The organism is Aestuariivirga sp., from assembly GCF_047600585.1.
In the GTDB taxonomy this organism is placed as follows: domain Bacteria; phylum Pseudomonadota; class Alphaproteobacteria; order Rhizobiales; family Aestuariivirgaceae; genus Aestuariivirga.
This window is the reverse complement of sequence record NZ_JASGKP010000001.1, coordinates 740,031-1,194,317: the sequence shown is the minus strand read 5'-3', so window position 1 is coordinate 1,194,317 and position 454,287 is coordinate 740,031. Positions and strand designations below refer to the sequence as shown.

Sequence of the window (454,287 nt, the reverse complement as noted above, 5' to 3'; positions counted from 1 at the left end):
CAAGAAATAGGAGAGCCCGGATGTTCATGACGCTTGCAAACGTCGGCTGGGGCTTATCGGCGCTCCTCGCCGCCTGGATGCTCTACGACTGGCTCAAGACCGACACGAAGTATTCCGAGGAGATGCTGACCTCCTCCCGTGAAGGCGAAATCGAAGCCGTCTCCGAACGGCACCAGATCTAGGAGCACCAGATGACCAACACTCTCACTGACAAATCCGCGGTGCAGAAGGTCTCGCTCCTTCGCATCCTCGGCCCCGCCCACGTCTGGGCGCTCGGCGTCGGCATCGTTCTCGTCGGCGAATACACCGGCTGGAACTTCGCCGCTGACAAGGGCGGCACGCTTGCCGCACTGATCATCTGCTGGGTGATCGGGCTTCTCTACACCTCGGTCGCCATGATCGACTCGGAAGTGACCTCGACGGTCGCCGCCGCCGGCGGTCAATACGCCCAGGCCAAGCACATCGTCGGGCCGCTCATGGCCTTCAACGTGGCGCTCTATCTGGTCTTTGCCTACACCATGCTGGAGGTCTCGAACGCCATCCTGATTGCCGACACGGTCAAGTCCTACGCCGGCGACGGCTTCAGCGACTGGCACTACCGCGGCATCATCGCGGGCGTGATCGTCATCCTCGCCGCGCTCAACTACCGCGGCGTGCTGATGTCCCTCAACGTCAACTTCGTGATCACGGCCATCGCCTTCATTGCCATCATCGTTCTCTTCTTCTCGGTGCAGCCGTGGAGCCAGGGAACCGTGCTGCGCCTTGGCGACATGGTGACGCCGGACAATGCCCTGCCCTATGGCTGGATCGGCGTCATCGCCGGCTTCCACTGGGGCATCTGGTATTACCTCGGCATCGAAGGCACGACGCAGGCGGCCGAAGAAGTGCGCTCGCCGGCGCGCTCGCTGCCCTACGGCACCATGGCCGGCATGATCACGCTCCTCATCGGTGCGTCCATCACCTGGTATGTCTGCGCCTCGCTGATGCCCTGGCAGTATCTCGGCTACACCTACTATCCGCTGCTGGATGCAGGCAAGCTCACGGGCAGCAAGACGCTCGAGTACATGATGTTTATCGCCACCATCCTGGCGGCGCTGGCCTCGGCGAACGGCTGCATCAACGATGCGGCGCGCGCCTGGTTCTCGCTCGGCCGTGACCGGTATCTTCCGACCTGGTTCTCGGCGGTGCATCCGAAGTACCGCACGCCGTATCGTTCGATCGTCTTCCTGGTGCCGATTGCGCTGGCCTTCGCGTTCATCGCCAACCTCGGCCAGGCGATCACCTTCTCGATCCTCTCGGGCGTGCTGCACTACACCTTCATGAGCATCAACATCATGATGTTCCGGAGGAAGTGGCCGCTGGGTACGATCCGCCGCGGCTACACGCATCCGTTCCACCCGCTGCCCGCGATCGTGCTGTTCGTGCTCTGCGTGGTGACGTTCTTCGCGATCTTCCTCGGCTACGGTGCGCAGCTCACCGCCATGGTGGTGTTCTACATCATCATGTCGCTGTGGTTCCACTTCTACCGCTACCGCTACGTGAAGCGCGGCGACCAGTTCACCATGCCGTGGCCGAAGCCGGCCGGTTACTGAGACAACACGAATGGCCCGCTCCGGCGGGCCATTTGCTCTTTGGGTGCCCGTGATGACATTTGTTGCAACTGCCGTTGCAGTGCTTCTGCTCTACCTGCTCTACCGCGACTTCCAGCGCAGGCGGGCAGCGGTGCGCGATGAACCTGCGCGCCTCTTCTCCGCTGTCATGCCGCTTCTCGCGGACGCGAAGCTGCACCCCAGCGAGGCAGCGGGCATGCACAGGCTGGAGGGCACCTATCGCGGCCATACGGTGTCCATCCGCACGGTGGCGGACACGCTCGCCCTCCGCAAGCTGCCGAGCCTCTGGCTGATGGTGACGCTGGTGCGGCCGCAGCCCTTCACCGCCAACTTCGACCTGATGATGCGGCCCGCAGGTCCCACGACCTTTTCCAACTTCGATTTCCTGCCGCACAGCATCGCCACGCCAGCAGGCTTTCCGGAGGACGCGGTGCTGCGCAGCGACGACCCCGCCGCCATGCTGCCGCTCGACATCGCGGCGGCGCATGTGCCCGCGATGTTTGCCGACCTCCGCATGAAAGAGCTGCTGGTGGCGCCCAACGGCCTGCGCCTCGTGCGGCTTCTGGCCGAGGGAGACCGCGCCCGCTACGGCGTCTTCCGCCAGGCGGATTTCGGCGGCACGACAATCGAGCCGCAGCTGCTGCGCGGAATGCTGGACAAGCTTATCGCGCTCCAGGAGGATATCGACCGCACAGGAAAGGCCACATGAGCACGACGCCCGTACATCCCCTCAAGGTCCTCGCCGCGGCACTCATTCCGGGTGCAGGCCATGTGCTGCTCGGACAGGCGCAGCGCGGGCTCACCTTCCTGTTCTTCATGGTGGTACTCGGTTGGGTGAGCTTCCGGCTGATGCCCGAAACAGCGACCTTCATCGGCCGGCACATCGGCGGCGTCTTCATCTATGGCATCTCGATCCTCGATGCCTACCGCACGGCCCGCCTGCGCTGGGCGATGGCGCAACGAGACAATTCAAATTCGGGAGCGGAGACGGGAAAGGATGGGGGGCGATGAAGATTTGTCACTATCACAGCAAGTCAATTGCTTAGCAAAGGTGAGGGGAAAACCGCCCCCTCCCTCACCCGGCCGTCGCTCACAGCCGACAATCGCAAGTTTGTGCAATTCCGAATTTAATATTTTTGCGCTGCAGTTTTGCATTGCCTGAGCTTGAATGCGCAGCATGCTGTCGACCTCGGCAATTCTGATCATCGCTGCGGCAATATTTGCGATCGGCGGATTCGTGCTGCTTTGCTTCATCGTTTATGGCGATGGCAGCGATGGCGATGATGCGGATGATGAGGATTATGTTTCGTCCTCGGTTGAGAGCCGGAAGCCCCCTCGGTAACGCGCGGTGAGCGCCTAAGCCCCTTGCCCCTGATGGCGGGAGGCGAATTGTTCCACTGTGTCAAGAATTTCAATGTCTTGAAAAGGATGGTGGGCGATGAAGGACTCGAACCTTCGACCCGCTGATTAAGAGGCAGGAGCGTCAGGCTAAAAGCGCGTTAAACCGCAGCAAATCGATCTTGGTCATTCTTCCAAACTGCTGTAATTGTTAGCCTCACGTTAGCCGGTTTTTGCCGTTCTGATAATCGAGCGGTGTTAGCCCGTAGTTAGCCCGAGGCGCCCCATGAGCCGCAAATCTCTCTCCGATATCGGCGTTTCAAACCTGAAGCCGAGAGCTAAGCGTTACACCTTCCCTGACCCAGAAATGCGCGGTCATTATGTGCGGGTGACGCCAGCGGGGGTCAAATCTTATGCCGTGGTGACGCGAGATCCGCACGGCAGACAAGTGTGGGCTACGATCGGTTCCAGTGATGCCATGCGGATCGAGGAAGCGCGGGAGCGCGGCCGCAAGGCACTGCAACGGATCCGGGATGGCCTCACACCATTCGAGCCCACCCCTAAGAAACTCTCAACATTCGAGGCTGTGGCGAAATCCTGGATAGAAAGACACGTCCAAGCCCGAAAGCTTCGCTCCCAGAAGGAAATCGAACGGTGCCTCCGGGTTTATGTTCTCCCAGCCTGGAAGGACGTACCCTTCGTGGAGATTCGGCGCGGCGACGTTACCGAGCTGCTCGATCGGATCGAAGATGACAACGGTGCCAGGCAAGCCGATGTTGTTCTGGCAATCTTGCGCGGAATGGCGAACTGGTACGCGAGCCGGCATGATGAATACCTTTCGCCAGTCACAAAGGGCATGCGCCGCCAAGCCGGCGTCAAGCGTGATAGAGTGCTTGGTGACGAAGAGCTTAGGGTCATTTGGCGGCACGCCCTAGATGCTGGCACATTTGGAGCAATCATCCGGTTTGCACTGTTGACCGCGCAGCGGCGAGAAAAAATCGCAAAGCTCCGATGGAGTGACTTGGATGGAAGCACCTGGAATATCGCAAGTGGAGCGCGCGAGAAAGGCGCAGGCGGCAGCTTGAGGCTTCCGAAAGCTGCCAAGGCGGTAATCGATGAGCAACCTCGGCTTAACAGCAATCCCTTTGTGTTTTCCGGCCGTGGTGATGTGGCATTCAATGGATTCTCCAAGTGTAAGGCGAGATTTGATGAAGGGCTGCCCAAAACAAAGAAATGCGAGGATGCCGAGCCCATGCCACGTTGGACACTTCATGATTTGCGCCGCACCGCTCGCTCACTTATGTCGAGAGCTGGCGTAAGACCTGACATTGCAGAGAGAGTTCTCGGCCATGTTATTCCGGGCGTGGAGGGTGTCTATGATCGGCATCGCTATGATGCTGAAAAAGCAGAAGCTCTGGAGAGACTTGCGGCAACAATTGATGAGATTCGGAAACCTGCGATAGGAAAAATCGTACGACTAACGCGGAGTTAGAAATCATGACGATGCGTGTGAGGCCAACTCTTAGGGGACCTCTGGGTTATAAAATACTCATGGATGGCTTGGACTGGTCAAAGAAGAATTGGCCGCCGCTGAATCAGCGCGAGATATCCATGTGGTGCGCAACCTACCTAGAAAGTCCAAAAATTCCTCCCGATTGGCGATTTGTGAAATTGCTCATGTGGCAATTTCTCCAGAATTTCCCCGAACCGGCAAAATCCGACCCACGAGAGGACGCGGAGATGGTCGATCAGTTGATCGACTTGGGCTTAGATTTCAGTAGCGCTCGCTCGCAAGTGGCTGAGCGTCACGGGAAAGACCGTGCTGCTGTTGCAAAGAACCATCAAAGGTTCGGAATTCATAAGCAAAAGCGCGGGCGATTTAACAACCTTGTCCCGGAAAACCCGATTGAAGTGGGTCGTGCTCGCGCAGCATATGAAAGACACAAAGATAGGAACCGAAAGGACAAGTGAATAGCGGGACAGAATTCCGGAATTTGTCTTTTTGCAGACCCGTAAGAATGCTTAAAAGGGGGAGCTACCAAATCAGGAGTGCTGACAATGGTGGCGAAATTCCTTCGGTTCAAGGATCTGAAAGAGCGCGGAATCGTTAACAACTGGCCCGCCCTGATCTACAAAATCAAGAACAACGGCTTCCCGCAGGGGCGCTACATCGGCCCCAACAGCCGCGCTTGGACGGAAGATGAGGTTAAGGCCTGGCTAGAAAAGTTGCCGGTTTCCAAACCAGTTCGAAACAAAAACTCAGTAGCGGCCTGATTGAGCTGGGCAGTCGATCATGACCAGCGACAAGAAACCGGACAAGCCTCACCTGCGCGTGATCTCGGCGATCGACGATGCCGAGGCGCTGGCCGCCAATCCCGCACCCTTTGGTGATCATCAAAGGGGCGATTGGTCCCAAATGAGTGCGGCAGATCAACCCTCGTTCAAGGCTCAGAGCGTTGAGCCTGGGCGAAAAAAGCGCACCAGGTTTGGCAAGGACGGTATCAGCCACGCGGATCTCGATCTGCAGCTCTCGCGCTATCAGTGCACCGATCTCGGCAATGCCAATCGGTTTGTGACGCGCCACGGTGATCGCTTTCTTTATGTGCACCAATGGGGATGGATGGTTTGGGACGGCCGGCGGTGGACAACCACCGACGCGTCTCAGAAGGTGGAGCGCGCTGTACATGACACGATCGATGCAATCAGGCGCGAGGCTCTTGCACTTGAGGCCTCGCCGCTCGATGTGCTGCTACAGAGCAAGAGAGACGGCACTGAGGTGTGGGCGAGTGATCGAGTGATGGGCTGGTATGTCGCCAGCCAGTCGGCTTCGCACGTTAGCTGTATTTCAAATTTGGCAAAGCCATACCTGTTGGCGTCAGCCGATCAATTCGATGCTGATCCTTGCGCCTTTAACGTACTCAATGGGACGTTGAAAATTCAAAAGCGCGAGAATGAGAGCTATGTGAGGCATGAGCCGCACAATCCGAAGGATCTCATTACTAAGCTTGCACAGGCCATCTATGATCCTAAGGCTTCTGCAATTGATTACGACGCATTTCTTGAAAGGGTGCAGCCTGATCCACACATGCGCCGGCACTTACACGCCTGGGGTGGCGTTTCTCTCACAGCACTCTTGGTTGCTCGCCTATCGTTTTGGTATGGCACCGGCCGCAATGGCAAATCGACCCTGATTGATGCCTGGGCGGATGTTTTAGGCGACTATGCGCAAACCATTCCAATCGAGAGCTTCCTCGATCAGGGGCGTGCCAGGCGCGGCGGAGAGGCCTCGCCCGATATCGCATCGCTGGTGGGCGTGCGCGCACTCCGCACCTCTGAACCAGAGCGGGGATCGAAACTTGCCGAGGGATTGATCAAATTGGTTACAGGCGGCGAGCCAATGCGCGCCAGGCAGCTGAATAAGGATTTCTTTGAGTTCAGGCCGTGCTTCAAGCTCACCATGCAGGGAAACTACAAGCCGCGCGTCGATGGCACTGATGAGGGCCTGTGGGCGCGCCTCTTGATCGTGCCATGGCAAGTGATGATCCCGGAGGAAGAGCGAGATCCTGGGTTGCCCAGCAAACTGAGAGCCGAGGCATCCGGCATCTTAAACCGGCTGCTTGATGGGCTTTGTGACTACCTGGACAATGGGCTGTTGCCACCTGAGAGGGTCAAACAGGCGACACAGGAATATCGGCAGCAATCGGATCCTGATCGGCCGATTCCTGACCGAGTGTTGCGATCGCAGTGATCCAAAGGCGCGCGCTGATGCGCAGCCACTTTACGCACTCTACGCGGCATGGGCCCGAGCAGAGGGTGAGCCGGTGTGGACCGTCAAGATCTTCAGCCGAGCATTGCAGGAGCATGGCCTGCAGCGGTTGAAATCCGGCACCATCGTCTATGTCGGAGTAAAGATCCAAAAGGCTGTGGCCGATTTCGAGGGATTGGAAATCAGTGATCAAAGTGAAAAGCGCCGGTAGGTCTGTGCTCTCAGTCCCTCGGTCCCATTTCTTGGGACCGAGAGTTGTTGCTCAAGTCATTGTGTTTGATGGGTTCAAGACATTTCCGGAACGAGAGGACTGTTTCGAGTTACTCGCCGCGTAGCGCGCGCATGCGCGCATGCATGCGTATTTGATCTTTATATTGAGTCATCTCAGTCCCTAAGTCTGAAAATGATAATGAAAGTAAACACATAAGATGGCACGATCGATCTCGATACTATCCCTGCTGCTTCCCAAGCGCGCCGCTGCTTCCCTGCACAGAAAAATCGAGGGCTGGGAAGCCGACACCGTAGATCGGTGGGCTCCTACCGGGGGGGTAGGCTTAAATTTTCGACTGTCTCACCGCTGGACCGGCGGGGTAAGCGCGTACTCATTTCCGCGAAATTCAGAAACTTTTTTTTGCTGGTGCCGCAATCTTGCTGAAGGAAGAGCAGCCATGTCGGCATGGTGGGAAGTGATCTGGAGAAGTCTTGGCATCGGTCTTAGTCGGCATTCCCTATCGCTAGCTGTCACGCACAAAATCCCACCAAATGACATCACGAAGGGTGTTGCAGGCGAGGCCCAATATCTAACGATGACTCAGCTGCGACCTAAGCTTCGTCAGCGCGTGGAGTCCCTTGAGCAGCGGCACTGGCGTTCCCGTGATCTCTGCCAGTTCGACAACGGAGCCTACGAGCGCATCCAGTTCGAGCGGCCGGCCGTTTTCAATGTCCCGCAACATCGACGTCTTGTGCTCGCCCACGGCCTGGGCTCCGGCGAAGCGCTTCTCCAACGAGACCGGCATGGTGACACCAAGTGCCTTTGCCACCTCTTCAACCTCCTGCATCGCCGCTTTGGCGAAGTCTGCCGTTTCCGGATCAGTGCAGATCGCCTGCAGCGTGGCACCCGTCAGGGCACTGATGGGATTGAACACCGCATTTCCCCAGACCTTCACCCAGATCTCCGAGCGGATATCCGTCTTCACCGGGGCCTTGAACCCGGCGGCAATCAGCGCAGCACTCAATGCCCGCACCCTGTCCGATTTCGTTCCATCGGGCTCGCCAAGGCTGAAGCGGTCACCTTCGATATGGCGGATGTGACCCGGTTCCGTGATCTCGGCGGCAGGATAGACAACACATCCCAGCACGCGCTCCGGGCCGATATGAGTCCATTGCAGCCCCTCCGCATCGACACTGCGCAATCTGCGACCGGCATACGGACCTGCTACGCCATGAAAATACCACCACGGCACACCGTTCACCGCCATGATAACGGCGGTCTGCGGACCGAACAGCGTGGGAATGCGACTGGCGATCGCGGGCACGGAATGGGCCTTGAGGGCAACGATGACGAAATCCTGTTCGCCCGCATCCTCCGGCCTCTCAAATGCACGGACCCCGACAGTGAAGGTTCCCGTGGCGTCGGTCAGCGAGAGCCCCTTCGCCTGCATGGCTGCCAGATGGGGACCGCGCGCAATCAGGGTCACATCTTCCCCGGCCTTCGCAAGGCGTGCGCCGAGCAGACCGCCGATGGCGCCGGCGCCATAGATGCAGATTCTCATGCGCTGAGACCAAGCCGGCCGGCGAGGCCGATGCGCTGGATCTTGCCCGTGGGCCCCTTGGGAATTTCGCTGAGAATGAGCAGTTTCCGAGGCACCTTGAAATCCGCAAGCTTGCGCGCGGCAAATTCACGGAGTGACGACTCGTCCGCAGACTGGCCTTCATGAAGAACAACGGCCGCTGCCACCTCCTCGCCCAGCTTGTCGTGCGGCATGGCAAAGGTCACGGCCTGGGCCACTGCCGGATGATCCAGCAGAACTTCATCCACTTCCAGCGGCGAAATCTTCTCGCCGCCCCGGTTGATGATCTCCTTGAGGCGGCCGGTGAGCGTGAGATAGCCCTCCTCATCCAGAACACCCTGATCTCCGGTGAGGAACCAGCCCTTCACGAAGGCCTTCGCGTTGGCCTCGGGATTGTTGGCATAGCCGCGCGTGACGTTGGATCCACGGATGACAACCTCGCCGGTCATCCTCCGCGGCAGCAATTGCCCGTCCGCACCCATGATGGCCACCTCAGGACCCGCGGCAAGCCCGACACTTCCCGGCTTCCGGGAGCGGGGTGGGAGCGGATTGCTCGCCATCTGGTGGGCAGCTTCCGTCATGCCGTATGATTCGATCACCGGGCAGCCGAAAACCGATTCCAGTTCCGCCATGACCTGCCTTGGCAAAGAGGCAGATGAAGAGCGGATGAAGCGCAGGCGCATGCTGTCGACGATGTCGGAATTGCGGCTCGCGCGCGCAAGGATCGTCTGATGCATCGTCGGCACGGCTGTGTACCAGGTGGCGCGCGCCTCCTCGAGCCAGCCGAAGAACTTCAGCGCATTGAAACCCGGCGGGCAAAAGAGGCTGGCGCCTGCCGAGACTGATGACAGGATCGCGCCTACCAGACCATGAATGTGGAACATGGGCATGATCACGAGGCTGCGGTCATGTGGCGTGAGCGCAAGGGTGGCCGCGATGTTGGCCGCCGAGGCCGTGAGATTCGCGTGACTAAGGGGTACGATCTTCGGCCTGGACGTGGTACCTGAGGTGTGCAGCACGAGTGCGATGTCCGCGGCAGAAGGCTTTGGTAACGCGGCATCGGACATCGGAACCGAAAGGGAGAACGTACCCGCCGGCCTCCCCGCTTCCGCACGAAGCTCGATCACGGGAATTCCCCGGCGCGCAGCAACGACACGGACGGGTGACTCTACCCCCTCCGTCATGATGACAGCCTTGGCGTTCAAATCGCCCAGATAGAAATCGAACTCCTCGTCGCGATAGGCCGAGTTGAGTGGTGCCGCGACGGCGGAGGAGGCCACGGCGATGAAAAGAGCCGTCATTTCCGGCCCGTTCGGCATGACAATGGCCACCGTGTCCTGCTGTTGGACTCCGATGCCGCTCAGCGCGCTTGCCACCCGCCCTGTCAGATTCACAAGTTCGCCGCGCGTCATGTCCTGCCGGCCGGGGGCGCCAATGACCGGGCGTTCCGGCCCATGGGCGAGGAGAAGGTTGAGAAGATCAGAGGGCAGGTTGTTGTTCATGGCTAGTATCCCAATGCGCAGCCGTCTTTGCGAGGGTCGGAGGCGCCCGTGAGCGTGCCACGTTCCCAGTCGATCCACACGGCCTGGCCGCCTCCCAAAGGCTCAACCGGCGGCTTGATGCTGTGACCGAAGCTCTTCAGCTTGGCCACGGTCCCTTCGGGGATGCCCGACTCCACAACTGCTGAGCCCGCCTCATAGAAGACACGCGGCAGATCGATCGCCTCCTGAGGGTCCATGCCGTAATCCAGCAGGTTGGTCAGCAGATGGACGTTGCCGAACGGCTGGTAGTCTCCGCCCATCACGCCGAAGGGCATGACGGCCCGGCCATTCCGGGTGGCCATGCCCGGCATGATCGTGTGCATCGGCCGCTTGCGGGGCGCGATGACGTTGGGATGCGCAGGATCAAGCCTGAAGCTTGCACCCCGGTTCTGCAGCACGACACCGGTCTTCGGGCTGGTAATGCCGCTGCCGAAGGAATGATAGGTGGAGTTGATGAAGCTGACAGCGTTGCGATCCTTGTCCACGACGCTGATGTAAACAGTGTCGCTCTTGGACAGGGGCACATCCGGCAAATGAGTCATCGCCTTGTGCGGGTTGATCTCGGCCCTCAGCCTCGCGGCATAATCAGCCGAGAGTAGCTGTGCGACCGGCACGGCAGAGAACCGCTGGTCGGCGAAGTAACGGTCCCTGTCGCGGTAGGCCAAACGGCCCGCCTCGATTTCGAGATGCATGCGTTCCGCGCCCAGAGGATCGAGCTTCGACAGATCGAAACCTGAGAGGATGCCCAGCATCAGGAGCGCGGTCAGTCCCTGGTTGTTGGGCGGAACCTGATGGATGCGATGATCGCGGTAGGTGGTTGACACCGGCTCGACGTACTCGCCTGCAGCGGCGGCAAAGTCGTCCATCGTGTGAAGTCCACCCAACGCCTTCAGGCAGGCCACCATGTCTTCTGCGATGGCGCCCTCATAAAATGCCGAACGCCCCTGCTTCGCAATCAGCCGCAGCGTCTCCGCCAGCTCGGGTTGGCGATGCACGGTGCCCGCCCGGAAGGCCTTTCCGTTGTCCAGAAAGATCCGTGCGGTGGTCGCCTCGTCCTTCAGCCGCTCTGCATCGAGGGCCCAATCAACTGCAACACGGTCGTGAACGACATAGCCGTTCTCGGCATAGTGAATGGCCGGTGCGAGGATCGCGTCCATGCCCTTTTTGCCGTGATCGGCGTTGAGCCTGTACCAAGCATCGATCGCACCGGGGATGGTGACGGAGTGAACGCCATAGAGCGGGATCGATGTGAAGCCGCGTTCGACATACCATTCATGATGCGCTGCAGCCGGCGACCGTCCGGACCCATTGAAGGTGATCACCTTGTCGCCGCCTGCCGGGCAGTAATGCACGAAGCAGTCACCACCGATGCCGGTCGACTGCGGTTCGACAACGGCCTGGACAGCGGCGGCGGTGATGGCCGCGTCCATGGCGTTTCCACCGCTCTTCAGCATTTCGACTGCTGCGAATGTCGCCAGAGGATGCGATGTTGCAGCCATTCCGCTTGTGGCGCGCACCGGGGAACGCCCGGCTAATTCGAGGTTACGCAATTCAGTCTCCCATACGTGTTGAACGCGCAGTGTTCGCCTGCGCTTGTCTGATTTGGCGGCACGTGAAGCCCCGTATGCATCGGTCCATGCCGTCAGCTCCCGAAGTTGATCAGGCCGCGCGCAACTTCCTCGATGTGAAGCCGCATGGCACGTTCGGCCTGCGCGGCATCGCGTTCGGAAATCGCATCGAGAATGGCCTGATGATGTTCGGCGTAAAGTTTCCGGCGCTCGGCGGTCAGCACGTTACGGCGGAGCTGGTTCCAGGTCTTCTGCTTTCTGATTGCGTTAAAGCTGTCGAAGATGGACAGCAGGAGCCGGTTGCCTGTGACCAGACACAGCGCGCGGTGGAACTGACCATCCCACGACTCCCACGTCGTGGCGTCAGTGGCGAACTTGCCCTTCTGCACCAGTGCAGCAATTTCGCTGATCTGTGTCTGGCTGGCGCGCAGTGCCGCCATGCGCGCAATCTGAGGTTCGATGGCGAGGCGCGCCTCGAGCGCATCCGCCGGACTCGTGTTGGCAGTGATGAATGAAAACTGTTTGGGCGGCTTCTCGGGACGGGAGCCTACGAATGTGCCCTGCCCCACGTGGCGCCAGATCCGCCCTTCAGATTCCAGCCGGTCCAGGCCAGCCCGAAGAGCGGTGCGGCTCACCGCAAACTGGCGCGCGAGATCGCGCTCGGGCGGCAACCGGCTCTGCGGAAGCATGCGGCCTTCACCCAGCATTTCGCTGAGCATTTTATGGGCAAGTTCGGACTTCTTCATTCAGACCAATCCCGATGGTTTTTTGTTGGTGCCCTCTCGCATCACATTGACTCACGCGCAGGTTGGCGACATAAATTTGATCAAGATCATACCTGCTGTAAAGCAGTATAATACCAATATCAAATGGTCTTTCTTCAGAGAGGAACACGGAAATGCGCTCAACTGCAAGATTCTCAGCGTCTGTGATGGCGCTCTTTTTTGCTGCCAGTCTCACCCAAGCGGCTGAGATCACGCCGCCCGCCGACATCGCGAAAGCCGGCAAGATCGTCTACTGCGCGGAGTTCGGAAATCCGCCGCTCGGCTTCTACGACAGCAACAATGTGCTGACCGGTTCCGACGTTGAACTCGGCACCGAGATCGGCAACCGGATGGGCGTGAAGACGGAATGGAAGGAAGTGGCTTTCAGCGCCATCATCCCCTCCCTCATGGCCAAGCAGTGCGACGCAATCCTGTCACAGCTGTTCGACAAGCCGGCGCGCCGCGAAGTGGTGGATTTCGTCGACTACATGTATTCCAGCCAGTCGCTGCTGGTGCCAACCGGCAATCCGAAGAACGTCAAGAGCCTTGAGGACCTTTCCGGTCTGAAGGTCTCTGTCGGCAACGGCACGACGATCCAGAGCCTGCTCGATGAGCAGAACGCCAAGTTCAAGGCCGCCGGAAAGCCGGAAGCCAGCGTCGTGGTGTTCCCCAAGGACGCCGATGCACGTCAGGCCCTGCAGATCGGCCAGGTTGACGTCTACGGAACCACGCTCGAAACCGCAGCGTTCTTCTTCCAGACGGCAGGACAGGTGTTCGACATTGCCGGCGAGCCCTTCGCCAAGATCAAGACCGGCATCGCCGTTCGCAAGGGTGAAACCGAAACCCTCAATGCCATTCAAAAGGCATTTGACTCCATGAAGGCCGACGGAAGCTACAAGAAGCTTCTCGCAAAGTGGAAGCTCGATGGCGACGCGATTGAATAGGCGTTCTCTATGAACTTCGACTGGGGGTTCTTCTGGCAGTATCTGCTCTGGCCAAGTTCCGTCTACCTCTACGGCCTGTGGCTGACATTGTCGGTCAGTGTGATCTCCCAGGGGCTTGGTACGGTCCTCGGCCTGTTCATCGCGCTTGCGAAAATCTCGCGCTATCGCCTCTTGAGCGTGCCCGCGAGCATATTCATCTGGATTTTTCGCGGCACGCCATTGCTGGTGCAGATTGTTTTCATCTACACCGGCTTGGCGGCCGCGAACATCTTCCGCTTCGAGGACATCAACCTGGGTTTTGCTACGCTTCCCGGCAACATGCAGGCGGGTGTCCTCGCACTCACGCTCAACGAGGCCGCGTACATGGCGGAGATCATCCGCGCCGGCATCGCCTCGGTGAACATGGGACAGACGGAAGCGTCCAAGTCTCTTGGCATGACCTACGGTCTCTACATGCGGCGCATCATTCTCCCCCAGGCAGCACGCGTCGTTGTTCCCCCGCTCGGCAACGAATTCAACGCCATGCTCAAGAACACGACGCTCTTGAGCGTGATCGGCGTGCCGGAACTCCTGCTGGCCACCCAGATGGTGACGTCCATCACCTTCCGGGTGTTTGAACTGTATCTGGTCGTCGCCTGCTATTATCTTACCCTGACGACACTCTGGGGCTTCGTGCAACAGAGACTGGAAGCCAGGTTCGGTGACCCGAATTCGGCGACATCGGCCTCTGGCGGCACCAAGGGATTTCTGCGCATGTTCGGCTTCGGCAGATCAGGGGAAACCCGATGATGCAAGACAGCAACGCTCCCATCGTCGTTACCGCCCGGGGAGTCGAGAAAACTTTCGGTGATCTGCATGTGCTGAAAGGAATCGATCTTACGGTCCGGAAGGGCGAAGTGGTGGTGATCGTGGGCGCATCCGGCTCGGGAAAGACCACTTTCATCCGCTGCATCAATCATCTTGAAAAGATCGAGAAGGGCCGGATTGAGGTGAACGGGCACCTTATCGGGTACCGCGAATCCAACGGAAAACTGGTGGAGGACAGCGAGCGCAACATCGCCCGGCAGCGGCAGGAGATCGGCATGGTCTTCCAGCTGTTCAATCTGTTCCCGCACCTGACAGCGCTTGAGAACGTGATCGAAGCGCCCATCCACGTGCGGAAGATTCCGCGCGAGGAGGCAATACAGACCGGGCGCGCGTTACTGGCGCGCGTCGGGCTTGCCGCCAAGGCAGACGCCTACCCTTCTCAACTCTCCGGTGGCCAGCAGCAGCGCGTGGCGATTGCCCGTGCCCTTGCCATGCGACCAGCCCTGATGCTGTTCGACGAACCGACAAGCGCTCTCGATCCCGAGATGATCGGCGAAGTGCTCGATGTGATGAAAGAGCTTGCTCGCGAGGGCATGACGATGATCGTCGTCAGTCATGAAATGGGGTTTGCCCGTGAAGTGGCCCACCGGGTGATCATGATGCACGACGGCCGGATCATCGAGGAGGCCCCTCCGAAGGAGTTCTTCACCGCGCCGAAACACGAGCGGACCGCGGCCTTCCTGTCCCGTGTCATCGGAGCCCATCAGTAGCCGGTCCAACCGGCCTCAGGACGACGGCGCCAAGACGCGCGCCACGCAGTCTCCGATCTTGCTCAAGTCATAACCACCCTCAAAGACGAAGACCTTCGGCGCGGCGATGCCCGCAATCGCTTCTCCGATGCGGGAGAAATCTTCGACCTCGAGCTTGAGCTTGCCTGATGGGTCTTCCTTGTAGGCATCCACCCCCAGTGCGACCACGACAAAATCAGGAGCGAAACTTGCGATCCGCGTCTTCGCAGTTTCCAGGGCCGGGGCATAGGCTTGCCACGTTGAACCGGGAGAGAGAGGCAAGTTCATGTTGAAGCCCTCCCCTGCGCCGCCACCGGCTTCATCGCCGTATCCGGAGAAGTAGGGATAGTCGACGGCCGGATCGCAATGGATGGAGACGGTCAGTACACCGGGAGACGCCCAGAAGATATCCTGCGTTCCATTTCCGTGATGGGCATCGACATCCAGCACGGCGACGCGCGCGCCAGATCGGGCCAACCGCGCGGCAGCGAAGGCCGTGTTGTTGATGTAGCTTGAACCGCCGCCCATGTCGCGGCAGGCGTGATGGCCCGGAGGCCGCACCAGCGCAAATGCGTTCTTTCCGCTTTCGTGCAGATATTCAGCTGCTGCACCCGCTGCTCCTGCGGCATCCGCCGAAGCCGCCCACATGTGTTGTGTGACCGGGCTCACACCATCAAACATGTAGTATCCGATCTTGCCCTCAATAGCCCGAGGAATGCGCGGGGGTCGGTTGCGATGCGGCCACACGAAGGGCAATCCATCAATGGCCGGATCGAATGCTCGCGCCCATTCGTGCCATGCAGACTGAAGGAACGAAAGGTATCCGGCATCATGAATGGCGAGCAGGTCTTCAGGACTTGCCGCACCTGTGTTCACGGGCGCAGCGAAGCCTAAGGTCTGAAGTGTTTTGCGCACGCTCTCGATCCGGTCGGCTGTCTCGATGGCGCGCGCAAACTGACCGGGCACGAGTTCCACCTTGGCCTCGTGGTCCCGATGGTTGTCGTTGACGAAGATCTTCATGCTGTCTTTCTCACGTGGTGGACCGAACAGGCACATAGGATTGTGCTGCTGCCGTCAGAAACCGATCGATCAGAATGGCCAATGCACTGATCGCAAGCCCCGCGACCAGGCTGCGACCGGCTTCCACCCGGGCGATGGCGTCGATTGTTTCGAGTTCCAATCCCCGCGTACCGATGAGGGAGGTGATCACAACCATGCCCACGGCCATCATCAGAGTCTGGTTGAGCGCGAGCAGCAATCCCGGCCAGGCCAAGGGCAGTCGGACCTTGATGAAGGTCTGCCAATAACTGGCGCCGAACATGTCGGCCGCCTCCAGCACGCTGCGGTCCACTTCCTTCAGGGCATGGGAGACGTAGCGGATGGTCGTCGCCATCGCGTAGATGGCAATGGCAAAGACACCGGCGACATCCCCGGGGCCCAGAAGCATGACGATCGGGATGAGGTAAACGAACGATGGCAAGGTTTGCAGTGTCGTCACGATGCCGTCGGCCACAGTGAAGACGCGAGATGAAGACGACGCCCAAATGCCGATGGGAACACCAACGAGCAGCGAAAGCAGCGTGCCTGTGAAGACGAGGTGCAGGGTCATCACGGCCGGTTGCCAGTAGCCTATGCTGGCAATGCCCACGACCACGACGGCAGCAAGGGCGGCGAGCCGGGGACGGTCGAGGGCGAAGCTGAAGAGAACGAGGCTCAGCAACGCAGGCGCCCATCCCACATTCTGCAAGAGGTTCAACAACGGGCGCAGCACGCCAAAGGTGATTGCTGATCGGGTCATCTCGAATGCCGCACCCCAGTTTGCATTCAGCCACGCAATGATCTGCGACCAGAATTCGGACGACGACAGCGTCCAGGCCTCTGGGTATTTCCGCAGGTCGGGCAAGGCCCACGCCACGATAACCGACAACACGACCGCCGCGATGGCGATCACCTGGTTTTTGTGATTCTTGGCTTGAAGATGGGTGGGCCGCTTCATCGCGATGGCATGCCCGAACTGATAGAGCACGACGGCGATCAGCGTGATCGCCAGGCCCGCTTCAAGGCCTCGCCCGAAGCGAAGCGATTGCAGGGCCTTGAGCACCTCGCTTCCCAGCCCTCCTGCGCCGATCATGGACGCCAGGATCACCATGGCGAGCGACATCATCACCAGTTGGTTGAGGCCGAGAAGAATGTCAGCCCGCGCCGTGGAGAAGAACATCTTCAAGAGCCGCTGCAGGAAACTCGCGCCCGTCATCTCTGCAAGCTCGATGACCGACACCGGAACCCGCCGGAGAGCATAGGCCGTGGCCTTCACCATGGGTGGCAAGGCAAAGATCAACGTGGCGACGAGGGCCGCGACCGGTCCGAACCCGAAGAGGACGAGAACCGGCACCAGGTAGCTGAAGGGCGGAATGGTCTGCATCACATCAAAGACCGGGTGTGCGATCACCTCCAGTCGCGGGTAACGCCACAGCAGCACGCCGCCTGCAAAACCGGTGAGAGTGCCGATCACGACAATCACCAGCACAGAGGCCAGCGTGAGCATGGCTTCGTTCCACAGTCCGAAAACCGCGAAGTAAAGAAAGGTAAGAAAGGTGAACAGCCCGAAGCGGACTCCCGCAGCAAGCCACACAGCGGCAGCACAGGCCACCGATACCGTGAGCCACGGGATGGGCGCAAGGGTGACAGGCCCACCCAGCCATACGGTCTTGACGTTCAACCCCGTGGCCAGCGCCCCCTGAATGAAGCGCATGGGCGTGCCAAGGATTTCACCAAAGCTGCGGGTCCACATCCGCAACGGCTGATCCCAGATGACGGACCGGCGCAGCAGATTGTCGAGCCAGTCGTTCGCCGCGGCCTGCAGGGGAATCCGGTGCGCCTCCGGCCAGTCGTAGAGACTGAGGGGAAGCATACCGTTGCCGATGTACCCGGCGAAGAGTGTCAGGAATGCCGCCGCAACAAGCACCTGCGGCGTCTTGAGGCCTGCCCACTCCCCGGTCTGGTGACGAAGGCGGGCGGCACCCGCTATTTCAGCCATTTCGACCAGACCTCGGTGTTCCGGTCGACCCATTCCTGCGCAGCCTGTTCAGGCGTTGCACCATCCACGTCCTGGCGGGAAATGCCGGTCGCCACGTCGTCGGTCGAGAGCTGGAAGTTTGTGAGGATCTTGATCGCGTAAGGCGCCTTCTTGGCGAAGTTCACGTTGTAAAGCTTGACGATGTCGCCGACGGACAAGGCGCAATCCCAGACTTCGTTCGGGTTGATGCCCCAGCTTGCATCGGTGGGGCAGCGATCATCGAACTCAGGGAACTCGACGAACTTCCCTTGCCCCGATCCATAGAGCCAGTGCGGCGTCATCCCCCAGCCGATGATGGGCTGGCGCTTTTCGATGGCGCCTTTCATCGTCGCCACCATGGTGCCGACGGTGCCCGGAAGCGTGATGTGTGCGTTCAGCCCAAGCGCCTTGATGCGCTCCGGGTCATAGGCTGCGAAATCGGGCGGCGTTCCGAGATAGTTGATGGCGCCTCCTGTCTCCGGGGTGGACAGTGCCTTCACACAGGCCGGATCGAGCAATGCCTTCCAATCCGGAAGACCGGGACACAGCTCGCCCACGTAGTTGGGATACCACCACGACTCCCGGGTCTTCACGCCCGCCGAGCCGGCATTCACCACCTCACCTGACTTGATGGTCTTGTCGACGAGATCCTTGCTCGTGCCCCAGACGGCGGGCGACATGTCGATGTCGCCGAACTCCAGGGCGGTGAAATGGGCGGTGTAGTCGATCTTGAGATATTCGACGTTGTAGCCAGCCTTGGTGAGGATCTGGCCGAAGGCGTAATCGATGAAATCGGAGTCCGGCACATTGTAGACCGGGATCCTGATGGGCTCCGTGAACTCCGGCGCATTCTGCGCATTCGCCGAACCGGCTCCGGCGACGACGATCGCAAAGGCCGCCGCAAGCAAACTGGATTGATACGTCTTCATCTGGAACTCCTGTTCGTGAACGCGTATCAATTCAGATCACATTCGCGCACAGAGTCAATCACAAATTTATCTCATTTGCTCGGTTTTTCATCACTTGTGCCCGAATTTGCTTGAAATGTGATAGGTTTGTGCTTTTATCCCAAGCAGGCATCCGAGACCGGGTGACAAGAGGAAACAGCATGTCAAACAAGACCCATCCACGCACTGCTCTGGTGACAGGGGCATCTCGCGGCATCGGGAGGGCAACGGCCGAGTTGCTCTTGCGGCAAGGCTATGATCTCCATGCCACCTACAGGACACGCGCTGATGCGGCCGCTGAACTCACGGCCCTTGCAGGACAACTCGGGCGTCGTGTGACCTTGCATCAATATGACGCCGCCTCCATCTCCGGTCCCGACACGCTTCTCCAAAAGCTTGCCGGTGTCAGGTTCGATGCGCTGGTCTTCAATGCAGGTGTGATCGAGTTTGAAACCTTCACGTCCTACGATGAAGCGATCTGGGACCGGACCATGGAGACCAATCTGAGCTCCGCACTCCGGCTCACCGTGCGGCTCCAGAATGCCATAGCAGATGGCGGCGCGATCGTGATGGTGGCCTCGACAGACGGCAACATCGGCTCTTACGCCAGCATGGCCTATGCCGCCTCGAAGGCCGCCCTGATGAACCTCACTCGCAGCCTCGCTTGCAACTTCGGCAACAGGAACATCCGCGTCAATGCCGTCGCACCCGGATGGATCAAGACGGACATGACGTCGGAAGGATCATCGCACTCCGCAACTCTCACGCCGCTCGGACGAGATGGCAAGCCCGAAGAAGTTGCAGAGGTCATCGCGTTCCTTCTCTCCGAGAAGGCGAGCTTCGTGACAGGCGCCAGCATCGTCGTGGATGGCGGCTACACCTCGTCCGACTCCATCATGCTCAATGAGGCCCGGCTTGTCTCCGCGCCGGAAAAGACAGGCTAGAACATCCCATGGTCATCGAATGCCAGCAGCTTTGGAAAATCTATGGTGGGCGCAATGCCGCCTGCGCGCAGGATGGCCGCACCGTCGAGAACGTGATCGAGGAGGCCGAGCGGGCTGGTGGTCATGTCGCATTGGCGGACATCAACCTCCGCATCGAAACCGGTGAAACGCTGGTGATCATGGGCTTGTCCGGTTCCGGCAAATCCACGTTGCTGCGATGCCTGACACGGCTTGTCGAGCCGACAACAGGAAGCGTCAGCTTTGACGGCACGGATCTGATGAAACTGAACCGGTCTGAGCTGCTGGCACTCCGTCGCAGCAAGATGAGCATGGTGTTCCAGAACTTTGCGCTGCTGCCGAACCGCACCGTGTTGGGCAATGTGGAGTTGCCTCTGGAAATCCAGGGTCAGGATGCAAAATCAAGACGGACAAGAGCGCTCGACATGATCGAGCTTGTCGGTCTCAAGTCAAGAGAGGATTTTTTCCCCCACGAACTTTCCGGCGGGCAGCAGCAGCGCGTGGGCATCGCGCGAAGCCTGTGCAGCAATCCCTCACTCTGGTTGCTGGATGAGCCCTTCTCTGCTCTCGATCCTCTGATCCGCCATGAAATGCAGGACGAGTTGCTGCGGCTGCAGTCGTCGTTGTCCAAGACCGTTGTGTTCGTGACGCATGACTTCGATGAAGCCGCACGGATTGGTGACCGCATCGCCATCCTGCGCCAGGGACGGCTGATCCAGTGCGGAACGGCAGAGGACATTGTCTATTCTCCCGCCGATGCTTACGTGAAAGCCTTCACGGCCGCTGTGGACCGGAGCCGCATTATCAAGGCCCAGAGATTCATCGAACCAGGCGCACCCGCCAAAATGGATGGCGTGCTGCCCTTGTCAGCCACCCTCAAGGACGTGTCGCAAGCCTTCGGCACCGGCGCGTCCGTGGTGGGCTTCCACGATGGGGACCGGAACGTAGTCGGCTTCATGCGCCGCGAGAATCTTGGGGAAGCGCTGGTTCAGGCTGCGCTTTGACATTTTGAAGGTATGCCAATCATGCAATCGGGGCCGAAGAGCGATAACATGACGTCTGGAAGCGAATCCGATGCGGCTGAGACTTTCACGCCCGGATTTCCGGACCACGCCTTGGGAGGGCAAATGAAAGCGCAAGGTGCGAGCCGGAGGAAATCCGCCGCAGATGACCAGAAGCAGCAGGGCAGCCGGCCGGCCGCATCGAGAGAGTCCAATGCGGAGCGCATATACAACTCCATTCGCAAGGACCTGATGGAGTGCCGCTGGCCTGCCGGCCATACGCTCAAGATCAGGACACTGGCGGCGGAATTCGGCGTCAGTACCATGCCTGTCCGTCTGGCTTTGAAGCGCCTCGGTGAAGAAGGCGCGCTCACCATCGAGGAGAACCGCTCTGCCCGGGTGCCCATCATCTCACAGCGCCGCTTTTCCGAATTTTACGAGATTTCGGTGAGGCTCGAATCGTTGGCGCTCGAGCGCGCCTTCGAGCGGGTCACAGCGAAGCAGCTCGACACGCTCATCGAGCGCACGCAAACGATGCAGACGGAGATCGAGGCAGGCAAGATTGCCGGTTACGCCCAGCGCTTCAATTCCATACTCATGGAACTCTACCGGGCCGGTGGTTCGAGCGCCCTGATCGAGATGATCGAGTATGTGTGGGTGAACGTGGCACCGCCTTCCAATGCCATATTCGAAACGCCGATCTTCGTGGTGAAGATTCACGCCCATCTCTGCGAGATCCTGGATGCGTTCCGCCGCAAGGATCTGAAGGCCGCAGAAGCAGCGCTCGTCGCAGCGCTCAGCTACGCCGAGCGCGCCATGAATCTCCTCATGGACATGGAGCGCACCACAAGTTCCCTGAAGGCGCGAACCTAGCATCGGTCACGGTGGTCAAGCCGGATCTGAAGGAATGGGAGCAACTGACCGTGCCAGCACAACCCTCGAAAAGCGCCGTGGACTCGTTGCTGAGGAGCATCAAGCCTCCTCAACTCAACTCTGAGGCAATCGCCAACCGTGTGCTGGAAGCCTACGGCCTTTCGGGAGCCTGGCGTCAGCTGGGGGGAGAGCGCGAACAGAACTTCCGGTTGGTGAGCGCGGACGGCCGAACCCTCGTCGTCAAGGTCGCGTCGGTGGACGAACCATTGGACAGCCTGCTCTTTCAAACGGAGGCTCTCGAGCATATCCGGCGGACCGATCCTGATCTCCCCGTCCCACGTCTGGTGCGCACCTTGAACGGGCAGGCTGTCACAGACATCATGGGTGGTGATGGCGCCATCCATGCGTTGCGTATTCTGACCTTTGTTCCCGGCAACACGCTTCTGGACGCCGTGCAGGGCCAGAAGCGGTCTCTGAGCGCCGCGGATCTCCTCGCGTTGGGCGCTACCTGCGGACGCCTGGCGCGCGCGCTCCAAGGCTTCCGGAGTGATGGCGCTCCCAAGGCCATGCCGTGGGACATCAGCAACCGTCTGATCTTCGCCGACCAAGTGAGAGCGCACCTCCCTGCCCCGGTGGCCGCCGTGGCAGGTGATCAACTTCCTCGTCTGGAGTCGGTCATCTCCGACATCCTGCCCACGCTTCGTTCGCAGGTGATCTACAACGACTTTCACGAGTCCAATGTCCTCGCAGGATTCGGTGATGCGCTGACGGTCGAAGGCATCATCGACTTTGGCGACATGATCCATGGACCGGTGGTGCAAGACCTTTCTGTGTGCATTGCCTCACTGATGCATTGGTCGGACGACCCGCTGTTCGCGGCCTCCTGCCTCGTCCGCGGCTACCAGCGCTTCATGCCCCTCACCACAGAAGACCTTTCAGTCCTGAAGGATCTCGTGCTTGCTCGCATGCTCCTGCAGGTCGGCCTCGTCTCCTATCAGACTAAGGCCAACAATCGTCAGGCTCCCGAACTTGAGCAACTGCAATCGCTCTACATTGGCGCCATCATCAATCTGAGCAAGATCACCAGCACTGACTTCGTAAGCCGCATGATGCCAGGTGTGGTGCCGATGCCAGCGACGACAGCCACAAGTCCGGTGGTTGCCTCCCCCTCGCTGTTGCAGCGCCGGCAGGCTGTGCTCGGAAGCGCCTACACCTTCTACAACGAACCTCTCGAACTCATCCGGGGCCGGGGATGCCTGCTCTATGACTCGGCCGGAAATGAATATCTCGACTGCTACAACAACGTTGCGAACGTGGGACATTGCCACCCTTATGTGGTGGACACACTTGCCAGGCAGGCCAGCACGCTCAACACCAACTCCCGGTATCTCCATGAGGAGGTCGTCCGCCTGGGAGAGCGTCTCTCCGCCACGTTGCCGCACCATCTCGATACCTGGTTCTTCGTCTGCACCGGTTCCGAAGCCAATGACCTCGCGGTCCGGCTGGCGCGTGCAGCCACGGGGAAGCAAGGGATTGTGGTCACCGAGAACAGCTACCATGGCAACACCACCAACGTCGCCCCACTTTCACTAATCGACTATGATCTGCAGGATCGGCCCGCCTGGGTGGAAACCGTCCCGCCCCCCAATCTTTACCGTGGCCTCTACCGCGCAGGTACGAACGATGCCGGGGAGAGATATGCCCAGCATGTGAGCGAGGCTGCGCGCCGTCTCGACAACTCCGGACACGGCTTGGCCGGCCTTATGATCGACTCCATCTTCGATGCCAACGGCGCTCTGGTCCCTCCGGCCGACTATCTGCCCCTCGCCTACGCTGCCGCCCGCCGCGAGGGCGCGCTCACGATTGCGGATGAGGTGCAGATGGGGTTCGGCCGTTCAGGAACCCACATGTGGGGCTTCCAGGCCTTCGGCGTTGAGCCTGACATCGTGACCATGGGCAAACCCATGGGCAACGGCCACCCCATCGCGGCGCTGGTCACACGCCGCGACCTTGCCGAACTGGTCCAGAAAACCACTGGCTACTTCAACACCTTTGGCGGGAACACGGTCTCTGCTGCCGTGGCCAACGCCTGTCTCGACGTCCTCCAGGGCGAGAGGCTCCAGGACAGGGCAGCCGCAACTGGCGCGCATCTGCTTGCCGGGCTCCACGACCTGATGAAGCGATACGACATCATCGGCCACATCCACGGCCGCGGACTGTTTCTCGGCGTGGAACTCGTGCTCGACCGAGAAACACGCGAACCGGCAAAGTTCGCAGCTCGTTGGGTACGTGAGCGATTGAAGTCACTCGGGGTCTTGGTTGCCTCTACAGGGCCCCTTGGCAACATCATTAAGATTCGGCCGCCTTTGGCATTCGGAGCCCAACAAGCTGACCAGTTCCTAGATGCACTCCATAAGGTTTTGTTGAACCTTCCATCGCAGGCGGACTTCGCAGTTATCAAAGACACATCTGCATTTTCCGCCTTCCATTCTTGAGAAGGAAGACCTTCACGGATGCGGAAGAGTTCAGTCCCTCGATGGAAATCTCTGGCAAACCGGTTTAGCGAAATCGCTCCCTTGAGTAGTCAGAGAAATCCGACATACTCAGTTCGATAGAAGCATTACCATTCCGCACATAGAACTTCTGAATTGGCTGTCCGTTCTTGTCCTTCGCTGTCACGATTATGGGCTCACTAACCTTCGCAACGTCCACCTGACACACATCCTCATTCTCTACCGTGTGAAATCTGACCTGAACACGATTGGTGGCAAACACTGGCCCGATGTTTTGACTCAGCAAATTCCTAAGGTGAAGTTCGAAGTGGTCCCTATTCGCCTCCTTGAGCGTCAGCATATCGTGTGACAACCCCAAGACCTGCCCATCATCCGCTACGCCGATGATTAATGTACCACCCTGCGCATTGCCTAGCGCAGCAACCGTCTTAACGATAACTTCCTCCATCTTCTGAGACAGCTTGGCTTCACGCAAATCCCAGCGCAACGTGGACTTGAACTCCAATTCATCACTTTCACCTTCTCGGATGAGGTCCTCGATCGTTGCAGGCATAGAAACGCTGCTTGTTGCCGTGATGCCATTAAGAAAGTGATTTATACCTGTGGCAAGTGCAGCCCTACGCACAGCGAGGAACTCCTCATAATGGTCGAGCGTCCACAGCATGGGATCACTTGGAATGCATTGAGTTGCCAACGCACCCGGAAATTTCTTTGACACATCCGTAAGGTAAACGTTGGGATCCGTCGCTGATTTGCTGCGATTTGCAATCTGAGTCAGCAGCGCACGATTGGTGAGTTCTTGAGCCAAAGAATACTTCAGGCGATTCTCCTTGCCATAGCCTCTGGCCTTGAGTTTCGAAAACGGAAAGATGTGATCATACTCAATCTGATATTTCTTTCCCATGTTCTGCCTAAGTGTGATTCCTGTAGTCAGGCAAACTGCACCAAGGCTTTTTGCATACCAAGTCACCATGCTAAACAACGGGTGACTGATCCCGCGCCCCTCAAACTCATTTGGAGAAATTTCCAGAGGCCGTTCCTCGGCGATCACTTGCAGCAGATCGTCAAACGGCTGAGATGACTCCTGAATAATCCGCAAATCCCGATCGAGCTTCTGTGCGACTTGGCTGACATATCGTGCACGAAACTGCGAATAATAGAACCATTTGACCAATTTCTTGATCTCAAGGTCACTGGGGTGTTTGCCCCTCTTGTTGAAGCAGAAAACAATGATCGGTATAAGCGCATATGGAGAACTGATTTCATCTACGTGATCCACATACGCTCTCGATTTGAGCAGGTTGACAACGTAGTCAAGAACCTGCTCGTCCAACCTCTTCCAAGCTTCTCTCAATGGCCCATTGTTCTGCTCATCGTGAAGTTTGCGCATGTCCGACGCCATGTGATGCAGGCATCCTAGTAGGGCGTACACAATAAAATCTAATCGAAAACCAAAGCCTTGCTTCTCAAGTTCAAGCAGCTTGACCTTGAAAAGATCACGAGCCTGGGGCCAAAAGCCAGAAATCTGCGCGAGTGCAAGTTCAGCATCCGTAAGCGCCACACCGCTAGCATTGACCTTATAGAAAATGTCAATTGCTTCGCGAATAGATGCCTTGATTGGGATAGTCTGTTCAGGAAATTCACGATCCTTGATCCGCGAGATAGCAGTTACATTGTCATTCAACGCCTTGAGGCTATCCATTGAAATTGGTGTTGAACTACTAGCAAATGCAGCCTGCAAATCGAACGCGCTGACCGCTCCCTTGAAGACATCGGTGATGTTTTGCCAGAATGGGTTATTGTCCATTCTGGCTTTCGAATAGTAGGAGAGTTCAAGCGTCTGCAAGTTTACATGTAATCCACGCGTGTCTTCTGTAATCTCGGCAGCTGTGTAATATGGAGGTAGCTCCCCTCGGATCAACATATAAAGCGTGGTGATGCGCTGCTGACCGTCGAGCAATAATCGGACAGAGCCCTGCTTCTGATTATACTTATGGGGCCCCTTAAGTTCAGGCGGGTTCGCAGTCTCCCAAGTCAGCATCGTGCCCGTCGGGTATTCTTTAATTAGAGAGTCGATTAGACTCTTAGCGTCATCTCGTTTCCATACATATTCCCGCTGGAATGCCGGAACGAAAAGCTGTTTCTCGTCAATTTTGTCCAGAATGCTAGATATCTTCATGTCTTTCCCAGTTGGCTATTCGCCAAAAAAACCACCAAGTTTCTTTTCGACTACAATCAATCGCGGCTTTCAAAACTGTCTCCTCGGCAAACCGTGCAGCGCATCGCTCAGCACCGAGTGATCCACTAGTTAGAAGCCACAAATCCATTTGAACGTCCGGGCGATTTAAAAAGATGATCGTTGCGGACTTGCGCCAGTTTTAGTGGAAAATTTGATATCAACAGCTCTGTAGTCTCACCGCGCTTGCCAGGATCAGATGATATCACTGTCGATCGGCATACGACGTTTAGATGCCACCCTCTGGAATAGAGCGCCCTGACAGATTCGTGGTTTGCATTGCTCACGACGATGCGTGCTCCGCGCCTACTGGCCGCTTCAAGAGAAGCTCGAAGCTTCTCTTGGTCACTCCACTGAAAGAGCTTGTCGTTATATTTCACAAAGCCGTTAAGGTTATGCTTCACCGTATACGGTGGGTCGGCAAATATGAAATCATTTTTGCCGGCCTTGGCAATTGCTGTCGAATAGTCCTCAACTGCCAAAGTCTTTCCTCTCAATAACCGAGCTACAGCTAGGAAATCATCGGATGGCAAGACCACTGCATTCTTTGTTCCAATTGGTACATTGAATTGTCCATCCAAGTTCACACGATAAATGCCGTTGAAGCACGTTCTGTTCTGGTAAACGAATTGAACTGAACGGCGAAAGTTGCACGCATAGTTTTGAGCCCGTTCGCGATAGTAAAATGCCTTGTCATGTTTAGAGTGGTAGACCGCCAAGGCTTTCGCAAATTTCAGCGGTGCCCTGCGGATCTGTTTATAAACATTGATTAGTTCGGCGTTCGCGTCAGACAAATGGGCGGCCGACGGTTCTGTTAAAAAAAAGGCTGCCCCAGCACCAAGGAAAGGTTCGTAGTATGTGCCTGCTACGCGAGGAAACGCCTCTGGATAATCTTGTACCAGCCACCGCTTTCCTCCAGGCCACTTAAGGAATGGAACGATCATGCGGCTTTCGTCACCCCAAGATGTTTGCTGTTTGCTAGGCGCTCTAAGAACACTTGATGGATCCAGTCCACGAAATCGGCTTCTGCATCTGTAACCACTCGGCCCGCAGCTTGATGGACAGTTTTCTTGCGAATGTCGTTTAGCTTGTCCATCCAATGCAGGTATTTTGCTTGCCCAGCTTTGTCCTCATCGAGCTTGATACTGAAAACGTCTTGAAACAACGGCCAATGTTCAGACTTCTCGACGATCTTTTTGTAGTCAATTAGATTGAGATACTCCTCGAGCGGGCCTTGCTGACCGATGTCATCGTCTTGCTGCTTGCTATAAGCCGCAGTACGCATATCCTTGCTGGTCACTCCTTTAGAAAAGTAGTGCTCATCCCCATACTCCCTTCTGAATATGGAAAAGATTGTCGCGCAGATTGCGGCATTGAGCTCTTGTACTTTCTCGGTAGCTTGCTTCTTTCGCTCGAGATTCTGTTCATTCCGCCATTGATCAAAGTCGACTGGCCCGAACTTTCGGTGTTGTTCACGAATAACGCCCACCAGTTTTAGGTAAAGCTCACGGGGGCCCGTTGAGCCATACGGCACGCCTTCTTTAAACAGCTTAACAATTTGTCCGGCAGTGCCTGATTTCAGTCGGTGAGTCACTGGCGCCATGATATCCTGGACTTGCTCAGCGATTTCCTCTGGCGACAGTTCGTTGCAGTCCAACCCAGAGGTCTTCTCATAGTTTCGAATGGCTTCTGCGATAATCATGAGAATTGCGGCGAAGCCTGTGTTTGTCCAAACAGCTCCGTCGGCACCAGCACGCCATATCTCTGGGTTCGCCTCTTTCAGAATCGAAAATATGTCCTCGAGGCCGTGACGAGCACGATCCAGAGTGGAGTAATCATCTTTTCCGGTAAAGGGCCCACTTTCATAGAGTTTTGTCTTTTTCCCTACTCGACCCAGAAGCTCTGACTTCTTGAGGGCCTCTAACAGCGCTGGCAACGTGAGGCAGGTCTCACGTGTGCTTCGTAAGCCCGTTTGAACTACGCGCAAATGGAAAGGACCGCCCGCCTCGGCATTGAGAACGTTCACTAGACGAGAACACATCGCCGTTATTCTCTCTCGAGGATCATCCGATCCCCATTTGAGTTCACCCTGCAAATCGTCGAGCAATGTCCTCGGGACTGTCTTCTGTTCGTGGTTTATAGTTACGAAAAGATTTGCCTCGTCTTCTTTTGACATTTGCTGAAACGCCAATACGACTATGTTCTGGCTCCTCTGCAATTCATGCAGTCTTGAATAGCCGTAGAGACGATGCTGACCGTCAATCACCCAAGCCGATTTGTATTTTTCCGGCAGGTATAAGGTTCCGTAATGAACGTCTGCTTCTTCCTCTTTGAGACGGATTTCGAATTTGGGCTTGGCAACGAAGTTGACAATAATGTTTGTTGGGAAGTAGCCACCACCCTGCAAGAAATTTTGTATCTGTTTAATCCGCCCCTTTGTGATCAAACGCTGGTAAGTCGGCATACCTTTCGGGTCGTTCAACGTTCGATGATTCACAAAGGCGATCTTTAACAATCGCTCAGGAGTAGTCACGAAGGTGTAGAAGGTGTTCTTTCCTAGTTTTCCTCGCAATGCCGGAACACGACGGTCCTCCAAACCTGGAACTTTTTGATCTTGGAGAAAGTGAGCGAGGAACTGATAACGGCCAGCTGGGCCGAGATGTTTTGCGAGTTCCGCGAAGTATCGAAGTTCACGCTCGGTAATCACGGCGATGTTTTCGCCTGCTGCTCTGTTCTTGTCTTCTTTGGACCAGATGATTTTGTCAGAGATGATTGCCCAAATGATCTTGGGCTTAAATTCGGAACCGTAGTGCTGCTTAATCAACTCCGACATTTTCCCCTTTAGGTTGGCGAATTCTTCAATGTCCTTTTGAAGTGATTTTTTGCGAATCTCTGCTGATGCCTTGCATTCCGCAACAATAACGGTTTCATCATCCTTGGCGAATATGTCTACTTGTTTGGAACCCTCGATCTTGTTGTTCCTGCGAAACCAAATCTTGAATTGGCGACCTTGGTTGAGTTCAGGGAAACCGAAGTCCGCAAGCAAGCACCACATCCGGTTTTCGAGATCTTCATCAAGTGATTTTTCACGCTTGACGCGTGAACGATGCTGCATTTTCCGATCTAGTTGCCACCCCTCCGCTAGCAGCAGATCTGCTTCAGCATGTGTAACAGTTTGCCTCACAAACTGGTCACGCCGCTTTCTCTTTTCTGTCACACGCGTACTAAGCGTGGTCACCAGAGGGTATAATAGCTCTTCCTCGCGCAATAGTTGTGCCCCGCCCAAGAGTCGTTAGTGTTTAACTGCAGTATATCTGGAGGTCCGCTTATCCAAAAGGGGGTTTCGTGACCCGTTCAATAAAGGCGGAGCTTGTGTTGCTAAGTAGTGTTCAGTTAGTTCGCCATCCTTCACTGGGCAAACGAACCCATGGCGTTGCCGCGGTATTCCGGACCAGGTCAAGACCGGTAGGGGCGCCTAGAGAGATGGAAACATTGGGTTGCCGAGATGACGTGAAGGAGACGCACGGAAAAGACGGCCTGAACTCTCAAAAGAACGGTTGATCTCGAACGCAGCGCATTAAGCCAAGAGTACCACCATTCGATGGCATTCTACTGCCCAAAGTGCGCTTAGCACTCTCGTAAGGCCGAGGCATCGACCTGAAGGTTGTTTTGGACAGGCCCATTGAAGCATGTTGGCGCCTCAGGTCCGATGCGCATGACTTGACTCTGAAAAAGACGGCGAGCAGGTTTCACTGAGCGGGGCGCACAACTTTGCGCAGAGCGTTCCTTCGCCGTTCCTCGACTATCCAACCCTAGCGGCGTCTCACTGGAACGCCGAAGTTCGCTGCGACCAGCCTTAACAGATATGTTAGCCGCATGTTAGCCAGCACGCAGTTCCGGTCAGTCACCTTGATTTTAAAGTTGGCTAAGTTATTGAAAGGATGGTGGGCGATGAAGGACTCGAACCTTCGACCCGCTGATTAAGAGTCAGCTGCTCTACCACCTGAGCTAATCGCCCATCCTTCGTGGAAGTGTCCGGGCCTTGTGAGCCGCCAGAACTGGCGGACGCCCGCGAACGGGACGGCTCTTAGGCGAGGCTCGGGCCCTTGTCCACCCCTCATTTCGGGATTTTCAACCGCCCCGTTGGCCAAGGTGAACAGCCCCTTTTCCGCAGTGTTTCACGGCTCGACCACGACGGTTTCCGGCGCAAACAGCGAGCCATCCTGCCCCAGATCGAAATAGACAATGGTGCCGGGGGTGCGGAGATCGGCCTGGAAATAGCGCACGCCATGGGTGGACCAGGCATAGTCGCCGCAGGGCGGATCGGGAATCTGGTCGTCGGGCGTGGCCTCGAAATCCTTCAGCCGCTGGCCCACCGGGCGGATCTCGTACTGCATCACGGTCTTCGGCACCTTGCCGATGGCGGCGGGCTGGAAGACGCATTCATCGCTGTCGGCAATGAGGGCGCGCGAACGAAGCTGCGGCAGCAGGCCCTCGATTCCTTTGGCGTCCTTGGGCAGGCTGAAGGTCTGCAGCACCATGCCCTGGCGCTGGTCATCGATCCACAGCGAGAAGCCCGGCATCTCCTTCTCGTAGCGAAGCTGCCAGTGGCCGGTCTGCAGCTTGCAGTCCTGCGCCCACATGGAGAGCTTCGGCGCATTCTCGGCCTTGCCTTCGAGCCACTGCCACGTGCAGCCGGGATCAATGGTTTCGGACGGCATGGGCGGGCGCTCGGCAGCGCGGGCGGCAGCGGTGGCGGAGACAGAGAGAAGCGCCGCCAGCATCAGGGTGGCGGCGGAAACCGGGCTTCGCATGGTCACATGATATCCGAATGGCGGCGGCGGATTTCCATGGGCGCGCCCTCGTCATCGCCGTCGTCATCATCCGCGCAACCGGACATGCCGGCGCAGGGGCCGGGGCGGCTGGCAATGGGGGTGGTGGCGAAGGCATCGCCCGCCACGTTCATGAGGGCCAGCAGCGATGCTGCCATGGCCCAGATCCGCAACATCTTCGTCATGGCGTCCCTCCGTGATCGATGTCTTGTGCACACTCGCCCCCGAGTTGGGTGGAAGTGGGGCGGCATGGGAGGAATTTCAAGGCGGTGGGCGGAGATGCGTGTTGAAGACACCAAACACCGTCACCCCCGCGAAGGCGGGGGCCCAGCTTCCTTGTATCACCCAAAGCTGGATTCCGGCTCGCGCGCGACATCTCGCTGCGCTCGATCAAGGCGCGCGTCCGGAATGACGGAATATGGAGATGCGGCCGCCGCCCTCAGTGGCTGCGCGAGCGCACCGAGGCGTAGCCGCTGTTGCCGCTCGTCGTCGTGTTGCGTGTCGTGACGCCGTTCTTGGTGGTCTTGATGGTGACGGTCGAGCCGCCGGGGCCGGACTTTACCGTGACGGACGCCGAGCCCGATGCGCTTGCGCTGCTGGTGGTGCCGGCCATGGCGGGTGCTCCTGCTGTTGCGAAAACAAGAATGACCGTTGCCGCGATGCTGAAAGTCGACATTCCTGACGTCCCCTATGTTAATGCGTTTAAAGCCCCGCCGCCAGTCTGGGACGCGGAAAAACCCGCAGCAACGCCACCCCGGCGGTTATCAACAGGCTTCGCACAGCGGTGGATAAAGGGTTTTTGGCCCGCCGAGGGCGAAGAAACGGGCATCCCCCTACTCCTCCACATACCGCCGCTCCGGCGGGTACATCCACACGCCGCGGGGGTCGAAGCGGCCGTAGAGGGGTTCGAGATCACCGCGCTTCCACTTCGCGGTCATGCGTTCGCGCGCGGCTTCCGCCTCGGCCAGCAGCATGTCGGTGGCGATGCGGTAGGCCTCCACCTGGCGGAAGCTGGCGCCCGGCGGCAGCGTGGGCCAGACCTCGCGCGGGGGGCCGCCGTTCCGCGCGCGGCTGCCGGCTTCGTCCACGCTCATGTGGGTGCGGCGGCAATAGAGCCCGTCGATGGCGCGGATGCAGGCCTTGGCGCGGCAGCAGGCCAGCGCCGGGCAGCGGGGCAGCGGCTGGGGGCGGCGCTTCTCGCGGGGCGTGAAGCCTGTCCACGGCGTGATCGAACGATAGGGCTGGCGCGAGGGCGGCCGAAAGGGGCGCATGATTGCTCCGTATACTGATGAATTCGAGATGGTGTGCGGCAGGCAGCGGGCGGCAGGCGCCCTCCCCCGCTTCGCGGACGGCAGGCGCGCGCAAGGGCGGCGGCCGGGCGAAACGGAGGAGTGCGGGGTGCAGCAAGTCACATGCGGCACCGGCCTTGCGGCGGCGAAAGGAGGCGGAGAGGACTGTTCCCGTCCGGCTTCAGGCCTGTTGCAACGAAGGTGGGGAAGAAGGGGGATGAGGCCCGAAGCCTTTCACTGGAACGCAGCGGTTTTGGCCCGCAAAGAGCACACATATCGCCGCACGGCCGGCGGCACGCCAGGGCACGGATGCCAGGCCGCCGGCAGCCCCCTCCGGCCAGACCGCTGGTCTGGCGCGGGCGGAGACTGTTGCCGTGGGTGATGGGCGGAGACCCGCGCTCGGACCGTAGTGTCCGAGGGGTGCGCTTCCGGCTCCCGGGGCGGCTGGCTGCTTGGGCCACCCGCCGCAGGCGCTGCACATGGTGCTGGCAGTGAAGACAAGCTCGCGACACTGATCCTCTCCTTGTCCAGACCATCGCGTGGGCATATAGTCCTAGGCTGGGAGGGAGTCAATAGCTCACGGAAACTTCAACGTCCGATTTTCATGAGTATAGAACTCACCAACGGTGTAGTCGGAAACATTAAGTTCAGGGGCAATCATAGACGTCGCTATGATAAACTGATGTTCGGACTTTGCTTTGAGGGAGTAACGCGCGAGAAGTTTCTGAAAATTCTGGCTTCGCGCCATTTCCATGCCCTTATCTTCAACAGTGTCCAAAAGCATAAATCGAGGATGAACAAATTGAGGATCATTCGCAGCAGCAAGCGCGAACCCCGAGACAAAACTGTTCTTCAGATAAGCCATGGAACTCGCAGAAAAATACCTATCGCCGTTAACGGCAATTCTATTGGCGTCAAATTCAAATGAAACGACTTCCGCATTCTTGAATGTGCTCTGACGCTCCAAATCACTCTTCAAAAAGTCAATCACGATTGTTGAGATTAATTCGCGGGCCCTCGCCATTCTTTCCATGCTTCTAGTGTGCTCAAATTGTATTTGGGCTCTTAGGTTTGAAATCTCATTGTTCAGAACTTCCTTGTCGTGGAAAAACTTAGCTAGCTGAAGCACAATTGCTTCCTTCTGCGACAGATCCTCAAGCTGTCGAATCAAATACCCAGCCCGCCGATTGAGTTCTCTGAGTCTTGCGCGAATCTCCGTTGTAGGAGTGCGCACACTGACAGTGTAATGTCTACCTGCCTGCTCCCACAATGAGCGAGCAGTCGACAATGCGCTCTCCAACCTTTCGAGTTCGGTCTTTCTTTCCTTCTGCAGCGCGAGAGATTCCTCCCTCTGACGACTAAACTCATTGATGAAGTTGACAGAGCGCGCGCGCAGAACTTCGTGTGAATGGGGTGTCTTACAAAGAGAGCAAGCGCCCTCTGTTGGGGAAGCAATAGGTGACAGACAGGCAGGACAAACCTCATACTCAATGGACTTAAGAGACTCGATTACAGAATCTGACTGTCGAAGTTCGTCTAGTTTCTTTTCCAAGGCCAAAATAAAATAGTCAGAATCAGCAATTTCGAGCGTCAACTGATCTATCCTCTCGCGAACGGTAGCTAGCTCATTCTGCCTATCCTGAAGAATTTTGTAGGCCGCTTCCTGATCATTTAGCGTAAGGCGATCCTCGAATTGTGCATCAAAGATGTCTCGCTCCAGCATTGCGATCTGCTCGTTAACGACCTTAAGGTCATTTGAGTAGTTGGACTTCGTAGCATTCAGCCATTCCACCGTAAGTGGTTGCTCTGAACTCACTTCCGCACCTTGCAAAGCTTTTATCTTGCCATCTACGACCTTGTATTCAGCAAGAGCGTCAACCAGACGCAAACGCGCAGCGTAGTACTTTGCGCTAAAGGCACCACACAAAAACTCGCCCACAGTTTGCCGCGTAATCACGTCATCCCACGCTTGAAAGCGGAAGATGCTATCAACTGGACTAAGCTGATCGGAATATAGAAGCCTAAGAACCTGGTTCATCGTGATCTTCGATGAAGATTCATCGGTCTCGTTGATCTTCACTTCCGGTAAGTTTAAGAGTTGAAACAATACTTGAGAGAAACTTTCTTTTGCCCCTCGGGAATAGGGGTAAGATTCCCATCCCTGCGCTTGCAAGAATGCATCTTCCATCTTACCCGGAAAGATTTTCATAGGTGACGTAGATTTATTAGAAATGTCTCTAGCAAGGGAAACGACGTTTCCGTTCAACGTCGCTTCAACAAAAACAGTTTCACACTTTAAGGCTGCCTCTCGCCAATCGAACAGATCACCTCCCAGACCATAGAAAATGAAATCCATTATTGTGGATTTTCCTGAGCTGTTCTCGCCTCTGATTATGTTGAGTCCTGAATGAAATTTCTCGTCGAATACAGTCTTGCCCCGCGCAACCACGACAACGCGACTAACCGCTAGGTTTGGATTAAACCGCGTCATAACGATACTCCTCAAGCCGTGACCTTCTTTTTAGGCCGCTCGGTCCAGTCACTCTTAAACCCGCCATAAGATTCACCGCTGCCATTAAATCGGCATTCAGCTTTAGGAACCGATGCACCTCTGATCTCAGTTTCTCTGGGATCGTAAAATCCGCTCTACTTACCAACGGCACGGGTAAACCTGAGACTTCTACAATTCCTGAGGATGACAGCGTATTAATTGCTGCCATTTGGGTGGGTTCCATTCTTCGGAATAGTTGTCTGGGGGAAGGAAGACGAGAATAGGGGTCTTTGTCATCAAATCTCCGCATCACGCTATTCTTGAGTTTTACAAAACCGGTCATCTCCCTCGCAGCCTCGAAGCTGTCCAAGAACTGCGGAAAGCAAACATAGAAGTCCATGATCCTGACCTGATCTGTCTGCAACGAAAGCTTGCTGTCATATTCAAACAGACAAAGCATCCTGAAGATCGCATGAAACGGATCAAAAGCTGCGGTGTAGGTGATTGCGGTCATCTGTGCCACCTCACAAAGCATTTATCGGCCAACCAGAAAATCATGCCCTGGATCAACGCGTGATTGACAATTAGAGCCTCATCCCCAGCACCAATCTCCGATAGGATTTTATCTGTAATGTGTTCGCCAATTATCTGCTCTAGTTGCGCGCGGTCTATCGTGTCGCAGCAAGGAATTATTCGGCGGTCAAATGCTTCCTGAATCATAGATAGAAAGTATGCAAATAACTCTTGCGCAGCCTCCCAATGCTGAAGGGACAGCAGTTTCTTGGAGAAGAGTTCTTTCTTTCGAACAGCGTCGTCAAATTCAGCCCCTCTCCCAACTCTTTCAAGTTTCTCTTTGAGGCCGACAACTGTCTGAGTAGATCGAGTTTCAACGTATATCTCGAGATCAGAAATGAACCCCGTCCGAGATTCACCACGTTCCCGCTGTCTCACTAATTTCTTGAAGAGAGTCTGTACTTGGGAGCTTACGGCAGCAGCCTCGCCACCGCCAAAGTGGTTATGTATGTTGACCTGATCGCCGCCAATCTGATCGCGAGCCACATGAGACCGGGACTGATCGACTGCGTTCTTTTTGATCAGGCTCATCGCTTGTTTATTTGGTCGCGACCTACTTGATCACCACCAACCTTGGAATTGGACTGATCCACCATATTCGCATTCTTACTGAGCGAGAGTTTTTGAAAGCTGAGCGTAATGCCGGCCCCCAAGAATGCCCCCACGATACCGGATACAAGATCAAAATAATGACCAAGAATTTCCAAACGGGCCTCCAGAATTCTATTTCGATTAAATCAATCTCACTCGCACCAAAAAAATTCGAGGCACAAAGTATACTTGAGTTGATGCCGAAGCACAATTGCACTCGAAGCCTTATGCTTCGATAACTCTGACGTCCGCGGAAGAAAGTACAACTATCCCCAGATCAGCTTCTCACACCATCAGCACCACAACCGGCAGCACCCACAGCGCGAGCGCCACGTAGCTGAGCCAGGCGAATTTCTCGCGGCGGCGGAAGCCCATGATCACGCCGCCCACCGTCAGCACGATGGCGGCAATCATGAACAGCATCATGGCCCCTGCTCCGCCTAGGCCATCGCCGCCCTGCTGGTAGATCGCATCCATCAAAGCCACCACCGGAATGACGCTGCCCGCCGCGACCACGGCGATGAGGAAGGCGATGGGGGATTTCTGCTCCATGGGTGGAGAGTAAGGGGAATGGGTGGGTGTGGGAAGGTGGGGTGTGGGTTGGGGGAGAGTGCCCCTCACCCCCGCTTCGCGGACCCTCTCCCCGGAGGGGCGAGGGCGATAGTCATCGGGCCTTCTCCCGCTGGCGGGAGAAGGTGCCCGAAGGGCGGATGAGGGTGGAGCGTGTGGCAAAGACTCGCCCTCCAAATGCGTAGAGGGTGACGGTCTGAGGGAATGACAGAAGCTGGATTCCGGCTCGCGCGCGACATCTCGCTCCGCTCGATCAAGGCGCGCGTCCGGAATGACGGGTGTTGAGATTGTGAGTGAAGGCACAACCGCGTGGAAGGGCCGAATCCAAAAAGTCATGCAGCGGGGCAAAGCCGCGCTGCATGGCCGATTTCACATTGAGGGTGTTGCCGCGTGGAAGGGCCGAATCCAAAAAGTCATGCAGCGCGGCTTGCCCGCGCTGCATGGCCGATCTTATCCCCGCCGCGCCGCGCGGTTCACGCCGCTCACCACCGCCTTGAGCGAGGCGACGACGATGTTCTTGTCGATGCCCACGCCGAAGAGCGTGCTGCCATCAGCCAGCCGCAGTTCCACATAAGCCACCGCCGTGGCGTTGGCGCCGTGGCCCATGGCGTGCTCGCGGTAGTCCGCCACGTCGAAGGCGATGCCGCTTTCCTTGCGCAGCGCATCGACGAAGCCATCCACCGGGCCGTTGCCCTGCCCCTTGATGGTCTTGGCCTTGCCGTCGACCGTGATGTGGGCGGTGACGGTGGCCGCACCCTTGTTATCGCCTTGGCCCCCCTTCACCTCGTGATCGACGAAGCCATAGCGGCCGTTGCCATCGAGATATTCGTTCTCGAAGGCGCTCCACAGGCGCGAGGCTTCCACCTCCACGCCCTCGCCATCGGCGATGGCCTGCACCACCTTGGAGAATTCGATCTGCAGGCGGCGCGGCAGCTCGATGCCGTGTTCCGTCTCCATGATGTAGGCGATGCCGCCCTTGCCGCTCTGCGAGTTGATGCGCACCACCGCCTCGTAGGTGCGGCCCAGGTCCATGGGATCGATGGGCAGGTACGGCACTTCCCACAACGGCGCGTTCGACGCCTTCATGTGCTTGAAGCCCTTGTTGATGGCATCCTGGTGCGAGCCCGAGAAGGCAGTGAAGACGAGTTCGCCCGCATACGGGTGGCGCGGATGGATGGGGAGCTGGTTGCAATACTCGGCCATGCGGACGAGCTCGTTGATGTTCGAGCAATCGAGGCCGGGGTTCACGCCTTGGGTGAACAGGTTCATGGCCAGCGTCACGATGTCGACATTGCCGGTACGCTCGCCATTGCCGAAGAGCGTGCCCTCGACACGGTCCGCGCCCGCGAGCAGGCCCAATTCGGTGGCGGCCACCGCGCTGCCGCGGTCGTTGTGCGGGTGGAGCGAGATGATGACGCTGTCGCGGTTCTTGATCTTGCGGCAGAACCACTCGATCTGGTCGGCGTGGATGTTGGGCGTGGACATCTCCACCGTGGCGGGGAGATTGAGGATGAGGCGCTTCTGCGGCGTGGGCTCGATCACGTCCATCACGGCCTCGCAGATCTCGACGGCATAATCGAGCTCGGTGCCGGTGAAGCTTTCGGGCGAGTATTCGAAGCGGATCTGGTCCTTCATGCCGCTGTCGTCGGCGAGGCGGCGGATCAGCTTCGCGCCCGAGACGGCGATGTCGATGATGCCCTGGCGGTCCTTCTGGAAGACGACGCGGCGCTGCAGTTCGCTGGTCGAATTGTAGAAGTGCACGATGGCGGACTTGGCGCCGCGGATGCCTTCGAAGGTGCGGCGGATCAGTTCCTCGCGGCACTGGACCAGCACCTGGATGGTCACGTCATCGGGAATGCACTTGTTGTCGATGAGGTGGCGGCAGAAATCGAAGTCGGTCTGCGAGGCGGACGGGAAGCCGATCTCGATTTCCTTGAAGCCCATTTTCACCAGCGCGTTCCACATCCGCATCTTGCGCTCGTGGCCCATGGGCTCGATCAGCGACTGGTTGCCGTCGCGGAGGTCGACGGAGCACCAGATGGGCGGCTTCGTGATGGCCTTGCTGGGCCACTGGCGGTCTGGCAGGGCGACCGGCGGATAGGCGCGGTACTTCTCGGACGGATTGATCATCATGGGGAAAGGTCTTTCTTCTGCTGTAGGTGGTCTGGCTCTGGCTGGCGTGATCCCCGGAGAGCCAGGGCGCGTCTCGCCCGGCCGGCCCTCAGGGGCTGGTAAGCAGAAGCGGAAGCAGAAGGGTGCGGGTGTCGCGCATGGCAAGGCTCATAAGGGAAGCGGGCGGGAATGGCAAGGGTGGGCGCCTGCGGGGGTTTTCCCGCCCTTCTGGTGCCGCGATTGCCGTGTTAGCCTGCGCCCCTGTGCCACAGACCGGGAGACCCTGCCGATGCTCCGTTCCCTGCTCCTTGCCGCCGCCCTTGCCGCCGCGGCCGTTGCCACGCCAGCCCGCGCCGACCCGTGCGACACGGTGATCAGTTCGGCCCAGAGCGCGCTTGCCAATCCGCAGGTGACGGTGCCGGAGAAGCTCTTCCTCGAGGAACTGCTGAAGGCAGCCACCGCCGCCAAGAAGGCGGGTGACCTCGCCGCCTGCCAGAACGCCCTGCAGAGCCCCAGGCCTGCGGGCGAAGGGGGCCGGAAGTGCCATCAAACGCCGGATACGGTGTAAGGGTTCCCACCGGGGCGTGAGGCCGCAGACACGAACTTTTCCGAGGGCTTGGGCATTGCTGTGATGAGACCGGCGACGGTGCCGGCAAAGTCACAGGAGCCCCTGATGAGGACCTTCCTTCTCTCAGCCGTTCTTGCAACGGCCTTCATGATCGCCCCAGCCTTCGCAGGGTATTTCGGGGGCTGATACGGTTTTTAGCCCGTCACCCCCGCGAAGGCGGGGGCCCAGCTTCTTCTTGTGAACCTGTAATCCACCAAAGCTGGATTCCGGCTCGCGCGCGACATCTCGCTCCGCTCGATCAAGGCGCGCGTCCGGAATGACGGTTGGGAAAATCACAACGGCTGGCGAAATCTCCGGGAATTTGGCATAAGCCCCGTCCGACACAGGACCGGATGGACCACAGATCATGATTCGCAATGGCATCGCCGCAGCCCTTCTCACCCTCGCCCTCGCCGCCCCGGCGCTGGCCCAGGACACCACCTGCCAGGACGACATCGGCAAGATCGACAACGCCCTGAAGACCAAGGAAGTCGACGCCGACAAGCGTGCCCAGGCCGAGGACATGCGGAGCCAGGCGGTGCAGCTCTGTGGTGCGGGCAACACCGAGGAAGGCCAGTCAGTCGCCGCCGAGGCCAAGGTGCTGCTGGGCATCGACCAGTAATCAGATCTCGAGCGTTCCGCTCATCATCCGGACAGCCGAGCCGCCGACGCGGACCGCCGTGAGCTTGCCCGCCTTCACATCGGACTCGAGGGTGAGGTCGGACGGACGGCCCATCTCGTAGCCCTGCTCCAGTTGCCAGCGGTGTGACCCGTCGGCGAGTTTCTCCGCCGTGAGAAGCTGCGCCGCAAGAAGTGCGGTGGCCGAGCCCGTGGCCGGATCCTCAGGGATGCCGCCCGTCGGCGCATACATGCGGGCACGGAAGGCCGCATTCGGTCCGTCACCGCCGCGGGTGTAGAGATAGGCGGCATCGACACCGTTCATCGGCTTTATCACCTCTGACCAGTAAGGTTCGAGAACCTTTGATTTTTCCAGCGCCGCGCGGCTCTTCACCGGGACATAGAAGAAGCGCGGCCCGCCCTCCAGCGAGGCGAGGCCGTGACCATCGAAACCGATATCGGCAGGATCGAGATTGAGCGCGCGCGCCGCCTCCGCAACGGTAGGGAGCGGCGCATCGGTATGATAGGGCACCACGGGTGCGGTGAAGACACCGTTGATGCGGTCGGCGATGCGCGAGACGCGCACCGGCGTGAGGCCCGCCTTGAGTTCGAGCGTGATCGTCGTCTCGAAGGAACAGCCCGGCTTGTTTTTCAGTTCGGCAAGAAGTGCCGCCGTGCCGAGCGTGGGGTGTCCAGCGAAGGGCATCTCGCCGCCGGGAAAGAAGATCCGCATCTTCGCCGTGTGCGCGGGATCATCGGGCTTCAACACGAAGGTGGTCTCCGAGAGATTGAACTCCCGGCAGATCACCTGCATCTGCTCGGTTGAAAGCCCATCCGCGCCAAGCACGACGGCAAGGGGATTGCCGCCGAACTTGCGCGTGGTGAACACGTCGAGGGTGTGGAAGTCGAGTTTCATGGCCCGAGGTATCGGGCCAAGGTTGAACGCCCGCAAGACAAACATTGTCCTGCTTGTAGCGGTTCAGGATGCGCTCAGGCGCGGATCAGTGCACGCTGGCCGCAACCAGCTCATGCTCCATGGCAGAGGAAAACGCAGCTTCGCGCGAGCCCGAAATGGAGATCGGCGAACCATCGGCGTTGTAGAGGCAGTAGAGCTTGGCATCCGGGGGAACTTCAATGCGTTCGCCCAGGAGCTTCACCGCATCGGCGCCTTCGATTTCCCTGACATAGCCGATCACGCCGCCGCCAAGGGCCGCGAGAGCCGCATCGTCGAGTTTGGCAAATGTCTTGTCCATCAGTTCAAGTCCTTCACAGTAATACGCCGGACCAACCGTTCTGGTTCGATACGGTGCACCTCAATTGTCAATAAACCGTTTTGAAGCCGGGCCTCGCCGATTTCCATGCCGTCAGCGAGCACGAAGGCCCGGCTGAACTGGCGGGCGGCGATGCCCCGGTGGAGATAGTCCTTTTGTTCTTCCTCCTTCTGCTTGCCGCGGATGACGAGCTGGCGGTCTTCCAGCGTCACCTCGAGGTCGTTGACGGTGAAGCCCGCCACCGCAATGGTGATGCGGAGGCGTTCCTTGCCGCTGCTGCCGTTGGAGCCCTGCTCCACGACGCGTTCGATGTTGTAGGGCGGGTAGCCGTCGCCGGGGATTTTCGCGGCCCGGTCGAGAAGCCGTTCAACCTCCTCGAAACCGAGGAGAAGCGGCGATGAGAAAAGCGAAACGCGTGTCATGGTCCGAGCCCCGTTACAGCAGCTTGTAGTGCCGGGGCGTCCCGTCAGGCCCACCCCGTCTGGGGGTTATATGTGAACGGCAAGCGGGAACTTCAACGGTGACGGATTGGGGGGTACACCCAGCGTCACCCGCCACTTTTTCTTCCGTCACCCCCGCCTCTTTTCCTTCCGTCACCCCCGCGAAGGCGGGGGCCCAGCTTCTTTGTTCGAGCTTGAAATCCACCAAAGCTGGATTCCGGCTCGCGCGCGACATCTCGCTCCGCTCGATCAAGGCGCGCGTCCGGAATGACGGTGGTGAAGAATGTTGTGCGTCCCACCTCCCGGCACCACCCCGGAAGCCCTTGCAGATGACAGGGTTTTGGCGTGAAGTGCCGCCCATGCACAGGGAAGCGCGGGGGCTTTGGCGCCGGCCCTTCCATGCTGCCAAGAGGTTTGATACGTTGACCTATTGGTCAAAAACAGGGAGAAAATTCATGATCAAGAAACTGCTCGGCGCTGCGGCCCTTTCCGCGCTGATGGCCGCCTCGGCCTTCGCCGCCGACGACAAGCCCGCCATTGTCTTCGATATCGGCGGCAAGTTCGACAAGTCGTTCAACGAGTCGATGTTCAACGGCGCCGAGAAGTTCAAGGCCGAAACCGGCGTGGCCTATGGTGAGTTCGAAATCGCCAACGAAGCCCAGCGCGAACAGGCGATCCGCAACTTCGCCGACCAGGGCTACTCGCCCATCATCGCCGCGGGCTTTGCCCAGGCTGCCGCCGTGGAAAAGGTGGCCAAGGAATATCCCGACCTGAAGTTTGCGATCGTCGACATGGTGGTTGACCTGCCGAATGTGCAGTCGATCGTGTTCAAGGAAAACGAAGGCTCCTACCTTGTCGGCATGATGGCCGGCATGGCGTCCAAGTCCGGCAAGGTGGGCTTTGTGGGCGGCATGGACATTCCGCTCATCCGCAAGTTCGGCTGCGGCTATGCCCAGGGCGTGAAGGCCGCCAAGGCCGATGCCACCATCTTCCAGAACATGACGGGTGACACGGGCGCTGCCTGGAACGATCCAGTGAAGGGCGGCGAAATCGCCAAGAGCCAGATGAGCCAGGGCGCTGACGTGATCTATGCCGCAGCCGGCGCCACCGGCCTCGGCGTGCTTCAGGCCGCTGCCGACGGCGGCGCGCTCTCGATCGGCGTCGACGCCAACCAGAACCACCTGCATCCGGGCAAGGTGCTGACCTCGATGCTGAAGCGCGTCGATGTCGCCGTCTACAACGTCATGAAGTCGGGCAAGGACGGCACCTTCAAGGGTGGCATCCAGGCGCTCGGCCTCAAGGAAGACGGCGTTGGCTATGCCATGGACGACAACAACAAGTCGCTGGTGACGCCGGAAATGCAGGCCGCGGTGGAGAAGGCCAAGGCCGACATCATCGCCGGCACCATCCAGGTGCACGACTACATGGCCGACAACAAGTGCCCGGTTGAGTAAGACGACGGTTCCGGCGCAATCCTGCTTCGGTTCAAGGCCCGCAACGGCCCTTGAAGCAGGGTTGCGCCGCTCTTCTTTCCATTGGCGAATTCCACCGCAGCTCTCTCCATCACCGGAGAGGGGGAAGTTGAACTGGTGATGACCGAACGCACGCCTGCCATCGAACTCATCGGCATCGACAAGCGCTTCGGCGCGGTTCATGCCAACAAGGATGTGGACCTGACCATCGCGCAAGGGTCGATCCACGGCATCATCGGCGAAAACGGCGCCGGCAAATCCACGCTGATGTCGATCCTGTTCGGCTTCTACACCGCCGACAAGGGCGAGATCCGCGTCAAGGGCGAGGCGGTGAAGATCCGCTCCTCCTCCGACGCCATCGCCCACGGCATCGGCATGGTGCACCAGCACTTCATGCTGGTCGACACCTTCACGGTGCTGGAGAACGTGGTGCTGGGTGCGGAAGGCGGCGCGCTGATCGGCCCTGCCCTGACGAAGGCGCGCGAGACGCTGAAACACCTTGCCGAAGAATATGAAATGGACGTGGACCCGGACGCCATCGTGGGCGAGCTTCCGGTGGGCCTGCAGCAGCGCGTGGAAATCCTCAAGGCGCTGTTCAAAGGCGCGGAGACGCTGATCCTCGATGAGCCCACGGGCGTGCTGACGCCCGACGAGGCGGACCATCTCTTCCGCATCCTGGGGCAGCTCCGCGACCAGGGAAAGACCGTCATCCTCATCACCCACAAGCTGCGCGAGATCATGGCGATCACCGACAAGGTGACGGTGATGCGCCGCGGCGAGGTGGTGGCGAATTTCGATACCGCGAAAACCAATGTCGGCGAACTGGCCGAGGCCATGGTGGGCCGCCGCGTGCTGCTGCAGGTGGAGAAGCGGCCCTCGAAGCCGGGCGAAGTGGTGCTCGACGTGCGCCACGTGACGTGGAAGGACAGGAAGGGCATCGCCCGCGTCGACGACGTGTCCTTCACGGTGCGGAAGGGCGAGATCGTGGGGATCGCCGGTGTCTCCGGCAACGGCCAATCGGAACTGCTCGACGTGATCTCGGGCATTACGGTGCCGACCTCGGGCGAGGTCTATTTCGAGGGCAAGAACATCGGCATGATGGGCGACCCGCAGCATCTCCGCCGCGAGGGGCTCGCCCATGTGCCGGAAGACCGCCAGCACCGCGGCCTCATCACCTCCTTCGATGCCTCGGAGTCGAGCATCCTCGGCTGGCATTTCGAGGAGAGCCTGGGCAAGGGCTTCCGCCTCGACCGCGACGCGGTCGTCAACCGCTGCACCAAGGAAATGGCCGACTTCGACGTGCGGCCCGGCAATCCGCTGCTCAAGAGCGCCAAGTTCTCGGGCGGCAACCAGCAGAAGATCATCCTCGCCCGCGAGATCGAGCGTGACCCCGATCTGCTGATCGTGGGGCAACCCACCCGCGGCGTCGACATCGGCGCCATCGAATTCATCCACAAGCGGCTGATCGCGCTCCGCGACGAAGGCAAGGCGATCCTGCTTGTCTCGGTGGAGCTGGACGAAATCCGCTCGCTCTCCGACCGCATCATCGTGATGTTCGCGGGCAAGGTGATGGGCGAACGCGACCCTTCAGCCAACGAGCGCGAACTCGGCCTGCTCATGGCAGGCGTCACCGCAAAGGACGCAGCATGATGGCAGCGAGCCCGTTCACGGCACACCCTTCGAGGCCGGGCTCCGCCCGGCACCTCAGGGTGAGGTGTATTGAGTTTACACCTCATGCTGAGGTGCGAGCACCGCGAGCCTTGAAGCATGCGCCCATGGAGGCACACGCATGAGCGCCAAGGGCGAACTTCCCACCTGGGCCGATGTCGCGCTCATCCCGCTGCTCAACCTGTTCGTGGCGCTGTTGATCTCCGGCATCGTGGTGCTGATCATCGGCGAAAGCCCGCTCGAGGCCATGTGGATCATGCTCAAGGGCGCGGTGGGCTCGATCAAGGGCTGGGGCTATCTCCTTTACTACGCCACGAACTTCATCTTCACCGGCCTTGCCGTGGCCATCGCCTTCCATGCCGGGCTCTTCAACATCGGCGGCGAGGGCCAGGCCTATATCGCGGGGCTGGGCGCCACCATGGTGGGCCTCTCGCTGGAATTCCTGCCCTGGCCCATCGTCATTCCGCTTGCAGTGCTGGCCTCGGCCCTGTTCGGGGCTTTCTGGGGCTTCATCCCCGGCTACCTGCAGGCGAAGCGCGGCAGCCACATCGTCATCACCACCATCATGTTCAACTTCATCGCCTCGAGCCTGATGGTCTATCTCATCAACTACTGGTTCCGCCCGGTGGGCAACATGGCGGTGGAAAGCCGCGAGGTGACGGGCGCCTACATCATGAGCTTCCGCGAGATGGCGCGGGTGTTCTTCGACTACCGCCTGCCCTCGACGCCGCTCAACCCCACCTTCTTCTTCGCCCTCTTCATCGCCTGGGCCGTGTGGTACCTGCTGTGGCGCACCAAGCTCGGCTATGAAATCCGCGCCGTGGGCGCCAACACCGACGCCGCCATCTATGCCGGCATTCGCCCGCAGCGCATCATCATGATCACCATGGCGATCTCGGGCGGCATCGCCGGATTGCTGGCGGTGAACGAGGTGCTGGGGGCGCAGCACCGCCTCGTGCTCGAATATGTGCAGGGCGCAGGCTTCGTCGGCATCGCGGTGGCGCTGATGGGGCGCTCGCATCCCGTCGGCATCGTGCTCGCCGCCCTGCTCTTCGGCCTTCTCTACCAGGGCGGCACCGAGCTTTCCTTCGCCAAGCCCGAGATCAACCGCGACATGATCGTGGTGATCCAGGGCCTCGTCATCCTCTTCATGGGGGCGCTGGAACAGACCTTCCGCCCCTGGCTCTCGGCCCTCTTCTTCAAGGCGGAGGACTGAGCCATGCTGGAACTCTTCTTCGGCGCGGAAACCCTCTCCTCCACCATCCGGCTTTCGGTGCCGCTCATCCTCGCCTGCCTTGCAGGCCTGTGGTCGGAGCGTTCGGGCATCGTCGACATCGGGCTTGAAGGCAAGATGCTGATCGCCGCCTTCGCTGCGGCCTCGACCGCCGCCTTCACCGGCAATGCCATCCTCGCGCTGCTCATCGCCATCATCGTCTCGCTCGCCTTCTCGCTGGTGCATGGCTACGCCTCCATCAACCAGCGCGGCAACCAGGTGGTCTCGGGTGTCGCCATCAACATGCTGGCGGCGGGCCTTGCCGTGGTGCTGGGCAACGAGTGGTTCAAGGAAGGCGGACGCACCCCTGCCCTTCCCAACGAAGCGCGCTTCATGCCCATCGACATTCCGGGGATCGCGGAGCTTTACAATGTGCCCGTGGTCGGCGTGCTGGCCCGCATCGTCTCCGGGCATTCGCTGCTCACCTACATCGCGGTTGCGCTGGTGCCGGTCACAGCCTGGGCCCTGTCGCGCACGCGCTTCGGCCTTCGCCTGCGTGCCGTGGGCGAGAACCCGCATGCGGTCGATACCGCGGGCATCTCGGTGGCGCGGCTCCGCTATCAGGCCGTGATCATCGCGGGCGTGCTCTGCGGCATCGCGGGCACCTACATCTCGACCTCGCTCTCCGCCAGCTTCGTGCGCGACATGACGGCGGGACGCGGCTTCATGGCGCTGGCCGCCCTCATCTTCGCCAACTGGCGGGCCTGGCCGGCGCTGTGGGCCTGCCTGCTCTTCGGCTACCTGCAGGCCATGGGAACCCGCCTGCAGGGCGTGAAGTTCGGCACAGTGGAGATTCCCGTGCAGTTCATCAACATGCTGCCATATGTGATGACCGTGGTGCTGCTGGCGGGCTTCATCGGCAAGTCGGTGCCGCCGCGAGCCTCCGGCCTGCCCTATACGAAGGACCGCTAGGATGAAGGACCTGATCGAAGCGGCGAAGGCAGCGCGGGCCCGCGCCCATGCGCCCTATTCGAAATTCTACGTGGGTGCTGCCGTGCGCGACGAACAGGGCCGCGTCTTCGGCGGCTGCAACATCGAGAACGCCGCCTATCCGCAGGGTTGGTGCGCGGAACCTTCGGCCATCTCGCACCTCATCATGGCGGGTGGCAGGCGCGTGACCGAAGTGGCCGTGATGGGCAACGGTGATGCGCTCTGCACGCCCTGTGGCGGCTGCCGCCAGAAGCTCCGCGAGTTTGCGGCAGGCGACGTGAAGATCCACTGCTGCACCGAGACGGGCGTGCTCATCCGCACCTTCACATTGGACGAATTGCTGCCCGCCAGCTTCGGGCCGGAGAACCTGTCATGAGCCTCAAGAGCAAGCTTCAGGGCCGCGCGCCGAAGACCGCCATCATCCTCGGCTCGGCGCTGGGCGACGTGGTGGAGATCGTCAAGGACCCGCTCGTCATTCCTTACGGTGATTTGCCGGGCTTCCCCGTGCCAAAGATCTCGGGCCATGCGGGCAAGCTCTATGTGGGTGACGTGGCGGGCCATGAGGTTGCGGTGCTGGCAGGCCGCGCCCACCCTTACGAGAGCGGCAAGGCGGATGTGATGCGCCCCGCCCTCGACCAGTTGAAGGACGCCGGCATCGAGACGCTGGTGCTCACCAATGCGGCGGGCTCGCTCAAGCCGTCCATGAAGCCGGGCTCGCTGATGATGCTGACGGACCACATCAACTATTCCGGCATGAACCCCTTGATCGGCCAGCATGGGGACGAGAACTTCGTGCCCATGACCAACGCCTATGACCCCGCCTTGCGCAAGGCGCTGCTGGCGGCTGCGAAGAAAGAGAAAATCGCGCTCAAGCAGGGTGTCTATTGCTGGTACTCCGGCCCCTCCTTCGAGACGCCGGCGGAGATCCGCATGTTCCAGATCATCGGCGGCTCGGCGGTGGGCATGTCGACGGTGCCGGAAACCATCATGGCGCGGCGGCTCGGCATGCGGGTCTGCGCCATCTCGACGATCACCAACCTCGCCGCGGGCATCAAGGGGGCATCGCCCTCGCACGAGGAAACCAAGCGCGAAGGACAGAAGGCGGCCGGCCACATGAAGCGGCTGCTGACGCGCTTCTTCAAGGACATGAAGACATGATGCTGCCCCAGGAAGTGATCCGCCGGAAACGGAACGGCGAGGACCTGAGCCGCGAGCTGGTGAAGGAGTTCATCGAGGGCCTGACCAAGGGCACCGTCTCGGAAGGACAGGTGGCGGCCTTCGCCATGGCAGTGTTCTTCAAGGGCATGAGCCGCGAGGAAGCGGTGGGCCTGACGCTGGCCATGCGCGACTCCGGCACCATCCTCGAATGGGACCTGCCCGGCCCCGTGGTGGACAAGCATTCCTCCGGCGGCATCGGCGACAATGTCTCGCTGATGCTGGCGCCCATGCTGGCGGCCTGCGGCTTCTACGTGCCGATGATCTCGGGCCGCGGCCTTGGCCACACCGGCGGCACGCTGGACAAGCTCGATTCCATTCCGGGCTACGTGAGCCAGCCCGGCCTCGACCTTTTCCGCAAGGTGACGCGCGAAGCGGGCTGCGCCGTGATCGGCCAGACGGCGGACCTCGCGCCCGCCGACAAGCGTCTCTATGCCATCCGCGACGTGACCGCGACGGTGGAAAGCGTGCCCCTCATCACAGCATCCATTCTCTCGAAGAAGCTGGCCGCCGGGCTTCAGCATCTCGTGCTCGACGTGAAGTGCGGCTCGGGTGCCTTCATGTCCACCATCGAAAAGGCGCAGGAACTGGCGGAGAGTCTCGTCTCCGTCGCCAATGGTGCGGGCCTTCACACGACAGCCCTCATCACCGACATGGACGAGCCCCTGGCCCATTGCGCCGGCAATGCCATCGAGGTGGCGAATGCCGTCGCTTTCCTCACGGGCGCGCAACAGGACGCGCGGCTGAAGGAGGTCGTGCTGGCGCTGGGCACCGAGCTTCTCGAAAGCGCAAGGCTCGCGGCCCCCGGTGCGGCGGCAAAGAAACTGGAAGAAGGTCTCGCGTCAGGCCGCGCGGCGGAGCACTTCAACCGCATGGTGGCGGCGCTCGGCGGGCCGAAGGATTTCGTCTCGACAGCGGCGAAGCACCTGCCCGCAGCCCCCATCGTGCGCGATGTTTTCTCCGACCATGAAGGCGTGGTGCAATCGATCGACACGCGCTTCCTCGGCATGGCGGTGATCGAGATGGGTGGCGGGCGGCGTGTGGCCACCGACTCCATCAACTATGCCGTGGGCCTCTCCAATCTTCTCGGCAAGACCGACGCGGTGGACGCCAAAACACCCATCGCCCGCATCCATGCCGCCGATGAGGCGGGCTTCAACCAGGCGCGAACCCTGGTGCGTGCCGCCTATCGCATCGGCCAGCGGGGAAAACGCGGTCCCACCATAATCCAGGCGATCCGCGCGGAGTGACAGCCATGGCGCGCGTCTTCCTGTTCATCATGGACGGCTTCGGCATCGGCGGCGCGCCGGATGCGAAGCTGTTCGGTGACGAAGGCGCCAACACCTTCGGCCATGTGGCGGAGCGGGTGAAACTTTCGATTCCGCATCTCGCCTCCTTCGGTCTCGGCAAGGCGGCGGAACTGATCTCGGGGCGCGATCCACTGGGTGGGACCGTCACCGGCCTGTGGGGCGCGGCGCGCGAGGTGAGCAAGGGCAAGGACACCATCACCGGGCACTGGGAAATCGCGGGCGTGCCGCTCGACAAGGACTGGGGCTATTTCCCGCACACGGTGCCGGCCTTCCCGCAAGACCTGATCGACGCGATCGTGCAGGGCGCAAAGATTCCGGGGCTGCTGTGCCTCGCACATGCCTCCGGCACGCAGGTCATCGAGGATTTCGGCGAGGAGCACATCCGCACCGGCAAGCCCATCGCCTACACCAGCGCCGACAGCGTGCTGCAGATCGCGGCGCATGAACAACACTTCGGCCTGCAGCGGCTCTATGACGTGTGCCAGGTGGCGCGTGACCTCACCTATGACCTCAACATCGGCCGCATCATCGCCCGGCCCTTCCTGGGCGAGACGGCGAAGACGTTTGAACGCACCGGACACCGCAAGGATTATTCGGTGCTGCCGCCCCACCCTACCCTGCTGAACAAGCTCACGGAGGCGGGCCGCGACGTGATCACGGTGGGTAAGATCGGCGACATCTACGCCCACTCCGGCACGGGCCGCGAGGTGAAGGTGGCGGGCTTCGAGACGCTGATGGAAACGACGGCGGCGGAGATGCCGAAGCTGCGCGACGGCGGCTTCCTGATGGTGAACTTCGTGAACTTCGATACCGACTACGGCCACCGCCGCGACGTGCCGGGCTATGCCAAGGCGCTGGAACAATTCGACCGCTGGCTGGCGACACCGCTGTCCCTGCTGAAGCCGGGCGATCGGATCGTGATCACCGCCGACCACGGCAACGATCCGTCGTGGACGGGGACGGACCACTGCCGCGAGCAGGTGCCGGTCTTGTGCGTGGGACCGGGGCTTGCGGGCGGCACGATCGGCAGGCGGCAGTGCTTCGCCGACATCGGGCAATCGATCGCGCGCTACCTCGGGATCGCACCCCTCGCCGCGGGTGAGGCGTTCGGGCTGTAGCGTGCGCGGAGGGACGTTTGTAGGTGTCGTCACCCCCGCGAAGGCGGGGGCCCAGCTTCTTCCTTCGAGTGTGTGATCCGCCAAAGCTGGATTCCGGCTCGCGCGCGACATCTCGCTATCGCTCGATCAAGGCGCGCGTCCGGAATGACGACTTGAGTTGCTGATAGCAGAGCCCGTTACGGCAGGGTCACTTCCGTGCGCTGTCCCGCCGTCACCGACACATCCTTCTCCGCAATCACCGCGTTGCCCTCGCCATAGGCCACGACGTGATAGTTCCCGGCGTTGACAGCCTTGTTCAGTTCGGCGGCATATTCACCGCCGATCCGTGTGCGCGACCCATCCAGCGCCTTCTCGCCCTTCTGGATGTCGATCGCCGTGGCCCCCGCCGCCGTCACCGCAAGATAGCCCGCGTTGAGATTGACGTTCACCTCCGCCTGCTGGCCCGCCGCGATCTTGAATGGCACTTCAGCCTTTGCATAATCGAGCGAGACCACGGCGACGTAGTCACCCGCCGCCGCCTTGAAGACCTTGTCGTTGCCGTACTCGGTGGCGACATATTCCTTCTCGCCCGAAACATTTGCCGCCTTGCGCAGCTCGATCGCCGTGCCATCGGGCAAAGCGTCGCCGCCCTCCGAGTAGGTGCCCTTCACCCGCGCCGCCCCTGCCCCCAGCGTCACCACCACATCGACGGTCTGGCCCGCCGCAACGGTGAACGGCTGCTGCGCCTCGGCCTGACCATCACTCAGCTTCACGACGTAGTCACCGGCATTGAGAAGGTTCTTCGGCGCCACGCCATAACTGGTGCCGACATACGTGCCATCCGCCTTGGAGATAGCCCAGGCCGCACCCTCGCTTGCCAGCGGGTTCGCCGCATCCATCATGCCCTTGAACTGCGCAACGCCGGCATTGAGGTTCGCCTCAAGCTTCATCGTGCCACCCGCCGCGAGAGAGGCCGGAATTTCAACCTGCGCCAGATCGGTGCCGATCGTTGCGATCATCTCGCCGGGCTTGTCGAAGGCGGCCTTGAAGGTCGCGCCATATTCGGTGCGGATGTAGTCGCCCTTCTCGCCGTTGTTCGAAACGGTGAAGCTCCACGCCGGCTGGTCCCACGGCTTCGGCAGTTCCACGCCATCCGCCATCACCACATGGCCGGTGACGTTGAATTCGGGCGCCGCAGGCTCGGGCGGTGGTGCGGGTGCCGCTTCAACCGTCTTGTCGAGGGCGCTTTCCAGCTCATCAGCATTTTCGGCAATGATGGAGATGCCGCCCGTCTTCTCGGCGAGGCATTTCAACTGCGCCACGGCCCCCTTGTCATCGAGGCCGAAGCCCACGGTGTGAACGGTGAGTCCCACGCCCGCCTTCTCCAGTTCATCGGCCACGGCGCACGGGTCAGGATCGCAGGTCTCGATGCCGTCCGAGACAAGAATGACGGTGGCCTTCTTCTCGGTGTACTTCAGCGCCTCCGCCGCCTGGCGGATGGCCTCGGTCATCGGCGTCTTGCCCTTGGGCGAGATCGCCTTCACGGCGGCCATGTAGGCGCCGGCATCGAGGGGGCCGGGCTCGATCAGGGTTTCGATGTCGTCACAGGCGCCCTTCTTGCGATGGCCATAGGCCACGAGGCCCAACTCATCCTCGGCCTTCCACTTGCCCACCACCTTGCCCACCACTTCCTTGGCGATGTCGATCTTGGTCTTGCCGCCGATCTTGCCCCACATGGACCCGGAGGCATCGAGCACGAGGATGACGCGCTGCCCTTCAGCGGATGCGGCGGTGGCGAGGAAAAGGGAGAGAAGGAACGTTGCAACAAGGCGCGCAAAGGTCATGGCAGATCCTGTCCTGCGAAGCCCCTTGCACAACGGTGGCGCGATTTGCGGCGGCTGTCAAACCCGGGGGTGTGGGCGATACGCCAGCGCCCTAACGCTGCCGCAGGAGAACCCAGATGGCGAAGGCGCGGCGATGATGAACCGGCACCCGCCTGAACGTCTTCAGTACAAGTTCGGCATTGTCCACATCCACCTGCACCGCCGACTTGTAGAGTTGCGCATGGGGATCGTAGTCCGCGCTGTGGCGCTTGCTCTGCAAGGACACGAACGCGTTTGCGAAGTCCTGGACCTCCTGTGGAAAGCTGCTGATGTTCTTGTTCCTGCACATGTCGAGCGCGAACTTGTGGTCCAGCGCGCGGTAGACATGCCTCCATGCCCGCTTTGTCCTGCAATTGGTTCCTGTCAGGGTATCGGCACAACATCGCGACAGTGCGTGGAACAAGGCATAGTATGCGGAACTCGTTGCGCGCCTGAGATTGGATTGGCGCGGCTTCCTGCCGCTGCCGATCAATTCACGTGCCGTGACGATGAGATCAGGCGGCTTCAAACCGCTCTGCCCCTACGTCTTCCTGCGCGATGAACGAGAACAGAGGAAACGCGGACTCATTTACTTCGCGCAGAAGCCGAGGCCTCACGGAACGTACGACGCCGGCCACCGATTTCGTATCGAGCTCATCGGCTGCGCCTTCAAAGAGAACGTCGACACGCAGGATTTCCTCGCCGTCGAAGTCCCTGTCTTCGGCAACACGGATGTCCAGGATCTTGTTTTTCTGGAAGGTCGAGGTCAGGGTTTCCCTCACGACCTTTGCAATCTTGTCGATGTCCTTCATGCCCGCACCCGCGATCTGCGTTCTTCAACGCCGGGGACGATGGTAAGTCGCATGCCAAACTTTGACAAGCCGCAAACTGCAAGACGCGCCGCATCGGCGCTAGCGAACTTATTGTGATATAAGGGGAATTACTGTCCAGTCCAGGCGGCGTCACGCCAACCAGTGACTCACCGCGTCGTAGATCAGCTTCACGGAGACGAGGAAGAGTGCCGTCTCCACCGCGCGGAAGAAGATGCGTTCGGGGAGGATCTTGGTGAGGCGGAAGCCGGCCCAGGCACCGAACAGCGCCACGGGCAGAAGCCAGGCGCAGGTCTCGAGGCTCTGCAGGTTGATCTGCCCCAGCATCCAGTAGGGCGGCAGCTTCAGCGCATTGACGAAGGTGAAGGTGATCGTCGCCGTGCCGGCATAGACCATCTTCTCCAGCCGCTGCGGCAGCACATACATCTGGAAGGGCGTGCCGCCGGCATGAGCGACGAAGCTGACGAAGCCGCAGATCGTGCCCCAGAAAAGTCCGCGTGGAACATCGGCCGGCTTCGGCTCCACCACGGTGCGGCGGCTCTTGAGGACGAGGTCGATGGTGTACCAGATGCCGATGAGGCCGACCATGAGCTTCACCAGCTCGTCGCTGTTGTAGCGCGCCGTCGCCCAGCCGATGCAGATGCCGATCGTGGAGGCGAAGGTCATGATCTTGATGTTCCAGACATCATAGTTCTTGCGGTAGAGCCAGAGGCCGTACCAGTCGCTGATGCAGTAGAGCGGCAGCAGAAGGCCCGCCGCAACAACGGGCGAGATCACCTGCGAGAGCAGCGGCACGGCAAGAATGCCCACGCCCGGCACGCCGCCCTTGGAGGCGCCCACGAGAAAGGTGGCGAGGATCGCAAGACCCCAGAAGAGAAGATCGGCCGTCGGCATGGGCTCAGTCGGTTTCGGGTCCGAGTGCGATGCTGGCGTAAGGCACCTTGAGGAAGTCCGCGAGGCATTCGACGACGAAGTTGTGGTCGTCGCGCTGCGGCACGCCGGAGACGGTGACGCAACCGATCACCACGGGACCGATGCGGATGGGAAAGCCGCCGCCTGCTGGCGCGAAGTCGATCGGGTTGATGCCGCGCGTCTGGTCGAAGGCCTTGCCGGACTTCCTGTGCTCGAGACCCACGCGGTAGGAAGCGGCCTCGAAGCGGTAGACGGAGTTGACCTTGCGGCGCACCCAGTCGGCGTTCTCGGCGGTGGAGCCCGGGAGCGCGGTGTAGAACAGCGGGCGGATGCCGGTGCGGATGTCGATGACGAAGGGAATCCTGCCCGCCAGCGCCTTCTCGCGCATGGCGCTGCCCAGGGCCCAGGCCTGGGCCTCGTCGAAGGCGGAGAAACGCAGGCGCTCTTCCTGCAATTTGATTTGCGCAATATCGCTGTCGATGGACATGGTTCCGACTCCCGTGGGAAACGGGTTAAACCATGCCTGAGAGAGAGCTGAAAGACCCGAAGGACCGCTTCATGCGCAAGGCATACATGTTCACCGCAACCATCCTCGCGGCGGCCGCCCTCGCCGTCCCTGCCCTGGCGGCGGACTGCATGGGCAAGAACGCCCGCTACACGATCGACGGGGCCGACCCCGGCTTCAGCCTGGTGCTGACGCCCCGGCCGGAGCCGCTCGCCTGGAGCGACCTCGACGTGGTGCTGAACACGCCCAAACAGAAGTACCGCTTCAGCCTCACGGCTTCGAACGGTTACAGCTACAATTATGCCGTGCAGGAGGAACCCGTGGTCTCGGCCGAGCAGACGGACGCGGGAAGTGACGACAACCTGCGCATCTATTTCTTCGATAGCGACATGAACATCCAGGACCTGCCGCAGGCCGGACAGCCTGCGCCCGATGCGATCTTCCTGCCCGACTTCGGCGGCACGCTCTGGTACGACACCGAGCCCCGGCAGTACCTGCCCATAGGAATGTGGCGCCTGCAGGGGTGTGATCCCTGAGGCGCCACGAAAGGCTGTGTCGCTGAGGCGCGGCTTTAGACCGGCGGGCCCTTGCGGCTGAGAAGCTTCTGGCCGATGTCGACCAGCGAGGCCGCCACCTTCTCCATGTCTTCGGCGCGCTCGTCCTCGATCTCGGCACGCCATTGGGCGATGCGCTGTTCGAGGCTGTCGAGGGAGGCGCTCTGCGCCTTCTCGAAGAGAACGCGGGATTCGTTGCGCGTGGTCTGCAACGTGCTGGAGAGCTCGCGGACCGAGCGCTGCAGCTCGTCGTCGGTTTCCTGCAGGCTTTCGCGCAGCGTCGAGGACAGGATCTTGACCTTGACGTCGAACTCGTCGCGGAGCTTGCCCACGGCTTCCTCGAAGGCAAGGCGCGTGGCCGCCTTCTCGGCTTCCGCCTGCTGCACCAGCGTGTCGATGCGGTTGCTCAGCGTATCGTACTTGGCGCGCAGGTCAGCGGTTTCGGCTGACACGTCGTCGAGACCGGCTTCGATCTCGGCGAACTTGCCGCGATTGAACGTATCCTGCTCGTCGAGAATGTCGAGAAGCTCCTCGAAGCGGGCTTCCGACAGGCGCTGATGCGGCCCGACGAGAAGATCACGAAGCTGCGAGAGCACCTGCTCGCCGCCCTTCGAAATGGTGAGTGTGTCGCGCAAGGCTTCCTTGACGCGATTGCCGCGGGAGGCATTTGACTGCTTCTTGGGGCCACGGGGTGGGAATGACAACACGTCCGGCTGGCTCATCTTTTTGTTCCTCGCAAGGGTAGTCCCTCAAAAACAGAGCGAGGCCCCGCACCGGGTCCTACTACTCAACAAACTTAATGCCGCCGCACGTCCCGACTATGAGGCGAACCGGAGTTGGGCGGAAGCAGAAGATTAAGAGAAGGTTAACGCCGCCCGCTCAAGTTTCCCCAATCGGTTAATGAAAGCCAAACGCCAGAATGGGGCAGCAGTGTGGTGCTGCAGCGCAGCATCGCGATTCATTTGGCGCCTCAGGCAGCCATAGATGGTTGTCCGTCAAAGCTTTTCCGGGCTTCGCGTATGGCGTCATGATGGGTCCCTGCCCACTCCGCCAGGGTTGCAAGCTGGCCCTGCAGCGACTGGCCCATGGGGGTGAGTCGGTACTCCACCTGCGGCGGCGTCGCCGGGATCACGCGCCTCGAAATGAAGCCGTCGCGCTGCAGGTGGCGCAGGGTTTCGGTGAGCATGCGTTGGGAAATATCCCCTATTTCCCGGCGTAAAACGCCGAAACGGCGTGGCCCGTCCTTAAGCGACAGAAGGATGAGCGAGCTCCATTTGTCCCCCACCCGGTCGAGCACATCGCGGATCGGACAGGCGGCATTGAGCTCCGCCGACTGGCGGTTGCGGGGCGTGGCGACGGGGCTCGCGGGCATCGGGGGTGGTTCCTTCCGTGTAACCAGGGGTGGCAAAACTGCCGTCTTGCGCGCGTCCTGAATTTCTTTATCTGAGACCTACTCTCAAAAAGAGACTAACTCAAGAAAAAGATGAATCAGGAGATTTCCATGCTTCTTGTCACCGGCGCTTCGGGCCAGTTCGGCCAGGCCACCCTCACCCACCTCCTCACCACGCTGAAGGTGCCCGCCAACCAGATCATCGCCGTGACCCGTTCACCGGCCAAGCTTGCGGACCTCGCAGCCAAGGGCGTCACCGTGCGTGCCGGCGACTTCGACAACGAGGCAGGCCTCGTCACGGCCTTCAAGGGGGCGACCCGCCTGCTCATCATCTCGACCGATGATCTCACCCAGCCGGGCAAGCGCCAGGCACAGCATGAAACCGCCGTGCGCGCCGCCAAGGCCGCAGGCGTGGAGCACGTGGTCTACACCTCGCTGCAGAAGGCCGACACCTCGACCGTCTCCTTCGCGCCGGAGCACGTGGGCACCGAGAACGCCGTGAAGGCGGCGGGCTTCAAGGGCTACACCCTGCTCCGCAACGGCTGGTACTTCGAGAACCAGCTGTACGGCCTGCCGCACGCGCTGAAGAGCGGCACGCACTACTCGGCTGCGGGCAACGGCAAGATTGCGCACATCGCGCGCGATGATCTCGCCCGTGCCGCCGCCGCAGCGCTGGCAAGCGGCAAGGCCGAGAAGGCTGTCTATACGCTTACAGGTGCTGCCGAATACACGATCGACGAGGTCGCGGCGCTGGTGAGCAAGGCGGTGGCGAAGCCGCTCGCCGTGGTGCAGGTGCCGGTCGCAGGAACTCGTTCAGGGCCTGATGGGTGCGGGCTTCCCGGAAGTCCTCGCCAAGGTTTTCGCCTCCTTCGACGACAACATCAGCAAGGGCGGACTCTCGGGCGTGACCGGCGACTACAAGGCGCTGACCGGTGTTGCGCCCCGCAGCTTCGAAGACTGGCTGAAGGCGAACGTGGCTGCCTTCACGGCGTGAGGGTTTCGTTCCGAACCCTGCGCAAACCCAACAACCGTCATTCCGGACGCGCGCCTCGATCGAGCGAAGCGAGATGTCGCGCGCGAGCCGGAATCCAGCTTCTGTCGGTGACACAAGAAGAAGCTGGGCCCCCGCTTTCGCGGGGGTGACGACTGGAGATGGAGAAAAAAATTTCAGATCCCGCCCTTGAACGTCATATCTTAAGATATATCTTATGACATGTCGTAACGAGAAAGGATCTCCTGCAATGACATACACCACTGGCCCCGAAACCGCTTCAGAAAAGCCTTGGGGATATGGCCGCAACCGGCCGGACTACAATGATTATTTCGCCTGGGCAAAGACCCCCGGCTTCAACCCGATGAAGGCCGCCGCGGTGGTCGCGGGCTTCGCCGTCTTCCCGCCGCTGGGTGCGGCCGCGCTCGTCTACTTCCTCTGGAAGAGCCGGCGGAGCGCCTGGGGCGGACCGGCCTACGCCATGGCCGGCGGCCCGCCTGACGGGGGCACGCAGCATCGCGGCTGCGGCTGGCGCGGACGCCATCACCACATGCGCGGCCGCCGCTGGACCGGCAACGCCGCCTTCGACCAGCACCAGGCCGAGGCGATCGAGAAGCTGCGAGCCGAGCGGGAAGCCTTTTGGGCCTTCCGCGCCGAAGAGCGCCGCAAGCGGGACCAGCAGGCCTACGATGCCTTCCGGGCGCAGCAGGCCGCAAGCGAAAGCAAGCCGGGCGAAACAAACTCCGGCGAGACCCAGTGAGGCCGAAGCACTGGCATCACGCTGACGAAGCAGATAGCCTGCGCCGCGCAAGCGGCGCAGGTCTTTGCCGCTGGAAGACGGACGGGATGAAGGACAAGAGCAAGGCAGGCTGCGGGCCGAGATGGGGCTGGTCGCGTCACCGCGAAGGTGGCGGCGGAGCCCCATGGGGTGGCGCACCCTGGTCGCGCTTCTCGCCCTTCATGCAAGGTGGCGGACCGCGGAGCCCGCGCATGTTCGGCCAGGGCGACCTTCGCCTGCTGCTGCTGGCACTCATCGCCGACAAGCCCTCGCACGGCTACGATCTCATCCGCACCATCGAAGCGCGCTTCAACGGCAGCTACGCGCCGAGTGCGGGCACGATCTATCCCACACTCACGCTGCTCGAGGAGCAGGAACTGATCGCCGCGGTGCCCGATGGCGGCGCCAAGAAAACCTATGAGGCAACGCCCAAGGGCCGCGTCCATCTCGAGGAGAATGCCGAAGCGGTGGATGCCCTGATGCGGCGGATCGAGATCATGGCGGAAGGCGGATCGGGCGGACCGCCCTCGCCCGCCATCATGCATGCCTTCCACACGCTGCGCGCAGCCGTGATGAGCCGCGCCGGCCTCGGCAAGGAAGAGCGCGAACGCATCCGCGAGATCATCGAACGCGCCGCCCGGGAGATCATGGGCGGGAAGTGAGGGGGAGCGGTGCGCAACACTCCCCAACCTCCGTCATTCCGGACGCGCGCCTTGATCGAGCGCAGCGAGATGTCGCGCGCGAGCCGGAATCCAGCTTTGGTGGATTGAAGGAAAGCTGGGCCCCCGCCTTCGCGGGGGTGACGGGTTGAGAGCGCCCACCCTTCGAGGCCGCTCTGCGGCACCTCAGGGTGAGGAGGCAAAGCCACCCTCATGCTGAGGTGCATTGCGCAGCAATGCCTCGAAGCATGATGACCAAATGACACAAACAAAAAAGGCCGCTCCGGAGAGCGGCCTTGATGCATTGAATGCGTGGCGAACTAGTTCCGCGTCTTGTCGACCAGCTTGTTCTTGGCGATCCACGGCATCATGGCGCGGAGCTTCTCGCCGACCTGTTCGATCTGGTGGCCGTCGTTGACGCGGCGGATGCCCTTGAAGCGGGCCGCACCCGACTTCCATTCCTGCATCCACTCGGAGGTGAACTTGCCGGTCTGGATGTCCTTGAGCACCTTCTTCATCTCGGCCTTGGTGGCGTCGGTGATGATGCGCGGGCCCGTGACGTATTCGCCCCACTCGGCGGTGTTGGAGATCGAGTAGTTCATGTTGGCGATGCCGCCCTCATAGATGAGGTCGACGATGAGCTTCACCTCGTGCAGGCACTCGAAGTAGGCCATCTCGGGGGCGTAGCCCGCCTCGACCAGCGTCTCGAAGCCGGCGCGGATCAGCTCGACGAGGCCGCCGCAGAGCACGACCTGCTCGCCGAAGAGATCGGTTTCGCATTCTTCCTTGAAGGTGGTCTCGATGATGCCGGAGCGGCCGCCGCCCACGCCGCAGGCGTAGGAGAGCGCCACGTCATGGGCATTGCCCGAGGCGTCGTTGTGGATGGCGATGAGGCAGGGCACGCCGCCGCCCTTCTGGTATTCGCCGCGCACGGTGTGGCCGGGGCCCTTCGGCGCGATCATGATCACGTCGACCGACTTCTTCGGCTCGATCAGGTTGAAGTGCACGTTGAGGCCGTGGGCGAAGGCAATCGCCGCACCGTCACGGATGTTGGGGGCGATGTCCTTGTTGTAGATGTCGGCCTGGAGTTCGTCCGGGGTCGCCATCATCATCACGTCGGCCCACTTGGCAGCGTCGGCGACGGTCATCACCTTGAGGCCGTCGGCTTCCACCTTCTTGGCGGTGGGCGAGCCGGCCTTGAGACCGACCGCCAGTTCCTTGGCGCCCGAGTCCTTCAGGTTCAGCGCATGGGCGCGGCCCTGGGAACCATAGCCGATGATGGCCACCTTCTTGCCCTTGATCAGGTTCACATCCGCATCGCGGTCGTAATAAACGCGCATATTCCCACTACCTTTTTGTTGGATTATTTCGCCCCGCGCCTTAGCGGGGCGACGGCCCCAAATCAAGCGGACAAAACGCAGGGCTGTGGCCCCGCCCCGCCCCCTCCTCCTGGCGGGAACCCGGATGAAGGTCATGTCATTTGTGCCTCCCGGCGGGCCATGCCAGATTACGGGACATGGGTCCCACCGCGGGCCAGCAAACGGAGGTGACGGGATTTGCAGCGCTCCCCCCTGACGGCAGCGGACGGCTGGCTCCTGCCCCCGGCCTTCGCCGTGATCTACGGCATCACCTACTGGACATCCGACGTTTTCCGCCTCGCCGAGACCGGCTCCACCCCCTGGAACCCGGAAGCGGGCCTGGCGCTGGCCGCCCTCTATGTGGCGGGCTGGCGGGCCCTGCCGCTGCTGGCCGCCGTGCATTTCGCCTGCCTCGCCATCTGGGCCCCCTTCTCCACCCCCTTCTGGACCGTGACCATCGCCGCCGGACACATGCTGGCCCTTGCGGTGGTGATCCTGAGCGGGCGGGAGAACTTCGCAGGGCTCGCCGTGCCAGGCAGCAGTGCGGCCGCCCGCTTCGTCTTCGGGGCCACCGCCGCAACCGCGGCCTCCGCCCTCATCCAGATGCTGATCGCCATTCCCGGCACCGACTGGTCGTTCAACAAGATCCTGCGCTTCGGCATGACCGTCTCGGTCGGCAACATGGTGGGGATCGTCACGGTGTTTCCGCTGCTCATCTACTTCCCGGGCTTCAGCAACATCCGCACTTTCCTCGCCCATGCCCGGTGGGGCGGCCTCGTGCTGCTGGTGCTGCTCATCGCCACCTGCTTTGCCGTCTTCGGCATCGAGACGCTGGACCAGTTCAAGTTCTTCTATCTCGTCTTCGTGCCGGTGGTGGCCTTCGCGCTGCGCGACGGCATGACGGGGGCGGTGCTCGCCGCCCTGATTGCGAGCGGCGCCATGATCCTCTTCCTCGGGCTTCGCGACTACAACGCGGGCTCGGTGGCGCAATTGCAGATGCTGATGATCGTGCTTTCGATCACGGGGCTCGTGCTGGGCGCGGCGATCGACGAGCGGCAGCGCTTCTACCTCGACAGCGTGGCCTACCTGACGCGGCTCCGCGACAGCGAGGATGCGCTGATGCGGGCCTCGCGGGTTTCGCTGGCCAGCGAGATGGTGGCGGCGGTGTCGCATGAACTGGCGCAGCCGCTCTCGGCGGCGCGCAGCCACGTGCGGGCCCTGAAGCGCAGGCTTGAGCAGCCGCGCCACGACCGCCGCAAGGACGTGGCCGACATCGATGCGGCGGTGGTGCAGATCGATTCCGCCGCGTCCACGATCCGCAACATGCGCGAGTTCCTGCGCCGGGGCGAAACCGACAAGGCCGTCCTTGACCTCGAGCATCTGGTGCGCACTGCGACCGATCTCGTGGGTCCCGAACTGCGCCGCGCCAGCATCAAGCTCGGGATCGAGGGGCTCGCGGGCCTTCCGCCGGTGCTTGCGAACCGCACGCAGATCGCGCAGGTCATCCTCAACCTCGTGCGCAATGGCCGCGATGCCATCGTGGAAGCAGGAAAGCGTGACGGGATGATCCGCATCAGCGCGGCGCAAGCGCGGCCGGGCTTCGCCGAAATCCGTGTCACCGACACAGGCCCCGGTGTTCCCGCCGAGATCGAGCGCAACCTCTTTGCGCCGTTGCAATCGACGAAGCCGGAAGGACTGGGGCTCGGTCTCTCGCTCTGCAAGTCGATCATCACCGCCCATGGCGGCGAACTCTGGCACGACACCACCTCGCGCGAGGGCACGCGCTTCTGCTTTACGTTGCCCCTCGCCCGTGCCCACGCGAAAGGAGCCGACACCGCATGATCCGCAAGCGGCCGCACATCTTCATCGTCGACGACGAGGAGCGCATCTGCACCTCGCTGACCTCGATCCTGACGACCTACGGCTACGAGGCCAGCGCCTATGACAGTGTGGAGGCCCTGCTCAAGGCGCTCGCCGCCGCACGGCCGGACCTGATCCTGCTCGACGTGCGGATGCCGGGCGTGGACGGGCTCGAGGCACAAAAGCTGCTGGCGGCGCGGGAGGATTCGCCTCCGGTCATCATCATGTCGGGACATGGCGACATCGCCATGGCGGTGGCGGCGGTCAAGGCGGGCGCGCACGACTTCATCGAGAAGCCCATCGATGACGAGAAGCTGGCCGCTTCCATCGCCCAGGCGCTGGCACAGGATGCGGGCAAGTCCGGGCTTGCCGAACGGCTGGCGAAGCTCAGCCCGCGCGAGCGCTCGGTCGCGGCCCTCGTGGTGAAGGGCTATTCGACCATTGCGATTGCGGGCGAACTGGGGATCAGCAACCGCACCGTCGATCACCACCGGGCGAGCATCCTCGCCAAGATGGAGGCGACTTCGCTGCCGCAATTGATCAGCCTGCTGATGGATGCGGGCCTGCACAAAAAGTGATGTTCCGGAGAGTGGTGGAGCCATGCGCCCGGCGGGGGGGCGGGCAGGAAGGCGCATGGCTCCGGGGGCTGCTGTGTTGTGTCGTACTTCCGTCGGGAGAAGTGTGCAGCCTCCCGAACTTAGGCGCCCCCCGTCATCTCTCAATAGGCAACGCCACCCATGGGTAGCGGTGCCTATGGCAGGCTTTGCACGGCGGAGGCAGAGTCGCAGGCGTGAATCGCGAGAGGACCATCGCCAGATGAACCAGGGTGCCGCCCCGTTGCCCGAACAGGCCGAAACGCTGCTCACCGTTGGCGTGAACGGCAACACGATGCTGCCGCTTTACCGGCATGGCGACATTCTCCTGGTCGCCCGGGACGCGCCCGTGAAATTCGGAGACCGCGTCGTCGTGGAAAGCAAGGCCTCGGGGCTCTTGGGCGGCACCCTTGTTCATCATGGCAAGGACAAGACCGTGCTCAACCGCGGCGGCCATCCCAATCGCGAAATCACCCTGCAGTCGGAAGACTTGAGCTTTCTTGGACGCATCGTCTGGGCCAGCCAATAGGGAGGAAACAACAGTGGCGCTGCGTCTCTCTGGGAGGTGAGGCGCAACCCACGACCGAGGGATGGCCACCCCGCAGCGGCCATCCCTCTTTTTTTGTGTGGTCCGATGCAAATGAAACGTCATTCCATCCAAGCGGCACACCAGTGCCGCGCGAGATGGAACCCAGCTTTTGGATGATGAACAAGGAAGCGGGGTTCCATGTCTCGCGACGCAGAGCGTCGCTCGCATGGAATGACGAGGGAAGAGTAACGCGAGAACGTTGTTTACCCGTCATCCCCGCGAAGGCGGAGGTGACGATCCTAAACTGAAACCACACTCCCATCCCGTCATTCCGGACGCGCGCCTTGATCGAGCGACAGCGAGATGTCGCGCGCGAGCCGGAATCCAGCTTCGGTGGATCACAATTGCGGACGAAGAAGCTGGGCCCCCGCCTTCGCGAGGGTGACGGAAATAGTCAGAGCGCCCCGCTCACCCTTTCTTCAGCTTCGACCAGATGCGGTTCAGTTCCGCTTCCACGTCGGCCGAGAGCGGCGGCTGGATCGACAGCTTGCTCATCGTCTCGCGCGGCGGATAAAGCGCCGGATCATCCAGCAGTTTCGCCTCCAGCAAGGGCCCAGCGGCCCACACCGTGTTGGCATAGTTCAGCGCCTTGGTGCCGGCCGCAGCAACTTCCGGCTTCAGGAAGTAGTCGATGAGGGCGTGGGCGGCGTCCTGGTTCTTGGCGTTCTTCGGAATGACGAAGAGCTGGAACCACAATTCGCTGCCTTCCTTCGGCACGGCATAGACGATGGTGCCGGTCTGGCGCGCCTTCGCCTCCTCGCGCGCCGTCAGCACGTCGCCCGAGAAGCCGATGCTGGCGCAATACTTGCCGTTGGCAAGGCCATCGACATATTGCGCCTTGGGCACCACCTGCACGTAATCCTTGATCTGTGTGAGTGCCTGATCGACCGCTTCAAGATCGGTGATGCCGACGTTGCGGAAATCGCCGCCCACGTAGCTCACGATCGAGGGGATCACGTCGATGGGCTCGTCGACCATGGCGATGCCGCAGCTGGCGAGCGTGGACGCGTATTTCGGATCAAGCACCAGCGCCATGCTGTTGAGCGGTGCATCGGGCACGAGGCCCGTCACGCGTTCCTTGTTCACGCCAAGGCCGATCGTGCCCCAGAGATAGGGAATGGAGTGCTCGTTCAGCGGATCGAGCGACTCCGTGTAGATCTGCGAGGCGGTGTCGAGGCGAAGCGTGTTGGGGATCTTCAGGCGGTCGATCTTGGTGACCGCATCGGGCTTCTCCAGCACCTGGCGCATTTCCGCACCCGCCTGCACCATGAGGTCGTACGTTGCGGAGCCCTGCATCAGCAGTTCCTTGGTCTCGGACTGGTTGACATAGGTGTCCTGGATCACCCGCATGTTGGTGGCCTGCTCGAAGCCCTGCAGCGCGGCGGGATCGACGACACCCTCAGCCGAGAGAATGCGCAAGGTGGCTGCCGGCGTCTTCGTGCCAAAGGCGGCAGCACGCAAAATGTTGTGAAGCATGGTGGGGGTGAGAAGGCCCGTGACCTTGATGCCGTTCTCGGCCTGGAAGCCTTCCACGGCGGCAAGCGTGGCGGGGCCGAAGATGCCGTCCACGGGGCCCGGCGCGCCACCCAGTTGCTTCAGCGCATCCTGGGCACGGCGGACATCGTCACGCCCGACCATGATCTGCTGGCCCGGAGCGGAGCCCGTGGACCAGCCCTCCTTGATCCACACAGCGCCGAAGAGCGAGCGCAGCAGTTGTTCGGGATTGGGGCCCGTGCCCTGCCAGCCCACGGCGGCAAGGTGATTGGCAATGGCGCCCACCGTCGCTGCATCGAGCGTGCGGTTGGGATTGCCCTGCGGCAGATAGCCGAGGCGCGTCAGCAGGCGCTGCACGGTGGCCAGTTCCTGCGGCGTGATGTTGGCGATGCTGGCGAGCGAGGTGCCGTTCAGGTCCTCCGCCTGGGACCGGCCGGGGATGATGCCCTGGGCCGAAAGCGGCAGCGTTGCTGCCGCGAGCGATAACGCGAGTGTCGCCACACCGGCAAAAAGTCGGACGCGTGTCATGTTTTGGTCTCCGCTGATAGAAGAAAGGTCAGGTGCAGTTGAAAGTGCCTCGGATTGAGGGTGCTTCAGGGCAGCGTGCGCGCCACCCGGAAGCCGATCGATTTCGAAGCGCGGGTTGCCACTTCGAAGCCACGCGGCGGCGTTGCCGAGAGCGCCGCACGGCTTGACCACGACCCGCCGCGCAACAGGCGCTTGCGGCAGTCACGCTCGCTGTCCTTGACGCGGAAGGTGAAGCCCGGAGTCCAGCAGTCCGACACCCACTCCCAGACGTTGCCGCGCATGTCGTGCAGGCCGAGCGCATTCGGCTTGAACGAACCGGCGGGCGCCGTTGTGGGGAAGCCATCGGCGCAGGAGGCTTCCTGCGGGCTGGTGGCCTGGGCCGAGACGTAGTTGCCGGACTGGCAGATGGTCTGGCTGTCGATGAGCGGAACGCCGCTCGCCGGGATGACGCCGCCGCCCTCCTCCGCGAAGTCCCACTCGGTGCCGGTGGGCAGGCGGTAGGTGGCGCCCGTCACGCTGGAAAGCCAGGCGATGTACTGCTGCACGGCATCGTCGTGCGAGACGTTGATGACGGGCCTCGTATTGCGACCCCATCCGGCGTCGTCAGGCTGCGCGCTGCAACCGCCACCCGCCATGCAGCGGGCCCAGTCGTCGAAGGTCACTTCGAAGCGGCCGATGGCATAGGGCTTGAGCGGTTCGGCGCCGGCCGGAATCTTGGCCCGTCCGATCTGCTCGGGCGGCAGGCCTTGCGGCGGCAGCACCACCACGAGGTCTGGGCAGTTCTCGCAATCGCGGAAGACCTGGCCCTGCACGAGTTGCGCACCACTCGACGGCTTGACGACGGGAGCAGCCGTTTCACTTGCAGGCGCGGCCATGGCGACCTGCTGCTCCTGCGCGGGTGCTGCGGCCTGCGGTGCCGGTGCCGGTGCGGGAGCCGCGGTGTCGGCAATCGCTTCGGGCTGGGCCGGTGTGGTGACGGTCACCACCTTGGTCTGCGTCTGCGCCGATCCTGCTGTCAGCACGCCATCAGGCGTGACCACGGGCGGCGACGGATACTGGAAGCTCTCGGTTGTGATCTTCGGCACGAACTTCGGCTGCGGCGGTGCGGCCGCAGCAACCGGCTGTGGCGGCGGCTGCGTCTGAGGCTGGGGCGGCGCAGCGGCGGCGATGGTTTCGTTGGGCTCCGGTACGGCGGCAGGCGCAAGCACGGGCTCCGGCTGTGTCTGCGGCTCGGGCGAGGCTTCGGCAACAACAGGTGCCGGTGCTGGCGTTTCAGCCGGCGGCGGATCAAGCGTGATGGCAGAGGTATCCGGCTCCACCTCGGGCGTCGCGGTGGAGGCTGCAACGGCAGAGGGTGCAGGCGCAGCCACGGGCTCCGGGGCCGGAGGCGGAACCGCCGCCGGTGTTTCAGCGACGACTGTCGCAGCAGCTGCGGGCTTGGGTGGCGGGGCCACTGCAGCAGCAGGCGCCGTTGCCTGCGGCAACAGCACCGGAGATTCTTCCGTCGTCGTTTTCGCGACAGGTGCTGAAGGCGGCGGTGGCGGTGTCGCATCCGCTGTCTGCACCTGCTTCGCTGCCGGCTGTTGCTTGAAGAACGAGGCGACGTGATCGAAATCCTGAGCGATGAGGAAGGCCGTGCCGCCCGCGATGCCGAGCATCAGGGAGAAGGCAATCATGCCGGTGCGCACACGTTTGCGCTTGGCGCGGCGGGCCTGAAGCCTGGTCAATTTCGGAGGAGGAGAATCCGGGACGACGCCAAAGCGCGATTTGAAGTCGTGAACTTTCGGGTTCTGTCCGGGGTTCTGTTTCTGTGTAGGCGAAGGCGTCATATAGCACACTCACTACGCCGCGTTGCTGCCGCGCCGTGTACAAACGTGATTGTGCCGTCCCGGGGTGAACTCTCGGTCACATTGCGGCACAAGTGTGACGCAACGATCGCCGGGACACCTAAGGTAGAGCGCGAGGCTTAAGGAACGGTGAAAAAATTATTTCGAAACTGTGGCATTCCACAGGAGTCTCGCAGCGAGCGTGCCCAGAAAAACGCCAGTGATGCGATCGATCCATGTCTTGGCGCGAAGATAAAAGGCGCGCACGGGCCCCGCACCGAAGAAGAGAGCGACCACTGAATACCATCACACCTCGTTGAAGGTGAAGATGACAAGCAGCGCAATCAGCAGCCAAAGCGGCGGATTAGCCGGCAGCATGGCGAAGAAGATCGAGCCGAAGAAGACCGCCACTTTCGGGTTGCCGAGCTGAACAAGAATACCCTTGGTGTAAGGGCTTCCACCTTCTTCAAGGTTGCCGAGTTCGAGGGGCACGCGGGCATGAACAAAAATCTGGTAGGCTATCCACAACAAAAACAGGGCACCGGCAATTTTCATCGCCATGAACAGCGCCGGCATGGCGTGGAAGAGCGCGTTGAAGCCGAAGATCGCCGCCCCCGCCCAGACGATCGTGCCGGTGCCGAGGCCGAGCGCCACCTTCACGCCGTCGCGGCGTGAGCGCGCCACCGCCGTGCGCGCGGTGATGAGGAAGGACGGCCCCGGCGAGATCACCGCGAGGAGTTGCACGAAGCCGATCGAGGCCAGGGTGAAGAGGTCGTTGCTGCTGATGGTCATGGTGGCGGCTCTTTGCCACGACGGGGGTGGCGGTGCCAATGTTTCGATGCGCAACGTGGGAGGGCGTAAGCGCGGGTGTGCCCCTCACCCCCGCTTCGCGGACCCTCTCCCCGGAGGGGCGAGGGCGATAATCATCCGAAGCCCGAACAAAGTCGCCTTCTCCCGCTGGCGGGAGAAGGTGCCCGAAGGGCGGATGAGGGTGGAGTGTGCGCTCGATCAAGGCGCGCGTCCGGAATGACGGGAGTCGGGTGTGCGTGATCTTCTTGCGCCCTCCTCCGCCGGTGATAACGTCGCCGAAAACAAGAACCACCGGGAGGACCGATGACACCTGAAGAGCGGATCAAGGAGTTGGGCCTTGTGCTGCCGCCGCCCGCTGCGGCGGTGGCGAACTACGTGCCCTGGGCCGTGACCGGCAACCTCGTCATGACCTCCGGCAACCTGCCCTGGCGCGACGGAAAGCTGGCCTATGTCGGCCGGATCGGCCGCGAACTGTCGGGCGACGAGGGTTATCTCTCCTGCCAGCTCTCCTGCCTCAACGCGATTGCACAGCTGCGCGATGCGCTGGGATCGCTCTCCAAGGTGAAGCGCGTCATCCGCCTCGAGGGCACCATGTGGGTGGACGAAAGCTTCAAGGAGCACCCCAAGTGCCTGAACGGGGCCTCCGACCTCATCAACACCGTCTTCGGCGAGCGTGGCCGCCACACCCGGATGATCTACACCAATCCGGTGATGCCGCTCGACTGCACTTCGCTTGTCGTCCTCTATGCGGAGGCCGAGACATGAGTGGTCAGACCCGCGCGGCGGAACTTGCCCGCGCCCTGGGCGAGGGACACGGCATGGTGGGCCAACGCCTGCTCTCGGAAACGGATGCGGTGCGCGTCTGGCGGATCGAACTGGCGCCCGGCGAGCGCGTCGGCTTCCACACCCACGTGCTCAACTATTTCTGGACGGCAACGAGCGCCGGGCGTTCGCGCTCCACCTATGCCGACGGACGCAGCGTCGACACCGAGTATGCCCTCGGCACCACCCGGCACTACAGCTTCGGCAAGGGCGAGAAGATGGTGCACGACCTCGAGAACATCGGCAGCACGGTGCTGAGCTTCACGACGGTGGAACTGAAGATCGGCAGCGCCAACGCACCGCTTCCCCTGCCGGTGACGGCGGAGGATAGGTGATGACGTTTTTGGAGCCGTCACCCCCGCGAAGGCGGGGGCCCAGCTTCTTCTTTTGCACCTGACATCAGCCGAAGCTGGATTCCGGCTCGCGCCCGACATCTCGCTGCGCTCGATCAAGGCGCGCGTCCGGAATGACGGATGAGAGAGTCGGAATTTAATTTCCGTCACCCCCGCGAAGGCGGGGGCCCAGCTTCTTCTTTTGCACCTGACATCAGCCGAAGCTGGATTCCGGCTCGCGCGCGACATCTCGCTGCGCTCGATCAAGGCGCGCGTCCGGAATGACGGGGAGAGATCAGGCAATCGCCTTGCGGAAGAGGCGCACGGTTTCGCCCATGCCCATCATCAGCGCATCCGCCGTGATGGCGTGGCCGATTGAGACTTCCGCAAGATTGGGAAGTGCTGCCACAAGCCGCGGCAGGTTCTCGCGGGTGAGATCGTGTCCCGCGTTGAGGCCCACGCCCGCCTGCTCCGCCGCCTTGCCGGTTGCGACGACCTTGTCGAACTCGCGCTGCATGAGGGCGGGATCGAAGGCGCCGCCATAGGGGCCCGTATAGATCTCGACGCGGTCGGCGCCCACGGCTTTTGCCTTGGCGGGCGCCGCCGGATCAGGATCGACGAACAGCGAGACACGAAACTTCGACCGGTGCAGCCGCGCGATGATGTCCTTCAGGCGCGCGCCGTCCTTGGCAAAATCCCAGCCATGGTCGGAGGTGGACTGCGAGGGATCATCCGGCACCAGTGTCACCTGGTCCGGCTTCTCCACTTCGACAAGCTGCAGGAAGCGCTCGTCCGGATAGCCCTCGATGTTGAACTCGCGGCCCGGCCAGTCCTTGCGCAACATGGTAACGAGTGCCGTCACGTCGGTGCGACGGATGTGGCGCTCGTCGGGGCGCGGGTGAACCGTGATGCCATGGGCGCCCGCGTCCAGCGCCACGCGCGACAGCTCCTCCAGCGACGGCCACGGCAGGTCGCGGCGGTTGCGCAGATAGGCGATGGCATTGACGTTCACGGACAACTGGCAGGGCAAGGGACTTCTCCTTCTGCCCGACCCATAGATAGAAAGCGGACGGGCAGGAAATGCCGGATGGCGATTTTTTTGCCAGACCACTTGCTGCGCGCCCGCCACCCGCCCACCACCCGCGTGGGGCGCATTTTCCCGTGGAGCGCCACCCGGAATTGCTTCCGGCGCAGCAAGCGGCGGGAGTATTGAGGTCGCGCCGGGGGCGTTGCAGTCGGAGGGAACCATGCAACGTTTGGATCGAAACTACATCTTGTTGGGGCTTGTCTGGGTGATCGCAGGCATGGTCTTCGGCACCTGGCTGGGCGCCAGCAATCACATGAATTACGGGAATTCGCACGCCCACATGAATCTCCTGGGCTTCGTTGCATCGGTGCTCTTCGGCCTGTTGCATCACGCCTACCCCACATTGCGGAATTCGAAACTCGCCGTGGCGCAGTTCGCCGTTTACGAGGTGGGCGTCCTGCTGCTCATCATCGGCAAGATCCTGGTGGATGGCGGACAGGAAACGCTGTTCCTGCAGGTGGGCGCACTCGTCACCATCCTGGGCGCGCTGATGATGCTGATCCTCTTCGCCAAGGATTCGCCGAAGCTGGCCTGAGTCACGCGCACAAGACACTTGCATCATCCGCTCCCCGTCACGAAATTGACGGGGAGTTTTTCTATGCCGCATGCGTCACAGGAGGCCCTCATGAAGTTCCGCAGCATTCTCGTCGCCACCCTTGCAGCCGCCGCACTTGCGGCACCTGCCCTTGCCGAACCGGTGAAGATCACGCTTCTTGGCGTGGGCGACGTCTACAACTTCGAAGGCGGCAAGACGCGGGGCGGCCTCGCCCGCCTCAATGCCGTGGCCCGCGCCGAACGCGCCGCCAATCCCAACACGCTTTATCTGTTCGACGGCGACATGCTCTCGCCCTCCCTGCTCTCCGGCCTCGACAAAGGGAGCAACATGATCGAGCTCACCAACGTAGTGCCCTTTGATCTTGCCGTGCCCGGCAACCATGAATTCGACTTCGGGCCCGAGGTCTTCGCCAAGGCGATGACGCAATCGAAATATCCCTGGGCCGCGATCAACATCACGCAAGGCAACGGCAAGCCCCTGCCCGGCCTCGGTGGCATGATGATGAAGGAGATCGCAGGCGTGAAGCTCGCCCTCATTCCGGTGGCGCAGGATACCTCGCCGCAGGTGGCGTCAACCGGCGACCTGAAGTTCGGGCCCACGGCGGAGAGCGCCATCACCGCAGCGAAACAGGCCCGCAAGGATGGCGCCGACATCGTGGTGGGCGTGGTGCAGGCGCCGCACTCGGACGACCAGAAGATGCTCGCCTCCAAGGCCTTCGACGTGATCCTCTCGGGCGACGATCATGACCTCGTGGTGCAGTACAACGGCATCACGGCCTATGTGGATACTTCGACGGAAGCGAACTATCTCGTACCCGTCGACCTCACCGTGAATGTGCAGGAGAAGGACGGCAAGCGCAGCGTGACGTGGGAACCGAACTTCCGTTTCATCGACACCGCGAGCGTCACGCCTGATCCGGAGACCATGAAGCTCGTCGACCAGTTCAAGGCCGAACTCGACAAGGAACTGAACGTGGTGATCGGCAAGACCGAGGGCCCGCTCGATTCACGCCGCAATGTGGTGCGCACCCAGGAGGCGGCGATCGGCAACCTCATCGCCGATGCCATGCGGGATGCGGTGGGCGCCGACATCGCCATCACCAACGGCGGCGGCATCCGCGCCGACAAGGAATATGTGGCGGGCAGCAACATCACCCGCAAGGATGTGTTGAGCGAATTGCCCTTCGGCAACGTCACGGTGATGACCGAGGTGACGGGCCAGCAGGTGTGGGATGCGCTGGAGAACGGCTTCTCCAAGATCGAGAATGGCGCGGGCCGCTTTCCGCAGGTGGCCGGAATGAAGGTGGTGGCCGATCCGTCGAAGCCGGCGGGCTCGCGCGTGGTTTCTGTCGACGTGGCGGGGAAGCCGCTTGACCTGAAGGCCAGCTACAAGCTCGCCACCAACGACTACATGCTCACGGGCGGCGACGGCTACACGGCGCTCGCCGGCGGCAAGGTGCTGGTCGACGCCCGCGGCGGCAAGCTCATCGCCAATGACGTGATGGTGCTGGTGAAGAAACTCGGCACGGTGACGGCCAAGGTCGAGGGGCGGATCGTGCTGAAGTGAGGTCCAGGCGGCCTTTTCCTCTTCGTCACGGCCCACGCATGTGGGCCGCGAGTCTTTGATCACAGCGTTCTGCCGCCGGAGCTTGCAGCAAAGTCTCATCCTCCACATGCGTGGAGGATGACGGGAGCAAAATGAACCGTCACGGCCCACGCATGTGGGCCGCGAGTCTTTGAACACAGCGTTCTGCCGCCGGAGCGTGCAGCAAAGACTCATCCTCCACATGCGTTTGGGATGACGGGTGGAGTGAATATCGGAGACGCAAATTTGACCATTACGGCAACTTGGCTTGGCATAATGGCATGCGGATCGAGAAGCAGCCTGCCGTCTATATCATGTCGGACCGGAAACATGGGGTACCGTATATCGGCGTCACGAGCGCACTGTGGACACGGGTAAGCGAACACAAAAGCGGAACTTTGGCTGGATTCACGTCGCAACATGGACTGCACCGGCTCGTCTGGTACGAGCATCACCATACCATGCAGTCTGCCATCCACCGGGAAAAGCAATTGAAGAAGTGGAAGAGGCGCTGGAAGCTTGAGATGATCGACCGGTTCAATCCCGAGTGGCGGGACCTGCACGAGGAGATCGACGCGCTGAGGACACTGGTGCCGGTAGGGGTTTGATAAACACCGTCACGGCCCACGCATGTGGGCCGCGAGTTTTTGATCACCGCATTCCAACGTAGGAACATGTCGCAAAGTCTCATCCTCCACATGCGTGGAGGATGACGGGACCAAAATGAACAGCCGTAACTAAAATGAACCGTCACGGCCCACGCATGTGGGCCGCGAGTTTTTGATCACCGCGCTCCAACGCCGGAACATGTGGCAATGTCTCATCCTCCACATGCGTTAGGGATGACGATTGAATGCCTACCCCTTCATCGCCTCGGGGCCGCGGAGGATGGCGGCGACGCCGGTGCGGGAGACTTCCACCAAACCGAGCGGCACCATCAGCGAGATGAACTGGTCCACCTTGTCGGGCTTGCCCGTCAGTTCGAAGACGAACGAGTCGGTGGAGGCATCGACGACGCGAGCGCGGAAGGCATCCGCCAAGCGCAAGGCCTCGACGCGCTTGTCACCCTTCCCCGCCACCTTCACCATGGCGAGTTCACGCGCCAGGTAATTCCCCGATACGGTGAGATCGGCAACCGAATGCACCGGCACCATGCGCTCCAACTGGTTCTTGATCTGGGCGATGACCGACGGCGTGCCGGTGGTCACGATCGTGAAGCGCGAGACATGCTTCTCGTGCTCCGTCTCCGAGACGGTGAGCGAGTCGATGTTGTAGCCGCGGCCCGCAAAGAGGCCGATGATGCGGGCGAGGACGCCCGGCTGGTTCTCGGCGATGACGGCGAGCGTATGGGCCTCCGCCTCCTGCTTCTTCTCTTCGAGGAAGTAGGCGGAGCCCGTGCCGGTAAGGTGTGCTGCGTTCATGATCTCTCTCCTTACACCAGCTGCTTGCCCTTGGAGTCGATCACGTTGCCGACCTCCTCGTCCTTGATCTCGGAGCCGAGGATCATCTCGTTATGGGCCTTGCCCGAGGGGATCATCGGGAAGCAGTTGGCGAGATTGGCCACGCGGCAATCGAACAGCACCGGACCCTTGACGGCGATCATCTCCTTGATCGCGTCATCGAGATCGGCGGGCTTGTCGCAGCGGATGCCGGTTCCGCCATAGGCCTCGGCCAGCTTCACGAAGTCAGGCAGCGAGTCCATGTAGCTTTCCGACAGGCGGTTGCCGTGCAGCAGCTGCTGCCACTGGCGCACCATGCCCATGTACTGGTTGTTGAGGATGAAGACCTTGATCGGCAGGCGGTGCTGGATGGCGGTGCTCATCTCTTGCATGTTCATCAGGACCGAGGCGTCGCCCGCGATGCAGATGCAGAGCGACTTTGGATGCGCCGCCTGCATGCCCACGGCCGCCGGCAGGCCATAGCCCATGGTGCCGAGGCCGCCGGAGGTCATCCAGCGGTTCGGTTCCTCGAACTTGTAGAACTGTGCGGCCCACATCTGGTGCTGGCCCACCTCGGTGGAGATGTAGCAGTCCTTGTCCTTGGTCAGCTCATAGAGGCGTTCGATCGCATACTGCGGCATGATCACGTCGCGGTTCGGCGTGTACTTGAGGCAGTCCACCGCCTTCCACGTCTTGATCTTCGCCTTCCAGTCGGCCAACGCCTTGGCATCGATCTTCAGCGAGCGCGACTTCCACAGGCGGATCATGTCTTCCAGCGCATGGGCCACGTCGCCGATCACCGGAATGTCGACCTTCACCGTCTTGTTGATGGACGACGGATCGATGTCGATGTGGATCTTCTTCGAGCCCGGCGAGAAGGCATCGAGGCGGCCGGTGATGCGGTCGTCAAAGCGGGCGCCAACGTTGATCATCACGTCACAGCCGTGCATGGCCATGTTGGCTTCGTAGGTGCCGTGCATGCCGAGCATGCCCAGCCACTCCGGGCCGGACGCCGGATAGGCGCCGAGGCCCATCAGCGTGGAGGTGATCGGAATGCCGGTCATGGCAACGAATTCACGCAGCAGCTTGGAGGCCGTGGGGCCGGAGTTGATGACGCCGCCGCCCGTATAGAGGATCGGCCGCTTCGCCGTGGCGATCAATTCGATGGCGGCGCGGATGGCGTTCTGGTCCGGCTTCACGCGCGGCACATAGGTCTTGGCCGTGATGCCCTGCGGACCCACGTACTTGCCCTTGGCGAACTGCACGTCCTTCGGAATGTCGACCACCACCGGGCCGGGGCGGCCGGTGCGCGCCACGTAGAAGGCCTCGTGGATGGTGCGGGCGAGGTCGTTCACGTCCTTCACCAGCCAGTTGTGCTTGGTGCAGGGCCGCGTGATGCCCACCGTGTCGCATTCCTGGAAGGCGTCGTTGCCGATGAGATGGGTCGGCACCTGGCCCGTGAGGCAGACCATGGGGATCGAGTCCATCAGGGCGTCGGTGAGGCCGGTCACGCAGTTGGTGGCGCCGGGGCCGGAGGTGGCCAGCACCACGCCCACCTTGCCGGTGGAGCGGGCATAGCCTTCGGCGGCGTGGGTTGCGCCCTGCTCGTGGCGCACCAGCACGTGCTTCACCTTCTGTTGCTGGAAGAATTCGTCGTAGATCGGCAGGACCGCGCCCCCCGGATATCCGAACACCGTCGTCACGCCCTGGTCTGCGAGCGCCTTGAGCACGATCTCCGCGCCCGTCATCAATTCACCGTTTGGGGTTCCAGCCATCTTGTCCTCACTTGTCGTCCAGCGTCTCTAAAGCAATTTTTCCAATAAAAAAGGCCCCCTGTGGGAGCCTGTTTACCGCGCAGCACCGAAACTCCGGCAGGGTTAACCCTGCCCGGCGCCACGCGGTCCTACGACGAGAATGATCTTCTTCATGGGCCGGGCTTGTAGGCGCTGGGGGTTCCGAGGTCAAGGGGTGGGGATGGGATGGACTTTTTGACACCCACCCTCATCCGCCCTTCGGGCACCTTCTCCCGCCAGCGGGAGAAGGCGAATAAGTTTAGCCCTCTCGCCTCCGGGGAGAGGGTCCGCGGAACGCGGGGGTGAGGGGCATGAGTTCACTCCCCCGCCATCGCCTTCGTCAGGCTGCCGGTCACGGGATAGAGCGGGATCAGGCAGGCCTGCAGCGCGTGATAGATGTCCGGCTTGCCGGTGAAGAAGCCGCGCTGCGGCTTGAGATCATCGCCCAGTTCCGGGTGCCAGCCGCCGTGCTTGTGATCGATCAGGTGCATGGCCGAGAAGCCCCAGATGCGGCGGTACCAATCCTCGAAGAACGGATCCTCATTGTGCGCGGCAAGCCAGTGGGCGGCACCGATACCCTCCGTCGCCGGCCACCACAGCTTCTGGCGGAGGCGCGGTGAGTTGTCCCAGTTGATCGTATAGTAGAAGCCACCCTTCTCGTGATCCCAGCCCAGCGTGACGCTGTTGCGGAAAAGCTTCTCGGCGGCCTCCGGCAGCCAGGCGAGGCGCTTGCCGCCTGAGACCCAGAGCTGCAACAGCAGCCGCGCCCATTCCAGCCAGTGGCCCGGCGTGGAACCCGACGGCCGGAAGATGTCCGAGCCGCGATAGTCGTTGTCGACGGCCCACGCCCCATCGAAATGCTCGGCGACGCGATAGCCAAGGGCTGCAGCATGCTTGCCGATGATGAAGGAAGCGATGCTCTCGGCCTTGCGCAGATACTCGCCCTCCCCCGTCGCTTCGAAGGCGGCCATCAGCGCCTCGGTCAGATGCATGTTGGAATTCTGGCCGCGATAGTCCGAGATCTTCGACCAGTCGCGGCCGTACTCCTCCGAGGTGACGCCGGGGTTCGCTTCCCAGAACTTCGTCTCGAGAATTTCCGTCACGTCGGCCAGAACCTTGTCGGCGAGCGGATGGCCGACGCACTTGGCGCTGGACGCCGCCAGCAGCACGAAGGCATGGCCATAGGCCTGCTTGGTGTCGTCGCGCGGACCCGCATCATCCAGCGACCACATGTAACCGCCGTGCTTCGAGTCGCGATGGCCGCGCCAGATGTACTCCATGCCGTGATCGACCATGGCGGCAGCACCGGGCCGTCCGAGCAGATGGCCAAGCGCCATGCAGTGCACCATGCGGGTGGTGGCATGAAGCTGGCGCAGGTCGCCGATGGGGCGGCCGTCATCATAGAGGTCGAAGAAGCCGCCATTCGGGTTGAGGCTGGTGTAGTGGAAGAAATCGAACAGGCTGTCGGCCTGCTTCATCAGCCATTGCCGGTGGGTGGGGGATGTGCGCCAGGGGGTCATGCCGTGATCTCGCTTCTGTTGGTCTCGGTTGTCCAGTGTTTCATCTGTCCGCGCCACCAGGTGGTCTGGCGCTTGATGTAGTGCCGCGTGGCGGTCTTGGCGTCGGTCACGGCCTGAGCGAGTGAAATCTCGCCGCGCAGATGCGCCTGCAATTCCGGAACGCCGATCGCCTTCATCACAGGCTTCATGGGATCGAGCGGCGGCAGGGCCGCCACCTCTTCAAGCGCGCCCGCCGCCATCATGGCGTCGAAGCGCTGCTCGGCGCGCCCGTAAAGCACCTCGCGCGGCACATCCACATAGTGCCGTTCCACGTTGATCTGATTCAGGAAAGCGTTGCGCTCCCCCTCCTCCTGCCAGCGGGCAAGCGAGACACCGGTCGAATCGATCACCTCGAGTGCGCGGATGATGCGCTGCCGGTCAAAGGCGGGAAGGCGGGCCGCCATCACCGTGTCGCGCTTCAGCAGTTCGGCATGGAGATCGCCCTTGAAGCTCCGCCAATGCTCGCGGATCTCCACGGCAATGGGCGGCACTTCCGAGAGCCCCTTCTCCAGCGCCATGAAATAAAGGCCGGTGCCGCCCACCACGATGGGCAACTTTTCCTGCCGCCAGGTGGTCTCGATCGCAAGAATGGCGTCGGCCAGCCAATGGGCGACGGAGAAATCCTCCTCGCCGCCCACATGGCCATAAAGGCGGTGCGGAACGAGCGCCTCCTCCTCCGCCGAGGGCCTCGCCGAGAGAATGCGCAGCTCCCGGTAGACTTGCATCGAATCGGCGTTGATGATGACGCCGTTCCGGGTGCGGGCCAGTTTCATGGCCAGCGCCGACTTGCCGCTGGCGGTGGGGCCTGCAATAAGCAGCGCGGATTTTGAAAGGGTCTGGCGCATCGATGGATTCCGTCCTTGTTCTTATGGCAGCGCCGGGGTCGGGCGCAATCACGACGGAGGTGGTGGACGCCATTCGAGATCACGGCGGCGGCGCGCCGCACTGGCTGTCGCCCGGTGAAGCCCTTGAAGTGGAAGCCTTCGAACGCCTGCCGGAGTTCCTCGTCGAACTGCGCAAGCATCCTGTGGATGCAGCGACCGTCTCCATCCACAACCGCCGCAAGCGGCTGCTGGTGGCGGACATGGACTCGACCATGATCCACCAGGAATGCATCGATGAGCTCGGCATTGCCGCTGGCGTGGGCGAGCGCATTGCCGCCATCACCGCGAAGGCGATGCGCGGCGAACTCGATTTCGAAGGTGCCCTCACCGAGCGTGTGGGCCTGCTCAAGGGCTTGCCCGCCTCCATCATCGAGACACTCATTGCCACCCGCATCACCTTCATGCCGGGCGGCAAGACGCTGCTCGCCACCATGAAGGGGAATGGCGCCTATACCGCCCTCATCTCCGGCGGCTTCACCGCTTTCACATCCCATGTGGCGGCGTCACTCGGCTTCGACGAACACCGGGCCAACACACTCATCATCGAGAACGGCACGCTGGCCGGGACGGTCGCTCGCCCCATCCTCGGCCAGAAGGCCAAGGTCGAAGGCCTGAAGGAGCTGGCCGCGAAGCACGGGCTCGACTCCGCCGATGCCATTGCGGTGGGCGACGGCGCCAATGATCTCGCCATGCTCTCTGAAGCCGGAATCGGTGTCGCCCTTCATGCCAAGCCACACGTCCAGGAGAGCAGTCTCGTGCGTATCAATCACGCCGACCTGACCGCGCTCCTCTATCTCCAAGGCTACAAGCGTTCGCAGTTCGTGCACAGTTCATGAACTCGGCGCAATCTTTGCGCCGGAAGCGTGGCGGCGCAGCGCGAACGCTCCTCAATTGCGGCGCCAATTCGTCAAGGCGTTGCGGCATAATGCAGTGTCACATGAACGGCATTTAACTCACATTGCGAAAAACTCCGGCGTAGCTTTTGCGTACCGGGCAATCACGCCCGGCCAACATTCGGACAATCCGGAGTTACGCACATGAAAACACGTGTTTTCATCGCGGGAGCGTTTGCTCTCGCAGCACTTGCCACGGCGGCCAACGCCCTGACGGTGCAGAACGAAGATGCCTCTGCCTACAAGGTCTCAGTGAAGCTGAAGGCCGGCAAGACCGAGGAAGTGGATGTGAAGTCCAAGGCCTCCGCCGACATCAAGTGCGACAAGGGCTGCACCCTGACCCTTGGCGGCAAGAGCCTCGACGTCGATGCCAAGACCGCGAAGGTGATGATCAAGGACGGCCATCTGGTCGCCGGCTGATCGCCTGACACCCCCGGCTTCCTAACTCTCTTACGTCTCAACCTCCCATCCTTCACTCAAGGAGACCTCCCATGAATCTCGTTCGTATCGCTTCTGCTGCCCTCGCCCTTGCCCTCGTGACGGGCGCTGCCGGCGCCACCTCCGTCACCAACACGGACAAGACCGTGCGCCGCCTGACCTTCGCGCCCATGCACGGCAAGGTGAAGCACTACTCGCTGGCTTCCGGTCACAGCGTCAACATCAACTGCGCCAAGGGCGGCACCCTGTCGCTCGGCAAGACCAGCAGCCAGTGCGATGCCAAGACCATGAAGATCACCATCAAGGACGGCAAGTTCCAGGTGTGATGACAAAACCGGACTGTGCACCGGGGTCTGCAGGTTTCCCCTCTCCATTTTCCCCCTGCAGACACCGGCCGCACGGTCTGGGACGGCGGCGGGGCCGGCTCCTTGCTCCCAGCAGAACCGGATCCGCACGGGCGGCTCCCTTGCATTCCTCGGTGCAAGGGGGCCGCTGGTACGTTCTGACGCCTTGAACGTCCTGCGGAATTGCGCAACTCTCGGTATCGGAAAATCCGGGAGAGATCACATGGCCAAATCCGCAAAGAAGTCCGCGAAGAAGAAAACCGCAAAGGCAACCAAGGCAAAGACGAAGGCGAAGCCCGCCGCAAAGGCCGCAAAGCGCGCCGCGCCAAAGAAGGCTTCAAAGAAGGCGTCCAAGCCTGCCGCGAAGAAGCCCGTGATCGCCAAGGCCCCCGCCGGCACGCGCAAGATCCAGATGGGCGAGGAGCGCATCCCCAAGGCCTGGTACAACATCATGGCCGACCTGCCGGTGCCGCTGCCGCCGCCGCTTCATCCGGGCACGCTGCAGCCCGTGGGGCCGGATGATCTGGCACCCCTCTTCCCCATGGCACTGATCATGCAGGAAGTGGCGCAGGACCGGTACATCGACATTCCGAAGCCGGTGAACGACATCTACCGCATGTGGCGGCCGACACCGCTTTATCGCGCCTATGGCCTCGAGAAGGCGCTGGGGACGACGGCGAAGATCTACTACAAGTATGAGGGCGTTTCGCCCGCGGGCTCGCACAAGCCCAACACCGCCGTGCCGCAGGCCTTCTACAACAAGCAGGAAGGGATCACGAAGCTCGTCACCGAAACGGGTGCGGGCCAGTGGGGCTCGTCGCTGGCCATGGCGGGCGCCATGTTCGGGATCGACGTGAAGGTGTTCCAGGTGGGCGTGTCGTTCCGCCAGAAGCCCTATCGCAAGGCGATCATGGAGCTCTATGGCGCGCAGTGCGTCTCCTCCCCATCCACTGAAACCAATGCCGGCCGCAGCATCCTGGCGAAGGATCCGCATTCCAACGGCTCGCTCGGCATCGCCATCTCGGAAGCCGTCGAAGTGGCCGCCACCAACCCCGACACCAAGTATGCGCTGGGCTCGGTGCTCAACCACGTGCTGATGCACCAGACGGTGATCGGCATCGAGGCGATCGAGCAGATGGCCATGGCGGGCGCCTATCCGGACGTGATCGTGGGCTGCACCGGAGGCGGCTCCAACTTCGCAGGCCTTACCTTCCCCTTCATCGGCGCGCAGCTGCGCGGCGGCAAGAAGGTGAAGGTCATCGCCGCCGAACCCGCTGCCTGCCCGTCACTCACCCGCGGCAAGTATGCCTATGACTTCGGCGACACCTCGCACATGACTCCGCTCGTCAAGATGCACACGCTGGGTTCGGCCTTCATGCCGCCTGGCTTCCACGCCGGCGGCCTGCGCTATCACGGCATGGCGCCGCTCGTGTCGCACCTCAAGGAACTGGGGCTGATCGAGGCGGAAGCCTATGGCCAGGTGGCCTGCTTCGAGGCGGGCGTGCTGTTTGCGAAGGCGGAAGGGATCGTGCCCGCACCCGAAGCAAACCACGCGGTGAAGGGCGCCATCGAGGCGGCGCTGAAGGCGAAGCGCGACGGCACCTCGCCCACCATCCTGTTCGGTCTCTGCGGCCATGGCCACTTCGACATGCAGGCCTACATGGATTACGCGGCAGGAAAGCTCGAGGACAAATCCTACGACGAGCAGGCGCTGCAGGCCTCCCTCGCGGACCTGCCGAAGATCGCTGCGGAGTGAGCCTACTCCCGGCGAAAAAAGAAGCTGGGCCCCCGCCTTCGCGGGGGTGACGGCTCAAATGAAACCCGTCATTCCGGACCCGCGCCTTGATCGAGCGCCAGCGAGATGTCGCGCGCGAGCCGGAATCCAGCTTTGGCTGATGTCAGTGATGGAAGAAGAAGCTGGGCCCCCGCCTTCGCGGGGGTGACGGCTCAAACCAATCTCGTCATTCCATGCGAGCAACGCCTGCGTTGCGAGACATGGAACCCCGCTTCTTCATTCGCACGACAAAGCGGGGTTCCATCTCGCGCGGCACGGGGTGCCGCTTGGATGGAATGACGGCATAGAGAGCCGGGCTTGCGCCCTACTTCACCTTGAGCGCGATGAAGCGGGTTTCGCCCGCCTTGCCCGCCTTGGAGATGAGCAGCAGCACCGACGACTTGCCGGCCTTCTGCGCGCCCGTCATGGCATCGGACACATCCGACGCCGCGGTGACGGGCTTGCCGCCCGCTTCCATGATGACATCGCCTGCCTCGATCTGCTTGTCAGCAGCGGCACCATCAGCCGCCACTTCCGTGACGATGGCGCCCGAGACCTTGTCGTCGATCTTGAACTTGCTGCGAAGGTCGTCGGTCATGGTGCTGACCGTCATGCCGAGGAGCGTGGCCGTGGTGGGTGGCGGCGTGGTGGCGCCGTTGTCATCGCTGCCAGACTTCTGGGCTTCCTGCTTCTCGACATCCTCGAGGCGGCCGATCGCCACCTGCAGTTCCACGTCCTTGCCCTTGCGGATGACCTTGACCTTCACCTTCTTGCCGATCTCGGTTTCGGCGACGGTGCGGGTCAGTTCCTTCATCTCGCGGATGGGCTTGCCGTCGAACTCGACGATCACGTCACCGGCCTCGACGCCGGCGGCCTTGCCGGGCGAACCATCGACCACATCGGCAACAAGCGCGCCGTGTGGCTTGCCGAGCCCCATGCTCTCGGCGATGTCGTCGGTGACGGTCTGCACCTTCACGCCGAACCAGCCGCGCCGCGTCTCGCCATACTTCCACAGCTGATCGACGACGCCGCGGGCGGTGTTGGCGGGCACCGAGAACCCGATACCGACCGAGCCGCCGGTGGGCGAGAAGATGGCGGTGTTGATGCCGACCACCTGCCCCGACATGTTGAAGAGCGGGCCTCCGGAGTTGCCCTTGTTGATGGCCGCATCGGTCTGGATGAAGTCGTCATAGGGACCGGCGTTGATGTCGCGGTTGCGGGCCGAGACGATGCCGAGCGACACCGAGCCACCGAGCCCGAAGGGATTGCCGATCGCCATCACCCATTCGCCGATGCGCAGGTGGTCGCTGTCACCGAAGCTCACGGTGGGCAGAGGCTGGCTCGGCTTCACGGTGAGCACGGCGAGATCGGTCTTGGGATCGCGGCCCTTCAGTTCGGCCTTGAGGGTCGTGCCATCCTGCAGGCGGATCTGGATCGACTGTGCGCCTTCCACCACGTGGTTGTTGGTGACCACGATGCCCGAGGCATCAATGATGAAACCCGAACCCATGGAGTTCACGGTGCGCTCGCCCTGGTCCTCGCCCTGGCGCTTCTTGAAGAAGTCGTCGAAGAAATCCTTGAAGGGCGAGTCATCGGGAAGCTGCGGCATGTCTACAGTTGCGCCGCCCGAGACCTTGCTCTCGACTGAAATCTCGACCACCGCCGGAAGCAGCTTGTCCGCCAGATCGGCGACGTTGGGCAGCGTCGTCAGCTGCTGGGCCTGGGCCACGCCCATGGTGCCCGGAAGCGCCGTGCCGAGGGCCGCCAGCGCCGGAAGGGCTGCTGCCGCCAGAAGCCGAGCTGCAAATACATGCCGTGTCATCATTCTCTCCATGAGCCCCGTCTTCCCCGTCGTTCGTTTTTCGCGCCCCGCCGGACGCCGGATCATCCCTGCAGGAAGACCCGCGCAAACCATACCACAAGAACGCCAGCGCCGATTGCCGCCAGTCCGATCACCCGGATCTGCTCGTCGCCGAGGCTGCGCAGCATGCTGGCCATGTTGCGCAAATGCCCCGGAACAAAGGCATAAAGAAGGCCCTCGATGACCAGCACAAGGCCGATCGCCATCACGATGTTGTCAAGCACGGCACTATCCCCCGGGAGAAAATTCCGGCCGGCGCCTTATTGCTTGGGCGCCGGAACCTGCTCCTGATCCTTCGACTCGCCGCCAAAATAGCGGAAGAATTCCGAGTCGGGATTGAGGACCAGCGTGGTGTCCTTGTTGGCCAGCGCCTTGGAATAGGCCTGCAGCGACCGGTAGAAGGCGAAGAAGTCCGGATCCTGCTGGAAGGCTTCCGCGAAGATGCGGTTGCGCTCGGCGTCACCCTCGCCGCGGATCACTTCCGCACGGCGGCGGGCATCGGCCGTCTTCTCGATGAAGAGACGGTCGGTCTCGGCGTTCATGCGGGTCTTGTAGGCTTCACCGGTGGAGCGGGTCTGGGCGGCAAGGGCATTGCGCTCCGAGCGCATGCGCTCGTGGGTCGACTGCAGCACGGCGCCGTCAAGATCGGTGCGGCGGATGCGGACGTCGACGATGTCGATGCCGAGGTCGGCTGCTTCCTTCTCCACCTTCTCCTTGATCTCCTTCATCATGGTGAGGCGGTCGGAGGACAGCACTTCATCGAAGGAGCGGAGACCGTAGGTCTGGCGGAGCGCCGCATCGAGGAGCGCGCCCACGCGGGTCTCGGCCTGGTCAAGGTCGGCACCCAGGGTTTCACGGAAGCGGCGGGCGTCGCTGATGCGGGCCAGCGTGATCGCATCCACGATGTAGACCTGGCTCGCCTTGTCCTGCACCGGACGGTCGTTGCTTTCCCAGAGGATGATGCGGTCTTCGACCGGCGTCACCGTTTCGAGGAAAGGCAGCTTGAAATAAAGACCAGGGGCATCGACGATGCGGCTGATTTCACCGACGCGCTGCACGATCATCTTCTGGCGTTCATCCACCACGAAGTAGCTCATGTAGGCGATGAAAAGGACGGCGGCGATGATGACGCCGGCAATGTTGCGGATGGTGCTCATGTCCCTGCTCCCTCAATTCGCCTTCGGCTGGATCTGCGGCAGCGGCAGATAGGGCACCACGCCGGTGCCGTTCTTGCCCTGCTCGATCACGACCTTGTTGGACTGCGAGAGAACGTTCTCCATGGTTTCAAGGAAGAGGCGGCGGCGGGTCACGTCCTTCGCCTGCTTGTACTGTTCATAGACGGCGAGGAAGCGGGCGGTTTCACCCTTGGCCTCGGCAATTGCCGCGGCCTTGTCGCCGGTGGCGTTTTCGATCAGACGGCCCACTTCACCTTCAGCCTGCTGGTTCTTCTGGTTGCGGTATTGCTGCGCCTCGTTTTCCAACTGGCGGCGATTCTGTTCGGCGCGCACCACGTCGGCGAAGGCATCGGCCACTTCGGCGGGCGGCTGCGTTTCACCGAGGTTGAGGGCGGTGATGGTGACACCCGCCTGGTATTCGTCAAGCAGGCCCTGGGTGATGGTCGAGACCTGGGCTGCGATTTCGCTCTTCTTGGTGGTGAGCACCGCCTGGGCGCTGTTCTGGGCCACCACCTCACGCATGGCGCTCTGGGCCAGCGCGCGGATCGTCGCTTCCTGGTTGGCGATGTTGAAGAGGAAGTCCTTCGGGTTGGAGATGCGCCACTGCAGCGTGAAGGGCACGCTGATGATGTTCTTGTCACCGGTCAGCATCTGGCTGTCGCGCTGTTCGGTGCCGATGTTGATCTGGCGCACTGTGCCGACGCGCGGCTTCTCGATGTGTTCGATCGGCCAAAGGGCGAATTCGAGGCCCGGGTCCACGGTGCGGGCGTAGCTGCCGAGGCGGAGCACGACGCCGCGCTCATCCGGCTGGATCTGGTAGATGGAATTGTAGATGACGACGGCAATGACGAGGATCACCGGGATCAGCCAGGAGAAGCGTCCGCCGCCCGGGATGGCATTGCGGAACTGGTCCTTGCTGCGCTGGATGATGTCTTCGAGTTCGGGCGGAAGATTGCCGGGGCCGTTGTTCCGGCCTCCCCAATTGTTTCGGTTGCGGGGATTGTCGCGGTTGCCGCCGTTCGGTCCCTGTCCCCAGGGCCCCTGGCCACCGCCACCTTCATCCTTGTTCCACGGCATTCTTCACCCTCTCGATGGAATAGTGGCAAGGCATATAGGCATGGGACCTTGGATTGTCCATGTCGGGCTCCGGCCAACAAAAGTTACAGTTTTGCAATTCTGAACACGCTCAGGACTACGATTCAGACCCCTGCCCGGTTGCCTATGACCGGCGGTCGAGCACCCTCAGCACGAAGTCGGCGCTGTCGCCGGGGGCCGCCTTCACCTCCTCGCGCGACACCTCCCGCCATTCACTGGCGGGGAGTGCAGGAAAATGGGTATCGCCCGCCACATCCATGGCGACCTCGGTGAGGTAGATGCGGTCCGCCATGGGCAGGGTCTGACGATAAATCTCGCCGCCGCCGATGACGCAGATTTCGGCGGGGTTTTCCATGGCGGCAAGGGCAATCGCCGCCTCCACATCGGCCACGACAGATGCGCCCTCTGCAGCAAAGCCCGACTGGCGCGTGACCACGATGTTGGTCCGGCCCGGCAGCGGCTTTCGCGGCAGGCTGTCCCAGGTCTTGCGGCCCATGATGACGGGTTTCCCCAGGGTGATTGCCTTGAAGCGCTCGAGGTCCGAGGAGATGTGCCACGGCAAGCCGCCATCGCGACCGATGACACCGTTCCGCGAGACGGCGAGAACGAGGGAGAGGATGCTCATGCCGCCAGCGCCTTCAGCGCCTCGCCGTGCAAACGGCAGAAGCTGTGGCCGGGCACGATCTCGGCGCCGATCTTTTCATAGAGACTGCGGGCCTTGTCGTTCCAGTCCATGACCAGCCAGGCGATGCCGGCGACGTTGCCCGCCACCGCCACCTTCGCGACTTCCCGCAGGAGCGCCTTGCCGATCCCCTGCTTGCGGAAGGCGGGCAACACCGACAGGTCTTCGAGATACATGGTCTCCCTGCCGCGGAAGGACGAGAAGCTGCGCTGCCAGATGGCGGTGCCGGCGAGTTCGCCGTTCCACGTAGCGACGAGCGCGCCGATCAGCGGCGCAGGCGAAAAGAGCGCCACCTCGAAATCCTCAGGGGTTGCCACGAAGGCATCGAGATGATCATGGCTCTCGGCCAGCGAGCGCGTGGTCTGCCAGAGGGCCTGGCCATCACCGGGGCGGGCACGGCGGATATCGATCACGGCTGCCCCGCAAGGCCGAGGGTGACGAGCGAGAAGACGAAGTTCCACGCGCCGTGGCAGGCCATGGTCACCCACAGGCTACCGAAGCGGAGCAGCAGCGCACCGAGCACGAGGCCCATCATGAAGATGAGGGCGATGGAGAAATAGGGTTCGGTCACATGCATCAGCGACCAGCCAGCACTGGTCAGCACCACCGTGCCCCAGCGCCCGATACGCGTTTGAGCGAGCGCCGAGAACAGCGGTCCACGGAAGAGGAATTCTTCAACGAGCGGCGCACCGAGCGCCACCGAGGGAATGGCGATCCAATAGAGCAGCGGCTCGTTGGCGAGATCATACATCGCCTCCTTCACGAGGCCTGCCGAGCCCGTCTCCGGCGACTCGCCGTTGGCGCCCGGCGTGTACTGCGCCATGTCGATCTGGAAGACCACGACAATGAGGATGATCACGAGATACATGATCACCAGGAAGCCGACGATCAGCGCGATCCAGCCGAGAAGGCCGAGGCGCGGCCAGCGCAGCGCCGTGGCGCTCCAGGCGTCACCGCCTATCAGCGATGCGAGGCCATAGCAGGCAAGCGCACACAGCACCGCCACCGGCAGCATTCCGAGGATGGTGCCCTTGACGATGGCATGCGCGTTGCTGAGGCCGCCTTCCATGAAGGGCGCGATTGCGAAGGCCGACACGCCCTGCAGGAGAATGTTGAGGAGGAGGAGCAGACCGAAAGCGAGCGCCACGAACCAGAAGGGCTGGGCGTTGTGCGCGTCATAGAGCCAGCCATGTCTCGCGCGTTTGAAGTCTTCTCCGAACAGCGCCATCGCTACACCGCCACCGGTGCTGATATGGCCGCATGGGGATCATAACCCTCGATGCGGAAATCCTCGAAGCGGAAGTCCTCGATCGATTGAACGTCACGGGTGATGACAAGACGCGGCAAGGGCTTCGGCGCCCGCGTCAATTGCAGGTCGGCCTGTTCGAGATGATTGAGGTAGATGTGCGCGTCGCCGAGCGTGTGGACGAAGTCGCCGACCTCGAGCTTGCAGACATGCGCGATCATGTGGGTGAGAAGCGCATAGGAGGCGATGTTGAAGGGCACGCCGAGGAAGATGTCGGCCGAGCGCTGGTAGAGCTGGCAGGAGAGCCGGCCTTCCGCCACATAGAACTGAAACAGCAGGTGACAGGGCGGCAGCGCCATCTTGTCCACATCGGCGGGATTCCACGCCGTGACGATGAGGCGGCGCGAGTCCGGGTTCTTCCTGATGCGGGCGATGACATCGGAGAGCTGGTCGATGGTACCGCCGTCGCGCGCTGGCCAGGAGCGCCACTGCGCGCCATAGACGGGACCAAGGTCGCCATTGGCATCGGCCCACTCGTCCCAGATCGTCACCTTGTTCTCGTGCAGGTACTTGATGTTGGTCTCGCCGCGGATGAACCAGAGCAGCTCGTGGATGATCGAGCGCAGGTGAAGCTTTTTGGTGGTGACGAGCGGGAAGCCGGCGCGCAGGTCGTAGCGCGCCTGGTGCCCGAAGACCGAGAGCGTGCCGGTGCCGGTGCGGTCTTCCTTCCTGACGCCGGTGGTGCGGACCAGGCGCATGAGATCAAGGTACTGCTGCATGGCCCCCTCTTAGTCGAGGCGAGCACGAGTCCGCCAATGGAAACAACAGCGGCGGCGCCCCTGTGGACACCGCCGCTCGAGTTGAAGTTGCAGGGAATCGGGAGCCGGGTCAGGTCAGCTTCGAGAGCGTTCCCGTGTGCTCGGCCACGAGGTAATAGACAGTGACCCGGTGCTTGGTCTTGTCTTCCTTCATCTTTTCGCCCACCGCCTTGACTGCGGCTTCGGCTGTCTTTGCGTCAAGGCCCAGCTTCTTGGCACAGAAGCCGGTCACGACGCGCTTCACCTCGGCCGGATCCGTTACCGAAACCCACTGCGAATCCTTGCCCTTGAGGGCAATGCCGCAGAACCGGACGATCGCATCGACGGCCGCCTTGTTCACCTTGGACGTGTATTTCTGAATGTCTGCGCTGTAGTCAGCCATTGTTTTCCCCAGTCTAGTCAGTCGCACCTTGAAGCAGGTGCAACCCGCCTATAGGCCCCCCTCCTCAGCACCAAAAGACAGCAATACTTCCCGCCCCTTCACGCGCGCGCCTTGAACCGCGGCGCAATCCCTCTATATTGAAGGGGTCCACCGCAAGGCGGACTATGGTGATAAACGACTGACGCAATAAACCCATTGGACCCGGGGGCAGTACCCGGCGCCTCCACCACAGCCGGTTTTCGTGAACCGGCGGCCTCGCGAAGGCTTCCGGGAGAACCGGCTGTGATGGGGGCGAAATAGGATCGACAAGGGCGTAAAGGTTGGTTTTTTGCCCGCGATTGTACCGGCGTTATCGGGCTACTTTATAGTTGCCAATGACAACTATGCTCCGGTTGCCGTCGCTGCGTAACGCAGTGCCGAAGACCGATTCAAAGTCCTCAGGCTTAGCCGCTTGAGGCGGGGTTCGCCGGCACCTGGCAACAGAAGCCGGCACTTCCCTTTCCGCTTCAGATCAGACGATAGGCCATCGCCTTGGTGACGGCTTGCAGCGTCGTTTCCGCCTGCAGGCTCTTGCGCGCCTTGTCCATGACGTTGAACACCGTCTTCGGCTGCAGACCCAGATGATCAGCCGCGCGCTTCGCCGAGAGCCCTGTCGCCAGAAGCTTGATCACCGAAACCTCGCGCTTCGACAGCTTGAAGCGGTTGGCAATCATGCGCGGGCGCATGGCGGCATCGAAGGCGCGCGCCACCGCCAGATGCTCTTCCACACCGGCAAGCCAGGCCTGCTTGAACTCCTCGGGCGTGCTGTTGCGCGCACAGAGGCCAAGGCCCGCAAGGGCCCGTCCCTCGAAGAACGGCAAGCGGATGGTGACGCCCACATTCGAGCGCGGGTCACCGGACTCATAGCGCGCCTTCTGGCTTTCGTCGGCGCCCGACCAGTCGAGCGCCTCATGCCAGAAGAACCACGGCTCGCCCGCCTTGAGGCGAAGGATGCACGGATCGTCATCCAGCAGCCCCTTGCCATTCACGTGGCCGAGAACCTCTTCGGGATGATTGTGCCTGACGACCGAGGCCTGGGTGACGTGACCCAAGTCCAGCCAATAGACGCTCGGCAGGAAGCCGTAGAGCGCACTCGTCACGTTGAGCCGGCCTGCGAACACGGCCAGCATGCGATCCCACAAGATGGGCTCGCTCAGATCCGGGGAGAATGTCCCCTCAAAGTCTTGAACCACGTTTAACCCCCAGTCATTCAAACAGGACGCGCAACTGCCAACCTGGCAGTGTTGAGCCCTGGCCTACCCCACGTGAAGAAATTCTACCCAAGCGTGTCAACTGTCACAACGGCAGTGGCGATATCTGTAACGTTTCAGGTCGCAGATCGCCGGACCGTTCACGACAAAGGCAGTTGCCAAACGGTCAAGACCTGCTGTTATGCACGGCACGTGGAACGGCCATGGCCCCGATGCGTTTGGCCCGCTATTCTCGCGGCTCGATTCGAATTCCTTTCCGAAAGACCGGCGGCGTGCGCGACAATTCAGACGACAAGATGCCCGAAGACCTCATGCGGTATGACCACCTCGCGCAAATGGCGCTGCGCGGTGTCGTGCGCGAGGCGCTGCGCCGTGTCGAGCGCGAAGGCCTGCCGGGCGAGCATCATTTCTACATCGCCTTCAACACCCGCTATCCGGGCGTGCAACTCTCCGACCGTATTCTCGAACGCTATCCGCGCGAGATGACGATTGTCCTTCAGCACCAGTACTGGAACCTGAAGGTCTTCGACACGTGGTTCGAAGTGGAGCTGTCGTTCGACAATATCCCGGAGAAATTGGTCATTCCCTTCAACGCCATAAAAGGGTTTCTGGATCCGGCAGTTCAATTCGGCCTGCAGTTCGAAGTGGTGGCCGTGGAAGAACAGCCGGCTGAAACTCCGGCAACGGGAGAGGCCGGCACAGCCACCGCAGGCGGCGAGGAAAAGCCCGCCGACCAACCCGACGAGTCCGCTGACAAGGCAAAGGTTGTTTCGCTTGATTCATTCCGCAAGAAATAGCGCGGCCAAGGCCGTCCTCATCCTCGCTGCCCTGCTCTGTGGCCTTGCCGCCGTGCAGCCCTTCGCGGCAGCCCAGACCGCTGCCGATCAGAAGGCGCTTGCCACCCTCACCAAGCCTGCCGCAGCCGATCCGGCGACGGGCGCTCTGCCGGCTGACGCCTACAAGATTCCGGCGAAGAAGCTCTTCGGCCGGCAGAAGACACCCGCCAACCTGAAGGCGCGCGCCATCGGCACCTATGCCAAGGGCTGCCTCGCCGGCGCGAAAGCCATTCCGGTTGATGGTGATGCCTGGCAGGTGATGCGCCTCTCGCGCAACCGCAACTGGGGCCATCCCGATCTGATTGCACTGCTCGAGCGCCTTGCCCGCGAAGCCAAGGCTGCGGGCGAATGGAACGGCCTTCTCGTCGGTGACATCGCGCAGCCGCGCGGCGGCCCGATGCTGAACGGTCACGCCAGCCACCAGATCGGCCTCGATGCCGATGTGTGGCTGACACCCATGCCCGACCGCACGCTCACCGCGGCGGAACGCGAGAACATGTCCGCGACGGTGATGACGCTGAACCGCAAGGAGATCAATCCGAAGGTCTGGACCACCAATCACGCCAAGCTGATCATGCGCGCGGCGAAATATGATCAGGTGGCGCGCATCTTCGTGCATCCGCCGATCAAGGCCGAACTCTGCAAGTGGGCAACCGGCGACCGCACATGGCTTGCCAAGGTGCGCCCGCTCTATGGTCACAACTATCACTTCCACATCCGCATGAAGTGCCCGGAAGGCATGACCAGCTGCAAGAACCAGTGGACGCCGCGTCCCAAGGACGGCACCGGCTGCGGCGAGGAACTCGCCTACTGGATGAGCGACGTGCCGTGGAAGCCGAAGAAGCCGGACCCCAAGCCGGTCGATCCGAACAAGCCCAAGCCAAAGCCGCCGGTGGGCTTGACTCTCTCGGGCCTACCTGCTGAATGCCGCGCCGTTATTGCCGCCCAGTAGCACGGCTGCGCTCTGGGACATTGCCCGCTGGGGGTGGGTTTTAGATGAGCCACATCGTGTCCACCGGGGGCGAAGCCAGCCAGAACCGCCTCAAGCTTGCCTTCGCCACGCTCGGCGTCGTCTATGGCGACATCGGCACGAGCCCGCTCTACGCCATGCGCGAAGCGCTGCACCCCGTGGTGCGTGCGGGCGGTGACCTCCGCCTTGCCGTGCTCGGCGTCGTCTCGCTTCTGATCTGGGCCCTGCTCATCGTCGTCACGCTCAAATATGTCGTCATGCTGATGCGCGCCGACAACAAGGGTGAAGGCGGCATTCTCTCGCTCGTCGTGCTGGTGGAATCGCTGCTCAAGAAAAAGGGCGGTCTGGTGTTGGCGCTCGGCATCGTGGGCGCGGCCTTCTTCTTTGGCGATGCGATGATCACGCCCGCCATGTCTGTGCTCTCCGCCGTCGAAGGCTTGGCCGTCATCAACAAGGGTTTCGAGCCCGTGGTGGTGCCGCTGACACTCGCCATTCTCACCACCCTCTTCATCTTCCAGTACAAGGGCACGGCCGGCGTCGCCTCGCTCTTTGCCCCCATCACCATGCTGTGGTTCGTGACGCTTGGCGTGATGGGGTTCATCCACATCTTCGACAACTTCGAAATCTTCCAGGCGCTCAATCCCTGGTACGGATTCCGCATCCTCGTCGACCAGCCGGCCCTGGCGCTGCATGTCTTCGGCGGCGTCTTCCTCGCGGTGACGGGCGGTGAGGCGCTCTATGCCGACATGGGCCACTTCGGCCGCACCTCGATTCGCCTGGCCTGGGCGGGCGTGGTGCTGCCGAGCCTGATCATCAACTATCTGGGCCAGGGCGCTTTCGTGCTGGCGCATCCGCATGCGGTGGAAAACCCGCTCTTCCTCATGGCGCCGGGCTGGGGCCTCGTGCCGCTCGTCATTCTCGCGACCGCCGTGACCGTCATCGCCTCGCAGGCGGTGATCACCGGCGCCTTCTCCATTGCCCAGCAGGCGATGTCGCTCGGTCTCCTGCCGCGCATGAGCATCACCCATACCAATGAAGAGGAACAGGGTCAGATTTATGTGGGCCAGATCAACTGGCTGATCCTCATCGGCGTGATCCTGCTGGTGCTTGTCTTCAAGTCGTCGTCGAACCTCGCCTCGGCCTATGGCGTGGCGGTGAACACCTCCATGATCGTGGACTCGATCCTGGGCCTGATCTTCTTCTGGAAGGCGCGCTCGCTGCCGCGCTGGTTCGCCATCCCTGCCCTGCTCATCATCCTTGCCGTCGAACTCACCTTCGGCACGGCCAACGCCCTCAAGATCCTGCACGGCGGCTATATGCCGGTGCTGATCGGCGCCACCATCATCCTGCTCATGGTCACGTGGCTGCGCGGCCGCGCCCTGCTCGCCAAGAAGCTGGAAAAGGAATCGATCGAGCTGGAAGGCCTGCTGCAGTCGCTGGAGCGCCGCTCGCCCACCCGCGTGGCCGGTGCCGCCGTCTTCATGCAGACCGACATCCGCTATGCGCCCTCGGCGCTGATGCACAACCTGAAGCACAACCGCGTGCTGCACGACAAGCTGGTGTTCATTTCGGTCGAAACAACCGACGAACCGCGCCACGATGGCGAGCGCGTGAGCTGCCGCCAGACGGCACTGGGTGCGTGGATCGTGGAAGCGCGCTTCGGCTACATGGAACAGCCGGACGTGCCTGCCGCGCTGCGCGCCTGCGCCGACCAGGGCCTCGAGGTCGACCCGCGGCTGGCGAGCTATTTCATGGGCCGCCGCACCATTCGCCTCAGCCCGCGCTCGGCCATGCCTTTCTGGCAGCAGCGCATCTTCATCATGCTGGCGAACCAGTCGTCGCGGGCCATCGAGTTCTTCCGCATTCCGCCCGACCGAGTGGTCGAACTCGGCGTGCAGATGAGCGTCTGAGGCCCTTCACTCCGGGCTTTCCAGAGGCCAGATCTCGACCACGCCATTTGCAACGGCGCAGGGCGTGCCCGAAACGAGCTTGATCGCTTCCTCGATGTTCGTGGCCTCGATGATGGCGAAGCCCGCCACCGGCAGATGCGCCTGCATGAACGGCCCGGCACTGGTTTCGAGGCTTGCGGCATTCGTATTGCGCACCTGCACGGGGTCTCCGGCCACCCCCATGACGGCACCCCGCCGCTGCAGCACGGCATCCTGCTTGTGGGCGGCATCGCGCAGAACCTGGGGCGTCTTGTCGTAGCCGGCGCGGTCGCCGTAACCGATGGTGACAAATGTGGGCATGGGCTCATTCCCTTGTTGACAAGACTCTGAAATGCCCCGCCATTCCCACCGGTTCCGGCGTTTCCTGTCCCCATCTGGATCATGGAGGCCTCGCCGCTGGCCACTTCCGATTGTCACACGGCTCAGCTAGTGTCCGGCCCATGACAATAATTTCCCCCTTCTCGCTCCCCGGCCGCTTCTGGCGCGGCAACCTCCACACCCATTCGAACCTTTCCGATGGTGCGCTCCACCTCGATGAGGTGGTCGGCCGCTACAAGGCCGTGGGCTACGACTTCATCATGATGTCAGAGCACTTCACGCATCATTTCAATTACCCCATTGCCGACACCCGCCACCTGCGCGGCAACGATTTCACCACCATCCTCGGCGCCGAACTGCATGCGCCCGTGACCTCGGCCGGCGAATGGTGGCACATCGTGGCCGCTGGCCTGCCGCTCGACTTTGCACCGGTGAAGAAGGGCGAGACCGGACCGCAGATCGCCAAGCGCGCCGTGGAAGCGGGCGCCTTCGTCGGCATCGCCCACCCCGCCTGGTCGCAGCTCACCATCGAAGACGGCCGCGACCTTTCGTTTGCCCATGCAGTTGAAATCTACAATCACGGCTGCGCCATCGAGTGCGATCGTGGCGAGGGCTTCTACCTGCTCGACCAGCTTCTCAACGAAGGCCACCGCCACCTCACCGCCTTCGCCACCGACGATGCGCATTTCAAGTCGAACGACCACTTCGGCGGCTGGGTGCATGTGAAGGCCCAGAGCCTCGATCCCGATGAACTTCTCGCCGCGCTGAAAGCCGGCCACTACTATTCGTCGCAGGGCCCGCAGTTCAACGACATCCGCGTGGAAGGGAACGAGGTGCATGTCTCGTGCTCGCCCGTCGATACCATTGCCATCGTGTGCGGCATTTCCCGCACTGCCCAGAAGATCGGACGCTCCATCACTTCCGCCGCCCTCGACCTCACTAAGCTCGAGGACGGCTGGCTGATGGAGAAGACCAGCCCCTGGTTCCGTGTCGTGCTGATCGATCATGCTGGAAAGCGCGCCTGGAGCAATCCCATCTGGCTGGAGAAGCGCGGCTAACCTGCCGTGACCGCACTCCATCTCCTGCTTCTCTTTGGCGGTGGCGTCCTCGCCGGAATGATCAATGTGCTGGCGGGCGGCGCGGGCTTCATGACGTTCCCGCTCCTGATCGCCACCGGCCTCACCGAGATGCAGGCCAACGCCGCCAACTTCGTGGCGCTGATCCCCGCCAACATCGTGGGCACGGCGGTCTACCGCAGGGAACTGAAGGAGGTGCGGCAGAACCTGGTGCTGCGTCTGGTGCTGGCGGCGGTGGGGGGCACCATCGGCTCGCTGCTCTTCGTGAAGCTAGGAGCCGAGAGTTTCCGCGTCGCCATTCCCTGGCTGCTGCTCTTCGCCACGCTGTCCTTTGCCACGGGTCCCCTCATCAAGAATTGGCTGGAACGTCAGAAGGGCTTCGACGTGCACCGCTGGCAGTGGCTGTCGCTCTGCCTCGAATTCCTGGTCTATCTCTATGGCGGCTATTTCGGGCTCGGCATGGGCATCATCCTGCTCGCCATCTATTCGATCTTCAGCCACATGACGATCCACCATGCCCAAGCGCTGCGCAACGCCACCATCGCGCTGATGACGGTGCTCGGCATCGTGATCTTCGCCGCCGATGGCATCGTGCCGTGGCTTCCCTCGCTGGTCATGATGGCGGGCGCCATCGTGGGCGGTTACGGCATGGCCCAGATCGCCCGGCGCATGCCGCAGGGGCTGGTGCGGGGGGCCATTCTCTGCTGGTCCGTCATGCTAACGTTGTATGCCTTCTGGCGGTATCACTGACTCGCGTCCGGGTCCTCCGGCGTGCTATTGCGTTGCAATAAATCCCGATCCCCCGAGGCCTGAGTCATGAGCAAGACCACCCGCACCGAAACCGACACCTTTGGCCCCATCGAGGTGGATGCGACTAAATACTGGGGCGCGCAGGCGCAGCGCTCGCTGCAGAACTTCAGGATCGGCTGGGAGAAGCAGCCGCAGCCGGTGATCCGGGCCCTGGGCATCGTCAAGCGCGCCTCCGCCGAAGCCAACATGGAATTGGGCAAGCTGGACCGCAAGCTCGGCGAGGTGATCATCAAGGCCGCGCAGGAGGTGATCGAGGGCAAGCTTGACGAGCACTTCCCGCTCGTCGTCTGGCAGACGGGCTCGGGCACGCAGTCGAACATGAATGCCAACGAGGTGATCTCCAACCGCGCCATCGAGATGATGGGCGGCGAGAAGGGTTCGAAGAAGCCCATTCATCCCAATGACCATGTGAACATGAGTCAGTCCTCGAACGACACCTTCCCCACGGCGATGCACATCGCCTGCGCCGAGGAAATCCATCACCGCCTGATCCCCGCCCTGCAGAAGCTGCGCAATGCGCTCAACGACAAGGCGCAGGCCTGGAAGGACATCATCAAGATCGGCCGCACCCACACGCAGGATGCGACGCCGGTGACACTGGGCCAGGAATTCTCCGGCTACACCCAGCAGATCGAGATGGGCATCCGCCGCATCGAGATGACCATGCCCGACCTGATGCAGCTTGCACAGGGCGGCACAGCGGTGGGCACGGGCCTAGCGAGCCCCGTAGGCTTTGCCGAGAAGGTGGCGGAGCGCATCGCCGCCATCACGCAGATGAAGTTCACGACGGCGCCCAACAAGTTCGAGGCGCTGGCGGCCCACGACGCCATGGTGATGACCCATGGCGCCATCACCACCGTGGCCATGAGCTGCTTCAAGATCGCCAACGACATCCGCTTCCTCGGTTCGGGCCCGCGCGCCGGCCTTGGCGAACTCTCGCTGCCCGAGAACGAGCCGGGCTCCTCGATCATGCCGGGCAAGGTGAACCCGACCCAGAGCGAGGCCCTGACCCAGGTGGCCGTGCAGATCCACGGCAACAATGCCGCGATCGGCTTTGCGGGGTCGCAGGGGCACTTCGAACTCAACGTCTACAATCCGGTGATGGCCTACAACTTCCTGCAGTCGGTGCGGCTGCTGGCCGATGCGGCGGTGAGCTTCACCGACAATTGCGTGGTGGGGATCGAGCCCCGCCTCGACAACATCGCAAAGGGCCTTGCCAACTCGCTGATGCTGGTGACGCCGCTCAAGGAGAAGTACGGCTATGACCTCGCCGCCAAGGTGGCGAAGACGGCCCACAAGAATGGCACGACGCTCCGCGAGGAAGCGGTGAAGCTCGGCATTCCGGCGGACGACTTCGACGCCATTGTGCGGCCCGAGAAGATGATCGGTCCGGGCTGATGGGCGAGATCGTCAACCTCAACCGCTTCAGGAAGCGGAAGGCGAAGGACGGCGAAGCGCGAGAGGCAGACGCCAACCGCATCAAGTTCGGCCGCACCAAAGCGGAAAAGAAGCTGAGCGAGGCCGAACAGGCGCTGGCCGACAAATCCCTCGACGGTCACAAGCGCGAGGACTGACGTCTCAGAAGAGTCGCGGCACCGCGCCCACGAGGCAGGCCAGCGCCGGGACCGCCAGCGCAGCAAGCGTCAGCGCCATGCCGGCGACCCGCAGGCGGAGATTGCTTTGCGTCAGCGCCACCGCGTGGAGAAGCCGGCCCGCGACGAGGGCAATGCCGCCCGCATGGAGCACCGCCGCCATGGTGCCGAGGCTTTCGGCAAGGCCCAGCAGGATCAAAGCAAAGGGCGTGTATTCGACGAAATTGCCGTGCCGCCGGATGCGCCGCAGCAGATCGGCATCGCCGCCATCGCCCAGCGCCACGCGGGCGCTCCGCCGGCGCGCCACGGTGCGAAGCGTGAGGAAGATGAGGACGGGGGTCAGCAGTGCTGCATAGAAGGCGGTGATCGGCATGGTGTCCCCTCCACGGTGTGAACCGCCCGAGGATCACCGCAAACGGGCGATGCAATCAAGTTGACGCTCCTCCACCCGTCATTCCATGCGAGCGATGCGGAACGCATCGCGAGACATGGAACCCCGCTTTGGCAAGGGAAGCTGGGCCCCCGCCTTCGCTAGTGGTGACGGTTTAAGGGGAGCCACTTTTTTAACCCGTCATTCCGGACGCGCGCCTTGATCGAGCGGAGCGAGATGTCGCGCGCGAGCCGGAATCCAGCTTAGGATACGAACGAGACAGCACGCCCCCATTTGCCCTCGCCTGCCCCGCCCGCTATGCAACGGGCCCATGGCGCAAGACCTGAAACGCTCCCTCACCATTGCCGGGCACCGCACTTCGCTATCGCTGGAGGCGGAGTTCTGGGAGGCCCTGAACGCCGCCGCGCGGGCTGAGAACAAGAGCCTTGCGGTTCTGGTGGGCGAGATCGACGCGACGCGCGGTGAGCGCAATCTTTCATCGGCCATTCGCGTCTGGCTTCTGCGAAGGGCGCAAGCGCCTCAGCAGTAAAGCGGATTGGAGCAAGCAGGCTTCGGTGCTGCCGGCTTCACGGGAACCGGGGCGGGCGCAGGTGCCTGCGGCTGCGGTGCCGGCAGGATGTTCGGCACCGGCTCCTGCAGCAGTTTCTTCATCGCCTCTTCCTCGAGACGCTTCTTTTCCGCCGCAGCCTTGGCTGCCTCGGCCTCCGCCTTTGCCTGCTCTTCTGCCGCCTTGCGAGCGGCTTCCTCGAGCTTCGCCTTGGCGTCCTCGATCAGCTTCTGGCGGGCCAACTCCTCCTGCCGCGCCTTCTCCTCGGCGGCGCGCTTCTTCTCTTCTTCCGCCTGACGCTTGCGCTCGTTCTCGGCAGCAAATTCGGCAAGCTGTGTCTTGAGGCCAAGGGCGAGGCGCTTCTTCAAGAGGTCCATGCGGTTCATGGCATCGGCTGTGGGGACGAGGGCTGCAAAGGCCTGCTCGTCCTCGGCGGCGCGCTGGGCACGGGCGGCGGCATGCACCTTCAACTCACGTTGGCGCATGCGGATTTCGGCGCGCTGCGCCTGATAGGCCTCGAACTTCGCCTGGTCCTGGGCCCGCTGCTCCTCCTCGGCGATGGCCATCTTCTCTTCTTCGGTCTTCAGCCGCTCGAGCTCCTCCAGATCACGGGCGAGGAATTCATGGCCGAGCTTTGAGGCAAGCTGCGAGGAGCTGCTGCGCTGTTCCAGCGCGCCCGGCTCACCGGAATAGGTGATGGTGACAGGCGGCAGATCGGGCTTGTCGGTGAGCGTCACGGCAACCGCCATCTGCATCGCCCGGGCGCTGAGATCAGCCGTGGTGTTGATTTCGCTCAGCGTGCCGATCCCGCTGATCCGGGTGGGCGTGGAGGTGAGCAGACCCTTCGAGACCTCGAATGTTCCGCCCGAAGATTCGATCGAGAGCCCCGGCGTCGCCTCCAGCGTGGCAAGGGCGGCGCGCAGGTCATCCGCCGTCTTCACCGTGGCAAGCTGCCTGGCAAATGCCTCGGGCGCGAGCTTGGCGAAGGAGAGGCCCGTGACCGTATAGGCGCCCTTCCCTTCCAGCGCCGCCAGCACGGCAGCAGGGCTGCGGCCCGTGCCGGCAAGATCACCGCTGATCACGAGGCTGCCCGTTCCGAGCTTGCCGCCGTCACGCGCCACCAGCACCTGCCCCACATCGATCGGCAGCTTGCCCTTGGCCTTGGCATCGAAGCCGCCATCCTTGGCCGCCACTTCCACATCGAATTCGAGTTCGGGCACGGTGGGCGCCACCAGTTCGAACTTGCGTGTGGGGCCGAGCGTGATGCCAACAACGGTTTCCTTCAACGTGTCGCCGAAGGGCATGGTGAGGTTGCGCGGCCTGATCCAGATCTCGCCATCAAAGAGAAGATCATCCGGCCCGCCGAAGGAGGTGGCGAGATCGGTATCGAGGCCGTTCCACGGCATGAAGGTCAGAGCCAGGAGCCGCGCCAGCGTCACGTCGCCGACGTTGAAGTCGGCAGCAAGCTTGCCATCCTTGTCGAAGGCAGCGTCACCCGCAAGCGCCAGCCCGGCGTGATCGCCAAGCACGTCCGTGATGGCAAGGCCGCCGTCCTTCGGCGTCACCTTGAAGGCAAGACGCAGGGGCCCGCCCACCGACCTGTCGAGCGGTGCGCCGAGTGCCGCAAAGAGCGGCCCGGTGTTGTCGGAGAAGATGCTGACCGCGCCCGACATGGCGGCATAGGGCTCGGCGGGTTTCAGGCTGCCGTCGAAGGAGGCGCGCGCGCCGTAGGCCCCGGCCTCGATCTTGCTGGCAAAGCCGCCGCTCCGCGAGCCGGAGAAGGAGAGCGCCACCGTCCCCGGTGAAACGGCGAGCGCCTTGCTCTCAAGCCCGGCAAGCGCCATCAGCCGCGCCGCATCGGGCGCAGCCACGGTCCCTTCCAGCGAAACGCGCGCATCCGAGCCGCGCTCAAGTGCCGTGATGCTGCCGGTGAATTTCAATGTGAAGGGATTTGCCGTGCCGGTGAGGGCATAGGTGAGGATGGGCCCGTTGGGGTCCGGCTTGGCATTGAAGGTGAAAGTGACGTTGCTCTGCCCCAGCGCATTCACCCAGCGGGCATTGTTGGGGGCAAGGCCGAGAAGGCGCAAGAAACCGCGGGGATCATCGGCAACGAGCGTTGCCGTCACATCGCCTGATGGACCATCGGCCCCGCTCAGCACGAGGCCATCCGCCTTGAGGCGGGCGCCACCCACCGAGCCGATGTCGAAGGCCTTGATCTCGAAGCCGCTCTGGCTGGTGCCGAGGTCGAGCGCCACGTCCTGCGCCCGCACGCCGTTAAGCGTGACGGACCCCGCATCAAGCACCAGATGCTGCTCGATCTTGTGGGCGCCGAGAAGGATGGGATCGAGCATGCCGAGCAGATCGAAGGCCTGGCCACGCGTTGGTGCGGCAGTTCCGGCGTTCAGCAGCGTATCAAGATCGAGGGCGTCGGTCTTGAGGCGCACCGCAAGCGACGGCACGTCGCCCTGGCGCAGCACCACCTCGCCACTGCCGGGCAGGCCTTCAAGTTCGTACTGCGCATCCTTGAGCGAGACCTGCGAGGGCGACCAGGTGACGTTGCCCTGCATCTTGAGGCGGCCCCTGCCCCCCTTCCACCAGCTCTCGATGCCGGCCTTGCGGTCCGGCTGGGCCCAGCCGGTGAAGGCGCGGAGGTCGCTGCTTTCGAAGGCAAGCACGCCGGAGAGTTCCGCCGCACCGTCGCGGTTCGTGACCTTGCCCTCGGTGAGGCGCATGGCCGAACGGCCCGGCAGGCCGGCACGGGCGTTCTCGATGGATATCCCGTCAGGCGTGATGCGCGCCGCCAATTGCACATCATTCATGGTCTCGCCGCCTGCGGTGAGCACATTGACGGCGAGGCTGAAGCGGCCGTCCAGAAGTCTTCGGCATGTTGGTGATGAAGGAGTGGGTGAGCGCCAGCACGCCGCCGGTCCGCCACGCCGCCAGCGCTTCGCCGCCCAGCACGGTATCGAGATTGACGCGCGGCGCCTTCAGGTCGATGTCGCCCTTGAAGCCGCCGGAGAGGTCCAGCCCGGCCGTGCCTTCGATGAGCGTGCCCGAATCCTGCGAGTCATTGGGCGCGATCTTGATCTCGGAGAAGTCGGCGCGGTCGGCATCGGCCTTGAGCTTGGCGCGGAGTGCGAGCGGACGCAGCCCGCCTTCCACGCTGCCCTTCTGCCCTTCCGCCGCCTGCGGTGTGACCGCCACATCGCCCTCGAAGGTGGCATCCTGCCAGCCGCCATCGATCGAGAAGATGGGCAGCACCGGATCGCCCGGCGTCATGCGGATGCCGAAACGGAAAGGCTCGTTATCCTTGTAGACGCCGCTCGAGAAGGTGAAGGCCATGGGCGTTTCGCGCCAGTAGCCGGTGCCCTTCAGGCGCCACGGCCCTTCGATGGCATCGGCGGACATGGTGGCGTCCATGGTGGAGAGATTGGTGGTGAAGCCCTGCTTGCGGTCAACGATGGTGAAGCTGCCGTTCGACAACTGGATCTGGTCGAGACGCACGTTGGAGAGAAGTGACGAGCGGCGCAGGTCCTCATCAGGATTGAGCAGCCAGTTCACCGCTCCATCGGCATTGCGGATGAGCGTGACCTTGGGTTCCACCAGTTCCACACTGTCGACATTGAGATTGCCGTTGAGCAGACCGCCCAGCTGGAGCGAGAGCGTCACCACATCGGTGTGGAGCAGCGCCGGGCCGTCGATGCCGTCGGGATTGCCGATGGCCACGTTCTCGGCGGTGAGCTTCGGCCAGGGGAACAGCGCAATCTGCACGTCGCCGCCGATCTGCACCTGGCGGCCGGTCAGGCGGTAGCCATAGGTCTCGAGGCTCTGCTTGTAGCCGTTCCAGTTGACGATATAGGGCGCGGCCAGAAGCGCCGTCACGACGACGAGCAGAAGAATGCCGAAATAGAAGACCGGTGATTTCCAGACGCTCATGCCGCAGGGAGCCCTCTCGGGCGGCAGACTAGCTCACGAATCGTGGTTTTCAAATGGCCGCGTTCTTGCCCGGGTTCATGATGTTGAGAGGGTCGAAGGCGCGCTTGATCGCCTGCATGTAGGCAAGCGCAGGGCCGTGTTCCCGGGCCAGATAGGCGCGCTTGCCGGAGCCGATGCCGTGCTCGCCGGTGCAGGTGCCGCCCATGGCCAGCGCCCGGTTGATGAGGCGGTCATAGGCCTCTTTCACGCGCTTCAACTCGCCCGCATCGTTGGTGTCGCAGAACAGCACCACGTGGAAGTTGCCGTCGCCCACGTGCCCGATCATCGGCCCGTAGATCTTGTTGGCCTCGAGGTCGAGGCGGGTCTGCTCCACGCATTCCGCCAGCCGCGAGATGGGCACGCACACGTCTGTGGCCAAAGTCTCGGACTTGCCGGGCAGCAGGTTCTTGGTGGCCCAGAAGGCATCGTGGCGGGCCTGCCAGAGCTTCAGCCGGTCTTCCTCCTTCGTCGCCCAGTCGAAGCTGCCGCCGCCATGGCTGGCGGCAATTTCGCCGAAGCGTTCGGATTGCTCCCGGGTCCAGTCCGGCGTGCCGTGGAACTCCACGAAGAGCGTGGGCTGCACCGGCAGCGAGAGCTTGGAATAGGCGTTGATCGCCTTGATGTGCTCGGCATCGACGAGTTCGATGCGGGCCACCGGAATGCCCATCTGGATCGTCTCGATGGTGGTGCGGCAGCATGCTTCGACCGAGGGGAAGGCGCAGACGCCGGCGGCAATCGATTCCGGAATGCCGTGCAGCTTCAGCTGCACTTCGGTGATGACGCCGAGAGTGCCCTCAGAGCCGACCATGAGGCGGGTGAGGTCATAGCCGGCCGAGGACTTCCGCGCCCGCGTGCCGGTGCGGATCACCTCGCCATTGGGCATGACCACGGTGAGGCCCAATACGTTGTCCTTCATGGTGCCGTAGCGCACCGCATTGGTGCCGGAGGCGCGGGTTGCCGTCATGCCGCCGAGGCTGGCGTCAGCACCGGGATCAATGGGGAAGAACAGGCCCTGGTCGCGCAGCGCCGCATTGAGCGTCTTGCGGGTGACACCCGCTTCGACACGGCAATCCAGGTCTTCCGAGTTCACTTCCAGGATGTGATTCATCCCGCTCAAATCAATGGAGATTCCGCCATAGGGGGCAGAGAAGTGCCCTTCCAGCGAGGTGCCCGTGCCGAAGGGAATGACCGGCACCTGATGGCTGGCGCAGATCGCCACGATGGCGCTCACCTCGCCGGTGTTCTTGACGAAGGCCACGGCATCGGGTGGTGCGCCCTCGTTCCAGGTCTGGTCCTTGCCGTGCTGCTCGCGCACCGCAGGCGCGGTCGAAAGGCGGTCTCCCAGAAGCTCCCGGACCTTGGCAATGGCGTCGGTTGTGCTGTTCTTGAGGTGTGGTGTAGTCATGGGCCGGAACCTAACACAGCGGGACTGAAACGCGATGACTTTTCCGGCACCATTCACCTCCAGCACCATGGGGATCGAGCCTGAATGGATCGACTACAACGGCCACTTCAACATGGCTTACTACAACGTGCTGTTCGACCGCGCCGCCGACGAGATTTTCGGCATGGCCGGCCTCGGCCCCGACTACGTGAAGGAGACCAACAATTCCTTCTTCACGCTGGAAACCCACACCTCCTACCTGCGTGAACTCGCCCCCACCGACCGGGTGAAGATCGACATCCAGTTCCTCGACCACGACCACAAGCGCGTGCACTACGTGCAGCAGATGCGCCATGCGGCCGAAGGCTGGGTCGCCTGCGTGCTGGAGGTGATGGTGAGCCATGTAAGCCTCACCACCCACAAGACCTCGAACTTTCCCGATGATGTAGCGAAGCGCATCGCGGAGATCGCCACCGCCCACAAGGCACTCCCCGTTCCTGCACAGGTCGGCCACAAGATCGGTATTCCGCGGAAGTCTTGACACCCCGCGCCCATCGCATGCAAACTGCATGCATGGAGAAAAACATCCACGTCCGCGACTTTGACGGCAAGCTTTACGACATCCTCGTGAAGCGGGCGGCGGCGCGCGGCCTGTCGCTCTCGGAATATCTCCGCATCGAGCTGGCCCGCATGGCACGCACGCCGACGCTGGACGACGTACTGGACAAGATATCGAAACAGCCGCGGCCAAAGGTCAGCGCCGAGGATGTGCAACGGGCCTGGACAGAAGCGCGCGCCGAACGCGACGACGCCGACAATCACATCGGTGGTTTCGCGGAAGAGCCCCGTCGCAAACCGTGATCGTTCTCGATACCTCGGCTGTCATGGACGGCTACTTCGTTGAGGGTCTCTGGGATTCGTTCACACAGACCTTGCGCTCCGGAACCATTCTCGTACCGCAGCATTTCGATGCGGAATGCCTGAGTGCCCTCCGGCGGCTGGATATGCGCGCGCGCTTGACGGATGCTGACGCGAAAGCCTTCCTGTCCTTTCTCGGCGCCCTTCCCCTTCTCCGCATTCCCACTTTGAAGTTGGCGGATGCGATCTGGGCGAAACGGCACGGCATGACCGCCTATGACGCGGCCTATGTGGCGTTGGCTGAGTCCACAGACGCAACGCTTGTCACCCATGATGCACGGCTTGCGCGCAGCGCCAGCAGCGTTGTGAAGGTCCGTCCGCTCGGCTGATCCGATCTGCAGTTCCGATACACTCGTCTCCAGACTTGAAGAAGTGCATCATGCTTGCACGGGAAGTGATGGAATGGCCTCAGTCCCGTCACATCCCTGTAAAGTTGACGGCGCATTTGCAGGGCATCAGAGTGTTCACCAGACCGGGCGCTGAAGCCCGGCCGGAAAGGAGGCCCACAATGACCCAGAACGGATTTGCTTACTTCGCTGACGCGCTTGTCTTCGTGCATGGCCCCAGGGCCCTTGCGGAGGCTGCCCGCCATGCGGAACTCTGCGAGCGCGCCGGTGACATGGAGACGGCCGCCCGCTGGCGGCACGCCATGGCCCACGTCAACGATCTCGCCAAAAAGGCAAGCGGGACAAAGCAGAAACATTGCCTCGCAGCCTGAGGCCGGCTGCCCTATATAGGCCGGACAAGGAATCAACTGTCCGGCCCCATGTCCACACCCAAGCCCCCCCTCGACCTCTCCGATTTCGGTGAGGATGATCTCGCTGCTCCGGCCACGCCCACGGGCGTTGTGCCGGGCGGCATTGCCGCGCGCGCCATGCAGGGTGCGGAGCCGCAATATCTGAAGGGCCTGAACCCCGAGCAGCGCGACGCCGTGCTCTCGACCGACGGCCCCCTGCTCGTGCTGGCGGGGGCGGGCACCGGCAAGACCCGCGTGCTGACCACGCGCCTCGCCCACATCCTCAGTACACGGAAGGCTTTCCCGAACCAGATCCTCGCCGTCACCTTTACCAACAAGGCGGCGCGCGAAATGAAGGAACGCATCGGCATGCTGATCGGCGGCATGGTGGAGGGCATGACGTGGCTCGGCACCTTCCATTCGATCGGCGTGAAGATCCTGCGCAACCATTATGAGCTTGCAGGTCTCCGCTCCGGATTCACCATTCTCGACGACGACGACCAGATCCGCCTGCTCAAGCAATTGCTGGAGGCAGAAGGCATCGAGGAAAAGCGCTGGCCCGCCCGCCAGCTTGCAGCCCTGATCGACGGCTGGAAGAACCGCGGTCTCACGCCCGACAAGGTGCCCTCGGGCGAGGCCCATGGCTTTGCCAATGGCCTCGGCGGCAAGCTCTACGCCGATTACCAGCAGCGCCTGAAGGTGGTGAACGCCTGCGACTTCGGCGACCTGCTGCTGGAGGTGCTGCGCCTCTTCCAGGAACATCCCGACGTGCTGAAGACTTATCAGCAGCGTTTCCGCTACATGCTGGTGGACGAGTATCAGGATACGAACGTGGCGCAGTATCTCTGGCTTCGCCTGCTCGCCGCCGGGCATCACAACATCTGTTGCGTGGGTGACGACGACCAGTCGATCTACGGCTGGCGCGGCGCCGAGGTGGACAACATCCTTCGCTTCGAGAAGGACTTTCCCGGCGCCAAGGTCATCCGCCTCGAACAGAACTATCGCTCGACGCCCGACATTCTGGGGGCTGCCTCCGGTCTCATCGCAAAGAACGAGGCCCGCCTCGGCAAGACGCTGCGCACCCAGCGTGACGAGAGCGAACCCATCATCGTGCGCGGCCACTGGGACGGCGACGAGGAAGCCCGGGCCATCGGAGACGACATCGAAAGCCTGCAGCGCAAGGGCGAACGGCTGAACGACATGGCCATCCTTGTGCGCGCCTCCTTCCAGATGCGGAGCTTCGAAGACCGCTTCCTGACGCTCGGCATTCCCTACCGCGTGGTCGGCGGCCCGCGCTTCTACGAACGCGCCGAAATCCGCGATGCCATGGCCTATCTCAAGGTCGTCGCCTCGCCCGACAATGATCTCGCCTTCGAGCGCATCATCAACACCCCGAAGCGCGGCATCGGCGATTCCTCTGTGAAGAAGATGTTCGACCTCGCCCGCCAGCAGGGCCTGTCGCTGTTCCGCGCCGCCGAGCAGATGGCGCTGACCGATGAATTGCCGGCGAAGGCGCGCACCGCGCTTCGCCTGCTGCTCGAAAGCTTCAGCCGCTGGCGCAAGCACATCGACGTGCTGCCGCACACGGAGCTGGCCGAAATCGTGCTCGACGAGAGCGGCTACACCGAGATGTGGCAGAACGACAAAAGCCCGGAAGCCCAGGGCCGCCTCGAAAACCTCAAGGAACTGGTGCGCTCCATGGGCGAGTTCGACAATCTCGCGGGCTTCCTCGAACACGTCTCGCTGGTCATGGACCGCGACACGGGCGATGCCGACGACCGCGTGAACATCATGACGCTGCATTCAGCCAAGGGGCTGGAGTTCGGCACGGTGTTCCTGCCCGGGTGGGAGGAAGGCCTGTTCCCGCACCAGCGCTCGCTCGATGAAAAGGGCCGCGCCGGGTTGGAGGAGGAGCGCCGACTCGCCTATGTCGGCATCACGCGCGCGAAGCGCCGTGCCACCATTTCCTTCGCCCAGAACCGCCGCGTGCATGCGCTGTGGCAATCGGCAATCCCCTCGCGCTTCATCGACGAGCTGCCCGCCAAGCATGTGGAAGTGATGGCGATGACGACGAGCTATGGCGGCTACGGCATCGGCACCTACGGCCAGAGTCGCTTCGACACGGCCAACACCTTCCGCAGCGGCAACACCTACCAGACGCCGGGGTGGCAGCGGGCCCAGAACACCTACGCCAAGGGCCAGGGCCTCAAGTCCTCGCCGCGCTTCATCGAGGGCGAGACGGTGATCTCGGCAGAGGGTGCGGGCTACGAAAAGGGCGACCGTGTCTTCCACCAGAAGTTCGGCTACGGCACGGTGACCTTCGTCGAGGGCAACAAGCTCACGGTGGATTTCGAAAAGGCCGGCGAGAAGCGGGTGATCGACAGCTTCGTCGAGCGGGGGTGACCCCAAAAGTCCCTCATACCCGCGCAGGCGGGCACCCAGCTTTGCTTGATCACAATTGCGAAAGAAGAAGCTGGGCCCCCGCCTTCGCGGGGGTGACGGTGGAGAAGTCCTACCCCTCGCCAAGACGCTCGTTGATCTTCTCCCACTCCGCCGCGATCGTCGGCGCGTGCTGCCATTCCGGGCCAACGCGGCGGTACCAGTAGTCGCGGTTGCCGAGGTCACCCTCGATCCAGTGACAAAGCGCATGCACGAGGTCGTGGGCGAAATCGCCTTCGTGCTGCTGGCAGAGGAGATGCGCCTTTTGCCACTCCGGGCCCAAGCGGTAGCCGCCTTTCTTCAGCCACCACAGGGCAGCCTGCGGAGGCGTGAAATCGGAGGGTGGAACGGCGGCCGGGCTCATGGGGGCAAGGATAGACCGGACCGGCCAATGCGCAAAGCACGCCCGGCGGGAAGCGGGGAAGAAATCCACTGGCACCGTTTATGCCCTGCCCTTAAACCTCTGGGAAAAATACCTTTTTTCTGCTTATGCGACTGACGCCCACATGCCCGCGCCACGCTCCAGACAGGACAACTTTGCATGCGCGGTGCAGCGCAGCAGGCGTAAACCCCTCAACCCTGCTGCGCTGCAGCATAGCGAGGAGAACCATCATGACAGCAACATCACCCCTTCCGGAGGTGCAAGACGACCCCGGCGTTGGGTCCGGCGGTCCGCGCCACGCGCACGGGCCGTCGTCCTTTTGGCTTCTGGCGCTGGGCGCCATCGGCGTCGTCTACGGCGACATCGGCACAAGCCCCCTCTATGCCTTCCGCGAAGCCACCAATGCCGCGCTCGCCGGAGGTCAACTCACCGACACACTCGTCCTCGGCATTCTCTCGCTCATCATCTGGGCGCTGCTTCTCATCGTCACCCTCAAATACGTGTTCGTGCTGCTCAACGCTGACAACAAGGGCGAAGGCGGAACACTGTCGCTCATGGCGCTCGCCATGCGCGGGCGCGGCAAGTTCTTCGCCATCATTCCCTTTCTCGGCATGGTGGGTGCGGCCCTCTTCTTCGGCGATGCCATCATCACGCCGGCCATTTCGATCTTGGGTGCAGTCGAAGGCCTGAACGTGCTCACACCCGCCTTCGAGCCCTATGTGATCTGGATTTCGCTGGCCATCATCGTGACGCTCTTCGCCGTGCAGTCGCACGGCACATCGGCAGTGGCAGGCGTCTTCGGCCCGGTGACTCTGCTCTGGTTCGCCGTGCTGGCAGTGGCCGGCATCTACAACATCATGGACGCACCCGTGGTGCTGATGTCGGTGAACCCGCTCTATGCCATCGCCTTCCTCAATGATCATGGCATGATCGGACTTGTCACGCTGGGCGCCGTGTTCCTTGCCGTCACCGGAGCCGAGGCGCTCTATGCCGACCTCGGGCATTTCGGAAAGAACCCGATCAAATATGCCTGGCTGGTGATCGTGCTGCCGAGCCTGGTGCTCAACTATCTGGGCCAGGGCGCGCTGGTTCTCAGCAATCCGGCGGCGCTGGAAAACCCCTTCTTCTTCATGGTGCCGGAGTGGGGTCTCATTCCCCTTGTGGCGATTGCCACTGCCGCCTCGATCATCGCCAGCCAGGCGGTGATCACGGGCGCCTATTCCATGGCGCGGCAAGCGGTGCAGCTCGGCTTCCTGCCGCGCATGAGCGTGAGCTTCACCTCCTATTCCAGCGCCGGGCAGATCTACATGCCGCAGATCAACTGGCTGCTGCTGATCGGCGTGATCGCGCTGGTGCTCGCCTTCCGCTCATCTTCTGCACTTGCCACGGCCTATGGCATCGCCGTCACCGGCACCATGGTGGTGACGGCGATCCTCGCCATGTTCGTGATCAAGAACCGCTGGAAGTGGCCGATGGCGGGCGTGCTGGCGCTGATGGTGCCGCTGCTGGCCATCGACGTGGTGTTCTTCGGCGCCAATGCCCTGAAGATCGCCCATGGTGGCTGGCTGCCGCTCACGCTCGGCGGCGCCGTGATGCTGCTGATGTGGACATGGCGTAAGGGCACGCGGCAGCTGCTTGCCTCGACGCGGGCCCTGCAGGCGCCGCTCAACACCGTGGTGCGGAGCCTTGCGAAGAGCTCCGTTCAACGGATCGATGGGGCGGCGCTCTATCTCACCCAGACGCCCGATGCCGCGCCTACGTCGCTGATGCACGGCCTCAAGCACTATCAGTCGCTGCACCGGCACAATGCGATCGTGTATATCGTGATGGAAAACGAGCCCACGATTGCAGAGGATCGGCGTCTGCGCCTGCGCACGCTGTCGGATGACTTCACGCTGATCGAGGTGCGTTTCGGCTACATGGAAACGCCGGATGTGCCCCGTGCGCTGGCGAAGGCCGATTGGCCGGGGGCGAGCGTTCCACCGATGAAGACGAGCTATGTGCTCTCGCGCCGCAGCCTTCAGGCGGCCAACATCGGCGACATGCCGGCGTGGCAGGACAAGCTCTTCATCTTCATGGCGCGCAATGCCGATGACGCGAGCCACTACTTCCAGCTTCCGGAGGAGCGGGTGCTGGAACTGGGCAGCCGCGTGTCTGTGTAGGAAACATCGAGGCGCGTTTCTTAACCGCTCTCCATGGCCGGGCTCGACCCGGCCATCCAGTTCATCGGCCAAGTCTGGATGCCCGGCTCAAGGCCGGGCATGGAGAGAATGGAAAGAAAGCTGGATTCCGGCTCGCGCGCGACATCTCGCTTCGCTCGATCAAGGCGCGCGTCCGGAATGACGGTGGTAGTGGAGCGTTACGGTTTTTTCAACCGTCACCCCCGCGAAGGCGGGGGCCCAGCTTCTTTGCTTGCAGCTCTTCCCGCCGTCACGGCCTACGCGTTCAACCTCTCCATGCCAGGCATGGAGGACAGGGGGAGTTCACGCCTCCAGCGGGGCGAATTTCAGCGCCACGCCGTTGATGCAGTAGCGGAGCCCGGTGGGCTGCGGACCATCGTCGAAGACATGGCCCTGATGGCCGCCGCAACGGGCGCAATGCACTTCGGTGCGGGTCATGAAGAGGGAATTGTCTTCCTTCTTGCCGATGGCATTGGGGAGATGATCATAGAAGCTCGGCCAGCCCGTGCCGGAATCGAACTTGGTCTCGGAGGCGAAGAGCGGCAGGTCACAGCCCGCGCAGTTGAAGGTGCCCTTGCGGTGTTCCTTCAGCAGCTCCGAGGTGAAGGGCCGCTCGGTGTCTTCCTCGCGCAGCACGGCGTAGGACTCGGGCGAGAGGATCTTCTTCCACTCCTCCGGCGTCTTGGTGATCTCGAAGGTCTCGCCCTCCGCCATGGAGGGGCGGCGCGACAGGCCAAGCCCGATGAGAGAGGTAGCGCCAGCTAGGGCGAGCAGCAGCCTGCGGTTCATCCGGGGGGAAGTGACAGTGCGCAAGGTCATGGGTTCGGTCTCCGTTTGACCCTCTCTACGCCAGCGCCCGGCAAAAGGGCACTCACACCTGTTCAAGCCCGCGTGACCTGACCGGAGGGGCTTTCGCCCTCCTCCTCCGCGTGGCCGGAGATGCTGGCGCCGGCATCGGTCTCGAGCTTCATGTAGGAGATGACAGCGAAAGCAGAGATGGCCGCAGTCACGAACAGCACGAAGGAGAAATCCGCTGGCGTGAGCATGCTCCGCCCGCTCCACCACAGCCGGAAGTCGAGAAGGAAGGCGGCAACCGCCACGCCCATCGCCAGGAAGAGCTGCTGCACCACGGTGTAGAGCGTGTTGGCCTTGGCGATGTCGTTGCGGTCCACATCGGCATAGGCAAGCGTGTTGAGCGAGGAGAACTGCAGGCTGCGCATGAAGCCGCCCACCAGCAGCACCGCGAACATCATCCAGAACGGTGTCGTCGCCCGGAAGAAGCCCATGGCGGCGAAGGTGGCACAGCAGAGAAGCCCGTTGACGATGAGCAGGCTGCGGTAGCCGAATGTGCGCACGATGCGGGCCACCGTGAACTTCATCGACAGCGCCCCGAAGGCCGAGGCGAAGGTGACCATGCCGCTGGCGAAGGGCGAGAAGCCGAAGCCCAGCTGCAGCATCAGCGGCATGATGAACGGCACCGCCCCCACCGCGATGCGGAACAGGTTGCCGCCCAGCATGGAGTGCCGGTAGGAGGGAATGCGCATGAGGCGGAGGTCGAGGATGGGGACCCTGGAACGCCGGGCATGGGCGGCATAGGCCACCAGGAACGCCACGCCGGCGGCAATCATGATCACCACCTCGGGCCCTGTGAACAGGCCGCGCCCGGCAACAGTGAGGCCAAGCACGGTCAGTGTCAGCCCCGCGCCCGAGAGCAGGAAGCCCTTCACGTCGAGGCTGGGCGGCGTATCAGCCTTGATGTTGGGCATGAGCCAGGAGGCCAGCGCGAAGGCGGCAACCCCGAACGGCAGGTTCATCCAAAAGATCCAGCGCCAGTCGTAAGTCATTGTAATATAACCACCAACCGGCGGACCGATGACCGGGCCGATGAGCGCAGGGATGGTCAACCACGCAAGCGCGTCGAGCAGTTCGGATTTCTTCACCGAGCGCAGCACGATGATGCGCCCCACCGGCACCATGAGGGCGCCGCCAATCCCTTGCACGCCCCGCGCCACCACCAGCCAGTGCAGGCTCGAGGCCAGGCCGCAGGCGGCGGAGGCGAGTGTGAAGATGACGATGGCAAGCCGGAACACCGTCTTGGCACCGAAACGGTCCGCCGCCCAGCCGCTCACCGGCAGGACGACGGTGAGGCCGAGGAGATAGGTGGTAAAGGCCAGCTTCAGCGACGTGGGGCTCACCCCGAGGTCAGCCGCCATGGCGGGCAGCGAGGTGGCGATGATGGTGGAATCCATCTGTTCCATGAACAGCGCCGAGGCGATGACCAGCGGCAGGATTCTGGCATTGGAGGGCATGGCCCCAGCCTCTACCACAGGGCCGCAGCCTGCCTACACCGGCTGTTAAGCAGGCCTGTGTTGCAATGGCCCCATGACGGCCCCCTCCTCCCAGACACACTTGCGCCTCGCCGACCTGATAGGTGCACTGAGCCACGCCCTCGATCTCACCGAAGGCCAGCCCCGCGGCCATTGCATCCGCTGCTGCTGGATCGGCTTCCACGTGGGCAAGATGCTGGGCTATGGCCCGGCGCAGCTCTCGGACCTCTATTACACGCTGCTGCTCAAGGACCTGGGCTGCTCCTCCAACGCAGCGCGCATCTGCCAGCTCTACCTGGCCGATGACCGCAACTTCAAACGCGACTTCAAGTTGATCGACGGCAGCCTGCCGCAGGCGCTGCGCTTCGTGCTCGGCCACACCGGCTTGACCGCGCCCATGGCCGAACGCTTCCGCGCCATCATCAACATCCTCAAGAACGGTGGCGAGATTGCCCGCGAGCTGATGGAAGCGCGCTGCCACCGCGGCGCCGAGATCGCCGCGCGCATGCGCTTCTCACCCACTGTCTGCTCATCGATCCAGGCGCTCGACGAGCACTGGGATGGCAGCGGCAAGCCGGAAGGCCGGAGCGGCAAGGACATCCCGCAGGGCGCACAGATCGCGCTTCTTGCGCAAGTCACCGACGTGTTCTTCAAGTCGATCGGCCGCGATGCTGCCATCAAGGAAGTGGTGGGCCGGGCCGGCAGCTGGTTCGATCCGCTGCTCACCAAGGCCTTCGCCGAACTGGCGGCAGACCCGCGCTTCTGGGACACGCTCGATGCGCCGGACCTGCCGCTCCGCGTGCTGGCGCTGGAACCGCAGGACATCCGCCGCGAGGTGGATGACGATTATCTCGACGACATCGCGCTCGCCTTCGCCAAGGTGATCGACGCCAAGAGCCCCTACACGGCGGGCCATTCCGAACGCGTCGCCGTCTTCGCCGACCTGATCGCCGAGGAAATGGGCGAAACGCCCGAGATGCGCCGCACGCTGCGCCGCGCCGCGCTGCTCCACGACGTGGGCAAGCTCGGCATCTCCAACACCATCCTCGACAAGCCGGGCAAGCTCACCGACGAGGAGTTCGCGGAGATCCGCAAGCACCCCGTGCATTCCGGCAACATCCTCTCGGGCATTCCCTCCTTCCGCGGCATTGCCGAGATCGGCCGCGACCACCACGAGAAGCTGGACGGCAAGGGCTACCCCTACGGCATCAGCGGCAGCGCCATCTCGCATGCCACGCGCATCGTCTCGCTGGCCGACATCTTCGATGCGCTCACGGCAGAGCGGCCCTATCGCGGCCCCATGCCCGTGTCGCAGGCGCTGGGCATCATGGAGAAGGATGTGGGCCGGGCGCTGGATGGCGACGGCTTCGAAGCGCTCGTCCGCTCCATGAACAAGGCGGATGCAGCCGCCGCCTGAGCCGGTTCCCGGGTGGGGCATGGCGGCAACACATTCCCGATATTCCTGACCAGCATTGCCCGCGCGCTCCGCTTTGCGTAAACAGGAGGGCTGTGCAGGCCCATCCGCCCACAGTACCGCCCGGATGCGCCGGTGGCCCGCGCTTCCCAAAGATTTCTGACCGGCATTCACAATGCGCACTTGGCTTTACCGCTGGCTGGAGAACCGCGTGTCCTCCTTCCCGGCCGAACTTCCCGAGAAGCCCCCGGCAACGGTCTGGGGCTTCATCCGGCATTTCTCGCGGCCATTCTATCCGCTGCTGGCGGTGGGCTTCGTGCTGTCGCTTGCCTCCTCGATGATCGAGGTCTGGGCCTATTCCTATGTCGGCAAGCTGGTGGACAAGCTCGGCACCGCGGACCGCACCACGTTCTTCGCCGAGAACAAGTGGGAACTGATCTTCTTCCTGCTGCTGGCGCTGATCATCCTGCCGACGGTCAACGTCTCCGCCGACTCCGTCGAGAACCAGGGTCTGCGCGGCAACTATGCCATGCGCACCCGCTGGCTCACGCACCGCTACATGCTGCGGCAGTCCATGGAGTTCTTCCAGAACGAGTTCGCGGGCCGTGTCGCCACGAAGGTGATGCAGGCCGCACTCGGCGTGCGCGACGTGGTGATGAAGCTCACGCAGGTGATCGCCTGGGTGGCCATGTTCTTCATCAGCGCCTTCACGGCCTTCATCAGCAACGACTGGCGGCTGGCCATCCCGTTGGTGCTGTGGCTGGTGCTCTATGCCCTCACCATGCGCCACTTCGTGCCGAAGCTCGGCAAGCTTTCCGAGCGTCAGGCCGACATGCGCTCGGTGGTGACCGGCCGCGTGGTCGACACCTACACCAACATGCCGACGGTGAAGCTCTTCGCTCACGCCTCGCGTGAAGACGACTATGCCAAGGAAGGCATGGAGTGGATGCTGGACTCGGTCTACGCCTCCATGCGCGTCTCGACCGACATGAACCTGGTGCTGAACGTGCTGAACTCCGCCCTGCTCACCGGCACGGCGGCGATGGCCGTGTACCTCTGGCACATTGATGCGATCACGGTGGGCGCCATCGCCTTCTCGGTCGGCCTCGTCTACCGCATGCTCGGCATGGCGCACTGGATGCTGTGGGAACTCGCCGGCCTGTTCGAGGACTTCGGCGTGGTGAAGGATGGCGTCGACGTGGTGGCGCGCGAACATCTGGTGAAGGACGTGGCCAACGCACGCCCGCTTGCCGTGCATGAGGGCGAAATCGTTTTCGATGCGGTGCATTTCAATTACGGCAAGCCTGTCGAGAACGGCCGCGAGGTGCTGGCTGGCCTGACGTTGAAGATCCGCCCCGGCGAAAAGGTCGGCCTCGTGGGCCGCTCGGGCGCGGGCAAGTCCACTCTCGCCAACCTTCTGCTGCGCTTTTACGACCTGGGCTCTGGCACCATCACCATCGATGGGCAGAACATCGCTGACGTCTCGCAGGAGTTGCTCCGTGCCGCGATCGGCGTGGTGACGCAGGATACCTCGCTGCTGCATCGCTCGGTGCGCGACAACATCCGCTATGGCCGCCCCGATGCGAGCGAGAGCGAGATCGTGGCCGCCGCCGGGAAGGCGCACGCCTCGGAGTTCATCGCCAACCTCGTCGATCCCAACGGGCGGCGCGGCTATGATGCCCATGTGGGCGAGCGTGGCGTAAAGCTCTCGGGCGGCCAGCGGCAGCGCGTGGCGATTGCCCGCGTGCTGCTGAAGAACGCGCCGATCCTGATCCTCGATGAAGCCACCTCCGCGCTCGACAGCGAAGTGGAAGCGGCGATTCAGGAGAATCTCAACGTGCTCATGGAGGGCAAGACGGTGATCGCCGTTGCCCACCGCCTCTCCACTATCGCGGCCATGGACCGGCTCATCGTCATGGACAAGGGCCGCATCGTCGAGGAAGGCACGCACAGCCAGTTGCTGAAGCGCAAGAAGGGCATCTATGCCAGCCTGTGGGCGCGCCAGTCCGGCGGCTTCCTCATTCCGGAAGACATCAAGGCGCCCGAACCGGCGGAGTGACCCCGCTCTCTCACGCCGTCACCCCCGCGAAGGCGGGGGCCCAGCTTTCTTGCACCACCCAAAGCTGGATTCCGGCTCGCGCGCGACATCTCGCTTCGCTCGATCAAGGCGCGCGTCCGGAATGACGAAAATTTATTAATCACGTCACCCCCGCGAAGGCGGGGGCCCAGCTTCCTTGCACCACCTTAAGCTGGATTCCGGCTCGCGCGCGACATCTCGCTTCGCTCGATCAAGGTGCTGTGTCCGAAATGACGGGTGTTGGGGATTGTTGTGCGATCGCACCTCAGCACGAGGGCGTTTTGGACTCCTCATCCTGAGGTGCCGCGAAGCGGCCTCGAAGGATGTGCTTCACGGGTTATTGCACTCGCCCGCATCCATCGCGTAGTCACGGGCGCGAACCTGCCGGAGAACCCCGTGACCGCCGAAGCCCGCACCACGCTCACCTTTGCCTCTGCCGCCCTTGAGGCTGCGCAGGCGCTGGCCGACCGCATCGACGAACATCCGGCGATCGACGCCCTCGCCGTCACGGTGAACGAGACTGATGAGGTACGCGCCCTGTGGAACGTGGTTGCCTATTTCCCTGATGAGGCATCTGCCGCCGCAGCGCGAGACGCACTCGGCCTTGCCGCCGACATCGCCGCCGTGCCTGATGTGGACTGGGTGCGGAAGTCGCTCGAAGGCCTCGCCCCCGTCGCAGCGGGCCGCTTTTACCTGCACGGCTCGCATGACCGCGAGCGTCGCCGGGGCGGTGGCCAATCCCTCGAGATCGACGCCGGGACCGCTTTCGGCACCGGTCATCACGGCACCACGGCGGGCTGCCTGCTCGCCCTTGATCACATCCTGAAGCGGCAGTCTCCACAACGCATCTTCGACCTCGGTTGCGGCACGGGCGTGCTGGCGATTGCGGCGGCGCAGGCCACACGCCGGCCGGTGCTGGCCACCGACATCGACCCGGAAGCGGTGCGTGTGACGCTGGAGAACGCTCGCGTCAATGCGCTCCGTCCCCTCACCCGCGCGCAGACGGCGGCGGGGCTGCATCACCCGGTGATCCGGCGGCAGGCACCCTATGACCTGATCTTCGCCAACATTCTCGCCCGCCCGCTGGCGGCGTTGGCGCAGGGGCTTTCCACCCTGCTCGCCCCCGGCGGCCATCTCATCCTCTCCGGCCTTACCCGGGAGCAGCTGCGCTGGATCAAGGCCTGCTACCTCGCCCGCGGCCTCACCCACAGCCGCACCATTTTCATGGGCAACTGGGTGGCGCTGGTGATGACACGGCCAGAACGGCCCGGCGCAAAAGCAAAGCGCCCGGGTTCTGGACCCGGGCGCCTGCAAATCACATCCCGTGCCCCCGGCTGGGAGCTGGATGCCTAGCTTCTCGTGATTGTTTAGTTGCCCCAGACCTGGCGGCTGATGTCAGCGCGCTTCAGGCCGATGTCGGCGAGAAGGCGGTCATCGAGCTGGCGCAGCTGGCGTTCGGCGCGGGTGCGGGCGAAGTACGCCTTCACCGAGTTCATCAGGCCGGGGGCAGCGCCCAGACCCGAGTTGCGAATGGTTTCGCGGCCCATGGAAATCGTCGTCATTTTCTTTCTCCTGCTCTGGCGGCTGCGGCCATCCGCGCCTGCCTAAATTCTATGTGCGTCGCACAATTTCAAGGCCGATGTAGTCTCCCTCTTGAGCACCTGCAAGAGATGCCCGAGAGGCTTTGATATGCGTATTTTGCATATCGCTGTTCATACTCGGTTAACCTTGTCGTTCTGCCGACGTTGCGAGAATTAGCCTTGAAATATGACGGTTTTTTGAATGTGCATAAACATTCAGGAGCGCCGCTGGGCGATGTCGGCATGTCGCATTTTGCCGCTTTGACGCTGATGGGCCGTCTTCACCCACCGATTCCGCATAACAATTCGGCAAGGATTATGGCTCGATTGTTGCGGCGCACAAAAGATTCGCACCTACAGCGGGGGCGGCGCACCATAAAAAATGCCCGGCAAGCCGGGCATTCGGAAAGTCTTTTCGGGGTGGTTGCGTTACGAAACCACGAGGTTGCCCGCAGAGGTGCGACCCGTGCGCTTGTCGGTGATCAGCTCGAAAGTGATCTTCTGCCCGTCCTTCAAGCCCTTCAGGCCAGCGCGCTCCACCGCAGAGATGTGAACGAACACATCCTTGCCGCCATCGTCTGGCTGAATGAAACCATAGCCCTTCTGGGTGTTGAACCATTTCACTGTACCGGTGGCCATTACGTAAAGTCCTTCAGTTGCGTTGCAGTTGGTTTGGGTGGTTGTCGACGCCTCACAAACCAGTCGAGAATTAGGGGCGTCGTGCAAGCGCATGCTTGAAGGCAGGCGAGAGCGGCCAAACGTCCGGCCAATAGTCGATGTGCGACTTTATGATACACCCTGCAAAAACGCGCAAGAGCCTTTGTCCCTCTCCCCTTGCAGCAACAGCGCAGAAAAGGACAGTATTTCCCGATAAGCCGCCGCAGATTCGATACTTTTGACTTGGGACCAATCGCGATGAGTACTGAACCCGTTCACGACAGCCGCCTGAAAGCTCTCCGCACACTGATGAAAGCGAAGGGACTCGCCGCGGTCATCGTGCCGCGGCAGGACGAGTTCCAGGGCGAGTATGTGGCGCCCTACGCCGAGCGGTTGAAGTGGCTGACAGGCTTCAAGGGCTCCTGGGGCGTGGGCATCGTGCACAGAAACAAGGCAGCGATCTTCGTGGACGGACGCTACACCCTGCAGGTCCGGCAACAGACGGATACCCGCCTGTTCGAGCCCCATCACCTGATGGAGGATCCGCCTTCCGCCTGGATCGCCCGCACCGTGAAGACGAACGAGAAGCTGGGATTCGACCCCTGGGTGACCACGGTGGCCGAGGCCCGCAGGCTGAAGGCCGCAGCGGACGCGGCGGGGGCCAAGCTCGTCGCGCTCCCCCGCAATCCGGTTGACATGGTCTGGAAAGACCAGCCCGCCCGGCCGTCCGAGCCGATCGAGGCCCATGACATGGCCCACGCCGGGCTTTCCGCCGCGGAAAAGCTGAAGGCGATTGCCGCCACCCTTGCCGGCCAGAAGGCCGACGCAGTGCTGCTCTCCGACCCGGCCTCGGTCTGCTGGGCGCTGAACATCCGCGGCAGCGACGTGCCCTACACGCCCTTCCCGCTCGCCTATGCGCTGGTCCACCGCAAGGGCAAGGCGGAGCTTTTCGCCGACGGGAAGCGCCTGACGCCCGCCGCGAAGGAGGCCCTGAAGGCCGTTGCCCAATGCCGCGCACCCGGCGACCTGGCGGAGCGTCTCGCTGCCCTCAAGGGCAAGACGGTGGCGCTCGATCCAAACCTCGCACCCGAAGCCGCGCGCCTCGCCCTCCTCAAGGCCGGCGCCAAGGTGATCGAGGCGGCGGACCCCTGCGTGCTGCCCAAGGCCCGCAAGAACGCCACCGAGCAAGAAGGAGCGCGCGCCGCGCAGAAGCGCGATGGCGTGGCCCTCACCCGCTTCCTCAACTGGGTATCGATGAACGGCGTGAAGGGCGGGTTCACGGAGGAGACGGCGGCGGAGAAGCTGCGCCAGTTCCGCGAGCAATCAAACCTGCTGCGCGGCCTCTCGTTTGAATCGATCTCGGCCTCGGGCCCCAACGCCGCGATCCCGCACTATCACATGTCGCCCGAGACGGCGCGGGCGATCACGCCGGGCGAGATCTATCTCATCGATTCCGGCGGGCAGTATCTTGACGGCACAACCGACGTCACCCGCACGGTGATGATCGGCACACCCACGGACGAAATGCGCGACCGCTTCACCCGCGTGCTGAAGGGCATGATCGGGCTGTCGGTGCTGCGCTTCCCCAAGGGCACCACGGGCGGCCACATCGATGCCATCGCACGGCAGGCGCTGTGGAAGGCGGGGCTCGATTTCGATCACGGCACCGGCCACGGCGTGGGCAGCTATCTCTCGGTGCACGAAGGTCCGGCACGCATTTCGAAGGCGGGGCACACGCCGCTCGAACCCGGCATGATCCTCTCCAATGAACCCGGCTACTACAAGCAGGATGCCTTCGGCATCCGCATCGAGAACCTGCTGCTGGTGACGGAGGCAACACCCGTCGAAGGCGGCGACCGCGCCATGCTCGGCTTCGAGACGCTGACGCTCGCCCCCATCGACCGCGCACTGATCGACACAAAGCTGCTCACCCGCGAGGAATTGCACTGGCTCGACCAGTATCACGCTCGCGTGGTGCGCGAGATTGCGCCTCAGCTTGATGCCCCGACGGCGGCCTGGCTGAAGGAAGCCTGCGCCCCTCTCACGTGAGGATGTAGCGGAAGAAGACGACGCTTGCTGCGCCCGTAAGAATGGTGACGAGGAAGGGCGCGCGCAGCAGCGCCACGGCGAGCGTGACCGCACCGGCAAGGCGCTCGGGCCAGCCTTCCATCAGCACGGCGGGCGCAATCACGGCAGTGAGAATGGCGGGCGGCACGGCATCGAGTGCGGCCTTCAATCGCCCTTCGATCTTCGCATTGCGCAACAGCAGATAGCCCGAGAGGCGCGTGCCATAGGTTGCGCAGCCCATGAGGATGATGGCGAGGAAGAGCTCGGGATCGAGAGCGAAGGCGCTCATGCCGCCTGCTCCTTCTCTGCCATGAGAACGGCAACGCCCATGCCGGCGAGTCCACCGATCAGGATGTACCACGCGCCGGGAATGAAGACCTTGGCCACGCAGGCCGAAGCCGCGCTCACCAGCAGGATGGCGCCGGTGCGGCTGCCCTTCCAGAAGCCCGCCAGCACCGCGATGAAGAGTGCGGCGAAGGCGAAGTCGAGGCCGATCGCAGCACCATCGCCCAGTCCCTTGCCGACGACAGCGCCGATCGCCGTGAAGATGCCCCATGTCACCCACAGCGGCACGGCGGCTCCGACGAAATACGCAGGCGTCAGCCGCTCCGTGAGGGCACGGCGTTCGAGCAAGGCCCAGGCCTCATCGGTGAGCCAGAACATCAGGATCGAGGCCTTGAGCTTCGGGAAGTGAGCAATCTGCCGCGAAATGGAGGCGGACATCAGCACATGCCGCAGGCCCACCGTGGCAATCGTGAAGACGAGGAGCGAGAGCGGCGTTCCCGCCTTGACCAGATCGACGGCGACGAACTGCGCCGCACCGGAATAGACAATGGCGCTGACGAGAACGGATTCCAGCGGCGAGAAGCCCTGCCCCGCCGCAACCGCACCCCACAGCGCGGCGATGGGCGCATAGGCCATCAGCATCGGCCAGACTTCGCGCAGCCCCCGCAGAAAATCCCGCATCATGATGCCGCGTTGCCGACGCGGTTGAACCACTCGTCCTCGTCGATCACCTCGACGCCGTGCTTCTGCGCATCCTTGAGCTTGGAGCCCGCGCCGGGCCCGGCAACGAGGAGATCCGTCTTCTTCGAGACGGAGCCCGACACCTTGGCGCCGAGGCGTTCGGCCATGGCTTTCGCCTCCTCGCGGGTCATGCGTTCGAGCGCGCCGGTGAAGACCACCGTCTTGCCCGAGACGGGCGATGCAGTTGCCACCGCCGCGAGCGGCTGCGGCTCCACCTGTTCAAGCAGCGCATCGACGACCTCGATGTTGTGGGGCTCACCGAAGAACTGCTGGATCGCCTCCGCCACCACATCGCCGATACCGTCGATGGAGGTGAGTTCATCCCACGCCTCGTTGCCGGGTTCGGCCGCCTTGGCCTGGTCGCGCAGGCGCTCCGCCGAGCCATAGGCGCGAGCGAGAACGCGAGCTGTCGTCTCGCCCACATGGCGGATGCCGAGCGCGAAGATGAAGCGGTCGAGCGCGATCCTGCGCCGGGCATTGATGGCGGCAAAGAGGTTTGCAGCACTCGCCTGCCCCCAGCCTTCGCGGTCCTTCAGCGTGCTGCCGATCCTGTCTTCCAGCTTGAAGATGTCCTGCGGCACCTTGAGCAGATCTTCGTCGGCAAACTCTTCGATGATCTTGTCGCCAAGCCCTTCGATGTCGAAGGCGTTGCGGGAGACGAAATGCTTGAGGCGTTCCTTGCGCTGGGCGGCACAGATGAGACCGCCGGTGCAGCGCCGCACGGCATCCGCCTTGCCGCCCTTCTCCTCGCGCTCGGCGTGGCTGCCGCACACCGGGCAGACATGGGGGAATGCGTAGGCATGCGTGTGCGCCGGGCGCTTCTCGAGCACCACCGAGACGATCTGCGGGATCACGTCGCCCGCCCGCTGCACCACCACCGTATCGCCGACGCGGATGTCCTTGCGGGCGATCTCGTCCTCGTTGTGGAGCGTGGCATTGGTGACGACCACGCCGCCCACCGTGACGGGCTTGAGGCGCGCCACCGGCGTGAGCGCCCCGGTGCGGCCCACCTGAATGTCGATCTTCTCGAGCACGGTCGTGGCCTGCTCCGCCGAGAACTTGTGGGCGATGGCCCAGCGCGGGCTGCGCGAGACGAAGCCGAGGCGCTGTTGGAGCGCGATCTCGTTCACCTTGTAGACGACGCCGTCGATGTCGTAGCCGAGATCGGCGCGCTGGCTTTCGATCCTGCGGTAGTGGGCGAGCAGCTCGTCTGCGCCATGGCAGAGCTTCATCAGCGGATTGACCGGCAGGCCCCAGGTCTTGAAGGTCTGCACCACGTCCCACTGGGTGTCGGCGGGAAGCACCGGCGCCTCGCCCCAGGCATAGGCGAAGAAGCGCAAGGGCCGCGCCGCCGTGATCGTGGCATCCTGCTGGCGGAGCGAGCCCGCAGCTGCATTGCGGGGGTTCGCAAAGGTGCGCTCGCCCGCTTCAAGTTGCTTGGCATTGAGTGCGGCGAAGTCCTTGTGGGACATGTAGATTTCACCGCGCACCTCGAAGACGGCGGGAAACTTGCCGTGCAGCTTTTCGGGCACATCCTTGATGGTGCGAACATTGGCGGTGACATTCTCGCCCTCGGCGCCATCGCCGCGCGTGGCCGCTTCCACGAGATGTCCGTTCTCGTAGCGGAGCGAGATCGAGAGACCGTCGATCTTGGGTTCGGCCGTGACGGCGACCTTCGCGTCGTCGGCCAGCTTCAGGAAGCGCCTGATGCGGTCGAGAAAGTCGGTCACGTCCTCATCAGCAAAGGCGTTGGAGAGCGACAGCATCGGCACGCGGTGCTGCACCTTCGCGAACTTGCCGGAGGGGGCGGCACCCACGCTGGTGGACGCCTTCGAGGCACGGGCGAGGTTGGGATGCGCCTCCTCGATCGCAACGAGGCGGCGGCGAAGCGCATCGTACTCCGCGTCCGTAATGGTGGGCGCGTCTTCCTGGTGATAGGCGATGTCGTGGCGGGCCACCTCTTCGGCGAGCTTCGCATGCTCGGCCGCAGCCTCAAGCGGCGACAAGTCCTCCACAGGCACCGGCTTCTTCGCCATGGGTCAGCCCTGACCGGCCAGCAATTGGTCGGCCTGCGCGCGGGCCGCATCGGTGACGGTGGCGCCGGAAAGCATGCGGGCCAGTTCTTCGCGGCGGCTCTGGGCCGAGAGCGGCTGCACACGCGTCACCATGCGCTTGGAGGCCACATCTTCCATCTTGGAGATCAGCATCTGCTGAACGGCGCGCGCCGCCACCTGCGGCGAGTGGGTGACGGCGAGCACCTGAAGCCCCTCCGCCAGACGGGCAAGGCGCTTGCCGATGGCATCCGCCACCGCACCACCCACGCCCGTGTCGATTTCGTCGAAGATCAGCACGGGTGCTGAACCCTTCGCCGCCAGCACCACCTTGAGCGCCAGCATGAAGCGCGCGAGTTCACCGCCGGAGGCAATCTTCATCAGCGGCGAGAGTGGCGTGCCGGGGTTGGTGGCGACAACGAACTCGACCCGGTCGACGCCGTGGCTGCCGGGCTTCGAGGCATCGGACTGCACTTGCGTCTCGAAGCGGGCCTTCTCCAGCTTGAGGGCCGGAAGCTCTTCCGCCACCTGCTTGTCGAGGGCCTTGGCCGCCTTGCGCCGCGCGGCCGAAAGCTTGTCCGCGGCCACCTCGAAGGCTGCCTTCGCCTCGGCATGGGCGCTTTCCAGCTTGCCGAGCTTGGCGCCGCCATCGGTCAGCGCCTGCATCTCCGTTTCAAAGCGCTGCTGCACGCTGGCGAGATCATCGACGGTGCAGCGATACTTGCGGGCCGCTGCCCGAAGGGCGAAGAGACGTTCTTCCGATTGTTCGAGTTCGCGCGGATCATATTCGAAGCTGCGGCGCGCTTCCTGCAGCGCCCTCCCTGCCTCGGTGTATTCGGCCAGCAACCGGTCGAGCGTGGCCACGACAGCATCAAGCTTGCCGTGGGCACCATCCTTGCGGCGCTCGAGACGGCGGAGAGCGGCGTTGATCTTGGCTTCCGCTGCACCATCACCCGCCAGCGCCTGCTCGGCTTCGTCCAGCGCGCCCACGTATTGTTCCGACTGCATCATGAGCTGGCGCGCTTCGGCAAGCTGCTGCTCCTCGTTGGGCTGCGGCGCCAGCTTCTTCAATTCGGCGACGGCATGTTCGAGATAGTCGCGCTCGGCCTCAGCCTTGGCCATGAGGGCACGGTGCTGCTCCAGCGCATCGGCGGCATCGCTTGCCGTCTTCCACAGCTTCGCAACGCTATCGACCTGGGCCTGAAGGCCGCCGAAGGCATCGAGCAGGCGGCGATGAGCCGAGACATCGACGAGCGCGCGATCCGCATGCTGGCCATGGATTTCCACCAGCTCGGCGGCGACACTGCGCAGCAGGTTGAGGCTCACGGGCTGGTCGTTGATGGTGGCGCGGCTCGGCCCGTCGGCATTCTGCACGCGGCGGATGATGATCTCGCCGTCGCACTCGACGTCGTTCTCCTTGAGCAGCTTCCGCGCCGCGTGTCCCTCCGGCAGAGCGAAGGCCGCGGTGACGGTGCCCTTTGCCTGTCCGCTCCGCACCAGGGTGGAGTCACCCCGCGCACCGAGCGCAAGGCCAAGGCTGTCGAGCAGGATCGATTTGCCGGCGCCGGTTTCGCCGGTCAGCACGGTGAGCCCGCCCTCCAGCGTGAGGTCGAGCTTTTCGATCAAGACGATGTCGCGGATGGAAAGAGCGGTCAGCATCGGGCCGTTATAGCCGAGTCTCGGCGGCGGGCGCGAGGGGGAAGGATCAGATCAGCCGGTGAAGCTGCGGAAGGCCTTCGTGATCCAGGAGGATTCGCTTGCGACCGGTTCCTTGCCGTCGGTGGTGACCAGCTGGTAGGCGTCGCGGTACCACTCGCTGTTGGGGTAGTTCTGGCCGAGCACGGCAGCCGCCGTCTGGGCTTCCGAGACGATGCCGAGCGCCATGTAGGCCTCGGTCAGACGATAGAGCGCCTCTGGCGTCTGCGTCGTCTGCTGGTAATCGGTGATCACCTTCTTGTAGCGGTTGATGCCAGCGAGGTAGTCACCCTGCTTCACGTAGTAACGCCCAACTTCCATCTCCTTGGCAGCGAGGCGGTCATAGGCAAGCTTGGCCTTCTGGGTGGCGTCTGCCGCGTAAGGCGTGTCGGGGAAGCGGCGTGCGATCTCTTCCAGCGCTTCAACGGCGCGCTCCGTGCGGCGCTGATCGCGGCGGACGTCCGAGATGCGCTCGTATTCGGAGAGCGCCACGAGATAATAGGCGTAGGGCGTATCCTTGTGGCCGGGGTGCAGCGAGATGAAGCGCTGCGCGGCATTGGTGCAATCGTCGTACCCGCGGCGCTGGTAGGCTGCGAAGGCCTGCATCAGGATCGCCTTGGTGGCCCACTTCGAATAGGGATGCAGGCGCTCGACCTCGGCGAACTTCTTCTGGGCGCGGCTGTAGTTGCCACCCTGCAGTTCCGAGAGGCCGCCGTTGTAGAGGCTGGCCACTTCCTTTTCGTCGGCGCTCGCCATGTCGGGCGCGATGGCGCCACCGCGCGGCACAACATTCGAGGTTTCGGCAGAGGCCGTGTCGTCGCTCCGGTCCAGCAGGCGCTTGAAGCCGCCACCCATTGAACAGCCGGCAAGAAGCGTCAGCGACAGGGCCAGCGCGGTGGCGCGGAACAGGGCTGACGCCGGTACAGTCTTGGAAGGAGTCATGGTGGAGCGTTCGGTCATCTGGTCGGGGTTCTAATGCTAATCACCCCTGCCGTGAAGGGTCCTGTCCGAAGATCAGGCGGGTTCCATTGACAAACGAAACCCGGCGGAAGTGTGACCGCCGGGCTTCTCAAATCCGTGAACGTGTCCCGTGCCTTACGAGCTGGCCTGACGACGCAGGAAGGCAGGAATCGCCAACTGGTCGTCTTCGTAGGCAGGCTCGGCCTGCACCGGAGCCTCGGCCTGAGGCTGCGGACGGGCGGCCTGGCGCGGCTGGGCGGCCATCTTGGGTTCGGCTCGGCGGGCGGCGGCCTGCTGGGCCGGAGCGGCAGCTTCCTCGCGGCGGCCGAGGCCGACCGTGGCGAGGCGTTCGAAGATGCCCATCTTCTTCTTCTGGGCATGTTCGGCGATGTCTTCGATGCGGCTCTGCTGGGCGGCGATCTGCTTCTGGGCGATCACCGGGAATTCCTCGATCGGGGGAATGCGCTGCGTGGTCACGCGCTGCACCGGCTGGTGCTGCACGGGTGCAGTTGCAGCAGGCTGGGCCGGAACGGGCGGCGCGACAGCGATGGGGCGCGGCGCGATCGGCGCCGGCTTCACGACCTTGACGGCTTCAGCGGGCTGGGAAAAGGTCACGCTGGAGCGTGCCTCCTGTTCTTCGCTGTGCTCTTCGCTGCTGCCGTGCATGGCTTCGGGCGAAAGACCGGTCGCGACGACCGAGACGCGCATTGTGCCTTCGAGCGAGTCGTCGAAGGTGGCGCCGAGAATGATGTTGGCTTCCGGATCCACTTCCTCGCGGATGCGGGTGGCGGCTTCATCGACTTCATAGAGTGTGAGGTCGGGACCGCCGGAGATCGAGATGAGAAGGCCGCGGGCGCCGCGCATCGACACGTCGTCGAGCAGCGGGTTGGAGATCGCGGCTTCGGCGGCTTCGATGGCGCGCTTTTCGCCGGAGGCTTCGCCCGTGCCCATCATCGCCTTGCCCATCTCGCTCATGATGGCGCGGACGTCGGCGAAGTCGAGGTTGATGAGGCCTTCCTTGGTCATCAGTTCGGTGATCGAGGCCACGCCCGAGTACAGCACCTGGTCGGCCATCGCGAAGGCGGCGGCGAAGGTGGTCTTCTCGTTGGCGACGCGGAAGAGGTTCTGGTTCGGAATGACGATGAGCGTGTCGACGTAGCGGGCAAGTTCTTCAATGCCGCGCTCGGCCGTCAGCATGCGGCGCGCGCCTTCGAAGTGGAACGGCTTGGTGACCACGCCGACGGTGAGGATGCCCTGCTCCTTGGCGGCGCGTGCGATGATCGGTGCCGCACCCGTGCCTGTGCCACCGCCCATGCCGGCGGTGATGAAGGCCATGTGCGAGCCCGCGAGATGATCGAGGATTTCCGGCAGCGCTTCCTCGGCGGCCGCAGCGCCAATCTGCGGCTGGGACCCTGCGCCAAGCCCCTGCGTCAGGGCCGTGCCCATCTGCACGCGGCGCTGTGCGGCGTTCTGAAGAAGCGCCTGCGCATCGGTGTTTGCGACAACGAATTCAACACCTTCGAGCCGGCTCTCGATCATGTTGTTGACGGCGTTGCCACCGGCGCCACCCACGCCGAACACCGTGATACGCGGCTTGAGTTCGTGCAGGTTGGGTACGGTGAGATTGATGGACATGAGTCGCTTCCGGAACTGATTTGGCTGGTAAGACTTTGTTTCCCAAAGCCTAATAAATGGTTAACGAATGCTAACCATGGCCATCAAATTTCGTTCAAAGTGAGTCGGAACGGGGCCGTTCCTTCGACTTGACGTTGTGGCGGCCATGGCCTTGTGGATCAGAGGGCTTCCTTGAGCCACCGGCCGATGCGGCGGGCATAGCCCATCTGCTGGCGCTCGATGTGTTCCTTGGCTTCGGTGGGCATGGCCAAGTGCCTGTCGGGCTTGAGGGAAAGGGCAAGCAGCCCCGCCCCCACGGCGAAGCCCGACTGCTGCACGGCCTCGGGCGAGCCCTGCCCCAGCACCGGCTGGCCGAAGCGCACCGGACAACCGAAATAATGAGCGACAAGATCGCGCATGCCCTGAAGCTGCGCGCCGCCACCCGTCAGCACCACGCGGCTCACCGCCTCGAGTGGCGTGTGGCGAGCGAGGTCCTCGCGGAGGATCTCGATCGTCTCTTCGATCCGGGGGAAGATCATTCCATTGAGGACATGCTTCGGCACCTGCTGGATGGCATCGACGCCGCGCTCACCCAAGAGCGGCACAGCCAGCATCTCGCGATCCTCGAGTGCAAAGGGCAGCACCGAGCCGAACATGGTCTTCAGGCGTTCGGCGTGTGCGATGGTGGTGGAGAGGCCTTGCGCCACATCGGCGGTGACATGGCGCGCACCGATCGCGGCCGAGCCGGAAGCAGCAAGATTTCCGTTGCGAAAGAGCGCATAACTCGTGGTGCCGCCACCGAAATCGATGACGAGCGTGCCGAGCGAAAGTTCATCGTCGAAGAGCGTGCCGCGGCCTGCAGCATAGGCAGAGAGTGCGAAGCTCGCGACCTTGAGATGGGCCCGTTCGACAGCAAGCGAGAGATTGCGGAGATGGGCCGCACCCAGCGTGACGATGCCCACTTCGATGCCGAGAATTTCACCGTGCATGCCGAGTGGCGGACGGTCTGCGGGAACGCCATCAAGCGAGTAGCCCACGGGATTGAGATGCAGCACCTGGCGCTTGCCGATATCGGCTGTGGCGATGGCCGCAGAGAGTGCGTGCTCGATGTCACGCGGAGAGACGACGCCTGTCTGGGTCTTGACGTTTCCCGAAACGGTGAGGGAGGCGGGCCTGCCGCCCGAGACATTCACATGGACGCTCCGCACCGCCTGCTTGGCCATGCGTTCGGCGGCATCGACGGCGAGGCGGATGGCGCGCTCGGCCTCTTCGACATTGCTGATGGCGCCACCCTTGATGCCACGTGATGCGGTGGTGCCCACGCCGCTCACACGGAGCGCGGTGCGGTAGTCCTGGCCCTGGACAAACCGTTCGGCGGGTTCGGCGATGAGACAGGTGATCTTGGTCGATCCGAGATCAAGGACGGCGACGGGTCCTGCCGCAACAACCGCTTCCCTGCCCTTCGAACGGAACGCCAACGCACTGCCACGAGTCATAAGACTACTCCCAACCACTACCCACTTGCCGGATCACTCCGGACATTCTCAGCGCGGCTGGAGCTCAGAGGTCTTCTCGTCGGCCTTGGGGTCGACGGGTTCTGCCAGGGCGATCACGATCCGGTCCTTCGTCCGCAGGTCGATTTCGCGAATGCCCTTCGAGAGGATATTCTGCTTCTGATCCAGCTCGGCCACCCGTTGCAGCGCGGCGTCCATGTTGGCCTCGGGCAGGTCGATTTTCACGCCATTGTCGAGGTACAGGGTCCACCGGCGCTCACCCACTCGGGCAGCTGCCTGAACCTTCTGCATTAGAGCAGGTATGGCTTCCATCTGGTTAACGTAATCGGCGGCGGCAAGATTTGCACCCTTGCCGCTGACCAGCGGAAGCTGCCGCAGGGACAAGGGGTTAAGCCCACTCATCTCCACGCCGTTGCGGTCGATGACCGAATAGTTGCCGTCCTTCTGCCAGATGGCGAAGGGCTTGCGCTCGTTGAGCGTGATCTCAAGGGAATTGGGGAAGGTGCGGCGCACTTCCGCATCCGCCACCCAGTCGAGGGATTCAAGCAGGATGCGGGCTTCGTCGGCGTTGAAGCCCACGAGGCTGCCGCCGGGGCGCACCCCGATGTGATCGAGCACCACAGCCGGTTCATGATGCATGAGGCCGGTGATGCGGATGTCCTCCGCTGCCATGCCGAAGACGGCGGCGAGACGGCCGTTGAAATTGTTGAAGGGGCTGCCCTCGTAGGTGAAGGCTCCACCATCGGCCGCACCCACGATGATGCTGGCGCCGAGGAACAGCACGCCGAAGCCGCGCGCCGCGGCGCGCACCGGCAGGCTCGTCAGGCGGGCTTCCCACTTGCCCTGGCGCGACCGCTTCAGCGGTCGAGGGACGCGTCGTTGACCATCCATGTCACCAACTCCTCAAAGGAATGACCCGCATGCGCCGCCAGTTCCGGCACCAGCGAGGTGCCGGTCATGCCCGGCTGTGTATTGGTTTCGAGCAGGATCAGCTCCGGCTCCTTGTTCGGTGCATCGTCGAGGCGGAAGTCCGAGCGGGACACGCCGCGGCAACCGAGCGCCTGGTGCGCCATGATCGCGTACATCTGCACCTTGCGGTAAATCTCAATGGGGATTTCGGCAGGCAGGATATGCTGCGAACCACCGGGTGCATACTTCGACTGGTAGTCGTACCAGCCCGAGGCCTTTGAAACGATGTCGATGACGCCCAGCGCCACGTCGCCCATCACGGCGCAGGTGAGTTCGCGGCCTGGCACGAAGCGCTCGACCATGACGTTGTCACCGAAGATCTCGCGCTGTTCGAGGATCATCTTCGGCGGGCCGTTCTTGGTTTCGGTGACGATGTGGACGCCGACGCTGGAGCCCTCCGCCACCGGCTTCACCACATACGGCACCGGCATGGCGTGATCGGCGGCTGCATCCTCGATGGGGACGAGCTTGCTCTCTGCCAGCGGAATGCCGGCAGCGCGGAACAGCACCTTCGACATTTCCTTGTGCATGGCGACCGCGGAGGCGCGCACGCCGGAATGGGTATAGGGAATGCGCAGCGTTTCGAGCAGTGCCGCAGCGCAGCCATCCTCGCCCCACTTGCCGTGGAGGGCGTTGAAGGCCACGTCCGGCTGCATGTCGAGCAGCACGCTGCTGATCGTCTCGCGCTTCACGTCGACCATGATGGCATTGAAGCCGGCGCGCTTCAGCGCCCCGAAGCAGGCTTCACCGGAGGCGAGCGAGACCTTGCGCTCCGCCGACCAGCCGCCCATCAGCACGGCAACCGTGGTCTGCTCGGGAATGCGCTTCTTCTTCTCGGTCATGTGGCGTCTCCGGCGGCAAGGCCGATGCGCTTGATCTCCCAGTCGAGATCGATGCCCGAGGTTTCCTTCACCTTGCGGCGGACGGTTTCGCCCAGTTCCTCGATCTGTGCGGCAGTCGCCCCGCCCTCGTTGATCAGGAAGTTGCAGTGCAGCTCCGAGACCTTGGCGGGACCGACGGCGAAGCCGCGCATGCCGGCCTTGTCGATGAGCTGCCAGGACTTGTTGTTGGGCGGGTTCTTGAAGGTGGAGCCGCCGGTGCGGCTCTTGACCGGCTGGGTCGCCTCGCGGCTCTCGGTGATCTTGTCCATGGCGGCAAGGATATCCGCCGTCACCCCCGGCCTGCCCTGCAGCAGCGCCTGGGTGAACACCAGGTCCTCCGGCGCCCCGCAGTGCCGGTAGGTGTATTTCATGTCGGCGTTGCTGAGCACGCGGATCGTTCCTTCACGGTCAACGGCACGCGCTTCCACGAGCACGTCCTTGGTTTCGCCGCCGTACGCGCCGCCGTTCATCCGGAGCGCGCCGCCAATCGTGCCCGGTATACCTCTCAGAAAGGTTAACCCATCGATACCATTGTCGGCGGCAAAGCGCGCCACCCGCACGTCCGGCACGGCGGTGCCGCAGCGGATGCGGTGCCCCTCTTCCACCGCAACGTCACCGAAGCCGCGGCCGAGGCGGATGACCACGCCCTTCACCCCGCCATCACGGATCAGCATGTTGGAGCCGACGCCGATGGGATAGACCGGAATGTCGCGCGGCGTGTTCTTCAGGAAGTGAGCAAGGTCGGCCTCGTCAGCGGGCGCATAGAGCACCTCGGCCGGGCCGCCGACGCGGAACCAGGTGAGATCAGCAAGCGGCGCATTGGGCTCCAGCCGCCCGCGCACTTCGGGCAGTCGCTTCAGAAGGGCTTCACCATCGATCTTGGTCATCACTGGTCCAGGGCTGCGAGTTCACCGGGAAGGGCATAGGCCCACTGCGTCACCGTGCCGGCGCCGAGGCAGACGACGATGTCGCCGGGCGAAACGAGTCGCTTCACCTGGGGCGCAAGCTGCTTGGGATCGTCGATGTGCATGACCGAACGATGGCCGTGGGCGCGGATACCGTCGGCAAGATGGGTGTGGGTGGCGCCCTCGATGGGCGCTTCGCCTGCCGCATAGACCGGCGCCAGGATCACCGAGTCCGCATCGTTGAAGCAGGAGCAGAACTCGTTGAAGAGGCTCGACAGGCGCGTGTAGCGGTGCGGCTGCATGACGGCGACGACCTTGCCCTTTGTGACGCGGCGGGCGGCGGCCAGCACGGCCGAGATCTCGACGGGGTGATGGCCATAGTCGTCGAACACAGTGACGCCGTTGTGCTCGCCGGTGCGGGTGAAGCGACGCTTCACGCCTTCAAAGCTGGAGAGACCCTTGCGGATCTGGTCCTCGCCGAGGCCAAGTTCGCGCGCCACGGCGAGCGCCGCGGTGGAGTTGAGCGCGTTGTGATCGCCCGGCATGCGGAGTGCCAAGTCGGTGATGTCGGTGGTCTTGCCGGTGACGCGGTCGGTGACGCGCACCGAGAAGCGCGTGGCGCCATCGGAGAAGGCGACATCGCTGAGGCGGTAGTCGGCCTGCGGGCTCCGGCCATAGGTGATGACCCGGCGGTCGCGCACGCGGCCGATCATCTCCTGCACCACCGGGTGATCGATGCACATCACGGCGAAACCATAGAAGGGAATGTTCTCGACGAAAGCGAGGAAGGCTTCCTTCGCCTTGTCAAAAGTGCCGTAGTGATCGAGATGCTCGGGATCGATGTTGGTGACGATCACCACATCGGCCGGCAGCTTCACGAAGGTGCCGTCGGACTCATCCGACTCCACCACCATCCAGTCGCCCTTGCCGAGGCGCGCATTGGTGCCATAGGCATTGATGATGCCGCCGTTGATGACGGTGGGATCGAGGCCGCCGGCATCGAGGAGTGCGGCCACGATCGAGGTCGTCGTCGTCTTGCCGTGGGTGCCGCCCACTGCGACGCAGGACTTGAAACGCATCAGCTCGGCCAGCATCTCGGCGCGGCGCACCACCGGCAGGTAGCGGCGGCGGGCCTCGACGAGTTCCGGATTGTCGGCCTTCACGGCAGACGAGATGACCACCACCTGCGCATCGCCGATGTTCTTCGCCTCGTGGCCGATCGCCACCTCGATGCCGTGCTTGCGCAGGCGCGCGACGTTGTAGTTGTCGGAAATGTCCGAGCCCTGCACCTTGTAGTTCAGGGTCGCCATCACCTCGGCGATGCCGCTCATGCCGATGCCGCCGATGCCGATGAAATGGATGGGGCCTACGTCGCGTGGAAGTTTCATGCGTCTCTCTTCTCGGGTCGGGCCGCCTCAGCGGACCAGAATGCTTTGCAGGGTATCGGCGAGGGCACGGGCCGCATCGGGCCGCCCATGCCGAAGCGCCGCCGCGGCGGCCTCCTTAAGACGTTCGGGCCGGGACAGCAACTCCGCCAGGAAGGCCGCAAATCCGGTGGTTTCGATGCCGCTTTGCGGCTTCAGCCAGCCGGCCCCGGCGCGCTCGAAACTCTCGGCATTGCGGAGCTGGTCATTGTCGAGGGCATGCGGCAGCGGCACCAGGATGGCGGGCCGGCCGACCACGCCCAGTTCGGCGATGGTGGAGGCCCCCGAGCGGGCAATGACGAGATGGCTTCCTGCCATGCGCTTCGGCATGTCCATGAAGAAGGGGCTGAGGTCGGCCTGCACCCCTGCCCTGGCATAGGCCTCCTTCACGCGGGGAAGATCTTCCTCGCGGCACTGCTGGGTGATGACGAGGCGCTTCTGCACCTCGGCGGGAAGGGCCGCCACCACGGGCGGCATCATGTCGGAGAAATAGCGGGCACCCTGGCTGCCGCCGAAGACGAGAAGCTGGATCGGGCCAGCGGGATCAAGCGCCGGATAGGCCGCCGCCGCCACGGCCTTCACGACCGCGCGCACGGGGTTGCCGGTGAGCACCACCTTCCCCGTCGCTTCCGGCGGAATGAGGCGGACATTCTCGAACGAGGTTGCGACCTTGGTGACGCGGGTGGAAAGCAGCTTGTTGGCGCGGCCCAGCACCGAATTCTGTTCATGCACCAGCGAAGGCACGCCGAGATGGGCCGCAGCCATTAGCGGCGGCAGTGAGGGATAGCCGCCGAAGCCTGCAACGGCGACGGCCTCATTGCTGCGGATCAACTGCTTGGAGAGGCGGTAGCCGGAATAGAGTCGCCACAGCCGCCCGGGCAGGCGCAGCGGATCGGACAGCGAGAGTGTCGCCGAGGGCACGATGTGCACCTTCTCGGCAGGAAAGGACTTGCCGTAGTCGCGCACGCGCTCGTCCGTCATCAAATGGATGCGGAAGCCGCGGCCCACCAGTTCCTCGGCGAGCGCCTGGGCCGGAAAGAGATGGCCGCCGGTGCCACCGGCGGCGAGCATCACCAGCCTGCCTTGTCCGTGGGCCGCCACGTTAGGCCGCCTGTTCGGAGAGGCTGAGGCGCGACGGCTGCTGCTGCGAGGAGCCGCGCGCCAGCGCCAGCACGAAGCCCATGGCCATGGCCGTGCCGAGAAGCGACGAACCACCCGACGAGATGAAGGGCAGCGTCATGCCCTTGGCGGGCAGCAGCGCCACGTTCACGCCCATGTTGATGACGGCCTGCAGGCCGAACATGGTGACGAGACCCGAAAGCGCCAGTGCGGCGAAGGGATCGTTCTCCGCCTTCGCCTTCGACAGCACGCGCATGACGATGAAGATGAAGAAGGCCATGAGGGCGAGGCAGGCGATGGCGCCGAACTCCTCGCCCACCACGGCGAAGCTGAAATCGGTATGGGCGTCGGGCAGCACCAGTTTGGCCTGACCGCCACCGGGGCCCGTGCCAAGGAAACCGCCGTTGCGGAAGGCTTCCATGGCCGTGTCCGTCTGGAAGGTGTCGCCGTTCTCGGGGCTGAGGAAGCGGTCGATGCGCGAGGTGACGTGCGGCACGAGCAGATAGGCAAAGACGCCGCCGATGACGCCCACACCGAGAAGGCCGAAGATCACCACCCAGGGAATGCCGAAGACGAGCAGCATGGCGCCGGTCGTCGCAACAACGAGTGCGGTCTGCCCGAAGTCCGGCTGGACCACGAGAAGCCCGATGAAGACGAGCCCCATGACATAGGCGATGATGTGACCCGGCATGTCCGGCCGGCGAGTGCGCTCGGCGAGGAACCAGCTTGCCGCCACCACGTAGCAGGGCTTGGCGAATTCGGAGGGCTGCAGGTTGAGCGGGCCGAGGTTGATCCAGCGGTGCGCGCCCTTGATCTCCGGACCGAACTTGAGGGCGAGCACCATGAGGGCGAGCGAGCCGATGAAGCCCGCGATCCCGGCGCGGCGCACCCAGGCGATGTCGAAGAACGACAGCGTGACGAGGCCGATCACCGCGAAGAACAGGAAATAGAGCTGGTTGCGGAAGAAGTGGAAGCTGTCGAGGCCGATGCGCTCGGCAACCGGCGGGCTTGCCGCCATGCTGACGAGCACGCCCATGGCCATGAGCAGAAGCACGGCGGAGATGAGCGCCCTGTCGATGGTGAACCACCAGCGGGCAAGAGCGCCACGGTCACTGCGCGAGATCAGCATCAGCTTGTCCTCTCCTGTGTCATGCGGATACCCGGCAGGCGGGACACCAGTTCGGCGAAGGCATCGCCACGGACTTCAAAATTCTTGTACTGGTCGAAGGAGGCGCAGGCGGGCGACAGCAGCACCACGGGATCAACCTCTGCCGAAGCGGAGGCATCACGGTGCGCGGCCTGCACGGCGCGCGGAAGCGTCTCGCAAATTTCGTAAGCGACCTTGCCCTCGAGCGTGGCGGCGAATTCGGCGGCGGCAACGCCGATCAGATAGGCCTTGCGGATGCGCGGGAAATACGGCGCCAGCGGCTCGATGCCGCCCGACTTGGCGATGCCGCCCGCGATCCAGAAGATGTTGTTGTAGCTGGCAAGCGCCTTCTCGGCCGCGTCGGCATTGGTTGCCTTCGAGTCATTGACGAAGGCGACTGCCCCTGCCCGGCCAATTTCCTGCATGCGGTGGGCAAGGCCCGGGAAGCTCCGCATGGCGTCGGCAATCACCTTGGCGTCGACGCCCATGGCACGGGCCGCGCCATAGGCCATGCAGGCGTTCTGCCAGTTGTGGCGTCCGCGCAGGGCGGGCATGTCGCGAAGATCGATGGTGGCGCTGACACCGCCATCCCGCATGTCGCGCAGGATGCCGTCATGGGCGCTGATGCCGTTCTCGAGCGCGCGCGTGACCGAGACGCGGCGCACGTCCGGGCCGCCGTGAATGCGGTCGGCGATCTTCTCGCACCAAGCATCATCGACGCCCACAAGCGCCGTCTGGCCGTCGCGCTGCTTCGCGAACATGCGCGCCTTCACATCGGCGTAGTGTTCCATGGTGCCGTGACGGTCGAGATGATCGGGCGTCAAATTGGTGAGAATGCCGACGTCCGGCGAAAGGCCCGGCATCAGGTCGATCTGGAAGGAGGAAAGTTCCAGCACGTAGACGCGCTCGCGCGCCGGCGCCCGAAGGTTGAACACGGCCTGGCCGATGTTACCGCCCACATCGACATCGAGACCCGCTTCCTTCAGCACATGACCGGTAAGCGCGGTCGTGGTCGACTTGCCGTTGGTGCCGGTGATCGCCACCATGCGGGACCCCGTGCCCTGCATGGCGCGGGCGAAGACTTCCGTGTCGCCGATCACCTCGATGCCGGCGGCGCGCGCCTTCACCACCGTCCAGTGCGGCTCGGGATGGGTGAGCGGCACGCCGGGGCTGAGCACCAGGGCCGAGAGCGTCTTGAAATCGACGGTATGCAGGTTGGTGACTTGCAGGCCTTCGGCGCGGGCCTTCTCGACCGCCGGGTCGCTGTCGTCCCAGGCAAAGACCTCAGCACCGCCCAGGCTCAGCGCACGGGCGCAGGAAATGCCGGAGCGCGCCAGCCCGAACATGGCGACGCGCTTTCCCTTGAACTGCGAGACGGCGAACATCGTGGCCTCACCTCAGCTTCAGGGTTGAAAGGCCGATCAGGGCCAGCACAAAGGCGATGATCCAGAAGCGGATCACGATGGTCGGTTCCTTCCAGCCCTTCTGTTCATAGTGATGGTGGAGCGGCGCCATGGCGAAAACGCGCTTCCCCGTCATCTTGAAGGAGATCACCTGCACGATCACCGAGACGGTTTCGAGCACGAAGAGGCCGCCGATGATGGCGAGCACGATCTCGTGCTTCACCGCGACGGCGATGGCGCCCAGCGCACCGCCGAGCGAGAGCGAACCCGTGTCGCCCATGAAGATCATGGCGGGCGGCGCGTTGAACCAGAGGAAGCCGAGCCCTGCCCCCACCAGGGCCCCGCAGATGATGGCGAGTTCACCGGTGCCGCGGACGAAATGGAGCTGCAGGTATTCCGAGAAGACGAAGTTGCCGACGAGATAGCAGATGAGTCCGTAGCTTGCGGCGGCGATCATGACCGGCATGATGGCGAGGCCATCGAGGCCGTCGGTGATGTTCACGGCATTGCCCGCACCCACCACCACCAGCATGCCCACGATGATGAAGAAGGGGCCGAAATAGATGAGCAGGTCCTTGAGGAAGGGAACCGCGAGCGACATGGAAAGCGGCTTCTCGCCGATCCACATGAAGCAGCCGACGGTGATGCCGGCGATGGCGAATTCCGCGAAGAGGCGGAGCCTCGACGAGAAGCCGCGCACCGAGGCGCGCGTCACCTTGAGATAGTCGTCGTAGAAGCCGATGGCGCCGAAGCCGAGGGTGACGAAGAGCACGCCCCAGACATAGAGGTTGGTGAGGTCAGCCCAGAGAATGGTGGCGACGAAGACACCAGAGAGGATCATGAGTCCGCCCATGGTGGGCGTGCCCTGCTTCTCGACGATGTGGCGCTGCGGCCCGTCGGTGCGGATCGGCTGGCCCTTGCCCTGCTTCACCTTGAGCAGCGAGATGATGCGCGGCCCGAAGACGAAGATGAAGAGCAGTGCGGTGAGGATGGCGCCGCCGGTGCGCGTCGTCAGGTAGCGGAAGACGTTGAACGCCTGGACTTCGGTCGAGAAGGTGGAGAAGAGATAATAGAGCATCGTGTCATGTATCCTTGGCGGCCGGCCACTTCGCTTTCATCGCCTCCACGAGGGGTCCCATGCGGCTGCCGAGCGAGCCCTTGACCATCACCACGTCGCCGGGCCTGAGCCCTGCGAGCAATGCGTCTTTCAGTTGCTCTGAACTCTCCGCATGCAGGCCGCGCCGCTCCGCGCGCGTGGCCTGAAAGAGGTGTGCCATGAGGGGGCCGGCGGCGTATAGGACATCGACATGGGCCGAGTCCAATGCTTCGGCGAGGCCCGCATGGAGCGCCGGGCTGCTCTCGCCCAGCTCCAGCATGTCGCCCAGAACGGCGATGCGGCGGCCATTCCGGCCCGGCTTCGACTGGGCGAGAAGGGCGAGTGCGGCGCGCACCGAGGCCGGATTGGCGTTGTAGCTTTCATCGATGAGGAGAAGTTCCCCGCCCGGCATGGACAGCGCCTGCTGCACGCCCCTGCCTTTGGCAGGCTTCGCTTCCGACAGGGCAAGAGCCGCCCGCGCCAGATCAGCACCCATGAGCTTTGCGGCTGCGAGCACAGCAAGGCTGTTGATCGCCATGTGTTCGCCCGGCATGCCGAGCTTGTAGATCACCTGTTCGCCCATGATCGAGGCGGTCACGCAGCAGCAGGTGGGATGAAGCGCAAGCTGCGTGAGCCTGACCTCGGCCTCCGCATGACGGCCGAAGCCATAGACCTTGGCGATGCCGGCCTTGCGGGCCGCGGCGGCCAGCTTGTCGAAGAAGGGCGTGTCGCGATTGATAACGGCAGCCCCGCCCGGCACCACGCCCGAGAAGATTTCGGCCTTGGCATCGGCAATTTCATCCAGCGAGGCGAAGTGGCCGAGATGGCTTGCCGCGATGGTGGTGACGATCGCCACATGCGGACGCACGAAGCCCACGAGCGGCGTGATCTCGCCCGGATGGTTCATGCCCACTTCGAAGACGCCGAAGGCCGCATCGCGCGGGAAGCGGGCAAGCGTGAGCGGCACGCCCCAGTGATTGTTGAACGAGGCCGCCGAGGCATGGGTGAGGCCTGAAACCGAAAGCGCCACGCGCAGCATTTCCTTGGTGCTGGTCTTGCCCACGCTGCCGGTGACGGCGACGACCTGCGCTCTGCTCCGTGCCCTGGCGGCACGGCCAAGGTCCTCGAGGCCGCGCAGCGGATCCTCGGCGACGACGAGACACGGGCCTGCCGCTTCCATCTCGGGCGTCGTGCGCGAAACCATGGCGACGCCTGCGCCGCCCTTCAGCGCGGTTGCCGCAAAATCATGCCCGTCCATCTTCTCGCCCTTGATGGCAACGAAGATGTCGCCGTCGCGGAGCGTGCGCGTGTCGATCGAGACGTCATGCATCGCGCGGGTCACCGGCGAAGTGAGCCGGCCCTTGGTGGCGGCGACAAGTTCGTCTGCGCTCCAGAGCGGATGTTGACCCGCGTCAGCCATGATAGTCCTCGTTCCTCATGGCGGCCCTCACGGCGGCGTGGTCGCTGAAGGGGCGGACCTCCTTGCCGATGATCTGGCCTTCCTCGTGACCCTTTCCGGCCACGAGCACAATGTCCCCTGCTCCCGCCTTCGCCACGGCCTCGCGGATCGCCTTGGCGCGGTCGCCGATTTCGATGGCGCCCTTCGCCGCCGCCATCACCTCGCGGCGGATGGTGGCGGGATCTTCGGTGCGCGGATTGTCGTCGGTGAGAATGGCCGTATCGGCAAACTTCACCGCCACCGCGCCCATGAGCGGGCGCTTGCCCTTGTCGCGGTCACCACCGCAGCCGAAGACCACGATCAGTTTCCTTTCCGCATAGGGGCGGAGCGAGGCGAGCGCATTCTCAAGCGCGTCGGGCGTATGGGCATAGTCGACGAAGACGGAGGCGCCAGCATTGTTCTTGCCGACGAGATCGAGACGGCCCGTGGCGCCCTTCAGAAGGCTGAGCGAGCGCAGCGCGATTTCAGTCTCGCCCCCTGCAGCAATGACGAGGCCTGCTGCCACCAGCGCGTTCGATGCCTGGAAGTCACCCACCAGCGGCAGCGTCACGGCATGAAGGCCGGTCGCGGTTTCAAGCGAGAGATGTTGCTCCAATCCCTCACGGCGCGAGGAGACGAGACGGATATCGTGCCCCTTGTGACCGACCGTGAATGTGGCGAGGCCATGGGCCTCGGCGCGGATACGCACTTCCTCGCCGTGGGGCGAATCCATGTTGATGACGGCTGGCGCCCCCGCCGGAAGCAGCTCGGTGAAGAGCCGCATCTTGGCTTCGAAGTAGTCATCGAAGGTGGCGTGATAGTCGAGATGGTCGCGCGTCAGGTTGGTGAAGGCCGCAGCGGTGAGGCGAAGGCCATCGAGACGGTATTGCGAGAGGCCGTGGCTCGAGGCTTCGATGGCAAGATGGCTCACATGATCCTCGGCGAGTTTCGCCGCGAGCGCCTGAAGCTGCACAGGATCGGGCGTGGTGTGGGCGAGATATTCCGCTCCCGCAGGACCGACCACGCCGATGGTGCCGAGGCTTGCGGCGCGGAAGCCCATGGCCTCCCAGATCTGCCGCACGAAGACAGAGACGGAGGTCTTGCCGTTTGTGCCCGTGACGGCAACGATCGTATCGGGCTGGCGGTCATGGAAGCGCGCCGCCATCAGCGCGAGCAAGCGCCGCGGATTGTCTGTGGGGATGATCGTTCCGGGACCCGCGTAGCTGCCGGGCGATGCGATCACCGCAACGGCGCCCGCGGCAAGGGCCTGCGGAATGAAGGCCGAGCCATCCACCTTGGTCCCCGGCAATGCCGCAAAAACGAAACCGGGCTTCACCGCCCGGCTATCGGAGGTGAGGCCCGCCACAAGCAGGTCGCCCGCCGCGACAGGCACCGCGGCGTCATGGGCAACAAGGCGGGCGAGGCTCTTCGGCATGTCAGTTCTTCTTCAACGCTTCCTGCTTCTCGAGCTTTGCCAGCTTCTCGAGATCGGCATCGGTGAATTGCGGCGAGACGCCGAGGATGGGCGCCACGCGCTCGATGATCTTGCCCGCCGTCGGCACGGCGTTCCAGCCGGCAGTGGCGAAGCCATAGGTCTCGGGCAGCGCCTTCGGCTCATCGAGCATCACGAAGATCGCATAGCGCGGCTTGTCCATGGGGAAGGCGCCGATGAAGGAGGCGAGGTTGCGGCCCTTGGCATAGCGGCCGTTCACCACCTTTTCGGCGGTGCCGGTCTTGCCGCCGACGCGATAGCCGATGACATCGGCCTTGCCGGCGGAGCCCTCTGTGGCATTGAGGCGGAAAAGATAGCGCATCTTTTCTGATGTTGACGGCTTGACGATCTGCTGCGCCACCACTTCCGCTTCCTCCTTCGAGCGCTTGATGAACGTCGGCGGAATCAGTTTCCCGTCATTGAGAAGACCCGCGACGACCGACAAGCCTTGCAGGGGCTGCACGGCAAAACCATGGCCGAATGCGGCGGTTGCGGAAACAAGTTTGCTCCACCGCCGGGGCAGGATTGGGCGAGCGGTTTCAGGCACTTCCGTCTCCAGCCTGTCGAAGAGGCCGACGCGGCGGAGGAATTCCTGGTGACGCTCCAGCCCCACCTGCAGCGCCATGCGGGCGGTGCCGATGTTGGAGGAGTTGGTGAAGATCTCAGGCACCGAAAGGAAGCGGTGCAGGTTGTGGAAGTCGTTGATGCGCGCACTGCCGATGGCCAGCGGGAAGCGCGCATCGAACTTCGAGTCCATGGTGATGGTACCATAGTCGAAGGCCATGGCGAAGGTGACAGCCTTGATCACCGAGCCCAGCTCATAGACGCCGCTCAGCATGCGGTTCTGCTGGTCCTTGGTGAAGACCTTGGGCTCTGCGTTCGGGTTGTAGTCGGGCAGCGACACAAGCGATACGATTTCACCTGTCTCGATGTTGAGCACGATGCCGCCACCGCCCAGCGCCTTGAACTTCTCGATCGCCTTCGAGACCTCGTCGGTCATGGCGTGCTGGACACGAAGGTCGATCGACAGTTCGGCGGGTGCTGCCACCTGCTTCTGCGGATCGGCGAGAGAGGCGGTGTAGATGGCGCCCGCGTTGTCGAGATACTTCTCGATGCCGGCGATGCCCTTGGTGTCCATGTCGACATAGCCGACAGTGTGCGCGGCAAGGCGGCCCTGCGGATAAACGCGCTTCCGCTCGTTGATGTAGGAGACGCCGGGGATGCCGAGATTGTAGACGGCGTCGCGTTCCTCGGGGCTCACCTGGCGCTTGATCCAGGCGAAGGCGCTCTTGGGCTTGAGCAGTTTGCGGCGAAGCTCGGCGGCATCCACGTCGGGCAGTGCGGCAGTGAGGAGTTCGACGGCTTCATCCACATCCGGAATCTTGCGCGGGTCGGCATAGAGCGAAGCGACGGCAATGTCGGTCGCGAGCACATTGCCGTTGCGGTCCACGATGTCCGGGCGCGGGATGCGGTCCTGATGCTTGGCGAGTTCGGCGTTCACGTCCTCCACCGGACGCGTCACATCGATCCGCAGCAACTGCCCGGCGATGGCCATGAAGGCGAAGGCAAAGCAGAGGCCGAGCAGGCGGATGCGGTTCTGCCCGGCAAGGCGGGGCGAACCGGCAGGAACTGAAATGGTCTTGGCCTTGAGCATCATTCCATCTTCTTCAGGATGTCGCCGATGGGGTCCTTGCCTTCCTTCTCCAGCTTCACCGGCACGGTGGCCGGCACCTTGGTGAGAAGGTCTTCAACGCTGACGAACTGCTGCGCCTTCGTGGGCTGAAGGTTGAGGCTCTGTTCGGCAAGCTTCTGGATGCGTTCAGGGCGCGTCAGGCTGCTCCATTCGGCATTGAGCAGCTTGATCGTTTCACGCGTGTCGTCGATCTTGCGCTTGGTCACGGCGATGCTGCGCTCTTCGCTGCGCGTGGTGTGCTCGAGGCCATAGAGCATGTAGCCCGAGACCAGCACCGTCACCACCAGGAACGCATTCACGATCTTCAGCATCAGTGTCTCACCGGCTTGAGTTCAGGAACGCCGATCAGCGCGAGATCGGCCGGAAGGGCTTGGGCAGTGGTGCGCACGCCGGAACGAAGCTTGGCCGAGCGGGCGCGCGGATTGCGGGCAAGTTCATCCTCGCTTCCCTCCACGTGACCCTTGAAAGGCAGCGTGAAGGTGGGCACAGGCCGCGTGTCAATGCCGGGCGCATGGCGAGACGAGATCGGCACATTGCCGCTCCGCTGCGCGAAGAAGCGCTTCACCACACGGTCCTCGAGGGAATGGAAGGTGACGACGACGAGGCGTCCGCCCGGCTTCAGCATGCGCTCGGCGGCAAACAGGGCGTGGCCCAGTTCGTCGAGTTCGCCGTTCACATAAATGCGCAGTGCCTGAAAGGTGCGCGTGGCGGGATGGGTACGATCTTTCGCGCGCTGTGGGCCGGTGGCCGCCTCAACGGCGCGGACGAGATCGAAGGTGGTGCGGAGCGGTGCCTCGTCCCTTGCCTTGACGATGGCGCGTGCGATGTGGCGCGAGCGATGTTCCTCACCCAGCACGAAGATGATGTCGGCCAATGCTTCCGCCGGAAGCGTGTTGACGAGATCGGCAGCGGAGCGCCCCTCCGCCGACATGCGCATGTCGAGGGGCCCGTCGCGCAGGAAGGAGAAGCCGCGCTCGGCCTCGTCGAGCTGCATGGAGGAAACGCCGATGTCGAGCACGATGCCGTCCACCATCTCGGCCACGAGGTCTTCCATCTCGCCGAAGGTGCCGTGCAGAAGCTTGAGCCGGCCACCACTTGCCACAACGGCCGCCTGCCCTGCTGCGATGGCGGTGGGATCGCGGTCGATGGCGACCACCCGGCATTTGGCTTGGGCGAGAATGGCCCTGGTATATCCCCCTGCCCCGAAGGTGCCGTCGACAATCACCTCGTCATCGGCGGGCGCAAGCGCCTGCAGAACCTCCTGCAACAGCACGGGCACATGCCGGGAGGCGCCATCAGGGGGCGCATGGGATGCGGGCTCTTTGGGCGTGGACACGGGACAGAAGCGACAGGGTGAACAAGGCGTTAACGAGGCCCCGACAATGCTCCGGCGATTATTAACAAACCGTTTCGAAGGCGATTCATTCCAGCCCTCCGGAAGAGCCGGAAAATCGGCCGAAAGTGAATCATTTTCAGGGGCTTGTGAGGCAAGCCTGAGACGCGGCTTCAGCTCCGCCGCGACGCCGCGCGGTGGATAAACCGGAGAGAAAATGCCAGCCGGCCTGTAAGCCGGGTTCTGTCCGCGCCCCCGCCCCGAAGGACACGAACGCTGGATGACCATTCATCTGGAACATCCGTCACCGGATGCTTCACGCAACCAACCCGGGCGGCGGGCCGGAAAAGCCCTGGCGGATTGCTCCGCCGCGCCACCCCTATTCGGTTTTGCTCCCGGTGGGGTTTGCCCTGCCGCGTCTGTTGCCAGCCGCGCGGTGCGCTCTTGCCGCACCGTTTCACCCTTGCCGGAGCATGCCCCGGCGGTCTGTTTTCTGTGGCACTTTCCCTGGGGTCACCCCCGCCGGACGTTATCCGGCACCGTCTTTCCGTGGAGCCCGGACTTTCCTCCCCCGCGGCCTTTCGGCCCTTGCGGCAGCGGTCATCCAGCCAACTGGCAGGCCCGCGTTAGAGGCGGGCGGGCACGCCGTCAATGCCGCCGTACAGAGAGCGTGAACGGTCGTCAGGGGTGCCACCCCTCCGGCGTATCATGGTCGGGGTGCTGGCGGCTGCTGGCACGGATGCGGTCGAAGCGCTCGGGCGTATCGCCCACACCGTTGTCCCCTTCCCCGGTCAGCGTGCCGGGAAGGCTGTGAAGTTCGGCGAACCAGGGCTCGCGCGCCTCGAGGCCATACTGGAACTCCGGCTTCATCTCGGAATGCCGGTCGAGCGACCCGATCGCCACGGCGATGCGCGGCTGCGAGAGGAAGCGGTAGACGAGCGGCGTTCCGCAGTCGCCGCAGAAGCCGCGCGCTGCCTCGCTCGAACTGTTGAAATACTTCACCGTGCCGCGCGTCAGCTGGAAGTCGGCCTCGGGCACATCCGCGAAAGCCCCGAAGAAACTGCCGAACTGCTTCTGGCACATGCGGCAATGGCAGATGCAGGCATTGATGGGACGGCTGAGAAGACGGTAGCGAACGGCGCCGCACTGGCAGCCGCCCGCCCAGATGTCATCGGTCATGCAAGACCCTCCCTCGGTTCAGCGCCGCGCATGATCGGCACGGAACCGGGGCGCGTCAATGCCGGGCGTCAGCCGCCATGAACGAGGCGGCCGCCCACGACAGTCGCCTGCACCTTCACATGCTGGAGCGCTTCTGGATCGATCGACTCGAGATCCGCATCGAGCACGACGGCATCGCCAAGAGCGCCTGCTTTCAACACGCCCTTCCGGCCCTCCGCGAACTCGGCATAGGCACCCATCGCGGTGTAGCTGTGCAGCGTGTCGTGCAGGCTCTGGCGTTGCGGCTTCATGTTGTCGCCCCATTCCCTGCGGGTGACGGCGGTGTGGATCGCCCGCATGGGGTTGATGTCGGAGACGGGCCAGTCGGTGCCGAAGACGAGCGGCACCTTCGCCTTGCGGAAGGTCTGCCAGGCATAGGCGTAAGGCCACTTGCCGCGGCCGATCTTGCTGATGGTGGGTTCGAGCGGCAGGCCGGAGTGGCCCGGCGCGTGACACGTCTGCATCGAGGCGATGACGCCCAGCGCCTTGAAGCGCTTCACGTCATCCGGATGATGGATCTCGATGTGCTCGATGCGGTGGCGGCTGTCGCGCTTGCCGTTCGCCGTGCGGGCCGCCTCGTAGCCATTGAGGGTCATGCGCACCGCCGCGTCACCGATCGCATGCACAGCAATCTGCAGGCCCATGCTGTCGGCCTTCACCGAGATCTCATTGAAGCGCTCCTGCGAGAACAGCGGATCGCCGCGCCAGCCCGGTCGGTCGGGATAATCGTCGAGCACCACCGCCGTTCCGGAATCGAGCACGCCATCCATGAAGAGCTTCACCATGCCACCCTGCAGCATCTCCGAGCGGTAGCCTTCGGTGATGAGGCGCGCGCGCTCGAGGGCGGAGAGCGCCATGAAGGGCTTGAAGTGGAACGGCACACGGGCACGGGCAGTGAGTTCGCCCCGCTCCTCGAGGGCGCGCAGCAACTGCATCGTGTAGATGTTGCCGTCCATGTTCTGGAACGAGGTGATGCCGTGGCGTGCGAGGTGCGCAAGACCCTGCTTCACCACCGCAAGGTCAGCTTCGAATTCTGCTTCGCCGGGATGCGGATCAACCTCGTGGCCTTCGAGGGCAGCCCGGGCGCGGGCATAGTCGGTGGCGGCGGCAACGGCAGGGCCGATCGCCTGCGGCTCTCGCAGTTCGCCGGTTGCAAGGCCATCATCGCCCATGACGATCTCATGACCGGGCGTGAGTTTGCGACCCTTCAGAATGCCGCCGAGTTCCAGCGCCTTCGTGTTGGCCCAGGCGGTGTGATGGTCGGGCGCATAGATGACGAGCGGACGGTCCGGCAGGCATTTGTCGAGATCATGCCGCGTGGCGGCGCGGCCATTGCCGAAAGCCACATAGGACAACTGGTTGCCGACGATGATGCCGTCGCCCGGATTGGCGCGGGCAAATTCCTGCACCCGCTTGGCGATGGCCTCGACACCATTCAGGCCTTCGACGTTGAGCATCGAGAGTTCGAGCGAGCCCGGCACGATGTGCATGTGGCCTTCGATGAAGCCCGGCAGCACGGTCCGGCCGCCCGCGTCGATGACCTTCGTCTTGCGGCCCTTGTCGGCCAGCACGTCGCGGCTGCGACCCACCTTCCGGATCTTGCCTCCCGCCATGGAGACAGCCTCGGCCCGCGGCCTTTTGTCGTCCATCGTAAGTACCTTGCCGTTGACGATGATCAGGTCCGCACTCATTCAAATCCATCCCTTGCAAAAAGCTGCACAACAGGTGCATGCCATGGTGTAAGTGTTCGACATACAGGCCTTTTGGCCACATCCGGATTGCCACATGAAACGCCTTCTCTCCATTCCCCTTGCTGCTGCCCTGTGCTGCGCTTTCCTCATGCCGGGCGCTGCACGGGCGCAGGAACGCGAGTGGATTCTGGATGCAGCGGACGAGGACGCCTTCCTCGTCTTCGGCGTGCCGGAGACGGACGACGTGGGTGTGAGCCTGTGGTGCAAGCTCGGCAGCGCCAGAGTGAAGCTCTACTTCCCGGAAGGCTCGCCTGACCTGAAGCCCGACATCACCGCGCCCTACGAACTCATCGTGGGTGCCAAGAAGCACAAGCTCTCGGGCAGGACCACGGCCAATGATCTCACTGGCTCCACCTCGGTCGAGACGGAGCTTTCCGCCGATGATCCGCTGTGGGCCGAACTGATCAAGGCCGACCGCTTCACCGTGAAGATCGGCAAGCATGAACTGACCTATCCGCTCGTTGACGCAGGCATCGACAACCTGCTGAAGCTCTGCCGCGAGAAGCCGGCCGAGCAATAGGCCTCACGCCGCTGCTGGGCGCGACTGCAACAGCGCATGAAGCGTGGCGACGGTGGAGTGATCGGCAATGCCATCCACCCGCGACGGCCGGAAGTGGCGCTGGAAGGCCTCCACCACCAGGCGGGTTTGCGCGTCGTATTGCCCATTCTTCACAATGCGATAGCCGTACAAGCTGAACATTCCCTGCAAGGCGAGCACGGGGTCTCCGCGGTCACCCTGCTGGAGGAAGACGCCGCCCGAAACATCAACAGGCGCCACCCAGTGGCCGACGCCCTGGGCATGCAGATAGCGCCAGTCGAATTTTTCGCCGGGATCGATCTTGCGTTCGGGCGCGATGTCGGAGTGCGCCAGCACGTGCTGCGGCAGGATGCCGTGACGGGCCACGATGTCCTTCGACAGGGCGGCCACCACTTCCATCTGCTTCGGCGGAAAATCGGGATAGCCCGCGCCATGGCCGGGGTTCTGGATCTCGATGCCGATGGAACAGGAGTTGATGTCGGTCTCCCCTTCCCAGCACGAGACACCGGCGTGCCAGGCGCGCATCTCCTCACCTACCATCTGGGTGATGTTGCCGGATTCATCGATGAGATAATGGCACGAGACTTTCGACTCAGGCACGCACAGCCAGTTGCAGGCCTTCTCGGCCGTGGCCATGCCGGTGTAGTGCAAAATGAGGAAGCGCGGAAACTTGCCCTCTGCGCGGGGCTCGATGTTCGGGGAGAGAACGACGCGGCGCGGAAGCTTCGTGCCGATCACGCCGGCAGCCCCTTCATCACCTGCTCATAGGCGACGTTGATGCGGGCGAGGCGGTCGCTCGCCAGTTCCACCATTTCCTCGGGTACACCGGCGGCGATCTGCTTGTCGGGGTGAAGGTCGCGGGCAAGTTTGCGGTACTGCTTCTTGATCTCGTCCGCGGAGGCGCCGCGGGCCACGCCGAGAATTTCGTAGGGGTCTTCGGCAATCGCCACGTGGCGGGCGCGGATGCGGGCGAAGGCATCACCCTTGAAGCCGAAGATGGCGCCCACCTCTTCGAGGTATTCGAGTTCCTTCTCGTGAATGGCGTGATCCGCCTTGGCGATATGGAAGAGCCCGTCCAGGACGTTCTCCAGCACCGAGGACTGTGGCACGAAGAGGCGCGCCACCTGCGAGGCATAAGTGTCGAAACCGGCAATGTCCTGCTTGGCAAGATCGAACACCCGCTGCACCACGGCCATGTCCTTCTCGGGCACGTGGAACACCTGCTTGAAGGCGTTCACTTCATCCTTGGTGACGACGCCATCGGCCTTCGCCATCTTGGCGCCGAGCGCGATCATGCCGATGGTGAAGGCAACCGACTTCTCGGGCGCGGAGCTCTTGCCGTGGACGCCGGAGAAGAAATCCCCGACCGACGAGCCCAGCGTCTGCGCTGCGGTTGATATCTTGGACCAGATGGACATGGCCCGGTTTTAGCGGATTCGGCGGCACATAAAAGGGCCAAGGGCCTTTGCCCCAAGGGCAAAATGGCGCTTCAGCGAACCTTTTTCAGGTAGTAGCCGATCCTGAAGACGGGGGAATCCACGTCCTTGTTGTCGGCCAGGCGCTGTTCCACATGCCAGGACCGGAGGCTGATCCAGACCGTTGCCCACAGCACAGGCACAAGGCTCAGCACCAGAACACCGTAGAGCAGCCAGTCCGGCAGGCCGAACAGCTTGGCGAAAGCCCAGACCGAGGCGGATGCGGCCGCAGCGAGCAGGCTGAAGGTCATCGCCGTGGCGCCGGCCGCGGCAAGGAAACTGGCCACCGGCCCGAAGGCATGGGTGTCCGTGGCCTTGGGCTTGGAAGGAGGCGTTATGATCTCTTGGTCCATGGCGCCCATATGCGCGTCCGGAGGCCGAATTGCAACTGCCCGGAAAGCCGTTCCGGAGCCTTCTGCACCTCAGCGGCAATAGGCGCCGCCGCTCCTGTGGCGCTGCAAGTCGAAGTGGAGATGGTCCTTGTGATGTGCCTCGGCGGGCCCCAGAACCGTGGTGAACTGGCCGCAGGCCTGGTCATGCACGGTGACGAGGAACTTGCGCACGTTGCGGCTGGCGAACCAGCCCTGCTCCACCGGCACGTAGTCGCCGCTCTCCAGCTTGAAGCCGGAAACGTCGATGGCGTTGCCGCGGGCATGTTCGCTGAGCTTGGCGCCCGGCACGCTGTTGCGGGTGCGGCAGGCATAGCTTGAAGGAATGGTGAGTTCGGTCACGCGCTCGCCGAAGCGGCGCTCGGCAGTGGGTTGCAGCGTCTCGTCGATCCACTGCGAAAAGGTGTTGGCGACGGCGCAGTTCACCACTGCGGGTTGCGACAGCTTCACGCCGTTGATGGACGAGATCCGCCAGGCATTGCGCACGCCGCAGCCGCGGCCATTGTCGAAATCGCGGATCTTCTCGGCCTCGGCGAATTCACGCGGGTCGCGCACGCAGGCAACGGGCGGCAGGCGGCTCGAGTTCTTCGTAGGAGGGCTTGGGCTTTTCGCGGCCGCCGGAACAGGCGACCAGCATCACGGCCAGCGCAACGGCACCGGCGAAAGAGAAGAAGTTACGCATACGATTACTCACGCCAATCCCCATCCCCCGGAGACCGTGAGCGCACCATGCCGTCAGATGGTTAAGGGAGTGTTGTCAGCCGTAGAGCGCAGTGATCAACATGTTGATGTTGCCGTTGCGCTTGGCAAGGTAGTCGGTGAAGTCCTTGCGCTGGAAATTGGTGAGCCAGAAACCGAGCACGCTCACGTCGCGCACCTTGTAGCGTCCGCCACGCCAGACAAGCTTCCACGACACGCTGTAGGACTGTCCGGTCATCAGGTAGACGCGGCTTGACACGACGACATCCTGGTCCTTGCCCACGCTTGCATCGCCGAGCTCATACTTCGCAACCGTGTAGTCACGCGAGGAAAGCGCGAAGTAGCGGGCGAGATAGGTGGCGACACCTTTTTCGTAACGCGCCTTCTGCGACGTCTGAAGGTTGGAACTGTACTTGCCGAGCGAGTCCTGCGCGATGTCGGGAATATCGGCATGGCGCTGCACCACGCGCAGGAACGCGGCCACCGTGCCCTGACGGTGGGCGGCCAGCATGTCCTTCGCCACCTGCCGCATGTAGACGACGGAGGGGTGGTCCTCCGCCAGCGCAGGCGAGGCGAGAAGAACAGCGGAGAGCCCCGCGAGCAGAGAACGGCGTGTGAGCATGATTCGATTTCTAACGCCTGAACTGTGGCGCGACTAGGGTTAACAGGACTTCAACTCGGCCGCCGTCACCACGTATCGGCTTCGCGGAGCATGGCGTAGAGAGGTTCGAAATCGCCCTTCGACTTCTTCAATTCGTCGTTGAACCGCTGCCGCATGGCGCTCGAGAGCCGGACGCCAAGCACGCTCAGGTCGACGATGCGATAACCTCCACCCTGGGGCGAGAGATACCACACGATCGGTTCATCGGCGCCGCCCGACTTGACGATCTTGCTGTACACGAGAAGGTACTTGCCCTGCTGGGCCGTGCGGTCGACCACAAAGTCTTTGCCTTTGAAATCATCCACATACCAGGCGAAGAGTGCGGCAGCGTAGGTGGTGACGAGGTCGTTGAGCTTGTCCTTGTCGCCGGGCGGCAGTTGCTTCTGGTAGGTGCCGAGCGAGGCCATGGTGATGCCGCGCAGGTTCACATACTTGCTGAGCATGGCGGCGAACTTGTTGCGGGTCGCCTTGCCGCGCGAACCGGCATTGGCGAGTCGCAGCACGTCCTTGCCGATCTTGGTGATGTAGTCCTCAGCCGCGGCGTCTGCCCGGGCTGGAACAGCCAAGGAAGCCAGCATGGAACCCGCAGCAAAAAGCGAAAGCGCCTGGCGGCGCGAAATGAGCTTGGTCATCGTCTTCCTACGAAATGCCTTTGATCCGGTTTGCCCCGCCAGAACCTGGGGTGGAAGTTACAGGACGAACCTCGACAAAATCAAGACGGCGAAACCAAAAGGTTCAAGAACGACCTTTTTTGGGCGAAATCCGAACTAGTCTTTGCATTCTATATAAGGATATGTTTATGTCCTTCGCGAGGTGCACATGGATGAACTGCTGGCAGGACTGAAGGCGATTGCGGAAACAACCCGCATCCGCATTCTCTTTATCCTCTCCCATGGCGAACTGAACGTCTCCGAACTGACCTACATCCTGGGCCAGAGCCAGCCGCGCGTCAGCCGCCATCTCAAGCTGATGGCTGAAGCAGGCCTCCTCTCCCGCAACAAGGAAGGAAACTGGGTTTTGTTCCGCCTGCGCAGCGAAGGCCTGAGCGGTGCGCTTGCCCGCGCCCTCGTCGAGATGCTGCCCGGACGCGATGCGGTTCTCTCCGGCGACCTCGCCCGCCTCGAGGAGGTGCGCCGCCAGCGCGAGGAGAAGGCGCAAGCCTACTTCAGCGCCAACGCCGAGCACTGGTCCAGCCTGCGCTCGCTGCATGTGGACGAAGCCAGCGTCGAGCGTGCCATGGGCGATCTCTTCACGACGAAATCGATCGACACGCTCGTCGACCTCGGCACCGGCACGGGCCGCGTGCTCGAACTGTTCGGGCCGCGCGCGCAGACGCTTTACGGAATCGATTCGAGCCGGGAGATGCTGGCGATCGCGAGGGCCAATCTCGAAAAGCACGGCTTCCGCCATGCGCAACTTCGCCAGGCCGACATCTTCGCCCTGCCCCTTGCCGACAACATGGCCGACCTCGTCACCATCCATCAGGTGCTGCACTTCCTCGATGAGCCGCAGCGGGCCCTCCTCGAAGCGCGCCGCATCCTCAAGCCTGATGGCAAGCTGCTGGTGGTGGACTTCGCGCCCCACGAGCTTGATGAATTGCGCGAGCAGCACGCCCACCGCAGGCTCGGCATTTCAGCCGAACAGATGACCGCCTGGCTCTCCCGCGCCAACCTGCAATTGGCCCGCCACATCGTGCTCGATCCGCCGTGGCTCAAGTCGCGCAAGGGCCTCACCGTTTCGCTCTGGCTCGCAGAGCCCCGTAACCATGCCCGGCAAGCAACACCCGTCCGCAAGGAGACTGTGCAATGACGTCCCCGCTCCGCGTCTCCTTCGAGTTCTTCCCGCCGAAGGCTGGCGAGGCCGAAGAGAATTTCTGGTCCACCGTGAAGCGGCTGGAAACGATCGGCCCCGACTTCGTCTCCGTCACCTATGGCGCTGGCGGCACCACCCAGGACCGCACGCTCGCCACGCTCTCGCGCATCACCTCGCAAACCAGCCTGAAAGCGGCGGGCCACCTCACCTGCGTTGGCAAGTCGAAGGAGGATGTGAACAGCGTCATCCGCGCCTATCAGGCCGCTGGCGTCAATCACATCGTGGCCCTGCGCGGCGATCCGCCGGCGGGCGTGGGCACGCGCTTCTCGCCACATCCTGACGGCTATCGCAACGCCGCCGATCTGGTGCGCGGCATCCGCGAGATCGGCGCATTCGAAGTTTCGGTGTCGGCCTATCCGGAACGCCATCCGGATTCCGTTTCGATCGAGGAAGACCTCGCCTTCATGGCCGACAAGGCAGAGAACGGCGCCACCCGCGCCCTCTCGCAGTTCTTTTTCCACAACGCCTTCTTCCTGCGCCTGCGCGACCGCATCGCCGCGCGCGGCATCAAGATCAATCTGGTGCCCGGCATCCTGCCCATCACCAACTTCGCGCGCGTCTGTGAATTCGCGGCGAAATGCGGCGCCCACATTCCGCCCGATCTCGAGCGCCGCTTCGCCGGCCTCGACAAGGATCCGGAAACGCGGAACCTCGTTGCCGCGATGGTGGCGGCGGAACAGGTGCATGCCCTCTCCAGCGAAGGCGTGACCGATTTCCATTTCTACACGCTGAACCGCTCGGACCTCGTCTATGCCATCTGCCGCGTTCTGGGGCTTGGCGTTCCCGGCGAAAGCGAGGCGGCGGCGTGACCACGCCCGTCAAGCTCGATCCTTCGTGGCTCAAGGTGCTGCAACCGCAGTTCGACGCACCCTACATGCAGGAACTGCGCAGCTTTCTTGTGAAAGAGCGCGAGGCGGGGAAACAGATCTTCCCCAAGGGCAGCGAATGGTTCCACGCTCTCGATGCGACACCGCTCGACAAGGTGCGCGCGGTGATCCTCGGGCAGGATCCCTATCACAATGACGGACAGGCCCACGGCCTCTGCTTCTCGGTGAAGCCCGGCGTGCAGGCGCCGCCCTCGCTCGTGAACATCTACAAGGAAATGCAATCCGACCTCGGGCTTCCGCCGCCGCGCCACGGCCACCTCGAACACTGGGCGCAGCAGGGTGTGCTGATGCTCAATGCGGTGCTGACCGTGGAAGCACACCGTGCTGCCTCGCACCAGGGCAAGGGCTGGGAGAAATTCACCGACGAGATCATCCGGCAGGTGAACAATCTTGAGCGTCCGGTCGTGTTCATCCTCTGGGGCAGCTATGCCCAGAAGAAGGCGAGCTTCGTCGATACCACGCGCCACCTCGTCATCAAGTCGGCGCATCCCTCGCCGCTCTCCGCCCACAACGGCTTCTTCGGCTCCAAGCCCTTTTCGCGGGCCAACGCCTTCCTGCGCGCGCAGGGTCAACCGGAAATAGACTGGAAGCTGCCGGACATAACCTGAAGGCGCAAACGCCCAGGCGCCTTTCCAGAGACATGCTTCTGCGCAAACATCGGTGCAGAACACGGGAGGCTCCCACATGTCCGACACAGACAAGGTATTCTCCGGCTCCATCGCCACGCTCTATGACAGCCACATGGTGCCCCTGCTCTTCGCGCCCTATGCGGCTGACATGGCAGCGCGCATCGCCGCCTATTCACCGAAAGCGGTTCTCGAGATCGCAGCGGGCACGGGTGCCGTGACGGCGGAACTACTCCGCCACCTGCCGCGCGAGACAGGCATCACCGCCACCGATCTCAATCAGGCCATGCTCGACGTGGCGGCGGCAAAGCTGAAGGACCCGCGCATCACCTCGCAGGCCTGCGACGCGCAAGCGCTGCCGTTCGAAGCGGAAAGCTTCGATGCCGTGATCTGCCAGTTCGGCGTCATGTTCTTTCCAGACAAGCCCAGGGCCTACAGCGAGGCAAGGCGCGTGCTGCGGAAAGGCGGCGTCTATGCCCTCAATGTCTGGGACCGGATCGAGACGAGTCCCTTCTTCCATGTGGTGCATGATGCGGTGGCAGCGCAGTTCCCGGATGATCCGCCCGGCTTCTTCCGCCGCACGCCCTATGGCTACCACGACGAGGAGGCGATCACGGCAGCACTCCGCGCGGCAGGCTTCAAGGTGGTGACAAGCGAGCGCGTTGGTTTTCCGAGCCGTGCCGAGTCGGCGGAGCGTGTGGCCGTGGCACTCTGCCAGGGCACACCGCTTCGTTCCGAAATCGAAAAGCGCGCACCGCAAGGGCTTGCGGATGTGACCGCGCGTGCCGCCGATGCCCTGCGCAAGGCGTTTGGTCCGGGTCCGGTCGAGACCACCATGCAGGCGATTGTCTTCGAGGCGTCGGCCTGACGGCTTGCCGTCAGACGCACACCGTTCAGGCCAGCATCAGCGCCGGCTCTTCCACCAGTTCGCGGAAGGCTTTGAGAAGCTGCGCACCGACAGCGCCATCCACGGCACGGTGATCGCAGGAGAGCGTTGCCTTCATCTGCGTCTTGAGCACGGGCTGGCGGTTCACCGGCACGAAGGTTTCGACGCCTGCACCGACCGCGAGGATCGTTGCGTGCGGCGGATTGATGATGGCGTTGAACTGCTCCACACCGAACATGCCAAGGTTGGAGACGGCAGAGGTGCCGCCCTGATAATCGGCCGGCTTGAGCTGGCGGGCGCGCGCCCTGGCGGCGAGGTCCTTCATCTCGATCGAGATCTGCGACAGCGACTTCGTCTCCGCCGCGCGGATCACGGGCGTGAACAATCCGCCTTCGATGGCAACCGCGACGCCGACATCGCTCACCGTATGCTGGAGAATGCCCTCGTCGGTGAAGGTGACGTTCGCCGCCGGCACGCGCTGCAAAGCAACGGCCAGAGCCTTGATGATGAAGTCGTTGACCGAGAGCTTCCACAAGGGTTGCTTGTCGGGGCCCTTGGGGGCCTGGGCATTGAGGCGCTCGCGCACGGCGAGAAGCTCATCGAGCGTGCAGCTTGCGGTGAGATAGAAGTGCGGCACCGTCTGCTTCGACTGCACGAGGCGCTGGGCGATGGTGCGGCGCATGCCGTCGAGCGGCGTCACGCTGTAGGAGCCGGGCTGGTACAGCGCCTTCACGGCGTCGGTGCTCATGCCGGCGGCGAGTGATGCAGCAGCCGGAGCAGCGGCGGCAGGTGCAGCAGCGGCAGGCTTCGCCTTGGCGAGGTCGGCAGCGACGATGCGGCCGCGCGGGCCTGTGCCGGCGAGAGCGGCGAGCGAAATGCCCTGCTGCTTGGCAAGGCGGCGGGCCAGCGGCGTGGCGCGGGCCTTGCCGTCTGAGTCGGAGACGCTTGCCGCAGCGGGTGCGGCGGCAGCAGGCGCGGACGGAGCCGCTTCAGCAGCAGCCGCCGGAGCGGCAGATGCCGCAGCGCCACCGCTGAAGGCCTTGGGTTCTTCGCCAGCACCATAGATCATCGCCACCACGGTGCCGATCGGCACCACGGCCTTCACCGGCGCGTTGCCGATCTTGATCACACCATCCGCCGGGCTTTCGATTTCCATGGCGGCCTTGTCGGTTTCGATGTCGAAGAGCGGCTGGCCCTTCTTCACGGTGTCGCCGTCCTTCACGTGCCACACGGCAATGGTGCCGGTGGTCATGTCCATGTCGACCTTTGGAAGAATGACTTCGGCTGACATGTCAGATCCTGCCCTTCACGAGATCGCGCAGGGCGTCCACGATGCCTTCGGTCTGCGGCACCGCCGCCTTTTCCAGGATGGGGCTGTAGGGAATGGGGCTTTCGGCGCCGCCGAGACGCAGGATCGGCGCATCGAGATAGTCGAAGGCTTCGCTCTCGGCCACCAATGCGGAAATCTCTGCCCCGATGCCGAGCGTCTTCACGCCTTCGTAGACGCAGGCGAGGCGCGAGGTCTTCTTGACGCTCGCGATGATGGTTGCGCCATCGATGGGGCGGATGGTGCGGAGATCGATCACCTCGATGTCGATTCCCTCCTTGGCGAGGATTTCAGCCGCCTCAAGCGACTTGTGCACCATGATTGCCGCCGCCACGACGGTGGCGTGCTTGCCCTCGCGGCGGACAACCGCCTTGCCGATGGGCGTGCGATAGGGTTCGGCGGGCACATGGCCCTTCACCTTGTAGAGAAGCTTGTGTTCGAAGACGAGCACCGGATCGGGATCGTCGATCGCGGCGAGCAGCAGGCCCTTGGCATCTTCCGGTGTCGAGGCTTCCACGACCTTGAGGCCGGGCACATGGCCGAACCAGGCTTCCAGCGACTGCGAGTGCTGGGCCGCAGCACCGGTGCCGGAGCCGCAGGGCATGCGGAATACCACGGGAACGGAAACCTTGCCACCCAGCATGAAGCGCATCTTGGCGGCCTGGTTGACGATCTGCTCCATGGCGAGTGTCGCAAAGTCGGAGAACTGGAATTCATAGACGGGACGCGAGCCCGCAACTGCCGCGCCCACGGCAACGCCGGCGCCGCCGAGTTCCGCAATCGGCGTGTCGCGCACGCGGTCTTCGCCGAAGCGGTGGACGAGATCGCCCGTCACCTGGAATGCGCCGCCATAGACGCCGATGTCTTCACCCATCAGGAAGACGCGTTCATCCGCTTCCATGGCCTGGGCAAGCGCTTCCTGCACGGCGGCAGAGAAGCTGAGTTCACGAATGACGCTCATGCCTGAACTCCCATGGCAATATCGTCGGTGGTGGTGACGCCGCGCATCAGGCTGTCGGGCGTCGGGTTGGTGCCGCCGGTGGCGAAGGTGAAGCCGTCCTGCACTTCCTTCTCCACCGCTTCGCGGATCGCGTCGATTTCAGAACGCGAGGCGATGCCGTGGGCTTCGAGATCCTTCTCGAAGGCCGGGATCGGATCCTTGTTCTTCCACTCCTCGATTTCTTCCTTGGTGCGGTACCGGTTGCGGTCAGAGCGGGAGTGGCCCTTGGTGCGGTAAGTCTTGCATTCGATGAGGCTCGGACCCTCGCCGTTGCGGGCCCGTTCGATGGCGGCGGAGACCGCCTCGTTCACATCGGCGATGCTGTTGCCGTCAACGGTGACGCCCGGCATGTTGTAGGAGATGGCGCGGGTGGCCACGTCCTTGACGGCGGTGGACCGTGCCGTCGACACCGACATGCCGTACTGGTTGTTTTCGCAGACATAGACGACCGGCAGCTTCCACACCGCCGCCATGTTGAGCGCCTCGTGGAAAGCGCCTTCGTTCTGTGCGCCGTCACCGAAGAAGCAGACGGCCACGTCCTTGCCCTTGCGCTGCTTGATGGCGAGTGCTGCTCCCGTTGCAAGCGGCAGGCCGCCACCCACGATGCCGTTGGCGCCGAGGTTGCCGGTGGCCGGATCAGCGATGTGCATGGAGCCGCCGCGGCCGCGGCAATAGCCCTCTTCCTTGCCGAAGAATTCCGCGAACATGAACTTCACCTCGGCCCCCTTGCCGATGCAGTGGCCATGGCCGCGGTGGGTGGAGGTAATATAGTCGGCGTTGGAGAGATCCATGCAGGCGCCGACGGCGGTCGCCTCCTGGCCCACGGACAAGTGCATGGTGCCGTGGGTGAGGCCGCGCACGTAGCTTTCCTCCGCCATCTCTTCGAAGCGGCGGATCAGGTACATGCGGCGGAGCGCTTCCTTGAGCTGCTCGGCCGAGTGGTTGGCGTAGAAGGGCCGGGCGTTCTTGCCCGCAGCCGGTTTTCCAGAGGTTTTCGGTGCCATGTGTGCCCTTCGATTGCCTGGAGGAGGAGATGGGTGCTTATGTTCCTTTTTGCACTGCGGCGTCAATATGTATCATAATGTGCCCACGCGAACATCAGCCATGATTTTCGCGAATGGAAAGCGAAATGAAGCCTGTGCATATGTTGCAGCGCACAATTCGCACCCAAAACGAAAATTTCTTGCCACAAACGAAAGCAAGTGAAAGTATGCGGCCTTCCCACCCGAAGGCCACCCCATGCTCGCGCTCTCGCCCCGCCAACAGCAGATCCTGATCCTTGCCCGGCAATCGGGCACGGTGTCGGTCGATGATCTGGCGGGCCGCTTCGAGGTCACGCCGCAGACGATCCGCAAGGACCTGAACGAACTCTGCGACGGCCGCCTGCTCTCGCGCATCCATGGCGGCGCCATGCTGGCCTCGGGCGTCGAGAACATGGCCTATGAAGCCCGCCGCCAGATCGCCGCCGCCGAGAAGGACCTAATCGGCCGCCGCGCGGCAGCGCTCATCCCGAACAACTCATCGCTCTTCATCAACATCGGCACGACGACCGAGGAAGTGGCCCGCGCCCTCGTCCATCACGAAGGCCTGCTCGTCATCACCAACAACATCCACGTGGCCCAGACCCTCCTGCCCTCGCCCCACATCGAAGTGATCATCGTGGGCGGCACCATCCGCTCCAGCGACGGCGGCATCGTCGGCGAAAGCACCGTCGACACGATCCGCCAGTTCCGCGTGGACCACGCGGTGATGGGTGTCTCCGCCATCGACGAGGATGGCTCGCTCCTCGACTTCGACGTGCGCGAGGTGCGTGCCGCACAGGCCATCATGGCGAATTCGCGCAAGGTGATCCTTGTGGCCGACGCCACCAAGTTTACCCGCTCGGCGCCGGTCCGCATCGGCCACATCTCGCAGGTGGCGACCCTCGTCACCGACGCACCTCCGCCGCAACCCATCGCGGACATCTGCCGCGATAGCGGTGTTTCAATCGAACTCGTCAGCACTGAAAAATCCGAGGCATGACTTTCCCATGACGCAAGACAAGACCTACGACATCTTCATCATCGGCGGCGGCATCAACGGCTGCGGCATCGCGCGTGATGCTTCAGGGCGCGGCCTCAGCGTCTTCCTCGCCGAGCAGAACGACCTTGCCTCGGGCACATCATCGGCTTCGACCAAGCTCATCCACGGCGGCCTCCGCTACCTCGAACACTACGAGTTCCGCCTGGTGCGCGAGGCGCTGATCGAGCGCGAGGTATTGCTCAAGTCGGCGCCGCACATCATCTGGCCCCTGCGCTTCGTGCTGCCCCATCATGATGGCCTGCGCCCGCGCTTCCTGCTGCGCCTCGGCCTCTTCCTCTATGACCACCTCGGCGGCCGCAAGATCCTGCCGCCCACCCGCACCGTCGATCTCACCAGCGATGTCACGGGCCAGCCGCTCAAGAACGATTTCGTGGTGGGCTACGAATATTCCGACTGCTGGGTGGAAGACGCCCGCCTCGTGGCGCTCTCGGCCCGCGATGCGGCGAACCGCGGCGCTGTCATCCGCACCCGCACCAGGGTCACGGCGGCGCGGCGTGATGGCGGCCTGTGGAAGATCGACCTCGCCCGCGACGGCAAGACCGAGACGGTCACCGCCAAGGCGCTGGTGAATGCGGCCGGACCGTGGGTCAGCAATGTTCTGGGCGGCGTCATCGGTAAGAATGATCCGGACAAGATCCGCATGGTGAAGGGCAGCCACATCGTCGTCGACCGACTTTACGATCACGATCGCTGCTACATCTTCCAGAATGCCGATGGGCGCATCTGCTTTGCCATTCCCTACGAGCAGAACTTCACGCTCATCGGCACGACCGACAAGGATCACAAGGGCGATCCCGGCAAGCCGGAGATTTCCGAGGAAGAGACAGACTACCTCCTCAACGCCGTGAGCCAGTACTTCCGCATGCCGGTGACGCGCGAGCAGTTGCGCTGGGCCTATTCCGGCATCCGCCCGCTCTACGACGACGGCGCCTCGAAGGCGCAGGAAGCAACGCGTGATTACGTGCTGAAGCTCGACAAGCCGGAGGGTGCCGCCCCCGTACTCTCGATCTTCGGCGGCAAGATCACCACCGCGCGCAAGCTCGCCGAAGCGGCCCTTGCCGAGCTCAAACCCTTCTTCCCCAACATGACCGGCGAGTGGACGGCCAAGGCCTCACTTCCGGGCGGCGACTTCCCGTGGAACGAGGTGGAGTCACGCATCGCCAGCCTGCAGAAGGCCTATTCCTTCCTCAAGCCCGCCGTCATCCGCCGCCTCTTCCGCGCCTACGGGACAGACGCCGAGAAGATCCTCGAAGGCGCGCGCTTCGCCTCCGACCTTGGTGAAAGCTTCGGCCCGATCAGCGAGCGCGAGATCGCACACCTCCGCGAAAAGGAATGGGTCGAAACCGCCGATGACATTCTCTGGCGTCGCTCGAAGCTCGGCCTTCACATGAAGCCCGAAGAACAGCAGGCCCTCCGCGACTACATGGAGGGCGGAAAAGCCAAGCCGAAGGCCAAGGCCCGCACCAGGGAGACGTCATGAGCACGCATCTTCTCGCCATCGACCAGGGCACCACCTCGTCCCGCGCCATCGTCTTCGACCGCAAGCTGAAGCCCAAGGGCTCGGGCCAGCAGGAGTTCAAGCAGTACTTCCCCGCCTCGGGCTGGGTGGAACACGATCCGGAGGAAATCTGGAAATCGGTTGTCGCCACCACCAAGGCCGCCCTCTCCAAGGCCAAGGTGAAGGCCGCCGCCATCGCCGGCATCGGCATCACCAACCAGCGCGAGACCGTAGTGATCTGGGACCGCAAGACGGGCAAGGCCATCCACAAGGCCATCGTCTGGCAGGACCGCCGCACCGCCGACGTGTGCAAGGCGCTGAAGGATGCGGGCCGCGGGGCGGTGTTCACCGCCAAGACGGGCCTATTGCTCGATCCCTATTTCTCCGGCACCAAGGTCGCCTGGCTGCTCGACAACGTGAAGGGCGCGCGAGCACGTGCCGAAGCGGGCGAGCTTGCCTTCGGCACCATCGACACCTTCCTCATCTGGCGGCTCACAGGCGGCAAGGTGCATGCGACCGACGCCACCAATGCGTCCCGCACCCTGCTCTACAACATTCATTCCGGCGCATGGGATGACGAGCTTCTCGCCATCCTCAATGTGCCGCGTGCGATCCTGCCCGAGGTGAAAGACTGTGCCGCCGACTATGGCGTCACCGACAGGAAGCTCTTCGGTGCTGCAATCCCCATCTCTGGTGTGGCAGGCGACCAGCAGGCGGCGACCATCGGCCAGGCCTGCTTCGCGCCGGGCATGATGAAGTCCACCTATGGCACGGGCTGCTTCGCCCTCCTCAACACGGGTGACACGCCGGTGCCATCGAAGAACCGGCTGCTCACCACCGTCGCCTACCAGTTGAACGGCAAGCGCACCTACGCACTGGAAGGCGCCATCTTCATCGCAGGCGCTGCAGTGCAGTGGCTGCGTGATGGCCTCAAGATCATCAAGGCGGCGAAGGATACAGGCGCGCTCGCGAAATCCGCCGATCCGAAGCAGAGCGTTTATCTCGTGCCGGCCTTCGTCGGCCTCGGTGCGCCCTATTGGAATGCAGAGGCACGCGGCGCCGTCTTCGGTCTCACCCGCGGCACCACCAACAAGGAAATGGCGAAGGCCGCCCTCGAGGCCGTCTGCTACCAGACCCGCGATCTCCTCGAGGCGATGCAGAAGGATTGGGGTGCAGCCGGTGACACGGTGCTGCGCGTCGACGGCGGCATGACCGCGTCCGACTGGACGATGCAGACCCTCGCCGACATCCTCAATGCCCCGGTTGATCGCCCGAAGGTGCTGGAAACGACGGCCCTCGGTGCCGCCTATCTGGCAGGCCTGCAGGCAGGGTTGCTGCCCGCACCTGAAAAATTCGCCAGCCAGTGGTCGCGCGACAAGCGCTTCTCACCCAAGATGAAAGCCGACCAGCGTGAGGCGAAATATGCCGTCTGGAAAGACGCCATAAGGAAACTGCTCTCGTGACCTCACCTGAATTCCACGCCCTCCGGACCCTCTCGGCAAAGGTCGGGAGCGATCCCTCGCTCGTGCAGGCGGCGGGCGGCAACACCTCGATCAAGGCCGACGGCGTCATGTGGATCAAGGCGTCGGGCACTTGGCTGCGCGATGCGGCAGCGAAGGACATCTTCGTGCCGCTCGATCTCGCGCGCCTCACCGCGGCCCTCGCCGCCGATGACCCGGCGTGCGAATCCTGCACCGACTTCGTGCGCCAGGACATCAACCCGCTCGGCCTCCGCCCCTCCATCGAAACGTCGGTGCACGGGCTGATGCCGCAGAAGGCGGTGGTTCACGTCCATTGCGTCAACACCATCGCCCACGCCATCCGCAGCGATGCCGAACAGGTGCTGGGCGAGAAGCTGAAGGCCTTCAACTGGGCCTTCGTGCCCTATGCCCGCCCCGGCCTGATGCTCTCCCGCGCCATCCGCAAGGCATACCGGCCGGGTGTCGATGTGCTCGTGCTCGGCAACCATGGCCTTGCCGTTGCCGCCGAGACGGTGGCGGAGGCCGAGGCCCTGCTCCACCGCGTGGTGGCAGCGCTCGCCGGGCCGGTGCGCGACTTCGGCAAGCCCGATCTCGAAGCCCTGGCAAAAGCCGCCGCCGGCAGCGATTACCGCCTGCCCGAGGATCCCGCCTGCCATGCCCTCGCTCTCGACGACGACGTGCGGAAGGCCGTCAGCAACAATGTCTACTACCCGGACCACGTGGTCTTCCTTGGCACCGCGATCCCCGCGAGCCTCGCCTCGGGGGCAGCCGCCGTCGCCCTGCCCGGCCTCGGCGTGCTGGTGAACCGCAACGCCAAGCCTTCGGTCGAACCCATGCTGCGCTGTGCCGGCGACGTCTTTGCCCGTCTGCCCGCCCACGCCCCGCTCAAGGCATTGACGGCAACCGAAATCGACCAGCTGTTGAACTGGGATGCGGAGAAGTACCGCCAGACGATGAAGCAGGTCTGACGCGTGTCAGGCGGCCTTGCGCATCCTGAGGCCGCTCAGCAGGCCTGCGAACATGGCCGAGCTGGCCCGGCGCATGGCGGGCATCAGCGGCAGGGCCTCGCGGCGCACGCGCGCATAGGCGCCGGGGCCCAAGGCCGCTTCCAGCCATTCGATGTACTGCGGAAGATGGGCCCAGCGGTCGACAAGCGCGGGCGTCAGCTCGCCGTGGAACTGCGTGCCGGCCATGCAGTCGCCCAGCGTCATGATCTGGACCGGGCTCACCTCCGACGAGGCGAGGACGGTTGCCCCCTCGGGCAGCTTGCTCACTTCCGCATGGTGCCACTGCATCATGTGGATCTGGCGCGGCAGGCGGGCGATGACGGGGTGGTGGGACGTGATGTCGATGCGGCCGATGCCGACCTCGGCTTCACGGGCGAGCGAGACCTCGCCGCCGCAGGCCTCGGCCAGAAGCTGCAGGCCCAGGCAGACGCCGAAGAAGGGGCGGTTGCGCTCCATGGCCCATTCGCGGATCGCGGCCTTTTCAGCCACCAGCCAGGGATTGGCCTCGGTTTCCCACACGTCCATGGCACCGCCCATGACCAGAAGGAAGTCGTAGGGGGCAAGCGAGGGGATTTCCTCACCCCGGTGCAGCATCACCGTGTCGATGCTGGCGCCGCGCGCCTCCAGGAACTCGCCGAACAGGCCCGGTGGCTCGTCATCCATATGCTGAAAGCAGAGGGCGCGTGAGATCATCGCTGTCCAATCCTCGAAACAGAACGCGCTACATAGTGACCGCGAATCAGAATGCAATCGATTCTTTGGTCGCCAGCAGCATTTTCGGCAAAGACGTAAAGAAACCATGACGACCCGACCTGCCTCCGTCTTCCTCGCGCTCTTCCCCTTCGCGCTCGGCTACCTCATGTCCTACCTCCTGCGGGCGGTGAATGCCGTGGTGGCGCCCGACCTGGTGAAGGATTTCGGCCTCGGCCCGGCCGAGCTGGGCCTGCTCACCGCGGCCTATCTCCTCGCCTTCTGCGCCTTCCAGCTTCCCCTGGGCGTGTTGCTGGACCGCTTCGGCCCGCGCCGGGTGCAGAGCGTGCTGCTGCTCATCTCAGCCGCAGGCTGCGCCATTTTTGCCATCGCACCGGGCTTCACCGTGCTCTTTGCCGCCCGCGCCCTGATCGGCCTCGGCTTCTCCGCCGGGCTGATGGCGAGCTACAAGGCAAGCTCCCTCTGGGTGCCGCCGGAGCGCCGCTCGCTCGCCAATGCCGCCATCATGTCCATGGGGGCGCTGGGCCTCGTCGTCGCCACCGAGCCCACGGCGCTGCTGACAGCGGCGGTGGGCTGGCGTCACGTCTTCCTGATCTTTGCCGCCCTCATCGTTGCAGCCTCGCTCTTCATCTTCACCGCCGCGCCGGAGGCGAAGAGTGATGCACCCGTGGCCAGCTTCGGCCAGCAGTGGGGCGAACTCGTCAACATCATGAAGCTCCCGCTCTTCCGCCGCGTGGCGCCCCTCCTCGGCCTCACCGCAGGCATTCCCATCGCCTACCAGACCCTCTGGGCCGGACCCTGGTACCGCGACGTGATGGGCCTCGCGCCCTTCGATGTCGCCCGCCATCTCTTCTGGATGGCGGTGGCCTTCATGTTCGGTATCCTGCTCGTGGGCGTGGTCGCCGACCGGCTGCAACAGCGCGGCATCGGCCCGATGAAAACGCTCATGGGCCTGCTCGCTCTCCACACCTTGGCGCAAGCGGTGATTGTACTCCAGATACAGGCGCTCGCCTTTCCGGCCTGGCTTGTGCTCTCGGCCGTGGGGCAGTCGGCCATCCTCGCCTTTCCTTGGTTTGCGCGCCAAGTGGGCGAAAATCTTTCAGGCCGCGCAAACGCCACAATAAATTTCTCAATGTTCGTTGCGGCATTCGCCGTGCAATATGGCGTAGGCCTGATCATCGGACGCTTCGCGACGACCGGTGCGGGCTATGCAAGCAGCGCATACACGGTGTCCATGGGGATCTGTCTCGGCTTACAGTTGCTGGCCCTCATCTGGTATCTCTGGCCGCGAGAGGAACAGCATCCGCAATGAACAAGAATCCAGTGATCGCGCAGGTGACGCGCGGCGGCAAAGCCGAAAGCAGCCATCGCGGCGCCTATGCCGTGAGTGACGCAAGCGGCACGATCGTATCCGCAGCGGGCGATATCGACGCCGCCGTCTTCCCGCGCTCCGCCATCAAGGCCTTCCAGTGCCTGCCGCTGATCGAAAGCGGTGCCGCCGACCATTATGGCCTGGATGATGAAGAGATCGCGCTCTGCTGTTCTTCGCACAGTGGCGAGCCCGATCATCTGCGCGTGGCGGCCTCGATCCTGAAGAAGGCCGGGAACGACGAAGCGCTCTACGAGTGTGGCGCCCATTGGCCGCATGAACGGAAGGACATCGTGGCGCTCGCCCAATCGGGGGGAACACCGCGGGCGATCCATAACAACTGTTCGGGCAAGCATGCGGGCATGCTGGCGCTTGCCCGCCATCTCGGCACCAGCACCAACGGCTATGTGCGGGTCACCCATCCCGTTCAGGAAATGGTGGCGAAGACCCTGGGCGACTATTGCAGCGTCAACATCGCTTCAGCCCCGATGGGGATCGACGGATGCTCGGTGCCGACCTGGGCCTTCCCCCTGCGCCACATGGCGCTGGGTTTCGCCCGTCTCACCGATCCTGCAAACGCAGCGGCGCAACGGATCATCACGGCGGTGCGCAATCACCCCTTCATGATCTCCGGCAGCACCGGCTTCGACACCATCATCATGCAGAAGGTGCCGCGCCTCTTCATCAAGGTGGGCGCCGAGGGCGTCTACTGCGGCTGCATTCCTCACGCCGGACTTGGCTTCGCGCTCAAATGCGATGACGGCTCCACGCGGGGCGCCATCGCCGGCATTTGCGCCGTGCTCCTCAGCCTCGATGTCTGGACGGCGGAAGAACGCGCCTCCCTCGACAGCCACTGCCACACCACGCTGAAAAACTGGCGCGGTCTTGAAGTGGGCTCGGTCGAAGGCCTGCTCGCTCCGGCGAACGCCTAGCCTTTCGCCAGAAGCGCGAGCGTCTCGTCGAGCTTTGGCACCGAGGGTGCGGTTCCCCAACGCGTGACGGATATGCCGGCAACAGCCGCACCGAAACGGGCAGCGGCCTCCGGGCTTTCGCCTCGCGCGAGGGCCGCAGCGAAGCCGCCGTTGAAGGCATCGCCCGCGCCCGTCGTGTCGATCACCTTGCCCGCGCTGATCGCCGGGATGTGGACGGATGACGTCGCGGTGTGGAGCAAAGCTCCCTGCCCGCCCAGCGTGATGAGCGCCGTGCCCGCGCCCTTCTTCAACAGCACGTCGCCTGCCTTGCGGGCGGAGTCCACGTCGGTCACGGTCACACCGGTGATCCCCGTGGCTTCGCTTTCGTTCGGCGTCACGTAGTCACAGAGCTTGAAGATCGCATCATCGAGGGGTGCCGCGGGTGCCGTGTTGAGGATGGTGATGGTGCCCGCCGCCCTGGCAATTTCGAGCGCGCGGACCGCCGCCGGAACGGGCTGTTCGAGCTGCGTCATGAACACCTTGGCGTCACGGATGGCGTCGGCATTCTTTTCCACATCGGCAACGCCGATCGTGCCCGCTGCCCCCGGCACCACGATGATGGCGTTGGCCCCCGTGCCGTTCTGCACGAAGATGTAGGCGGCACCGGTGGAGTTGTCGGCCACCTGTTCGATCCGCGTGGTCACACCCTCGCGCGCATACATGGCGAGTGCGGCGGCACCGAAGTCGTCCTTGCCGAGCTTGCTGATGAAGGTGACCTTCGCGCCCGAACGGGCCGTGGCCACCGTCTGGTTCGAGCCCTTGCCGCCTGGCCCCATGACGAAGGCGGAGCCCATGATGGTCTCGCCCATCACCGGCTGGCGGTCAGCCCGGAAGGCGAGATCGGCCACATAGATGCCGAGGATGCAGACACCGGATTTCGCCATGGTCATGCGCCCGGCAGCTTGGCGTTGGGATCGATCACGCCCATCTTGAAGAGGAAGCAGCCGTAGAAGCGGCGCTCGCGCGACTGCACCACGCAGTAGGATTTCTTGGCCTGCTCATAGAAGGCGAAACGCTCGATCGATCCCAGCGGAAAGGGCTTGCCCTCGGCGCGGTCGATTTCCTTCTGCACCTCCTGCTGCACCGGCGGGATCTCATTGGGCGCGCCCACCATTTCCATGCGCATGGCCGGCACATCCACAAAGGTGTCGAGCGGGAAGAGCGAGAGAATGGCGCGGGTGGCGCGCGCGGCATCGGCATCGATCCGCAGCAGCTTGCCATAGGTCGTCTGGCGCGCCACGGCATCCGCCGGGAAATTCGTATCGCACAGGATCAGGTCGTTGCCATGGCCCATGGACGCCAGCGCATGCAGCACGTCGGCATTGAGAAGCGGATCGATTGATTTGAGCATTTTATCCTCCCTTTACGGAAGGTTGCCCAAAGCGCAGGCATTTCGCAACAGGTCAAATGTCTTTGACGAGGCGGAGTGCATCATAGATCGCCGCATGGGTATTCCGCGCCGCAACAGCATCGCCAATGCGGAAGAGCATGTAGCGGCCCGCCGGGTTCGTGGCGGTCTTTTGCGGCTTCCCCGCAATGAGTGCCGCGTAGTCCACCTCGCCCAGATTGCGCGAGTGCGGCTTCAGCGCGAAGTAAAGCTCGTCCAGTGGCCGCGTTCCGTGATTGACCACGATCTGGTCGAAGCTGCGCTCCTTCCGCACGCCGCCATAGTCGCTGCCGATCACCGCCTTGAGAAGATTGCCGTCCTTCACCACGCTCTCCAGCCGGAAGGTGACGGTGAAGGTGACGTCGTGCTTCTGCAGCGCGCGCATGTAGGGCACGAGATTCATGCCCATCACATCCGGCGCAAAGGAGCGGTCGGGCGTCATGATCTCGACCTTCGATCCGGCCTGCGTGATCACCTCCGCCGCCATCAGGGCGGGATGATCGCCGGCGTCGTCGTAGAGCAGCACGTTGCTGCCGGGCTTCACGTCGCCCGTGAGGATGTCCCAGGAGGACACGACAAGATCGTTCCCCTCTTTCAGCACCTCGGTGTGCGGCAGACCGCCCGTGGCGATGATCACCACGTCGGGTGAAAGCGATTCGATATCAGAGGCTTCAGCGTAGGTGTTGAATCGGAATATCACGCCCAGCCGCTGGCACTGCGCCATGCGCCAGTCGATGATGCCGATCATCTCGGAACGCCGCTTCGACTTGGCGGTGAGCCGCACCTGCCCGCCCGCTTCCGCCGCCGCTTCGAACACGGTCACCTCATGTCCGCGTTCCCCCGCAACGCGCGCCGCTTCAAGGCCCGCGGGCCCCGCACCCACGATCACCACACGCTTCTTCTCACCCGCCGCCGGAATGTCGTGTGGCATGGTGGTCTCGCGGCCCGTGGCCGGGTTGTGGATGCAGTAGGCGTCGCCACCCTGGTAGATGCGGTCGAGACAATAGGTGGCCCCGACACAGGGGCGGATGTCGTCCTCGCGCTTGGCGATGATCTTCCGCACGATGTTGGGATCAGTCATGTGGGCGCGGGTCATGCCCACCAGGTCGACCTTGCCGGAGGCGATGGCGTGGCGTGCCGTCGCCACATCGGGAATGCGGGCGGCGTGGAAGGTGGGGAAGCGCGTCTCGGCCCGGATCTCGCCGGCAAAGTCGAGATGCGGCGCAGACGGCATGCCCTGCACCGGGATCACGTCGGTGAGTGCCGCATCGGTGTCGATATGTCCGCGGATGATGTTGAGGAAGTCGACAAGGCCCGAGGTCTTGAGGCGGCGCGAGATTTCGAGACCGTCCGCCTTGGTGATGCCGTTCTCCATCACTTCATCGGCGGTGTAGCGCACGCCGACGATGAACTCAGTACCCACGCGCTTGCGGATTTCGCGCAGCGTGTCGAAGAGGAAGCGCAGGCGGCTATCGATCGACTGCGGACCATAAGGTCCGTCGAGTTCGTTCGTCGCGGGCGAAATGAACTGGTCGAGCAGATGGCCGTAGCATTCGAGCTCGATGCCATCCATGCCGGCCGCCTTCATGCGCTCGGCGGCGTCACCGAAATCCTTGATGATACGGGCGATGTCCCAGTCCTCGATCACCTTGGGGAAGGCGCGGTGCGAGGCTTCGCGGTTGTGCGAGGGGCTGACCACGGGAAGCCAGTCACCCTTCGACCAGCCGGTACGGCGGCCGAGATGGGTGAGTTGGATCATGATGGCCGCACCGTGCTCGTGCACCTCGTCGGTCATCTTCTTCAGCCAGCCCACCACCTCGTCCTTGTAGGCGAGCACGTTGTTGAAGACGGGCGGCGAGTCGCGCGAGACGGCGGCCGAGCCTGCCGTCATCGTCATGGCGATGCCGCCCTTGGCACGGGCCACGTGATAGGCGCGGTACTTGTCCTTGGGCATCCCCTCCTCCGGATAGGCCGGTTCATGGGAGGTGACGATGATGCGGTTGCGGAGCGTGAGATGCTTGAGCGTGTAGGGCTGGAGCAGCGGATCGGAACTGGAGACAAGCATAGCCATGGCAACAGCTTGTCCGGTTTCGCCGCCGCCCTCAAGATGCCGGGCAGCCGAAATTTCCTCAACCGCTCAGCGCGAATTTCTCACGCAAGTCCTCAGTCGCGGATGCGCAGGCCGGTGGCCGTGTCGAAGAGATAGATGCGGTCCGGATCGAAGTTGAGCGACACGGGCGTATCAATGGCCTGGCGGAAGTTGCGGTCGGCGCGCGCGATCACCAGCTTGCCCGCGAGGTCAACCGCAAGCAGCGTCTGGTCGCCGGTGGGTTCGATCGAATAGACCTTGGAGTTCAGGTGGCCACTGCCGGTCTTCACCACGCTCACGTCTTCCGGGCGGATGCCGATTGTCACGTTGGCGCGGTTGCCCTTGCCGACCTTCGGCACCTTCACGTCGGAGCCGACAAAGGCGCCGTTCTCGATATTGCCCTTGATCAGGTTCATCGGCGTGGATCCGATGAAGCCCGCCACGAAGACGTTGGCCGGATCGTTGTAGACTTCATCCGGCGTGCCGAGCTGCTGGATGCGGCCCTTGTCCATGATGGCCACGCGGTCGGCGAGTGTCATGGCCTCGATCTGGTCGTGGGTCACGTAGATGGTGGTGGTCTGCAGGCGCTTCTGGATGTGCTTGAGCTGGGCCCGCATGGTGAGGCGGAGCTTGGCATCGAGGTTCGAGAGCGGTTCGTCCATGAGGAAGACGCGGGGGTGGCGCACGATGGCGCGAGCAAGGGCCGCGCGCTGGCGCTGGCCGCCCGAAAGAGCCTTTGGCTTGCGGTCGAGATAATCGCCGAGTTCCACCATGGCGGCAGCTTCGCGCACCATCTTCTCCTGCTGGTCGTTCGGCACATTGCGCATGCGGAGCGGGAAGCGGATGTTCTCGTAGATCGACATGTTGGGGTAGAGCGCGTAGCTCTGGAACACCATGGCCACGTCACGGTCGCGGGCATCGACATCGTTGACGCGCTCCCCGTCGATGAGGATGTCGCCACCGGTCGGGTCTTCGAGACCTGCGACCATGCGCATGGTGGTGGTTTTTCCACAGCCCGACGGACCGAGGAACACGATGAATTCCTTGTCCTTGATTTCGAGGTCGATCCCGTCAACGCCGACGACGCTGCCCCAGGCCTTGGTGACCTTCTTCAGGCTGATGGATGCCATTTCATTCCTCCCAGGCGCAATTCGTGATCAGTTTCTTGCTCTTGAGCAGCGCCTGCCAACCTCCTAACAATCCTCGGGCAGGATCGAAAAGATGACAAGCGGACGGCCGCCGCTGAGATCCTTTATAGCACATATTGACAGTTGTGAATTCAAAAGTATCTTAATCCAACATTTTTCAGGATCGGAACCTCGGCCATGACAGCACAAACTTTGAGCATCACCGGAAATCTTCCGGCAGACATGGCCGCCCGCCTCGATGCGCTGGGCCGCCCCATTCGCGTCGGCCTCATCGGTTCGGGCGAGATGGGCACCGACATTGTCACCCAATGCGACCGGATGAAAGGCATCACCGTTGCCGCCATCGCCGAGGTCCGCCCCGGTGCGGCCGCCAAGGCGCTGCAGATCGCCGGCCGTGGCGCGGACAGCCATCGCGACGTTACCACCCAATCGGCATTCGACGCAGCGCTTGAAGGCGGCAAGACCGCACTCACCGACAATCCGCAGCTTGTCTGCTCGAGCCCGCACATCGATGTGGTGATCGACGCCACCGGACGCCCGGGCGTGGGCGCCGAGATCGGTCTCACCGCCATGGAACACGGCAAGCACCTCGTGATGATGAACGTGGAAGCCGACGTCACCATCGGCGCCTACCTGATGAACGAGGCAAAGCGCCTCGGCGTCGTCTACACACTGGGTGCGGGCGACGAGCCCTCCTCCTGCATGGAGCTCATCCATTTCGTGCAGAGCCTCGGCTATCCCATCATCGCCGCCGGCAAGGGCAAGAACAATCCGCTCAACATCAGGGCCACGCCGGATGAATACATGGCGGAAGCCAAGGCGCGGAACATGAACGCCCGCATGCTCGTCGAATTCGTCGACGGCTCCAAGACCATGGTGGAAATGGCGGCGATCTCCAATGCCACCGGCCTCGTGCCCGACAAGCCCGGCATGCACGGCCCCGCCGCCACGCTCGATGTTCTCGCTGAAACCCTCTGCCCCAAGGAAGACGGTGGCGTGCTGTCGCGGTCGGGCGTCGTCGACTATTCGATCGGCAAGGGCGTTGCGCCGGGCGTCTTCGTCATCACCAAGGCCCCGCATCCGCGCATTCACGAGCGCCTTTCCGACCTGAAGATGGGCAAGGGCCCCTACTTCAAGTTCATCCGCCCCTATCACCTGACGAGCCTCGAAGTGCCGCTCTCCTGCGCCCGCGCCGTGCTCTACAAGTCGGCCGACATGGTGCCGCTGCCGGTGCCCACCTCGGAAGTCTGCGCCGTGGCGAAGAAGGATCTCGTGCCCGGCGACAAGCTCGATGCCATCGGCGAATACACCTATCGCGCCTGGATCATGGAGCGGAAGGAAGCAGCAGCAGCCAAGGCCCTTCCCTGCGGCCTGCTCGAAGGCGGCAAGGTGACGAAGCCGATCAAGCTCGGTGAACTGCTGACGACCGACAACTGCGCCGTCGACACCGGCTCCAAGATTTTCGAACTGCGCCAGCGCCAGGACAAGATGCTGAAGAGCATGGGCGCCTGAGGCAACGAGAGACGAATAAAAATTCTGACAGGCCCCGGTCTTTCCACCTCTTGACCGGGGCCTTTCTTCTTGCAGACTGAGATGTGAAAAAACCGGATGCGAACCGGATCGGGAGGATCACTCATGCCGCGCTACGACTACTCATCCATGGGCTTCTACACCTATGATTGCCTGGGCTGGCCCTTCACCGAAGTGCCCCCGGGCGGCGGCACGGTGTTCATCGATGAACTGACGCTTGCCGTCTCCGGTGCGGCCGGCACCGCCACCATCGCCGCCGCCAAGATGGGCCTGAAGACACTTGCCGTGGGCGGCGTCGGCGAAGACATGATGGGCGACTGGGTGCTGGAACGCCTCAAGAGCTTCGGCGTCGATGTTTCGGCCATGCAGCGCAAGCCCGGCTGGAAGACCTCGTCTTCCATCGTGCTCACCCGCGCCGACGGTTCGCGCCCTGCCCTGCACATGGCGGGCGCCACCAAGGACTTTTTCGTCGACGAGAGCATGTTCGATCACGTGACCGACGCCAAGGTCTTCCACGTGGGCGGCGTCGGCCTGACCCAGGCCATGGACAAGGGCCAGAACGCCAAGGTGATGAAGGCGGCGAAGGACCGCGGCGCCATCACCACGGTGGACGTGTTTGCGGGCTCGCCCAAGGACCTGCCGGCGATCGCCAGCGTTCTTCCGTATACGGATTATTTCATGCCCTCGATCGAGGAGGCCCAGGCCCTGACCGGCCTCCGGGACCACGGTGACACCGCCAAGTACTTCCTCGACATGGGCGTGAAGGCCTGCGTGCTCACCCTGGGCGGCGACGGTGCATATTATCACGACCGCGACGGCGTGAAGTTCCGCGTGCCCGCCTTCGACATCGTGGTGAAGTGCACCTGCGGCTGCGGTGATGCCTTCAACGCCGGCTATGCCGTGGGCCTCGTCAAGGATTTCGATCCGGAGATGCGCGTGCGATTCGCCCAGGCCACCTCCGCCCTCAATGCCATGGGGCTCGGCTCACAGGCAGGCGTGGTTAATTTCGACCACACGCTTAACTTCATGAAAACACAGAAAACACGCGGCTGATTACGTCAGGCTGACTGACTCTTCTGACACCTTGCGAAGCAGCAAAAGTCACCACACATTAACTTGTGCGGGACGAGGATTGTCCTGCTCAGACAGCAAAGGAGTCGCATATGTCGAGATCAAAGCGTCGCACGCCGATCATTCCTGTTGCCAACATCGAATCCGAGAAGACGGAAAAGCGCCTTGCGCACCAGCGTGAACGGAAGTGGCTGCACGATCATCTCAATCCCCGAACGGCGAGCATGGAGGATTTCGACATCAAGATGTTCCATCTTCACCCGCACAGCGGACGCGACAGCTTCTCGAAAGGCGGGCGCGAATTCCTCGGCCACCGCGCGCTCTACGACGATCCGCGCAGCATGACGAAATAGTCTGAAACAGGATTGAAAAAGAGAAAGCCGCGAAGGGATGACCTTCGCGGCTTTTTCAATTCCGGTAGCGGATGAATTAAGTGGTCGGGGCCGAGGGGCCACGGCCAACGCCCGGACGGCGCGGCTTTTCGATCTTCTTCGGCGCGGGCAGAAGGCCTTCGCGCTGCAGCTTCTTGCGGGCCAGCTTGCGCGCGCGGCGCACGGCTTCGGCCTGTTCGCGGGCCTTCTTCACCGACGGCTTTTCATAAGCGTCACGGAGCTTCATCTCGCGGAAGATGCCTTCACGCTGCATCTTCTTCTTGAGAACCTTCAGGGCCTGATCAACATTGTTGTCACGAACGACGACTTGCAAGCGGATACCTCAAATTTCGAAATGGTTGTAAACAAAGGGGGCCTTGAGGGCCCCAGAAGTGGCGGCGGTCTAGCATAACCCCACCCCCCTGTCGAGGGGGTGTTGAAAGGCCTCAGGCCCGGGGTTTCATGCGGTTTACATGCCCCATTTTCCGGCCCGGGCGGGCCTCCGTCTTGCCGTAGTGGTGGAGCGCCAGCCGGGGTTCCCGGACGAGCTCCTGCCAGGCATGGATCTCGTCGCCCAGGAGATTCGTCATGACCACGTCGGAGTGGCGGGCGGTGTCCCCCAGGGGCCAGCCCGCAACCGCCCGGATATGCTGCTGGAATTGCGACACCGTGCAAGCGTCCTGGGTCCAGTGGCCGGAGTTGTGCACCCGGGGGGCGATCTCGTTCACGTAGATCGCGTCCTTCCCCAGGAAGAATTCGACCCCCATCACGCCCACATAGTCCAGCCGCTCGAGGAAGCGCCGGGCAATGCCCACGGCCTCCGCGGCAAGCGCCGGCGAGACCTGTGCGGGCACCGTGGAGGTGTGGAGGATGTGGTTGCGGTGGACGTTCTCGGTCACGTCAAAGGCGGCGAAGGTGCCATCCACCCCGCGGGCGGCGATCACCGAGACCTCGCGCTCGAAGTTCACGAAGCTCTCGAGGATGGAAGCGCTGCCCTTCATCGCGGACCAGGCGGCGGGCACATCGGCAGGCGTCATAATCTTCGCCTGTCCCTTGCCATCGTAGCCGAGGCGGGTGGTCTTGAGGATCGCCGGAAGGCCGATCTGCGCCACCGCCGCTTCCAGATCGGCGAGCGAGTTCACGGCTGCGAATTCCGCAGTCCGCGCGCCCAACTCACGCGCCAGCGACTTTTCGTTGAGGCGGTCCTGCGCCACCTCCAGCGCCTTGGCGCCGGGGCGCACGGGCACGCGCGGCTCCAGGAAGCGCACGGCCTCCACCGGCACGTTCTCGAATTCGTAGGTCACCACGTCGACGACTGCTGCTAAGCGAGCCAGCGCCGCCTCGTCGCGATAGCCGGCCACGGTATGGGCCGCAGAGACATGGAAGGCGGGCGAATCCGCCTCGGGGGCGTAGATGTGGCACTTGAGGCCAAGCTGCCCGGCGGCCAGCGCCAGCATGCGGCCCAATTGGCCGCCGCCCATGATGCCGATCACGGAACCTGGGGGTAAGGCCTTCGCCGTCATTCAGGCATCGTCCTTGGGGGCGTGGGCCACGGCAGCGCTCTGCTTGGCACGGAAGGCCTCGAGCCGGGTGGCAAGTGCTGCGTCGGTGAGTGCGAGGATCGAGGCCGCGAGGATGGCCGCATTGGTGGCGCCCGCCTTGCCGATCGCCAGCGTACCCACCGGAATGCCGGCCGGCATCTGCACGATGGAGAGGAGCGAGTCCTGCCCCGAGAGCGCCTTGGATTCGACCGGCACGCCCAGCACCGGCAGCGGCGTGAGCGAGGCCGTCATGCCCGGCAGGTGGGCGGCCCCGCCAGCGCCGGCAATGATCACCTTGAAGCCCTCAGCCTTGGCGCCCCGGGCAAACTCGTAGAGCCGCTCCGGCGTGCGGTGGGCCGAGACGATACGGTCGTCATGGGCAACGCCAAGGGCGTCGAGCGTTTCGGCGGCATGTTTCATCGTGGCCCAGTCGGACTGGCTGCCCATGATGATGGCGACGGGAGCGGTCACTGCGGGGTCCTTACGCGATGATGTCGGGAATGAGTTTGTTTTCGACCATGATGATCTGGTCCTTGAGGGCAAGCTTCTTCTTTTTCAAGCGCCGAAGCTGCAATTGGTCAACGTCGCCAGAGGCTTCAAGGGCCAGGATGGCCGCATCCAGGTCGCGATGCTCCTGCTCCAGAAGCCGCAATTTCGTTCTGAGTTGGACCTGTTCCAGGGCATCCATGTAGGTGCTTCACTCCCGCCGTTTTATTTCACTATGCCCTCCCTGCGTGTTCGACAAGCCCCCCGTTCTGTGACATAGTTCTGGTGAGCCCATCGAGGCTCTCGACGGGTCTGCTTTCTGATACTGGAGGCGTTACATGAACCCCACTTCTTCCCTCAGCGATTTGATTGAGCAACATCATGCTCTTGAAGCCGAACTGGCCGAAGCGATGGCGCATCCCGCCTCGTCCGACGCCGAGATCGCCGCGATCAAGCGCAAGAAGTTGAAGCTGAAGGACGAGATCGAAGCGCGGAAGGCCGGAACTCCGAAGGCCGCCTGAGCCGCGGTCCATTCGGGGGCAGGCTGAAGCAGTGACGCGGAACTCTGTGAATTCCGCGCCAGTACGGTATGTTTGCGTCGCATGTCATCGCTTTTCCGAGCGGCTTTTGCCTACGCCGCCCTGACCTTTGCCGCGGGCTTCGTCCTCGGCACCTTGCGGACATTTCTCATCGCGCCCCTTGCCGGACCGGTTCTCGCCGTTGCGATCGAACTGCCGCTGATGCTCGCGCTCTCATGGATCGCCTGCCGCTTCACGCTCCGGCGGATTCCGGTTGAGACCGCGGCCCCGCCCCGCCTCGCGATGGGCGCGGTTGCGCTGCTGATCCTGCTTCTGCTCGAAGCCCTGCTCTCGCTGACCTTGGGCGGCCTCACGCTGGCGCAACACGTCGCGCTCTATGCGACCACGCCCGTGCTGCTCGGGCTCGCGGGACAGGTAATCTTCGCCCTCTTCCCGCTCGCCCAAATCCGACGCGAGAGTTAGCGTGCGAACTGCTTGTACTTGATGCGCTTGGGCATCACCGAGTCCTCGCCGAGGCGGCGGATCTTGTCGGCCTCATAGTCCTGGAAGTTGCCTTCGAACCATTCCACGTGGCTGTCGCCTTCGAAGGCGAGGATGTGGGTGGCAAGGCGGTCGAGGAACATGCGGTCGTGGCTGATGATCACGGCGCAGCCCGCGAAATCTTCCAGCGCTTCTTCAAGAGCCGCAAGCGTTTCGGTGTCGAGGTCGTTGGTGGGCTCGTCGAGCAGCAGCACGTTGGCGCCCGACTTCAGCATCTTCGCGAGGTGCACGCGGTTGCGCTGCCCGCCCGAGAGCGTGCCCACCTTCTGCTGCTGGTCACCACCCTTGAAGTTGAAGGCCCCCACATAGGCACGCGAGTTCACGTCGCGCTTGCCGAGCGTGATCACGTCGTTGCCGCCGGAGATTTCCTCCCACACGGTCTTGTTCGGATCGAGCGCATCGCGGCTCTGGTCGACATAGCCGAGGTTGACGGACTCGCCCACGCGGATCGTGCCCGAATCCGGCTTCTCCTGCCCGGTGATCATGCGGAAGAGCGTGGTCTTGCCCGCTCCGTTCGGCCCGATGATGCCGACGATGCCGCCGGGCGGCAGCTTGAAGGTGAGGTTCTCGATCAGCAGGCGGTCACCATAGGCCTTGTTGAGGTTCTCCACATCGATCACCGTGCTGCCGAGGCGTTCGCCCGGCGGAATGACGATCTGCGCCGAAGTCGACTTGGTGCGCTCCTCGTTGATCTTGAGGAGTTCGTCATAGGCCTTGATGCGGGCCTTGCTCTTGGCCTGGCGGGCCTGGGGCGACTTGCCCATCCATTCGGATTCACGCTCCAGCACCTTCTGGCGCGCGGCGTCCTCGCGGGCTTCCTGAGCGAAGCGCTTGGCCTTCTGGGTGAGGTAGGCCGAGTAGTTGCCCTCGTAGGGAATGCCGCGGCCGCGGTCGAGTTCGAGGATCCAGCCCGTCACGTTGTCGAGGAAGTAGCGGTCGTGGGTGACGATCAGGATGGCGCCCGGATATTCGCGCAGGTGATGTTCGAGCCAGTTCACCGACTCGGCATCGAGATGGTTGGTGGGTTCGTCGAGGAGAAGCAGGTCGGGCTTTGACAGAAGGAGGCGCGTCAGGGCCACACGGCGGCGCTCGCCGCCCGAGAGCTTGGTGACATCGGCGTCTGACGGCGGGCAGCGCAGCGCGTCCATCGCTTGCTCCACCTGCAAGTCCAGGTCCCACAGGTTCTGGGCGTCGATCACGTCCTGCAGCTTCGCGGCCTTGTCGGCGTTTTCGTCGTTGTAGTCCATCATCAGGGAGTTGTACTCGTCGAGGATCGCCTTCTTCGCGGCCACACCCTCCATGACGTTCTCGAACACGCTCTTCGTCGGATCGAGCTGCGGCTCCTGCTCGAGGTAACCGCAGCGTGCGCCGTCGGCGAGCCACGCCTCGCCGTTCCACTCCTTGTCGATCCCCGCCATGATGCGGAGCAGCGTCGACTTGCCCGAGCCGTTGGGGCCCAGCACGCCGATCTTGGCGTCCGGGTAGAAGGACAGGTGAATGTTGTCGAGGACCTTCTTGCCGCCCGCGTAGGACTTCGAAAGGCCCTGCATGTGATAGATGAACTGACGCGCCATAAGCCGCAAATCCTTGCAAAATGAGGTGATTTGCGCGGGGTTTAGAGGGCTTTGGCGGGCCTGTAAACTAGTGAACTGTGGGGCCCGGATTCTTCTCCCGGTCGAGCTTCTTCTGGTAACGCCCCTGCAGGATGTCGACCAGCACGAGGGCGCCCACCACGAAGTAGAAGGTGGACTTCTCGATCGGCGTCACATCGTAGCCGAAGAAGGCGAGATGGGCGATGTGGCCGCCCTCCGCCGTCAGCATCACGCCCACCAGCAGCAGGATGAAAAGGCCCAGCACCTCATAGAGGCGGTTCTTCTGCAGGAAGCGGGCAACGTGGTCCGCAAGCAGCACCATCATGGCGCCCGAGAGCACGATCGCCGTCGACATGACGATGAAGTTCTTGGTGAGGGCCACGGCCGAAAGAACCGTGTCAAACGAGAAGACGATGTTCATCACCAGGATCCAGAAGAGCGCCGAGCCCACGCTGCGGTGCTTGGGGCCATCGTCGCTGTGCTCGAGATCGTCGGTCGAGAGCATGTGGCGGATTTCCTTGAGCGCCGTGTTGATGAGGAACAACCCGCCCGCCAGCACGATGAGGCTGTGGCCGTTGAAATCGCCATGCAGGAACGGCAGGTCGATCTTGAACCAGCTCGTCTGGAACATCTGGATGAGAAGGAGCACGACGAAGAGGAGAACGATGCGGAGGAGGATCGCAAGCAGCGTGCCGAGGCGGCGGACGCGCGCCTGCTGCGCGGGCGCCACGCGCTTGGACTCGATCGAGATGTAGAGAAGGTTGTCGAAGCCCAGCACTGTTTCCAGCGCCGTCAGGATGATGAGCGTGGTCAAGGCGCCAAAGGTGAAGAGCTCGGCAAATTCCCGCGACAGTTCTGAAAACATCTGAGTCCCCTGTTCCGAAAGAGGAATTAGCCGTTTCCGCGGCGGAGCGAAAGCCAGACGATGAAGAGCGCCACGGCGAAGGGAATGCCGCCCACGATCAGCACGGTGGTGAGGTCGATGTACTGGGCGCCGCGCATCGTGTCAGGCAGGAAGACGAGCGCGCAACCGCCTGCAAAAAGGGCAACCAATCCGAAAAAGGCAGCTATCACCAGCCGCCATGTGGCCAGCCGCGTCTTGCCCGCCTTGGCCCGGTCCTGCTCCCGGCGCTGCAGAAAGTAGAACAGGATGCCGCCGCAGACGAGCAGACCCAGAATGAAGACGCCGATCATGCCCCCTGCCCCATCTTGTTGCCGTAGTAGATGCTGAGAGCGCCCTTGAGCCCGATCAGTGCCGCCGCGAGGATGAAGATCGGCATGTCGGCCTGTCCGACGTTCAACCCCCCGATCAGCGAACCCAGGGCAATGAGCAGGTCAACCACACCGAGGATGTAGAAGGCCGGCCGCCACTTGGTCTTCCAGCCAAACAGCGCGCCGAGGATGAAGACGTTGAGAAGCGCAATCGCCGCCGGGATCAGCGGCAGCGGCATGGCCTGCACGGTCAGCACCGCGCAGCCGCCCATGAAGAGCACGACGGCGCCGCAGAGAATGGCGAGGACATACTTCATGCGAGGCCCTTTCCGGCCGCTTTCGAGAGCGCCATGCGCTTGCGGGCGACTTCGTCGCGATAGAAGAGATTGTAGGTGTCGAAGGGAATGATCTGTCCCGCCGGCGTCACGAAATGCACGCAGGAGCGCTTCACGCGGCTGATGCAGAAATTGTGCGGGTCGAGGAATTCCACGATGGCGATGCGGAAGATGTTCTCGTAGCCCATGCCTTCCGGCACCGGCACCTGTGGCAGGCAGCAGAGCAGCGCATCGAGCCGTTCGGGATTGTTGCACTCCACCGTGGCGAGCGAGAAGAAGTTCAGGATCTCCTTGTGCAGCTCCGGATACTTTTCAAAGGTGATGGCATTGGGCAGCGCCTCCACCAGCATGTCCTTCGGGAAGTACGAGGTGATGGGCGCGATCTTGTCGCCGTTCCGCAGCGCATAGCCGATGGCGATACTTTCGGGATTGCACGGCAGCGGAATGATGTCGCCCGCAGTGAAGGGCGTCCCCGCCGCGATGATGGCCTTGCGTATGTCGGAAAGGACGAAGCGGTCCCGCGCCGGATCGAAGCCCTCGTTGCGGCCCGCATCCTGCACCGGCTGGAAGGTGATGCCGCGCACGCACTTCCATTGCAGTGCATGGCGGATGATCTCGCCCAGTTCGTCGTCGTTCTGGCCGCGCTTCACCACGACCACAAGCGTGGTCGAAATATTATAATTTTCAAGCATTTGCAGGGCTTCCCTGCGAATGCGGGTGAGGTCGGCGCCGCGCAGGTTCTTGAGCACCGACGGCCGCAGCGAGTCAAACTGCAGATAGACCTCGAAGCCCGGCTTGAAGGCGGCGAGCTGGCGCACGAAGTCTTCGTCCTGGGCAATGCGGATGCCGTTCGTATTGAGCATCACATGGCGGATGGGCCGGCGTTTCGCCGCCTCGAGGATCTCGATGATCTGCGGATGGATGGTGGGCTCGCCGCCCGAGAGCTGCAGGAGATCGGCCTCGCCCTCGCTCGCCACCAGCGCGTCCATCATGCGCTCGATCTCGGCGAGCGGGCGGTGCGTGGTGCGGGCTGTCGAACTGTCGGCAAAGCAGACAGGGCATGTCAGGTTGCAGGCCTCGTTCACGTCGATGAGGCCGAGGCAGGAATGCTGCTCGTGATCGGGGCAAAGCCCGCAGTCATAGGGGCAGCCCTCTTCCGTGCGGGTCTGGAACTGCAGCGGCCGGTCGCCCGGCTTGATGTAGTCCTGCATCAGCTTGAAATAGGGAATGTCGGTGGAGACCAGCGCCTTCGAGACGCCGTGCGTCTTGCAGCGCTTCAGGTAATAGACGTTGCCCTCGTCCATGACGATCTTGGCCGGCACCAGCGCCAGGCACTCCGGGCAGAGCGATGTCGTCTGACCGTGGAAGATATAGTGCGATTGCTTACGAAGCGGCCCGTCCATCTGATCCCCACGCCATCCAGGCAGCGTAGGCAACAAGCGCAGCGCAGACAAGATGGAACAGGTTGAAGGGCCCCAGCACCGCGCCATAGGGCTTCAGGAACTCCCAGAGGAAGCGCTGCCCGGCATAGACCAGCACCAGCGCATAGAAACCGTTCCGCATGAACCAGGGCTGGCGGCGGCCGATCAGCACCAGCGCCACGGCGAGGAACAGTCCCATGGTGATGCTCTCGTAAAGCTGCACGGGATGGCGCGGAATTCCGTCACCCATGTCCACGCCCCAGGGCAGACCTGTGGGAGTGCCGTGGGTCTCGTCCGCAAGTCCAGCGAAGAAGCAGCCCCAGCGCCCGACAAAGACTGTGGTGGCGAATGCGGGCACGAAGATCAGACCGGTGGAGCCCGTGATGCCGCGCCAGTGCTTGAAGAGTTCGATTGCGAGAATGGCGCCTACCAGCGCGCCCACGATGCTGCGCGCCACCATGGGCGTTCCCGAGAGCACCATGTTGAGGGAGCCGAGGCCATAGCCGCCGGCCGCGGCACCGAGCAGCAGCGCCGCAACGTATCCCGCCCCGCCCGCATCAATGCGCTTCGCTGCATCCGCAAGCCGCCAGCGATAGCAGAACGCCGTCACCGAAAGGGAGGCGACGGCGGCCAGCATGTCGAAGAGCGTGTGAATCACCATGGCCCATCATGGCAGATGGGCCCTGCCCCGGTCATCCGGCGGAAGAAATGGCGTTACTGGCGCTCGAGGGCGTCCTTGATGATCTTCTGCAGGTCCTCGCGGCGATAGGGCTTCATGATGATGAAGCCTTCGCGGAAGCGCGGCTCGTCCTGATGCACCATGGCGCCCTTCGGATAGCCGGAGGTGTGAACGATCTTGAGACCGGGCTTCAGGCTCTGGGCGGCCTGGGCGAGATCGAAGCCGTTCATGCCACCAGGCATGACGACGTCCGAGAACATCAGGTCGATGTCGCTGTGCTCCTGCAGGCGCGAGAGCGCCTCGAAGCCGTCGCCCGCTTCCACCACTTCGTAGCCGAAGTCCTCGAGGAAGCCGCAGGCGACCATGCGCACCGCTTCCTGGTCTTCGACGACGAGGATCTTGGGGCGGCGGGCGGGTTCGGTCTGCGGAACAACTTCGGCGACCGGAGCGGCCTGCGTTGCCGATCCAGACGAGGAAGACCCGGGCAGCTCGGCGGCGCCCACGGATTCGCCCGCCTTCATGCGGCGCGGCAGGTACATCTTCACCGAGGTGCCGTGGCCCACTTCCGAATAGATCGAGATGTGGCCGCCGGACTGCTTGATGAAGCCATAGACCATGGAGAGGCCGAGGCCGGAGCCCTTGCCGTTGCCCTTGGTCGTGAAGAAGGGCTGGAACACCTGCTCCACCAGTTCCTGCGTCATGCCGGTGCCGGAGTCGGAGACGGCGATCATCACGTAGTGGCCGGGAACCACTTCAGGGTTCTTCTCGGCATAGAAGCGGTCGAGATAGGCAGCCTGCGTTTCGATGGTGAGGCGGCCGCCATCGGGCATCGCATCACGCGCATTGATGGCGAGGTTGAGGATGGAGGATTCAAGCTGCGACGGATCGATGAGCGCGTGCGGTTCGCCTTCCATCAGCTCGATGTGGACGTCGATGTTCTCGCCCACGGCGCGTTTCACAAGCTGCTCCATGCCGGAGACGAGGCCGTTGATGCCGGAGTCCTTCGGCGCCAGGTCCTGCTTGCGGGCGAAGGCCAGCAGCTGCCTGGTGAGGTCGGAGCCCTTGCGGGCCGCATCGATCGACTCGGCCAGGCGCTTCTTCGCCTTGTCGTCACCGCCCAGCTTGCCGTCGAGAAGCTGCAGGTTGCCGATGATGATGGTGAGAAGATTGTTGAAGTCGTGGGCAATGCCGCCGGTGAGCTGGCCGATCGCTTCCATCTTCTGCGCCTTCTGCAGGCGGTGATTGACGGTCTTGCGCTCGGTCGTATCGGCGACGTGGATGATGAGTTGCTCGGGTTCGCCCTTTTCGTTGCGCACGATGGAGACCGAGGTGGCGCCATGCATCACCTTGCCGTCCGGCGTGTTGTAGCGAAGCTCGAACTGCAGGCTCGGCACTTCGGCAGCGAGAAGCTGGCGGATGCCGTTGAGGAACTGGCCGCGGTCATCCCGGTGCAGGAAGTCTTCAAAGGCCATCGGATTGGTTTCGATGTCGGGGCGGCCGAGGAAGGTCTTGAGCGCGTCGTTGGCGACAACCACGTGACCCGTGGGCGAAACCACGGCCATGCCGTGCACAGCGGCGGCGAAGGCGCTGCGGAAGCGCTGGTCGCTGCGCTGCGAGGCAATCGAGGCGAGCTTCTGCTTGGTGATGTCCTCGAGCGTGCAGACGGTGCGTTCGAGGCGGCCCTTGTCGCCGCGATAGGCGGTCATGGACAGGAGAACGGTGGCGAGCGAGCCGTCCTTGCGGACGAGCAGGATCTCCTCTGCCCGGCAGGTGCCGGTCACGAGATACTTCGGATAGATTTCGGTGACGAGCTGGCTGCGGGATTCCTTGGGCAGCAGTTCGCTGAAGGGACGGCCCACAACATCGGCGGCCTCATAGCCCAGCGTCTCGCACCAGACGTTGTTCACCGCAAGCAGGCGGCCCGAGGCATCCATGCAATGCAGCATGACCGGAAGCTGGGTGAGCAGTTGTTCATAGACGCCGCCGCCCTGGTCCGGGAAGAAGCCGGCAACCGTGGTGGTGCGGCGAAGCTCGGGCTTCTCGATGCGCCAGCTGGGCGCCTGCTTCGCCTGTTGATCCCAATCGCTCTTGAAGGGCGCGTTCATGATACGGAAACTCTCTCTTGCAACGTCTCGCAAACTATCCCGTGCGGAGTTAATGCAGGATTGCCGTTGTCCATCAAAACGCCCCATCAACCATAATCCCTGTTTCAGACTTCGATCATGGTGAAGAAAAGATGAAGGCGGCCCGGATGGACGATCCGGACCGCCTTGAACCTTGTGAAATCGGGGCTGGCGTCAGCTGTGGCAGACGCTCTCGAGATAGAGCGCCGGGTTGGCGCTGAGCGGCAGGCGGAGCGCCGTTTCGATGCACTGGCGGCTCACCCCCATGTCGCGGAGGAGATGATCGTCCAGCTTGGCAAGGCTGCGGACCGACCGGCGGGCCTGCCAGTTGTGGTAATAGGTCGCCAGGTTCGCGGAACCCGGGGTGAAGCCGCCGAATTCGGCCTGGTGGAGCGCATAGTTCTTCATGGCAAAATCTCCCAACTCACTGAAAACGGCCTGTTTTCGGTGCTGATGATGGCCCCTCGGCGGGACCGGTTGCTCGTCTTGATGATCCAAACATATGACAAAATCATTGATCACTCCAACGAATGTATTTTATGATGTGATCAACGTTATTGATGGTACAGCCATGATCCCGAACCTCGACATCGACCAGCTCAAGACCTTCCTCGCCATCGCCGACACGGGCAGCTTCACCCGCGCCGCCGAGGAGGTGAACAAGACCCAGTCGGCCGTTTCGATGCAGATGAAGCGCCTCGAGGAAGCGATCGGGCGCAGCCTGTTCGTCCGCGATGGCCGCGGTAGCCGCTTCTCGCGCGATGGCGAGCGTTTCGTCGAACAGGCCCGCAAGCTCGTCGCCATGAACGACGAGATTGTCGCCACCTTCACCAAGCCGGAGCTGACGGGCTCGGTGCGCTTCGGCACGCCGGATGACTACGCCGACCTCTTCCTGCCGGAAGTGCTGGGCCGCTTCGCCCGCAGCCATCCGCAAGTGACTGTTGATGTGGAATGCCTGCCGAGCGAACGCCTGATGGAAAAAATCAAGCGGGGTGACATCGACATCGCACTCGTCACCTTCCACAACGACACGACCGAAGGTGAAGTTCTGCGCCGCGAGGAGCTCGTCTGGGTCACTTCATCGCGCCACTCCACCCACACCCTTGATCCGCTGCCCATCGCGACGGCGGATGCCAGCTGCTCGTGGCGGCGCATTGCCACGGCAGCACTCGAGTCCGTCGGCCGCCGTCACCGCGTTGCCTATACCAGCCCCAACCGCACCGCCATCGATGCAGCCGTGATGCAGGGCCTTGCCGTTGCCGCCATGGCCGACATCTGCGTACGCCCCGGCATGCGCGTGCTGCGACCCGAAGAAGGTTTCCCGAAGCTCGGTGCTTTCGGCATCGGTCTCGTGCGCCGCGCCGGATTGCCGACGCCGGCCACGGAAGCCCTCGCCCGCCACATCCGCGAAAGCTTCGGGGCGGACCGTGCGCTTGGTTCGTCTGCGGTGGTGGGCCCGGTCGCCGCCTGATCAGCCGGCGGGCTGGCCGATCGCTTCTGCCGTCACAGTGGCCGTGAGAAGGCCGTCGTCATCCTTGCCGTCGGGCAGGAAGTTCCTTTCAACCGAAAGCGTGATCTTGGGGTCGACGGCCCCGCGGGCGCGCGCCTGCGACAGCGCATGGGCTTCGGCCAGCTTCACCGCTTCCGCCATCGCCAGCTTGCCGCTGCCGAAGAGATGCGTACCGCCATCGCCGTGGATGCGGAAGGCGCCGTTGCCGTCACCTTCGACGGTCAGCGTCACCTTGTCGGCCACCTGCCCTGCCGCAGCACCCACCGCATTCGCCACATCGCAGAAAGGCGCGAAGATCACTTCGCAGTCGAGCCGCTTCGCCACTTCATCGTAGTAGACCTTGGCGGGTCCGCCCACCGCAACAATCGGCACGGAGGGCGACAGCGACACGCGTGCCAGGCCGACCTTGCCCCTGCCCTCGCAGACGGCATCCCAAACCGCACTGTCCTTGTCCTTCGGGCCCATCGCCGTTTCGAGAATGATGCGCGCCGAGAGCGACACCGTCTTGTGCCAGACCTCAAGGCAGAAATTCTGTGTCTCCGTATCGTCCGGCATCGTCATCATGCGGAATCGCGCCATCAGGCGCGCCGCCTTCACCGCAGCAGAGGCGGGCCAATTGTCCTGCAGGCCGAGCACGAGCGCGGAGTCGGAGGGCGTGAAGCAGCAATACTGCAGCAGGCCCTTGCGGCGGAGCGAGGCCACCGTGCGCTGTGCGGCACTCGACACCGCGATGCGGCGGAGCGGCACCGGCTCATTGCCGATGCGGGCGAGGATTTCCGCCTCGCGCTCGGTCACACCCACACTGGCGCCGCCCTTGTCGCCGAAGGGCCGCACCAGGAACTTGCCCAGCATCGAACCACCTTCCGTCTCGGCGAGATCGGCATCGAGCAGATCCTGCGTCACGGGGAAGCGTTCGGCGAGCAGCGACACCGGCACGGCGCGCTGCGGCCCGATGATGAGATTGCCCAGGCCATCGAGCTGCACTTCGCTGTCGCCGCCAAGGCCGATGGTCTTCACGTCGATCGCCTTCACCATGGTGCGCCAACCGCCCACCTCAGCACCCTGCGGGGCCACCTGAGGGCGGCCGCCCGAGAGGATGGCAACGTCGGTCGTGGTGCCGCCGATGTCGGAGAGAATGAAGTCGTCGCAGCCCGCCAGCCACTTGGCACCGATCAAACTCGCAGCGGGGCCCGAGAGTACCGTCTCGATCGGGCGCAGCGCCACGGTCTCGGCGCTTGCAAGCGTGCCATCGCCCTTCACCACCATGAGGCCGCCCTTTATGCCGAGACCATCCATGGCGGCGCGCACCGCTTCGATCAGATGGGTGATGCGCGAGATGAGACGGGCATTGAGCAGCGCCGTGAGAGCACGGCGTGGCGCGTCAAGCGCATTGGAGAGTTCGCTTGAGAGCGTGACGGGCTTTCCGGTGAGGCGGGCAATGAGATCGCGCGCCGCCACCTCGTGGGCGTTGTTGCGCACGGCGAAGGCGGCGGCGATGGCAAAGGCCGTGACCTGCGGCGACATGCTTTCAACAGCCGCCGTGAGGGCCGCCACATCGAGCGGCTTCACCGCTTCACCATTGTGGTCGTGACCGCCGGCAATGCGCGCGATAGGCAGGCCCGGGAAGGCATTGGCGATGCCGGTCTTGGCGACCATGGCATCATCGAATCCGATGAGGATGACGCCCGCCGCATTGCCGTGGCCTTCCACAACCGCGTTGGTGGCAAGCGTGGTGGAAACGCAGACGAGCCGGATGTCCCCTGTCTTCACCTTGCCTTCGAGCTTGCCCACGGCGGCCGCCATGGCGTCACCCACGCCCAGCGCCAGATTGCCCTTGGTGGTGATTGACTTGGCCGAGGCCAGGATGCGGTGCGTGCCGGCGTCGATCACGGCGGCGTCCGTATAGGTGCCGCCCGTATCGATGCCCAGAATGATGTTGCTCTTGCTCATGATCGAGACATGCCATTGGCGGGGCGGCCAGAAAAGATCAAGTCTCGCGAGCGGGGTGAAATGGCCTCACGCCGGAAGGGCAAAGTCCGCCTCAGAACAGGAAGGGCGGGCCGTTGCCGATGATGACGGAGCGGGTGGTGGCGACAGGTTTGGTCAGCCTGGCCTCCACGAAAATGCCGCGCAGCGGCTTGCCCGAAAGGGGATGCGCCGCAGTGAATTCGCCCGGCTGGGGATCGCCCACGAAGCCCACCTGCGTGCACCAGATGAGGGTGAGCGCGCAAGAATTGAGCGGCGTGCCGGGCTGGAAGTTCGCCATGTTGGCGTAGGGCACGAAGATCACGTCAGCCTTCCCGCTGATGGCCCGGGCAAGGGCGGAGGAGTCGAGCACCGAAATCTGCTGGTTGAGCACGGCGGCCGTATCCTTGAGGGGCTTCTCGTCATCCTGTGCGGTCTTGAGAGCGACGGCGGCGGTTACCCGCGCGGCGGTGGCATCCTTAGCCTGCTCCACGAGCGGCAAGAGGTCCGACGGGGCGGCAGCGGTCAAAGCAATCGGACCGCCCTGCACCAGCGCCGCCTTGAGCGACGCAAGCAGCGCGCTCCGTGCCTCGAAACCCGCAACTTAAGTCTTCACGCCTGCCATGTCGGCCTCAAGCTTTGTGGCGCGCTTGGCAGCCGCTGCCTGATCCTGTGTCACGGCGTCGAAGGTCTGCTGATCGGTCAGGCGGCCCTTCACAAGCTCCTGCAGCTTCGCATCCATGCCGCCCTTCGCGGCTTGTGCCTGCAGAACGTCATGCACCTTGGCCATGCGCTTCAGCTTGATCACCACAGCCTTGCGCCTGCGCTCACCTGCTGCGATTTCCTTGTCGATGGCGCCGATGACCGTCTTGATGCGTTCGTCCGCAGACTGAATATCGCGCGAAGCCTTGGCCTGCGCCGTGGCAGTGTCGGAGAGCGCCTGATTGGTCCGGCCCAGAGAGGCGCGCATCTCGGCGAGGTCATCCTCGACCTCTTTCACCATCTCGTGGCCCTGCGACAGCGACATGGGCACGCCCCACGCGGTGGAGAACATGAAATAGGCCGTCAGCACGCCATAGACGGCAAGCGCACACAGCGTGACCAGCATCAGCAACGCGCCCACACGCGTCTTGTCGAGGGCAGTGGCGGAAACCTTCAGACGGGTGGGCGGCTGAGGGACGCTTTCAATTTTCAGCTCAGGTTCCCTGCTCTCGGACTCGACCAGTCGGAGCGGCGCCGCACTGGCGCGCTGTGCCCGCGGCGGGCGATATGGCAGGCCGATCACCCGCAGAAGCTGACCTTCACGGATTGGCGCTGTCAGCACACGGGCCACGCCCGGCACGCTCAGGTATTGGCTCACGTCGTTGAGTGGGCTTACCACCACCAGCCGCAGCGGATAGCCCATGTTTGAAAACAGCGGCACGATGAGCTTGGTGGCGAGGCGTTCATCGCGCTGATCAACGATCACCGTATCGGGTTTCGTCTCGCGCGCCAGCGCCAGGGCCTGCTGCACATCGGATTCATAACGGATGTCGATCTCGCCCACATGGCGCGTGACGATGGCGCAGACTTCATCGGCAGCGGGGCCGACATAAAGCACGCGGCGGGCGGGCGCCGGCAAGGCCTTGTAAGACGTTCTGGCCTGGATCACGGGCATCAGCGGACCCTCGCTACAGCAGCGGCCCGCATGCGGTCGCTGGCGATGACGGTCATCGCCGGACACACAAACGGGAAATCGACTGTCACACGAGAAAGCATACGCAACGCACCCCACCAGACCGAAGTCAGGCCCAATCCCCGCAATAGCAAGGAATGGTTTCCACCGTCTTAAATTGATGATTTGTAAAGGATGCCGCGAAGTCTTACTCGGACAGCACCACGTCGGCCGAAGCGCGGATGCCATCGGGCACCGGCACGGAGGTGCCGCCATAGTTCGTGTTCAGCACCAGGCTCGGGCCGTTGTCGACGGTGAGCTTGTTGACGATGATGGCGGTGTAGGCGGACTGCTGGGCAACCGCAGCGGCAGGGTCAACCATCAGGTTGCCCTTTGGCAGGTAGATCGTACCCGTCAGGTTGAAGGCGTTGGAGGCGCGGATGTTGTGCACGCGGAGAACGGTGGACGACGGATCCTCGAAGAACAACAACCCCGCCATCACTCCATCCTCGGCGCCGGAAAGATCGATTGTCGCATTGTCGAAGAACTGGATGAGCGACAACAGGCCGGTCAGGTAGAAGGCGACGTTCTTGCCCTTGATCTTGGAGGTATCCTTGACGATGAACGGACCGTCCTTGATGATGTAGTTGCCTGGCGAGAAGGTCACGTTCGAGCCGTTCATCACGGTAATGCCACCGCAATACACACCAGGCGAGAGTGTGACGGTCTTCTTGTTGATGATGGTCATCGAATAGTTGCAAGCGCCGACTGTCGGACCCTTGCGGCTTGCGAGCGGGTCCGGCATGGGCGGACAATCGGTCAGCACGGGCGTTCCCGATGGTGCACCCTTGTTGAGCACACCGCCAGCCGAACACACGAGATCCGCCGTGATCGACGACCCCGTCGAGAGCGAAATGCCCTGAGAATTTGTGGAGTTGGAATAGACACTGCATCCCTTGCCTTCGAGATGCGCGTTCTTGGTCATCGAAAGCGCGCCCGCCCCCGTGGGCTTGAGCGCGATGACGCAGACTTTGGATTCACCGACCAGCTCGGCGCGCGCATCGACGACGATGGGAGTGATGTCGGCGCCGAGGAAGTGGGCAAAGAAGGGATGCCAGGCATCGCTCAAGGTCACCTGCACTGCGCCCTTGGCGCCGTCGACCGTGACACCTGTCGTCGTTGTCGTTGCGTCGGGCAGAGCGGTCGCGACATAGGTCCGGGCGATGGCTTCGATGGGCCCGCCGCCGGAAAGGGAGGCACTGGCCTTTGCAGCCGAGCCGGAGCCACTTGCCACCACGGAAAGTTCACGCGCTGCCGCAAGTGCCGCCGCATCGGCAGCAGACTGCAGCTTATTCTTCTTCATGGTGAAAACGGCAAAGTCACTGGCGACGCCGACAGCGCCGAGAAGCACGGGCGCACCGACAGCCATGGAAACGGCGACAGTGCCGTGGGTGGCGGCAAGCAGGCACGCGAACGCGCGGGCCGCGTTGCGCAGCTTGCTAATCACTGTTGCTATCGACTCGCCAATCGTCAAATGCCGATCTCCCGCAATTACCGGTAGTGCGCTTGTCCGCACGCGGCAACCCAATCCCGCATTCTCAGATAATGAGTTGTAAAATCACTTGGTTTTATTGGTTAAGAACCGGAAAATTCCGCTGACGGATTGGCAGGAGTTCCCACCTGTTTACCACAGCTGCAATTGCACCAATGCCGTTCAGGTCTCCGTAAGGCTGTCACGCCAATGTCCCGCCAAGCGGAGGGAAACACGTGGGAATCAAGGCGATCAAGATGGGTGTGGGGCGGCGCATCGGCGTTCTCGTCTCGACCGCCGTGGTCGTTGCGGTTGTCTGCGTGGCGGGCTTGCTCGCCGGATACCAGGCCTCGCAGAATGCTGCGCTGAAACGCAGTACCATCGAAGGCACGGCCTATGTGTTCGCATCAGCCGTGGCCGATCACATGGAAGACCGGCAGATCTATGAGATCCAGTCGGTCCTGCGTTCGGTCGAGCGCGTACCGGGTGTCATTTCCGTGTCCGTCTATGATTCAAACCGCAGGCAGATTGCCACGCTGGGCCAGCGCGCCGTGCTCAAGCAGCGTGAGGTCTCGACCGATCCGGGCTTCTGGGAGATGATGCGGACAGCCAGCATTCCCGTCTCGGTCAACATCATCAAGGCCGGCCAGCCGGTGGGCACGCTTGTCCTCGTCACCGACATCACCGATCTCCGGACGCGTTTCTTCAACACGCTGAGCGTCGTCTTTGCCGCCTCGCTGGTGGCTGCGGCCCTCGGCTTCATCCTTTCGGTGCCGCTGCAACGCGCCATCGCCAACCCGATCCGTAAGCTCACCGCCTCGATGCTCCGCATCAAGGAGAACCGCGAGTACGACACCGATCTCGCCGCCGAGAGCGACGATGAGACGGGCGTGATGGTGGACGCCTTCAACAGCCTCATCTCCGACATCCGCTTCCGCGATCATTCACTGCAGCGGCTCGCGTATTTCGATCCTCTCACCGGATTGCCCAACCGCACGAACTTTCAGCGCACCCTTCAGGAAAAGCTGGAAGCCTCTGGCAAGGAAGGAAAAAACCTCGGCGTCGTGCTCTTCAACATCGATGCCTTCCACACCTTCAACGATGCCCTCGGCCATTCGATCGGCGATGCCGTTCTGATGAACGTCGCCGCCATCGTGAAGGAGGAAGCCAATGATGCCATCCTCGTGGCGCGTGTCGGCGGCGACGAATTCGCCGTCATCGTCGAAGAAGACGGAACGGGCAAACCGACGGAGCACCTCATCGCCCGCGTGCAGTCGGCATTCTACAAGCCGGTCCTCATCCTCGACGTCGAACTGCATGTGACGATTTCGGCGGGCGCTACCATCATGCCGCGCGACAGCGACAGCGTGGGCGACGCCATGCGCCACATCGATCTCGCCAGCAACGCCGCGAAGAAGCAGGGCGCTGGCCGCGCCGCCTTCTTCACGCCGGACATGGACGACGTCGTCAAGCGCGAGACCGAACTGAGCCAGGCACTCCGCACCGCAATCAGCAACAACGAACTCGAGGTGCACTATCAGCCGCTCTATCACGTATCGACCGGCAAGGTGACGGGCTTCGAAGCCCTGCTGCGCTGGACGCATCCCGTGAGCGGCCCCATCCCGCCCTCCATCTTCATTCCGATTGCCGAGCGCAACGGCCTGATCAACGGCATCGGCGAATGGGTGATGGAAGAAAGCTGCCGCCAGGCCAAGGCGTGGATCGACGAAGGTTTCGAGCCACGCAGCGTGGCGGTCAACGTCTCGCCCGCACAGATGCTGCAATCTGGCTTCGTGCGCAAGGTCGGGCAATGCCTGCAGCGCACCGGTCTCAGCCCGGACCTGCTCTGCATCGAATTAACCGAAAGCCTCTTCCTCGGCCGCTCGCTTGCCTCCGTGAGAAGCGTGCTCGACGAGGTCCGCGCCTTGGGCGTGGCACTTGCGCTCGACGACTTCGGCACCGGCTATTCGTCGCTGGCCTATCTCTCGCAACTGCCCTTCGACAAGCTGAAGATCGACCAGTCCTTCGTGAACGGCGCCCACACCTCGGCCCGCCGCCGCGAGATGCTGCGCTCGATCATCGACATGGCCCACTCGCTCGGCATGCGTGTTGTCGCCGAAGGTGCGGAGGATGAAGGCGAAGTGGCGCTGCTGAAGGCGCTCCGTGCCGACGAGATCCAGGGCTTCTTCCTCAGCCGCCCGCAGAAACCCGAACACATCGCCTCGAGCATCGCCAAAATCGAAGCTGGCACCATCAAGGCGTCCGCCTGACGGACCTCAGTCCTCGGCGATATCCTCGTTCCAAAGGGCCGGCTTCTCGCGGATGAAGCGCGCCATCAGGTCAATGCAGTCGGCATCGTTGACCACGATCACCTCGACGCCCTTCGAGCGGAGGAAGTCTTCGTTGCCGCCGAAGTTCCTGTTCTCGCCCACCACCACGCGCGGAATGCCGAACTGGATGATGGTGCCAGTGCACATCATGCAGGGGCTGAGCGAGGTGTAGAGCGTCGTATCCTTGTAGGTCTTCTGGCGTCCCGCCTTGCGCAGCGCATCCATCTCCCCGTGGGCGATGGGGTCGCCGCCCTGCACACGTTGGTTGCGGCCCTGGGAAACGAGAGTCCCGCCCCGCGCCAGCACTGAGCCGATGGGGCAGCCGCCTTCGTCATACCCGGCCTTCGCTTCCTCATAAGCAATGCGCAGGAATTTCTTGTCGGTTTCGCTCAGCATGTTGCGGCTCCCTGTTTATTTCGCAGCCTTGCAGATTTTTGCGCGTTTGCAAGACGCTGCAGCAGCCAGCCGTTGTGCACAGCCGCGGAGCGGACTAGACCTGACCATGTCACGGATCTGCGTCCTTATCTGCACATTTGACCGCCACGAGATGCTCGCGAGACTGTTGGCGGCACTCCTGCCCCAAGCCACCGCCTGTGGGGCAACCGTGGTGATCGCCGACAACGGCACGGTTTCGGCGCAGGCCGTCGTGGACCGGTTCCGGGGGCAGATGGACATCATCTACACCCGTCTCCCCGAGCCCGGGCTGGTGAACGCCCGCAACACGACCTTGCGCCTCGCCCTGCCGCTCCATCCGGACTATCTGGTCTTCATCGATGATGACGAGCTGCCGGAGGGGGATTGGCTCGACACGCTCGTCCAAACGCTGGAAAGCAGTGGCGGGGATTTTGCAACGGGCCCGGTCCTGCCGCACTTTTCCGAGCCGCCACCGGCCTGGGTTGCCGGCAGCAGATTCTTCGATGTTGATGCCGATTGCCTCGGCACCTCGAATCTCGCCATCCGCACGGCGTCGCTGCCGGGAGACGAGCGGGAGTGGTTCAACCCGCTCTTCAATTTCACCGGCGGCGAAGACCCCGAACTCCTCAGGCGCATGCTCGCAAAGGGCGCGCTTCATGTGATCGCCGAAGGCGCGGTCGTCCACGAAAACGTACCGCCCGAACGTCTCCGGCGGCGCTACATCTGGCGGCGCGGGCTGCGTGATGGTGTTGTCACCGCAATGATCCTGCGCCTGCGCCATCCCGTGCGCATGTCCTTCCTCCTGCATCTGTCAGGTGCGATGCTCGGGAAGACTGGTTACGCCCTCAATCACATGTTCTGGAGTTGGGCAGAACCCTGGCGGGTCATCGCAGCCATTGCGGACCTCGCAGCCGTGGCGGGCCTTGTGGCCGCTGCCCTCGGCCTCCGCCCCACCTTCTACGGGTGGAAAAGCAAGACCCGGTAAAGCACGATCACAGGTGCCGTAGCGCTCCGCAACCGGGGGCTGAGTGTGGTCAGTTCTGGGCAGGAATGCAGTGCCACCATGCGCCCGGTCCGGCTGCGGTGTCGGAGGTCTTGCATCTCCGCCCCGGCCGGCCGGATGCTTTCTCATTCCTTTCAGACGGTTACCTGGACAATGACAACCTACGACCTGGTGGTGATCGGCAGCGGACCTGCCGGACGCAGAGCGGCTGTGCAAGCCGCGAAATTCGGCAAGAAGGTTCTCGTCGTCGAACGAGGGCGGCGCCTCGGCGGCGTCTCGGTCCACACCGGCACGATCCCGTCCAAGACGCTGCGGGAAACCGTGCTCAACCTCTCGGGCTGGCGCGAGCGTGGCTTCTACGGCCAGAGCCACCGCGCCAAGGAAGAGATCTCTGCCTCCGATCTGATGTCCCGGCTGCACAAGGTGCTCGACTACGAAGTCGAGGTGCTGCAGCACCAGTTCCTGCGGAACGGCATCCACCGCATATGTGCGGCGGCCCATTTCCTTTCGCCCAACAAGCTGGCGCTCACCACGGAGAACGGGGAGACAACCGAAATCCTCTTTGCCCGCGCGGTGATCGCCGTGGGCACGAAGCCGTCCCGTCCCGATAACGTGCCCTTTGACGGAAAGCAGATTCTCGACAGCGACGAGATCATCGATATCAAGTACCTGCCGCGCGCCCTCACCGTCATCGGCGCCGGCGTGATCGGCGTCGAATATGCCACCATCTTTTCCGCCCTCGACATCCGCGTGACGCTGATCGACCAGCGCACCACCTTCCTTGATTTCGTCGACCGCGAGATCATCGGCGACTTCTCTCACCAACTGCGCGACCGGGGCATCACCCTGCGTCTTGGCTGCGAGGTGAAGGACATCCGCAAGAAGGGCGCCAACGTCGAGGTCACGCTCACCGACGGCCGCCAGATTCTCTCGGACATGGTGCTCCATGCCGCAGGCCGCACCACCAACATCGCCGGCCTCGATCTTGACCGCGCCGGCATCACGGTGGACGAGCGCGGCCGCATTCCTGTGAATCCGCAGACATTGCAGACAAGCCAGCCCAACATTTATGCGGCGGGCGACATCATCGGCTTCCCGAGCCTCGCCTCCACCTCGATGGAACAGGGCCGCATCGCCGCCTGCCATGCCTTCAACATGGCGCTGCCGCCAGTGCCGGAATGCTTCCCCTACGGCGTCTACACCGTGCCGGAAATCTCCTACGTCGGCCTCACCGAAGAACAGGTGCAGACTGCAGGCATCGCTTATGAATGCGGCGTGTGCCGCCTGCGCGAAACCTCGCGCGGCCACATCATGGGCGTCAATTCGGGCTTCCTGAAACTCATCTTCGCGCTGAAGACGAAGCGCCTGCTTGGCGCGCACATCGTGGGCGAAGGGGCAACCGAACTCATCCACATCGGACAGGCCGTAATCAATCTCGGCGGCACGGTGGATTATTTCGTCAACAACACATTCAACTATCCGACCCTTGCCGAGGCCTACAAGATCGCCGGTCTCGATGCCTGGAACCGGATGAATGCCAATGCCGAATTCATCCACATGACGCCCCTGCCGCACGAGCCCCACGCCACAGACACGCCAGAGGATGATGAAGGCCCGGAACTGGAGAAGATTCCGGCCTGAGGTTTCAGGTCAGGCGTTTCTTCTCCGGATCGGATCGCAACATATCAAGAAGGCCCGTCAACTCCTTGCCGACGCTTCGCGGCGCGACGAGGACCGACTCAGCCGTGACGATCACGGCCACATCGCACATGCCCACCACGGCCACATGCTGCGCCTCGCTGATGACGAGCGCGCCCTCGGTGAGATGCAGCGTCGCCGGACCGGTCACGGCATTGCCCTTGCTGTCCTTGCCGCGATGCTCCCACACGGCATTCCACGTTCCCATGTCCGACCAGCGGTAGCTCACCGGCTTGCAGGCCCCGCGGCGCGAGTGTTCCAGCACTGCGTAGTCGATGGAGAGATCGGGTGCCCGGGCGAAGGCGTCCTCATCCGGCATAAAGAACTTGTTACCCTCCAACTCGCTCACCTGCATCTGCGCCACTGCCTCTCGCACCGCCGTTGATATCGCGGGCTGAAGTGCCGCCAGTTCCTCTTGCATCACGCAGGCACGGAACATGAAGTTGCCGGAGTTCCACAGACAGCCCCTGCCAAGCAGGGAAAGCGCTACGTCGGGTGCGGGTTTTTCGATGAAGCGTGCAATAGCATAGAGTCCATCAGCCTGCGGCCCGCCTTTTTCAATGTAGCCATAGCCGCTGTGCGGACTGTCGGGCGTGACACCGAAGGTGATGATGTGACCGCCTGCTGCGCCGCCAGCACAGTCGCGCACGGCCTGCCGGAACGCCGCCCCGTCCGCGATGAAGTGGTCCGACGCCAGCACCAGCATCAAAGCATCCGGCGTGGCACAGGCTTCGAGCGCCAGTGCGATGGCGGGCGCGGTGTTGCGGCGGCACGGTTCCAGCAGAACGGTTCCCCGCATGCCTGCCGCTCCCAGGCTCCGGAGCACATGCGGCGCCAGCGCGTCCGCCGTGACGACCACCGGGTCCGCAAACAGCGACGGATCTGCGATCCGCTGCAGGGTCAGGTCGAACAGGCTCCTGCCATCGAAGAGCGGCAGGAACTGCTTCGGCATGGCCTCCCGCGAGGCAGGCCATAGCCGCGAGCCCGCGCCGCCACACAGGATGACGGGAATGATTTTCTCGGCCGTGGCGTCCCCATTCATTGCTTATTGGCCAATGAGCTCAGCTGCCCCGTAAGTGGCGAATCCCTCTCGACAGAAAACGGAATCCGCAACGATGTCTGCCAGGTTCGGGACCAGTGGGCTGCGTGGCCTCGCCACCGAATTGACCGATGGAACAGCAATGCTTTTTTCCAGGGCATTCGCGCGCCATCTGTTGCACCAGGGCGATGCCGTGCCCGGCCTGCAGGTTCTTGTGGGCGGAGATTTGCGCGAGTCCAGTCCGGTCATCATGTTTCATGTCTGCGCCGGGCTCCAGGCAGAAGGTCTGGTGCCGGTCGATTGCGGTGCCATTCCGACCCCTGCCCTTGCCTATGCCGCGATGTCCCGCGGACTCCCCGCCGTCATGGTCACGGGCTCTCACATTCCGGCAGAACGGAACGGCTTGAAGTTCTATCGGGCCCGCGGGGAAATCAGCAAATCAGATGAAACCTCCATCGCCTTCCTGACACAGGATGCCGATTTTGCCGCACCCCCAACCCCATCCGACCTGGTCGAGGCCCGCGAGGGGCTGGGCGAGGCCTTCGTCGCCCGGCTTACCCGCTGTTTCGCGGGCAGGCCTCTGACCGGTCTGCGGGTCGGCGTCTACGAGCACAGCACCGTGGCGCGGGACTTGCTCCTCCGCATGATCGGCGACCTGGGCGCCACTCCTGTTCCGCTCGGACGATCCGAAATGTTCATCGCGCTGGATACCGAAGCGGTCGAACCCGGCGTGCTGCAAACCCTGAAGTCGTGGATCAGGGAGCACCGGCTCGACGCAATCGTGAGCGCCGACGGCGACGGCGACCGCCCGTTGCTGATCGATGAAGCGGGAAAGCTGCTGCGCGGCGACGTGATCGGCCTTCTCACCGCGCAATTTCTTCGAGCCGGGGCGGTGGTGACTCCTCTTTCATCCAACTCCGCACTCGAACAGCGCCTGCGTGTGCCGGTGCTCCGTACATCCATCGGATCGCCTTTCGTGATTGCCGGGATGGAGGCTTTGAGGCGCAGCGGACACCGAGGCATTCTCGGCTTCGAAGCGAATGGCGGCGTTCTGCTGGGCGACGACGTGAAGCTTGCAGGCGGAACGCTCTCTGCCCTCCCCACCCGCGACTGCTTCCTGCCGCTGGCCGCGGTGCTGAGCCTTGCCGCCGCAAAGGGCTGCGCCCTCTCCGCGCTCGTCAGCGAACTTGCACTTCCAATCACGGCGACCGCCAAGATCGAAGGGCTGCCGCAGGAAAGCCTGCGCGCCTGCATGGATGCCCTGAACACCGACGATTGCGAGGTCGCCGAGGTCCTGCAACCGCTCGGAACCGTCGCCACCCTCGACCGCACCGACGGCATCCGCGCCGTGATGACGAATGGCATCATCGTCTTCCTTCGCCCTTCCGGCAACGAGCCGGCGCTCCGCGTCTACGTGGAGGCAGAGAGCGAAGCCGAGGCACAGGACCTGCTCGTGCGCACCGCCGCGCTGGTGAGAGACCATCTCGCCCACAAGACCAACTGCTGACATGGGGTCCGCTGTGGTGTTGGCGTGTGTGATTGCCGCAGCTTGGCTCGCGCTCCTGATCTACAATTTCTTCGAGGGCGAAACACTGCTCCGCGATCTCATCGATGAGGTCCGCCTCAGCCGCACCAGCCTCACGGCTCTCGATAAGACCTGGGCTCGCAATCCTGAAAAGTCGGACGTGATCGTCAGCCTCAGCACCATCCCCAGCCGCCTGCCCCACATCGCGCCGACACTCAAGAGCCTGTTGCGCCAAAGCCGCGCGCCAAAGCGGATCGTCCTCAACCTGCCTGCCTACAGCCTGCGGGAGAAAACGGACTACATGGTGCCCGATTTTCTCAAGGCGCTCTCCGCCGTCGAGGTGATCCGTTGCGATGACCTCGGGCCTGCAACGAAACTGACACCGACCCTGCTCCGCGAGACACCCAGTCAGGCCATCATCGTGGTGGACGACGACCGCATCTATCCGCCCACACTCGTTGCAGAACTGGAGGATGCCGCTGCGGCAGCCCCGGACACGGCCTTTGCCATGTGCGGGTGGATCGTTCCCCCTGACCTCATCGACCGGCCCACCACCGTCTGGTCGAACCTGATGCTGAAGGCACCCGTGCCGCTGCGCGCCCGGCGACTGCGAAAGCCCGTGGCAATCGACATCCTGATGGAGTTTGCGGGCTACATCGTGCGGCCCCGCTTCTTCGATGTGGCGGCGATCCAGAATTATGCGGCGTCACCTCCCGAAGCCTTTTACGTTGATGATGTCTGGTTCAGCGCCCATTGCAGGGCGGCGAAGGTGGTCCTTCCCGCCCGGCGTTACAATTATCAGCCAAAGCTGCGACGCGCCTTCTACGAGCGTACCAGTCTCGCCGTCATCAACCGGGGACCCGGTGGTGACGAGCGGCGGAACAACACCCTCATCATAAAGAAATTTGCAGATAAGTGGCGCGTCGGGGGAAAACGGTAGTCCCTTTTCGCGCGGCAGGACGCAGTGCTACGCATCATCGACCGTTATGTCATGCGGCATGTCCTGGGTGTCATGCTTGCAACCATCGCGACCGGCGTCCTCGTCCTCTGTCTGGCGCGGATGTTGATCGTCGTGCAGTCGGGGGCAAGCTTCGCCCACAATTTCCCGCTGGTGATGAAGCTCACCGTACTTTTCGTGCCGCACTACCTGGGCTTCATGCTGCCGCTTTCGCTGTTCTGGGCCAGCTACACGGTGGTGCGCAGGCTTTCTCTCAACGCGGAACTGACCACGCTGTTGGCGAGCGGCGTCAGCCTCACCCGCTTCACCCTGCCCTTGCTGCTAATGGGCGTGATCGTGACGGTGGGCAACGCCGGCATCCTCGGCTGGGCGGAGCCATGGGGGCGCTATCTCTACCGCGAGATCGAGTTCCAGGTGGAGAATGTCTCGCCCTACCTGGCCGCAACCGAAGGCGAGTTCATCAAGGTGGGCGGGCAGACGCTGCTCGTCGAACACATCGACCAATCCGCCGGGACTTTCAGCAAGATCTTCCTCTACGAGCCCAAGACCGGCGGCGGCTCCACCGAGATCCTGGCCGAGAGCGGCAACATCCTCGTGGATGGTGGCCGCGTCGCCCTCTTGCTGCGGAACGGCACACAGCTGAAGCTCAAGCCGCAAGGCACCGGGCGTGAACCGGCGCCCGAGTCCCTCGATTTCGAAACCATGATCTTTCCCCTCTCCTCTACAGAGAAACCCTTCCGCGCCATGGGTGACGACGAGCAGGAATACTCATTGCTCGGTCTTTACCGCCTTGCGGACACGCCGCCTGCCGGAACCAGCCCGGCTGAAATGATCTCGGAACTGCATCGCAAGCTGGTCATCATTCTCTCCAGCCTGTTCCTGCCTCTGTTGGCCACCGCCTTCGCCCGCACCAACGCCCGAGGCCGAAATGCCGTGCAGGGGGTGATCAGCTTCACTTTCCTCATCGCCTATTATCAGGTGGTGCAGTTCGGCTCGATCCTGACCAACATGGGGCTATCGCCAGCGCTCACCGTGTGGCCGGTCTTCCTTCTGCTGCTGGTGGCCGCGCTCAGCCTTCTTGCCGTGCAGGATCTGCGCGCGGGCACACCGGTGGAGAGAGTGGTATTCGCAATCAACAGCGTGATGGAGAACGTGGTGACATGGTTCAGGCCGGCACCCCCTCGCCGGCGGCGGCGGCGCCTTCCCCGGCGGAGGCGGAGCAGCAACGCGATCTAGAGATCACCGAGTGCCTTGAGCCGGGGCCAGATCACCGGACGGGCCGTCGCAAACATCTCCGGCGTATCGATCTCCGACCAGGCGAGATCGCGGACATAGGCGGCGGTCATCCGGTGAACGGAGAGCAGCGCCATGAGATGGCTTTCATAGGCTTCATACGGCTTGGCCATGAGCTGCGCATCGATCCCTTCGAGCAAGGCCATCCGCAACGCCGGACCAAGCTTGATGATGCCGACGTGCTCGCCCAGGGGCGGAACGGTCAGGTCTGCCAGATGCTTCGAGAAATGCCGGAGACGCCCTTCCCAGCCCGACCAGACATAGTATTCGTCGCCCGAGCCTGTCGGCCCCGAAACAAGAGCGGCATTGTTGCAGGACTCGGCCAACAGCGCATCGAGCCCCCGCCCCTCGTAGAGAATATCGGAATCGAGCACCAGCAATGGCGCCTTCACCGCCAGGAGGCCACAGCGCAGGCTTTCGAGCGAGCCCAGATATTCGAAGTTCGGGTTGTGCACGCAGCGTAACCCGTCGCGCCCGGCGGCAAAGGCGTCGTACAGATCGGCGCGGTAGCCGGTGACGATCACGATGTCGCTCACGCCACGGGCCTGCATCTGGCGGATGGAGCGACTGACCAGCGCCTCACCGCCGACGTCGACCAGCCCCTTGGGGAGCGCCCCGCCCGCGCCAGCGAGTCGCGTGCCCCGCCCCGCTGCCAGAATAACCGCCCTCGATATCGCCATGCTCACCGTCTCCGCCAAGACTTGCAGGAGACGTGCCATCAGTCGGGCCTATCTGCACATAAACAGGGACACCGAGCAGCCTGCGGAAGGCCATGAGGAAAGTGAGGAAGGCAAAAATGACGATGATCTCCAGTCCACTGAACACCGTGCGCCAGATGAAGAAGAAGGCGTCCGGCAGAACCTTTCCGCTGAAATAGACGATGCCGAAGAGCAGGCTGAGCCAGAACACCCGGTGCGCCATACGGGGCAGCGGCCTGAGGCGTGGCGACAGGGGCAGGCCGTTGTCATCGCCTTGCTTCAGAAGCGCAGCGACCAGCAGCCCGGCCAGCGTGATGCCGATGGCATGGCCAAAGAACAGCATGTAGCTGCCCACGTCGTGCATCTCAGGGGCGATGTCGCCGGTGTACTGGCTGAGCACGATCATGCCTGCCAGAGCGGTCATCTCGCTGGCAAGGAAAGCACCGATGGCCGCTATCCTCCACCCGCGATGGCGGGTGAACGCCAGCACGTGCTGCAGCAGCACCGCCGCCGCCTGGATGATCCCGATCACCAGGCAAAGCGCCGAGATGATCATGGCGACGGCGAAAGGTTTGCTTATGAGCGGATCAGTCAATAGCCGGCTCACGGTCGGCGGTGCTTCGATGTACTGCCGCGTCTTGAGCACGATTCCCGCCAGATGAGCCGCAACAATGGCGCCCCCCGCTGTGCAACTTCCGAGCAGTATGGGAACCTGCCGCAGCTCCCACTTCCAATAAAAACTTATTCGCACATTACTTATCTAGATTAATGAATATTGAATTGCCGAGTATTCCCATACTGTCTATTGCAGCGTTGAAAATTGCAATATCTCCGGAGGAAAAATGATCCGCACCGCCATTGTCGGTCTCGGCAATTGTGCAAGTTCACTTGTGCAGAGCATCCATTACTGCAGAAGCATGGGCGATGCCGCGATCGGCGTCCCCTTTCCGGTGCTTGGCGGATACACACCCGCGGACATCGAGATCGTTGCCGCCTTCGATGTCGATGAACGGAAGGTCGGCCGGCCGGTGAACGAGGCAGTCCTTGCAGCACCCAACTGCACCGCCGTGTTTGCCCGTGATCTTCCGGCAACACCGGCCCAGGTCCATCGCGGACCCAATCTCGACGGCGTCACCGCCTTCATGCGCAACCAACCGCCACACCGCAGCTTTGTTGCCAGCATGGCGCCGGAACTTTCTGCGCAGCAGGTGACGGAGGTTTTGAAATCGTCCTACGCCGAAGTTGTGATCAGCTTCCTGCCCGTGGGCTCGCAGGAGGCAAGCGAGTTCTATGCCACCTGCGCGCTGGATGCGGGCGCGGCCTTCGTCAACGCCATTCCCGTTTTCCTAGCCAGCAATCCGAAATGGGCGGCGGCTTTTGCGAAGCGTCACCTTCCCATCCTCGGCGACGACTTCAAGGCGCAGATCGGCGCCACCATCGTCCACCGCACGCTGGCCAAGCTCTTCGACCTGCGCGGCGCGAAGCTTGACCGCTCGTACCAGCTCAACGTGGGCGGCAATACCGACTTCCTCAACATGATGGATTCCAACCGCCTCACCCAGAAGCGGCACTCCAAGACGGAAGCGGTGCAGTCCATCCTCGACGCCCGCCTTGAGGACGAGAACGTGCGCATCGGCCCATCCGACTATGTACCGTGGCTCAACGACCAAAAGGTGGGCTACGTGCGGCTCGAGGGCCGGATCCTGGGCGGCGTCCCCATGAACCTCGAGGTCCGCCTGCAGGTGGAGGACTCGCCAAATGCAGCCGCCATGGCCCTCTCGGCCATCCGCTGCGCCCGCATCGCGCTGGACCGCAAGCTCGAAGGCGCGGTGCCGGATGCCTCGGCGTTCCTGTTCAAGCATCCGCCGAAACAGATCGAGGACAGCGAGGCCTACGACCGTCTGCTCGCCTTCGCCAATCATTAGGACCGGCAAGGCATGGCGACGGGGCACGCGATCATCACCGGCGGCAGCAGCGGCATCGGCCTGGCGACGGCCAAGCTTCTCGCCACGCGCGGCGTGTCGATCAGCCTCATTGCGCGGAATGTGGAGCGGCTGAAGGAGGCGCAATCCGCCGTGGCCGAACTTGCGGCAGCGGGCGCACGCATCGGCATCTTCCCCTGTGACGTGCGCGATCCCGAAGGCCTGCGCATTGTCGTCGATGAATGCATCGCCGCCTTGGGCCCGCCCACCTGGGCGATTGCGTCGGCCGGCATCGTCCGTCCCGGCACGTTCCTCGGCCAATCGATTGCCGCGCATGAAGAGCAGCTCCAGACCAACTATCTGGGATCGCTCTACTTCGCCAAGGCCGTGACTCCCGCAATGGCGGAGAAGCGGAGCGGCCGACTCGTCTTCATTGCCTCGGGTGCGGCCTTCATCGGTCTTTTCGGTTACGGCTCTTATGGCCCGTCGAAATTCGCGGTGCGGGCGCTCGCCGAAACCCTGCGCGTGGAACTGAAGGCCCATGGCGTCGGCGTCAGCCTCGTCTGCCCGGGTGATACGGATACGCCGCAATACGCCGAGGAACTACTCACCCGGCCCAAGGTGACGAGCAAGCTCGCCGATAGTGGCCACATCCTCACCGCCGAGGCCGTGGCGGAAAAGCTCGTCCGGGCAGCGGAGAGCGGCAGGTTCCTCGTCACCTACGGCTGGCAGCTGCAGGTGCTGGGCCGCACCCACAGCCTGATTGCGCCGCTCGTCCGCTCCTATCAGGACTGGCTCGTCTCGCGCTTCGGCGGCGACGCGTGATGGACGACCTCCGTCTCCTTACGGTCATCGCGGGTGGGGCCTGGCTTGCGGGCTGCGTTTTGTTGGGGGTCCTGTCGCTGTTGCCGAACACCCGCTCTCGCGTGAAGGAATTGTGGCCGCTGATGGTCTCCGAAGCGGCGATCCTCGGAGCAGGCACGCTGCTCTGGCTTCTCCCCCACAGCCTGCTGGTGGTTCCCCTGCTGCTGGCGGCAGCGCGCTTCGGTTTCGAGAGCGGCAAGGTGAATGGTGGGCAGGACAGTTCCTTCGCTGGGGCCATCACTGCACTTAGCCTCGCGTTGGCAGCGATGTTGGTCTGGATCACCTCATCGACGCTCATGCTGTTTTTTCTTTTCTTGGGAATGCTGACGGGAATCGTCATCGGCTTCTCCATGTCATCAAAACCGCTGTCCCGGCTCTTCCGCACCCTCCTCTTCCCGACCCTGCCCTTCCTGCTTTTCGTCCTCGCCGCCACCAAGCCGGACACAGGTACGGTCTTCATCCTTTCGCTCCTCATCGTCGAAGTCTTCGACAGTTTTGCCCTGCTGGGCGGCAAGCTGTTCGGCCGTCACCTCATGGTGCCCAAGCTGAGTCCGAAGAAAACCTGGGAGGGATTTGGCGTGGGTCTTGCCGCCGCCCTGCTTGCTGGCGCCGCGCTTTCGATGATGACCATCCTTCCCGCCCCAACCGTCATGGCAATCGCCCTTGTCTCGACCATCGCGGCCGTCGCAGGCGATCTTCTGGCCTCCGCCGCCAAGCGGCGCGCCGGGGTGAAGGACTATCCCGCGCTCCTCAGGAGCCAGGGCGGACTGCTCGACATCTATGACGCCTGGATCGTGGCGGCACCCGCCGCCGTCTTCACCGTTCTGGTACTGGGATGACGCAGGCCACACCGCCGCGCGCAACACTCGCCCATCTGCGGTATCCGGCCTGCCTTGTGGCCCTCGGGTTCGGCGCAGGCTTGAGCCCGGTGTGGCCGGGCACGGTGGGCGCTGCCCTTGCCTTCCCGCTGTTCCTGTTCATGCAAAGCTGGTCTCCGGCGGCAAGCACTACCGTGCTCACGGTTTTGGCGATGATCGGCACTATCGCTTGCGGCCGCGCCTGCCGCATCCTCGGTGCGCAGGATCACCCGCAAGTGGTGTGGGATGAAACGGTGGGCCAGCTCCTGGTGCTTCTGGCCGTGCCTGAAAGCTGGCCATGGTGGCTTGCCGCCTTCATCGCCTTCCGCGTCTTCGACATCGTGAAGCCCTGGCCGGTGCGGTTGGCGGATGTCTATGCCACCGGGGGTGCGGCAGTGATGCTGGACGATTGCATTGCGGCATTTCAATCGATCATGCTGCTCCGGCTGATCCACGGCTTTACGGGCTGAACGAGTCGGAAACCAGTTCGCCCGTCGCCCATGAGCGGCCCCACACATCTACCTTCGCGACCTTGGGCATGCTGCCCTCGCCCTCCAGATGAAGGAAGGCGGAGATCAGCTGCACCTCCTGTCCGCGGAGCTTGGCTTCAAGGCGCGGCCTGCCATTGACCACCCGCAGCACGGCGCTGCGATCGGGATAGGGGCGGATGATGATGCGGAAGGCATTGGCCTCACCGGGCATGGGCTTGGCGACCACGCCGAACGCGAACCTGTCCTCGGCGAAGCTGAGGTTCTTCTTTTCGCCGTTGTCGTTGTAGCGCCGCCAGTAGACCTTGATGGGTTCTCTGCGGGAGAGCTTTCCCGCCGCATCCATGTTGGCGGCATAGACGATGGTGTTGGAATTCATCGAGCGTTGCAGGAAGAAAACCTGATTGGGCTCCTGCGGGACCGGATAGCCGAAGCTGCCGGGTTCACCTGCGCTGGCCCCCACCAGTTCTCCAAGCATCGCGGCCATCAGGACGAAGGACCGCCACCACATCACCCGTCTCCTCTCCGCGCCGCATTGAAGCGCTTCAGCAGGCCGCGGGCCCGCCAGAAGCGCTGCAGCGCCGTGACGTGGCAGAGGACCGCCATCAGCCACAGACCTGCGCCCATGAAATCGACATAGGGATCGATGCGAGCGCCAGCGACGCCGTTCACGATCAGCAGCAGGCAGAGGAAGATGATCCGTTCCTGCCGCTCGAACAGATCGGGCCAGTCGGTGTTGCTGACCGGCATCTCGATCGCCGTGCGGGCCTTGGCATAGCTGGTGAGATAGGCCCCCGACAGAACAGCAAAGGCCGCGGCCCAGTGGCCGGTCGTCTGCGCCACCGCGGCGAGCACGAAGAGTTCCTGATAGCGGTCCACCATGGCGTCGAGATAGCCGCCGAAGTGGGAGGACTCGCCCCTGAGCCGCGCCACCGCGCCATCGAGAGAGTCGGCGGAGAAGGCGAAAAGCAATGTAATGCCGAACCACAAGGTGGACCCGTGGTAGACAAAGGCAAGGGAGAGAAGCGCCACAAGCAGCAGACCCGCCAGCGTCACCTGATTGGCGGTCATCACCCTGGCGACGGGCCGCGCCAGCCCTTCCCACAGGGGATCGATGTGGCGCTTGAACAGACCGTCAATCATGGCGCGACGCCTCAGACATGAAAAAGGAATGGAACCACGGCGCGGTGCGGCGATAGGCATCCAGGAAGAGCTGGAAGCGCCGCTTGAAATAGGCCTTGCGCGCCGCGTCGGGGCGGAACACCGCTTCCTCCCGTGCGCCGAGCGAGGCAGCGGCTGTCCAGGGATCGGCAAAGACTCCAAGTTGGGCGCCCGCAATCGCCGCCACGCCCTGCACCCCTGCAAAGCGCGCCTCCGGACCGATGGACAATTCCGTGCCGAGACAATCGGCGAGCGCCTGACACAAGGCGCGGTTCTGGGTGGCGCCACCCACCACACGGAGGCGTTTGCCCCGCTGCGCCCCCTTCTGCTGCACGACCGAGCCGTAGGCCCAGCGCGTATTCAGCGCCACGCCTTCGATCACAGCCTGCGCAAGGCTGCGCGGATCATGCATCAGCGAGAGACCGAGAAACGCGCCGCGCAGGCGCTCATCGTCGGCCGGCACGCGCTCGCCCGCCAGCCATGGCAGGAAGAGCGGCGGCGGCGCGGCTCCGGGGTCCGCCTGAAAGAGACGCGTCTGCGCCTCGCCGTTGGCCAAGCTGTCATACCAGTCGAGGCAGGAGCCTGCGCTCTCCTGCGTAGCGATCAGCAGCGGCCGATTGCCGATCGGGCTGAGGATGGTGGCATAGCCTTCGCTCGCTTTCAGGCGGCGCGAGGAAAAGAAGCCGCCGATCCACGAACTGGTGCCGAGCGAAAGATGGAGTGCACCATCCGCCACCTGCCCGCTGCCCAGTGCCGCGGCACAGACATCACCGCAGCCGGCGATCACCGGAAGGTCCTGCGGCAGGCCAAGATCGCTTGCCGCTGCCACGGTCAATCCGCCAACCTCCGCATCGCCCGGCATGATCTCCGGCAGCAGCGCCTCAGAGAGACCGAAGCGCTGCATGAGAAAAGGCGACCAGCGGCATCGGCCGGGCCGCGTGTCCATCATCCAGGTGAGGTTGGCGGAATCGGCCGTGGTGACGAAGCGGCCACAGGCGCGGTGGATCAGCCAATCCTTGACGTCGAGCAGCTTGTGGGTGCGGCTCCAGATGGCGGGTTCGTTCTCCCTGATCCACATCATCTTGCCGGGCGGGTCCATGCCGTTGAGCGAGGGCGCACCGTTGGTCAGCCAGAGCGAGCTCAGAAGCTTGAAGGCGCCATAGCCCAGCACCGAAGGGAAGCCGCCCATCGCCCGCCGTGTGACGGCGGAAGCGCGCTTGTCGAGCCAGATCAGGCAGGGCCGCAACGGCGTTCCCTCTGCATCGACGGGCACGACACCGCAAAGCTGCGCTGCCATGACCAGCGCCGCCGCCCGGTTGGGGAGATCGCTTGCCGTCTGGCGCAGTTCGGCAAGGGCGGCCCGCAACGCACGCCACCAGTCCAGGGGGTCCTGCTCGGCCTTGCCCGGCCCCGCAAAGCGGGTGGGATAGGATTGCACCGCAACGGCTTCGATCGAGAGGTCAGGACGGACGAGGCCAACCCTGAGGCCCGTCGTCCCGACATCGACGGCCACGATCACATCACGCTTGCTGAACACCATGGGCAGAGGCTCTAGTTTGAGCTAAGCTAATTTGCCAATTTGGCATCTCAGGCCGTTGAAACACCTGATGTTTCAGTTTGAACAGATCACATGACCGAGTCGATCGACGTCGTTTACACTTGGGTTGACGACCATCAGCCGGGTTACGCCGGCCAGCTGGCGCAGCATGCCCGCAAGCCGCGCGACCGGGATCCCGCCCGCACCCGCGACACACTCGAGACGCTGCGCTACAGCCTGCGCTCGCTCGAGCGTTTCGCGCCATGGGTCAACCATATCCATCTGCTCACCTGCCGCCCGCAGGTGCCGGCGTGGCTCGACACGGCCCATCCGAAGATTTCGGTGGTGCACCACGATCAGGTCATGCCGGCTTCGGCGCTGCCCACCTTCAACTCGCTCGCCATCATCAGCCACCTGCATCTGATCCCGAACCTGACGCAGCGCTTCCTCTACATCGAAGACGACATGGTGTTTGCGGCCCCGGTCACCCTGCAGGATTTCCTCGACGGGAGCGGACGTCTGCGCGTCTTTGCCGAGCGCCATGTCGCGCCCCGGCGGGAAGACATCCGCAATGCCGATACGTCCGGCGGCTGGAACCTCGCGCTTGCGGAGAGCATGCGCCTGCTCGACCGGAAATACGGCGCCGCACAGCGCCGGCAATGCGGCCACAGCCCGCTTCTCATCGACAAGACCCGCTGGGCCGAGACGCTCGACTTCTTTCCGGAAGTGCGCGACGCCACCATCCAGTCCCGCTTCCGTGGCGAAGGCAACATGGCGCCCGAGTTCCTCTATGCCCAGTGCCTGCTCGCCGAGGGCAAGGCGGTGCTTGTGCCGCGCGCAAAGGCACGGAAGACGGCAGGCTATATTCCGCTCGAGGATTTCTGGCCCGCGACACTGTTCTTCATGACAATGGCCCATCTCGACAAGCCGAAGTGGCTTACCCTCAACGACAACTTCGGGCCGAAGCCCAGCCGGATCACGACGGCGATGGTCCGCCGCCTGCTGGACTATCTGCTGCCGGAGCCTTCCAGCTTCGAGCGGCGGCTAGCGAGTGCGGCGGAATAGACGGCCTCAAAGGCCGGGGCCATGGCGGCGACATCAAACTGCCCAGCGTGGGCGCGGCCCCAATCGCTCAGCGCCGCATGGAGCGTGCCATCCCCAAGAAGACTGCTGATCCTGCGCGCAAGTGCTTCAGCATCGCCCGGCGGCACGAGCAGCGCTTCGCCCGGCCCCGTCAGCACATTAACGTAACCGGCATTCGCCGCCGCAATCACCGGCGTGCCGCTCGCCAGTGCCTCGGCCAGAACGATGCCGAAGCTCTCCCCATAGAGCGCGGGCGCCACGGCGAGATGAGCCTCCGCGAGAAGAGCGCGCAGTCCGGCCCGGTCCGGCGCCGGAACATGGCTGAGGTTTGCTTCTCCCAGATTCTGTTGTGCCGCCCGCACAAGAGGTTCCAGTTCTCCGCTTCCGGCGACGACAAGACGAGGCAGGACGACACCGCGCGGCAGGGGCACCAGCCCTGTCGCCAGCAGGTCCCAGGCGCGGAGCAACACGGCGATGCCCTTGCGCGGCTCAAGGCGGCCGAAGAACAGGACGGTCTTGCGCAAGGGGGTGCGGGGCTTGGCGAGGGTTAGCAGATCGCCGAGATCTGTCACCGGCGGGAGAATGACGGGGCGGCAACCGTGTCTGCCCGGCCGCAGGTGGCCCATCGGCGCGGGCGAAACCGCAATCGCACCTTCAAGCCGGTTGAGAACCGCCCCGCTCAACAACTTGAAAAGACTCCGCAAAATCATGCCGGAAACGCCTGGCGGCGGCGTGTCGTGGAAGGTTGCGACAGCGGGCACCGAACTCCGCCGGAAGATCTGCCACGGCAAGAGCGGCACCCAGATCGTATGGTAGTGCATGACATCCGGACGGAAGGCGGCGAGGCGCACATCGAGCTCGCGCAGTTCTTCCTCTGTCGCCAGCGTGAGTTCAAACGACGTGCCGAGCACCGAGACCTTTCGCGTTGCGCCGAGCGAGAGAATGTCTGTCCCCTGCTCCACACCCCGCCCGGGGCCGATCACCAGCAGCTTGTGGCCGCGCCTGCGCAGCTCAGCCGCCAGCGACAGCACGTGCTGCTGCACCCCGCCGTGACGGGAGAGATCATAGGGGCTGATCTGCACGATGCGCACGAAGGGTCAGGCGGCTTCGCCTGCCGTGGCGGGCGCCGCCACTTCGGTAAGCCGGCCACTCTCGAAGCGGATCAGCCGGTCACAGCAATCGGCCCAGTGCAGGTCATGGGTGGAGACGAGCAGTGTCTTGCCGCGCGCCTTCAGCTCGGGCAGCAGGCTGCGGAAAAAGAACTCGCGCTGGCCCTGGTCCTGGTCGGCCACGAACTCATCAAGGATGAGGAAATCGCGGTCCTCCAGCAGCGCAATGGCCAGCGCCAGCCGCCGCCGCTGCCCGGCAGAAAGATCGAGCCGCGTCACCTCGCCCTTCGTGAGGCCGGTGATGCCGGACAGCCCGACCTTCTCGATGGCGGCGTCAGCTTCCACGTCCGGCACGTGCTCGAGCCCGTGCAACTGCTTGAAGACGTGGAACTGCGAGAAGATGGCGGAGACATGCGAGCGGTATTCCGCCATGGTCTCCGGCGTCTGTACGACGCCATCGACGCTGATGGCGCCGTCGCGGAGGTCGAGAAGGCCCGCCATCACGTTCATGAAGGTGGTCTTGCCCGACCCGTTGTTGCCGACGAGGAAGACGATCTCGCCCGCCCTGAGCTCGAAGTCGACGGGGCCGAGCACGAAGCTGCTCGTCTCCCGCGAGTCGTGAATGGCGGATGCGGAGACAAGCGAGATGGTGTGGAAGGGCTTTGGCTCAGGCTGCAGCACTTCGGAGAAACGCCGGAAGCGGTCCAGCTTGCCCGCCAGTTCGGAAATGCGCGCGAAGCAGACGAGCGTGCCGATCACCGACGGATAGCTCGCCACGATCTGCTCGAAAGGCGTGAGCGAGAAGAGTACCAGCGTCAGTACCTGGAAGGTCGTCGCCATGTCGACCTTGCCATAGAACGGCACAAGGAAAACGATGCCCCCGAAGAGCATGAACTTGAGGGCATGAACGACACTCTCGCCACCCTCGTAGATGCGGTTCACCTTGATCATGGTCTCGCGGAGCAGATGCAACACATGGGCGGTCGCCGCGGCAAAGCTGTCGCGGCGGGGAATGTGGAGCCGGAGTTCGCGGAAGCCCTTCAGCATTTCCGAAACGCGCTCGAAATAGGCAACCTCCAGCGCGCGGGCATCGTTATTGAGGCGGGCCATCGCCTTCTGCTGCAGATAGTAGCTGAGAATGCCGCCAATCATGACGAGCGAGGTGAAGAGCCCCGCCACCAGTGAATAATAGAAGAGCTGCGGGATCGCGATGCTGAGGAACACGGCGGAGGGCAAGAGCCCGAGGATGGTCGAGGTGAAGCCGGAGACCGTCGTCACATCGGTGGTGAGGATGTGATAGATGCCGCCGTGCTGTTGCCGGTCAAGGAAGTTGGGCTGCGCCTTCATCAGCCCCCGGATCAGGTCCATGCGGACCGTGTTGGTGACATGGGTCGTCACCATCACCGTGGTGATCTGGTAGAAATAGGTGGTGCCGATCACCACTGCAAAGGCCAGGACAAAAAGCGGAAGCCAGAATGACAGCGCCACGTCGAGCGGCGCAGCGGCAGCCTTGTTGACCACGATCATCACGTAATCCCGCGAGAAGCCCGCCAACGCGGCGAGCGGCAGCAGCACGAACTTCAGCTTCGGCGGGCCATGCGCCCACAGAAAGCGAAGCATCACACCAAACTGCCTGAGACTAATTTCCATATAGGGTGGGGCCACTGTAGCGGGTCTGGGGGACGGGCGGCGATGGTACCAATGGCGGCCAACTGCCCGATCGATGTGTTTTTGAGAAACCGATCCGTTTCGACGATGGCCGAACCTATTGAACGCCCCGCTTTTTCGCCAATAAGCCCGAAGTCACCCCTCATCCTGACCGGCGCTGACTCAGAGTTCTTCCGCAGCCTCTGGCAATTCCTTCTCTCGGCCAATCGCACCGGCGAGTCGCAGTCCTGCCGTTGGCGCATCTACGATTTGGGCATGGAGCCGCGCCAAATTCGCCAGTTGCAGCGCAAGTTTCCGTGGTGCGAGATCGCGCTCTTCGACTTCGCGGCCTATCCGCCGCATGTCGCCCTCGCCGCGGAGTCCTATGCCTGGAAGCCCATCATCCTCGCCGACAATCTCGATGGCGCGCAGGGTCCGGTGTTCTGGTTCGACAGCGCCACCCTCTTCCATGACAATCTCGAGAGGCCACTGGAAATCCTGCGCAGCCGCGGCATCTGGGCGCTGAAGAGCCAGGAGCCACTCGACCGGAAATGCGATCCGCGTGTTCTCGAGCGCCTGCAGGTGCCGCTCGAGGTGCGCCATCTGTCCGAGTGGGCCGCGGGCCAGGTGGGCATCGATCCGGGGAATGCCGCCGCAGTGCGACTGGCGCGCGCCTGGAAGCGGCATGCGCTCGATCCCGACGCCATCGTGCCGCCCCATGCCGCACCCTGCCACAAGCAGGATCAATCGCTGTTCAACTGTTTGCTGCTGACAGCTGCATTCCGCGGCGAGATCAGTCTCGTCGAGGACGAGATCGACATCTGCTCGCACCAGCCCTTTCGCGGAATCTCCACCCGCAACAAGGTGTCGCCGGGTGTGCCGCGCTGGCTGGACCCTGCGGTGCGCCTTCACCGCTTTGCATGGAAGCGGGCGGACCAGCTCTATCACCGCATCCGGCATTTCGACACAACGCGCATTGACGGCTTACGGCGATGGTACCGCGAGCACTTCACCGTCCATGTGCTCAACACCGCCACCGGCGAGGCGCGGACGATCGCCTCACCACCCTATGGCTACTATGCCGATCCCTGCGTCTGGACGCACAAGGGCGAAAGCGCGCTCTTCATGGAAGAGTTCGAATATGCCGAGGACAAGGGACGGCTGGTGGTCATGCCTCTGTCGAAGGACCTTGAACCAGGCCCGGCCACGCCGCTCTCCTCACCGCCCTTTCGCGGCCGCATCACCTCGCACGCGTCCTATCCCTTCATCTTTGAATTGGGCGGCGTGCCCCACATGATCCCCGAGACGCACGAGCAGCGCTCGATCGATCTCTATGTCTGCGAGACGTGGCCAGTACAATGGACGCTGCGCCGCCGCCTGATGTACGGGATCGAGGCGGTGGACAGCATGGTAGTTCACCACCGCCGCCTGTGGTGGCTGTTCACCTCGGTGCGTGGGCACGACGGGCGCTTCCATCTCGAAATCCACGCGACCCGTGACCTGCTCACCGGCACCTTCACGCCCCATCCGCAAAATGCCGCCCGCAAATACGCCGACGCGCCGAACGGCACCGGACGGAATGCCGGCTATCTGCGCGAGTCCTTCGGCTCACTCTACCGCATCATGCAGCACAACCCCCGCCACTACGGCGAGGGGGCCCGCGCCATGGAAATCACCGAGCTTGACCCGAAACGCTTCCGCGAGGTGCAGACGGAGGGCATTCCCGGCCTTCCGCTGCTGGTGCATGAATTGAACACTCATCATGTTTCGCGCTGCGGCGACCTCATGGCCTATGACGTGCGGGACCGCGTACGCTAACGGAGCATTGGTCGGCTACTGCTTGGCGCGCCAGAGACGGTGGGGCGAGGTCTTCTCATAGCCGAGCTTGTCGAAGCTGGCGATCTCGAGGATCTGGCCCCAGGGCGCGCGGAAGTACACCCACTTGAAGCCTTCGAGCGGACCGGCATCGACCACGTTGGGGCCATCGAGCATCTCGACGCCCATCTCCTTCAGCCGCTTGGCCGAGGCGAACACGTCCTCGACCTCGAAGCAGATGTGCGAGCCACCCACTTCCGAGGAACGCTTCTGCGGCGCCTTCTTGTCTTCGCCCTCGTATTCGAACAGTTCGACGCTGGTGCCGTTGCCGCAGCGCAGGAAGACCAGGTCCTTGATGCGCGAGTTCGGGGCGGCCCCCAGCTTGCCCTTCATGAAGGCGTCATCAACGTCGAACGGCCCGGTGTGGAACACCTCGACCGCGCCGAAAACCTTCTTGAAGAAGGCGATCCCCTCTTCGATGTCCGGCACCGTGATGCCGATATGATGCATTCCGAGAACTGTTTCTGCCATGTGATCCTCCCCGGGTCTTGAGGCCCAATTTACGCCCGATACTTGACCATTCCTTCGGGATTTGCGCAACTGCCGGACATGACGGAATACGAACTTTTGCGCATCATCACATTCCTGGAGCGCATGCGGAAACCCTATGACGACCTGCTGCGGACGGCGGAGCCCGACCCGCACTGGAACATCGTCCTCTACCTGATGAAGCATCACCTCCGGGGCGAGAACGTGACCATGTCGTCGCTGGCCTCCGCCGCCGACATTCCCTTCGCCACCGCCATGCGGCGCATCCACCAGCTCATCGAGAAGGGAGACATCCAGCTCCGCCGCCGGGGGTCGACCGGCAAGTCCCACTACCTGGAACCAAGCCGCAAACTGGTCATCAGCTTTACCGAATACGCCGCACGGGTGAAGGCCCTGCTCGCCGACACCTTCGGCCTCCGCAGCGGCACCGGCGATGCCGACGACTACTACTTCGGCGGCTCCTACTTTGCCGGGCAGATCATTCCGCCCTTGGAAATCATGGAGAAAAAGGCGGAAGCCGGCATGGACCTGCGCTTCCTCCTCCATGACGACAACTATTTCGCCAGCATGCGCGACATGTGGTCGGACTTCCGCAGCAAGCTTTCGGCCCGCAAGAACTTCACGCTCATGAACCTGCCGGAGCTCCGGGCCGAGGTCTTCGCCAACGCCGCCCGCAAGGAGAGCAAGTATGACGTGATCGCCATCAACATGCCGTGGCTCGGCGAATGCGTGGCAAACAACGTGGCCCAGCCCCTCACCCAGCACCTGAAGGCGAGCAGCATCAACCCGATGGACTTCCATCCCGCCATCTGGGCCACCGGAAGCTGGGACAAGACGCACTATGGCATTCCCATCTACTGCACCATCGAGGCCCTGTCGCTCCGCAAGGACCTGTTCGAGGCGCGCAAGATCCCTCACCCCACCAACTTCGAGAAGGTGATCCAAGCCGCCAAGGCCCTGCACAATCCCAAGCGCGGCATGCATGGCGTGGTCTGGAATGCGGCGCGCGGCATGCCCGTGTCGCACTCCTTCATGTTCTTCATGGGCGATTGCGGCAGCCCGGTGATCAGCATTCCCACGCCGCGCCTCCATCTTGACTACAGCCGCATCAAGGACGAGGCCATGCGCCCGCAGATCCTCAGCGAAGCGGGCCGCCAGACCCTGAAATACATGCACGAGCTGCTGGCTTATTCACCGCCGGACATCCTCTCCATCGACTGGAATCGCGCGCTCGAATACTTCATGGGCGGACAGGCGGCGATGATCTACTGCTGGACCATGCGCGCCGCCCGCTTCGAATACGACATCCATTCCGTGGTGAAACGCAAGGTCACCTACCTGCCCCATCCCGCCGGGCCGGGCGGCTCCAGTGTTTCGCCCATCGGCGGCTTCCTGCTCGCCGTGCCGGCTTCGCTTCCGCCCGAGCGGGCGCATCTCGCCTTTGAAGCGATCTCGTGGATGGCCTCCCCCGCCGCCATGAAGGAGCACGTGAAGAACGGCATCCCGGCCGCACCGCGCTTTTCGGTGAGCGCCGACCCGGAAGCCGCCGCCAGTACACCCATCGTGAGTTTCGTGGACAAGCTCGCCAAGCAGAACCGCATCCAGAACTGGCAGCGGCCGCCGGTGCGCGAGTATCACGTCATCGAGGAAATCCTCGGCGAGGAAATCTTCTCGGCACTGAACGGCGACTGTTCCGACGAGCAGGCCCTGAGCCGCAGCCAGAACCGCATCGACGCGGCCATGCGGGCGGCAGGCTACTACTGAGCCTCAGACGAGGATCATGCCGCCATCGGACATGATCACCTGCCCAGTGATATAGTCGGAATCCGGCGAGGCGAGGAAGGCCGCGATGCCGGCAAGATCGACGGGCTTCGAGGGAAAACCGAGCAGGATGCTGGACGAGAAACTTTCGATGAATTCGCCCTTCTTCTTGATCACACCCTTGTCGATCATGTCCTGTTCGAGGCCGTCCCACAGCGGCGTCACCACCACGCCGGGGGCAAAGGCATTGACCGTGATCTTGTGCTTGGCGAACTCACGGGCGCTGGCTTGCGTGAGCGAGATCACCGAGGCCTTGCTGGCGCAATAGGGTGCGAACTCCGCATAGCCCTGGCGGCCTGCAATCGAGGCGGTGTTGATGATCTTGCCGCCGTGGCCCTGCGCCATCATCTGGCGGGCCGCTTCCTGCGTGCACACCATCACGCCCCAGGCATTCACCCGCATGATGCTGTTGAAGTTCTTCTCGTCCACATCCATGAACGGCAGGGGCTTGTTGAAGCCGGCGTTGTTGAACATCACGTCCAGCTTGCCGAAGCTGTCGACCGCTTTCCTGATCGCCGCCTGCACTTGCCCGCGCTCCGCCACATCGACGGTGACCGCAAGCGCCCGATGGCCCTTGCCTTTCAAATCCTTCGCGACGGCCTCCGCCTTCTCGCCGTTCATGTCGGCGATCACGATGGCGCCACCTTCCGCCGCAAGCCGCTGGGCGATGCCTTCGCCCAAGCCCTGCGCGCCGCCCGTGATCATGATGACCTTGTCCTTCAACCGCATGGTCTCACTCCCGTGTGATTAGCCCTGGCCGGAGCGGCCGCGGGCAAGCGAGTAGATCAGCGCCGCTGCAACAATGAGCGCGCCCTGGAAAACGTATTGATAGGTTTGCGTGAGATCGAGGAAGACCACCGCCTTCAGCACTTCCGACAGCAACACGGCACCCAGCACCGTTCCGATGAAGGTGCCGCGCCCGCCGCGGAGCGAGGTGCCACCGAGCACCACGGCGGTGATGCTGGAGAGCGTGAGCGGCGCGCCCTGACGCGGATCGCCTGTGCCCCATTCCGCCATGAGCAACACAGCGCCACAGGCGGTGAGCAGCGAACACAGCACATAACCCAGCACGAACTTGCGGTTGATGCGGATGCCGATGCGGCGGGCGGATTCCTCGCTCGAGCCGATGGCACGGTGCTGCCAGCCGGCGCGCGTCTTCCGAAGCACGTATTCCCCGATGATCGCGAAGGCGGCGAGCGCGATGAAGGCCACGGGGAACGCCCCGATCTTCCAGGTGATCCAGTCGCTGACATCGCTGTTGATGTAGCCATCGGGCGACTCGCGCAGCAAGAATGATGCACCCTGCAGACCCATGTAGACCGCCATGGTGGCAGCAATGGCGGTGAAGTTTCCGAAGCGTATGAGGACGCCGTTCAACAGGCCGACCGCCGTGGCGCTCACGAACATCAGCACGAAGCCCATGAGCAGTGTGGCGGTGGACTGGTCGTCGTTGATGTAGAACGATGCCACGACGACGAGGAAGCCGGCCAGCGGCCCGACCGAGAGATCGATCCCCGCCATCAGCATGGCAACCGTCTGGCCGAGCGCGATGAAGCCGATCTGGGCTGCCAGCGTCAGCATGTCGGCGATGTTGTCGGGATCGAGGAAGTTTTCGTTCTGCGCGTTCACGTAGAGCGCCAGCGCCGCTATCACGAGAAGAAGCGGAATGGTGGGCGCGTTGTCGCTCTGGGCGAAATGCTTCCACCAGCCCTGCCCGGCCCGCTCCTGCAGGCCGCCTTCACCGTGGTGGCTGGCGCTCACTGCCGCTTCGACGATCTTGGGCTCGGTGACATTCTCGCCGTCGAGCGTTTCGGCCAGGCGGCCGCGCGACATGACGATCACCTTGTCACACAGGCCTTCCAGTTCGGCGGCGTCGGAGGAATTGACGATTACGGGCGTGCCCGCGTTCGAGACTTCGCGCAGGATGCGGTAGATTTCGGCGCGTGCGCCCACGTCCACGCCCTGCGTCGGCTCGTCGGCCACGATCAGGCCCGGCTCCGAGAGGAGCGCGCGTGTCATCACGATCTTCTGCTGGTTGCCGCCGGAGAGCGACAGGATGGGCGCCTCGATGCTGGGCGCCTTCACGGCGAGCGACGAGAATGTGGCGGAGACCTGACGGAACTCGCGCGCCCAGTTCATGATGCCGAAGCGCGCAAACTTCTCGAGCGCGGCGAAGGTGGCGTTCTCTCGCACCGTCAGGCCCGATGCGAGGCCTTCCATGTGGCGGTCGGAGGGCATGAAGGCCGCATGCTGCAGGGCTTCACCATGGCCGAGCGTCTTGCCGCGAAGGATGATCTGTCCTTCCGTGGGATGAAGTCCCGCCAGGCCCTTCATCAGTTCGGTCTGGCCGTTCCCCGCGACACCGGCGACGCCGATGATCTGGCCGCGGGCGCAATCGAAGGAAATGTCCTTGAAGCCCTTGCCGCTCAGGTTCTTGACCGAGAGGATCACCTCGCCGCCCGTTTCAGGATGCTTGGGCGGGAAAGCCATGCCGAGCGAGCGGCCGACGATCAGCGAAACCAAGTCCTCGTCGCTGACATCGGAGACGAGGCTGGTGCCGCGGCACTTGCCGTCGCGCATCACCGAGACGCGCTGCGCGATCTGGCGGATTTCGGCAAGGCGGTGGGTGATGTAGATGACTGCGGTGCCCTTCTTCACCACCTCGCGGATGCGGCCGAACAGCATGTCGGTGGCGTCCTGATCGAGGGGCGCGGTGGGCTCGTCGAGGATCAGCGCCTTGGGCCGGATGGCCAGCGCCTTGGCGATTTCGAGGAGATGCTTCTCGGCAACCGAGAGCGTATCGGTGCGGGCCTTGAGCGGCACGGTGAGGCCGACGGCATCCAGCATCTGCTGCGGCGTTGTCGTCTCAAACACCGAGGCCGGAAGCGCGACCTGAAGATTTTCCAGCACCGAAAGATCTTCGAGCACGGCGGGATGCTGGAACGAAATGGCGATGCCCAGCGACTTCGCGAGGTCGGGCGTCATCTGCCCGATCGTCTCGCCCTGGAACAGGATCTCGCCCTGCTCCGGCTGGATCGCGCCGCAGATCACGTTCATCATGGTGGACTTGCCGGCGCCGTTTTCGCCGAGGATGGCGTGAACCTCGCCCGCATAGAACTCGACGCTGACATCGCGCAGCGCCGGCACACCCGAATAGAACTTCGAGATGTTGGACAGCCGGATGGTGACGTCGCCATGCGGCGATGCCCCGGTCCCTTGCGTCCCCCTGCCCTTTGCGTTGTCAGCCACGAAGCCTGCCTTCCCCATCTGAATCGACACCCCGGGCATGCGTCATGTCCGGGGTGTCTGTTGTGTCGTTACTGTCCGACGGCCTTGGCCTGTTCTTCAGCGGGAAGCTGCGAGGACAGGTAGATGGCGCCCGGCAGGTCCTTGCGGCACTGCACCTTGTTGGGCTGGCCGGTCACCGAGTTTTCGAAGTTCGGCGCCTTGAAGATGGTCTCGGTGGGTTCCTTGCCGCCGGTTGCCTTGGCAACCGCCCACATCACGGCGAGGCGGGCGTTGTCGTTGCCCGTTGCCACGGTGAAGAGCTTGAAGTCCTTGTTCTGGTCGTTCTGGTTGTCGGTCCAGAAGCAGCCCAGCGAGTTGCCGTCAGAGGTGGCGAGTGCCGGGATCGAACGGCCGGACTTGTTGAAGAGCGGCAGTGCGCCCACCAGCGACGGGCCGAAGTCCGAGATGATCACGTCGATCTGCGGGTTCTTGGCGATTTCGGCGGTGAGAACCTTCTGCGTCAGCGCCGGGTCCCAGTTGGTGACGGCGAAGGGCTCGGGGTTCAGGAATTTGTATTCCGGACCCAGAACCGACTTCAGGCCCTTCAGCTCGTCCAGGCCCTGGCTGTTGCCGGCGGGACCGGAGAGGAACAGCATGTTGCCGCCCTTGGGCAGGATGCTCTTGATGAAATTGCCCCACGACACGCCGTCATCGACGAAGGAGGCGCCGACGAACTTGGTGTAGTCCTTGCCTTCCTTGCCGCCCACTTCAACGCGGTACGGCACGATCACCTTGCCCTTCTTGAAGACGCTCTTGATGGCAGGGAGAACGGCGGGGCCGGCGTCACCGAAGACGACGAGCGCGTCGATGCCCTTGGCGGCCATGCCCTTGATGTCCGAGATCGACTTGTTCAGGTCGCCGTTGCCGTCAGCATACTCATACTTGGTGATGCTGGGGCAGAGCGAAACCGTCTGCTTGGCGGATGCGGTGGTCACCTGGCGCCAGGAGTTGCCGCCGTATCCGTCGAGAAGCGCGATGCTCGCCTTCTTCGGGCCGCACCACGAGGGCACTTCAGCCTTCGCAAGTCCGGAACAGCCCAGCGCCAGTGCCATGGTGGTGGCAGCGGCGGTCAACGTCTGCTTGAGAGACAGTGTCATTTCTTTTCCTCCGTTTTCGGTAGCTTGCTTTGGGTAATCGCGTTCACCGACCACTTCATCGAGTAAACGCCAATGCCAAAACCCAAGGCCAACGCCTGGATGATGGTCTGAGCCGAGTACGGCACCCCTACCGAGAGTGCGAACTGGCTCAATTGGTTCAAAAAGAATGCGGCAATGACCGTCGAGATCGGGTAGCCGCGCCCGCCGAGGAGCGACGTGCCGCCGAGCACGACAACCGCAACCGACGGCAGCAGCAGCGTGTCGCCCTGGAAGGCGGTCGGTTCACGCGTGATACCGCCGATCAGGACGCCGGCGAGGCAATAGAGAAGCTGCGCGTAGACATAGGCCATCATCTGATGGAGGCGGACACGCAGGCCCACGGCCCGCGCCGCCAGCGGATTGGCGCCGATCGCCTCGAAGCGGCGGCCAGGCACAGTCTTCTTCAGAATGAACGAGACGACAAGCAGCGCCAGCAAGGCGAAGTACACCGAGTGCGGCAGGCCGAAGGTTTCGCCGTTGGCGATTTCGGCAAGAAGGTCGGTGGTGATCGACGGCGTGCCGCCACAGATCGCGAAGACGCCGCCATAGAGCAGCGCATTCATGCCGATGGTGGCGATGATGGCGTTGAGCCGGAAGAAAGCGACAAGAATGCCGTTCACCACGCCCGCCGCCAGTGCGAAGCTCACCGCCAGCGACACCGCATAAAGAAGCTGGGCGTTGTCCTGATGGGCCTCGTGGGTGGACGTGACCACCGCCAGCGAGACAGCGCCCGCGAGCGACAGGTCGAAACCGCCCTGCTGCACCACCAGAAGCTGGCCGAGGCCGACGATGGCGATCACCGCGGCAAACGGCAGGCTTCCGGCGAGCGCACCAAGGGAGATGCTCGAAGGCGCGAAGATGGCACAGACAATGAGCAGCGCCACGGTGCAGATCACGACCGTCAGGAAGCTCTTCGCAACAGTCATCTGCAGCAGGCCGGGGACCTGCGGTGACGGTGGAGAGGCCTGGTAGGTCTGGCTCATGTCAGGGCAGAACCTTCGCTGCGCGCAGGCGATCGAATGCGTCGGTGAAGGATTCAACCGAGTTCTGATAGGCGGTGAAGCCCTTGTCGCGGCTCTTGGTCATGTCGGTGAAGTTCTCGATGATGCGGCCGAGATCGGCATCCGAATGCCACCACGAGGCAACCGAGGTGAGTGCGTTCTTCTGCAGGCCATGCTTGGCGACGATCTTGTCCCAGACCGGCTCCATGCCCGCCATCTGCTTCTCGAGCGGCTGCGCGTGGCCCGGGTATTCGGCGGCGGCAATACCGAGATGGGCGGCCAGCTTCGGCCACATCCAGTTCCAGCGGAAGACTTCGCCGTTGACGATGTTGAAGGCCTCGTTGCGGGCTGCGGGCTTGGTCGCCGCCCACAGCAGGTGCTTGGCAATGATGCGGCCATCGGTGATGTCCACCACGGCCTCGTACTGCTGCGGCGATCCCGGAAACACGAAGGGGCGGCCCGTTTCCTTGCAGATGGCGGCATAGGCACCGAGTGTGGCCGCCATGTTCATCTGGTTGCCGACGGTGTAGCCGATCAGCGTATGCGGGCGATGCACTGACCACGAGAAGCCCTGCTTCTCGGCGGCGGCATACAGCTCGTCTTCCTGGTCATAGTAGAAGTTCTGGTAGGGAAGCCGCGGCTGCTCCTCGCGGAAGGGCGTCACCATCTTGGTCTTGGCGTAGGCTTCGAACGGACCCATGTAGTGCTTGAGGCCCGTGACCAGCGCCACGTGCTTGATCTTCTTTCCTTCCACGGCGGCGAGAAGATTGCGCACCATGCCGGCGTTCACCCGGCAGTTCTCCGCTTCCGTCGGCTGGCGCAGCCACGTGGTGATGAACACATCCGTGGGGTTCACGCGCTTGAGGGCAGCCTTCACTGCATCCTCATCGGTGAGGTCCACGGCGACGTGCTTCACTCGCTTCGGCAGGTCGTGCTTGTGGCGGGAGATGCCTGTCACCGACCAGCCTTTGGTGGCGGTGAGATGTTCGGCCAGATGGCGGCCGATGATGCCGGAGACACCGGCGATGAGCGCATGGCGGGCCATCAGTGCTTCGCTCCCGTGGTGAGCGTGATCTTGATGCAGGCCTTGGGGTCCTGCCCCAGCTCGAAGCCCTTCACCGCGTCGGTGAGGGAGAACTTGTGGGTCTGGATGGGAGAAAGATCGATGCCGGTCTTCTCGAGGAAGCGGATGGCGGCAGGCCACACCCCGGGCGAACCGATGCAGCCACGAATCGTCAGGTTCTTGAGCTGCATCAGCCCCATGTTGGAGGCGATCTTGCGGCCGATGTTGATGCCGACCATGGAGATGCGGCCGTCCTGGCAGGCATAGTCGAAGACCGAGGCGATGGAGGCATCGTGGCCAGCGCATTCGACCACGAGGTCAGCGCCCTTCCCGCCCGTCATTTGCATCACCTGCTCGGGGCCATTGTTGGTGGGGTCGATGGCTTCGGCGCCGAGCTTCTGGGCGATCTCGCGGCGGCGCGGGATCGGATCGGCCACGATGACGCGGGCCCCCATGCCAAGGGCCGCAGCGGCGGTGACGAGGCCGATGGTTCCGCCGCCCGAGACGACGACGGTCTCAGACGCATTCGTGCCGCCCGAACGCAGCACGGCATAGAAGCCGCAGGTGAAGGGCTCGATCAGCGAGCCGCGCATGTCGTCAACCGAGTCCGGCAGCTTGTGCAGCCAATCGGGATTGACGTTGAAGTATTCGCGGTCGGCGCCATCCATGGAGAAGCCGAAGTGGTGCAGGCGCTCCGGCGTCCGGACGACGCATTCGCCGACGACGCGGTCACCCACCTTGAAGTTCTTCACCGCTTTGCCGACTTCGACGATCTCGCCGCACCATTCATGGCCCGGCGTCACCGGATAGGAGATCGGGATGATGTAGCGGCCGGCCAGCAGCTCGTAGTCCGAGTGGCAGATGCCGACGGTGCGGGTCTTGACCATCACTTCCGTGTCCTTGATCGACGGCATCGGCACGTCGGCGATCACGGGCTTGTTCGGCGTTTCGAAAATCAGCGCTTTCATGAGCGGCTCCTAGAGTTTCACCACCGCGCCATCCTTGGCGGCGGATTTGATGATGGCTTCGAGAATGGAGATGTTGGTGACGAGGTCCTTGCCCGTGATGGGATACGCCGCATTGCCGCGCACCGCGTGGGCGAAGGCAACGAGATTGTCCTTCACCGGTTCCGCAGGCGGCACTTCCGTGACCGTGATCGGCCCACCCGCCATGGCGGAGGTGACCACCCAGCCGGCAGGCGCTTCCACATGGGCCTTGTCGCGGATCTCGATCCAGCCTTTCGAGCCGAAGACGGCGAAGCGCGAGATGAAGGGCATGGCGAGCGAGGCCGAGACATAGGCCGTGCCGCCCTTCTTGAAGCGGATGTGGACGCTCATGGTGTCGCCCTGCGGGATCTTCGACGACAGCTTCTCGCAGGAGACGCGAAGGTCGCGGGCTTCTCCGAGCAGTGCGGCGGCAAGATCGGTGAGATGGATGCCCGTGGCGGTCATGCCGCCCACCGGCGCTTCCTTCTGGTTCAGGCGCCAGTTCTTCTTGTCCAGCGTGGTGAATTTGTCGTGGCTGAAGTTGCCTTCCACCTGCTGGATGCGGCCCAGTTCGCCGCTCCGCGCCATGGCCAGCATCTTTGCCACCGGCGGCTCCCAGCGGCGCTCGTGCCCCATGCCGAGAACGAGCTTGTTGCGGGCGCAGGCCTTCACGGCAGCTTCCGCACCGCGCCGCGTCAGCGCCAGCGGCTTTTCACAGAAGATGTGCTTCTTCGCGGCAACCGCCATGCGGATCTGCTCGTCGTGGAGCGAATGCGGCGTTGCCAGAATCACCGCCTCGACACTGGGATGGGCAAGCGCCTCTTTCATCGTGGCGTAGTGGGCAAAGCCGTTTGCCGCCGCGAACTCCGCACCGGCCGGATTGGGCTCGGCGGCGCAGACGATTTTGATGTCGTCGGCGGCCTTCTGCAGCACGGCCGTCATCTTCTTGCCCCACCAGCCGAGGCCGATCATTGCAACGTTGACTGGACCAGACTTCGCCATCACACCGTCACCAGGATCTTCATGTGGTTGACCGACTTGTCGAGCAGCGCATCGAAGCCCTGCTTCACGACATGGTCGGAGGAGATGTTGGCGGTGACGATCTTCTCGATGGGGAAGATGCCCGCTTCCACCATGCGGATGATGCGGGGCCAGCACTGCACGGGATAACACCACGTCGCCTCGACGGTGATGTCCTTCAGCGCCCAGAGCATGGCGTCAATGGCGGCGGGCTTCATGTGAAGGCCCGTCTGCACCACCTTGCCCTGGCGGCGCACCGAGGCAGCACAGGTGTTCAGGCTGGCCTCGAGGCCGACGCATTCGATGGCGACATCGACGCCCACGCCCTCTTCCGTCTGAGAGCGGATGTATTCGGGAACATTGTCGGTCATCGGATCGAGAACGATGGCCGAGGGCACCAGCTCCTTCGCCATCTTGCGGCGGAAAGCGTTGGGTTCCGAGACGAAGATCTGCCCGGCACCTGCCGCCTTCACGGCCAGCAGCGTCAGTGCGCCGATGGGGCCGACACCCGAGACGAGCACGGTGGAACCCGACTGCACGCCGCCGCGATCAACGGCATAGACGGCCACAGCCGCGGGCTCGATCATCGCACCCTGGATGTCGCTCACGCCCTTGGGCAGCACGGCCACATTGTAATCGTTGACGACGGCATATTCGCCCATGCCGCCCCAGGCCCAGCTCAGGCCGACGCAGCCCATCTTCTCACTGAGGTGATAGAGGCCGCGGCGGCCATAGTAATCGTCGCGGGGCGAGATCAGAGGTTGGATCGAGACGCGGTCACCCACCTTGACGTGCGTTGCAGCCGATCCCTTGTCGGCGACGACGGCGCTGAACTCGTGGCCGAGAATCTGCGGGTTGGTCGCGCCGGTATAAACGTGCGGCGTCTGCGGCGTGACGATGGGGCCTGCGATGTATTCATGGAGATCGGTGCCGCAGATGCCGGTGACGAGCGGCTTGATCAGCACGTCGTTGGGACCGAGTTTCTTCGTCGGACCCGGCACATCTTCGACACGAATATCTTTTGCAGCGTGAAACCGCACGGCCTTCATGATCAAATGTCCTTGTGTTGGAATGTGTTGCTGCCGCAAGCGGCGTGGCGGGCGAAGTGAACACGCGCGACCTCGGCCCCTGCGCGCCTGTTGCGGCACGGCACGGCAATGGTCAGTATGCCTTGAAGATTGCAAGACACGTTGCGCCTCCTCCCTGGTGAACGCAGCAGCAGAACAGGCCCGCTCAAGCGAGCTCTTGTTGCCTGCCATCCTAACCAAGCGCGTTCCGGAGCAACGCTAGAAAATTCTCAATCTGAGAAATTTTGATCGAAACCGTTCGCGGCATTGCATGCAACAGTGTCGGCAACAACAAAACTGAAGAAACGTTCGGGAGGACACCTTGCATCTTGCCAGAGGCATGAGGGAGCTGTGCGTTGCTGCACCTGCGTTCGTTCATGCTGCAGGTGCAAACGGTCTCGGCCTCCACTCACGCAACAACATCCGGTGAGACATGGCTGCAACGAAACCCAGAGAGAACGACGACATCGGCACGGAGACGCGGCGCGAGCTCTACCGTTTGCAGATCGAGATCCGCGATGCGGAGAAGCGCGCCTATGACCTCTTCCTGCAGAACCTGATCAAGGGCACGAGCCATCTCTCCCTTGGGCAGGAAGCGGTGGCGGCAGGCTTCGGCGCCGCCATGAAAAAGGGCGACAAGACCTTCTGCACCTATCGCGGCCACGCCCACACGCTGGCGCGCGGCGCCTCCATCGAAGGCGTGCTCGGTGAATTGATGTTGCGCGACAACGGCTTGATGCGCGGCAAGGGCGGCTCCATGCACCTCACCTCGGCGGAGCATGGCGTGATGGGCTCCTACGCCATCATCGGCGCCCATCTCTGCATCGCCTGCGGCTCCGCCTGGCGGGCGCAATACCTGGGCGAGAAGGATGTCACCGTCTGCTTCTTCGGCGACGGCACCACCAACATCGGCGCCTTCCACGAGGCACTCAACTTTGCCGTCGTCTGGAAACTGCCGGTGGTCTTCGTCTGCGAAAACAATCTCTACATGGAATACACGCCCATCGGTGACGTGACCGCCGTCGAGCATCCCGCGGCCGACCGCGCCGCCGCCTATGGCCTGCCCCGCATCCTGATCGACGGCAACGACGCCGACGTCGTATACCGCACGGCGCGCGATGCAATCGCGAAGGCGCGTGATGGTGGCGGCCCGTCGCTCATCGAATGCCTGACCTATCGTCACTCCGGCCATTCCCGCGCCGACCCCGGCAAATACCGCCCGCCCGGCGAGCTTGAACGCTGGCTGGAGCGCGACCCGATCAAGATCTACAAGCAACGGCTCAAGGACTTCGGCTTCACGGAGGCGCAGATCGACGCCATCGATGCCGAGAGCAAGCGCAAGGTGGAAGAGGCAACCGCGGCCTGCAAGGCAGCGCCGCAGGCCCCGACCGAACTCCTGACCGCCCATGTCTATGCCGATGGAGGCTGGGCATGGCGGAACTGAGCTATCGTGATGCGGTGATCCGCGCGATCTCGCAGGAAATGCGGCGCGACAACAATGTCGTGTTCCTCGGTGAAGACGTGGCCAAGGCTGGCGGCGTGTTCAAGGCGACCGTCGGCCTCTACGAGGAATTCGGTCCGTTGCGCGTGCGTGACACGCCGATTTCGGAACAGGCGATTCTGGGTGCCGCCATGGGTGCCGCCATGACCGGCCTTCGCCCCATCGCCGAACTCATGTTCTCGGACTTCGCGGCGGTGTGCTTCGACTTCATCGCCAACGAAATGCCGAAGCTCGCCTACATGACCAACGGCCAGCTCACCTGCCCGCTCGTCATCCGCACCGGCAATGGTGCGGGCGTGCGCTTCGGCGCGCAGCACTCGCAATCGATCGAGAACTGGACGATGATGATTCCCGGCCTCAAAGTCGTGGCGCCCTCCTCGCCCGTCGATGTGATCGGCCTCTTCGCCGCTGCGGTGCGCGACAACAATCCCGTGATCTTCCACGAGCACAAGGCGCTCTACGCCACCAAGGGCGAAGTGCCGGATGGCGAGATCGTCGATACGCTGGGCACGGCCAAGATCCTGCGCCCGGGCAAGGACTGCACCATCCTGGCGCTCGCCCTCATGGTGCCGCGCGCCCTCGAAGCCGCCGAGATATTGGCGCGCGAACACGGCATCGACGCGGAAGTGATCGACGTCCGCTCGTTGGTGCCGCTCGACACCCAGACGATCCTGGGCTCCGTGGCGCGCACCGGCCGCCTCTTTACCGTGGAAGAAAATCCGAGGCTGCTCGGCTGGGGTGCTGAGATCGCCTCCATCGTGGCCGACGAAGCCTTCTGGGACCTCGACGGACCGATCGTGCGCATCACCACGCCGCATATTCCGCTTCCCGCCGCCGATCACCTTGAAGACCTTGCGCTCCCCAATGCGGCGCGCATCGTCGACAAGATTGCGCGCGTGATGAACGGGTAACGCCATGGCCGACACCATCATCATGCCGCAGCTGGGCGAGACCGTGGCCGAGGGCAAGATCCTCGCCTGGTACAAGGCCGTGGGCGACGACGTGAAGATCGGCGACAAGCTCTTCGAGGTCGAAACTGACAAGGTGACGGTCGAGGTGGAAGCCATCGCTGCCGGAAAGTTGACCGAGATCAGAGTGGGCGCAGGTGTCTCCGCCAAGGTTGGCTCCACCGTCGCTGTGCTGGGTGGAGCTGCAGTGGCAGCGTCAACACCCTCAGCTCCGATGCCGGCCGCACAGCCTGCAGCCACGACGACGCTTTCCCCCTTCGCGGAAGTGCGGACGGCATCAGGTCAGCATGGCAAGGCGAAGACCGTGGATGGACTGTCGATCTCGCCACTCGCGCGCCGCCTCATCACCGAAAGCGGCGGATCGGTTGACGCCGTCGCGACCTATGCCGCCGCCAAGGGCCTGCGCCGCGTGGGCGAGAAGGATGTGCGCGCAGCCCTCGCTCAGGCCAGTTCAGCACCCGCCATGGCCCCCATATCCGGCGGCACGCCGCTCTCGGCCATCCGGCAGAAGACGGCACAGCGCCTTGCCGAGAACTGGCGCAGCATCCCCCATGTCTTCCAGACCATCGAGGCGGACTTCACCAATGTCGACAAGGTGCGCCTGCCGGTCCGCGAGAGCTTCAAGCAGGCGAACGGCTTCTCGCTCACCTACCTGCCCTTCATTGCGCGCGCCGTGTGCCTCACGCTCAAGGACTTCCCCAACATCAACGCCACCTTCGACGGCACCTCGCTCGGCGTGAAGCGGGAGATCAACCTCGGCATCGCCATCGATCTCAATCACAATGGCCTCGTCGTGCCGGTGGTGAAGCAGGCCGGTGATCTCACGGCAGAAGGTTTGGCGAAGGCCATTGCCCGGCTCACCGACAAGGCCCGCAACAACAAGCTCACCGCCGACGACCTGAGCGGCGGCACCTATTCCATCACCAACAACGGCGCCTTCGGCACGCTCTTTACCTCGCCCATCATCAACGCGCCGCAGGTGGCGATCCTCTCCACCGATGCGATCCGCAAGCGCCCCGTCGTGGTCTCGACAGCGGAAGGCGACTTCATCGCCGCGCGCACCACCGGCATTCTCGGACAAAGCTTCGATCACCGTGCCTTCGACGGAGCCTATTCGGCCTCGTTCCTGTCGCGGCTCAAGCAGGTCATCGAAACACACACCTGGTCAACAGAAATCAGCGGACACTAGAACTCCGAGCGGAGGAAGACATGAAGTACAACAGTCCTTATTCGACAGCCTCCTGGGGCCAGATGGCCAAGGACTGGGAGGAAGGCATCGACTACAGCCGCATGTCGAAGGAGCGTCTGGCCCGCGCCCAGGCCGCCGTGCGCAATGCAGGGCTTGGCGCCGTGTTGTGCTTCAACTTCGACAACATCCGCTATGTCACCGCCACGCACATCGGCGAATGGGCCCGCGACAAGTTCTTTCGCTATGCCCTCTGCCCCGTTGAAGGCAGCCCCTTCCTGTGGGATCCCGCACCGCCCGCCAAGCGCATTTCCTCGCCGTGGATCAAGGACAACGTCGCCGCTCCCATCACCACCATGCAGGGCGCCATTCCGCCCACCCTCGGCGTGCAGCAGGACTTCGCCAAGCAGATCAAGAAGGCACTCGTTCATTACGGCATCGCCAACCAGCCGCTCGGCATCGACCTCATGGAACTCGGCATGCTGCGCGCCCTCGAGGAGGAAGGAATCGAAGTGGTGGATGGCCAGCAGGCCATGCTCGATGCCCGTGAGGTGAAGACGCCGGACGAGATCGAACTGCTCAAGATGGCGGCCGGCATGGTGGATGCCACCTATGTGGATATCGCCCGCGCCATCCGCCCCGGTACCAAGGAGAACGAACTCGTCGCCATCGCCAATGACCGCCTCTTCCGCATGGGTTCGGAGCGCGTGGAGTGCATCAACTCGGTCTCGGGCCGCCGCGGCCGCCCCCATTCCCACACCTTCTCCGACCGCATGATCCAGCCGGGCGACATGATCTTCCTCGACATCATGCACAGCTACAACGGCTACCGCACCTGCTACTACCGCACTTTCATCTGCGGCCAGCCCAACAATCACCAGATCGACGCCTATGAAACCGCCTCCAAGTGGCTCGCCGCCTCCATGGACATGGTGAAGCCGGGCGTCACGCCCGACGAAGTTGCCTCGGTTTGGCCCGATGCCCACGAGTTCGGCTACAAGAACGAGGATGAAGCCTTCCTGCTGCAATATGGCCATGGCGTGGGCATGTCGCTGTGGGAGCGCCCGATCTTCTCCAAGCGCTTCAAGGGCCAGACACGCCCCCTGAAGGAAGGTATGGTCTTCGCACTCGAAACCTGGAAGGGCTCGAATGACGGCTCGGGTGCGGCCCGCATCGAGGAAGAAGTGGTGGTCACCAAGACCGGCTGCGAGATCATCACCAATTATCCCTCCGACCATCTCATCTCCTGCGGCCTGCCGGGCTGCGAAGTCGTCGCCTAGTGTCCGCCCGCTCCAATCACCGCAGCCGTATCCCTGTGACGCTCGTCACGGGCTTCCTCGGCAGCGGCAAGACCACGCTGATCAATGCCGGGCTGAAATCGCCGGAGCTTGCGCGCACCGTCGTGGTGGTAAACGAGTTCGGCGAAGTGGGCCTCGATCACCAGCTCTACACCAGCAGCAATGATGCGGTGGTGGTGCTGGAAAACGGCTGTCTCTGCTGCACGGTGAAGAGCGATCTCGTCGCCACCATGAACAGCCTCTATCACGACCGCGCCCGGGGCGACCTGCCCGACTTCGACAATGTGGTGATCGAGACAACAGGGTTGGCCGAGCCCGGCCCGGTGATGCAGGCCTTCCTCTCAGAGCCCACGCTGGACGGGCTCTACCGCATCACCAACGTCGTCACCATGGTCGATGCCGTAAACTTTAAGACGACCGCGGAGAAACACGAGGAAGCGCTGCGCCAGGTGGCGCTCGCCGATGACATTCTGGTTTCAAAGCTCGACCTTGCCGAGGACGTAGCCTTCACCGCCCTTGCAGCAGACCTGCATCGCATGAACCCGGCGGCGAACATCGCGCGCGCAGATTTCAGCACGGCGGCGGTTGTGCCCCTGCTCACCCATGCCGGCTTCGATGCCGCCGATGCCATGGCTGACCCCTCCGAATGGTTGTCGATCTCGGACTATGAAACCTACGAGCAGACAACCGCCTCGCCCGATGGCGTGAAGGACCAGGACGTTCCGCACCACCTCGCGGCAAAGGGCATCGAGAGCTTCGTGCTGACCCGCTCCAAGCCCATGTCGCGCGAGGAAATCCAGTTCCTGCTGGATGGCATCGGCCAGAACCTCGGCCCCAGCCTGCTCCGCGTGAAGGGTTTGATCAATGTGCTGGAGGAACCCGGGCGCCCCGCCGTGGTGCAGGGCGTGCAGCATCTGTTGCACAACATGACCTGGCTGGAGAAATGGCCGGACGCCGATGAGCGCACGCGCGTCGTCTTCATTACCCAGGGCATCGCCCGCGACAATCTCAGGGAGATGATCGAACTTCTCGACCGCATGAGCGAACGCACCTTTGCCGCCCGCGAGCGGGCCCGCCTCGCAAGGCTCGCCGCCGAACAGCGCGAGCAGGTGGCGTGATGGCTGTCATTTCCTGGATCGGTGCGGGGAAGATGGGTCTCCCCGTGTGCAAGCGCCTCAAGGACGCCGGCCACGACGTGCGCGTGCTGGCGCGCTCGCCCGAGCGCGATGCAGCCCTCAAGGCGGAAGGATTGGCCACCGCCTCCACAGTTCCGGTCCTCGTCAAGGGTGCGGACATCATCTTCACCTGTGTCTCCGACGACAGGGCGCTGGCCGATGTACTGCTGTCCGAGAGCTTTGCCAAGTCCGCACCCAAGGGCGCTACTCTCATCGACATGAGTACGGTCTCCCCCACGATCTCGGCAGAGGTCGCGAACAAACTTCCCGCTGGCATGGTCTATCTCCGCGCGCCCGTCTCGGGTTCGACGGCGATGGCAACTGCCGGAACATTGACCGCGCTGGTCTCGGGGCCAGAACAGGCGTTCACCGCCATGGCGCCCGTCTTCGCCGCGTTCACGAAAAAGGCTTTTCACCTCGGCACGGGCGAGGAAGCGCGCGTCTTGAAGCTGGTGATCAACAGCCTTGTGGCCGCCACCTCGGCGCTCCTCGGCGAGGCGCTGGCCGTGGGGCTCAAGGGCGGCCTCGAAAATGCAGCGATGCTCGAGGTGATCAACCAGAGCGCCGTCGCCTCCCCGCTCATCGGCTACAAGACGGCCATGATCACCAAGGGCGACTATGCCCCTGCCGCCACGCTGACCATGCTGATGAAGGACGTGGAGCTGTTCCTTGCGGCCGGCCGCGAAACCGGCGTGCCCCTTCCCTTGAACAGCCTGATCGGGGATATCTACAAGGGTGCGGCCGCGCGCGGCCTCGGGGAACAGGATTTCTTCGTGCTGGTCCGGGAAGCGGCGGCACGGGCCTCCTGAGGCACGCAAGCACACACGACAGTTTGGGAGCACGAGATGGGCTGGAACACGGAAAAAGGGCCGCGCATTGCCTTCCTCGGCACGGGCGCACAGGGCGCGTCCATCGCCGCGGACTTCGCAGCAGCCGGGCTCGATGTCACCTTCATCGATCAGTGGCCCGCTCATATCGAGGCGATCCGGAAGAACGGCATCACCGTCAATCTGCCGAAGCGGAGCTTCAATGTCGCCGTTCCCGCGCTCCATCTCTGCCAGGTGGCCGAGGTGAAGGTGCCCTTCGATCTCGTCTTCATCGTGATGAAGGCCTACGACACCAAGTGGGCCGCGGAACTGATCAAGTCGGTCCTTGCCGATGACGGCCTCGTCGTCGGCCTGCAGAACGGCATGACCCATGAAGACATCGCCGGCGTTGTCGGTCGCGAGCGCACCATCGGTGCGGTGATCGAGATCGCTTCCAACATGTGGACGCCCGGCATCACCAACCGCCAGAACGACGTGGATGAGTCCTGGTTCGCCCTCGGCGCGCTTGATCCCAAGACACAACCCCGTGTCGAAGCGGTGGCGAAGATCCTGCGGAACTCAGGTCGTGTCGAGGTGATGGAAGACATCAAGTCGGCAAAGTGGATGAAGCTCGTGGTGAACGCTGCCGAACTGATCCCCTCCTCCATCGTCAATCTGCCGCTCAACGATGCGGCGCGCTTTCCCGGCATGCTGGAGGTGATGCGCCTTGCGGGCTACGAGGCGATGCAGGCCGCGCAGGCCGATGGCGCCAGCATCATCCCCATCATCGGCATGCCGCCCGTCACCTCGAACCATCCTGAGCGCTATGTGGATGCAATTTTCGATGAGGTGCTGAAGACCTTCTCGAAGCCTGATACGCTCGTCACCTCGCTGCAGGACTGGCGCAAGGGCCGCCGCGCCGAGGTGCGCGAAGTGAACGGCTGGGTGGTCGATATTCTCAAGGCCCACGGCCGCTCCTCGCCCATGAACCAGCGGGTGGTGGAGATGGCACTGGAGATCGAAAAAGGCCTCCGCACAGCCGATCCCGCCAACGCCAAGGAACTGCAGGCGACCTATCACGAGATCACCCGCACGTGACGGACGCTGCCTCACAAACGGCGAAGCTGGAGTCCGAACTCCGCAAGATGCTCGAAGAGATGAGCGCGCTCATCCATGCGCGCGACCTCGCAATCGTTGATCGTTTCTGGTCCGGCGGACGCTTCTGGCTCTTCGGTTCCGAAGAGCATGAGCATGACCTCACGCGTGCGGAACTCCACGCCCACATGGCCGCGATGTTCGAAAAGCCATATCGTGTGCGGTTTCTCTTCGACGCCATGAGTGTGGATCATCATCAGGACATGGCCTGGGTGAATGCACCGGCCATTCTTGAAATCCATCATCCCGACCGCGTGGTGCGATTGCCCTATCGCCTGTTCGCGCTCTTTCAGCGGATCGGCGGCGCCTGGCAATGGCGTGTCTTCAGCGGCTCGGAGCCCGCCGCACCGCCCACCTGAACCAGCTTCACGTCTCTTACGCGCTGCAGCGAAGTGAACTTCGCGCAGGCAAATACCCCTGCTTTTTCTGAGATTGGATTCAGTCAACCTTAATCAGCGATTCAAATCGCTTTGAATGCGCAAGGATTGAGCAAGCCTGGCCAACGTAGAGGGAGGCATAGTTTCTTGACCGAAGAGTCAAAAACCGGACAGGCAGAGTGAGTAGAGTCATGACAACGACAAGCAAGAAAACAACCTCCAGCAAGATGATCTTCGGCCTTCAGGTCGGCATATCGGCATTGCTGCTCACGGTCGGTTGGGCCGGATACCAGAACAGCGCCGCCACGAACGAGTCCTTCGCCATCGTCAAGGCGGAGAAGCAGAAGGCCCTCGACATCGGAAAGCTCGAGAGCGAACTGAAGAGCATCCAGATCAGCGTGGTGCAGGTTCAGCAGTTCCTTTCGGATGTTTCCGCCACCCGCGGCCTTGATGGCCTGAATGATGGCTTCGATCTCGCCGAAGAAAACGCGAAAAGCTTCGAGGCACACTTGAAGTCGGCAACGGCTCTTGCGACTGAGATGAAGGAAGACGGCATCGGCAAGCTGCTCAAGACCGTGAGTGAAGCCTTCCCGCCCTATTATGCCAAGGGCAAGGAAATGGCGCATGCCTATGTGGCCGAAGGTCCGGCCGGCGGCAACAAGATGATGGGTGCTTTCGACGAATTTGCCTCAGCGCTCACCGGTGACATGGATCAGGCGCTCAAGACCACCGCCGACCGCAAGCGCGAGATCGAGGAAGCGGGCATCGCCTCGGTGAACGGCGTCGAGGCCACGCTCGCCAGCAACAAGCAGTTCTTCCAGATGCTGACGATGATCCTGGGCGGACTGGCCTTCCTGTTCTCCGCCGGCACCGCGCTTCTCACCGTTGTCCTGCAGCGCCAGGCGACACGCCAGCAGGCCCGTGCCGAAGAACTCGGCCGGATCCAGGAACAGGAGCGCGAAGAAAACAGCCGCAATACTGCACTGGTGATCACGAGCCTCGGCGAAGGTCTCGACAAGCTGGCGAAGGGTGATCTCTCCGCCAACATCGAGAGCCCCTTCCCCGGCGAGATGGACGCCCTGCGCAAGAACTTCAACGCCTCGGTCCATGCCCTCAGCGACACCATCGCTTCCGTGATCCGGAGTTCGGAGCAGATCAAGGCGGGCACATCGGAAATCGCAGGCGCCTCCGGTGACCTTGCCCGCCGCACCGAAAACCAGGCCGCAAGCCTGGAAGAAACCGCAGCCTCGATCCTCCAGCTTTCGACCGCCCTGAACGAAACGGCAGCCAACGCCTCCAAGGCCAAGGCCTCGGCCACGTCGGCGCGCGAAATGGCGGAGAACGGACGCAGCGTGGTGGCAGAGACTGTGTCGTCCATGAAGAACATCTCCACCAGTGCCGCCCAGATGACGTCGATCATCAGCGTGATCGACGAGATCGCCTTCCAGACGAACCTGCTGGCGCTCAACGCCGGGATCGAGGCCGCCCGTGCGGGTGATGCCGGCAAGGGCTTTGCCGTCGTTGCCGGTGAAGTGAGAATCCTCTCGGACCGTTCGGCCGAAGCCGCCAAGGACATCAAGAAGCTGCTGGAGGAATCCAACGCGAATGTCGACCAGGGCGTGAAGCTGGTGAGCGTGCTCGATGGTGCGCTGGCAAGCATCAACCAGCAGGCGGTGACGGTGGCACAGGTGATCGAGGAGATCAGCACCGCCACCAAATCCCAGGCCGACAGCCTCACGGAAGTGAGCGCCGCGGTCAACCAGCTCGATCAGTTCACCCAGGCCAATGCCGCCATGGTGGAACAGTCGACGGCCGCCACCCACACGCTGAACAACCAGACCGAGGAGCTCTTCGGCGCCATCGGCAAGTTCAACGTGGAAGCCGCCAACGACACACAAAGAATCTCCCGGCCGCGACTCCTCGCGGCTTGAGACGAAGGCCGACTGCACAATGGCCGCAGGGGCCTTCCTCGGAAGGTCCCTGCATTGCAGCCCTCAGTGCCGCTGCGAGAGTATGAACCTCTCCACCGCCCGTGACTGGCGAACGAGAGCACTGAACTCGATGCCGTAACGCGTGTGCGAGCCCCAGCGGACAGTGGACGACAGCTCGCCAAGGTCCGGGCTGAGAAGCACCACGGCGGAGCCGGGCATGAGCTGTATCATGGCATCGAGAACGATGCCCGCACCCGAGAATGACAGATCGACCACCCGGCACTTGATTTCGAACCTGTCGACCCTCAGTCGCGCCGGCATGTCGCACGCACTGCGCTCCTGCAGGCGGCGATAGGGCCGTGGGCCTTCCGGGCTGGAGGGTTCAGCCGTCATCGCTACGCCGCCCGGCCCATGCCGCCGGACCCTGTCGAGCCTGCCTGACCCGCCAGACGGAAGCGCGCCACGATCCTCGCCAGTTCACCGGATTGCTCGGTCAGGGTGCGCGTGGCCGCCGTCGTCTCCTCCACCATGGCGGCATTCTGCTGCGTCACCATATCCATCTGCTCCACCGCAGTGTTCACTTCCTGCAGGCCGGAGGCCTGGTGCTCCGCACTGGCAGCAATCTCGGTCACAACCTGGTTGATATCTGCGATGCGCTCGATGATGGAGCGGAGCGAGGTTCCCGTTTCCGCAACAAGCTGCACCCCTTCCTCCACCGCATCCTGCGCCGTGGAGAGATGCTCCCTGATGTCCTTCGCGGCTTCGGCCGAGCGCTGCGCCAGTGCCCGCACCTCGGAGGCCACGACGGAGAAGCCGCGCCCCACGTCTCCGGCGCGCGCCGCTTCCACCCCGGCGTTGAGCGCGAGCAGATTGGTCTGGAACGCCATGTCGTCCACCAGACCCACAATCTGGCTGATCCTCTGGGATGACGTTTCGATCGCCTTCATCGCGGAGATGGCCCGGTCCACCACCATGCCGGATTTGTCGGCGTCGCTCTTGGCCAGGGCAACGATGCTGCGGGCATGGCTCGCGCCCGCCGCAGTGTCGCGAACCTTGCTGGTGATTTCCGCAAGTGCCGCGGCGGTCTGCTCCAGATTTGCCGCCTGGTTTTCGGTGCGCCGCGAGAGATCGTCGGAGGCATGCGAGATTTCGGAGGTGCCCGAGGAAATGCCATCAGCCCCAGCCCGCACATTGGCGATGATCACCTGCAGCGCATCCACCATCTCGTTGAAACTGATGCGGAGAGGATCGAGAGATTCGGGAAAAGGATCGGTGATCTTCTGCGTGAGATCGCCGCGCGACAGCCGCTGAAGGCCTTCGCCCAGCTTGCCGATCACATATTCATTGGCTTCCTTGACCGTGAAGTTCTCCTGCGCCTGCGCCTTGAAGACAGAGACGGCCCGCGCCATCTCGCCCACTTCATCCCGGCGGGCCTCATAGGGAATGCTCACGGTCAGGTCGCCATTCGCAAGCTTTGACATCACTTCGGAGATGCGGGTCAGTGCCCTGACGACATGGCGGTTCCCGAGAAGAAAGAGCGCCGCAAGCCCAACGCACAGCGCACCAGCGAGGACATAACCCACCTGCAGCGCGAGGCTTGAGGCGGCAAGGCTTTCCTTCTCGTCCACGGCCAACTGATCGCTGATGAAGGACTGATTGTCCTGCACGAATTTCTGGAATTCGACGAATTCCGTGGTGAGCTTGTCGCTGACTTCGCGGGCTTTCTGCCTGTCGCCAGCTTGAAGTGCCGGAATGATCTCCTTGTTAAGATCAGTCCAGAAGATCTGCCCGTGGCTGACGAAGCCGTCGTGGAACGGTTTCCACTTCGCGAGATCCAGAAACGGCCGCGCCTCCATCTCGGCTTCCCAGTACCTCATGCGATCATCGAAACTCTTCTGGAGTTCCCGCCACTTGGAAATTGCTGCCTTGATGTCCGGGTTGCTTGACGCCAGCGTCGCATTCACCAGGGTAAGCGCCTCATAGGGGAGAAGCGGCGGCGGGATGTAGTCCGCGATCAGCGCCGCCCCGTTCTCGATGGCTCGGAAGCGGTCTCCGCCCACCCGGTGCTCGAGAAAACTTGTTGAACTATAGATTGCGAAGGCAGCGACCGTGATGATCACCGCAATCGCAGAAAGGGTCATGAGGCGTGAGATGGAGAGTGCCGATTTGGCAAGGCTGCGCCCTTGCCCATGCACGGTCGTTGCAGACATTCTATGCGTTCCAGGTCCCGAGTTATCGTTCAGTGCGATTCTAAGGCGTCACACTGACAAGCTGTCTGCAACCAGAAGCTGGTCTGAATCTGTAAAACCGCATTACAGATTTCAACAGACCGTTATCCGAGATCAGTAATATGCGGAAAAACAAAGAATAATGGCACATTGGGCGCCGACGGACGGCTGCAACTGGCAAACGTGGACGCGTGATCCTGCGCCGCATCCTGAACGGGCATGCGACCCTGACACCAAGGTGAGTCGGCTCCCGCAAGTGCAGGAACAATCACGTGTTTTTGCCGATACAACTTAAAGCTTTCTACAATTTTCCTGACCACACTCTGCGGCGAAAGCACGGAGTCACTGGATCTTGCGCCGCTTCTACGGCTGGAGTTTTGCTGGAACGATCGCCATTCCGCTGGTGCTCGCGCTTGCGCTCGTGATGTGGCTCACCTTCGATCTCGTCTATCGTGTTTCCGCCGGCGCCAACATGCAGGACTCGGAGCGCACGCGGCAGATCGTCGAGTCCGCAATCGGCGCGGCCGAGAAGCAACTCGAGAACGCCACGGCGGACAACGCCTATTGGGACGACGCGGCGCGCCAGGTTTATGGAAACATCGACGAGACCTGGGTCCGCGATACCTGGGGCGTGCCGACGGAGTCAGGCGCCACCTATGATCTCATGCTGATTGCGGACCACAACGCCTCATCTGTTCTCAGCGGTTATCGCAAGCGCAAACCTTTCAAGCCGGACGCCAGCACGTATTTCGGAGAGAATCTTTCCAGCATACTCGCCCAATTCGCCCAGGCGCCGGAAGAATCCGAATCCAGGGCCACGGTGATGAGGACCGCAGACGGGCTTGCCATCATCGCCGCAGCGACGATCATGCCCACCTCTGCCGACCTCCGCACACCTGGCCAGCCGCCGCGATATCTCATCTTCGGGAAATACCTGTCCGAAGATTACCTGAAGTCGCTGGGATCGCAGTACGTGATCGAGGGCCTGACGGTCACGGATTCCCGGCCACGCTCCAGACCCTACTTCGCCATCACCGACCTTGCCGGCCATGACATCGCCTTCGCTCGCTGGAAGGATCGCAGGCCAGGAGACCTCGCACTCCGGTCCATCCTCACCACCTCCATTGCCGTCGTCGTGTTCATGAGCCTTGTGCTGGCCGGGATCGGCGTCTTGTGCTGGCGGCTGCTGGGGCATATCGCCGACCGCGAGCGATCGGCCCTTCATGAATCCCTGCACGACAGTCTCACGGGCCTTCCCAACCGCTCCGGTCTGCAGGACCAGATGCGGCACCTGATCGGCGCGGGCGAAACCAACCTCGCCATCGCCTATGCCGACCTCGACGGCTTCAAGGAAGTGAACGACTACTTCGGCCACGACACCGGCGACAGGCTGCTGAAGGCGATCTCCGCCGGACTGAGGCAACTTGCGAGCCCCGGCAACTACGTGAGCCGCCTCGGCGGCGATGAATTCGTTGTTCTGACCAAAGGCGAGGACGCAATCGATCAGGCCCGCAAGATCAGCGAATTCTTCGTCGCCTTCGTTCAGGAGCCCTTCGATCTCGACGGCCGCATCGCTTCGGTGGGCGTCAGTATCGGCATCGCGTCGCTTCCAGCGGAGTCCCGTGACACCACCGAGCTTCTGCGGCGCGCGGACCTTGCCATGTACCACGCCAAGTCCACGGGCAAGAACCGCCACTTCACCTATTCCCCCGCGCTCGACAACGACAAGCGCGAGAACCTCGAGATTGCCAGCGAGCTCCGCCAGCACATTGCCGCCGGCCTGCTGGAGGTGGCGTACCAGCCCATCGTCTCTGCCGCGAACCTTGATGTCGTGGCGATCGAGGCGCTGGCCCGTTGGCCTGCCTCCTCGCCGCGGCGCGTCACACCCGACAAGTTCATCGCCGTCGCCGAGGCCAACGGCCTGATCGATGATCTCGGCCAGGCGGTTCTCGCCATCGCCTGCAAGGAAATCGCCCGCTGGGAGACGCTCCGGCTTTCGGTCAACGTCTCACCCATCCAGTTGCGCAATCCGGACTTCGCGCGGCGTACGATCCAGACGCTGCATCAACACATTCTGCCGGGTAACCGGCTTGAGCTGGAGATCACCGAGAACGTCCTGATGTCGGAATTCCCGGCGATCATGAAGAACGTGAACGATCTGCGCGCTGCCGGCATCCGCCTGGCGCTGGATGACTTCGGCACCGGGTATTCAAGCATCCACTACCTGCGCAAGATCCCCTTCGACCGCATCAAGATCGACCGTTCGCTGATCTGCAACATCCTGAAGGGCGCGCAGGAAAGCCACATCGTCCAGTGCACCATCCAGATGGCGAGCGGCCTTGCCGCCAAGGTCACCGCCGAAGGTGTCGAGAACGAGGAGCAGATCAGCATCCTGCGTCTGAACGGATGCGACGAGCTGCAGGGTTACTATTTCCACCGGCCCATGCCGGCGGCCAGTCTGCGGCAGTTGATGGAGAACCAGCGCAAGGCCAGGGCCGGCGGCTTCGCCAGCGTGGCCTGAGCCACGGTCAGCCCACGTACCAGATCTTGCGCGGGTCGCCGGGCATGCGGCGGTAATCGTAGGCAAGGTCGATCAGCTGCGGAAGATCGATCCGCGGCCGCCAGCCCAGGTCGAATTTGGCAGCGGCATTGTCCATCCAGTTGGAATGGTATTGGCTCGGGATGGGAATGCTCTTGAGGCCGCGGCTGGCGAGCAGATGCGCCGCCACCTCGCCATAGTCGACCGGCTCGTTCATGCAGATGTTGTAGGTGCGGCCCGCAGAGGCGGCACAGTCCAGCGCCAGACCGATCGCCCTTACCAGATCATCGACGTGAACGAAGTTGCGCTTGAGGGGCCGGTCGTGCGCATCGAGCAGCAGCGGCACGGTGCCCTCGCGCGCGCAGGCCTCGGCCACGGCGGGCGCCACCATGTCCTTCCAGCGCGGGCCGCCGAACACATCATCGCCGAAGGAGAGGCTGTACCTGAAATCATCCTTCTCCATGATCCAGGGCGCGCGCAGGACGCAGGCATTGATGCCGTACTGGATCACGAACTGCTGCAGCATCACCTCTTCCAGTACCTTGGAGAGCGCATAGCAGCCGGGATAGGCCATGTGCGGCGCCTTCTCCGTCACCGGGGTTCCGTGTTCGTAGAAGAAGTGGCCCACCGCAGCGTCACCGCCGATGAGGATGAATTGTTGCGCCGTCTTGCTCTGGCGGAATTCCTCCAGCATCCAGAACAGGCCCTTCACCGTCACGTCCATCACGTCATCCGGTGTTTCCTTGCAGGTCGCCATGTGCACGACGTGGGTGACGCCTTCCATCGCGGCCTTCACCACCGCCTTGTCGGAGATGGAGCCCCGCACCACGTCCAGTCCCTCGATCATGCGATTGTGGCAGAGCGCCCGCAGTGCCGCGCGCGGCAGGCCAAGCTCCGATTGCAGATGTGCGATGAGCCGCGTGCCGACCTTGCCGGTGGCGCCTGTGATCAGAAGCTTCATGTCGTCACTCCCTCTGAGGCGTCACAGGCAGGGCAAGGCTCACACCTTGCCGCTTGAAGCCCGCACCACCAATGGACATTCCGATTTCAATTGCGCCGGCTGCAGGCCCGGCTGATCGATCCGCTCCAGCAGCAGTTCCGCCGCCATCACACCCATCTCGAAGTGCGGCAGCAGCACGGTGGTGAGCGGCGGATGAGTGAACTGCGCGATTTCGCGGTCGTCATATCCCACCACACTCACGTCTCCGGGAATGGACTTCCCCATTTCCTTCAGCGCCTCGAGGCAGCCGAGCGCCATCAGGTCGTTGCTGCAGAAGATGGCCGTCGGCGGTTCGGACAGCTTGAAGAGCTCCTGCGTCTGGGTGTAGCCCGCCGATGGTTCCCAGTTGCCGGGCCGCACCAAGCGCTCGTCGAAGCCGAGATCGGCAGCCGCCAACGCCTGGCGATAGCCCTTCAGGCGGTCCTTCGAGGCGTCCATCCACTCTTCGCCCTGGATGATGGCGATGCGGCGGTGGCCGAGGTCGATGAGATGCTGCGTGGCGCTGCGCCCGCCCACCACTTCACCGGGCGTGACCGAGGGCACGCTGCGGTCGGCGAGGTAGCAGTTCAGCAGAACCGTCTGCTGTCCCATGACCGCATTGGACAGAGTGACCGCACGCGTCTGGATGGTGCCATAGACGAGGCCCTTGAGGTTGAGCTTGCCCAGCGTGCGGATCGCGGTGGCCTCGGCCTCGGCGTCGCCGCTCGTCACGAAGGTCATGATGTCAAGGCCGGTGGCAGCCGCCTTCTCGCGCAGGCCATCAAGGGCAATCGCCATCCACGGGTCAGTCGAGATTTCATCGACGAGGAAGCCGATCACCCCATTGTCGTGTCGAGCGCCGTTCCCCGCCCGGCGCACGGCATGGACATAGCCCAGCGACTTCGCTGCCTTCTTCACACGGGTGATGGTCTCGTCCGACACCCGTGCCTCGGCAATTCCGTTCAGAACAAGCGAGACCGTGGTCTGCGAAACGCCCGCAAGCGCCGCCACATCAGTCATCGTCGGTCGCCGTTTTTCAGTCACTTATGACTCCCCTGCATCATTTCAGGCCCCGCCCACATCCTTAGGGCGGCACGCCTCTCTGCCGATGCAACCACAGGGAACTTCGCGTTCAAACTGCATTCTTGCCGGTCCACAACCATCAACACTAATCTTGACTGATATTAGTAATAATGATTACGTTTAACGTACGGTAGAGCCGTCTGGCAAGCCGCCAATAAAAAACCGCGACACATTTGTATGGGAGACGCCTGATGAAACTGAAATTCGCCGCAGCGCTTGCCGCTGGCCTGATGCTCTCGGTCACACCCGGACTGGCTCAGGAAAAGAAGCAACTCGCCTTCATCGTGAATGCCGCCTCGGACTTCTGGAAGCTCGCCGAAGCGGGCGTGAAGAAGGCGCAAGGGGAACTGCCGAACTACGAACTGCAGTTCAAGTATCCGGCCCAGGGCACCGCCGCCCTGCAGAACGCCCTCATGGATGACCTCGTTGCCGCCGGCACCGACGCCATCATGATCTCGTCGGTCGATCCCAAGACCTCGATCGATGCCTTCAACCGCATCGCCGCCCAGGTGCCCCTCTTCACCACCGACAGCGACGCGCCCGCCAGCAACCGCATCGCCTATCTCGGCTCGTCCAACACCGATGCCGGTGTGCAGGCAGGCGAGATCGCCGTGAAGGCGCTGCCCAACGGCGGCAAGTGCATGGGCTTCGTCGGCTTCCTGGACGCCGACAACGCCAAGGAGCGCATCGCCGGCTTCAAGAAGGCGGTGGAAGGCAAGGGCATCGAACTCGTCGACACCCGCGGTGACGACGTGGACTTCGCCCGTGCCCGCAGCAACGTCGATGACGTGCTCGCCGCCAACCCCGAGATCAACTGCATGGTCGGCTTCTATTCGTACAATCCCCCCAAGATCTACGAAGCCCTGCAGGCCGCCAACAAGCTGGGCCAGATCACCGTCATCGCCTTTGACGAGGATCCGATCACGCTCGGCGCCGTGCGCGAAGGCAGCTTCGCGGGCACCGTGGTGCAGCAGCCCTTCGAATGGGGCTACCAGGGCATGAAGCTGATGGCGAAGTATCTCGAGGGCGACAAGTCCGGCATCCCCGAGAACAAGCTCATCATCGTTCCCACCAAGGTGATCGACAAGGGCAATGTCGATCAGTTCGAGGCCGACCTCAAGGCGGCCATCGGCAAGTAAGTAAGCGTTGGAATGGCTGGCCGACTCCTCCTCGTGCCAGCCATTCACCCCGCTTCACGAGCTTTGCTTCCCACCCCGTTTGCGTCATTGTGGCCGCGTCAGCAGGGCACCGCATTGTCATGACTTCAACGCTTCTCACACTGGAAGCCGTCTCCAAGACGTTCGGCCCGGTCGTGGCGCTCGAGGATGTCTCGTTCTCGATCGGGCGCGGCGAAGTCGTAGGACTCGTGGGCGAGAACGGTGCGGGCAAGTCGACGCTCATGAAGATCCTGGGCGGCGTCATCACGCCCTCAAGCGGCCGTGTGCTGATCGAGGGCCGCGAAATCCATTTCGCAAATGCCCGCCACTCCATGAACGAGGGCATCGCCTTCGTGCATCAGGAGCTGAACTCCTTCCCCAATCTCAGCGTTGCTGCCAACATCCTGATCGGCCGCGAACCGCGCAAGGGCCCGTTCGACCTCTTTGTCGATGAGAAGAAGGCGGAAGCCCTCGTGCAGCCGCTGCTGCAGAAACTGCGTGCCGACTTCACGCCATCGACGCCGGTGGCTGATCTCTCCATCGCCCAGCGCCAGCTCGTGGAAATCGCCCGCGCCCTCTCCTTCGATGCCCGGCTCGTCATCATGGACGAGCCCACCTCCAGTCTCACCCTCAGTGAGTCCAACCGCCTGCTCGAGATCGTGGGGGAACTTAAGGCGGCGGGCGTGAGTGTCATCTTCATCACCCACCGCCTCAACGAGATCGTCGAGATCGCCGACCGCGTGGTGGTCCTCCGCGATGGCAGGCTCGCGGGCACGCTGAAGAAATCCGAAATCAGCCCGCAGGCGATGATCGCCCACATGATCGGGCGCACCCTGCAAACACTCTATCTCCCGCCCGCCATCACCTCCGCACAGGATGGCCTGACGCTGATCTGCGTCCGAACCGAAAACTTTCCGCAGGAGGAGATCACGCTCTCGGTGCGGCGGGGCGAAATCCTCGGGCTTGCCGGATTGATCGGTGCGGGCCGCTCGGAACTCGCAAAGGCCATCTTCGGAATCGAGCCCCTGCTCGCAGGCGAGATCCGCATCAACGGTTCGCCCGTGCAGGTGACGACGCCGGGCGAGGCCATCGCAGCCGGCGTTGCGCTCATCCCGGAAGACCGCAAGCAATCGGCCCTGCTCCTGGCCGAATCCATCGCCGAGAACATTGGCCTCAACAACTGGCAGCAGTTTTCCCGCGGCGGCCTCGTCGATGCAGGCGAACTCCGCGGCCATGCGGCGCGGCAGATTCAGGCTTTCGATGTCCACGCGCCGGGGCCCGATGCCCATCTCTCAGCGCTTTCTGGCGGCAACCAGCAGAAGGTCATCCTCGCCAAGTGGCTGCCGCGCAACCCGGCTGTGCTGATCTGCGACGAGCCCACGCGGGGCGTCGATGTGGGAGCGCGGCACGAAATCTATCTCCGCCTGCGCAAGGCCGCCGATGCGGGCGCTGCCGTGCTTCTCATTTCCAGCGACATGGAAGAGGTGCTGGGGGTGAGCGACCGCATCGCCGTGATGCATGAGGGCCGCATCAGCGGCACGCTGCAGCGGGAGAATTTTTCCGAACACAATGTCCTGCAACTCGCCGTGGGACGGGCTAATCAGGGGGACCACGCGGAATGACGTCATACAAGAAGGATATCGGGCTTCTCATCCTCATCCTGCTGGTCGGCACCATCGTGGCGCTGATCAATCCCCTCTTCCTCTCGCCCATCAACCTTGCCAACACTGCGAACCTCATCGGCCTGTTCGGCATCTTTGCCATCGGACAGGCCATCGTCATCATCACCGGCGGCATCGATCTCTCGGTGGGTTCGGTGATCGCGCTCCTCGGCGTTGTCATGGTCGATCTTCTGGCCGGCGTCGAAATGCCGTGGCCGCTGGTGCTGCTGCTCATTCCCGTCTTCGGCGCGGTGATCGGATTCATCCACGGCCTGCTCATCGTAAAGCTGAAGATCCAGCCCTTCATCGTCACACTCTGCGGCCTTCTCATCTACCGCGGTGCGGCGCGCTTCTTCACCGCAGACGCCACGGCGGGCTTCGGCTTCGGGCAGAGCTTCCCCGCCGTCGAGTGGCTGACCGTAGGCCGGAGCTTTGGCGTGCCACACTCCTTCGTGGCGCTTCTGGTGATCGGTACGGTGATGTGGCTCGTCCTTCACCGCACCGTGTTCGGGCGCTATCTCTTCGCCGTGGGGAAGAACGAAGAGGCCGCTCGCTATTCCGGCATCAACACCGGGCGTGTCATCATCTCGGCCTATGTGGTGTGCGGCGTCCTCACGTCGGTGTCCGCCATCTTCTTTGCCATGTACACCCGCTCCATCTCGCCCTCCTCCCATGGCAGCTTCTACGAGCTTTATGCCATTGCCGCCGCCGTGCTGGGCGGCTTCTCGCTCCGGGGCGGCGAGGGCTCGATGATCGGCGTCATCCTGGGCGCCGTCCTGCTCCAGGTGCTGCAGAACCTGGTGAACCTGCTGGGCATTCCCAGTTCCCTCAATTTCGCGGTCATGGGCGCGGTGATCCTCTTCGGCGTTCTGGTGGATAGCCAATTGGCCCGATTCCGGCCCATGATGGCGTCGCTGAAGAAGGGCTAGCAGGAGACACGGCGTGGGAGAGACGAACGGCACCATCGAAACCATTCCCCTCTCGGAAGGGCGTCTCTCGGCCAACGTGCTGACCATGGGCGCGTCCCTCATGGACCTTGTGCTCGATATGCCGGAGGGCCCGCGCCCGGTCATCCTCTCGCTTGGAAATCCGCAGGCCTACCGCATCAATCCACATTATCTCGGCGTCATTGCCGGGCGCTGTGCCAACCGCATCCGCGGCGGCGATTGCGTGATCGATGGCCGCAGCCACCAGCTTGACCGCAACGAGAACGGCAGGACACATCTGCATGGCGGCAGCACCGGCTTTTCCCGCAAGCTGTGGCAGGTCGCAGCCCGCACGGCCACGAGTGTGACGCTTGCGCTGCAGTCGCCTGACGGCGATCAGGGCTACCCCGGCACAGTCACGGCCACGTGCCTCTATGAGCTGGTGCCCGGGAACCGCCTGCGCATCACGCTCACTGCGAAGACTGACGCCACGACGCTGGTGAACCTCGCCGCCCATGCCTACTTCAATCTTGCGCCGGGCTCTTCCATTCTCGATCACGCCCTCATGATGCCGGCCCAGCGCTACACGCCCGTGGATGTCAGCCTCATTCCCGATGGCCGGCTGCTGCCGGTGAGCGACACGGGCTATGACTTCACCACGCCCGTTCGCATCGGCGCGCAGCGCGAGAAGACCGCCGCGGGCTTCGACCACAATTTTGTGCTGGCGAATGCGCCGCGCCCTGAGCCCGCCCTTGCCGCCCGGCTGATCTCGCCGCAGCGCGACCTCACGCTCGAAATCTGGAGCACCGAGCCCGGCCTGCAGTTCTATGATGGCGCAAAGCTCGATGGCGGCCCCGGTGCGCCCCATCCGGAGCTTCCGGCCTTCGCCGGTTGCTGCCTTGAACCGCAGCGCTTTCCCGACGCCATCCATCATCCGCATTTCGCTTCCGCCCTTCTGAAGGCAGGAGAGACCTATCGTCAGGTCACGGAGTATCGCTTCCTCGCGCCGGGTGTGGCGTGACGGCAGGCAGCATCAAGGCAGAAGATGATGGCCGATCAGAACTCGTCGGTCTTGTCGACGGCGAGTCGCCAGCCCGCTTCCCCGGCCACGAGCTTGTAGCTTATCTGGCGGATGCGGCTGGGCTTGTCGTCCGGCGCGCCGTCGTCGAACACCGGGAAGCGGCGCACCAGCCTGTTCTCGATGATGGTGAACTGGTCATGCCCGCGATAGCCTTTCACCAGAGCGGGATCGTCGGCAAGTGCCGGCAGGAAGACATCGCTCAGGGATTTCTTGCGGTTTGCGCTGAAGGCAACGAGCGCGCCTGTCCGGGCCTTGTCTTCCCCTTGCACATAGACATAGACCTCAGGGCTCTTGTCGACGTTGAGGTCGCCCACCTCGGCATCGATCACGCGGGCGTTTCCGACCGCCGTCTCCTGCGCCGCGTTGTCGATCTTGAGACCCTTGGGAACGATCTTCACCACGTTGGCCGTGCCTTCGTTCCGGCTTTCGATGGCAAAGCTGATGCCCATGGCCTCGAGTGTCTTGGCATAGGGCGAAACGAACGGCTTCGCGGGCAGAATGGCCGCCGCGGTGGCCGCCGACTCGGCGCTGTCGGCCCAGGCCGCGCCCGGCATCAGCAGAACCAGCATCATCAACACGATTTGTCTCATCGCACGCACTCTCGCATGACCGCCACCACAACCGAAACTATCGCTGAAACCCCAGGCTGTAAATGTGGCGGTGCAGCGCAAACAGCGCAAAAGTGCAAATCTTCCCGCCCCGGTCTTTCACCCTTGACGCGAGGCGGTGGCCGCAATTCAAGTAATGTTATCCCGGCCGCTCTCACTTGAGGCGGCTTCACATCCCATCCGGTTTCATGAAGTGGAGCTCACGTCTTGTCGATCACCGCGCTGGTCTGCGCCGCACCGGGTGAACTGAAGCTGGAGACGCGCCCCCGTCCGCCCTCTTCCGCGGATGGTGTGCTCGTCCGCCCGCGCCGCATCGGCATCTGCGGCACGGACTATCATATCTTCGAAGGCAAGCACCCCTTCCTCCAGTACCCGCGCATCATGGGACATGAACTTGCGGTGGAGGTGGTTGAGCCGGGCAATTCCGATTTGGCCGAACGCACAATCTGCGTCGTGAACCCCTATCTCTCCTGCGGCACCTGCCATGCCTGTAGCCGCGGCAAGCCCAATTGCTGCACCCGCATTTCCGTTCTCGGCGTCCATCAGGATGGCGGCATGCAGGAGCTGATCGTTCTGCCCGCGGCAAATCTCCTGCCTGCACCGGGTCTCTCCATCGATGGCTGCGCGACCGTTGAGTTCCTCGCTATCGGCGCACACGCGGTGCGGCGCGGCGGCGTCTCGTCTGCGGATACGGTGCTCGTCATCGGTGGTGGCCCCATCGGTCTCGGCGCCGCTTTGTTCGCGAAGCTTGCGGGTGCCGCCAAGGTGGCGATCATCGACCGCGACGGCGAGCGTTCCCGCAGCACCGCCGCCATCGCCGGGATCGACAGCGTCCCGTTGGATGACGGTCTCGACAAGTCGTTGTCGAACTATACCTCCGGGAACGGCTTCGACGTGGTATTCGACGCCACCGGCAACCAGGCCTCCATGCAGCGCGGCTTCGATTTCGTCGCCCATGGCGGGCGTTACGTGCTGGTGAGCGTGGTGAAGGACCAGATCACCTTTTCCGATCCGGATTTCCACCGCCGCGAGTTGACGCTGTTCGGCAGCCGCAACGCAACGTCGGAGGATTTCGCCCGCGTCATATCGGCGATCCGCGATGGCAAGGTTCCGCTCGACCGCATCATCACCCACCGTACCAGTCTTGCGGATGCCGCACGTGATCTGCCCGTGTGGGCGCACGAAAAGCAGGGCCTGATCAAGGCCATGATCGAGATCGGCGGTTAGTCGGCCCATGAAGCGCTTGTCCATGGCCACCGCGGCAGGCCTCCTGCCCTATGACCGCAGCAAGGTCACTGCCGGAATGGTGCATCTCGGCGTCGGCGCCTTTCATCGCGCCCATGTTGCCGCCTATGTGGATTCGGTTCTGTCGCAGGACCCGAGCTGGGGGATCATCGGCGTCTCGCTCCGCCGCCCGGACACGCGGGCCGCACTTCTCGATCAGGACTTTCTCTACACCCTCGCCATCCGCAGCGCGGAGGGTACCCGGACGCGCTTTATCGGCAGCCTGCTCGATGTGCTGGATGCCAACACGCAGCGTGAGGCGGTGCTGGCGGCGATGGCTGATCCCGGCGTCCGCATCGTCTCGCTCACTGTCACCGAGAAGGGCTATTGCCACGATCCCGCGACGGGCGAACTCGATGCCACGCAACCCGACGTCAGACACGATCTGGACCACCCCGAAAGTCCGGTGAGCGCGCCGGGCCTGATCGTCCGTGCCCTCGAACTGCGCAAGGCGAAGGGCATTCCGCCCTTCACCGTGCTCAGTTGCGACAATCTTCCGGCCAATGGCCACACCACCCGGCGCATCGTCACGCGCTTTGCCAGCCTGCGGAACGCAGAACTGGGCAACTTCATCCGTGAGCATGTCGGCTTCCCCTCCACCATGGTGGACCGCATCGTGCCCGCGACGACAGACGACGACCGAAAGGACGTCGCCTCCCTCACCGGACTGGATGATGCGTGGCCCGTGGTGACCGAGCCTTTCCAGCAATGGGTGGTGGAGGACCACTTCACCCAGGGGCGCCCTGCCCTCGAAACAGCTGGCGTGGAGTTCGTCAAGGATGTGGCACCCTTCGAACTGATGAAGCTCCGCATGCTGAACGGCAGCCACTCCACGCTGGCCTATCTCGGTTATCTCGCGGGCCATCAGTACGTCAGCGAAGCGATTGCACAGCCGGCCTTCCGGTCACTCATCTCGGCGCTCATGACCGAAGACGTGATGCCGACGCTGCCCATGGAGCGGTCGTCGCTTGTGCAGTATCGCGACGCTCTGCTCGACCGCTTCTCCAATCCGGCCCTCAGGCACCGCACCTGGCAGATCGCCATGGATGGCTCGCAGAAGCTGCCGCAACGGCTGCTCGGCACCATCCGCGACCGCCTCAAGGGCGGGCATTCCGTCACCCGCATCAGTCTCGGTGTCGCGGCGTGGATGCGCTACGTTACCGGCATCGATGAACAGGGCCAGCCCATCGACGTGCGCGATCCGCTCGCGGCACGGCTGCGTGGCATTGCCGATGCAGCGAACAAGGACCCAGCGCGTCTCGTCGATGGTCTCTTGAAAGTGCGGGAAATTTTCGGCGACGATTTGCCCGCTTCGGCACCCTTCCGCGCGGCGTTGCACGCGCATGTGCAGAGCCTGCTGGAGACCGGATCACAGCGCACGGTGGAAAACATCATTCAAGCCTGAACAGGACATCACAGGAGCGTCTCATGGAATACCGCACACTCGGCCGGTCCGGCCTCAAGGTCTCCGTCCTCTCACTGGGGTCCGCAAACTTCGGCGCCGAAGGTGACTGGGGCAAGGTCTGGGGCAAGGTGGGCGTGGATGGCGTCGAACGCCAGATCGACATCAGCCTCGATCACGGCGTCAATCTCATCGACACCGCCAACGTCTACTCCGCCAGCAAGTCCGAGTCACTGATCGGCGAAGTCCTTGCCAAGGGCCGCCGCAACCGCCTGCTGATTTCCAGCAAGGTGCGCTTCCCCGTGGGCGATGGCCCCAATGACCGCGGCCTCAGCCGCTATCACCTTGTGCGCGAGGCCGAGAACTCATTGAAGCGCCTGCGCACCGATGTAATCGACATCTATCAGGTGCACGAGTGGGACGGGCAGACACCGCTTGAAGAGACGATCGAGGCGCTCGACACGTTGGTCCGCCACGGCAAGGTGCGTTACATCGGCTGCTCCAACTATTCCGCCTGGCATCTGATGAAGGCACTCTCTATCTCCGACTCCACACACCGCCAGCGTTTCGTCTGCCAGCAGATCCACTATTCCTTGCAGGCCCGCGAAGCGGAATACGAACTGATCCCGCTGGGCTTCGACCAGGGCGTCTCGCTGCTCGTCTGGTCGCCGCTCGCAGGCGGCTGGCTCTCCGGCAAGTACACGCGCAATTCGGCGCCAGACACAGGGCGCCAGGCCATCGGCTTCCGCGAGCCGCCGATCTATGACTGGAACAAGCTGTGGAACATCGTGGACGTGCTGAACGATGTCGCCGCGAGGCACAAGGCCACCGCCTCGCAGGTCGCCATCGCCTGGCTGCTGCAGCGTCCGATGGTGGCTTCGGTCATCATGGGCGGCCGCAGCACCGAGCAGATCGAGTCGAACCTGAAGGCGGCCTCGCTGTCTCTTTCCGCCGACGACGTGGCTCAGCTCGACAAGGTGAGCGAGCCCAACCTGCTCTATCCCTATTGGCATCAGGCCTACACGGCAAGCGACCGCGTGGGCACGGCGGACCTCACACTCCTCAAGCCCTATCTCGGCCGCGACCTCACCGCGCCGCGCACCTGAAGGACGGACATGCTTGACGCCGTTGTCGTGGGGGCCGGAGCCGCAGGCGTCGGCGCCGGGCTCGCCCTGCTGAAGCACCGCGCGAATTTCCTGATCCTCGAAGCCAAGGACAGGGTCGGTGGCCGCGCCTTTTCGGACAGCGAAAGTCTCGGCCGCACCTGGGACCATGGCTGCCACTGGTTCCATTCCGCCTCCATCAATCCTCTGAGGAAGATCGCGCTCAAGCTCGGTCATCCCTTTGAAGACATGCCGAAGCCCTACGGCAGCTGGCTGTGGCGGAACGGCGCCTTCATGGACCCCACGCCCTACGAGACGGAACACGCAGCACTCGCCGCGCGGATGGCGGCCACCGATACGGCCACGACAGACATGGCGCTCGCAACCCTCATGGACGACGCTTCGCCCTGGCGCGCGGTGTTGCGCCACGACATGGCGCTCACCTATTCGCAGGAGGTGGAAGATATCTCCGTTGCCGACGCCAAGGCGTTCCATGACACGCAGGAAAACATCCCCGTCACCGGCGGCTACGGCGCATTGGTCGCAAGACTCGCGCAGGCCTTGCCGGTTCGGCGATCAACCGCCGTGACCGCCATCACCGTGGTGCCGGGCGGCGTGAAGGTTTCGACAGCATCCGGAGATATCGAGGCGCGGCAGGTCATCGTGGCGGTGCCGCAACGGGTGCTGGCACGGGGCGCCATCCGGTTCTCGCCTGCCCTGCCCGCAGACATTGAACACGCCATCGGGATGTTGCCGATGGGATGGTTCGAGAAGTCAGGCGTTGCCTTCAGCGCGCCGGTTTTCGGCGAGCACTCAGAACTCCGGCGTGGAAATCGTAGCCCGCGTGATGGGTGAGGAGCGGCCAACGGCCGTGCAGATTTCAGGAGGACCGGAACCGATTGCGATTTGCCATCTGGCCGGCCATATCGCGCGCGACCTTTCCGCCGCGGACCGTCTGGCATTCAGCGAGGATGCGCTGGTGCAGTGCTTCGGCTCGCGCATTCGCAGCCTGATCACCCGGCGCGCCGGCAGCGCGTGGACCGCGGATCCCTTCATTGGTGGTGCCTATTCCTGTGCGCGCCCGGGAGCTGCCGGATTGCGGAGGACCCTGCAATCGCCCGTGCACGGCCGCATCCAGTTCGCCGGAGAACACACAAGCGGCGACGCCATGGCGACAGCCCATGGCGCCTATCTGAGCGGTCAGTCCGCCGCCATGCGCGCGCTTCAGAAGGCGGAACAGGACGCCGATCCATTGTGGCTTCCGGCCCGCGCCTGAGCATCTCATCGCTGCGCCTCCCCACCCGCCGCCACCCCGGATTGCGCTTGCGGGGTTTCGGGCTAAGGTGCTGTTCATGACGCCGGAAGACATTTCACAGCTCATCAGCCGCACGGCCCTCAAGGACCGCGCCGCCTTCCGCGCGCTTTATTCCGCAACCTCGGCGAAACTCTTTGGCGTCTGCCTTCGTGTCTTGAAGGACAGGACGGAAGCAGAAGACGTGTTGCAGGATATCTATGTCAGGATCTGGCTCAATGCCGACAGGTACCAGGTATCGGGTTACAGCCCGATCACCTGGCTTGTGGCCATTGCCCGCAACCTCTGCATTGACCGCCTGCGCATGCGCCGCCCGGCCGCCGCCCCGATGGACGAGGCCGCCGAGATCGAAGACGAGACCGCTACCCCCGAGCAATCGGCTTTGCTGCAGGGCGAGGCCGGCCGCCTCTACAAGTGCCTCGAAAAGCTCGATCCGGAGCGGGCCTCCGCCGTGAAGGCTGCCTACATGGAAGGCTACAGCTATCAGGACCTCGCGGCCCGCCTGAACCAGCCGCTCAACACCGTGCGCACCTGGCTCCGCCGCGGCCTCATCAGCCTGCGGGAGTGCCTGTCGTCATGACCGACCGCACACCCCTTCAGGAAGAGGATGTCCACCTTGCCGCGGAATACGCCCTCGGCGTGCTGCAGGGTGCGGAACGCCAGGCCTTTGAGCGGCGAATGGCACAGGAACCGGCGCTTGCGGCGGAAGTTCGTGATTGGGACGAAAGCTTTGCCGGGCTTGCCTCCGGCATTGCGCCCGTTGCCCCCCCGCCCCGCCTCCTCCCCCGCCTTGAGGAGCGGTTGTTCGGCAGCGCCCGCGACATAACGCGGCCGTCGCTCTGGAACAGCCTCGGCTTCTGGCGCGGCCTTGCGGCACTGTCTCTTGCCGCCGTGATCGGGATTGGCGCGTGGAACGTCCGCCAAGGCCAGCAGAGCCCGGAGAGCACGCCCGTCATCGCCCAGGTGCAGAGCGAGGCGGCGAAGCTCAAGCTCGCCGTTGTCGTCGATGCCGCAACAGGCGAAATGCGCCTCAATCGTCTCGAAGGCGCGCCGGGTACGGGCCGCAGCCTCGAACTCTGGCTGATCGCCGGGAACGAAGCCCCCGTCTCGCTCGGCGTGCTGCCGCAGGATGCCGCCTCCCGCATCACCCTTCCCGAAGCGTTGCGCGGCAAGCTTGTGGGCAGCGTGCTGGCGATCAGCGATGAGCCCGAGGGCGGCTCGCCCACCGGCGCGCCGACAGGTGCCGTTCTTGCCACCGGCGAATTGACCCGCGTCTGATCACGAACTCGTTATTCGTTTCTTCACCACGGGCTGAAACTTTCCGCAGCCCTCCTCCGTGACTGCTCTTGTCCCCGCAAGCGGGGACGGAAACGCAAACACAAACGTCAACGGAGAACACCATGACCATCCTTCGCACCGCTCTCGTCGCCACCCTCATCGCCGTGAGCGCCACATCCGCCTTCGCCAAGAACCCGAAAGTGGGTGGCGCGGCCATGTTCGAAGACAAGAACATCATCCAGAACGCCCTGAACTCCAAGGATCACACCACGCTGGTTGCGGCCGTGAAGGCGGCAGGCCTCGTCGACACGCTGATGGGCAAGGGTCCTTTCACGGTCTTCGCGCCCACCAATGAAGCCTTCGCCGCACTTCCCGCCGGCACGGTGGAAACCCTGCTGAAGCCCGAGAACAAGGATCAGCTCGTGAAGATCCTGACCTGCCACGTCGTCGCCGCCAATGCGATGTCGTCTGATGTGAACAAGATGGCCATGGCAGATGGCGGCACCCACGAAGTGACGACCGTCGGCGGCTGCAAGCTCTGGCTCTCGGTGAAGGACAACACCGTGATGATCAAGGACGAGGCCGGCGGCATGGCCAAGGTGACCATCGCCGACGTGAAGCAGTCGAATGGCGTCATTCACGTCATTGACAAGGTTCTCCTGCCCAAGATGTAAGTCTCGGGACGGTGCAGGCCTTCCCCGGCCCCTCCGCAGCCGGGGAAGGTCCTTCTCGTCCACAACGAAAGCTCCGCCCATGCCCACGCCACGCCCCACCTCCGGACGACTGATCAGGCGGCAGAAGCTCGCCACCCGCATCACCCATTGGATCTGGGCCGTCTCGTTCTTCTTCCTGCTGATGTCGGGCCTTCAGATTTTCAACGCCCACCCCGCGCTCTATTTCGGCCACCAGTCCGGCTTCACCTATGACAACGCCATCTTCGTGATCGAGGGCTTCCCCTCCTGGGCCACGATTCCCTCGTCACAGGATCTGGCGACGGGCCGCGTGGTGCATTTCTTCTTCGCCTGGATACTGGTGACGACACTTCTCGTGTGGTTTGTCGCCTCGCTCCGCAACCACCACGCCCGCAAGGATTTGCTGCCAACACGCAAGGATGCGAAGGGTCTCGTCCCCGATATACGCGATCACCTCCGCCTCAAGCTCGTCCATGCCGTGCGCTATTCGCCGCTCCAGAAGCTTGCCTATGGCGGAGTGCTCTTCATTCTCTTTCCGCTGATCATCCTCACCGGGCTCAGCATGTCGCCCGGCATGAACGCGGTGCTGCCCTGGCTGCCGGAGCTGTTCGGCGGACGGCAGTCGGCCCGCACCGTGCACTTCGTTGTCATGGCGCTGCTCACCGGCTTCTTTGTCGTGCACATGATCATGATCCTGCTCGCAGGCCCCATCAACGAACTGCGCTCCATCATCACCGGGCGCTACCGCCTCTCGCCTTCAGCGCAGAAGGACACCAGCCATGTCTAAGCTCATCCTCTCGCGCCGCGCGCTGCTTCGCGCCGGGCTTGCGACCGCCGCAACGGTGCCGCTGGCCGGATGCTCGGCGTACGATTTCCTGCAAGACCGCGACAATGCCATGCGCGCCTTCATGATCAGCATGAACCGCCTTACCTACCGCGCCCAGCGGCTGCTGCAATCACCGGGCCAACTCGCGCAGGAGTTTACGGAAGCAGACATCCGCCAGGATCAGCACCCCAATGGCGTGACCGATCCCGATACGCCGGACTATCTCACGCTCAGGAACGGCAATTTCTCTGACTATCGCCTGCAGGTGGACGGACTGGTGGAGCGGCCAACCGCCTTCTCGCTCAGCGACCTCAAGGCCATGCCGTCGCGCACCCAGATCACCCGCCACGACTGCGTGGAGGGATGGAGCTGCATCGCCAAGTGGCAGGGCGTGCCCCTGCGCCAGGTGCTGGATGAAGTGGGGGTGAAGCCGGCGGCGCGCTTCGTCATGTTCCACTGCTTCGATGCCATCGAGCGCACCCTCAGTGGCGAAGTGCTCTACTATGAATCGATCGATCTCGTGGATGCCCGCCACCCGCAGACGATCCTCGCCTATGCCATGAACGACAAGCCCCTGCCGGTCGCGAACGGCGCGCCGCTGCGGGTTCGGGTCGAACGGCAGCTCGGCTACAAGATGGCGAAATACATCCGCCGCATCGAGCTCATCTCGGAGTTCAGCCAGGTCGGGCTGGGCAAGGGCAGCTACTGGGCCGACCAGGGGTATGAGTGGTACGCGGGGATATGAGGGGTTTGGTGGGCCCGGCAGGACTCGAACCTGCAACCAGACGGTTATGAGCCGTCAGCTCTAACCATTGAGCTACAGGCCCCACCCATCCCGCAAGGGACAGGGCTAGCTAACTGATTTCCGGGCGATTTGCCAGTCTGGCGGACTGGGGCCCGGAGGCTGTTTTTGAACCGCCACCGAGGCGTGCTATAGGCCCGTCATGAATAACCATAATCTGACACCCGAGGCCGCCGTCGCGGCCCTGATCGACCTTCACGCCACGGCCACCTCCACGCTCAAGGCAGCCCTCGAGCGCTACCTCACTGCCCGCACCACGCCCACGGCCGAGGAGCGCGCCCTGTTCCGCTATCCCGAACTCGTGGTGACCTACGAGGCCCACGGCCTGCAGCCGGTGATCGCCCGCGCCTATGCCAAGTTCACCGGGCCCGGAATCTATGCGACGACCATCACCCAGCCCAGCCACTTCGCGCCCTACCTGCTGCAGCAACTGCGCTATCTGGTCGACGACTATGGCGCGCGCATCGACGTACGGCCCTCGACCCAGGAAATCCCCTACCCTTACGTGCTCGACAAGGGCGATGACCTTGGCGCGGGCGGCGTTTCGGCGGCGGAACTCGCGCTCCACTTCCCGGTGCCGCAACTGTCTCTCGTCGGCGACGAGATTGCCGACGGCACCTTCTCGCCGGAGTTCGGCGAGCCCTTGCCGCTCTCGCTCTTCGATGCGGTGCGGATCGACTATTCGCTGAAGCGGTTGCAGCATTACACCGGCACCCACTGGTCGAAGACGCAGCCGTGGATCCTGCTCACCAACTATCACCGCTACGTCGACCAGTTCGTGCAGTGGGGCCTGGCGCGCTTGCAGGAGAACGGACCCTATGATGCGCTGCATCTGCCGGGTGGCGGCGTCATCCTGCGCGGCATGAGCGAGGCCAGCGCGATGGCGGTGATCGAGAGCAGCCCCTGGCACCGCTTCCAGATGCCGGCCTATCACCTCTCTCGCAGCGACGGTCAGGGCGGCACCACGCTGGTCAACATCGGCGTGGGCCCTTCGAACGCCAAGACCATCACCGACCACCTCGCGGTGCTGCGGCCCCATTGCTGGCTGATGATCGGCCATTGCGGGGGCTTGCGCCAATCACAGCGGATCGGCGACTACGTGCTGGCGCACGCCTATCTGCGGCAGGATCACATCCTCGACTCTCTCGTGCCGCCGGATATTCCCATTCCTGCCCTTGCCGAAATCCAGGTTGCGCTTCAGGGCGCTGCCGCAGATGTGACCGGCGAGGAAGGCGAGGCGCTGAAATCGCGGCTCCGCACCGGAACGGTGGTGACCAACGACGACCGCAATTGGGAACTGCGCTGGACGCCGGAGCGGAAGCGCATCAATCTCTCGCGCGCCATCGCCGTCGACATGGAGTCGGGAACAATTGCCGCGCAAGGTTATCGCCTGCGTGTGCCCTATGGCACGCTGCTTTGTGTTTCGGACAAGCCGCTCCACGGCGAGATCAAGCTGCCGGGTGCGGCCAACGCCTTTTACGACCGGGCGGTGGGCGAACACCTGCTGATCGGCCTTGCCGCAGTGGAACGCCTGCGCAAGGAACGCGCCGGACTTCATTCGCGCAAGCTCCGCAGTTTCGACGAACCGCCCTTCCGCTGATGCTGCCCTCTTGCTGCCGTAACTTGTTCCCATATCCCCGCCCCAGGAGACAGACCCCCATGATGACGCGCCTTCTCGCCATCCTCACCTTCGCTTTTCTCGCCCTTGCCCCTGCTCATGCCGAAGAGACCAAATTGCCCCGCACCATTGCCGTGAACGGAACCGGTGAAGCCACCGCTGTTCCCGATCTTGCCACAATCACCCTTGGCGTCATGTCGTCGGCCAATACCGCGCAGGAGGCGCTTGTCAGCAACACCAAGTCCATGACCGACGTGATGGCGCTGCTGAAGAAGGAAGGGATCGCCGACAAGGACATCGGCACATCGAATTTCAACGTCTCGCCGCGCTATGACTACGGTCAGAGCGGCACACAGCCGCCCAAGGTGGTGGGCTACGACGTCTCGAACACCGTGACGGTGAAAGTGCGCAAGGCCGCCGCCCTCGGCGACTTGCTCGACAAGGCGGTGACCGCCGGCTCGAACCAGGTCTACGGCATTTCCTTCTCGGTCTCCGAGCCCGACGACCTGCTCGACCAGGCCCGCAAGAGCGCCGTAGCGGACGCCAAGCGCAAGGCCGAGATCTATGCCGCCGCGGGTGGCTTCAAGCTGGGCGACATCATCTCGGTTTCGGAGGGCACGACCTACCGTCCCCCCGCCCCCATGGTGATGAAGTCGGCCATGGCGGCGGATGCAGCCCCGGTTCCGGTTGCACCCGGAGAGCAGTCCCTGACAGTGGACGTCAGCATTGTCTGGACCATCAACTAGGGAACGTTGCGCGGGGGTCACGCATTGTTAGTGTGATCCCATGCCCTTTCACGTTCGCGATCCCTGGCGGAAGCAGTACTTCGACGCTGTGCCCTGTCCGCCCGACATCCACATCCCGATCGACGATATCGATTGCTGGGAGTGGTATCCCGAATACCACTACATCTATGACAAGTTGCACGTGGCGCGCAGCCAGGGCGTGCCCTCAGGGCTGGCGGAGGACATGCCGGGCGCCTTCCCGGTCTTCGCAAAGCCGCGCATCAACCTGAAGGGCATGGGGGTCGGCAGCCGCGTAATCTGCGACGCCGAGACGTTTCGCACCCACATGACTCCCGGCATGATATGGATGGAGCGCTTCACCGGACCGCACGTCTCGACCGATTGCGCCGTCGTGAAAGGCGAGGTGCGCTGGATCCGCCATGCGGAGGGCATTCCTTCCAGCGAGGGCACGTTCCGCTACTGGACCATCCACGGCATGGAAGACCTCGCACTCGGGCAATATCTGGCGGACTGGATCGCCAGTGAACTGCCGCGCTACACCGGCATGATCAATATCGAGACGATTGGCGGGCGCATCATTGAGGCGCAGATCCGCTTCGCTGACCAGTGGTGCGATCTCTATGGCCGTGACTGGTTCAAGGCCGTGGTGGCGCTCTATGGCGAGGGTCGCTGGCCGCTTGTGGAGGACACCGTGCGGCGGGGCTATTCCGTTCCGCTCTTCGCCCGCCATGGCTGTGTGCCGCCGCATCCGCCCGAGGAAGTTCAAGAGGCAATCCGGGCCATGCCGAATGTCTCAAGCCTGCAGATCACCTATCACCCGCAGCAGCCGGGAGAGGCGCATCCGATGCCGCCCGGCGGCTTCCGCCTCGGCATCGTGAACGGCTGGGACTTGCCGGACCTGTTCAGCGCCAGGCGCGCCCTTGCGGCAGCCTTTCCCTGCGTGGAGATGCTGGAACTCTAGGCGTTCAGACCGACGAGCGACCAGCTCTTGCCGGTCTCGTCGTAGATGTGCAGTTCACCGAGCGAGATGTCGAACCACGCGCCATGCACGGTGAGGTCGCCCTTGTTCTCCTTCATGCGCACCCAGGGAAAAGTGCGGAGATTGGCGAGGGAATGTTCGACCGAGGCATGTTCGACGGCGGTCTGCAGATCGCGGTCATCCTCGTGGCTGTGCTCGTGACGGACGGCGGTTGCCACGTCGCGCACATCCGACATCCACTTGCCGATGAAATCGCCGGCCGAGAGCGGATCGCCGCCTTCGACCACGGCGCGAATGCCGCCGCAGCGGCCGTGGCCCATGACGACGATGTGCTTCACGCCCAGCGACAGGACAGCAAACTCAATCGCCGCACTGGTGGAGTGGTGCTTGCCGTCGGGCGCATAGGGCGGCACGAGATTGGCGACGTTGCGCATCACGAAGATTTCGCCGGGGCCGGCATCGAAGATCGTCTCGGGTGCCGCACGGGAATCGCAGCAGGCGATGATCATCACGGCGGGCTTCTGCGCTCCGGTGCCGAGCTTGGCATAGCGCTCGGTTTCCTCCGCATACCGGCCGCTGCGGAAGCTGGCGTAACCGTCGAGAAGCCGCTTGGGAAGCGTCATGGCACCCGTCCTTGTTTCATCAACGCAAGTCGATCACGGTTGCGTCCGGCAATTCGGAGACACCCGGCTGTTCAGTCCAGTGCTGGTAGGTGCGGACACCACCTTCCCGCCGCGCAGCGGCGAGAAGATCGAGGTCGACGCGGGCCGTCACCCACTGCGGCTTGTTCATCTCGCCAAGTGCCATGACGCCGTTGGGCGGGAAGCCCCTGTCGGGCGGCGCGAAGATTCCGGCCATGCCGGTGTTGGCTTCGCAGGCCGTGCAGAAGGGCGCAGGGCCCACGCAGGGCGAATGCACGGTGTAAACCTGGTTTTCCAGCGCGCGGGCTGCTGCACCCGTACGCACGCGCCAGTAGCCCCATTCAGTCTCTGTGTTGGAGGGGGCGAGAATGATCTCCGCCCCCGCCTCGGCCAGCGCGCGGGCCAGCAGCGGAAACTCGATGTCGTAGCAGATGACGAGGCCGACCTTGGCGATGCCGATGTCGAAGACCTTCAGTTCGCGCCCGCCGTTGATCTGCCACGGGTCGCGCTCCCACGGGGTGGGCATGATCTTGGTGTAGCTCCCGGTCTTGCCGCCGGGCCCCGCGACCTGGGCAATATTGAAACGCTCGTCATCGATGACACAGGGGGCGCTGCCCGCCACGATCATGACACCGTGCTTGCGGGCGAGCTCCTGTGTGATGGCAGCAATCTCGCCGGTATAGTCGGACACCGCGGCAATGCTGCCGTGCAGGTCGCGTCCGCGCCCGCCGATCGCCGAGAGTTCCATGTTGCCGTATTCGGGGAAGACGAGGATCTGCCCGCCCGCCTTCACGGCCTCTTCCACCCAGCGGGTGACCTTGGCTTTCCAGGCTACGAGCGAAGCGACCTCGTCGAGCGGGTATTGGGCGGCAGCGATGGTGACGTGGCGGCTCACAGGTCTCTCATCCAGAATTGCATGGGCTTGAAGGTATCATGATCCGCGCCCACGTCGCGCCATGAAAAACGCGTGGTGAAGCCGGTGATTTTCACATAGCCGCGCTTCTTCCAGAAGAGATCGAGCGGCACATAGTCGGCGGGCCGCGCGGGGTGGTCGTCAGGCCGGACCACGGCGCAGAAGGCGGAATGGCGGGCACCCAGGTCGCGGGCCTGGGCTTCGCGCAGGTCGAAGAAATGCCGCCCCGCCCCCTGCCCGCGATACTCAGGCAGCAGCACGGATTCGGCACAATAGAAGATGCTGTTCACGTCGAGCCCGCGCTCGATGAAGGGTTGCTTGAACTCCTCGTGCTCGGCGGCCAGCGGGCAGCCCGTGGCCGCGCCTACCACGCAGGCACCATCGCTCGCCACGACGACGACTGCGCCATCGCTGGCGGAGAAGCGCGAGAGATAGTCCCGCTCATAGTCGAGGGAGCCATCGTAGAGATAGGGAAAGTCGCGGAACACGCTGATCCGGAGCCGGGCCACGTCATCAAGAACGGTGCGCACGTCGGCTCCTGTGAGAGCCTCGTAGGTGAGCGGGTTCTGCGCCTCCGTCATCTCACGCGCCCAATACCTGCCGGGTCCAGTCCTTGAGATTGTAGTGGGTGGAGACGCGGGTGATCTTGCCGCCCTTCACCTCGAAAAAGGCGCCGACCCTGAGCTTGTAGGTCTGGCCCTTGGCCTCGGGCAGGCCGGGATCGGTCTTAAGATACTTGCCCTTGAGCTTGAACTCGGCTGCGGCGCGGCTGCCGTCGGCATTGGTCATGACCACGATGTCGGAGAGCGTCTCCTTGTAGGAGGCGTTCATGTGGGCGAGGAACGCCGCGAACTTGTCCTTGCCCTTGCGCGCCTCGCCCTGGCTCACATCGTGCACGAAGCCGGCGCCGAGGCAGGCCAGCATGCCGTCCACGTCCTGGGCGTTGAAGGCATCATAATAGCGGGTGATGAGTTTGCGGGTTGCGGCGGCAGTCATCTTCTTCTCCATTTGCCGCCGACTAATCAGAAAGACGCGAGCGCTTCAAGCCTCACTTGAGCTTCTTGGGGTTCAGCGTCTTTTCAATCTGCTTCTCCTTGCCCTGCTCGTTCCACACCGAGGCGAGGTAACACTCCTGGGCATACTTCGCCTGGCCCTTGCAGAAGGCGGTGAGCGCGCTGATCACGGCAGCCTCGTTGGGGGCGCCGCAGACGGTTTCGGTCCAGTGCACCTCGCCCGTCGTCAGCCCCATGGAGCCCGACCAGCCGCGGCCGCAGGCCGAGGTGATGATGCATTCGTCGCTGCCGCCCGCGGCTTTCTTGCACTTGTCCATGGCGCACTGGGCGGCGGCGATGGCATCCGGCTTGAAGCAGACCTCGAAGGCCTGTTCCGGGGCGATGGCCGCAGCGAAGGCAAGGCCATCATCCTGGGCCTTCGCTGGCACCGCCGCACACGCAAACCCCAGCCCCAGCCAGGCGGCCGCCACAACACCTGATTTCATGAAATTCTCCCACATCCCCGTGTACCCCGGCGCGACGATAGCCCGCTTGTGCCTGCGGGGAAAGTCGGGCTATGCGGGCCGCCCATGAGCACCACCATCACGACCCTGTTCCCCACCCACATCTACCGTGCCGACAAGGCCGCGCCCGCCACGCTCACCGCCGAGCTGGAGGTGGCGGCCCTGTCGCTGAGCCGCGACGACATCGCCGGCATCAAGTGGTGCGAGAAGCACGGCTACAACGGCTACACCTCCTATGCCTCGCTGAACGACCTGGCCTGGCGCATGCCCGTGTTCAAGAAGCTGGAGCGGGTGCTGGACCGCCATGCGCTCGCCTTTGCCAAGGCCCTGCACTGGGACATCAAGGGCGGCAAGCCCGTGTGCGATTCCCTCTGGGTCAACGTCCTGCCCGAGGGCGGCAGCCACACCGGCCACATCCACCCCAACAGCGTGATCAGCGGCACGTTCTACGTAAAGGTGCCGCAAGGTGCCGGACCCATCGTCTATGAAGACCCGCGGCTTGCCCGCATGATGGCAGCCCCACCCCGCAAGAAGTCAGTGCCGCAGCAGTTCCAGTCACATGTCAGCTTCCGTCCTGAGGCGGGGTCGCTGCTCCTCTGGGAAAGCTGGCTCCGCCACGAGGTGCCGCTCAACCGCGCCGAGGGCGAGCGGATTTCGGTGAGCTTCAACTACGTGATCGCCAACAAGGACGCCTGAGACCGCCCGCCGCCGGGGATTGCGGCGCTAGAGACACGGGGCTGCGGTTGTGGCATTGTGAATCGGCCGGAAAGTATGGGAGTTCCTTGCATGAATCGGATCAGGTCTGTGGCCTTCGCCCTCGCGCTGCTGGCGCCCGTGACGCTGGCTGCGGCAGAGGCGCAGGCCTTCTGTGCGGTGATGCAGGAGAAAGGTGACGGCAAGGACACCCGGACAGCAATGAAGCATGCCGCCAACGCCGTGGTGAAGAAGATCAAGGCGCTGCGGAAGAAACACGGCACGAAGCTGGTGACCGACGAAATGTCACTGGATTGCCTGGGCGGCGAGCGCACCTTCACCTACAAGGGCCGCCTGACCGAAACCAATGCCACCTGTGTGGCGGTGCAATACTACTGCGTGAACCGCTGACGCCTATTTCTTCGCCGCCGGGACATCCGCCGTATCCTCGAGATGGAAGCGGTGCAGCAGCCGGTGGAACATGGGCGCGAGGATGAGGCCCGCGACCGCGAAGAACAGAAGCCCGCAAACCAGCGCATAGATGCCTTCGAAGATGTAGCCCGCAGTGGTGTCCATCTTGTCGAGCGGGCCCATGCCCGACAGGATCATCGAGGCGTTGGCGAAGGCCTGGGCAGGCCCCATGCCGCCGTAATACATGTAACCCACGTCGCCCACGAGAAGCGCGCCCACCACGATCCCTGCCGCCCATAGTGCATTGGACCAGATGCGGGCCGCGAAAACCGCCCGCGTGGCAAGCCGGTCGCGGCCTGTCACTTGAACATCCTGTCACCGAGTTGGTCGACAATGAACTTCAAACAAAACCACACACCTATGGAAACCTCCAAAACGGACAGAAAAGGACATAGTATCATGAGCTTATCCTCCCTTCTAAATGGCCTCACAAAGCGATTGATCTCGCGTGTCCCGGCCAGCGTGTCCCCAGATACGAAAGGACATACTCACATGGCCCCCAACAATGCCCAGGAGTTCTTAATGCTCCGCTTCCTCCGCTCCGAGCTGGTGCCCGATCCCCTCACCGGCACCCTGCGCCGCGTCGAATACCGCAAGGACGACCAGTCCGGCATCACCTTCAAGCGGGTCTCCAAGATCGTCGGAGCCCCATCGTGAGGCAGGACGCCCGCGCCGAATACTGGCTGAGCCACTGGCACCTCCGCGATGCCTACGGCAACCCCAGGTATACAGGCAGCTTCGAGTGCCACTGGCTGCGCTTCCCCGCCCTGGGTGGGGTCTCGATCCTCTGCGGCATGAAGCGTCTGACCCATTAACACCACAAAACGAAAGGAACCACACACCATGAACATCACCAGTGACACCATCGTCGGCATCCCAGTCTCAGGGCAGTCCCTTACCTCCCATGCAGAGTTCGTGGAGCTGGCCACCCGCCTCGGCGACACCCTCCCCATGATCGAGCTCCCTAAGCCCTTCAAGGTGGGGCTGGTGATCAAGGTCTCGCACCAGGAGAACTCCCCTGCCGCCACCTTCATCAGGATCGGCGACCCGACCGGCAAGTGCAACGTCACCGGCAAGCCCATGCCCTGGTGGGGCCGCAAGTGGTACATCTCCCCGAACATGACGGACGGAGAGATCGTGCAGACCGTCTTCAAGGCCCTGCTCACCGCCGTGGAGCACGAGACCCGCGAGCAGTTCCTCTTCAAGGGCGTGGCCATCTTCGACCCGCACATCGACCTCGACAAGCTGGTGCAGCTCCACGCCCAGCCTGGTGCTTTCAAGACGCGAGCGGAGGCCGCCGTCTCGGAATACGCGAAGCACTATGGGCAGGAGGGCTGAGGCATGGGACACCCCGATTGGCCTAATGCGGTAAGAGGACCAGACCGCATATGGAGACTTCCTCATGGGACTGCGGTGGCTGGTCCTGTGGGGAAAACTCTAACCTCCCTTCGGGGCGTCCCCTCTGATGCCTGGATGCTGGCCGCAACGGCGGTCCTCTGGGCACCGGACTACCAAGCTATTCGTTTTCAGTTCTCGCGGGGCTTCAAGAGCCGCCTAAGTCGAGACGACTTCCTCACAGACCTAGAGGAGGCCGTGCCGTGGCTAATCCAACATGAAGCCGCCCGCAACAACCCTAACGCCTAAGGAGACCGCATGACCGACACCCACACGACCATCTCCCCCACCGCCATGTTCCCCAAGAACCGCAAGGTCTTCTCCCAGGGCGTGGTCCGGCCCCGCGCCGGGATCGACCCGACGACTGACCCCCTGTGGGACCGCCAGGTCGCCATGGAGCAATACATGGTGCAGCGAGGCGCTGAGGTATTCCGTGCCCGCATGAAGGAGGCCACCGACAAGGGCAACCTCACCATGCTGCGCCCGTATCAGCGTCTCCACAAGACGTGGATGGAGCCCATGGTCGGGGGCATCAAGGCATACCTGGAGCGCAAGGCCCGTGGTCCTGTGCCCCAGGCTCTCCTGGCGCTGCGTGAGGCGAAGATGGATGAGGCGACCCTTGCGGCCCTCACCCTCACCGCCGTGCTCGACCGCATGGTGGGCCACACTGGGATCGGCCTGGCAGAGCTCTCGGAGACCCTCGGCACGACTATCGACCACGAGCGCCGCCTGCGGTGGTGGCGTGACCAGGCTCCAGAAGTCTTCGGATCTCTCCAGGAGTGGCTCGGCAGGACGGGTGCCACGAGCAACCACATCCGCCGCGTCAACATCAACCAGTGCAACAAGTGGCTCGAAGCCAACAACCAGCATCTCCCTGAGTGGACCCGTGAGCTGCGCCGCTTCGTGGGGCTGGCGATGATCGACATTGTGGTGCGGATGACCAAGCAGTTCGAGGTGCTCCCCGACCCCTCGGGCAAGAGCTCGAAGAACAAGAGCGCCATGCTTCTCCTCATGCCCTCCGCATCCTTCCGCGAGTGGATCGCCGAGGCCGTAGAGGTGGAAGAGATCATCCGCCCACAATACCTCCCGACGCTCATCCGCCCGAAGCCGTGGACGCACCCGAAGAGCGGCGGCTACTGGACACCCTTCGTTCGCTCGCCGTGGATGATCAGCTTCAAGGCGGCCAACGAACACAACAAGGGCCGCGCCATCGACGAGATGGTGGCCTACGATATGCCGAACGTCTACCGTGCCCTCAACCTCATCCAGGACACGGCGTGGGTGGTGAACAAGCCGATCCTCGACGTGGTGCGTCACTTCTGGGAGGCCGACACCGGCGTGGCCGGACTGCCGAAGCGTGAGGCCAAGCGCCTGCCGCCGAAGCCCGACGACTTCGAGACCAACGAGGATGCCCGCAGACAGTGGAAGCGTGAGGCCCGCGATGTCTACGGTGACAACGCGAGGCTCTTCTCCCGCACCATCACGGCCAAGCGCTGCATCGACATCGCCGAGCTGCTGAAGAACGAGGCCCGCTTCTTCTTCCCTCACCTCCTAGACTTCCGTGGCCGGGCGTATCCCATCCCCTCAGCTCTCCAGCCCCAGGGCACCGACCTGGCCCGTGGGCTCCTGACGTTCGAGACCGCAACGCCGGTGAGCTCCCAGGATGGCTCGCACTACTGGCTCATGATCCACGCGGCCAACACCTTCGGCAACGATAAGTGGACGTTCGACGAGCGGGTGGCGTGGACCGAGGAGAACAAGGAGACCATCATCGGGATCGCCGACGACCCGATCACGAACCGTGCGTGGGTGGACGCGGACAAGCCTTGGCAGTTCCTCGCTGCGTGTAAGGAGATGGCGCGGTGGTGGCGTGAGGGCGATGGTATGCTCTCCTCGCTCCCCATCCACGTGGACGGCACATGCAACGGCATCCAGCATCTCGCCTCCATGGTGCGTGACGAGACAGCCGGACGCCTCGTGAACCTCGTGCCGTGCGATGAGCCCCAAGACATCTACGACGCTGCGGCCAAGACCTTGCAGCCGATGCTTGAGGAGCTGGCCGAGGCTGGGAGTGGTGAGGCGAAGCTCTGGCTGCGTCTGGTGGACGGCAAGGTGCCCCGCTCCCTGACCAAGCGCCCGGTGATGATCCTGCCATATGGTGGGACACGCCAGGCCTACGCCAAATACATCCGCGAATGGATCAAGGAGACGGACCCCGATCACAAGCTGGTGCCTATCGAGAAGCGAGGTGAGACTGCACGGTGGCTGGTGCCGCTGATGTGGAACGCGGTGATGCAGCACACCGGGCGAGCGCAGGAGGTGATGGAGTGGCTGAAGAAGTGCGCCAGGGTCTCGTTTGCCGAGGAGATGCCACTGACGTGGATCACACCGGTGGGCTTCATCGTGCGTCACTTCTACGGCACCGAGGAGCACCAGCGCATCCGTATCTCCATCGACGGGAAGTCATACCAGATCGCCTTCGTTGAGCGCACCCCGAAGCCTGCGAAGCGTGACATCCTCTCGGGGATCAGCCCCAACTTCGTTCACTCCATGGATGCAAGCATGATGCTGATTACCGTGCTGATGGCGGAGCAAAGCGGGATCACCTCCCTCGCCCTCATCCATGACAGCTTCGGGACCACGGCTGGGAACATGCACCGCCTGGGTCAGATCATCCGGGAGGCCTTCCTGGAGAACTACAAGACGTGCTCGCTGGACGACTTCGCCGCCACGGTGAACCGCTTTGTGGGCGTGGAACCGGGAACAAAGGAAGCCTGTCCGCCTAAGCCCCAGTTCGGGACCCTCAGCTTGGAGCAAGTAATTGATGCCGATTACTTTTTCGCCTAATAACACCACAAACCGATTTAATATGCTCACGGTAGGAAATAACACAAACGCGAAAGGAGACCTGAGATGGACACGGTGACCAAGCCTGAGAAGGAAAACGCCAAGCCCAAGCCCCTCGACCGCGACCGTCTCATGTCTACCTCCCGCAAGGCGGTGGCTGAGGCTGCGCTCGAAGCTCTCAACCAAGTGCAGGCCCGCCCTGCGAACGAACAGATGTTGGGGATCGCCACGGTCTTCGCCGTCTACTGCCACCGCTTCATGGTGGACCCGCAAGAGATGCACAGCGTGGGGCTGAAGGTGCTCCGCGCTGAAGCTCACGACTTCAAGACCAACCTTCAGATCGACGTGCTCCGCGACTTCGCCGGGATCGTCGCCCCCAAGCCGTTCTCGCAACTCATCTGATCGAAAGGAGACACACCGAATGTCTGACACCTCTGCAACCCCCGCCAAGAAGAACCCCTACCGCTCCGCCCCCGTGGGGCCGCTGAAGCCGTGGGCCTGGTTCAACAAGCCCGACACCAAGTTCAACCAGCTTGGCGTCTACCACGGCAAGATCGCCTACGATCCGAACGTGCCCGCCGATGCTGAGTTCCTCGCCTTCATCAAGGCCGAGTCCGAAGCTGCACTCGCGGCGCACACCGAGAAGATGACCCCCGCGCAGAAGAAGCAATGGTCGCTCTTCACGCCGGTCGAGCCCGAGTATGACGCCGAGGGCAACGAGACGGGCCGCCAGCTCGTGGAGTTCAAGCAGAACGCCAAGATCGTACCGAAGGACCCCGACGCTGAGCCGGTCGATGTGAAGATCGAGTTCTACGATGGCATCGGCAAGGAGATCACCGGCGGCCTGTGGCTCGGTGAGGGCTCCAAGGTCATCATCCAGTACGCGCCCCGCGCAATCGCCATGGCCGCCTCGAAGAAGGCCGGTGTGCGCCTCGACTTCAAGCGTGTGCAAGTCGTCGAGCTCGTAAAGCCGAAGACGGGTGGCCGCAAGGGCATGGCTCCGGTCGCCGGTGGCTACGTCCACGGTGGTAAGGCCTCGGATGCTGATGTGGCCGGTGCTGCTGACGCTGCTGCGGATGGAGACTACTGAGATGAAGGAGTTCCTCGCAATCCTCCGCTCCTTCGCTGAGATCGTCCTGATCGTCCTGGCGGTCGTCGGCGTCATCGCCCTCATCACTCTGGGCTTCACCTACGCGCCGCTCCTCACGCTCTTCCTGATCTTCGGGATCGTGGCGCTGGTCATCTGGCTGGGGACATACCTCGGATGATGAAGGTCCTCGCCCTCGCAGCAGCCTTCCTCCTGGCCCCTGGCATCGTCCACGCCCAGGACAAGTGTCCCTTCGGCTACGCGATGTTTCACGACACCGCCGCCAAGTCAGCCGCCAAGCTGCCCAACGGACAGTTCACTCTCTACGAGGGTGAGGACTTCGAGCTCTTCCTGAAGCTGGCCAAGGAAGCAACCCCCGACAATTGGCCTGACGACTTCGAGGACATCACGTCCGCAGTCGCCATGACCAGCTCAGTAGCAACCACCGGCAAGATCGTCTGGATCGACAAGGGCCAATGCGTCCGGTTCACCAGCGTCATGTCGGTGGACTTCCTGCTGGGCGCTCGACACATCATCATCGGAGAGGACACATGAACAAGCACACCTTCGAGAGCCACATCACGTTCCACGGCTCGGTGGCCAAAGCCATAGACGCCTTCAACTCCATGCCCGTGGATGATCGCCAGGGTGACCGCCTGGTGGCCTTCGTGCAGCTCGATGGTGACGGCGAGCGCATCTACAGCGAAGCCATGACGGTGGGGCTCATCAAGAACGTCACGTCCGGCGAGGCTGTAGACATCCTCCTAGAGCGGGCCGCCGTCTACCTGAGATATGGCCTGGTGCCTCTCCGCCTCAAGTTGGAAGTGGACGGTCGCGCCCCTTTCCTCGGTGCCCTATATCCCGAGCAGCACATGCGGGTCTACTGTCCCCAGCGGAAGCGCGACGACTTCTTCGCCTGGGCCAAGGCGAGCCGCCTCAAGGTCTCCCAGAAGCTCGACTACCTCGACCCACGCAACCCCGACCTCTACTATCTGCTCAATCGCACCACGGTTGACGCGAAGGCCGGTGGTCTGCCGCCTGGCGTCCTCTTCCTCAACCAAGAGCAGGAGTGGGTGACCTACGACACCGCCCCCTACATCGACACCCGCTGGGTGCTCTGATGGCAGTCTCTCGTCAGACCTGGGCGCAGCGCTCGGCCCGTCCGTGGTGGCTCAACGCCGCAGACCCGAAGAAGGCCCGTGGCATGGCGAACGGCTATCGCTCCGGGCTCGAAGAGATGAACGGCAAGCTCCTGGACCAGATGAAGGTCCGCTACGAGTTTGAGAAGTTCAAGATCAAGTACGTGGTGCCCGAGACAACGCGGACATACACACCCGACTTCCACCTCCTGGACAACGGCATCCTGGTCGAGACCAAGGGGAAGTTCGAGCCTGATGATCGGGCCAAGCACCTCTTCATCAAGACGCAGCATCCGGAGCTGGACATCCGGTTCGTCTTCCAGCGCCCTTCGGACCCGATCCGCAAGGGCTCGAAGACCACACTCGCAGCCTGGGCCGACAAGTACGGCTTCAAGTGGGCCGCGAAGACTATCCCCGAAGCATGGATCAAGGAGGTGAAGAAATGAACGCAATCCAGACACTCGTATGCGAACCCGTCAGCCTGGGCATGGTGTGGGTCCTCGCCTTCCCGCTCTTCGTGCTGGCGTTATTCGCCCTCATCATCTCGGCCTTCCAGGACGATGGTGACTGCATGACCGGCTACGCCATCGTCTCGATGCTCTTCGCGCTGATGGGCCTTGGGGTGGTGCTCTTCGGGCTCCCATCGTGAGGCTCGACAGCATCCAGCTCCGTGAGCGGCCTCGCACGGACTACATCATCATCCACGACAGCCACACCGATCCTGACACCGACGACCCCATGGACTTCCTGCGGGTGAACGGGAGGCGGATGGGGCTCCTCGACATCGGCTACCACTTCGTGGTGACCGGCGCAGGGGAGATCGTGGAGACGCGGCCCCGCAGGCTCTACAGCTCCGCAGCCCCAGGCCTCAACGACCGCTCCATCAACATCGTCCTCCACGGCGGTGCGAACCACAAGGGCGTCTTCGAGAACAACATCAAGTGGCCCACGAAGATGAGCCTCATGTCCCTGCTCTGCGAACTGGAGGCCGAGTTCCCCCAAGCGAAGATCAAGGGCCACTCGGAGCTCACGCCCTACGTCCACCGCAAGCATCCTTGCCCTTGCTGGGACATCGACGACATCCGGCAGGACTTCCTCATGTTCAAAGCGAAAGGGATCATCCCATGACCAAGAAGACCAAGCAGAAGACCGTCGAAGGTGGCCTCCAGTCCCTCACGGTGGTGCGTCGCAAGCTCTCCCCGCAGAACCAGAAAATCCTGGACTACCTCCAGACGGGCCGCTCGCTGACGCCGCTGATCGCGTTCACCACCATGAACATCGGCTCCATCACGAAGCGCATCTCCGAGCTCAAGCGGGCCGGTTATCGCATCAACGCGGAGTGGAAGACCCACCCGAACGGACAGAGCTACACGAGCTACACGCTGGAGGGCTGATTGAATGGACGACTACGCTGACGGACACGACCAGGTGATTGGCACCGAGCCCTGCCCGAAGTGCGGGTCGTCCGACAACCTCAAGCGATACGCAGACGGCCACGCCCATTGCTTCAGCTTTGGATGTGGTCACCACGAACCGCCGACCTCTACGGACACATCCAGCAGGGTGACTGGGGCCGGTGGCGTGGGAGCTGGGGCAGAGCGCCCTACAAGGAGTAAGAACGTGACGTTGATTGCGCCCCCGAGTGACGGCTTCCAGGACCTTTCCAAGAGGAAGCTCTCGGCGAAGACGCTGCGCCGCTACGGATACTTCCTTGCTGAGTTCGTTGACGCGAACGGTGTGCGCCACCCCAGCTCCCACATCTACACCATGTATGACCAGGCGGGTGAGCCGGTGCGCCAGAAGGTGCGGATGAAGGACAAGACCTTCGCCTACACCTCGGGTGACGCCAAGCCCCACGACTGCAAGCTCTTCGGCCACGGGGTCTGGGGCGATAAGCACGACAAGCGCGTGGTGATCTTCACCGGCGAGATCGACGCGATGTCTGCTGCCGAGGCCACGGACTTCAAGTTCCCCTGCTTCTCGACCATCGGCGGAGACCAGACCGCGAAGAAGCAGCTCCAAGCCAACTACCGTGAGCTCGACCGCTACGACGAGATCGTGCTCTACTTCGACAACGACGAGAGCGGCCAGGCCGCAGCGCTTGAGTGCGCCTCGCTGTTCGAGGTCGGCAAGGTCAAGATCGCCAAGGTGGAGGGCCGCAAGGATGCCTCGGACCTCAAGCAGGCCGGGCTCCCTGGGAACATCATGGAGGCCATCTTCGCCGCGACCACATGGCGTCCGGCTGGGGTGGTGAACGCCGCCGACTGCGTGGCTGACATCCTCGACGATGACGCCCTCAAGCCGGTCTACAGCTACAAGTTCCCTGGCCTCTCCGACAAGATGCTCGGGCTCTACAAGGGACAGGTCGTCTACCTGGCGGCAGGCACCGGCATGGGTAAGACCTCGCTGCTCTTCGACATGGAGATCGACTGGCTCAAGCAAGGCGCGAAGATCGGCCACCTCGGGTTCGAGGACATGCGGGCTGACGTACAGATAGGTCTACTCTCCGCGTGGTTGGGTCGGCGTCTTATCCTCAACCCCCTCCCTCGTGAGGAACGCATCATAAAGCACAAGGAGCTCTTCGGCTCGCGTCGGGTGGAGCTCTTCGATCCGGAGAACGCCGAGTGGACCATGAAGGCAATCTTCTCCTACGTCCGCTACATGGCGAAGGGCCTTGAGTGCGACATCGTGATCGTCGATCCGATCTCCTTCATCGCCGGGCTCGATGACAGCCCCAACAAGGTGGAAGTCCTGGACCGCGTGGCCGCGAAGCTCTCGCTGCTGGCGAAGGAGCTGGGCATCTGCCTCATCATCGCTCACCACTTGAAGCGCCCTGAGGGTGACAAGGGACACGAAGACGGTGCCCAGGTTCACATCTCGCAGCTCCGTGGCTCGGGCGGCATCGCCAACTTCGCGTCCTCCATCATCGGCATCGAGGGCGACCAGCAGGGGGATCACGCCACCGAGCGCTACCTCCGCGTCCTCAAGAACCGAAAGATCGGGCCGACCGGCTTGGCCGACACGCTCGACTACGACCCATCAACCGGCGTCTTCACCGTGAAGCCCGGACAACACAAACAGGTGAGCGGCAACAATGACTACTGAAGACCCCATGCGTAGACGGCGCGAAGAGATGCTGGCCCAGGTGCGGGAGGAGAAGGACGTTTACGCCAAGCGCCTGACCATCGCCCAGGAGTTCATCAAGATGCTCCGCGATGGATACCACGCGCTCCTCCATCACCAGGTCGATTACACGAAGCTCCGCGAGTTCCAGGAGCCCATCGACATCACGAACGTCACCACACCCGCAGAACAGCAGAAGGCAATGTCATGGCTTACGAAGGTCCGCTCAGCGATCCGAGCCGCAGTTCTTCGCTCCGGGTTCACGGTTCACTAAGCCCCTTCGCCGGGCGTGAGGTCGTCTACGACATCGAAGGCGATGGCCTCCTCGACTTCCCCGAGGGCCACGAGAAGAAGCTCACGAAGCTGCACTGTCTCTCGGTCGTCGATCCGGAGAGCGGTGAGGACTGGTTCTATCCCCCGGCCCAGCTCGAAGAAGGTCTCCGACACCTTGAGCAGGCCAGCGTTGCGGTGGGCCACCACGTGCTCGGCTACGACGACCCAGCCATCCGCTACATCTACCCGTGGTTCAAGAGCCCCAAGCAGATCGACACGCTGGTGCTGGCGAAGATGGTGTGGCCGGTAGACCTTCTGGAGCAGCCGGACTTCAGGCGCTTCCGTGCTGGCCTGCTCCCAGGACAGCTCATCAAGCGCCACAGCATTGAGGCCTGGGGCTACCGCCTCGGCATCCACAAGGTGGGCACCGACATCACCGACTGGAAGACCTACACCGACTACATGGGCGAGCGCTGCGTCTCCGACACGAAGGTGAACGCCGCCCTGTGGAACCTCATCAAGAAGCGCATGGCCGAGCTGCCGGACGCCTGGAACGAGGCGGTCGTCGGCGTCGAGATGAAGCTCAAGCAAATCCTCACCCAACAGGAGAGCTTCGGGTGGCCCTTCGACCACATGAAGGGCATCGCCCTGGTGCGTGACCTCAAGAACGCCAACGAGGAGCTCGAAGACCAGCTCGTCTCGATCTTCGGCGAGTGGTGGGAACCCCAGGACGACCCGGCGACCGGCACCGCACCGGCCCGCGCCACCCAGGTGAAGATGACCGGCCTCCCTGACATCATCATCCCGCGCATCTCCGAGAAGACCGGCAAGGAGCTGAAGCCCTACATCGGGCCGCCACTCGCTGAATACAGCCCAGACGCACCTTTCGTCGGGATCAAGCGCGTGAGGTTCAACCCGTCGAGCCGTGAGCACCTCGGCAAGAGACTGCAAGAGGTCTTCGGGTGGAAGCCCCTGGTGTTCGGTGGACGCGGTGGAGCCGTGGCGAAGGTGGATGAAGCCACCCTCGAAGAGATACCGAAAGAGGTCCTGCCCGAGACCGTCCGCACACTGATCATGAACTACTTCGTGGTCTCGAAGACGCTGGGCGCTCTCCAGAAGGGCAAGAACTCGTGGCTCAACGCCTACCGTGAGGGCACCCAGGCGATCCACGGACGTGTGGACCAGAACGGCACCATCACGCACCGCGCCACGCACTCCAATCCGAACCTGGGCCAGGTGCCCGCCGTGCTCGTGAAGGAGACCAAGAACGATGAAGGCAAGGTCATCAAGAAGGAGCCCCTCAAGGGGATCGACGGACGCTTCGGCTGGGAAGCCCGGCAGCTCTTCATCACCCTCCGCAACTGGGCGCTCACCGGCACCGACGCCGCAAGCCTTGAGCTCAAGTGCCTCGGACACCACCTTGCGCCGTTCGACGGTGGGCGCTTCGCGGAGCTCATGTCTGACCCTGCCGCCGACCCACACACTGAGAACTCCAAGATCACAGGCCTCAGCCGAGCCGATACTAAGACGGTCACATACGCATTCCTATATGGTGCTGGACCTCTCAAGATCGGAATTGGTGTGGGCTTTGAGGAGAGCGAAAGAGCTACCCTCCTCGCATCACGTGAGCTGAAGTCCTACCTCCAGTTCATGGAGAAGCTCGCCAAGGAGACCCGCACCGAGTTCATCAAGCCCGACGAGACCACGTGCTGCTACATCGCCAAGGGGCAGATGGTGAAGCAGCGCTTCATGAACGGCATCGCGGGCCTCAAGGACTTCCGCAAACACGTCAGCGAGCTCGCCCAGAACCAAGGCTACCTCATCGGGCTGGACGGTCGAAAGATCGTGACACGCAAGGCCCACGCCTCGGTGAACTCGCTGCTCCAAGGAGACGGAGCCATCATCTGCAAACACTGGGATGTCGAGCTTCATGAAATCCTCACCAAGAAGGGACTGAAGCATGGCACGGACTTCCGGCAGCACGGATGGATACACGACGAACTCCAAGTCGGGCACCGCACGGAGCTCACGGAAATCATCGGCCCGGCAGCAGCAGAAGCCATGGAGATCGTCGGCAAGCGCCTCGGGTTCATCGGACGCCTCGCCACCGACTTCAAGGTCGGCACCTCCTGGGCCACCACCCACTAACGCCTTCTACACCGGGTCACTCAGCGCCGCGTTCTGGCGGGTGATCGAGAGGGCGTGGGAGAACCCGTTCTACACCTCAAGCGACTTCGCAAGGGTCCACTCGCGCCAGGTAGCACTCGCCGCCTCGCTCGGGTGGATCACGAACATCACGCCGGACGGCCATGGCTGGTCCTCCCGGTGGCACATCACGGCGGCGGGACACGTCGCTCTATCGCAACGCCAGCACATGGAGACCAAATGACCCACTTCATCAACATCGCACTCATCGCCATCACCACCTGGTTTGGCCTCAGCGTGGCGTGGACGGCCTTGCCGATCCTCCTGGTGTGGTTCCTGCCCTCCGTCATCATCGTCGCCCTGGACTCTGTGTGGGGCGTGGACGAGACCTGGCTCATCAAGCTCCCCGGCATCGTCTGGGCTCCGGGCGTCCTGCTCCTCGGGCCGGTGATCGCCGCGTACTGCGCCTTCGATGGCGACGACGAGCTGGCCTGGGGCATCATGTCTGACGTGATGGAGTGCGTCTGCAAGCCCTTCACGCCGATGGACCAGATGGGCGGTGCCAAGTGATCAACACCATCATCCTCCTCGCAATCCTCATCATCACCATCCCTGCTGCCCTGGGCGTTGCCTACGTGGTGTGGGCCATCCTTGAGGAGATGAACTCTCCATGAACTTCGACATCCTCGCCATTGACGGCGACATCCTCGCGTTCCGCGCCGCCGCTGCCGTGCAGAACGTCCACATCAACTCGTTCGGATACGCCGAGCCCTTCGCCCACGTCAACGAAGGCAAGGTGGCTCTGGACAACATGCTCTACTGGCTGAAGACCCACATCCCAGCCAACAACGTCGAGGTCTTCCTCACCGACAAGACGAACTTCCGCCGCGAGATCGACCCCGAGTACAAGGCGAACCGCAAGGACAGTGTGCGCCCCCTCCTCCTGGACACGCTCAAGGAGCACCTCCGCGAGAACCACGGGGCCTATTCCGAGGCCGGGCTCGAAGCCGATGACATCCTCTCGCAGGCTGGCACCATGCCGGACGCCAAGGTGTGTCTGGTGGGCAAGGACAAGGACTACCTCTCCATCCCCGGCTTCTACCACAAGATCGGCGACCGTGATTACAACGGCAAGCCCATCATCAAGGAGACGGCCAAGTGGGAAGCTCAGCGCTTCCACCTCATGCAGACACTCGCCGGTGACCGCGTGGACGGATACTTCGGGTGCCCTGGCATCGGCATGGAACGTGCGGCCCGCATCCTCGACGAGAGCCTTGAGCTCTTCCCCGAGGAGGGTGTGATCACCCGAGGGAAGAACAAAGGGCAGAAGACCACCAAGTGGGTCGGCAAGCCCACGGATGATCCCTGGCGTGTGGTCGTCTCGAACTACGAGAAGGCTGGTCTCGGTGAAGCTGACGCCCTCCGCAACGCTCGTCTCGCCTACCTCCTCCAATACGGTGAGGGCACCGACTACCGGTGGACGCCTGACCGTCTCAAGATAACCTCACAGAAGGATTGATCCCATGAAACTCGACTACATCCTCGGCCTCCTCTTCGTTGCGCTGGTCGTCTGCAAGCTCGCAGGCGTCATCGCCATCTCGTGGTGGTGGGTCTTCGCGCCGGTCTTCGCCTGGGTCGGCATCGTGCTGACCATCTGGGTGATCATTCTCGCGGCGGCCTGGCTCGTGAGCAAGTGACATGAGCGACCAACGCCTGAAGGTTATCAACCTCTGGGCGGGGCCTGGTGCTGGCAAGAGCACGACCGCTGCCGGTCTCTTCAACCTCATGAAGAACATGGGGCACTCCGTGGAGCTGGTGACGGAAGTCGCCAAGGACATGGTGTATGCGGGCCGCATCGACGAGCTCCGCGAGAGCCAGCTCTACGTCACCGGCAAGCAGGACCACCGCCTCCGTCGCCTCATCGGGAAGACACGCTACGTCATCACTGACAGCCCGCTCCCGCTCGCCCTCGTGTATCGCCCGAAGACTGGGCCGTTCGCTGATGACTGGTTCATCGACACGGTGCTCCAGACCTGGCGCAGCTACGAGAACATCAACATCCAGGTCGTCCGCGTGAAGAAGTTCTCGCCTCAGGGCCGCACCCAGAAGTCTCTCGAAGAGGCCAAGCGTGTGGACAACGAGGTGATCGGCCTCTGGAACCGCATCGTCCCGCTCGGTGGGCTCCACGTCCCCGGCGACAGCGAAGCCCCACGCACCATCTACGACTGGCTCGTCAAGACCAAAGGAGTTCACCCGTGAGGGAAGTGATCCACGGACACAATCGCCGCCGCATGGAATGGCCGGAAGACCCCTGCCCCTCCGAGCTGACGGAGGAGAACCCCTTTCTCCCCGGCTTCGATGACGCACTCAAGGCCCTCGCGGCGCATGAGCAGGGCATCGACCCGAAGCAACGCGACAACGTGGTGCTCCCGGAACACTACGCCCGCTTCAAGATCGAGCCCGTGCGGTTCATCGGCGAGAACAAGCTCAACTTCTTCCAGGGCAACATCATCAAGTACGTGCTCCGCTACGACGCGAAGAACGGGCTCGAAGACATCCGGAAGGCCGAGCGCTACTGCCAGATGTTCCGCAAGTATCTGGAGGGCGACGAAGACTGGTGGCGTGAACCGAAGGAAGCGCGGGCGAAGGAGTCGAAGTCATGAAGCCGCAGAGCACAAGGGAATACGCCTGGCTCGTCGAGGGATGCGTCCAAGAGGTGTCGCCACACTTCGCAAGGGTACAGCTCTACTTCTCCGGATTTAAGCTGACCTTCGAGACCCAAACACCTCGCGTCCGTAGCTATGAGCCGACCTGGACCACTGACGTTGAGAAGGCTGTACGGTTCTGCCGCAAGCAGGATGCCGAGGTGACCGCGAGGGAACTGGACAAGACAAGAAGCCCACAAGCGGTCGAGCACTGCTGGTTCATTCCCATCTTAGAGGAGCCGAAGCCGTGACGATCAACGAGATCATCAAGTGGCTCGAAGGCTTCCAGCATGAGCCGATCTACCCCGGCACCAGCATCGAAGTCGCCGTCGCCAAGTCGGCCAAGGTCGAGTTCGCCAAGGAGGTCGCCGCGAAGCTCCGCGAGAACCAGCAGTCCTTCGACCCCGCGCCGTCCGAGGGCGACACCACCATCAACGTAGGAGACTGACCCATGTGCATGGGCTCATACCCAAAGCCTCCCATCTCGCGGCCCACCTGGTCACCCGACGAGGGTGGCAAGGCAGTAGGCTTTGCGACCGCAGAGGCCACCGACAGCACTGACATCGAGCAGATGGCAGACACCAACATCCCCGCAAACACGATGCCGTTCACCCGCAGCGGCGTCCCCAAGGTGAAGACAGGAGCTCTCTGATGTGCCCGCCGAAACCCCCGAAGCCGATTGAACCCGCAGCTCCCCCGGCACCGCCGCTCAAGCCACCGGACCCCACTGAGGTGGGCGCTGAAGCCCGCGCCAAGCAGGACGAGACCGCAGCCGCCGACAAGGCGAAGGGCCTCGATGGTCTGCGCCGCGTTGGAGCAGGACTGAAGCTCTGACATGAAGCAAGAACCTTCCAAGTTCTCCCTGGGACGGCCAGCAAGCGCGGCCTACCAGGCGAAGCTGGGGAGGCGAACATCAGTACTGGATCGGGCTCGGGAGTATTCGCTCCTGACCCTTCCGCACGTCTTTCCGCCCGAGGGCTGGGAGCCGGGTGATGAGCTGGAGTTGCCCCAGGTCGGCGTTGGCGCTGACTGCGTGGGCACCCTGGCCTCCAAGCTGATGTATCTCGCCCTGCCCCCGTCCCGCATCGGGATGAACTACGCGATCAAGGAGTACCGCGTTCGCAAGACCGCCGAGGCCCAGCAGATGGACCCGGAGGAAGTCGGCCAGTACATCTCGAAGATTTACTCGGCCACCGGGGCGCTCGAAGAGGAGCACCGTAAGCGCCTCGAAGCCACCCGTGCCCGTGACGCCTACTCCGATCTCTCCACCCAGCTCATCATCGGCGGCAACGCCCTGCGTGACTGGCGGCACATCGACCTCCCCGTCATCCACCGGATGGACAGCTACGTGGTTCACCGCGACAAGCTGGGCCGCCAGGTGTGGGTGATCCTGGAGGAGAGCTGCCTATTCGAGGACCTCCCCGAGGCGATCCAGCCCAACGTCACGGCCCAGCGTGTGAACGCCGGGAAGATGAAGGACGGCGAGACCCCCGAGTGGGAAGACGAGGTGACCATCCACACGGTGTGTTACCGCGACCCCGAGAGCGACCCCGAGAAGCCGGTGTGGCTGCTCTGGCAGGAGTGGAACGGCGCCTACCTCAAGGACAGCGGCAAGACGTTCGCTGCTGGCAAGGAACCTCCGCTCTCCGCCGAGTGGCTCGTGGCTCAGCCTGGGCACGACTGGGGGCTCTCATACGTGCAGCTCTACATCGCCGACCTCTACCTCGTTGAGGAAGGGCATGAAGGCCTGCGTGATGGTCTCCAGGGTGCGGTGGAATACAACCGCCTCATCAAGCCCTCTGCGCCCCTCAAGATACAAGACCTCAAGAAGGCGCGTAACGGTGACTGGCTGAGTGGCAACGCCGAGGACTTCGGTGTGACGCCGAGCCTCAACAAGTTCGCCGATCTCAACTTCGCGATCACCTACGTGGGTGACGCAACGCGGCGTCTCGAACGGGCCTTCCTCAAGAAGATGTCCATTCAGCGCTCCGGTGAGCGTGTCACCGCCGAGGAGTGGCAGCAGCTCGCCAACGAGATCGACGAGGCCATGGGCGGCCTCTACTCGAAGCTCTCCCAGACCGTGCAGCGTGGCTTCCTCAAGCGGTTCATCGAGCTGCACTTCGAGGAAGACAACTTCCTGCCGAACCTCATGGAGAAGTTCTCCGACGAGATCACCCTCGCCGTCGCCTCCGGTGCTGATGCACTGGGCCGCACTCACGAAGGTGACCAGCTCCTCAAGGCCGCAACCGAATACGGCACCGCGATGGCTCAGCCGTCCGTGGCGTCGGACATCGACCGCCTTGAGTTCGCCCGGAGGCTCTTCGCTTCGCGTGGCGTCCGCACTGAGGGCCTCATCAAGTCCGCAGAGCAAGTCACCCAGGAGATGGACAAGGCGCAGCAAGACAGCCTCGCCCAGCAGACTCTCCCCGCCGTCGCCAAGGAGGGAGCCTCAGCGCTCTTCCAGGGGATGAAGGACCAAGCACTCTCACAACCAACTGAAGGACAGATCGCACAATGACGACTGAAAACGACAACACCGGCGCACCCAAGGCCTCTGACCTCGGCAAGGCACCGCAGGAGGAGATCGAAGCCTCGTTCGGCACCGATGTCTCCATGAGCACCACCGTCAACGACCCGACGAACCCCGATGGCGATGTGCTCATCGAGGGCGACAACGAAGACGGCGACAGCATCGAGCTGGACGGCCTGGAGAAGGCAGACGAGGGCAATGCCGAAGAAGCCACCGCCGAGTCTTCCACCGAGGAGGCCTCTGCGGCTGAGGAAAAGGCTGAGGGTGCTGAAGAGAAGCCCCAGGAAGCTCACGAGCTCGGCGACTTCGACCCGAAGGACGTGAAGAAGTGGGACGCCAAGTACGTGGACAACACGGGGCTCCTCAACATGGAGACGTTCGAGGCCGAGGTGGAGGCCAACTTCACCAAGACCGGCAAGGCTGAGCTCAACGCCCAGACCCTCGAATACCTCTCCAAGTCTCGCGGCATCAAGAAGGAAGACGCCCAGTTCTTCATCGAGCAGCGCCTCGCCGCCTCGCAGCGTGATTGGGCCGGATTCACCGACACCCTCGGTGGCCAGCCGGTGGTCGATGCCGCCTACGAGTGGGCCAAGGCGAACTACACCCAGGAGCAGAAGGACGAATACAACGCTGCGTACAACGGCGGGTCCAAGAACCTGAAGACCTACCGCACCCAGCTTGAGCTCCTCGTGCGCCGCTACCAGACTGCCACTGGCGAGAAGCCGGTCGCTGCTGGCAAGGCCAAGGACTATGGCACCGGTCGCAAGGCTGGCAAGGATGCTGGCAAGGTCGAGGGCTACAAGGACGCCGTTGAAGAGCGCAAGGCTCTCTCCGAGATCATGAAGATGAAGGACGAGAGCGCCAAGCAGCGCAGCATCCGCGACCACCACGCCAAGATCAGGGCCTCGGCCTACTACAGCAAGAAGGGCTAACCCATGGCCTTTCCAGTTCTGGCCGTCCTCGGGGCTCTCGGCTCCGTGGGCAAGTGGCTCGGCGGGATGGGTGTGAGGTGGTTCGAGGATCGAGCGAAGAAGGCCGACGCACGATTGGAGACTGAACTCTCCGTGGAACGTGCCAAGGCCGAGCTCGCCCACTACATCGTCAAGAGCGAAGTCGAGTGGGACCTCAAGTGGGCCGAGGGTGCTCAGAACTCCTGGAAGGACGAGTTCCTCCTGGTGCTCTGGGCGATCCCGCTCATCATGCTCTTCATCCCCGGCCTCGACCAATACGCCCACCGTGGCTTCGAGAACATGGGCAAATACATCACAAACGCTGCCGCCTTCTATGCGACCGGCTGGGGGATCATCTTCTCCGCCGTCTTCGGCATGAGGGCTGCTGCGCGGATGATGGCCCCAGGTCGAACCGCCGAGATCATCGAGAAGATGGCTGCTGCTCCGGATGACATTCCGAACAGCGTCATCGCTGACATCAACAACGCGGTGAAGGCCGCCAAAGGAAGCAAACGCTAATGCCTGTCAAGAAAACCATACGTCGTATCGGGGAGTTTGAGCCCGCGTACGAGGTCGGCGTTATCTCAACTCAGAACCTCGTGCCCGCTGGCGTGGCGACTGCCAACTCGGCGGTGGAGATCGACGTGTCAAACGCGGCGACCCTCATCTTCCAGACGGTGGGCACGTATACCGGTGCGCTCTCGATCCAAGGCACGGTGGATGGCACCAATTGGATCACCTTGGGTGGCGCGGACCTCATCATCCGCTTCACGACTGGCGTCAAGTCTGCCAGCGTGGCGTCTGCTCTTCAGGACATCTGGGGCGTGGATGTCTCTGGGCTCCTCAAGGCCCGCGTGACGGCCCTCGCTGCGGTGACTGGTAACGTAACGGTGGCGGCGCAGACCTCGAACACCACGATGTTTGTCACGACCGAGGGTGCGGTGACGATCAACGGTACGGTCCCCGTGTCAGGCTCGCTGACCTCCGCAGGCACAGTGACGAACACCCCCGCCGTGCCGACCACAAGCAACACCAACTCTGCGGCCAGCACCAACGCCACCAGCGTCAAGGCCTCCGCAGGTACGGTCTACAACGTCACCGCTACGAACATCAACGCGGCGATCCGATACCTCAAGCTCTACAACAAGGCGTCCGCGCCGACCGTAGGCACTGACGTACCGGTGCTGACTATCCCGATCCCGGCCACAGGCTCTGTCAACTTGCCGTTCGGTGAGCTGGGTAAGCGCTTCGCCACCGGCATCGCTTTCGCCATCACGGCTGCTGCGGCGGATACCGACACGACTGCGGTTGCGGCCTCCGAAATCAAGGTGAGCATCGACTACGTGTGATGTGACGCCCTGACGAAAACACCAAGAGCTTTGTGGCCCTCCACTCTTGGTTCGTTCCATCTCTGGGGGGCTTTCCAACAAGGGAGTAAACGATTTGAGCGTTTACACAGACGCCCGGTCCAAGCCGGGTAACAAGACCAATGCCGGTTCGGACGAGCGTGAGCTGTTCCTGCGTGGCATTGCCAACATGCTGCTCGAAGCCCACGCCGAGACGGTCGAACTCGAAGATCACGTCTTCACGAAGTCGATCTCCGGTGGCCAGTCGGAGAAGTTCCCGATCCTTGGCCGCAAGCGCGGCGAGAGCGAGCACGTGCCGGGTGAAATCATCCTGGGCGGTGGCCTCGAAAGCAACGAGGTCGAGATCAGCCTCGACAACATGATGTATGACGCAGCGTTCCTCGCCGAAGTGGACGAGCTGATGCTGACGTACGACATCGCCGGTCCCTACGCCCGTCAGCTTGGCGAAAGCCTTGCCGTGGGCTCGGACAAGCGTCGTGCCATCATGCACGTCCTTGCTGCCCGTACCTCGACCCCTGCCTACACCGGCGGTCCGGCTGGCCTCCGCGTGACCGACGCCAACATGCGTACCGACCCGGCGAAGATCGAGGCCGCGTACTTCTCTGCCGTGGAGTTCATCAACACGAACGACATCAGCGGCAAGGCGAAGGGCTTCCTGCCGTGGAAGGAATACCTCCTGCTGTCCCGTTACACGGGCATCGACAGCGAGGCGACTTCCGGCTCGGGTGATCGCTCCACCGGCACCACCGGCCTCGTGGCTGGCATCAAGCCGAAGGGCATCATCCACATCCCGGTGACGAACATCACCACCGGCCCGACCAAGTATCGCGGCAACTTCACGAACTGCGTCGGCTTCATCTCCACCGAGATGGCCGTGGGCCGTCTGAAGCGTCGTGGTCTGAAGCTCGTGATCAAGAAGCAGGATGACCGCCTCGGCACCCTGATGATTGCCTCGCAGCTCGAAGGTCACGGTGTGCTCCGTCAGGAGTGCTCGGTGGAACTCGCCGTCTCGTAACGACACCGCAGGACTAACCATCTTGCAGAAACCTCCTCCGGGCGAGAGCTCGGGGGAGGCCTCCATCATCATGTGAGAGACCTTACCCATGGCCGACTTGCCGATCTATTCCGCCACGCTGACGCTCACCGAGGCGATCAACGCCGCGCTTCTCGCTGGCAACCAGCAGCCCATAATCTCCGAGGACGACATCACCCGGAACCAGGAGGCGCTCAAGGTCTATCACATGCTGATGCAGACCTCCCGCGACTACCAGGACACGGGATACACATTCAACACGCTCATCCGCGTCATGCACACACCCGATGGGGCTGGTGAGGTGACGGTGAGCGCCGACACCATCCGCGTGGCGAACATGAGCAACACCAGGCCGACCTTCACGCTGGTGGGCCGCCGCATCTTCGACCGGCAGCGCAACACCTTCGCCCTCGGCACCCAGCCCGTCTACCTCGACCTGGTGATCCACCGCCAGTGGGACGACCTCCCGTATTACGCCAAGCGGCTCTTCAAGGCCCAGGTCGCCTTCCACTACGCCACCAGCAAGAAGGCCGAGGGCACCACGCTTCGCAACCTGACCATCGAGTGGAACAGCGCCAAGGCCGACTTCGACAACCGCGATGAAGAACTCCGGAGGAACTATGCCTGAGCAGATCACCCGCAGCCTGATCCAGGGCGTCTCGCAGCAGAGCCCCCTTATGCGTCGGGACAGCCAGTGTGAGGAGCTCTACGACGCCATCAACTCCGTGGTCTACGGCGTCATCCCCCGCCCCCCGTTCACGTACCGCAAATACATCCCCGGCTTCCTCGCACGGAGCGCCTGGGTCCATGGCATCTTCCGCAGCAAGGACGAGCGCTACTTCGTCAGCATCGACGGTGGTGTGCTCAAGGTCTTCCGCGTGGAGACCGGCCTTGAGTGCTCCGTCACCCTGGGCTCGGGCGTCACGTCTTACCTTGCGGCCCCTTCCCCGGAGAAGAACCAGTTCAAGGCCATCACGGTGGAAGACACCACGTTCATCATCAACAAGACCGTTGAAGTGGCGATGGACCCGAGCCGCACCCAGCCCACGCGGCCATACGAGGCGCTCGTCTACTTCAAGGCTGGTGGCTACAAGCTGAAGTACTCCATCGCTCTGAAGCGCAAGGACCAGTCCACCATCTACAAGTGGGGCTACGAGACCGCTGACGCCTCGGTGAGCAGCAATGAGCCCTACGCCTCCCCATCCCATCTCGCCGCTACGTTCTACCGTGCGATGGAAGGCACCGGGATCGCAAACGCCATGACCGTGGCCGGTAACGCTGACGGCATCGTGGGTGGTGATAGCTACGGCTGGCCTGAGCTCGGCAAGTCTGACACGGACAGTGACGGCAATGGCCACTGGAACAAGCTGACCCGCCCCGTGGGCACCCCGACGCTGGCCTCGCTCGGCTACCACATCCAGATCAACGGCACCACGCTCCGCATCTGGCGTGACGACGACAAGGACTTCGACATCGACGGGTCGGACGGCAACTCTGACCACCTCATCATCATGAAGGACTTCGCGCAGAAGTACGCCGACCTCCCTCGCGTGGGCTACCCTGGGATGATCCTGAAGGTGCGCGGCGAGAAGAACACCAAGGCCGATGACTACTGGGTGAAGTTCGAGAACACTGGCCGCTCCGGTACGTGGGTCGAGTGTCCTGCGCCAGGCGTGAAGCTCGGCCTCGATCCGGCCACCATGCCCCTCCGCCTGATCAACACCTCCCCCGGCAACTTCCTGCTTGAGCGCTGTCCGCTTCAGGACCGTGTGTGCGGTGATGGTATCGACAGTGCCAAGGAGCCATCCTTCGTGGGGAAGACGCTCACGGCCATTGGCTACGACGACCGCCGCCTGGTGCTGCTGCACTCGGGTGGTGCCGTGTGGTCCAAGACCAAGGAGCCTTACACCTGGTGGCCCGACACGGCGAAGACCGAACTGGCGACCGACCCCATCGACTACGACATCGCCCACACCACCCCGACGAGCTTCGACCACTTCGTGCTGGCCGGTGACGGGGCGCTGGTGTGGAGCCAGAAGGCCCAGTTCAACATCAACTCCGGTGACCAGTCCTTCAAGACGACAACCGTGGGCTCTGACCTGGTGGGCACCGCCGAGTATGAGACGAGCATCATGCCGATCCCGATTGGCAAGAGCCTCATGTATTGCTCCACGGTGGGCGACTACACGAACGTCCGCGACATGCTCCTGGAGAACGGGAAGCTGCGGGGCGAGCGCAACGTCACCGAACACGTGCCCACCTACATCTACGGCCCTGCGCGGGACATGGCAGGCTCGGACCTCCTCAAGATGCTCGCGGTGACCACGCAGAGCGATGACGGCCTCATGTACGTCCACGAGTGGCGGCTCAACGAGAGCGGCGAGGTGGCCCAGGTGGCGTGGCACAAGTGGCGGCTCCCGGCAGACACCCAGCTCGGCTGGTTCCAGTTCGACGGCGCAGAGCTCTTCGCTCTCCTCGAAGACGAGGCGGGCTCTCACTTCGTCAGCATGGACCTCAACCAGAACCGCCGCGATCCGGGCGCAAGCAACTACCTGACGCGACTCGACATGGCGTACTACGTGGCGGTCTCCACCGCTCCGTCCATCACCGTGCCATTCCCTCTGAAGGAGGAGCAGCACTCGAAGCTGGTGGCCTACCAGATGACCGGTAGCAAGCGGGGCCGCAAGATCGTCCCGCACACCGTTACGCCCGTGGGGAACACCACCGTCCTCGCCTTCTCGTCTGACGATCTCGCCAATGGTGACACCGTGGCGGTCGGCCTCCCAATCACCACCGAGCGCATCGAGAGCACGTTCTACAAGCGTGACCCGAGGTCCGGAGACGTGGTGTTCGGCTTGGAGCCCCCGAACGTCAACGGATACGCCCTGGTGATGGGCAAGACCGCCTACACCCGCATCGAGACCTCACTGAAGCAGAACGCAGGGGACCTCGGCCCGGCCATCGTGGAGTTCAACGGCGGGTTCCTCCCCGTGGATGATGCCATTGGTGGTGTGCGGCTCAACGAGGCAACGCTCCGCGCCTCGACAGGCGGCCCCTCAAACCTCGTGACCATAAGGACCATCAATGACACCCCATTCCCTTCGCAATGGATTGGCACACTATGGGATTACGCAGCTTGACCTCCCCGAGGGCTACGTTGAAGTCCCAGACCCGCTGACGTTCCCGGAGTTCAAGCAGCTCTGGGCATCAGCTCGGGAGGTGGACCGCAAGGAGTGGGGTGGCATCTGCGACTTCGCCTACGCGGCCTACAAGCACTGTACGGAAGATCACGTCCAGGCGGTCTACCGCACGGTCAAGGACATCGACGGCAACCCTGTGTGTGTCTTCGGCCTGCACCAATCGGTCGATGATCTCGGCGGCGCATGGCGCTTCTGGCTCCTCGGCACCGAGCACCTCAACCACAACCCCATCACCGTGACGAAGATCGCCAAGCGCACCGTGGACCTCTGGAAGCTGGGCGGAGCCACCATCGAGGCTCACCTCCTCAAGAGCAATACGCTCCATCGCCGCTGGCTCAAGATGCTTGGCTTCAAGCAGATCGTCCGGCCCTTCGAGGACTTCGACACCATGATGCTCATGCTCTTCGAGCCACCCAAGGAGGACGCATAATGTGCGGACCAGCAGTAGGCTTTCTCGCCAGTGCGGCGCAGGCCGGTGTGGGCTTCATGGCGGAGAGCGCCCAGGCCTCAGCGCAGAACGCGGCGTGGAAGCAGAACTACAAGAACTCCATCAAGGCCCTCGGCGAGGACTACACCGCCACCACCCGGCGCATCATCCAGGAAGACATCGCGGACAACGCCAAGCTCGGGCTCTCCCAGGTGGAGGGCGCGGAGAAGGCGGCTGAGGCTGAGGTCTCGGCGGCAGCAGGCGGCGTGGACGGCAACTCGGTGAAGTCGGTCGTCAACAACATCCTCCGCAAGGCGGCCACGAACCGGGCGGTCATCGAAGAGAACAACAAGATGAAGGTGGCGCAGCTCATGGACGAGATGAAGGGCCACAAGGCGAAGGCCGAGAGCCGCATCGCGTCGGTGCAGCCCGCAGCATCCCCATCCCCACTGGGCGCAATGATTAGCGTCGTCAGCTCAGGCATCAAGGCATTTGGATAATGGCACAGCGTCCCCCTACCCCTACCGTTGAAGTCACCGAGCAGTACCAGCCCCAGTCCTCGCCGGTCGATACGTTCGTCCGTGTGGGTGAGCCCCCGAAGAACCCGCTCTTCGCTCTCGCCGATGCACTGGGTGGGCTGAGCGGTGTGCTCGACGGCTTCCACGAGAAGAACAAGGCGAAGACCGAGGCCGTGGACAAGGCGAAGGCCACCAAGGCGTTCTACAACAACAACCGCATGGGCTACAACGAAGCGGTGAAGCGTGGTGTGATCCCGCCGCACCAAAGCCCCGCGTTCACCGAGGCGTGGAAGAACGCCGAGGGTGATCACCTGGGGCAACAGCTCTCGAACGACGCCACGATTGCCTACGAGATGTGGGCTGGCAAGGATAGCACCGACCCCCAAGTCTTCGATCTCTGGGTCAACGACACTATGGGCAAGCTCTCCTCGTCCCTCAGCGATGATCCGGAAGTGGTGAAGGGCCTCGTCCCCTACCTCGCCAAGGTCACCGAAGAGCTGCACCAGACGCATGAAGCCAACATGGCGAAGAACGTCTACAACAAGTCGCTCAACGCCAACGTCGCCGCAGCCACCGAGGGCCTCAACACTTGGGCCGTGGGTGGTGTGCGTGATGAGAAGGACACGACGACCGACCCCAAGGTGCTCTGGAACAAGATGCTGGAGCGCCGCGCCGCTGCCATCGAGACGGGCATCAAGGCCGACGACTTCGACAAGCAAGTGGTGGACATGATCGTCAACAAGGCGGTCGAGCTCGACGAGCCCTCCATGTATTCACTCTTCGAGAACAAGCTCCCCGGCACCGACTACGCGATGAAGGATGACCCCCGCTTCCGGGACAGCATCGTCGCCTCCAAGGCCAAGCTGGAAGAGTTGAGCGTGGCACGGTCCCGCGAAGAGCGCCTGGCACGTGAGGCCGCAGACAAGGCCCGCCTCGCCGAGCTGAAGAGCGGCGCAATCGAGAGCATGGTGAAGGACCCGATGGCCCTGCTGCCGGACGAGCTCCTCAAGGAAGGCGCTAAGCTGGACCCGCAGTTCCGTCTCGACATGATCGACGCCCAGAAGAAGCTAATCGACAACCGTGGGGGCTACGAAGACCCGACCGGCATGGCGCAGCTCTACAAGGACGTGAGCCAGGGTGGTGGCACCAAGGCGGTGATGGACGCCATCAAGTGGGGCGTTCTGAAGAACCCCGAGAGCATCACCAAGGCGATGGGCTACGCGAAGTCCCTTGAGGACAAGAGCGACCACCCGGTGAAGCAGCTTCAGGACAGCCAGGTCTACAAGCGTGTGCAGCGCTTCATCAAAGACAAGACGATGCCGACCGACTGGGACAAGGACTTCGCGCCTGAGGGCATGACCGAGGAAGGCCTCCAAGCCGAGCGCTACCTCAACGAACAGGTCTTCGCCCTCGCCCAGCGTGGTGTGGACCTCAAGGACCCGGTGGCGGTGGATCGTGAGATGACCCGCATCGAGGACAGCATCATCAAGAACCTCGACATGGAGAACCGCACCTTCATGGGTGCAGGCACCGACGAGAAGAGCGTCAAGACCTTCCAGGAACAGCAGCGCCAGGCCGAGGCAGAGCGCCTCAAGCAGGAAGCCGCCGCAGGACAACCGCCTCCCCCGGCACCGATGCCCGAGGGCGTGGAAGACCTGGGGCCGCCTCCTCCGGACATGCCGAAGTTCGAGACCATCAGCCCCGGCCTGAAGAAGATGATCGAGGCCGAAGCCGACAAGCGGGCTGTGGACCCGGCGAAGCTCTACGAGCGTCTGTACCTCAAGCAGCAGAAGCGCAAGGGCATCACCGCGCAGCCTGGCGACATCGGAGCGCTCAACAAGAACGTACCGGACGGCGCACCGCCGCTCGCAGCGCAGAGCCCCGACACCAAGGCCCGCGTCGAGGAGATGGCCAAGACATTCGGCATCCAGCCCGACAAGGCCTGGGAGCAGATGTGGAAGCTCATCCCCCCGGAGAGCCGCAAGGTCTACCTCCCGAAGGAGGGCTCCGCGCAGCCCTTCGCCGGGACGTTCGGCATCGGCATGGGAGCTAAGGCCCCCTCCCCGATCCACGCCGTGATCCAGCAGGCCGAGGCACCGCAGGGCTATTCCAGCGTATGGAACGGCTCTCCGATCCAGCCCCCGAAGCCTGTGGACCAGATGACGGTCGGCGAGGTGCTCAACTTCCAGCAGGAGATGCTCAACGCCGGGGCCGACAGCACCGCCGTGGGCGGCTACCAGTTCATCAACAAGACGCTGCGTGGCCTGGTGGAGAACAACGACATCGACCTCAACGCCGCGTTCGACGCCGGTATGCAGGACAAGCTCGCTGGCATCCTCATGGAAGGCCGTGGGCTCTCGAAGTTCATGGCTGGCAAGATGAGCGCCGAGCAGTTCGCCGACAACCTCGCCAAGGAGTGGGCTGGTCTCCCGATGTCTGATGGGATCACCTACCACCGCGACGGCAAGGCAGGGGAGCTCAACAAGGCGACCGTGGACCGGCAGACCCTCATCCAGTCCCTCGAAGCCATGCGTAATGGCGGCGGTGGTCAGGAGCAGAGCAACAGCGGCACGTTTACCCTGGGCGAGCCTCAGGGCATGGTGGAGCAAGGCAACATCGACCTCGACCGCCGCAAGGTCCTCAAGAACGAGGACGGCAGCATCAGTACCGAGCAGTCCTTCTCCACGAACATCGACGGCGAAGAGGTGCTCCTCCCGACCATCATCAACGGCAAGCGTGTCTCCGAGGAGGAGGCTATCGCCCACTACCAGAAGACCGGCGAGCACCTCGGGAAGTTCAACAACCCGCAGGACGCCGAGCGCTACGCCGAGATGCTCCACAATCGCCAGGCCAGTGTCTACGGCGACAACGGTGTGCGGATGCCAGGTGGCAATGACGTGCCTGATGTCTACGCCAACATCCCGAGGACGGACGGCAGGGGCGAAGACCAGATCGCCAAGTTCATGGAGTGGAACCCCGACCCAATCGGCAACGAGCAGCAGACGCTCAGCTCTGTGGACCCGCAGCTCGCCCAGCTCGTGGCGGAGGTCCGCAAGGATAGCCCCGTCAAGTTCGTGGTCGCCTCAGGCAAGCGCAGCGCAGAGCTGCAAGCCAAGGCCATGAAGTGGGGCTGGTCGAAGAAGGAAGACAGCCACCATCTCACCGGCAAGGCCGTGGACATCTGGGTGCTCGACGACCAGGGCCGCGTGATCTTCGACAAGAAGAAGCAGTACGACCTCGGCAAGGCGATCAAGGCCGCCATCAAGCGCACCGGCATCAACGCCTCATGGGGCGGAGACTGGAAGCGCTTCTCCGATCTCCCGCACATCGAACTCAACTAAGGACAACACCCAATGGCAAACGACCTCGCCGGGTGGAGCCTTCCGCTTGACCGCGTGAAGCAGCTCTACCCCAAAGCCAACCCCATCATTACGAACATGATCGCGGACCACCTCATCAAGTGGGCACCCGCCTTCGACATCACCGACCGCGAGAACATCCGCGAGCTCCTCGCCCAGATGGGTGAAGAGAGCATGGGGCTCACCAAGTTCGAAGAGAGCCTCGGGTATTCGGCCAAGCGTCTCACTCAGGTGTGGCCGAAGCGCTTCCCGACACTCGCCGCCGCAGCGCCTTACGCGATGAACCCGAAGAAGCTCGCCAACAAGGTCTATGCGAACCGCATGGGCAACGGCGATGAGGCATCGGGCGATGGCTACCGGTTCCGGGGCAAGGGGGCTCTCCAGATCACCGGCAAGGACAACACGGTGGCAGTGGGCAATGAGCTCGGCCAGGACATCGTGGCGAACCCGGAGCTCCTCTTGCAGCCCGAGTGGGTGCTCCCTGCTGCACTGGCAATGGCGAAGCTGCTCAAACTCGGCAAGATCACCGGCATCGAAGCAGACACCAAGCGCCTCAACGGTGGCTCCACGAACCTCGCCTCACGCCGCGAGTGGCTCAACAAGGTTCGCAAACTCTTTCCCTAAGGACTAGATGATGGCCACGGTTACAACACCGCAAGACCGCTCCAAGATGGTTCCTCCCCAGGAGGAGCCCCCGGTGCTCTCACCGGAAGAACAAGACCTCCTGTCCGGCCTGGACGAGGCAGGCACCGAGCTGGAAGCGATCCGCGACCAGGAGCAGCCGCTCTCGGGCGACTTCGCGTCGGGCTACCAGAACCCCGTCACCGAGGCAGCTACCGCCCTGGCGACTGGTGGCTGGAAGTCCCTCTTCGAGACCAAGGACGCCGTGCTAGGCGAGACGCCCTTCGCCGAGCGCTCTGACTTCCGCAAGACCGTGGAGCGCCAGGATCGCCAGCTCGGTAATCAGAGCGCGGTGAACAGCATCACGTCTGACATCTCGCAGTTCGCCACCGGCATGATCGGTGCAGGCAAGCTGGTGAAGCCCCTCAAGATCGGCCAGATGGGGAAGAAGGCCCAGACCGTTGCGGAGATCACCAAAGCTGCGGGCGTAGGCTCGGTGGTGTTCGATCCGCACGAGGAGCGCCTCTCGAACCTCTTGCAGCAGTATCCGACGCTCCAGAACCCCGTGTCCGAATACCTGGCCGCCGACATCGGTGACGGCGAGGCCGAGGGCCGGTTCAAGGCTGCGGTGGAGAGCATCGGTCTCGACGTGGGCATCTCAGTGGCGTTCGCCGCCTCGCTCCGTCTCCTGAAGCTGGGCCGCACTGGTGCCAAGCCCGAGGAAATCTCCAAGGCCGCCGACGAGGTGGCGAAGATCGAGTTCGGTTCGTCCTCCCCGACCCCGCTCAAGCCGACGACGCAGACCGTGGGTGTGGGCGAAGCGCCTGCCCCGGAGATGAACCCCTTCGCGTCCGGCTGGAAGGCCACGTCCGGTGATGTGCCTCCGACCCCGCCGCCGGGTGGCCCCACGCAGCTCAACCCTGAGGCCGCTGGCCTGAGGCCGAACTCGGTGACCGACGCCACCCCTGCCCCGCAGCCGGGTGTGCAGCTCAACCAGAACGCCTCCGGGTGGAAGCCCAAGGACCCGAACGAGGTGCCGGTCAGCACGGAGCTCCCGTCTGATGGTCTCGGCACAGGGCCGAACACTGGAGGCACCACGCCCAATGTGAAGGTCACGAGTGGCCCACGTCCGGTAAATGGCGAGCTCGGTGATCTCCAGAAGATGATCGCCAAGGGCGAAGCGCCTCCCGCTCCCGCAGCGAAGGCTCCGCCAACCGAGGGCATCACGCAGACCGCGCCGGTGAACCCTGCACCTCCGCCGAAGAAGGTCCCGCAGCCGCTCAAGGACGAGAACATCGAGGGCCTCCTAAAGGAGGACTTCGACAAGACCAGCCTCGGGTCTCCACGCTGGGTCTCGATGGACGACATCGCTGACGTGCCCGCGCTGCGTGATCTCCAGACCCGCCTCGCCAAGGCCGCACTCACGGTGGCCGACAACGCGACCGGCAGGACCTTCATCTCCGACGCCACTCTGGAGCGCCAGGCCCGTTCGATGGCCGTGGCCTTCAACGAGAGCCCGGATGATGTGATGGCGATGATCCGCCGCGCCGGTGATGCAGGCAACGAGATGGCCGCGAACCTGGTGGCCGCCGAGCGCATCCAGCAGTCCTTCGCCCGTGACATCTCCAATCTCGCCACCAAGATGAAGTACGGCCTGGTGCCGGATATGCAGGAAGCGGCCAACGAGCTCCGTCGCCGCATGACGCTCCTCGCTGATGCAGTCCGCATGACGAAGGACATCGCCGGTGGTGCCGGTCGAACCCTGCGCCGCAAGCGCTCCGACTTCGCAGTCACCGAGGCCCAGCTCAAGGCGTGGGAGAAGGTGGACGACCAGTCGCTCGTGGACATGCTCTACAACGCGAACGGCGAGCTCGGGAAGGTGAAGGAGAGCCTGAGGCCTTCGTTCTGGAAGAAGGTCGGCGGCGTGGTGGACCATCACCTCGTCAACGGCCCGCTGTGGTGGTTCCCGACCCACGTGTGGAACGGCATCTCGAACTTCCTGATGGTGGGCCTCCGCCCGCTGCCGGTGATCGTCGGCTCGGTGTTCACTCCTGGTGCCGGTGCAGCCGTGCGCCGTCAGGCCATGCGTGAGTATCGCTACATGGCGGCAAGCACCGTGGACGCCTTCTCGGCGGCGGTCTCCGCATTCATGCGTGGCGACAGCATCCTCACGCCTCACCAAAGCTATTTCAACGAGGGTGGGCAGACAAGCGCTGCGGCAATCTCCCGCGACATGATGATCCCGGTGAACAGCCACCTCGACGTGGTGCGTAACGCCATGCGGCTCTACATGGTGGCCACCGGTATGCCGACCCGCCTCCTCGGTGGGCAGGACGAGTTCTTCAAGACCATCGTCTACCGTGGCGTGGTGCAGGCCAAGGCCGCTGAGGAAGCCATGGCGATGGGCCTCAAGGGCGCGGAGATGGAGAACCACATCAAGTCCGCTCTCGATGGTGCCTACGACGAGCTCGGCCAGGCGACCGACATTGCGGCGATCCGCGAAGCGCAGAAGGCCACCTTCACGCAGCCGCTCACTGGGGTGCCCACGAACTTCGGGGCCGATCAGACTGCCGGTGCCCTCACCAACAACTTCATCAACGGTCTGCCGGGTGGTCGTGCGATCCTGCCGTTCATCCGCACACCGATCAACGCCTTCCGCCACTCGTTCCAATACACTCCGGGCCTCAATCTGCTCCAAGCGGAATACCGGGCGATGCTCGGCTCCGCCGATCCTGCTGTGCGGGCTCGGGCCTGGGGTCAGATGGCGATTGGTTCAAGCGTGGTGGCTCTCTCCGGGATGCTCGCCGCCGAGGGCCGCATCACTGGTGCCGGTCCCCGCGATCCGGACGCCAAGCGTCACCTCCTCTCGATGGGATGGAGGCCCTATAGCTTCATCTACGAGAAGGAGGACGGCTCCAAGGTCTACGTGCCCCTCAACCGTCTCGACCCGCTCTCCCTGCCTCTGGGCATGGCTGCGGACGTGATGGACCTGGCGCAGCATCCGGAGAAGCGCAAGGACGCCGAGAGCCTCGCCGGTGCGGTGATGATCTCCCTGATGCACAACGTCACCGACAAGACGTTCCTCATCTCGGTGAACTCGGCGATCCGCGCCATCATGGAGCCCGAGAAGAACCTCGCCAAGTTCGCTGGCAACGCCGTCGAGCAGGCCGTGCCGTTCTCCTCTCTCCTCCGCAACGTGAACTCCGACCCCTACATGAAGGAGGCTCGCGGGCTGGTGGACAATGCGCTCGACCGTATGCCGGGCTACTCGAAGAACGTCCCCAACAAGTACTCGCCGCTCGGTGATCCGATGATCGTGAAGAACGGCATCTGGTCCGAGACGAAGCATGACGCCCTCGACGAGGAGATTGTGCGGCTCAGCGAGACCACCGGCCTGGGGCTCACGCCTCCGACGCCGACCCGCCACAACGTGGACTTCCGGGACTTCGAGCTCGAAGACGGCAGTAATGCCTACGAAGCGCTCCAGAAGCTCTCGGGCGACCTCGGCAAGGGCGACACACTCCGCGAGAAGCTCACCAAGCTCATCGAGAGCGATGCCTACAAGGCGGCGGTGGACGGCGAGAGTGCGACCAAGGGCACCCGCCTCAACATGATCACCGCAACCATCACGAAGTATCGGGAGGCCGCGCTCGCAAAGCTCCTCTCGCAGAACAAGAACCTCCGAGATGCCCTGGCTCAGCGGCGCAAGGAGGTAGGCGCTCAAGTCCGCGAGAACCGCAGGCAGCAGCAGCTCAACGCCCTCGGCGTCCAATAAGGAGGGGACGCACCCATGGCATATTCCAAAGCCCCAATCACCTTCAACGGCTCCAGCAACCAAATCCTCATCCCGTTCGGCTACATCCGCAAGGCCGACATCTACGTGGGGATCGGTGAAGAGGAGCCCTACTCGCCGATCTACAATGGCACCGAGCTCACGTGGCTCTCGACCAACATCGCGGTGGTTCCCGGCGCGGTGCTCCCCAACGGAACGAAGGGCCTGGTGTATCGCAGCACCCAGATGATCGAGACGGCAACTCTCCAGCCCTCGAACTACGACCACGCTGCGCTCAACAACGCCCTGCTCCGCCAGCTCTACCTGGTGCAGGAAGCCCTCGACCATCCGCAAGGCCCCAAGGGTGATCCGGGCAGCGATGGTGATGATGGTCTTCCGGGTACGAACGGGACGAACGGCTCGCGGTGGACGCGGGGCACGACCGCTCCGTCCAACGGCTCTGGTAACATCGGCGACTTCTACCTCCGCACCACGAACGGTGATGTCTACGAGAAGACAGGCGTCTCGACGTGGACGGTGGTGACGAACATCGTGGGTCCGGCTGGCTCGGGCTCGGGTGACATGGTGAAGTCCGTCTACGACACGGACAACGATGGCAAGGTCAACTCGGCGGTCGCAGCAGATAGTGTCCCCTGGTCCGGCGTCAGCGGCAAGCCGAGCACCTTCACGCCGAGCGCCCACACGCATCCCACCTCCGAGGTGACGGGGCTTGATGCTGCTCTCGCTGCGAAGGCAAGCACGGCGTCCGTCGCCGCGAAGGCCGACACCACGTATGTGGACGCAGGGCTGGCCACCAAGGCGGATGATGCTGCCACCACCGCAGCTCTCGCAGGCAAGGCCCCCAACGCCAAGGCTGTCCCCACAGGCGGCACCACGGGACAGGTCCTCAAGAAGAACTCGAACGTGGACAACGATGTGGGCTGGGGCAGCTCGGCCAGCGGCGGGTGGCAGTTCATCGAGGATGTGGTCCTCGGTGCGGACGCGGCGCGTATCACCTCCACGGTCTCGCTCTCTGGGTACAAGGCCTTCAGGGTGACCTTGATCCACGCGCTCCCCGCCACCAATACTCAAAAGTTGGTGCAGCAAGTCAGCACGGACAACGGATCGACCTTTGTTAACAGCTTCAACAACGGCAGCACGGTAGGACTCGACTCTACTCCGAGTGATAACAGCACCAACGCGGGTCTTATCACTTCTGGAGGCGTCTCCAACAATGCGACCACTGGCGGTGTTTCGGGTACTATCGAATATCGCCAGATCAATCCTGGGACATCCCGCCTCCGTTTCCACGGGATGCTGCATAACCATGGCGATGGCATTAACGTTTTGTATGTGGAAAGCGCCTCCGCTTACGCCGCCCTGACCAACATCGCGTTCAAGTTCGAGAGTGGGAACGTGAAGGCGGGCGCGAGGTTCATCCTGGAGGGCATTGTGTGATGTATTACGCAAAGCTCTTCATCGCCTTCCTCTGCTGCGCCGTGAGTGGCCTTGTGCAATGGCGCGAGCAGGCCGTGCCCAAGGTGCCACCCGAAGACCGCACCGCGTGGGACCCCACAAAGTCCTGGTTCCACAACATGAAGAACGAGTGGACCGAGAGCATCCGCTTCAATGCCGAGTACTGGGGCAAGCACCTGGCGCTCATCGCGGTGCTCTTCTTCATCCTGCTCGGCCTCAACGTCTATTGGGTGGTGACCTGATGGCGGATGAGTTCTCGACAAGCGAAGAGAGCCTCATGACCCTCCTGGGTGATGGGGCCTCACTCAACACACCACGCGACCGAGGCTCCCTGTGGGCCATGCTTGCGATGATCACCACGAAGCAGGACTTCATGTTCCGCGCACTCAATGAGTGGAAGGCGGAGGAGAAGGCCTGGCGTGAGACCATCGAGGCGCGGCTCTCGGCTCTTGAGACCAAGGGCACCGAGCTCGGGGTCGTGTGGTCCGTGATCCTCACCGTCGCGGGGGCCGCCTGGTCCCTGGCCTTGGTGTGGGTCGGCATGAAGTTTGGAGGCTGACGATGAACGGATGGATTGGGGTGGACCTTGACGGCACCCTGGCGCACTACGACACGTGGAGGGGCATCGAGCACATCGGTGAGCCCATCCCCAAGATGATGGCCCGCGTGAGACAGTGGGTCGCCGAGGGGAAGCGCGTGAAGATCATGACGGCCCGCGTGGCCGGGGCTGAGGGCGAGAGCGCCAAGCTCTACATCCGCCGCTGGCTCAACAACTACGGGCTCTTCACCGTGGACATCACCAACGTCAAGGACTTCGAGATGATCGAGCTCTGGGACGACCGTGCGGTCTCCGTGCAGAAGAACACGGGAGATCACGTGAGGTACATCAATGAGCACTGACGACATCGACGACGAGCACATCTCGGGGCCATCACCCGGCGAGGACTTCGACCTGGAGAAGATGAAGGAGCTGATGAAGCAGTTCTCGCAGCTCTCCGAGAAGCAGCGCATGGAGCTCCTCTTCCAGGCGGCGACCGACGACCTCTACCGCAAGATCATCATGGGGCAGGCAAGCCACCAGGACATCAGCAATGCGCTGAAGGCGGTGAAGGACAGCCAGCAGATCATCGCCCCTCCGCCGACCGATCCTCAGGACCGCGAGCGCCAGGCCCAGCTTGAGCGCCAAGCACCAGAAATCCTACCGCCGATCATTGAGGACTACCACGAAGATGAAGAAGAAACCGGAGAGCCATCCTGAGCGAGTGGAGCGCCTCGCAAAGTCTGCAACCGACCGATACCTAAGGCTGCGGGCCTCGGTGGCGCTTGAGTGTGCCATCGGGTCCTACATCCACGCCCACGGTGTGAAGGACACAGTGCAGCGCTTGCTCGACGAGGCGGACCACCTGACGGAGTTCATGTGATGCCGCGCTACCGTATGCGTAAGCCACAAGCTCCCAAGATGCACCCGAGCGTGAACCCTGCGATCCACGAGGAGGAAGAGCTCTACGCCATTTCCTACTGGCCCTCCGTCACGATGGAGGACTGGGTGGACACGGGGCTGCTCGATCAACACGGCAACAAGATAATGCGCGGACACGACCAGATCGGCTTCGTGCGTGATGAGGACTACGAAAATGACTGACGTAATGCGGAAGACGCACAAGGTGCTGAGCCAGCAGGATGCCGACCTGGTGAACAGCCTCAAGACGTGCGGCGAGAACTTCATCGAGGCGCTCAACATTGCGGGACCTGCGTTCCCCGAGAGTGGCCGCGAGTTTTCCATCGCCAAGACCAAGATGGAGGAGGCGGTGATGTGGGCCGTCAAGGGCGTCACCAAGTGAAGTTGCCATACCTTGCGGTCTACCTGGCGCTCACCTACACTGGCCCCGACAACAGCAAGGGAGGGAAGCGCCATGACCAGCCATCAGTTCTTCAGCGGCTTGGGATACTACGGAGTGTGGGTCGTGATGGCCTACCTGGTGTTCCTCCTGAGCCGGTGGGTGTGGCGGAGGATGAACCGAACATCCGCGTAGACGGGACGCCCTGTCCCTACAACTGCAACGACGAGTTCCGAGGCAACAGTGGTGGGTGCTGGATGTGTGGTGACCCATGCTTCTGAAACCCGAGGCCGCTGGCCGCCAGATCATCTACCACAGCTTCCTCTACTACGGGCTGGACATCAACGAGATCAAGGACGCGGAGTTCGACAAGCTCTGCGTCTTCGCCGCCGACAACTGGGACGCCTTGTCGGACGACATGAAGAAGAAGCTCGGGAGCGCCGAGAAGCTGAGGGCGTCAGGCTATCATTGCCTCATGTCCCAGCAGGACCTCTACGCGGCGGCTGAGAAGCTGCGGAGGCCGATCCTCATTCCCCCGAACCACCTCAATGCGTTCATCAAGAAGCCTGGGCACCTGATGCCTGTCTCCGTGCGGTGCTTCCTCCGATGAAGACCATCGCTGTGCGCTATGACCCCCACTATCCTCGCTTCGGGCTGGTGGGGGAGCCGGTGCCCCACAAGCAGCACTCCAATCAGCAGCAAGGCCTTGACCTCTACGTGAAGGTCATCAACTTCGACACCGGCGAGAGCTGCTTCAAGAAGCTCTACCCCTCGAAGGTCAAAGGCCTCCACTTCAAACACTCGGGCTACTCGCCGACCTACCTCAGCGACATGACAGCGGAGGGGTGCGTGGTGCCCTTCCAGTGGTTCCCAGGAAGATCTTGCCCATGACTGAATTTGACCCCAAGGCGGCCCGCGAGGCTGTCCGTGGTGTGGCTGGCGCTGCCAGCGAGAAGGCCACTCTGCGAGCCTCTACGGCCCAGCAAACGGCATCCCTAGAGCAGCTCATGCGGGAGGACTTCCGCTACTTCCTCCGCGAGGTCTGGAAGCACCTGGGACTGCCCGCGCCGACGCCGCTCCAGTATAACATCGCTTGGTGGCTGCAACACGGCCCCGACCGGGCGATCATCCAGGCGTTCCGTGGTGTGGCCAAGACGTGGATCACCGCGACCTTCGCTGTGTGGTGCCTGTGGCGCGACCGGCAGTTCAAGGTCCTGGTGGTCTCCGCCTCGAAGCCCCACGCCGTGGCTGTCACCAACTTCGCCCTGGGGCTCATCCGCACCATGCCTCTCCTCAAGGAGATGGAACCGGGGCCGCAACAACGTCAGTCCACCACGGGCTTCGACGTGGCGGGAACACTCCCCGACCCTGCCCCGAGCTTCTCTGCTGCGGGCATCACCGGCCAGCTCCCCGGCAAGCGAGCCAATCTCATCATCCCTGACGACATCGAGACCCCGATCAACTCCGCGACGACCGCCCTGCGTGACACACTCCGCGAGCGCGTGAAGGAGTTCGACGCCATCATCAAGCCCGGGGGCCGCGTGGTCTTCCTGGGCACCCCTCAGAGCCAGAACTCGATCTACTTCGAGCTGCCGACCGAGGTCTACACCATCCGCATCTGGCCCGCCGAGTATCCGAACGCGGAGCTGATGAAGCGCTACGGCAAGCGCCTGGCCCCTTACATCGCCAAGCCCCTCCGAGAGGGGAAGGTGAAGCCTGGTGACCCGACCGAGCCCTCACGCTTCGGCACCGACGACCTCTACAAGCGCAAGCTCTCGTGGGGCAAGTCCGGCTTCGCGTTGCAGTTCATGCTCGACCCCACGCTCTCTGACGTGGGCATGTACCCCCTCAAGCTCCGCAACTTCATCACCATGTCGCTCGACCTGGAGAGAGGCCCCACGAGCGTCACCTGGGGCAACGACGAGCGGCTTCAGCACAAGGACCTCCCGGTGGTGGGCCTGGATGGCGACGGCTACTACAAGCCCGCGTCGATCTCCGACACGACCGAGCCCTACTACGGGCGCACCATGACCATCGACCCCTCAGGCCGCGACACCAAGGGCTCTGACGAGCTCGGCTGGGCTGCTGGTGCTGGGCTCCACGGCAAGTGCTTCGTGTTCGGCTACGGCGGCTACCTCCACGGCTACGCCCCCTCCACGCTGAAGGACATCGCGGATCGCTGCGTCAAGTGGAACATCCAGAAGCTCCTGGTGGAAGACAACTTCGGCAACGGCATGTTCGTGGCCCTGCTCACCCCCGTCCTGACGAAGGCCTGGGAGGAGCACAACAAGCGGGTCTCCGCAGAGCGCCGTGGTGGCACCACCATCGAGAGCAAGAACTCGGGCAGGACCCAGAAGGAGCTCCGCATCATCAACGTCCTGGAGCCCGCCATGGACAGCCACCGCGTGGTGCTCAACTCCGAGGCCGTGCGGGACGACTACGAGAGCATCAAGGACTACGACAGCGACCGTCGCACCGAGTACTGCCTGGCGCACCAGCTCACGAACCTCACACGGGATCGGGACTGCCTGGCGCATGACGACCGCGTGGAGGCCCTCGCCGAGTTGGTGGCCCGGTTCGTGGAGACCATGGGCGTGAGCTCCGAGGACAGCGTGGAGCAGAAGCGCCTCGCCGACATCGAGCGGTCCATCAAGGAGCTGGAGCGTGAGTACGACGACCTCCAAGGCTCCGCCTCCCCTAAGGGAGCCCCCAAGAACCGCTTTGCGAGGTGAACAATAGGCTCACTATAGCCGACTAGAACTTAAAGCCGTCAAACCTGAAGCTGTTTTAGCTGATGAGGGTCATTGAAATCATTAGACAATTAATATGCTCACTATAGTCATAAAGATTTCTCTTCGGGAAGACTTTAGGGTCTATACCCCAGGCTATAGAGGCTCCAGTTAGAGGGAGGGGTGGCCCCATCTCCTCCCTACTCTAAGTCAAAGCTCAGAGTGTCCCCGCCAATGGGACAGAGCTCACGTGTAGTGCTCGAAGTGATCGACTTCATGACACCCTCCCCATGTTCCCTGCCTCAGGTATGGGTGGAGAGGGGAGAGATCACCCCAACACCCCAGGAGAGCCCCATGTCCCACCACCTTGAGCTCCTTGACGTGATGTTCCTCGCCGCCATCGCTGCCCTGCCCCCCGGTCCTGGCGGGCCTCCTGTGGACTGTCATGTGGTTCCTGGCCCGAGGGTAGGTGCGCGAAGTGACCGGGCAGTCTCGGCGAAGGGTCAGTCGTGCGAGAGCCCCCCCTCACGTGGCGACGAGTGCGAGTTTCCCCCCTCTGGGGGTGGCTGGCGGCTGGCACCGGCAAGGCTCGGCCATGGGGACACGGCATGAAGCTAAGCCCATGATGTTCCACATTCCCGTGTTGATCCTATACCAGCTCACGTGTCCATACAGTCCTATGCTTTTCGATTATATTCCTAGTGTGTGATTAGATGCTGATGTGATTTCATTCTCATGTATTCGAGAGTACGCATCTGTAGGACTTTGTGCCTACTAGGATTGTGGTCCTATGCCTCGCCCCTCCTCTTCTAGGTCACTTCGCGCACCATCATGGGGGCTCAATCATGGGGCTTCACAGCATGGGGCTTGCCTAGCCTCATGAGGTGCAGTCCTGCCATGGGGATAAGCATGAAGTTTCAAGGCCTTAGGTTGTCCCGGCATGAGGTGTCCCATGGGGATGTGGTGATACTCATTATAATACACCCGTGAAGCTATGCGTCTCACACATGGGACCTATGCGTTTATAGTGCTAAAATCAGCTTGCGTGTCCATGGGGATTGCGCTAGGTTTGTAATCACTGAAGCGGAGACGCCGCGACAGACAAAACCACAAACCGACAGGAACCACACAATGTCTAAGAGCTTTAAAGAGCACCATGAAGCCGATGACTTCAAGCGCCACAATCGGCGAGTTTCCCGGCGATGGGCGGCCAACAATAAGCGCTCATTCCTTCTTGAAGCCTTGCGCTAACGCAACCACAACCGGATCAATCTCACTAAAGGAGCTTGCGTCATGCAAGAAGCTATCATCCACCTCCCCATGTTCGACAACGATGGCAAGCCAATCGGCGCTATCCATGACTGGCTCAAGCGTGAACTCTGCAAACTCTTTGGGGGCTTCACCTCGCACCATGCGACAGGCGGATGGATTGATCCGACCGATGAGGGCAAGGTCTATGTGGAACAAGTGCGGCGCTACATTGTCGCGGCTTCACCTGACTTCGCCGAACGCAACGAAAAGCTCAAAGCCCTCGCATATGAGGCGGGACTAAGGGCAAGGCAAGTGGCGGTCTATTGGCGGGACTTCAATGGCACAGTGTCAATTGACTACATTGCGCCGGAAGACCTCATGCCCACCATGCCTAACGCTTGAACCTATAGCATCACACAACGAAAGGATTTGCAGCCATGAATATGTTCAAAGGTGAAAACGTGCTGGGCCGTCCTATGCCTAACGCTCTCGGCGAGCGGGCATGGAAACCGTGGGCGAAGGATTACGCTGACATCATCCGCGCCAACTATGGCGAGCCTGCCCTAAAGGCCTTGCGTGAACACCTCAATGGCGAGGCGGCAAACGATGACGCAAGGGAAGAGGCCGTGCGAAACGAACGCTATGCCCTCCGCCTGAAGCAAGGATGCTAGGCGCATGAGCCTAGAGCAACACATTCTCAGCGCTGGCATGTACTGGTGCATCGCCATCGGATTCTACACAATCTGGAAAGGAATACGTCATGGGTAGAAGTGTCTCAAAACCAATCGGGTGCATCGCCACCGCCTATCGAACCTTTGAGAGCGAAGGGGATGAATGGGAAGACCGCGAGAATTTCCGAGACCTCAAGGAATGGATTGCCGAGACTTGCAAGAGCAAGTGGCCATCGCTCCGAGACTGTGACGAATGGATTGGGCGCGAGGATCACGCAATCCTTGAGAATGATCACGCCTATGTCGGCCTCTCGGAGTATTGCGGCATGGCTTGCATCTGGCTCACGGCGAAGGGAATGCACAATGGGAACGACCGCACGACCGCGTTGCAGTTCAATTGGTGCAGGACCATTGCCCCCAAGTTCGAGGAGACTTTCGGCGAGTATCGCAAGGTCACCACTATGTCGAACGGCGCGGCAATCTATGAGGCCAAAACACCGGACGGACGCGCCTCTAGCGTGGACCGCATGGGCGGGCTCTTCGCCGACAAGGGATTGATTGAAGCCTAGAGCTTTGACCTAACGTCACCACACAACGAAAGGAACCACACATGAAGACCGTCTTCACCACAAGCATGTGCACCCACGTATGGGCGCAACAGGTGCAGGAGAATGGACGCGGGCCAAATCGCAGCCTCTATTTTGAAGGCCCTACCCTCTACTCATACGGTTATCACTACGTGCTCGGGCATTTCTTCTTGTCGCCGTCCGGACGCCGCTACGTGGTGATCAATTCGGAGCGCTATTCCAACACCACGGCGAAACATGTCAGCAAGGCGAGGAGCGCGGTTCATGGTCATGATGTCAACGTGCTGGTTGCCCCAGTGGATCGGCAGCTTGCATGGGACCTCACGGCTGGAAACTATGAGGCGGCATGGGATGCAATCCGGCGAGGGCGGGATCATCGCATCGTCACCTATCGCCACGGGATGGACAGCAAGCAGTCGGATGCAATCATCGCCACCGTGCAATTCGCCGAAAGCTGGGGCTTGGCGCTTGAGCGTGAGGACATCCGACCGGCGGAGGATAGTGAAGCTGGAAAGCGCTATGCCGAGGCCGTCGCCTATCGCCGCAAGATGGAGGAGCGCCGCGCCAAATCCGAGGCCAGCCGCAATGATATGTCACCGGAAGCCGTGGCCAAACGAAAGCGCGACTATGAGCGGCGCAATGCTGCCCTCCTCCGCAAACACAACGATTGGTTCGCCGAGCAGGTGGAGGAGCTTAATCACTGGCGACGTTATGAGAACGTCTCAAAGCGCGACCGGGTGCAGCTTGACTACAAGACGCGGCGCAAGCTGGAGGACATGCACGAGAAGCTCGGCCATGCGCCGTTGCCCACCGCGCTCCGCCGCAAGGATGAGTACAGCGAAGTCGAAACCTCACGTGGGGCATGGGTGCCATGGCGTGATGCCGTTCGCCTCTACCAGTTCGCCACCATGGTGAAGGAGGGCCGCCTCTCCTCCGCACCGGACAGAATGCGCTGTGGTCTCTTCACGCTGAACAAGGTGCATCCCAATGGCGATGTCCAAGTCGGATGTCACTTCCTGACCTATCACGAGATGCACCACCTCGCACACAAGTTCGGCGTTGCAGTAATTGAACCACAAACCCAACAAATGGAGGTATGATACCATGTCATCAATCATCAAGTTCAACATTCTGTCCCGCTTCACGTCTGCGGTTCAGGTAACAGCAGAGATCGAATGCGAGGAAGACGCAAGCTACGGCATCAAGCTCGGCCTTGCCGTGCGATGGGCCGTAAAGGCGGGGGCGAACCTCTACGGGGCGGACCTCACCAGGGCGAACCTCTACGGGGCGGACCTCACCAGGGCGAACCTCTACGGGGCGAACCTCACCAGGGCGAACCTCTACGGGGCGAACCTCTACGGGGCGGACCTCACCAGGGCGAACCTCTACGGGGCGGACCTCACCAGGGCGAACCTCTACGGGGCGGACCTCACCAGGGCGAACCTCTACGGGGCGGACCTCACCAGGGCGAACCTCTACGGGGCGGACCTCACCAGGGCGAACCTCTACGGGGCGAACCTCACCAGGGCGAACCTCTACGGGGCGAACCTCTACGGGGCGGACCTCACCAGGGCGAACCTCTACGGGGCGAACCTCACCAGGGCGAACCTCTACGGGGCGAAAAACTTAGAGCTCGCCATTGCGCAAACCCGCATTCTGCCGGAGGGCACACTCATTGGGTGGAAGAAGCTGCGGCACAACGTAATCGCTAAGCTTGAGATACCTGCCGAGGCGAAGAGGAGCCACGCGTTTGGGCGCAAGTGCCGGGCTGAGTGGGTGACGTGCTTGGAGATCATCGGCGCGAAGAATGGCGTAGGCGTCTCGATGCATGATGGCACAACGGAATACCGAGCGGGTGAGACCATCAAACCAGACAAGTTTGATCTCAACTGGCAGGAAGAGTGTGCAAGCGGCATCCACTTCTTTATCACACGCGAAGAAGCCGAGGCTTACGATTGAGGGAGGATTGAAACTTGAAACGCTACCAGACCCACACCACCCAGGACCAATTCGAGGAGATGCACAGGAGACTTGATAAGACCAAGCGCACGAGCGCCACGGTCAACGTACCCCGCGAGGCCCTCACCAATCTCCTGATGGACCACAGCAACATGATGAAGGAGTGCGGCGCGGTATAATAAAACCACAAAGCGGATGAAACCGCTTGACAGAAGACCCCGCCATCACTAGGTGGGAAGCCAAGCTCGCTTGGTGTGGTTCCTAGCTTGAAGCGAGACCCAGGCCCTCATCTACGGGTGGGGGTCTGGGAAGCCACACCGGGAGAGAAGTGAACTAGTACTGCGTATCAACAACCAAACGAAAGGAACCAAACACATGACGAAGAAGATGCTCACCATCGTTGCCTCCGGACAGGAAGGCAGCTTCCAGATCGACGCCCTGACGGGCATGGTGCAGAACCCGCAGGATGTCCCCGAGTGGGCGACCGGCGTGGTCACTGGTCTGCTGGCCGAACGTGCCCGCCACTATGATGCCCGCCTCGGTGCTGCCGGTGCCAACGCCCACCTCGACAACCCGCTCGTCGAGTTCTCGGACCTGGGCTGGGTCGGCGTGGACAACGAAGGTGATGAAGTCTCCATCGACGCCAACGACGAGACCCGCCGCGAGATCGTCGCCAAGCTGCTCGGCCTGAACACCGACCCGGTGCATGGCGACATCGAGCAGGCCAACGGCACGACCATGCGCTCGCTCCAGCTCGAAAGCGAAGAGGAAGCCATCCAGACGGCGACCGAGGAGACCATCCAGGAAGCCACCTCCGCCCAGGCGTTCGCGCCGGTGGCAGCGCACGGCTAATAACTTCTTAGGAAACGATTGACAACGTGGGAGGGGATGGATAGTGGTGAATAATCATTCATCCCCTTCTTCACCGGGGCAAACTAAGCAGGAGAAAAGCTCATGGTAGCAATCACAATCCCCTTCACTCGCACGGAGATCATCCTTGAGCTTACCAGCTGGGTGGGCTTTGGGCGTGAGGAGGTTCACGGCGGAAAAGTCTGGTGGTGCGGCTTCTTCACGCTTGCAATAGGCTCGCTAAGCCGATAATACCACAAGACGAAAGCAACCGAGGGACAGCGGTGACGCAAGTGGGGCGGAGTTTGGAGGAGGTCAATATGGTCACACTGGAGAAATTGGTTCAAGCTCTTGCCATGGCGCGGGAGACCGCACCGGAGATGCCTCTTGGGGCTCTGGTGGCCTTCCTCGCCGTCGCCAACGATGAGGAGAAAGACCAGCCGTCGATGCTGAAGGATGTGGCACAGCGTGTGGACATCCCTTACACGACCGTCCTCCGCCACCTCCTCTTCCTCTCGAAGATCAAGGAACCCGGCGTTGAGGGCCTGGGGCTCATCGACACGTTCACCTGGCCGCTCGACCGCCGCCAGAAGTACGCCAAGCTCACGCCGCGTGGCCGCTCCTTCCTGGCCCGCCTGATGAAGATGCTGGGCTGACACCATGCCGATATATGAACACCCAGGCGGGAAGTGGCTCGTGGCCGTCATCGACCGGAAGAATGCTCCGGGCGCTGGCCGCATCAAGAAGGTCGTCACGGGAGAGCGCTCTAAGGCCGAGGACGTGGAGCGGGAGATCATCGGGTCTCTCAAGACGTTCGGCATGTGGCCCGTCCCACCCGGCACTCCGCCCAAAGCCAGCTCCGATCCGTACCGCCCAAGGAACAATCTCACAGAGACGTTCGACCTGGCCTGCTCTTCACTCTGGGTCGCACAGCGCACCGAGCGTGTCTCCGTGTTCTTTGCCCGTGAGTGGCGGGACTGGTTCACCTCCGAGCACGTCACCTCCATGGACGCCATCACGACCGCGCACATCGAGAAGGCCATCGCCACGTTCCGGACGCGGGGCAACAAGCCCAGCACCATCAACTCGAAGCTCTCGGCTCTCCGTGGCGTGATCGCGTTCGCCTACAGCCGGACGCCCAAGCTCATGACGAACCTCCTCATGGTGCCGACCGTCACCAAGCCGGTGGTCCCCAAGTGGTGGCTGCGCCCCGAGTGGGTGCCGCCGCTCGTGGAGCTGGCCATGCGTGAGGGCATGGATGTGATGGCCGACTACATCCCCTTCATCGTCTTCACGGGGCTCCGCGTGGAGGAGGCTCTGCGCCTCTACCCGAAGGACTTCGCGGGGCTCGACAGCGACAAGCCCACCATCAAGGTCCCAGGCTCGAAGACCAAGAGCTCGGAGGCGACGGTGCCCCTGTTCAAGGAGGCCGCCATGATCGTCAAGAAGCGCATCGCCCGCCAGGGTGACCGCCTCGCCATCTTCCCTATCGGCTACCCCACCATGGCCGACCAGTGGGCCAAACTCCGAGAGCTCTCGGAGTGGCACAACGAGACTACATGCACACTGAAGGCCCTGCGCCGGACCTTCGCCAAGATCGCCAACGACCGTGGCCTCGGGGGCTTTGACATCATGAAGCTCTTGCGGCACACTTCCATCAACACCACCCAGGGCTATCTCACGCTCACGGGTGACGAGGCGGATGTGGAGCGCTTGCGCTCACGGTTTGAGGGCCGACCGCACTAGTGTCCACGTGGACACGCTAAGCCACTCAAGTGAAAGGGTTTTCCCCAATGATCCACTGATCGACAATGAGCTGACCCTTGGCGAGAGCAACGTCGGCGCAATCATCCCGGTCGGAGAACTTGTCGGCGCGGATGAAGTGATGCTCCTTGCCGTCCTTGCTGATGCGGCCTTCGAGTTGCCACTGGCCGCCGTCCTTGCGGGGTTTGGCCTCGATGGAATAGCCCTTGTATTCCAGCGTCTTCGCAACCGCAGGTGCGGATGCCGCCCCTCCGCTTCCGCCACCGCCGAACAACTTGCTCCAGATCGACATCCCTTCACTCCTCTCGCGCGTAACAGAAATGTGATCTCGCCTGTTACACCTTTGCCTTAGTAATCTGGCCTGACTCAAACCGCAAATCAAACGCAAGGAGAAGGCTCATGTTCATTGCCCCTCAAACCCTCCGCATCGACCGCCGCAAGTTCCTGGGTGCCGGCGCCGCCCTCGTTGCGGCGGGCGTGCTGCCCAAGTCGGTGCTCGCGCTTTCCGGCCCGCACAGCTTCAAGCATGGCAACTTCGACGTGACCGTGGTGAGCGACGGCAGCTTCGAGATTCCCCTCGAGATCATCAACAAGGAGGCGAAGCCGGAAGATCTCCGTGCCCTCCTCGGTCTCGCCGCCGATGCCAAGACCAACCACATGGAATTCTCGCCTGTGCTGGTGAAGTCCGGCAGTGACGTGATCCTCTTCGACACCGGCAATGGTGTGGGCAACAACGGCGCAGGCATGCTGGTCGAGAGCCTGAAGACGGCGGGCGTCGAACCCGGCGCCATCACCAAGGTGATCTACACCCACGCCCATCCGGACCACCTGTGGGGCACGCTGAAGGACGGCAAGCCGGTCTTCGCCAATGCCAGCCACCACGTTGCCGAAGCGGAGTGGAATTTCTGGACCAACCCCGACCTTCCCTCGAAGATGCCGGAAGCCATGAAGGGCATGGTGCAGACGACCCAGGCACAGCTTGCCGGGATCAAGGACAAGGTGGCGATGTTCAAGCCCGGCGCGGAAGTGGTGCCCGGCATCAACGTCATCGACACCCCCGGACATACGCCGGGCCACGTCTCGTTCGAACTCGCGGGCGGTGACGGTCTGGTGCTCACCGGCGACGCCGTGACAGTGCCGAAGGTGTTCTTCGCGCATCCGGACTGGGCCTTCGGCTTCGATGCCGATGGCGCCACTGCCGGCAAGAGCCGCCGCGCGCTGCTCGACATGGCCGCCTCCGGCAAGAAGCTGATGCTCGGCTATCACTGGCCCTATCCGGGCCTGGGCCGCGCCGAAGCCAACGACGGCGCCTTCGTCTACGTTCAGGCGTAAAGCGCGCCAGGATCCAAAACACAAACGCCGGGCGCTCACGCGTCCGGCGTTTTCATTTGGAAGAGCGCTTGCGGCTCAGCGCATGGCGCGCGAACCCGTCTTGATCGGGCAGGAGGAAATTCCGAAGAGACTGTAGACCGGACACACGCCGACGACCGCCGTGACGAGCGGCACGATCCCGATATAGCCGATCCAGGCATAGGGGTGGCCCGAGAAGAAGGCGAAGGCCAGAAGTGCGAGACCGAGCAGAACACGCAGTGCACGGTCGATCTTCCCGACATTGGTTTTCATGTATTTCATACTCCCATTTCGCAATCTCTGCTGCGTGCTGACAGCATAGCCTGCAACCCCGCCGATGTCAGCGGTTTCTCACCAGACGTCGGCGAAATGCTCGAGTGCCGTTTCGTCAGTGAGGCGCACCCGGCCGCGGGAAATCTCCACCCAGCCCTTGTCGGCGAAGTCGTTGAGGAGCCGCGTGATCACCTCGCGGGCAGTGTTGAGGTCACTGGCCATGGACTGGTGCGTGGCCTCCACAATTCCGTTGCGGGCAAGCCGGATCAGGTGCCGGGCGAGCCGCCGGTCCACGTGGCGCACCGCCACCTCCTGGATGAGGCCGATCAGCGACTGGATGCGCTCGCCATAGGAGGAGAAGACAAAGCGCCGGAAGCCGGGCGAAGTGGCGAGCAATTCCTCGAAGACGGGTTTGGGCAGGATGATGGCGTCGGTCTCCGACTCGGCCACGCCCTCCGCATCGTAGTGTTCGCCCGAGAGCAGCCCCGCCGTGGTGAGCACGCAGGTTTCGCCATCCTGCACCCGGTAGAGCACGATCTCGCGGCCCGTTTCGGTGTGGATCGAGACCTTCACCGAGCCCTTCTTCACCACGATGTAGTTGCTGCAGGCGAAACCCGGCCGGAAGGCGCGCTCGCCCGCGTGGAGGTGGAGAGGAATCATCTGCTTCAGGATCAGCGCCTTGGCGTGATCCTCGAGTTTGGCGAGCCCGCCCGCCTGCAGCACCGCAGGAAGAACCTGCGGGTTTTCAGGGGCGGAATTGTCCTTGGACGACTTGGCCATCACCATCTCTTCACTCTGCCAGCCATTCGCGGCGCCACTTTGACATGAATCAAGGTTGCAGCACACCTCCGTCTTACACTTCAGCCTTCAGTCCGGGAGGGAAGAATGAACGACACCGTGATCAGCACGCCGGCCGCAGCGGCAGAAGTTGCGCCGCCACCCGCCGCAGAACCCGTTCCCGCCGAAGCGGAACGGCCGCACCGCCCCTCCCTCAGCCAACTCCGCCACGACCCGGAAGCGATCCGCCAGGCCTTCGAGACGGGCGCCTACCCGTATCAGAGCCGCATCTCCACCAAGACCTATGAAAGTGAGATGGAGGAGCTGCAGGTCGAGCTGCTCAAGGTGCAGAGCTGGGTGAAGGAGAACAACGAACGCATCGTCATTCTCTTCGAAGGCCGTGACGCCGCCGGCAAGGGCGGCACCATCAAGCGCTTCATGGAGCACCTGAACCCGCGCGGCGCCCGTGTCGTCGCCCTTGAGAAGCCATCGGAGCGGGAACGCACCCAGTGGTATTTCCAGCGCTACATCTCGAACCTGCCGTCGGGCGGCGAGATCGTCTTCTTCGACCGCTCCTGGTACAACCGCGCCGGCGTCGAGCGGGTGATGAACTTCTGTACGCCCAACGAATATCTCGAATTCATGCGCCAGTGCCCGGACCTTGAACGGATGCTCGTGCGCTCGGGCATCCGGCTCTTCAAGTTCTGGTTCTCGGTGACACGCGACGAACAGCTCCGCCGCTTCAAGTCGCGCGAGGCCGATCCCCTGAAGCAGTGGAAGCTCTCGCCCATCGACAAGGCGTCGCTCGACAAGTGGGACGCCTACACCGAGGCGAAGGAGGCGATGTTCTTCTATACCGACACGGCGGATGCGCCGTGGACCATCGTCAAGTCGGATGACAAGAAGCGCGCCCGCATCGCCTGCATGCAGTATTTCCTCTCGTCGCTGCCCTACCCCGAGAAGAACAAGAAGCTGGTGGGCGGACCCGACCCGCTGCTCGTGGGCACCACGGCGCACGTGATCGGGCGGGACGAACACATTCTCGGCAAGACCCTGCGGCCCGGCAACCGCAAGTCCAAGTAATGTGATACCCGGCGGGCCGAAACCCGCCGGGTCCTCCCACTCACTCAATCGTCTTCGTAGATGCCCTGCTCGGCGCCCTGATGGCAGGCGCTGCAGTTGCTGAGCGACCCCACCTTCTTCATGACCGCATCGGAGAAGCGGCCGTGCTGGCCCTTGAAGCGCGGCAACTCGGTGATGCGGAGCGGCGTCTGGTCAGCGGGCACGCCACGCGCGAAGCCCCGCACCTTGCCGGCAGAGTCGGCGGCGTTGGCGACGAGATAGTCCTTGATGGCGGCCGTATCCTCGGGGCTGAGGGAGGCATCTTCACCGAAATGCTCTTTCAGGTTTCCGGTGATTGCTTCCCACGAGCGCGCCGGCAGGAAGCCGGGCGGATAGGCGATATGGCAGGCGCTGCATTCCTTCTTGGTGAGGGCATCGGTGACGACCGCACTCGGTCCGTCGGCAAGGGCAATCGTGCTCAGACTTGCAAAGCAGAGCAGCGACACGAGTATGCGCATGTTCATTTCTCCTCAGAGGCTCGACAGATAGGTGATGAAGTCGCCCTTCTCGAGCGCGGTGCAATCGCGGCCGAGAACGGTATTGCAGTTCCGGCCGAACCACTTTTCCACCTTGGCGGGGTCGGTGAAGCGGTCAGGCGTTGCGGAGACGGCCATCGGATCGATGGCCTTGCCGGCACGCGTCTTGCCGGCCTTGAGCGGCGAAGCAGTGTGGCAGGTGGAGCACGACGGGGCATCCGCCGAGGCGGTGTTCTGCTGCTCGTAAAGCGCCTTGCCGCGCGCGGCGTCGAAACCCTTGAAGCCGGGATCCGCGGCCTTGGCGGCGGTGGCATAGCCTTGCAGGATATCCTCGCGCGGGCCCGCCTGCGCGGGCGCGGCAAGCACCACGGCGGCCAGAGCGGCAAGCACCAGTTTCATCTTCATTTGGCAGTCTCCTTTGGAATGGAAATGGCTTGGGGGACGAATGTTCCGGAGGCAGCATCGCCATGACAGGCGGCGCAGTTCTGCCGGGAATTGACGGGAGGCGCCTTGAACACGGCGTCGGGGATCTCGCCATGCAGGCGGAGCCAGAACGGCGTCTGGGTGATTTCGAGGGGGCGCGTTTCGCTGACCCTGCGGAAGACATTTGCTGGCAGCGTATCCGAGGTCTCGGCGCTGTTGGCCTTGAGGAAGGCGGCGATGGCCGTTGCTGTTTCGGGGGGCAGGCTTGCGTCCTCGCCGAAGTGATCATCGAGCGACGACATGATCTTCTCCCAGCTTGCGGCGGGCAGCAGCGTGGGATGGAAGGCCATGTGGCAATCGCCGCATTCCTTCTGCCACGCGGCGTCGGCTGTCACCGGCTTCACGCCAAGGCCCGGAAGCGCGTTGGCGGAAATGCCGGTGTAAGCGAGCACGGCACCCGCAATGGCGATGATGGCGAGCGCGATCGCGGGGTTTGATGTGTAGACGTGTCTTGCCGGAATGAAGCCTTCATCCTTCACGCCAGTCACCATGGCGCGGGCAAGGTTCTCCTTGCTGCGGAAGGACTCGAAGACAACGCCGGCGATGTGCGCAGCCACCATGGCCAGCACCAGCCAGGCGAGAAGCTCATGCGGTTCGCGCACCAGCCGCCCGGTTGCGAAACTGAGGTAGGCCTTCAGCGGACCCTGCTTGAACATGCCACCCAGCATCATGAAGCCGGTGATGCAGATGCCGGTGAGGACGATGAAGAAGCCCGTCACCATCCAGGCGCCGAGCGCATTGTGCCCACCATCGCGATGCACGGCACCCGTCGCGATATCCTTCAGGTGTGCGAAGACGGCGGAGGGCGACAGCGTGAAGTTGCGGAAGCGCGCATAGGTGGGGCCGGTGAAGCCCCAGACGGCGCGGGCCGCGATCAACGCGAGAACAATGCCGCCCGCCCAGATGTGAACCGAGAGCCAGTTCGCTTCGAGAAGAAAACCGGTGACGAGTGCGGTTCCGCAGCTCGCCACCAGCAACCAGTGAAACAGCCGGACGGGAAGATCCCAGACCTTCACCTTCCGCGCCGCAATTGCCACATTCATGATTACAGAAATAACCTGTGATTTCAGGATATTCCGTAACCGTGATTCACTGACGCGGCACTGACAGACGTCAATGACGTCTTGTCAGTGTACGGAGCGTCAGCCGAATTTGTAGCTCGATGCGGTGACGCCACCGAAGACGTTCTTGTCGTGATAAACCCGCGTGGCCTTTTCGTTTTCCGCGGCGCCGATCGCCGTCATCAGCGGAATGAGATGATCTTCGCGGGGATGACATATGCGTGCGGCGGGGGCCTGCTCCCACGCTTTCAGCTTCTCAACACGAGTCTTCGGGTCGGCATTCATCGCCTCGTCGAGCCACGCATCGAAGGCGGCAGAAGGCTCCTTGGCGCCGGGTCCGAAGAGACGGAGATTATGATAGCTGAGGCCGCTGCCAACGATCACCACGCCTTCATCGCGCAAGGGCGCAAGGGCACGGCCGAGCGCAAGGTGCTCTTCCGGATCATAGCCATGGCGGATCGCCACCTGCAGCAGCGGCACGTCGGCATTGGGATACATCACCTGCATCGGCGCGAAGGTGCCGTGGTCGTAGCCCCGTTCGGGATCGAGGTGGGTGGGAAGCCCCGCCTTCGTCAGCAGTTCGGCCACGCGCTTCGCAATCTCCGGCGCCCCCGGCGCGGAATACTTGATCTGATAGGTGAAGGCGGGAAAGCCGCCGTAGTCATAGACCATGCCCGGCGCCGGGTTGGACATGATGGCGAAATCATCCTCCTCCCAGTGGCCCGAGACCATCAGGATCGCCCTCGGCTTCACGCCGATCTCGGCCGGCATGTTGGCCAGCGAAACTTCGAGCGACTTCAGCATCTGCCGCATGTCCGGAAGCCAGGGCCAGGGGCCTCCGCCGTGGGAGATGAAATAGGTGGGCATGCGCGTGGTCATGATGGAATGTCCTTTCGGCACTAAATATAACAATGAAAGTTACAGATACAAGAGGGAGAAGCGCCCTGCGTCATCCCACCCTGCGCGCCTGCTCTGCCGGCGTCAGACGCCCAGCACATGGACGACGATCTCGCGCCGGTGCGGGGCGCGGCGGTGTTCGAACAGGTAGATGCCCTGCCAGGTGCCGAGCATCATGCGCCCCTCGCCAAAGGGAATGGCGAGCGAGATGGCGGTGAGCGCCGTCTTGATGTGGGCGGGCATGTCGTCCGGCCCTTCGAGGGTGTGGATGTAGGCGGGATCGCCCTCGGGCACGAGGCGCTTCAGGAAGGCCTCGAGATCATGGCGCACGTCAGGGTCGGCGTTCTCGTTGATGAGAAGCGAGCACGAGGTGTGGCGGCAGAAAACCGTGGCGAGTCCTGTACCGATGCGCGCGGCGGAGACCACCGCCGCCACCTCGCGGGTGATGTCGTAAAGCCCCTGCCCCGTGGTGGAGATCGTAATGCTGCGCTGATGCTGTTGCATGAACGGCTTTTACCCCGCCTTTCCAGACGGGGCAAAAGGCCGGCCATAGCGGCAGACTTGCCTAGCCTTCGAGTTTCGTTGCCTTGCCGCTGCCACCGCAATGGCCGCCGCAGGTGCAACCGTCATCCTTCACAGGCTCGGCCGACTTGGGCGCTTGCGGTGCGGGCTGCGGCGCGGGGGGCGCGGGCTTGTGGGGCTGGGCCCCGGGGGGAAAGCGTGTAACCATGACAGGAAGATTGGCGCGGAGAGCGCCCCTCTTCCTTGATCAGGATCAATCGTGCGGCGTGACTTAGTTGTCGAGGAACGAGCGCAGCTTCCGCGACCGCCTCGGGTGCTTCAGCTTGCAAGTCCACGGATATACTGTAACGTCACTTACTCAAATTCAGAGTAGTAAAATTCCGCAAGAAGAAACATGCACTGAGAAGGTCAAAAACTCGATGCTGGGCGATGAATTTAGAAGGAAAGTAGCAGATCTCTTGCACGCAAATTACGATAACGTCCGGGAGGAAGTGCACTTTCAGGGTAAGAACGCCGATATCTCTTTTACGATGCCCGTTCCCCCAAGATCAAACTACACTGTGGCGGTGGAATGCAAAGACTGGGACTCACCTCTTACGTCCAGCGACCTCCAAAAAATATGTTGGGAGTATGATGCCGCACTAAAGTCGAGAGAGATCGATCTTCTCTGGATCATCGCTCCTCGCAACATTGGCGCCATGCCACGCGAGACAATTGAAGCTTATCGACCACAAATCGAATTCATGAGTTTCTCTGAGTTTGAACAATTAATTCTCATCGACTTCAAACCTTACCTTCAAGCACTACGATCTGATTTTGAATCAGACATTGTTTCACAGTACTACATCCACGCTCGCACCACTGACGGCAAGAAGCTTCATGAGGATGTTATTCTCCCTTGGTCAAGTGACGAAGGCGCGCCCTCTATCGCCATCATCGCGGGCTATGGCATGGGGAAAACCAGCTATGCTCGCTTCCTGGCCCATTACCTATCAATAGCCGCCCTGAATAACTACGATTCCCGAATCCCAATCTATCTGCAGCTGGGCAATCTCACTCAACATCAGTCATTGAGGACCTTGATAAACACTCTTTTCTCGGACGAGTTTCGACTGCGGGGGTACAATTATCATTTGTTCGACCAACTCAACAAAGCTGGAAGATTTCTGCTGATCTGCGATGGCTTTGATGAAATGAAGCACGCCATGAAGCCGCGGGACATTGTCGAAAACTTCAGAGATATTGGAAAACTCAGATATCCAAAAACAAAACTGCTCCTCCTGGGACGTCCAAATCCGTTCCAAACCGAAGAAGACGTTGCCGTTATCCGCGGTGAGCGCCTTATCAAAGGCAGTTTTCACACTGATCCAGAACGAGAGAAGTACGATCAGATCACTCTAGATTTTTTCTCCGAAGGGGAATTGCATAGATACTTTCAGGGCTTCCTCACTGCTTATGTTCAAAGAAATGCAAATAAGTATAAGAATCCGGAAAAGTTCCTCAGTGAAAGGCTGGCAGAGCTAAGCAGGATCCCCGTTGACGACATGGTCCGACGGCCTGTCCACGCAAAAATGTTAGGCGATCTTTCAATCGTCGAAACTCAACCACTAGAATCTTACAACGAATACGAGCTCTACAAGAACTTCATTTTAAAGACCATCGAGCGCGAATCCGAAAAATCAGCTCGCAAGGCAATCCCAGAAAACATTCGCCTTGAGTTTATGCTGAAGGTGGCTTGGTGGCTTTGGACAGTCAAGAAGCAGAATTTATTCTCTCCAGATGAGTTACCGAAGGAACTGAATGACTTCGTAGTGGACAATTGTGACGATCAAGGCGATGTCCAATCAGCAGTCCGTGAGTTCATAACCGGTTCGATCATTGAGAATAGGGGACCTCTACTTCTTGGCTCCAAGAAGGGAGTCTTCTTTTATTTTCCTCATCGATCATATCTTGAATTTTTAGTCGCAGAGTACCTGTGCAGCGATCTTTCTACGAGGCAAGATATCGCGGCAGTAGGTGAACTTATGAATGCTGAGATTGCGAAGTTCATCAACTTGCGCAAGGACATCACAGCAATCGATCAATTGCTTGAAAAAATGCATGGTCTGCGTGCGCAGTTCTCCCCTATCATTCTCGACGTAGTAAAGAGATCAACACTCGTTCCAGACATAGGCAGTTCAGATACCAGATTTGATGCAGGAGATTGGTGGAGATTCGGCGCTTGGTTAGAGAAGTATCTCACCAGCGACAATCCTGACCCAGTTGAACTACGTGATATCCTAAATCGCCGATCGCTAAAGCTTTCACGAGAGCATCACGCAGTTCTGTTGTGTGTGCTCGCCATTTTCTCCTACAAACTTCGAAATTGGCCATCTTTCTTATGTTACTTAATCATGAGCCGGCTCGGAACAGACTCCGAAAGTACAGACTTGGTACCCGTACGACTTGGTAGTGATTCTAGAACATTCGATTTGTACAGCAGCCTGTTTGGAAGGGTCTTCTCCTACGATGCTGTCTCTCTTGGCCTTTGGATCAACTTGGATATGGTATTGAGCAGAGTGCGTTCCCAACTCTCAGATGAGATAGGAATGTTGAAGCCGACTGATGCCAGCTCAGAGCGGCAAAAAGTCGATGTGAGCACTGTTCTCAACTTGGCAGACAGCGTTGCTGAGCGACGAGAAATCCAGCGCCTAATAGATTCATTCAAACCGAAGAACAAACGAACGCCGCAGCCCAAGCGCAGATAATCTAGGCTTGCTCGGCCTCAGTTGTCGAGGAACGAGCGCAGCTTCCTTGACCGGCTCGGGTGCTTCAGCTTGCGCAGCGCCTTGGCTTCGATCTGGCGGATGCGTTCGCGAGTCACAGAGAACTGCTGGCCCACCTCCTCGAGCGTGTGGTCCGTGTTCATGCCGATGCCGAAGCGCATACGCAGCACGCGCTCTTCGCGCGGCGTGAGCGAGGCGAGCACGCGCGTCGTCGTTTCGCGCAGGTTCGCCTGGATCGCCGCATCGATGGGCAGCACCGCGTTCTTGTCCTCGATGAAGTCGCCGAGGTGTGAATCCTCTTCGTCGCCCACCGGGGTTTCGAGCGAGATCGGCTCCTTGGCGATCTTCATCACCTTGCGCACCTTCTCGAGCGGCATCGAGAGCTTCTCGGCCAGTTCTTCCGGCGTCGGCTCGCGGCCGATCTCGTGCATCATCTGGCGCGAGGTGCGCACGATCTTGTTGATCGTTTCGATCATGTGCACGGGGATGCGGATGGTGCGCGCCTGGTCGGCGATCGAGCGGGTGATCGCCTGGCGGATCCACCACGTGGCGTAGGTCGAGAACTTGTAGCCGCGGCGGTATTCGAACTTGTCCACCGCCTTCATCAGGCCGATGTTGCCTTCCTGGATGAGGTCGAGGAACTGCAGGCCGCGGTTGGTGTATTTCTTCGCGATGGAAATGACGAGGCGAAGATTCGCTTCCACCATTTCCTTCTTGGCGATGCGGGCCTCGCGCTCGCCCTTCTGCACCTTGGCGACGATGCCGCGGAATTCCTGGATCTGCAGGCCGGTGGCGGAGGCAAGCTCGAAGATCTCGTCGCGGATGACCTTGATCGATTCCTTCTCGTCGTTCACCCACTTCTTCCAGCCGTGCTTGGTCAGGCGGCCGACGCGCTTCAGCCATTCCGGATCAAGCTCGTTGCTCTGGTATTCGCGGAGGAATTCCTCGCGCGGGATCTTGTAGGTTTCGGCCAGGCGCAGCAAGCGGCCTTCCAGCACGTTGAGGCGCTTCGAGATGTCGTAAAGCTGGTCGACCAGCGCCTCGATACGGGCGTTGTTCAGCGACTGCGACTTGACGAGGCCGACGATCTCCTCGCGCAGCTTCTTGTAGCGGCGCTCCTGCGAGGGCGAGAGGCCCTCATTGTCGGTGACTTCCTGGTCCTGCAGCTTGCGCAGCGACTTGTAGAGGCGGGCGATTTCGTCAAAGACCTCAAGCACCTTCGGCTTGAGCTCGTTCTCCATCGCGGAGAGCGAGACGCCGAGATCATCCCCCTCATCGTCGTCATCGTCTTCAACGGCGGAGGGCTTGTCGAAGTCTTCGGGCGACAGCACGTCGGAATAGTCGTCGTCGGCCTGCGGGCGCTTCGGCTGTGTGGCCTTGCGGGCCTCTTCCTTGCGGCGGAGTTCGGCGCGCTTGGCCTCGGCCTGCTTGCGCACTTCCTCCTTGGGCGGAACATAGGGCTGCGGCGTGGCCACGGCCTGGTTCTGCTTGGCGTCAGGGCCGGCATAGGTGGCTTCGAGATCGATGATGTCGCGGAGAAGGATCTTCCCCTCGTTCAGTTCGTCGCGCCAGATGATGATGGCCTGGAAAGTGAGCGGGCTTTCGCACAGGCCGGAGATCATCGCCTCGCGGCCGGCCTCGATGCGCTTGGCGATGGCGATTTCGCCTTCGCGCGAGAGCAGTTCGACGGCGCCCATCTCGCGGAGATACATGCGCACCGGATCGTCGGTGCGGTCGGCGGGAAGCTTGGGCGCTTCCACCTTCATCAGCGCGGTTTCGCCCGAGGCTTCCTCTTCCACCTTGGCGGCGAGGTTTTCGGTTTCCTCCTCGCTCTCCACCACGTTGATGCCCATCTCGTTCAGCATCGCCATGATGTCTTCGATCTGCTCGGGCGAGGTCTCGTCCGACGGCAGCACCGCATTCAGTTCGTCGAGGGTGACGTAGCCGCGCGTCTTGGCAAGCTTGATCATCCGCTTGACGGCGGCATCGTTCATGTCGAGGACGGGTGCATCGGCTCCGGCTTCCGGCGCATCCGGCTCGGCGGTCACGTCATCGGGGGTCGGCGCATCGGGCTCGACGGGCGGCTTCGCCTGGCGGGCGGCTGCAGGTGTCTTGGCGGGCGTGCGGGCCATTCAGTCTCAAGTCCTTCAAGCGGGTGATTCGCACCCTATAGAGTGATTCGGGTCAGACCTAAGCCCCTGCGCGTTAAACGGTCCCTAAGCCGGGCGGCGAACCTGCGGCGTTACATCGCTTCGCCGGCGGTCCTGCCCGACGCCGCTCCGAACCCCTCGATCAGGGCTTCAGCCCCGGTGGCCGACGAGAGCTGGTCCCGGACGGCAATCAGGGTGGCGAGGTTCGCCTCGGACGGCTCGCGCGCAAAGGCAGCCTCAGCTGCCTTGAGCTCGCGGTCGAGTGTGACAGTTTTGCGGTGCAGGGCGATCATCTGGCGGAGGCCTGTCCGGGCATCATCTGGTGCAGCCAACGGACCCAAGAACCACTCATTCAGACGCTTCGCCTGGTCTTCAAGGCGGTCCAGATCCGGACCGTACCCTTTGGCAATCAGGTGGGCCTTCAAGGCCGCCCGGTCAAGGGCTTCCTCGGAGGAAGCAACGTCTAGAATCAGTGTACGGAGGGAGTCAAGCACCCGGGCGGTAAAATCCAAACCGGCAAAATCCTCCCAGAAATCATGCAAAACCTCGGGATGGTTGATGGCCGAAAGGAGGATCATGCGCTCCCGGCGTTCGGCCGCCGCGGCGGTGGTCGCAGCCCCCGCCGCCGCCCGCAACTGGGGGGAAGCCGGCATGGGCACCTCCCAGGCCTTCTGGCCGGGCTTCAGCCGGGGTTGAAAGCCCCGGGGGGCACCACCCCGGGCTGCACCCGGGCCTGCCCCTTGCGGCCGCCCCTGTCCCCAAAGCTCCCTCAGCCGGGTGTGGAGGTCGTCCAGATAGTGCCGCCGCACCATCTCGTCCTTGATGCCGTTGAGCTGGCCCTTGATGTCCCGCTCGAAGGCGGCCTTGCGCTCCGGGCTGGAGCGGTCGTTCTCGGCCAGCGCCCGCCGCCAGAGCACATCGGCCAGGGGGGCGGCGGCGGCGATCACGGCCCGCACGGCATCGGGCCCCTCCGCCCGCAGCAGGTCGTCCGGGTCCTTGCCCTCGGGCAGGAAGGCAAAGCGCAGCGAATGGCCGGGCGAGAGCAGCGGCAGGGCGAGGTCCAGCGCCCGGTAGGCGGCCTTGAGGCCGGCCCCGTCACCGTCGAAGCAGAGGATGGGCTCGGGCACGGTGCGCCAGAGCAGGCCGAGCTGGTTCTCGGTGAGCGCGGTTCCGAGCGGCGCCACCGCCTCGCCGAAGCCCGCCCGGTGCATGGCGATCACGTCGACGTAACCCTCGACCGCGATCAGGCGGTTGGACGTATGGGCGGGTCCCCTCGCCTTGTCGAAATTGTAGAGCACGTCGCCCTTGTGGAAGATCGGCGTCTCGGGTGAGTTCAGGTATTTCGCCGGCACGTCGGGGCGAAGCGCGCGGCCACCGAAGGCGATAACCCGGCCCCGCTGGTCGCGGATCGGGAACATCACGCGGTCGCGGAAGCGGTCATAGCCGACGGCGTTGTCCTCGTTTGCGATGACAAGCCCCGCCTCCACCATCTGGTCGAGGCCGACGCCTTTTGCAGCGAGTTCGTTCCGGAGCCAGGCGCGGTCATCGCGGGAATAGCCGATGCCGAATTCCTTCTGCACCGCAGGCGAAAGGTCACGGTCGGCGAGATAGCCGCGGGCCTTGGCGCCATGCGATGTTTGCAGCTCCGCCTGGAACAGCTTGGCGGCGATTTCCATGACGTCGTAGAGGCTTGCGCGGACTCGATCACGTTCCACGTCAGCTTCCGAAACAACCGGCATGGGAAGCCCGGCATCCCCCGCAAGGCGCTCCACCGCTTCCGGAAAGCTCAGGCCTTCTTTCTCCACAAGGAAGGTGAAGATGTCGCCGCTCGCCTTGCAGCCGAAGCAGTGATAGCGGCCCTTGCGGTCATCGGCGTGGAAGCTCGGCGACTTCTCGCCGTGGAAGGGGCAGCAGGCCCAGTAGTCTCCCTTGGCGGCCTGCGTCTTGCGTCGGTCCCACGTCACATGCCGGCCGATCACGGATGAGATGTTCACCCGGGCGCGGATCTGGTCGAGGAAGGTGGGCGGGAAGCGCATGGGATTGGAGTTAGCCCCTGCCCTTGCCAAGCGCAATCGCCCGGCTATCGTTGCATTTCCATGGAGGAGGAACACCAATGGCAATCAAGAAAATCTACACGGCGGTCGGCATTGCCCAGGGCGGGCGCGGCGGCGGCACGGCCAAGACGGATGACGGCATGCTCGATCTCATCCTCGCTCACCCCAAGAAGATGGGCGGCGACGGTCAGGGCACTAATCCCGAACAGCTTTTCGCCGTGGGCTATTCCTCGTGCTTCCTCGGCGCCATGAAGTTCGTGAACAGCAAGGCCAAGAAGCCGCTCACCCTTTCGCCCGACTCGACCGTGACCGCGCATGTCTCCTTCGGGCCGCGCAGTGACAAGAAGGGTTTCGGCATCGAAGTGAAGCTTGATGTCTCGCTGCCGGGCGTGAAGAAGGCGGAAGCCACAGCACTGGCCAAGAAGGCGCATGTGGTGTGCCCCTACTCGCACGCCATCCGCAAGAACGTGAAGGTCACGACGAAGATCGTCTGAGTCCTGCACTTCGCAAAACAAAAGGCCGCGCATCCGTGCGCGGCCTTCGTTCTTTCAGGTGGGAGACTTAGTGCCAGTAGGAATGGCAATAGGTCTTCTTCGTCACCCAGATCTTCTTGGTGTGATGCTTGTTCCACACCTTCACCTTCTTGTAGTGGCAGTGCCACGCACCATGGTGATGATGATGGTGACCATAGAAGCCCCAGTAGGGGTTCACGCCGACGTAGACGTGAACCTTGGCTTCAGCCGGAGCGGTAGCGGCGCCAAGACCAAGGGCCATGGAACCGGCGGCGGCAACTGCGATCAAAGTTTTGCGAAACATCTTGGGGGGTCCTTTTCGTTGACGTTTGGCCCGCGGCCTCTCTGCCGCGTTGGAGCCAATTTCGCCTACTCAACCTGAACCCCGGATGAACGCTGGCAGTAAATGTACTCAATCGAGAATTGTGTCATTTTGTTAGAAACGCAAGATTACGCAGTGCTTTGCGCGCTCCGCTTACCAGCGGTCGTGCCACACGCTGTGGCACCGCTTCACCTTGCGGTGATGCTTCTTCTTCACCCAGTGACAGTGATAGCTGCTGCGGTGATGGCGGTAGCGGGGATAGTCATAGTAACCATAATCGTCCGCGTAGTAGCCGTTGTAGTATCCCTGGTCATAGTAATAGCCAGGAAAGCCGAAGAAGAGATCGACATTGGCACCGTGGTGATGGCGGTGCCTGGCTTCGGCAACCGGAGCACCCGCTGTCAGTCCGAGGGCAAGTGCTGCAGCAGTCGCAGCCGCTAGAAGTGGTGTTCGCAACATGGCGTGTCCTTTCATCGCTCCTCGCCCACCTCACCGGTGAGACGGGCACGTCGGAATTAACTGCCGTCGTTTCTGAAAGTTTCGCCCGAAATGGGGAGATTCCGCGGCGCCTGCACGCCTCCGTTGTCGCAGCCCGGGGGTCTTGAAGGCCCTCAGCCCAGCAGCGATTTCACCACGCCGCCCGCCTTGCCCATGTCGATCTGGCCGGAATACTTGGCCTTCAGTTCGGCCATGACCTTGCCCATGTCCTTGACCGTGGTGGCACCCACCGCCGTGATGATGGCCTGAATGGCAGCCTTGGTCTCGTCCTCCGAGAGTTGCTTCGGCATGTAGGACTGGATGATCTCCATCTCCTCGCGCTCCTGCTGGGCGAGCTCGGCGCGGCCGCCCTGCTCGAAGGCGGCAATCGAATCTTGGCGCTGCTTCACCATCTTGGCGAAGAGGTCCATGAGGGCGGAGTCCGGCAGCTTCTCGCTGTCGTGGCCGTCTGTGCGGGCGTTGATGTCCTTGTCCTTGATGGCGGCATTCATCAGGCGGATGGTGGCGAGCTTGCGCTTGTCGCCCGCCTTCATGGCGTCCTTCAGATCGGCGTTCAGTTTGTCGCGCAGGGTCATGGCGCTCTCCCGGGATGAAATGCGTGGAAAGGGCCTCCTTAACCGCTTCGCAGGTGCAGCGCAAACTTGACGCCCGGCCCCTCCTCCCGTAACCAGCCGGAAATTCCCGGAGACTAGACCCATGGCAGCCGCCAAGACGCCCGCAAAGAAGGGCAAAGCAAAGTCACGCCCGCAGTTCGGCGATTGGGACCAGCCCCCTGTGACGGGGCTTCTGGTGCTGGCCGACGGCACGGTGATCGAGGGCCAGGGCTTCGGGGCCGAGGGCGATGCTGTGGGTGAAGTCTGCTTCAACACCGCCATGACCGGTTACCAGGAAGTGCTGACTGACCCCTCCTACGCGGGCCAGATCGTCACCTTCACCTTCCCGCACATCGGCAACGTCGGCACCAACGACGAGGATATCGAGACGACCAACCTTGCCGCCTCCGCCGCCGTGCTCGGCTGCGTGGTCAAGGCACCGGTCACAGACCCGGCCAACTACCGCGCCGCCAAGCACTTCAACAAGTGGCTGAAGGCGCGCAACATCATCGGCCTCTCCGGCATCGACACCCGCGCCCTCACCGCCCTCATCCGCGAGAAGGGCATGCCGAACGGTGTCATCGCTCACAATCCCAAGGGCAAGTTCGACGTCAAGGCGCTGAAGAAGAAGGCGGCGCAGTGGCCGGGCCTTGTCGGCATGGACCTCGCCAAGGACGTGTCGATCACCCAGCGCATGGACTGGGATGAAAAGCTCTGGGACTGGAAGACGGGCTACACCCGCGGCGAAGGCGGTAAGAAAGTGGTCGCCGTCGACTACGGCCTCAAGCGCAACATCCTCCGCTGCCTCACCTCCGCCGGCTGCGACGTAACAGTTGTTCCCGCCACCACTTCGGCCGAGGACATCCTCGCCATGAAGCCCGATGGCGTGTTCCTGTCGAACGGCCCGGGCGACCCGGCAGCAACGGGCGAATACGCCGTGCCCGAAATCAAGAAGCTTGTCGACTCCGGCACGCCTGTCTTCGGCATCTGCCTCGGCCACCAGATGCTGGCGATTGCGCTGGGCGGCAAGACGCTCAAGATGCATCAGGGCCACCACGGCGCCAACCATCCGGTGAAGGACTATACCACCGGGAAAGTCGAGATCGTTTCCATGAACCATGGCTTCGCCGTGGACCGCGACAGCCTGCCTTCCGGTGTCGAGGAAACGCACGTCTCGCTGTTCGATGGCTCGAATGCCGGCATCCAGGTCAAGGGCAAGCCCGTGTTCTCGGTGCAGCACCACCCGGAAGCCTCACCCGGCCCGCAGGACTCGCACTACCTCTTCCACCGCTTCGTCGAGATGATGGACAAGCACACGCGCTGAGTTTCAGCCATCTGCCGACGTGCGGCGGGCATCGCCCCGCTGCAGGATCATCTGCGCGATCACCAGCAGCACCAGCGAGGTGCCCAGCACGACCGTGCCCACCGCATTGATCTCCGGCGTGACACCGCGGCGGATCGACGAGAAGACGTAGATGGGAAGCGTCACATCCGGCCCCGCCACGAAATAAGCGATGATGAAATCCTCGAACGAGAAGGTGAAGGCGAGGAGGAAGCCCGCAAGCACCGCCGGCGCCAGGAGCGGCAGCACCACCTGGCGGAAGGTGCCTAAAGGCGTGGCGTAGAGATCCTCTGACGCCTCCACGAGGCTGCGGTCCATGCCTTGCAGGCGCGCGCGCACCAGCAGCGCCACGACGGCGATGTTGAACAGCACGTGCGCCGCGATCACCGCCCACGAACCCATCTGGAGCTGCAGGTTGAACGACGCCATCAGCATGGGGTTGACGAGATCGAAGATGCTGACGAAGGCAATGAGCGTGGAAATGCCGATGACGATCCCCGGCACCATGATGGCGATGTAGATGAGCGCATCGAAGAAGGTGCGGAGCCAGCCCTTCACCCGTTCGAGGCCAAGCGCCGTGATCAGCCCCAGCACCGCTGAGATGGCCGCCGTCGAAAGCGCGATGTAGAGGCTCGTGCCCAGCGCCTCGGTGATGAGCGGGTTGCTGAAGGCCTTGCCGTACCATTCGAGCGAGAAGCCCTGCCAGATCATCGCCTGCTTGCCGGCATTGAAGGAGCCGCCGACGATGAGCGCAATCGGCGCATAAAGGAAGATGTAGATGAATATGAGATAGATGCGCATGGTCTACACCAGTGCCGCGCGACGCTTGTCGGTGCGGGCGAGCACCAAGCGCATGTAAAGGGTGATGGTGAGGAACATGATCAGCACGAGCGCCACCGAGACCGCCGCGCCATAGGGCCAGTTGCGCGATTGCAGGAAGAGATCGACGAGCGCGTTGCCGATGAAGAACACCTTCCCGCCGCCCAGATATTGCGGGAGGATGTAGTCACCCATGAGCAGGATGAAAACCAGCATGGAGCCGGTGGCGACACCCGGCAGCGCGAGCGGTAGCGTTACCTGGAAGAAGGTGCGCACCGGCGTGGCGCCCAGATCGGCCGAGGCTTCGAGCAGTCGCTTGTCGAGTTTTTCGAGCGAGACATAGATGGGCGGCACCATGAGCGGCAGGAAACCGTAGACCGCACCGATGAGCACGGCGGTGGGCGTGTTGATAAGGCGCACATCCGTGATGCCGATATATGCGAGCCATGACGGGATGCCCTTCGAGCCGAGCAGCATGATCCAGGCGTAGTAACGCAGGAGCTGGCTTGTCCAGAACGGCGCCATGATGAGCACGAGCAGCGTCACCCGCCATTTCGGATCGGTCTTGATGGCGAGGAAGTAGGCCACCGGAAACGCCACGATCGCCGTGAGCAGCGTGCCGAGCGGCGCCAGCGTGAGGGTGTTGAAGAAGGCTTTCCCGCGCGCCGGCAGGTTCACGTAGTTGTCGAAGGTGAAGGCCGCCTCGTAGCCACCTGCGGGACCGCGAATGCCAAAGGAATAGACCAGCACCACGACGAGCGGCAGGATGAGCAGGAAGACGAAGATCACTCCCGCCGGCGCCAGAAGCGCGGCGGTGATCCAGCGGGAGTGTCTTGCGTCGGTCATCCGGACGATCAGGCGGCCTTGAAGCGCGCCATGATCTCCGCCCGGAGCGGGTTGGTGAGCGTTGCCGCCGCACCGAACTCGAGCGGCGCCAGCAGTTCCGCTGCCGGGTAGAGCACCGGATTGTCCAGCATCGCCTTCGGCACGAGCTTGTTGGTGCGGGCATCGGTCGAGGGATAGCCGTGGGCCTGCACTTCCTTGGCGTTGATCTCGGGCGTCAGCAGGAAGTCCATCAGCGCATAGGCCGCGTCGATGTTCTGGCCGCCCTTCGGGATGGCATAGAAGTCGCTCCAGATTTCGCCGCCCTCCTTGGCGAGGATGTAGGTCATCTCCGGCATGTCGCGCTGCAGCTGGGTGGCGTCGCCCGTCCAGCACACCGAGGCCCAGGCATCGCCCGCGATCAGCGAGGGCTTGTAGTCGGAGTTGATGCCGAAGAGATGCGGCTTGCTGGCGATGAGCAGCTTCTCGGCCTCGGCCAGTTCCTTCTCGTCGTTCGAGTTGAAGGAGAAGCCGTGATACTTGAGGGCATTGCCGATGGTGGTGAGCTGGTAGTCATGCACCATCACGCGGCCCGACCACGGGCCCTGGGTGAGATCGAAGAACTCCTTCCAGCTCGTCGGCTTCTCGGCCGTGGCCTTGCTGTTGTAGACGAAGCCGGTGGTGCCCCAGTCCTTCGGTACGGCATAGGTCTTGCCATCGATCACGCCCTGCTCTGTAAAGCGCTTCTCCTGCGATGCGGCGTCATAGTTGGGCAGCCGCGAGAGATCGAGTTCCTCGATGAGGCCGAGGTCCTTGTAGGTGGAGATGGCGTAGTTGGTGGGAACGAACACGTCCCAGCCGGTGGAACCCGCCTGCAGCTTCGCCAGCATTTCCTCGTTCGAGCCGAAGATCGAGACATTGATCTTGACGCCGGTGTTCTTGGTGAAGTTGTCGAGGTTCTCCTGCGCGAAGTAGCTGGGCCAGGTGGTGAAGTTCACCGTGCCGGAGAGGCCGGCATAGGCCTTGCGCGGGCGAAGGCCGGGCACGGCGCTGCTCAGCACTGCGGTGGCAAGGCCGAGGCCCGTCACGCCCAGGAACTGGCGGCGGCTGATGCTGCCCTTCTGGTAGCGGCGCAGCTGCGCCAGGAATTCTTCTGCACTGATGTGTCCGGGGACTTTCGACATGGCATTTCCTCCTGTTTGATCTTGTTCAGTTGTCCGGCAGCAGTCGGGCATGTTCCGCGCGCCAGCCTGCCGAAATGCTGTCGCCGATGTTGAAGGTGCCCGAGAGATGTTCCGCCTTGCGGGGGGCGACGACGGTGAATTCGCCGAGGCCCTCCGAGGCGATGCGGTATTCGGTCTGTTCGCCGAGGAAGATGCGGTTGAGAACCTTGCCGTCCGCCGCCGCGGCAAGGCCCTGCGGCAGGTCCTTGCGGGTGGCGGCGATCTCGATCAGTTCCGGGCGTACGCTGGTGACGTTGCCCGAGGCGGCCGGGAAGAAGTTGCTCTTGCCCACGAAGTCCGCGACGTATCGGTTGACCGGCGCATCATAAAGATCACGCGGCGAACCCGTCTGCACCACCCTGCCCTCGCGCATGACGCAGACGCGGTCCGACATGGAGAGCGCTTCTTCCTGGTCGTGGGTGACGAGCAGGAAGGTGATGCCCACGGTGCGCTGCAGGTTCTGCAGTTCAACCTGCATCTCGCGGCGGAGCTTGCGGTCGAGCGCGGCGAGCGGCTCGTCGAGGAGCAGCACGGCGGGGCGGTTGATCAGGGCGCGGGCCAGCGCCACGCGCTGCTGCTGGCCGCCCGAAAGTTCATAGGTGCGGCGCTTGCCGAAGCCTTCGAGGCGCACCATGGCGAGCGCCTCGTCCACGGCTTTCGCGATCTCTCCGGAGGATGGCTTGGGCGTCCGCTGGCGCAGGCCATAGGACACATTGTCGGCAATCGAGAGATGCGGAAACAGCGCATAGTGCTGGAACACCATGTTGACCGGCCGGTGATAGGCCGGAACGCCCGTCACCTTCTCGCCGCGGATGAAGACTTCACCCGACGTCGGCTGCTCGAAGCCCGCCATCATCCTGAGGCTTGTGGTCTTGCCGCAGCCGGAGGGACCGAGGATCGAGAGGAATTCGCCCTGCTCCACCGCGAGATTGTTGTCGATCACTGCTGCAATGTCGCCGAAGCGCTTGCTGACGTTGCGGAATTCAATGACGACTTGCTTCAAGACACAGGGTGTCCACGTGCTGTTGGCTGAAGCGCCGAACGTTGCAGGCAATGGCGCGGGCTGTCAATTACGCTAAAACCGCTCAAGCCGTTGCGCGAATAAACCCTTGATTTTCGCAGCCCATCTGCAATTTTTGCGGTGGTCAGGGAGGCGCGGACTAAATAGGGTCCACAGCCACAGAACAACAACCGAGGATCCATTCAGTGGCCAGCCGTCTCTCCACCTCCTATCGCATGAACCGGGTGTTCCGCCCCGACCGCGCCGCCCTTGTCGTGCCGATCGACCATGGCCTTGTGTGGGGCCGCGTGCCTGCCCTTGAAGCGCCGGCCCAGGTGATGAAGCGCTTCCTCAAGGAGGACGTGACCGGCTTCATGGTCTCGACGGGAATCGTGAAGGCGACCGAAGTGGAGATGGCGCAGAACCCGGCTATGGCCCGCATCCTCGCCATCGATGCCTTCTGGCCCACCTCCGCTCCCGACACCGGCACGGGCACGCTCGTCGCCTCGGTGGAGGATGCGGTGCGCCTCGGCGTCGACTGTGTGAAGATGCTGCTGCCGTGGAACGTCACCGACGCCGAGAAGATCCTTTACTGCAATCGCATCGGTACGGTCGTCTCCGCCGCCGCCCGCTGGGACATTCCGGTGATGGTGGAGCCCGTCTTCCTTGCCGCCCCGCGCACGCCGGAGATCATCACGGCCGAAATGGAGGTGGCGCGCGTGGCTTACGACCTCGGCGCCGACATCATCAAGATCACCTTCCCCGGCCCCGATGCCACGGCGAAGCTCTGCGCCGAGCTCGACATCCCGATTGTCGTCGCAGGCGGTCCGTTGTCGGGCGATGCCAAGTCGACGCTGAAGGACATCACCGACTCGATTGCTGCAGGCGCGCAGGGGGTCGTCGTCGGCCGCAAGGTCTGGCAGCGCCCGGTCGAGGAAACCCAGTGGCTCATCGCCGAAATCGCCAAGGCGACGCGCACGCAGTTCAAGCGCCGCTGGTGAACCCATGTTCGTCGGTGTTGATGTCGGATCGACCAACATCAAGGCCCTCTTCATCGATGAGGCGGGCGAAGACCTGTGGGTGAAGTCGGTGCCCTCGCCCCGCCGCCATGACGGTTATGGCGTGGTCACCGAAGGGCTCGAACTGATTGCAGCCCTCGAAGAGCTGATCATCGAGGGCTGGCGCGCCGTGGGCAAGGGCAAGCCCATCGCGGCCATCGCAACGACGGGGATCGGCGAGGACGGCTTCTGCCTCGACGCCGAGTGCCGGCCGCGCGGGCTTGCCATTCCGTGGTTCGACCACCGCGACAAGGCGGAGGCCGCGTTCCTGATGGCGAGCGACGAAGGCCGCGCTCACCCGTGGATCAACTTTGCTTTCTCCACGGCGGCGGCGAAATGGCTGTGGCTGCGCAAGCACCGGCCGGAGTCCATTTCTGGTAACGATCCGTGGGTGACGCTCACGGATTTCCCGGCGGTGTGGTGGGCGAGGCGCAAGTTCATCTGCACCACGCTCATTCCCCGCACCGGTGTCTATGACGTGTTCAAGCGGCAGTGGATCCCTTCGCTGCTCCAGCGCGCCGAGGCGCCGCCGCTGCCGGAAGGTCTGGTGGCGGGCGAAATCGTGGGCACCGTTGTGCCGGGCCCCTTGCGCGAGGCGGGTGCATGCGATGCCAACACGCTCATCGTGGTGGCGGGGCATGATCACCCCATCGCCTCCAATGCCATCATGCGGATCGAGCCTCTTGCCCGTATCGATTCCATCGGCACGGCGAATGCGCTCTTCGCCGAAACCACCACGCCATCGGCGGGTGCGGCAACGGCTGGTATCGATCTCTCGCTTCCGGTGCGCGGCGGCCCCGGCATTTCGGTGATCGGCCCCATCGAGTTCAGCGTGCCCATGCGCCAGGCCTTCGGGTCTGACGACAACGTGAAGCAGTATCTCTCCGCCCCGCACCTGCCGGGAGCGCCGGCCAAAACCGCGCCGACGATTGCAGCGGCGCTGGCCGACACCGGGCCGGATCATCACCGCCGTGTCATCGAAGCCGTGACGGTGGAGGCGCGCGACTTCTTCCGCGCCATGAAACGGGTCGGCATTGCCGACGGTCCGATGTATGCAACCGGCGGCTGGGCCCGCTCGCGTGCGCTGATGGAACTCCGCGCCAGCATCTTCGGCGAGCCGATCATCGCCGTGCATGAACCGGAACTCACCGCGCTCGGAGCAGCGCTGTTCGCGATGGAAGGGGCCACGGGCAAGATGCCCTACGCCATGCAGTCCCGCACCTCCGAAGTGATCGACCCCCGGAAGGACTGGATGGAGATCTACGCGGGCTGGTGAGGGGGACCTCACCTTCCACCCTCATCCGCCCTTCGGGCACCTTCTCCCGCCAAGCGGGAGATGGCGAACAACCTTCGCCCTCTCCCCACCGGGGAGAGGGTCCGCAACGCGGGGGTGAGGGGCACCCAGCCCACCGTCACCCGACTGTCACGCAGTCTTCATATGGCGGGGCGATCCGCCGATGTTCGTGCCCACCGCCATACCGGGACTGGTCTGCGCCTATCTCTTTTCCGAGACAGGAGAACATACGGTGCTGGGCGATGCCGACATCGATATGCCCCTGCCGCCCGGCACCTGGCTCTGGCTCCATCTCAACCTCACCGACCAGCGCTGCGGCAAGTGGCTGGCAGACAAGCTCGGCCTTCCCCGCAGCATCATCTACGATTTCACCGACGAGAGCCTGCGCCCCTTTATCCTGCAGCAGCAGGAACACGTGGTGGGGCAGCTGACCACCTTCCGCCGCGACTTCACGGCGGACTCCACCGAGACGACCTGGTGCCGTTTCATCCTGTCCGAGCGTTGGCTGGTCACCGGCCGCGTGCGCGCCGTGCAGGTGGCGGAAAGCCTGCGCCGCGAACTCACACGCGGGCTGAAGCCCGCCTCGCCCGCCGCCTTCTTCGATCTTCTGGTGGAGCATTTCCCGGACACCCTCGACACCATTCTGCACCGACTCACCGACGAACTGGAAAGCATCGAGGACGACATCCTGAGCGACGAACAGAAGGACGAGCGCCGCCGCCTGATGCTGCTGCGGCGCGAGGCCGCCCTGCTCCACCGCCACATGCGCGCCGTCCGCCGCGCCCTGCTCACCGGCATGCGGACGGTGCACGCGCTGCCTCCTGGCATTGCCGATGCGGCGGCGCGGCTTGCCCATCTCGACCAGGACTACGAGTCGCTCGAAACCCGGGCACGCTTCTTCCACGACGAAGTGGACGCCAAGCTTGCCGCCGAAACCAACCGGCAACTCTACATCCTGTCGGCCCTCACCTCCGCCTTCCTGCCGCCGAGCCTTGTCGCAGGCATCTTCGGCATGAATGTGGAATGGCTGCCCTTCGCCAAAGGCGAGCACGGCTTCCTGATCATCATGATGATAGCGGCGGCCTCCTCAGCCTTGGTCTGGCTTCTGCTCTGGTGGCTGAACCGGAAATAGCTGCGGCTTCCGTTTTGCCCGCGCCGCCGCTATCAGGGTGCCATGTCATACGCAAAGCTCGACCAGCACCTGAAGAAACTCGAAGTCCTCTCCCACGCCCAGTCCATGCTCGGCGTGGACGAAGCCGTGATGATGCCGGAGGGCGGCGGCGAGAAGCGCGCCGAGGCCATGGCGGGCCTCGCCACGATCTATCACGAGATGGCCTCCGCCCCGCAGGTGGGCGACTGGCTGGCTGCCGCCGCGGCGGAAGACCTGATGCCCGAGCAACGCATCGCCATCCGCGAACAGACGCGGAGCTACATCAACCTGACCTGTCTCTCCTCCGCCTTCGTCGGCAAGCAGACGGAAGCCCGCATCCGCTCGGAACAGCTCTGGAGGCAGTTGCGCCCCACGGGCGACTGGGCAGGTTTCCTGCCCGCACTCAGCAACGTGATTGCCTTTGCCCGCGAGGAGGCGGCGATGCGCGCCGATGTGCTCAAGCTCGCGCCCTATGATGCGCTGATCGAGCAGTTCGATCCCGGCAGCCGCGTCTCACAGATCACGCCGGTCTTCGATGAACTGAAAACCTTCCTCAAGGGCTTCATTCCGAAGGCGCTGGATGCGCAGGCAGCCCGCCATGCGAAGCATCCGCCGAAGGCCTTCACGGCGCGCTTCGCCATCGACCGCCAGAAGGCCCTCGGCGAAGTGATGATGAAAGCGGTTGGCTTCGACTTCTATCATGGCCGCCTCGATGTTTCGCATCACCCCTTCTGCGGCGGCGTGCCAACCGACGTGCGCATGACCACGCGCTACGACGAAAGCGATTTCCTCTTCGCGCTGATGGGCGTGCTGCACGAGACAGGCCACGGGCTCTATGAACAGGGCCTGCCCAAGGCATGGTCGCACTGGAGCGTGGGCCAGGCGCGCGGCATGGCTGTACATGAAAGCCAGAGCCTGTTCGTGGAGAAGCAGATCGGCCGCAATCCCGCCTTCTGGCACTGGGCGCTGCCCGTGGTGAAGGAAAAGCTCGGCGCCGAGACGCTCACCGGCTGGAGCCTCGCCGACATGATGCAGCATGTGCACCGGGTGAAGCCGGGCTTCATCCGCGTCGATGCCGATGAGGTCACCTACCCCATGCACGTGATCCTGCGTTACGAACTGGAGCAGGACCTGATCGCCGGCCGCATGGAGGCGCGGGACATTCCCGAGGCGTGGGACGCCAAGATGACGGCCTACCTCGGTCTCTCCACCAAGGACAACATGAAGGACGGTCCGATGCAGGACGTGCATTGGCCGTCGGGCGCCTTCGGCTATTTCCCGAGCTACACGCTGGGCGCCCTGCTCGCGGCTCAGCAGGCCGCCACCATCCACAAACTCCATCCGCACGCAGACGAAGCCCTGAAAAAGGGCGACGTGACGGTGTTGAACGACTGGCGGCGGACCAACATCTGGTCAAAGGCCTCGACGCTGACAACGCCGGACCTTATCGTGGCCGCGACGGGCGAGCCGCTCTCGGCCCGGCACTTCATCGCCCACGTGCAGCAGCGCTACGGCTGAGGGAAGCTTTCCCTCCGGGGATGCGGCCAGATCAGCGGTTGCAACAGGTCCAGCCCTGCCGTAAGGGCGGCCCGCCATGATGACCAATGCCATTCCCACCGGTCTTGCCGGCGCCGTGCTCTCCATCGACCTCGGTGCCCTGCAGGCCAATTACCGCGCCCTCTCGAAGAAGGCCGGAAAGGCCGCCTGCGGTGCGGCGGTGAAGGGCAACGCCTACGGGTTGGGCGTGGAACCCATCTCCAAGGCCCTGTGGGAGGCGGGCTGCCGCCACTTCTTCGTGGCCCGCCCGGTTGAAGGGGAAGACCTGCGCCGCCTGCTCCCCGCGGCCACGATCTATGTGCTCGACGGGCTCTTTCCCGGCCAGGCCGAATACTATGCACTGCACGGCCTCTGTCCGGCGCTGATCTCGCTCGACGAGGTGCGCGAGTGGGCCGCCTTCGGCCGCCGTTATGGCCGGGCCCTGCCCTGCGCCATCCATGTCGACACCGGCATCAACCGCCTCGGCCTCACCCTTGCCGATTTCGACACGCTTCTCGCCGATGATTTCCTGCGCGCGGGCCTCGACATCACCCTGCTGATGAGCCACCTCGCCTGCGCCGATGATCCCAAGCATCCGCTGAACACGGTGCAGTCCAAACGCTTCGCAGCGCTTCGCAAAAAACTTCCGGGCGTGCCTGCAAGCCTCGCAAATTCCTCGGGAATTTTCTTAGGCAAAGACTTCACCAACGACCTCTGCCGGCCCGGCATCGCGCTCTATGGCGGCAACCCCACGCCGGGGAAGAAGAACCCGATGAAGGCGGTCGCCACGCTTGAAGGCACGGTGCTGCAGGTGCGCGACGTGAAGAAGGGCGAGACGGTGGGCTACAGCGCCACATGGAAGGCCCCGCGCGACAGCCGCATCGCCATCCTCGGCGCGGGCTACAAGGATGGCGTGCCGCGCCACCTCTCCTCGAAGCAGAAGGATGGCCCCGCCCAGGTGCTGGTGGCGGGCAAGCGCTGCCCCATCGTGGGCCGCGTCTCCATGGACATGATGGCGATCGACGTGACGGCCCTCCCTGCCGCGAAAGTGGCGCGCGGCACCCGGGCCGAAATCCTCGGGCCCCGGCTCTCCATCGACGAGGTGGCAGGCTGGGCCGGCACCATTTCCTATGAGTTGCTCACAAGGCTGGGAAGCCGCTATGCCAGACTCTATTCAGGGACGGCGAATCTCGGGAACACATGAATCCACTTGCAGGCATAGGACGGATGGTGCTGGGCACACTGGCCGAGACCGGGCGCATTGCCCTCTTCGGCCGGGACGCCCTGCTGCAGGGGCTCACGCCCCGCTACTACATCCGCCAGATCGCGCTCCAGTTCTTCCGCATCGGCTACACCTCGCTTCCCGTGGTGGCGCTCACCGCCTTCTTCACCGGCGGCGCGCTGGCGCTGCAGATCTATCTCGGCTCCTCGCGGTTCAATGCCGAAAGCCTGGTCGCCTCCATCGTCGCCCTCGGCATCACCCGTGAACTGGGGCCGGTGCTGGCGGGCCTCATGGTCTCGGGACGCGTCGGCGCGTCGATTGCCGCCGAACTCGGCACCATGCGTGTGACCGAACAGATCGACGCGTTAGTGACGCTCTCCACCAATCCGCAGAAGTATCTCGTCGGCCCCCGCCTGCTCGCGGCGGTGATCTCGCTCCCCCTCCTCGTCGGCATCGGCGATACCATCGGTATCTTCGGCGGCTACATCGTCGGCACCCGCTCGCTCGGCTTCAACGAATATGCCTATCTCAAAAACACCGCCGACTTCCTCCACGCCAGCGACGTGACCTCGGGCCTGATCAAGGCCGCCGTCTTCGGCTTCATCATCGCGCTCATGGGCTGCTACCACGGCTTCAATTCCAAGGGCGGCGCACAGGGCGTGGGCCGCGCCACCACCAATGCGGTGGTCTCCTCGGCGATCCTCATCCTCGCCGCCAACTTCCTGCTCACCTCGCTGCTCTTCGGGGATTGATCATGGAAGGCCATATCGTCCTCAACAACGTGCAGAAAAGCTTCGGCCCCAAGCAGGTGCTGCGCGGCCTCTCTGTTTCCGTGAAAAAGGGCCGCTCGCTGGTGGTGATCGGCGGCTCGGGCACCGGCAAGTCGGTGATGCTGAAATGCATCCTCGGCATCATACGGCCGGACGCGGGCGAGATCACCGTGGGTGGTGAAAGCTGCATCGGCCTCCGGGGCAAGGAGCGCGACGCCTTCCTCTCCCGCTTCGGCATGCTGTTCCAGGGGGCTGCCCTCTTCGACTCGCTGAGCGTTTGGGAGAACGTTGCCTTCGGACTCATTCAGGGGCGCGGCATGGCCCGCGGCAAGGCCCGCGACATCGCCATCGAGAAGCTCTCGCAGGTGGGATTGTCCGCCGATGTGGCAGCGCTGCAACCGGCGGAATTGTCTGGCGGCATGCAGAAGCGCGTCGGCCTCGCCCGCGCCATCGCGGCCGACCCCGAAATCATCTTCTTCGACGAACCCACGACCGGCCTCGACCCGATCATGGCCGACGTCATCAACAACCTGATCGTGGACTGCGTGAAGCGCCTCGGCGCCACCACCATTTCCATCACCCACGACATGGCGTCCGCCCGCAAGATCGCCGACGACATCGCCATGATCCACAAGGGCCAGATCATCTGGCACGGCGAGGCGAACAAGGTGAACGTCTCGGGCAATGCTTACGTGGACCAGTTCATCCACGGTCGCGCCGAAGGCCCGATCCAGATGGACGTGCTGAAAGCTTAAAAGCGAATAGAGATGCGAAAAGGGCCACCATTTCTGGCGGCCCTTCCGTGGTCAATTCTGTGGCAAGGAACGCAGGCCGTACGATCTGAACCTGCATGCCTGGATCTGGCCTAGAGGGAGTGCCCCCAAGGACCAGCAATCCGCACCAAGGTTCCCTTCACAGTGAACTCACTCGACATCGGATCACCTCCTTTCGTTTTGTTGACACTGGCACCATGCTGCGCCCTTGCGGCAGACAGGTCAAGGCGGCAGACTTTGTGAAAAAGGGAATTGCCATGTCAGCCGATCTCATCATCACCAATGCCCGCGTCATCACCATGGACAAGGCGAACCCCTTCGCCGAGGCCATCGCCATCAGCGGCAACCGTATCACCCGCGTCGGCAGGAAGGATGACGTGATGGCGCTCAAGGGCGCGAAGACACGCGTCCACGACAACAGGGGCAACGCGGTGATCCCCGGGATCATCGAAAGCCACGTCCACCTGTTCATCGGCTCGGTGGAACTCGATCTCCTGAACATCAACGCGATCAATGACGTAGCCCGCGTTCGCGAACTTGTTTCTCAGCACCGCAAGTCGCTCCCCAAGGGCGCCGTGGTGATGGCGATTGCAGCCACCCACGAGCAGTTCGGGCGCGAAACGCCGATCACCCGCCACCTGCTCGACTCCATGGTGAGCGATGTTCCCTTCCTCGTCGGCTGCTTCGACCACCACACCGTGTGGGCCAACACCAAGGCCCTCGAGGCTGCGGGCATCCTCAAGGGCCGCAACCTTCCCGTCGGCAACGAGATCGTGATGGGTTCTGACGGCCTTGCCACCGGCGAACTGCGCGAACCCGCCGCCTTCATGCCGGTGCTCAACCTGATGCCGACCGGTGGGCGTGACTACCTCGGCTTCACAACCGGCGGTAATCCCGAACCGCCTGCGACCGCTGCCCAGCGCAAGGTGGACGAAGAGTTCCTCAAGCGCGGCATCGCGCACGCCAATTCGCTCGGTATCACCTCCATGCACAACATGGACGGCAACTGGTACCAGCTCGAACTGCTGGATGCCCTCCAGAAGCGCGGCGAACTGAACAGCCGCATGGAAGTGCCCTTCCACCACAAGAATTTCTTCAGGTTGGAACAGGTTGATGAAGCCGTGGAGTTCCGGGCGAAGTACCAGGGCGACATGCTGCATTCAGGCCGGGTGAAGATCTTCATGGACGGCGTGCTCGAAACCCTTACGGCCCAGATGCTGGACGACTATCCGGGCTATCCCGGCAACAAGGGCGCACCGCTCTACACCCACGAGGAGATGCTGGTGCTGGTGCAGCGGGCCGACTCCCATGGCCTGCAGATCGCCACCCATGCCATCGGCGACGGCGGCGTGCGCACCACGCTCGATGCCTATGAAAACGCCCGCAAGAAGAACGGCGTGCGCGACAGCCGCCACCGCATCGAGCACATAGAACTGATCCACCCCGCCGACATTCACCGCCTCGCCGAACTGGGCGTGGTCGCCTCGCTGCAGCCCATCGCAGGGCTGGGCGTGCCCGGCAACCCGCGCGAACCGGTGCTGAGCCGGCTGGGCGACAAGCTGCCGTGGTCCTACGCCTGGCAGACGATCCGCGACACGGGTGCTGCCGTCGCCTTCTCGTCGGACTGGCCGGTGGCGCCGCTCGATCCGTTCCTCGGCATGCAGGCGGCGATGACGGTGGAGCGCGTCTCGCCCGAATGCCCGGACCAGGTGCAGAGCCTGATGGACACGATCCACGGCTTCACGCTGGCAGGTGCCCACATGGAATTCATGGAAGACCGCAAGGGCATGCTGAAGGAAGGCTACCTTGCCGACGTCGCCGTGCTCAATGCCGACATGGAGAAGACACCCGCCAGCGAGATCGCCAAGGTCAAGCCGGTGATGACGGTGTGCGACGGGCGTGTGGTGTTTGAATCGTTGTGAAATCATAGAGAAAAGTAAGTGTTGCTTCGGTCTCCCACAAGACTCTAGCCTTGCGGGATGAAACACCCGGCGATTCTGACGCGATTTCTTCTTCTCTTCTTCGCGGCTTCTCTATTCATTACTGGTCCTGCGCGGGCACTCGATTTGCCGCTCACCGAATTCACCCTGAAGAACGGGTTGAAGGTCATCCTCGTCGAGGATCACCGGACCCCCGTGATCTTCCATGCCATCGCCTACAAGGTGGGCAGCGCCGACGATGAGCCCGGCAAGAGCGGTGTCGCCCACTTCCTCGAGCACCTTCTATTCAAGGGCACCGCAAAGTACCCGGATGGAAGTTTCGACCGCATCATGGGTGAGAACGGTGCAGAGAACAACGCCTTCACCACGACCGATATCACCGTCTACTACGAGCGGCTGAGTTCCAGCCTGCTCGGCCTCGCGATGGAACTGGATGCGGACCGGATGCAGAATCTGCAATTGTCCCCGGAGGTCTTCGAGAGTGAACGAAAGGTCGTGCTGGAGGAGCACCGCCAGACGACTGAAAGCAACCCCTATGCCGAGGCGAATGAAGTGCTGCAGGCCGCACTTTTCAAAACCCATCCCTACGGCATTCCGACACTGGGCCACCCGGAGGAAGTCCAGAAGCTGACGCTTCAGGATGTCCTGTCCTACTATCGCAGCCACTACATGCCGGGTAACGCCGTTGTTTTCGTGGTGGGCGATGCAAATCCAGGGAATGTCCGCGAACTGGCGGAGCGCTTCTACGGGCCACTGCAAAACCCCGGCGCAGTTCCGGTCCGCAAACGTCCGGCAGAGCCTGTGCGGACCGCGCCTGAACGCCTGGAAATGGCCGACGGCCGCATCAGCGACTCGTCCTTCATTCGCGACTATCTTGTGCCGGCGCGGTCTGATCTCAACAGGCGGGAAGTCGCCGCCAACGCCGTCCTCGCCTACATCCTGAGCGGCAGCAGCGACAGCCGCTTCGACAAGCAACTGGTCAACGATGCCCGGACCGCATCTGCCGCCGGGGCAAGCTACTCCGGCCGCACCATCACCTACGGAACCTTCCGGATTTATGCCACCGCATCAGCGGGGGGCGACGTCGGCCAGTTGGAAAAAGCCGTCGACGGGATTTTGCAGGACGTTGTGAAGAACGGTGTGACGGCAGATGAATTGTCGTGGGCGAAGAACGCCATGCTTGCGAGTTACATCTATGACCAGGACACGCCGCTGAACTCTGCTCTCGCCATCGGCACGTCACTTCTCACCGGAGAAAAACGCGAGGACATCTTCCTGCAGGACAAGGCCTTTGCACAGGTCACCCGCGACGACGTGAAGGCTGCCGCCGCACGGATCTTCAAGACGCGCCACAACGTCACCATCGTCCTGAGGCCGAAGACATGAAAACGCTCTCGCTTCTCGCCGGCATCGTTTTCATCTGCCTCGGATTGGCCTGCCGGGCACAGGCCTTCGACATTCAGGAAATCACCAGCCCGCGCGGCATCAAGGCATGGCTGGTGGAATCCCATCAGGTCCCGGTCATTTCCATGTCGTTCAGCTTCGCGGGAGGTTCCTCCTACGATCCTCCGGGAAAGGAAGGTGCAGGGGGATTGGCCACAACCATGATGGGAGAAGGCGCAGATGACCTTCCCTCTGCGGCGTTCAAGTCGCGCTTGACGCGGCTTGCCGCCGGCATTTCATTCTGGGTTGATCTCGACACGCTCGGCGGCAACCTCGGCTGTCTCAGCAAGAATTGCGATGAGGTATTCGCGCTTCTGAAGAAGGCGATTTCAAAGCCCCGCTTCGACGCGGACGCCTTTGACCGCGTCAAGGCGCAGGCGCTTCAATCGCGGCGCCAGGAACTGCTGGACCAGAACAGCATCGCCTACCGCGCATGGTTCGCCCGGGCCTACGCCGGTCATTCCTACGGCAATTCCCCGAACGGAAGCGTTGCAAGCACGGAGTCCATGACGATCGACGATCTCCGCGCTTTTCACAGGCAGAGCGTGAACAGGCGTACACTCAAGATCGTCGTGGCCGGTGACATCACGCCGGCGCAGCTTGGGCGGGAACTGGACAAAGTGTTTGCAGACCTTCCCGCATTTACCCCACCCTTCCCCGTAGCGAACGTGGTGCTTGCCCAGGCGCCTGCCGTTCAGAGGATCGACTACGAGGGCCCGCAATCGGTCATCTATTTCGGCAATCCGAGCGTCTGCGGCGACTCCCGTGAAGCATGGGCCAGCTTCCTGCTGGGCGACCTGATGGGGGGACCGTTTTTCAGCCGGCTTAATGACTACATCCGCATCAAGGCAGGCCTCACCTACGGCATCAGCATGTCCGACACCAGTGCGGACAAGAGTTGCTACCAGCTCGGCAACATGTCGACGGCAAACGACACGGCGGAGCAGGCCTTGCAGCTCCTGCAAGCCGAACTGGCCCGCATGGCAAAGGATGGCCCAACGGCCGACGAGCTGAAGCGCATCAAGAACTACGAACTCGGCAACTATCCCTTGCGCTTCACGAACACGGCGTCGATCACGGCGGAACTCATCGGCTGGAACGACACGAATGTCATCCAGACCCGCACCGACTACATCAATGCGATCACGGTTGAAGACGTGAAGAAGGTCGCGGCCAAGCTGCTGAAGCCGGAAAACCAGATCATCGTGATGGTGGGGCGGCCCTCGAAATAGGGACGCCTTCCTCTCAGTGCAGGATCTGCTCGAGGAAAAGCTTGGTGCGCGGGCTCTTGGGGTTGCTGAAGAACTCCTTGGGCTCGTTCTCTTCCACGATCTGCCCCTGGTCCATGAAGATGACGCGGTTCGCCACCTGGCGGGCGAAGGCCATTTCATGGGTCACGCAGAGCATGGTCATGCCGCCCTGGGCGAGGTCGACCATCACTTCCAGCACTTCCTTGATCATCTCGGGATCGAGCGCCGAGGTGGGCTCGTCGAACAGCATGATCTTCGGGTTCATGCAGAGCGAGCGGGCAATGGCCACGCGCTGCTGCTGGCCGCCCGAGAGCTGGCCCGGATACTTCTGCGCCTGCTCCGGAATCTTCACGCGTGTGAGGAACTTCATGGCGATGGCCTCGGCCTCCGCCTTCGGCATCTTGCGCACCCAGATGGGGGCAAGCGTGCAGTTCTCCATCACGGTGAGGTGGGGGAAGAGGTTGAAGTGCTGGAACACCATGCCCACTTCGCGGCGCACGTCATCGATGTTCTTGAGGTTGTTGGTGAGCGGAATGCCGTCAACGATGATGTCGCCCTTCTGGTGCTCTTCCAGCCGGTTGATGCAGCGGATCATCGTGGACTTGCCGGAGCCCGACGGCCCGCAGATGACAATGCGTTCGCCGCGGCTGACCTGAAGATTGATGTCGCGCAGCACGTGGAACTGGCCATACCACTTGTTGACCGCCCGCATTTCCACCGCAAGCCCTGCATTCCCCGCCATGACTACCTCTTGTGACCTGTGTTGAGCTTGCGCTCGATGTACATGGAATAGCGCGACATGCCGAAGCAGAAGACCCAGTAGATGAGGGCAAGCGCGAAGTAACCGGTGTTGCCCGTCTGGGCGCTGGCCCACTTCGGATCGTTGAATCCCGATTGCACGATGCCGAGCAGATCGAAGATGCCGACAACGGTGACAAGGCTCGTGTCCTTGAAGAGGCCGATGAAGTTGTTGACGATGCCAGGGATGACGATCTTCAAGGCCTGAGGCATGACGATGAGGCCCATCATTTTCCAGTAGGGAAGACCGAGCGCGCGCGAGGCCTCGTATTGGCCCTTGGGGATCGCCTGCAGGCCGCCGCGGATCGTCTCCGCCATGTAGGCCGAGGCAAAGAGCGACATGCCGACCACGGCCTTCAGCAGCTTGTCCGGGTTCACGCCGGGCGGCATGAAGAGCGGGAACATGTTGGCCGCCATGAACAGCACCAGCACCAGCGGCACGCCGCGCACCACTTCGATGAAGATGGTGGAGAGCAGGCTCACGACAGGCATTTCCGAGCGCCGCCCCAGCGCAAGCAACATGCCGAGCGGCACCGAGGTGACGATCGCCGTCACGGCCAGCACCAGCGTGACGAGAAGCCCGCCCCACTGCGAGGTCTCGACATAGGTGAGGCCGAAGACTCCGCCCAGGAGCAGGATGAAGGTGACGATCGGATAGATGACGAAGAAGAACAGCGCGTTCGCGCCCTTGAAGGGCACGCGGGGAATGAGAAGTCCTGCGAGTGACAGCGCACCCATCAGGTAGACGAGGTTCACGCGCCAGCGCTGGTCGGCCGGATAGAAGCCATAGACCCATTGCAGGGCCTTGTCCTTGATGACGGGCCAGCAGGCCCCTGCCCCTTCGACGTTGCAGAGTTCGCGGTCCGGCGCGACATACACGGCGCGGATCAGGGCCCAGTCCAGGATGGTCCAGATCACCCAAAGCAAAATGGCGGCGATGATGACAGAGGCAACACCGCTCAGCGGCGTGGGGAACAGGCGCTCGCGCACTGCCGCCCGCCAGCCCACGATGTTGGCGGGAGCAGGAAGACGCGGAGCCTCTTCGGTGCGGACATAAGCTGTCATCTCACCGCTCCACCAGCTTCATGCGGGAGTTGAACCAGTTCATGAACAGCGAGGTCAGGAGACTGGTGGCGAGATAGACGATGAGCAGGATCGAGAAGACCTCGATCGCCTTGCCCGACTGGTTGTTCACCGTGCCGCCCGCATACATGAGGTCGGGATAGCCCACGGCAACGGCCAGCGAGGAGTTCTTGGTGAGGTTCAGGTACTGACTCGCCATCGGCGGAATGATGACACGGAGCGCCTGCGGAATGACGACGAGGCGCAGCGTCTTGGCGTTGTCGAGGCCGAGCGCATGGGCCGCTTCGGTCTGGCCGTGGCTGACGGCCAGAATGCCGGAGCGGACGTTCTCGGCGATGAAGGCGGCGGTGTAGATCACCAGCGCCAGAAGGAGCGCGATGAATTCCGGCACCAGCGTCATGCCGCCCTTGAAGTTGAAGCCCGCCAGTTCCGGATAATCCCAGGTGAGCGGCCAGCCGGCGATGAGAAGCCCGACGACGGGCGCGACGATGATGATGGGAATGGAGACGAGCCACACGGGCCGCGCCTGCCCGGTCTTCTCCTGCTCGTTCCTCGCCCAGCGGCGATAAATCCAAGTACCGATCAGGGCCGCGACGAGCATCAGGATGGCGATCCACGTGCTGTCGCCGAAGGAAGGATGCGGCATGATGATGCCGCGGTTGCTGATGAAGATGCTGTTGGCGATGTTCAGCGCCTGCTTGGGCCCGGGCAGCGGCTTGAGCACCAGCGCGTACCAGATGAATATCTGCAGCAAGAGAGGAATGTTGCGGACGATCTCGATGTAGAGCGTGGCAAAGCGCGACACGACCCAGTTCTTCGAGAGGCGCATCACGCCCAGCACGAAGCCCAGGATGGTGGTGAGGAAAATGCCGATCACCGCGACAAGCACGGTGTTGAGGAAGCCCACCCAGAGGGCGCGGCCATAGGTGGAATTGGATGAGAAGTAGACGAGCGCCGTCGAGAGATCGAAGCCCGAGGCTTGCGAGAGGAAATCGAAGCCGAAGCTCTGGTTCAGCTTCTTGAGGTTGGCCTGGGTGTTGACGACGATTTCGTAAAGGCCCCACAGCAGGAGGCCGACCACGATGATCTGGCTCAGGTAGCCGCGCAGCTTGGGATCATAGATCCAGCTTTCGCGCGGGCCCGGGGCCGTCGATGCAACAGTCCGATTGTCTGGCGTTTGAGCCGTCATGGTTGAGCAGTCAGCCGCAGGTTGCGGTCAAACAGAAACGGGGCCCGCGTTTTCACGCAGGCCCCTGTGCTCGCTTAGCGGATCGGCGGGGCGTACTGGAGGCCGCCCTGGTTCCACAGGGCGTTCTTGCCGCGCGCGATCTTCAGGTCGGTCGACTGGCCGACGTTACGTTCGAAGACCTCGCCGTAGTTACCGACCTGCTTGATGATGTTGTAGGCCCAGTCCGGACCAAGGCCGATGCCCTTGCCGAAATCATTGTCGGCTTCGGTGCCGTCGGGGTTCTTCACCTTGACCGAGAGCAGACGCTGGATCTCGGGGTTCTCCGAGGTCTTCATCTGGTCGACGTTGGCCGAGGTCACGCCGAGCTCTTCAGCATTGAGCAGCGCGTAGTAGGTCCACTTCACGATGTTGAACCATTGCGCGTCGCCCTGGCGGACGACCGGGCCCAGCGGCTCCTTCGAAATGATCTCCGGAAGAACCACGTGTTCGGCCGGGTTGGTGAACTTCAGGCGTTCGGCATAGAGGCCCGACTGGTCGGTGGTGAACACGTCGCAGCGGCCTTCCTGGTAGGCCTTCAGAACTTCCTCGTTCTTTTCGAAGGCCACGACCTTGTATTCCATCTTGTTGGCCTTGAAGTAGTCGGCGAGGTTCAGCTCGGTCGTGGTGCCGGTCTGGGTGCAGACCGAGGCGCCGTTCAGTTCAAGCGCCGACTTCACGCCGAGCTTGGTCGGCACGAGGAAGCCCTGGCCGTCATAGTAGGTGACGCCGACGAAGGAGAGGCCGAGCGTCGTGTCGCGGCTCATCGTCCAGGTGGAGTTGCGCGAGAGGACGTCGATGGAGCCCGACTGGAGCGCGGTGAAGCGTTCCTTGGCGTTGAGCGGCGAATACTTCACCTTGGTGGCATCGCCGAACACGGCGGCAGCAACCGCCTTGCAGAAGTCGACATCGAGGCCGGACCAGTTGTTGTTCGAATCAGGGTTCGAGAAGCCGATCAGGCCCTGGCTGACGCCGCAGTCGATGACGCCCTTCGCCTTCACGTCATCCAGCGTGGCAGCGCTGGCGGAGGCGGCAGCGGCGATACCGAAGACGGATGCGAGTGCGAGTTTCTTGAGTGCTTTCATTTGTTTGCGTGCTCCCTGTTATCGCGAAACCGCGAATGTACGCATTGTTTGAACTGACGTGGTGCCAGTATGACTGCAACACAAGCGCCAAAAAACTCCGGGGTCAAGCAAGAGCGGCTCGCCCGAGAGTTGAGATATCTTGCGTTCCCGGTCTGTTCCGTGGTATGGGGCGGCGATGGCCAAAGCAAATTCCCACTTCGTTTGTCAGTCCTGCGGGACCTCCCACTCCAAATGGACCGGCCGCTGCGACGGCTGCGGCGCCTGGAACTCGATCGTCGAAGAGGCGCGTGAGGCGCCTGCCTCCGGTGCCAAGGGCCAAGCGCTGCCGAAGGGCCGGGCCGGACGCCTCGTGCCGCTGGAAGGGGAATCGGCAAACCCGCCCCGCATCGAAACGGGCATCTCCGAACTGGACCGGGTGGCGGGCGGCGGCTTCGTGCCGGGTTCGGCCGTGCTGATCGGCGGTGACCCCGGCATCGGCAAGTCCACCCTGCTCCTGCAGGCGCTGGCCTCGCTGGCGCGGCGCGGCGAGCGCGTGGTCTATGTCTCGGGCGAGGAAGCCATTGCCCAGGTGCGCCTGCGGGCGCAGCGGCTCGGCCTCGAGAAGTCCCCCGTCCTGCTGGCTGCGGAAACCAATACCTCCGACATCATCGCCACGCTGAGCGAAGATGCGGTGCCAACGATCGTGGTGATAGACTCGATCCAGACCCTGTGGTCGCCGGTGATCGAGGCGGCCCCCGGCACGGTCTCGCAATTGAAGGCGGGCTCGGAGGCGCTGGTGCGCTTCGCCAAGCAGAAGGGCGCCTGCGTGCTGCTCGTCGGCCACGTCACCAAGGACGGCCAGATCGCCGGCCCCAAGGTGGTGGAGCATCTTGTCGACGCGGTGCTCTACTTCGAGGGTGACCGCGGCCACCAGTTCCGCATCCTGCGGGCGGTGAAGAACCGCTTCGGACCCACCGACGAAATCGGCGTCTTCGAAATGTCGGACGGCGGCTTGCGCGAAGTCACCAACCCGTCGCGCCTGTTCATGGGCACCGACGAACGTCCCTCGCCCGGCACGGCCGTGTTCGCAGGGATGGAGGGAACCCGTCCGCTCCTCGTCGAAGTGCAGGCGCTGGTCTCGCCCTCGCCGCTCGGCACACCGCGGCGCACCGCCGTGGGCTGGGATTCGAACTCGCCTCGCGATGATTCTCGCCGTGCTCGATGCGCGGGCCGGCGTCTCGCTCGGCCAGCACGACGTTTACCTTAACGTCGCGGGCGGTCTCAGGCTCAAGGAGCCGGCGGCAGACCTCGCCGTTGCAGCCGCCCTGCTCTCCTCGCTGTCGGACACGATCATTCCACACGGCACGGTGCTCTTTGGGGAGATTGCCCTCTCCGGAAACATCCGCCCAGTGGGCCAGACCGAATCACGCCTGAAGGAGGCCCAGAAGCTCGGTTTGAGCGATGCCGTCATCGCCGCGCAGGGCGAAGCGAAAGCGCCGAACGGGTTATCCACACGGCAGATGAACACCATTGCCGACCTCGTTGCGTGGGTTGCTTCCCGCTCAAAGGGATTACGGAGAATCGCATAGCGCAGCATGCGGTTAGCCACTATAAGGGGGCCCGATTTCCCACCCTCCAGGAATGCGGCACATGCCTTTTCAGGTCCTCGATATTATTCTTCTCGGAATCATGCTGATTTCAGGGCTTCTGGCCCTGATGCGCGGCTTCACCCGCGAGGTGCTGTCGCTCGTTTCCTGGGGGCTCGCCGCGGTGGCCGCGTGGTTCGCCTTCCAGAAGAAGCCGGGCTTCGACCTGGTGATGCCCTACGTGAACAACGACAAGATCGCCCAGGCGATCATTGCCGCCGTCGCCTTCCTGATCGTGCTGATCGTGGTCTCGGTGATCAGCGTCAAGATTTCCGACACGGTGATCGAGTCCTCGGTCGGCGCCTTCGACCGCACCCTGGGCTTCATCTACGGCATCGCCCGCGGCCTCGTACTCGTCTCCATCGCCTACATGTTCTACTCCTGGGCCAACCCGCCCGAGAAGCATGAGGACTGGATCCGCAATGCCCAGACGCTGCCGCTGATCCAGACGGTGAGCAACCTGCTCATCAGTCTCATGCCACCCGACATCGCCGACACGCTGAGCAAGACGGCACTCCCCACCAATCCCGAAGCCCCGGTGACGCCCAACGGCACCGACCAGGGCAGCACCCTCAACAATGGCCAGCAGCAGGGACTCGACAACCTGATCGATGGCACCACCAACCCGCCCGCCATGGGCGGCAGCGGCTCGAGCCAGTGAGATCACAGCAGATGATGCCCCATGACGAACTTGACCTGGACGGCGACACACTCCGCGAGGAATGCGGGGTGTTCGGCATTTTCGGCCATCCCGATGCCGCAGCACTGACGGCACTCGGCCTGCACGCCCTGCAGCACCGCGGACAGGAAGCGGCAGGCATCGTCTCCTTCGACGGATCGCGCTTCCACGCCGAGCGCCGCATGGGCCTCGTCGGCGACCACTTCTCGTCGCAGAACGTGATCGATCGCCTCAAGGGCTATGCCGCCGTAGGCCACGTGCGCTACTCGACCACGGGTGCGCCCATCCTGCGCAACGTGCAGCCGCTCTTTGCGGAACTCGCGGCAGGCGGCCTTGCCGTTGCCCACAACGGCAACCTCACCAACGGCCTCACGCTCCGCCGCCAGCTGATCGCGCAGGGCGCCATCTGCCAGTCCACCTCCGACACGGAGGTGATCCTGCATCTCGTGGCGCGCTCCCAGCGCAACAAGATCATCGAGCGCTACATCGACACGCTGCGCAGCCTCGAAGGCGCCTATGCATTGGTCACGCTCACCAACAAGAAGCTGATCGGCGCGCGTGATCCGCTCGGCATCCGCCCGCTCATGCTGGGCGAACTGAACGGCTCCTACATCCTCTGCTCCGAAACCTGTGCGCTGGACATCATCGGCGCCCGCTTCGTCCGCGAGATCGAAAACGGCGAAGTGGTGGTGATCTCGGAAGACGGCGTGGAGAGCCACTGGCCCTTCCCGCGCCAGCCAGCCCGCCCCTGCATCTTCGAATACATCTACTTTTCGCGCCCCGACTCCGTGCTGGGCGGCCGTTCGGTCTATGACGTGCGCAAGAAGACGGGCCGTCAGCTTGCCCTGGAAGCACCTGCCGACGTCGATGTGGTGGTTCCCATTCCGGACTCAGGCGTCCCCGCGGCGCTGGGCTATGCCCAGCAGCTCAACATTCCCTTCGAGCTTGGCATCATCCGCAACCACTATGTGGGCCGCACCTTCATCGAACCCACCCAGACCATCCGTTCGCTCGGCGTGAAGCTGAAGCACAATGCCAACCGCGCCATCGTCGAGGGCAAGCGCATCGTCCTCATCGACGACAGCATCGTGCGCGGCACCACCTCGGTGAAGATCGTGCGCATGATGTACGAGGCCGGCGCCAAGGAAGTGCACATGCGGATCGCAAGTCCGCCGATCAAGCACCCGGATTTCTACGGCATCGACACGCCGGAGGAAAAATCGCTGCTCGCCGCCACCCATACGCTGGAAGAAATGCGGGACTATATCGGCGTGAAGTCGCTGGCCTTCATCAGCGTCGACGGCATTTACCGCTCGGTGGGTTTCGAGGGCCGCAACAATGCCCACCCGCAATTCACCGATCACTGCTTCACCGGCGAATATCCAACCCACCTGACCGATCACGTGGGCGAAAGCGCCAAGCAGCAGCTGTCGCTCCTGGCCGAAGCAGGCTGATCCGATGACGAAGAGACTTGAAGGCAAGATCGCCCTGATCACCGGCGCATCGCGCGGCATTGGTTTCGAGACCGCCGTTCACCTCGCCAGGGAAGGCGCCCACATCATCGCCACCGCCCGCACGCAAGGCGGGCTCGAGGAACTGGATGACGCGGTGCGCGCCGCAGGTTCCAGCGCCACGCTCGTGCCGCTCGACGTGCGCGACTACGACGGCATCGACCGCCTGGGCGCTGCCATCTTCGAACGCTGGAAGAAGCTCGACATCTTCATCGGCAATGCCGGCGCCCTCGGCAAGCTCACGCCGCTCGCCCATCTTGATCCCAAGGTCTGGACGGAAGCCATCGAGGTCAACATCACCTCGAATTACCGTTTCGTGCGCTCGCTCGATCCCCTCTTCCGCAGCGCCGAGTGGGCCCGCGTGATCTTCGTCACTTCCGGCCTTGCCTTCAAGTGCACGCCCTATTGGGGCGCCTATTCCGTCGGCAAGGCGGGACTTGAGGCGATCATGCGCACCTATGCGGGCGAGATGGCCACCACCAACGTGCGCACCAACTGCTTCTCGCCCGGCGCCACCCGCACCAAGATGCGCGCCACCGCCATGCCCGGCGAAGACCCGCTGACGCTGCCGACACCGGAAGAGGTCTCGGCCCAGATGGTGGCCATGTGCCTGCCCGACTTCACCGACAACGGTGGCGTCTGGAAGTACGACCCCAAGGGCCTCTTCAAACAGTTCTAGCGCAACGGACGATCAAATCGGAACGATTTGAGAGAGGAAAGTTGCGCCAGAAAATTGGCTTGGCGCATCTTTCGCTTCGCAAGTGGTGTCCACTTGCTCGCACGATGCGCTGATCTATTTTTCTTCGTAAGGATTCTTGCCGCCGCGCAGCGAGAAGCGGATCGGCACGCCATCGAGGCCGAAGTCGGCGCGCAGCCCGTTCATGAGATAGCGCAGGTAGCTTTCCGGCAGCTTGTTCAACTGGTTGCCGAAGATGGCAAAGGTCGGCGGGCGGGCATTCGCCTGGGTGGCGTAACGAATCTTGATGCGGCGGCCCGACGGTGCAGGCGGCGCATTCCGTTCCAGCGCCCCTTCCAGCCAGCGGTTCAGCTTGCTGGTGGTGATGCGGATGTTCCAGCGGCGGTCGGCATCGAACACCGCCTTCATCAGCTTGTCGATGCCGCGCCCCTGCATGGCCGAGAGCGTGACGACGGGCACGCCGCGGATTTCCGGCAGCACGTCTTCCATCTTGCTGTTCACTTCGCGGAGCGTGCCGGTCTTGTCCTCGACTGCATCCCACTTGGAGAGCGCCAGCACCACGGCGCGGCCTTCGCGCGCCACCAGATCACAGAGCGTCAGGTCCTGGCGCTCGATGGGCAGCGTGGCATCGATGAGCACGACTACGCATTCGGCAAAGCGGATGGCGCGGAGCGCATCGGCGACCGAGAGCTTCTCGACCTTCGCCTGCACCCGCGACTTGCGGCGGATACCGGCCGTGTCCCACAGCTTGATCTCGCGGCCCTTCCACGACCAGTCATTGACGATGGCATCACGTGTGATGCCCGCTTCCGGCCCGGTGAGCATCCGCTCTTCACCCAGCATGGCGTTGACCAGCGTTGACTTGCCGGCATTGGGCTGGCCGATGATGGCAAGCTTCAGCGGACGCTTCGGGTTCTCGCCCTCTTCGTCTTCCGCATCTTGCTCTTCTTCCGCGTCGTCATGGGACTGCTTCTTCGCGAAGGGCGCCAGCGCTTCATAGAGGCCATCGAGGCCCTCGGCATGTTCCGCCGAAATGGCGATGGGTTCACCGAATCCGAGGCTGTGCGCTTCGCCGAGCCCCGGCAGTGCCGCCTTCGACTCCGCCTTGTTGCCGACGAGCAGCACGGGCTTTCCGAGCTTGCGCACGCGCTGGGCGAATTCACGGTCGGTGGGGGTGACGCCGGCGCGCGCATCCATGACCAGCAGGATCACGTCGGCGAGTTTCGCGGCATCCATGCTCTGGGCGCTCATGCGCTGGGCGAGTGAGCCCTTCGCAGCATCATCGAGACCCGCGGTATCAAAGAGACGGAAGTGCAGATCGGCAATGCGCGCCTCGCCTTCGCGGCGGTCGCGGGTGACGCCCGGCGTGTCGTCAACAATGGCGATCTTCTGCCCAACCAGTCGGTTGAACAGCGTGGACTTGCCGACGTTGGGCCGGCCCAGAATGGCAACGGTGAAAGTCATCAGCCGTCGTTGAAGATGCCTTTGTTGACCGGCTTCTTGGCCGGCGGCACGCAGTCAGGGTCAGCGTTCGGGTCGCAGGCCGTAGCGGGCTGCGTGGTCTGCTGCTGCACGGGCGCAGGGGCGGGCGGCGGCGTGGTGCCGGCAGCCGGCGGATTGAGGTCCTCGCTCTTCGCCGTGTACTGGTCAGGCGTCAGGATGTCCTCGCGCTGGCCCGGAAGAACGGTGTCGTTGGTCTGGCCGGTGAGCTTCTTGAAGGAGCTGCAACCGCCAAGCACGGCGGAAACAGCAAGCAATGACAGCAGTGACCGGCGGTTCATGGTGGGCCTCACGACTTGGGCAGGTTGGGCGCAATGAGCTGCACCATGACCTGGGCGCGCTGGCGCATGGCGGGTGCCGTGTCAGGATCGGAGAAGATCATGTTCATATAACGGTCGGCGGTGAGATAGTCGCCGGCACGCCAGGCGGCGAGGCCCAGCACTTCGCGGGCCTGGTTGCGCCAGATGTTGCCATCCTTGTCGAACTGGCCGACGCGGGCCTTCAGGTCGTCCGGCTTGGCGGTGTCGACGAGCAGGTAGGCAGCACGGATGCGGGCGAGGTTGGCGAAGAGCGGATCGATGGTGGCATCCGCCGCAATGGCGTCATAGGCGGCAACCGCCTTCTCGGGATCGCCCTTCTGCGCGAACACGGCAGCTTCCTCCAGACGGGCAAGCTGCGTGTATCCGGAATGGTTCACGGCCTTGAGGGCGGCGAGCGCGTCATCGAACTTGCCATCGCCGGCCTGCTTCAGGGCGGCGGAATAGACGACCGCGGCCGCCTCGGACTGGGTCTGCTGATAGTACTGCCAGCCCTTGAAGGCGGCGACCGCCGCAACAACCGCCACCGCAAGGCCGGTGAAGACATTGCCGTAACGGTTCCAAATCTTCTTGTATTCATCCGCGCGGACTTCTTCGTCCACTTCCCGGATCAGTGATTTATCTGACACGATCGTATCCTGGCTTCGCCGCAGTTGGTTGGGGGCCTATCCGAGGCAGGCGGCCAAATCAAGGCATATCGGCCCCGCGGGTCCCCCGGCCCTCAAGCCTCCGCGACCCGGAAGGCCCCGATCAGGCCCGCATCCGAACGCTCGGCAATCAGGCTCTGGATGGCCCAGGGACCGGGGTTGTCGGCCACCAGAAGGAGCTTCGCTCGGCTTTTCTCGGGGATCACCGCCGTATCGCCCCAGCCTTCGCCTTCGACGGGCTGGCCGTCCCGCTCCACGACCTTCCAGACATGGCCGTGGATGTTGAGCGGCTGGGGGAAAGCCGTGGTGTTCTGGACATCGAGGGCGATGGCCTCCCCCTTCCTGGCCTCAAAGATGAAGGGGCCACCGAGGCCCGCCACACCGTTCATGGACCAGGCCAGGCCCTTTTCCAGCAGCTGCCGGAGTTCGAGGGTGAGTTCGCCAACCCGGGCGCTCTTGAGGCCGCCGTTCTCGCCCCCGGCGAGCAGGAGCGGCACCACCCGGGGTTCGCCTGCAGGCACGGCCGGAAGCGGATTGTCGGGAAGCCTGAAATCATCCTGCAGAGCGGCTCCGGCCTCCCCCTGCCCCATGAGGTAAACCGCTTCGACCACGTCCTGCCCGAGGTCGAGGGAGATGATGGCCTGATCGAGTATGGTGACGACCAGCATGTCGAGCCGCTGGCCGGGTGCCAGCGTGAGCGGGTCGAGGCCGGGCGGCCGCGGCGTCACGGGCTGGCCGTCCTCGGCGATGATCAGCACATCGACATTGCGGAGCTGCAGCGTGAGGGTGCGGCTGTTGCAGACATTGAGGAGCCGGAGCCGCGTGGGCTTGCTCCGCTCCACCGCATATTGAGGGCGGTAGGTGCCGTTCACGGTGAACCAGTTGCCGGGCCTGCCCCGCCCGATCGCCGCTTCGAGATTGCCGAAGGACTGGTCCATCTTGCCCTGGTCGTCGAGGATCCAGTCATCGAAGATGAGCGGTACATCGGCGAAGGCGACAGGCGGGTTCGCCTCTTCGACGATGAGCATGCCCGAGAGCCCCATGTCGCGCTGGCGCGAGGCATTGACCAGTGGCCCGAACCAGAAGGTGCCGGCATCAGGTGGCGTGAAGACGATATCCGTGGCGTTCGCGTCACCCGGCTGCACCGGCACGGTCATCATCTCATAGCCGCCGCGCACGCCGAACAGATGAAGCCAGATCTCTTCTTCCAGCTTGTTGTTGAAGCGGAGGCGATACTCCTGCCCCTGCTTTGCCCGCAGCACCGGCAGCTTGCCTTCGGTGCGGAAGAACCAGATATCGGTGGGCGCGATCTCGCGGCCCATGAGGAAGCGCTTGGTCTTTTCAGCGGAGAGGAAGGGGCCGGCCGGCGGAATAGGCAGTGCCTCCTCCGCCCTGACGCCGCGCGCCAACAGGCCAGCAGAAGCCATGGCTGCCATTACCCGCCGACGGTTGGGACGCCACCTTGTCATGATCGCCGAGCATAGTCTGATTCTCGGCTTTTTGTGGATGAGGCGTTGCGCCTACTCCTTGACGCCGTAGGTGTTGTCGGGACCCGGGAAGGCGCGCGTCCGCACATCCTCCGCATACATTCCGATGGCGCGGTCAATGGCTTCGCCGATCTTGCCGAATTCCTTCACGAAGCGGGCCACGCGCGGCGAGAGGCCGAGCATGTCTTCCATCACGAGGATTTGTCCGTCGCAGGAGGCAGACGCGCCGATGCCGATCGTGGGGATGGAAACCTGCTTGGTGATCTTCGCCGCCAGCGGTTCGGCAATCGCCTCCAGCACAACGGAGAAGGCGCCGGCTTCTGCCACCACGCGGGCGTCTTCCTCGATTGCCGCCCACTCCTCCACCTTGCGCCCCTGCGCCTTGAAGGCGCCCAGCACATTGATCGACTGCGGCGTGAGGCCCACATGCGCCATCACGGGGATGCCACGCTCGGTGAGGAAGCGGATCGTCTCCGCCATGCGCTTGCCGCCCTCGAGCTTGATGGCACCGCACTCGGTTTCCTTGACCACGCGGGCGGCATTGCGGAAGGCCTGTGCCGGGCTTTCCTCGTAGGAGCCGAAGGGCATGTCGACCACCACGAGCGATTTCCGGGCACCCCGCATGACGGCGCGGCCGTGCATGATCATCAGATCGAGCGGCACCGGCAAGGTCGATTCAAAGCCGTGCATCACCATGCCGAGGCTGTCGCCCACCAGCAGGAAATCCACATGCTTGTCGGCAATGGCGGCGGTGTGGGCGTGATAGGAGGTGAGCGCCACGATGGGCGCCCCGCCCTTGCGGGCGCGGATGTCGGGGGCGGTGGTGCGCTTCTGCGGCGTATGCTGGGACATGATCGTCAATACTTACCCCGCCAGGCGCGGCCCCGGCAAGGCGGCCCCAGCGAATTCGCCACAGTCGTTAATGGAGGGACTTACTGGGCGAAACTCGAGATATCGAGCACCGGCACGCCGATGATGGCGCCATGGAGCTGGGTCATCAGCGCATAGAGCGCCACGCCGAAGATCACCGACATGAAATTGTGGCCCTGTCGTTCCACGCTCGGTTCCCGCACCGTGAGGCGCGAAGCGAGGAAGGCATGCAGCAAGGCGGCAAAGGCAAGCCCGACGATGAAGGTGACGGTCCGCACCTCGCCATTGGCCATGACATGGCCCGCCGCCCAGAACAGCACGGCAATCGCCATGGGATAGCGCAGCGTGTTCCGCCACGAGCCGCGCGCAAGGAAGATGCCGACGAAGATGAAGGCGATCAGCGTGAAGAGGAAATTGGCGTGCCTGCCCCACTCCGGCGGAACATAGAAATCGCCGCCGCCGGCGTTCCGCATGGCCCAGATGCAGGCTGCCAGCAGCACGAGCGTGGCGATGCCGTACACCGCCCCATAGGCCTTGCCGAGAGCGCCCTTCGCTGCCGCCTTGGCGCGCGGAATGGCGGGGATGACGTGAACGGCAGTGAAGAGGATCAGGAGAACGATAAGGAGCAACATCAGACGACAGGAACCTGCAAGACATAAGGATGGAAGCCGAAGAGCAGAACGCCGTAGACCAGCGCTCCGCCGACGACTGCGGTGATATCAGACCTGAGGCGCGGTTCAAACACTGCCACCTTGCCGCGGGCCAGGCTGAAGACGATGTCGAAGAGCGCAATCGCAAGGAGCGATGCGAAGATCACCACAACCGACGTCTCGCCATTGGCGAGGAGATGGCCCACGGACCAGAAGGCCACGCCCAGCGACATGGGGTGCTTCACGAATTTCTTGATATAGCCCTTGCCATGCGAGGCAGCGATCAGGATGAAACCGATGAGAACGAGCAGCATGGTGGCGTGCTTGGCCCAGGGCGCAGGGTCATAGAGGTTCGCGGCGGTGGCGGGATCACGGTAGGCCATGATCAGCAGCACAAGGCCGATGAGGGTGATCACCGAGTAGAGCCCGCGCCATGGTCCTGGGCGGAATATTTCCTTCAGCTGGTCGCGCAGGCCCGGCAGCAACGTCGAGAACAGATGCGGTCCCACGAACAGAACCACGCCCAGCCACAACTTTCCCATCTCGTCCAACTCCATGAATTATGCGCAGATTTTGCCTCAAAAGCTTTGCCACGAAAATGGCACAACCCCTTTCGAATACTGCGACGGATCGCAATTACCACATGTACTCATCGGGGGGAGCGTGATAATGGGACATTCGATCACACGGGAACGTGAATCAAAGAACAATGTGATTTCAGGGGTTTAAGGACATGAAGCCAACACTTATCCTGGTGGGTGCCGACAAGGGCGGGGTCGGCAAGACCACGGTGTCGCGGGCACTTCTCGACTATTTTGCCCGCAAGAACATCTTGGCGCGCGCCTTCGACACGGAAAATCCGCGCGGTTCTCTGCATCGCTTCTATCCCTCCATCACCGAAATCGTGGACCTCGGAAACGTTGCGCACCAGATGCGCATCCTCGACACCATGGAAACGGCGAACGTGCCCGTGACCGTCGTCGACCTGAAGGCCGGCAACCTCTCCTACTCGCTCGATCTCTTCGAGCGCATCGGCGTTCTCGAAGCGGCCCGCAACGGCATGTTCAACCTCGGCCTCTTCCACGTGGTCGGACCCTCAATCGCCTCGCTCGATGAAATCGGCGAGATCGCGAAGTACCTGACCGGCATCGAATACGTCGTGGCGCGCAACTTCATCAACGAGACGAACTTCTTCGAGTGGGACGAAGCGACCTACCGCAAGTACTTCTCGCAGATCGCCAAGACGCAGGAAATCAACCTGCCGAAGCTCAACGAAATGGCCTACGAGCAGGTGGACGTGGCTGGCGTGACCTTCAAGGATTTCGTCGACAACCGCGCCGCCGACGGCAGCCAGGGCAAGTTCTCCTTCGTGCTGCGCGGCTACGTGCGCAAGTGGTGCGCCGAGATCGACAGCGAATTCCAGCACGTGAAGATGCTGCAGGATGTGCTGACGGGCGCCCGTTGACACCCTTCGCTTTCGTGACCTGAGAGGCAACCGACGTGGCGACAAGCCCCACGGTTCACGTCGTCTGTTCCGACCAGCACCGCAACGGCAAGACTTTGCTGGCGCGGGTGCTGGTGGATTTTCTTGTGCTCGACGGGCGCGATCCCTTCTGCATCGACACGGATGCGCCCGATGGGCCGCTGCGCTCGTTCTTTCCGGGGCGCACGGCGCTCGCCGACTTTGCCGCCATCCGCGGGCAGATGAAGCTGTTCGATACCATCCTTGCCTCGCCGGGCCGGGACTACGTGATCGATCTTCCGGCCCGCCACACCGAGCGATTTTTCCAGGCGGCCCGCGATCTCGACTTCTTCGCCGAGTGCAAGAAGACGGGCTACCGGGTTTTCGTCTTCTTCATCGTCGACAACAGCTTCACCTCGCTGAAGGCAGCCTATGCACTCCGCGAGGAAAAGGGCATCGATCTCTTCATTCCGGTGCGCAACATGATGGTGCGGAGCAACTGGCCGGAGAATGAAGGCGCACTCACCATTCCCTTCCTCGCAGCACCCATCGCATCCGCCATTTCAAACCGCCGCTTCTCGCTCCGCGAATTCGTGAACGGCGATCCGCAGGGCCTTGCGCCCGACATGGTGGTTCTGCTGCAGACCTTCCTCTATGAGGTGCTGAACAGCCTGAGCGGGCTCGAGCCTATGCGCGCGATCAGCGGCAAGGGCCCCCCGCCCCAACTGGACCAGGGCTGATCCCCATACCTCAACCCTGAACGCAGCGGCCATTCTTGTCGCGGAACATGCCGTCCGGACAATCCTGCTGATCACCCTGCACGTTGGGCCGCTTGCGCGGGATCAACTGCTGCAGGATCTCGGGATTGATCTGCGGGTTCAGGCGGCGGATCGGCGGCGGATCATTCGGGCTGAAATCACCGCCGTCATCCGGACCGTTCTGCGGCTGCGGACGGCGCAGGCGTTCACACTGCTGGCTGCGCTTGTTGTAGAAGAAGCCATCCGGGCAGCCCAGCGGAATGGCCGGCCGGCCGATGCGCTCGCAGCCACCTTCGCCATCCGGGCGCATGCCCTTCGGACACAGCGGCTCGTCAGGGATGTCGATGCAGCTGCCATCCTTGCCGCGCACGGTGCCTTCCGGACACTTGCGCTGGATGGTGATGCAACGGCCATCGGCATTGCGCTTCGTGCCTTGCGGGCAGATGTCGACGCAGCGGCCCTTGAAGGGCTCGGTGCCCTTGGCGCAGCCTTGGCGTTCCGGCACGCAACGGCCGTTGGCATCGCGCTTGGTGCCGAGCTTGCAGATGTCGACGCACTGGCCGTTCACCTCTTCCTGACCCTGGCGGCAGCCCTGGTCGACCGGCACGCAACGGCCATTCTCGTCACGCTCTTCATTGTCGGCGCAGACCGGCATGCACTGGCCACGGATACTCACGGTGCCCTGCGGACAGGTGCTTTCCGGCGGCTGGCAATTGCCGTTCTCGTCACGCTTGTAGTTGTAGGGGCATTCCGGATCGCGACAGCGGCCACGGATATCCGGGTACTGGCCATCGGGGCAGCGCTGCGGCACGCAATAGCCGTAGCGGTCGCGCTGGGTTCCGGGTTCGCAGACCGGTACGCAGCGGCCGTTCTCGTTGGTGAAGCCTTCGTCGCAGGTGGGCGGCGGCGGCACGCAACGGGTGGGATAGCGGATGTCGCGATAGGTTCCGGGAGGACACTGCGGCAGGCAGACCCACTTGTAAGTCACCGGCCATTCGCCCTGCGGCACGCATTTTCCGGTGCGCAGGTCACGCGTGTAGCCCTGATTGCATTCGCGGCCATAGGCGAAGGTGCAGCGGCCGTTTTCATCGCGATAGAAATTGTCCGGGCACTGGAATTCGCAGCGGCCCGTCTCGGAGGAATACTCCATGCCATCCGGGCAGCTGTCCTGATTGCGGATGCGGTCGTAGTCGGGAATGCAGCGGTCAGGATTGCGCAGGTCGCGCACGTAATTCTCGGGGCATTCCGGCAGCGGCACCTGGTCATAGCCTTCCGGGCAGCCATGCTGACAGGGTGGCAGGCAGAGGCCGGGAATGCCGGGATAACGGCTGTATCCCACTGGGCAATCGGGCAGGCAGTAGTCGTCATAGAGGTGGAAGCCGGAGGGGCATGTCGGCTGCCCTCCTCCGCAGGATGTGCCGCAGCAGCCGCAGGTCGGGCATCCACAGGACTGGCCCTGCTGGAGACAGACCTTCGCATCATCGGCAAAGGCCAACTGCGGTGGTGCAACAGTGACCGTGAACACAAGCCAAAGGCTCGCGAAAACAACTGCAAAGCGCGCTGTCTGCAACAGCGCCCGCCCAACGATGCCGACCATGCCTCAAGTCCTCCGGACCAAGGCCCCCGCGCCACGCTAACAGAGAAAAATCTGCGCCGGAAGTCCCTCCCTAACGAGCAGTGGAGAAAGATCGGCGGCGCTCACATCCTGTTGTAGTTGTCGACGAGCTGGTTGTAGTCGCGGATGAGGCGCGGCTGTGAGCCTTCGATCATCCAGCCTGCGCCGGGCTGGCTCAGCATCATCAGGTCGCCTTCGCTGAAGCCTTCCTTGTCGCGCACGCGGCGCATCAGGCCCTTGGCGGTGACCAGCACATCCTTGGCGCTGCTCAGGTAGAAGCTGTCGATCTTGCCTGCGCCCTCGCCGTCATTGAAGGCTTCGAGATCCTTCAGCGCCTGTTCGTATGCGGCGATCTGCTGCTGCACTTTTGGCAGGTCCATCTTCTTCATCTCGACATCGGTTTCGAGATGCATGAGCGTCTTCGCCTGCAGGAAGGTGTTCATGATGTGGTAGCGGGCCTTCTTGCCCTCCGTCTTCTCCACGTTGGCAAGCTCGGCCAACTGGCGCTCGTCACCGATCTTGGCGACGATGCCGCGAAGTGAGGCATCGGCCTTTCCGAATTCATCCCAGGCGGCCAGCAGCTTGGGGTGCATCTCCTTGCCCTTGGCGAACTTGTCGTCGCGGTAATTCTCCTGCTCGTAGTAATCGTCGGCATCCTTGAGCAGCGGCTCCAGCGCCTGCACCGCCTTCACGTAAGCCTCGCTGGCGGTCTCGATCTCCGGCTGGGCAGGCGCCACCGCCTTGGCATCGGAGACGCCCTTGGCGCAGTCACCGGTCTCGTAGATCGTGTAGAGGCCGAGCACATTGCGCGGCTTCTTCTTCATCTGGGCCTTGTCGCCGGCCCAATCGACATAGCGAGAGCGGGACTCGTAGGCGCGGTCGGAGAGGCGGTTGATGCAGGCGATGGCCGCCTGAAGCTTCTGCCCCACGGCGGCATCCGGATCATTGGTGGTTTGCGCTCCCGCCGGCATGGCAAGGAGCAGCAGCGAAACGCTCGCGGACAAGAACAACGAAGAACGGGAAAGCGGAACGATCGGGCGCATTGTCACCTCTGCCGGAACCTGCGGTTACGTGATCGCCCCTCGCCGTCAGACTATGGCCGTTTCCCGGGCTTGGCAAGCCAAGCGCGGACTTACTCCCACTCGATGGTGCCGGGCGGCTTCGACGTAACGTCGTAGACCACGCGGGAAACACCCTTCACCTCGTTGATGATGCGGGTGGCGGTGCGGCCAAGGAAGCCCATATCGAAGGGATAGAAATCCGCCGTCATGCCATCGACGGATGTGACGGCGCGGAGTGCCAGCACCCGGTCATAGGTGCGGCCGTCGCCCATCACGCCCACGGTCTGCACCGGCAGCAGCACGGCGAAGGCCTGCCAAATCACGTCGTAGAGTCCCGCCTTGCGGATCTCGTCGAGATAGATGGCATCCGCCTTGCGCAGGATGTCGAGTTTCTCGCGGGTGACGCCACCCGGCAGGCGGATCGCGAGGCCGGGCCCCGGGAAGGGATGGCGGCCCACGAATTTGTGAGGCAGGCCAAGCTCATACCCGAGCTTCCGCACCTCATCCTTGAACAGCTCGCGGAGCGGCTCCACGAGCTTCATGTTCATGCGTGCGGGCAAGCCACCGACATTGTGGTGCGACTTGATGGTGACGGAGGGGCCACCGGTGAAGGAGACGCTTTCGATCACGTCCGGATAGAGCGTGCCCTGCGCAAGGAAGTCAGCCCCGCCCAGCTTCTTTGCCTCGCGCTCGAAGACATCGATGAAGAGCTTGCCGATGGTCTTGCGCTTCTTCTCCGGGTCCATCTCGCCTTCCAGCGCCGAGATGAACTCGTCGCTCGCATCCACGAGGACAAGGCGCAGATTGTAGTGCTCACGGAACATGGCGACGACATCCGCCGCCTCGTTCTGGCGCATCAGGCCGTGGTCCACGAGAACGCAGGTGAGCTGGTCGCCCACCGCCTCGTGAATGAGGAGTGCGGCGACCGAGGAGTCGACGCCGCCCGAGAGGCCGCAGAGCACCCTGCCCTTGCCCACCTGGGTGCGGATGCGCTCGATCGCTTCCTGGCGGAAGGCGGCCATGGTCCAGTCGCCCTTGCAACCGGCGATGTTGACCACGAAGTTGCGGATGAGCTTGGCGCCATCGGGCGTGTGCACCACTTCCGGATGGAACATGGTGGTGTAGATGCGGCGGGCCTCGTCCGAAGCGATGGCGAAGGGCGCATTCTCGGAAACGGCCTTCACGGTGAAACCGGCGGGGAGCTTGGTCACCCGGTCGCCGTGGCTCATCCACACGGGGTGGCGCTCGCCCACCTTCCAGAGGCCCTCGAACAGGGCGCTTTCGGATTTCACCTCGATATCGGCGCGGCCGAATTCGGCGGCATGGCCCCCCTCCACGACGCCGCCCAGCTGCACGGCGGTGGTCTGCTGGCCGTAGCAGATGGCGAGAATGGGAAGGCCTGAATCGAACACCACCTTGGGGGCGCGGGGCGAGCCGTCACGGGTGACGGAATCCGGTCCGCCCGAGAGGATCACCGCCTTGGGCTTCATGCGGTGGAAGGCAGCTTCGGCGCTCTGGAACGGGATGATTTCGGAGTAGACGCCCATTTCGCGCACCCGCCTGCCGATGAGCTGGGTGACCTGGGAACCGAAGTCGATGATGAGGATCTGGTCGTGCTGGGCTGTCATGCGGGGCGGATAAGGCAAGCCGCCGGAGTCTGCAAGTCCGGTCTCACAGGCTTGCGGCCACGTCCCACAGGAGTTTCACGTTGAGGGCGATGATGATGGCGGCGATCACCGCCGATACCGCCGTAAGCCACCCCGGCGAGGCCAAGGGCCCCATCTTGGCCCGGTCGCGGGTGAACATGACCAGCGGCACGATAGCGAAGGGAAGCTGGAAGGCGAGGATCACCTGGCTGAGGATCAGGAGCATGCCCGTGCCCTCTGCCCCGTAATAGAGGGTGACCAGCGCCGCCGGGACAATGGCCACCATGCGGGTGATGAGTCGGCGGAGCCAGGCCGGCAGGCGGAACTGCAGGAAGCCTTCCATGACGATCTGGCCCGCGAGCGTGGCTGTGACGGTGGAACTGAGGCCGCAGCAGAGGAGTGCGATGGCAAAGAGCTTGGGGGCCAGCAGCGAGCCCACCAGCGGCTCCAGCATGCCGTGGGCCTGGGTCAGGTCGCCCACGTTCACGTGACCCGCCTTGTGGAAGGTGGCCGCCGCGAGGATCAGGATCGAGGCATTGACCAGCAGCGCCAGCATCAGCGCCACCGTGCTGTCGAGCGTGGCGAAAGTGAGCGCCTGACGCTTCTCCGCGTCGCTCTTGCCGAAGGCGCGGGTCTGCACGATGCCGGAATGGAGGTAGAGGTTGTGCGGCATGACGGTGGCACCGATGATGCCGAGCGCGAGATAGAGCATGTCCGGATTGCGCACGATCTCGGTGGTGGGGGCAAAGCCGCGGATCACCGCACCCCACTCCGGATCGGCAAGCGCGATCTGCACGAAGAAGCAGGCGAAGATGACGCCGAGCAGGCCCACGATGAAGGCCTCCACATAGCGGAAGCCGAGGCGCTGCAGGAGCAGTACGAGGAACACATCGAGCGCCGTGATGATCACGCCGAGTTCGAGCGGAATGCCGAACAGCAGGTTGAGGCCGATGGCCGTGCCCACCACCTCGGCAATGTCGGTGGCGATGATCGCCACCTCGGCAAAGATCCAGAGGATGAAGGAGACGGGCCGCGGGAAGGCATCGCGGCAGGCCTGCGCCAGGTCGCGGCCCGTGCCCACGGCAAGGCGGGCGCAGAGCGATTGCAGGATGATCGCCATGATGTTCGACATGAGCGCCACGACGAGCAGCGTATAGCCGAAGCTGGCGCCACCGGCGATCGACGTGGCCCAGTTGCCCGGGTCCATGTAGCCCACGGAAACGAGATAGCCCGGACCGATGAAGGCCAGCGCGCGGCGGAACCAGTTGCCCTGGTTGCGCACGGGAATGCTGCGGAAGACGTCGGAGAGCGACGGCTCTCCCCGGCCATGCAGCCAGCCCTTCGATACTCCGTTGTCGGTCGCGTCCGTCATGAATTTAGCCTGTGCTAAACATGGAATTTAGCATTGGCTAAACCTGAGTCAATGGGCTAGATTCAGGACCGTGATGTCCAAGACCCGCACCAGCAAGGCCCGGTTGCAATCGGCTGCCTTCCGCCGCACCCGTTCCGATCATTCGAAGGAACTGGCGGAGGATTACGTCGAGCTGATCGCCGACCTGATCGACGAGCGCGGCTCGGCCCGCGGCACCGATGTGGCGCTGCGCCTCGGCGTGGCCAACGCCACCGTGGTGAAGATGCTGAAGCGGCTGCAGGACATGGAACTCGTCACCCAGGAGCCTTACCGCCCCATCACGCTCACCGGCGAAGGCTGGTTGCTTGCTGAAACGGGCCGGAAGAAGCACCAGATCGTGGAGCGTTTCCTGCTCGCCCTCGGCGTGGGCGAGGAGACGGCGCGGATCGACTCCGAAGGGATCGAGCACCACGTGAGCGACGAGACGCTGCGGGCCATGGGCCGCTTTCTCGCCCGCCAGATTTCCTGAGACCAAGAGGATTGAACGATGCGCACGATGTTTGTGATTGCGTTGCTGTTGGCCGCCCACCCTGCCCTTGCCGCTGAGGCGTCGCTGAACTTCGACACGGCGAAGCTTTGCCAATGGCAGCATGACAACAACTCCATGGACGTTGCGGAATGCACGGCGATGGAAACGGCGGCCGAAAAGGACATGCCCGCTCTCGAAGCCAAGGCCGACGCCAAGCGCAAGGACGAATGCACCGCAGAAGCGCAGAACTATTCGGGTGACTCCGGCTTTGCGAGCTATACCGTGTACACGAGCTGCCTCAAGAGCGGCCCCGGCGGACTTTGATCAGTTGCGCGCGGGCCTGCCGTTCAGCACCAGCATGAGGGCGAGGCCCGCATACATGAAGGCCTCGCGCCAGAGGATCGGCAGGTAGCCGTCCCACAGCGATTCCGCTTCGCCGAAGAGGAATGCCGTGATCGCCGCGTTGCGGGGCGAAGTGAAGCCGCCAGCGGCTGCAATGAACAGCACCTTGATGCCGTAGCTCAAGCCTGCCCCGAAGCTCATGTTGCCAATGTAGATGAGGGTGAGGAGCCCGCCTGTCATGGCGAGAAGGCCTGAGGCAAAGGCGGTGAAAGACACGACCCGCTCCACATTGGTGCCGAGCAGTGCTGCCGCGACCGGCTCCTCCGCCACGGCACGGATGGAGCGGCCAGCCGATGTGGATCGCAACACGTATTCGCTGCAGGCCAGCAGCGCCAGCATGGCGATGATGTTGATCACCTGGATCAGTGATACCTGCGCCCCCATGCCGAGCTGGAAGGTGGTGGCGGAGAGCGGCGGCAGCCAGTTGTCACGGCCCTCGGCACCGATATGCACGCCCTCCATCAGCACGATGGCGATGGCGAGCGTCGTCACGATCATGGCATTGGGCGAGCGCTGGGCGAAGCGCGGCACGACGACGAAGGCGAAGGCGGCGAGCACCGCCGCCGAGAGCACCACCGACGACAGCAACCCGAAGAGGATCGACGACGCAAAGGTGAAGATGAGCGCGTTGTATCCAAGTTTGGTGCCCATCACCAGCACCTGCCCCGAGAAGGCGAACAGCGACCCGTGCGCGAGATTGGGCCGCGGCACAACCTGGAACAGCAGCACGTAGCTGTAGGCCAGAAGGGCATAGACCATTCCGTTGTGCAGTCCGCCGACCAGGATCTGATAGAGATAGCTCACGTTTTCCGCCGCCTGCCCTTGCTCCCCCAGCGCATTCCGGATTTAACTCGGCCCATGCGCAGCATCACGTCTTTTCTTGTCCTGCTTGTCACCCTCATGGGCGTCGCAGCCTGCACCGACACGGCCCGCACAAGCTATCTCGATCTTCAGGGCCGGGTCTTCATCTTCAACCCCAGGCTGGCGACGGCAACCTATGTGGTGACGCTCACCGTGCGCAAGGAGCCGCCCGCGGGCTCGAAGGCCGTGGCTGTCTTCGACAATCCCGCCGGTGGTGACCCTCTCACCTCGGAGCAGAAGGTGCGCGCCGGCCAGACCCGCGTCGATTTCGAGAGCGATCCCCTGCAATGCGTGGCCAAGGGCAAGACCTATCACTTCACCGTCACGCTCTACGATGCCGACGGCAAGGAACTGCAAGTGGTGAAGTCGGAGATCACCTCGACGCTCGACCAGTCGATCCTGCCGCCTGCGCCCCTCGTGGTGGGTCCCGCCTATGACAAGAACCCGGCGCTCGACGACACCACCGCGAAGGACGCGCTCCGCGCCCGCGAGAAGTGCCCGGCATGAGGTGACGCGTCAGATGCGGCGGAACAGCGCGACGAAGAAGCCGTCGGTCTTGTGCTGGCGCGGGGTGAGCAGCAGCGTGTCGGTGGTCTTGTCAGCCGAAACGGGTGGCTTTCCACCGAGCGACGATGCGGTCCAGGCTTCGGCTGTCGGGATCAGGCGATAGTCCTTGTGCTGACCCAGGAACCACGCGACCTGATCGGTGTTCTCTTCAGGCAGCAGCGAGCAGGTGAAATAGGCGAGCCTGCCACCCTTCTTCACCAGCGCCGCGGCACGGGTGAGCACATCGCGCTGCTCCTTCACGCGGACGACAAGGGACTTTTCGGTGAGGCGCCACTTGGCGTCCGGCTTCCGCCGCCATGTGCCCGTGCCAGTGCAGGGTGCATCGACGACGACGCAGTCGAATCCGCCACCCTGTGAGAGCTTGTCGCCCTCCTCCGCCGCCAGCACGTCGATGTTGCTGGCGCCGCTCCGGCCGATGCGCTCGAAGATGGGGCGCAGGCGATGGCGGTCGCGGTCATGGGCGACGATGCGGCCCTCGTTCTGCATGAGGGCGGCGAGCGCCAGCGTCTTGCCGCCGGCACCTGCACAGATGTCGGCGACACGCTCCCCGGGCTTCACACCCGTGAGTGCAGCGGCGATCTGCGAGGCCGCATCCTGCACCTCGAACCAGCCCATGCCATGGGCGGGCTCGGCCTCGACCGAGACATGCTTCTGGTCCGGGCCGGGTGCTGCAATGCGGACAGCGGTGGGCGAGATCGGTCCGGCAACAGGCGAGAAGCGCTCCAGCGCGGCCAGCAGCTTCTCCCGGTCCGCTTTCAGCGTGTTGACGCGCAAGTCGATGGGCGCACGCTCGGCCAATGCTGCACCTTCAAGCGCAGCATCATCACCAAATACGCGGGTGAGCGAGGCCGTCAGCCACTGCGGAAAATCGCCAGCGACGTGCGGTGGCGCATCAATGCCCTTCTTGTCCAGCGCAGCGGTCTCTGCAGGCGACAGGGCCTTGGGCCCGTGCTCGCCATCGGCCAGTGCCGCGATGTCGGCGGAGGTCATGCCCCAGACATTGACCAGCGTCGCCAGCACCAGCCCGCGCGGTGCGTCACTGCCCATGCGGTGGGCGGCACTCGCCCGGTGCCGGAGCGTGTCATAGACCAGCGTGCCGATGGCATGTCGGTCCCCTGCCCCGGCAAAGCGGTGGCCGCGGCCCCAATCCCGCAGCGCGTCGGACGCCGGGCGGTGACGCTCTGCAATCTCGGTGATGATTTCGATGGCGGCAGAAACGCGCCCCGGAAGTCTCATGGCTCAGCCCGTCACATAAAAGCGGATGGCGAACCACGCCCACAGCGCGGCCATCGCCGCCACCGACGCAAGGAAGAACATCATCCGCCGCACCACGTTGTTGCTGGTCACATGCTCAATCGAATGGGCAATGCGGGCGGCGAGAAAGACGAAAGCGATCACCACGGCCACTGCATCCGACAGACCGGTGGCCAAATAGAAGGCCACCGCCGCCATGAACAGCGCCGGCACCTGGAACTGGTTATCGAAATTGTTGCCGAACTGGCGCACGGGCTCGGGCCATGCGGCGTTGTTGAGCGCGATCTTGCGCAAGGTGGTCTCGCCGCCCATCACGGCGCGAATGCGCGCCCGCAAGGTGAAAACGCCGACAACGATCGTGAGAATGACCTGGCCGAGAACCGGAAGGACCAGCCAGTGCTGAGACGCCATCAACCGATCCTCTGGTAGTTCGGCGCCTCGCGGGTGATCATGATGTCGTGGGCGTGGCTCTCGCGGAGGCCCGCACCGGTGATGCGCACGAACTGCACCTTCTCCTGCAGTTCCTTGATGGTCGCCGCACCCACATAGCCCATGGAGGCGCGCAGGCCGCCCACAAGCTGGTGCAGCACAGCGCCGACGGGGCCCTTGTAGGGCACCTGGCCTTCGATGCCTTCCGGCACCAGCTTCAGCGAATTGCCCACGTCCTGCTGGAAGTAGCGGTCGGCCGAGCCGCGCGCCATGGCGCCCACCGAGCCCATGCCGCGATAGGATTTGTAGGAGCGGCCGTTGTAGAGGAAGACCTCGCCCGGGCTTTCGTCCGTGCCGGCCAGCAGCGAGCCGATCATCGCCACGTTTGCGCCCGCAGCGAGCGCCTTCGCCATGTCGCCCGAAAGCTTGATGCCGCCGTCGGCGATCACGGGAACGCCCTGCTTGGCGCCCTCCTCCGCACATTCGACGATGGCCGAGAACTGCGGTACGCCCACACCGGCGACGACGCGCGTGGTGCAGATGGAGCCGGGGCCGATGCCCACCTTCACCGCATCAGCACCTGCATCGATCAGCGCCTTCACCGCTTCCGCAGTGGCGACGTTGCCGCCGATGATCTGCACCTTGTTTGAGAGCTTCTTCACCAGCGTGACCTGCTTGAGCACGTTGATGGAATGGCCGTGCGCCGTATCGACGATCAGAACGTCAACGCCCGCATCGATCAGGCGCTCGGCGCGCTCGCGGCCGGCGTCACCTATGCCGGTCGCAGCAGCAACGAGCAGACGCTCCTTGTCATCCTTGGCAGCGAGCGGATGGTCAGCAGCCTTCTCCATGTCGTTCACGGTGATGAGGCCCACGCAATGGCCGTTCTCGTCGGTGACGAGCAGCTTCTCGATGCGGTGCTTGTGGAGAAGACGCTTCGCTTCCTCGCGCTCCACGCCTTCGCGCACGGTCACGATCTGGCGCGTCATCAGGTCGGCGACCTTGGCGTTCATGTCGGTGGCGAAGCGGACGTCACGGTTGGTGATGATGCCGACGAGCTTGCCCTTCTCGTCAACAACCGGAATGCCCGAGATCTTGCGCTGCTGCTTGATGGCGAGAAGTTCGCCGATGGTGGCATTGGGGGAAATGGTGATCGGGTTCACCACCATGCCGCTCTCGAAGCGCTTCACCTGGCGCACGTGATCGGCCTGCGTTGCGGGATCAAGGTTCTTGTGAATGACGCCGAGCCCGCCCGCCTGCGCCATGGCAATCGCCATCGCCGCTTCCGTTACCGTGTCCATGGCGGCGGACATCACCGGGACCGAGAGCGAGATGGCCTTGGTGAGCTGTGTCCGGGTCGAAACATCCGCCGGCAAAACGCTGGAGGCACCGGGCTTCATCAGCACGTCGTCGAAGGCGAGATATTCGGGAAATGAACGGGGAGCGACGGGCATCGGCCAACCTCGGGAAAAAACAGCGGGATTCGGTGAGTTGGCGGCTGCCCTTAACACCCGGATGGCAAGGCGGGCAAGGGGCGACATCGCCTCCCCTCAAGTGCCTCAATTCCGGGCAGATTCCGGCGCCCTCCTCAGCCCCGGAAACCCAGCGCCAGCACGAAGAGTTCGGCCGAGTCATCCCGGCTCGACATGGGCTTCACGTGCTTCACCTGGGCGAAATCAAGCTTCAACTGCTTGAGGAGCTCGCCCTCGGTGCCGCCACGCAGCACCTTGGCGAGATACGTGCCGCCCGGCTTCAGCACATCACGTGCAAACATGTGGGCCGCTTCGGCGAGCCCCATGATCTGGATGTGATCGGTCTGGCGGTGACCTGTCGCGTGGGCCGCCATGTCGGAGATCACGCAATCCGCCTTCTCGCCGCCGAGTGCGTCGATGAGGAGTGCCGGCGCATCGTCCTCGAGAAAATCCTTCTTGAAGATGGTCACGCCCGGAAGTTCGTCCATGCCGTGCATGTCGATGGCGATCACCTTTCCCTTGCCATCCAGCGATTTCACGCGGGCCGCCGCAACCTGGCTCCATCCGCCCGGTGCCGCACCAAGGTCGACCACGCGGCCACCCGGCTTGAGGAAGTGATACTTGTCGTCGATCTCGATCAGCTTGAAGGCAGCACGGCTGCGATAGCCGAGCTTGCGCGCCTCATGCACGTAAGGGTCATTGAGCTGGCGCTCGAGCCAGGCCTTCTGCGACTGGGTGCGGTTCTTGCCGGTCTTCACCCGCACCTTGAGGCGCCCACCACCCAGCTTCTCGCGGTTTCCGGGGCGGCTCATGTGCGCTTCCCCAGATGGCCGTCGGCGCGCATCATCTGGGCGAGGATGCCCTCGCGCAGGCCGCGGTCGGCGACACGGATGCGCTGGCCCGGAAAGGCGGCGCGGATTTCATCGAGGATGGCGCAGCCCGCCAGCACGAGATCGGCACGCTCGCGGCCGATGCAGCCATTGGCGGCGCGGTCCTCATAATTGAGGCCGCGCAGATGAAGCGTCACCTTCTCGGCTTCGTCGCTCATCAGCCAGCAGCCATCGACGCGAGAGCGGTCGTAGTGACGCAAGCCAAGGTGGACGCCGGCAATGGTCGTCACCGTGCCCGAGGTGCCCAACAGATGATCGGGGCCACTGCCGCCATCAGGCAATTCCTGCACTTCGGCCACGAAGGGCTGCATCAGTTGGCGCACGTCGGCGCGCATGGCGTCGTATTTTTCAGGATGCACATCCCGTCCGCCACCGTGGCGCTCGGAGAGCGTGACCACGCCGGCGGCAAGCGAAATCCAGGCCATCACGTCCGCGCCCGTTTCGGAGCGGCGCACCCACATGACTTCGGTGGAGCCGCCGCCGATATCGAAGACCACGGCGGTTTGGGCATCGGAGGCCAGCAGCGGCTCGGCGCCCGCAGCGGCGAGATGGGCCTCGGTCTCCCGGTCGATGATTTCCAATTCGAGGCCGGTTTCCTCCGCCACCCGGGCAATGAATTCTGCACCATTGGCGGAGAGGCGGCAGGCCTCTGTCGCCACCAGCCGCTGGCGGGCGACCCGGTGCCATTTCAGCTTGTTGGAGCAGACGCGCAGCGCTTCGATGGTGCGCTCCATGGCGGCATCGTTGAGGCGGCCGTGACGGCCCAGCCCCTCGCCCAGGCGGACGATGCGGGAAAAGGCATCCACGACCTTGAAGCCGCTGGCGCTGGGGCTTGCCACCAGCAGGCGGCAATTGTTGGTTCCGAGGTCGAGCGCACCATAGGTGAGCTCGTCACCCCTGGTTTGGGCTTGTCCCCCGCGTTCACGGCGCTGGCCAGCAGGCGGACTTCGCCCGTGGTGGCCGGCCTGACCGCCCCGGGATGGCCCCGAATTGGCTGTCGCGTCCACGTTATACCTTCCGGACCGGGGGGCACCTCGACGGCACGTAAAGCCGGAGAACGCCCATGGTCTCAAACTGTTGCGTTGGGCCACACCTTACCAGCTTTGCCCAAAGCGTAAAGAAAATCTGAAGAAACTCGTGGCAGAACCGTGACAGCGTTAACTCCGAATTGAGGTGTTGCTGCCAAAAAAAGCAGCTGGGGTACGGTGATTATGCGTGGTTTTGGAAAGAGTTGGTTCAGGGAAGGCTCACTCCTCGCCGAGTTCGGCGAGAGCATGGGCCAGGGCGTGCGGCAGCAGAAGCAGGCCCTTGCCCTCAACGCCGCCAAGGTCGATGCCGAACTCGCCTCCAAGGCCAAGTCCGAATTCATCGCCAACATGAGCCATGAACTGCGCACCCCCCTCAACGCCATCATCGGCTTTTCCGACATGCTCGCCACAAAGACCGTGACGGGCGAGGAAAAGGTCATCCAATATTCCGCCTACATCAAGCAGGCAGCCGAACATCTGCTCGCACTCATCAACGGCATTCTCGACGTTTCCAAAATCCAGGCCGGCAAGCTCTCGGTTGACCCCGAACCGATTTCGCTCGCCCATGTCATCGACTCCTGCCTGCTCATCACCGATGCCAAGGCCAAAGAGAAGAACATCACCGTCGACAGCGTCGTGCCCGAGAAGATGCCGATGCTGCTGGCCGATCCCCTGCGCCTGAAGCAGATCATCATCAACCTGCTCGGCAACGCCGTGAAGTTCACGCCCGAGTGGGGCAAGGTGCGCCTCGAGGCGGCCGTGCACACCACCGGCATGGCAACGATCAGCGTGAGCGACACGGGCCCCGGCATGGACGCCGAGGAAATCGACACCGCCATGAGCCCCTTCGGCCAGGTCGACTCCGGCTTCAACAAGAAGCACGAAGGTACGGGCCTCGGCCTTCCCATCGCACTCGCACTCGCGCGTCTCCATGGCGGCGACCTGCAGATCCATTCCACCAAGGGCGTGGGCACCCGCGTCAGTGTTTTCATTCCGCTGGCGGCAGCGGCTCCTGTCGCTCCGCCGCCCACGGGCACCCACCTCCACCAGGAGCCGCGTAGATTGTCATGACACCACCCAACAAATCTGCCGCCCTGCCCTCCTTCCCGGAAGCACGCCCCGCGCCGCCCCCGATGATGGAGCCGTCGCCCGCCGAACGCATGGGCCGCATCGTCGCCGTGACGGGCGGCCACGCCGTCGTTCTGCTCGACAGCCATGAAGGCGTGTTTGCGAACTCGCTGAAGGGCCCCGAAATCGGCACGCTGCTCAAGGCCGACACGCAGCATGCGATCACCCTTGCGCTTGTCTCCGCGCTGTCATCGCCAATGCCGTCGCAAGGCGGCCAGGAGCGCGAAATGCGCATCGTCGAAGTGGAATTCATCGGCGAACTGCCGAAGGGTCCCGACGGCATGCCGCGCACCTTCCGCCGCGGCGTTTCAAATTATCCCTCTCTGGGTGATGCGGTCTATCGCGCCAACCGCTCCGAACTCGCCATGGCCTATGCCTGCGATACGGAAAGCTCGGTGCGCGTGGGCCACATCCAGCAGGACCCGACCATCCCCGCGATGATCAAGGTCGACGACATGCTGGGCAAGCACTTCTCCGTGCTGGGCACCACCGGCACCGGCAAGTCCTGCACCGTAGCGCTGATCCTGCGCCGCATCCTCGAAAAGAACCCGCAGGCCCACATCCTGCTCCTCGACGTGCACCGCGAATATGCCCAGTCATTCCAGGGCATCTCGGAAGTGATCACGCCCGACAACATGTCGCTGCCCTTCTGGCTCCTCAACTTCGACGAGGCGGTCGAAATCCTCATCGGTTCGCAGCCCAATCGCGATGCCGACGTGGAAATCCTGCGCGAGCTCATTCCGCAGGCGAAGATCCGCTACATGAACAACCAGCGCCGCGACAAGACGAACACCAAGGCGCTGCTCGACAACCAGTCGATCGGTGTCGACACGCCCATTCCGTTCCGTACCTCGGACCTCGTGGGCGTTCTCGAAGAATGCATCGGCAAGCTCGATCTGCGCGGCGAGCTCGCGCCCTACAAGCGCCTCAAGGCGAAGCTCGAGTCGATCAGCCGCGACCCGCGCTACAGCTTCATGTTCGGCTCGTTGACCGTGCAGGACAACATGGCCCAGGTGCTCTCGCGCATCTTCCGCGTGCCGGTGAACGGCAAGCCCATCGCCATTCTCGAGCTCGGCGGCCTGCCCTCCGAAATCATCAACGTCGTCGTCTCGGTGCTTGCCCGCCTCGCCTTCGATTTCGGCGTGTGGAGTGCGGGCCGCGTGCCCATCACCTTCGTCTGCGAAGAGGCGCACCGCTACGTGCCCAACGACAAGACGCTGGGCTTCGAACCTACCAAGCGCGCCATCTCGAAGATCGCCAAGGAAGGCCGCAAGTACGGCGTGTCGCTGTGCATCGTGACGCAGCGCCCGGCGGAACTCGATCCCACCATTCTCTCCCAGTGCAACACCATCTTCTCGCTCCGCCTCACCAACGAGAAGGACCAGGACATCCTGAAGGCCGGCATCTCGGATGCCGCTGCCTCGCTCCTCGAATTCATGCCGACCATGGGCACGGGCGAAGCCATCACCTTCGGCGAAGGCGTGGCGCTGCCCACACGCATCAAGTTCGACATGCTGCCGGCGAACGAGCTGCCCCGCTCCAACACCGCGAGCTTCACCAAGAACTGGGCGCAGGACGTGCCCGACGACGGCTTCCTGCAGGAGATCGTGCACCGCTGGCGGGCCCAGACCTACAATCCCGATGCCACGGGCTACACCGCCGATCCGGCCGCGGCCCAGGCCGCTGCTGCTGCTGCCGCGGCGGCTGCCCCTGCGCCGCAGACTGCGGCCAGCCAGCAATTGGCGCAGCGGCTTGCACCGCGGGCACCCAACACCGGATTCGGCCAGGCCGCCCCTCCGCCACCCCCGCCGCCGCAGCCGGGTCAGCCCTCGCTCCGCCGCACGCAGCCCGTGCAGCCGGCCCAGCCGGGTGGCCCCGTGCCCACGTCTCAGCAGAATTTGGCAAGCCTTCTCAAGCAGTTCCGCACCTGAGCTGAGAGCGCGCTTGAGCCGCCGTCAGCCGGCTTCAATCTCGAAGGTTTGAGGTCGCGAACACCCTTGCCAGAGCGCCCGGGCGCGGCTATCAGGCGCTCACCAACGCAAGGCGTTTCCCGCCTCTGCCGCTTGGGGGATCGTCTAACGGTAGGACCGCGAACTCTGACTCCGCTAGTCTAGGTTCAAATCCTAGTCCCCCAGCCAACTTCCAGACCCTTCTAAGATTTGCGTGATTTCGCACTTCAGCTGTGCCGACCCGCTTTATCATGACGTTCCCGTTGAGCAAGCTCCGCTAATGCCGCCGCCGAGAATTACCTTGGCACCTTTCTTCGAGTCGCCCAGGCGCAAGCATGAGCGCTCAACGTCGACCTCACTCCATTTGAGGTTCGTGATTTCACTTTTAAGGACTCCGGAGAGATTCAGCGGGCGCAGAATGACCAACGCCAGTCTGTTGCCCCCTGGCCTCGACGGTGCGTATTGCGTCGCCAAACACCTTGAGTTCTGCACCGCATCTCCCTCCTTTGGAAAGCCTCCGATCATCGCGGCTTTGCAGAAAGACCCAGCACCTTGCGCATATGGGCGAGGATGAGTGACTGCCCTCTGGCGCCGGTTTCGGCGCTCGCCGTCTCGGCCGACTTCACGTACCAGCGCTCAGGCGAGTAGCTCTCCATGTCCACGGCCTCCGGACACATGGCCATCATAAGGGAGGTCTCGCCTTCGCCCGCATGATCGAAGGGGTAGTGCGAGATCGTGTCCGCCGTCATCAATGGATGAATGCGGATCCAGTTGAAGGGGTCGGAGTGCGCGGCCTGCTTTGCATAATAGTCGGCCATGGCGTTGTCGCCCCACCAGCCTTCACCGCGCGTCTTCTCGAGGAAGGCGAAAATCGCTTGGCGCGCCCCGAACTTGAAGGCGAGGTCGGTGGGCATGCCCACGGTGAAGTTCTCGGTCTGGTGATGAATGAAAGCGTGGATGTTGCGGAAGCCCACACGCAGTAGGCCGGTGAACAGCTCGCGCGCGAAGGGATGGAGCGCACCCGAGTCCACCTGAACCGAGCCCAGCCCTTCCGGCTTCTCCACCGCATAGCTTGCCGCGCCATAATAGAAGGGTGGCAGGATCACGATTTCCGCTTCCTTCTCGAGAAGATCGAGGGCGCGCGTCACCGCCAGCGTGTCCATGCCGACTGCCAGATGCTCGCCATGATATTCGAGAACGCCGAGCGGCAGCACGACCGGCGTGTTGGCGGCAATCGCCGCGCGGATCTGGTGCGGGAACATCATTTCATAGCGCACGGTTGCACCTCCTGAAGAACCACTCGACGTGTCCGAAAACCTGTCTTAGTCTCCGTCGCCTGCACGCGGACCGCAAGAGCCCAGGCGCAGGAAGAGGGAGGGGAGCTTGGCGTCCGTCGAAATCAGGAATGCACGAAAGACCTATGGCGACCTGGAGGTGATCCACGGCGTCACCGTTCCGATTTCCGATGGCGAGTTCGTGGCGCTCGTGGGTCCCTCGGGCTGCGGCAAGTCCACGCTGCTCCGCATGATTGCCGGGCTCGAAGACATCACCGGGGGCGAGATCCGCATCGGCGACCGGGTGGTGAACGGCCTTCCGCCCAAGGACCGCGACATCGCCATGGTGTTCCAGACCTATGCGCTCTATCCCCACAAGACCGTGGCGGAAAACATGGGCTTTGCCCTCAAGCTCCGCAACACGCCGAAGCCCGAGATCGAGGAGCGGGTGAAGCGGGCGGCGGAAATCCTCGACCTCATTCCCTATCTCAACCGCTATCCCCGCCAGCTTTCGGGCGGCCAGCGCCAGCGCGTCGCCATGGGCCGCGCCATCGTGCGTGCACCGCAGGTGTTCCTGTTCGACGAGCCGCTGTCCAACCTCGATGCCAAGCTCCGCGTGCAGATGCGCGCCGAGATCAAGGAATTGCACCAGCGCCTGAAGACGACCACCGTCTACGTCACCCATGATCAGGTGGAGGCGATGACCATGGCCGACAAGATCGTCGTGCTCCATGATGGCGTGATCGAGCAGATGGGCTCGCCGCTCGATCTCTACGACAAGCCCGCCAACCTCTTCGTTGCTGGCTTCATCGGCTCGCCTGCCATGAACATGTTCAAGGGCGTGATCCGGGCTGGGGCCAAGCCGCACTTCGAAACGGCGGAAGGCATTTGCCTGCCGCTTGCTTCTGCACCTGCGGAAAGCGATGGCCGTGCCGCCGTCTATGGCATCCGCCCGGAGCATCTTTCGATCGGTGGCGATCTCGCATTCCCGGTCACCGTCGTCGAGCCCACGGGTGCCGAGACGCAAGTCGTCGCGCGCCTCGGCAACGAGAAGATCGTCGGCGTTTTCCGCGAGCGTGCCACCGTGAAGCCGGGGGAGATGTTCCCCATGTCGCCCACTCTTTCATCGGTGCATCTCTTCGATGCAGAGAGCGGCCAGCGCCTGACATGATGCTGCGACGCACATGCTGCGACGCAAGACAAGTTCTCCCCGAATTCTCCCCGAAATTGCCATCTGCTTGCGTTGACTTTGCTTTTGCCTGTTGCATAGTCGGGCGCGCGTTCGCAACCCAGACCAGTCCATCACAGCCACGACGGCAGAGCTTGCGCCAGACATGAACATGGCCCGGACATGTACCGAACGCTTTTGGGAGGACTAAGCAAATGAAGATCGATCTCTACAATTTCATGGTGAGCCGCCGCGGAGCGCTGAAGGGCGCCGCCGGTGCTGCAGCACTTGCAGCCTTCGGCGGAGCGCCGCTCAGCGTGCGCACCGCCTTTGCCGCAGATGACCTGCGCGCCGCCATCCTGAAGATTCCGGGCGTGGGGGCGGGACAGCCGACCGATGCCGACTGGCAGAAGGTGGGCGAGATGTGCCTCGGCCCGACGAAGGAGAACGTGACGGAAGGCGAGTTCAAGGGCGTTGAGCTGTCCTTCATGGGCCTCAACAACCAGAACGTCCACAACGTGCTGTTCCGCGGCCTGTCGAAGGCCTGGGCCGACTACACCGGCGCCACCATCAACTGGATCGACCTTGCCCAGGCCGACTACAATGCCCGCCTGCAGCAATCGATCGCCACCGGCACGGTGGACTTCGACGTGATCGAAATGGGTGCGCCCTTCGAAGGCGACGTCTGCGGCAAGGGCCTTGCGTCGGAAATGCCCGACTGGGTGAAGAAGCAGATCGACATGGACGACTATGTGGGTTACCTCAAGGCCCCGGTCGGCACCTGGAACGGCAAGACCTACCGCATCTCCTGCGACGGCGACTGCCACAACTTCAACTACCGCTCGGATGTCTTCGCCGATGCCGGCCTTGCCGACGAGTGGAAGAAGGCGGGCAACGACACGCCCTGGGCCGTGCCCACCACCTGGCAGCAGGTGAACGCCGTCACCAAGTTCCTCAAGGGCAAGAAGCTCAACGGCCAGGATCTCTACGGCTATCTTGATCCGTGCAAGGGCTGGGGCGGCTTCGGCTTCTACTTCCTCGGCAGCCGCGCCACGGCATACGCCAAGCATCCCGACGACAAGGCCTTCCTGTTCGATCCGGACACCATGAAGCCGCGCGTCAACAACCCGGCCTGGGTGCGCGCCATCCAGGACGTGCTGGACTGCCTGCCGTCGGAACCCGCCGACCAGCTCAATGCCGACCCCGGCACCACGGGCTTCCAGCAGTTCCTCGCCGGCACGGGCTCGATGCTCTCCTGGTGGGGTGACATCGGTTCGAACGCCAAGACGAACGACAGTTCGGTCATCGGTGACACCTGCGCCTTCTCGATCCTGCCGGGTTCGGACGACGTCTACAATTCCAAGACCGCCGCCTGGGAAAAGCTCGGTTCGGGCCCGAACTTCGCGCCCAACATGGCCTACATCGGCTGGGGCATCTACGTGATGGCCCGCGTCGATGCCGACGCCAAGAAGCAGAAGGCGGCGTGGTCGCTTGCGGCTCATCTCGGCGGCAAGGACATTTCGCTGTGGATGGCGGCCTATCCGTCGGGCTTCCAGCCCTATCGCCAGAGCCACTTCAACATTCCGGAGTGGGTTGGCGCCGGCTACGACGAGGCCTTCATCACCTCGTACCTCAAGTCGGAAGCCGACTCCTACAACCATCCGAATGCGGCGATCGAACCGCGCATCCCCGGCATCTTCCAGTACTACTCGGAAGCCGAGGACATTCTTGCCAACATCTATGCCGGCAAGATGAAGGCGCAGGAAGGCGCCGACGCGATCGCAGCCGCCTGGGAGAAGCGCACCGACTCGCTCGGCCGCGACAACCAGATCAAGCTCTACAAGGCCTCGCTCGGCCTGTAACGTGACCATCTGGAAGGCCGGCGGGATGATCCTGCCGGCCTTTCTGTCTGACCAAAAGGCAACTTCCCGCCCATGACGACGACAGCCACCGCCGCATCGGACCATCAGGCCGTCTCGGCCGATGTTCCGCCCGAACGCCGCAGGGCGGGGCAGCTTGTCATCCGCGGCGCCACTGCCGCCCTCGTGCTGGTGACGGCCGTCCAGATCCTTTCCGTCGCCGGCGTGATCGGCATCGGCTTCTCCACCTGGTTTCCCATTCTCGTGGCCTATGTGCTGTGGAGCATCGCCCTCTGCTGGGGCCTCGTGCTGCGCGACGGCGAAGCCGGCTGGCGCGCGCTGTTCATTTTGCCTGCCGTGCTCTTCACGGTGGCGCTCGTCATCTTTCCCACGGTCTTCGGCCTCTTCATCGCCTTCAGCGAGTGGAACCTCTCCTCCACCTCGGGCCGCACCTTCAACGGCCTTGCCAATTTCTATCAGCTGATGGCGGACGAGTATTTCTGGAACGCGCTCCTCAACATGGTCTTCTATGTGGCGACGGTGCTGGTGCAGTATGCCATCGCCTTCGGACTGGCGCTCCTGCTCAATGCCGACATCAAGGCGCAGAAATTCTTCCGCGTGGCTTTCCTGCTGCCCTTCATGCTCTCGCCCGTGGCGGTGAGCTGGATGATCGGCAAGTCCATGCTGGAATTCCGCTTCGGACCGGTGACAAACCTGCTGCGCTGGTTCGGCTGGGAAAATCCCTCGCTTCTCACCTCGCCGTGGCTCGCCAAGATCACCATCGCCTTCATGGATGCCTGGGTGTGGATCCCCTTCATGATGATCATGATCCTGGCCGGGTTGCAGGCTCTCTCGAAGGAGGTGCAGGAGGCCGCACGGGTTGACGGCGCCACAGGCTGGCAGGGCTTCTGGCAGATCACCTTCCCGCTTATGCTGCCGGTCAGCGTCACCACCATCGTGCTCCGCATCATCTTCCAGCTGAAGCTCGCCGACATCGTCATCAACACCACCTCGGGCGGACCGGGCGGCGCCACCGACACGGTCTCGAGCTATATCTTCCGCGTCTACAAGGACCGCTCCACCGTGGGCTACGGCACCATGATCGCCGAGGTCTACCTGATCATCATCATCGTCTTCCTGGCGCTTCTCCTCAAGTTCACCAGCAAGTACATGCAGAGGGTGACCTGAGCCATGCCGCATGTCCTCAAGCGCACGCTGATCTACGCCGCCCTGATTGTCTGGACGGTGATTGCGCTCTTCCCGATCTTCTGGACCTTCTCGACCACCTTCAAGGTGGCGAAGGACGTGCAGCTCGGCCACATCATTCCGTGGGTCGACTACAAGCCAGCCTGGCTGGGCTTGCGGGCGATCGGCCTTTCGCCCGATACCATCTTCACCGAATCCACCCCGCGGGCGGAATTCATCAAGCGCTTCTGGAATTCGATCCAGGCTTCGGTCGGCGCCTCGATCCTGGCACTCGCCATCGGCTCCACCGCAGCCTACGGCCTCAGCCGCTTCAACTACCGCTGGATGATCTGGAAGAACAAGGACATCTCCTTCTTCTTCCTGTCGCAGCTCATCCTGCCGCCGGTCGTACTCGCCATGCCGTTCCTCGTTCTCTACAAGGAACTGGCGCTGCTCGAACTCGATGATCGGCCTCATCCTCATCTACACCCTCTCGGTGCTACCCATCGTCATCTGGATCATGAAGGACCAGTTCGACACGATCCCGCAGGAGCTGGAACAGGCCGCCCTCGTGGACGGCTGTTCCGCCTGGGGCGCCTTCCTGCGCATCATCCTGCCGATTGCACTCCCCGGCATGGTGGCGGCCTTCATCCTCTCGGTGGTCTTGTGCTGGAACGAGTATTTCTTCGCCGCCCTGCTCACCAGCAGCTATGCCAAGACCCTCCCGGTGATGGTGGCGAGCCAGACCGGTTCCCAAGGCATCTCCTGGTGGTCCATGGCGGCGCTTTCGTCGGCGGCGATCCTGCCACTCATTGTCATCGGCATCTTCCTCGAGCGCTACATCGTCAAGGGACTGACCACGGGTGCCGTGAAATAGTCTCGCCAGTAACGCTATCCTGACGTGAGCAACCGATCTGAACGACTTGACGTGAAAAGACGGGCAATAAGGCACCCCTATGAACGATGGGGTTTGATGACCTCATATGTGCCACGGAAGCGGGCATAGAGCCTGTCGTAGGTGGCGCGTGTGGCGGGGTCCGGCGCGACCTCGTTCACCACCGGGTTCCACTTCTCCATGTCGCCAGGGTAGACGTCACCCACGGCAAGCGCCGCAAGGAAGGCATCGCCGAAGGATGCTCCCCAGGTTTTCTCCCGGAGTTTCTGCACGAAACCGCAACTGTCCGAAGTCGCCTGCGACCACACCTGGCTCTTTGTGCCACCGCCCACGGCGAAAACTTCGCACGGCGGCTGGCCCGCACTGGCGTAAGTTTCGATGATGTGGCGGGTGGCCTGGGCGATGCCCTCAAGTGCCGCCCGGAAAATATCCCCGCGGGTATGGGTCAGATCAAGGCCGCTGATCGCGCCCTTGGCGCCCGCATCGAAGAGCGGCGTCAGGGCGCCGGAGAAATAGGGCAGCGCCACGAGGCCGTTGGCGCCTGGCGGCGAGGTTTGCGCCTCCTCGTTCAGGATGCGGATCGCATCGGCGGGTGCGAGATCGGAGGCCATGATGCGCCGCAGCCAGTGTGTGAGTGTGCCCGCCGTCGAGACGCCCGCCATGGCAGCGTGCTGTCCCTCAAACAGCCACGGCGCATACCAGAGCCGGGGTTCGCTCACAGCGGCGGCGGTGATCTCGATAATGAAGATGGTGGAGCCGTACATCACCATCATCTGCCCGGGCGAAGTGACGCCGACGCTGACGGCTTCCGCCGCAGCATCGATCGTGCCGGCAATCACCGGCGTTCCGGCGGCAAGGCCCGTCTCCGCCGCCGCCTCGGGCGTCACGTGCCCGATCACGTCGGTCGTCCAGCGCAGATCGGGCATCAGCGAGAGCGGGATGGTGCCGGGTGCCAATTCATCGCTCCAAGCGAGCTTTTCCGGCAGGTAATAGGGCGCAGAGTTGCCAGCGGAATAGTGATCGACGGCATAGACGCTTGTCAGCCGGAAATTCAGGTACGACGTCGAATTGAGAAGTTTGTGGGTGCGGGCAAAGATCTCCGGCCGGTTGCGCTTCAGCCAGAGCATCTTGGGGCCCGTCGCCTGGGTCGAGAGCGCGTTGCGGCATGTCCGCATGATCACGTCTTCGCCGATGGTTTCGTTGAATTCGGCGATCTCGGCGGTGGCCCGCGTATCGACGCCATAGAGGATGGCGTTCATCAGCGGCCGTCCCTCCCGGTCGACCGGCAGCACGCAGGGCCCGATGGCGCTGCAGCCAATGGCTGCGATGGAGGAAGGAGCAATGCCGCTCTCCGCCAGCATCCGGCGGGTGACAAAGACGAAATCGCCCCACCAGTCGCGCTCGGCATCGTGCTCGGCCCAGCCAGGTTGCGGCACCATCATCTGGTGCGGCCGCGCCGCCTGGGCGACGATCACCCCTTCACCGGTGACGATCACGCCCTTGGTTTCGTAGGTGCCAACGTCGACGCCGAGATAATGCTTCATTCGATGTAGCGGTCGCGGTCGAGGGAGAAGCCGTTGTCGATCCGCTGCAGCGCGGCGAGCAACAGCTTTGTCAGTGCTTCAAGGTCGGCAAGGTCGCAGACTTCCAGCGCCGAGTGGGTGTAGCGGGCGGGGAAACCCATATCGATTGACGCCACCCCCTTGCCGACCAGTTGCACATAAGAGGTTTCGGTGAGCGCCCCGATGTGGGCCGAGCGTTGCAGCGGAATGCCCTTGGCATCGGCAGCCCCCTGCATCAACGCCACAAGCGCCGGATGGGGAATGCAGCCATTAAGCGTGCCGCGGCCATGGAAGCTGAACAGGCTCATCACCGGCCCGCCGCCCAGCCGCACATCGCCGCGGTGGCCCATGTCGGGCGTATCGGTGGCGAGCGCCAGGTCGAGCTGGATGCAGATGTCGGGCTGCAGCATTTGCGCTGCCGTGACGGCGCCACGCAGGTTGAACTCCTCCAGCACGGAGAACACCAGATGAAGGGTGGGCAGGCCTTTCATTCCCTTCGCCTGCTTCGCCACCTCAAGCATGACGGCGCAGGCGGCGCGGTCATCGACCGAGGTGCCGCCCAGCCGGCCACCTGCCAACTCCACCACATTGGGCGCATAGACGATGGGCGTGCCCACGGTGATGCCGGCGGCCACCGCGTCGGCAGCACTCTCAAAGCCGCCGTCGATGTAGAGTTCCTGGTAGGGCACGACGCGGTACTTCTCTTCGGGCGTCGTGGCGTGATGGCTCTTGTTGGCGATGACGCCGGGCAGCGTGCGGCCATTTCCGATACAGAACACCACCTCCTGCGCTGCAAGCGCACGCTCCGGCACGCCGCCCACCCGTTCCGCGCGGATCAGGCCCGACACCTCGATCTTGCGGACGATGAGGCCGAGCTGGTCCATGTGGGCGATGAGCATCACCGAGGGCAGACGCTTGTCGCCCTCGAGCGTGGCGATGAGGTTCCCCAGCATGTCGGTGCTGCTGGCGATGCCGTAGCCATCGAGCTCCTTGCGGATGGCACGCCGTACATTGCCCTCGAAGCCCGAGAGGCCGGGGATCATCATCAGCGCCTTAGTCCAGGTCTTGAGCCGGTCCTGCATCTCAGTCACCCCGTGCCTTGCGGGCCTTGTCCATGAAATCCCTGGCCCGCGCCGGATCAACCGGGTTCCAGGTGTTGCCGTCGACCTTCAGGGAGGAGCCCACCACGCAGCCATCGGCAATCTTCAGCACGTCGGCGACGGTGGCATGCTTCACGCCGGTATTGGCCAGCACCGGCACATCCGGCACCACGCGCTTCACCGCCTCAAGATCGGAAAGGGCCGCGGCCTCGCCGGTGATCACGCCGGAGACGAGAATGGCATCGGGAATCGACGAGAACACCGCGCTGCGGGCGCGGTCCGGCAGGCTGCGCTGGTCCAGCGACCAAGCGAACTCCGCCGAGATGTTGTACATGAGGGCGAGGTCCCTCCGGCCCAACCTGTCGCGGTAGCGCATGGCGGCACCGGCATCGGGGAGCCACATGCCCATGTCGGAGGCATGGGTGCCGGTGAATATCTCGCGGGCGAAGACGGCACCCGTCGCTGCGGCCAGCGCCATGGTTGCCATCGGGTCCCACAGCACGTTGACGCCGAAAGGCACGGTGATTTCATGGCGCACCTGGCCGATGATGTAGGCCATGGTGGCGGTGGAGGCCGCATCGACCTTGAACTCGTAGGGCCGGTCGTTCTCGTTGCCGAACATCACGGCATCGACGCCCGCCTCCTGCAGGGCCTTCAGATCGTTGCGCACGCCTTCGAGTAGGCCTTCAAGCCCCGCATCGGCATCATGGAGTGGGGCCCCCGGAAGGGCGCCGAAATGCACCATGGCGATGACCGGCTTCCGCGTCTTGAAGATCTTTCCGAACTTGCCGGACATTCCCTGCTCCCATGGCGTTTCTGATTTTGACGGCATCAAATCGGGTATTGGCGGCAAGATCAAGCGGGCGCGGATGAGGCCCGGAACCTGCGCGGCAGAGACCGCGTTCTGCAGCAGGCAGGGCAGAGAGCCCCACCGGTGCGAGAGGAGATCACCATGAGCAAGCAGCGTCCCGAGGCATTGGCGCAATTCGCGAAATCCGCCCGCAGGCAGGCGCCGGGAAAGTCCACGGCAACACTCGTCGCGGATGAGGAGACCTCGCCCATGCCGGAAGAAAACGAGGACAAGCACGCGGTCGCAACCGAGCTCCTGCACGAGGGCGCGACCGGCCGGCACCCTGATCCCGATGAGGCAGGCGCCGATGAACTGCAGGACCGCATCGTCGAAAGCAGGCCCAAGGGATTCTTCCGCCGCCTGATGTTCTGGCAATAAACTGCGGAATCGACGTGCACGCCGGGCCGCAATATCCCTCGGGTGCATGACCCGGAGCACCGAAACGATGAGCCTGACTGACGCCGCTGCAGCCCGACCTTTCGCCATTATTCCCTGCTGGGGAAGGAGACCAAGGCCGCCTGCAACCAAAGGCAAGACTCCGCCCTTCGTGGTGACAAGCGCTACTCAGGCATTCCCGCGCTTTGGTGATTGAACTTCACCGCCGCCGAGGCTCAATTCATCACACCTTCACGGGTTTGCCGGTCTTCCAGCTTTCGGTGGCGGCATCGGCGAGGATCTGCGCCTGCAAACCGTCGAAGCCGTTGGGCTTGGGATCACGGTTGCCGGATTCGACCGCCGCGATGAAGGTGTTGAGCTCGTTGGCATAGGCCTGGCCGTAGCGCTCAAGGAAGAAGTTCTGGATCGGGTCGGCCTGCGTCCCCTGCCCGTTGTGCAGTTCCACCGTGGTGTTGTGGATGTTGCGGGCTGAGAGCATGCCTTTGCTCCCGTGCACTTCCATGCGCTGGTCGTAGCCGTAGGTGGCGCGGCGCGAGTTGGTGATGACGGCGATGCGGCCGGACTTGGTCTGCATTTGAACCGCAGCGGTATCGACGTCGCCCGCTTCGCCGATCGCCTTGTCGACAAGTGCCGAACCGAGCGCATTCACAACCACGAACTCCTCACCCATCAGGAAGCGGGCCATGTCGAAGTCGTGGATCATCATGTCGCGGAAGAGGCCGCCCGAGCCCTTCACGTATTCGGCGGGCGGCGGGGCGGGATCGCGGCTGATCACCGTCACGAGTTCGACCTCACCCACGGCACCGGCGCGGATGCGGCGTTCCAGTTCGGCGAAGTTCGGGTCGAAGCGGCGGTTGAAGCCGATCATCAGGGTGGACTTGTTCTTCTCCACCACCTTCAGCGTCTGGTGGATGAGATCGACCGAGAGCGACACGGGCTTCTCGCACATGATCGACTTGCCGGCGTTGGAGGCGGCCTGGATCTGTTCAGCATGGAAGCCGGTGGGCGAGCCGATCAGCACCGCATCCACGTCCTTGGCTTTCATGATCTCGTCGACGCTCGCAACCTTCGCGCCATGCTTCGCGGCAAGCTCTTCCGCCGCCTTGGGCATGGCGTCTGCGATGTAGGCGAGCTTCGCCTTGGGGTTCGCGGCAATCGTGGCCGCATGCACCTTGCCGATGCGCCCTGCGCCAATCACACCAAACTTGATCATCGATCGTTTCCTGTTCTTGAGTTTTGAAGCGTCCCGCAGCGGGAGGCGGTTATGATTTCGAGGACATCATCTTCCGGAAGGCTTCCATCTCGGCCTTGGGTGCCGAAACGAGATATTGCTCTGCCGGGTAGCTTCCCGTCTGAACATCCTTCACAAAGTGCTTGAAGGCCTCGACGCGCATCTGCTGGATGCGGGCGTATTCCGCGGCAAGATTGGCATAGACTTTCGAATGCCGCGGAACATGGCCCGTGTTGGTGCCGAGAACATCGCAGGCGAAGAGATACTGGCAGTCGCCCCCTGCTCCGCCCCCCATGGACACGAGGAAGAGATTTGTGCGCTTGGCGATCTCCGCCGTCACCTCCGGCGGAACGACTTCGATCTCAACACCAAATGCGCCGACCTCTTCATAACGCTTGCAGCGCTCGTAGACGTGCATGGCGCTCTCGGCCGTCTTTCCCACGGCCTTGAAGCCGCCTGTCCAGGTGCAGAAATGCGGAATGAGGCCGACGTGACCGATGACGGGAATGCTCTCCTTCGCCATGCGTTCAACCGTGTCGAACGAGGCTGCGCAGTAAACGGCATCGGCACCCGCCTCCATCATTTTGAAGGCCCAGCGCAGGTAGTCGTCCGTTGCTGCCGGGGCGGAATAAAGGGCCATGCCCGGCACTGCGAAGAGCGACGGGGCCACGCTCCGGAACTGCGGGTCACACAGCTTCTCAGGTGGAACCGAGACCATGTCGATCCCGGCGGCCTCAGCTGCAATAATCTCCTCCCAGCTCTCCACCCGCATCATGGTGTACTGGATCTTGCCCTTGTTGGCGCGAACATCGGCAACGGTTGGACGCTTCTTTGCCATGACTGTACCCTCAGATTTCGATCATGACCCGGCCGGCTTCGACCTTGACCGGATAGCTCTTGAGATTGACGCAGACGGGGGCGCCCATTGCCGCACCGCTCTTGTAGTTGAAGCGGCCGTTGTGTTTCGGGCATTCGATGATGTCATCCATGACAAGGCCATCGGCGAGATGGATCTTCTCGTGCGTGCAGAGGCCATCCGTCGCGTGGAACGTATCGTCAGGCGATCGATAGATGGCGAAGGTCCTGCCCGCGTGATCAAAGCGGATCACGTCCTCGGTCTCGATGTCGTCGGTCGCGCAGGCGTCTACCCAGGTTCCCATGTTCTTCTCCGTCAATCTGCTGCGGCCGGGGCAAGGTCAGGCGCCTGCCCGTGAAGCTCTGGCCTATAGGGTTTGGCTGTCGCCGGGAGGTCACGCACTAGGAAATAGTCTTCGCCGCGGAACTGCCGTGCCCAGGCCGGGATCATTTCACGGTAGCAGGCCCACATGGAGGGCGTCGGCGCCGGCAGGTCATGCTTGATCATGGCATGAAGCTTCGGCAGCGCGTGATAGGGCACCATCGGGAACATGTGATGCTCCACGTGGTAGTTCATGTTCCAGTAGATGAAGCGCGAAATCGGATTGATGTAGACGGTTCGCGAGTTCATCCGGTGGTCCAGCACGTTGTCGGCAAGCCCCCCGTGCTGCATCAATCCGGTAAGAACATGATGCCAGGCACCATAGATGCGTGGCAGCCCCACAAGCACGACCGGCAGCCAGGAATTCAGATACAGAGCGAGAGCAATGGTAGCAGCGTAGATCAGGAACCAGATGCGCGCCGCAAGGATCACCTTCGGCCATTCCATTTCTGGGATGAAGCTCTTCTCGTCCGCCGAAATCAGCCCGAACGTGTTCATCACCATGGTCTTCATCGCGTACCAGACATCGAGCACCCCGACAAAGGCCAGGATGACCTTCAGCAGAACCGGCGGGCGCATCACCGCGATCTCGGGATCGAGGCCCACGATCAGGGTGTCGGTGTGATGGCGCGTATGGCTCCAGCGCCAGCGGGTGGGATTGCGCATGATCATGAAGCAGGCGATCTGGTAGACCACGTCATTCATCCAGGGAGTCTTGAAGGCCGTGCCGTGGCTGCACTCATGCCAGCGGGAATCCGTGGCGGAGCCGTAGAGAACGCCATAGGCGGCGAGAGGGAGTGCTGCCCACCAGGATGGCCAGAGCCATATGGCGAGGCCTGCAAAGACGATCATGAGGCCAAGCCAGATGATGGTGTCGCGAATGGCCGGACCGTTGGAGCGCTTCATCAACTCCTTCATCTCCTTGCGGGAGATTTCCGTGTGATACCACTCCGCAGATTTGAGCCCGCGGCGCTCGGCATCCCGCGCTTCCTCGCCCAGCATGGAATAGTCGCGGTGTCCGTAGCGTGGCGTCGCGTCTGCAAGGCTCATGGAACGTTCCTCCTATTGCTGAGAGAAATAGAACCGTTGTTTTAGGGCGGCAACGAAGATATGATATGTTCTCTCAAGACCTATCATTTTCAATCAAGCGAGATGGCCAGTTGTGATGGTGAAGCGTCCGACCATGACCGACCTTGCCAAGGCCGCAGGCGTTTCGATCGCCACTGTTGACCGGGTGATCAACCGCAAACTCCCCGTCAACAGCGACACCACTCAACGGGTCGTTGACGCTGCCGAGGCGATCGGATTCCATGCGACGGGATTGTTGAAGCGAAGGCTCACCGAAGTGCCGCTGCGTCGATTGGGATTCTTGCTTCAGAAGCGGCAGGATCCCTTTTACACTCGCTTCGGCGCTGATCTCGTCAAAGCGACGACGGGCGCTCACGAGATCGCCGGCAAAGCCATTGTCGAATTCAGCGAAGAGTTGGTGCCCAGGCGCATCGCCGACAGTCTTTACGCCATGGAACGAAACTGCGACGCTCTCGCTGTAGTCGCCGTTGATCACCCGGCTGTCGCCCAAGCCATTGAAAATATCAGCGCCAAGGGCAAGCCCGTCTTCACTCTGTTGAGCGACGTCTCCACTCCGGCCAGAAAGGCCTATCTGGCTGTGGATTCACGCCGTGCCGGCCGCACAGCTGCCTGGTTTGTTACACGGCTGGTGAAGAATCCGGGCAAGGTCGCCATTCTTGTCGGCAGCCACCGTTACCTCAGCCAGGAATTGACCGAGATCAGCTTCCGCAGTTTCATGCGCGAGCACGCGCCCGGATTGCAATTGCTTGAGCCGAACTTCATTCTCGACGATCCCAAGATTGCCTATGAAACGGTCATCGATCTGCTGCAAGCCCATGGTGACCTCGTGGCGATCTATGATTGTGGTGGTGGGCGGGAAGGCCTGATCTCGGCCCTTCGGGACGAAGGCAAGGCGGGCAAGATCGTCACCGTGTGCAACGAACTGACCGCTGACACGAAAGCCGCGTTGACAGACGGTACACTGGATATGGTTCTGGATACACCGACCACAACGCTTGCCACCAAGCTGGTGCAATACATGATCGCAGCCTGTGACGAGAGCCGCGCCATTCCCCCACAAGTTCTGGTTCCGGCCAACATTTTCATCAGCGAGAACATGTAAATCCTATCAGGGGCTGATCCGCCCGTTCATGATAGATCGTGATAGGTTTCTATCAGCAGCCTGTCATTCAAATTGACTCTGGCCACCTATGAAATACTCTATCCAACGATGCTCGCAGTGGAATGAACATTCCAAAAGCGGGCTCAGATTACTCCGCAACGTGCCAACACAAGAGCGCGGGCGGGTCTTGGGAGGAACCATCAGGCGGCCCTGCGCCTGAGTGCTACCTAGCGACCTGCTGAACAACGCTGCGGAGATGGACTTGGTCCCCACCGGGACTTTCCGGACCAAACAGGTGCGCCGGACACCGTCAGCTAGGAGCCCAAAATGAAAAAGTTTCTTCTCGCAGCCGCCATGGCAACCCTGATGTCGGGCACCGCCTTCGCCGGAACGATCGGCGTGTCGATGGCCAACTCCGACACCTTCCTCACTGTCCTGCGCAAGGGCATTGAAAAGGCCGCCGGCGATGCCAGCCAGCCCGTGCAGATCGAAATCGCCGACGATGACGTAGCGAAGCAGCTCTCGCAGATCCAGAACTTCATCGCCGCCAAGGTTGACGCCGTGATCGTGAACGCCGTCGACACCTCGGCCACGGCGCCCATGACCAAGCTGGCCAACGATGCTGGCATTCCGATCGTCTACGTGAACCGTCAGCCGGCCGACGTTGACGCGCTTGGCCCGAAGGGTGCCTTCGTCGCCTCGAACGAAGTCGACTCCGGCACGCTCGAAACGAAGGAAGTCTGCCGTCTTCTCAAGGAAGCGGGCAAGGCTGAAGCCAACATCCTCATCATCGTGGGCGACCTCGCCAACCAGGCCGCCGTGCAGCGCACCAAGGATATCCATGACGTGGCTGCCGGACCCGACTGCGGCGTGAAGCTCAATGTCCTCGACGAACAGACCGCCGTGTGGGATCCGGTCAAGGCACAGGATCTGATGACCAACTGGATCGCCGCCGGCCATAAGCCTGACGCCGTCATCGCCAACAACGACAACATGGCGATCGGTGCCATCAACGCCATGAAGGCCGCCGGCTGGGACATGAAGAGCGTGATCGTGGGCGGCATCGACGCCACCCAGGAAGCCCTCTCCTACATGAAGGCCGGTGACCTCGACGTCACGGTGTTCCAGGATGCCTTCGGCCAAGGTTCGGGCGCAGTTGATGCCGCCATCAAGCTCGCCAAGGGCGACAAGGTGGATGCCAAGGTCTGGATCCCCTTCCAGCTCGTGACGCCTGCGAATATGGACAACTTCATCAACAAGAACTGATCGACAGTTGACCATGGATGCGCCACTCTCCTGGGTGGCGCATCTTTTCTATCAGTAACAGGGCAACGGGGATGCAGAATGGTTAGTCCGACAACCATGCAAGCTGTGCGGGAAAGCGGCGCTGTGCCCGGATCGGAATATCTCCTCGAAGTCGAAAATGTCCGCAAGGAATTCCCCGGCGTTGTGGCGCTGGACAATGTTCACCTCAAGCTGAAGCGCGGAACGGTTCATGCGCTCATGGGCGAGAACGGCGCCGGCAAGTCCACGCTGATGAAGATCGTGGCAGGCATCTACACGCCGGACTCCGGCTCCTTCAAGCTGCGCGGCCAGCCGATCCGCCTCAAGAATCCCCTCGATGCCCTGCAGAATGGCATCGCCATGATCCATCAGGAACTGAACCTGATGGCTCCGATGACCATCGCCGAGAACATCTGGATCGGGCGCGAACCCACCGGTCGCTTCGGCCTGATCAATCACGGCGAGATGAACCGGATGACCGAAGCGCTGTTCCGGCGCCTCGACATCGACCTCGATCCGGAAACGGAAATCCGCACGCTCTCGGTTGCGAACCGCCAGATGGTCGAGATAGCCAAGGCCGTATCGTTCAACTCCGACGTGCTCATCATGGACGAGCCTACGTCGGCGCTCACCGAAAAGGAAGTGACCCACCTCTTCACCATCATCCGGTCGCTGAAAGCCGAGGGCAAAGGCATCATCTACATCACGCACAAGATGAACGAGCTTTTCGAGATCGCTGATGAGGTATCAGTGTTCCGCGACGGCAGATACATTGCCACAAGGCCGTCCTCAGAGATCACCCGCGACGACATCATCCGGATGATGGTGGGCCGCGAGATCACCCAGATGTTCCCAAAGGAGACGGTGCCGATCGGCGAGGTCGTCCTTTCCGTCAGGAACCTGACGCTGAACGGCGTTTTCCATGATGTCTCCTTCGACGTCCGGGCGGGCGAAATCCTGGGGCTCGCGGGGCTCGTCGGCTCCGGCCGCTCGAACGTGGCTGAAACCATCTTCGGGGTAACGCCGGCAAGTTCCGGGACAATCCACATCAACGGCAAGCCTGTGAACATGTCGGCGCCTGCGGTTGCCATGCGACATGGCATGGCCTTCCTGACCGAGGACCGCAAGGAAACGGGCTGCTTCCTGCTGCTCGACATCCAGGACAACACGCAGATGGCAGTGCTGCAACGGCGTTACGTGAACTGGGGTTTCGTGCAACAGGCCAGCCTCAGCAAGGATTCCCGGGAGATCGCCAACCGTCTGAGGGTGCGCACTCCCGACATGCATGAGCCGATCATCAATCTTTCGGGCGGCAACCAGCAGAAGGTGCTGATCTGCCGCTGGCTTCTCACCAATCCGAAGATTCTCATTCTCGACGAGCCGACGCGCGGCATTGACGTGGGCGCCAAGGCCGAAATCCACAAGCTCATCTCAAATCTCGCCGGGCAAGGCGTGGCGGTCATCATGATCTCCTCCGAAATGCCGGAGGTGCTGGGCATGAGCGACCGCATCATGGTGCTGCACGAGGGCCGAGTGACCGGCTTCCTCGACCGCAAGGAGGCAGACCAGGTGAAGATCATGGAACTGGCTTCGCACTGAAGCGCTGGGCAGGAGCAGGCAATGTCGGCGACACAAAACGAACTGGGCAACACCTCTCAGACAGGACTGAAGAAGGTGAAACGCATGCCACCCGAAGTGTCGATCCTGCTGGTGCTGGCTGGCATCGCGCTCACCTTCGAAGTCCTCGGCTGGATTTTCGTGGGTGAAAGCTTCCTCGCCTCGAAGCAGCGCCTCTCGATCATCGTGCTGCAGGTGGCCATCACCGGCATCATTGCCGTCGGTGTGACACAAGTGATCATCACCGGTGGTGTCGATCTGTCCTCCGGCTCGATGGTTGGCTTCATTGCCATGGTGGCCGCAAGCTTCGCCCAGACCTCCACCAATGCCCGCGCGGTGTTTCTTCAGCCTGAGTTCGCAGAATTCGGACTGAGCTGGTTCATCGATTCCAGTCCGGTGTGGGCGATTGCCGTCGGCGTGCTGCTGGGCGCCTTCCTGGGATGGATCAATGGACTCGTCATCGCCAGAACAGGAATTCCACCCTTCATTGCCACCCTCGGCATGATGGTCTCAGCCCGCGGCCTCGCCAAATGGTACACGCAGGGCCAGCCCGTCGCCCTGCTCAATCAGGATTTCGCCTGGTTCGGCCAGAGTTTTGAGTTGGGTGGTTTCCCGGTACCGCGCATCGTCATCGTCTTCGTTGCCGTCGCCGCCATCTGCCACGTGATGCTGGCTTACACGCGATACGGCAAGTTCACCTATGCCATCGGCGCGAACCCCCAGGCCGCGCGCGTCTCGGGCATCAACATCGGCAGGCATCTGATCAAGGTCTATGCCATCGCGGGCCTTCTCTCAGGCTTGGCCGGCGTGATGCTCGCCGCTCGCGCCCAATCGGCGCAGCCAGGCATGGGCGTAGCGTTCGAGCTTGACGCCATCGCCGCTTCGGTGATCGGCGGCACCTCTCTTGCAGGCGGCGTTGGACGCATCACCGGCACATTCATCGGTACCATCATTCTTGGCGTGGTCACGTCCGGCTTCACCTTCCTCAAGGTCGGCGCCTACTACCAGGAAATCGTGAAGGGCCTGATCATCGTCGCCGCAGTCATCATCGACCAATACCGCCAGAACAAGCGCCGCAAAGTCTGAGCGGCCAACCAAGGATATCCCATGCGCTTTGCCCTGAACCACATCATCTCCCCCCGCCAGACACTGGCCCAGTTCTTCACCATGGCGAAATCACTGGGTTGCAGCGAGGTGGAAATCCGCAACGACATGAAGGGCACTGCTATCGCAGATGGCACACCGCCCGAAGCGGTGCGCGATGCGGCTGCCAAGGCAGGCGTCACCATCATCACCATCAATGCGCTTTACCCGTTCAATGTCTGGTCCGAAGACATGGCAGAGCGGACCACCAAGCTCGCCCGCTATGCAAAAGCCTGTGGCGCAAAGGCGCTGGTGATGTGCCCACTCAACGAAGGCAAGGCTGTGCCGCGCGCAAGCCTCGTGGCGGGTCTCAAGGGCATCCGCCCCATTCTGGATGAGAACGGACTGACCGGTCTGGTCGAGCCGTTGGGCTTCCATTTTTCATCCATGCGCACCAAGGCGGAAGCGCTTTCGGCTATCAAGGAGGCCGGCGGCGAGGTAACCTACAAGTTGGTGCACGACACCTTCCACCATCATCTGGGTGGGGAAACGGAATTCTATCCCGACAGGACGGGGCTCGTGCATATCTCTGGAGTTAGCGATCCGGAAGTGGCGGTCAATGACATGCTGGATGCTCACCGCGTGCTGATCGACAGCCATGATCGCCTCGACAACATCGCGCAGATCAAGACCCTCATCGCCGCCGGTTACAAGGGCCCCTTCAGTTTTGAACCGTTTTCGGAAGAGGTGCAGGCACTTGCCAACCCAGCTGCCGCACTCAGGACGAGCGTGGATTACATTAGCTCTTCGCTTAGGAGTTAGAGCCCTCTGGGTTCAATTCAGCATTCAGCCAACACTACGTTCGCAAATCGTCTGCAGTAACCCCTAGTAACTGCTGCAGATGAACGTTGCGGGCGGTGCGGATGAACGCTTTTCGCCATCTCAGCCGGTTTCCTGCTGCACATGTTGACTGCAAGAGTTGAGCAACGCGGAGTGTGTAGCAATCTGTGTAGCAAATTCCTTGTGCGAAGAATTTTGCGACAAAAACAACAGTTTGAACGCTAGGTTCGAATCCTAGTCCCCCAGCCAATCGTCAAATGCTCACCTGAGGCTTTGAAATTTCTCACTTCAGCCGTGCTGTGCGGTCGCTCAAGACTGACCTGCTCAAACAGATCGGTGGATGGCAGGTCATATGGGAGAGGCACAAACATCCTGGTACGGCCGCTTCCTGGCCTGGCTGGAGCGGGTCAGTCTGCCCATCGATAGCCGCTCGGACACGCAACAACCACTCACCGGCACACGGCACGAATTCATGCTCGATCGGCTGTTGCAGGACAACGAGAAGGCCGATGTCGGGAGCCGGCGCGTGGGGAAGACCAAGAAGGATTGAACCATCAAGCCGGGGCGGTAAGCCCTGCCCTGTTCTTGCCCGCGGGATGGCGCGGATCGGGATGCGCTCCCGCACCGAACAGCTTCTGCCGCAACGTGCCTTGCGCATAGGACGTCTTGTACCGGCCGCGGCGCTGCAATTCGGGCACGATCAGATCGACAATCGACTCATGGGTTTCGGGCCGCACTGCAAAGGTCAGATTGAAACCATCCACTCCTGTCTGCTCCACCCAGTCCTCAAGGGCATCAGCCACACGCTGCGGCGAACCCACGAAAACAGGACCCACACCACCGATTGACAGGTGGCGCCCAACTTCCTCGACTGTCCATGACCGCTCAGGGTCCGCCTGGGTCAGGTTTTCGAGTGCCGAACGGCCTGCGTTGTTCTCGACAGCCTGCACCTCCGACCTCGGGTCGAGACCTGAAAAATTCACGCCTGTCCATCCCGATGCGAGAACAAGTGCGCCCGTGGGATCGGCGTGACGCGCATATTCGGCCGCCTTTTTGACCGCCTTGGCGTCTGTCTCATCGGTGATGATGGTGGCGAGCGAGAAGATGCGGAGCGCGTCATCGCCCCGCCCCTGCCGTTCCGCTTCCTCGCGCAACTGGCGCACCCGGCGCTGGACAATGCCCGCCGTGGGACCTGACACGAAGATGCCTTCCGCATGCCGCCCCGCGAACGCCCGCCCGGCGGGCGATGTGCCGGCCTGGAAGATCAGGGGAACGCGCTGCGGGCTGGGCTCGCACAGATGAATGGCGTTGAGCCGGAAATACTTGCCGTCATGCAGGATGCGTTCGATCTTCCCCGGATCGACGACCACCGAACCTGCGCGGTCAAAGCGGGCGGCGCCCTCCTGCCAGCTTTCCATCCAGAGCCTGTAGACCAGCGATACGTATTCTTCCGCAATCTCGTAGCGCGTGTCGTGATCCGTGAGGGTTTCGGCGCCGAAGGCCTTGGAGGCGCTCTCGAGATAACCCGTCACGATGTTCCAGCCCACACGGCCACCCGTGAGATGGTCGAGCGTGCTGAAGCGCCGTGCCAGGGTGAAGGGATGCTCAAAGGAGAGATTGACCGTGACGCCGAAGCCCAGATGCTCGGTCACTGCTGCCATGGCAGGAACGAGCAGCAACGGATCGTTGGCCGGGACCTGGATTCCGTGTTCCAATGCAGCCGCAGGACTGCCGCCATAGACATCGTAGATGCCCAGCACGTCGGCAATGAACACTGCATCGAACAAGCCGCGCTCAAGCGTTCTCGCAAGATCGAGCCACGCGGAGAGTTTCTTGTAGTCGGCCGAACGGTCATCCCGGTGGCGCCAGAGACCCGGCGATTGGTGGACAACGCAGTTCATCTCGAAGGCGTTGAACAGGATTTCCCGTGCCATGGCCCGGATCAGATCGCGCCGTGACGCGGCGGCTTGATGCCGTTCAGCACATAGTCGCCAATGGCACGGTATTTCCACCGCACCGGGTCATGAACAGAGTGGGTGCGCGCATTGCGCCAGAAGCGGTCGAGGCCATGCTCCAGCAGCGTGCCGCGAGAGCCGGCGTACTCGATCAGCTTGCTCGATACATGAAGGGCAGTCTCCGTCGAGAGAGCCTTCGCTTCGGCCACGGCGATCGAGGCCTCGGCCACAGTTTCTGCCGAAGGCGCAGCAATGGCATGGTCCACATACGATCCGGCGCGGGACAAGAGGGCATCGCTGGCCGCGACACGAATCTCGAGATCGCCGATGCCGGAGATCAGGTAGTGCTCGTCCGCCGCCCGGTCGAGGCCACTGTCCTTCCACGGCCGCGCGTGGCGCACGACGAAGTCCTTCACTTCCGCAAGCGCGCCGCGGGCAATGCCCGCCTGAATGCCGACATGCATGATCTGGGCATGGGGCCCCATGGGTCCTGGGCTTTCGAACAGCGCACCGAAATTGAGAACCGCAAAGGGATCGACGCTAACGTTCTCGAAGGTGGTGCTACCCGAGCCCGTCACACGCTGGCCAAACCCGCTCCAGTCGTCCTTCACCGTCACACCCTTTGAATCGGGTGACACGAAGGCGAGCCAGCTCTTGCCGTCCCCGTCATTGCCGACCACGGCAATCCAGTGGGCGAAGAGAACCCCGGTGGAATAGAACTTGGCGCCGTTCACGACGTAGCGGTCACCCTGCCGCTCAACACGGGTATCGTGGTCGCGGGCCGTTTTCGAGCCCTTCTCCGACAGCGCATTGCCGATACGCTCGCCCTTGAGGATGCGGTCGAAGAAGAAACGCTTCTGCTCGGGCGAGCCCTGCTCGCGGATGGCCTCGATCATGAAGAAATGGTTCTGCGGGATCTGGCCGATGGAACCGTCTGCCGCGGCCAAAATGGCGATCACATTGCCCAGCGTGGCAGCACGCACATCCGGGCCGCCATACTCCTTCGGAACCGTGATGGAGAGAAGGCCGCTGTCGGAGAGAAGATCGAGCTCCTCATACGGCAGCTTGCGCTCCTGATCGCGGCGGGTGGCACCCTTGCGCAGTTCGTCCGCTACCTTCCGGGCGACGGCCAGAACCTCTTCGTCCGACTTCAGAACGGCAGCCGCACGCGTGCGCACGGGAGGAGCATCGAAAGCCATGTCCTCGCCCTCAGTTCCAGGGATGACGCGGCGGTGTCACGCCGTTCAGCACATAGTTGCCGATATGGAAGAACTTCCAGCGCACGGGATCATGCAGCGTGTGGGTGCGGGCGTTGCGCCAGTGGCGGTCGAGGTTGAACTGGGCCAATGTCGATTTCGTGCCGCCCAGCTCATGGAGCTTGTTGGTGACGGCAATTGCCGCCTCGGTCGTGAGAACCTTCGCCTTCGCCACGCTGACGGCGACAGCCGAGACCGATGCGTCATCGGGGGCCGTGACGATACGGTCAATGTCGCGCCCCGCCTGTTCAAGAACAGCTTCGGCAGCATGCACCTTGATCACGAGATCGCCGATCTGCGCGATGGTGAAGACATCCTCGTGGCCGTGTTCCTGGCCTGAATCGATCCACGGCCGCACCTGGGTGCGAACGAAATCCACCGTGTCCTGCAGCGCACCCTTGGCGATGCCGGCATCGACGGCTGCCTGGATGATCTGCGAGACAGCTCCGTTCGACGAGGGGTTCTCGCCACCGAGATAGGCGGGAATAACGCCCTCCGGCGGCACCTCCACATCATTGATGATGACATTGCCGCTCGCCGTCGTCTTCTGGCCGAAGCTCGACCAGTTGTCGACGATCTGGAGACCCCTGGAATGCCGCGGCACGATGGCGAGGTAGACTTTGCCGTCGTACCCCACGGCACCAATGTGGATGAAGTGGGCAAAAAGCGCGCCCGTGGCATAGAACTTCTGGCCGTTGACGCGATAGCCGCCCTTGCCCTTGGTCAGGCGTGTCTCGAAGGCACCCACGTGCTTGCTCTTGGCTTCCGAGAAGGCGTTACCGAGGCGGTAGCCCTTGAGCACACGGCCGAACCACAGCTTGCGCTGATCCTCGCTGGCTGAAACGCGGATGGCATCGAGGCCGGCAAGATGATTCTGCGGCAGCTGCCCGAGATTGGGATCGGCCGCCGAGATGATCTTGATCACTTCCGCCACGGTGGCATAGGAGACACCGGCGCCACCATATTCCTTGGGAACGGTGATGCCCCACAGCCCACTTTCGGAGAATTCTTCCAGTTCAGCCACCGGCAGCCGACGTTCACGGTCGCGCTCCGCCGCACCGGCCCTGAACTTCTCCGCCAGCCGGTGGGCAATCTCGATTGCTTCGGCGTCTGACGTGATCACGTGCGCATTCGGATTGGGATTGATCTCCGGCGCGAGCTTGGACTGGACCGGGGAATCAAGAACGGGAGCGTGGACATTCATGGTGGTGTGCTTTCACTGTCTCAGGGATAGGAACCGTAGGAACCGCGGAGGTAGACAAGCTGCGGCGACGTGGTATCGTTGACGCGGACCGCGCGGACGGCGCCGAAGAACAGGCCGTGGCTGTAGCGCTCGACCACGTCGTCGACTTCGCAATCGATGTTGGCAAGCGCGCCATCGAGCGCCAATGCGCCGGTCTTCAGCCGTGTCCAGGATTGGCCGAGATAGCGGTCAGGACCCTTGATGCCGTCGGCACCGCTGAAGCGCCACGCCACATCCTGCTGGTGGGAGGCAAGGATGTTCACGCAGAAGTGCCCGTTCTTCAGGATCGAGGTGAAGCCGGACGACTTCTTGTTCACGCTGATCAGCATGATGGGAGGCTCGATGGAGAAGGATATGGCTGTCGAGACGGTGAGCCCGGTCAGGCTGTCGTCGCGGCCGGCGGTGATGACGGAGACGCCGCCCGTCAGATGGCGGGCTGCATCGCGGAGGGTGGGTTCGAAGCGTGTATCGGCCAATAGAGCACTCTGTGACATGATGATTTCTCTTAACCTGCGTTCGGAAACATAACCCGGTGCGGTGCCGTGCGATTTCTAGAAATCTTGAAGTGATGGAAAAACAAAACTCAGGCCAGCGAGGGCGCCCGCGTGTCGCGGCGGCGCCTCTCATTCACCTGCGGCGGCGAGCGCCACAGGGCGGGATGCCTCCCGGCGCTTCACCGCCTCGATGTCCCTGTACTGCGCCGCCGGATGGGGTGCTTTGAGATGCGGTCCCTCGCCGAAGAGCTTCTCTCGCAATGTGCCTGGCCTGTAGGCCTTGGGATAAGCGCCCCGCTTCTGCAGTTCCGGTACGATGTAGTGAACGACATCCTCGAAGGTCTCGGGCGTCACGGCATAGGCCAGGTTGAAGCCGTCCACGTCGGTATCCTCAACCCATTCCTGAAGGGTGTCGGCGATGTTCTCCGGCGACCCCACGAAGACCGGCCCCAGCCCGCCGATGCCGCCAAACTTTGCCAGTTCCTCGATGGTCCATGATTTGTCATCACCCGTGAGATGCTCGATCACGGAGACAACGGCGTTGGTCTCCACCTTCTTCACCAGATCCGTGGGGGCATATTGCCCGAAGTCCACGCCGCTCCACCCGGACATGAAGACAAGAGCGCCATCGTAGGAGAAGTACTTCTGATAGTCCGCGAACTTCGCCTGTGCCTTGGCTTCGGTTGCGGCGGTGATGACCGTCAGGAGCTGATAGATGTAGATTTTGCGGGGATCGCGGCCGGCCCGCGCGGCGCGCTCGCGGATATCCTTCACATAGGCCTTGAGAACTGACTTGGTGGGGGCTGCCACGAAGACGCATTCGGCATGACGGGCGGCGAAATCTTTGCCGGGGCCCGAGGCGCCGGCCTGATAGAGAACCGGTGTCCGCTGCGGTGAAGGTTCGGTGAGCTGGTAGCCCGGCACGGTGAAGTACTTGCCCTTGTGGCCGATCTCATGGACCTTTTCCGGAAGGGTGAAGATACGGCTGTCGCGGTCGCGCACCACGGCACCCTCCTCCCAGCTGCCCTCCAGCAGCTTGTAGAGAACCTCAACGTATTCGGCGGCGACGTCGTAGCGGTTGTCGTGGCGGCGCAGGCCCGCTTCGCCCACGTTCTTGGCACCGCTTTCGAGATAGGAGGTCACGATGTTCCAGCCCACGCGGCCCTTGCTGTGGTGGTCGGCGGTGGCGATGCGGCGGGCAAAGGTATAGGGGTGCTCGAATGAGGTGGAAGCGGTGATGCCGATGCCGAGGTGCTCCGTCGCGAGCGCAATGGGTGCTGCCAGCTGGATCGGATCATTCACCGGGATCTGGGCCGCCTGCTGGATGGCGTGATAGTTCGAGCCTTTGTAGACGTCGTAGTAGCCGATCACGTCGGCAATGAAGATGCCGTCGAAGATGCCCTTCTCAAGGGTGCGTGCCAGATCCTGCCAGTAGTCCAGATCCTTGTACTTCCAGGACTTGTCGCGCGGGTGCGCCCATAGGCCCGGTGACTGGTGGCCGACACAGTTCATGTCGAAGGCATTGAATCGGATTTCACGGGCCATGGGACTCTTCCGGCTTGGATTGGAATGGCCGTATCGTATGGTTCCCCGCCCCGGCACCCTAGGCAGAAATACTCAAGCGTGACGTTAGAAGCGCCTAAAGCTTCAAAAGCCTCACGGCATTGTCATGCAGCACCTGATTCAAAAACACATCCCTGATGCCGAGCTTCAGGAAGTCCTCGATCGACTGCCGGATCGGCCGGAAGGGATAGGACGATCCGAACAGCAGTTGTTGAGAAAGGAAGCTGTTGGCGGCCTCCACATAGGCCGAGCTGCCCGGCTGGAAGATGTACATGTCCGGCACGAGGTGCACATTTTCGTAACGGAAGGCGACACCGACGGCCTGCTGAACATTGGGCCAGTATCCGTGATAGGCAACGATGCTGAGGCGCGGGAAGGCCCGCGCGATGACGGCAAGCGCGGAAGGATCATTGTAGCGCGGGTCAGGCGTCGTCGGCCCGCTCATCAGGAAGACGGGCACACCCAAGGCCTGGCACAGGTCGTAGATCGGGAAGTAGGCGGGATCATCGGCAAAGCGCGGCGGTTCACCGAAACCCGGCTCAAGGTTGATCCCCTTGAGGCCCAGCGTCCTGATCGCACGTTCGGCCTCGACAACGGCCACCCGCTCGCCTTGCAATACCGGGTCAACAGCGCCGATGCCGACCAGCGCGCGGTCCGCCCTCACGATCTCATGGATGAAATCATTGGAGATAAACTGGCTTGGCGTGTGGCGGCCCACGACGACGGCATGGGACAGGCCCGCCGTCCGCACCTCCTGCAGGAAGCCGGCCGGCGTTGATGAGCGGGTGAAATGTGTATCTGCTTCGCGCGTACCGACGCGGCGGTTGAGCCATCGTGCCGTCTCGAATTCCGGCGTGCCCGCCGTCCTCCCGAAGAAGTCGTGCAGGTAGGACGGCCTGCACCGCATGTCTATGACCGGAAGCATCGCACTCATCATCTCTCGTTTCAGATGACGGCAGACACCATGCGGCGGAGTGGAACGGTACTGAGTTTTCCTCAGCCCTTCCGTTATGTTTGTTGGGCCCGGTCAGCTCACGGTTGGCGGTGGATCGGATCGATCCATGGGACATTCTCCGGCTTCTCGACGGGTTCGATATCCAGATTTACGACGGTCGATTCACCATCGCTGCGCACCAGAACGCATTCCAGAACCTCGTCCTCGCTGGCGTTGATCTCCTGATGGGGAACGAAGGGCGGAACATAGATGAAGTCGCCAGGGCCAGCTTCGGCCGTGAATTCAAGTGACTCGCCCCAGCGCATGCGGGCCTTGCCCTTCACCACATAGATGACGCTTTCGAGGGGCCCATGATGGTGAGCCCCCGTCTTCGCATTGGGGTGGATGTGCACGGTGCCCGCCCACAATTTCTGCGCACCCACCCGGGCGAAATTGATCGCCGCCTTGCGGTCCATGCCGGGTGTCTGCGCCGTGTTGGGGTCAAGCTGGCCACCGGGAATCACGCGCACGCCATCGTGCTTCCAGTCCGTTCCATGCTTGATATCAGACATCATAACCCTCTCATCATGGCGCACACGCTCGCCGCTGCCCGATTGTCGATCATCCTGACCATCGAGATCAAGAGCCTAGACGTGGGACAGGATTTCGGCCTGAAGCCGCGCCGCCGCACTGTCGCCGAGCGCACGCCGCGGGCGAGGAAGTGGAATCGGGCATTCAAAGGCGATCTCGCCATCCTTGAGGACGATCACCCGGTCAGCGAGCGCCACGGCTTCTGCAACATCATGGGTGATCAGAACCGCGGTGAAGCGCCGGCCTGACCAGAGCGACATGAGCAGCTCATGCATCTCAATGCGGGTCAGCGCGTCAAGCGCACCGAAAGGCTCGTCCAGCAACAGAACATCGGGCGTGCTCACCAGGGCGCGTGCAAGCGCCACGCGCTGCCGCTGCCCGCCGGACAGCACGGCTGGCCAATCCCCCTCGCGCCCCTGCAAGCCCACAAGCCGGAGCATCGTCGTGGCCGCCTTTTCCCAGCCCTGCCCCCGCGCTATCCCCACATTCCCCAGCACCGTCTGCCACGGCAGGAGACGTGGGTCCTGGAACAGGAGCTTGATCTTCTTATGCTGCTCAGCGGGAGAGCGGCCGTCGATCGTGACGGTTCCGTCAGATGGCTTTTCAAGACCGGAGATGAGTCGGAGCAAGGTGGTCTTGCCACAGCCCGATCGCCCCACGACGGCAACAAACTCTCCCGGCGTCAGTGTCAGTGAGAGATGCTTGAGGACCTTGCGCTCGCCAAAGCTCTTCGACACATCGGAAAGCGCGATGGCGAGGCCATGCGACTGGGGCTCACCTTGACCAACACGTTGAGCTGCTTCGTCGCGCGCAATCATGTTCATGTCATCTAGCTCCGTTTCGCCAGATAGGCCGGGTTCCACGAGAGCAGAGAGGTCTCCAGAAGGCGGGTGAGCCAATCCGCCAGCTTGCCGAGCAGCGCATAAATCAGGATGCCAAGCAGCACGATATCGGTTTGCAGGAACTCACGCGCATTCATGGTCATGTAGCCGATGCCCGCGGACGCAGAGATCGTCTCGGCGACGATCAGCGTGAGCCACATGATGCCGAGGGCATAGCGGAGCCCCACGAGAATGGATGGCAAGGCACCGGGAAGGATGACGCGCCAGAACAAAGCGGTTTGCGAAAGGCCGTAGCTGCGGGCCATCTCGAGCAGGGCCGGGTCGATGCTGCGCACCCCGTGATAGGTGTTGAGGTAGATCGGGAACAGCACGCCAAGGGCCACAAGGAAGGTCTTCGCCTCCTCATCGATACCGAACCAGAGGATGACCAGCGGAATGATGGCGAGGTGGGGAATGTTGCGCAGCATCTGCAGCGTCGTATCGAAGGTCACCTCGGCAGGGCGCCAGATGCCGTTGAAGATGCCGAAGGCGAAGCCGATCACCCCGCCGATCACCAGGCCCTTGAGGGCGCGCACGGTGCTGACAAAAGTGTGATGGAGCAGCGTGCCGTCAAGCAGCGTTGCCCAGAACGCCCTGGCCACGGATGAGGGTGACGGCAGCAGCCGGGCCGCGATGATGCCCTGCCGCGCGGCGATCTCCCACACGAGAAGAGTCACCAGCGGCAGGAGCCAGGGCAGCAGGCGCCGCCCGAAGGACTCAGCCGCAGCACTCATGACTGGGCCCGCTGCAAAACGTCGGGCCGCACCACATTGGCAATGGTCTCGCCGAAGGGGCCCATGTTGGCAACGCCAGCGTTGCGCACTTTACCATGGCTGAGGTTGAGGCGCGGGAAAACGAGCTCCGCAAAGCGATACGCTTCTTCCAGATGCGGGTAGCCTGAGAGAATGAAGCTGTCGATCCCGAGATCGGCATAGGCATTGATGCGGTCGGCCACCGTCTGGGGATCGCCCACCAGCGCTGTTCCGGCACCGCCGCGCACAAGGCCGACACCTGCCCAGAGATTGGGGCTGACCTCAAGCTTGTCCCGCCGCCCGCCATGGAGCGCGGCCATGCGCCTTTGTCCGACCGAGTCCATCCGGTTGAACACACTCTGCGCCTTGGCAATCGTCTCATCGCTGAGATGGCTGATCAGTTTGTCCGCTGCGCGCCAGGCTTCCTCGGTTGTCTCGCGCACGATGACGTGCAGACGGATACCGAAGGACAGCGTGCGGCCCCGCTTGCGCGCGACCTCCTTCACCTTGGCAATCTTCTCCGCCACCTGTGCTGGCGGCTCGCCCCACGTCAGATATTTGTCCACCGTCTGTGCTGCAACGTCGATGCCCGCATCGGAAGAACCTCCGAAGTAGAAGGGTGGCCGCGGCGACTGGACCGGGGGATACAAAAGCTCGCCCTCCTCCACCTCGATGTATTTGCCCTTGAAGCTCACCTTGCCGCCGCCCTCAAGCAAACGGCCATAGACGGTCATGAACTCGCGCGTGAGGTCGTAGCGCTCGGAATGAGGCAGCAGCAGGCCGTCGCCACGGTTCTCCACGGGATCACCGCCGGTCACCACATTGATCAACAAGCGGCCATTCGAGAGCCGATCCAGCGTGGCCGTCATGCGGGCGGCAACAGCCGGCGACAGCAGGCCAGGCCGCACCGCCACGAGATACCGCAGCTTCTCGGTCAGCGGCGCAAGCGCCGACGCAACAACCCAGGAATCATCGCAGGACTTACCGGTGGGCAGCAGTACGCCATAATAGCCCAGCGTATCCGCCGCCTGGGCGATCTGCTTCAGGTAGGCAAGATCCGTGGCGCGGCCACCTTCGGACGTCCCGAGATAGTGGCCATCCCCATGGGTGGGGATGAACCACAGGATGTTCAGCGGTGCGGTCATGCTCAGGCCGCCGGCTTCCACACCACGTCAGAGATCTTGATCGCCTTGGGGATGAGCCCCAGGCCATAGAAGACATCGGCAATCTTCTGCTGTTCGGCGATCACTTCATTGCTGATCGGCTTCACGCCGTAGGTCTGGCGCGAAAGGGCGACCTTCAGCACATCTGCCGGAATGCCGACACTGGCCGAAAGCTCGCTGGCCACGGCATCGGTATTCCCGTTGGCCCAGGCATCAAGTTCGGCAATCTGCTTCACCAGAACATCGACGATGTCGGCATTGGCAGCCGTATACTGCTTGGTGCTCAGGTAGAACTGATGGTTGGAAACGAGCCCCTCGCCGTTGGTGATCGTGCGCGCGCCCGTAGCTGCTTCTGCTGCGGCCTGGAACGGGTCCCAGATGGCCCAGGCATCCACCGCCCCCTTTTCGAAGGCGGCGCGTGCATCCGCCGGCGGCAGGAAGGCCGTTTCAACGTCCTTGTATTCCAGGCCGCCCTTTTCCAGCGCCTTGACCAGCAGATAGTGGACGTTTGAACCCTTGTTCAGCGCCACCTTCTTGCCCTTGAGATCAGCAAGCGACTTGATCGGGCTGTCCTTCGCCACAAGGATGGCCTCGCCCTTCGGCGCCGGAGGTTCATGACCCACGTAAACGAGCGGCGCGTCTGCGGCCTGTGCAAAAATGGGCGGTGCTTCACCCGTCGAACCGAAATCGATGGCGCCCACGTTGAGGCCCTCGAGAAGCTGCGGGCCCGCCGGGAATTCCGTCCACGTCACCTTGACGCCGAGCGGTTCAAGCGCCTTTTCAAGTGTACCCTTGCCCTTGAGAAGGATCAGCGTTCCATACTTCTGGAAGCCGATGCGAAGTTCCCTGCCCTCGGCGCGGGCCGTGCCCCCCGATGCGATCGCAGTGGCAGCCAGGCCCGTGGCGGCGGCAAGTTCAAGAACACGGCGGCGTGAAAGGGAACGTGAAAGCGTCTTGCTCATGGCGGTCTCCATTGGTTCAAAGAGGCCGCTGTTCTTTCCCAGTTCGTTGGTTCCCACAACAAAGGCTCTTGAAAGCGGGGCTTTAGAATTTCTCAATGAACCGGAAAGTGCTCACTCTCCACCCGTCCTCAGAGCGTCTTGAGCAATATCAACTCGCCATTTGAGTTTTTATGAGCGGCATATTCGTCCGTACACTGTTACGAGAGCTCACATGCATGGTCGCACTGTATTGCACCATACAGACATCCAAACGAACCCGAAGGAACACAACAATGACAATTGCAAATCTTGCGCTGAAGCGCAGGCTCTTTCTCTCGCTCACATTTGCAGCGACCGTTCTCGCTGCCCCGGCGCTCCATCACTCCGCCTTTGCCGAAGACACCAAACTGAAGGTCGGCATCATCGGCGGTGAAGACGAAGATGTCTGGAAAGTCGTGGCGGAAGAGGCCAAGAAGAAGGGGCTGATCATCGAGCCGGTCGTCTTCTCCGACTACACCCAGCCCAATGAAGCGCTGCAGAACGGCGACATCGACGCCAACGCCTTCCAGCACAAGCCCTATCTCGACAACCAGATCAAGGATCACGGCTACACAATCACGCCGGTGGGCCTGACGGCCGTGTGGCCGATCGGCCTCTACTCGAAGAAGTACAAGTCGGTGGCGGACCTGCCCGATGGCGCTGTCGTGGGCGTGCCCAATGATCCGTCCAATGGTGGGCGTGCGCTCAACGTGCTGCAGAATGCCGGTCTCATCAAGCTCAAGGACGGCTCAGGCATTCTCGCCACCGCGGCCGACATCGTTGAGAACAAGAAGAACCTCCAGATCAAGGAACTCGACGCAGGCGTCGTGGGCCGTGCCCTCACCGACCTTGATGCTGCCGTGGTGAACACGGACTGGGCACTGAAGTCCGGCATTGACCCGGACAAGGAACGGATCGCCCAGGAGCCTATCAAGGACAATCCCTACAACAACTTCATCGCGGTGAAGACCGATCGCAAGGACGAGCCCTGGGTGAAGCTGCTTGTCGAATCCTACCAGAACGATGACGTGAAGGTAGCACTTGCGAAGGCCTACAAGGGCACGGGCCTTCCGGCGTGGTAAGAGAGAAACTGTCGGGACAGCCGGATGATCTCCGGTTGTCCAACTCCGAACTTCAGGATGTCGTCCGCATCGCCGGCGTGAGCCGGCGGTTCGGCGATCTCGTGGCACTGGACGACGTCAGCCTGTCACTCCGGCAAGGCGACATCGTCGGCCTGATCGGCCGCAGTGGTGCAGGCAAGTCCACGCTCATCCGCTGCCTGAACGGCCTCGACCGACCTGAACGCGGCTCGATCGAGATTGGCGGCGTCGACATCACGACGCTGGACGAAGCCCGGCTGCTGCCTGTGCGGCGCCGTATCGGCATGGTCTTCCAGCACTTCAATCTTCTCTCTGCCAAGACCGTGCTCGACAATGTCGCCCTGCCCCTCAAGATCGCTGGTGTCTCGCGTGAGAAGAGGACGGCGCGTGTCCGCGAGCTTCTTGAGCTGGTCGGCCTTTCGGGCAAGGAAGCAGCCTACCCTGCACAGCTTTCGGGTGGACAAAAGCAACGGGTGGGCATCGCACGGGCTCTGGCCGCTGATCCGCTCCTCCTGCTTTCGGATGAAGCGACGTCGGCACTTGATGCCGAGACCACCCAGCAGATCCTCGAGCTCCTCAACGACCTCAACCGCAAGCTCGGACTCACCATCCTTCTCATCACCCACGAGATCGAGGTGGTGCGACAGATCGCACGAACAGTCGTGGTTCTCGACGCCGGACGAATCGTCGAACAGGGCGATGTCCGGCATGTCCTCTCCTCGCCACAGCGCCCCACGACACGCAGTCTTCTGAGATCGCTTCTGCCACAGCTGCCGAATGAAACGCTGAAGCGCCTTCAACCGGTCAAGGGGCGGTTCAGCATTCTTGAAGTCAGTGTCACGGGCACTGCGGCGCGGCAACCCTTGTTTGATCTTCTCGCCTCGGCATCCGGTGGTCCCGTTGTGCTGCTCTCCGCAAATGTCCAGGACATCCAGGGCGAGCCTGCCGGGCACCTCTATCTGCAGATCCCGGCGCTTCGCCGCGATTCACTCGTCAAACTCAAGGACACACTTGCCCCGAAGGGCATCGTTCTCACGGACCGGGGATATGCAAACTGATCTTTTCTCGCTCATCGGCACCGGATTCGTGCAGACGCTTGTCATGACGTTTGCATCAGGCGCGATTTCGTTCGTCCTTGGCCTTCCCCTTGGTCTCGTCCTCGTCGCCACCGACAGGGACGGGATCTACGAATTGCCCCTGCTGAACAAGGTGCTGGGTGCGATCATCAATGCCTTCCGTTCCATTCCGTTCATCATCCTGCTCGAGGCCGTGATTCCGTTCACGCGCCTGCTGGTCGGGACGGCGATCGGAACGGCTGCCTCCATCGTGCCGCTGAGCATCGCGGCCATTCCCTATTTCGCCCGCATTGCCGAGGTCTCACTGCGCGAGGTTGATCATGGATTGATCGATGCAGCACGCGCCATGGGCGCAACGCGCTGGGACATCGTCAAGGATGTTCTGGTCCCCGAGGCTCTGCCCGGTCTCGTGTCCGGCTTCACCGTAACTCTCGTCACGCTGGTTGGCGCTTCCGCCATGGCCGGTGCCGTGGGCGCTGGCGGCCTTGGCGACATCGCCATTCGCTATGGCTACCAGCGCTTCCAGACCGACGTCATGCTCATCGTCGTCGTCATTCTCATTCTCTTCGTTAGCGGCTTGCAATGGTTCGGCGACAGCCTGGCGCGGCGTCTCGATCATCGTTGATGACATGCAAACGGCATTGAGGAATCGCTGAAGAAATCCTCACTACTCCGATGCATCATTTTCCTGTGCACTCCGTCACCTCATCTCAAGAGGAGAGTGAACATGAACGAACGACCGCCATCCAAAAACATCGACTTCGCGTCCTTCAACCGCCGCCGCTTTCTGCTCGGCACAGCGGCAACGGGCGCTGCCCTGTTCGGCAATGCTGCAGCGATCTCGCGAGCAGCCGCCGAGGGCAAGTATGCGGGCCAGACCCTCAACTTCATGATCATCCAGCCGCACGTCGTCACCGGCCGCAAGCTTGCCGAGGACTTCGAGAAGCTCACGGGGGCAAAGGTGAATGTCACGCCCGTTCCCTATGACCAGATCCAGACCAAGGCGACGCTCGATGTGCAGTCCGGCACCAACGAGTTCGACGTCATCGACTATTGGTACACCACGCTCTCTGCCCTTGTGGAGGACGGCATCGTCACCGACGTGACCGACTGGATCGAGCGCGACAAGGCGGAACTGCAGCCGGATGACGTGCTCGCGTCCTTCTACGACACCTACACGCTGCGCGACGGCAAGCGCTGGGGCTTCCCCTATGATGGCGACAGCCACCTGCTGTTCTACAATAAGGAGATTCTGGACCGGAACGGCCTGAAGGCACCGACCACCTGGGAAGAATATCTCGAGGTGACCAAGGCCGTCACCGCGGCGGAATCCAAGAACGGCATCTATGGTGCGGCGGTGCTGGGCGGCAAGGCGCCGATCATCATCGGCTCGACCTTCGCCAATCGCCTTGCGGGCTATGGCGGCACCTTCCTGAAGGAAGACGGAACATCGGCGCTCGACTCCGAAGCGGCACTCGCCGCAGCGCAGAGCCTGAAGGACATCATTCCGCATGCCATGCCTACACCACTCGAAACCCGCTTCGAAGAAGGCCTGCCCGCCTTCCTCGGCGGCAAGGTGGCGCTCATCGAGTTCTGGAGTGATCTCGGCGTCTATGCGCAGGATCCGAAGGGATCGAAGATCGTCGACAAGTGGGGCGTGGTGCGCAATCCCACTGGCGGCAAGAACACCAAGAACATTGCCGCCTTCAATGCAGGCTTCGGCTTTGCCATCACCAGCGGCTCCAAGAACAAGGAACTGGCCTGGGAATTCGTGAAGTTCGGCACCGGCCCCAAGGTGCAGAAGGAACTCGTGCTGCTCACCGGCAGTGGCATCGACCCGAGCCGCAAGAGCCAGCTCTACGGGCCGGAATACAGGGCCTTTGCGCCCAAGCTGCAGGAGGCCCTCGCCGGGCAGCTGGAAAGCGGCCTGCCCTGGCCCACCAACGTGCAGTCGCCGAAGCTGCAGCAGATCCTCGCTGATGGTCTTGCCGAAATCCTTGCCGGCCAGAAGGAACCGACAGACGCGATTGCCGGCATTCACGCGGCGTGGAACCAGGCCCTTTCGAGCTGATGACGACCGTCACCATCCCAACCTTCTCGCCCGGCGTGACCCGCCGGGCGAACCTGTTGAAGCTGACACACTTGGCCTGGATCGCGCCCATCACGCTCGCAACTGCGGTGATGCTGGCGTACCCGACCTTCTATGTGCTGGCGCTGTCGCTGACCAAGAGCAACCTCGGGCGGCCCTTCCAGGCCTGGCGTGGCCTCAGGAACTATCTCGGCGCGCTCACCGACTCCGGATTCCTGTGGTCGATTACGCGCGGCATTCTCTATGCACTCCCCTCCAGCGTCCTGCAGGTTGCGGCAGGACTTGCGCTTGCCCTTCTGCTCCACAAGCTGTCGACGGCCGGCCGCAAGCTGCTGATCGTGCTGCTCCTGCCGCTCATGACACCACCCGTCATGGCGGGCATCGTCTGGAAACTCATCTTCGCGCCGAGCGGCGGGCTTCTGAACGGCGTCCTGCTGCGCGATGGCTGGATCGATGCACCCATTTCCATACTTGGCGACTCCACGCTTGCGTGGGCCGCGATCCTGATTGCCGACTCCTGGCAATGGATTCCCTTTGTGGCGCTCATGGCCTATGCCGCGCTCGGCAGCCTGTCGGCGGAAATCCTTGAAGCCGCGCGTCTCGACGGCGCCAACGCCCTGCAGCGCTTCCGTTACATCCTGCTTCCGGCACTCTGGCCTGCAATCGTGTCGATCCTGCTGCTCAAGGTGGTGATCGCCTTCAAGCTTTTCGATGCCGTGTATATCCTCACCTTCGGTGGCCCGGCAGATTCCACCTCGGTGCCCAGCTTCCTGATCTGGCGCACAGGGCTCGAACAATTCGATGTCGGCCGCGCCGCAGCACAAACCATGATCTTCGCCATCGTGGTTTCGGTGATCACCCTGCCATTGGTCAAATGGCAGCGCCGCCAGCTGGTGGCAGCATGAACCGCGGCCACCGGTTGCGCGGATCATTGCTGTGGGCTGCGGCAGCCGTAGTGGCGCTGCTGCTGGTCCTGCCGATTGTCTATCTGGCGTCTGTCAGCCTGAAGTCGCCAGACGATGTGTTGTCGGGCCATTTCTTTCCGGCCAGCCTGAACTGGCAGAACTGGCCTGCTGCCTTCGCGGTGGCGCCACTTCGGCTCTACATCACCAACTCGGTGCTGGCCTCTCTACTGTCGGGCCTCGTGACCCTTGCCATCACCCTGCCCGCTGTCTTCGCCATCTATCGCCTCGAGATCGCAAGGACATGGTTGCCGCAACTCGTGCTGGGCAGCTTCCTTGCGCCGCCGGTCGTCGCCATGCTGCCGCTGTTCTACCTGCTCAAGTTCATCGGCCTCATCAACACCGTGCCCGGACTTGCGCTCATCTATGGCTTGATGAACGTGCCGGTTGCACTGTGGCTGCTCGCCCCTTTCGTGGCCCAGGTGCCGCGCGAGATCGAGGAAGCGGCCCGCCTCGATGGCGCCAACACCTTCGGCACATTCCGGCATGTGGTGCTGCCGCTTGTCTCGCATGGAGCGGCGGCGACCTATCTCATCGTGGTGATCCTCGCCTACAACGAGTTCCTGCTTGCATCAGCGCTGACGTTCAACGAGGGCGCGCGGACGCTGACCGTGGGCATTTCCCTGTTCCAGGGCGAGCGCCTGCAGAACTTCGGGCAGATGGCGGCTGCGTCTCTCGCCGGGGTCATTCCCATCTACGTGCTCGCCCTGATCGCACAACGCTGGCTGGTTGATGGCCTGACGGCAGGATCAGTGAAGGGATAGAGATGCTTTGCTTGGCAGAACAAGCCGTCCCACCTCAGTTAGCGTCGGGGGACAGTCACTTCCCCGTATCCTCGCCACCGATCTTCTCACAAGATGAAATCACCCGACGTAAGCGTAATGTTGCCCGTCAGCTGGATCGTCGACTCTATCGCTGCATCGGCATCATTGTTGATGCGGATCACGGTAACATTGTTCACCGCGTCGTAATACCAGCCGAAGTGCCCCGACGCGATGGCAGATGTTGATGTTCCGGCCGCGGAATCGAAGACGAAATCATCAATCGCTACTGTCGCGCTGTTGGCATCGAGGAATGAAAAGTCGATCTTGTCGGTTCCGCTCACGAAGTCCGTAATGACATCACGCGCTCCTGCGGACACACCAGAATCGGTAATGGCCGTAAAGATGAACGTGTCGGCATCAGCACCGCCGGTCATCACATCCCTCCCTCCGCCCCCGGTGAAAGAGTCTGCTCCCGCGAAACCATTCAGGGTATCCGAACCGGTTCCGCCAAAGAAGATGTCGATTCCGGCATGTCCATTGATAACGTCCGCTCCCGTGCCACCGTTGACAGTAAGGGTGTCTCCGGTCGCAATCGTGATTGCTCCGAGGGCAGTCTTCTGAAGGGCTGAAAGCGTGATGGAATTATCGGTGGCATCGACAAAGTCCACGCCCCGTGTGACCCAAGCACTGAGCTGCGTGGTGGTGAGTGCAGAAATGTTGCTACCCGAGTCAGAGACGGTAACACTGTCGGAAGCATCAAACGTCACGGCACCGAGGGCATTTGCCTGCGCGGCGTTCAACGTTACGGCGTTGTCGGATGCGTTGATCCGGTCTACGCCGCTGCCGGCCAGCCCGCCGATCTGGCTGGCAGTGAGGTTGGCGATTCCGACCCCGGTGTCTGATACCGTCACCACGTCGGCGGAATTGATGACAACCGTGCCAAGCGCAGCAGCAGCGGCCGCTGAAAGCGATATGGCGTTGTCCGAAGCATCGATCCGGTCGATGCCATTTGCACCGAGGACCGCGATTTGTCCCGGGACGAGGCCCGCAAAATCTGCACCGACATCAACAAGTGTCACGACGTCTGCGCTTGTCAGTGTGACAGTCCCCAGCGCCTGATACTGCTCTACCGTGAGTGACAACGTGTTGTTCGTTGAGTCGATCACGTCGACTCCGTTGGTATCGAGGTCGGCCATCTGGATGGGCGTAAGTGATGCGAGGGCCGTAGCCGTATCACGCAGTGTGACAGTATCGCCCGCCGTCAGGTCCACGCCGCCAAGGGCAAGATACTGCGCAACCGTGAGCGCCAGAACATTGTCGCTGGCATTGATGACGTCAACGCCCTTTGCCGCCATCCCGCTGATCTGCGCCACGGTAAGTGACTGCAGGGCCGTGGAGGTGTCGCTGACCGTAACTGTATCGGTGGCTTCCAGCGTGACCGCTGCCAGGGCATTATACTGGGCAGCCGTGAGGCTGAGCACACCGTCGCTCGAGTCGATCTTGTCGACACCTTTGCCGGCCAACGTTGCAATCTGTGCCGGGGTGAGTGCCTGGATGGCGGCAGCCGTGTCAGCAAGCGTCACAAGATCGGCGGAGGCAAGCGTCACGGTACCAAGCGACAGGAACTGTGCAACCGTCAACGAAAGTGTGTTGTTGCTTGAATCGATGACGTCGACACCCTTGCCAGCCAGCGCCGCAATCGCGTTTGCAGACAACGCCTGAATGTTTGTGGCCGAATCCAGCAGCGTGACGATGTCGGCTGCCGTAAGCTTGACAGTCCCCAAGGCATTGATCTGGGCTGCCGTCAGCGAAAGCGCATTTGTGTTCGAGTCGATCGTGTCGATGCCGCTCCCCTGGAGCGCGCCGATCTGCGCAGAGGTCAGGTTGCCGATGTTCAATCCCGAGTCGAGAAGCGTCACAACATCGGCCGAAACGACAACAACAGACCCGAGCGCTGCAGCCTGGGCCGCGGTCAGTGACAGGGTGTTGTTCGTGGAGTCGATGAAGTCGATTCCGTTGCCGCCGAGGTTGCCGATGGCTAGGGCCGACATGGCCCCGAGGTTTGCGACCGTATCCTTCAAGGTCACCACATCACCTGCCGTCAGTGTCACTGCGCCAAGGGCATTGTACTGAGCTACCGTCAGTGCAAGGACATTGTCGCTTGCGTCGATTGCATCAACACCTTTCGCAGCAAGACCGCCAATTGCGACCGACGTCAGTGCGCCCAGAGCAGCGCCGGTATCCCTTAACGTTATCAGATCTGCTGTCGTCAGAGTGACAGAGCCAAGTGCGTTGTATTGCGCCACCGTGAGAGCCAGGGCGTTGTCAATGGCATCGATTGCGTCAACGCCCCTTGCAGCCAATCCGGCAATTTGGGTGGATGTCAGTGCGGCCAGGTTTGCGCCCGTATCAAGCAATGTCACCGAATCCAGAGACGTCAACGCAATCGTGCCCAGCGCAAGATACTGTGCGGCGGTGAACGACAACGGGGTCGATGCATCAATGACGTCAACACCCTTGGCGGCAAGCGCCGAGATGTTCGACGGCGAGAGGCCCGCGATGTGGGCGCCCGTGTCCGCCAGGGTGACCACATCCGCTGCGGTGAGTGTCACCTGTCCGAGGTTGAGCGCCTGCGCTGCGGTGAGAGACAGTGCTCCTGTGGATGAATCGATGATATCGACACCCTTCGCGCCGAGATCGGCAATTTCGGAGGGCGAAAGGCCTGCAATCGCTAAGCCGGTATCGCTCAGGGTCACAACGTCCGACGCCGTGAGTGCCACGCTTCCCAAGGCCTGATATTGAGCGAGCGAGAGGATCAACGTACCGGTGGTTGAATCGATGGCATCCACGCCCTTGCTGTCGAGATCCGCAATTTCGACTGCTGTCAGCGCCGCAAGATTGATGCCACTATCAGCCAACGTCACGGTGTCGCCTGACGAGAGCGCGACCGTGCCCAGCGCCTTGTACTGCGCGACGGTCAGAGACAGCACGTCATTTGTAGCATTGATGGTATCAACGCCCTTGGCTCCGAGACCACTGATTGTTGCGGGTGTGAGCGCCGCCAAAGCCGCGCCCGTGTCGGCGAGGGTCACAGAATCGGCTGTCGTGAGTGCGACGGTGCCCAAAGCGTTGTATTGAGCAACCGACAAGGTGAGAAGGCCGTCCGACGCGTCAAGTTTGTCGATGCCCTTGCTCGCAAGTGCCCCGATCTGCGTGGACGTCAGGGCCGAGATGTTCGCGCCCGTATCCGTGATGGTCACGACATCCGTACCGGTGAGCGACACGGCCCCCAGCGCCAGATACTGCGCCACGCTCAAGCTGAGCACGTTGTCGGATGAATCAATTGCATCGATGCCCCTGCCGGCCAATCCCGAAATCTGAGGGGCAGTCATCGCCTCGATGTGCGTGGCTGTATCAGTGACGGTCACCGCATCATTGGCAGCAACAGTCACCGTACCAAGTGCAAGGGCCTGATCGACCTTAAGCACAAGGACTCCATTGGTCGTGTCGATCGTGTCAATGCCATTCACCTGCAGTGCACCAATCGCTGCAGCCGAAAGTGCTGCGATGTTTGCTCCTGTGTCGGACAGTGTCACGGAATCAGCCGCCACGATGACGACAGACCCCAGCGCAGTGGCCTGGGCCACGGTCAGCGAGAGCGTGTTGGTACTCGAATCAATGAAGTCGATGCCATTGCTGGCGAGGTTCGTGAATTCACCTGCGGTGAGTCCAGCGATGTTCGATCCGGTGTCGGCCAGCGTCACTGTGTCGGCTGGCGTGAGCGCAACTGTGCCCAGGGCCTTGTATTGAGCAACGGTCAAAGAAAGCGCGTTGTTCGTTGAATCGAGGGTGTCGATGCCCTTGAGAGCCAACCCGCCGATCGTCACGGCGGAAAGGGCGCCAAGCGCAGCGCCGGTGTCGGCGAGCGTCACGGTGTCAGCGGCATCCAAGGTCAGAATGCCGAGTGCATTGTACTGGGCAACACTGAGTGTGAGAGTGCCGTCAGAGGCATCCAGCCCATCAAAGCCCGTGGTGATCAACGAGGTTATCTGCGCCGGAGTCAGCGAAGCGATATTGGCTCCCGTGTCGTAGAGATAGGCCGAGTGGCTTGTACCGATCGCGATGGTACCAAGCGCGAGCGCCTGGGCCTTGTCCAACTGCAGAACGGCATCCGTCGCATCAATCGTGTCAATTCTGCTCAGGGCAAGATCAGCGATCTGGGCCGGCGTGAGGTCCTGTATGTTTGCACTGGTATCGGAGACGGTGATCACGTCTGCCACAGCAAACTTCACTGCACCGAGAGCAAGGGCCTTGTCGACGTCGAGAGTCAGAAGCCCGCTGCCCGACACGTCCAGATTATCGACATTGTGAGTGGCAAAGCTTGCGAATTCCAGCGCAGTGAGTGCTGCGAAGTTGGCGGTGCTGTCGGCGATGGTCACCGTGTTGGCCGGAGCAAAAACGACGCTGCCCAAGGCCTTGAACTGTGCGATCGTGAAGATCAGCGTGCCGGAGGTGGAACTGATCTGGTCGATGTTCTTGCCGGCGAGAGCCGCGAGGTCATCGGTCGTAAGGGCCGTCAGGGTTGCCTGCGTATCAGAAAGTGTGACGAGATCGCCAGCCGAGGGACTGAGGGTTCCCAGTGCCTGGAACTGAGCCACAGAAAGCAACAGGACATTGTCGGAGGCGTCGATGGCGTCGATGCCTTTGGCCGGAAGGGCTGCGATCTGCGCAGGCGTGAGACCCGCCAAGGCAGCGCCCGTGTCCGACAGCACGATGAAGTCGGAAGGCGTCAAGGCAACAGTGCCCAAGCTCAGATATTGACTCACGTTGAGGATCAAGGCGTCGTCGGATGCGTTGATCGTATCAAATCCGCTTGCCGCCAGCTTGCCGATCTCAGCCGACGACATCTCTGCGATGTTTTCACCGCTATCCAGCAGCTCAGCCGCATTACCGCCAACGATCTTCATGGCATCGAGCGAGGTTGCCTGATCCGCTGTCAGAGACAGTACATTATCGGTCGAATTGATGAAATCGATCCCGGAATCGGCGATGGCCTCAAGATCCTCAGGGGTCAAGGCCTCGATGTTGGCCTGCGTATCGGCGAGCGTTGCCGCGTCATCCTCGGCGATCGTCACGTTCCCAAGGGCAAGAATCTGTGCGGCGGTCAGGGAGATCGCGTTTTCTGTCGAATCGATCTCGTCAATTCCGAGTTCTGCAAGGCCTGCGAGTTCGACGGTCGTCAGCGCCTCCAGATGGGCGGCGGTGTCCCTGAGCGAGACGTTGTCGGCAAGGGTCAGGGCGACGGAGCCAAGTGCATTGAACTGCAGCACGGTCAGCGCCAGATCTCCGTCGGAGGCGTCGATGATGTCGATGCCGTTGCCAGCGAGATTGCCAATATCCGTGTCCGTGAGGGACGCGATGGCGGCTCCTGTATCCTTCAGGGTCACGGTATCGCTGCCAGTGAGTTGCACCGTGCCCAGCGCATTGTATTGCGTGACAGTCAGGGACAGGACGCCATCGGTGGCGTCGATCACGTCGATGAACTTTCCGGCAAGCGTGCCAATTGTTGAAGCTGAAAGCTGGGCAATCGCTGCACCCGTGTCGGCCAGAGTCACTGAGTCGGCACTCGTCAACGCTACGCCGCCAAGAGCCGAGAACTGGGCCACCGTGAGCGTCAGGGATCCTGAGCTGACGTCGATGACGTCGATCCCTTTTCCGGCCAATGCGCTGATCTGGACTGACGACAATGCTGAAAGCGCTGCGCCAGTATCCGACAGGGTGACCACATCCGACGATGTGAGCGTGACCGCCCCAAGAGCGTTGAACTTGGCAAGGTCCAACGTCAGCACGTTATCGGTGGCATCGATCGAATCGATGAATTTTCCGGCAAGAGCGCCGATCTCGACCGCCGTGAGAGCCTGAATGTTTGCGGCAGTGTCAGTCAGCACCACCGTGTCACCCGGTGTCAGCTGAACAGAGCCCAGCGCCTGGTATTTCGCCACCGTCAGGTTCAGCGTGCCGATTGAATCGATCCTGTCGATTCCTCCGGCCGCGAGATTGCCGATGGCGGATGCCGACAATCCCGCAATGTTGCCGCCCGTATCTGTCAGCGTGACATCGTCGCCTGCGGTCAGAGTGACACCCCCGAGAGCCTGATACTGCGCCACGCTGAGCGACAGTGTGTTGGTAATCGAGTCAATCGCGTCGATTCCCTTGGCGGCAAGGCCCGAGATCTGCGTGGTGGTGAGTGCCGCAAGGACGCCACCGCTATCTGTCAGCGTAACCACATCGCCGGCCGTGAGCGCGACCGTACCGAGATTGTTGTACTGGGCAACGGTCAGCGAGAGGACATTGTCGGACGCATCGATCGTGTCGATGTTCTTGCCCGACAGCGAGCCGAAATCAGTCGCCGTCAGCGCCGCGAGATTGTCGCCGGTGTCGGACAGGGTCACCGCATCCCCTGCGGCGAGGGTTACGGTGCCGAGCGCCTTGAACTTCGCCACGGTCAGCGTCAACACATCGTCGGATGCATCGAGTTTGTCGATGCCCTTGCCTGCCAAAGCCGAGATTTGGCCTGTTGTCAGCGCCCCCAGATTGGCGCCGGTGTCTGCGAGTGTCGCTACCGCACTTGCGTCGATCGCAACACCGCCAAGCGCTAGATACTTGGCAACCGTCAACGACAGCAATCCATCTGACGGATTGATCGCTGCAACCTTCTTGGCCGCCAGGCCGCTGAAGAAAGAGGTGTTTTGTGAGGTGATGTTTGCTCCGGTATCGGACAGAACGATGCTGTCACCGGAGGCAATGGGAATGGTCAGTGCATTGAGCTGATCGACAGAGAAGCGGATGATGTTGCTGGTCGAGTCGAGCGTGTCGACATTCTTGGTGGCGAGTTCCGCAATCTGGACCGGCGTCAGCGCCTGGATGTTTGCTGCGGAGTCGCGCACTGTCACAGTGTCAGTACCGAGGTACGGTGAATCTACGATGAATTGAGCAACGGTCTTGTTGAAAGTGGCCATAGTTGTCCCCCTTGTATGACGCCCATCAGACTGTCGTGTGGCCTAAACACGAATGAACCAACGTTACAAACAACTGCGAGTTACGCAACCGATTTCTATGCCATTACTGCAACTCGCTTGAATTTGTTCGTTTACTTATACTGAGCAGAATAATGTTTGCTGCACCGATAAATCATGGCGACGCAGCGATGTGAGAGTCGTTGTGACATATTGGCAAAGCCACCGCCGACGGTGATGCGCACACTCAACGAAGGCAAAGCCCGTCTCACATGACAGGGACATTCTTCCTTCCGAGCGAAAAAATAGTGGTGGATAAAACACTGCGGCCGCAGCGCAACTCCGCCCGTAGAGGTTCGAATCCTGGTCCCAGCCCATTCGCTTTGGCCTCAGATTTCGATCATCACCTGGCCAGCCTCGACCTTGACCGGATAGCTCCGGAGATTGACACAGGCGGGTGCGCCCATGGCTAGTCCATCGGTCGCGTGGAAGGAGTCGTGCGGCGAGCGATAGATGGCGAAGGTCCTGCCGCCATGATCGAAGCGGAAACGGTTCTCGCCGCGTCTTCTCAATCGTAGCTGAGGGTCTTGGCCTTGCCGCGGAAGATCCAATAGGACAGCGCCGAGTAGGCGATGATGGTGGGCAGCACGACCAGTGTTCCCACAAGGATGATCGAGAGTGACTCCGGCGCGCTGGCCGCCTCCTGGATGGTGAGCGCATCGGGCACGATGAAGGGGTAGAAGCTGTAGGCCATGCCGGCGAAACCCAGGGCGAAAAGAAGGATTGTGGCAACGAAGGGCAGCCAGGCGAGGCGGTCACCCTCTTCGTCAAAGCGCACCAGCCGCCAGGAGATGAGCGCGATGAGTGCCGCCGACACGACTGGCAGCGGCGAGAGATAGAGCATCTCCGGCAGGTGGAACCACTTCTCGTAGATGCGCGGCGACACCAGCGGCGTGGCAATCGAGATGGCGGCGAGGCCCAGCACCACGCCCCAGATTCCGCCCCGCGACCAATGCGCGGCCTTGTGCTGCAGTTCACCGTCAGTCTTTGCCAGAAGCCAGGTGGCGCCGATGAAGCTGTAGGCGACGGTGAGGAAGGCGGCCGTCACCAGCGCGAAACCCACATGCCACCAGTTGTACTTGAGACCCATGATGTAAAGCCCGAGCATGAAGCCCTGGCTCAAGGCCGCCATCAGGCTTCCGGAGAAGAAGGCGAAGTCCCATGCGCGCTTATGGGCGGGAGGCGCCTTGGCGCGGAATTCGAAGGCAACACCGCGCAGGATCAACCCGATCAGCATGATCGCGACAGGAAGATACAGCTGGGTAAGGATCACACCATGTGCGATCGGAAACGCGACCAGCAGGATGCCGATTGCCAGAACCAGCCACGTCTCGTTCGCATCCCAGAAGGGACCGATGCTTGCCACCATGGTGTCCCGCTCCTCGGCCGAAGCGAAGGGGAAAAGCAGGCCGACGCCGAGGTCGAAGCCATCGAGCACGACATAGATGAGGATCGAGAGGCCCAAGAGGCCGGCGAAGATCAGGGAGAGTTCGAAGCCCAGGAACATGGTGTCACTCCGCAGGCATGGCCATGGCGTCGGCGCCCTTCACCCGCTCGTCCTTCGGCAGCGGTTCACCGCGTGCCGCCTTGCGGGCCATGTGGGTGATGACGCCCGTATAGGCCAGCATCAGGCCGGCATAGGCCACCAGATAGACCACGAGGGTGGAGAGCACCATCGGCGCGGGCACATTCGCAACAGCCGACTCGGTCGTCAGCTCGCCGGTCACGAGCCAGGGCTGGCGGCCGATCTCGGTCGTGTACCAGCCGGCGAGCGTGGCCACCCACCCCATGAACGTCGTGCCTGACAGGGCGTAAAGGTAGAGACGTGGCAGGTTTGCCGCGCCGCGCCGATAGAGGAGATAGGCCCCAGCCCAGCTCACCACCAGCATGAGCACACCCACGCCCACCATGATGCGGAAGGACCAGAAGACCGGGGCCACGGGCGGATGCATGACCTTGCCATCGGCGGTGACGAAATCATTGAGCCCCGGCACCACACCATCAGGGTCATGCTTCAGGATGATCGAGGCGAGATTGGGAATGCGGATCTCGAAATGGTTGGTGCGCGCCTTGTCATCGGGAATGGCAAAGAGAAGCATCGGCACATTACCCCTGGTTTCCCAGTTGCCCTCCATCGCCGCGACCTTCTGCGGCTGATGTTCCAGCGTGTTGAGACCATGCATGTCACCGACAAAGATCTGGACGGGGATCAGCACTGCCGCGAGGATCAGTCCGACACGAAGCGTTGTTTTCGGACTCTCGGTGCGGTCCCGGAGAAGCAGCCGGAGGGCGCTGATGCCGGCCAGCAGAAACGCGACGGTGAGCCCCGAGGCCAGCAGCACGTGGGCAAGGCGGTAGGGCAACGAAGGTGTCAGGACGATCGCCCACCAATCAGTCGCGTGGGCAACACCATCGCGCATCTCGAAGCCCTGTGGAGTGTGCATCCAGCTGTTGAGGACGAGGATCCAGAAGGCCGACATGGTGGTGCCGAAGGCGACCAGCGCCGTGGCCGCGGTGTGCAGCCAGCCGGGCACCCGGCTTGCGCCGAACAGCATGATGCCGAGGAAGACGGCCTCGAGAAAGAAGGCGGTCAGAACCTCATAGGCAAGGAGAGGCCCGGCCACATTGCCGACCGTCTTCATGAAGCCCGGCCAGTTCGTGCCGAACTGGAAGGACATGGTGATGCCGGAGACCACCCCCATGGCGAAGGAGAGCGCAAAGACCTTCACCCAGAAGCGGTAGGCCTCCATCCACTTGCGCTCGGCAGTGGTGTTGAAGCGCAGCTTGAAGAACAGGAGCACCCACCCCAGTGCAATCGTGATGGTAGGGAAGAGGATGTGGAAGGAGATGTTGGCCCCGAACTGGATGCGAGACAGTATGAGTGCGTCCATGGTCATGCCGGCTGCTGCGTCGCTGTCATGACTAGCACTACGCAACGGGAAGGCGAACAGAGCCGCGACCGCCCGTCGCGGTTTTCAATTACCTGAAGGACAGAAGGAGGTGGCCGGAATTCACGCGAAATCTGCGGAATTTCGTGTAATCCATTGAAAAAAGAAACCAATCCGCTGCGGGCCAGCGCAACAGGGTTACGCACCAATCAGGCTTACGGGTTGACCCAGAGCTGCGTCACGATCTTGCCGCCGGCGCCATAGGCGAAGAGGGCGCGACGGTTGTCGCTGCGCTGCAGGCGGAACCAATCGAGCATGCTCACCCGGAACCGGACAACGCCGAAATTGGCCTGGCCTGCGCCATCGGGCGCATCGGCCGCCGCAGCCTGCGCCGCAGGCGTGAAGACGAGATCATCACCGGGCGGGCCACCCTGATAGGTGCTGCGGGTCGTGGGTGAAAGGCCCTGCCAGGCTTTCCGGGACACATCGCTCTCCGGTGAAAAGAGCACGGCACTTCCCTGCAGCCGAAGCTGCACACGGGTGGTGTTGCAGAACCCCAGCACCGTGGCATCCGGCTGTTCCGCGAGTTCGGCCCACTTGGGGCTGCGCACGTCGGTGTGGATTTCCAGCATGCGCTCGGCGACGGCCGCCGCGCGCAGTACCACGGTGCGCGCCTGGGCCACGCCGGTGCGGCTCACGGTGGCGAGCGTCACATAGTGGAAGCCGGACTGCGGATCAGCCGCGCCCTGCTCCAGCAGGCGCCAGGCCTCGGCGTCGATTCCCGCCAGTGAATCCCCAATGGTTCGTCCGTCATCCATGATTTCGCTCTTTCTCATCCAGCATGAACGCCGAAACTTGCCCTGCCCTTGCAACAGCTTACGCCAAACTTTGAACGCGTGGGCCCGGCCAGCGGACCTGACGGCACATTAGAATGATTCCATACCTTTGTAATAACACATCTTTTTCTTTTCCTGAGTTGACATGTCGGGAATGAAGGTATATCCGATCAGCATAGTCAGAAAAGGATTGCGTGCCATGTTCCGCGCCACCCCGTTTGCCCCTCTCGCCCGTGCCGTCCTCATCGCCGCCGGCCTTGCCACCGCTTCGTCGCTGGCGCAGGCCGAAGAGGCCAAGACCTACGAGCTTTCGATCAAGGATGCCGCCTTCCAGCCCACCGAAATCCGCGTTCCAAAGGACACGGCCTTCGTCATCAGGCTGAAGAACGGCAACGCCGCCCCCGTCGAACTCGAGGCCAAGGAGCTGAAGATCGAGAAGGTGGCGGCGGGAAATTCCGAGATCGTCGTCAACGTCAAGGCGATGCCCCCCGGCAAGTACCTTTTTGTTGACGAATTTCAGGAAGATGTAGCCAAGGGTTACATCATCGTCCAATAAATACAAAGTCCCGCCCGGAGAGCTGAATGCTCAGTGCACTGATCATTGTCTTCCGCGAAGTCCTCGAAGCCGGCCTCATCGTCGGCATCGTCTGGGCGATCGCGCGCAACCTTGCAGGCGCCCGGGCGTGGATCGTCTTCGGCATTCTCGGCGGGCTTCTGGGCGCAGGTCTCGTTGCCCTCTTCACTAGCACCATTTCCAACGCCTTCCAGGGCTTCGGGCAGGAACTGTTCAATGCGGGCGTGCTCGCCGCGGCAGTCGCCATGCTTGCGTGGCACACGATCTGGATGGCGCGCCACGGTCGCGAGATGGCCGCCGAAGTGCGGCAGGCCGGTCAGGACGTAGCCGCGGGCAAGCGCTCCTTCTGGGCCCTGTCGGTCATCGTCGGCATGGCGGTCTTGCGCGAAGGCTCCGAGGTCGTTCTCTTCCTCTATGGCGTTGCCGTTTCAGGAGGCGAAACGGCGCTCTCTCTCCTGACCGGCGGCGTTCTCGGCCTTGCCGCGGGCGCAGTCGTCTCGTTCCTCACCTTCAAGGGCCTGCTCCGCATTCCCATGCGCCACTTCTTCCGGGTCACGAACTGGCTGATCACGCTGCTGGCCGCCGGCATGGCGGCGCAAAGCGTCAGCTATCTGGAAAAGGCGGGCGTCATCACGCGTCTCGGCGAAACCGTGTGGGATACGTCGTGGCTGCTCTCGGAAAACAGCATGCCCGGGCGCGTGCTGCATGTGCTGGTGGGCTATGCCGATGCACCGACCGCAGCCCAGCTCGTGGCCTATGTCGCCGTGGTGGCCGGGATCTGGTTCGCCGCGAAGCTGGCCAATCCGCCCCATGGGGCCGAAGCAGCAGCGCTCAAGCGCAGGCCTGCCGCCTGAACGGGCGCGTCAGCCCGTCACCACCACCTTGGACGCCTTCATGTCGTGCAGAAGCGCGAAGCCCTGCCCTGCCTCGCTGATGGGGAAGCGGTGGCTGATGGTCTGTTCAAGCGCGTAGCCGGGCCGCGCGAGAATGGCCATCGCCCGGGCAAGTCCCTCGGGTGTGGCCGAGTAGCTCGTCACGAGGCTCACTTCGCGGCGATAGAGTTGCCAGAGATCAACGGGCGGCATCATGCCGGGCTTCACGCCGAAAGGCAGGATCACGCCGCCATCCCTCACGCTGTCGAGGGCGAGCGCAATGGTCGCGGCATTGGTGGCGGTGAGCAGAACGAGATCGGCGCCCCGTCCGCCGGTGGCAGCCTTCGTTCCCTTGGCCACGTCATCGCGGCCCACGAGGAAGCCCGCACTTGCGCCCCACTCTGCCGCCACGTCAAGCCGTTCGGCCCGCGTGTCGGCGACAAGCACCGTGACGCTGCGGTCGCGCAACAGCGGCAGAAACAGGAGACCGATGGCCCCAACCCCGACGATCAGCACCGTATCGCCCTCACGCAGCGGCACACGGTCCATGGCGCGCAGACAGCAGCCCAGCGGCTCCATGAAGACGGCGCGCTCATCGCTCACATGATCAGGAATGGGAACGACCGTGTGCGGCACCAGATCGGCGGGCACACGGATCACCTCGGCAAAGCCGCCCGGCGCAACATTGCTGCTCTTGAACTGCGGGTCCTGTGTCGGGCTGCCGCGGCGGGCATAGTGCGAGCCATAGTCAGGAGCGTGATGCGCAACCGCCACCCGCTCACCCACGCGGAACCGCGCGACGCTAGCCCCCACGGCCGAGACGCGGCCGACGATCTCGTGGCCGAGCTGCACCGGCTTCGGCGTATCGGCATCATAGACCTTCATGAGGTCGGTGCCGCACACGCCGCAAAGCGTCATGCGCACCAGGATTTCGCCCGGCCCCGCCGTGGGCTCTGCAACATCGATGGCTTCAACCGCGCCGGTGCGCGGACAGGTCAGGAGCTTCATCCGCTCTCCTCATCATGAAACTGTGTCCGGCGCAATCCTCCGGCTCAGAATCCCGCAGGCACGGCCTTGTGGAAGTCGGTCGCCTCTTCAAAGGCCTCGGAGATGCGGAGCACGGTGCGATCGTCAAACATGCGGCCGATCACATGCAGGCCGGCCGGCAGGCCGGCCGCAGTAAAGCCGCAGGGCACACTCGCCGCCGGCTGCTGGGTGAGGTTGAAGGGATAGGTGAAGGGCGTCCAGTTCACCCACTTGCCGCGATTGTCCGGGTCCGCCGGCTGCAACAGCCCTGCCCCAAAGGCGGCGATGGGCAATGACGGCGTGAGCAGCGCGTCATACTTTTCCATGAAGAGGCGCATCTGCGTGCCGAGCGCGCCGCGGGCCCTGTTGGCATCAAAGACATCCTGCACGGTGATCGAGGCTGCCTGCTCCACCACATCTGCGAGCGGAGGATCGAGCAGCGCCTTCTTCTCCGGCGGCAGTTGCCCGAGAATGCTGCGCGCGCCCGAGAACCACAGCACGCGGAAGCACTCGGCAGGGTCCTTGAAGCCCGGATCCACTTCCTCCACATGGGCACCCAGATCAGCGAGCGTCTCCACGGCCTTCCGCACCAGTGCTGCGATCTCGGGGTTCACATCGACGTAACCAAGCGCCGGACTGTAGGCGATCTTCAGTCCCTTCACACCCTTGCCGAGGCCCTTCAGATAGTCCGCCCCATCATAGGGCAGCGAGAACCAGTCGCGGTTGTCGGGCTGCGCGATGACATTCATCAGCAGTGCGGCATCCTTCACACGCCGCGTCATGGGGCCGACATGCGCCACCGTGCCGAAGGGTGAGAGCGGCCAAGCGGGCACGCGCCCAAACGACGGCTTGTGACCAAAGGTTCCGGTGAAGCCTGCGGGAATACGGATCGAGCCGCCACCATCGGTGCCCAGCGCCAGCGGCGCGTATCCCGCAGCGAGGCCAGCTGCCGAACCGCCGGACGAACCCCCGGGCGTCATCTCGGTGTTCCACGGATTGCGGGTGATGCCGGTGAGCGGACTGTCGGTCACACCCTTCCATCCGAATTCCGGCGTCGTGGTGAGACCGACAAAAACCGCGCCCGCCTCGCGCAGGCGAGCAACCGACGGCGCGTCATTGTCCCAGGGCTGATTGCGATCGACGGTCTTCGAGCCGCGCAGCGTGGGCCAGCCCTTCACCAGAAGCAGGTCCTTGATCAGCACCGGCACGCCATCGATGAGCGACAGCGGCTCGCCTTTTTTCCAGCGCTTGTGGCTCGCCTGTGCCATCGCGTGCGTCATCGTTTCGTCGACGAGGGACATGGCATTGAGCTTGGGTTCGTGCGTCCTGATCTGGGCGAGGCAGCTCCGGGCCACGTCAACGGGCGAAAATTCGGATTTCTTGAACCCCTTCGCCAAGCGTGTGGCGGACATCCAGTGCAACTCTTTGGACATGACCCATACTCCCTAAGACCACAGAAAAGCACGATCTTTCAACGCAGGCACGTAAGATTTTCTGACGTGCACAAGGGTTCCATATCTGAACGGAAAATGAATGCGGCATTCAGCACCGGTTGCATGCGGGAACCTTACAAGCACTTTCCAAGTTCAACGGACGCGAACCGAAAGGAGGTTCTGATGATGAAGTATCTGCTTCTCGTGCTGGCCATCGCCGGTTCTGCGGCGACAGCAATTGCCGCGATCAATCCGGGTGCAAACATTGTGCGCCCGGCAAACATCACGGTCGTGGAAAAGAATCAGGCGTTCCCTGTGATCGGTCCGCTCGTCTTCGAAGAGTGCGCCGTGGAGGATTGCTCTGAAGAATGAAGTTTCGCCGGATGACAAAATCATCCGGCATCCCATGAGCCGGGGCTGGCCACAGGCCTGATAACCCGCCCCCTCGCCAGACCCCAAGCTGGCCCCGGCTCACCCTGTTTCTCCTGCCGTGACTCCCCGATCCCCTGCAAAAGATCCGTTTCCGGCAACACCCTGGACCCTCGTGGTCCAGGGTTTTTCATGTGAAGCTGGTTCAATCAGTTGAATCAAGAAACGCCCGTTTTGCTCACACAACTTTAATTCTGATCTCCTGAAAGCAGCGCCGTTCCAGAGCCGATTAACCTTTCCGGGCGAGTGTGCGGCCTGACGCGCTGCGCTTCACGCCGCAGCGCAGGGACAGTGCAGCAAAACACGTGAAAACGGCAAAGCACCATACGCCCGGCTCCGCCGGCACGACCCGGCTTCTCCGCCGGTTCCTGCGCTTGCTGCTGCCGGCCTTCCTGCTGGCCTCCACCTGCGGCCTCTATCTCCTCAGCACACTGACGTTTGGCGATGAACGCACCGGCGTTGCCGTGCGGGTGAGCAATCTCGCATTCCGGACGGCGGGTGTGCTGAACACGCTTCCCCAGGGTGACATCAAGGAGGCGCAGGGCGCCATCCTGACCCTGCTCATGTCCGACCCGGCGATTTCCTGCGCCCAGCTTTTCGATGGCGACGGGCGGATGATTACCGCCACCCCGATCCGGCAGGGATGCCGCGATACGCAAGGCACCGCCATTGCCGAGGCACCCGTCCGCATCCAGCCGGGCGCGCTGCTGCGCGTTCACTACAATCTCGCCGAACTGGAATCGCGGAGCCAGCTGTTCCGCATCTTTACGCTGCTGTCGCTCCTCGGCAGCCTGCTGGTGGCCGCAGCGGCGAGCTGGTTCTCCTTCCGCCTGACCGTGGGGCGGCCCGTACACGCGCTGCTGCAGGCGATCCGCACCACCCATCTTCTCGGCAAGCCCACCAAGATCGAGGTGGTCCCCGATGATGAAATGGGCAGCGTCATCCTCGCCTTCAACGACATGCAGGACAAGATCGACGCCGAGGCACGGCGCAATGCCGAGGCGCTGCGCCGCCTCGACTACATCTACAACGAAATGCCGGCCCTGATGTTCTCGGTCGACAACACCGGCAGGATCATTTCGGCCAGCGGCCACTGGTTCGACGAAACCGGCTATCGCCGCGAGGAACTGATCGGCACGCCGATGCGCGATGTTCTCTCCGTCACCGAAGGCGATGACTTCGCAGCCTCGGAGGAGATGATCATTACGGCGCAGCGCCCGCTCCGCGACCTGCCTTTCACGCTCACCTGCAAGGACGGCATGCGCCGCGACGTGCTGATGGCGGTCGTGCCCGACATCGAAGCCAACCAGGGCACGCAGTTCTGCGTGCTGAGCGACATCAGCGGCCTCAAGGAAGCGCAGGTCGAATTGCGCCGCCAGGCCGTCACCGACCATCTCACCCATCTGCCGAACCGCCAGGGCCTGTTCGAGCATCTCGCCGAACTGAAGAACGTGAACGCCACGGAGCGCAACCGCTGCGCCCTGCTCTTCATCGACCTCGACAACTTCAAGAGCGTGAACGATACCCTCGGCCACGAAGCGGGCGACCAGCTGCTCCGCGCCGCCGCGGGCCGCCTGCGCAACTGCGTCTACCGCAAGGACTTCCTTGCCCGCCTTGGCGGCGACGAATTCGCCATCGTGCTGGGCGGCATGCACAGCGAAGACGATGCCACCGTTGTGGCGGAGCGCATCATCGAGGCCTTTGCAAAGCCCTTCCGTCTTGGCGAAGCCAGCGCCGTCGTCGGCACGTCGATCGGCATCGCCAATTTCTCCGACAGCAATGACGGCGACGACATCCTGCGTCTGGCCGATCTCGCCATGTACCAGTCAAAGCAGTCAGGCCGGAACTGCGTCTCGCGCTACAGCAACGATCTCACCGCCCGCGTGGTGGGCCGCGACAGGCTGGTGCGCCGCATCCGCGAAGGACTGGCCCAGCAGGCCTTCCGCTTCCATTTCCAGCCCATCGTCGATCTCGAAACCTTGAAGCCCGTCGGTGTCGAAGCGCTGCTGCGGCTCGATCACAGCAATGGCGACGTGGTGCCGCCGTCAGAGGTCATCCGCACGGCCGAAGAAGCAGGGCTCATCGGCGCCGTCTCGGCCTGGTGCCTGAGCGAAGGCGTGCGCATTGCCGAAGGCGAGCATGCGACGCTTGGTGGCCGCGGCCGTTTCCTCGCCATCAACCTGTCGCCGAAACAGCTCACCCGGGAATTCATCTCCGGCATGGTGGCCCGCCTGCAGGCGGCGCCCGAGATTGCCAACGCACTGGTCTTCGAGATCACCGAAACCGCGCTCTTCCGACAGGACGAGGACGTGGGCGCGATGATCGCCAGCCTCCGCGCCACGGGGGCCCGGATCGCACTCGACGATTTCGGCACGGGATTTTCCTCCCTCGGCCACCTCCAGCGATTCCCGGTGGACATGCTGAAGCTCGACAAGAGCTTCGTCGGCGGTCTTTCCGGCGACAGCGACGACGCCCGCCGCCGCCGGGCGGTGATCAAGGCCACCTCGGCGCTGGCACGCGACCTCAATATCCGGATCGTCGCCGAAGGCATCGAGGATCATTCATCCCTCAATCTTCTCAAGGGCTTCGGCATCGGCATGGGCCAGGGCTACCTGTTCTCCCCACCCGCCCCTTTGCGGATCGCGATGGACTGGGTCGATGCCTTCGACAAGGCCGGCCAGCCCGGCGGGAAAATCATCCCGCTCGCCCGCCCCAATCTAAACGGCAGATGAACGGCGCATTCAGCGTGGGTTCCTGAAGCCCCCGCTATGGTCCTCCCATAATCGAACCAGGGAGGTTCACATGATCCGCTACACACTCTTCGTACTCGCCGTGATCGGCTCTGCCGCCACCGCCGTTGCCAACATCGCTCCGGAGCGCAAGGTCTCCAACCCGGCCAACGTCACGATCGTCGAGAAAAACCAGGCTTTCCCGCAGTTTGGCGCCATCGTCCTTGAAGAATGCGCCGTCGAGGATTGCTCGGAGGAATAACCCATTCGAACCATCCGCGTGCTGGACGGCAACGCGGATGCAGGAACCGGGGCCCAGCCACAAGGCCTGATCAACCCGCCCCCTCGCCAGACCCCAGGCTGACCCCGGTTCCTCACCTTTCTCTCCCGACTCAGGCGCCCCGATCCCCTGCAAACCGATCGACTCCCTCACGCCTGAAACCTCAGCCCCGGACCCAGATCCGGGGCTTTTCTTTTGCATTTTCCTTCCCCCACGAAATTTTATTGCTATAGAACCCCCAGCCATGGCGAAGCTCGACACCATCGACTGGAAAATCCTCCGCGAACTCCAAAAGGATGGGCGCGTGACCAACGTCGAACTGGCCGCCCGGGTGGGGCTTTCACCGCCGCCCACGCTCCGCCGGGTACAGGCCCTCGAGAAGGCGGGCTACATCAAGGGCTACCGCGCCCAGCTCGACGCCGAGATGCTGGATTATGGCGTGAAGCTCTTTGCCCTCGTCGGGTTGAAGAGCCAGGCGCAAAGCGAGATGGCCGACTTCGAGCGCCGGGTGAAGGGCTGGCCCATCGTGCGCGAGTGCCATGCCGTTTCGGGCGGGGCAGACTTCGTCCTGAAATGCGTGGCGCGCGACCTGCAATCGATCCAGGCCTTCGTCATGGGCGCGCTTGCCAAGGCGCCGAACGTGGAGAGCGTGAAGACCTCGCTCATCCTGCACGTGGCGAAAGACGAGCCCGAAGTTCCCCTGCCATGACCGAGGCCGTCACCCCGCAGAAGGCCCATTGGGCCTCGCTCATCTCGTCGGCCAAGGCGGCCGTCATCATCGGCTTTGCCTCCACCATTCTCGTCGTGATCGAAGGCGCACGCGCGGTTGGCGCCAATACGGCGCAGCAGGCCTCGGTCGCTGCCGTCCTCTGCTTCGCCATGGCGATCACCTCGTTCATTCTCGCTGTGCGCTATCGTATGCCGATCATGGTCGCGTGGTCCACGCCGGGCGCCGTGCTCATTGCCACCAGTGCCTCCGGCATCACCTGGAACGAAGCGATCGGCGCCTACATCGTGGCAGGCGCGCTCACCGTGCTCACCGCCGTCATCACGCCGCTCGCCCGCGCCATCGAGCGCATGCCGGCGAGCATTGCGTCCGCCATGCTCGCGGGCGTGCTGCTGCGCTATGTGCTGGGCGTACCCACGGCGGCGCTCAACGCGCCGGCACTGGTCGTGCCGCTGATCCTCGCCTTCTTCGTGCTGCGCTTCCTGATACCGATGTATGCGGTGCCGATCGTGGTGGCGCTGGGCCTCATTCTTGCGGCCTTTGCCGGCGCCTTCTCGGGTGGCATCACGCTCGCCGTGACGCCCCTCACCTTCGATCTTCCGGCGTGGAACCTGCAGGCGATGGTGAGCCTCGGCATTCCGCTCTATCTCGTCACCATGGCGTCGCAGAACCTGCCGGGCTTCGCGGTGCTCCGGGCGAATGGCTATCAGCCGCCGGTGAGCGCCTGCCTGCTGGTGACGGGTGCGGGATCCATTCTTTCGGCGCCGTTCGGCAGCCACGCCATCAATCTCGCGGCGATCACCGCTTCACTGGTTGCGGGCCCGGATGCACACCCCGATCCCGCCCAGCGCTGGAAGATGATTTATCCCTATACGCTGCTGTACGTGATCTTCGGGCTTGCGGCGGGCACCTTCGTGCACATGCTGGGGGCGCTGCCCAAGGAATTGGTGACGGCCATTGCAGGCCTTGCCCTGTTTGGTCCGTTGATGGGCGGCATCTCGTCCATGATGAAGGAACCGCGCGACATCGAGGCCGCCCTCGTGACCTTCCTCACCACGGCCTCGGGCATCACGCTTTATGGAATCGGTGCGGCTTTCTGGGGCCTGCTGGCAGGGCTCATCCTCTGGGCGGCGCAGCGCTACGCGAGACGGACGAGTTAGCGCAACGGACGATCAAATCGGAACGATTTGAGAGAGGAAAGTTGCGCCAGATTTTTGTTTTAACGCATCTTTCGCTTCGCAAGTGGAATCCACTTGCTCGCACGATGCGTTAGCGCGCCACCGTGACCGGGCAATCGGCGGAAGCGGCAACGGATGCAGCGACCGAGCCCAGCACGAGTCGTTTGACGCCGCGCGGATCGCCCGTTCCCGTCACGATGTGATCGAAGCCTTCCCGGTTGGCATATGAGACGATGGAGGCCGCAACTTCGCGGGCATCAAGCTCGATGGCCGAGACATCCTTGGCGCCGAGGCTCTGCGCCATCGCGACCGCATCAGTGAGAAGCTTCGAGACCTCCCGGTCGGAATGGGCATAGACCGCGGGGCCGCGAATGCCGCCCGACATCACGTTCACGGTACAGATGGCGAGAGGCACCTTCTCCAGCGACGCCATGCGCGCGGCAAAGGCCACGGCCTTTTCACCGTGGGACGTGCCATCGGTTGCGCAGAGAATCTTCTTCATGACACCAGCCTCCGCAGAAAGAGCATGGGAGTCTGATGCCGCAAAGGCGCAGTGCCTGCCTTGACCCAAATCAAGATGGCAGGTTGACGCTGAAGCTGTGTGTGCGATTGCGAAGGGGCGATCAGCCCCAGGCGACCTTATCGATCTCGTAGGACTTGCCACCGCCGGGGGTCGCCACCTCAACGCTGTCGCCCTTGCGCTTGCCGATGATGGCGCGCGCGATGGGCGAGGAAATGGAGATGCGGCCCTTCTTCACGTCGGCTTCGGTGTCGCCCACGATCTGGTAGATCACCTTGGCTTCGGTATCCTCGTCGATGAGGGTGACCTTGGCGCCGAACTTCACGGTGTCGCCCGAAAGCTTCGAGACGTCGATCACTTCGGCGCGGCTGATCTTGTCCTCGAGTTCGGCCACACGGGCTTCGTTCCAGCCCTGGGCTTCCTTGGCGGCATGATATTCGGCATTTTCCGAGAGGTCGCCATGGGCGCGTGCTTCCTCGATGGCGCGAATGATGCGCGGGCGTTCCACCGACTTGAGGTGCTTCACCTCATCGATCATGGCGTTGTAGCCATCGGCGGTCATCGGCACTTTTTCCATCATCGTACTTTCCATCCGGCAAGGGTCCGCCCGCCCTGATTTGCAAGGCTTTCCGGCGGGCAACCTGAACAAGAAAACACCCGGCGAAATGGCATCTCAGCCCGCCGGGTATTCCTCAATGTGGCTCATTCCAGCTGATTTTGCAAGGGGTGGCAAAAGCAGGCCTGGCAGCGTTAACGCTCAGGCGGGCTTGTAGATCCGGTTGGCTTCCGGGTCGTCCATGTCGAACGGCAGGGCTTCCAGCTCCTTCCAGAGGGCGTCGGGAATCACCTGGTTGGCCCAGTCGATGGTCTGCTGCACCCGCTCGGGCGAGGAAACGCCGCAGATGGTGGAGGCAACGTAGGGCGAGCGCATGGAGAACTGCAGGGCAGCGGCGCCCATGGCCACGCCATGCTTGGCGCAGAGCGCCTCGATGGCATTGGCCTTCGACTTGATGTCGTCGCCCGCCGGCATGTAGGCGAAGAGCGGGGCCTTGGCCGCACCCTTGGCAAGAATGCCGCTGGCATAAGGAGCGGCATTGAGGACGGTGATGTCACGCGACTTCGCCAGTTCCAGCATCGGCAGGGCGTGACGGTTCAGCAGCGTATAGCGGTTGTGGGTGATGATCGCGTCGAAATGGAAATCGCGCATCATCGGCATCATGATGTCGGTGCGGCCAGCCGCAAGGCCGACGGCCTTGCACAGGCCCTCTTCCTTCATCTTGAACAGTTCCTCGGCCGCCCCGCCCTTCCCCGTGACGTCCTTCAGGTCGGAGGCGTATTCCGGGTCATGGAGATGCAGCAGGTCGATCTGCGAAACGCCGAGCGCCTTCAGGCTTTCCTCGACCGACTGGCGGGCGCGGGCACCGTCGAAATTCAGGGTGTCCATGTTGCGGTCGAGCTTCGAGGAAATAAGGAAGCCCTTGGGCAGGCCGCCCCGGGCCTTGATCGCCTTGCCGATGCGCTCCTCGCTGCGGCCGAGGCCGTAGTTGCGCGAAGTATCGATGAAGGCGATCGGACCGTTAAACACGGCTTCCAGGGTGCGCATGGCGCGGGCTTCGTCGACGCCGTAGCCATAGGTGTCCGGCATGTCGGCAAGCGCCGTCATTCCCAGGCAGAGCGGCGGGATCGAGAGATCGGCGCGCGCAAGCTTCGTCATCTTCTGGAGGTTCTGGGTCATGGCACTTACCTGAAATAATCCTGGAGGGGTTTCACGGTGATCGTTCCCGCCTTGTGGGCGGCGATGGCCTTCGCCACCGAGAGGATGCCGCGGAGCGTGGTGTAGTAAGGCACCTTCTGCATCACGGCCGTCTGGCGGATCGACTTCGAGTCCGATTCGGACGACTTGGTTTCGGTGGTGTTCAGCACCAGGTGAATGTCGCCGTTCTTGATCGCATCGACCACGTGCGGGCGGCCTTCCTGGACCTTGTTGATCTTGTTGGAGGCGATGCCCTTGCTCTCGAGATAGCTGTGGGTGCCGCCCGTGGCGCGGATGGCAAAGCCCAGTTCCGAGAGCGTCTTGATCGCCGGAAGGATGCGCGACTTGTCCGCTTCCTTCACCGAGACGAAGACCGTGCCCGCCAGCGGAATGCGCATGCCTGCACCCAGCTGGCTCTTGGCGAAGGCCATGTCGAAGTTGCGGTCGAGGCCGATCACTTCGCCGGTCGAACGCATTTCGGGTCCAAGCAAAACGTCCACGCCGGGGAAGCGATTGAAGGGGAAAACCGCTTCCTTTACAGCCACATGCGAGAGCTTCCGCTGTTTCAGCTTGAAGCTGGCGAGCGACTCTCCCGCCATGACGCGGGAGGCGATCTTGGCCACCGGCTCGCCGATGACCTTGGCCACGAAGGGCACGGTGCGCGAGGCGCGCGGGTTCACTTCGAGGATGTAGACGACATCGTCCTTCACCGCGAACTGCACGTTCATGAGGCCGACGACCTTGAGCGCGATGGCGAGCTTCTTCGCCTGCTCTTCGAGTTCGGTGATGAGCGCGGGCTTGAGGGAGAACGGCGGCAGAGAGCAGGCGCTGTCGCCCGAATGGATGCCGGCTTCCTCGATGTGTTCCATGACGCCAGCGATGAAGACATCCTTGCCGTCGGCGATCACGTCAACGTCCACTTCCGTGGCGTTGGAGAGGTAGGAGTTGATCAGCACGGGCGAGTCGCCCGAAACGACCACCGCCTCGGTGATGTAGCGGTCGAGCTGGACCTCATCCCGGACGATTTCCATGGCGCGGCCACCCAGCACGTAGGACGGGCGGATCACCACCGGGAAGCCGATCTTGCGGGCGATCTTCTTGGCCTCCGGACCCGAGCGCGCAATGCCGTTCTCAGGCTGGCGCAGCTTCAGCTTGCTGATCAGCTTGGCGAAGCGGTCACGGTCTTCCGCCAAATCGATGGCATCGGGCGTGGTGCCGAGGATGGGCACCCCCGCCTCTTCCAGCGGGCCCGCCAGCTTGAGCGGCGTCTGGCCGCCGAACTGCACGATCACGCCGTGGAGCGTGCCGCGCTTCTGTTCGGCATGGATGATCTCGAGGGTGTCCTCGGCGGTCAGCGGCTCGAAGTAGAGGCGGTCCGAGGTGTCATAGTCGGTCGAGACCGTTTCCGGGTTGCAGTTGATCATGATCGACTCGTAGCCCGCGTCATGCAGCGCGAAGCAGGCATGGCAGCAGCAGTAGTCGAACTCGATCCCCTGCCCGATGCGGTTCGGTCCGCCGCCCAGGATCATGACCTTCTTCTTGTCGGAGACCTGCGCCTCGTTGCCGTCTCCGCCGGCAAGGCCGGTCTCGTAGGTCGAGTACATGTAGGCCGTGGGCGAGGCGAATTCGGCAGCGCAGGTGTCGATGCGCTTGAACACCGGGCGCACACCGATCTTGCGCCGGTGGGCAGCGACCTTGGCCTCGCTCAGGCCCACCAGTTTCGCCAGACGCTGGTCCGAGAAGCCCATTGCCTTGAGTTTGCGCAAATTCTCAGCGTCACGCGGCAAGCCCTTGTTCCGAATGGTATCTTCCATCCGCACCAGCTCTTCGATCTGACGCAGGAACCAGGGCTCGTAGTGGCACGAGGCATTGATCTGTTCGACCGTGGCGCCATGGCGGAAGGCCTGTGCGATCTTCAGCAGGCGGTCCGGCGTGGGCTGGCCCAGGGCGGCACGGATGGCGGCAAGGTCATCCCCTTCGCCCAATCCCGGAATGACGACCTCATCAAGGCCAGAGAGACCTGTCTCGAGGCCACGGAGCGCCTTCTGGAAGCTTTCCTGGAAGGTGCGGCCAATGGCCATCACCTCGCCCACCGACTTCATCGCAGTGGTGAGAAGCGGCGCGGCACCGGCAAACTTCTCGAAGGCAAAGCGCGGGATCTTGGTCACCACGTAATCGATGGTAGGCTCGAAGCTCGCGGGCGTCGCACCACCGGTGATGTCATTGGCGAGTTCGTCGAGGGTGTAGCCGATCGCCAGCTTGGCCGCGACCTTGGCGATGGGGAAGCCCGTCGCCTTGGAGGCCAGCGCCGAGGAGCGCGAGACGCGCGGATTCATTTCAATGACGACCAGGCGGCCATCCTTCGGGTTCACCGCGAACTGCACGTTCGAGCCGCCTGTCTCGATGCCGATCTCGCGCAGCACCGCGATCGAGGCGTTGCGCATCACCTGGTATTCCTTGTCGGTGAGCGTGAGCGCGGGGGCAACCGTGATCGAGTCACCCGTGTGCACGCCCATGGGATCGATGTTCTCGATGGAACAGACGATGATGCAGTTGTCCGCCTTGTCGCGGACGACTTCCATTTCATATTCCTTCCAGCCCAGCACCGACTCTTCGATCAGCACTTCCGAGGTGGGCGAGGCATCGAGGCCCTTTTCGACGATGTCGAGGAATTCCTCGCGGTTGTAGGCAATGCCGCCACCCGTGCCGCCCAGCGTGAAGGACGGGCGGATGATGCAGGGCAGGCCGATCGCCAGCATGGCCTCGAAGGCTTCGACCAGCGCGCGGTCGCGATACTTTTTCTGGCGGTCGGCTTCGCCGGCCGCCCATTCCTTTTCGAAGGCGGCAACCTTGCCCTCGTCGCCGGCCAGCCGCTTCACTTCGGCGGCGTATGCTTCGCGGTCGGCTTCCTTGAGATTTGAGGCGTTCGCCAACATCGAGCGCGGGCTCTCGAGCCCGATCTTGCTCATGGCGTCGCGGAAGAGCTCGCGGTCTTCGGCCTTGTCGATGGCTTCGGCCTTGGCGCCGATCAGCTCGACGTTGAACTTCTCCAGCACGCCCATCTTGTTGAGCGAGAGGGCCGTGTTGAGCGCCGTCTGCCCGCCCATGGTGGGCAGGATGGCGTCAGGGCGTTCCTTCTCGATGATCTTGGCGACCACTTCCGGCGTGATTGGCTCCACGTAGGTGGCGTCGGCCAGTTCCGGGTCGGTCATGATCGTCGCCGGATTGGAATTGACGAGGATGACGCGGTAACCCTCCTCCTTCAGCGCCTTGCAGGCTTGCGTTCCGGAGTAGTCGAACTCGCAGGCCTGGCCGATGATGATCGGCCCAGCCCCGATGATGAGGATGGACTTGATGTCTGTGCGCTTTGGCATGGGGAACCCTGAATTTCGGGTTTCCTACAGGAAGCCCCCCACGATTCCAAGCAGCTTCGAACCACCCCGGAAATCCCCCGCAACCTGTTGAAAACGCCGAAGGGAGAGCACTTTGCCAGCGTCCGTCCCCTGCCCTAGACTGAGCCTGCCCGAAAACAGGAGGCACGCATGCGCAAGCTGGGGATCGCTCTCGCATTGACCATTCTTCCGGCCGCTGCCCATGCCAATGCGCTGGAAGAGCGGCTCGCCCCGGGAAAGGCCACCACTTGCTGGGAGCGTCGCTACGACGAGGCCCATCTCAAGAGCCACCCGAAGCAGCAGGCCGTGGCCGTCCGCCTCTCCGCCAGCCGCGAAGATGATGGGCGGCTTGTCGCCAACCTCGGCATCAATCTCAGGAAGAGGATCGAGAATGGCACCTTCGACTACGCCACCTTCGCCACCTGCACGGCCAAGGGAAATGTGGTGCGTTGCGAACCGGAATGGGACTCAGGCAGCTTCACCATCGAGGAGCGTCCGGGTGGGAAGCTGCTGCTGCGCCAGAGCAAGCTGATGATGAACCCCGCCAATTATGCCGCCGAGGAAGTGGCGCCCGACGCCATCGACCTTTCGAGATCCGACGACGGCGCATTTCTCCTGGCGCCCATCCCGGATGCCAAGTGCGAGGTCTATTGATGAGCGACTGGAACCCGGCGCAATACCTCGCCTTCGCCGACGAGCGGGCAAGGCCGGCGCTCGATCTGATTGCGCGCCTGCCCAACCGGTCGCCAAAACTGATCCATGATGTGGGCTGTGGTCCGGGCAACTCCACGGGCTTCCTCGCAGACGCTTTTCCCATGGCGAAGCTCACCGGCCTCGATGCCTCGCACGCCATGATCGACAAGGCCAAGAAGGCCGTGCCCAAGGCCAAGTTCAGCGTCGGCGATGCCAGCCTCTGGTCGCCCAGTCCCGAAGCGGATGTGGTTTTCTCGAACGCCCTCTTCCAGTGGGTGCCGGAACACTCGCGTCATCTCGCGCGCATTCTGGAAGCCCTGAAGGCGGGTGCAACGCTCGCCGTGCAGATGCCCGACAACTTGCGGGAGCCGAGCCACGTCGAGATGGCAAAGACGGCGATCAAGCCTGCCTATGCGGTGAAGCTCGCCAATGCCGTGAAGGCCCGCTCGCCACTGCTCTCGCCCCAGGGCTATCACCAGATCCTGCGGCCGCTCTGTTCGCGGCTCGATATCTGGCGCACGTCCTATCACCACCTTCTGAAGGGCCAGCAAGGCATCATCGACATGCTGTCGTCGACGGGTCTCCGGCCTTTCCTCGATCCACTGTCCCCGGCCGAGAGGGAAGCCTATCTCGCGGACTACAAGAAAGCGCTCCGGCAACACTATCCGGAGATGGACGACGGGCTCGTGCTGTTCCCCTTCCCGCGGCTTTTCATCCTCGCGGTGAAATGATCACTGCAGGTAGGCGATGAGGGCGTTGATGTCGCCGTGATTGCGGTTGATCACGCTGACGAAGGTGCTGCGCATCTGCCCGGCCAGCCAGACGGAAGATGCATTCACATCCGTCACGCGATAGCCACCTTTGCCACCGGAGACGCGAAAGATGAGACGCTTGCCGCCGGCGGTGCTGGCATTGACCGTATTGCCTGAACAGCTCACCACCTTGAGGCCGGAATCGGCAAACTGCGAGGCATGCTTCGCCATGAAGCGGCCCATGTAGGCCTTTGCCAGTGAAACGTATTGGGCTTCCTGGCCCTTGCTGAGAAGCTTGCGGTGTGGCCCCAGCGCAAACATGGCGATGGAGCGCAGATCGGCATAACGGCTTGCTGCACTGGTAAAGGCCTGCGGAGAGCCGGCGCGCGCCGCCGAGAGAAAGGCATTTCCGGCGCTGACGACGAAACCTTCCGCCGGGCACTTTTCCGCCTGAGCCTGACCTGCGAGGGCGAACACTGCGCCCGCGAACGCAATCGATTTCCAGAACGACATGTGTGATTCCCCTGAGTCGATCCCGCTGAGTCGCCGCCCACGACCTCGTGCGATATTGAATCTGCATGCACCGGAGCGCAAGCCACTTGCCGTGCACCGCACACCGGTTTACGACCGCCGCATGCAGGACACGTCCAAATACAAACTTTATTCCCGCCCCGGCGCCGGCTCCGTTGCCGTTGAAGCTCTCTTCGCGGTCCTTTCGGTCCCTCACGAGATCCAGGATGTTCCGAAGACTGACGATGGTTCGGCACCGGGTTGGTACCTCGCCATCAATCCGCGCGGAGAAGTGCCATCCTTGCAGTTGCCCGATGGCAGCATCATGACGGAAAGCGCCGCCATGATGATCCATGTCGCTGATTGTCACCCGGAGGCGGGGCTTGCGCCCAAGCCCGGAACGCCTGAACGGGCGCAATACCTGCGCTGGCTGACCTATGGCGCAGCGACCATCTACGCGACGGACCTGCGGCTCTACTATCCCGCGCGCTACTCAACCGATCCTGCCCACGCGGCCGCGATCAAGGCCAAGGCCTCGCAGGACCTTGCGCGGGACTACGCCATTCTCGATCAGGAGATGGGCAAGGGCCCCTTCATCACCGGCAACACCATGACCGCGGCGGACATCTATACCGCGATGCTGGTGTCCTGGTCGGATGACCTGCCAGGACTTCTCAAGGCCAAGCCGAATCTGAAGAAGCTGTACGAAGCAGTAGGCCGCCACCCGAAGATCGCGCCTGTCTGGGCGCGGAACGAGATGCCCTGAGTCTTATTCGGCACTCGCCTGGTCGCCATCGGCGGGCGAATAGCACTTGATGCGGGTGAAGGCTTCGCACGACTCGCCTTCGCAGCGGCGGTCGCCATCGAGCGCCGAAGCCTTGGCCACGCGATCACGCGCAAAGAGAATGGCTTCGGCATAGCCTTCCTTCTTGCAGAAGAGATCGGCGGCAGGCTTGCCGCAGCTCCGGCCATCGGCAAGGCAATCCGAAACCGCAGACCCGCTGACCATCGGCTGCGAGAAGCTCCGGACGGATGCCTCGGCGGATACCGTGGTGGCGGTGGTGAGGATCAGGATGGCAATCAGGCGGCGCATGGCATTGTGTCCGTTGAATAAGGAAGTACAGCGGGTAGAGAGGAACCGAGGGGGCGTTGGCCCCTCCCTGCCCCGCTGCATTTCGCCCCCATCAAGAGGCGAAATCCGGTGTCTCGGTCTTGGTGATGACAGTGACGTGAACCACCGTGGCAGAACCCTTCACAGGCGCCGGGTCCTGGGCGAAGGCACCGGCCGACAAGAACGCCACGGCAAGGGCCGCGGACATGATCAGGTGGCGGGGGCGGGTCATTTGAGGTCTCCGGGTCATCGTTGAACTTGACCCTGTTATGGGACCCCGCCCCGGAACCGGCGCTGAATGGGCCGTTCATCTTGGGTTAACCTGCAAATCGCCGGAATGAATGTATTGCAATCCTCTTGCAACCTCAGCGCGAGATGCATCCACAGGCCCCCTTGCAGGGGTCGGGATTTGAGCTATGCTAATTTTTCATACCTGACACATTTCATCTCAATTGCACGGGATTTCATCATGGCGACCCGACACGTACCGGTATTGATCCTCGGCTCTGGCCCTGCGGGCTACACCGCCGCGATTTATGCCGCGCGCGCCATGCTGAAGCCGGTGATCGTGCAAGGCATCCAGCCGGGCGGTCAGCTCACCATCACCACCGACGTCGAGAACTATCCCGGCTTCTCCAAGGCCATCCAGGGCCCGTGGCTGATGGAAGAAATGAAGGCGCAGGCCGAGCACATGGGCACCGAGGTCATCTCGGACACCATCGTCGAGGTAAAGCTTGCCGCGAAGCCGGTCTGGCTCAAGGGCGATTCCGGAGCCGAATACACCTGCGATGCGCTGATCATCGCCACCGGCGCGCAGGCGAAGTGGCTGGGCCTGCCGAGCGAACACACTTTCCAGGGCTTCGGCGTCTCCGCCTGCGCCACCTGCGACGGCTTCTTCTACCGCAACAGGAAGGTGCTGGTGGTGGGCGGCGGCAACACCGCAGTGGAGGAAGCTCTCTTCCTCACCAACTTTGCGAGCGAAGTGACGGTGGTTCACCGCCGCAACGAGTTCAAGGCCGAGCGCATCCTGCAGGAGCGCCTGTTCAACCACCCCAAGATCAAGGTGAAGTGGGACACGACCCTCGATGAAGTGCTGGGCACCGAAGATCCAAAGGGCGTGACCTCGGTCCGCCTTCGCAACATCAAGACCGGCGCTATCGAAGTGCAGGACGTGGATGGCGTCTTCATCGCCATCGGCCACAAGCCTGCGACCGAACTTTTCGTGGGCCAGCTTCCCTTCAAGAACGGCGGCTATCTCATCACCAAGCCGTGGTCGACGCAGACCGATATTCCCGGCGTCTTTGCGGCGGGCGACGTGACCGACGACGTCTATCGCCAGGCGGTGACGGCCGCAGGCATGGGCTGCATGGCCGCCCTCGAGGCCGAACGCTATCTTCATGCGCAGAACGCCAGCCACCGGCAGGCGGCGGAGTAAACAATGGATTGGGACAAGCTCCGCATCTTTCATGCCGTGGCCGACGCCGGCAGTTTCACCCACGCCGGCCATGAACTGAATCTCTCGCAGTCCGCCGTGAGCCGGCAGATCAGCGCGCTCGAGGAAGACTTGAACGTGCCGCTCTTCCATCGCCACGCCCGCGGCCTCATCCTCACCGAACAGGGCGAGGTGCTCTACCGCACAGCGCATGACGTCTTTACCAAGCTCGCCGCAGCGAAGACGCGCCTGATGGACTCGAAGGAAAAGCCCTCAGGCGAACTGCGGATCACGACGACGGTGGGCCTGGGCTCGATCTGGCTCACGCCACGCATCCGCGAGTTCATGGAACTCTATCCCGACATCCAGGTGCAGCTTCTCCTCGAAGACCAGGAGCTCGACCTCTCCATGCGGGAGGCCGATGTGGCGATCCGCCTGCGCCGGCCCACGCAGCCCGACCTGATCCAGCGCAAGCTCTTCACCGTGCATCACCACGTCTATGCCTCGGTCGATTACCTCAAGAAGCATGGCATTCCGAAGTCCGCCGAGGATCTCGACAAGCACAAGATCCTGATCTTCGGCACGTCCGCCACCTATCTGAACAATCTCACGATGCTGCAGACGGCGGGCCGCCCGGAAGGCGAACCGCGCCCGGTGGCGCTCCGCGTCAACAGCGCCTATGGCCTCCGCCGTGCGGCGCAGGCAGGTGCCGGCATCGCCATCCTCGCCGACTATCTGGTGGCGCCCGACATGAACCTCGTGCAGATCGATCTTCCCATCGACACGCCGGAATACGACACCTACTTCGTCTATCCGGAAGAACTGAAGGAAACGAAGCGCGTCACCGCCTTCCGTGACTTCCTCGTCTCGAAGGCGAAGGAGTGGAGCTTCTAGAGACCTTGCGTCACATGCGATGCGCGCATGGAATGACGAAGAGAACGGTCAGCCCTCACTTCCCGTTGCGCCGTTCCAGCGTCAGCACCTCTTTGCCGCTGCTGTCCTGAAGCACCAGCTTCGACGGGCTGAAGTCCACCTTGCGCGCCGCCATCAGCGCATCACCCACGCGCTTCTCGGTTTTCATCTGCGGCTCCGGGCAGGCCATGCGCGTCGTCGCGAAGGTTCCGAAGCGAAGATCATCGCCATCCTGCGTGTAGGTGCCGGTGAAGCGGTTGCAGCCGAGCCTGCCCCAGACCTTGTTGCCCGGCTCGAACTTCACCATCACGTCGGCAGCATCGGCGTCTGCCCCCTCGCCCCATTCCGACCCCGCCAGCGAGGCGTAGCCATCGGCCTGGGCGGGAACGGCAGACAGGATGGCAAGGGCCATGAGGGCAGCAGGAACGATGGGGCGCATGGGGGGTCTCCTGGGCTGAGGTTACTTCTCCTACGCAAAAAGCAAAGTCCCGGCCTCTGACTTTCAGACTATTTCGCAGGTGCGAAAAGCTGCTAGGTTTCCGCCATGTCGTTCAATACCATCACCCTCGCCCCCAACCGTCTGAACCGCAGCGAACTTGCCGTTCCCGGCTCCAATCCCAAGCTCTTTGAAAAGGCGGCAAAATCCGCAGCCGACGTGATCTTCCTCGACCTCGAGGACGCGGTTGCCCCCGACGACAAGGCGCAGGCCCGCAAGAACATCATCCAGGCGATCGGCGACGTCGACTGGGGGCGCAAGGCGCTCGCGGTGCGCATCAACGGCCTCGACACGCATTACATGTACCGCGATGTGGTGGACGTCCTCGAACAGGCCTCGGACCGGCTGGACCTGATCATGATCCCGAAGGTCGGCACGGCAGCCGATGTCTACGCCGTGGACATGCTGGTGACCCAGATCGAAGCCGCCAAGGGCCGGAAGAAGCGGATCGGTTTCGAGCTCATCATCGAGACAGCACTGGGCATGCAGAACATCCACGAGATTTCAGCGGCAAGCCCCCGCAATGAATCGCTGCATTTCGGCGTTGCCGACTACGCCGCCTCGACCCGCGCCCGCACCACCTCGATCGGCGGTGCCAATCCGGATTACGCCGTGCTCACCGACGCCAACGAAGCAGGCCAGCGCGACACCCACTGGGGCGACATGTGGCACTACGCCATTTCCCGCATGGTCGTTGCGGCCCGCGCCAACGGCCTCCGCGCCGTCGATGGACCGTTCGGGAATTTCTCCGATGCAGATGGATACCGCTCTGCCGCACGACGCGCCGCCGTGCTCGGCTGCGAAGGCAAGTGGGCCATCCACCCCTCACAGATTGCGCTCGGCAACGAGGTGTTCTCGCCCTCGGAGAAGGATGTGGCGCAGGCCCGCCGCATCATCGCCGCAATGAAGGAGGCGGAAGCGCAGGGCAAGGGCGCGGTGTCGCTCGATGGCCGCCTCATCGACTACGCCTCCATCCGCCAGGCGGAAGTGCTGGTGAAGAAGGCTGAGGAAATCGCCGCGCTGTAATGGAGCTCAGTGGGCCAGCATCGGCCAGAGTGACGCAACAAGCGTCAACGCCAGAAAGATATTGATCCAGCGGAAGTAGCGCGGATCGGTAAGCACGCGCCGCAGCCCGGCACCGAACAGCGTCCAGCTTGTTGAACTGACAATGCCGGTGGTCGCAAAACAGATGACGATCGCGGCCACGCTTGCAGCATAGTTGCCGGCAAGCGTGAAGGCGGCGATCGACGAGACCGCCATGAACCAGGCCTTGCCGTTCACCCACTGGAAGGCGGCTGCCCCCAGGAAGGTCATCGGCGCTCCGGCCTTGACTGCACCCTCCTCAGCGGGCCGGGCAGTGGCGATGCGCCACGCGAGCCAGAGGATGTAGAGGCTGCTCAGAATCTTCAGCACCGTGTAGGCGGCAGGCACGGTCTCGAAGATGCGGCCAAGACCCAGCGCGACCAGCAGCACCATCAGCGGCCAGCCCACGAGAATGCCGGCCGCATGGGGCAGCGTGCGGCGCACGCCGTAGTTGATGCCCGACGCCATCAGCATGATGTTGTTCGGCCCCGGCGTGAGGGACGTGACGAGGCAGAAGGTCGTGAGTGCCAGCAGATAGTCCAAAGTCATGCCGCCCTCTTAGCGCGGGCCCGACGAAAACCGAACCCTTGATCGTGCTGGAAAATCCGCAGCAACATGCAGGAAGCTCATGGCAGCGATGCCCTGCCCCCGATTGCTGCAGCAAAAAGACTGCGGTGTAGTTCCTCTGTCCGGCGCCGCACACCTCCCCAGTGGCCGCGTCCGATCCCCTGCACATGCCGGGAGACAACTTCGATCAGATTGATCACAGGCCGGTTTGTTGACCGGCCTTTTTATTGCGCGGATGTCACCGGGATCAGGCGAGCTTGCGCTCGGCTTCGCGTTCGCGCTGGGTGTTGAGGAGCTTGGTGAAGGCAGAGGCTTCCATGGCCTGGTGGAAGTGGTGACCCTGCAATTCGGTGCAGCCTGCGAGCTTGAGGACGGCCACCTCTTCCTGCTTCTCCACGCCCTCCGCCGTCACTTCGGCAGACAGTCCGCGCGCCACCAGAAGCGTGCCCTGCACGATGGCAAGTTCGCCCGGATTGGAGAGCACCTTGCTGATGATCGACTTGTCGATCTTGATGCGGTCGAAGTTGAACGTGCGCAGGTAACCGATGGACGAGAAGCCCGTGCCGAAGTCATCGAGCGCGATCTTGATGCCGTGGCGCTGCAGCTCCTTGAACACGATCTTGGCACGGTCGGCATCGCGGATGAGAGACGTCTCGGTGATTTCAAATTCCACGCGCCGGGGTGCGATGCCGCGCGACTCGATGATCGCGAGGGCCCGTTCGACGAAGCGCGGATTGTTGAGCTGAACTGCGGAAATGTTGACGGAGATGCGGAGGCCCGGCCAATCCTTGGCGGCGGTGCAGGCATGATCCAGCATCAGTTCGCCCAGCTCGTCGATCAGGCCTGCGGACTCGGCAACCGTGATGAAGCGCGTGGGTTCCACAGACCGCTTCGAGAAGCGGGGCCAGCGCGCCAGCGCCTCGACACCCGAGATGCGCATGTCCTTCGCCGAGATGACGGGCTGGAATGCAATATCGAGTGCGCGGTTGCGGATGATCGAACGCAGTTCTGTGGCGATGGCCTGGGAGTCTGCCCGCTCCACGTCGAAGCTCTCGTCATAGACACGCTTGCGGTTCTTGCCCTCGAGCTTCGCCTTGTACATGGCGACATCGGCGCGGCGGAGAATCTCGTGTTCGTCCGCATCGCTCGCCTGCAACTCGGCAATGCCGATGCTCGCCCCCACATAGGCGACGCGGCCATCGATATCGAAGGGCTTGGCGAGGAAGTGCAGAAGCAGGTCACTGAACTTGGCCGCATCAAAGGTCGCGGACTCGCCTTCAAACAAAACGACGAATTCATCGCCACCCATGCGGCTCGCCATGCTGGCGCTGGCGGCGAGGCGGACAATGCCGGCGCCCACGGCGCGCAACAGCCTGTCACCCACCTGATGCCCGTAGCTGTCGTTCACCTCCTTGAAACCGTCCAGATCGGCATAGGCGATGACATAGGGCGTTCCCGCCGCCCGCAGGCTGCGCAGCGCCTCGACGAGGGCGGCGCGGTTCGGAAGTTCGGTGAGGTTGTCGTGCAGCGCCTGATGAATGGCGCGCTCTTCATTGCTGGCGAGCGTCTGGATGAGCCGCCAGCAGACGAAGCCGATGCCGGTCATCACCAGCAGCAGGAAGCCGACGATGAGGCTGGCCTTCTGGCGGGCATAGGACGTGGCTTCCGCACCGAGGCTGGCGCCGCTCCACACCAGTCCGAAGGCGGGCGCGCCAGTGATGCTGTTGACGACGAGACCATGGTCCTGTGCCATGCCGGCGGGAACGGAGTGAAGCTCGCGCACCAGCTTGTCGGACTGCATGGTGGAGAAGAACTTGCCGTCGAGCATGCGCACGAAGGCGACATAGCGGAGAGGTGCCTGCCTGGCTGTGGCTGTCCTCATCACGGGGGCAACGGCGATGATGGCGGGGCCATCCTGGGTTTCGGCAAAGGAAGACACGGGTGGCGCGAGGTCGGAGCCATCGAAGCCCGAAGACAGCGCATCGAAGATGCCGCCGAGATAGGCCTTGAGATCGGGCGTGGCACCCGTGCCGCCCCCGGCCGAGGCCAGCACCTGCCCCGTCGCCTGGTCAAACACCACGACACGGTCATAGGAATGGCCGATGGAATTGATGCTGCCCCAGGTGGAGCGCAGCCACTGGGCATCGATTTCGGGATAGATGCGGGCCGCAGCTTCATCCCAGCGCGCGTTCTGGCTGGTGATGCGGACAAGATCGGCCTCGGCATTCTTGAGCAGACGCACGGCGATTTCGCGGTTCCGTTCCTCTCCGGCACGGTCCGCGTTCCCTGCGACCTGGTTCAACAGGTCGGTCGTCATCGAAATCACCCCCAGCGATGCCAGCAGCAGCGGCAGGGCGATTGCGATGATATAGCGCCAACCCACAAAATTGCGCATGGAACTCCCCTAGTGATCGTTTCACTCTTGCGGATGTTCCATAAGCAAGATGTTAACTACGGCGGGTCAACGGGGCGTTGCAGCGGGTTTTCAGGCCGCAACTTTGCATTAGGGTAAACGCCCGGTTAATGTGGCCCTCTCAGGGGAGGGTTCAATGGCAGATGTCAGACTTGCAGAGGTTGCCGTGCCGGAGTTCGGCGACCCCGTTTTCGAGCCCGTACTGCCCCCTGCAGTCTTCGCAGGACGCATGAAGCGTCTGCTGAGCCGCATGGAAGAGAACGGCCTCGACGCGGTGGTGATCTATGGCGACCGCGAACATGCCGCCAACATCGCCTGGGCCACAGGTTATGATCCCCGCTTCGAGGAAGCGCTGCTGGTGGTGACACCCGGTCGCAAACCTGTGCTCTTCGCGGGTAACGAAGGTTACCCCTATGCCGAATGTGCAAACGGTGGGTTCGACCGGGTACTGTGGCAACCCCTGAGCCTGATGGGCCAGCCACGCGACAAGATGCGCCCGCTTGCCGACGAACTTCGCGCCGCAGGTCTCCGCAAGGGCATGACGATCGGCCTCGCCGGATGGAAGGGTTTCGAAACCGAGGATGGCGTCTTCGATCCCGACTGGATCGAGGCACCGCACTATCTCGTGCGCGCGTTGCAGGAGTTTGGCGAGGTCAGCAATGCGGCACTGCTCTTCATGCATCCCGAACACGGGCTTCGCGCCATCAATGAAGTGGAACAGCTCGCCTGCTTCGAAGCCGCGGCAACCCGCACGTCGAACGGCATCCGCCGCTTCATCCTCGCCGCGCGGCCCGGCATGAGCGAATACCAGGCCATCCAGAACATGGCACTCGATGGCTTCCCGCAATCCGTTCACATCAACATGTGCGCAGGCCCGCGCGCCAAATACGGCCTGCCGAGCCCCTCCAGCCGCAAGATCGAGATGGGAGACCCCATCGTCGTCGGTTTCGGCCTGATGGGCGCACTTAATTGCCGGGCAGGATTCATGGTGGAGAATGCGAGCCAGCTGCCAGCCAGGATCAGCGACTACGTGGAGAAGCTGGTGGCGCCCTACTTCGCAGCCGCCGCATCATGGTATGATGCCGTGGGCGTGGGTGTTGCAGGCGGCACTGTCTACGACGCCGTGATGTCACGCCTGGCCGATCCCTTCTTCGGCATCGGCCTCAATCCCGGTCACCTCATTCACCTCGACGAATGGGTGCATTCGCCCATGAAGAAGAACAGCACCCAGCGGCTGCGCTCCGGCATGGCGCTTCAGTGCGACATCATCCCCGCAACGGGCACGGACTATTTCATGAGCAACATCGAGGATGGCATCGCGCTCGCCGATGACGAGCTCCGCAGTGCTTTTGCAAAAATGTATCCGGAGGCCTGGGCCCGCATCACGGCGCGTCGCACCTACATGGCCCGCGAGATCGGCATCGCATTGAAGCCGGAGATCCTGCCGTTCAGCAGCATACCGGCATGGCTGCCGCCCTTCTGGATGTCACCCGGGCAGGCAATGAAGAGGGAATGAGGCAGGCGGCACCCCCGCCTGCCCCCGCTCCCCGCCTTATGCCGCCGCCTTGGTCGAGGCCACAACCAAGTCAGCAGCACGGCCTGTCAGTTCCGCCATGTGATCAAAGCGGGTCGTAAAGGTGCCCACGCCCGCCGTGGCGGAGCGCAACTCGATGATCAACGAGGCGATTTCGGCTTCCGGCATCATCGCCTTCACCGTATCCCAGCCGTTCCAGCCGTCGCGGCCGTCAAAGCCCAGAAGCTGGCCGCGATGCCCCGTGACGATCTGGTTCACGCGCGGCGTGGCTTCATTGGGACAATGAATGTCCACGGCAAGAACCGGTTCGAGCAACACCGGCGAACACTGCGGCATGCCTTCGGACATTGCGATGCGCGCCGCTGTCTTGAACGCCATTTCGGAACTGTCGACGTCATGATACGACCCTTCCGAGAGGTTCACGGTGAAGTCCACCACGGGGAAACCGAGAGGCCCGTGGCCCATCCACTCGCGGATGCCGGACTCGACGGCAGGAATGTACTGCTTCGGCACCACGCCGCCGGTGATCGTGTCGGTGAAGGTGAAGCCTCCGCCGCGCGGCAGCGGCTTGATCTCCACCACCACGTCGCCGTACTGGCCGTGACCGCCCGACTGCTTCTTGTGGCGGCCGCGGATCTGCACCGACTTGCGGATCGTCTCCTTGTAGGCAATGCGGCGCGGGCGTGACTGGGCATGCACCCCGAACTTGCTGGCAAGCTTCTCGATCGCCACGCGCAGGTGCATTTCACCCTGCCCCCACAACACCATCTCGCCCGTGTCATGATCATGGGTGAGCGCCAGCGAAGGGTCTTCCTCGATCAGCCGGTGAACCGCGCCCGTGAGCTTCACCTCATCCTTGCGGTCAGCCACCGATATGGCAAAGCCATAGACACCATTCGAACGCTCAAGCGGCGCAAGCTGCGGCGTCGACCCCTTCGCGGTCGAGACGGTTTCGCCCGTGGCAATGCCTTCGAGCCGGCCGAGTGCGATGGTCTGACCAGCACTAGCCTTTGCGATCTTGCTCTGGGACGTGCCAGCGAAGGCGAAGACACCGGCGATGCGGCTTTCCTGCCCCTTGCCGCCATACAGCGTTGCGCCATCCGGCAGGTCACCGCACAGCACGCGGACGATCGAGAGCTTGCCACCCTGGGCGGTGTACTGCGTCTTCAGCACCTGCGCGACTGTTCCGGAGTTGGCACCAAGACGTTCCGCCACGGCAGAGACACTCCGCACGTCATGGCGCAGCGACTTCAGCAGGCGGCCGATGCCGTTCCCGTGTTCAGCCGAACCGAACAACACCGGCGTGACATGGCCTTCGGCCACATCACGCGAGAGATCGGCGAAGACACGGTCCTTGGGCGGCTCCATGTCGGCGAGCAGCTGTTCCATGAGTTCATCGTCATGGTCGGCAAGGCTTTCGAGAAGGGCGAAACGCTCCTGCTTCTCGAGTGCCGCAAGATCAGCCGTCATCTCGACAACCTGGCTTTCCGCCAGTTCGCGATAGACATAGGCGCGCTCAAGAGCGAGAT

449 protein-coding genes, 3 tRNA genes, 2 other RNA genes and 2 pseudogenes (2 of these 456 running past the window's edge) are annotated in these 454,287 nt (G+C 62.8%); 237 read left to right on the top strand and 219 right to left on the bottom strand.

Annotated elements, in window-relative coordinates:
* The 11 genes from QM801_RS05695 to QM801_RS05645 form a co-directional block, all read left to right on the top strand.
* Nucleotides 1-10, top strand: the 3' end of a protein-coding gene (locus QM801_RS05695) for a hypothetical protein (RefSeq protein WP_415018245.1). 374 nt of this gene lie to the left of the window's left edge; 10 of the gene's 384 nt are visible here — the last part of the coding sequence; its start codon lies beyond the left edge, outside the window; the stop codon is at nt 8-10.
* A gap of 16 nt (nt 11-26) precedes the next feature.
* The gene (locus QM801_RS05690; protein ID WP_415020955.1) at nt 27-182 is read left to right on the top strand and encodes a hypothetical protein; all 156 of its coding nucleotides are present in this window, start codon (nt 27-29) and stop codon (nt 180-182) included.
* Nucleotides 183-191: 9 nt separating this feature from the next.
* Nucleotides 192-1,592: an APC family permease gene (locus tag QM801_RS05685; RefSeq protein ID WP_415018244.1), complete on the top strand. Its 1,401-nt coding sequence runs from the start codon at nt 192-194 to the stop codon at nt 1,590-1,592.
* Between the two features lie 52 nt (nt 1,593-1,644).
* Nucleotides 1,645-2,319 carry a hypothetical protein gene (locus tag QM801_RS05680; protein WP_415018243.1) on the top strand — a complete coding sequence of 225 codons (675 nt, stop codon included), beginning with the start codon at nt 1,645-1,647 and terminating at the stop codon, nt 2,317-2,319.
* Nucleotides 2,316-2,621, top strand: coding sequence for a hypothetical protein (locus QM801_RS05675; RefSeq protein ID WP_415018242.1), 306 nt, complete (start codon nt 2,316-2,318; stop codon nt 2,619-2,621). The genes QM801_RS05680 and QM801_RS05675 overlap by 4 nt, the downstream gene beginning before the upstream one ends.
* Before the next feature lie 157 nt (nt 2,622-2,778).
* Nucleotides 2,779-2,952 (top strand): hypothetical protein, encoded by a 174-nt coding sequence (locus QM801_RS05670; protein ID WP_415018241.1) that lies wholly within the window; start codon nt 2,779-2,781, stop codon nt 2,950-2,952.
* A gap of 282 nt (nt 2,953-3,234) precedes the next feature.
* The gene (locus QM801_RS05665) at nt 3,235-4,440 is read left to right on the top strand and encodes a tyrosine-type recombinase/integrase (RefSeq protein ID WP_415018240.1); all 1,206 of its coding nucleotides are present in this window, start codon (nt 3,235-3,237) and stop codon (nt 4,438-4,440) included.
* 5 nt (nt 4,441-4,445) lie between these two features.
* Nucleotides 4,446-4,919 carry a hypothetical protein gene (locus tag QM801_RS05660; RefSeq protein ID WP_415018239.1) on the top strand — a complete coding sequence of 158 codons (474 nt, stop codon included), beginning with the start codon at nt 4,446-4,448 and terminating at the stop codon, nt 4,917-4,919.
* Nucleotides 4,920-5,006: 87 nt separating this feature from the next.
* Complete coding sequence (locus tag QM801_RS05655; protein ID WP_415018238.1) at nt 5,007-5,222, top strand: helix-turn-helix transcriptional regulator; 216 nt, start codon at nt 5,007-5,009, stop codon at nt 5,220-5,222.
* Between the two features lie 19 nt (nt 5,223-5,241).
* Nucleotides 5,242-6,696: a DNA primase family protein gene (locus QM801_RS05650; protein WP_415018237.1), complete on the top strand. Its 1,455-nt coding sequence runs from the start codon at nt 5,242-5,244 to the stop codon at nt 6,694-6,696.
* Nucleotides 6,697-6,769: 73 nt separating this feature from the next.
* Complete coding sequence (locus QM801_RS05645) at nt 6,770-6,925, top strand: hypothetical protein (RefSeq protein WP_415018236.1); 156 nt, start codon at nt 6,770-6,772, stop codon at nt 6,923-6,925.
* Between the two features lie 589 nt (nt 6,926-7,514).
* Here QM801_RS05645 and QM801_RS05640 read toward each other — a convergent pair.
* The 4 genes from QM801_RS05640 to QM801_RS05625 all read right to left on the bottom strand — a co-directional run bounded on the left by QM801_RS05640 (nt 7,515) and on the right by QM801_RS05625 (nt 12,359).
* Nucleotides 7,515-8,486 carry a 2-dehydropantoate 2-reductase gene (locus tag QM801_RS05640; protein ID WP_415018235.1) on the bottom strand — a complete coding sequence of 324 codons (972 nt, stop codon included), beginning with the start codon at nt 8,484-8,486 and terminating at the stop codon, nt 7,515-7,517.
* Complete coding sequence (locus QM801_RS05635; protein WP_415018234.1) at nt 8,483-10,006, bottom strand: acyl--CoA ligase; 1,524 nt, start codon at nt 10,004-10,006, stop codon at nt 8,483-8,485. The genes QM801_RS05640 and QM801_RS05635 overlap by 4 nt, the downstream gene beginning before the upstream one ends.
* Nucleotides 10,007-10,008: 2 nt before the next feature.
* A complete protein-coding gene (ggt, locus tag QM801_RS05630; RefSeq protein ID WP_415018233.1) occupies nt 10,009-11,544 on the bottom strand; it encodes a gamma-glutamyltransferase in 1,536 nt (511 codons plus the stop codon).
* Between the two features lie 143 nt (nt 11,545-11,687).
* Nucleotides 11,688-12,359: a FadR/GntR family transcriptional regulator gene (locus tag QM801_RS05625; RefSeq protein ID WP_415018232.1), complete on the bottom strand. Its 672-nt coding sequence runs from the start codon at nt 12,357-12,359 to the stop codon at nt 11,688-11,690.
* 185 nt (nt 12,360-12,544) lie between these two features.
* Here QM801_RS05625 and QM801_RS05620 point away from each other — a divergent pair, with 185 nt between their 5' ends.
* From QM801_RS05620 to QM801_RS05610, 3 genes are read left to right on the top strand one after another with little or no spacing between them, the layout of a single operon-like run.
* Nucleotides 12,545-13,321: an ABC transporter substrate-binding protein gene (locus tag QM801_RS05620; RefSeq protein WP_415018231.1), complete on the top strand. Its 777-nt coding sequence runs from the start codon at nt 12,545-12,547 to the stop codon at nt 13,319-13,321.
* A 9-nt stretch (nt 13,322-13,330) separates the two neighbouring features.
* Nucleotides 13,331-14,110, top strand: a complete 780-nt coding sequence (locus QM801_RS05615; RefSeq protein ID WP_415018230.1) for an amino acid ABC transporter permease — start codon at nt 13,331-13,333, stop codon at nt 14,108-14,110.
* On the top strand, nt 14,107-14,898 hold the full coding sequence (locus tag QM801_RS05610; protein ID WP_415018229.1) for an amino acid ABC transporter ATP-binding protein: 792 nt from the start codon (nt 14,107-14,109) through the stop codon (nt 14,896-14,898). Before QM801_RS05615 ends, QM801_RS05610 begins: the two co-directional genes overlap by 4 nt.
* 15 nt (nt 14,899-14,913) lie before the next feature.
* Here QM801_RS05610 and QM801_RS05605 read toward each other — a convergent pair whose 3' ends face one another.
* The 3 genes from QM801_RS05605 to QM801_RS05595 are packed head-to-tail and all read right to left on the bottom strand — an operon-like array spanning nt 14,914 to nt 18,900.
* Nucleotides 14,914-15,936, bottom strand: coding sequence for a histone deacetylase family protein (locus QM801_RS05605; RefSeq protein WP_415018228.1), 1,023 nt, complete (start codon nt 15,934-15,936; stop codon nt 14,914-14,916).
* A gap of 10 nt (nt 15,937-15,946) precedes the next feature.
* A complete protein-coding gene (locus QM801_RS05600; RefSeq protein ID WP_415018227.1) occupies nt 15,947-17,953 on the bottom strand; it encodes an ABC transporter permease in 2,007 nt (668 codons plus the stop codon).
* Nucleotides 17,941-18,900: an ABC transporter substrate-binding protein gene (locus QM801_RS05595; protein ID WP_415018226.1), complete on the bottom strand. Its 960-nt coding sequence runs from the start codon at nt 18,898-18,900 to the stop codon at nt 17,941-17,943. The genes QM801_RS05600 and QM801_RS05595 overlap by 13 nt, the downstream gene beginning before the upstream one ends.
* 179 nt (nt 18,901-19,079) lie before the next feature.
* Between QM801_RS05595 and QM801_RS05590 the strand changes: the two genes are divergently transcribed.
* The 4 genes from QM801_RS05590 to QM801_RS05575 all read left to right on the top strand — a co-directional run bounded on the left by QM801_RS05590 (nt 19,080) and on the right by QM801_RS05575 (nt 24,249).
* A complete protein-coding gene (locus QM801_RS05590) occupies nt 19,080-19,862 on the top strand; it encodes an SDR family NAD(P)-dependent oxidoreductase (protein WP_415018225.1) in 783 nt (260 codons plus the stop codon).
* A gap of 8 nt (nt 19,863-19,870) precedes the next feature.
* Nucleotides 19,871-20,884 (top strand): ATP-binding cassette domain-containing protein, encoded by a 1,014-nt coding sequence (locus QM801_RS05585; RefSeq protein ID WP_415018224.1) that lies wholly within the window; start codon nt 19,871-19,873, stop codon nt 20,882-20,884.
* 123 nt (nt 20,885-21,007) lie between these two features.
* A complete protein-coding gene (locus QM801_RS05580; protein WP_415018223.1) occupies nt 21,008-21,754 on the top strand; it encodes a GntR family transcriptional regulator in 747 nt (248 codons plus the stop codon).
* A gap of 11 nt (nt 21,755-21,765) precedes the next feature.
* Nucleotides 21,766-24,249 carry an aminotransferase class III-fold pyridoxal phosphate-dependent enzyme gene (locus tag QM801_RS05575; RefSeq protein ID WP_415018222.1) on the top strand — a complete coding sequence of 828 codons (2,484 nt, stop codon included), beginning with the start codon at nt 21,766-21,768 and terminating at the stop codon, nt 24,247-24,249.
* A gap of 64 nt (nt 24,250-24,313) precedes the next feature.
* Here QM801_RS05575 and QM801_RS05570 read toward each other — a convergent pair whose 3' ends face one another.
* The 14 genes from QM801_RS05570 to leuA form a co-directional block, all read right to left on the bottom strand.
* Nucleotides 24,314-26,446 carry a DUF262 domain-containing protein gene (locus tag QM801_RS05570; RefSeq protein WP_415018221.1) on the bottom strand — a complete coding sequence of 711 codons (2,133 nt, stop codon included), beginning with the start codon at nt 26,444-26,446 and terminating at the stop codon, nt 24,314-24,316.
* A 125-nt stretch (nt 26,447-26,571) separates the two neighbouring features.
* Nucleotides 26,572-27,447, bottom strand: coding sequence for a DNA adenine methylase (locus QM801_RS05565; RefSeq protein ID WP_415018220.1), 876 nt, complete (start codon nt 27,445-27,447; stop codon nt 26,572-26,574).
* Entirely contained in the window at nt 27,444-29,741 is a 2,298-nt protein-coding gene (locus tag QM801_RS05560; protein ID WP_415018219.1) for a DGQHR domain-containing protein, read from the bottom strand. The genes QM801_RS05565 and QM801_RS05560 overlap by 4 nt, the downstream gene beginning before the upstream one ends.
* A 704-nt stretch (nt 29,742-30,445) precedes the next feature.
* A tRNA-Lys gene (locus tag QM801_RS05555) sits at nt 30,446-30,521 on the bottom strand.
* A gap of 160 nt (nt 30,522-30,681) precedes the next feature.
* On the bottom strand, nt 30,682-31,317 hold the full coding sequence (locus tag QM801_RS05550) for a hypothetical protein (RefSeq protein ID WP_415018218.1): 636 nt from the start codon (nt 31,315-31,317) through the stop codon (nt 30,682-30,684).
* A gap of 2 nt (nt 31,318-31,319) precedes the next feature.
* Complete coding sequence (locus QM801_RS05545; protein WP_415018217.1) at nt 31,320-31,520, bottom strand: hypothetical protein; 201 nt, start codon at nt 31,518-31,520, stop codon at nt 31,320-31,322.
* Nucleotides 31,521-31,774: 254 nt separating this feature from the next.
* Entirely contained in the window at nt 31,775-32,011 is a 237-nt protein-coding gene (locus QM801_RS05540) for a hypothetical protein (RefSeq protein ID WP_415018216.1), read from the bottom strand.
* A gap of 157 nt (nt 32,012-32,168) precedes the next feature.
* A complete protein-coding gene (locus tag QM801_RS05535; RefSeq protein WP_415018215.1) occupies nt 32,169-32,606 on the bottom strand; it encodes a hypothetical protein in 438 nt (145 codons plus the stop codon).
* Nucleotides 32,607-33,201: 595 nt separating this feature from the next.
* Nucleotides 33,202-35,115, bottom strand: coding sequence for an AAA family ATPase (locus QM801_RS05530; RefSeq protein WP_415018214.1), 1,914 nt, complete (start codon nt 35,113-35,115; stop codon nt 33,202-33,204).
* Nucleotides 35,102-35,629 (bottom strand): ABC-three component system middle component 5, encoded by a 528-nt coding sequence (locus tag QM801_RS05525; RefSeq protein ID WP_415018213.1) that lies wholly within the window; start codon nt 35,627-35,629, stop codon nt 35,102-35,104. The genes QM801_RS05530 and QM801_RS05525 overlap by 14 nt, the downstream gene beginning before the upstream one ends.
* Entirely contained in the window at nt 35,626-36,219 is a 594-nt protein-coding gene (locus QM801_RS05520; protein ID WP_415018212.1) for an ABC-three component system protein, read from the bottom strand. Before QM801_RS05520 ends, QM801_RS05525 begins: the two co-directional genes overlap by 4 nt.
* Nucleotides 36,220-36,564: 345 nt before the next feature.
* Nucleotides 36,565-36,831 carry a hypothetical protein gene (locus QM801_RS05515; protein ID WP_415018211.1) on the bottom strand — a complete coding sequence of 89 codons (267 nt, stop codon included), beginning with the start codon at nt 36,829-36,831 and terminating at the stop codon, nt 36,565-36,567.
* A 271-nt stretch (nt 36,832-37,102) separates the two neighbouring features.
* A complete protein-coding gene (locus tag QM801_RS05510) occupies nt 37,103-37,291 on the bottom strand; it encodes a hypothetical protein (RefSeq protein WP_415018210.1) in 189 nt (62 codons plus the stop codon).
* 8 nt (nt 37,292-37,299) lie between these two features.
* Entirely contained in the window at nt 37,300-38,982 is a 1,683-nt protein-coding gene (leuA, locus tag QM801_RS05505) for a 2-isopropylmalate synthase (protein ID WP_415018209.1), read from the bottom strand.
* Nucleotides 38,983-39,250: 268 nt separating this feature from the next.
* On the opposite strand from leuA, the gene QM801_RS05500 reads away from it, so the two are divergent.
* Both QM801_RS05500 and QM801_RS05495 read left to right on the top strand, forming a co-directional pair.
* On the top strand, nt 39,251-39,529 hold the full coding sequence (locus QM801_RS05500; RefSeq protein ID WP_415018208.1) for a hypothetical protein: 279 nt from the start codon (nt 39,251-39,253) through the stop codon (nt 39,527-39,529).
* A 406-nt stretch (nt 39,530-39,935) separates the two neighbouring features.
* Nucleotides 39,936-40,190, top strand: coding sequence for a hypothetical protein (locus tag QM801_RS05495; RefSeq protein WP_415018207.1), 255 nt, complete (start codon nt 39,936-39,938; stop codon nt 40,188-40,190).
* Here QM801_RS05495 and QM801_RS05490 read toward each other — a convergent pair whose 3' ends face one another.
* From QM801_RS05490 to QM801_RS05480, 3 genes are all read right to left on the bottom strand, one after another.
* Nucleotides 40,191-41,102 (bottom strand): PhzF family phenazine biosynthesis protein, encoded by a 912-nt coding sequence (locus tag QM801_RS05490; protein ID WP_415018206.1) that lies wholly within the window; start codon nt 41,100-41,102, stop codon nt 40,191-40,193.
* 85 nt (nt 41,103-41,187) lie between these two features.
* Complete coding sequence (locus tag QM801_RS05485) at nt 41,188-41,439, bottom strand: DUF1150 family protein (protein WP_415018205.1); 252 nt, start codon at nt 41,437-41,439, stop codon at nt 41,188-41,190.
* Entirely contained in the window at nt 41,439-41,879 is a 441-nt protein-coding gene (locus tag QM801_RS05480; RefSeq protein ID WP_415018204.1) for an Hsp20 family protein, read from the bottom strand. The genes QM801_RS05485 and QM801_RS05480 overlap by 1 nt, the downstream gene beginning before the upstream one ends.
* A gap of 473 nt (nt 41,880-42,352) precedes the next feature.
* Between QM801_RS05480 and QM801_RS05475 the strand changes: the two genes are divergently transcribed.
* The 8 genes from QM801_RS05475 (at nt 42,353) to QM801_RS05440 (ending at nt 50,883) form a co-directional block, all read left to right on the top strand.
* Entirely contained in the window at nt 42,353-43,351 is a 999-nt protein-coding gene (locus tag QM801_RS05475; RefSeq protein WP_415018203.1) for a BMP family lipoprotein, read from the top strand.
* A gap of 138 nt (nt 43,352-43,489) precedes the next feature.
* Nucleotides 43,490-45,019, top strand: a complete 1,530-nt coding sequence (locus tag QM801_RS05470) for an ABC transporter ATP-binding protein (RefSeq protein ID WP_415020896.1) — start codon at nt 43,490-43,492, stop codon at nt 45,017-45,019.
* A gap of 139 nt (nt 45,020-45,158) precedes the next feature.
* On the top strand, nt 45,159-46,253 hold the full coding sequence (locus tag QM801_RS05465) for an ABC transporter permease (RefSeq protein WP_415018202.1): 1,095 nt from the start codon (nt 45,159-45,161) through the stop codon (nt 46,251-46,253).
* A 3-nt stretch (nt 46,254-46,256) separates the two neighbouring features.
* On the top strand, nt 46,257-47,222 hold the full coding sequence (locus QM801_RS05460; protein WP_415018201.1) for an ABC transporter permease: 966 nt from the start codon (nt 46,257-46,259) through the stop codon (nt 47,220-47,222).
* 1 nt (nt 47,223) lies between these two features.
* Entirely contained in the window at nt 47,224-47,616 is a 393-nt protein-coding gene (gene cdd / locus QM801_RS05455) for a cytidine deaminase (protein ID WP_415018200.1), read from the top strand.
* Entirely contained in the window at nt 47,613-48,398 is a 786-nt protein-coding gene (locus tag QM801_RS05450; protein ID WP_415018199.1) for a purine-nucleoside phosphorylase, read from the top strand. The genes cdd and QM801_RS05450 overlap by 4 nt, the downstream gene beginning before the upstream one ends.
* Nucleotides 48,395-49,705: a thymidine phosphorylase gene (deoA, locus tag QM801_RS05445; protein ID WP_415018198.1), complete on the top strand. Its 1,311-nt coding sequence runs from the start codon at nt 48,395-48,397 to the stop codon at nt 49,703-49,705. The genes QM801_RS05450 and deoA overlap by 4 nt, the downstream gene beginning before the upstream one ends.
* Before the next feature lie 5 nt (nt 49,706-49,710).
* A complete protein-coding gene (locus tag QM801_RS05440; RefSeq protein WP_415018197.1) occupies nt 49,711-50,883 on the top strand; it encodes a phosphopentomutase in 1,173 nt (390 codons plus the stop codon).
* 176 nt (nt 50,884-51,059) lie between these two features.
* On the opposite strand, the gene QM801_RS05435 is transcribed toward QM801_RS05440, so the two are convergent.
* The 5 genes from QM801_RS05435 to QM801_RS05415 all read right to left on the bottom strand — a co-directional run bounded on the left by QM801_RS05435 (nt 51,060) and on the right by QM801_RS05415 (nt 54,953).
* Complete coding sequence (locus QM801_RS05435) at nt 51,060-52,706, bottom strand: vWA domain-containing protein (RefSeq protein ID WP_415018196.1); 1,647 nt, start codon at nt 52,704-52,706, stop codon at nt 51,060-51,062.
* A 91-nt stretch (nt 52,707-52,797) separates the two neighbouring features.
* A complete protein-coding gene (locus QM801_RS05430; RefSeq protein WP_415018195.1) occupies nt 52,798-53,253 on the bottom strand; it encodes a hypothetical protein in 456 nt (151 codons plus the stop codon).
* Nucleotides 53,240-53,536: a hypothetical protein gene (locus tag QM801_RS05425; protein ID WP_415018194.1), complete on the bottom strand. Its 297-nt coding sequence runs from the start codon at nt 53,534-53,536 to the stop codon at nt 53,240-53,242. Before QM801_RS05425 ends, QM801_RS05430 begins: the two co-directional genes overlap by 14 nt.
* Nucleotides 53,537-53,686: 150 nt before the next feature.
* Nucleotides 53,687-54,448: a sulfite exporter TauE/SafE family protein gene (locus tag QM801_RS05420; RefSeq protein WP_415018193.1), complete on the bottom strand. Its 762-nt coding sequence runs from the start codon at nt 54,446-54,448 to the stop codon at nt 53,687-53,689.
* Nucleotides 54,449-54,452: 4 nt separating this feature from the next.
* Nucleotides 54,453-54,953: a heme-degrading domain-containing protein gene (locus QM801_RS05415; RefSeq protein WP_415018192.1), complete on the bottom strand. Its 501-nt coding sequence runs from the start codon at nt 54,951-54,953 to the stop codon at nt 54,453-54,455.
* 32 nt (nt 54,954-54,985) lie between these two features.
* Between QM801_RS05415 and QM801_RS05410 the strand changes: the two genes are divergently transcribed.
* Nucleotides 54,986-55,507 carry a hypothetical protein gene (locus QM801_RS05410; protein ID WP_415018191.1) on the top strand — a complete coding sequence of 174 codons (522 nt, stop codon included), beginning with the start codon at nt 54,986-54,988 and terminating at the stop codon, nt 55,505-55,507.
* Nucleotides 55,508-55,542: 35 nt separating this feature from the next.
* Here QM801_RS05410 and QM801_RS05405 read toward each other — a convergent pair whose 3' ends face one another.
* Nucleotides 55,543-56,247, bottom strand: a complete 705-nt coding sequence (locus tag QM801_RS05405) for a hypothetical protein (RefSeq protein ID WP_415018190.1) — start codon at nt 56,245-56,247, stop codon at nt 55,543-55,545.
* Nucleotides 56,248-56,495: 248 nt separating this feature from the next.
* The gene (locus tag QM801_RS05400; protein ID WP_415018189.1) at nt 56,496-56,897 is read right to left on the bottom strand and encodes a winged helix-turn-helix transcriptional regulator; all 402 of its coding nucleotides are present in this window, start codon (nt 56,895-56,897) and stop codon (nt 56,496-56,498) included.
* 129 nt (nt 56,898-57,026) lie between these two features.
* Here QM801_RS05400 and QM801_RS05395 point away from each other — a divergent pair, with 129 nt between their 5' ends.
* From QM801_RS05395 to QM801_RS05385, 3 genes are all read left to right on the top strand, one after another.
* Nucleotides 57,027-58,058 (top strand): NmrA family NAD(P)-binding protein, encoded by a 1,032-nt coding sequence (locus tag QM801_RS05395; RefSeq protein ID WP_415018188.1) that lies wholly within the window; start codon nt 57,027-57,029, stop codon nt 58,056-58,058.
* Nucleotides 58,059-58,156: 98 nt separating this feature from the next.
* Nucleotides 58,157-58,666 (top strand): DUF2852 domain-containing protein, encoded by a 510-nt coding sequence (locus QM801_RS05390; protein ID WP_415018187.1) that lies wholly within the window; start codon nt 58,157-58,159, stop codon nt 58,664-58,666.
* 86 nt (nt 58,667-58,752) lie between these two features.
* Nucleotides 58,753-59,346 (top strand): PadR family transcriptional regulator, encoded by a 594-nt coding sequence (locus QM801_RS05385; protein WP_415018186.1) that lies wholly within the window; start codon nt 58,753-58,755, stop codon nt 59,344-59,346.
* Nucleotides 59,347-59,663: 317 nt separating this feature from the next.
* Here the strand turns inward: QM801_RS05385 and ilvC are convergent, their stop codons facing one another.
* Complete coding sequence (ilvC, locus tag QM801_RS05380) at nt 59,664-60,683, bottom strand: ketol-acid reductoisomerase (RefSeq protein WP_415018185.1); 1,020 nt, start codon at nt 60,681-60,683, stop codon at nt 59,664-59,666.
* A gap of 216 nt (nt 60,684-60,899) precedes the next feature.
* Here ilvC and QM801_RS05375 point away from each other — a divergent pair, with 216 nt between their 5' ends.
* The 3 genes from QM801_RS05375 to QM801_RS05365 all read left to right on the top strand — a co-directional run bounded on the left by QM801_RS05375 (nt 60,900) and on the right by QM801_RS05365 (nt 63,683).
* Nucleotides 60,900-62,543 (top strand): ATP-binding protein, encoded by a 1,644-nt coding sequence (locus QM801_RS05375; protein WP_415018184.1) that lies wholly within the window; start codon nt 60,900-60,902, stop codon nt 62,541-62,543.
* Nucleotides 62,540-63,139: a response regulator transcription factor gene (locus QM801_RS05370; protein ID WP_415018183.1), complete on the top strand. Its 600-nt coding sequence runs from the start codon at nt 62,540-62,542 to the stop codon at nt 63,137-63,139. Before QM801_RS05375 ends, QM801_RS05370 begins: the two co-directional genes overlap by 4 nt.
* 238 nt (nt 63,140-63,377) lie before the next feature.
* Nucleotides 63,378-63,683: a S24 family peptidase gene (locus QM801_RS05365; protein ID WP_415018182.1), complete on the top strand. Its 306-nt coding sequence runs from the start codon at nt 63,378-63,380 to the stop codon at nt 63,681-63,683.
* Nucleotides 63,684-64,151: 468 nt separating this feature from the next.
* On the opposite strand, the gene QM801_RS05360 is transcribed toward QM801_RS05365, so the two are convergent.
* The 3 genes from QM801_RS05360 to QM801_RS05350 form a co-directional block, all read right to left on the bottom strand.
* Nucleotides 64,152-65,765 carry an extracellular solute-binding protein gene (locus QM801_RS05360; RefSeq protein ID WP_415018181.1) on the bottom strand — a complete coding sequence of 538 codons (1,614 nt, stop codon included), beginning with the start codon at nt 65,763-65,765 and terminating at the stop codon, nt 64,152-64,154.
* A 65-nt stretch (nt 65,766-65,830) separates the two neighbouring features.
* Nucleotides 65,831-67,492, bottom strand: coding sequence for a formylglycine-generating enzyme family protein (locus QM801_RS05355; protein ID WP_415018180.1), 1,662 nt, complete (start codon nt 67,490-67,492; stop codon nt 65,831-65,833).
* Between the two features lie 405 nt (nt 67,493-67,897).
* Entirely contained in the window at nt 67,898-68,383 is a 486-nt protein-coding gene (locus QM801_RS05350) for a LysE family translocator (protein ID WP_415018179.1), read from the bottom strand.
* Between the two features lie 321 nt (nt 68,384-68,704).
* Between QM801_RS05350 and QM801_RS05345 the strand changes: the two genes are divergently transcribed.
* Nucleotides 68,705-69,166, top strand: a complete 462-nt coding sequence (locus tag QM801_RS05345; protein ID WP_415018178.1) for a RidA family protein — start codon at nt 68,705-68,707, stop codon at nt 69,164-69,166.
* Complete coding sequence (locus QM801_RS05340) at nt 69,163-69,558, top strand: hypothetical protein (RefSeq protein ID WP_415018177.1); 396 nt, start codon at nt 69,163-69,165, stop codon at nt 69,556-69,558. Before QM801_RS05345 ends, QM801_RS05340 begins: the two co-directional genes overlap by 4 nt.
* A gap of 292 nt (nt 69,559-69,850) precedes the next feature.
* On the opposite strand, the gene QM801_RS05335 is transcribed toward QM801_RS05340, so the two are convergent.
* A complete protein-coding gene (locus QM801_RS05335; RefSeq protein ID WP_415018176.1) occupies nt 69,851-70,585 on the bottom strand; it encodes a pyridoxine 5'-phosphate synthase in 735 nt (244 codons plus the stop codon).
* Between the two features lie 217 nt (nt 70,586-70,802).
* Between QM801_RS05335 and QM801_RS05330 the strand changes: the two genes are divergently transcribed.
* The 3 genes from QM801_RS05330 (at nt 70,803) to QM801_RS05320 (ending at nt 73,390) form a co-directional block, all read left to right on the top strand.
* Nucleotides 70,803-71,177, top strand: coding sequence for a hypothetical protein (locus QM801_RS05330; RefSeq protein ID WP_415018175.1), 375 nt, complete (start codon nt 70,803-70,805; stop codon nt 71,175-71,177).
* Nucleotides 71,178-71,267: 90 nt separating this feature from the next.
* Nucleotides 71,268-72,764 (top strand): bifunctional metallophosphatase/5'-nucleotidase, encoded by a 1,497-nt coding sequence (locus QM801_RS05325; protein WP_415018174.1) that lies wholly within the window; start codon nt 71,268-71,270, stop codon nt 72,762-72,764.
* A 299-nt stretch (nt 72,765-73,063) separates the two neighbouring features.
* Complete coding sequence (locus QM801_RS05320) at nt 73,064-73,390, top strand: GIY-YIG nuclease family protein (protein ID WP_415018173.1); 327 nt, start codon at nt 73,064-73,066, stop codon at nt 73,388-73,390.
* 249 nt (nt 73,391-73,639) lie between these two features.
* Here QM801_RS05320 and ilvN read toward each other — a convergent pair whose 3' ends face one another.
* The 4 genes from ilvN to miaA form a co-directional block, all read right to left on the bottom strand.
* On the bottom strand, nt 73,640-74,203 hold the full coding sequence (gene ilvN, locus QM801_RS05315; protein WP_415018172.1) for an acetolactate synthase small subunit: 564 nt from the start codon (nt 74,201-74,203) through the stop codon (nt 73,640-73,642).
* Nucleotides 74,204-74,214: 11 nt separating this feature from the next.
* Complete coding sequence (locus QM801_RS05310; RefSeq protein ID WP_415020895.1) at nt 74,215-75,969, bottom strand: acetolactate synthase 3 large subunit; 1,755 nt, start codon at nt 75,967-75,969, stop codon at nt 74,215-74,217.
* A gap of 362 nt (nt 75,970-76,331) precedes the next feature.
* Nucleotides 76,332-77,534 carry an AGE family epimerase/isomerase gene (locus QM801_RS05305; RefSeq protein WP_415018171.1) on the bottom strand — a complete coding sequence of 401 codons (1,203 nt, stop codon included), beginning with the start codon at nt 77,532-77,534 and terminating at the stop codon, nt 76,332-76,334.
* Nucleotides 77,531-78,418, bottom strand: coding sequence for a tRNA (adenosine(37)-N6)-dimethylallyltransferase MiaA (miaA, locus tag QM801_RS05300; RefSeq protein ID WP_415018170.1), 888 nt, complete (start codon nt 78,416-78,418; stop codon nt 77,531-77,533). Before miaA ends, QM801_RS05305 begins: the two co-directional genes overlap by 4 nt.
* Before the next feature lie 2 nt (nt 78,419-78,420).
* Between miaA and serB the strand changes: the two genes are divergently transcribed.
* The 4 genes from serB to QM801_RS05280 all read left to right on the top strand — a co-directional run bounded on the left by serB (nt 78,421) and on the right by QM801_RS05280 (nt 81,888).
* Nucleotides 78,421-79,293, top strand: a complete 873-nt coding sequence (gene serB / locus QM801_RS05295; protein ID WP_415018169.1) for a phosphoserine phosphatase SerB — start codon at nt 78,421-78,423, stop codon at nt 79,291-79,293.
* Between the two features lie 201 nt (nt 79,294-79,494).
* A complete protein-coding gene (locus tag QM801_RS05290) occupies nt 79,495-79,770 on the top strand; it encodes a hypothetical protein (protein WP_415018168.1) in 276 nt (91 codons plus the stop codon).
* A gap of 71 nt (nt 79,771-79,841) precedes the next feature.
* The gene (locus QM801_RS05285) at nt 79,842-80,114 is read left to right on the top strand and encodes a hypothetical protein (protein WP_415018167.1); all 273 of its coding nucleotides are present in this window, start codon (nt 79,842-79,844) and stop codon (nt 80,112-80,114) included.
* A 430-nt stretch (nt 80,115-80,544) separates the two neighbouring features.
* Nucleotides 80,545-81,888 (top strand): TrpB-like pyridoxal phosphate-dependent enzyme, encoded by a 1,344-nt coding sequence (locus QM801_RS05280; protein ID WP_415020894.1) that lies wholly within the window; start codon nt 80,545-80,547, stop codon nt 81,886-81,888.
* Between the two features lie 343 nt (nt 81,889-82,231).
* Here the strand turns inward: QM801_RS05280 and QM801_RS05275 are convergent, their stop codons facing one another.
* From QM801_RS05275 to QM801_RS05235, 9 genes are all read right to left on the bottom strand, one after another.
* Nucleotides 82,232-83,728, bottom strand: a complete 1,497-nt coding sequence (locus QM801_RS05275; protein ID WP_415020893.1) for a Do family serine endopeptidase — start codon at nt 83,726-83,728, stop codon at nt 82,232-82,234.
* A gap of 62 nt (nt 83,729-83,790) precedes the next feature.
* Nucleotides 83,791-83,991, bottom strand: coding sequence for a DUF2065 domain-containing protein (locus QM801_RS05270; protein WP_415018166.1), 201 nt, complete (start codon nt 83,989-83,991; stop codon nt 83,791-83,793).
* Between the two features lie 36 nt (nt 83,992-84,027).
* Entirely contained in the window at nt 84,028-84,924 is an 897-nt protein-coding gene (hflC, locus tag QM801_RS05265; RefSeq protein WP_415018165.1) for a protease modulator HflC, read from the bottom strand.
* A gap of 12 nt (nt 84,925-84,936) precedes the next feature.
* Nucleotides 84,937-86,019, bottom strand: coding sequence for an FtsH protease activity modulator HflK (hflK, locus tag QM801_RS05260; RefSeq protein ID WP_415018164.1), 1,083 nt, complete (start codon nt 86,017-86,019; stop codon nt 84,937-84,939).
* 142 nt (nt 86,020-86,161) lie between these two features.
* Nucleotides 86,162-86,662: a dihydrofolate reductase gene (locus QM801_RS05255; protein WP_415018163.1), complete on the bottom strand. Its 501-nt coding sequence runs from the start codon at nt 86,660-86,662 to the stop codon at nt 86,162-86,164.
* Nucleotides 86,659-87,132 (bottom strand): GNAT family N-acetyltransferase, encoded by a 474-nt coding sequence (locus QM801_RS05250; RefSeq protein ID WP_415018162.1) that lies wholly within the window; start codon nt 87,130-87,132, stop codon nt 86,659-86,661. The genes QM801_RS05255 and QM801_RS05250 overlap by 4 nt, the downstream gene beginning before the upstream one ends.
* Nucleotides 87,129-87,947 (bottom strand): lysostaphin resistance A-like protein, encoded by an 819-nt coding sequence (locus QM801_RS05245; RefSeq protein ID WP_415018161.1) that lies wholly within the window; start codon nt 87,945-87,947, stop codon nt 87,129-87,131. Before QM801_RS05245 ends, QM801_RS05250 begins: the two co-directional genes overlap by 4 nt.
* 2 nt (nt 87,948-87,949) lie before the next feature.
* On the bottom strand, nt 87,950-88,744 hold the full coding sequence (locus QM801_RS05240; RefSeq protein ID WP_415018160.1) for a thymidylate synthase: 795 nt from the start codon (nt 88,742-88,744) through the stop codon (nt 87,950-87,952).
* Between the two features lie 109 nt (nt 88,745-88,853).
* Nucleotides 88,854-89,165 (bottom strand): DUF2853 family protein, encoded by a 312-nt coding sequence (locus QM801_RS05235; protein ID WP_415018159.1) that lies wholly within the window; start codon nt 89,163-89,165, stop codon nt 88,854-88,856.
* A 107-nt stretch (nt 89,166-89,272) separates the two neighbouring features.
* Between QM801_RS05235 and ssrA the strand changes: the two genes are divergently transcribed.
* Nucleotides 89,273-89,659, top strand: a transfer-messenger RNA (tmRNA) gene (gene ssrA, locus QM801_RS05230).
* Nucleotides 89,660-89,671: 12 nt separating this feature from the next.
* Here ssrA and QM801_RS05225 read toward each other — a convergent pair.
* The gene (locus QM801_RS05225; RefSeq protein WP_415018158.1) at nt 89,672-90,334 is read right to left on the bottom strand and encodes a helix-turn-helix transcriptional regulator; all 663 of its coding nucleotides are present in this window, start codon (nt 90,332-90,334) and stop codon (nt 89,672-89,674) included.
* Nucleotides 90,335-90,618: 284 nt separating this feature from the next.
* Between QM801_RS05225 and QM801_RS05220 the strand changes: the two genes are divergently transcribed.
* The 3 genes from QM801_RS05220 to QM801_RS05210 are packed head-to-tail and all read left to right on the top strand — an operon-like array spanning nt 90,619 to nt 94,131.
* On the top strand, nt 90,619-91,212 hold the full coding sequence (locus QM801_RS05220) for an SspB family protein (RefSeq protein WP_415018157.1): 594 nt from the start codon (nt 90,619-90,621) through the stop codon (nt 91,210-91,212).
* On the top strand, nt 91,190-92,203 hold the full coding sequence (mepA, locus tag QM801_RS05215) for a penicillin-insensitive murein endopeptidase (RefSeq protein ID WP_415018156.1): 1,014 nt from the start codon (nt 91,190-91,192) through the stop codon (nt 92,201-92,203). The genes QM801_RS05220 and mepA overlap by 23 nt, the downstream gene beginning before the upstream one ends.
* Nucleotides 92,204-92,247: 44 nt before the next feature.
* Nucleotides 92,248-94,131, top strand: coding sequence for a potassium transporter Kup (locus QM801_RS05210; protein ID WP_415018155.1), 1,884 nt, complete (start codon nt 92,248-92,250; stop codon nt 94,129-94,131).
* A 6-nt stretch (nt 94,132-94,137) separates the two neighbouring features.
* On the opposite strand, the gene QM801_RS05205 is transcribed toward QM801_RS05210, so the two are convergent.
* Complete coding sequence (locus tag QM801_RS05205) at nt 94,138-94,470, bottom strand: transcription initiation protein (protein WP_415018154.1); 333 nt, start codon at nt 94,468-94,470, stop codon at nt 94,138-94,140.
* A gap of 140 nt (nt 94,471-94,610) precedes the next feature.
* On the opposite strand from QM801_RS05205, the gene QM801_RS05200 reads away from it, so the two are divergent.
* The 4 genes from QM801_RS05200 to QM801_RS05185 all read left to right on the top strand — a co-directional run bounded on the left by QM801_RS05200 (nt 94,611) and on the right by QM801_RS05185 (nt 97,948).
* A complete protein-coding gene (locus QM801_RS05200) occupies nt 94,611-95,546 on the top strand; it encodes a CehA/McbA family metallohydrolase (RefSeq protein ID WP_415018153.1) in 936 nt (311 codons plus the stop codon).
* 6 nt (nt 95,547-95,552) lie between these two features.
* Entirely contained in the window at nt 95,553-96,314 is a 762-nt protein-coding gene (locus QM801_RS05195; RefSeq protein ID WP_415018152.1) for a sulfite exporter TauE/SafE family protein, read from the top strand.
* Nucleotides 96,315-96,380: 66 nt separating this feature from the next.
* Nucleotides 96,381-97,772 (top strand): class II fumarate hydratase, encoded by a 1,392-nt coding sequence (fumC, locus tag QM801_RS05190; protein WP_415018151.1) that lies wholly within the window; start codon nt 96,381-96,383, stop codon nt 97,770-97,772.
* Nucleotides 97,772-97,948, top strand: coding sequence for a DUF4169 family protein (locus tag QM801_RS05185; RefSeq protein WP_415018150.1), 177 nt, complete (start codon nt 97,772-97,774; stop codon nt 97,946-97,948). The genes fumC and QM801_RS05185 overlap by 1 nt, the downstream gene beginning before the upstream one ends.
* A 4-nt stretch (nt 97,949-97,952) precedes the next feature.
* Here QM801_RS05185 and QM801_RS05180 read toward each other — a convergent pair whose 3' ends face one another.
* Nucleotides 97,953-98,339 (bottom strand): MAPEG family protein, encoded by a 387-nt coding sequence (locus QM801_RS05180; RefSeq protein WP_415018149.1) that lies wholly within the window; start codon nt 98,337-98,339, stop codon nt 97,953-97,955.
* Between the two features lie 328 nt (nt 98,340-98,667).
* Here QM801_RS05180 and QM801_RS05175 point away from each other — a divergent pair, with 328 nt between their 5' ends.
* Complete coding sequence (locus tag QM801_RS05175; RefSeq protein WP_415018148.1) at nt 98,668-98,886, top strand: ribbon-helix-helix domain-containing protein; 219 nt, start codon at nt 98,668-98,670, stop codon at nt 98,884-98,886.
* On the opposite strand, the gene QM801_RS05170 is transcribed toward QM801_RS05175, so the two are convergent.
* From QM801_RS05170 to QM801_RS05160, 3 genes are read right to left on the bottom strand one after another with little or no spacing between them, the layout of a single operon-like run.
* Complete coding sequence (locus QM801_RS05170) at nt 98,877-101,723, bottom strand: hypothetical protein (protein ID WP_415018147.1); 2,847 nt, start codon at nt 101,721-101,723, stop codon at nt 98,877-98,879. The two genes, QM801_RS05175 and QM801_RS05170, sit on opposite strands and share 10 nt — an antisense overlap.
* Nucleotides 101,716-102,840: an AsmA family protein gene (locus QM801_RS05165; RefSeq protein WP_415018146.1), complete on the bottom strand. Its 1,125-nt coding sequence runs from the start codon at nt 102,838-102,840 to the stop codon at nt 101,716-101,718. Before QM801_RS05165 ends, QM801_RS05170 begins: the two co-directional genes overlap by 8 nt.
* 49 nt (nt 102,841-102,889) lie before the next feature.
* Nucleotides 102,890-104,284 (bottom strand): FAD-binding oxidoreductase, encoded by a 1,395-nt coding sequence (locus QM801_RS05160; protein ID WP_415018145.1) that lies wholly within the window; start codon nt 104,282-104,284, stop codon nt 102,890-102,892.
* Between the two features lie 34 nt (nt 104,285-104,318).
* Between QM801_RS05160 and QM801_RS05155 the strand changes: the two genes are divergently transcribed.
* The 5 genes from QM801_RS05155 to QM801_RS05135 all read left to right on the top strand — a co-directional run bounded on the left by QM801_RS05155 (nt 104,319) and on the right by QM801_RS05135 (nt 108,320).
* On the top strand, nt 104,319-104,804 hold the full coding sequence (locus tag QM801_RS05155) for a thioesterase family protein (RefSeq protein ID WP_415018144.1): 486 nt from the start codon (nt 104,319-104,321) through the stop codon (nt 104,802-104,804).
* Nucleotides 104,805-104,836: 32 nt separating this feature from the next.
* A complete protein-coding gene (locus QM801_RS05150; protein WP_415018143.1) occupies nt 104,837-105,124 on the top strand; it encodes a hypothetical protein in 288 nt (95 codons plus the stop codon).
* Nucleotides 105,121-105,510, top strand: a complete 390-nt coding sequence (locus tag QM801_RS05145) for a type II toxin-antitoxin system VapC family toxin (RefSeq protein WP_415018142.1) — start codon at nt 105,121-105,123, stop codon at nt 105,508-105,510. The genes QM801_RS05150 and QM801_RS05145 overlap by 4 nt, the downstream gene beginning before the upstream one ends.
* A gap of 179 nt (nt 105,511-105,689) precedes the next feature.
* On the top strand, nt 105,690-105,899 hold the full coding sequence (locus QM801_RS05140) for a hypothetical protein (protein WP_415018141.1): 210 nt from the start codon (nt 105,690-105,692) through the stop codon (nt 105,897-105,899).
* A 48-nt stretch (nt 105,900-105,947) separates the two neighbouring features.
* The gene (locus QM801_RS05135; protein ID WP_415018140.1) at nt 105,948-108,320 is read left to right on the top strand and encodes a UvrD-helicase domain-containing protein; all 2,373 of its coding nucleotides are present in this window, start codon (nt 105,948-105,950) and stop codon (nt 108,318-108,320) included.
* Nucleotides 108,321-108,429: 109 nt separating this feature from the next.
* Here QM801_RS05135 and QM801_RS05130 read toward each other — a convergent pair whose 3' ends face one another.
* On the bottom strand, nt 108,430-108,720 hold the full coding sequence (locus tag QM801_RS05130; RefSeq protein ID WP_415018139.1) for a hypothetical protein: 291 nt from the start codon (nt 108,718-108,720) through the stop codon (nt 108,430-108,432).
* A gap of 248 nt (nt 108,721-108,968) precedes the next feature.
* Between QM801_RS05130 and QM801_RS05125 the strand changes: the two genes are divergently transcribed.
* On the top strand, nt 108,969-110,900 hold the full coding sequence (locus QM801_RS05125) for a potassium transporter Kup (protein WP_415018138.1): 1,932 nt from the start codon (nt 108,969-108,971) through the stop codon (nt 110,898-110,900).
* 321 nt (nt 110,901-111,221) lie between these two features.
* Here QM801_RS05125 and msrB read toward each other — a convergent pair whose 3' ends face one another.
* A complete protein-coding gene (gene msrB / locus QM801_RS05120) occupies nt 111,222-111,737 on the bottom strand; it encodes a peptide-methionine (R)-S-oxide reductase MsrB (protein ID WP_415018137.1) in 516 nt (171 codons plus the stop codon).
* Nucleotides 111,738-111,799: 62 nt separating this feature from the next.
* Nucleotides 111,800-113,227 (bottom strand): MFS transporter, encoded by a 1,428-nt coding sequence (locus tag QM801_RS05115; protein ID WP_415018136.1) that lies wholly within the window; start codon nt 113,225-113,227, stop codon nt 111,800-111,802.
* Nucleotides 113,228-113,300: 73 nt separating this feature from the next.
* Between QM801_RS05115 and QM801_RS05110 the strand changes: the two genes are divergently transcribed.
* From QM801_RS05110 to QM801_RS05100, 3 genes are all read left to right on the top strand, one after another.
* Nucleotides 113,301-114,662, top strand: coding sequence for an HD-GYP domain-containing protein (locus QM801_RS05110; protein ID WP_415018135.1), 1,362 nt, complete (start codon nt 113,301-113,303; stop codon nt 114,660-114,662).
* Nucleotides 114,663-114,834: 172 nt separating this feature from the next.
* Nucleotides 114,835-116,718, top strand: a complete 1,884-nt coding sequence (locus QM801_RS05105; protein ID WP_415018134.1) for an ABC transporter ATP-binding protein — start codon at nt 114,835-114,837, stop codon at nt 116,716-116,718.
* A 414-nt stretch (nt 116,719-117,132) separates the two neighbouring features.
* Nucleotides 117,133-118,089 (top strand): 50S ribosomal protein L11 methyltransferase, encoded by a 957-nt coding sequence (locus QM801_RS05100; protein ID WP_415018133.1) that lies wholly within the window; start codon nt 117,133-117,135, stop codon nt 118,087-118,089.
* Between the two features lie 14 nt (nt 118,090-118,103).
* Here the strand turns inward: QM801_RS05100 and QM801_RS05095 are convergent, their stop codons facing one another.
* Nucleotides 118,104-118,298: a DUF1127 domain-containing protein gene (locus QM801_RS05095; RefSeq protein ID WP_415018132.1), complete on the bottom strand. Its 195-nt coding sequence runs from the start codon at nt 118,296-118,298 to the stop codon at nt 118,104-118,106.
* 447 nt (nt 118,299-118,745) lie between these two features.
* Nucleotides 118,746-118,955 (bottom strand): cold-shock protein, encoded by a 210-nt coding sequence (locus tag QM801_RS05090; protein WP_415018131.1) that lies wholly within the window; start codon nt 118,953-118,955, stop codon nt 118,746-118,748.
* 276 nt (nt 118,956-119,231) lie between these two features.
* Here QM801_RS05090 and QM801_RS05085 point away from each other — a divergent pair, with 276 nt between their 5' ends.
* Nucleotides 119,232-121,022: an aminopeptidase P family protein gene (locus tag QM801_RS05085; protein WP_415018130.1), complete on the top strand. Its 1,791-nt coding sequence runs from the start codon at nt 119,232-119,234 to the stop codon at nt 121,020-121,022.
* Here QM801_RS05085 and QM801_RS05080 read toward each other — a convergent pair.
* From QM801_RS05080 to QM801_RS04970, 23 genes are all read right to left on the bottom strand, one after another.
* Nucleotides 121,015-121,329 (bottom strand): AzlD family protein, encoded by a 315-nt coding sequence (locus QM801_RS05080; RefSeq protein WP_415018129.1) that lies wholly within the window; start codon nt 121,327-121,329, stop codon nt 121,015-121,017. The two genes, QM801_RS05085 and QM801_RS05080, sit on opposite strands and share 8 nt — an antisense overlap.
* Nucleotides 121,326-122,009 (bottom strand): AzlC family ABC transporter permease, encoded by a 684-nt coding sequence (locus QM801_RS05075; RefSeq protein WP_415018128.1) that lies wholly within the window; start codon nt 122,007-122,009, stop codon nt 121,326-121,328. The genes QM801_RS05080 and QM801_RS05075 overlap by 4 nt, the downstream gene beginning before the upstream one ends.
* Nucleotides 122,006-124,102: an NAD-dependent DNA ligase LigA gene (gene ligA / locus QM801_RS05070; RefSeq protein WP_415018127.1), complete on the bottom strand. Its 2,097-nt coding sequence runs from the start codon at nt 124,100-124,102 to the stop codon at nt 122,006-122,008. Before ligA ends, QM801_RS05075 begins: the two co-directional genes overlap by 4 nt.
* A gap of 3 nt (nt 124,103-124,105) precedes the next feature.
* Nucleotides 124,106-125,776, bottom strand: coding sequence for a DNA repair protein RecN (recN, locus tag QM801_RS05065; protein ID WP_415018126.1), 1,671 nt, complete (start codon nt 125,774-125,776; stop codon nt 124,106-124,108).
* A 51-nt stretch (nt 125,777-125,827) separates the two neighbouring features.
* Nucleotides 125,828-126,772: an outer membrane protein assembly factor BamD gene (locus tag QM801_RS05060; protein WP_415018125.1), complete on the bottom strand. Its 945-nt coding sequence runs from the start codon at nt 126,770-126,772 to the stop codon at nt 125,828-125,830.
* A 135-nt stretch (nt 126,773-126,907) separates the two neighbouring features.
* Nucleotides 126,908-128,407 carry a cell division protein FtsZ gene (gene ftsZ, locus QM801_RS05055; protein WP_415018124.1) on the bottom strand — a complete coding sequence of 500 codons (1,500 nt, stop codon included), beginning with the start codon at nt 128,405-128,407 and terminating at the stop codon, nt 126,908-126,910.
* A 158-nt stretch (nt 128,408-128,565) separates the two neighbouring features.
* Entirely contained in the window at nt 128,566-129,882 is a 1,317-nt protein-coding gene (ftsA, locus tag QM801_RS05050) for a cell division protein FtsA (RefSeq protein ID WP_415018123.1), read from the bottom strand.
* A 48-nt stretch (nt 129,883-129,930) separates the two neighbouring features.
* A complete protein-coding gene (locus QM801_RS05045) occupies nt 129,931-130,791 on the bottom strand; it encodes a cell division protein FtsQ/DivIB (RefSeq protein WP_415018122.1) in 861 nt (286 codons plus the stop codon).
* Entirely contained in the window at nt 130,758-131,711 is a 954-nt protein-coding gene (locus QM801_RS05040) for a D-alanine--D-alanine ligase (protein WP_415018121.1), read from the bottom strand. Before QM801_RS05040 ends, QM801_RS05045 begins: the two co-directional genes overlap by 34 nt.
* Nucleotides 131,708-132,637, bottom strand: a complete 930-nt coding sequence (gene murB / locus QM801_RS05035; RefSeq protein ID WP_415018120.1) for a UDP-N-acetylmuramate dehydrogenase — start codon at nt 132,635-132,637, stop codon at nt 131,708-131,710. The genes QM801_RS05040 and murB overlap by 4 nt, the downstream gene beginning before the upstream one ends.
* Nucleotides 132,637-134,043: a UDP-N-acetylmuramate--L-alanine ligase gene (gene murC / locus QM801_RS05030; protein WP_415018119.1), complete on the bottom strand. Its 1,407-nt coding sequence runs from the start codon at nt 134,041-134,043 to the stop codon at nt 132,637-132,639. Before murC ends, murB begins: the two co-directional genes overlap by 1 nt.
* A gap of 27 nt (nt 134,044-134,070) precedes the next feature.
* Nucleotides 134,071-135,180, bottom strand: coding sequence for an undecaprenyldiphospho-muramoylpentapeptide beta-N-acetylglucosaminyltransferase (murG, locus tag QM801_RS05025; protein ID WP_415018118.1), 1,110 nt, complete (start codon nt 135,178-135,180; stop codon nt 134,071-134,073).
* A 1-nt stretch (nt 135,181) separates the two neighbouring features.
* A complete protein-coding gene (locus QM801_RS05020; RefSeq protein WP_415018117.1) occupies nt 135,182-136,327 on the bottom strand; it encodes an FtsW/RodA/SpoVE family cell cycle protein in 1,146 nt (381 codons plus the stop codon).
* Nucleotides 136,327-137,730: a UDP-N-acetylmuramoyl-L-alanine--D-glutamate ligase gene (murD, locus tag QM801_RS05015; RefSeq protein ID WP_415018116.1), complete on the bottom strand. Its 1,404-nt coding sequence runs from the start codon at nt 137,728-137,730 to the stop codon at nt 136,327-136,329. The genes QM801_RS05020 and murD overlap by 1 nt, the downstream gene beginning before the upstream one ends.
* Before the next feature lie 7 nt (nt 137,731-137,737).
* Entirely contained in the window at nt 137,738-138,826 is a 1,089-nt protein-coding gene (gene mraY / locus QM801_RS05010; protein ID WP_415018115.1) for a phospho-N-acetylmuramoyl-pentapeptide-transferase, read from the bottom strand.
* Nucleotides 138,827-138,830: 4 nt separating this feature from the next.
* Nucleotides 138,831-140,264 (bottom strand): UDP-N-acetylmuramoylalanyl-D-glutamyl-2,6-diaminopimelate--D-alanyl-D-alanine ligase, encoded by a 1,434-nt coding sequence (locus tag QM801_RS05005; protein WP_415018114.1) that lies wholly within the window; start codon nt 140,262-140,264, stop codon nt 138,831-138,833.
* Entirely contained in the window at nt 140,257-141,717 is a 1,461-nt protein-coding gene (locus QM801_RS05000) for a UDP-N-acetylmuramoyl-L-alanyl-D-glutamate--2,6-diaminopimelate ligase (protein ID WP_415018113.1), read from the bottom strand. The genes QM801_RS05005 and QM801_RS05000 overlap by 8 nt, the downstream gene beginning before the upstream one ends.
* 1 nt (nt 141,718) lies before the next feature.
* Nucleotides 141,719-143,431, bottom strand: coding sequence for a peptidoglycan D,D-transpeptidase FtsI family protein (locus tag QM801_RS04995; RefSeq protein WP_415018112.1), 1,713 nt, complete (start codon nt 143,429-143,431; stop codon nt 141,719-141,721).
* Nucleotides 143,428-143,778, bottom strand: coding sequence for a hypothetical protein (locus QM801_RS04990; protein WP_415018111.1), 351 nt, complete (start codon nt 143,776-143,778; stop codon nt 143,428-143,430). Before QM801_RS04990 ends, QM801_RS04995 begins: the two co-directional genes overlap by 4 nt.
* The gene (gene rsmH, locus QM801_RS04985) at nt 143,778-144,803 is read right to left on the bottom strand and encodes a 16S rRNA (cytosine(1402)-N(4))-methyltransferase RsmH (protein WP_415018110.1); all 1,026 of its coding nucleotides are present in this window, start codon (nt 144,801-144,803) and stop codon (nt 143,778-143,780) included. Before rsmH ends, QM801_RS04990 begins: the two co-directional genes overlap by 1 nt.
* 213 nt (nt 144,804-145,016) lie before the next feature.
* Nucleotides 145,017-145,416, bottom strand: an RNA gene (rnpB, locus tag QM801_RS04980) — RNase P RNA component class A.
* 65 nt (nt 145,417-145,481) lie between these two features.
* On the bottom strand, nt 145,482-145,979 hold the full coding sequence (locus QM801_RS04975) for a GFA family protein (RefSeq protein ID WP_415018109.1): 498 nt from the start codon (nt 145,977-145,979) through the stop codon (nt 145,482-145,484).
* 68 nt (nt 145,980-146,047) lie between these two features.
* Nucleotides 146,048-147,709 carry an amidohydrolase gene (locus QM801_RS04970; RefSeq protein ID WP_415018108.1) on the bottom strand — a complete coding sequence of 554 codons (1,662 nt, stop codon included), beginning with the start codon at nt 147,707-147,709 and terminating at the stop codon, nt 146,048-146,050.
* Nucleotides 147,710-147,803: 94 nt separating this feature from the next.
* On the opposite strand from QM801_RS04970, the gene QM801_RS04965 reads away from it, so the two are divergent.
* Nucleotides 147,804-148,289, top strand: a complete 486-nt coding sequence (locus QM801_RS04965; protein ID WP_415018107.1) for a hypothetical protein — start codon at nt 147,804-147,806, stop codon at nt 148,287-148,289.
* Nucleotides 148,290-148,292: 3 nt separating this feature from the next.
* Here the strand turns inward: QM801_RS04965 and QM801_RS04960 are convergent, their stop codons facing one another.
* From QM801_RS04960 to QM801_RS04930, 7 genes are all read right to left on the bottom strand, one after another.
* Complete coding sequence (locus QM801_RS04960; protein WP_415018106.1) at nt 148,293-149,045, bottom strand: N-acetylmuramoyl-L-alanine amidase; 753 nt, start codon at nt 149,043-149,045, stop codon at nt 148,293-148,295.
* Nucleotides 149,042-149,725 carry a TerB family tellurite resistance protein gene (locus QM801_RS04955; RefSeq protein WP_415018105.1) on the bottom strand — a complete coding sequence of 228 codons (684 nt, stop codon included), beginning with the start codon at nt 149,723-149,725 and terminating at the stop codon, nt 149,042-149,044. The genes QM801_RS04960 and QM801_RS04955 overlap by 4 nt, the downstream gene beginning before the upstream one ends.
* Before the next feature lie 71 nt (nt 149,726-149,796).
* The gene (locus QM801_RS04950; protein ID WP_415018104.1) at nt 149,797-150,135 is read right to left on the bottom strand and encodes a hypothetical protein; all 339 of its coding nucleotides are present in this window, start codon (nt 150,133-150,135) and stop codon (nt 149,797-149,799) included.
* A 69-nt stretch (nt 150,136-150,204) separates the two neighbouring features.
* Nucleotides 150,205-150,726, bottom strand: coding sequence for an extensin family protein (locus QM801_RS04945; RefSeq protein WP_415018103.1), 522 nt, complete (start codon nt 150,724-150,726; stop codon nt 150,205-150,207).
* On the bottom strand, nt 150,710-150,853 hold the full coding sequence (locus tag QM801_RS04940; protein ID WP_415018102.1) for a hypothetical protein: 144 nt from the start codon (nt 150,851-150,853) through the stop codon (nt 150,710-150,712). Before QM801_RS04940 ends, QM801_RS04945 begins: the two co-directional genes overlap by 17 nt.
* A gap of 75 nt (nt 150,854-150,928) precedes the next feature.
* Entirely contained in the window at nt 150,929-151,492 is a 564-nt protein-coding gene (locus QM801_RS04935; RefSeq protein WP_415018101.1) for an ABC transporter substrate-binding protein, read from the bottom strand.
* 65 nt (nt 151,493-151,557) lie between these two features.
* A complete protein-coding gene (locus QM801_RS04930) occupies nt 151,558-152,163 on the bottom strand; it encodes an ABC transporter substrate-binding protein (RefSeq protein WP_415018100.1) in 606 nt (201 codons plus the stop codon).
* Nucleotides 152,164-152,350: 187 nt separating this feature from the next.
* Here QM801_RS04930 and QM801_RS04925 point away from each other — a divergent pair, with 187 nt between their 5' ends.
* The 4 genes from QM801_RS04925 (at nt 152,351) to QM801_RS04910 (ending at nt 155,784) form a co-directional block, all read left to right on the top strand.
* Complete coding sequence (locus QM801_RS04925) at nt 152,351-153,340, top strand: ArsR/SmtB family transcription factor (protein ID WP_415018099.1); 990 nt, start codon at nt 152,351-152,353, stop codon at nt 153,338-153,340.
* The gene (metF, locus tag QM801_RS04920) at nt 153,337-154,212 is read left to right on the top strand and encodes a methylenetetrahydrofolate reductase [NAD(P)H] (RefSeq protein ID WP_415018098.1); all 876 of its coding nucleotides are present in this window, start codon (nt 153,337-153,339) and stop codon (nt 154,210-154,212) included. The genes QM801_RS04925 and metF overlap by 4 nt, the downstream gene beginning before the upstream one ends.
* Entirely contained in the window at nt 154,209-154,898 is a 690-nt protein-coding gene (gene ung, locus QM801_RS04915; protein ID WP_415018097.1) for a uracil-DNA glycosylase, read from the top strand. The genes metF and ung overlap by 4 nt, the downstream gene beginning before the upstream one ends.
* A gap of 76 nt (nt 154,899-154,974) precedes the next feature.
* Nucleotides 154,975-155,784, top strand: a complete 810-nt coding sequence (locus QM801_RS04910; protein WP_415018096.1) for a class I SAM-dependent methyltransferase — start codon at nt 154,975-154,977, stop codon at nt 155,782-155,784.
* A gap of 25 nt (nt 155,785-155,809) precedes the next feature.
* Here QM801_RS04910 and QM801_RS04905 read toward each other — a convergent pair whose 3' ends face one another.
* The 3 genes from QM801_RS04905 to QM801_RS04895 are packed head-to-tail and all read right to left on the bottom strand — an operon-like array spanning nt 155,810 to nt 159,133.
* Entirely contained in the window at nt 155,810-157,093 is a 1,284-nt protein-coding gene (locus QM801_RS04905; protein ID WP_415018095.1) for a dihydrolipoamide acetyltransferase family protein, read from the bottom strand.
* Between the two features lies 1 nt (nt 157,094).
* Nucleotides 157,095-158,090, bottom strand: a complete 996-nt coding sequence (locus QM801_RS04900; RefSeq protein WP_415018094.1) for an alpha-ketoacid dehydrogenase subunit beta — start codon at nt 158,088-158,090, stop codon at nt 157,095-157,097.
* Nucleotides 158,087-159,133, bottom strand: a complete 1,047-nt coding sequence (locus tag QM801_RS04895) for a thiamine pyrophosphate-dependent dehydrogenase E1 component subunit alpha (RefSeq protein ID WP_415018093.1) — start codon at nt 159,131-159,133, stop codon at nt 158,087-158,089. Before QM801_RS04895 ends, QM801_RS04900 begins: the two co-directional genes overlap by 4 nt.
* A 235-nt stretch (nt 159,134-159,368) precedes the next feature.
* On the opposite strand from QM801_RS04895, the gene QM801_RS04890 reads away from it, so the two are divergent.
* The 4 genes from QM801_RS04890 to QM801_RS04875 are packed head-to-tail and all read left to right on the top strand — an operon-like array spanning nt 159,369 to nt 164,158.
* Entirely contained in the window at nt 159,369-160,151 is a 783-nt protein-coding gene (locus QM801_RS04890; RefSeq protein WP_415018092.1) for a DeoR/GlpR family DNA-binding transcription regulator, read from the top strand.
* A 7-nt stretch (nt 160,152-160,158) separates the two neighbouring features.
* Nucleotides 160,159-161,691 (top strand): glycerol-3-phosphate dehydrogenase, encoded by a 1,533-nt coding sequence (gene glpD / locus QM801_RS04885; RefSeq protein WP_415018091.1) that lies wholly within the window; start codon nt 160,159-160,161, stop codon nt 161,689-161,691.
* Complete coding sequence (gene glpK / locus QM801_RS04880; RefSeq protein ID WP_415018090.1) at nt 161,688-163,172, top strand: glycerol kinase GlpK; 1,485 nt, start codon at nt 161,688-161,690, stop codon at nt 163,170-163,172. The genes glpD and glpK overlap by 4 nt, the downstream gene beginning before the upstream one ends.
* Nucleotides 163,169-164,158 carry a class II aldolase/adducin family protein gene (locus QM801_RS04875; protein ID WP_415018089.1) on the top strand — a complete coding sequence of 330 codons (990 nt, stop codon included), beginning with the start codon at nt 163,169-163,171 and terminating at the stop codon, nt 164,156-164,158. The genes glpK and QM801_RS04875 overlap by 4 nt, the downstream gene beginning before the upstream one ends.
* 6 nt (nt 164,159-164,164) lie before the next feature.
* Here the strand turns inward: QM801_RS04875 and QM801_RS04870 are convergent, their stop codons facing one another.
* On the bottom strand, nt 164,165-164,890 hold the full coding sequence (locus QM801_RS04870; RefSeq protein ID WP_415018088.1) for a type 1 glutamine amidotransferase: 726 nt from the start codon (nt 164,888-164,890) through the stop codon (nt 164,165-164,167).
* Between the two features lie 106 nt (nt 164,891-164,996).
* On the opposite strand from QM801_RS04870, the gene QM801_RS04865 reads away from it, so the two are divergent.
* Both QM801_RS04865 and QM801_RS04860 read left to right on the top strand, forming a co-directional pair.
* Nucleotides 164,997-166,220: an MFS transporter gene (locus QM801_RS04865; RefSeq protein WP_415018087.1), complete on the top strand. Its 1,224-nt coding sequence runs from the start codon at nt 164,997-164,999 to the stop codon at nt 166,218-166,220.
* The gene (locus QM801_RS04860; protein WP_415018086.1) at nt 166,217-167,209 is read left to right on the top strand and encodes an asparaginase; all 993 of its coding nucleotides are present in this window, start codon (nt 166,217-166,219) and stop codon (nt 167,207-167,209) included. Before QM801_RS04865 ends, QM801_RS04860 begins: the two co-directional genes overlap by 4 nt.
* On the opposite strand, the gene QM801_RS04855 is transcribed toward QM801_RS04860, so the two are convergent.
* From QM801_RS04855 to QM801_RS04840, 4 genes are all read right to left on the bottom strand, one after another.
* Entirely contained in the window at nt 167,206-168,132 is a 927-nt protein-coding gene (locus tag QM801_RS04855) for a ribokinase (protein ID WP_415018085.1), read from the bottom strand. The two genes, QM801_RS04860 and QM801_RS04855, sit on opposite strands and share 4 nt — an antisense overlap.
* 2 nt (nt 168,133-168,134) lie before the next feature.
* Entirely contained in the window at nt 168,135-168,599 is a 465-nt protein-coding gene (locus QM801_RS04850; protein WP_415018084.1) for an RbsD/FucU family protein, read from the bottom strand.
* 52 nt (nt 168,600-168,651) lie between these two features.
* Complete coding sequence (locus QM801_RS04845) at nt 168,652-170,700, bottom strand: FAD-dependent oxidoreductase (RefSeq protein WP_415020892.1); 2,049 nt, start codon at nt 170,698-170,700, stop codon at nt 168,652-168,654.
* A 98-nt stretch (nt 170,701-170,798) separates the two neighbouring features.
* Entirely contained in the window at nt 170,799-171,854 is a 1,056-nt protein-coding gene (locus tag QM801_RS04840; RefSeq protein ID WP_415018083.1) for an ABC transporter ATP-binding protein, read from the bottom strand.
* 195 nt (nt 171,855-172,049) lie between these two features.
* Between QM801_RS04840 and QM801_RS04835 the strand changes: the two genes are divergently transcribed.
* The 3 genes from QM801_RS04835 to QM801_RS04825 all read left to right on the top strand — a co-directional run bounded on the left by QM801_RS04835 (nt 172,050) and on the right by QM801_RS04825 (nt 174,826).
* Entirely contained in the window at nt 172,050-173,384 is a 1,335-nt protein-coding gene (locus QM801_RS04835; protein WP_415018082.1) for an NAD(P)H-dependent oxidoreductase, read from the top strand.
* A gap of 123 nt (nt 173,385-173,507) precedes the next feature.
* Nucleotides 173,508-174,455 (top strand): carbohydrate kinase family protein, encoded by a 948-nt coding sequence (locus QM801_RS04830; RefSeq protein WP_415018081.1) that lies wholly within the window; start codon nt 173,508-173,510, stop codon nt 174,453-174,455.
* A gap of 110 nt (nt 174,456-174,565) precedes the next feature.
* A complete protein-coding gene (locus tag QM801_RS04825) occupies nt 174,566-174,826 on the top strand; it encodes a hypothetical protein (RefSeq protein WP_415018080.1) in 261 nt (86 codons plus the stop codon).
* Nucleotides 174,827-174,902: 76 nt separating this feature from the next.
* On the opposite strand, the gene rpsU is transcribed toward QM801_RS04825, so the two are convergent.
* The 4 genes from rpsU to QM801_RS04805 all read right to left on the bottom strand — a co-directional run bounded on the left by rpsU (nt 174,903) and on the right by QM801_RS04805 (nt 177,073).
* Entirely contained in the window at nt 174,903-175,178 is a 276-nt protein-coding gene (gene rpsU / locus QM801_RS04820; RefSeq protein ID WP_415018079.1) for a 30S ribosomal protein S21, read from the bottom strand.
* 112 nt (nt 175,179-175,290) lie between these two features.
* Nucleotides 175,291-176,367: a 5-(carboxyamino)imidazole ribonucleotide synthase gene (locus QM801_RS04815; protein ID WP_415018078.1), complete on the bottom strand. Its 1,077-nt coding sequence runs from the start codon at nt 176,365-176,367 to the stop codon at nt 175,291-175,293.
* Nucleotides 176,368-176,832 (bottom strand): 5-(carboxyamino)imidazole ribonucleotide mutase, encoded by a 465-nt coding sequence (gene purE, locus QM801_RS04810; RefSeq protein WP_415020891.1) that lies wholly within the window; start codon nt 176,830-176,832, stop codon nt 176,368-176,370.
* A gap of 34 nt (nt 176,833-176,866) precedes the next feature.
* Nucleotides 176,867-177,073: a YdcH family protein gene (locus tag QM801_RS04805; RefSeq protein ID WP_415018077.1), complete on the bottom strand. Its 207-nt coding sequence runs from the start codon at nt 177,071-177,073 to the stop codon at nt 176,867-176,869.
* A 136-nt stretch (nt 177,074-177,209) separates the two neighbouring features.
* Between QM801_RS04805 and QM801_RS04800 the strand changes: the two genes are divergently transcribed.
* Together QM801_RS04800 and QM801_RS04795 are read left to right on the top strand one after the other, a co-directional pair.
* Nucleotides 177,210-177,392 carry a YdcH family protein gene (locus QM801_RS04800; RefSeq protein ID WP_415018076.1) on the top strand — a complete coding sequence of 61 codons (183 nt, stop codon included), beginning with the start codon at nt 177,210-177,212 and terminating at the stop codon, nt 177,390-177,392.
* 81 nt (nt 177,393-177,473) lie between these two features.
* A complete protein-coding gene (locus tag QM801_RS04795; protein WP_415018075.1) occupies nt 177,474-177,872 on the top strand; it encodes a hypothetical protein in 399 nt (132 codons plus the stop codon).
* Here QM801_RS04795 and ettA read toward each other — a convergent pair.
* From ettA to QM801_RS04755, 8 genes are all read right to left on the bottom strand, one after another.
* Nucleotides 177,869-179,524, bottom strand: coding sequence for an energy-dependent translational throttle protein EttA (gene ettA / locus QM801_RS04790; RefSeq protein ID WP_415018074.1), 1,656 nt, complete (start codon nt 179,522-179,524; stop codon nt 177,869-177,871). The genes QM801_RS04795 and ettA overlap by 4 nt on opposite strands.
* Before the next feature lie 67 nt (nt 179,525-179,591).
* Nucleotides 179,592-180,407 carry a TerC family protein gene (locus tag QM801_RS04785; protein ID WP_415018073.1) on the bottom strand — a complete coding sequence of 272 codons (816 nt, stop codon included), beginning with the start codon at nt 180,405-180,407 and terminating at the stop codon, nt 179,592-179,594.
* 26 nt (nt 180,408-180,433) lie between these two features.
* Nucleotides 180,434-180,736 (bottom strand): hypothetical protein, encoded by a 303-nt coding sequence (locus QM801_RS04780; protein ID WP_415018072.1) that lies wholly within the window; start codon nt 180,734-180,736, stop codon nt 180,434-180,436.
* Nucleotides 180,733-181,071, bottom strand: coding sequence for a hypothetical protein (locus QM801_RS04775; RefSeq protein ID WP_415018071.1), 339 nt, complete (start codon nt 181,069-181,071; stop codon nt 180,733-180,735). Before QM801_RS04775 ends, QM801_RS04780 begins: the two co-directional genes overlap by 4 nt.
* Nucleotides 181,068-182,492: a radical SAM protein gene (locus QM801_RS04770; RefSeq protein ID WP_415018070.1), complete on the bottom strand. Its 1,425-nt coding sequence runs from the start codon at nt 182,490-182,492 to the stop codon at nt 181,068-181,070. Before QM801_RS04770 ends, QM801_RS04775 begins: the two co-directional genes overlap by 4 nt.
* Nucleotides 182,473-183,171: a prolipoprotein diacylglyceryl transferase gene (locus tag QM801_RS04765; RefSeq protein WP_415018069.1), complete on the bottom strand. Its 699-nt coding sequence runs from the start codon at nt 183,169-183,171 to the stop codon at nt 182,473-182,475. The genes QM801_RS04770 and QM801_RS04765 overlap by 20 nt, the downstream gene beginning before the upstream one ends.
* Before the next feature lie 53 nt (nt 183,172-183,224).
* Complete coding sequence (locus QM801_RS04760) at nt 183,225-185,294, bottom strand: PAS domain S-box protein (protein WP_415018068.1); 2,070 nt, start codon at nt 185,292-185,294, stop codon at nt 183,225-183,227.
* A 192-nt stretch (nt 185,295-185,486) separates the two neighbouring features.
* Entirely contained in the window at nt 185,487-185,720 is a 234-nt protein-coding gene (locus QM801_RS04755) for a DUF1127 domain-containing protein (RefSeq protein WP_415018067.1), read from the bottom strand.
* Nucleotides 185,721-185,883: 163 nt separating this feature from the next.
* On the opposite strand from QM801_RS04755, the gene QM801_RS04750 reads away from it, so the two are divergent.
* On the top strand, nt 185,884-186,783 hold the full coding sequence (locus QM801_RS04750) for a LysR substrate-binding domain-containing protein (protein ID WP_415018066.1): 900 nt from the start codon (nt 185,884-185,886) through the stop codon (nt 186,781-186,783).
* Here the strand turns inward: QM801_RS04750 and QM801_RS04745 are convergent, their stop codons facing one another.
* The 4 genes from QM801_RS04745 to QM801_RS04730 all read right to left on the bottom strand — a co-directional run bounded on the left by QM801_RS04745 (nt 186,784) and on the right by QM801_RS04730 (nt 191,948).
* Entirely contained in the window at nt 186,784-188,772 is a 1,989-nt protein-coding gene (locus QM801_RS04745) for a hydantoinase/oxoprolinase family protein (RefSeq protein WP_415018065.1), read from the bottom strand.
* A gap of 91 nt (nt 188,773-188,863) precedes the next feature.
* Nucleotides 188,864-189,316, bottom strand: a complete 453-nt coding sequence (locus tag QM801_RS04740; RefSeq protein ID WP_415018064.1) for a hypothetical protein — start codon at nt 189,314-189,316, stop codon at nt 188,864-188,866.
* A 75-nt stretch (nt 189,317-189,391) separates the two neighbouring features.
* Nucleotides 189,392-190,444 carry a hypothetical protein gene (locus tag QM801_RS04735; protein ID WP_415018063.1) on the bottom strand — a complete coding sequence of 351 codons (1,053 nt, stop codon included), beginning with the start codon at nt 190,442-190,444 and terminating at the stop codon, nt 189,392-189,394.
* A gap of 205 nt (nt 190,445-190,649) precedes the next feature.
* A complete protein-coding gene (locus QM801_RS04730) occupies nt 190,650-191,948 on the bottom strand; it encodes a pilus assembly protein TadG-related protein (protein ID WP_415018062.1) in 1,299 nt (432 codons plus the stop codon).
* A 260-nt stretch (nt 191,949-192,208) separates the two neighbouring features.
* Here QM801_RS04730 and QM801_RS04725 point away from each other — a divergent pair, with 260 nt between their 5' ends.
* Nucleotides 192,209-194,242: a putative bifunctional diguanylate cyclase/phosphodiesterase gene (locus QM801_RS04725; protein WP_415018061.1), complete on the top strand. Its 2,034-nt coding sequence runs from the start codon at nt 192,209-192,211 to the stop codon at nt 194,240-194,242.
* A 6-nt stretch (nt 194,243-194,248) separates the two neighbouring features.
* Here the strand turns inward: QM801_RS04725 and QM801_RS04720 are convergent, their stop codons facing one another.
* Complete coding sequence (locus tag QM801_RS04720; protein WP_415018060.1) at nt 194,249-194,698, bottom strand: nucleoside deaminase; 450 nt, start codon at nt 194,696-194,698, stop codon at nt 194,249-194,251.
* Between QM801_RS04720 and QM801_RS04715 the strand changes: the two genes are divergently transcribed.
* Nucleotides 194,664-195,701 carry a glycosyltransferase family 2 protein gene (locus QM801_RS04715; RefSeq protein WP_415018059.1) on the top strand — a complete coding sequence of 346 codons (1,038 nt, stop codon included), beginning with the start codon at nt 194,664-194,666 and terminating at the stop codon, nt 195,699-195,701. The genes QM801_RS04720 and QM801_RS04715 overlap by 35 nt on opposite strands.
* A gap of 171 nt (nt 195,702-195,872) precedes the next feature.
* A complete protein-coding gene (sthA, locus tag QM801_RS04710; RefSeq protein WP_415018058.1) occupies nt 195,873-197,360 on the top strand; it encodes a Si-specific NAD(P)(+) transhydrogenase in 1,488 nt (495 codons plus the stop codon).
* 4 nt (nt 197,361-197,364) lie between these two features.
* Here sthA and QM801_RS04705 read toward each other — a convergent pair whose 3' ends face one another.
* Nucleotides 197,365-198,459: a mannose-1-phosphate guanylyltransferase gene (locus tag QM801_RS04705; protein ID WP_415018057.1), complete on the bottom strand. Its 1,095-nt coding sequence runs from the start codon at nt 198,457-198,459 to the stop codon at nt 197,365-197,367.
* A gap of 73 nt (nt 198,460-198,532) precedes the next feature.
* Here QM801_RS04705 and QM801_RS04700 point away from each other — a divergent pair, with 73 nt between their 5' ends.
* From QM801_RS04700 to QM801_RS04690, 3 genes are read left to right on the top strand one after another with little or no spacing between them, the layout of a single operon-like run.
* A complete protein-coding gene (locus QM801_RS04700) occupies nt 198,533-199,963 on the top strand; it encodes a phosphomannomutase (protein ID WP_415018056.1) in 1,431 nt (476 codons plus the stop codon).
* 28 nt (nt 199,964-199,991) lie between these two features.
* Nucleotides 199,992-200,921 (top strand): hypothetical protein, encoded by a 930-nt coding sequence (locus QM801_RS04695; RefSeq protein ID WP_415018055.1) that lies wholly within the window; start codon nt 199,992-199,994, stop codon nt 200,919-200,921.
* A gap of 24 nt (nt 200,922-200,945) precedes the next feature.
* Nucleotides 200,946-202,175: an LptF/LptG family permease gene (locus QM801_RS04690; protein WP_415018054.1), complete on the top strand. Its 1,230-nt coding sequence runs from the start codon at nt 200,946-200,948 to the stop codon at nt 202,173-202,175.
* Here the strand turns inward: QM801_RS04690 and QM801_RS04685 are convergent.
* Nucleotides 202,172-202,912 (bottom strand): NTP transferase domain-containing protein, encoded by a 741-nt coding sequence (locus QM801_RS04685; RefSeq protein ID WP_415020890.1) that lies wholly within the window; start codon nt 202,910-202,912, stop codon nt 202,172-202,174. The genes QM801_RS04690 and QM801_RS04685 overlap by 4 nt on opposite strands.
* Complete coding sequence (locus QM801_RS04680; protein ID WP_415018053.1) at nt 202,812-203,576, bottom strand: hypothetical protein; 765 nt, start codon at nt 203,574-203,576, stop codon at nt 202,812-202,814. The genes QM801_RS04685 and QM801_RS04680 overlap by 101 nt, the downstream gene beginning before the upstream one ends.
* Before the next feature lie 196 nt (nt 203,577-203,772).
* Between QM801_RS04680 and QM801_RS04675 the strand changes: the two genes are divergently transcribed.
* From QM801_RS04675 to QM801_RS04660, 4 genes are read left to right on the top strand one after another with little or no spacing between them, the layout of a single operon-like run.
* Nucleotides 203,773-204,855 carry an inositol-3-phosphate synthase gene (locus QM801_RS04675; protein WP_415018052.1) on the top strand — a complete coding sequence of 361 codons (1,083 nt, stop codon included), beginning with the start codon at nt 203,773-203,775 and terminating at the stop codon, nt 204,853-204,855.
* Nucleotides 204,856-204,867: 12 nt separating this feature from the next.
* Entirely contained in the window at nt 204,868-205,677 is an 810-nt protein-coding gene (locus tag QM801_RS04670; protein WP_415018051.1) for an SDR family oxidoreductase, read from the top strand.
* On the top strand, nt 205,677-206,555 hold the full coding sequence (locus tag QM801_RS04665; RefSeq protein ID WP_415018050.1) for a phosphatidate cytidylyltransferase: 879 nt from the start codon (nt 205,677-205,679) through the stop codon (nt 206,553-206,555). Before QM801_RS04670 ends, QM801_RS04665 begins: the two co-directional genes overlap by 1 nt.
* A complete protein-coding gene (locus QM801_RS04660; protein WP_415018049.1) occupies nt 206,552-207,043 on the top strand; it encodes a phosphatidylglycerophosphatase A in 492 nt (163 codons plus the stop codon). Before QM801_RS04665 ends, QM801_RS04660 begins: the two co-directional genes overlap by 4 nt.
* Here the strand turns inward: QM801_RS04660 and QM801_RS04655 are convergent.
* The 3 genes from QM801_RS04655 to QM801_RS04645 are packed head-to-tail and all read right to left on the bottom strand — an operon-like array spanning nt 207,033 to nt 209,762.
* Nucleotides 207,033-207,572, bottom strand: coding sequence for a DUF4833 domain-containing protein (locus tag QM801_RS04655; protein WP_415018048.1), 540 nt, complete (start codon nt 207,570-207,572; stop codon nt 207,033-207,035). The two genes, QM801_RS04660 and QM801_RS04655, sit on opposite strands and share 11 nt — an antisense overlap.
* Entirely contained in the window at nt 207,572-208,204 is a 633-nt protein-coding gene (locus QM801_RS04650; protein ID WP_415018047.1) for a CDP-alcohol phosphatidyltransferase family protein, read from the bottom strand. The genes QM801_RS04655 and QM801_RS04650 overlap by 1 nt, the downstream gene beginning before the upstream one ends.
* Nucleotides 208,197-209,762, bottom strand: a complete 1,566-nt coding sequence (locus tag QM801_RS04645; RefSeq protein WP_415018046.1) for a xylulokinase — start codon at nt 209,760-209,762, stop codon at nt 208,197-208,199. Before QM801_RS04645 ends, QM801_RS04650 begins: the two co-directional genes overlap by 8 nt.
* A gap of 90 nt (nt 209,763-209,852) precedes the next feature.
* On the opposite strand from QM801_RS04645, the gene QM801_RS04640 reads away from it, so the two are divergent.
* The gene (locus tag QM801_RS04640) at nt 209,853-210,824 is read left to right on the top strand and encodes a hypothetical protein (RefSeq protein WP_415018045.1); all 972 of its coding nucleotides are present in this window, start codon (nt 209,853-209,855) and stop codon (nt 210,822-210,824) included.
* On the opposite strand, the gene QM801_RS04635 is transcribed toward QM801_RS04640, so the two are convergent.
* Both QM801_RS04635 and QM801_RS04630 read right to left on the bottom strand, forming a co-directional pair.
* Nucleotides 210,767-211,933 carry a glycosyltransferase family 4 protein gene (locus QM801_RS04635; RefSeq protein WP_415018044.1) on the bottom strand — a complete coding sequence of 389 codons (1,167 nt, stop codon included), beginning with the start codon at nt 211,931-211,933 and terminating at the stop codon, nt 210,767-210,769. The genes QM801_RS04640 and QM801_RS04635 overlap by 58 nt on opposite strands.
* A 6-nt stretch (nt 211,934-211,939) precedes the next feature.
* Nucleotides 211,940-213,571 carry an ATP-binding cassette domain-containing protein gene (locus tag QM801_RS04630; protein WP_415018043.1) on the bottom strand — a complete coding sequence of 544 codons (1,632 nt, stop codon included), beginning with the start codon at nt 213,569-213,571 and terminating at the stop codon, nt 211,940-211,942.
* Between the two features lie 303 nt (nt 213,572-213,874).
* On the opposite strand from QM801_RS04630, the gene QM801_RS04625 reads away from it, so the two are divergent.
* Complete coding sequence (locus QM801_RS04625) at nt 213,875-215,416, top strand: hypothetical protein (protein ID WP_415018042.1); 1,542 nt, start codon at nt 213,875-213,877, stop codon at nt 215,414-215,416.
* Nucleotides 215,417-215,431: 15 nt separating this feature from the next.
* Here QM801_RS04625 and QM801_RS04620 read toward each other — a convergent pair whose 3' ends face one another.
* A complete protein-coding gene (locus QM801_RS04620) occupies nt 215,432-215,944 on the bottom strand; it encodes a VOC family protein (protein ID WP_415018041.1) in 513 nt (170 codons plus the stop codon).
* Nucleotides 215,945-216,022: 78 nt separating this feature from the next.
* Between QM801_RS04620 and QM801_RS04615 the strand changes: the two genes are divergently transcribed.
* A complete protein-coding gene (locus QM801_RS04615) occupies nt 216,023-217,726 on the top strand; it encodes an extracellular solute-binding protein (RefSeq protein WP_415018040.1) in 1,704 nt (567 codons plus the stop codon).
* A gap of 3 nt (nt 217,727-217,729) precedes the next feature.
* Here QM801_RS04615 and QM801_RS04610 read toward each other — a convergent pair whose 3' ends face one another.
* From QM801_RS04610 to QM801_RS04575, 8 genes are all read right to left on the bottom strand, one after another.
* Entirely contained in the window at nt 217,730-218,512 is a 783-nt protein-coding gene (locus QM801_RS04610; protein WP_415018039.1) for a glucose 1-dehydrogenase, read from the bottom strand.
* A gap of 18 nt (nt 218,513-218,530) precedes the next feature.
* Nucleotides 218,531-221,032, bottom strand: a complete 2,502-nt coding sequence (locus QM801_RS04605) for an ATP-binding cassette domain-containing protein (RefSeq protein WP_415018038.1) — start codon at nt 221,030-221,032, stop codon at nt 218,531-218,533.
* Between the two features lie 68 nt (nt 221,033-221,100).
* Entirely contained in the window at nt 221,101-222,168 is a 1,068-nt protein-coding gene (locus tag QM801_RS04600) for a substrate-binding domain-containing protein (protein WP_415018037.1), read from the bottom strand.
* A complete protein-coding gene (locus QM801_RS04595; protein ID WP_415018036.1) occupies nt 222,165-223,190 on the bottom strand; it encodes an ABC transporter permease in 1,026 nt (341 codons plus the stop codon). Before QM801_RS04595 ends, QM801_RS04600 begins: the two co-directional genes overlap by 4 nt.
* A gap of 1 nt (nt 223,191) precedes the next feature.
* Nucleotides 223,192-224,253 (bottom strand): SDR family oxidoreductase, encoded by a 1,062-nt coding sequence (locus QM801_RS04590; protein WP_415018035.1) that lies wholly within the window; start codon nt 224,251-224,253, stop codon nt 223,192-223,194.
* On the bottom strand, nt 224,253-225,239 hold the full coding sequence (locus QM801_RS04585) for a zinc-dependent alcohol dehydrogenase (RefSeq protein WP_415018034.1): 987 nt from the start codon (nt 225,237-225,239) through the stop codon (nt 224,253-224,255). The genes QM801_RS04590 and QM801_RS04585 overlap by 1 nt, the downstream gene beginning before the upstream one ends.
* A 9-nt stretch (nt 225,240-225,248) precedes the next feature.
* Nucleotides 225,249-226,259 carry a Gfo/Idh/MocA family protein gene (locus tag QM801_RS04580; protein ID WP_415018033.1) on the bottom strand — a complete coding sequence of 337 codons (1,011 nt, stop codon included), beginning with the start codon at nt 226,257-226,259 and terminating at the stop codon, nt 225,249-225,251.
* The gene (locus QM801_RS04575) at nt 226,259-227,326 is read right to left on the bottom strand and encodes a 2,3-butanediol dehydrogenase (RefSeq protein ID WP_415018032.1); all 1,068 of its coding nucleotides are present in this window, start codon (nt 227,324-227,326) and stop codon (nt 226,259-226,261) included. The genes QM801_RS04580 and QM801_RS04575 overlap by 1 nt, the downstream gene beginning before the upstream one ends.
* Before the next feature lie 451 nt (nt 227,327-227,777).
* On the opposite strand from QM801_RS04575, the gene QM801_RS04570 reads away from it, so the two are divergent.
* The 9 genes from QM801_RS04570 (at nt 227,778) to QM801_RS04530 (ending at nt 237,741) form a co-directional block, all read left to right on the top strand.
* Nucleotides 227,778-228,788, top strand: coding sequence for a thiamine pyrophosphate-dependent dehydrogenase E1 component subunit alpha (locus QM801_RS04570; protein WP_415018031.1), 1,011 nt, complete (start codon nt 227,778-227,780; stop codon nt 228,786-228,788).
* Nucleotides 228,776-229,756: an alpha-ketoacid dehydrogenase subunit beta gene (locus tag QM801_RS04565; RefSeq protein ID WP_415018030.1), complete on the top strand. Its 981-nt coding sequence runs from the start codon at nt 228,776-228,778 to the stop codon at nt 229,754-229,756. Before QM801_RS04570 ends, QM801_RS04565 begins: the two co-directional genes overlap by 13 nt.
* 4 nt (nt 229,757-229,760) lie before the next feature.
* On the top strand, nt 229,761-231,002 hold the full coding sequence (locus QM801_RS04560; RefSeq protein WP_415018029.1) for a dihydrolipoamide acetyltransferase family protein: 1,242 nt from the start codon (nt 229,761-229,763) through the stop codon (nt 231,000-231,002).
* A gap of 20 nt (nt 231,003-231,022) precedes the next feature.
* Nucleotides 231,023-232,279, top strand: coding sequence for a M24 family metallopeptidase (locus tag QM801_RS04555; protein ID WP_415018028.1), 1,257 nt, complete (start codon nt 231,023-231,025; stop codon nt 232,277-232,279).
* A 35-nt stretch (nt 232,280-232,314) separates the two neighbouring features.
* Nucleotides 232,315-233,415 (top strand): CobW family GTP-binding protein, encoded by a 1,101-nt coding sequence (locus QM801_RS04550; protein ID WP_415018027.1) that lies wholly within the window; start codon nt 232,315-232,317, stop codon nt 233,413-233,415.
* Complete coding sequence (locus QM801_RS04545; protein WP_415018026.1) at nt 233,415-234,281, top strand: NAD(P)-dependent oxidoreductase; 867 nt, start codon at nt 233,415-233,417, stop codon at nt 234,279-234,281. The genes QM801_RS04550 and QM801_RS04545 overlap by 1 nt, the downstream gene beginning before the upstream one ends.
* A gap of 36 nt (nt 234,282-234,317) precedes the next feature.
* On the top strand, nt 234,318-235,376 hold the full coding sequence (locus QM801_RS04540) for a ketopantoate reductase family protein (RefSeq protein ID WP_415018025.1): 1,059 nt from the start codon (nt 234,318-234,320) through the stop codon (nt 235,374-235,376).
* Complete coding sequence (locus QM801_RS04535; RefSeq protein WP_415018024.1) at nt 235,373-235,792, top strand: nuclear transport factor 2 family protein; 420 nt, start codon at nt 235,373-235,375, stop codon at nt 235,790-235,792. The genes QM801_RS04540 and QM801_RS04535 overlap by 4 nt, the downstream gene beginning before the upstream one ends.
* A gap of 209 nt (nt 235,793-236,001) precedes the next feature.
* The gene (locus QM801_RS04530) at nt 236,002-237,741 is read left to right on the top strand and encodes a methyl-accepting chemotaxis protein (protein WP_415018023.1); all 1,740 of its coding nucleotides are present in this window, start codon (nt 236,002-236,004) and stop codon (nt 237,739-237,741) included.
* 63 nt (nt 237,742-237,804) lie between these two features.
* Here QM801_RS04530 and QM801_RS04525 read toward each other — a convergent pair whose 3' ends face one another.
* Both QM801_RS04525 and QM801_RS04520 read right to left on the bottom strand, forming a co-directional pair.
* Entirely contained in the window at nt 237,805-238,134 is a 330-nt protein-coding gene (locus tag QM801_RS04525; RefSeq protein ID WP_415018022.1) for a PilZ domain-containing protein, read from the bottom strand.
* 2 nt (nt 238,135-238,136) lie between these two features.
* Complete coding sequence (locus QM801_RS04520) at nt 238,137-239,951, bottom strand: methyl-accepting chemotaxis protein (RefSeq protein WP_415018021.1); 1,815 nt, start codon at nt 239,949-239,951, stop codon at nt 238,137-238,139.
* 370 nt (nt 239,952-240,321) lie between these two features.
* Between QM801_RS04520 and QM801_RS04515 the strand changes: the two genes are divergently transcribed.
* Nucleotides 240,322-242,490 (top strand): EAL domain-containing protein, encoded by a 2,169-nt coding sequence (locus QM801_RS04515; RefSeq protein ID WP_415018020.1) that lies wholly within the window; start codon nt 240,322-240,324, stop codon nt 242,488-242,490.
* A 7-nt stretch (nt 242,491-242,497) separates the two neighbouring features.
* Here the strand turns inward: QM801_RS04515 and QM801_RS04510 are convergent, their stop codons facing one another.
* Together QM801_RS04510 and QM801_RS04505 are read right to left on the bottom strand one after the other, a co-directional pair.
* Nucleotides 242,498-243,469, bottom strand: coding sequence for an NAD-dependent epimerase/dehydratase family protein (locus tag QM801_RS04510; protein ID WP_415018019.1), 972 nt, complete (start codon nt 243,467-243,469; stop codon nt 242,498-242,500).
* A gap of 39 nt (nt 243,470-243,508) precedes the next feature.
* The gene (locus QM801_RS04505; RefSeq protein ID WP_415018018.1) at nt 243,509-244,507 is read right to left on the bottom strand and encodes a LacI family DNA-binding transcriptional regulator; all 999 of its coding nucleotides are present in this window, start codon (nt 244,505-244,507) and stop codon (nt 243,509-243,511) included.
* Between the two features lie 251 nt (nt 244,508-244,758).
* Here QM801_RS04505 and QM801_RS04500 point away from each other — a divergent pair, with 251 nt between their 5' ends.
* From QM801_RS04500 to QM801_RS04485, 4 genes are all read left to right on the top strand, one after another.
* The gene (locus QM801_RS04500; protein ID WP_415020889.1) at nt 244,759-245,709 is read left to right on the top strand and encodes a sugar-binding protein; all 951 of its coding nucleotides are present in this window, start codon (nt 244,759-244,761) and stop codon (nt 245,707-245,709) included.
* Between the two features lie 119 nt (nt 245,710-245,828).
* The gene (locus QM801_RS04495) at nt 245,829-247,349 is read left to right on the top strand and encodes a sugar ABC transporter ATP-binding protein (RefSeq protein WP_415018017.1); all 1,521 of its coding nucleotides are present in this window, start codon (nt 245,829-245,831) and stop codon (nt 247,347-247,349) included.
* Nucleotides 247,346-248,317, top strand: coding sequence for an ABC transporter permease (locus tag QM801_RS04490; RefSeq protein WP_415018016.1), 972 nt, complete (start codon nt 247,346-247,348; stop codon nt 248,315-248,317). The genes QM801_RS04495 and QM801_RS04490 overlap by 4 nt, the downstream gene beginning before the upstream one ends.
* Nucleotides 248,318-248,330: 13 nt before the next feature.
* A complete protein-coding gene (locus QM801_RS04485) occupies nt 248,331-249,335 on the top strand; it encodes an aldose epimerase family protein (protein WP_415018015.1) in 1,005 nt (334 codons plus the stop codon).
* 35 nt (nt 249,336-249,370) lie between these two features.
* Here the strand turns inward: QM801_RS04485 and QM801_RS04480 are convergent, their stop codons facing one another.
* On the bottom strand, nt 249,371-249,985 hold the full coding sequence (locus QM801_RS04480; RefSeq protein WP_415018014.1) for a hypothetical protein: 615 nt from the start codon (nt 249,983-249,985) through the stop codon (nt 249,371-249,373).
* 231 nt (nt 249,986-250,216) lie between these two features.
* Here QM801_RS04480 and QM801_RS04475 point away from each other — a divergent pair, with 231 nt between their 5' ends.
* The 10 genes from QM801_RS04475 (at nt 250,217) to QM801_RS04430 (ending at nt 258,645) form a co-directional block, all read left to right on the top strand.
* The gene (locus QM801_RS04475; RefSeq protein WP_415020888.1) at nt 250,217-251,230 is read left to right on the top strand and encodes a zinc-binding alcohol dehydrogenase family protein; all 1,014 of its coding nucleotides are present in this window, start codon (nt 250,217-250,219) and stop codon (nt 251,228-251,230) included.
* Between the two features lie 7 nt (nt 251,231-251,237).
* On the top strand, nt 251,238-252,692 hold the full coding sequence (locus QM801_RS04470) for a mannitol dehydrogenase family protein (protein ID WP_415018013.1): 1,455 nt from the start codon (nt 251,238-251,240) through the stop codon (nt 252,690-252,692).
* 23 nt (nt 252,693-252,715) lie between these two features.
* Nucleotides 252,716-253,795: an aldo/keto reductase gene (locus QM801_RS04465; RefSeq protein ID WP_415018012.1), complete on the top strand. Its 1,080-nt coding sequence runs from the start codon at nt 252,716-252,718 to the stop codon at nt 253,793-253,795.
* A 9-nt stretch (nt 253,796-253,804) separates the two neighbouring features.
* A complete protein-coding gene (locus QM801_RS04460; protein ID WP_415018011.1) occupies nt 253,805-254,647 on the top strand; it encodes a flavin monoamine oxidase family protein in 843 nt (280 codons plus the stop codon).
* Entirely contained in the window at nt 254,619-255,068 is a 450-nt protein-coding gene (locus QM801_RS04455; RefSeq protein WP_415018010.1) for an FAD-dependent oxidoreductase, read from the top strand. The genes QM801_RS04460 and QM801_RS04455 overlap by 29 nt, the downstream gene beginning before the upstream one ends.
* Before the next feature lie 76 nt (nt 255,069-255,144).
* Nucleotides 255,145-255,684 carry a sigma-70 family RNA polymerase sigma factor gene (locus tag QM801_RS04450; RefSeq protein WP_415018009.1) on the top strand — a complete coding sequence of 180 codons (540 nt, stop codon included), beginning with the start codon at nt 255,145-255,147 and terminating at the stop codon, nt 255,682-255,684.
* Complete coding sequence (locus QM801_RS04445; protein WP_415018008.1) at nt 255,681-256,382, top strand: anti-sigma factor domain-containing protein; 702 nt, start codon at nt 255,681-255,683, stop codon at nt 256,380-256,382. The genes QM801_RS04450 and QM801_RS04445 overlap by 4 nt, the downstream gene beginning before the upstream one ends.
* A gap of 122 nt (nt 256,383-256,504) precedes the next feature.
* Complete coding sequence (locus tag QM801_RS04440; RefSeq protein WP_415018007.1) at nt 256,505-257,056, top strand: fasciclin domain-containing protein; 552 nt, start codon at nt 256,505-256,507, stop codon at nt 257,054-257,056.
* A gap of 79 nt (nt 257,057-257,135) precedes the next feature.
* Complete coding sequence (locus tag QM801_RS04435; protein WP_415018006.1) at nt 257,136-257,861, top strand: cytochrome b/b6 domain-containing protein; 726 nt, start codon at nt 257,136-257,138, stop codon at nt 257,859-257,861.
* Nucleotides 257,854-258,645: a molybdopterin-binding protein gene (locus QM801_RS04430; protein WP_415018005.1), complete on the top strand. Its 792-nt coding sequence runs from the start codon at nt 257,854-257,856 to the stop codon at nt 258,643-258,645. The genes QM801_RS04435 and QM801_RS04430 overlap by 8 nt, the downstream gene beginning before the upstream one ends.
* Before the next feature lie 6 nt (nt 258,646-258,651).
* Here the strand turns inward: QM801_RS04430 and QM801_RS04425 are convergent.
* Nucleotides 258,652-258,727: transfer RNA gene (locus QM801_RS04425), tRNA-Ile, on the bottom strand.
* Nucleotides 258,728-258,844: 117 nt separating this feature from the next.
* On the opposite strand from QM801_RS04425, the gene QM801_RS04420 reads away from it, so the two are divergent.
* Genes QM801_RS04420 through QM801_RS04410 form a run of 3 tightly spaced genes read left to right on the top strand, consistent with a single transcriptional unit; the run spans nt 258,845 to nt 262,027 of the window.
* Nucleotides 258,845-260,302 carry an AMP nucleosidase gene (locus QM801_RS04420; RefSeq protein ID WP_415018004.1) on the top strand — a complete coding sequence of 486 codons (1,458 nt, stop codon included), beginning with the start codon at nt 258,845-258,847 and terminating at the stop codon, nt 260,300-260,302.
* Nucleotides 260,303-260,361: 59 nt separating this feature from the next.
* Nucleotides 260,362-261,066, top strand: a complete 705-nt coding sequence (locus QM801_RS04415) for an SIMPL domain-containing protein (RefSeq protein ID WP_415018003.1) — start codon at nt 260,362-260,364, stop codon at nt 261,064-261,066.
* Between the two features lie 40 nt (nt 261,067-261,106).
* On the top strand, nt 261,107-262,027 hold the full coding sequence (locus tag QM801_RS04410; RefSeq protein ID WP_415018002.1) for a hypothetical protein: 921 nt from the start codon (nt 261,107-261,109) through the stop codon (nt 262,025-262,027).
* On the opposite strand, the gene QM801_RS04405 is transcribed toward QM801_RS04410, so the two are convergent.
* From QM801_RS04405 to QM801_RS04385, 5 genes are read right to left on the bottom strand one after another with little or no spacing between them, the layout of a single operon-like run.
* Nucleotides 262,024-262,668, bottom strand: coding sequence for a carbonic anhydrase (locus QM801_RS04405; protein ID WP_415018001.1), 645 nt, complete (start codon nt 262,666-262,668; stop codon nt 262,024-262,026). The genes QM801_RS04410 and QM801_RS04405 overlap by 4 nt on opposite strands.
* Nucleotides 262,669-262,687: 19 nt before the next feature.
* The gene (locus QM801_RS04400) at nt 262,688-263,581 is read right to left on the bottom strand and encodes a carbon-nitrogen hydrolase family protein (RefSeq protein ID WP_415018000.1); all 894 of its coding nucleotides are present in this window, start codon (nt 263,579-263,581) and stop codon (nt 262,688-262,690) included.
* Entirely contained in the window at nt 263,578-264,180 is a 603-nt protein-coding gene (locus QM801_RS04395) for a GNAT family N-acetyltransferase (RefSeq protein ID WP_415017999.1), read from the bottom strand. Before QM801_RS04395 ends, QM801_RS04400 begins: the two co-directional genes overlap by 4 nt.
* 1 nt (nt 264,181) lies before the next feature.
* Nucleotides 264,182-264,595, bottom strand: a complete 414-nt coding sequence (locus QM801_RS04390) for a ketosteroid isomerase-related protein (protein ID WP_415017998.1) — start codon at nt 264,593-264,595, stop codon at nt 264,182-264,184.
* 52 nt (nt 264,596-264,647) lie between these two features.
* Nucleotides 264,648-265,097 (bottom strand): hypothetical protein, encoded by a 450-nt coding sequence (locus QM801_RS04385; protein WP_415017997.1) that lies wholly within the window; start codon nt 265,095-265,097, stop codon nt 264,648-264,650.
* An 84-nt stretch (nt 265,098-265,181) separates the two neighbouring features.
* Between QM801_RS04385 and QM801_RS04380 the strand changes: the two genes are divergently transcribed.
* Together QM801_RS04380 and QM801_RS04375 are read left to right on the top strand one after the other, a co-directional pair.
* Nucleotides 265,182-265,811, top strand: coding sequence for a TIGR02466 family protein (locus tag QM801_RS04380; RefSeq protein ID WP_415017996.1), 630 nt, complete (start codon nt 265,182-265,184; stop codon nt 265,809-265,811).
* Between the two features lie 90 nt (nt 265,812-265,901).
* Complete coding sequence (locus tag QM801_RS04375) at nt 265,902-266,219, top strand: hypothetical protein (protein ID WP_415017995.1); 318 nt, start codon at nt 265,902-265,904, stop codon at nt 266,217-266,219.
* Nucleotides 266,220-266,222: 3 nt separating this feature from the next.
* Here the strand turns inward: QM801_RS04375 and QM801_RS04370 are convergent, their stop codons facing one another.
* The gene (locus QM801_RS04370) at nt 266,223-266,582 is read right to left on the bottom strand and encodes a hypothetical protein (protein WP_415017994.1); all 360 of its coding nucleotides are present in this window, start codon (nt 266,580-266,582) and stop codon (nt 266,223-266,225) included.
* Between the two features lie 189 nt (nt 266,583-266,771).
* Between QM801_RS04370 and QM801_RS04365 the strand changes: the two genes are divergently transcribed.
* The 57 genes from QM801_RS04365 to QM801_RS04085 all read left to right on the top strand — a co-directional run bounded on the left by QM801_RS04365 (nt 266,772) and on the right by QM801_RS04085 (nt 311,876).
* On the top strand, nt 266,772-266,936 hold the full coding sequence (locus QM801_RS04365) for a hypothetical protein (RefSeq protein ID WP_415017993.1): 165 nt from the start codon (nt 266,772-266,774) through the stop codon (nt 266,934-266,936).
* Complete coding sequence (locus QM801_RS04360) at nt 266,933-267,094, top strand: hypothetical protein (protein WP_415017992.1); 162 nt, start codon at nt 266,933-266,935, stop codon at nt 267,092-267,094. The genes QM801_RS04365 and QM801_RS04360 overlap by 4 nt, the downstream gene beginning before the upstream one ends.
* Nucleotides 267,095-267,122: 28 nt before the next feature.
* Nucleotides 267,123-267,617, top strand: coding sequence for a hypothetical protein (locus QM801_RS04355; RefSeq protein WP_415017991.1), 495 nt, complete (start codon nt 267,123-267,125; stop codon nt 267,615-267,617).
* Between the two features lie 315 nt (nt 267,618-267,932).
* On the top strand, nt 267,933-270,521 hold the full coding sequence (locus tag QM801_RS04350) for a DNA-directed RNA polymerase (protein WP_415017990.1): 2,589 nt from the start codon (nt 267,933-267,935) through the stop codon (nt 270,519-270,521).
* 66 nt (nt 270,522-270,587) lie between these two features.
* Entirely contained in the window at nt 270,588-270,923 is a 336-nt protein-coding gene (locus QM801_RS04345) for a hypothetical protein (protein ID WP_415017989.1), read from the top strand.
* Nucleotides 270,924-270,942: 19 nt separating this feature from the next.
* Nucleotides 270,943-271,611: a hypothetical protein gene (locus QM801_RS04340; RefSeq protein WP_415017988.1), complete on the top strand. Its 669-nt coding sequence runs from the start codon at nt 270,943-270,945 to the stop codon at nt 271,609-271,611.
* Nucleotide 271,612: 1 nt separating this feature from the next.
* Entirely contained in the window at nt 271,613-271,789 is a 177-nt protein-coding gene (locus tag QM801_RS04335) for a hypothetical protein (protein ID WP_415017987.1), read from the top strand.
* Nucleotides 271,786-272,163, top strand: a complete 378-nt coding sequence (locus QM801_RS04330) for a hypothetical protein (protein ID WP_415017986.1) — start codon at nt 271,786-271,788, stop codon at nt 272,161-272,163. Before QM801_RS04335 ends, QM801_RS04330 begins: the two co-directional genes overlap by 4 nt.
* Nucleotides 272,160-272,729 (top strand): hypothetical protein, encoded by a 570-nt coding sequence (locus tag QM801_RS04325; protein WP_415017985.1) that lies wholly within the window; start codon nt 272,160-272,162, stop codon nt 272,727-272,729. Before QM801_RS04330 ends, QM801_RS04325 begins: the two co-directional genes overlap by 4 nt.
* On the top strand, nt 272,729-273,193 hold the full coding sequence (locus QM801_RS04320) for a hypothetical protein (RefSeq protein ID WP_415017984.1): 465 nt from the start codon (nt 272,729-272,731) through the stop codon (nt 273,191-273,193). The genes QM801_RS04325 and QM801_RS04320 overlap by 1 nt, the downstream gene beginning before the upstream one ends.
* Nucleotides 273,190-273,396, top strand: coding sequence for a hypothetical protein (locus QM801_RS04315; RefSeq protein ID WP_415017983.1), 207 nt, complete (start codon nt 273,190-273,192; stop codon nt 273,394-273,396). The genes QM801_RS04320 and QM801_RS04315 overlap by 4 nt, the downstream gene beginning before the upstream one ends.
* The gene (locus QM801_RS04310) at nt 273,393-273,875 is read left to right on the top strand and encodes an N-acetylmuramoyl-L-alanine amidase (protein WP_415017982.1); all 483 of its coding nucleotides are present in this window, start codon (nt 273,393-273,395) and stop codon (nt 273,873-273,875) included. The genes QM801_RS04315 and QM801_RS04310 overlap by 4 nt, the downstream gene beginning before the upstream one ends.
* Nucleotides 273,872-274,141: a helix-turn-helix domain-containing protein gene (locus tag QM801_RS04305; protein ID WP_415017981.1), complete on the top strand. Its 270-nt coding sequence runs from the start codon at nt 273,872-273,874 to the stop codon at nt 274,139-274,141. Before QM801_RS04310 ends, QM801_RS04305 begins: the two co-directional genes overlap by 4 nt.
* A 226-nt stretch (nt 274,142-274,367) precedes the next feature.
* Nucleotides 274,368-275,852, top strand: coding sequence for a DnaB-like helicase C-terminal domain-containing protein (locus QM801_RS04300; RefSeq protein ID WP_415017980.1), 1,485 nt, complete (start codon nt 274,368-274,370; stop codon nt 275,850-275,852).
* Nucleotides 275,853-275,859: 7 nt separating this feature from the next.
* Nucleotides 275,860-276,144, top strand: coding sequence for a hypothetical protein (locus QM801_RS04295; protein ID WP_415017979.1), 285 nt, complete (start codon nt 275,860-275,862; stop codon nt 276,142-276,144).
* Nucleotides 276,078-278,291, top strand: a complete 2,214-nt coding sequence (locus QM801_RS04290) for a DNA polymerase (protein WP_415017978.1) — start codon at nt 276,078-276,080, stop codon at nt 278,289-278,291. The genes QM801_RS04295 and QM801_RS04290 overlap by 67 nt, the downstream gene beginning before the upstream one ends.
* A 237-nt stretch (nt 278,292-278,528) precedes the next feature.
* Entirely contained in the window at nt 278,529-278,858 is a 330-nt protein-coding gene (locus QM801_RS04285) for a hypothetical protein (RefSeq protein ID WP_415017977.1), read from the top strand.
* Nucleotides 278,859-278,958: 100 nt separating this feature from the next.
* Nucleotides 278,959-279,807 (top strand): hypothetical protein, encoded by an 849-nt coding sequence (locus tag QM801_RS04280; protein WP_415017976.1) that lies wholly within the window; start codon nt 278,959-278,961, stop codon nt 279,805-279,807.
* 4 nt (nt 279,808-279,811) lie between these two features.
* Nucleotides 279,812-279,985: a hypothetical protein gene (locus tag QM801_RS04275; RefSeq protein WP_415017975.1), complete on the top strand. Its 174-nt coding sequence runs from the start codon at nt 279,812-279,814 to the stop codon at nt 279,983-279,985.
* Between the two features lies 1 nt (nt 279,986).
* Nucleotides 279,987-280,547, top strand: a complete 561-nt coding sequence (locus QM801_RS04270) for an AAA family ATPase (RefSeq protein ID WP_415017974.1) — start codon at nt 279,987-279,989, stop codon at nt 280,545-280,547.
* Complete coding sequence (locus tag QM801_RS04265; RefSeq protein WP_415017973.1) at nt 280,544-280,951, top strand: DUF3310 domain-containing protein; 408 nt, start codon at nt 280,544-280,546, stop codon at nt 280,949-280,951. The genes QM801_RS04270 and QM801_RS04265 overlap by 4 nt, the downstream gene beginning before the upstream one ends.
* Nucleotides 280,948-281,244, top strand: a complete 297-nt coding sequence (locus QM801_RS04260) for a hypothetical protein (protein ID WP_415017972.1) — start codon at nt 280,948-280,950, stop codon at nt 281,242-281,244. The genes QM801_RS04265 and QM801_RS04260 overlap by 4 nt, the downstream gene beginning before the upstream one ends.
* Entirely contained in the window at nt 281,241-281,441 is a 201-nt protein-coding gene (locus QM801_RS04255) for a hypothetical protein (protein WP_415017971.1), read from the top strand. Before QM801_RS04260 ends, QM801_RS04255 begins: the two co-directional genes overlap by 4 nt.
* Nucleotides 281,442-281,450: 9 nt before the next feature.
* On the top strand, nt 281,451-281,645 hold the full coding sequence (locus tag QM801_RS04250; RefSeq protein ID WP_415017970.1) for a hypothetical protein: 195 nt from the start codon (nt 281,451-281,453) through the stop codon (nt 281,643-281,645).
* A complete protein-coding gene (locus QM801_RS04245) occupies nt 281,645-281,827 on the top strand; it encodes a hypothetical protein (protein WP_415017969.1) in 183 nt (60 codons plus the stop codon). Before QM801_RS04250 ends, QM801_RS04245 begins: the two co-directional genes overlap by 1 nt.
* 1 nt (nt 281,828) lies before the next feature.
* Entirely contained in the window at nt 281,829-283,511 is a 1,683-nt protein-coding gene (locus tag QM801_RS04240) for a portal protein (protein ID WP_415017968.1), read from the top strand.
* A complete protein-coding gene (locus tag QM801_RS04235; RefSeq protein ID WP_415017967.1) occupies nt 283,508-284,455 on the top strand; it encodes a hypothetical protein in 948 nt (315 codons plus the stop codon). The genes QM801_RS04240 and QM801_RS04235 overlap by 4 nt, the downstream gene beginning before the upstream one ends.
* 3 nt (nt 284,456-284,458) lie before the next feature.
* Nucleotides 284,459-284,992 (top strand): hypothetical protein, encoded by a 534-nt coding sequence (locus QM801_RS04230; RefSeq protein WP_415017966.1) that lies wholly within the window; start codon nt 284,459-284,461, stop codon nt 284,990-284,992.
* 92 nt (nt 284,993-285,084) lie between these two features.
* Entirely contained in the window at nt 285,085-285,822 is a 738-nt protein-coding gene (locus QM801_RS04225; RefSeq protein WP_415017965.1) for a hypothetical protein, read from the top strand.
* Nucleotides 285,823-285,916: 94 nt separating this feature from the next.
* Nucleotides 285,917-286,855: a hypothetical protein gene (locus tag QM801_RS04220; RefSeq protein ID WP_415017964.1), complete on the top strand. Its 939-nt coding sequence runs from the start codon at nt 285,917-285,919 to the stop codon at nt 286,853-286,855.
* Between the two features lie 88 nt (nt 286,856-286,943).
* On the top strand, nt 286,944-287,501 hold the full coding sequence (locus tag QM801_RS04215) for a hypothetical protein (RefSeq protein WP_415017963.1): 558 nt from the start codon (nt 286,944-286,946) through the stop codon (nt 287,499-287,501).
* Entirely contained in the window at nt 287,494-290,013 is a 2,520-nt protein-coding gene (locus QM801_RS04210; protein WP_415017962.1) for a hypothetical protein, read from the top strand. Before QM801_RS04215 ends, QM801_RS04210 begins: the two co-directional genes overlap by 8 nt.
* A 79-nt stretch (nt 290,014-290,092) precedes the next feature.
* Complete coding sequence (locus QM801_RS04205; protein WP_415017961.1) at nt 290,093-290,503, top strand: hypothetical protein; 411 nt, start codon at nt 290,093-290,095, stop codon at nt 290,501-290,503.
* Nucleotides 290,503-291,000, top strand: a complete 498-nt coding sequence (locus QM801_RS04200; protein WP_415017960.1) for a hypothetical protein — start codon at nt 290,503-290,505, stop codon at nt 290,998-291,000. The genes QM801_RS04205 and QM801_RS04200 overlap by 1 nt, the downstream gene beginning before the upstream one ends.
* On the top strand, nt 291,000-294,359 hold the full coding sequence (locus QM801_RS04195; protein WP_415017959.1) for a M15 family metallopeptidase: 3,360 nt from the start codon (nt 291,000-291,002) through the stop codon (nt 294,357-294,359). The genes QM801_RS04200 and QM801_RS04195 overlap by 1 nt, the downstream gene beginning before the upstream one ends.
* A gap of 12 nt (nt 294,360-294,371) precedes the next feature.
* Nucleotides 294,372-295,001, top strand: coding sequence for a glycoside hydrolase family 19 protein (locus QM801_RS04190; RefSeq protein WP_415017958.1), 630 nt, complete (start codon nt 294,372-294,374; stop codon nt 294,999-295,001).
* A gap of 73 nt (nt 295,002-295,074) precedes the next feature.
* Nucleotides 295,075-298,773 (top strand): hypothetical protein, encoded by a 3,699-nt coding sequence (locus QM801_RS04185; protein ID WP_415017957.1) that lies wholly within the window; start codon nt 295,075-295,077, stop codon nt 298,771-298,773.
* Nucleotides 298,774-298,788: 15 nt separating this feature from the next.
* Nucleotides 298,789-300,228, top strand: a complete 1,440-nt coding sequence (locus tag QM801_RS04180) for a hypothetical protein (RefSeq protein ID WP_415017956.1) — start codon at nt 298,789-298,791, stop codon at nt 300,226-300,228.
* Nucleotides 300,228-300,488 carry a hypothetical protein gene (locus QM801_RS04175; RefSeq protein ID WP_415017955.1) on the top strand — a complete coding sequence of 87 codons (261 nt, stop codon included), beginning with the start codon at nt 300,228-300,230 and terminating at the stop codon, nt 300,486-300,488. The genes QM801_RS04180 and QM801_RS04175 overlap by 1 nt, the downstream gene beginning before the upstream one ends.
* The gene (locus QM801_RS04170) at nt 300,488-300,805 is read left to right on the top strand and encodes a hypothetical protein (RefSeq protein WP_415017954.1); all 318 of its coding nucleotides are present in this window, start codon (nt 300,488-300,490) and stop codon (nt 300,803-300,805) included. The genes QM801_RS04175 and QM801_RS04170 overlap by 1 nt, the downstream gene beginning before the upstream one ends.
* Nucleotides 300,806-300,807: 2 nt before the next feature.
* Nucleotides 300,808-301,146 (top strand): hypothetical protein, encoded by a 339-nt coding sequence (locus tag QM801_RS04165; RefSeq protein ID WP_415017953.1) that lies wholly within the window; start codon nt 300,808-300,810, stop codon nt 301,144-301,146.
* Nucleotides 301,136-301,504: a hypothetical protein gene (locus tag QM801_RS04160; RefSeq protein ID WP_415017952.1), complete on the top strand. Its 369-nt coding sequence runs from the start codon at nt 301,136-301,138 to the stop codon at nt 301,502-301,504. Before QM801_RS04165 ends, QM801_RS04160 begins: the two co-directional genes overlap by 11 nt.
* Nucleotides 301,476-301,667: a hypothetical protein gene (locus QM801_RS04155; protein WP_415017951.1), complete on the top strand. Its 192-nt coding sequence runs from the start codon at nt 301,476-301,478 to the stop codon at nt 301,665-301,667. The genes QM801_RS04160 and QM801_RS04155 overlap by 29 nt, the downstream gene beginning before the upstream one ends.
* Nucleotides 301,667-301,888: a hypothetical protein gene (locus QM801_RS04150; RefSeq protein WP_415017950.1), complete on the top strand. Its 222-nt coding sequence runs from the start codon at nt 301,667-301,669 to the stop codon at nt 301,886-301,888. The genes QM801_RS04155 and QM801_RS04150 overlap by 1 nt, the downstream gene beginning before the upstream one ends.
* Nucleotides 301,881-302,087 carry a hypothetical protein gene (locus QM801_RS04145; protein WP_415017949.1) on the top strand — a complete coding sequence of 69 codons (207 nt, stop codon included), beginning with the start codon at nt 301,881-301,883 and terminating at the stop codon, nt 302,085-302,087. The genes QM801_RS04150 and QM801_RS04145 overlap by 8 nt, the downstream gene beginning before the upstream one ends.
* A gap of 268 nt (nt 302,088-302,355) precedes the next feature.
* Complete coding sequence (locus tag QM801_RS04140; RefSeq protein ID WP_415017948.1) at nt 302,356-302,694, top strand: DNA ligase LigA-related protein; 339 nt, start codon at nt 302,356-302,358, stop codon at nt 302,692-302,694.
* Nucleotides 302,691-302,975 (top strand): hypothetical protein, encoded by a 285-nt coding sequence (locus QM801_RS04135; RefSeq protein ID WP_415017947.1) that lies wholly within the window; start codon nt 302,691-302,693, stop codon nt 302,973-302,975. The genes QM801_RS04140 and QM801_RS04135 overlap by 4 nt, the downstream gene beginning before the upstream one ends.
* Nucleotides 302,972-304,816, top strand: a complete 1,845-nt coding sequence (gene terL / locus QM801_RS04130) for a phage terminase large subunit (RefSeq protein ID WP_415017946.1) — start codon at nt 302,972-302,974, stop codon at nt 304,814-304,816. The genes QM801_RS04135 and terL overlap by 4 nt, the downstream gene beginning before the upstream one ends.
* Nucleotides 304,817-306,106: 1,290 nt before the next feature.
* A complete protein-coding gene (locus tag QM801_RS04125; RefSeq protein ID WP_415017945.1) occupies nt 306,107-306,466 on the top strand; it encodes a hypothetical protein in 360 nt (119 codons plus the stop codon).
* Nucleotides 306,467-306,501: 35 nt separating this feature from the next.
* Entirely contained in the window at nt 306,502-306,735 is a 234-nt protein-coding gene (locus QM801_RS04120; RefSeq protein WP_415017944.1) for a hypothetical protein, read from the top strand.
* Between the two features lie 89 nt (nt 306,736-306,824).
* Nucleotides 306,825-307,304 carry a hypothetical protein gene (locus tag QM801_RS04115; RefSeq protein ID WP_415017943.1) on the top strand — a complete coding sequence of 160 codons (480 nt, stop codon included), beginning with the start codon at nt 306,825-306,827 and terminating at the stop codon, nt 307,302-307,304.
* A gap of 41 nt (nt 307,305-307,345) precedes the next feature.
* Nucleotides 307,346-308,422 carry a hypothetical protein gene (locus tag QM801_RS04110; protein ID WP_415017942.1) on the top strand — a complete coding sequence of 359 codons (1,077 nt, stop codon included), beginning with the start codon at nt 307,346-307,348 and terminating at the stop codon, nt 308,420-308,422.
* A 4-nt stretch (nt 308,423-308,426) separates the two neighbouring features.
* The gene (locus tag QM801_RS04105; protein WP_415017941.1) at nt 308,427-309,281 is read left to right on the top strand and encodes a pentapeptide repeat-containing protein; all 855 of its coding nucleotides are present in this window, start codon (nt 308,427-308,429) and stop codon (nt 309,279-309,281) included.
* A gap of 14 nt (nt 309,282-309,295) precedes the next feature.
* Nucleotides 309,296-309,460, top strand: coding sequence for a hypothetical protein (locus tag QM801_RS04100; RefSeq protein WP_415017940.1), 165 nt, complete (start codon nt 309,296-309,298; stop codon nt 309,458-309,460).
* A gap of 196 nt (nt 309,461-309,656) precedes the next feature.
* Entirely contained in the window at nt 309,657-310,133 is a 477-nt protein-coding gene (locus QM801_RS04095; RefSeq protein ID WP_415017939.1) for a hypothetical protein, read from the top strand.
* A gap of 317 nt (nt 310,134-310,450) precedes the next feature.
* The gene (locus QM801_RS04090; protein WP_415017938.1) at nt 310,451-310,786 is read left to right on the top strand and encodes a hypothetical protein; all 336 of its coding nucleotides are present in this window, start codon (nt 310,451-310,453) and stop codon (nt 310,784-310,786) included.
* Between the two features lie 40 nt (nt 310,787-310,826).
* A complete protein-coding gene (locus QM801_RS04085) occupies nt 310,827-311,876 on the top strand; it encodes a tyrosine-type recombinase/integrase (protein ID WP_415017937.1) in 1,050 nt (349 codons plus the stop codon).
* A gap of 25 nt (nt 311,877-311,901) precedes the next feature.
* On the opposite strand, the gene QM801_RS04080 is transcribed toward QM801_RS04085, so the two are convergent.
* Nucleotides 311,902-312,186 (bottom strand): HlyU family transcriptional regulator, encoded by a 285-nt coding sequence (locus QM801_RS04080; RefSeq protein ID WP_415017936.1) that lies wholly within the window; start codon nt 312,184-312,186, stop codon nt 311,902-311,904.
* 107 nt (nt 312,187-312,293) lie between these two features.
* Here QM801_RS04080 and QM801_RS04075 point away from each other — a divergent pair, with 107 nt between their 5' ends.
* Nucleotides 312,294-313,226, top strand: coding sequence for an MBL fold metallo-hydrolase (locus QM801_RS04075; RefSeq protein WP_415017935.1), 933 nt, complete (start codon nt 312,294-312,296; stop codon nt 313,224-313,226).
* 75 nt (nt 313,227-313,301) lie between these two features.
* Here QM801_RS04075 and QM801_RS04070 read toward each other — a convergent pair whose 3' ends face one another.
* Both QM801_RS04070 and QM801_RS04065 read right to left on the bottom strand, forming a co-directional pair.
* A complete protein-coding gene (locus QM801_RS04070; protein WP_415017934.1) occupies nt 313,302-313,517 on the bottom strand; it encodes a DUF2892 domain-containing protein in 216 nt (71 codons plus the stop codon).
* Between the two features lie 78 nt (nt 313,518-313,595).
* The gene (locus QM801_RS04065) at nt 313,596-314,297 is read right to left on the bottom strand and encodes a Crp/Fnr family transcriptional regulator (RefSeq protein ID WP_415017933.1); all 702 of its coding nucleotides are present in this window, start codon (nt 314,295-314,297) and stop codon (nt 313,596-313,598) included.
* 105 nt (nt 314,298-314,402) lie between these two features.
* On the opposite strand from QM801_RS04065, the gene ppk2 reads away from it, so the two are divergent.
* The gene (gene ppk2 / locus QM801_RS04060) at nt 314,403-315,377 is read left to right on the top strand and encodes a polyphosphate kinase 2 (protein WP_415017932.1); all 975 of its coding nucleotides are present in this window, start codon (nt 314,403-314,405) and stop codon (nt 315,375-315,377) included.
* A gap of 44 nt (nt 315,378-315,421) precedes the next feature.
* Here ppk2 and QM801_RS04055 read toward each other — a convergent pair whose 3' ends face one another.
* From QM801_RS04055 to QM801_RS04035, 5 genes are all read right to left on the bottom strand, one after another.
* Nucleotides 315,422-315,874: a diheme cytochrome c gene (locus QM801_RS04055; protein ID WP_415017931.1), complete on the bottom strand. Its 453-nt coding sequence runs from the start codon at nt 315,872-315,874 to the stop codon at nt 315,422-315,424.
* A gap of 12 nt (nt 315,875-315,886) precedes the next feature.
* Complete coding sequence (locus tag QM801_RS04050) at nt 315,887-316,297, bottom strand: DUF1924 domain-containing protein (protein ID WP_415017930.1); 411 nt, start codon at nt 316,295-316,297, stop codon at nt 315,887-315,889.
* Complete coding sequence (locus QM801_RS04045) at nt 316,294-317,418, bottom strand: cytochrome b/b6 domain-containing protein (protein ID WP_415017929.1); 1,125 nt, start codon at nt 317,416-317,418, stop codon at nt 316,294-316,296. Before QM801_RS04045 ends, QM801_RS04050 begins: the two co-directional genes overlap by 4 nt.
* Before the next feature lie 99 nt (nt 317,419-317,517).
* Entirely contained in the window at nt 317,518-318,315 is a 798-nt protein-coding gene (locus tag QM801_RS04040) for a DODA-type extradiol aromatic ring-opening family dioxygenase (protein ID WP_415017928.1), read from the bottom strand.
* A gap of 102 nt (nt 318,316-318,417) precedes the next feature.
* Nucleotides 318,418-318,837 (bottom strand): secondary thiamine-phosphate synthase enzyme YjbQ, encoded by a 420-nt coding sequence (locus QM801_RS04035; RefSeq protein WP_415017927.1) that lies wholly within the window; start codon nt 318,835-318,837, stop codon nt 318,418-318,420.
* A gap of 437 nt (nt 318,838-319,274) precedes the next feature.
* On the opposite strand from QM801_RS04035, the gene QM801_RS04030 reads away from it, so the two are divergent.
* Nucleotides 319,275-321,602 (top strand): NACHT domain-containing protein, encoded by a 2,328-nt coding sequence (locus tag QM801_RS04030; protein WP_415017926.1) that lies wholly within the window; start codon nt 319,275-319,277, stop codon nt 321,600-321,602.
* A 17-nt stretch (nt 321,603-321,619) separates the two neighbouring features.
* Here QM801_RS04030 and rpoD read toward each other — a convergent pair whose 3' ends face one another.
* Together rpoD and dnaG are read right to left on the bottom strand one after the other, a co-directional pair.
* Nucleotides 321,620-323,752, bottom strand: a complete 2,133-nt coding sequence (rpoD, locus tag QM801_RS04025; protein WP_415017925.1) for an RNA polymerase sigma factor RpoD — start codon at nt 323,750-323,752, stop codon at nt 321,620-321,622.
* Between the two features lie 110 nt (nt 323,753-323,862).
* On the bottom strand, nt 323,863-325,806 hold the full coding sequence (gene dnaG / locus QM801_RS04020) for a DNA primase (protein ID WP_415017924.1): 1,944 nt from the start codon (nt 325,804-325,806) through the stop codon (nt 323,863-323,865).
* Nucleotides 325,807-325,889: 83 nt separating this feature from the next.
* Here dnaG and QM801_RS04015 point away from each other — a divergent pair, with 83 nt between their 5' ends.
* Complete coding sequence (locus tag QM801_RS04015) at nt 325,890-326,318, top strand: organic hydroperoxide resistance protein (RefSeq protein ID WP_415020887.1); 429 nt, start codon at nt 325,890-325,892, stop codon at nt 326,316-326,318.
* Between the two features lie 67 nt (nt 326,319-326,385).
* On the opposite strand, the gene QM801_RS04010 is transcribed toward QM801_RS04015, so the two are convergent.
* The 3 genes from QM801_RS04010 to QM801_RS04000 all read right to left on the bottom strand — a co-directional run bounded on the left by QM801_RS04010 (nt 326,386) and on the right by QM801_RS04000 (nt 327,731).
* A complete protein-coding gene (locus QM801_RS04010) occupies nt 326,386-326,640 on the bottom strand; it encodes a hypothetical protein (protein WP_415017923.1) in 255 nt (84 codons plus the stop codon).
* 171 nt (nt 326,641-326,811) lie between these two features.
* Nucleotides 326,812-327,117, bottom strand: a complete 306-nt coding sequence (locus QM801_RS04005; RefSeq protein WP_415017922.1) for a hypothetical protein — start codon at nt 327,115-327,117, stop codon at nt 326,812-326,814.
* A gap of 152 nt (nt 327,118-327,269) precedes the next feature.
* Nucleotides 327,270-327,731 carry a GatB/YqeY domain-containing protein gene (locus QM801_RS04000; protein ID WP_415017921.1) on the bottom strand — a complete coding sequence of 154 codons (462 nt, stop codon included), beginning with the start codon at nt 327,729-327,731 and terminating at the stop codon, nt 327,270-327,272.
* A gap of 121 nt (nt 327,732-327,852) precedes the next feature.
* Here QM801_RS04000 and carA point away from each other — a divergent pair, with 121 nt between their 5' ends.
* On the top strand, nt 327,853-329,073 hold the full coding sequence (carA, locus tag QM801_RS03995) for a glutamine-hydrolyzing carbamoyl-phosphate synthase small subunit (RefSeq protein WP_415017920.1): 1,221 nt from the start codon (nt 327,853-327,855) through the stop codon (nt 329,071-329,073).
* A 3-nt stretch (nt 329,074-329,076) separates the two neighbouring features.
* On the opposite strand, the gene QM801_RS03990 is transcribed toward carA, so the two are convergent.
* The 4 genes from QM801_RS03990 to QM801_RS03975 are packed head-to-tail and all read right to left on the bottom strand — an operon-like array spanning nt 329,077 to nt 332,958.
* Complete coding sequence (locus tag QM801_RS03990) at nt 329,077-329,892, bottom strand: ABC transporter permease (RefSeq protein WP_415017919.1); 816 nt, start codon at nt 329,890-329,892, stop codon at nt 329,077-329,079.
* A 3-nt stretch (nt 329,893-329,895) separates the two neighbouring features.
* Nucleotides 329,896-330,756, bottom strand: coding sequence for an ABC transporter permease (locus tag QM801_RS03985; RefSeq protein ID WP_415017918.1), 861 nt, complete (start codon nt 330,754-330,756; stop codon nt 329,896-329,898).
* Between the two features lie 8 nt (nt 330,757-330,764).
* Nucleotides 330,765-331,916 (bottom strand): ABC transporter substrate-binding protein, encoded by a 1,152-nt coding sequence (locus QM801_RS03980; protein ID WP_415017917.1) that lies wholly within the window; start codon nt 331,914-331,916, stop codon nt 330,765-330,767.
* 25 nt (nt 331,917-331,941) lie between these two features.
* Entirely contained in the window at nt 331,942-332,958 is a 1,017-nt protein-coding gene (locus tag QM801_RS03975; RefSeq protein ID WP_415017916.1) for an ABC transporter ATP-binding protein, read from the bottom strand.
* A gap of 203 nt (nt 332,959-333,161) precedes the next feature.
* Here QM801_RS03975 and QM801_RS03970 point away from each other — a divergent pair, with 203 nt between their 5' ends.
* The 10 genes from QM801_RS03970 (at nt 333,162) to QM801_RS03925 (ending at nt 345,373) form a co-directional block, all read left to right on the top strand.
* Nucleotides 333,162-333,956, top strand: a complete 795-nt coding sequence (locus tag QM801_RS03970; protein WP_415017915.1) for a class I fructose-bisphosphate aldolase — start codon at nt 333,162-333,164, stop codon at nt 333,954-333,956.
* Between the two features lie 4 nt (nt 333,957-333,960).
* Nucleotides 333,961-335,289 (top strand): FGGY family carbohydrate kinase, encoded by a 1,329-nt coding sequence (locus QM801_RS03965; RefSeq protein ID WP_415017914.1) that lies wholly within the window; start codon nt 333,961-333,963, stop codon nt 335,287-335,289.
* Nucleotides 335,290-335,470: 181 nt separating this feature from the next.
* Nucleotides 335,471-336,439: a CorA family divalent cation transporter gene (locus tag QM801_RS03960; protein ID WP_415017913.1), complete on the top strand. Its 969-nt coding sequence runs from the start codon at nt 335,471-335,473 to the stop codon at nt 336,437-336,439.
* Between the two features lie 42 nt (nt 336,440-336,481).
* Complete coding sequence (locus QM801_RS03955; protein ID WP_415017912.1) at nt 336,482-337,975, top strand: carboxypeptidase M32; 1,494 nt, start codon at nt 336,482-336,484, stop codon at nt 337,973-337,975.
* A gap of 76 nt (nt 337,976-338,051) precedes the next feature.
* Nucleotides 338,052-339,197 carry an alanine racemase gene (gene alr, locus QM801_RS03950; protein WP_415017911.1) on the top strand — a complete coding sequence of 382 codons (1,146 nt, stop codon included), beginning with the start codon at nt 338,052-338,054 and terminating at the stop codon, nt 339,195-339,197.
* Nucleotides 339,194-339,967 (top strand): MlaE family ABC transporter permease, encoded by a 774-nt coding sequence (locus QM801_RS03945; protein WP_415017910.1) that lies wholly within the window; start codon nt 339,194-339,196, stop codon nt 339,965-339,967. The genes alr and QM801_RS03945 overlap by 4 nt, the downstream gene beginning before the upstream one ends.
* Nucleotides 339,968-339,969: 2 nt before the next feature.
* Nucleotides 339,970-340,740: an ABC transporter ATP-binding protein gene (locus QM801_RS03940; RefSeq protein WP_415017909.1), complete on the top strand. Its 771-nt coding sequence runs from the start codon at nt 339,970-339,972 to the stop codon at nt 340,738-340,740.
* Between the two features lie 275 nt (nt 340,741-341,015).
* Nucleotides 341,016-342,680, top strand: a complete 1,665-nt coding sequence (locus QM801_RS03935; RefSeq protein WP_415017908.1) for an amidohydrolase — start codon at nt 341,016-341,018, stop codon at nt 342,678-342,680.
* Nucleotides 342,681-342,824: 144 nt separating this feature from the next.
* Nucleotides 342,825-344,084 (top strand): M16 family metallopeptidase, encoded by a 1,260-nt coding sequence (locus tag QM801_RS03930; protein ID WP_415017907.1) that lies wholly within the window; start codon nt 342,825-342,827, stop codon nt 344,082-344,084.
* Complete coding sequence (locus QM801_RS03925; RefSeq protein ID WP_415017906.1) at nt 344,081-345,373, top strand: M16 family metallopeptidase; 1,293 nt, start codon at nt 344,081-344,083, stop codon at nt 345,371-345,373. Before QM801_RS03930 ends, QM801_RS03925 begins: the two co-directional genes overlap by 4 nt.
* Before the next feature lie 13 nt (nt 345,374-345,386).
* On the opposite strand, the gene QM801_RS03920 is transcribed toward QM801_RS03925, so the two are convergent.
* From QM801_RS03920 to QM801_RS03905, 4 genes are all read right to left on the bottom strand, one after another.
* Complete coding sequence (locus QM801_RS03920; RefSeq protein ID WP_415017905.1) at nt 345,387-346,133, bottom strand: amino acid ABC transporter ATP-binding protein; 747 nt, start codon at nt 346,131-346,133, stop codon at nt 345,387-345,389.
* 2 nt (nt 346,134-346,135) lie between these two features.
* The gene (locus QM801_RS03915) at nt 346,136-347,254 is read right to left on the bottom strand and encodes an amino acid ABC transporter permease (protein ID WP_415017904.1); all 1,119 of its coding nucleotides are present in this window, start codon (nt 347,252-347,254) and stop codon (nt 346,136-346,138) included.
* A 1-nt stretch (nt 347,255) separates the two neighbouring features.
* Nucleotides 347,256-348,461: an amino acid ABC transporter permease gene (locus QM801_RS03910; RefSeq protein WP_415017903.1), complete on the bottom strand. Its 1,206-nt coding sequence runs from the start codon at nt 348,459-348,461 to the stop codon at nt 347,256-347,258.
* Nucleotides 348,462-348,535: 74 nt separating this feature from the next.
* Nucleotides 348,536-349,582, bottom strand: a complete 1,047-nt coding sequence (locus QM801_RS03905) for an amino acid ABC transporter substrate-binding protein (protein WP_415017902.1) — start codon at nt 349,580-349,582, stop codon at nt 348,536-348,538.
* Between the two features lie 175 nt (nt 349,583-349,757).
* Here QM801_RS03905 and radA point away from each other — a divergent pair.
* The 4 genes and pseudogenes from radA to QM801_RS03885 all read left to right on the top strand — a co-directional run bounded on the left by radA (nt 349,758) and on the right by QM801_RS03885 (nt 354,076).
* A pseudogene (gene radA / locus QM801_RS03900) lies at nt 349,758-351,150 on the top strand (DNA repair protein RadA).
* Nucleotides 351,151-351,211: 61 nt separating this feature from the next.
* A complete protein-coding gene (locus QM801_RS03895) occupies nt 351,212-351,868 on the top strand; it encodes a CvpA family protein (protein ID WP_415017901.1) in 657 nt (218 codons plus the stop codon).
* A gap of 11 nt (nt 351,869-351,879) precedes the next feature.
* Nucleotides 351,880-353,340, top strand: a complete 1,461-nt coding sequence (gene purF, locus QM801_RS03890; RefSeq protein WP_415017900.1) for an amidophosphoribosyltransferase — start codon at nt 351,880-351,882, stop codon at nt 353,338-353,340.
* A gap of 4 nt (nt 353,341-353,344) precedes the next feature.
* On the top strand, nt 353,345-354,076 hold the full coding sequence (locus QM801_RS03885) for an SDR family NAD(P)-dependent oxidoreductase (protein WP_415017899.1): 732 nt from the start codon (nt 353,345-353,347) through the stop codon (nt 354,074-354,076).
* A gap of 114 nt (nt 354,077-354,190) precedes the next feature.
* On the opposite strand, the gene der is transcribed toward QM801_RS03885, so the two are convergent.
* The 7 genes from der to QM801_RS03850 form a co-directional block, all read right to left on the bottom strand.
* On the bottom strand, nt 354,191-355,558 hold the full coding sequence (gene der, locus QM801_RS03880; protein WP_415017898.1) for a ribosome biogenesis GTPase Der: 1,368 nt from the start codon (nt 355,556-355,558) through the stop codon (nt 354,191-354,193).
* The gene (locus QM801_RS03875; RefSeq protein WP_415017897.1) at nt 355,558-355,875 is read right to left on the bottom strand and encodes a hypothetical protein; all 318 of its coding nucleotides are present in this window, start codon (nt 355,873-355,875) and stop codon (nt 355,558-355,560) included. Before QM801_RS03875 ends, der begins: the two co-directional genes overlap by 1 nt.
* An 8-nt stretch (nt 355,876-355,883) precedes the next feature.
* Nucleotides 355,884-356,540, bottom strand: a complete 657-nt coding sequence (locus QM801_RS03870) for a tetratricopeptide repeat protein (RefSeq protein WP_415017896.1) — start codon at nt 356,538-356,540, stop codon at nt 355,884-355,886.
* 92 nt (nt 356,541-356,632) lie between these two features.
* Nucleotides 356,633-357,985 carry a multicopper oxidase family protein gene (locus tag QM801_RS03865; RefSeq protein WP_415017895.1) on the bottom strand — a complete coding sequence of 451 codons (1,353 nt, stop codon included), beginning with the start codon at nt 357,983-357,985 and terminating at the stop codon, nt 356,633-356,635.
* 93 nt (nt 357,986-358,078) lie between these two features.
* Nucleotides 358,079-358,897: a 3-methyl-2-oxobutanoate hydroxymethyltransferase gene (gene panB, locus QM801_RS03860; RefSeq protein WP_415017894.1), complete on the bottom strand. Its 819-nt coding sequence runs from the start codon at nt 358,895-358,897 to the stop codon at nt 358,079-358,081.
* An 80-nt stretch (nt 358,898-358,977) separates the two neighbouring features.
* Entirely contained in the window at nt 358,978-359,547 is a 570-nt protein-coding gene (locus tag QM801_RS03855) for an NnrU family protein (RefSeq protein WP_415017893.1), read from the bottom strand.
* Nucleotides 359,547-360,107 (bottom strand): NnrU family protein, encoded by a 561-nt coding sequence (locus QM801_RS03850; RefSeq protein ID WP_415017892.1) that lies wholly within the window; start codon nt 360,105-360,107, stop codon nt 359,547-359,549. Before QM801_RS03850 ends, QM801_RS03855 begins: the two co-directional genes overlap by 1 nt.
* Before the next feature lie 191 nt (nt 360,108-360,298).
* Between QM801_RS03850 and QM801_RS03845 the strand changes: the two genes are divergently transcribed.
* Both QM801_RS03845 and QM801_RS03840 read left to right on the top strand, forming a co-directional pair.
* Nucleotides 360,299-361,030 carry a hypothetical protein gene (locus QM801_RS03845; protein ID WP_415017891.1) on the top strand — a complete coding sequence of 244 codons (732 nt, stop codon included), beginning with the start codon at nt 360,299-360,301 and terminating at the stop codon, nt 361,028-361,030.
* A 35-nt stretch (nt 361,031-361,065) separates the two neighbouring features.
* The gene (locus QM801_RS03840; RefSeq protein WP_415017890.1) at nt 361,066-361,767 is read left to right on the top strand and encodes a hypothetical protein; all 702 of its coding nucleotides are present in this window, start codon (nt 361,066-361,068) and stop codon (nt 361,765-361,767) included.
* 10 nt (nt 361,768-361,777) lie between these two features.
* Here the strand turns inward: QM801_RS03840 and QM801_RS03835 are convergent, their stop codons facing one another.
* From QM801_RS03835 to QM801_RS03820, 4 genes are all read right to left on the bottom strand, one after another.
* Nucleotides 361,778-363,382, bottom strand: a complete 1,605-nt coding sequence (locus QM801_RS03835) for a hypothetical protein (RefSeq protein WP_415017889.1) — start codon at nt 363,380-363,382, stop codon at nt 361,778-361,780.
* A gap of 101 nt (nt 363,383-363,483) precedes the next feature.
* The gene (locus QM801_RS03830) at nt 363,484-364,443 is read right to left on the bottom strand and encodes a YiiG family protein (protein WP_415017888.1); all 960 of its coding nucleotides are present in this window, start codon (nt 364,441-364,443) and stop codon (nt 363,484-363,486) included.
* Nucleotides 364,444-364,532: 89 nt separating this feature from the next.
* Nucleotides 364,533-366,089, bottom strand: coding sequence for a glutamine-hydrolyzing GMP synthase (gene guaA / locus QM801_RS03825; protein ID WP_415017887.1), 1,557 nt, complete (start codon nt 366,087-366,089; stop codon nt 364,533-364,535).
* Nucleotides 366,090-366,132: 43 nt separating this feature from the next.
* Nucleotides 366,133-367,479 (bottom strand): Nramp family divalent metal transporter, encoded by a 1,347-nt coding sequence (locus QM801_RS03820; protein ID WP_415017886.1) that lies wholly within the window; start codon nt 367,477-367,479, stop codon nt 366,133-366,135.
* Between the two features lie 73 nt (nt 367,480-367,552).
* Here QM801_RS03820 and mntR point away from each other — a divergent pair, with 73 nt between their 5' ends.
* Both mntR and QM801_RS03810 read left to right on the top strand, forming a co-directional pair.
* Nucleotides 367,553-367,987, top strand: coding sequence for a manganese-binding transcriptional regulator MntR (gene mntR / locus QM801_RS03815; RefSeq protein WP_415017885.1), 435 nt, complete (start codon nt 367,553-367,555; stop codon nt 367,985-367,987).
* A gap of 18 nt (nt 367,988-368,005) precedes the next feature.
* Nucleotides 368,006-368,311 carry a hypothetical protein gene (locus QM801_RS03810; RefSeq protein ID WP_415017884.1) on the top strand — a complete coding sequence of 102 codons (306 nt, stop codon included), beginning with the start codon at nt 368,006-368,008 and terminating at the stop codon, nt 368,309-368,311.
* Here QM801_RS03810 and QM801_RS03805 read toward each other — a convergent pair whose 3' ends face one another.
* A complete protein-coding gene (locus QM801_RS03805) occupies nt 368,312-369,193 on the bottom strand; it encodes a branched-chain amino acid ABC transporter permease (RefSeq protein ID WP_415017883.1) in 882 nt (293 codons plus the stop codon).
* Nucleotides 369,194-369,247: 54 nt separating this feature from the next.
* Here QM801_RS03805 and QM801_RS03800 point away from each other — a divergent pair, with 54 nt between their 5' ends.
* Nucleotides 369,248-369,757 carry a hypothetical protein gene (locus QM801_RS03800; protein ID WP_415017882.1) on the top strand — a complete coding sequence of 170 codons (510 nt, stop codon included), beginning with the start codon at nt 369,248-369,250 and terminating at the stop codon, nt 369,755-369,757.
* Nucleotides 369,758-369,766: 9 nt separating this feature from the next.
* On the opposite strand, the gene QM801_RS03795 is transcribed toward QM801_RS03800, so the two are convergent.
* The 5 genes from QM801_RS03795 to QM801_RS03775 form a co-directional block, all read right to left on the bottom strand.
* Nucleotides 369,767-371,053: an RsmB/NOP family class I SAM-dependent RNA methyltransferase gene (locus QM801_RS03795; protein WP_415017881.1), complete on the bottom strand. Its 1,287-nt coding sequence runs from the start codon at nt 371,051-371,053 to the stop codon at nt 369,767-369,769.
* Between the two features lie 3 nt (nt 371,054-371,056).
* Entirely contained in the window at nt 371,057-371,482 is a 426-nt protein-coding gene (locus tag QM801_RS03790; RefSeq protein ID WP_415017880.1) for an MAPEG family protein, read from the bottom strand.
* Entirely contained in the window at nt 371,482-372,954 is a 1,473-nt protein-coding gene (gene guaB, locus QM801_RS03785; protein ID WP_415017879.1) for an IMP dehydrogenase, read from the bottom strand. Before guaB ends, QM801_RS03790 begins: the two co-directional genes overlap by 1 nt.
* A gap of 134 nt (nt 372,955-373,088) precedes the next feature.
* Nucleotides 373,089-373,784: an RlmE family RNA methyltransferase gene (locus QM801_RS03780; protein WP_415017878.1), complete on the bottom strand. Its 696-nt coding sequence runs from the start codon at nt 373,782-373,784 to the stop codon at nt 373,089-373,091.
* Complete coding sequence (locus tag QM801_RS03775) at nt 373,781-374,869, bottom strand: Ppx/GppA phosphatase family protein (protein ID WP_415017877.1); 1,089 nt, start codon at nt 374,867-374,869, stop codon at nt 373,781-373,783. The genes QM801_RS03780 and QM801_RS03775 overlap by 4 nt, the downstream gene beginning before the upstream one ends.
* A 204-nt stretch (nt 374,870-375,073) precedes the next feature.
* Here QM801_RS03775 and QM801_RS03770 point away from each other — a divergent pair, with 204 nt between their 5' ends.
* From QM801_RS03770 to QM801_RS03760, 3 genes are all read left to right on the top strand, one after another.
* A complete protein-coding gene (locus tag QM801_RS03770) occupies nt 375,074-375,961 on the top strand; it encodes a sensor histidine kinase (RefSeq protein ID WP_415017876.1) in 888 nt (295 codons plus the stop codon).
* Nucleotides 375,958-377,949, top strand: coding sequence for an ATP-binding protein (locus QM801_RS03765; protein WP_415017875.1), 1,992 nt, complete (start codon nt 375,958-375,960; stop codon nt 377,947-377,949). The genes QM801_RS03770 and QM801_RS03765 overlap by 4 nt, the downstream gene beginning before the upstream one ends.
* 133 nt (nt 377,950-378,082) lie before the next feature.
* Nucleotides 378,083-378,156, top strand: a tRNA-Gln gene (locus tag QM801_RS03760).
* A 332-nt stretch (nt 378,157-378,488) separates the two neighbouring features.
* On the opposite strand, the gene QM801_RS03755 is transcribed toward QM801_RS03760, so the two are convergent.
* A complete protein-coding gene (locus QM801_RS03755) occupies nt 378,489-379,244 on the bottom strand; it encodes a creatininase family protein (protein ID WP_415017874.1) in 756 nt (251 codons plus the stop codon).
* Between the two features lie 106 nt (nt 379,245-379,350).
* Here QM801_RS03755 and QM801_RS03750 point away from each other — a divergent pair, with 106 nt between their 5' ends.
* From QM801_RS03750 to QM801_RS03735, 4 genes and pseudogenes are all read left to right on the top strand, one after another.
* Entirely contained in the window at nt 379,351-380,412 is a 1,062-nt protein-coding gene (locus tag QM801_RS03750) for an ABC transporter ATP-binding protein (protein WP_415017873.1), read from the top strand.
* 212 nt (nt 380,413-380,624) lie between these two features.
* Nucleotides 380,625-382,271, top strand: a complete 1,647-nt coding sequence (locus QM801_RS03745; protein ID WP_415017872.1) for a sugar ABC transporter substrate-binding protein — start codon at nt 380,625-380,627, stop codon at nt 382,269-382,271.
* A 72-nt stretch (nt 382,272-382,343) separates the two neighbouring features.
* Entirely contained in the window at nt 382,344-383,456 is a 1,113-nt protein-coding gene (locus QM801_RS03740; RefSeq protein ID WP_415017871.1) for a carbohydrate ABC transporter permease, read from the top strand.
* 3 nt (nt 383,457-383,459) lie between these two features.
* Nucleotides 383,460-384,330 (top strand): annotated as a pseudogene (locus QM801_RS03735) (carbohydrate ABC transporter permease).
* A 77-nt stretch (nt 384,331-384,407) separates the two neighbouring features.
* Here QM801_RS03735 and QM801_RS03730 read toward each other — a convergent pair.
* Genes QM801_RS03730 through QM801_RS03720 form a run of 3 tightly spaced genes read right to left on the bottom strand, consistent with a single transcriptional unit; the run spans nt 384,408 to nt 387,806 of the window.
* A complete protein-coding gene (locus QM801_RS03730) occupies nt 384,408-385,892 on the bottom strand; it encodes an FGGY-family carbohydrate kinase (protein ID WP_415017870.1) in 1,485 nt (494 codons plus the stop codon).
* Nucleotides 385,889-386,992 carry a M20/M25/M40 family metallo-hydrolase gene (locus tag QM801_RS03725; RefSeq protein WP_415017869.1) on the bottom strand — a complete coding sequence of 368 codons (1,104 nt, stop codon included), beginning with the start codon at nt 386,990-386,992 and terminating at the stop codon, nt 385,889-385,891. Before QM801_RS03725 ends, QM801_RS03730 begins: the two co-directional genes overlap by 4 nt.
* 1 nt (nt 386,993) lies before the next feature.
* Nucleotides 386,994-387,806, bottom strand: coding sequence for a BtpA/SgcQ family protein (locus tag QM801_RS03720; RefSeq protein WP_415017868.1), 813 nt, complete (start codon nt 387,804-387,806; stop codon nt 386,994-386,996).
* Between the two features lie 156 nt (nt 387,807-387,962).
* Between QM801_RS03720 and QM801_RS03715 the strand changes: the two genes are divergently transcribed.
* Nucleotides 387,963-388,238: a hypothetical protein gene (locus QM801_RS03715; RefSeq protein WP_415017867.1), complete on the top strand. Its 276-nt coding sequence runs from the start codon at nt 387,963-387,965 to the stop codon at nt 388,236-388,238.
* Between the two features lie 241 nt (nt 388,239-388,479).
* Here the strand turns inward: QM801_RS03715 and iolG are convergent, their stop codons facing one another.
* From iolG to QM801_RS03695, 4 genes are read right to left on the bottom strand one after another with little or no spacing between them, the layout of a single operon-like run.
* Entirely contained in the window at nt 388,480-389,469 is a 990-nt protein-coding gene (gene iolG / locus QM801_RS03710; protein ID WP_415017866.1) for an inositol 2-dehydrogenase, read from the bottom strand.
* A 49-nt stretch (nt 389,470-389,518) separates the two neighbouring features.
* Nucleotides 389,519-390,325: a 3-methyl-2-oxobutanoate hydroxymethyltransferase gene (locus QM801_RS03705; RefSeq protein WP_415017865.1), complete on the bottom strand. Its 807-nt coding sequence runs from the start codon at nt 390,323-390,325 to the stop codon at nt 389,519-389,521.
* Between the two features lie 10 nt (nt 390,326-390,335).
* Complete coding sequence (locus QM801_RS03700) at nt 390,336-390,647, bottom strand: MocE family 2Fe-2S type ferredoxin (protein WP_415017864.1); 312 nt, start codon at nt 390,645-390,647, stop codon at nt 390,336-390,338.
* Between the two features lie 11 nt (nt 390,648-390,658).
* Nucleotides 390,659-391,774 (bottom strand): fatty acid desaturase family protein, encoded by a 1,116-nt coding sequence (locus tag QM801_RS03695; protein WP_415017863.1) that lies wholly within the window; start codon nt 391,772-391,774, stop codon nt 390,659-390,661.
* A 133-nt stretch (nt 391,775-391,907) separates the two neighbouring features.
* Between QM801_RS03695 and QM801_RS03690 the strand changes: the two genes are divergently transcribed.
* From QM801_RS03690 to QM801_RS03665, 6 genes are all read left to right on the top strand, one after another.
* A complete protein-coding gene (locus QM801_RS03690) occupies nt 391,908-392,915 on the top strand; it encodes a LacI family DNA-binding transcriptional regulator (RefSeq protein ID WP_415017862.1) in 1,008 nt (335 codons plus the stop codon).
* Nucleotides 392,916-393,242: 327 nt separating this feature from the next.
* Nucleotides 393,243-394,181 carry a substrate-binding domain-containing protein gene (locus QM801_RS03685; protein ID WP_415017861.1) on the top strand — a complete coding sequence of 313 codons (939 nt, stop codon included), beginning with the start codon at nt 393,243-393,245 and terminating at the stop codon, nt 394,179-394,181.
* A gap of 78 nt (nt 394,182-394,259) precedes the next feature.
* A complete protein-coding gene (locus QM801_RS03680; protein WP_415017860.1) occupies nt 394,260-395,798 on the top strand; it encodes a sugar ABC transporter ATP-binding protein in 1,539 nt (512 codons plus the stop codon).
* 21 nt (nt 395,799-395,819) lie between these two features.
* The gene (locus tag QM801_RS03675; protein WP_415017859.1) at nt 395,820-396,902 is read left to right on the top strand and encodes an ABC transporter permease; all 1,083 of its coding nucleotides are present in this window, start codon (nt 395,820-395,822) and stop codon (nt 396,900-396,902) included.
* A 21-nt stretch (nt 396,903-396,923) separates the two neighbouring features.
* On the top strand, nt 396,924-397,721 hold the full coding sequence (locus QM801_RS03670) for a TIM barrel protein (RefSeq protein ID WP_415017858.1): 798 nt from the start codon (nt 396,924-396,926) through the stop codon (nt 397,719-397,721).
* A gap of 358 nt (nt 397,722-398,079) precedes the next feature.
* Nucleotides 398,080-398,289: a hypothetical protein gene (locus tag QM801_RS03665; RefSeq protein ID WP_415017857.1), complete on the top strand. Its 210-nt coding sequence runs from the start codon at nt 398,080-398,082 to the stop codon at nt 398,287-398,289.
* A 4-nt stretch (nt 398,290-398,293) separates the two neighbouring features.
* Here the strand turns inward: QM801_RS03665 and QM801_RS03660 are convergent, their stop codons facing one another.
* The 11 genes from QM801_RS03660 to QM801_RS03610 form a co-directional block, all read right to left on the bottom strand.
* The gene (locus tag QM801_RS03660; protein WP_415017856.1) at nt 398,294-399,673 is read right to left on the bottom strand and encodes an LLM class flavin-dependent oxidoreductase; all 1,380 of its coding nucleotides are present in this window, start codon (nt 399,671-399,673) and stop codon (nt 398,294-398,296) included.
* A gap of 8 nt (nt 399,674-399,681) precedes the next feature.
* The gene (locus QM801_RS03655; protein WP_415017855.1) at nt 399,682-400,893 is read right to left on the bottom strand and encodes an SfnB family sulfur acquisition oxidoreductase; all 1,212 of its coding nucleotides are present in this window, start codon (nt 400,891-400,893) and stop codon (nt 399,682-399,684) included.
* A 10-nt stretch (nt 400,894-400,903) separates the two neighbouring features.
* Nucleotides 400,904-402,154, bottom strand: coding sequence for an SfnB family sulfur acquisition oxidoreductase (locus QM801_RS03650; RefSeq protein WP_415017854.1), 1,251 nt, complete (start codon nt 402,152-402,154; stop codon nt 400,904-400,906).
* A gap of 20 nt (nt 402,155-402,174) precedes the next feature.
* Complete coding sequence (locus tag QM801_RS03645) at nt 402,175-402,687, bottom strand: flavin reductase family protein (RefSeq protein ID WP_415017853.1); 513 nt, start codon at nt 402,685-402,687, stop codon at nt 402,175-402,177.
* Between the two features lie 129 nt (nt 402,688-402,816).
* A complete protein-coding gene (locus QM801_RS03640) occupies nt 402,817-404,232 on the bottom strand; it encodes an LLM class flavin-dependent oxidoreductase (protein ID WP_415017852.1) in 1,416 nt (471 codons plus the stop codon).
* A 94-nt stretch (nt 404,233-404,326) separates the two neighbouring features.
* Nucleotides 404,327-405,175 carry an amidohydrolase family protein gene (locus QM801_RS03635; RefSeq protein WP_415017851.1) on the bottom strand — a complete coding sequence of 283 codons (849 nt, stop codon included), beginning with the start codon at nt 405,173-405,175 and terminating at the stop codon, nt 404,327-404,329.
* A gap of 107 nt (nt 405,176-405,282) precedes the next feature.
* Nucleotides 405,283-405,759, bottom strand: coding sequence for a cupin domain-containing protein (locus QM801_RS03630; protein WP_415017850.1), 477 nt, complete (start codon nt 405,757-405,759; stop codon nt 405,283-405,285).
* Between the two features lie 72 nt (nt 405,760-405,831).
* The gene (locus tag QM801_RS03625) at nt 405,832-406,599 is read right to left on the bottom strand and encodes an ABC transporter ATP-binding protein (RefSeq protein ID WP_415017849.1); all 768 of its coding nucleotides are present in this window, start codon (nt 406,597-406,599) and stop codon (nt 405,832-405,834) included.
* 5 nt (nt 406,600-406,604) lie between these two features.
* On the bottom strand, nt 406,605-407,390 hold the full coding sequence (gene ssuC, locus QM801_RS03620; protein ID WP_415017848.1) for an aliphatic sulfonate ABC transporter permease SsuC: 786 nt from the start codon (nt 407,388-407,390) through the stop codon (nt 406,605-406,607).
* Nucleotides 407,387-408,553, bottom strand: a complete 1,167-nt coding sequence (gene ssuD / locus QM801_RS03615; RefSeq protein WP_415017847.1) for an FMNH2-dependent alkanesulfonate monooxygenase — start codon at nt 408,551-408,553, stop codon at nt 407,387-407,389. Before ssuD ends, ssuC begins: the two co-directional genes overlap by 4 nt.
* A 2-nt stretch (nt 408,554-408,555) precedes the next feature.
* On the bottom strand, nt 408,556-409,533 hold the full coding sequence (locus QM801_RS03610) for a sulfonate ABC transporter substrate-binding protein (RefSeq protein ID WP_415017846.1): 978 nt from the start codon (nt 409,531-409,533) through the stop codon (nt 408,556-408,558).
* Nucleotides 409,534-409,805: 272 nt separating this feature from the next.
* On the opposite strand from QM801_RS03610, the gene QM801_RS03605 reads away from it, so the two are divergent.
* The 6 genes from QM801_RS03605 to QM801_RS03580 all read left to right on the top strand — a co-directional run bounded on the left by QM801_RS03605 (nt 409,806) and on the right by QM801_RS03580 (nt 415,542).
* A complete protein-coding gene (locus QM801_RS03605; RefSeq protein WP_415017845.1) occupies nt 409,806-410,633 on the top strand; it encodes a MetQ/NlpA family ABC transporter substrate-binding protein in 828 nt (275 codons plus the stop codon).
* A 35-nt stretch (nt 410,634-410,668) separates the two neighbouring features.
* On the top strand, nt 410,669-411,709 hold the full coding sequence (locus QM801_RS03600; RefSeq protein ID WP_415017844.1) for a methionine ABC transporter ATP-binding protein: 1,041 nt from the start codon (nt 410,669-410,671) through the stop codon (nt 411,707-411,709).
* Entirely contained in the window at nt 411,699-412,352 is a 654-nt protein-coding gene (locus QM801_RS03595) for a methionine ABC transporter permease (RefSeq protein ID WP_415017843.1), read from the top strand. The genes QM801_RS03600 and QM801_RS03595 overlap by 11 nt, the downstream gene beginning before the upstream one ends.
* Before the next feature lie 102 nt (nt 412,353-412,454).
* Nucleotides 412,455-413,798, top strand: coding sequence for an ABC transporter substrate-binding protein (locus tag QM801_RS03590; protein ID WP_415017842.1), 1,344 nt, complete (start codon nt 412,455-412,457; stop codon nt 413,796-413,798).
* Complete coding sequence (locus QM801_RS03585) at nt 413,798-414,721, top strand: carbohydrate ABC transporter permease (protein WP_415017841.1); 924 nt, start codon at nt 413,798-413,800, stop codon at nt 414,719-414,721. Before QM801_RS03590 ends, QM801_RS03585 begins: the two co-directional genes overlap by 1 nt.
* The gene (locus QM801_RS03580; RefSeq protein ID WP_415017840.1) at nt 414,718-415,542 is read left to right on the top strand and encodes a carbohydrate ABC transporter permease; all 825 of its coding nucleotides are present in this window, start codon (nt 414,718-414,720) and stop codon (nt 415,540-415,542) included. Before QM801_RS03585 ends, QM801_RS03580 begins: the two co-directional genes overlap by 4 nt.
* A gap of 86 nt (nt 415,543-415,628) precedes the next feature.
* On the opposite strand, the gene QM801_RS03575 is transcribed toward QM801_RS03580, so the two are convergent.
* The 5 genes from QM801_RS03575 to QM801_RS03555 form a co-directional block, all read right to left on the bottom strand.
* The gene (locus tag QM801_RS03575; RefSeq protein ID WP_415017839.1) at nt 415,629-422,561 is read right to left on the bottom strand and encodes a hypothetical protein; all 6,933 of its coding nucleotides are present in this window, start codon (nt 422,559-422,561) and stop codon (nt 415,629-415,631) included.
* Between the two features lie 386 nt (nt 422,562-422,947).
* Complete coding sequence (locus tag QM801_RS03570; RefSeq protein WP_415017838.1) at nt 422,948-423,130, bottom strand: hypothetical protein; 183 nt, start codon at nt 423,128-423,130, stop codon at nt 422,948-422,950.
* Nucleotides 423,127-424,125, bottom strand: coding sequence for a cytochrome d ubiquinol oxidase subunit II (locus QM801_RS03565; protein ID WP_415017837.1), 999 nt, complete (start codon nt 424,123-424,125; stop codon nt 423,127-423,129). The genes QM801_RS03570 and QM801_RS03565 overlap by 4 nt, the downstream gene beginning before the upstream one ends.
* A gap of 4 nt (nt 424,126-424,129) precedes the next feature.
* Nucleotides 424,130-425,509, bottom strand: a complete 1,380-nt coding sequence (locus QM801_RS03560) for a cytochrome ubiquinol oxidase subunit I (protein WP_415017836.1) — start codon at nt 425,507-425,509, stop codon at nt 424,130-424,132.
* A gap of 212 nt (nt 425,510-425,721) precedes the next feature.
* On the bottom strand, nt 425,722-426,324 hold the full coding sequence (locus QM801_RS03555) for a pyridoxamine 5'-phosphate oxidase family protein (protein WP_415017835.1): 603 nt from the start codon (nt 426,322-426,324) through the stop codon (nt 425,722-425,724).
* A gap of 217 nt (nt 426,325-426,541) precedes the next feature.
* On the opposite strand from QM801_RS03555, the gene QM801_RS03550 reads away from it, so the two are divergent.
* Nucleotides 426,542-426,898 carry a cupredoxin domain-containing protein gene (locus QM801_RS03550; protein ID WP_415017834.1) on the top strand — a complete coding sequence of 119 codons (357 nt, stop codon included), beginning with the start codon at nt 426,542-426,544 and terminating at the stop codon, nt 426,896-426,898.
* 26 nt (nt 426,899-426,924) lie between these two features.
* Nucleotides 426,925-427,770 (top strand): FTR1 family iron permease, encoded by an 846-nt coding sequence (locus QM801_RS03545; RefSeq protein ID WP_415017833.1) that lies wholly within the window; start codon nt 426,925-426,927, stop codon nt 427,768-427,770.
* A gap of 9 nt (nt 427,771-427,779) precedes the next feature.
* Here the strand turns inward: QM801_RS03545 and QM801_RS03540 are convergent, their stop codons facing one another.
* Together QM801_RS03540 and QM801_RS03535 are read right to left on the bottom strand one after the other, a co-directional pair.
* Nucleotides 427,780-428,796 carry an alcohol dehydrogenase catalytic domain-containing protein gene (locus QM801_RS03540; RefSeq protein WP_415017832.1) on the bottom strand — a complete coding sequence of 339 codons (1,017 nt, stop codon included), beginning with the start codon at nt 428,794-428,796 and terminating at the stop codon, nt 427,780-427,782.
* A 44-nt stretch (nt 428,797-428,840) separates the two neighbouring features.
* Nucleotides 428,841-430,247 carry an amidase gene (locus tag QM801_RS03535; protein WP_415017831.1) on the bottom strand — a complete coding sequence of 469 codons (1,407 nt, stop codon included), beginning with the start codon at nt 430,245-430,247 and terminating at the stop codon, nt 428,841-428,843.
* A gap of 183 nt (nt 430,248-430,430) precedes the next feature.
* Between QM801_RS03535 and QM801_RS03530 the strand changes: the two genes are divergently transcribed.
* The 5 genes from QM801_RS03530 (at nt 430,431) to QM801_RS03510 (ending at nt 435,572) form a co-directional block, all read left to right on the top strand.
* On the top strand, nt 430,431-430,619 hold the full coding sequence (locus tag QM801_RS03530) for a hypothetical protein (protein WP_415017830.1): 189 nt from the start codon (nt 430,431-430,433) through the stop codon (nt 430,617-430,619).
* A gap of 362 nt (nt 430,620-430,981) precedes the next feature.
* Complete coding sequence (locus QM801_RS03525; RefSeq protein WP_415017829.1) at nt 430,982-433,408, top strand: putative bifunctional diguanylate cyclase/phosphodiesterase; 2,427 nt, start codon at nt 430,982-430,984, stop codon at nt 433,406-433,408.
* Between the two features lie 70 nt (nt 433,409-433,478).
* Nucleotides 433,479-433,667, top strand: a complete 189-nt coding sequence (locus tag QM801_RS03520; RefSeq protein WP_415017828.1) for a hypothetical protein — start codon at nt 433,479-433,481, stop codon at nt 433,665-433,667.
* A gap of 262 nt (nt 433,668-433,929) precedes the next feature.
* Complete coding sequence (locus QM801_RS03515; protein WP_415017827.1) at nt 433,930-434,394, top strand: Lrp/AsnC family transcriptional regulator; 465 nt, start codon at nt 433,930-433,932, stop codon at nt 434,392-434,394.
* Nucleotides 434,391-435,572, top strand: coding sequence for a benzoate/H(+) symporter BenE family transporter (locus QM801_RS03510; RefSeq protein ID WP_415017826.1), 1,182 nt, complete (start codon nt 434,391-434,393; stop codon nt 435,570-435,572). The genes QM801_RS03515 and QM801_RS03510 overlap by 4 nt, the downstream gene beginning before the upstream one ends.
* A 109-nt stretch (nt 435,573-435,681) precedes the next feature.
* Here QM801_RS03510 and QM801_RS03505 read toward each other — a convergent pair whose 3' ends face one another.
* The 4 genes from QM801_RS03505 to carB form a co-directional block, all read right to left on the bottom strand.
* Complete coding sequence (locus QM801_RS03505; protein ID WP_415017825.1) at nt 435,682-436,092, bottom strand: universal stress protein; 411 nt, start codon at nt 436,090-436,092, stop codon at nt 435,682-435,684.
* A 121-nt stretch (nt 436,093-436,213) separates the two neighbouring features.
* Complete coding sequence (gene greA / locus QM801_RS03500) at nt 436,214-436,690, bottom strand: transcription elongation factor GreA (RefSeq protein WP_415017824.1); 477 nt, start codon at nt 436,688-436,690, stop codon at nt 436,214-436,216.
* 177 nt (nt 436,691-436,867) lie between these two features.
* Complete coding sequence (locus tag QM801_RS03495) at nt 436,868-437,845, bottom strand: aldo/keto reductase (RefSeq protein WP_415017823.1); 978 nt, start codon at nt 437,843-437,845, stop codon at nt 436,868-436,870.
* A 5-nt stretch (nt 437,846-437,850) separates the two neighbouring features.
* Nucleotides 437,851-441,237: a carbamoyl-phosphate synthase large subunit gene (gene carB, locus QM801_RS03490; protein WP_415017822.1), complete on the bottom strand. Its 3,387-nt coding sequence runs from the start codon at nt 441,235-441,237 to the stop codon at nt 437,851-437,853.
* Nucleotides 441,238-441,405: 168 nt separating this feature from the next.
* On the opposite strand from carB, the gene QM801_RS03485 reads away from it, so the two are divergent.
* Entirely contained in the window at nt 441,406-441,909 is a 504-nt protein-coding gene (locus QM801_RS03485) for a hypothetical protein (RefSeq protein WP_415017821.1), read from the top strand.
* Nucleotides 441,909-442,679 carry a trans-aconitate 2-methyltransferase gene (tam, locus tag QM801_RS03480; protein WP_415017820.1) on the top strand — a complete coding sequence of 257 codons (771 nt, stop codon included), beginning with the start codon at nt 441,909-441,911 and terminating at the stop codon, nt 442,677-442,679. The genes QM801_RS03485 and tam overlap by 1 nt, the downstream gene beginning before the upstream one ends.
* On the opposite strand, the gene QM801_RS03475 is transcribed toward tam, so the two are convergent.
* Complete coding sequence (locus QM801_RS03475; RefSeq protein ID WP_415017819.1) at nt 442,680-443,213, bottom strand: ABC transporter substrate-binding protein; 534 nt, start codon at nt 443,211-443,213, stop codon at nt 442,680-442,682. It lies immediately after the preceding gene.
* A gap of 91 nt (nt 443,214-443,304) precedes the next feature.
* Here QM801_RS03475 and QM801_RS03470 point away from each other — a divergent pair, with 91 nt between their 5' ends.
* Complete coding sequence (locus QM801_RS03470) at nt 443,305-443,976, top strand: glutathione S-transferase family protein (protein WP_415017818.1); 672 nt, start codon at nt 443,305-443,307, stop codon at nt 443,974-443,976.
* Between the two features lie 3 nt (nt 443,977-443,979).
* Here the strand turns inward: QM801_RS03470 and QM801_RS03465 are convergent, their stop codons facing one another.
* Nucleotides 443,980-444,303 carry a hypothetical protein gene (locus QM801_RS03465; RefSeq protein WP_415017817.1) on the bottom strand — a complete coding sequence of 108 codons (324 nt, stop codon included), beginning with the start codon at nt 444,301-444,303 and terminating at the stop codon, nt 443,980-443,982.
* Nucleotides 444,304-444,394: 91 nt separating this feature from the next.
* On the bottom strand, nt 444,395-444,553 hold the full coding sequence (locus tag QM801_RS03460; RefSeq protein WP_415017816.1) for a hypothetical protein: 159 nt from the start codon (nt 444,551-444,553) through the stop codon (nt 444,395-444,397).
* Nucleotides 444,554-444,787: 234 nt separating this feature from the next.
* Between QM801_RS03460 and trxB the strand changes: the two genes are divergently transcribed.
* Nucleotides 444,788-445,756 carry a thioredoxin-disulfide reductase gene (gene trxB / locus QM801_RS03455; RefSeq protein ID WP_415020886.1) on the top strand — a complete coding sequence of 323 codons (969 nt, stop codon included), beginning with the start codon at nt 444,788-444,790 and terminating at the stop codon, nt 445,754-445,756.
* A gap of 3 nt (nt 445,757-445,759) precedes the next feature.
* Complete coding sequence (locus QM801_RS03450) at nt 445,760-446,647, top strand: LysR family transcriptional regulator (RefSeq protein ID WP_415017815.1); 888 nt, start codon at nt 445,760-445,762, stop codon at nt 446,645-446,647.
* Nucleotides 446,648-446,702: 55 nt separating this feature from the next.
* Here QM801_RS03450 and QM801_RS03445 read toward each other — a convergent pair whose 3' ends face one another.
* A complete protein-coding gene (locus tag QM801_RS03445; protein ID WP_415017814.1) occupies nt 446,703-447,104 on the bottom strand; it encodes an META domain-containing protein in 402 nt (133 codons plus the stop codon).
* A gap of 105 nt (nt 447,105-447,209) precedes the next feature.
* Between QM801_RS03445 and QM801_RS03440 the strand changes: the two genes are divergently transcribed.
* On the top strand, nt 447,210-448,187 hold the full coding sequence (locus QM801_RS03440) for an HpcH/HpaI aldolase/citrate lyase family protein (protein WP_415017813.1): 978 nt from the start codon (nt 447,210-447,212) through the stop codon (nt 448,185-448,187).
* Between the two features lie 6 nt (nt 448,188-448,193).
* Here the strand turns inward: QM801_RS03440 and QM801_RS03435 are convergent, their stop codons facing one another.
* Both QM801_RS03435 and QM801_RS03430 read right to left on the bottom strand, forming a co-directional pair.
* The gene (locus QM801_RS03435; protein ID WP_415017812.1) at nt 448,194-448,793 is read right to left on the bottom strand and encodes a LysE family translocator; all 600 of its coding nucleotides are present in this window, start codon (nt 448,791-448,793) and stop codon (nt 448,194-448,196) included.
* A 265-nt stretch (nt 448,794-449,058) separates the two neighbouring features.
* Nucleotides 449,059-451,206, bottom strand: a complete 2,148-nt coding sequence (locus QM801_RS03430; RefSeq protein ID WP_415017811.1) for a putative bifunctional diguanylate cyclase/phosphodiesterase — start codon at nt 451,204-451,206, stop codon at nt 449,059-449,061.
* A 154-nt stretch (nt 451,207-451,360) separates the two neighbouring features.
* Between QM801_RS03430 and QM801_RS03425 the strand changes: the two genes are divergently transcribed.
* Nucleotides 451,361-452,740, top strand: coding sequence for an aminopeptidase P family N-terminal domain-containing protein (locus tag QM801_RS03425; RefSeq protein ID WP_415017810.1), 1,380 nt, complete (start codon nt 451,361-451,363; stop codon nt 452,738-452,740).
* Nucleotides 452,741-452,776: 36 nt separating this feature from the next.
* Here QM801_RS03425 and QM801_RS03420 read toward each other — a convergent pair whose 3' ends face one another.
* Nucleotides 452,777-454,287: the 3' portion of an elongation factor G gene (locus tag QM801_RS03420; RefSeq protein ID WP_415017809.1), read on the bottom strand. It continues 535 nt past the right edge of the window; the window shows 1,511 of its 2,046 coding nt (coding positions 536-2,046); its start codon lies off the right edge, out of view; the stop codon is at nt 452,777-452,779.

Bases quoted from the DNA above. Each gene is read 5' to 3' on its own strand.
- QM801_RS04350 (WP_415017990.1), top strand. From the start codon at position 267,933: ATGACCGACACCCACACGACCATCTCCCCCACCGCCATGTTCCCCAAG.
- QM801_RS03935 (WP_415017908.1), top strand. From the start codon at position 341,016: ATGTCAGCCGATCTCATCATCACCAATGCCCGCGTCATCACCATGGAC.
- QM801_RS05610 (WP_415018229.1), top strand. From the start codon at position 14,107: ATGATGCAAGACAGCAACGCTCCCATCGTCGTTACCGCCCGGGGAGTC.
- QM801_RS04000 (WP_415017921.1), bottom strand. From the start codon at position 327,731: ATGACCCTGCGCGACAAACTGAACGCCGATCTGAAGGACGCCATGAAG.
- QM801_RS04650 (WP_415018047.1), bottom strand. From the start codon at position 208,204: ATGATTGACGGTCTGTTCAAGCGCCACATCGATCCCCTGTGGGAAGGG.
- QM801_RS03595 (WP_415017843.1), top strand. From the start codon at position 411,699: ATGCAAACTGATCTTTTCTCGCTCATCGGCACCGGATTCGTGCAGACG.
- QM801_RS05625 (WP_415018232.1), bottom strand. From the start codon at position 12,359: ATGAAGAAGTCCGAACTTGCCCATAAAATGCTCAGCGAAATGCTGGGT.
- QM801_RS04890 (WP_415018092.1), top strand. From the start codon at position 159,369: ATGCTCGCGCTCTCGCCCCGCCAACAGCAGATCCTGATCCTTGCCCGG.
- QM801_RS04745 (WP_415018065.1), bottom strand. From the start codon at position 188,772: ATGAGCAAGAGCAACATCATTCTGGGCATCGATACGGGCGGCACCTAT.
- QM801_RS04395 (WP_415017999.1), bottom strand. From the start codon at position 264,180: ATGACGGAGGCGCAGAACCCGCTCACCTACGAGGCTCTCACAGGAGCC.
- QM801_RS04530 (WP_415018023.1), top strand. From the start codon at position 236,002: ATGACAACGACAAGCAAGAAAACAACCTCCAGCAAGATGATCTTCGGC.
- QM801_RS03910 (WP_415017903.1), bottom strand. From the start codon at position 348,461: ATGACGGCTCAAACGCCAGACAATCGGACTGTTGCATCGACGGCCCCG.
- ssuC (WP_415017848.1), bottom strand. From the start codon at position 407,390: ATGAGTGCTGCGGCTGAGTCCTTCGGGCGGCGCCTGCTGCCCTGGCTC.
- QM801_RS04510 (WP_415018019.1), bottom strand. From the start codon at position 243,469: ATGAAGCTTCTGATCACAGGCGCCACCGGCAAGGTCGGCACGCGGCTC.
- QM801_RS04090 (WP_415017938.1), top strand. From the start codon at position 310,451: ATGGTCACACTGGAGAAATTGGTTCAAGCTCTTGCCATGGCGCGGGAG.
- QM801_RS04610 (WP_415018039.1), bottom strand. From the start codon at position 218,512: ATGCGGTTGAAGGACAAGGTCATCATGATCACGGGCGGCGCGCAGGGC.
- QM801_RS04870 (WP_415018088.1), bottom strand. From the start codon at position 164,890: ATGATCTCACGCGCCCTCTGCTTTCAGCATATGGATGACGAGCCACCG.
- QM801_RS04775 (WP_415018071.1), bottom strand. From the start codon at position 181,071: ATGAAGTATGTCCTCGCCATTCTCTGCGGCGCCGTCGTGCTCTTCATG.
- QM801_RS05305 (WP_415018171.1), bottom strand. From the start codon at position 77,534: ATGACCCCCTGGCGCACATCCCCCACCCACCGGCAATGGCTGATGAAG.
- QM801_RS04735 (WP_415018063.1), bottom strand. From the start codon at position 190,444: ATGCCCGTGATCCAGGCCAGAACGTCTTACAAGGCCTTGCCGGCGCCC.
- QM801_RS05150 (WP_415018143.1), top strand. From the start codon at position 104,837: ATGGAGAAAAACATCCACGTCCGCGACTTTGACGGCAAGCTTTACGAC.
- guaA (WP_415017887.1), bottom strand. From the start codon at position 366,089: ATGACAGCCCAGCACGACCAGATCCTCATCATCGACTTCGGTTCCCAG.
- QM801_RS03800 (WP_415017882.1), top strand. From the start codon at position 369,248: ATGCGCAGCATCACGTCTTTTCTTGTCCTGCTTGTCACCCTCATGGGC.
- QM801_RS04750 (WP_415018066.1), top strand. From the start codon at position 185,884: ATGATCCCGAACCTCGACATCGACCAGCTCAAGACCTTCCTCGCCATC.
- QM801_RS04845 (WP_415020892.1), bottom strand. From the start codon at position 170,700: ATGCTTGTCTCCAGTTCCGATCCGCTGCTCCAGCCCTACACGCTCAAG.
- murD (WP_415018116.1), bottom strand. From the start codon at position 137,730: ATGTTCGCCGTCTCGCAGTTCAAGGGAAAGCGCGTCGCCATGTTCGGG.
- greA (WP_415017824.1), bottom strand. From the start codon at position 436,690: ATGATGGAAAAAGTGCCGATGACCGCCGATGGCTACAACGCCATGATC.
- QM801_RS03960 (WP_415017913.1), top strand. From the start codon at position 335,471: ATGTTCGTGCCCACCGCCATACCGGGACTGGTCTGCGCCTATCTCTTT.
- metF (WP_415018098.1), top strand. From the start codon at position 153,337: ATGACGTCCCCGCTCCGCGTCTCCTTCGAGTTCTTCCCGCCGAAGGCT.
- QM801_RS04505 (WP_415018018.1), bottom strand. From the start codon at position 244,507: ATGACTGATGTGGCGGCGCTTGCGGGCGTTTCGCAGACCACGGTCTCG.
- QM801_RS03690 (WP_415017862.1), top strand. From the start codon at position 391,908: ATGACCGACCTTGCCAAGGCCGCAGGCGTTTCGATCGCCACTGTTGAC.
- QM801_RS03645 (WP_415017853.1), bottom strand. From the start codon at position 402,687: ATGTCACAGAGTGCTCTATTGGCCGATACACGCTTCGAACCCACCCTC.
- QM801_RS05170 (WP_415018147.1), bottom strand. From the start codon at position 101,723: ATGAATGATGTGCAATTGGCGGCGCGCATCACGCCTGACGGGATATCC.
- rpoD (WP_415017925.1), bottom strand. From the start codon at position 323,752: ATGGCCCGCACGCCCGCCAAGACACCTGCAGCCGCCCGCCAGGCGAAG.
- QM801_RS04305 (WP_415017981.1), top strand. From the start codon at position 273,872: ATGACCAAGAAGACCAAGCAGAAGACCGTCGAAGGTGGCCTCCAGTCC.
- QM801_RS03495 (WP_415017823.1), bottom strand. From the start codon at position 437,845: ATGACCCAGAACCTCCAGAAGATGACGAAGCTTGCGCGCGCCGATCTC.
- QM801_RS04580 (WP_415018033.1), bottom strand. From the start codon at position 226,259: ATGGCGAAGTCTGGTCCAGTCAACGTTGCAATGATCGGCCTCGGCTGG.
- hflK (WP_415018164.1), bottom strand. From the start codon at position 86,019: ATGCCGTGGAACAAGGATGAAGGTGGCGGTGGCCAGGGGCCCTGGGGA.
- QM801_RS05205 (WP_415018154.1), bottom strand. From the start codon at position 94,470: ATGCCCACATTTGTCACCATCGGTTACGGCGACCGCGCCGGCTACGAC.
- QM801_RS04865 (WP_415018087.1), top strand. From the start codon at position 164,997: ATGACGACCCGACCTGCCTCCGTCTTCCTCGCGCTCTTCCCCTTCGCG.
- QM801_RS05635 (WP_415018234.1), bottom strand. From the start codon at position 10,006: ATGAACAACAACCTGCCCTCTGATCTTCTCAACCTTCTCCTCGCCCAT.
- QM801_RS03540 (WP_415017832.1), bottom strand. From the start codon at position 428,796: ATGAAGCTCCTGACCTGTCCGCGCACCGGCGCGGTTGAAGCCATCGAT.
- QM801_RS05060 (WP_415018125.1), bottom strand. From the start codon at position 126,772: ATGACCGAACGCTCCACCATGACTCCTTCCAAGACTGTACCGGCGTCA.
- QM801_RS04440 (WP_415018007.1), top strand. From the start codon at position 256,505: ATGACCATCCTTCGCACCGCTCTCGTCGCCACCCTCATCGCCGTGAGC.
- QM801_RS04970 (WP_415018108.1), bottom strand. From the start codon at position 147,709: ATGAGTGCGGACCTGATCATCGTCAACGGCAAGGTACTTACGATGGAC.
- QM801_RS04465 (WP_415018012.1), top strand. From the start codon at position 252,716: ATGGAATACCGCACACTCGGCCGGTCCGGCCTCAAGGTCTCCGTCCTC.
- QM801_RS05520 (WP_415018212.1), bottom strand. From the start codon at position 36,219: ATGAGCCTGATCAAAAAGAACGCAGTCGATCAGTCCCGGTCTCATGTG.
- carB (WP_415017822.1), bottom strand. From the start codon at position 441,237: ATGCCAAAGCGCACAGACATCAAGTCCATCCTCATCATCGGGGCTGGG.
- QM801_RS04795 (WP_415018075.1), top strand. From the start codon at position 177,474: ATGTCATCGCTTTTCCGAGCGGCTTTTGCCTACGCCGCCCTGACCTTT.
- QM801_RS03905 (WP_415017902.1), bottom strand. From the start codon at position 349,582: ATGAAAGCACTCAAGAAACTCGCACTCGCATCCGTCTTCGGTATCGCC.
- QM801_RS04200 (WP_415017960.1), top strand. From the start codon at position 290,503: ATGTGCGGACCAGCAGTAGGCTTTCTCGCCAGTGCGGCGCAGGCCGGT.
- QM801_RS03475 (WP_415017819.1), bottom strand. From the start codon at position 443,213: ATGTCGTTCTGGAAATCGATTGCGTTCGCGGGCGCAGTGTTCGCCCTC.
- QM801_RS05290 (WP_415018168.1), top strand. From the start codon at position 79,495: ATGAAAACACGTGTTTTCATCGCGGGAGCGTTTGCTCTCGCAGCACTT.
- dnaG (WP_415017924.1), bottom strand. From the start codon at position 325,806: ATGCGCTTCCCGCCCACCTTCCTCGACCAGATCCGCGCCCGGGTGAAC.
- QM801_RS05490 (WP_415018206.1), bottom strand. From the start codon at position 41,102: ATGAAACTCGACTTCCACACCCTCGACGTGTTCACCACGCGCAAGTTC.
- QM801_RS04405 (WP_415018001.1), bottom strand. From the start codon at position 262,668: ATGACGCTTCCCAAGCGGCTTCTCGACGGTTACGCCAGCTTCCGCAGC.
- QM801_RS05640 (WP_415018235.1), bottom strand. From the start codon at position 8,486: ATGAGAATCTGCATCTATGGCGCCGGCGCCATCGGCGGTCTGCTCGGC.
- QM801_RS05615 (WP_415018230.1), top strand. From the start codon at position 13,331: ATGAACTTCGACTGGGGGTTCTTCTGGCAGTATCTGCTCTGGCCAAGT.
- purF (WP_415017900.1), top strand. From the start codon at position 351,880: ATGATGCCCCATGACGAACTTGACCTGGACGGCGACACACTCCGCGAG.
- QM801_RS05280 (WP_415020894.1), top strand. From the start codon at position 80,545: ATGGGCGAGGAGCGCATCCCCAAGGCCTGGTACAACATCATGGCCGAC.
- QM801_RS05140 (WP_415018141.1), top strand. From the start codon at position 105,690: ATGACCCAGAACGGATTTGCTTACTTCGCTGACGCGCTTGTCTTCGTG.
- QM801_RS04080 (WP_415017936.1), bottom strand. From the start codon at position 312,186: ATGTCGATCTGGAGCAAGTTGTTCGGCGGTGGCGGAAGCGGAGGGGCG.
- QM801_RS03465 (WP_415017817.1), bottom strand. From the start codon at position 444,303: ATGCGCCGCCTGATTGCCATCCTGATCCTCACCACCGCCACCACGGTA.
- QM801_RS04770 (WP_415018070.1), bottom strand. From the start codon at position 182,492: ATGGACGGGCCGCTTCGTAAGCAATCGCACTATATCTTCCACGGTCAG.
- QM801_RS04385 (WP_415017997.1), bottom strand. From the start codon at position 265,097: ATGAAATCAGGTGTTGTGGCGGCCGCCTGGCTGGGGCTGGGGTTTGCG.
- ligA (WP_415018127.1), bottom strand. From the start codon at position 124,102: ATGGCGAAGAAGCCGGTGCCTGTGGAGGACTTGTCGCCGCTTGAGGCT.
- QM801_RS05310 (WP_415020895.1), bottom strand. From the start codon at position 75,969: ATGACGGGCGCGGAGATCGTGCTCAAGGCGCTCGCAGACCAGGGCGTG.
- QM801_RS03555 (WP_415017835.1), bottom strand. From the start codon at position 426,324: ATGGATGACGGACGAACCATTGGGGATTCACTGGCGGGAATCGACGCC.
- QM801_RS03845 (WP_415017891.1), top strand. From the start codon at position 360,299: ATGAAGCCAACACTTATCCTGGTGGGTGCCGACAAGGGCGGGGTCGGC.
- alr (WP_415017911.1), top strand. From the start codon at position 338,052: ATGATGACCAATGCCATTCCCACCGGTCTTGCCGGCGCCGTGCTCTCC.
- QM801_RS04280 (WP_415017976.1), top strand. From the start codon at position 278,959: ATGAACTTCGACATCCTCGCCATTGACGGCGACATCCTCGCGTTCCGC.
- msrB (WP_415018137.1), bottom strand. From the start codon at position 111,737: ATGACCTTGCGCACTGTCACTTCCCCCCGGATGAACCGCAGGCTGCTG.
- QM801_RS05005 (WP_415018114.1), bottom strand. From the start codon at position 140,264: ATGGCTGACGCGGGTCAACATCCGCTCTGGAGCGCAGACGAACTTGTC.
- QM801_RS05680 (WP_415018243.1), top strand. From the start codon at position 1,645: ATGACATTTGTTGCAACTGCCGTTGCAGTGCTTCTGCTCTACCTGCTC.
- QM801_RS03450 (WP_415017815.1), top strand. From the start codon at position 445,760: ATGGATTGGGACAAGCTCCGCATCTTTCATGCCGTGGCCGACGCCGGC.
- QM801_RS04950 (WP_415018104.1), bottom strand. From the start codon at position 150,135: ATGGACCAAGAGATCATAACGCCTCCTTCCAAGCCCAAGGCCACGGAC.
- recN (WP_415018126.1), bottom strand. From the start codon at position 125,776: ATGCTGACCGCTCTTTCCATCCGCGACATCGTCTTGATCGAAAAGCTC.
- QM801_RS04630 (WP_415018043.1), bottom strand. From the start codon at position 213,571: ATGCTTCGCTTTCTGTGGGCGCATGGCCCGCCGAAGCTGAAGTTCGTG.
- QM801_RS05480 (WP_415018204.1), bottom strand. From the start codon at position 41,879: ATGACACGCGTTTCGCTTTTCTCATCGCCGCTTCTCCTCGGTTTCGAG.
- QM801_RS05090 (WP_415018131.1), bottom strand. From the start codon at position 118,955: ATGGCCACCGGTACAGTGAAATGGTTCAACACCCAGAAGGGCTATGGT.
- QM801_RS03575 (WP_415017839.1), bottom strand. From the start codon at position 422,561: ATGGCCACTTTCAACAAGACCGTTGCTCAATTCATCGTAGATTCACCG.
- QM801_RS03580 (WP_415017840.1), top strand. From the start codon at position 414,718: ATGAACCGCGGCCACCGGTTGCGCGGATCATTGCTGTGGGCTGCGGCA.
- QM801_RS04930 (WP_415018100.1), bottom strand. From the start codon at position 152,163: ATGACCAAGCTCATTTCGCGCCGCCAGGCGCTTTCGCTTTTTGCTGCG.
- QM801_RS03640 (WP_415017852.1), bottom strand. From the start codon at position 404,232: ATGGCCCGTGAAATCCGATTCAATGCCTTCGACATGAACTGTGTCGGC.
- QM801_RS05115 (WP_415018136.1), bottom strand. From the start codon at position 113,227: ATGCCCTCCAATGCCAGAATCCTGCCGCTGGTCATCGCCTCGGCGCTG.
- QM801_RS03980 (WP_415017917.1), bottom strand. From the start codon at position 331,916: ATGTCGAAAGTCCCCGGACACATCAGTGCAGAAGAATTCCTGGCGCAG.
- QM801_RS03460 (WP_415017816.1), bottom strand. From the start codon at position 444,553: ATGACCCGCCCCCGCCACCTGATCATGTCCGCGGCCCTTGCCGTGGCG.
- QM801_RS05415 (WP_415018192.1), bottom strand. From the start codon at position 54,953: ATGTCCATCGACAGCGATATTGCGCAAATCAAATTGCAGGAAGAGCGC.
- QM801_RS03990 (WP_415017919.1), bottom strand. From the start codon at position 329,892: ATGCGCATCTATCTCATATTCATCTACATCTTCCTTTATGCGCCGATT.
- QM801_RS03590 (WP_415017842.1), top strand. From the start codon at position 412,455: ATGAACGAACGACCGCCATCCAAAAACATCGACTTCGCGTCCTTCAAC.
- QM801_RS04240 (WP_415017968.1), top strand. From the start codon at position 281,829: ATGAAGCAAGAACCTTCCAAGTTCTCCCTGGGACGGCCAGCAAGCGCG.
- QM801_RS03940 (WP_415017909.1), top strand. From the start codon at position 339,970: ATGGAAGGCCATATCGTCCTCAACAACGTGCAGAAAAGCTTCGGCCCC.
- QM801_RS04345 (WP_415017989.1), top strand. From the start codon at position 270,588: ATGGACACGGTGACCAAGCCTGAGAAGGAAAACGCCAAGCCCAAGCCC.
- QM801_RS05155 (WP_415018144.1), top strand. From the start codon at position 104,319: ATGACTTTTCCGGCACCATTCACCTCCAGCACCATGGGGATCGAGCCT.
- QM801_RS04860 (WP_415018086.1), top strand. From the start codon at position 166,217: ATGAACAAGAATCCAGTGATCGCGCAGGTGACGCGCGGCGGCAAAGCC.
- tam (WP_415017820.1), top strand. From the start codon at position 441,909: ATGAGCGACTGGAACCCGGCGCAATACCTCGCCTTCGCCGACGAGCGG.
- QM801_RS03810 (WP_415017884.1), top strand. From the start codon at position 368,006: ATGCGCACGATGTTTGTGATTGCGTTGCTGTTGGCCGCCCACCCTGCC.
- QM801_RS03855 (WP_415017893.1), bottom strand. From the start codon at position 359,547: ATGTTGCTCCTTATCGTTCTCCTGATCCTCTTCACTGCCGTTCACGTC.
- QM801_RS03715 (WP_415017867.1), top strand. From the start codon at position 387,963: ATGAGCAAGCAGCGTCCCGAGGCATTGGCGCAATTCGCGAAATCCGCC.
- QM801_RS04895 (WP_415018093.1), bottom strand. From the start codon at position 159,133: ATGGCACCGAAAACCTCTGGAAAACCGGCTGCGGGCAAGAACGCCCGG.
- QM801_RS04290 (WP_415017978.1), top strand. From the start codon at position 276,078: ATGGCTTACGAAGGTCCGCTCAGCGATCCGAGCCGCAGTTCTTCGCTC.
- QM801_RS05125 (WP_415018138.1), top strand. From the start codon at position 108,969: ATGACAGCAACATCACCCCTTCCGGAGGTGCAAGACGACCCCGGCGTT.
- QM801_RS04420 (WP_415018004.1), top strand. From the start codon at position 258,845: ATGAATAACCATAATCTGACACCCGAGGCCGCCGTCGCGGCCCTGATC.
- QM801_RS03745 (WP_415017872.1), top strand. From the start codon at position 380,625: ATGAAGATCGATCTCTACAATTTCATGGTGAGCCGCCGCGGAGCGCTG.
- QM801_RS05390 (WP_415018187.1), top strand. From the start codon at position 58,157: ATGACATACACCACTGGCCCCGAAACCGCTTCAGAAAAGCCTTGGGGA.
- QM801_RS04115 (WP_415017943.1), top strand. From the start codon at position 306,825: ATGGGTAGAAGTGTCTCAAAACCAATCGGGTGCATCGCCACCGCCTAT.
- QM801_RS04120 (WP_415017944.1), top strand. From the start codon at position 306,502: ATGAATATGTTCAAAGGTGAAAACGTGCTGGGCCGTCCTATGCCTAAC.
- QM801_RS04570 (WP_415018031.1), top strand. From the start codon at position 227,778: ATGGCTGCAACGAAACCCAGAGAGAACGACGACATCGGCACGGAGACG.
- QM801_RS04800 (WP_415018076.1), top strand. From the start codon at position 177,210: ATGAACCCCACTTCTTCCCTCAGCGATTTGATTGAGCAACATCATGCT.
- QM801_RS03685 (WP_415017861.1), top strand. From the start codon at position 393,243: ATGAAAAAGTTTCTTCTCGCAGCCGCCATGGCAACCCTGATGTCGGGC.
- QM801_RS05595 (WP_415018226.1), bottom strand. From the start codon at position 18,900: ATGAAGACGTATCAATCCAGTTTGCTTGCGGCGGCCTTTGCGATCGTC.
- QM801_RS03705 (WP_415017865.1), bottom strand. From the start codon at position 390,325: ATGGCAAAGAAGCGTCCAACCGTTGCCGATGTTCGCGCCAACAAGGGC.
- QM801_RS05240 (WP_415018160.1), bottom strand. From the start codon at position 88,744: ATGCAGCAGTACCTTGATCTCATGCGCCTGGTCCGCACCACCGGCGTC.
- QM801_RS04335 (WP_415017987.1), top strand. From the start codon at position 271,613: ATGAAGGAGTTCCTCGCAATCCTCCGCTCCTTCGCTGAGATCGTCCTG.
- QM801_RS05600 (WP_415018227.1), bottom strand. From the start codon at position 17,953: ATGGCTGAAATAGCGGGTGCCGCCCGCCTTCGTCACCAGACCGGGGAG.
- QM801_RS04045 (WP_415017929.1), bottom strand. From the start codon at position 317,418: ATGAATGTGGCAATTGCGGCGCGGAAGGTGAAGGTCTGGGATCTTCCC.
- QM801_RS05465 (WP_415018202.1), top strand. From the start codon at position 45,159: ATGAGCGCCAAGGGCGAACTTCCCACCTGGGCCGATGTCGCGCTCATC.
- QM801_RS05495 (WP_415018207.1), top strand. From the start codon at position 39,936: ATGATTCGCAATGGCATCGCCGCAGCCCTTCTCACCCTCGCCCTCGCC.
- QM801_RS04815 (WP_415018078.1), bottom strand. From the start codon at position 176,367: ATGACGGCGAAGGCCTTACCCCCAGGTTCCGTGATCGGCATCATGGGC.
- QM801_RS04125 (WP_415017945.1), top strand. From the start codon at position 306,107: ATGCAAGAAGCTATCATCCACCTCCCCATGTTCGACAACGATGGCAAG.
- QM801_RS03945 (WP_415017910.1), top strand. From the start codon at position 339,194: ATGAATCCACTTGCAGGCATAGGACGGATGGTGCTGGGCACACTGGCC.
- QM801_RS04995 (WP_415018112.1), bottom strand. From the start codon at position 143,431: ATGATGCTCAAGGCCAAGACCATTTCAGTTCCTGCCGGTTCGCCCCGC.
- QM801_RS05235 (WP_415018159.1), bottom strand. From the start codon at position 89,165: ATGGCTGACTACAGCGCAGACATTCAGAAATACACGTCCAAGGTGAAC.
- serB (WP_415018169.1), top strand. From the start codon at position 78,421: ATGGATTCCGTCCTTGTTCTTATGGCAGCGCCGGGGTCGGGCGCAATC.
- QM801_RS04760 (WP_415018068.1), bottom strand. From the start codon at position 185,294: ATGAACGCGCCCTTCAAGAGCGATTGGGATCAACAGGCGAAGCAGGCG.
- mntR (WP_415017885.1), top strand. From the start codon at position 367,553: ATGTCCAAGACCCGCACCAGCAAGGCCCGGTTGCAATCGGCTGCCTTC.
- QM801_RS05395 (WP_415018188.1), top strand. From the start codon at position 57,027: ATGCTTCTTGTCACCGGCGCTTCGGGCCAGTTCGGCCAGGCCACCCTC.
- QM801_RS05245 (WP_415018161.1), bottom strand. From the start codon at position 87,947: ATGGCGCTGTTCGGAGAAGACTTCAAACGCGCGAGACATGGCTGGCTC.
- QM801_RS04355 (WP_415017991.1), top strand. From the start codon at position 267,123: ATGAACATCACCAGTGACACCATCGTCGGCATCCCAGTCTCAGGGCAG.
- QM801_RS03770 (WP_415017876.1), top strand. From the start codon at position 375,074: ATGCGTGGTTTTGGAAAGAGTTGGTTCAGGGAAGGCTCACTCCTCGCC.
- sthA (WP_415018058.1), top strand. From the start codon at position 195,873: ATGACAACCTACGACCTGGTGGTGATCGGCAGCGGACCTGCCGGACGC.
- QM801_RS03635 (WP_415017851.1), bottom strand. From the start codon at position 405,175: ATGCTTCCGGTCATAGACATGCGGTGCAGGCCGTCCTACCTGCACGAC.
- QM801_RS04415 (WP_415018003.1), top strand. From the start codon at position 260,362: ATGATGACGCGCCTTCTCGCCATCCTCACCTTCGCTTTTCTCGCCCTT.
- QM801_RS03680 (WP_415017860.1), top strand. From the start codon at position 394,260: ATGGTTAGTCCGACAACCATGCAAGCTGTGCGGGAAAGCGGCGCTGTG.
- QM801_RS05285 (WP_415018167.1), top strand. From the start codon at position 79,842: ATGAATCTCGTTCGTATCGCTTCTGCTGCCCTCGCCCTTGCCCTCGTG.
- QM801_RS05045 (WP_415018122.1), bottom strand. From the start codon at position 130,791: ATGGATGGTCAACGACGCGTCCCTCGACCGCTGAAGCGGTCGCGCCAG.
- QM801_RS04640 (WP_415018045.1), top strand. From the start codon at position 209,853: ATGACCGAGTCGATCGACGTCGTTTACACTTGGGTTGACGACCATCAG.
- QM801_RS04785 (WP_415018073.1), bottom strand. From the start codon at position 180,407: ATGTTTTCAGAACTGTCGCGGGAATTTGCCGAGCTCTTCACCTTTGGC.
- QM801_RS04480 (WP_415018014.1), bottom strand. From the start codon at position 249,985: ATGAGACAAATCGTGTTGATGATGCTGGTTCTGCTGATGCCGGGCGCG.
- QM801_RS04620 (WP_415018041.1), bottom strand. From the start codon at position 215,944: ATGGCAGAAACAGTTCTCGGAATGCATCATATCGGCATCACGGTGCCG.
- QM801_RS04175 (WP_415017955.1), top strand. From the start codon at position 300,228: ATGTATTACGCAAAGCTCTTCATCGCCTTCCTCTGCTGCGCCGTGAGT.
- QM801_RS03915 (WP_415017904.1), bottom strand. From the start codon at position 347,254: ATGACAGCTTATGTCCGCACCGAAGAGGCTCCGCGTCTTCCTGCTCCC.
- QM801_RS03425 (WP_415017810.1), top strand. From the start codon at position 451,361: ATGGCAGATGTCAGACTTGCAGAGGTTGCCGTGCCGGAGTTCGGCGAC.
- QM801_RS04055 (WP_415017931.1), bottom strand. From the start codon at position 315,874: ATGCGCATACTCGTGTCGCTGCTCTGCTTTGCAAGTCTGAGCACGATT.
- QM801_RS03830 (WP_415017888.1), bottom strand. From the start codon at position 364,443: ATGCGCCCGATCGTTCCGCTTTCCCGTTCTTCGTTGTTCTTGTCCGCG.
- QM801_RS03675 (WP_415017859.1), top strand. From the start codon at position 395,820: ATGTCGGCGACACAAAACGAACTGGGCAACACCTCTCAGACAGGACTG.
- QM801_RS04545 (WP_415018026.1), top strand. From the start codon at position 233,415: ATGGCTGTCATTTCCTGGATCGGTGCGGGGAAGATGGGTCTCCCCGTG.
- QM801_RS04135 (WP_415017947.1), top strand. From the start codon at position 302,691: ATGAAGACCATCGCTGTGCGCTATGACCCCCACTATCCTCGCTTCGGG.
- guaB (WP_415017879.1), bottom strand. From the start codon at position 372,954: ATGCCCGTCGCTCCCCGTTCATTTCCCGAATATCTCGCCTTCGACGAC.
- QM801_RS05545 (WP_415018217.1), bottom strand. From the start codon at position 31,520: ATGACGAAGATGTTGCGGATCTGGGCCATGGCAGCATCGCTGCTGGCC.
- QM801_RS04835 (WP_415018082.1), top strand. From the start codon at position 172,050: ATGACAGCACAAACTTTGAGCATCACCGGAAATCTTCCGGCAGACATG.
- glpD (WP_415018091.1), top strand. From the start codon at position 160,159: ATGACGCAAGACAAGACCTACGACATCTTCATCATCGGCGGCGGCATC.
- QM801_RS05420 (WP_415018193.1), bottom strand. From the start codon at position 54,448: ATGCCGACGGCCGATCTTCTCTTCTGGGGTCTTGCGATCCTCGCCACC.
- miaA (WP_415018170.1), bottom strand. From the start codon at position 78,418: ATGCGCCAGACCCTTTCAAAATCCGCGCTGCTTATTGCAGGCCCCACC.
- QM801_RS03875 (WP_415017897.1), bottom strand. From the start codon at position 355,875: ATGAACCGCCGGTCACTGCTGTCATTGCTTGCTGTTTCCGCCGTGCTT.
- QM801_RS03545 (WP_415017833.1), top strand. From the start codon at position 426,925: ATGCTCAGTGCACTGATCATTGTCTTCCGCGAAGTCCTCGAAGCCGGC.
- QM801_RS03440 (WP_415017813.1), top strand. From the start codon at position 447,210: ATGTCGTTCAATACCATCACCCTCGCCCCCAACCGTCTGAACCGCAGC.
- cdd (WP_415018200.1), top strand. From the start codon at position 47,224: ATGAAGGACCTGATCGAAGCGGCGAAGGCAGCGCGGGCCCGCGCCCAT.
- QM801_RS04155 (WP_415017951.1), top strand. From the start codon at position 301,476: ATGAAGAAGAAACCGGAGAGCCATCCTGAGCGAGTGGAGCGCCTCGCA.
- QM801_RS03695 (WP_415017863.1), bottom strand. From the start codon at position 391,774: ATGAGCCTTGCAGACGCGACGCCACGCTACGGACACCGCGACTATTCC.
- QM801_RS05225 (WP_415018158.1), bottom strand. From the start codon at position 90,334: ATGCTGGCCGTGTTCGCAGGCCGGCTCAACGTGACGAGTGCGCTCTAC.
- QM801_RS03670 (WP_415017858.1), top strand. From the start codon at position 396,924: ATGCGCTTTGCCCTGAACCACATCATCTCCCCCCGCCAGACACTGGCC.
- QM801_RS05365 (WP_415018182.1), top strand. From the start codon at position 63,378: ATGAACCAGGGTGCCGCCCCGTTGCCCGAACAGGCCGAAACGCTGCTC.
- QM801_RS04035 (WP_415017927.1), bottom strand. From the start codon at position 318,837: ATGCAACAGCATCAGCGCAGCATTACGATCTCCACCACGGGGCAGGGG.
- QM801_RS04935 (WP_415018101.1), bottom strand. From the start codon at position 151,492: ATGCTCACACGCCGTTCTCTGCTCGCGGGGCTCTCCGCTGTTCTTCTC.
- QM801_RS04855 (WP_415018085.1), bottom strand. From the start codon at position 168,132: ATGGCGAAATCCGGTGTCTGCATCCTCGGCATCTATGTGGCCGATCTC.
- QM801_RS04850 (WP_415018084.1), bottom strand. From the start codon at position 168,599: ATGCTCAAATCAATCGATCCGCTTCTCAATGCCGACGTGCTGCATGCG.
- QM801_RS04160 (WP_415017952.1), top strand. From the start codon at position 301,136: ATGAGCACTGACGACATCGACGACGAGCACATCTCGGGGCCATCACCC.
- mraY (WP_415018115.1), bottom strand. From the start codon at position 138,826: ATGCTCTATTATCTCTTCTCCACCTTCTCGACCGAAGTCCAGGCGTTC.
- QM801_RS04435 (WP_415018006.1), top strand. From the start codon at position 257,136: ATGCCCACGCCACGCCCCACCTCCGGACGACTGATCAGGCGGCAGAAG.
- QM801_RS03885 (WP_415017899.1), top strand. From the start codon at position 353,345: ATGACGAAGAGACTTGAAGGCAAGATCGCCCTGATCACCGGCGCATCG.
- glpK (WP_415018090.1), top strand. From the start codon at position 161,688: ATGAGCACGCATCTTCTCGCCATCGACCAGGGCACCACCTCGTCCCGC.
- QM801_RS05440 (WP_415018197.1), top strand. From the start codon at position 49,711: ATGGCGCGCGTCTTCCTGTTCATCATGGACGGCTTCGGCATCGGCGGC.
- QM801_RS04065 (WP_415017933.1), bottom strand. From the start codon at position 314,297: ATGGCCAAGTCGTCCAAGGACAATTCCGCCCCTGAAAACCCGCAGGTT.
- QM801_RS05485 (WP_415018205.1), bottom strand. From the start codon at position 41,439: ATGGACAAGACATTTGCCAAACTCGACGATGCGGCTCTCGCGGCCCTT.
- QM801_RS05580 (WP_415018223.1), top strand. From the start codon at position 21,008: ATGAAAGCGCAAGGTGCGAGCCGGAGGAAATCCGCCGCAGATGACCAG.
- QM801_RS04540 (WP_415018025.1), top strand. From the start codon at position 234,318: ATGGGCTGGAACACGGAAAAAGGGCCGCGCATTGCCTTCCTCGGCACG.
- QM801_RS03585 (WP_415017841.1), top strand. From the start codon at position 413,798: ATGACGACCGTCACCATCCCAACCTTCTCGCCCGGCGTGACCCGCCGG.
- QM801_RS03485 (WP_415017821.1), top strand. From the start codon at position 441,406: ATGCGCAAGCTGGGGATCGCTCTCGCATTGACCATTCTTCCGGCCGCT.
- QM801_RS05530 (WP_415018214.1), bottom strand. From the start codon at position 35,115: ATGACGCGGTTTAATCCAAACCTAGCGGTTAGTCGCGTTGTCGTGGTT.
- QM801_RS04340 (WP_415017988.1), top strand. From the start codon at position 270,943: ATGTCTGACACCTCTGCAACCCCCGCCAAGAAGAACCCCTACCGCTCC.
- QM801_RS04250 (WP_415017970.1), top strand. From the start codon at position 281,451: ATGGGCTCATACCCAAAGCCTCCCATCTCGCGGCCCACCTGGTCACCC.
- QM801_RS04145 (WP_415017949.1), top strand. From the start codon at position 301,881: ATGACTGACGTAATGCGGAAGACGCACAAGGTGCTGAGCCAGCAGGAT.
- QM801_RS04520 (WP_415018021.1), bottom strand. From the start codon at position 239,951: ATGTCTGCAACGACCGTGCATGGGCAAGGGCGCAGCCTTGCCAAATCG.
- QM801_RS04165 (WP_415017953.1), top strand. From the start codon at position 300,808: ATGAACGGATGGATTGGGGTGGACCTTGACGGCACCCTGGCGCACTAC.
- QM801_RS04430 (WP_415018005.1), top strand. From the start codon at position 257,854: ATGTCTAAGCTCATCCTCTCGCGCCGCGCGCTGCTTCGCGCCGGGCTT.
- QM801_RS03835 (WP_415017889.1), bottom strand. From the start codon at position 363,382: ATGGTCGGCATCGTTGGGCGGGCGCTGTTGCAGACAGCGCGCTTTGCA.
- QM801_RS05475 (WP_415018203.1), top strand. From the start codon at position 42,353: ATGATCAAGAAACTGCTCGGCGCTGCGGCCCTTTCCGCGCTGATGGCC.
- QM801_RS04670 (WP_415018051.1), top strand. From the start codon at position 204,868: ATGGCGACGGGGCACGCGATCATCACCGGCGGCAGCAGCGGCATCGGC.
- QM801_RS05000 (WP_415018113.1), bottom strand. From the start codon at position 141,717: ATGCCGAAGAGCCTCGCCCGCCTTGTTGCCCATGACGCCGCGGTGCCT.
- QM801_RS03605 (WP_415017845.1), top strand. From the start codon at position 409,806: ATGACAATTGCAAATCTTGCGCTGAAGCGCAGGCTCTTTCTCTCGCTC.
- QM801_RS04560 (WP_415018029.1), top strand. From the start codon at position 229,761: ATGGCCGACACCATCATCATGCCGCAGCTGGGCGAGACCGTGGCCGAG.
- QM801_RS05345 (WP_415018178.1), top strand. From the start codon at position 68,705: ATGACACCTGAAGAGCGGATCAAGGAGTTGGGCCTTGTGCTGCCGCCG.
- QM801_RS04805 (WP_415018077.1), bottom strand. From the start codon at position 177,073: ATGGATGCCCTGGAACAGGTCCAACTCAGAACGAAATTGCGGCTTCTG.
- QM801_RS05685 (WP_415018244.1), top strand. From the start codon at position 192: ATGACCAACACTCTCACTGACAAATCCGCGGTGCAGAAGGTCTCGCTC.
- QM801_RS04655 (WP_415018048.1), bottom strand. From the start codon at position 207,572: ATGTGGTGGCGGTCCTTCGTCCTGATGGCCGCGATGCTTGGAGAACTG.
- QM801_RS05040 (WP_415018121.1), bottom strand. From the start codon at position 131,711: ATGACCGAGAAGAAGAAGCGCATTCCCGAGCAGACCACGGTTGCCGTG.
- QM801_RS03530 (WP_415017830.1), top strand. From the start codon at position 430,431: ATGATGAAGTATCTGCTTCTCGTGCTGGCCATCGCCGGTTCTGCGGCG.
- QM801_RS05670 (WP_415018241.1), top strand. From the start codon at position 2,779: ATGCGCAGCATGCTGTCGACCTCGGCAATTCTGATCATCGCTGCGGCA.
- panB (WP_415017894.1), bottom strand. From the start codon at position 358,897: ATGTCCCAGCATACGCCGCAGAAGCGCACCACCGCCCCCGACATCCGC.
- QM801_RS04235 (WP_415017967.1), top strand. From the start codon at position 283,508: ATGACGACTGAAAACGACAACACCGGCGCACCCAAGGCCTCTGACCTC.
- ilvN (WP_415018172.1), bottom strand. From the start codon at position 74,203: ATGAACGCAGCACACCTTACCGGCACGGGCTCCGCCTACTTCCTCGAA.
- QM801_RS05130 (WP_415018139.1), bottom strand. From the start codon at position 108,720: ATGAGCCCGGCCGCCGTTCCACCCTCCGATTTCACGCCTCCGCAGGCT.
- QM801_RS04705 (WP_415018057.1), bottom strand. From the start codon at position 198,459: ATGAATGGGGACGCCACGGCCGAGAAAATCATTCCCGTCATCCTGTGT.
- QM801_RS04245 (WP_415017969.1), top strand. From the start codon at position 281,645: ATGTGCCCGCCGAAACCCCCGAAGCCGATTGAACCCGCAGCTCCCCCG.
- QM801_RS04005 (WP_415017922.1), bottom strand. From the start codon at position 327,117: ATGTTGCGAACACCACTTCTAGCGGCTGCGACTGCTGCAGCACTTGCC.
- QM801_RS04840 (WP_415018083.1), bottom strand. From the start codon at position 171,854: ATGGCATCCATCAGCCTGAAGAAGGTCACCAAGGCCTGGGGCAGCGTC.
- QM801_RS05350 (WP_415018179.1), bottom strand. From the start codon at position 68,383: ATGACCATCAGCAGCAACGACCTCTTCACCCTGGCCTCGATCGGCTTC.
- QM801_RS05535 (WP_415018215.1), bottom strand. From the start codon at position 32,606: ATGCGCCCCTTTCGGCCGCCCTCGCGCCAGCCCTATCGTTCGATCACG.
- QM801_RS04490 (WP_415018016.1), top strand. From the start codon at position 247,346: ATGACGTCATACAAGAAGGATATCGGGCTTCTCATCCTCATCCTGCTG.
- QM801_RS04190 (WP_415017958.1), top strand. From the start codon at position 294,372: ATGGCAAACGACCTCGCCGGGTGGAGCCTTCCGCTTGACCGCGTGAAG.
- QM801_RS05690 (WP_415020955.1), top strand. From the start codon at position 27: ATGACGCTTGCAAACGTCGGCTGGGGCTTATCGGCGCTCCTCGCCGCC.
- QM801_RS04940 (WP_415018102.1), bottom strand. From the start codon at position 150,853: ATGCGTAACTTCTTCTCTTTCGCCGGTGCCGTTGCGCTGGCCGTGATG.
- QM801_RS03925 (WP_415017906.1), top strand. From the start codon at position 344,081: ATGAAAACGCTCTCGCTTCTCGCCGGCATCGTTTTCATCTGCCTCGGA.
- QM801_RS04330 (WP_415017986.1), top strand. From the start codon at position 271,786: ATGATGAAGGTCCTCGCCCTCGCAGCAGCCTTCCTCCTGGCCCCTGGC.
- QM801_RS03985 (WP_415017918.1), bottom strand. From the start codon at position 330,756: ATGACCGACGCAAGACACTCCCGCTGGATCACCGCCGCGCTTCTGGCG.
- QM801_RS04755 (WP_415018067.1), bottom strand. From the start codon at position 185,720: ATGAAGAACTATGCGCTCCACCAGGCCGAATTCGGCGGCTTCACCCCG.
- QM801_RS05175 (WP_415018148.1), top strand. From the start codon at position 98,668: ATGGCGCAAGACCTGAAACGCTCCCTCACCATTGCCGGGCACCGCACT.
- QM801_RS04675 (WP_415018052.1), top strand. From the start codon at position 203,773: ATGATCCGCACCGCCATTGTCGGTCTCGGCAATTGTGCAAGTTCACTT.
- QM801_RS04380 (WP_415017996.1), top strand. From the start codon at position 265,182: ATGAGCACCACCATCACGACCCTGTTCCCCACCCACATCTACCGTGCC.
- QM801_RS05435 (WP_415018196.1), bottom strand. From the start codon at position 52,706: ATGACCTTTGCGCGCCTTGTTGCAACGTTCCTTCTCTCCCTTTTCCTC.
- QM801_RS04685 (WP_415020890.1), bottom strand. From the start codon at position 202,912: ATGGCGATATCGAGGGCGGTTATTCTGGCAGCGGGGCGGGGCACGCGA.
- ftsZ (WP_415018124.1), bottom strand. From the start codon at position 128,407: ATGTCCATCAATCTCACCGTACCCAACCTGCACGAACTCAAGCCGCGT.
- murB (WP_415018120.1), bottom strand. From the start codon at position 132,637: ATGACCAAGATCGATGGTGAAGCCCTTCTGAAGCGACTGCCCGAAGTG.
- QM801_RS05410 (WP_415018191.1), top strand. From the start codon at position 54,986: ATGCCTGAGAGAGAGCTGAAAGACCCGAAGGACCGCTTCATGCGCAAG.
- QM801_RS04555 (WP_415018028.1), top strand. From the start codon at position 231,023: ATGAAGTACAACAGTCCTTATTCGACAGCCTCCTGGGGCCAGATGGCC.
- QM801_RS03610 (WP_415017846.1), bottom strand. From the start codon at position 409,533: ATGAGCAAGACGCTTTCACGTTCCCTTTCACGCCGCCGTGTTCTTGAA.
- QM801_RS04910 (WP_415018096.1), top strand. From the start codon at position 154,975: ATGTCCGACACAGACAAGGTATTCTCCGGCTCCATCGCCACGCTCTAT.
- QM801_RS05020 (WP_415018117.1), bottom strand. From the start codon at position 136,327: ATGCTGATCTCGCGCAGTGACCGTGGCGCTCTTGCCCGCTGGTGGTTC.
- QM801_RS05105 (WP_415018134.1), top strand. From the start codon at position 114,835: ATGCGCACTTGGCTTTACCGCTGGCTGGAGAACCGCGTGTCCTCCTTC.
- QM801_RS04645 (WP_415018046.1), bottom strand. From the start codon at position 209,762: ATGGTGTTCAGCAAGCGTGATGTGATCGTGGCCGTCGATGTCGGGACG.
- QM801_RS04315 (WP_415017983.1), top strand. From the start codon at position 273,190: ATGAACGCAATCCAGACACTCGTATGCGAACCCGTCAGCCTGGGCATG.
- QM801_RS04990 (WP_415018111.1), bottom strand. From the start codon at position 143,778: ATGCTGAAGATCGTGAATGCGTTCCTGGTGGTGACGGTGCTGGTCTCG.
- QM801_RS05405 (WP_415018190.1), bottom strand. From the start codon at position 56,247: ATGAGCCAGCCGGACGTGTTGTCATTCCCACCCCGTGGCCCCAAGAAG.
- QM801_RS03565 (WP_415017837.1), bottom strand. From the start codon at position 424,125: ATGTTCCTGGGCTTCGAACTCTCCCTGATCTTCGCCGGCCTCTTGGGC.
- ppk2 (WP_415017932.1), top strand. From the start codon at position 314,403: ATGAACGACACCGTGATCAGCACGCCGGCCGCAGCGGCAGAAGTTGCG.
- ettA (WP_415018074.1), bottom strand. From the start codon at position 179,524: ATGGCGCGTCAGTTCATCTATCACATGCAGGGCCTTTCGAAGTCCTAC.
- der (WP_415017898.1), bottom strand. From the start codon at position 355,558: ATGACTTTCACCGTTGCCATTCTGGGCCGGCCCAACGTCGGCAAGTCC.
- QM801_RS05320 (WP_415018173.1), top strand. From the start codon at position 73,064: ATGCGGATCGAGAAGCAGCCTGCCGTCTATATCATGTCGGACCGGAAA.
- QM801_RS05570 (WP_415018221.1), bottom strand. From the start codon at position 26,446: ATGAAGATATCTAGCATTCTGGACAAAATTGACGAGAAACAGCTTTTC.
- QM801_RS04210 (WP_415017962.1), top strand. From the start codon at position 287,494: ATGCCTGAGCAGATCACCCGCAGCCTGATCCAGGGCGTCTCGCAGCAG.
- ssuD (WP_415017847.1), bottom strand. From the start codon at position 408,553: ATGACCGCACCGCTGAACATCCTGTGGTTCATCCCCACCCATGGGGAT.
- QM801_RS05470 (WP_415020896.1), top strand. From the start codon at position 43,490: ATGACCGAACGCACGCCTGCCATCGAACTCATCGGCATCGACAAGCGC.
- QM801_RS04295 (WP_415017979.1), top strand. From the start codon at position 275,860: ATGCGTAGACGGCGCGAAGAGATGCTGGCCCAGGTGCGGGAGGAGAAG.
- QM801_RS03650 (WP_415017854.1), bottom strand. From the start codon at position 402,154: ATGAATGTCCACGCTCCCGTTCTTGATTCCCCGGTCCAGTCCAAGCTC.
- QM801_RS04525 (WP_415018022.1), bottom strand. From the start codon at position 238,134: ATGACGGCTGAACCCTCCAGCCCGGAAGGCCCACGGCCCTATCGCCGC.
- QM801_RS05210 (WP_415018155.1), top strand. From the start codon at position 92,248: ATGAGCCACATCGTGTCCACCGGGGGCGAAGCCAGCCAGAACCGCCTC.
- QM801_RS05360 (WP_415018181.1), bottom strand. From the start codon at position 65,765: ATGACACGCGTCCGACTTTTTGCCGGTGTGGCGACACTCGCGTTATCG.
- QM801_RS04390 (WP_415017998.1), bottom strand. From the start codon at position 264,595: ATGACTGCCGCCGCAACCCGCAAACTCATCACCCGCTATTATGATGCC.
- QM801_RS05540 (WP_415018216.1), bottom strand. From the start codon at position 32,011: ATGTCGACTTTCAGCATCGCGGCAACGGTCATTCTTGTTTTCGCAACA.
- QM801_RS04320 (WP_415017984.1), top strand. From the start codon at position 272,729: ATGGCAGTCTCTCGTCAGACCTGGGCGCAGCGCTCGGCCCGTCCGTGG.
- QM801_RS04615 (WP_415018040.1), top strand. From the start codon at position 216,023: ATGACGGAATACGAACTTTTGCGCATCATCACATTCCTGGAGCGCATG.
- QM801_RS04720 (WP_415018060.1), bottom strand. From the start codon at position 194,698: ATGCTGAGCGAAACCGACAAGAAATTCCTGCGCATTGCTTATGAGGAA.
- QM801_RS05675 (WP_415018242.1), top strand. From the start codon at position 2,316: ATGAGCACGACGCCCGTACATCCCCTCAAGGTCCTCGCCGCGGCACTC.
- QM801_RS04575 (WP_415018032.1), bottom strand. From the start codon at position 227,326: ATGAAGGCCGTGCGGTTTCACGCTGCAAAAGATATTCGTGTCGAAGAT.
- QM801_RS03510 (WP_415017826.1), top strand. From the start codon at position 434,391: ATGACCGAGGCCGTCACCCCGCAGAAGGCCCATTGGGCCTCGCTCATC.
- QM801_RS04375 (WP_415017995.1), top strand. From the start codon at position 265,902: ATGAATCGGATCAGGTCTGTGGCCTTCGCCCTCGCGCTGCTGGCGCCC.
- QM801_RS05605 (WP_415018228.1), bottom strand. From the start codon at position 15,936: ATGAAGATCTTCGTCAACGACAACCATCGGGACCACGAGGCCAAGGTG.
- QM801_RS03550 (WP_415017834.1), top strand. From the start codon at position 426,542: ATGTTCCGCGCCACCCCGTTTGCCCCTCTCGCCCGTGCCGTCCTCATC.
- QM801_RS05220 (WP_415018157.1), top strand. From the start codon at position 90,619: ATGGCCCCGATGCGTTTGGCCCGCTATTCTCGCGGCTCGATTCGAATT.
- QM801_RS05180 (WP_415018149.1), bottom strand. From the start codon at position 98,339: ATGCCGATCACCGCCTTCTATGCAGCACTGCTGACCCCCGTCCTCATC.
- QM801_RS04565 (WP_415018030.1), top strand. From the start codon at position 228,776: ATGGCGGAACTGAGCTATCGTGATGCGGTGATCCGCGCGATCTCGCAG.
- QM801_RS04450 (WP_415018009.1), top strand. From the start codon at position 255,145: ATGACGCCGGAAGACATTTCACAGCTCATCAGCCGCACGGCCCTCAAG.
- QM801_RS04965 (WP_415018107.1), top strand. From the start codon at position 147,804: ATGAAACGCCTTCTCTCCATTCCCCTTGCTGCTGCCCTGTGCTGCGCT.
- QM801_RS04445 (WP_415018008.1), top strand. From the start codon at position 255,681: ATGACCGACCGCACACCCCTTCAGGAAGAGGATGTCCACCTTGCCGCG.
- terL (WP_415017946.1), top strand. From the start codon at position 302,972: ATGACTGAATTTGACCCCAAGGCGGCCCGCGAGGCTGTCCGTGGTGTG.
- QM801_RS05620 (WP_415018231.1), top strand. From the start codon at position 12,545: ATGGCGCTCTTTTTTGCTGCCAGTCTCACCCAAGCGGCTGAGATCACG.
- QM801_RS03895 (WP_415017901.1), top strand. From the start codon at position 351,212: ATGCCTTTTCAGGTCCTCGATATTATTCTTCTCGGAATCATGCTGATT.
- QM801_RS04925 (WP_415018099.1), top strand. From the start codon at position 152,351: ATGGATGAACTGCTGGCAGGACTGAAGGCGATTGCGGAAACAACCCGC.
- QM801_RS03560 (WP_415017836.1), bottom strand. From the start codon at position 425,509: ATGGACGCACTCATACTGTCTCGCATCCAGTTCGGGGCCAACATCTCC.
- QM801_RS04765 (WP_415018069.1), bottom strand. From the start codon at position 183,171: ATGGTGATTCACACGCTCTTCGACATGCTGGCCGCCGTCGCCTCCCTT.
- QM801_RS05425 (WP_415018194.1), bottom strand. From the start codon at position 53,536: ATGAAGGACATCGACAAGATTGCAAAGGTCGTGAGGGAAACCCTGACC.
- QM801_RS03720 (WP_415017868.1), bottom strand. From the start codon at position 387,806: ATGTCCGGCAAGTTCGGAAAGATCTTCAAGACGCGGAAGCCGGTCATC.
- QM801_RS05585 (WP_415018224.1), top strand. From the start codon at position 19,871: ATGGTCATCGAATGCCAGCAGCTTTGGAAAATCTATGGTGGGCGCAAT.
- QM801_RS05110 (WP_415018135.1), top strand. From the start codon at position 113,301: ATGACGGCCCCCTCCTCCCAGACACACTTGCGCCTCGCCGACCTGATA.
- QM801_RS04095 (WP_415017939.1), top strand. From the start codon at position 309,657: ATGACGAAGAAGATGCTCACCATCGTTGCCTCCGGACAGGAAGGCAGC.
- QM801_RS05510 (WP_415018210.1), bottom strand. From the start codon at position 37,291: ATGCAGCGCGGGCAAGCCGCGCTGCATGACTTTTTGGATTCGGCCCTT.
- QM801_RS03780 (WP_415017878.1), bottom strand. From the start codon at position 373,784: ATGAGCCGCCCCGGAAACCGCGAGAAGCTGGGTGGTGGGCGCCTCAAG.
- QM801_RS04365 (WP_415017993.1), top strand. From the start codon at position 266,772: ATGGCCCCCAACAATGCCCAGGAGTTCTTAATGCTCCGCTTCCTCCGC.
- QM801_RS05550 (WP_415018218.1), bottom strand. From the start codon at position 31,317: ATGCGAAGCCCGGTTTCCGCCGCCACCCTGATGCTGGCGGCGCTTCTC.
- QM801_RS04040 (WP_415017928.1), bottom strand. From the start codon at position 318,315: ATGACCACGCGCATGCCCACCTATTTCATCTCCCACGGCGGAGGCCCC.
- QM801_RS04105 (WP_415017941.1), top strand. From the start codon at position 308,427: ATGTCATCAATCATCAAGTTCAACATTCTGTCCCGCTTCACGTCTGCG.
- QM801_RS04825 (WP_415018080.1), top strand. From the start codon at position 174,566: ATGTCGAGATCAAAGCGTCGCACGCCGATCATTCCTGTTGCCAACATC.
- QM801_RS05385 (WP_415018186.1), top strand. From the start codon at position 58,753: ATGAAGGACAAGAGCAAGGCAGGCTGCGGGCCGAGATGGGGCTGGTCG.
- QM801_RS05460 (WP_415018201.1), top strand. From the start codon at position 46,257: ATGCTGGAACTCTTCTTCGGCGCGGAAACCCTCTCCTCCACCATCCGG.
- QM801_RS05655 (WP_415018238.1), top strand. From the start codon at position 5,007: ATGGTGGCGAAATTCCTTCGGTTCAAGGATCTGAAAGAGCGCGGAATC.
- QM801_RS04900 (WP_415018094.1), bottom strand. From the start codon at position 158,090: ATGAGCGTCATTCGTGAACTCAGCTTCTCTGCCGCCGTGCAGGAAGCG.
- QM801_RS04150 (WP_415017950.1), top strand. From the start codon at position 301,667: ATGCCGCGCTACCGTATGCGTAAGCCACAAGCTCCCAAGATGCACCCG.
- QM801_RS04285 (WP_415017977.1), top strand. From the start codon at position 278,529: ATGACCCACTTCATCAACATCGCACTCATCGCCATCACCACCTGGTTT.
- QM801_RS04170 (WP_415017954.1), top strand. From the start codon at position 300,488: ATGGCGGATGAGTTCTCGACAAGCGAAGAGAGCCTCATGACCCTCCTG.
- QM801_RS03765 (WP_415017875.1), top strand. From the start codon at position 375,958: ATGACACCACCCAACAAATCTGCCGCCCTGCCCTCCTTCCCGGAAGCA.
- QM801_RS04110 (WP_415017942.1), top strand. From the start codon at position 307,346: ATGAAGACCGTCTTCACCACAAGCATGTGCACCCACGTATGGGCGCAA.
- QM801_RS05525 (WP_415018213.1), bottom strand. From the start codon at position 35,629: ATGACCGCAATCACCTACACCGCAGCTTTTGATCCGTTTCATGCGATC.
- ggt (WP_415018233.1), bottom strand. From the start codon at position 11,544: ATGGCTGCAACATCGCATCCTCTGGCGACATTCGCAGCAGTCGAAATG.
- QM801_RS05255 (WP_415018163.1), bottom strand. From the start codon at position 86,662: ATGAGCATCCTCTCCCTCGTTCTCGCCGTCTCGCGGAACGGTGTCATC.
- QM801_RS05660 (WP_415018239.1), top strand. From the start codon at position 4,446: ATGACGATGCGTGTGAGGCCAACTCTTAGGGGACCTCTGGGTTATAAA.
- QM801_RS04905 (WP_415018095.1), bottom strand. From the start codon at position 157,093: ATGTCAGCCGAAGTCATTCTTCCAAAGGTCGACATGGACATGACCACC.
- QM801_RS03955 (WP_415017912.1), top strand. From the start codon at position 336,482: ATGTCATACGCAAAGCTCGACCAGCACCTGAAGAAACTCGAAGTCCTC.
- QM801_RS03520 (WP_415017828.1), top strand. From the start codon at position 433,479: ATGATCCGCTACACACTCTTCGTACTCGCCGTGATCGGCTCTGCCGCC.
- QM801_RS04180 (WP_415017956.1), top strand. From the start codon at position 298,789: ATGGCATATTCCAAAGCCCCAATCACCTTCAACGGCTCCAGCAACCAA.
- QM801_RS05085 (WP_415018130.1), top strand. From the start codon at position 119,232: ATGAGTACTGAACCCGTTCACGACAGCCGCCTGAAAGCTCTCCGCACA.
- QM801_RS05500 (WP_415018208.1), top strand. From the start codon at position 39,251: ATGCTCCGTTCCCTGCTCCTTGCCGCCGCCCTTGCCGCCGCGGCCGTT.
- QM801_RS03630 (WP_415017850.1), bottom strand. From the start codon at position 405,759: ATGATGTCTGATATCAAGCATGGAACGGACTGGAAGCACGATGGCGTG.
- QM801_RS04075 (WP_415017935.1), top strand. From the start codon at position 312,294: ATGTTCATTGCCCCTCAAACCCTCCGCATCGACCGCCGCAAGTTCCTG.
- leuA (WP_415018209.1), bottom strand. From the start codon at position 38,982: ATGATGATCAATCCGTCCGAGAAGTACCGCGCCTATCCGCCGGTCGCC.
- ilvC (WP_415018185.1), bottom strand. From the start codon at position 60,683: ATGCGCGTTTATTACGACCGCGATGCGGATGTGAACCTGATCAAGGGC.
- QM801_RS03515 (WP_415017827.1), top strand. From the start codon at position 433,930: ATGGCGAAGCTCGACACCATCGACTGGAAAATCCTCCGCGAACTCCAA.
- QM801_RS03535 (WP_415017831.1), bottom strand. From the start codon at position 430,247: ATGTCCAAAGAGTTGCACTGGATGTCCGCCACACGCTTGGCGAAGGGG.
- deoA (WP_415018198.1), top strand. From the start codon at position 48,395: ATGATGCTGCCCCAGGAAGTGATCCGCCGGAAACGGAACGGCGAGGAC.
- QM801_RS05650 (WP_415018237.1), top strand. From the start codon at position 5,242: ATGACCAGCGACAAGAAACCGGACAAGCCTCACCTGCGCGTGATCTCG.
- QM801_RS03665 (WP_415017857.1), top strand. From the start codon at position 398,080: ATGGCAGGTCATATGGGAGAGGCACAAACATCCTGGTACGGCCGCTTC.
- QM801_RS03920 (WP_415017905.1), bottom strand. From the start codon at position 346,133: ATGGCGGGGAATGCAGGGCTTGCGGTGGAAATGCGGGCGGTCAACAAG.
- QM801_RS05330 (WP_415018175.1), top strand. From the start codon at position 70,803: ATGCAACGTTTGGATCGAAACTACATCTTGTTGGGGCTTGTCTGGGTG.
- QM801_RS04260 (WP_415017972.1), top strand. From the start codon at position 280,948: ATGAAGCCGCAGAGCACAAGGGAATACGCCTGGCTCGTCGAGGGATGC.
- QM801_RS05200 (WP_415018153.1), top strand. From the start codon at position 94,611: ATGACAATAATTTCCCCCTTCTCGCTCCCCGGCCGCTTCTGGCGCGGC.
- QM801_RS03850 (WP_415017892.1), bottom strand. From the start codon at position 360,107: ATGGGAAAGTTGTGGCTGGGCGTGGTTCTGTTCGTGGGACCGCATCTG.
- QM801_RS05165 (WP_415018146.1), bottom strand. From the start codon at position 102,840: ATGAGCGTCTGGAAATCACCGGTCTTCTATTTCGGCATTCTTCTGCTC.
- QM801_RS04585 (WP_415018034.1), bottom strand. From the start codon at position 225,239: ATGAAAGCGCTGATTTTCGAAACGCCGAACAAGCCCGTGATCGCCGAC.
- QM801_RS04275 (WP_415017975.1), top strand. From the start codon at position 279,812: ATGAAACTCGACTACATCCTCGGCCTCCTCTTCGTTGCGCTGGTCGTC.
- QM801_RS03660 (WP_415017856.1), bottom strand. From the start codon at position 399,673: ATGGCACGGGAAATCCTGTTCAACGCCTTCGAGATGAACTGCGTTGTC.
- QM801_RS04460 (WP_415018011.1), top strand. From the start codon at position 253,805: ATGCTTGACGCCGTTGTCGTGGGGGCCGGAGCCGCAGGCGTCGGCGCC.
- QM801_RS04700 (WP_415018056.1), top strand. From the start codon at position 198,533: ATGTCTGCCAGGTTCGGGACCAGTGGGCTGCGTGGCCTCGCCACCGAA.
- QM801_RS05400 (WP_415018189.1), bottom strand. From the start codon at position 56,897: ATGCCCGCGAGCCCCGTCGCCACGCCCCGCAACCGCCAGTCGGCGGAG.
- QM801_RS04140 (WP_415017948.1), top strand. From the start codon at position 302,356: ATGCTTCTGAAACCCGAGGCCGCTGGCCGCCAGATCATCTACCACAGC.
- QM801_RS05515 (WP_415018211.1), bottom strand. From the start codon at position 36,831: ATGGAGCAGAAATCCCCCATCGCCTTCCTCATCGCCGTGGTCGCGGCG.
- QM801_RS05275 (WP_415020893.1), bottom strand. From the start codon at position 83,728: ATGACACGGCATGTATTTGCAGCTCGGCTTCTGGCGGCAGCAGCCCTT.
- QM801_RS04010 (WP_415017923.1), bottom strand. From the start codon at position 326,640: ATGTTTCGCAAAACTTTGATCGCAGTTGCCGCCGCCGGTTCCATGGCC.
- QM801_RS05095 (WP_415018132.1), bottom strand. From the start codon at position 118,298: ATGACGACGATTTCCATGGGCCGCGAAACCATTCGCAACTCGGGTCTG.
- QM801_RS05135 (WP_415018140.1), top strand. From the start codon at position 105,948: ATGTCCACACCCAAGCCCCCCCTCGACCTCTCCGATTTCGGTGAGGAT.
- QM801_RS03435 (WP_415017812.1), bottom strand. From the start codon at position 448,793: ATGACTTTGGACTATCTGCTGGCACTCACGACCTTCTGCCTCGTCACG.
- QM801_RS05450 (WP_415018199.1), top strand. From the start codon at position 47,613: ATGAGCCTCAAGAGCAAGCTTCAGGGCCGCGCGCCGAAGACCGCCATC.
- QM801_RS04215 (WP_415017963.1), top strand. From the start codon at position 286,944: ATGGCCGACTTGCCGATCTATTCCGCCACGCTGACGCTCACCGAGGCG.
- QM801_RS03795 (WP_415017881.1), bottom strand. From the start codon at position 371,053: ATGAGACTTCCGGGGCGCGTTTCTGCCGCCATCGAAATCATCACCGAG.
- QM801_RS05340 (WP_415018177.1), top strand. From the start codon at position 69,163: ATGAGTGGTCAGACCCGCGCGGCGGAACTTGCCCGCGCCCTGGGCGAG.
- QM801_RS04195 (WP_415017959.1), top strand. From the start codon at position 291,000: ATGGCACAGCGTCCCCCTACCCCTACCGTTGAAGTCACCGAGCAGTAC.
- QM801_RS04660 (WP_415018049.1), top strand. From the start codon at position 206,552: ATGACGCAGGCCACACCGCCGCGCGCAACACTCGCCCATCTGCGGTAT.
- QM801_RS05160 (WP_415018145.1), bottom strand. From the start codon at position 104,284: ATGACTACACCACACCTCAAGAACAGCACAACCGACGCCATTGCCAAG.
- QM801_RS04595 (WP_415018036.1), bottom strand. From the start codon at position 223,190: ATGAGCCAGACCTACCAGGCCTCTCCACCGTCACCGCAGGTCCCCGGC.
- QM801_RS04050 (WP_415017930.1), bottom strand. From the start codon at position 316,297: ATGAAGATGAAACTGGTGCTTGCCGCTCTGGCCGCCGTGGTGCTTGCC.
- QM801_RS04270 (WP_415017974.1), top strand. From the start codon at position 279,987: ATGAGCGACCAACGCCTGAAGGTTATCAACCTCTGGGCGGGGCCTGGT.
- QM801_RS04070 (WP_415017934.1), bottom strand. From the start codon at position 313,517: ATGAAAACCAATGTCGGGAAGATCGACCGTGCACTGCGTGTTCTGCTC.
- QM801_RS03820 (WP_415017886.1), bottom strand. From the start codon at position 367,479: ATGACGGACGCGACCGACAACGGAGTATCGAAGGGCTGGCTGCATGGC.
- QM801_RS03740 (WP_415017871.1), top strand. From the start codon at position 382,344: ATGACGACGACAGCCACCGCCGCATCGGACCATCAGGCCGTCTCGGCC.
- QM801_RS05565 (WP_415018220.1), bottom strand. From the start codon at position 27,447: ATGATCGTTCCATTCCTTAAGTGGCCTGGAGGAAAGCGGTGGCTGGTA.
- QM801_RS04665 (WP_415018050.1), top strand. From the start codon at position 205,677: ATGGACGACCTCCGTCTCCTTACGGTCATCGCGGGTGGGGCCTGGCTT.
- fumC (WP_415018151.1), top strand. From the start codon at position 96,381: ATGAGCAAGACCACCCGCACCGAAACCGACACCTTTGGCCCCATCGAG.
- hflC (WP_415018165.1), bottom strand. From the start codon at position 84,924: ATGAGCACCATCCGCAACATTGCCGGCGTCATCATCGCCGCCGTCCTT.
- QM801_RS05370 (WP_415018183.1), top strand. From the start codon at position 62,540: ATGATCCGCAAGCGGCCGCACATCTTCATCGTCGACGACGAGGAGCGC.
- QM801_RS05185 (WP_415018150.1), top strand. From the start codon at position 97,772: ATGGGCGAGATCGTCAACCTCAACCGCTTCAGGAAGCGGAAGGCGAAG.
- QM801_RS04410 (WP_415018002.1), top strand. From the start codon at position 261,107: ATGCCCTTTCACGTTCGCGATCCCTGGCGGAAGCAGTACTTCGACGCT.
- QM801_RS05080 (WP_415018129.1), bottom strand. From the start codon at position 121,329: ATGAGCGCCTTCGCTCTCGATCCCGAGCTCTTCCTCGCCATCATCCTC.
- QM801_RS04715 (WP_415018059.1), top strand. From the start codon at position 194,664: ATGCGCAGGAATTTCTTGTCGGTTTCGCTCAGCATGTTGCGGCTCCCT.
- QM801_RS04030 (WP_415017926.1), top strand. From the start codon at position 319,275: ATGCTGGGCGATGAATTTAGAAGGAAAGTAGCAGATCTCTTGCACGCA.
- QM801_RS03965 (WP_415017914.1), top strand. From the start codon at position 333,961: ATGTTCGTCGGTGTTGATGTCGGATCGACCAACATCAAGGCCCTCTTC.
- QM801_RS04600 (WP_415018037.1), bottom strand. From the start codon at position 222,168: ATGACACTGTCTCTCAAGCAGACGTTGACCGCCGCTGCCACCACCATG.
- QM801_RS03505 (WP_415017825.1), bottom strand. From the start codon at position 436,092: ATGAAGAAGATTCTCTGCGCAACCGATGGCACGTCCCACGGTGAAAAG.
- QM801_RS04955 (WP_415018105.1), bottom strand. From the start codon at position 149,725: ATGTCCATCTGGTCCAAGATATCAACCGCAGCGCAGACGCTGGGCTCG.
- QM801_RS04495 (WP_415018017.1), top strand. From the start codon at position 245,829: ATGACTTCAACGCTTCTCACACTGGAAGCCGTCTCCAAGACGTTCGGC.
- QM801_RS03655 (WP_415017855.1), bottom strand. From the start codon at position 400,893: ATGGCTTTCGATGCTCCTCCCGTGCGCACGCGTGCGGCTGCCGTTCTG.
- purE (WP_415020891.1), bottom strand. From the start codon at position 176,832: ATGGGCAGCCAGTCCGACTGGGCCACGATGAAACATGCCGCCGAAACG.
- QM801_RS03790 (WP_415017880.1), bottom strand. From the start codon at position 371,482: ATGGCGTCTCAGCACTGGCTGGTCCTTCCGGTTCTCGGCCAGGTCATT.
- QM801_RS05590 (WP_415018225.1), top strand. From the start codon at position 19,080: ATGTCAAACAAGACCCATCCACGCACTGCTCTGGTGACAGGGGCATCT.
- QM801_RS05075 (WP_415018128.1), bottom strand. From the start codon at position 122,009: ATGATGCGGGATTTTCTGCGGGGGCTGCGCGAAGTCTGGCCGATGCTG.
- QM801_RS03625 (WP_415017849.1), bottom strand. From the start codon at position 406,599: ATGAACATGATTGCGCGCGACGAAGCAGCTCAACGTGTTGGTCAAGGT.
- QM801_RS03445 (WP_415017814.1), bottom strand. From the start codon at position 447,104: ATGCGCCCCATCGTTCCTGCTGCCCTCATGGCCCTTGCCATCCTGTCT.
- QM801_RS04625 (WP_415018042.1), top strand. From the start codon at position 213,875: ATGGAGCCGCGCCAAATTCGCCAGTTGCAGCGCAAGTTTCCGTGGTGC.
- QM801_RS03865 (WP_415017895.1), bottom strand. From the start codon at position 357,985: ATGGCTTCTGCTGGCCTGTTGGCGCGCGGCGTCAGGGCGGAGGAGGCA.
- QM801_RS03700 (WP_415017864.1), bottom strand. From the start codon at position 390,647: ATGGGAACCTGGGTAGACGCCTGCGCGACCGACGACATCGAGACCGAG.
- QM801_RS03725 (WP_415017869.1), bottom strand. From the start codon at position 386,992: ATGCAGGACCGGCTCAAGACCTGGACTAAGGCGCTGATGATGATCCCC.
- carA (WP_415017920.1), top strand. From the start codon at position 327,853: ATGGCAGCCGCCAAGACGCCCGCAAAGAAGGGCAAAGCAAAGTCACGC.
- QM801_RS04590 (WP_415018035.1), bottom strand. From the start codon at position 224,253: ATGGCCCGCCATGCGCTCATCGCCGGTGTCTCCGGCATCATCGGCCGC.
- QM801_RS04975 (WP_415018109.1), bottom strand. From the start codon at position 145,979: ATGACCGATGACATCTGGGCGGGCGGCTGCCAGTGCGGCGCCGTTCGC.
- QM801_RS03430 (WP_415017811.1), bottom strand. From the start codon at position 451,206: ATGCGCAATTTTGTGGGTTGGCGCTATATCATCGCAATCGCCCTGCCG.
- QM801_RS05665 (WP_415018240.1), top strand. From the start codon at position 3,235: ATGAGCCGCAAATCTCTCTCCGATATCGGCGTTTCAAACCTGAAGCCG.
- QM801_RS04780 (WP_415018072.1), bottom strand. From the start codon at position 180,736: ATGATCGGCGTCTTCATTCTGGGTCTGCTCGTCTGCGGCGGCATCCTG.
- QM801_RS04230 (WP_415017966.1), top strand. From the start codon at position 284,459: ATGGCCTTTCCAGTTCTGGCCGTCCTCGGGGCTCTCGGCTCCGTGGGC.
- QM801_RS05325 (WP_415018174.1), top strand. From the start codon at position 71,268: ATGAAGTTCCGCAGCATTCTCGTCGCCACCCTTGCAGCCGCCGCACTT.
- QM801_RS04325 (WP_415017985.1), top strand. From the start codon at position 272,160: ATGAACAAGCACACCTTCGAGAGCCACATCACGTTCCACGGCTCGGTG.
- murC (WP_415018119.1), bottom strand. From the start codon at position 134,043: ATGAAACTTCCACGCGACGTAGGCCCCATCCATTTCATCGGCATCGGC.
- ftsA (WP_415018123.1), bottom strand. From the start codon at position 129,882: ATGACTCGTGGCAGTGCGTTGGCGTTCCGTTCGAAGGGCAGGGAAGCG.
- QM801_RS03730 (WP_415017870.1), bottom strand. From the start codon at position 385,892: ATGAAGCATTATCTCGGCGTCGACGTTGGCACCTACGAAACCAAGGGC.
- QM801_RS04830 (WP_415018081.1), top strand. From the start codon at position 173,508: ATGCCGCGCTACGACTACTCATCCATGGGCTTCTACACCTATGATTGC.
- QM801_RS04470 (WP_415018013.1), top strand. From the start codon at position 251,238: ATGAAGCGCTTGTCCATGGCCACCGCGGCAGGCCTCCTGCCCTATGAC.
- iolG (WP_415017866.1), bottom strand. From the start codon at position 389,469: ATGATCAAGTTTGGTGTGATTGGCGCAGGGCGCATCGGCAAGGTGCAT.